Source organism: Methylocystis parvus (assembly GCF_049675845.1).
Taxonomy (GTDB): domain Bacteria; phylum Pseudomonadota; class Alphaproteobacteria; order Rhizobiales; family Beijerinckiaceae; genus Methylocystis; species Methylocystis parvus_A.
The window spans coordinates 3,142,552-3,584,430 of sequence record NZ_CP187161.1 but is presented as its reverse complement, the minus strand read 5'-3'; the positions used below and the strand labels follow the sequence as shown (position 1 = coordinate 3,584,430).

Sequence of the window (441,879 nt, the reverse complement as noted above, 5' to 3'; positions counted from 1 at the left end):
TTCAGAGTCGGCGCGCCGCCCGAGGCGACGATCGACACCATCCAGCGTTCGTTGGTCCACAACTGCAATCGTTGCATCAGCGTGGAGGCGAGATCGCGCGAGCCGCCGGGCGCGAGTTCGAATTCGATGCGGCCATGCTCGAAGCGCACAAGCCGCACGTCGGATTCGAGCGCGAGTTTCAGGCGGATTTCGCGCTTTTCCTCGGCGAGCGCGACAAGCGCCTCGAAGCTGGCGATGGCGACGCCGGTCGCGGCCGGCGCGACAGCGGGCTTGGCCGCAGGCTGCGCGCGCATGGCGGGCGAGGCGGCGGCGAGCGCGACAGGGCCGCCGCGCGGCAGAGCTGCTGGCGCGGAGGCGCCGGGAGCGCCGCCCGGCGCGCTTTGGCCCAGTTGCTTCAGCACATCGCCCGGCGTCGGCATGTCGGCCGCGTAAGCCAGCCGCACCAGCACCATGTCGGCCGCCTGCAAGGGACGCTGCGAGCCGCGGAGCTCATCGACGCCCTTCATCAATATCTGCCATGCCCGCGTCAGCGCCGGCACCGAAAGCGTCGTGGCCGCCGCGCCGCCGCGCCGCTGTTCCTCCGGCGTCAGCGCCGCCGATTGCGCGGTCTCGGGCGCGAGCTTCAGGCGCGTCGCCAGATGGGTGAACTCCGCCATCTCCAGCAGCACCTGCGCGGGATCGGCCCCGCCATTGTACTGGTCTTCGAGCAGCGCGATGGCTTTCGCGACGTCGCCCGCCATCACCGACTCGAAGAGGTCGATGACGCGGGATTTGTCGGCCACGCCGAGCATGAGGCGCAGATCGTCGGCGCGGATGGCGCCGTCCGCGCTATGCGCCGAGCCGTAGGCGATCGCCTGATCGAGCAGCGAGAGAGAATCACGCACCGAGCCTTCGGCTGCGCGCGCGATCATGGCGAGCGCTTCCGGCTCGATCTCCACGCTCTCTTTCTCGCAGATCTTGCGCAGATGCTCGGCGAGAAGCCCGGCGTCGATGCGGCGAAGATCGAAGCGCTGGCAGCGCGAGCGCACCGTCACCGGCACCTTGTCGATCTCGGTCGTCGCGAAGATGAATTTCACATGCTCGGGCGGCTCTTCCAGCGTTTTCAGCAGGCCGTTGAAGGCGGCCTTGGAGAGCATGTGCACTTCGTCGATGATGTAGACTTTCGTGCGCGCCATCACCGGGCGGTAGCGGGCGTTGTCGATGATCTCGCGAACGTCGTCGATGCCCGTATGCGAGGCGGCGTCCATCTCCAGCACGTCGACATGGCGCGAGTCGATGATCGCCTGACAATGCACGCCGAGTTCGTCCATATGGATCGTCGGCTTGTCGACGCCCTTCGCGGGAAGCTCGTAATTGAATGCGCGGGCCAGAATACGCGCGGTCGTGGTCTTGCCGACCCCGCGCACGCCGGTCAGCAGATAGGCCTGATGGATGCGGCCGAGATCGAAGGCGTTCTCGAGGGTGCGGACCATCGGCTCCTGGCCGATGAGGTCGGCGAAGCTCGAGGGGCGGTATTTGCGCGCGAGAACGCGATAGGCGGCGGGCGCGCCGGCGCTTGGCGAGTCGGAGAACAGCGCGTCGTCCATGGCTGAATTCTAGAGGTTCGCGCGCCCCATTTCCACCGCGGCGCAGCAAAAACTCAAAGGCTGCGCCCGTCGTAATGCGTGGATTTGAGCGCGCGGGGCTCGACGCCGTCGAGGCAGTTGACGTTCACCGCGACAACCGCAGCGCCATCGGGGCCCACGCCATAGGCGAAAGGCTCGATCCCGCATATCTTGCAGAACTGGTGCGCGATCTTCTTCGTGTTGAAGCGATATTCGGTGAGCGCCTCGGCGCCCTTCTCGAGCCGGAACTTCCCTGCCGGCGTGAAGCTCAGCACGGAGCCCAGCTTCTGGCAGCGGGAGCAGTTGCATGTGACGGTGTGGTCGAGGTCGAGCGTCGCGTCGAAAGAGACGGCCTGACACTGGCAGGACCCGTGGTAGGACGCCTCGCTCATGCGCCGGACTCCCGAAAGAAAACCACGGTAGGAGGCTGGACGAAGACCCGCTCAAGCTCGTTAGGGCTGCTTCCTTCCGGACCTGACCCGGTTGGCGAGTGAAACGTCCAACGCCAACCTCCCGGCCCCTATGTGGCAGAGGATCGGCGCCGATGCAAGGGGGGGGGGGGTCGGCGCGCTTCCGGAAACTGGCGAGAAAGCGCTGGCGCCGCCGCGCTTTCCAAGCTCCTATGCCGCCGTTCGACCGAATCGCGGAGGGCGGCGTGCTCGTTCACATCGGCATTCTCCATCTCTGGATGGAGCAGTTGACGGAGGTCATGGCGCTGACGCTCGGCGCCGCCTTCGCGGCCTTCGCCCTGTTTCTGTGCTGGCTGAGTTTCGCCTCGCCCCTCGCGCCCGCGATCCAGAGCATGAAGGGCGTCGCTCCACCCTTCGTCGGCGTGCCGGCGGTTCTCTTCGGGCTGTTGATGACCTTTCTCTCCCAGGACGTCTGGGACGCCAACCGCCGCGCCCATCGCGAAATCGCTTTGGAGCGGGAGCAATTGGTGACGCTTTCGGCGCTGGCCGACAATCACGGCTCCGGGCGTGGAGACGTGACGCGGGCTGTTCGCCGCTATGTCGAAGCCGTCGTCGGCCTTGAATGGAAATCCATGGAGAATGGCGAAGAATCTCAGGAGGCCGAAGAGGCGCTCGACGCGCTGACCCGCGCGGTCAGCAGCGCCAAGATCGACGCCGCCTTCCAGCGCGTCCTGATCGATACGGTGATGAAGCTCAGATCCGCGCGCGAGGAAAGGATCGCCATCGCAGGCGCCTATCCCGACGACCGCAAATGGGCGGCCGTGATCCTCATCGCCTTCATCACGCAGATGAGCCTCGCCGTCGTGCATCTCGACCGGGCGCGGCCGCAACTCCTCGCCCAGGCCATCTTCGCGGCGGCGGCGATCGTCGCCATCACGCTGGTCGCGGCGGTGGAGGAGCCCTATTCGCCGCCGAAAGCGGTGAGCTCCGAGCCGCTGGAGCAATTGCTCGACAAGCTGCCCACCGGTTGAAACGCATGAGCAATGTCGACGTCATCGTCATCGGCCTCGGCGCCATGGGCGTCGCCGCCTGCCATCATCTCGCCGCGCGCGGCCATCGCGTGCTGGGGATCGAGCAACACAATCTCGCCCATGACCGCGGCAGCTCGCATGGCGAGACCCGGCTCATCCGCAAGGCCTATTTCGAAAATCCCGATTACGTGCCCCTGCTCTGCCGCGCCTTCGACCTCTGGGAGGCGTTGCAGGCCGAGTGCGGCGAGACGCTTTTCGAGCGCAATGGCCTCGTGACCTTCGGGCGCCCCGGCGAGAGCCAGGTTTATGAGGGGACGCTGGCGAGCGGCCGCCTCTATTCAATTCCGGTAGAGCAGCTCGGTCGCGACGAGGCGCTGCGCCGCTGGCCTATCTATCGCCCCCCGGAAGGCTTCGCGGCCGCCTATGAGCCGGGGGCGGGTTTTCTCTATGCGGAAAAATGCGTGCTCGCCCATGCAAGGCAGGCGCGCGCCCGCGGGGCGACGCTCAAGGAGAACGAGCCTGTCGTCGATTTCCGCATCGAGAACGGCCGGGCGCAGGTGCGCACGACGCAGGGGAGATATTCGGCTGCAAGGCTGATCGTCGCCGGCGGCGGCTGGAGCGCCCGCCTGCTAGCCGATCTGGGCCTGCCGCTGGAACTGCGCAAGATGACGCTGGGCTGGTTCCCCGCCGGACCGGAACACGCCGCCGCGAGAGGAACGCCCGGCTTCGTCTTCGATCTCGACGAAGATTTCTACTACGGCTTCCCGCAGATCGACGGCGAGAGCGTCAAGACGGCCGGCCACCGCCGCTTCGAGGCTTTGGAAAAGCCCGAAGACAAGGACCTGGCCCCGTCGCCCGAGCGCATGGCGGCGCTGGGCCGCTTCGTGCGCGACTGCCTCCCCTTCGCCTCCGACCGGCTGCTGCGCTGGTCCAACTGCATCTACACGATGACGCCGGACGAAGACTTCGTGATCGACCGGCATCCCGAGACGCCGGAGCTGGTCTTCGCCGCAGGATTTTCGGGCCACGGGTTCAAATTCGCTTCCGTCGTCGGGGAAATCCTGGCGGACCTCGCCATAGACGGGGCGACCAGACATCCGATTGGCTTTCTATCCGCGTCGCGATTCCGGTCGAGCTGATCCGCGCCCCACTGGAACAGGCCAAGCACGCCCCGCGTTACGCGCTTCAAAAGGCTGACAGGGGCGTTGCGAGCGCGAGGTCGAATTCCATGGCGAGGCAGAGCGACAGAGACGACGAACAGCGCGACGAAAACATGGCGACCAAAGGGACCGGAAACGGCGAGCGGCGAAAGCCCGACGCCATTCAGATGCTCAAGGACGACCATCGTCGCGTGGAGCAGCTTTTCGACAAATACGAACAGGCGCGGCGGCGCGCGGAAAAATCCAAGATCGCGCAGCAGATTTGTCTGGAGCTGACGATCCACGCGGAGCTCGAGGAAGAAATTTTCTATCCCGCCTGCCGAGAGCATGTGGACGATCCGCTGCTCGACGAGGCGCAGGTCGAGCATGACACGGCGAAAATTCTCGTCGCCGAAATCGCGATGGGGACGCCGCAGACCGATCCTTTCTTCGACGCCAAGGTGATGGTGCTCGGCGAATATATTCGCCATCACGTTCAGGAAGAGGAGAAGAACGCCGACAGCATCTTCGCCAAGGCGCTCGAAGGAGGCGTCGACACGGCGAAGCTCGGCGAGAGAATGCTGAAGCGGCGCGAGCAGCTCATGGACGAATTCTCCGAGGAGCTGCTGCTGCCGCAGCCCAAGGCGCTGCATGTTCAGCTCGCGCAGGAGGAAGAAGTCTGGAACGAACCGCCCGGTCGCAGCGGCCGCGGACGCGGGGCGGAACCGCGCAGCGCCTGGTCCGAAGAGGGCGGCGGCTGGGAGGAAGAGGGCGCGGAGCGCGGCGCTTATGACGAGCGGCGCACGGCCCGGGGCGGACGCGAGGAAGAAAGCCGCGGCGCGCAGGAGCGACAGGGCGGCCAAACCCGCGGCGCCCGCGCCCGGGGAGGCGGCAGCGGCATGGGACGGAGCGAGACGGGACGGAGCGAGACGGGACGCGGCGGCGAAGAAGGCCGGAGCGCCACGGGGCGCGGCGAGGAGCATCGCGGCTGGCGCGGCGATCCAAAGGGCCATTCCGAGGCCGCGCGCCGGGGCTGGGAGCACCGGCGCTGAGTCCCACCTCCCCCGTAGGGGTCTATCCGAGCCGCGGCCCAGGCCGCGGCTCTTTCTTTTTCGAAAAAGCGCCCGCCGAATTCACCTTTTGCGCCGAAAGCGGGTGCGCCGCCGCGGGCCAGTTGCTAAAGAAAGCGCAAAATCAGGAAGGAAAATTGCGCGTGACCGCCGCGACCGACAAAGCCCCAGACCGCCAAGGCTCCGACCGACTCGCGGCCCTCCTCGCGCATTTCGAGCGCGAGGGGTTCGCCCGACATGAGCCGAAGCTCCTGCAGCCGGCGAGCGTCTTTCTCGACCGCTCCGGCGAGGATTTTCGTGGCCATCTCTATCTGACCGCCGACGCCTCGGGCGCGGAGCTCTGCCTGCGGCCCGAATATACGATCCCCGTCTGCCTGGATTACCTCGCCTCCGCGCAGGCCGGCGCCGCCGCCTCCTTCGCCTATGGCGGCTCCATCTTCCGCGCGCCGCTGCATGGCGAGACCGGCGGCGGTGAGTTCCTGCAGGCGGGTATCGAGAGCTTCGGCCGCGAGGATCGCGAAGCGGCGGACGCCGAGATCCTCGGGGCGGCGCTCGACGCCGCCGCAGCCGCCGGCGCCCGGGGCCTTGCGGTGCGCATTGGCGACGCCGGGCTCGTCGGCGCCTTTCTCGACGGGCTCGACCTGCCGCCGGTCTGGCGCCGCCGCGTCGAGACGGGCCATGCGAGAGGCCAGTCCGTCGCCGATATCTTCACGCCGCCGCCCCGCAATGGCGTCGAGCAGGCAGGCGTCCTCGCCGCGTTGACCAAGGTCGATCCGGCCGACGCCCGCCGCCTCGTCGAAGACCTTCTCTCCATCGCCGGCATCACGGCGGTCGGCGGGCGCAGCGCGGCCGAGATCGCCGAGCGCTTTCTCGATCAGGCGACGCTCGCCGAAGGCGCCGGCGTCTCCTCGGAGAAGCGCGCTTTGGCCGAGGCGTTCTTTGCGATCGAAGGCGCCCCCGACATCGCCTCGGCCGCTCTGCGCAAGCTCGCCGAGGACGCGAAGCTAAACCTCACGGCGGCGCTCGATAGCTTCGACACGCGGGCGAGCTTCATCGCCGCGCGCGGGCTCAATCTCGACGACATGATCTTCTCCGCGAGCTTCGCCCGCCATCTCGATTATTATTCGGGCTTCGTCTTCGAGGCGCGGCACGCCGCCGCCCGCGAGCCCGTCATTGGCGGCGGGCGGTATGACCGCCTGCTGAGGACGCTCGGCGCGACGTCCGACATTCCGGCCGTCGGCGCCGCCATTTGGATCGATCGTCTGGACAGCGCCGCGCGCGCGGGAGTCGCGGCATGACGCAGAAACTCATCGTGGCGACGCCCTCCAAGGGCCGCCTTCAGGAAAACGCCAACGCCTTCTTCTCCCGCGCGGGCCTCGAACTCACGCAGGGACGCGGCGCGCGCGATTATCGCGGCGCCATCGCCGGACTCGACGGCGCGGAAGTCGCCTATCTCTCCGCCTCCGAAATCACCGGCCGCCTCGCGCGCGGCGAAGTGCATTTCGGCATTACCGGCGAAGACCTCGTGCGCGAGGAGATCGCCGATCCCGACAGCAAGGTGGAGCTCATCGCGCCGCTCGGCTTCGGCCACGCCAATGTCGTCGTCGCCGTGCCGCAGGCCTGGATCGACGTGCGCGCCATGGCCGATCTCGCCGACATCGCCGACGGCTTCCGCGCCCGCCATGGGCGCGGCCTGCGCGTCGCGACGAAATACATCAACACGACGCGCCGCTTCTTCGCGCAGCACGGCGTCGGCGACTATCGCATCGTGGAAAGCTCCGGCGCGACGGAAGGCGCCCCCGCCGCCGGCTCGGCCGACCTCATCGTCGACATCACGACGACGGGCGCAACGCTCGTCGCCAATGCTTTGAAGGTGCTCGACGACGGCGTGATCCTGCGTTCGCAGGCCAATCTCGTGGCCTCTCTCACCGCGCCCTGGAGCGAAACGGCGCGCGAAGCCGCCCGCATCATCCTCTCGCGCATCGCCGCCGAGGAAGCGGCGCGCACGACGCGCGAAGTGCGCGCGGCTTTGTCCCTGACGGACGCACTCTTGCAGGACGCTCAGACGAATTTTGGCGCGAGCCTGCGCGAGCGCAATGGCGAGACCGCGGTGTTTACCTGCCCGACGAAGCAGGTGGCTGCGCTGGCTGACTGGTTGATCGGCAAGGGCGCGCAGAGCGTGACGAGCGCGAAGCTGGATTACGTCTTCCACGCCGGCAATGCGCTGTGGGGACGGTTGGCGGGGCGGTTGGAGAAATAAGGCCCCCACGCCCTTTCGCCGTCAGTGCAAGGAGCAAAACGACGGAGCGATCCAGAGCAATGATACGGCTCTGGATTGCTTCGCTTGGCTCGCAACAAGGATGGGTTCACCGCGTCTGCGTCAGCAGCAGATACGCAGCGACCGGGTTCGTCGTCAGATAGCGCTTCAGCAGCCGCTTCGGCTCCAGCCCGAGACGGAAGGCCCATTCGAGCCCCGTATCCTGCATCCATTGCGGCGCGCGTTGCTTGGCGCCGGCGATGAAATCGAAGAGTCCGCCGGAGGTCTTGATCATCTTCACATTCTTGAGCCGGTGCGCGTGATCGCGGACGAATTGCTGTTCCAGCGGCACGCCCATGGCGAGCCAGAGAATGTCCGGCGCGAGGGCGTTGATTTCGTCGAGCTTCGCCTCCAGCGCGTCGCCCTTCAGGAAACCGTGCGAGCGGCCGACGATCTTCAGATCCGGCGCGATGCGCAGCGTATTCTCACAGGCGGCGCGATTCACCTCTTCGCTCGCGCCATAGAGATAGAAACTCGCGCCCGTTTCCTGCGCCATGCGAGCGACGACGGGATAGAGGTCGGTCGTCGCGACGCGCTCGGGCAAGGGGGCGCTGGAGAAAACTCTCGACGCCGCGACGAGCGGCTGGCCGTCCGCGGCGATCGAATCGGCGCTGTCGATGAGCCTGGCGAATTCTTTATCGACAAAACGACGCGCGAGCACCTCGCCATTGACGGAGGAAAGGTAATAAGGCCCCTGCTCCCGCGCCGGCGCCCGCGCCAGATCGAGCATCAGCCGCGCCGTCTCCTCGAGATCGAGACAGGCGACGCGCGCGCCGCCGACAAAGGTCGTCTTCACACGATCGAGATATTCCGCCACCGCTTCACCCTGGACGCGAACTTCACCGCGAGGAAATTCTACGCGAGGAACAGCGTCGACTCAGCAATTGGCGTGAAAAATGGTGAATGACGAGCTACGCGTCGCTTCAAGGGCGCTTAACGCGTCTTAACGCTTTCGCCATCAGCGCGGCCCTGCTCACCGCGGCTTGGCGGGCGGGATGGGATCCGTTTCGAGAAGCGCGAAGAGCAGATGGTCGCGCCACTCGCCATTAATGTTCAGATAGGCGCGCGCATAGCCTTCCTGCTTGAAGCCGACGCGCTCCAGCAGGCGCCGGGACGGCTCATTGTTCGGCAGGCAGGCCGCTTCGATGCGATGCAGGCCCTGCTTTTCGAAAATATAGGCGCAGGCCGCGCGAACGGCGCGGGTCATGTAGCCCTTGCCGGCATAGGGCTCGCCCATCCAGTAGCCGAGCGTTGCCGCCTGCGAGACGCCACGCCGCACATGGCCGAAGGAGAGGCCGCCGACCAGCGCGTCGTCTTCCTCGCGAAAGACGAAGAAGGAATAAGCCTCGTCGCGCGCCATTTCTTCTGCGTGGCGGCGCACGCGATAGCGAAAGCTCGCGCGGGTGAGATCGTCGACCGGCCAGATCGGCTCCCAGGGCGTGAGGAAAGCGCGGCTTCGCTCGCGCAGCGTCGACCAATCCACATAGTCGCGCATCTCGGAGGGGCGCAGATAGACGCCCTCGCCCCGAACGGGCATGTCGCGACGGCCGATGACGCCAAAGAGAGCCATGCTGAAACTCGCCGTCATGCCCTGGCCGCGCGGGCGCGCTCTGAAATGAAGGACATCACGCGCGCTTCGTCGTTCTCGAGAACGGTGAAGCGCTCCGGCCCTTCGAGCTTTGCGGCGAGCGTCTCCGGCAGGCGCGGCCGATGGCCCATGGCCCGCTCGATCGCTTCGGGAAATTTTGCGGGATGCGCAGTCGAGAGCGCGATGACGGGCGTCCCCGGATCCCGTGCGAGCCGCGCGCGCGCCGCTCGTACGCCGGTCGCCGTATGCGGGTCGAGCACATAGCCGGCCTCGCGCCAGGTGCGCGCAATCTCGTCCGTCGTCTCGGCTTCGCCAACGGACATGGCGTCGAACTCCGCGCGAATGGCGGAGAGCGCGGCGGCAGGAATCTCGAAAGCGCCGGACTGGTCGAGCGAGGCGAAAGCCGCGCGAATGGCCGCATGATCGCGCCCGCAGGCGTCGAAAAGGAGCCGCTCGAAATTCGAGGAGACCTGAATGTCCATGGAGGGCGACTGCGTGGGCGTCACGCCGCGCGGCTCGTAGCGCCCCGTCGCCAGCGCACGGGCGAGAATGTCGTTGGCGTTGGTCGCGACGATGAGGCGCTCGACCGGCAGGCCCATATGTTTCGCGATATAGCCCGCGAGCACGTCGCCGAAATTGCCGGTCGGGACCGCGTAGGAAACATGCCGGTGCGGCGCGCCGAGCGCGACGCCGCTCGTGAAATAATAGACCATCTGCGCGACGACGCGCGCCCAGTTGATCGAGTTGACGCCCGCGAGCCCGACGCGCTCGCGGAAAGGCTGATTGCGGAAGAGGCGCTTGAGAATGTTCTGCGCGTCGTCGAACGTGCCCTGCAACGCGATCGTGTGGATATTGTCGTCCGCGACCGTCGTCATCTGCTTGCGCTGCACGTCCGAGACGCGGCCATGCGGATAGAGGATGAAAACGTCGACGCGCGGCAGGCCGCGAAAGGCTTCGATCGCCGCGGCGCCGGTGTCGCCCGAGGTCGCGCCGACAATGGTCGCGCGCAGGTTCCGCTTCTCGAGCACGTCGTTCATCATGCGGCCGAGAAGCTGCATCGCCAGATCCTTGAAGGCGAGCGTCGGGCCGTGGAAAAGCTCCAGCACGAAGAGATTGTCGGCGATTTGCGTCAAGGGCGCGATGGCGCGGTGACGAAAGCTCGCATAGGCGGCTTCGGTCTGCGCAGGGAGCGCCGCGCTCGCGGCGTCTTCGCTCAGAAACGGCGAAATGAGGCGCGCCGCCGCTTCGGCGTACGGAACGCCCGCCAGGGCGGCGACGTCCTTGGGCGAGACGTGCGGATAGGCGAATGGCGTGTAGAGGCCCCCGTCGGTCGCGAGGCCGGCGAGCAGAACGTCATCGAAGGCGAGCTGCGCGGCTTCGCCGCGCGTCGAGAGATACCGCAATTTTCAATCCGTCAGGCAGGAGACGCGAGAGAGAGGCGCGCCGCTTCCTTTCATAACATATTCGCGGCCGTCGCAAGGCGCTCGCGGCTCTCGCCTCAGTGTTCGCGGACAAGCTTGCCGCGCGCATAGAGCGCGAAAACCACCAGAAGCGCCCCGGCGAGCGAAAACCAGGTGAACGCATAGGACAGGTGATTGTTGACGAATTCGGGCGCCGCCGGGACAAGGCGCGGAAAGCCGCTGGGTCCGGCGCTGGACGGGGCTTCGAGCGCCAGCGTGAAGGGCGCGGCGCCCGCGAGGCCGAGCGCCGCAGCGATGGCCGCGGGATCGCGGGTGAACCAGATGCGCTTTTCGGGCGTGTCCGCCGGCGTGAACATGTTGCGGGTCTGTGGCGCACGAAGCAGGCCGGATATTTCGACCTCGCCCTTCGGAGGCGCGCGGCCGGCGAGGTCCTCGGCCCTGGAGACGGGCGCAAAGCCACGCTCCACGAGAACGACGCCTCCCGAGGAAAGCGCGAAAGGCGTGACCACCATATAGCCGGGCTCGGTTCCCAGGCCCTCCGGCGGCTTCATGAAGATCAGCGCGTCGCCGGTGTCGGCGTAATGGCCGGATGCGCGGACATGGGTGAATTCATAATCCGCAGGCAAAATAGACCCCCATCGCTCGCCAGCCGGGAGCTCGGCCGGCGCGACATGGGCGCGGCCCTCGACCCGGGCGATCAGCGCTTCCTTCTCGCCGAGGCGCCGGACCTGCCAGGCCCCGAGAGTGACGAGGATCGCGAAAGCGAGCGCGGTCGCGACCGCCGGCCAGAGCAGCGCCCGCGCGGCGCGGCTCATGATTCGCGGCGGCCTTCTTCAGCCTTGTTGAAATATTGGAGGGCGATGAGCAGCCCTTTGGTCGGCCGCAACAAGCCGATGCACACCAGCGCCGAGAAAGGCAAAAAGAACGCGGCGTGGACCCAATAAGGAGGCTGATACACGACCTCGATATACCAGGCGAGGCCGACAATGATGAAGCCCGCAATGGTCATGACGAAGATGGCCGGACCGTCGCCCGTGTCGGCGAACGAAAAGTCGAGACCGCAGACTTCGCATTTCGGCGCGACCGTCAGCAGGCCGCGGATCATGTGGCCCTTGCTGCAGCGCGGGCAGCGTCCCAGCAGACCGTCGATATAAACTTGCGCGGGGGGATAAACCTGCTCTTCGGCCATTCCAAAGCTCGCTTCCATAAGAAAACGGCCACGGCGGCGCCGTGACCGTCGGTATCGGTCCCGAGGAGCGGGCGCGCGATGGTCGCGCGCCGTGCGCTTACTCGAAGGTGCCGCCCCAGTTCCCCCACACATATATGCAGCAGAACAGGAAGAGCCAGACCACGTCGACGAAGTGCCAGTACCAGGCGGCGAATTCGAATCCGAGATGCTGGTTGGCGGTGAAGTGGCCCTTATAGGCGCGCAGCAGGCAGACGATCAGGAAGATCGTGCCGACGATCACATGGAAGCCGTGGAAGCCGGTCGCCATGAAGAAGGTCGAGCCGTAATTCGTGGCCGCCGGATGCGCGGGGTCGAAGGAGAAGGCGAAGGGCGCGTGGATGTATTCGTAGCCTTGCACCGCGGTGAAGAAGAGGCCGAGGCCGATCGTCGCCAGCAGGCCCTTCTTGAGTTGATCGCGGTCGTCATGCAGCAGGCCGTGATGCGCCCAGGTGAGCGTCGCGCCCGAGGTGAGCAGGATAACCGTGTTGAGCAGCGGCAGCTTCCACGGGCTCAGGACTTCCATGCCCTTCGGCGGCCAGACCCCCTGGAAGAGCTCGGTGCGGGTCACCTGCCAGACGTCGTCCGGGAAGATGGACGAGTTGAAGAAGGCCCAGAACCAGGCGACGAAGAACATGACCTCGGAAAGGATGAAGAGGATCATGCCGTAGCGGTGATGCAGCTGCACGACCGGGGTGTGATGACCCTCGACCTGCGCCTCGCGAACGACGTCGCTCCACCAGGCGTACATCACGCCAAGGATCGCGGCGAAGCCGGCGAAAAACAGCATGCCGCCCCAAGTCTGGCCGTAAATCGGCGCGCCCTTGTGCTGGGCCATCCACATGATGGCGCCGATGGCGGTGAAGAGCGCAGCGAAGGCGCCCACGATCGGCCACGGACTCGGATCGACGAGATGGTAATCGTGTTGGGGTTTCGCGTGTCCGTCGGCCATTTCTACTTTTCCTCGTCATTCGCCGGTCGCCCGGCGTGTTCCAGGTTTGAGCGCCCCCCAACGCAGCCGGGGGTCAGGACTCGAGCTCGACCCCCCGCGCAGAGCCGGGGGTCAGGTTTTGGGCTTCTGCCCGGCCGCGTCGCTGGTCTTGGCTTTCGCCGGCGTCTTGGTCGGATAGAAGGAATAGGAAAGCGTGATCTCCTCGACCCGTCGCATCGCTTCGTCCTTTTCGAGCGCGGGATCGAGATAGAAGACGACGGGCCATTCGGCCGTCTCATGCGGTCCGAGGCGTTGCTCGTCAAAGCAGAAGCAGGCGATCTTCACGAAAAAAGCGCCGGCCTGGTCGGGGCTCACATTATAAGCCGCCTGCCCGCTCGTCTCTTTGTCGGAGTTGTTGACGACCTTGTAATAGACGGTCGTGGTCTCGCCGGTGCGCAGGGAGATCTTCGCGACCTCCGGTTCGAAGCGCCATGGCAGGTCACGCGCGACATTGGCGTCGAAACGCACGACGAGGCGCCGCTCGCCCTGTTTCGTCGCGCTCGCTTTCGCAACCTGCGGCGTGCCGCCAAAGCCCGTCGCAGCGCAGAAGGCGCGATAGAGCGGGACCGAGGCGAAGGACAGGCCGAGCATGCCGACCGAACCGACGACAAGCGCCGCGGCGAGGGCGCGCGGGCTCCATTTCGTCTGGCGGGCGGGCTGGGTCATGTCAGATCTGCCGGTTCGCGACGGCGCCGCCGAGCTTCACGAGCGTGACGGCGTAAAACAGCACAGCGAGCAGCGCCACGGTGATCCCGATGACGCGCGAGCGCCCAGAAGTGCGGCGGCGTCCACATGAAGATGATGAGGAACAGCAGAACGCTGTCGAAGCTGATGCCGCCCGTTACCGCGGCCCAACCGATCATGGGGGGAAACGCACCCGCGGCGCCGCCAATAACGATATTGTAGGGCGTCCGGCGCTTCAGCCACATCGTGTAGACGAAAAGATAAAAAGCGATGGTGATCGCGAGCAGCGCGCCTGCGGTCCAGTTCACCAGCACGCCGAGCGTCAGCACCGAGCAGACAGCAAGCACGCCACCAAAGCTCAAAGCTTCATCCGCGGTGACGCGGCCGCGCGGCAGAGGACGGGCGGCGGTACGGGCCATGCGCGCGTCAATGTCGGCGTCGTACCACATGTTGAGTGCACCCGATGCTCCGGCGCCGATGGCGATCGTGATGATCGCGATGGTGCCAAGGACCGGGTTAATCGGGCCGGGAGCGGCCAGCATGGCGGCAAGAGCGGTGAAAACGACAAGCGCCATCACGCGCGGCTTCATGAGCTGAATGAAATCGCCGACACTTGGCTCAAGTATCAGGTCGCTGTCGCCGATTTGGACGTGATCGCCGAGATAGGAAGGCGCCGCTTTTAGATTTTGATTTTGATGGCAGAAACTGCGGGCGTTCAAGTCATCGGCTGGCGCGCAGCCGCGCCAGTATTACGATCGTTTTTACTGATGGCCGGAACCGGAGATGCGCGGAAGCACCTCGAACTGATGGAACGGCGGCGGCGACGACAGGGTCCATTCCAGCGTCGTGCGCCCACGCCCCACGGATTGGAGGCCGCCTTCTCCTTCTTGATGAAGGCCTCGAACATGACCGAAGAAGAAGATCGAGCATGGCCAGCCGACGTGATGAACGCGCCGATCGACGAGATGTAGTTCCAGAGCGCGAAGGCGTCCGGATAGTCGATATAGCGGCGCGGCATGCCCGCAGGCCGAGGAAGTGCTGCGGGAAGAAGGTGAGGTTCGCGCCGATGAACAGTCAGCCAGAAGTGAAGCTTCGACAGCGTCTCGTTGTAGAGTAGCCCGTCATCTTCGGGAACCAGTAGTACCAGCCCGCGAAGATCGCCGAACACCGCGCCGAGCGACAGCACGTAGTGGAAGTGCGCGACGACGTAGTACGTCTCGTGCAGCGAACGGTCGATGCCGAGGCGTTCGAGACACGACGCCCGTGACGCCGCCGATCGTGAACACGAAGATGAAGCCGATCGCCCAGATCATCGGCGTGCGGAACGAGATCGACCGCCCCACATCGTCGCGATCCAGGAGAAGATCTTGATGCCCGTCGGCACCGCGATGACCATCGTCGCGAACACGAAGTAGCGCTGCGCGTTCAGCGACAGGCCGACCGTGTACATGTGGTGCGCCCAGACGACGAAGCCGACGAACCGATGGCGACCATGGCGTAGGCCATGCCGAGATAGCCGAAGACCGGCTTGCGCGAGAAGGTCGAAACGATGTGGCTGATGATGCCGAAGGCCGGCAGGATGAGAATGTAGACTTCGGGATGGCCGAAGAACCAGAACAGGTGCTGGAACAGCAGCGGATCGCCGCCGCCGGCCGGATCATAGAACGTCGTGCCGAAGTTGCGGTCGGTCAGCAGCATCGTGATCGCGCCGGCGAGAACCGGGAGCGACAGAGCAGCAGGAAACGCCGTGACCAGCACCGACCAGGCGAAGAGCGGCATCTTGTGCAGCGTCATGCCAGGCGCGCGCATATTGAAGATCGTGGTGATGAAGTTGATCGCGCCGAGGATCGACGACGCGCCCGCGAGATGCAGCGAGAGGATGACGAAATCCATCGCCGGACCGGGATGGCCGATGTTGCTCGACAGCGGGGATACAACGATCCAGCCCCGCCAAAGCCCATCATGCCCGGCGCGCCCTCGACGAACATCGACATGACCAGCAGGATCAGCGAGACGGCGAGCAGCCAGAACGAGATGTTGTTGAGGCGCGGGAAGGCCATGTCCGGCGCACCGATCATGATCGGCACGAACCAGTTGCCGAAACCGCCGATCAGCGCCGGCATGACCATGAAGAAGATCATGAGCACGCCATGGGCGGTGATGAAGACGTTGTAGAGGTTCTTCGCCGGATCGAGACCCATGGACGGATCAGCGCCATTGATGAGCTTGGCCAGGCCCGGGAACACGTTGATGCCCGGATACATGAGCTCGGCGCGGATGCCGATGGACATGAGCAGGCCGACCATACCGCCGATGACGGCGAGGATCAGGTAGAGCGTGCCAATGTCCTTGTGGTTCGTGGAGAAGAGAAAGCGGCGGAGGCCCGTGGGGTGGCCATGCGCTCCGGCAGTCGAACTCGCCATCGTTTGTCCCTCGATGTCTTATGTTGTCTTGCGTCGGTATCAGCGAGCCTGCTCGCTCGAGGCGAGGCGCGTCGGAGACTCGGCGGCGGAGAACTTCTTCTTCGATTCGGCCAGCCACTCGTCATATTTCTCGCGGCTGACGACGCGGATGGCCATCGGCATGAAGGCATGGTCCTTGCCGCAGATCTTGGAGCACTGGCCGTAATAGACGCCCTCCTTCTCGGCCTTGAACCACGTCTCGTTCAGACGGCCCGGAACCGCGTCCATGCGGACGCCGAAAGCGGGAATGACGAAGGAGTGAATGACGTCGGACGCGGTGATCTGGAGTTTAACCACCTCATTCAGCGGAACGAGCGCCTCATTGTCGACGGCGAGCAGTCGGGGCTCGCCCGGCTGAAGATCCGCTTCCTGCTTCATGAGCTGATCGAAGCCGAAGCCGCCGCCCTGATCCTCGGGATATTTGTAGGACCAGTACCACTGGTTGCCAGTGACCTTGATCGTGATCTTCGATTCCGGGATCTCCACCTGATGGGCGAGGATGCGGAACGAAGGAATGGCGATCGCGACGAGGATGAGGATCGGAACCAGCGTCCATACGATCTCGAGGCCCGTATGGTGCGTGAGCTTGGAAGGAACGGGGTTGGACTGCTCGTTGTAGCGCCAGGAGACGTAAAGCAGCAGGCCGAGAACCGACAGCGCGATGAAGGTGATGATGGGAAGCAGCAGCGCGTTGTAGAACGCCTGCGTCTCGCGGCCGACCTCAGTCACCGTCGCGGGCAGGCCGATGCCGCCGGGGGTCGGTTGACCCTCGACCTGGGCGTAGGCGATGCCGGCGAAGAGGATGACCGGAAGCGCAACTGCCGCCGCAAGCGCTCGTCCGGAAAGGTAGTTTCGATTGCCCGTGGACATGCAGGTCGCCTTTCGCACCTTCTCGTCAGTCAGTTTGGTTTTTTATGCAAATTTCGGACGCGCTTCCGCCGCCGAGAGCATTCGCCCGACATGGCCCGGTTCAACCACAAACGCAGGTCACGCGCAATTGCTGCGTCGCCGTATTTTCGCAGACAAATAGTCGCGCCGGAAAGGCTTCGGCAAGGTTGCGGCGCCGTAGCGAGGGAGGCCGGCGAAGGGCTTCTATGGCGCCGCGCAGCTTGACAGGGCGGGTTCATTTGCTAGGCAAACGGGGCCACTCCCGAAGCGGCGCGCCGCCCAGACGCGGCCCGTTTTCGCCGCCATACTCGGCGGATGGAGGCATCTATGCTGCTGGAGCCAACATGAAGCCTTTGCGCGCCGCGACATTTCCCATCCCGTTGCGACATCTCGTCGCGGCCTTCGCCGGAGCCTTCCTCGCGGTGGCCGGCGCCGGCGAGAGCTGCGCGCAAGGGGCGGTGAAATCGAAATATGGCGACTGGGAAATCCGCTGCGAAACGCCAGCCGGCGCGACGGCGGAACAATGCGCGCTGATTCAGAGCGTCGTCGCCGAAGACAAGAACAACGTCAATCTCGTCGTCATCGTCCTGAAAACAGTGGACGGCAAAAGTCGCCTGCTGCGGGTCATCGCGCCGCTCGGCGTTCTGCTTCCCAACGGACTGGGTCTGAAAATCGACGAAACCGACATTGGACGCGCCGGTTTTGTCAAATGTCTGCCGACCGGCTGCGTCGCGGAAGTCGTCATGGACGACAAGCTGATCGACCAGCTCAAGACCGGCAAGACCGCGACCTTCATCATTCATCAGGTGCCTGAAGAAGGCATCGGCCTTCCACTTACCCTCCAGGGCTTCAAGGAAGGCTATTCCAAACTCCCCTGACGGAGCGCGTGCGCTTAATGAAGACAGCTTTTGCAGGATTGGCGACGCTCGCCCTCGCGGCCAGCCTCGCGGCGCAGGACGCGGCGGCTTTCGAGTTGCCGAAGGTCGGCATGCCGGAAATGCTCGGTGGCGGCGAGAGCGCGCCGCAGACCCCGGGAGCCACGACAGATTGTCCGGTCATTATCGTCCAGGACGGCGGCCAGATGATCCGTTCCCCCGCCGGCGCCGACGCGGCCAGCGTGCATCACCAGATCTCGATCAAGTCCACCGCGCGCGAATGTGTCTTGGACGGCGGCAATTTGACGATCAAGGTCGGCGTCGAGGGCGACGCCATGCTGGGCCCGGCCGGGGCTCCGGGCGCTTATGCCGGGACGATCCGCGTGGCGCTTATGCGAATCAAGGACAACTCGGTCGTCACGTCCAAGAATTATCGCGTCAACGCGACGATCCCCGCGAGCGCCGCCCGCACGGATTTCCGCCTGCTGGCCGATCCGATCTCAACGCCCGCCACAGCGAAGGCGCAGGAAGAATATGAGATTGTCGTCGGCTTCACGGAAGGCGCGGCTTCGGACGCCGGCGACAAGCCGGCTCGGGCCAAGAAAAAGGGCCGGCGCTGAAGCGCTCGGCCCTCAATTCCTTCAGCGCTCTTTCGCGCCTCAGTTCGAAACGTAACGCGCGCGCTCGGCCAGCGATTTCACCTCGTTGATGCCGGCGGCGACGAAGTCCTTGGCGCCGCCCTTGGCGAGGACGCGCTCGGCGACCTTCACCGCGGCGTCGGCGGCGGCGGCGCGCACTTCCGCAGTGGCCTGCGCTTCGGCCTGAGCGATCTTCTGCTCGACCTGCTTCACGCTGCGGGCCATGAATTCATCGAGACGGCGCTTGCCTTCGGCGGCGATGAGCTCGGCCTCTTCCTTCGCCTGCGCGACGATGGCCTTGGCTTCCGCCTCGGCTTCTTCACGCTTCTTCTCGAATGAGGCGAGCAGCGACTCGGCTTCCGCGCGCAGGCGCTCGGCTTCAGCGAGTTCGCCCTTGATGCGGTTGATGCGCGCGTCGATCAGGGCGGCGAACTTGGAATGGGCGCCGACCCAGAGCAGCACGAGCACGAAGATCGTGAAGCCGACGGCGACGTAAAATTCCGCGTCGAAATGCATGGAACGCGTCTCCTCAGTTCACGGACTTGTATTCGGCGGCGAGCTTGGCGCGGTCGGCCGGAGCGCCCGTCAGCTTTTCGACGATCGAAGCGGCGGCGTCGAGCGCGATTTCCTCGACATTGGCGAGGGCGGCGTTCTTGGCGCTGCCGATGCGCGCCTCGGCCGCGCGCATCTTCTCGGCGGCGTCGGCCTCGGCGCGGGCGCGCTGGGCGCTCGCCTCGTCGGCGATCTTCTGCTGGGCCTCGCGGCCGATCGTCTGGGCCTCTTCGCGGCGCAGACGCAGATTCTCGTCATTGGCTGCGGCGGCGGCCTGCGCCTTGGCCTGCATCTCGCGCGAAGCGTCGAGATCGGAGGCGATCTTCTGCTCGCGATTCTCGATGATGCCGCCGACGCGCGGCAGCGCGAGACGCGACATGAGAATGTAGAGGAAGCCGAAGATCAGGACGAGCCAGACGAGCTGCGGCGCGAAATTCTCGGTCTGGAAGGGCGGGAAGACGCCCTCGTGATGGGCTTCGCCGCCCGGCGCGCCGACAGACTCGTGCGTCGCTTGGGTTTCCTGCTCGGCCTCGGCGGCGTGGGCGGAAGAGATGATCGCCATGGACATGATCCAAAGTCTTCGACGCGGCGCGCGGTTCGAACGCGGAGCGCCTCTGCGGGGCGTAACAAGCGAGGCGCGCATCAAAGCGCGCCTCGCGAAGGTCTTGCAGGAAAGCCTTAGGCCTTCAGATACAGCAGCAGCGCGATGACGAAGGCGAAGATGCCCAGGCCTTCGGCGAGCGCCGCGCCGATGATCGCGTTGGTGAACTGGGAAGCGGCCGCCGACGGATTGCGCAGGGCGCCGTTGACGAAGTTGCCGAAGATGAGGCCGACGCCGATCGCCGCAGCGCCGGTGCCGATCGCGGCGAGACCCGCGCCAACCAGTTGCATTTCAGTAGCCATAGTATTCTCCTGCTTTATTGGGCGACGTTTATTGTTGGATGTTTATCAGTGGCCCGGATGGATCGCGTCGTTGAGATAGACGCAAGTGAGGACGCTGAAGACGAAGGCCTGAAGGCAGGCCACGAGCAACTCCAGCGCATAGAGCGCGACGATGGCGAGCAGCGGGATCGGCGCCAGCGCCTGATAGACGCCGCCGGCCGCGAGCAGCAGCACCACGAAGCCGCCGAACACCGCGAGCGTCACGTGGCCCGCGAGGATGTTGGCGAAAAGACGAATGGAGAGCGACACCGGCCGCGATAGGAAGGAGATGATCTCGATCGGCACGAGGATCACCAGCACCGGGAGCGGCACGCCATGGGGCACGAAGAGCTTAATGAAGCCGAAGCCGTTCCGGTAGAAACCGTAGGCGGTGACGAGCAGAATGACGAGCAGCGCGAAGGCGCCGGTCACGACGATCTGGCTGGTCACCGAATAGGTGTAGGGGATCAACCCGATCAGGTTCGAGATCAGGATGAAGGAGAACAGCGAGAAGACGAAGGGGAAGAACTTCATGCCTTCCTTGCCCGCCGTCGAGCGCACCGTATTGGCGACGAACTCGTAAAGCATTTCGGCGAGCGCCTGGAAGCGGCCCGGCACGATCGCCTTGCGCGAGGTCGCGACGACCATCAGCAGCACGACGCCGAGCGCCGCGAGCAGCATGTAGAGCGAGGCGTTGGTGAAGGAGGTCTCGAAGCCCGCGATCTCGTGCGGGAAGTAGCGGTGCAGTTCGAATTGTTCGATCGGATTCGGCGCGGCCGCTGCTTCGTTGCTCATCGTCCCTGCCCGAGCGGTCAAGCCCGGCCCTCGATTGTGAGGGCGCGAAAACCGCGCCCTGGGTCTCGTTTACGATCGCGCCCGCTCAGGCCTTGGGCTTGGCGACGCGATAGATGTTCCAAAAGCCAGCCGCTATGCCGAGACCGAGAAGAACGATCATCAGCCAGGGCTTGGTGCCGAGCCATTCATCCGCCTTCCAGCCGATGAGCCCGCCGACCAGCACCGCGCCCGCAAATTCGGAAAAGGCGTTGAGCCCGACGCTCAGCGCTTTCGACAGCCCCGATCGCTCGGGCGGCGGCGCCTCCTTGGCGAGTTGCTCTTCCTGACGCTGCTTCAGCGTCGCGTTGAGCTTCTCGAGCCGCGCATTGAGCGCGTCCTGTTCGGCGTCCCGCTTGTCGTCTTCGATCATCGCATCTCTCCTCCACGCCAGAAGCGGCGCGCGAAATTGAACGATGGCCGGGGACGGCTTGTTCGGGGGATTATCCGGTTCCGGGAGCGGCAAATCGAAAAAACCCGGCCTTTCGGCCAAGCCCTTTCGAGCCGCGCGCAACATATTGACGGGGCACAGTGAAGTCAAGGCGGACAGAAAGACACAAACCGCATTGAAATCACAGGATTTTCTGGACTTGCGACAAATCGCGCGCCCAAACTTTTCGCAGCGCGAAAGGGCGCGCCCCCGCCGGACGGGGCGCTCCACGCCCTTCGCCGCCCGTTTCTGCTGGCGCATGAGCCAGGTTTGCAGCGCAAAAGGCCGCGCCGGGGCTAATCGCCAGCGACCGGATCGCCGGGCAATATCGCTTCCTCGCCCAGAGCGTCGCGCACATACAGCTTGCTGACGACGACGAACAGCATGACGGTGAGCGGAGCGGCGAGGATCGTCGCGGCGATTCCAAACAGGGACCCTACCACCGCGATGCTGATCAGCATGAGCGCCGGCGGGATCCGCACCAATCTGCTTTGAATGATCGGCATCATGACGTTTCCGTCGAATTGGTGAATGACGAAATAGGTCGCCGCGGTGGTCAGCATGGCGAAGGGGCTGACGGTCGCCGCGACGATCACGGACGGAAAGATCGCGAGGATCGGGCCGATATAGGGAACGAATTCGGCGAGCCCGGTAATGGCGCCGAGCGCGATCGGCGACGGAAGGCCGATGAGCCAGACGGAGAGACCGCCGAGCAGACCAACGGAGACGATCTCGAACAATAGGCCGATGAGCCAGAGCCGCAGCGCCATGGCGACATGCAACAGCGTATCGCTCGCATTGGCCCGCCAGCTCGGGGGCAGCAGCAGCGTCAGCCCGTCGAGATAAAGCTCCGGCTCGCCAGCGAGAAAGACGCCGACGAAGACGGCCGCCAATGTCGCGAGGAACGCCTCGCCGCTGACGCTGAAAATCTTGGCGAGCAATGCGGCCGCCGAGAAACCCTTGCCGAGATCGGGCAAGTAGCCGTCGAGCCCCAATCTCTCTAGCTGGGTCGCAAACGCCTCTCGCGCCTCCTCCGCCCGATGCAAGACCTCCTGGAGCTCCGCCGAGATCATCGCGCCGGAAAGATAAGCGCCCGCGCTCAAAACCGCCGCGATCAGAAGGCCCGACAGGATCAGGGCCGGGCCTCTTGGCAGGCGCAGGAAGCGAAAGGGTTCGGCCACGAGATGGATCAGGGCCGCGACAAGCGCGGCGGCGGTCGCGAGCAGGATGACGCCAAACAGGCGCCAAACGACAAAAGGCAAGCATGCCAGGGAGATGAAGATGAGCGAACGCCGGATGAATTCTGCTCTCCCCATAGGCGCTCCTCAACGGGGACCGGCTGGATGGACCTCGCAAGCTGGCCGGCGCACGCCTTGCCAGGCGCCGGCCTCACAGCGTTCATTTAGGTCGATTCAGCGCGCCGACGCCCGGAAAATTCCGGTCGGGAGAGCAGCCGGCCTCGGGGATCAGCCCCAACATTTAGCTCGCCAGCGCGAACTTCTCCGCCTGCTCCAGATCGACCGAGACGAGCTGCGAAATGCCGCGCTCGGCCTGGGTGACGCCGAAGAGACGGTCCATGCGGGCCATGGTGATCGGATTGTGGGTGATCGTCACGAAGCGCGTGTCGGTCTTCTTGCGCATCTCGTCGATGAGGTCGCAGAAACGCTCGACATTGTAATCGTCGAGCGGCGCATCGACCTCGTCGAGCACGCAGATCGGCGAGGGGTTGGTCAAAAACACCGCGAAGATCAGGACATGGCGGTGAGCGCCTGCTCGCCGCCCGAGAGCAGCGACATCGCCGCGGGCTTCTTGCCGGGCGGGCGGGCGAGAATGTCGAGGCCGGCCTCCAGCGGATCGTCGCTCTCGATGAGCTGGATTCCGCCGTTCCGCCGTCGAACAGGAGCGTGAACAGCTCCTTGAAATGGGCGTTGACCTTGTCGAAGGCGGCGAGGAGGCGCTCGCGGCCCTCCTTGTTGAGGCTGGCGATGGCGGCGCGCAATTTCTTGATCGCCTCGGCGAGGTCGTCGCGTTCGGCGATCATCTTGTCGCGCTGGGTATCGACCTCGGCGAGTTCGTCCTCGGCGCGCAGATTGACGGCGCCGAGGCGCTCGCGATCGGCGCGCAGGACTTCGAGCCGCTTCTCGATCTCGGCGATCTCCGGCAGTTCGTCGCCTTCCTTCACCCCGGCGAGATCGGCGAGCGCGGCGGGGGTCGTTTCCAGATCGTGCTGGATGGCGCGCTCAATGTCGGCGGCGCGCTGCTTGGCCGCCTCGAGCTGCGCTTCGCTGCGGGCCTTTTCCTCGCGGGCGACGCTCATGGCGTCGAGCGCGGCGCGGGCGGCGCGATCGGCTTCCGCGAGGCGGGTCTCGGCGGCGGCGCGATCGTTGGAGGCGTCGCTGCGCGCGGCTTCGGCGTCCTGCAGGGCGTTCAACAGCGTGCGGCGCTGGTCGAGGAAGGCGTCGGGAGCTTCGGCGAGGCGCTCCTGCTCTTCGCGGGCGGATTCGAGGCGCTCTTCCAGTTCGCCCAGCCGGTCCTGCGCGCGGTCGCGGCGCTCGGCCCAGGAGGCGATCTCGCGGGCGATGGCGTTGACGCGGGAGACGCGGGCGCTCGCCTCGCTTCGCAGGCTGGTCAGCGCGGCGCGGGCTTCGCCGGCCTGGGCGCGCTCGACCATGGCGCGGGCGCGCAGGCTTTCCAGCATGCCGGCGAGCGAGGCCGGCTCCTCCAGCGCGTCGAGCTGCGCCGAAATCTCGTCGCGCTTCTGGCTCGCTTCGTCGCGATTGGCGAGGGTCTGGGCCTTGGCCGCCTCCAGCGCGGAAAGGCGCTGGCCGATCTGGGCGAGGCGGCGCTCGGCGGCGGCGTGGCGCTCGCGCGCCTCCTCCAGCCGGACGCGGGCGCGGCGCTGGGCGTCGCGGGCCTGTGCGTCGGCCATGGTCGCGAGCCGCGTCGCTTCGCGGGCGTCCTCCAGCTCCTCGGCGAGGGCGTCGGCCTGGGCGCGGGCGAGTTCGGCTTCGGCGCGCAGATCGGCGAGGCGATTCTTCTCGGCGAGGCGACGGGCGGCCGGGGTCGGCGCCTCGGCGGCCTGGGTGAAACCGTCCCAGCGCCACAGATCGCCTTCTTTGGAGACGAGCCGCTGGCCGGGCTTCAGGAGCTTGCGAAGGTTCTCGCCCTCGGAGCGCAGAACGACGCCGATCTGGGCGAGGCGGCGGCGCAGCGCCGGCGGCGCCTCGACCATCTCGCCCAGCGAGCGCACGCCGGGCGGCAAAGGCGGATCGCCCGCGTCCGGCGTCAGCGCCCAATGGGCCGGGGCGGAGGTTTCGGCGGAGGCGTCGAGATCGTCGCCAAGCGCGGCGCCGAGCGCCGTCTCATAGCCCTTTTCGACCGCCATGCTCTCGACGACCGGCGCCCACAGGCCGCCGGAAGCGGACTGCAAAAGGTTTTCGAGCGTGCGGACTTCCGTCTCCAGCCGCTGCGCCTTGAGCGCGGCCTGCTCCACGGGCTGGCGGGCGGCCGACTCTGTCTCGCGCGCCTCGCGCTGGGCCTCTTCGGCCATCTGCGCGGCCTCGTCGGCGGCGCGGGCCTCCTCGGCGGCCATCTCGAAGGCCTCGGCGAGGCGCGCGGCCTCTTCGGCGCCGCCGCCCTGCCCCGCGATCAGGGCGAATTCCGTGTCGAGGCGCGTGAGCTCCGCCTCGAAGCGGGCGACGCGGCCGGTTTCGTCGCGCAAAGCGGATTCGAGCGAGGCGCGGCGAGCGTTCACGCCGGCGAGCTGCTGCTGCGCGTCGGAAAGCTGCGATTCGGTCTCCGCGAGCGCCGCCTCGATCTCGGCGAGGCGCTCGATCGCCTCCGCCTCGCGATCGCCATCGGAGGAATCGGCGCCGATGAGCTCCGCGCGCTCCTCCTCCAGCCGTTCGGCGACTTGCGCGGCGTCCTCGATCAGCGCGCGCTCGCGCTCGAGATCGCGCATGAATTGCTCGATCTGGCGGGCCAGCTCGGAAATGCGCTGCTTGGCGCGCTCTTCGTCGGCCTCCAGCGCCTGTCGCGCGGCGACGAGGCGGTGCACGGCGGCGCCGGCTTCGGCCTCCTTTTCGCGAAGCTTCGGCAGCTCATGGGCGGCGATGGCCTGGAGCTTGGCGGCCTCGGCCTGCTCCAGCGTGCGGGTCTGCACGTTGAGAATATCCGCCTCGAGCTTTCGCGCCGCGTCGCGCAGGCTGTCCGAGGCGATCTGATAGGAGACGAGCGCGACCAGCGCCTCGTTCTGGCGGATCTTCGCTGCGAGTTCGCGGTAGCGCGAAGCCTGCCGCGCCTGCCGGCGCAGGCTGTCGCCCTGGCTCTCGACCTGCTTCAGCACGTCTTCGAGGCGCGTCAGATTTTCAGACGCCGCATTGAGGCGAAGCTCGGCTTCGTGGCGGCGCGTGTGGAGGCCGGCGACGCCGGCGGCGTCTTCGAGAATACGGCGGCGCGCCTGGGGTTTCGCGGAGATGAGCTCGCCGATCTGGCCCTGCCGCACGAGCGAAGGGGACCGCGCGCCGGTCGCGGCGTCGGCGAAGAGGAGCTGCACGTCGCGGGCGCGGGCTTCCTTGCCATTGATGCGATAGGTCGAGCCCTGCTCGCGCTCGATGCGGCGCGTGACTTCGATCGTGTCGGCGTCGTTGAAGGCCGCGGGCGCCAGACGCGCCGTATTGTCGAGAACGAGGCCCACTTCCGCGAAATTGCGCGCGGCGCGCGAGCCGCCGCCGGAGAAGATCACGTCGTCCATGCCGGACGCGCGCATGTTTTTATAGGAGTTTTCGCCCATGACCCAGCGCAGGGCCTCGACGAGATTCGACTTGCCGCATCCGTTTGGCCCGACGACGCCGGTGAGGCCCGGCTGGATCAGGAAATCGGTCGGTTCGCAGAAGCTCTTGAAGCCCAGAAGTCTCAGGCGTTCGAATTTCATGGTTTAAAAATGCGCCACAAAAGAATGACGAATGCAAGGAAACGCCCGCAATATGTTGTGGGAAGAATGGCAGACGCTTGAGGGTAAAGGCTTATCCGCGAACGGCCGCGCTCCTGGCCGCGCCGCCGTCGGCTCCGGGAGGCGTTTGGCGAGTCGCGGCGCCGTCTTTTTCCTGTTGCATTGCGGCGGCCCGGCCGAAAAAATGAAAACGCGCGGGTGAATCGATCGAGGAATCGGATTGGCGGCGATGGCTTCCTGCAACCAGGATCTCTGGGTTTTCGGCTATGGCTCGCTGATGTGGCGGCCCGGCTTCGATTATGTCGAGAGCGCTCTCGCCTGGGTCCATGGCTATCACCGCTCGCTCTGCATTTTCTCGCATGTCCATCGCGGCACGCCAGAGCGGCCGGGGCTGGTTCTCGGGCTCGACAAGGGCGGGTCCTGCCAGGGCGTGGCCTTTCGCGTCGCCGCGAAGGATCGGGAGAAGACGGTTTCCTATCTGCGCGAACGGGAACTGGTGACCTCGGTCTATCTCGAAAAGACCGTGGGGATTCGCTTCGCCGAAGGCGGCTGCGTCAACGCGCTCGCCTATGTGGTCGACCGCAGCCACTGCCAATATGCCGGCCGACTGCCTTTTGAGGAGATGGCGCGGCTGGTCGCCGAAGGCGTCGGGATCAATGGCGACAATCCCGCTTATGTGCGGAATACCTACGAGCATCTTTTGCAACTCGACATCCGGGACGAGGAGCTTGGCGAGATCGTGCGCCGCCTCGACAGCTGCTCTTGCCGCGCGGCGGTTCCCGAACAAAAAAAGGCCGGGGCAAGCCCCGGCCGTTAGAAACGCAGAAAAACGCTCGACGCGGAACTTCACGCCACGCTCAACCGACGCTCACGCAACGCCTCGACGAACAGAACGCACGCGACACACGCAACGAACGCAATCCACTCAGTTCAGCAGCGATCCCGCAAGATCGCGAACGGTCTCGACGTCCGGGCAGAAATGGACATGCCACTCGACGACGCCAAGCTCCTGCGCCAACTGACGCAACGCCGGGGCGCGGCTTTCGCCGGCCGAGAACAGGCATACGGGGCGCAGCGCCGCGCCGTCGCGCGCCACGCCGATGATGACGCCGTTCTCGACGTCCGATACGAAACCTTCCTCCCCGCGCTGGAACACCGAGCAGACATACCGACGGCCCGTCACCCCCCGCCAGGAGAAGAAATGGCCGCGAAGCGCATCCGCGCCCGCGAGGGAATCGAGCTCCTGCCCGCGTGGATTCAACGCCTTGCCGGCGCGGCGCAGAGGGGAGATCGTAAAATTGTAGCGTTGCATGACAGCCCTGCTCCAGGGAGCGAAACTAGAACATCATAAGAACAAACGCAGCACAACGTCAAGGCGCGCGCCCGCCGGAACCCCGGGTTCCTGGACAAGACTCCGACAGGCGCGCTCCGCGTCGCGAGAGAAGCGACGCAAGACGGTCATCCGTCTCGCTGCCCTTTATGCCAGAGGTCGTATCCTGCGGATGTGCGGCAGCGCGCATGTTAGATTCCGAACATAACCCTCGCCATTGAGTTGGCGCGCCCGTCGACTGTTTCAAGGTGAAACACCGCGAGAAATGCGCGACTGCGGCATTTTTTCGCACAGGTCAAGCCGCCTGGACAGAATTTGCGAGATATTTCGGATATTTAGACTAAAAAGCAGGTTTTTCCGGGCGCTTTTGCGGCAAACCGGCCCGGTAAGCGGCGCCTTTACCGCGCGCCTGCTATCTCCGCGAATCAGTAACCGGGAGCGTCAATGTGAATGCCGAAACCGAGCGGCCTGCGGGGAAAGACGCGTTGCGCAAGCCGCCCGAAAGCTTCCTCGTCATCGTCAATCCGAGCGCCGGCGGCGACAAACGGCGGCTCGCCAAGGACGTTGCGGCGCGCCTGACGAAAGGCGGCCGTAGCGTCTCCCTCGAGATCGCGGCTGGCCCCGGCGAAATAAGGCGGCTCGCCGAAGCCGCCCGCGCCGACGCGGTGCTCGTCGCGGGCGGCGACGGCTCCATCAACGAGGCCGTTTGCGGGCTGCTTGCCCGCCCTACCTCACGCCCGGCGCTCGGCGTCATTCCACAGGGCACGGTGAACGTCCTGATGCGGGAGCTCGGCCTCCCTGAGGACGCCTCTGCGCTCGCGGATATTTTTTTGCGCGGCGAGACGAAGCCGCTCCATATCGGCCGCGCCAATGGCGCGCCGTTCTTGCTGATGGCGTCGGCGGGCCTCGACGCCGCGGTGGTCGAGACCGTCGATCTCGGGCTCAAGAGAAAGATCGGTCGCCTCGCCTACGCGGTGTCCGCCGCGAAGGTCCTGGCGCGCGGCGGCTTTCCGGACGTGGAAGCGCAGACGGAGGCCGGCGTCCTGCGGGCGAAATGCGTCGTCGTCTCCAACGCGAAACATTACGGCGGCGGCTTTGTCATCGACCGCTCGGCAAACGTAACGCGCCCCGGCCTGTCTCTCGTGGCGCTGACGGAAATCTCGCCCCGCGCGACGCTGGCGCTGATGCGCTATTTTCTCACCGGCGCTCTCGACGGCGCGGGCTGCGTCCGCAAGCTGGCGACGCGGCGTGTGACGATTCGCGGGGAAGGCGCCGCGCAGATCGACGGCGACTATCTCGGCCGGATGCCCGTTGAAATTTGCGCCGGTGACGAGACGCTCGACATTCTCGCCTGAGCCTTACGCATTCGCCCCGCCGCCCGCCGTCTTCAGCCACGCCGCGCCGCAGGCCTTGGCGAGTTCGCGCACGCGCAGAATGTAGCTCTGGCGTTCGGTCACGGAGATCACGCCGCGCGCGTCGAGCAGGTTGAAGGCGTGGCTCGCCTTGATGCACTGGTCGTAGGCGGGCAGCGCCAAGCGGTGCATCTCGTCGCCGGAGCCCGCGCCGAAATCGAGGAGGCGCCGGCATTCGGCCTCGGCGTCCTTGAAATCCTCGAAGAGCTTGCCCGTATCGGCGGCCTCGAAATTGTGCCGCGAATATTCCTGCTCGGCCTGAAGAAAGACGTCGGCGTAGGAGACCTTCTCCGCGCCTTCGCGGCCGTTGAAGTTCAGCTCCATGATGCTGTCGACCCCCTGCAGATAGCAGGCGAGGCGCTCGAGGCCGTAGGTCAGTTCGCCCGCGACCGGCGCGCATTCGAAGCCCGCGACCTGCTGGAAATAGGTGAATTGCGACACTTCCATGCCGTCGCACCAGCACTCCCAGCCGAGCCCCCAGGCGCCGAGCGTCGGGCTCTCCCAATCGTCCTCGACGAAGCGGATGTCGTGCACTTTCGGATCAATGCCGATCGCGGCGAGCGAATTGAGATAGAGCTGCTGCAGATCCGGCGGCGATGGCTTCAGGATGACCTGGAACTGATAATAGTGCTGCAGGCGATTGGGGTTCTCGCCATAACGCCCGTCCTTGGGGCGCCGGCAGGGTTGCGCATAGGCCGCGCGCCACGCCCTCGGCCCAAGTGCGCGCAGCGTCGTCGCCGGATGAAACGTGCCCGCGCCCATCTCCATGTCATAGGGCTGCAAAATGACGCAGCCCTGCGCCGCCCAGTAATTCTGCAGGGTGAGAATCAGGCCCTGGAAGGAGCGGGTCGGGGAGAGGTAATCGGCTTCGGGGGTCATCTTTGCTTCCTGTAGCGTCCCGCGCAGCGTTACGGTCGCCGCGTCGCCGGGTCAATGCCGCAAACTCGTTTCAATTTGAACCAAAACCTCGGTAGCGAAGAAAGCGCTTGGCAACCATTCCGAAAGTCTCGCGCGCTAGCGTCTGGACATGCGTACCGTTTTGTATCCTCGCGTTCCTGCCTTTCGCGGCGTCCGCCGGATCGTTCCGGCCCTTGGCGCTCTCCTGACCGCCGTCCTCGCCGGCGGGCTTCTCTTCCCGCAGAGCCCGGTCGACCCTTCGCCGGACGCGGCCGAAGCCGCGCCGAGCAGCGGCGTGGTCGGCTTGCGCGGCTCCTATCTCTCCGATATCGGCCCGCATGCGCCGGGCGCCTTTGCGCCGCGCAGCGCACGGGCGAAGCCGCACAATGTCTTCTTGGCCTATGCCGAGGCGGCGCCGATCGGCTTGGACAAGGCGCAAGCGGCGCCCCTGCCGCCGACGCGGCCGTCCGAACTGCGGACGGCGCTGGCCGAGCCCGTCGCCCAGGCTCCCGTCTTCGCCGACGTTCCCACGCCCCCGCACCGGCCGGCCGAGCTGACGATCGCGCTGAAGCCCGAGACGCCGAAGGAGCAGCGCCGCGAAACGGTCGCGACCGCCCCCGTTCCGGCAGAGCTCGTCCCCTCCGCGCCCGTCCCCTCGGCGCCCGTCCCCGCGCCGGCGCCTCGCCAGATCGCGCGGCAGGAGATCGCGCGCACGACCGTCGTCCCGTCCGGCCCGGCGGACAATCGCGGCTTCTTCGAGCGGCTCTTTGGCGGCGCCCCCCAGGCCGCCGCGCCGCAGGCGACGAGCCGCCGCGAGGCCATGGCCTATGCCGGAGCGAACGACGCCGGCGGCCTCTTCGGCGGCCTGCGCAGCGCCGTCGCGCCGGCCAATCCGGCCGCGCGTTACGATCGCTACACCGCCGTCTACGACATCTCCGCGCGCACGGTTTACATGCCGGACGGCACGCGGCTCGAGGCGCATTCCGGCCTGCGCGAACATCTCGACGATCCGCGCTACGTCCATCTGCGGATGCGCGGCCCGACGCCGCCGCATCTCTATGATCTGACGCCGCGCGAGGCGCTGTTCCACGGCGTCGAGGCGCTGCGCCTCAATCCGGTCGGCGGCGGCGGTTCCCGCATCTACAATCGGGCTGGATTGCTCGCGCACACCTACATGCTCGGCCCCAACGGCGACTCGAATGGCTGCGTGTCCTTCCGCGACTACCACGCTTTCCTGAACGCCTATAAGCGCGGCGAAATCCGGCGCCTCGCCGTCGTCTCGCATATGTAAGATACGGGCAGGATTTGATTTTCCTGCCCGGACACGACCTTGACGCTCCACCGAAGCGCCCGCTCACAGCCAGGATTTCGCCTAATTCCAGCCCAAGCAAGGCCGCGATGCTTTTCCAAAGTGTTGCTGCGGCGTACTTGCGCGCCTCGAACATGCCTCCGGAGAAGTGATTCGCTGAATCCGCCCGGGCCAAGCAGTCGAAAAGCGCAGCGCAAAGATCATTCGGGGGCGGATGGTGAAGAATACCCACACGCTACATGGCTTCTTGTCTCGCGATCGCGGCCGGCTTTTCGCCTATACGGTTCTCGGCGCAGGTTCGCTTTCCCTTGGCTTGCTCGCCTTCTGGCACGGGCTCCATCGTCCGACAGCCCCGGAGCCGGTCGTCGCCGCAGCGCCGCAACCGGCGCCGGCCGTGAATCCCTATGGCCCGATGGTCGTCGGCCTCGGGCCCTGGGCGCGCACCGCCGCCGCGACGGCCCCCGATCTGCGCCCCGCGCAGCAGACCGCATCGGCTCAGCCGCAGGCTGCGGCCGATGCGAATGCGGAGGCCGCGCAGCCGGCCCCCGCGACGGTCGCAGAAGCGGCGCCCACCTATCCCGAGGTTGACGTTCCGCTGCCGCCCCATCGGCCGCCTGAGCTGAAGAACCTCGCCAGCAAGACCGTCGAGCCCGCGCCGTTGCGTCAGGCGGCGCTCCCGACCCAGCCCGCGCCGACGGCCCAGGCCCCGGTCCCCGGCGACAATCGCGGCTTCTTCGAGAAAATCTTCGGCGGCGCCGGCGCGACTCAGCAACAGCAGGCCGCGCAGCCGCAGACGGCGCCCGCGGGCCGCAACGCCCGCCGCCAGCAGGCGGCGCCCGTCCAGCAGGCTTTGGCCTACGCCCCGCAGGAGCCGTCCGCGGGCGGCCTCTTCGGCGGCCTGACTAGCCCCGCAGCGCCCGCCGCGCCGGCCCAAACCACCGCTGTCGGCCCCGCCCCGCGCGCAGGCGGCGGCACGGCCGTCTACGACATCTCGGCCCACACGGTTTACATGCCGGACGGCTCGCGGCTCGAAGCCCATTCGGGTCTGCGCGAGCATCTCGACGATCCGCGCTACGTGCATGTCCGCATGAAGGGACCGACGCCACCGGCCGTCTACACGCTCTCGCCGCGCGAGGCGCTGTTTCATGGCGTCGAAGCGCTTCGCCTCACGCCGAACGGCGACGTGTATGGCCGCGCCGGCCTGCTCGCGCACACCTACATGCTGGGGCCGAACGGCGACTCCAATGGCTGCGTCTCCTTCCGGGACTATCAGGCCTTCCTCAACGCCTACAAGCGCGGCGAGGTGCGGCGCCTCGTCGTCGTGGCGCGGATGTAAGACGCGCAAACAGGTCTGCGATTTGAGAAGCCGGCGTCCTCGCCGGCTTTTCGCATTTTCAGCGCTTGAACATCCTGTTCAACGCCGATCGCCATGGGTCCGTCGCGGCCGCATGGCGGTCTTCAAGCTGAGTTCGACAACGCCCGCCCCGAAACCGCCGCTCGGCGACAGGCTCGCCTACGACACGTTATCAAGCGAGTTGACCCTCGTCGCGACGGAGGTCGCGGGCTCGTCGCGCGCGGACCTCGCCAACGCCGTCATCGCCGCCCATAGCGGCGCCCGCGCGCGGGTTCTGCTCAAGGAGGAGCGCGTTGCCGCCTGACAGGCGCGCCCGGGCTCGACTGCGGGCTTTCGCTACGCATATTGTGTTGATAGGCCGGCCATCCGCGCTGGCGCCGAGGAAGAAAAGATGCGCTTGCGGTTCTGGCTCCTGCTCCTCGCGGCGACCTTTGCGGCGTCGGAGGCGGCCGCGAAAGTGCGCATCCATATCGATCTTTCGCGGCAGCGTATGCACGTAGCCTCGTCCGAGGGCAGCTATAGCTGGCCGGTGTCGACGGCGCGGCCCGGCTATCGGACGCCGCGCGGCGTCTTTTCGGCGCGCGCGCTGAAGCGCATGCATTACTCCAGCAAATACGACGATGCGCCGATGCCGCATTCGATCTTCTTCTCAGGCGGTTACGCGATCCACGGGACCTATGCGACCGGCTCGCTGGGGCGACCGGTCTCGCATGGCTGCGTGCGGCTCTCGCCAGGCCATGCGGCGCTGCTCTACGGCATGGTGAAGCGGGAAGGCGCGCGCATCACGATTTCCGGCGGACGCTGAAGCTGGGCCGCGTTTTTCTCTGGCCTCGCGAGCCGTCGCCGCATAAATGACGGCGCGGCCCGCATCTTTGCGCGGCCGATCCCGCTCTCGCCGAGGACGCAGCCTCATGCATTTGGCCGGCTTGAGGATCTTCATCGAAGACGCGCCCATCGGCGCGGCGATGTTCGACCGCGAGATGCGCTATCTCGCCTACAGCCGTTATTGGCTCGTCAATCACAGGATCGAACATATCGAGCTCGGCCGCTCGCATTGCGACGTGTTTCCTGAAATTCCGGAGCGCTGGAAGGAAGTGCACGGGCGCGCCCTCGCCGGCGAAACCATCCGCGAGGCGGAGGACGAGTTTCGCCGCGCCGACGGCTCGGCGATCTGGCTGAAATGGGAGACCCGCCCCTGGCGCGACGCCAACGGCGCCATTGGCGGCGTGATCATCTTCTGCGACGACATCACGCCGCAAAAAGAGGCCGAGGAAGCGTTGCGGCAGGCGCTCGCAAGGCAGCGCCTCGCGCAGTCGGCGGGGCATATCGGCGTCTGGGACTGGGAGATCGCGCCGAACCGCACCTATCTCAATGCCGAATGGTACGAAATTTACGGCCTGCCCAAAGGCTCGGTGCTCGCTTATGAGGATTTCATCGCGCGCGTGCATCCGGACGATCGGTCGGCCGCGGAGAAGATGATGCAGGACGCCCTCGCCGGAGAGGGGATCATCGATCACGACTACCGCGTTGTGCGCGCCGACGACGGGGCGATGCGCTGGGTCGCCTCGAAGGGCGAAGTTTATTTCGACGCGCGGGGCAAGGCGGAGCGCGCCATGGGCGCCGTCTACGACATCACCGAGCGCAAGGAGATGGAGGACGCGCTTCGCGAGTCCGATCGCCGCAAGTCGGAGTTTCTCGCAACGCTCGCGCATGAATTGCGCAGTCCCCTGACGCCGATCAGCAACGCGGTCGACGTGCTCGGGCAACTCTCCGATCGCGACGCTTCGCCCGCCGGCGAGAAAAAGCGCGCGGTCTTGCAAATGGCGCGGCGTCAGGTCGATCATCTGTCGCGCCTCGTCAACGATCTTCTGGACGTGATGCGCATCGACCACGGAAAGATCTCGCTGGATCGCAGCGAATCCGATCTCGTCCAACTCCTCGTTCACGCCGTCGAATTGGCCCAGCCCAATTTCGATTCCAAGCGCCACGCGCTCGTCACGGATCTCCCAGCCACCCCGCTGCCGATCAATGGCGATCCAGTGCGGCTCACCCAGGTCTTCGCGAACCTCCTCAACAACGCCGCGCGCTATACGGACCCCGACGGCCGCATCGAGCTTTCGGCGCGCCGCGAGGGCGACGAGGCCGTGGTGACGGTGCGCGACAACGGCCAGGGCATCGCGCCCGAGATGCTCGTCTCCATTTTCGAGATGTTCGCCCAGGCCGGCGATCCAGCCTCCCAGCGCGGTCTCGGCGTCGGCCTCGCGCTCGCCCGCAGCCTCGTCGACCTGCATGGCGGGACCATTGAAGCCAGAAGCGAGGGAGTGGGGCGGGGCAGCGAATTTATCGTGCGGCTGCCGGCGCCGCGCATTGCCGTCAGGGCGCCGCTTGCCTAGATGTGTGTCGGGCCGCCAAGGTGGTCTTGCAAGAATGACATTGGGAGGAAGACCATGAAGAAATCCGCTTTGGCCGTCGCCGCGCTGCTGGCGACGAGCGCCCCCGCTTTCGCGGCGACCTGGATCGTGACCGAAGAAAATCTCGGCGGCGTCAAGGGCGCGCAGGGAAACTGGAACGTCAAGACGGAAGGCGGCAAGATCAGCGGCGACGCCTCGATGCAGATGGATAACGGCTCCCTGCTGACCTACAAATTCACCGGCGAAGCCGAGGGCGCCAATTACACGATCACCCTCACCGACCGCACCGACGGAAAGAAGGGCTGCGTGTGGAAGGGCCACCCGCCGGCGAGCGGCGGCCAGCAGGCCCGCGGCCTCGTCGGCTATGCGGAATGCGACGGCGCCAAGCTGATCCTGCGCGCGAGCATCGTGGAATAAGGCGACGGTTTCTACGCCCGCGACCAGGAGATCCAGAATGGCGAGGGCTGTTCTGGATCTCTTTGCTTAAGGTGCGTTCAGACACGCACGATCATGTAAGTTGCGCTTGATCCGTAACTATTGAGCTTGCCGGCGAGCCGGTTGTCGAGCGCGGCTTCGAAGCCCAGTTTCCGCCAGAGGGCGTCGCTTCCATAAACCGACGTCAAGGCGATCGCGCCTAAGCCCTTCTTGCGGGCGATATCGCTCAACCGCTCGATCAACGCCGCCCCCGCGCCATGTCCCCGCGCCGCGGGCGTTACGGCGACGTCGTGCAGATAGAGGCCGTCGGACGCGTCCGGCAGTCTTTCCAGAAAGGCGTCGAGCGGCGGAACCTCGTAAAGCCGCCATGGGTGGGAGATGGCGTAACCCGCGAGCGCGCCCGCCGAATCCAGCGCGAAGCAGCCGGCGGGGAAGAGCCGCAGCTTCTCCTCGAATACCTCCCGCCTCTCAGGCAGGCTTGGATGAACCGCCGCCGCGACGCCGCAGAGCGGGTCCAGATCTTCGAACCGCAAGGGGCGCCAGACGGGCCTAGGCACGCCGCCCCTCCAATATGGCCAGCGGCGCGCGCGACCCCTTCACCCCCTTGAGCAGGATCCGCACGGCTGGCGCGCCGGGTTTCGAGAAGACGGGCTGGATCGTCACGCCGCCCAGCCGCCCCTCGACCGCCGCGAGGCAGGCGGAGAGCGCGTCGGCGCGGTGGATCATCGCGAAGGTTCCGCCGGGGGCCAGCAGGGCCAGAGCGCCGCGCACCCATTCCGAAAGAGGAACGGCGGCGACATGGGCGCGGGCCTTGCCGGGGTCGGGCGTCACGCGCACGCGCCCCTCTTCGTAGAAAGGCGGGTTGGTGAGGACGAGCGCCGCCCGCTCGTCGATTAGACCCGCAGCCCGGCGGGACCTCGCGGAGGTCGCGTCCGCCTCATGGACCGTCACGCGGACATCGAGGCCGTTCGCTGCGACATTCTCCCGCGCCAGCGCGCAGGTCTCCGGGTCGATCTCGACGAGCCCCACAGTCGCCGCCGGAGCGAGCGCGGCCGCCATCAGCCCCACGGCCCCCGCCCCCGCGCCAATGTCCAGAATGAGGCCGGTCTGATCAGGGGACGTGAGAGAGGCGAGCAGCACCGCGTCATGGCCGGCGCGATGGCCCCGCCCCTGCCGCAGGCGCAGCCGCCCATCGAGAAAAGCATCTGTATCGTCGCCGCCGCTCATGGCGCGGGAAAGTCACACGCCGCGATTTTCTCCACAAGCGCGTAAAATTTTTCCGCGCGGCGGCGCTGCCGCCCCAGCGCATTGATGCTTGGAACCTTTCGCCCTCCAGCGTGACCAAATGCCGGCCGCGACCGGTAGAATTTTATCCTTTCGCTTAACCCTGCGCTTGCCGGCCCCGTGGCAAGAGGTCGCGGCATGCGGGAGCTAACCCCATGCAAAAGCAGGTTTCCCGATGACCATCCGTCTCTATGGCGCAGTTAAAGACCAGGGCCTCGTCAAGCCCGCCGAGCTTGGCCGGCGGCTCGACGAACTCGCTTTTTGCTGCCGTGGATTGGAGTTCGCGATAGACAACTTCTGCGCCGGAGCCGAAAACGACGCGGCGAGGAGGCTCGCAATCCTGGCGAACCGGGTCGCGGAGCAGACCGAGCGCCTCGCCCGGGCGGTGGCGGCGGAGGGGAGCGAGCCGTTGAACTGAGCCCGCAGCGCTGCAAAAAAGCCTTTTCCCCGCCTTGTCCGGGCGTCGACTTGCCGGTAAGGGCGCAAGGCCGTAAATTCCCGGCCGTTAAAAGTTTAGGCTGTAGGGGGGTCCGTGGGTATCGTTATTCCGCTCGAAGAGAAGAAAGCTGCGGGCCTCGACAGCCTTCTCGAACTGATCCGCCCGGACCTCGAGCGCACCAATCAGCTCATCATCCAGCGCACCGGCTCGGACGTCACGACGATCCCCGAGGTCGCGAACCACCTGATCTCGGCTGGCGGCAAGCGCCTGCGCCCCATGCTGGTGCTCGCGACGGCCGGCATGTGCGGCTACAAGGGCGACGGCCATCTGAAATTCGCGGCCGGCATCGAATTCATGCACACGGCCACGCTGCTTCATGACGACGTCGTGGACGAATCCGACATGCGCCGCGGCAAGATCGCGGCCCGCATGCTCTGGGGCAACCAGACCTGCGTGCTCGTCGGCGACTTCCTGCTCGGCCACGCCTTCAAGATGATGGTCGAGCCGGGCATGGTCCCGCCGCTCACCGTCGTGTCGCAGGCCGCCGCCGTGATCGCAGAGGGCGAGATCCTCCAGCTCAACGCGGCCAAGGACACGACCACGACCGAGGACGCCTATATGGCGGTCATCCGCCGCAAGACGGCGGAGCTTTTCGCAGCGGCCGCCGAAGTCGGCGTCATGCTCTCGGGCAAGCCCAAGGCGGACGAAGCCGCCGCCCGCAGCTACGGAATGAATCTCGGCATCGCCTTCCAGCTGATCGACGACGCGCTGGATTATGGCGGCTCCTCGGCCAAGCTCGGCAAGAATGTCGGCGACGACTTCCGCGAGGGCAAGATCACCCTGCCCGTCGTGCTGGCTTTCCGCCGCGGCAACGACAAGGAGCGCGAGTTCTGGCGTCGCACGCTCGAAAAGGGCGAAATCAACGAAGGCGACGTCGAGACCGCCTGCGGCCTGATGAAGAAGCACAAGGCGCTCGACGACACGATCGAACGCGCCGCCCACTACGGCGCCATCGCGCGCGACGCGATGGAGATTTTCCCGGCCTCGCCCTGGAAGGCCGCGCTGCTCGAAGTGGTGGATTTCTGCATCGAGCGCGTCTACTGACGCCGCCCGCCGAGGCGCAAAAGAAAACGCCGGCCGAGCGTCGCTCAGGCCGGCGTTTTCATTGTTCGACCGATCAGGCCTTCACACAGTCGGCCTTGAACTGCTTCTTCGCCTTGCCCTTGAGGCCCTTGGCGACAGCCTGCTCGTTGCAGCTCTTTTCCTTGTCGGCCTTGGAGGCCGGAGCGGCGGAATTCGCGGCGGGCGCGGCGGCGTCGCCAGCCGGAGCCGGGGCGGCGGCGCCATCGGTCGCGGCCTTCTGGGCGATCTCCGCCGGCGGCTTCCAGACGGTCTCCGCATAGGCGGAAGCGCCCATGAGCAGCGCGGCGCAGGCGCCGGCCGCGGAAAGAATCTTGATGTTCTTCAACATGACGTCTCTTTGTCGTTATGGAAGCCGGCCGCGCGGCTTCGCTACTCTCCCTCGGCCAGACGCTACTCGAACGCGGCCGGCGCGGAGATTATGACATTTCTAAGAAAATGTCTTGGAAAGCCCAAGCTTTTCCTGAAAGAGACGTCCTGAAACGCTCCTTACCGACCGCCGTGCTTCCAGAAATGGACCAGGAGGATCGCGGCGAAGGCCGACAGGAAGAGGCGCAGGAAGATATGGGCCGGCATGACGCCTGGGGTCTCGATGGCTTGGCAGCGAGCGTCGGGAGTCCGGAAGCCGCGCCGCTGCGCGGGCTTGGCGTTGATATTGATGTAGGTCATGGCGAATTCCCGCTCGTAAAACTGGTCTCTCAGGCTTTAAGGCTAACGGCTAAAATCTTGCCGAGAGCTTGCGAGGATCTCGCATTTTGCAGCGCAAGACGCGTTGGCGGCGGGCGCAAGCGCATAAGGACGAAAAATGGCTGAGCCGAAGAAAAACCAAAGCGCGCAATTTGATCTGACGGCCGCGCCGCCCGTCGCGCAGCGGCGTCCGACGCAAAAGATCGCCCATGGCCGGGTTTTGGACGACCCTTACGCCTGGCTCGCCGCCGACAACTGGCGAGACGTTCTGCGTGACCCCAGGACGCTGCCAAAAGACATCGCCGCGCTGGTGAAGGCGGAAAACGATTATTGCGCCAAGGTCGTCGCGCCGCTGAAAGATCTGCGCAAGACGCTCGTGAAGGAGCTGCGCGGCCGCATCAAGGAGGACGACGCGGACGTGCCCGACAAGGACGGGCCCTTCGCCTATTACGGCCGCTTTCGCGAGGGCGCCGAACATCCGATCTATTGCCGCACGCCGCGCGACGGCGGGCCGGAGACCGTGCTGCTCGACGGCGAGGCGCTGGCGAAGGGACATGATTTCTTCGACATTGGCGACACCGCGCATTCACCGGATCATGCGCAACTCGCCTGGAGCGTCGACGATAAGGGCTCGGAGCTCTACGCCATTCGCACGCGCTCACTGACGGACGGCGTCGACCGCCCCGACATCGTGACGGACACGGACGGCAGCATCGTCTGGAGCGCGGATTCGTCCGCCTTCTATTATGTGCGCATGGACGAAAACCACCGCACCGCGCAGGTCTTTCGTCACGAGATCGGCGCCGATCCTTCGACCGACCGGCTGATCGTCGAGGAGAAAGACGGCGCCTGGTTTGTCGGCCTCGAAGAGAGCCGCTGCCGCCGCTTCGCCATTGTAACCATACGCGGCCATGACGCCTCCGAATGCTGGCTCGTCGATCTCTCGGACCCGCAAGCCGCCCCGCGTCTCGTCACGCCGCGCGAAGCGAAGCTGCGCTACGACGTCGAGCCTCATGGCGATCTTCTCTACATTCACAACAATGCGGGCGGCGCCGACGACTTCCGCATTTCCGTCGCGCCGCTCGCCGCGCCCGAACGCGCCAATTGGCGGGACGTCGTTCCGCATCGCGCAGGCGCGATGATCGTCACCTTCACGGTTTATGCGCGCTTCCTCGTCTGGGTCGTGCGCGAGGATTCGCTGCCGAGCATCGTCATGCGCGATCTTGCGACGAATGAGGACCATGCGATTTCATTCGCCGAAGAAGCCTATGCGCTTGGGCTCGACCCCGGTCTCGAATTCGACTCGACGACGCTGCGCTTCGTCTATGCCTCCATGACGACGCCCGACGAGACCTATGATTACGATATGGCGGCGCACAGCCGCATCCTGCGCAAGCGTCAGGAGATTCCTTCCGGCCACGATCCGAAAAACTACGTGACGCGCCGCCTCCATGCGACGGCCGCCGATGGCGAACGCGTGCCGATCACGCTGCTGCATCGCGCGGATTTCGCGCCGGGCGGCGACGGCGCGCCGCTGCTGCTCTATGGCTACGGCGCCTATGGCCATTCGCTCGCCGCCGATTTCGACGAAGACGCGCTTTCGCTCGTCGATCGCGGCTTCGTCTATGCGCTCGCCCATGTGCGCGGCGGAACCGACAAGGGATGGAACTGGTACGAGACCGGTAAGCTCGAAAAGAAGACGAACACTTTCTCGGACTTCATCGCCTGCGCGCGTCATCTGATCGCGGTGGGCTATACGCGTGAAGGCGCCATTGTGGCGCAAGGCGCTTCGGCCGGCGGCATGTTGATGGGCGCCATCCTCAATGAAGCGCCGCAGCTTTTCGCAGGCGTCATCGCGGGCGTGCCGTTTGTCGACGTGCTCAACACCATGCTGCGCGACGACCTGCCGCTCACGCCGCCGGAATGGCTCGAATGGGGCAATCCGATCGAAAGCGCCGAAGTCTATGACCGCATCGCGTCCTATTCGCCCTACGACAATGTTAGCGCACAGAACTATCCGCCCATTCTCTCCATTGCGGGCGTGACCGATCCGCGCGTGACCTATTGGGAGCCGCTGAAATGGGTCGCGAAGCTGCGGGCGACCATGACGGGCGGCGGCCCCGTGCTGCTGCATACCCATATGGGCGCGGGGCATGGCGGCGCGTCGGGGCGCTTCGAAGCGCTGGCGGATACGGCGCTGGAATACGCCTTCGCGATTGCATGCGCGAGTCGCGCGGAGGCGACTCGCGAAGCGTAGATCCGCTGCCTCACATGGACGGCTTCCTGCGCTGAAGCTCCTCCGGCGGCAGCCACTCCCTGCCGGCCTGCGTGCCGCGTTTCGCCTCGATCCCCGGCGAACCTGCGGCCGTGCCGCTCGGCCCGGCGAGGCCCGTCGGCGAAGCGTTTTGCATCGCCGCCGGGTTCTCTTTCTGAACGACTGTCGGCGGGTTCACATTGCTGCCGGCGGCGGGCCCCGACGTGTCGCCCGCCTCGGCCTGCTTGCCCATCGTCGGCGAAGGCGGCTGCCCGGTCTCGTCATTCATCGCCGGCTTGATGTCGCGGCGCGGCTGCCCCTGAATGGCGGGCGGATTGGGATCGCCCTGATCCTGCGCCTGCTGCGCCAGGGCCGGCGTAAAGGCGCCCGCCGACAAAAGCGCGCTGATCACGAGAAGCTTCTTCATGACGGTGACTCCCTGCCCACGCCCCCAAAAGCGATGCATGAAGGGGCTAGATGGGAGCAGGCTCCCCGCCGGCAAGAAAATATCGCCTCGCGTCCGCTTTTCGTTTACTCACCTTGGCGGGAGGAAACGGTCATGGCTATTGATACGAAACACGCCGAAACCCTTGCGCTTCATGCGGGCTGGCGCGCGGACCCCGCGACCGGCGCCGTCGCCGTTCCGATTTATCAAACGACTTCCTATCAGTTTCGCGACACCGAGCACGCCGCCAATCTCTTCGCGCTGAAAGAGCTCGGGCCGATCTATACGCGCATCGGCAATCCCACGACCGACGTGCTCGAGCAGCGCCTCGCCGCGCTCGAAGGCGGCGTCGCGGCGCTCGCGCTTTCCTCCGGCCAGGCGGCCTCGGCCTTCGCGCTTCAGAACCTCGCCAAGGTCGGAGACAATGTCGTCTCCTCCACCGACCTTTATGGCGGCACCTGGAATCTCTTCGCCAATACGCTGAAGGACCAAGGGATCGAAGTGCGCTTCGTCGATCCTTCGGACCCCGAAAATTTCCGCCGCGCGACGGACGACCGCACGCGCGCTTATTATGGCGAGACGCTGCCCAATCCGAAGCTCGCGGTTCTCCCCATCGCCGAGATCGCGGCGATCGGCCGCGAATACGGCATCCCGCTCATCGTCGACAACACGGCGGCGCCGATCATCGCGCGTCCGCTCGACCACGGCGCGGCGATCGTCGTCTATTCCACGACGAAATATATCGGCGGCCACGGCACGTCGATCGGCGGGGCCATCATCGACGGCGGTAATTTCGACTGGGAGAAATTCCCCGCCCGCCAGCCCGCGCTGACGACGCCCGATCCGAGCTATCACGGCGCCGTGTGGGTGGAGGCGGTGAAGCCGCTCGGCCCCATCGCCTATATCATCAAGGCGCGGACGACGCTGCTGCGCGACCTCGGCTCCGCGCCCTCGCCCTTCAACGCCTTCCTGACGCTGCAGGGCATCGAGACCGTGACGCTGCGCATGGAGCGCCATGTCGCCAATGCGCAGAAGGCCGCGGAATTTCTCGCAAGCCGCAGCGAAATTTCCAGGGTGATCTATCCCTCGCTGCAAACCGGCGAAGCGAAGAAGCGCGCGGATAAATATCTGAAGGGCGGCTATGGCGCGCTGCTCGGCTTCGAGCTGAAGGGCGGCGCGGAAGCGGGCCGCCGCTTTATCGACGCGCTGGAGATGTTCTACCACGTCGCCAATATCGGCGACGCGCGCAGCCTCGCCATCCATCCCGCGACGACGACGCATTCGCAGCTTTCGCAAGAAGCGCAGCTCGCGAGCGGCGTCACGCCCGGCTATGTGCGCCTGTGCATCGGTCTGGAGCATATCGACGACATCGTCGCCGATCTCGAGAAGGGGTTGAAAGCGGCGGGGGCGTAGGCCCCCTCCCTGTCCCTCCCCCGCAAAGCGGGAGGGGACGCTCACGATCAGCAGTCTTGATGAAAGCCGCGCCCTACTCCCTCTCCCGCGAAGCGGGGGAGGGTTGGGGAGGGGGCGCGGCAGGTCACTTCACCTTCACCGGATAGCCCGCCACCACCAGCGCCACATGCGCGGCGATCTTCGCGACGTCCTGATGCAACAGGCCGGCGGCGTCGCGAAAGGCGCGGGCGAGCGCGTTTTCGGGGACGATCGACAGGCCCACTTCCGGCGACACGACGACCGTTGGCGCCGCGCGCGACGACAAGGCTGCGATGAGCGCCGCGCGATCCGCGACAAGATCTGCCTCGGCGAACATTCTGTTCGAGAGCCAGATGGCGAGGCAATCGATCATCAGCGGCGCGTCCGCCGGCGCGTTGCGCACAGCCTCGGGCAAAAGCTGCGGCGCCTCGATGGTGCGCCAGTCGCCGCCGCGCCGCGCCTGATGGGTCGCGATGCGTTCGCGCATTTCATCGTCGAAAGCCTGCGCCGTGGCGATGTAATACCACGGGCCGGGATGCGTCATGACGAGGCTTTCCGCATAAGCGCTCTTGCCCGACCGCGCGCCGCCGAGGACGAAAGTGAGATGCGGGTTTTCGGTCATGGCGCTCCCTCGTCATTGCGAGCGAAGCAGTGCAATCCAGCGTCGGCCAGCGCGGCTCTGGATTGCTTCGTCGCTTGCGCGCCTCGCAAGGGTGCTTGAAGCCTAAGCATCGCCGGCCTTTCCGAAAGGCGTTTGCGCGAGCAAGCGCCCTTCCCTGTCGAAGACGATCACCTCCAGCAAAACATCAGCAGAGCCGAGCGCCTTCGCCGCCGTCTCCCAAGCCCCGCGCGCGACAGGCGCCGCGAGATCGACGCCTTCCGCGCGCGCGATCAACAGCGCGTCGAGCGCGCTGTTGGCGTGCTTCACGCGGAAGACTGTCTCCTCATCGGCGCCGGCGCGGCGCGCGGTGTCGCCCAATTGCGCAAGGTCGACGCTTGAGCGCCCCGAATGCAGATCGAGCCGCCCCTGCGCAAGTTTCGTCATCTTGGCGAAGCCGCCGCCGATCGTCACGCGCTCGACGGGATGCGCGCGCAGATATTTGAGAAAGCCGCCGACGAAATCGCCCATCTCGATCAGCGCCGCTTCCGGGAGATCGTAGAGGTCTCGCACCGCGGCTTCCGACGTCGAACCCGTCGTCCCCGCGACATGCGCCAACCCGCTCGCGCGCGCGACGTCCACGCCGCGATGAATGCTGTCGATCCAGGCGGCGCAGGAGAAGGGCGTGACGATTCCCGTCGTGCCGAGAACGGAGAGACCGCCGACAATGCCGAGACGGCCATTGAGCGTGTGTTTCGCCATCTCCTCGCCATGGGGAATGGAAATCTCGATCTCGGCGTCCGCGCCGACGCCTAGCCTTTGCGCCGCTTCCTCGATCGTCTGCCTCATCATCGCGCGCGGCACGGGATTGATGGCGGGTTCGCCCGGCGGCAGCGGCAGGCCGGGGCGCGTGATCGTGCCGACGCCCTCGCCCGCCTTGAAGATCACGCCCGCCCCCGGCGCCGCGCGGCGCACGGTCGCGCGGATCAGCGCGCCATGCGTCACGTCGGGATCGTCGCCGGCGTCTTTCACAATCGCGGCGCGGGCGTCATCCTCGCCGCGCGCGAACTCCGCAAGCGCGAAGGCGACGCGCTTGCCGGAGGGCAGCGCAATCTCCACGGGATCAGGCGGCGCAGCGCCCGTAACGAGCGCCTCAAAGGCCGCCCGCGTCGCGGCGGTGGCGCAGGCGCCGGTGGTCCAGCCTCGACGCAGCGGTCGATCTTTGGGCGCTTGTGTCATGAAACTCCTTTAGCACCCGACGCGACACGCGCCCAACGATCCGCTACAAGGGACGCGATTTTCAAACATAAGGAGCTTGGCCCATGAAGCGCAGCCTTTCGTCCTTCTTCGCCCTTGCGGCCTTCGCGGCGGCCGACGCCGGCGGCGCGCAGGCTTTCGAGCTGAAGAGCCCCGACATCGCCGAGGGCAAGACCATCGACATGAAGCATGTCTATGATTCATTCGGCTGCACGGGCGGCAATCTCTCGCCGGAGCTGAGCTGGAGCGAGCCGCCGGCCGGCACGAAGAGCTTCGCCGTGCTGGCCCACGACCCGGACGCGCCGACGGGCGGCGCGGGCTTCTGGCATTGGCTCGTGGTCGATATCCCGCCGGACGTGCGCTCCCTCAAACAAGACGCCGGCGCCGCCTCGGGCAAGAACTTGCCCGCCGGCGCGCATCAGCTCGAAAACGATTTCGGCGACAAATCCTATGGCGGCCCCTGCCCGCCGCCCGGCAAGCCGCATCGCTATGTCTTCACCGTTTACGCGCTGAAGGTCGACAAGCTCGGCGACGCCGCCCATGGCCGCACCGCCATCGCCGGCTTCACCATCAACGCCAATGCGCTCGCCAAGGCGTCGATCACGGGGCTGTTCGGGCGGAAATGAGTTGACGCCCGCGACCGTCATCGCGAGCGGCGCGAAGCAATCCAGAGCCGCGCTGGCGGTCTCCGGATTGCTTCGTCGCATTCGCTCCTCGCAGTGACGGCGAGTGGCAATGTCGTTCACTGTCGCCCTTTTTGCCCTCGCCATCGAAGCCGTCGCCGGCTATCCGGACTGGCTCTTCGCCCGCATCGGCCATCCGGTCACCTGGATCGGCGCGCTGATCGCGGCGCTGGACAAGCGCCTCAATCTCGAACGGGATTCCTTCGCGATGAGGCGCGCCAAGGGGGGCGCGGCCCTGATCGCGCTCGCCGTGATCGCGCTCGTCGCGGGGATGCTCATCGAAGCCCTCGCCAGCGCCCTCCCCTATGGCTGGGCGATCCTCGGGCTTCTCTCTTCATCGCTCATCGCGCAGAAAAGCCTGAACGACCATGTCGCCGCCGTGGCGCGGGCGCTCTCCCTTTCGCTCGACGACGGCCGGCGCGAAGTGGGAAAGATCGTCGGTCGCGACGTGACGCTGCTGGATGGGCCGGGCGTCGCCCGCGCGGCGATCGAGAGTCTCGCCGAAAATTTTTCGGATGGTGTCGTCGCGCCGGCGCTTTTCCTGGCAGTCTTCGGCCTGCCAGGCGCGCTGCTCTATAAGGCGGTCAACACGGCCGACAGCATGATCGGCCACAAATCCGAGCGGCATCTCGCATTCGGCTGGGCGGCCGCGCGCTGCGACGACCTTCTCAACCTCGTCCCTGCCCGCGTGACGGCGGGCCTGATCGTCGCCGCCGCCTGGGCGATCGGCGCCCCGGCGCGAGAGGCTTATGAAACCGCGCGAAGAGACGCCGGCAAGCACGCTTCCCCCAACGCCGGTTGGCCCGAGGCGGCGATGGCCGGCGCGCTGGGCCTCGCGCTGGGCGGGCCGCGCGCCTATCACGGGATGGAAGTGGAGGGCGCGACGCTGGGAACAGGGCGGCGGGACGCGACGCAGGCGGATATTGCGAGCGCACTGAAAATTTACAGATGCGCGGCCGCCGGGCTTTGGCTTATTGTGCTGGCCGCTGCGCTTTTTAGCGTTAGATAGCTTGTTTTCCAGGCGGGTTCCGGGGCGCCATCCGCGTCGCCAGAAAAGCGTTACCCTTGGACGGGGTAGAGCTTGCCCTTTCATTTTTCTAGAAATCTAATATTTTAGGAGGGAATTGTGCAGCGCAACATGGCGGCAGCGTAGGGGTGGCGGGAGAAGCGTGAATATGGATCGTATGTCGTACCACGTATACGAAATGCTGCATTTGGCCTTCGCCCCCGCGCGCGCGGCCACGGACGCCTTGCTGCACACGATCAAGAGCCCGCTCAACCCGCTCTATCACACCTCGCTCGGCCGCAGCATCGCCGCGTCCGCCGAACTCTTCGAGCGCATGACGCGCCGCTACGGCAAGCCCGCCTTCGGCCTCAACACGACGACCGTGGACGGCGTCGAGGTCGAAGTCCTCGAAGAGCATGTCTGGATGAAGCCCTTCTGCGGGCTGCTGCATTTCAAGCGGATGTTCGAGGGCGAGGCGCCGAGGCAGTCGAAGCTTCTCATCGTCGCCCCCATGTCCGGCCATTACGCCACGCTGCTGCGCGGAACCGTCGAGGCGTTTCTGCCGAGCCACGACGTCTACATCACCGACTGGGTGGACGCCCGCACCGTGCCGGTGATCGAAGGCTCCTTCGATCTCGACGACTACATCGATTATCTCGAAGAGATGATGCGCCATCTCGCGCAGGACGGCCTCCCCGTCCATACGCTCGGCGTTTGCCAGGCCTCGGTGCCGCTGATCTGCGCCATCGCGGCGATGGACGCGGCCGACGATCCCGACGTTCCGGACTCCATGATCCTCATGGGCGGCCCGATCGACACGCGCGTCAATCCGACGGCTGTGAACAAGCTCGCCGAGAAGCGCGGGATCGAGTGGTTCCGCCGCCACTGCATCCATACCGTGCCCTTCCCGCACGCCGGCATGGGGCGCGACGTCTATCCCGGCTTCCTGCAGCTTTCGGGCTTCATGGCCATGAACATCGAGCGCCATGTGACGGCGCATATGGAGATGTTCAACCATCTGATCGAAGGCGACGGCGATTCGGCCGAAAAGCATCGCGATTTCTACGACGAATATCTCGCGGTGATGGATCTGACCGCCGAGTTCTACCTGCAGACGGTCGAGCGCGTCTTCATCAAGCACGAAGTGCCGCTCGGCCTTCTGCGCCATCGCGGCGAATTGATCGACCTGAAGAAGATCCGCCGCACGGCGCTGCTGACGGTCGAAGGCGAAAAGGACGACATTTCCGGCGTCGGCCAGACGCTTGCCGCGCAGGAACTCTGCGCGGGCATTCCCGATGCGCGCAAGGCGCATCACCTGCAGGAAGGCGTCGGCCATTACGGCGTCTTCAACGGCTCGCGCTTCCGCAGGGACATCGCGCCGCGCATCGTGTCGTTCACGCACGAGGTGGAGCGGCGGAGGCGTAAGGGCGCGCGCGACATCTGTGAAGAGTTCTCGCGCCTCTTCCGCGTCGAGGCGATCGCGCTCCTCAGGATGGGGCCTTCGTGATCCCCGCGGATTCAGAAGCCCCTCATGCTGAGGAGCCTGCAAAGCAGGCGTCTCGAAGCACGAGGGGCGTCAATCACGACTCTCGAGTTCGGCCTGCAGTTCACACCGTCGGCGCCAGCCCCGCCTTCAAATTCTCACGCGCGAGCTTGATCACGAAATTCTTCGTGCTCTCGTTGGCGAGCCAGGCGTCGACGCGCGGATTGGCGAGATGCTCCGCGCCCGTCTTCTCGAAAGTCTTGAAGGACGATTCGAGATATTGCGGGAGCGTCAGGAAGTCGCCCACCGAATGGGCGAGATGGTGGTTCTGCAATTTGAACAGATAGCCGCCCTGCGCGCCGAAGACCTTGGCGACCGCCGGATAGACCGGGAAAATCTCGGCGCGCGCCAGATCGTGAATTTCGTAGTCGTCGAAATTCTCGTTCTCGATGGGGATTTGCGTCGACCTTCTCGAGCATGCGGCGCGCGATGTCGAAGAGCACGAAACTCTTCGGATGCACGATGCTGTACATGAAGACGCCGCGCCGCGACCAGTTCATGAGGTCGGTCGAAAGATCGACGCCATAGAGCCTGGCGTTCTCGATGAAGCCCGTCGCGACCTCGTTCCACATATCGAGATAGCCGAGCGTCTGGAAGACGTTCTCGTTGAAGGCCGCGCGCGTTTCTTCCAGCGAGAGGCCCGCGCGATAGCAAAAAAGCGCGATGGCGGAATGATAGGGGCCGAGCGGGCCGAAGATGAAGCCGTGCAGCGGCTCGGACTTGTCCTGGATGTAGATGAGGTCGGGATGGAAGGCCGCGAAGGTCACTGCCGGCGTCTTCGTCGCCTTCCCTGGAAGGCGGCGCAGCAGCTCTTCCGAGTCGCCCCCGCCGCGCAGATGGCCTTCGAGGAAGTCATGGGTGAAGACGTAGTCGTATGTGTCGAGCGTCTTGACCAGCATGTCCATCGTGGCGACGCGCGAGCGGCCGATCGCCGAAAAGTGGTCGACTGTGGCGCTCGGATCCATCACCTTCATCGCATAAGCGAGACCGAAAGCCTGGCAGTTGCCGAGCACCGCGATCCGTGGGCCGGTGTTGCGCAGGATGCGGCCGGTGAGCCTGGCGAGACGCGGTTCGACCGCATACTGGCGCCAAGACTTCAAAATCTGCTTGTCGATCTGGGAAAACATACGGTCATTCACCGGTTTGGCGGCGGCGCGACATGTCTTCCGGCCTCGGGCTGGTGACAAGCGGCGGCGCCGCGTCTATGGTCCGCACACAAGCGACGGCGCGCAAAGAGCGCTTTAGAAGTCCGTTTGCGACGATCGATTCGAATCGACGAGGAGTTTGCCCTTGGCGGACAACCCCTATAGCTCCCTACCCGACCATCGTTTCTGGCGCAAGGCTGTGACGGGACTGCCCCCTTTCGCCATCGATCCGCTCATCTCGACGCCCTTCAAGATCGCGCGCGAGGACCGGGTGGCGACGGCCGGAAGCTGCTTCGCGCAGGAAATCGCGCACCGTCTTCAGACGAGCGGCTACACCTATTATCTCGCCGAGAAGCCGCCGGAGGGCATGTCCGCCGCCGAGGCGCTGCGCCGCAACTACTCCATGTATTCCTGCCGCTACGGCAATATGTACACCACGGCGCAGTTTCGTCAGCTCGTCGAGCGCGCCTATGGCAAGTATAAGCCGTCGCTCGACTACTGGAACAGGCCCGAAGACGGTCGTTTCGTCGATCCTTTCCGCCCGCGCATCGAGCCCGAGGGCTATGAGACGGTCGAGGAGATGCGCGCGGATCGCGAGAAGCATCTCGCCGCCGTGCGCCACATGATCGAGACGATGGACGTGTTCGTCTTCACCTTCGGCCACGGAGACCTGGCGTCATAAGAAGCCGGACGGCGCGATCCTGCAGCTCGCGCCCGGCGTCGCCGGCGGCGACGTGGGACGACAACGTCTACGAATTCTACAACATGACCGTGAGCGAGGTCGTGCGCGACTTCCTGGCCGCCGTGGACCAGATCCGCGAGATCAATCCGAAGGTCCGCATCGTGCTGAGCGTGTCGCCGGTCGGCATCATCGCGACTTATGAGGACCGCCACGTCGTCGTGTCCAACACCGCCGTGAAGTCGATCCTGCGCGCCGCCGCCGACGAAGTCACGCGCGCGAGGCCGAACATCGCTTACTTCCCGTCATACGACCTCGTGAACGTCTCGCCGAATGCTGGGCGCTTCTATCGCGACGATACGCGGCGCATCAACCCGCACGGCATCGACCGTACGATGAAGATGTTCTTCGACCACTTCACCGACAAGGCGCGAGAGGAAGAGGCGATCAAGGCGCTGAAAGTGGACGTCGCCGCCGAGGCGGAAACGAGCGCGCGCATCGTCTGCGACGAGGAAGCGATCGAATCCGCGTAAGTCCCCGCCCCGTTTACGGGGTTGGGGCGAGGGGCGCAGAGCGCGTGACGACATCATGTCGCGTTCCCCCGCAAGCAACCCCTCGGCACGATGTGATGTCTTTGCCTGCGCCCTGACTCTCTCCCCATCTGGGAGAGCGGAAGAGTTTCACTCATAGGAAATAGAAATGATCATCGGCTCGCTTGCTCTCGCCGCCGCCGGCGCTTTCACCGGCGCCTCTCTTTACGTGAATTATGTCGAGCAGCCGGCGCGGCTCGCCCTGGGCGACGACGCGCTCATCAAGGAGTGGGAGCCCTCGGACCATCGCGGATTCATCGTGCTTGCCGGATTGGCGGCGATTGCCGCTTTATTCGGCTTCATCGCCTATCGCGAGCTCGGGGACATTCGCTGGCTCTTTGGCGCGCTCGTCATGCTCGCGACATGGCCCTACACCTATCTGGCGATCGTGCCGCTCAATAATCGCATCCTCGGCCTTATCGGCGCCGACGCCGCGCATGAGGCGCGCCAGGTGATCGATTTGTGGGGCAAGCTGGAAATCGGTCTGACGGGGATCGGCGTTCTGGCCATTGCGATCTTCGTCTGGGCGGCGGGCTAGGCCACGCTACTTCCAAAGCAGGATCGCCTGCCGCAGCGCGGCGCCATTCTTGAAGAGCGGCATTCATGATTTATGATCTCGTGGTGATTGGCAGCGGACCGGGCGGCTATGTCTGTGCGATCCGCGCCGCGCAACTAGGCTTGAAGACCGCCATTGTCGAGAAGGACGCGACCTATGGCGGCACCTGCCTGAATGTGGGCTGCATTCCCTCCAAGGCGCTGCTGCACGCTTCTCACATGTTCGACGAGGCCGGCCACGGCCTCGCGCCGCTCGGCGTGATCGTCGATGCGCCGAAGCTCGATCTTGCGGCGATGATGAAGCACAAGGCCGACACGGTCGGCGCCAACGTCAACGGCGTCGCCTTCCTCTTCAAGAAGAACAAGGTCGACGGTTTTCGAGGCGTCGGGCGGCTCGCCGGCCCCGGCAAGGTGGAAGTGGCCGGCGCCGACGGGGCCGTGCAGTCCATCGAGACGAAGAACATCGTCATCGCCACCGGCTCCGCGGTCGCGCCCTTGCGCGATTCGTCCGGCGCCGAAATCCCGATCGACGAGAAGACCGTCGTCTCCTCGACCGGCGCGCTGGCTTTGGAGAAAGTCCCGCAGAAGCTCGTCGTGATCGGCGCGGGCGTCATCGGCCTGGAGCTCGGCTCGGTCTGGCGGCGCCTGGGCGCAGAGGTGACGGCGATCGAATATCTCGACCGCGTCCTGCCCGGCTTCGACCTCGAAATCGCGACGCGCTTCCAGAAGGTCCTCGAAAAACAGGGCTTCGCCTTCAAGCTCTCTTCGAAGGTCACGGGCGTCGCCCGCGAGGGCGGCGGCGTCGTCGTCTCCTATTCCTCCGTCGACGGCGCGACCTCCGACAAGATCGCGGCCGACGTCGTGCTCATCGCGACCGGGCGCATTCCCTACACGAAGGGGCTGGGGCTCGAAGAGGCGGGCGTCGCGCTGGAGCGCGGGCGGGTGATCATCGACGACCATTTCGCGACCAACGTCCCGGGCGTTTACGCGATTGGAGACGTGGTGCGGGGACCGATGCTCGCCCACAAGGCGGAAGACGAAGGCGTCGCCGTCGCCGAAATCCTCGCCGGACAGGCGGGCCATGTGAACTACAACGTCATTCCCGGCGTCGTTTACACCTCGCCGGAAGTCGCTTCCGTCGGGATCACCGAGGACGAAGCGAAGGCGAAGGGCCTCGACGTCGCCATCGGCAAGTTCCCCTTCACCGCCAATGGCCGCGCGCGCTCCATGCGCGAGACGGAAGGCTTCGTGAAGTTCATCGCCGACGCCAAGACCGACCGCGTGCTCGGCGTGCATATTCTCGGCGCGGGCGCGGGCGAACTCATCGCGGAGGCCGCCGTGCTGATGGAATTCTCGGGCTCTTCCGAGGATCTCGCGCGCACCTGCCACGCCCATCCGACCATGTCGGAAGCCATGAAGGAGGCGGCGCTCGCCGTCGCCAAGCGGGCGATCCACATCTGAGCCCTCGCCCTCGCGGCGGCCAGGGCCTTGGTTTGCGGGGTGGAGCGCTTACATCCTTCCGAGGCTCTCTCGCGCCAAGGAACGCTCGAATGGAACAGGGAACCGCGCTGATCGACCGCGTTAAGGCTCGCCTCGCCCGCGCCTTCTGGTTCACGCTCGCGCTCATCTTCCTGATCGAGAGCTGGCTGTGGGACAATGTGAAGGAATGGCTGCGCGCGTTGGAAAAGGCGCTCGGCCTCGAGCGGCTGGAAGCCTGGCTCGAAGGCCTCGTGTCGCGGCTCTCGCCTCAGATGACCCTCGCCCTTTTCGCCGTGCCCATGATCGGCGTCCTGCCGCTGAAGGTGGCCGCGCTCGCAATTCTGGCGCATGGGCATTTCCTGACCGGCGTCGTCTTCATCTTCGCGGTGAAGGCGCTCACGCTCGGCGTCGAGGCTTTCCTCTTCGACATCTGCCGTGACAAGCTTCTGGAAATGCAGTGGTTCGGGCGCTTCTATTCGCTCGTCCTCGACGTGCGCGCCTGGGCGTCCATGCTGGTGAAGCCCTATAAGGCCCGCCTCGCCGAACTCGGCCGCGCATTGCGCGCCTATGCGGAAGGCGTCATCGGCAAGGACGGCGGAGACTTTTCGCGCCGCATTGCGCGGCTGCGTGAACTTGCCCGCCCAAGGCGCGAGACCTGATAGGCCTCACTCGCAGATGGCGTAGCCGAAGCAGAAATCCTGTTCCGCCTCGGCGGCGGATTTGAAATAGGACGACGCGCTGGCGAAACTCGCCGCCAGCAGGAAACCGATCAAGCCGATTAAAGCGGATTTGCTCATCGTTTCCTCCCGCCTTGTCGCGCCTCGAAATAAGCGTGCGCTTTCAATAAAAAGGATCTCCGGACGATTGCTCGCCACGCGGCCAGACCGCCGCTCGCGTGTTTAACGCCGATCGAACGCACGCGTTCCGACGAAACGGCAAAGTTTCCTCAGCGGCAGAGCGAATAGCCGTAGCAGAGATCGCTCGCATCGGGCTGCGCGCCCGCCGCGAGCGACGCGCCGGCGCCCGCCAGCTCCATCGCGAGAATCATCGTCACCGCGAAGAAAACGCCAATGCCCGCCGTCTGTTTCATGTGAGCCTCCCCTCTTGTCTGCGTCGCCCCGTCGGCGACTGTCGCGACATTAGGCGGCGGGGATGCGGGGCGCGGTGCGACGGCGCACACAGGGAAATCAAGGGCGCAAAAACAAAAGCCCCTCTCCCGATGAGGGAGAGGGGCTCGCCAAAATATGCAGCTTGAAAGGCTTAGATGACCACGACCTTGGTGCCGACCTTCACGCGGTTGTAGAGGTCGATCGCGTCGATGTCGCGCATGCGGATGCAGCCCGAGGAGACGCCCTGACCGATCTTCTCCGGCTCATTGGTGCCATGGATGCGATAGAGCGAGTCCTTGCCGTTCTGATAGAGATAAAGGGCGCGCGAACCGAGCGGATTGTCCGGGCCGCCCGGCAGGCCGCCGGCGTCGGCGGTCGGCTGCAGATGCGGCCAGCGCTCCAGCATGTCCTTCGGCGGAATCCAGCGTGGCCATTCCTGCATCGCGCCGACATAGGCGCGGCCGGTCCAGCCCATCGCGTCCTGGCCCGTGGCGACGCCGTAGCGGACGGCCTTGTTGCCCGGCATGACGTAGTAAAGCAGATGCGCCTTGCTATCGACGACGATGGTGCCGACGGGCTCGTCCGTCCGGTAATCGACGAGGTAGCGGTCGAACTCCGCCGAGATCTGCGCCTTGGGCGCGAGCGCCATGAATTCCGCGTCGCGGCCGGAAAGCTTGGGATCCGGCAGGGGCGTTCCGCTGTAGCAGCCCGAAAGAGCGAGGGCCGAAAGCGCCGCAATCAACAAAAGCCTCGAATTCATTTCAAACGCTCCTTTCCGCCGCAGGACCGGGTTCTCAAGGGAAGGCTTACCACGAACTTGCCCGAGACAATCCGCCTCAGCGTCACGCAAGGGCCAATATTCCCTATGTGTTGCCAGGGCGCCACGGAGCCCCGACGCGAGAAATCCCGGCGTTACGCGCGAGGGGCGCTTGACGTCTTCCATTTTTCATAGACATGGGCGAAAAACGGCGGAAATGATACGCAGGCTGCGACAAGCGGCCGACGAAGCGGCGATTCGGTGAAAACCCTCCTTTTCACGCATGCAAGCGGTCTCGATCACGAGATGGGCCCGGGACATCCCGAGCAGCCCGACCGCCTGCGCGCGATCGAACGCGGCCTCGAAGCGGAGCGCTTCCAGTCGCTCATCCGGCTGTCGGCGCCGCGCGCGCCGCTCGATGCGCTGCTACGCGTGCATCCGCAGGGCTATCTGTCGGCGCTCGAACAGGCGCAGCCCCGCGAAGGCTACGCCGCGCTCGACAGCGACACCGTCATGTGCCCCAAGACGATCGAAGCCATCTGGCGCGCGGCGGGCGGCGCCGTTGCGGCGGTGGACGAAGTCATGACCGGCGCCGCCGATACGGCCTTCGTCGCCGCTCGCCCGCCCGGACACCATGCCGGGGCGCGTAACCCGATGGGATTTTGCTTCGTCAACAATGTCGCCGTCGCCGCGCGGCATGCGCAGGCGGTCCACGGCGCGGAGCGCGTCGCCATCCTCGATTTCGACGTGCATCACGGCAACGGGACGCAGGACATTTTCTGGTCGGACGACAGCGTGATGTTCTGCTCCACCCATCAGGCGCCCTTTTATCCCGGCACGGGCGGCTACAATGAGACCGGCGCGCACGACACGATCGTCAATGCGCCGCTCCTCGCAGGCTCGACAGGCGACGCCTTCCAGGAGGCGCTTGTCGACCGCATCCTGCCGCGGCTGCGGGATTTTTCGCCTGACCTCATCCTCGTCTCGGCCGGCTTCGACGCCCATGAACGCGACCCGCTCGGCGGCCTGCGGCTCACCGAGCGGGATTTTGCGGAGGCGACCAAGCGCCTGATGGACGTGGCCGACAAGAAATGCCGCGGCAGGATCGTCTCGCTTCTCGAGGGCGGATACGATCTGGAAGGTCTGAGCCGCAGCGTCTCCGCTCACATTCAGGCGCTGATGGGCGCCTGAACCGGCGGCGCGGCTGTCCGCTCCGCAACCTCCGCGGCGAGATTCGCCTTTTCGGCGCGCGCCAGAATGTCGATCACCTTGGCGCTCTCCGTCGCCTTGGGGGTCTCGGCCGCCGCTTTGACGGTCTCCTGACGGGCCTGTTCTTCGTCGCGCTGCAGCAGCCGCAACTCCTCCTCACGCTGTTGCAGACGCTGGCGCGCGGCCTCCAGGGCGCCGGCCGTCACCTGGCCGCCGGCGCGCTCCTTTTCGAGCTGCTCCGTCAGATCGTGGATCGCCTGCTCGAGCTGCGCCTTCTGCTCGGCGAAGCGGCCGCTCTCGGCGTTGAGGCGTTCGCCCACGAGCGTCGCCTTCTGCTCGGACTTTTCCAGCCGGGACGAGAGATCGCGCATGGCCCGGACCAGCGCCCGCGCGCGCTTGCTCAGCCGGGCGTGAGCCCGGTCGCGCGCCTCCAGCTTCTCCTTCACCTGAGCGGAGTCGGAAGCCAGCGATTCGGCGTGCTCGGAGAGACGCAGGAGCTTCTGCTCCAGCTCCGCCGCCTGACGCTCGCCGAGGCGGCACTGGTCGGATTTCTCCTGCAATTCGCCGCGAATCTCGACAAGAAGGCTGTCGGCCGTCTGGGCGCGGGAGGTCTGCTCCTGAAGCTTCGTCTCCAGTTCCGTGATCTGGCGGCGATCCTCATCCTTCTCGTTGCGCCACGCCGTCTGCGCATTCTGATGGTCCGCATGATTGGCGGCGACCGCTTCCTCGAGCTTGGCGACCTGGCTGCGCTCCGCCGCCAGCGCCAACTCGAGCTCGCGAATCTTACCGGCGAGATCGCCCGAATGGATCTGGCTCTGCGACAGTTCGCCCTGAAGCCTCCCGGCTTCCGCCTGCGATTCCGTGAGCGCCCCCTGCAAGGTCTCCCCGCGCTGACGAAGGAAAACGGCTTCGTCGCGCGACGCCGCGAGGTCGCGCTGCAGTTCCGTGATCATCGCGTCGTTATTGGCGACGACGGCCTGCAGATCCTCGAGTTCGCCGCGCAGATGATAGGACTGGGCGCGCTCGGCCTCATAGGCGTCGTGGAAGGACGCGCCGACATCCTGCGCTTCGCGCAGCTCGGCTTCGAGCTTTTCGATACGGCCTTCATTGAGATGGATGATGACCCGCAGCCTCTCATTCTCGGAGGCGAGCAGGCTGCCCTCGGCGCGGGCCTCCTCGCGGCCCTCGTAAAGAGTGCGGTTCTCTTCCTTGAGGTCGGCGAGCGAGCCCTCGATCATCGCGATCATCATGCCGCGCTCCACGAGCGCGGCGTTCGTCTCCTCGCGAGCGGAGAGGATATGGCCGACCCAGTTGGAGATCTCGACGAAGCTCTCCTTGACCCGCGTCAGCTCCTCGATCTTCTGGACGAGGTCGATGCAGCGGTTCTTGATCTCCTCGTTTTCCGCGCCGATCTGGTCGAGCGTCCATTCGGGGAGCGGCTCCGACCGCAGCATCTCCGCAGGGACGCGTCCAGACCATTGGGGCGGGCGCTCATAGGCGACATTCGAGGTTTCGTGAGCAGCCGCGTGCATAAGATCGGTCATTACAAGCCTTCCCGTTCAGCCGGCGCGTAAAGGCGGACGCGAACCAGCACTCCAGAGATTTTTCTCTCTCGAGCTGAGGATATTCAGGAAAGCGGAGACTGCGGGATTCGGCCTTTCGGCTAGACCGATGCTTTGAACCGCTCCAAAAGGACTAGAAGCTACGTAGAAGTACGTACGACTTTCGGACAATAAAAAAGCCGCGACGCCCAAGGCCCGCGGCTTTCTTATTACGGCAAAGCTATATGCTTTGCAAAAGCGCCTTAGCCCTGGCGGGCCTTGTAGCGCTTCTGGGTCTTGTTGATCACGTAAACGCGGCCCTTGCGACGGACGATCTGGTTGTCGCGGTGGCGCGCACGGAGGGATTTCAGAGAGTTGCGGACTTTCATCGCTCTATCCTCGGCAATACAACACTGGCCGGGATAACGCCCAGCGCCTCGTTGGCCGGGCATATGCCAAATTTCGGGCCCCCAATCAAGTCGAAACCGCCCATTTAAAAGAGGACATTGACGAAAAACCGCAAATTCGTCCCCGGCAGGAGGACCTCGTTCTTGCGGTAGGACACGCTGTTGCGGATGTCCTGATTGAGGAGGTTATTCCCGACGACGCCGACTGTCATCTCCCGGCCGAGCGGCGAATCCTTCGGGAAGACAATGCGGTAGCTCAGCTCCGCCTTGAGCAGGTCATAGCCTTTCGTCGGCGTCTCGCCCGTCGCGGCGATAGCGTTCTGCGCGAAGGCGTGGAGAAGGTTGATGCGCGCCAGCCAATTGGCGTCGCGCCAGAACAAGCCGCCCCCGAGCCGCACGGGCGGGATGCGCGGGACATTGCCGCCGCTCGCGAAACTCGCCCGCACGACGTCGAATTGGTTTTCGACGCCGAGCGTGCCCCCCGCCAGAGGCGCCGCGTCGATCTGGCTCTGAAACTCCCCGCCGCGGAAAACCGCGTTGCGCTGGGCGTAGAGCGCCTGAGCGAGATCGCCTCCCTCTCCGATGGGCGTGCAGCTCGAAAAGCTCGCCTCGCAGATTTCGCCCGTCAGATCGCGGAAAATGAAGCCGTCGAAGCGCGTGTAATAGACGTTCGCCTCGAAACGGAACGGCCCGGCTGCGCGGCGCAGGCCCAGTTCGACTGTCTTGGCCGTCTCCATCGCGAGATTGGGATTGCCGACGTCGAAGGTGCCCGTCGCGTCGTGCGGGCCGCGCGAGAAAAGCTCCGGGGCGCGCGGGGCGCGCTGGATATATTGCGCATTGAGGCTCGCGGTCAGGCCCCCGGGCAGGTCCTGCAGCAGCGCGGCCGCGCCGCTGACCGGCGTGAAATCGCGCCCCCTCCGCAGCGAGATATCCGGATTCGCGGCGAAGTCCGGAATGGCGCCCGCGATGTTGACGCGTTCGACGCGCGCCGCCGCCTGCGCGCGCAATCCGTCGGCCAAACTCAGCTCGTTGAAGAGAAATCCAGCGACGGATTTGGTTCGGTTGGGATCGAACAGCCCGCCGTCGATCCCGGCGGCGGAAAGCGATTGGTGGAAGCCCTGCACGCCGACGGAGGTCTTGAGCGCGCCGATCGGCGTCGCGACAGGCCGCAATTGCGCCTCGAACCGGGTTTCGAGCGACTTGTCGAGGAAGGTCTGCTGGACGCCGTCATAGCCGCCCTCATTCCCCAATTCGTTGTGCTGGTAATCCGATAGCCCGGCCCAGAAGCGGATCGTTTCGATGGCTTCCGAGGGCGGGCGGACTTCGCCCTTGGCGGCGATGCGCGTCTGACGCATGTCGATGCGGGTATTGGCGGCGGCCGGTTCGGCGCCCGGAATGTGGTACAGGCTCCAGAATTGCGTGACCGAGACGCCGACATGGCCCTGGTCGAGAAGGTAGGTCGCGCCGAGCGAGGCGGCGCCCATCCGCGCTGCCGAATTGGGCTGGCGCCCATCGACCGGCGGCGGCGGGTCAGGCGGGAAAAGATAGGGATAGCCGGGGATGCGATAGTCGCTAGCGCGCCTCCCCGTGACGTCGGCGTGGACGAGGACATTCCCGCGCCCGGCGTCTAGCAGCGTCGCGTTTTCAAGGCCGTTGTCGACCGTCGAGACGGCGGCGCGGGTTTCGAGCCGGGCGCAGCCCTGCTCCCGGAAGCGCGCCGGCTCGTCGCAGGGCGGCTTCTCGGGAATGCGGTTGTTGGAGACGCTCACGACGCCGCCCGAGGCGGCCGGACCCCAGCGCAGCGTGGCGGGGCCGCGCAGGACCTCGATCTGGTTGGCGCCCAGCGGATCGAGCGGAACGCCATGGTCCTCGCCAAGCTCCGAGACGCCGCTGGCCCCGAGGCCGTTCTCCTGAATGCGCACGCGGTAATTGTCGAGGCCGCGCACGATGGGGCGGCTCGCCGCGCCAGGCGCGTAGCTCGAGCCTGTTACGCCCGGCTTAGAGAAAAGGACGTCGCCCAGGGTCGCGCCCGGCAGGCGGCGCAGTTCCTCCTTGTCGACGACGACCAGCGCGTCCGGAGCGATCGGCAGAACGCCACGCGGCGTCGCCTCGGGAACCGAAGCCTGACTCGGGCGCGCCCCAGCCGCGACGGGCGCCGCAGCCCGCGAAGGGGCGCGCGCCTGCGCCACGGGCCGCGAAACCTGCGACGGACGGGGGCGATGCGCGCCGCCAACGTCGATCGGCGGCAAAGACTGTTGCGCGGCCGCCGGGCCGGGAAAGATCGCGCAAGCGAAAACGAGACTGGAGGTCGCCCAACCGAGCGCATTGAGAAAGCCTGCCTGTCCCATTCCGCCGCCATATGTAATGTTATAACAATCACGTTATAACATTACATGCCAACGCTCGGTCAAGCGCCCGCATCTCTCGAAGGCTCGCCGCCGTCCCCGGCGTCGGCCTCCTCTCTCTATGGCCGCTGACGGACGAACTTCTCCCAGCCCGCCGCGCGGAGCTGGCAGGCGGGGCATTCGCCGCAGCCATAGCCCCAGTCGAACCGCTTGCCGCGCTCGCCGAGATAACAGGTGTGCGTCTCCTCGACGATCAGCGAGACGAGCGCCTGCCCGCCAAGCTCTTCGGCGAGCGCCCAAGTCGCCGCCTTGTCGATCCACATCAGCGGCGTATGGATTTCGAGATCCATCGCCATGCCGAGCGTCAGCGCGCGATTGAGCGCGCGGATCGTTTCGTGCCGGCAATCCGGGTAGCCGGAATAATCCGTCTCGCACATGCCGCCGACGAGGTCGTTGACGCCGCGCCGATAGGCGAGCGCCGCCGCGAAGGTGAGAAACAGCAGGTTGCGCCCCGGCACGAAGGTCGTCGGCAGGCCGTCGTCGCGCAGTGCGATTTCCGCCTCGCGCGTCAGCGCCGTGTCGGAGATGGCGCCGAGCGCTTCGATGGAGACGGTGTGATCCTCCCCGAGCCGGGCCTTCCAGTCGGGCGAGAGCTTCGCAAGCTCCTCCCGCAAAACCGCGCGGCGATCGAGTTCGACGCGATGCCGCTGGCCGTAATCGAAACCGACCGTTTCGACGCGCGAGAAACGCGAGAGCGCCCAGGCGAGGCAGGTCGTCGAATCCTGTCCGCCCGAGAAAAGAACGAGCGCGGACGCGCTCTCATTGTGATCGGAGGCCATGGCCGCTCATATGCTGGAGGGCGGTCGAGCGCGAAGGACGCGACTTTTCGTCATTCTACGTGCGCGCCTCGAACCTTCAAGCGCGCTTGCAATCGCTCGCGATGGCGAGAAGCGACGCAAAGCGCCATGAGCGTGACTGCCGCCGCAGTTAGATGCGTAAAATTTGTGCGCGCAAGCAGAACAACGCCGCACTCTTTCGAAAGCCCTTGTTCCACGGACGAATTCAAGAACCACGCGACTTGCGGGCGAGCGTCGCCTTGAGCAAGGCCCGCCCGTTTCTTCGGACTGAGCGCATTGTCAAGGTACACAAAGCTCACAGTTTAAAGGCTGTTCGCAAAGCGCCAGGGAGGCGAATATGGGACAGTCTACATATCGAGGTTTCGCGTCGATGGATCACGAGAAGCATCTCGAAATCGCGCGAAAAGGCGGGAAATCCGTTCCCGCGGAAAAGCGCAGCTTCTCACAGGATCACGAACTCGCCGCGCAGGCCGGCCGCAAGGGCGGACAGAGCGTCGCCGCGAAGGATCGCAGCTTCTTCCGCGACCGCACGCTCGCCGCGACCGCAGGCCGCAAGGGCGGGCACGCCTCGCATGGCCAGCGTCCTCAGTAAGCGCGTTCGGATGTTTCCCTTTCGCTCGCATCGTTCGTGCGAGCGAAAAGGCTAGGCGGCGGGACGGCGAGCCGCGCGCTGCTGGGCGGGCGTATCGAATTTCGGCAGGGCGTTCATCACGCGCTGCGGCGGGAACACGACAATGGCGTCAGTGCCCTCGCGCACTTTCGACTTCAGCATGAACTGACCGCCATGCAACTCCACGAGGCCCTTCACGATCGGCAGGCCGAGGCCCGTGCCTTCGTCCGCGTTCTTCTGCGCGAGCGTGCCGCGGCCGAATGAGGACATCACGGTGGCGATCTCGTCTTCGGGGATGCCCGGCCCCGTGTCCTTGATCGCGATATATTGCCCGCCGGTGCTGGTCCAACCGACCTTCAGCGTCACCTGTCCGCCCTGCGGGGTGAATTTGATGGCGTTGGTCAGCAGGTTGAGGATCACCTGACGCACGGCGCGCTCGTCGGCCCAGATGCGCGGCAGGCTCGGCTCGACCGATTCGATGAGCTTGATGTCGCGCTTTTGCGCGCGGATCGTCAGCAGATGCCGGCACTCCTGCGCGATATTGACCAGCGAGACGCTCTCTTCCTTCAGCTCGTAACGTCCGGCTTCGACGCGCGAGAGGTCGAGAATTTCGTTGATGAGCATCAGCAGATGCTGGCCGCTCGAATGAATGTCGTTTGAATAATCCCGATAGGCGGGGTTGGCGTGCGGACCGAAAAGCTCGCCTTTCAGCACTTCGGAGAAGCCCAGAATCGCATTGAGCGGCGTGCGCAATTCATGGCTCATCGTGGCGAGAAAGCGCGACTTCGCGAGATTGGCCTCCTCCGCACGCAGTCGCGCCTCGTCCATATTGGCGTTGGCGTGCTCCAGTTCGGCGATCAGCTCGTTTTTCTCGGCGCGGAAAAACAGGCTTTCGGAGGCGAGCTGATGGAAGCGCTTGGCGAGCACATAGAAGAAGACCTGCGTCGCCACGACGGTCGCGAGCAACGCGATGAAAGTGTCGCCGCCGCCTCGATTGACGTAGGTAATATAGGCGATGGCGGTGAGTGAGCTGGGCGCGATCGTGGCGTAGACCGCCGCCGGTATTGTCGCCGTGACCATCGTATTGAAGGCCGACGACAGGAGCAGCATCACCAGGACGAGCGTGCGGGCGTTGGGATCCTTCGCCGCGAAAAGCATCGCCGCGACGCCGGCCCAGACGACTCCGTGCACCAGCTCCGTGCCGACGAATTTAGTGCGCCACTGCTTGACCGTCACCTTTTCGTCCTCCACGGACTCGAGGTTCTTGGCCATGCCGTAGCAGAGGATGAGGCTCGAAAAAGCGAGGACGAGCCAAATGATGATGCGCTGGCCCGGCACCCAGTAGAGCGCCAGCAGCGACATCATCAAAATGAGCGAGACCGCCGAGACCGCCGAATTGACGCGCGTCTCCGCATAGGCTCTGAGCAACTGCAGGTCGGTGCCGCGATGTCCGGTGTCGGACGTGGTCAGGCGTTCGCGCGCCTGCCGCACCCGGGCGCCGAGGCGACGCTTCTGCGTCGCCGTCTGCGGATCGAGACCGCGGCCACGCTCGATCATTTCGGCGGTGACTTCACTCATTCTTCACACGCACGCAGGGCAAAACTCAAACGTTACTAGGTGGCGATAATCGCTTGGAAAGATTAACAGCCCCCTCACAAATCGCCACGATTTCGACCATATTCAGGCTTCCAGCCCCATGAGGAAGACATGCTGCTCTACGATGCGCCGCGCGCGCCGAATCCGCGGCGAGTCCGCATTTTTCTCGCCGAGAAGGGCGTGGACCTACCTACCCGGGAGGTGGACCTCATGGCGCTGGAGCATATGGAATCCGATTATGCGCGCATTAACCCTCTGCGCGCGGTCCCCGCGCTCGTTCTCGACGACGGCTCGGTTCTCACGGAGTCGGTCGCGATCTGCCGCTATATCGAATGGCTCCATCCCGACCCGCCGCTTTTCGGGCGCGGCGTGCGGGAGCAGGCTTTCGTCGAGATGTGGCAGCGGCGCATGGAATTCGCGCTCTTCCTCCCCGTCGCCTTCGCCTTCCGCCACAGCCATCCCCGAATGGCCGTTCTGGAGAGGCCGCAATTTCCCGACTTTGCCGAGGCGCAGCGGTCGCGCGCCGTGGAGGCCATGCGCTATCTCGACGTCGAACTCTCGGACCGCGCTTTCGTCTCGGGCGACGCTTTCACCATCGCCGACATCACGGCCTATGTCGCGCTCGAGCTGACCAAGCTCGCCCGGATCGGCATCCCCGAAGATCTGCCCAATCTCGCGCGCTGGCGGGCGTCGATCGGCGCGCGGCCGAGCGTGGCTCTCTGATGGCGGGCGACCGGGCGAAAAGGCTGGAGGCGCTCTCGGCGCAAATCCGCGCCTGCCGCCATTGCGCGGAGGCGCCCGCGCCCCTGCCCCATGCGCCGCGCCCGGTGTTTCGGGTCTCCCCCACGGCGCGGCTCCTCGTGGCGAGCCAGGCGCCGGGCAATCTCGTCAATCAGACGGGGATCCCCTTCAACGACCCCTCCGGCGAGCGGCTGCGGGACTGGATGGGCGTCGACCGCGACACCTTCTACGACGTCTCGCGCATCGCCATCGCGCCCATGGGCTTCTGTTTTCCCGGCAACGACGCGGCCGGCGGCGACCTGCCGCCGCGCCCCGAATGCCGGAAACTCTGGCACGACAAGCTGTTCGCGGCGCTGCCGCAGGTCGAAACCGTTCTCGCCATCGGCCGCTACGCGCAGGACTATCATTTCGCGCGGCTCGGACACGATGTGCCCAAGGGCGCGAGCGTTTCCCAGACCGTCGCCCGCTGGCGGGAGTTTCAGGACGCGCGGCCGATGATTTTTCCCCTGCCCCACCCCTCCTGGCGCAACAGCGGCTGGCTCAAGAAGAACCCCTGGTTCGAGGCCGACGTCCTGCCGGTTCTGCGCGCCGAGGTCGCGCGGCTGGTCAAAGAGTGAGACAAGCGGGCATGGACACCGTCACCATCGGATCGGGACCGCGCGCCGCCGTCTTCGCCAATGACCGGCCGCTGGCGCTGATCGCGGGCCCCTGCGCACTGGAAAGCCGCGACATGGCGCTGGAAGTCGCGACTGAACTCGCGCGTCTGTCGGACGGGCTGGGGATTGGCGTCGTCTTCAAAGCGTCCTTCGACAAGGCCAACCGGACGAGCGGCGCCTCGGCGCGGGGAATCGGCCTCGACGCGGCCCTGCCGATCTTTGCGGAGATCAAGGAGAAAACTGGCCTGCCCGTCACGACCGACGTGCATGAGAGCTGGCAATGCGCGCCCGTGGCGGAGGTCGTGGACCTTTTGCAAATCCCGGCGTTTCTCTGCCGCCAGACGGATCTCATCGTCGCCGCCGCGCAGACGGGCAGGCCCGTCAACATCAAGAAGGGCCAGTTTCTCGCGCCCTGGGACATGGCGCATTCCATCGAGAAAGCCCGGACGGCCGGGGCTTCCGGGGCCCTCGTCACCGAACGAGGGACCAGCTTCGGCTACAACGCCCTCGTCGTCGACATGCGGGCGCCGCCCATCCTTGCCGAGACCGGCGCGCCGGTGATTTTCGACGCCACCCATTCCGTGCAGCAGCCCGGCGGGCGCGGGGCCTCCTCGGGCGGCGAGCGGCGCTTCGCGGCGACGCTGGCGCGGGCGGCTGTGGCTGTCGGCGTGGCGGGACTTTTCGTCGAAACGCATCCGAACCCGGACGCGGCGATCTCCGACAGCGCGACGCAGATTCCGCTGCGGGAACTGGAGGCGATGATCGAAGGGCTCCTCGCCTTCGACCGGCTGGCCAAATCATTCAGTGCGCATTCATGAGGCGGGCGCGAGGATCGGCAAGAGCCCCTAAAACGCCCCAATGGCCAAGAAGATAGGCTCGAAAGGAATCGCTCGATGGACAAGAAGACAGCAGGCCTGGTGGGCGCCATTTCCGCGCTGACCCCGCTCGCGGCGGCGGCCGCGCCAGCGGCGCAGACGCTCGCGGACGTCATGGCCCCGAAATCATACGCCGAACTCCTCCAACCGATCCCCAATGCGGCGGCCTTGCTGAAGGAAGCCGCCGCGGCTGAGCCGGAGGCGCGCGTCGAGCAGGCGCAGTATTACGGCAACCCGTATTACTATCCGAACTACAATTATTATTACGCTCCGCGGCGGCGCTATTACCACCATCATCATCACCACGGCTATTGGGGCGGCGGCGGATGGGGGCGGCCCTATTACCATCACCACCACCATCACCACGGCTACGGGTGGGGCTACTGAGCGACTGGCGCTCCCCGACTCGCGCGGGGAGCGCGCATTATTTCTGGTCCTCTGACAGTTTCCGCGCCGCGCCATGGATTCGGCGATAGGTGCCGTCGAAAACCGTGTCCGTCGTCGAGAGCCATTGCGAGTCGACGCCCAAGGTCTGCCGGCTCGCATAGATGCGTCGGGACTGCAATTCGCGCTCGGCCGCTTCGTCTTCGCTCATCGGCGCCAGCTCGAAATCACCCTCTGCCGGGATCATCGTGAACTGCGCCATCGGGTCGCCTGGGCGGAAAATATGCGTCTGGCCCTCGGCTGGCGATTTGAAGACGATGAAGTAGATCATCGGCCACCACTCGCGGATCATCGCCGGCACGGCGATGGGAGCGGTTCCGGTCATGTCCGTGTAGAAGCTGGGATGCGTCTCCACCTTGATGGCGAAGCCCGGCTCGGGCTTCAGGTCCAGCAGGGTCTGATAGGTGTAATAGGCGCCGCCGAAATCTCTGAAGGGCGGCCAGTTGCGGCCGGGCGCGGGCGGCGGGCCGAAGTCGCCCTCGAAGATCAGCTTGCCGCCGCGGGTCGTTACCCTCAACTCATTGTCATAGGGGTAAAAGACCTCGACCCCATATTTCGCGGCCTCGGTGAAGGGCACGCAATGCCAAGCGTATTCGTGCGAGCCGTCCGTGCGCTTCTCGGGCTGGCCCGCCCAGCCCGGTATTTCGAGCTTGGTGCGGCGCGGGCGCAGGTCGTCGCCGCCCATCCGATATTTGATCTTCTGCATGCCGCTCCTCCTGCGAGACGCGCCTTTAAGCTGGGAAAAGCGGCGTTTTTGGAAAAGCCTCAGCCCCGCCCGCGATAGGGCGGCACGCCCTGATCCGGGAGCCACAGCCCCTCCGGCGCCGGCCCGGTCTGCCAGAACACGTCGATCGGGATGCCGCCGCGCGGATACCAATAGCCGCCGATGCGCAGCCATTTGGGCTTCATCGCCGCGACGAGGTCGCGCCCGATGCGCACCGTGCAGTCCTCGTGGAAGGCGCCGTGATTGCGGAAGCTCCCGAGATAGAGCTTCAAGGACTTCGACTCGACGAGCTTTTCGCCGGGAACATAGTCGATGACGATATGGGCGAAGTCGGGCTGGCCGGTCACCGGGCAGAGCGAGGTGAATTCGGGCGCGGTGAAGCGCACGAGATAGGTCGCGTCCTTATGCGGATTGGGCACGAGGTCGAGTTCGGCCTCGTCCGGCGAAGCGGGAAGCGGCGCCTTCTCGCCAAGGAGAAGCGCGCCTTCATGGGTCTTGGTCATGGGGCTAAAGATAACGGGCCGTCGCGCGCGTCAAGGCGTTCGACTCCCTCTCCCCACGCGTTGGAGAGAGGGAATTTACGGATCCCGGTCGTCCGCGCATTCCCCCGTGCGCAGCGTGATCGGATGCGACGTCATCCAGCCGGAAAGAAAGCGGTTGCCGTCCGTCTTGAGCGCCGCCTGCATTTCCGCGCGGATGATCTCCAGCCATTTCTGCCGGCGGTCGGGCGTGTTCATCTCAGCAGGCACGCCAAGGTCGATGGCCTTGATCGCGAACTGGAAGGGCATGGTGTGCCAGAAGGCCACCGCGCCGCCGCCCTGCATCGCCTCCACGGCGCCTTCCGGGGTTTTGGCGAGCTTCTCCTGCTCGGCGACCGGCACGGCGTCCGCCTTGCCGTTCCCCGGCGCCGCGATGACGACGCCGTTGCGATAGAACATATTGGTGACCGCGCCCTTGCGCTCGGCGGCGAGATTGCCGCCGATGACGAAGGTGGCGTTCGACTTCTCGACGGCGCATTTCACCATCCGGTCGAAGCAGGCGGCGACGCCGGACATATGGGCGTTACAGCCCGTCTCGATCCATTTCGCCATGGTCTCGGGCTTCACGTCGAGAATATAGGCGACGCCCTGCGGATATTCGCAGCGCTGCACCAGCGCCGCCGGCCTCTCGACAGCCGGGGCAATCCGACGGTGGAAGTGGACGTCGTGCTGGAAGACGGCGCCGAGGGGCGCGCCGCTGTGCCCTCGGGCGCTTCGACCGGCGCGCACGAAGCCATCGAGCTGCGCGACGGCGACAAGGCGCGCTACCAGGGCAAAGGCGTGCAAAAGGCTGTCGATGCCGTCAACGGCGAGATCTTCGATGCGCTGTCGGGGCTGGATGCCGAAGACCAGCGCGGCATCGATGCGGCCCTCATCCAGCTCGACGGTACGGACAACAAAAGCCGCCTCGGCGCTAACGCCATCCTCGGCGTTTCGCTCGCTGTCGCCAAGGCGGCGTCGATCTCCAACAATTTGTCGCTTTACCGTTACATCGGCGGCGTCAACGCGCGCGTCCTGCCGGTGCCGATGATGAACATCATCAACGGCGGCGTCCACGCGGACAACCCGATCGACATCCAGGAATTCATGATCATGCCGGTCGCGGCCGACAGCGTGCGCGATGCAATCCGGATGGGGCGCGGAAATTTTCCAGACGCTGAAGAAGCGCGCTGAAGAAGGCAGGCCTCGCACGTCCGTCGGCGACGAAGGCGGCTTCGCGCCGAACCTTCCCTCCGCCGAAGCCGCGCTCGACTTCATCATGAAGGCGATCGAGGATGCGGGCTTCAAGCCGGGCGACGACGTGATGCTCGCCGCTCGATTGCGCCTCGACCGAGTTCTTCAAGGACGGCAAATACGTGCTTGCCGGCGAAGGTAAGTCGCTCGACAGCGCCGCCAACGCCAAATACCTCGAAGACCTCGTAAACCGCTTCCCGATCATTTCCATCGAGGACGGCATGGCGGAGGATGATTGGGCCGGCTGGAAAATCTTGACCGATCTTCTCGGCAAGCGCGTGCAGCTCGTCGGCGACGATCTTTTCGTCACGAATACCGAGCGGCTTGCGGAAGGCATCGAGAAGGGCGTCGCCAACTCGATCCTGGTGAAGGTCAACCAGATCGGCTCGCTCACCGAAACGCTCGACGCCGTCAGATATGGCGCAGCGCGCAGGCTATACCAGCGTGATGTCGCACCGCTCCGGTGAGACGGAAGATTCCGACCATCGCCGACCTCGCGGTCGCGACGAACTGCGGTCAGATCAAGACTGGCTCGTTATCGCGCTCGGATCGTTTGGCGAAATACAACCAGCTCATCCGCATCGAGGAAGAACTCGGCGACGACCGCGGCAGACTTCCACCCCGCCCGACCCGGCTTCGCCGGGCCACCCTCCCCGTAAAGGGGAGGGATTTTTGTAACGAACGCCCGGCTTACCCGATGACCATGGAAAAAACCTTCGATCCCCGCTCCATCGAGAGCCGCATCCGCGAGACCTGGGAAGAGGCGCAAGCCTTCCGCGCCGGGCGCCCCGAGCGCGCCGGCGCCGCGCCCTACTCCATCGTCATCCCGCCGCCGAACGTCACCGGGCTCGCTGCACATGGGCCATGCGCTCAACAACACGCTGCAGGACATCCTCGTCCGCTATCAGCGCATGCGCGGCCGCGACGACGTGCTCTGGCAGCCCGGCACCGACCACGCCGGCATCGCGACGCAGATGGTCGTCGAGCGCCAGCTCATGGAGCGCCAACAAAGAGCCGTCGCGCCGTGAGCTTGGCCGCGAGAATTCCTGAGCGCGTCTGGACGTGGAAGGAAGAATCCGGCGGCAGATCGTCGAGCAGTTGAAGCGCCTTGGCGCCTCCTGCGACTGGTCGCGCGAACGCTTCACGATGGACGAAGGCCTGTCGCGCGCCGTCGCCAAAGTTTTCGTGCAGCTCTATCGCGAGGGGCTGATCTACAAGGACAAGCGCCTCGTCAACTGGGACCCGAAGTTCCACACGGCGATCTCCGATCTCGAAGTCGTGCAAGTCGAAGCGCGCGGAAAATTCTCGTGGTCGAAAGATAGCGGCGAGCCGTTCGATGCGGCGGCGCTGGCAAAGGTGCTCGCGAAAGATCCGAGCGGCCACATGTATCACTTCCGTTACCCGCTCACGCACAAGGTGCCGGGCTACGACAAGGATTACATCGTCGTCGCCACGACCCGCCCTGAGACGATGCTCGGCGATACCGGCGTCGCGGTTCACCCCGAGGACGAGCGCTATGCGGCGCTGGTGAAAGCCGGCGCCAAGGTGAAACTGCCGCTCGTCGGCCGTGACATCCCGATCGTCGCGGACGAATACTCCGATCCCGAGAAGGGCACCGGCGCGGTGAAGATCACGCCCGCGCACGACTTCAACGACTTTGAAGTCGGCAAGCGTCACAATCTCGCTCAGATCAACATTCTCGATGCCTTCGGCAAGATCAACGACGAAGCGCCGGAAGCTTATCGCGGCCTCGACCGTTTCGACGCGCGCAACAAAGTCGTCTCCGATATCGACGCGCTGGGCCTCTTGGAAAAGATTGAGCCGACCGGCCACACCGTTCCGCACGGCGATCGCTCCGGCGTCGTCATCGAGCCGTGGCTGACGGACCAGTGGTACGTCAATGCCGGCGAACTCGCTAAAAACGCCGTCGCGGCTGTCGAGAACGGCAAGACCGTCTTCGTGCCGAAGAACTGGGAAAAGACCTACTTCGAATGGATGCGCAACATCCAGCCCTGGTGCATCTCGCGCCAGCTCTGGTGGGGCCATCGCATCCCGGCATGGTATGGGCCTGACGGCAAATACTTCGTCGCGGCGACGGCAGAGGAAGCACAGGCGCTCGCTCAAAAGCATTACGGCGACGAAGTTGTCCTGACGCGCGACGAAGACGTGCTCGACACCTGGTTCTCTCCGCGCTCTGGCCGTTCTCGACGCTCGGCTGGCCGGACGAGACGCCGGAACTCGCGCGCTTCTATACCCGACGAGCGTGCTCGTCACCGGCTTCGACATCATCTTCTTCTGGGTCGCCCGCATGATGATGATGGGCCTCCACTTCATGAAGGAGGTGCCCTTCAAAGACGTCTACATCCACGCCCTCGTCCGCGACGAGAAGGGCGCGAAGATGTCGAAGTCGAAGGGCAACGTCATCGACCCGCTTGTCCTGATCGACGAGTTCGGCGCGGACGCGCTGCGCTTCACGCTCGCCGCCATGGCCGCGCAGGCCGCGACATCAAGCTCGCGAAGTCGCGCGTCGAAGGCTATCGCAACTTCGCGACCAAGCTCTGGAACGCCTCGCGCTTCGCCGAGATGAACGGAGTGCGCGCGCCAGCGCGACTTCGATCCGAAGACGGCGTCTCAGACCTTCAATAAATGGATCATCGGCGAAACCGAGCTGACGGCGAAGGCCGTCAGCGCGGCGATCGAAGCCTATCGCTTCAACGAAGCCGCAGGCGCGATCTACGATTTCGTCTGGAACGTCTTCTGCGACTGGTATGTGGAGCTGATCAAGCCGGTGCTGGCTGGCGATGAGGCAGAGGCGAAGTCCGAGACGCGGGCCGTCACCGCCTGGACGCTCGATCAGATCCTGAAGATGCTGCATCCGTTCATGCCCTTCATCACCGAAGAGCTGTGGGCGAGGAGAGGGATAGGATTGTCGCGTTCATCAACCGCGCTGATCGCGAGCCACGTTTCCCTCCCCCTTGCGGGGAGGGATCAAGGGTGGGGGTCGACAATCCAGATCGTGATTGCGGCTCCCCCACCCTGCCCTCCCCGCAAGGGGGGAGGGATGGATCGCGGCCTTCATCGCCGCCTCGGGCCGCGAAGCCTTCATCCACAGCGCTGATCGTGAGCGTCCCCTCTCCCGCGAAGCGGGGGAGGGACAGGGAGGGGGCATCTCCGCTAAACTACGCCCATGACCCTCACGCACAAACCCGTCGGCCCCGGCAGCCATGTCTTCCTCGTCGACGGCTCGTCCTTCGTCTTCCGCGCCTATTTCCAGTCCATCCGGCAGGACGCGAAATACAACTATCGCTCTGACCGCCTGCCGACGGGCGCTGTGCGGCTCTTCTGCACCAAGCTCCTGCAATTCGTGCGCGAAGGGGCCGCGGGCCGGACGCCGACGCATCTCGCCATCATCTTCGACAAGAGCGAGAACAGTTTCCGCAAGGAAATCTATCCCGAATACAAGGCGCATCGCTCCGAGCCGCCGGAAGACCTCGTCCCGCAATTCCCGCTCATGCGCGCGGCCGTGCGCGCCTTCGGCCTCACGCCGATCGAGCAGGACGTCTATGAGGCCGACGACCTCATCGCGACCTACGCCGCGCAGGCGCGCGCGAAAGGCGCGGACGTGCTCATCGTCTCGGCCGACAAGGACCTGATGCAGCTCGTCGGTCCGGGCGTCACCATGTACGACCCGGCCTCGGGAACGGCGGGCGCCAAGGGCGCGCGCGAGGAGCGGCTGATCAACGAAGCGGAAGTCGTCGACTATTTCGGCGTGACGCCCGACAAGGTCGTCGACGTGCAGGCGCTCGCGGGCGACTCGACCGACAATGTGCCCGGCGCCAAGGGCATCGGCATCAAGACCGCCGCGCAGCTCATCAGTGAATATGGCGACCTCGACACGCTGCTGGAGAAAGCCCCCGGCATCAAGCAGCCCAAGCGCCGCGAGGCGCTGACGGACCCGGACGCGGTGAAGCTCATTCGCCTCTCCAAAAAGCTCGTCGAACTCGTGCGCGACGCGCCGGTGGAGACGAAGCTCGACGATCTCGGCCTGCATCAGCCCGACGCCAAGAAGCTCGTCGCTTTCCTTCAGGCGATGGAGTTCACGACCATCACCCGCCGCGTCGGCGAGCTTTACGGCGTCGACATCCACGACATCGAACCCGATCCGCATTTCCTCGGCCCCGCCGGCTGGCGCGCGCGCAATGGCGAGGTCGATCATGCGGCGGCGCCGAAGCCGCAGGAAAAGCACGAACCTGCCGCCGAGAAAATGGCAGGCGACGGCTACGCGCCCTCGACGCTCGCCGCGAAGCGCAAGGCCGAGGCGATCGCCGCGAAGATCGACCGTTCGACGTATGAAACCATCATGTCGGTCGAGCGTCTCGATCAATGGATCGCGGACGCATATCAAGCCGGCGTCGTCGCGCTCGACACGGAGACGACCTCGCTCGATCCGATGAGCTGTGAGCTTGTCGGCGTTTCCCTCGCGCTGGGCCCGGGCCGCGCCTGCTACATTCCGGTGGGGCACCGTGAAGGCGGGAATGGCGATCTCTTCGGCGGCGCGGATCTCGTCGCGGGGCAGGTTCCGATTGAAACCGTCATCGACAAACTAAAGCCGCTCTTCGAGGACGACGCCGTCCTGAAGATCGCGCACAACATGAAATATGATCTGGAGGTGCTTTCTCGCTACGGGATCGCCGTCGCGCCGATCGAAGACACGATGCTGATTTCCTACGCGCTCGATACGGGCCGCAACAATCACGGCCTCGACGAGCTGGCGAAGAAGCATCTCGACCACGAAAACATCACTTTCGCGCAGGTCGCGGGCACGGGCCGCAACTTCATCGGCTTTGCGCGCGTTCCGCTCGACAAGGCGACAGAATACGCCGCCGAAGACGCGGACGTGTCGCTGCGCCTGTGGCGGGCCTTGGCGCCGCGCCTGCCAGCCGAACGTAAGACGACGGTCTATGAGACGCTTGAGCGGCCCATGGTCGAGACGCTCGCGCGCATGGAGCGGCGCGGGATCACCATCGACCGGCACATGCTCTCGCGCCTCTCGGGCGAATTCGCGCAGGACATGGCGCGGCACGAGGCGGATATTTTCGAGCTTGCCGGCGAGACGTTCAATCTCGGCTCGCCCAAACAGTTGGGCGACATTCTCTTCGGCAAGATGGGTCTGCCCGGCGCCAAGAAAACCGCGACCGGCGCCTGGTCGACATCCGCGAGCGTGCTGGAAGACCTCGCGGCGGAGGGCAACGACTTCGCGCGCCGCATTCTCGACTGGCGCCAGCTTTCAAAACTCAAGAGCACCTATGCCGACGCGCTGCCCGGCTTCGTGAACAAGGAGACGGGGCGCGTCCATACCTGCTATTCGCTCGCCGCGACGACGACGGGACGGCTGTCGTCGTCGGAGCCCAATCTGCAGAACATCCCTGTGCGCAACGAAGCGGGGCGAAAGATCCGCAAGGCCTTCATCGCCTCGCCCGGCCATGTGCTGATCAGCGCCGACTATTCGCAGATCGAATTGCGGCTGCTCGCGCATATCGCCGACATTCCGCAGCTCAAAAAGGCCTTCGCTGACGGGATCGACATTCACGCCATGACGGCGTCCGAAATGTTCGGCGTGCCGGTGAAGGACATGCCGCCGGAAGTGCGTCGACGCGCCAAGGCGATCAATTTCGGCATCATCTACGGCATCTCGGCCTTCGGCCTCGCCAACCAGCTTTCCATCCCGCGCGAGGAGGCGAGCGCCTATATCAAGAAATATTTCGAGCGCTTCCCCGGCATCAAGGATTACATGGAGGCGACGAAGAAGACGGTGCGCGAGAAATATTGCGTGACGACGATCTTCGGCCGGTCGCTGCATTTCCCGCGCATGTCGTCAGCGAACCCCTCCGACCGCGCCTTCTACGAGCGCGCGGCAATCAACGCGCCGATTCAAGGCGCCGCCGCCGACATCATTCGCCGCGCCATGGTGCGTATGGACGACGCGCTACTGGACGCGGGCCTCTCGACGCAGATGCTGCTGCAGGTGCATGACGAACTCGTCTTCGAGGCGCCCGAGGCGGAAGCCGAAGCGACGATAAAGGTCGCCCGCAGCATCATGGAGCAGGCGCCGCTCCCCGCCGTGCAGATGAGCGTGCCGCTGCATGTCGACGCCCGCGCGGCGAAGAATTGGGACGAGGCGCATTGAGGGAGCGCGAGCCTTCAGGCGCGCATAGGCTGATGACAAACCTTGAGAGAGCGGCCTCGTCCTTCGAGACGCGAGCTTGCGTTCGCTCCTCAGGATGAGGCCTATGTGTGTGATGCAGCAGGAGAAAGCCCCTCATGCTGAGGAGCCTGCAAAGCAGGCGTCTCGAAGCATGAGGGGCGCCAACCCGACTTTGGCGGCAAACTAGCGCGAGCCATAAGGCTCGCGGTCCGGCGATCAAAGTCCCGGATCGACGCCCGACGCTGGCTCCTTCTTCCCTTCCAGCCCGTAGCTGTACCGCGTCCAGAAGCGCTCGTGGAAATAATAGAGCGCGAAGATCGCGATCATCTCGACGCCGGTGATCTCCGCCGACAGCGCGGGGTCGTGCACGAAGGCGTTGACGATGACGAAGGTCGAGAGGCTCGCCGGAACGAGCCAGGAGAAAGCCTTGGCGAGGCTGCGCTGGCGCGTCGGCTTGTAGCCGTCACGCTCGATTTCGACGCCTTCCATCGAGGCGTAGCTGAGATCGGTCAGCGGCGCATCGGCGCGGCGTTCGGAGGCCGCGACCGTCTTCACCATGCCGACCGCCACCGTCTCATTGGTGATGCGGTCGATGAGGATGAAGCCGCCTGTCTCGCGGTTCTCGACATAAGGATCGCAGGCGACGACCGTTTCGAGCGAGAGTTTCGCTTCGCCGATCTCGTTGAAGGCGAGCGTCTCGCCGGACGCGATCGGGGCCGCAAGTCCGGACTCGATCTCGATGCGGGACGCGACTTCGCTCACGCTCGCGGGCGTCGTCTTCGTGCCGATCTTCAGCAGATAGCTCTTTCCAACGGCCAGCGGCTCGCGCACGAGCCACAGTAGCCGCGCCTCCAGCCGGTCGCCGACTTTCGCGGGCGAGACGGGCGACGACAGAAGATCGCCGCGCGAGCAGTCGATCTCTTCGGCGAGCGTGATCGTCACAGCCTGGCCGGAGACCGCGCTTTCGAGATCGCCGTCATAGGTGACGACGCGCGAGACGCGCGTGTCGCGGCCCAGCGGCAGGATCCGAACGATATCGCCAGGGCGAATATTGCCGCCGCTGATGAAGCCGGAGAAACCGCGGAAATCCAGGTTCGGGCGATTGACCCATTGCACCGGCATGCGGAAGGGCGCGATGCGCATCACGTCCTCGACCGCGACGCCTTCGAGATAGGTCAGCAAAGGCGGGCCGTCATGCCAGGGCATCTTGCCGGCGTCGCCATGAACGAGATTGTCTCCGTCCTTCGCGACGAGCGGCAGGACATAGATGGAGGCGAAGCGCAGATGCTTGGCGAATTCGCGGAAATCCGCCTCGATCTTGCGGAAGACCTCCTCGCTGTAATCGACGAGGTCCATCTTGTTCACCGCGACGACGACATGGCGCACGCCGAACATCGAGGTGATGACGCTGTGGCGGCGCGTCTGCGGCAGGATGCCCTTGCGCGCGTCGACCAGCAGGATGGCGAGATCGGCCGTCGAGGCGCCGACCGCCATGTTGCGCGTGTATTGCTCGTGGCCCGGCGTGTCGGCGACGATGAATTTGCGGTTGTCGGTTGCGAAATAGCGATAGGCGACGTCGATGGTGATGCCCTGCTCGCGCTCGGCGGCGAGGCCGTCGACGAGCAGCGCGAAGTCGAGATCGTCGCCCTGCGTGCCGTGCTTCTTGGAGTCGGCTTCGAGCGCGGCGATAAGATCGTCGGGCGCGAGATCGGCGTCATAGAGCAGACGGCCGATCAGCGTCGACTTGCCGTCGTCGACCGATCCGCAGGTGATGAAGCGCAGGAGCGGCTTGTCTGCCGCATGACGCGCGGCGGCGGGCGCGGGCGCGTCGATGACCTCGGCGTCGCTCTGCATCAGAAATACCCTTCCTGCTTCTTCTGCTCCATGGAGCTGGAGCCGTCATGATCGATCAGGCGACCCTGCCGTTCGGAGGAACGGCTCTCGCGCATTTCGGTGATGATCTCGTCGAGCGTGGCGGCCTCGCTCTCGATGCCGCCCGTGAGCGGGTAACAGCCGAGGGTGCGGAAGCGCACCATCCTGTTCTCGATCGTCTCGCCCGGTTCGAGCTGCATGCGGTTGTCATCGACCATGATGAGCGTGCCGCCGCGGCGCACGACCGGCCGCTCTTTGGCGAAGTAGAGCGGCACGACGGGGATATTTTCGCGCGCGATGTAGTCCCAGATGTCCGCCTCGGTCCAATTGGACATGGGGAAAGACGCGCAGGCTTTCGCCCTGCGCCTTGCGCGTATTGTAGAGGCGCCAGAACTCGGGGCGCTGGTTCTTGGGGATCCCAGCGATGCTGCGCGGTGCGGAAGGAGAGCACGCGCTCCTTGGCGCGGGATTTCTCCTCGTCGCGGCGCGCCCCGCCGAAGGCCGCGTCGAACTTGTATTTGTCGAGCGCCTGCTTCAGCGCCTCCGTCTTCATGATCTCGGTGTGAAGCTTCGAACCGTGCGTGAACGGCCCGACGCCCATCTCGATCCCCTTGGGATTGATGTATTCGATGAGCTCCAGGCCCCATTCCTTGACGATGTTGTCGCGGAACTCGATCATCTCGCGGAACTTCCAGGTCGTGTTGACGTGGAGCAGCGGGAAGGGCGGCTTCGACGGATAGAAGGCTTTCATCGCGACATGCAGCATCGCCATGGAGTCCTTGCCGATCGAAAACAGCATCACCGGCTTTTCGCATTCCGCGACAGCCTCGCGCATGATGTGGATGCTCTCCGCCTCGAGCCGATCGAGATGGCCGAGCGAACGGGTCGGAAGCGCGCTCATCCGAACACCTCCGGCGCGCCGGGCTTGCCGGGGCCGCGGCGCAGAACGCCGTCCTCGCCCACATGCAGGCCGCATTCCTTCTTGTCGTCCTGCTCCCACCACCAGCGGCCGGCGCGCTCGTCCTCGCCGGGCTTCACCGCGCGCGTGCAGGGCGCGCAGCCGATGGAGAAATAGCCTTTGGCGTGCAGCTCGTTCACTGGAATCGAAAATTCCTGCGTGGCGTCGACGATGGCGTCGCGCGTATAGTCGATGACGGGATTGATCTTGAGCACCTTGTGTCCGGCGTCGAAGGAGATGATCGGCGCGTCGGCGCGCGCGGCGGACTGATCGGCGCGCAGGCCAGTGATCCATCCGGAGACGCCGTCGCGCAGGCGCGACAGCGGCTCGACCTTGCGCACATGGCAGCAGGCCTTGCGCGCCTCGACGGATTTATAGAAGCCGTTGACGCCCTGCTCTTCCACGAGCGCTTCGAGCGGCGCCGCCTGCGGATACACGGCGCGGATGCGGCGGGCGTAGCGGGCCTCCGTCTCTTCCCAAAGCGCGTAGGTTTCGGGAAAGAGGCGGCCCGTGTCGATCGTCGCGACGTCGAAGTCGAGCCCCTGCGTGAAGATCGAATGCGTGATGAACTGATCCTCGACGCCGAAGCTCGTCGTGAAGACGATACGGCCGGGGATGAATTCGCGCACGAGCTGCAGGCGATGGTCGAGATCGAGCGGCGCGAGGCGCGGCCCGAGTATCTCAGCGATGGAAGCCGTCATTTCGCCGCCGCCTTTCGCCGCGCGTCGAGGATGGAGCCAGCCGCGACATAGCCGCGCTGATAGGTGCGGGAGTAAGCGGCGCGAGCGCCCCGCCACTGCGCGGCGTCCTGCCGTTCGGCGAGGTCGTCCGGAATTTCGACCGTGTCGAAACCGCAGCCGAGGGCATGGGCGTATTGATCGGCGAGCAATCGCCCGCTCGCGCGCAGCTCGCCGGTAAAGCCTGCGCGACGAATGAGGCGCGCGAGCGAGAACCCGCGCCCATCGGCAAAGGCCGGGAAGGCGATCTCCACGAGCTCCAGACGCGGCAGCGCGGCTGCGAGCGAAGCCGGGTCGGCGGTGTTCGGGACGTTCACGCCGAGAGAGACGCCCGCGGGGAGATGGGCGAGTGCATGCTCGAGGCGCGCGAGCGACACGACGGCCTTGCCGCTCTTCGGCAAGGCTTCCTCGTCCGCGAGCCGGCGCCAGCCGTCTTCGATGAAACGGCCGTCAGATATCAGCGCCATCTTCGCCCTCCCGACGCAGCACGTCCTTGAAACGGGCGTGACCGACGCGCCGCCATGTCTCGATGAAAGTCTCGCCTTCCTGGCGCTCCGCCAGATAGAAGTCGACAATATGTTCGATCACGTCCGGCACCTGCTCCGCCGTCACGCCCGGACCGAGGATCTCGCCGATATTCGCCGAGAGCGTCGGATCGCCGCCAAGCGTGATCTGGTAGGATTCCTGGCCCTTCTTTTCGAGGCCGAGAATGCCGATCGCGCCGACATGGTGGTGGCCGCAGGCGTTGATGCAGCCGGAGATCTTGATGCCGAGCTTGCCGATGCGGCGCTGGCGCTCAAGATCTTTGAAGCGCTTCGAAATCGCCTGCGCCACCGGAATCGACCGCGCCGTCGCCAGCGCGCAGTAATCGAGGCCTGGGCAGGAGATGATGTCGGAGACGAGGCCGGCGTTGGCCGTCGCGAGGCCGGCGGCGTCGAGCGTCTTCCACAGATCGAAGAGATCGTCCTGCTTCACATGCGGCAGGATGACGTTCTGCTCATGGCTGATGCGCAGCTCGCCGAAGCCGAAGCGCTCGCTGGCGTCGGCGAGGACGCGCATCTGCTGCGAGGTGGCGTCGCCCGGAATGCCGCCGATCGGCTTCAGCGAGACGGTGACGGTGGCGTATCCCTGAACTTTGTGGGGCGCGACGTTCACGTCCACGAAATTGCCGAAGGCCGGATGCGCGACGCGCTCGGCGCGCAGCTTCTCGGACTCGGCCGGCAGGGCTTCGTAAGGCGGCGGCGCGAAGAAGGCGGCGATGCGCTCGAACTCGGCCGGATCGTAAGAGAAGACCCCGCGGTCCATCGAGGCGAATTCCGCCTCGACGGCGTCGCGCACGTCGTCGAGGCCGGTTTCGTGAACGAGGATCTTGATGCGCGCCTTGTATTTGTTGTCGCGGCGGCCGAAGCGATTATAGACGCGCATGATCGCCTCGAGATAGGCGAGCAGGTCCGCGCGCGGCACGAAGTCGCGGACGACCTTGCCGACGAAGGGCGACCGGCCGAGGCCGCCGCCGACGACGACCTGATAACCGATATCGCCCGCGTCGTTCGTAAGGATGCGCAGGCCGATGTCGTGGACTTTGATCGCCGCGCGATCATGCTCCGCGCCCGTCACCGCGATCTTGAACTTCCGCGGCAGGAACGAATTCCGGATGGAAGCTCGACCATTGGCGCAGGAACTCGGCCGTGGCGCGCGGGTCCTCGATCTCGTCCGTCGCCACGCCGGCGAAATGGTCGGCCGTGACGTTGCGGATGCAGTTGCCGGAGGTCTGGATGGCGTGCATCTCGACGTCGGCGAGCGCCTCGAGAATGTCCGGCGTATCGACGAGCTTCGGCCAGTTGTATTGCAGGTTCTGGCGCGTGGTGAAATGGCCGTAGCCGCGGTCATATTTGTCCGCGATGTCGGCGAGGCGGCGCATCTGCCGCGCGGTCAGCGTGCCATAGGGAATGGCGACGCGCAGCATATAGGCGTGAAGCTGAAGATAGAGCCCGTTCATCAGGCGGAACGGGCGGAACTCGTCTTCCGTCAGCGAACCTTCGAGACGCCGGCGCACCTGCTCGCGAAACTCGGCGACGCGCTCCTTCACGAAGGCGGCGTCGTATTCGTCGTAGCGGTAAGTCGTGGTCGGGGCGTTGGGCCGCGCGAGATTGGGATCGTGAGCGGTCATTTACGCTGCTCCTTGCGCCTGCTTGCCGAGGTCGAGACGCACGCTCGGCCCCTTGATGCGCATTTTTTCGCGGTAATGCAGCGGCGTCGGAACGCCGTCGGCGCCGATTTCAACATCGGCGAGGTAAACGTCGACGACTCGATTGGCGACGATCTCGGCCTTGCCGAAAGCCTCCAGCGCGCCGGCCTCTTCCTTGTCGCGCGCGACGCGGGCCTTGGCGTGGTCGCGCTCCCAGCCCTCTTTCCCGAGGAACAGCACTTCGCCGTCCGCGAGGTGGGAGGCGAGCAGAATTTGAGGATGCTTGAGCGCCGGCATCACGTCTCCTGCGCCAGTTTGAGAGAGAGGCCGCTCATCTCGTCACACCAGATGATCTGGCAGGAGAGGCGGGAATTTTCATAAAGCATCGGCAGTTCGTCGAGCTTCTCCAGCTCGTCCTCGCGCGGCGCCGGCACGCGCGCGGCCGAATCGGCGTCGAGGACGACATGGCATTCCGCGCAGGCGAGCGCGCCGCCGCATGTGTTGTCCATGCCCATGCCATAGTCGCGCAATATTTCCATCAGCCGCCATCCTTCGACAGCCGCAAGCTCGTGAACGACGCCGTTGCGGTCCTCGACGCGCAGGAAGGGCGTATCGGGCTCCGACGGCGTTGCGGGCGGATCGGCGACAATGTCCAATGCAATACTCATGCGCTCGTTTGGGGTTAATGCGACGGCTCGTGCGACCGGCGGCGGTCGCGTTCTGTATTTCGAACGGTTAGATACTCTAAATCGCACGCATGTCAATTCACTTTCCAAAAATGCCTAATGCATCCAAATCACATCTTATCTCTGTTGAAAGGCGAAACGCCCAGCAAATTCACAGCTGGGACATGACAAACGGCCACATTCTATGTTTGTTAAGAATCGGGTGACCAATCGGAACGGCAGCGCGCAAGCGCCATAGGAGACCGCATGGTAAAAAGGCCAACCAAAACCACGAAGGAAATGCCGCCGCCTCCGAAGAAGGAGCCGGAACCGCGTCGCGAGGTGAGAGAGATCGCCTCGCCGCAGCAATCTTCAGGAGCCATTATGAAACCAACGGTCATTGTCGTCGGCGCCGATAAGGGGGGCGTTGGGAAGACGACAATTGCACGAGCCGTTCTCGACTTCCTCTCCCTCAACAATCTAACGGCCCGCGCCTTCGACACCGAGACGCCGCGCGGCACGCTCTATCGTTTCCATCCGGACGAGACGATGATCGTCGATCTGACGTCGACCGCCGACCAGATGAAGATCATCGACACGCTGAATTCGTCGCAGGCCAAGGTCAGCATCATCGACGTGCGCGCCGGCGGCTTGAGCCCGGCGCTCGAGGCGCTGGACGAAATCGGCTTTTTCGACGCGGTGAAGGCGGGCGAATTCCGCTTCATCCTGCTCCACGTCATCGGCCCGTCCATCGCGTCGCTCGAGGAGATCGCGGAAATCGCGCCTTATATGACGGACGCCAATTATTTCATGGTGAAGAACCATGTGAACGACACGACGTTCTTCGAGTGGGATCCGCAGACGCACGCGAAATATTTCGAGGACGTGCATACGACCGGCGAGATCACCATCCCGAAGCTCGGCGAATTGGCCTATGAGCAGGTTGAGCTTGCCGGCACGCCCTACTCGACCTTCATCTCGAACCAGACGGCCGAAGGCGAACCGGCGGACCACTCCTTTGTCCTGCGCGGCTATGTCCGCACCTGGCTCGCGAGAGTCGCGGACGAATTCGAGCGGGTGGGCCTCCTCGACCTCATCAACGGCGCAGCCCGGGCGCGTTAAGGAGGGGGCGGCGTCGCCCTCGCCCGCGAGGTTTGAATGAGTCGCCGCACCCTCGTCTACTTCGTCTGCTCGCCGCATTCGCGCACTGGCGTGACCACTGCGGCGCGGCTTCTGACGGACTACTATCTCTCGCGCGGAGTTCCGGTCGAAGGCTTCGACACGGATTCGCGCGAGCCCTCCTACGCCCTGCGTTTTCCGGGCATGTCCCGCGTCGTCGACATTTGCGACGTGAAGGGACAGATCTCCCTTTTCGACCGCCTGCTCGTGCCCGACGAGATGCCGAAAGTCGTTGACGTCTGGAGCCGGTCCTTCGACCAGCTTTTCTCCACCATCGCCGAGATCGGCTTCCTCGACGAGGCCCGTCGCGCCGGCGTGAAGCCCATCATCTTCTACCAGTCCGACAGTTCGCAGACCGCCGCGAGCAATGCGCGGCTCCTCAACACGACCTGGCCCGATCTCTGGATGACCGTCATCCACAATGAGGGCGCCGCGCCGCTGGGGCCGGACGCCCTGCATCTCCTCGCGCAATATCCCGCGCGCGGAAAGCTCGTCATCCCCCGGCTGGAGGCGGCGATCGCGCAGGCGCTGGACGATTTCGATCTGTCGCTCGCCGACTTCCTGCAGGAGCCGCCGACGGACATGTCCATCGTCGTGCGCGCCGCGCTCAAGGCGTGGCTTCTGCCGATCTTCACGCAATTGCAGAGCTTCGAGTTGCGGCTCGATCTGCAATCGAGCGAGTTCCTGCGTTAGGACCAAAGATGGAATACAGAAAGCTCGGTCTTACGGATCTCTCCGTCTCCGCGATCTGCCTCGGCTCCATGACCTGGGGGCAGCAGAACACCGAGGCCGAGGGGCATGAGCAGCTCGACTACGCCCTGTCGCGCGGCGTCAATTTCATCGACACGGCGGAAATCTACTCGATCCCGCCGCGCCCGCAGACGCAGGGCTCGACGGAGCGCATCATCGGCTCGTGGCTCGCCGCCCGCAAAAATCGCGACAAGGTGATCATCGCGACCAAGGTCGCCGGACGCGGCGACGCCCACTGGCTGCGCGAAGGCGGCGCGGGCACGGTCCTCGACCGCAATAACATCAATGCCGCCATCGAGGGCTCGCTGAAGCGTCTGCAGACCGACTATGTCGATCTTTATCAGCTCCACTGGCCCGACCGCTCATTGCCCCTCTGGGGCGCGGGCGGCACGACCTATCGCCGACCTTCGAAGCGGGCCGAAGTCCCCATCGAGGAAACGCTCGAGGCGCTGGATGATCTGGTGAAGGCGGGCAAGGTCCGCCATGTGGGCCTTTCCAACGAGACGCCCTGGGGCGTCGCGCGCTTCCTGCGCGCGGCCGAACTCGGCCATGGGCCGCGCGTGGTTTCGATCCAGAACGCCTACAACCTCATCAACCGCACCTTCGAGATGGGCCTCGCGGAGTTCGCCGAGCGCGACGGCGTCGGGCTCCTCGCCTATTCGCCGCTCGCGCAGGGCTATCTCACCGGCAAATATCAGGGTGGCGCGCGTCCGCCGGGCGCGCGGACGACGCTTTTCGAGCGGGCGCAGCGTTACGAGAAACCCGGCGTCGAGGCGGCGATCGGCGCCTATCTCGACCTCGCGAAGGACATCGGCGCCGATCCCTCGCAACTCGCCATCGCCTATGTGACGTCGCGCCCCTTCGTGACCTCGAACATCATCGGCGCGACGACGATGGCGCAGTTGAAGACCGATCTGGATTCGGTGGATTTGAAGATCACGCCCGAGATCGAGAAGCGGATCGACGAGATCCACCAGCTCCACAGCAACCCGGCGCCGTAACGGCAGCTTCTTTCGTCATTGCGGGCGCAGCGAAGCAATCAGGACCGCATTAGGCTCCAGATTGCTTCGCTGCGCTTGCATTGACGAAACAGGCTTGGCGCTTACGCATGCCCCGCGGCGGAGGACAGCCGCTCCAGATCGATCCCCATCGACCGCAGCGCGCGCGTATATTTGCTGCCGAGATCGCGGTCGAAGAGCAGCTCCGGATCGGCGGGGCAATGCAGCCAGCCGTTCCTCTGGATTTCGTCCTCGAGCTGCCCCGCGTCCCAGCCGGCATAGCCCAGGGCCAGCAGCGCGTGATGCGGCCCCTCCCCGGCGGCGATGGCGCGCAGAATGTCGATCGTCGCGGTCAGCGACACGCCGTCGTCGATGGGCAGCGTGGAATTGTCGAGGAAGAAATCCGGCGAATGCAGCACGAAGCCGCGGTCCGTCTGCACCGGCCCGCCGGAAAGCACCTGAATTTCCTCGGCGCCGCGCGGCAGGCTGATGCGCTCCTGCGGCGCGATGACCTGCAGTTGCACGAGAAGCTCGGGGAAATTCTTCACCCGCGCCGGCTGATTGACCACGATGCCCATCGCGCCTTCTTCCGAATGGGCGCAGAGATAGATCACCGATCGCGCAAAGCGCTCGTCCGCCATGCCGGGCATGGCGACGAGCAAATGCCCATCGAGATAGCGACGACCGGCATTGCCAACGCCGCCGCCCGCAGGCTGCTCGGAAACTTGCTTTGATTGCCGCACGCTCATAGGGTCATGCTACGCCCGCAACGCCCCCTTAACAAGCGGCGTGGATAGATGGGCGTCCCAACGATCCAGAAAACAAGCCGATGAAATCGCTACAGCTGAAGACGCACGCCTTTCTCGCCTCCGCCGTAACTGCAGCCGTCCTGAGCGCCGCCATCGGCGCCCGCGCGGCCGGCGCCGATTTCGCGACCGCCCCCGCCAAGGGGAGCGTCTCGGCCGTGCGGCTGCTAGCCGCCGGTCCGACGCCGGACGGCGCCTATCGGGCGGGCGTCGAGATCAGCCTCGATCCCCATACAGTCACCTATTGGCGCCAGCCCGGAGAAGCGGGCTCGGCCCCCGTCTTCGATTTCTCGAAATCCACCAATGTCGCGAAGGTCGAGGTCGCCTACCCGGCGCCCAAGCATATCGACGAAGCCGGCACGGTCGTGGCCGGCTATGACGAGACCGTAATCTTCCCGCTGAAAGTGACGCCGAAAGACCCCGCGGCGCCGGTGACGCTCGACATGAAGCTCGACTATGCCGCCTGCGGCAAGATCTGCCTGCCCGCCAAGGCGGACCTCTCGCTCGCTCTGCCCAAAAGCGGCGCCTCGCCCTTCGCCGCCGCCGTCGACGCCGCCGAGAAGCGCGTGCCCACGAAGATCAGCGCTGCGGAGGCCAAGAAGCGGCTCACCGTGAAGAAGGCCGCAGACGGCTGGCGACTGAGCGTCACAGGCCCCGGCAAGGCTCAGGACGTCTTCGCGGAGGTTCAGGAGCCGCTCTTTATCGAGAGCAAGCGCGAGGGCAAGGATTTCACGCTGACGCTGTTCTCGACCGGCGCCACGCCCAAAAGCGCCGACGCGACGCTGACGGTCATCACCGACAAGGACGCCTTCGAAGCGCCCGCGCATCTGGAGTGACGAGCCGCGATCTGGCGGCGCTCATTCCCCTCCCCCTTCGCGGGAAGGGGCCAGGGGTTGGGGTCGACGATCCATGTCGCTATCCCGGGTCCCCCACCCTGCCCTCCCCGCAAGGGGGAGGGAGGGGATCAATCCCCGACGATAGGGAAGAAATTACTCAGCCTCGGCGTCCACAGGCGCGGCGTCGACCGCCGCCGTCTCCTGCTTGGGCGTGCGCTTGAATGTCGACTTGCGGCCGCGGATCGTCTGCAGAATTTTCGCGCCATTGGCGAAGGCGAGATAGATGAAGAGCGGCGGCACCGAGCCGACCGTCTTGGCGTAATCGACTACCGTGCCGCGCTTCAGCGCGAGATAGGGCGCGAGCGTGATGCCGAGCGCCACCATCAGCGTCATGACCAGGATCGACCTGGAGCAGAAGGGCGTAGGGCGCGACAGACCCGTGCAGACCGACGCCGAGCGCGAAGGCGATGAGGCCAATCGCCGCCGCCGGGAAGAAGATCTGATGGGCGATGAGCGAGATCGCCATCACGCGCTTCGCGAGCGGCCAGGGCGCTTCCCAGATCGGCATGACGGTCTTCTGCGCCACCTGGACGAAGCCGTTGGACCAGCGTCGCTGTTGGCGGCGGAAGTCGCGGATGCCGTCCGGCACCTGGCCGGGGATCGGGGGCTGCGAGACGAAAATCCCACGCCAGCCGTCGAGGGCGGCGCGCGAACGGTGAGATCGAGATCCTCGGCAGAGCGAATAATCCGACCAGCCGCCAGCGTCCTCGACCGTCGCGCGGCGCCAGATGCCGCCCGTGCCGTTGAACTGGAACAGCCAGCCGGCGCGTGCGCGTGCGCTGCTCGACGAGGAAATGGCCGTCCTGGATCAGGCCCTGCGCGCGCGTCAGCCAGTTTTCTCGAAATTGACGAACTCGCAGCGCGATTGCGCGAAGCCGCGCGCCCGTCGGTGAGGAAGAGCGGGACTGTGGCCTTCAGCCAATCGGCCGGCGGACGGAAATCGGCGTCGAGCATGGCGATGAAGGGCTCGTTGGTCAGCGTCAGGCCATGGGCGCAGGCCCCGGCCTTGAAGCCCGAGCGGTCCGTGCGCCGGATATGGTCGATGATCGTGCCATTGGCGCGCAGCTCCTCGGCGACGCGCTCGGCGCGTTCGCTGGTCTCGTCGGTCGAATCGTCGAGAAGCTGGATGCGCAGCTTGTCCTTCGGCCAGTCGAGCAGCGCGACGCAGCGCAGCGACTGCTCGGTGACGAGCGGCTCGTTGAACACCGGGATCTGCAGCAGCACATGCGGCAGGTCGGCGTCCGGGATCGACGGGGCCTCAGGGTCGCGGGCGCCGCGCGCAAGGTCGTAGAGGAAGCGGCCGATGACGACGAGATAGCCAATTCCGATGGCCACGAGGATCGCGGCGCAGGCATAGGCGACGGCGTCGACGAGGAAAGGTCAAAAGATCGAGCACCTAAGCCCTACCCCTCTTTTCTCGCCGCTACGGCCGCCCTTTCCGAGGTCTGGGGCTTGTGGGACGCCGCGACGCGCGCTTGAACCTTGTCCTTCGCCCAGACCACCCGGTCGGTCATCCAGGCGTTCACCCAGACCGCAAGCATCACCGCCTCGCGGACCACAAAAACCGCAGGCGCTGCGTAGGATAACTGCCATCCTTTGGCGATGGAAAGCAATGTCTCCAGCGCGAACCACAGCGCGAGAGTCAGCGTGCCGCCCCAGAAAGGCGTTATTCCAGCGAGCGGCGACGCCAGCGCGCCTGCGACAACTGCCGGAAAGGCTTGGCAAATCGGCTCGGCCAGGAAGGACAGCAGCTCGTCGTTCCGGCGGATCACGCTCCAGCGCAATTGTCGTTGATACACGTCATGAAAACTGCGGCGACCGAGATCCTGGCGGACCGGTCGGTGCGAGAAAACCGGGCGTTGACCGACGCGCGCGAGCGCATGGCCGAAGGCGTTGTCCTCTCCCACCGTGTGTGAAATGGCGTCGAACCCGCCCGCCCGAAGGAAGTCCGCTGCGGCGGAACAGCATGATCTTGCCGACCCCATGCCCTGGCGGAAACAGGAGGCGAGGAAGAGCATGCGGGCGTGCGGCCCGTTGATGATCGCCGCCTCGACATGCGCCGGGAAATTGTCGAGGCCCGCGCAATAGGGGATGGCGCAGACGAGGCCAACGTCGTCGTTGAGCTGGCGCAGATGCTCGGCGAGCGCGTCCGGCTCCAGAAGGACATTGGCGTCCTTCATCAGGATCACGTCGTTTTCCGCCTGCATGAAGGGCGCGTAGAGATTATCGACCTTGGGGCTCGCGGCGAAGCGCGCCGTGGAGGCGAGAAGGCGCGCGGGAACCTCTTTGTGGCGCGCGAACAGTTCGCGCATCTTGCGCGCGGCCGGCGAATCCGTGTCCACCGCCGAGGCCGTCACGTCGAAGCGGGGGTAATGCTGCGCGAAGGCCGATTCCTGCGTGCGTTCGAAATCAGCGTCGATCAGCTTTACCGGCAGCACGATGGAGACGGGCGGCTGGTCGCGCCGTCGCGCGCGCCTTTCGGCGATGCGCGGCTGGATAACCGTGGCCACGACGGAGATCACGAGCAGCGTAATGGCCACGGCCCAATAGACCGCCGCGACCCATGTCAGAACATCGAGGAAACTCACGAGGCTCTCGCTCGATCGTCTGTGGAACGTCGGCGGAAAAACGCAGCACGAAGAAATCGACGAGGCGCGGCGGCAGCAGCTCGATGATTCGCAGCGCCCAATACATATAGCGCGGAAAAGCGATGATCGGGCGCCGTTTTTCGAGACCGCGATAGACGATCTCCGCGGCCTCGGCGTCCGTGATCATGCTCGCCTTCCAGGATGTGGTGCGCGCCGACATCGGCGTGTCGACAAAGCCCGGCACGATCAGGCTCATGTCGACCCCATGCGGCGCAAGCTTGGCGCGCAACGCCGTCGCGTAGCTGTGCAGAGCCGCCTTGCTCGCGCAATAAGTGGGCGAGAAGTGCATCGCGCGCAGGCCCATCATCGAGCCCACGAGCGCGACGACGCCCGAGCCGCGCGCGGCGAGCGACGGAATCGCCGGCTCGATCGTGTTGAGCTGGCCGAAGAGATTGATCGAGAAAATCGCGCGCACGGACTCTTCGGGCTCGAGCAGCTGGCCCTGGCGAGAGGCCGGTGGCGACGCCGGCGTTGGCGACGACGACGTCGAGGGGCGCGCGGCATGGGCCTTCTCCACCGCCGCGCGCATGGCCTCCCGATCGCGCACGTCCGCGACATGGATCTCGGCGCTGCCGCCGGTCGCGCGGCAGGCTTCGGCCGCGGCGTCGAGGCGCTTCTGGTCGCGACCAAGAAGATAGAGGCTCGCGCCGTCCTTCGCATAGGCGATGGCGAGCGCCCGGCCGATGCCGGAAGAGGCGCCGGTGATGAGGAGGCGCTGGGTCACATGTTTCCCGCGCGGCATCGGGCAGTTGGGCTTCACGATCCTTTCGTGCTCGCGGCGGCGCGCGGGGGCAGCGGGCCTCAATCAGCGAAACGGATCGACAGCCGCGCCCCCTCTCCCCGCATTGCGGGGAGAGGATTGGGGTGAGGGGCGAGTATCGACGAACACGGTGAAATCCACATCATTTCCGCGGCTCCCGCCGCAGCGTCGCCTCGCCGATGATCCCCGGCGTGCGCGCCGCGCCATGGGCGAAGAGGCGCAGGAAGATTTCCGTGTCCGACGCCCGCAGCACGCGGCCCGACAGCGTCACCGTCTCGCCGCGCAGGATCGGCTGGATGAATTTCGCGGCGAGACCGACAAGGGTGAGATCGGGACGCCAGCTCTTCAGCATCGGCTCGAAAGAAGCGAGCAGCTTCATGCCATGCACAGGCGGCACGGCGAGGCCTATCCTGGCGGCGAGCGCGTCGTCGAGATGAAGCGGATTGTCGTCGCCGGAAACTTCGGCATAGCGCGCGAGCGCCTGCGCGTCGAAGGGGCCGATCACCGTCTCCGGCAGCTTGTCGCCGATCTTGATGTCGTCGCTCATGACGCCGCTCCAAAGCCCGCGCGCGGCACGAGGCGCAGCATGGTTTCGCTTTTCGCGACAGCCTTGCCGTCCAGCGCGGCGATGGTCGCGTCGATGACGAGGCGCGGCGGCGTCTCCTCGCGGCGCATGGCGACGCTCACATCGTAGCTCTCGCCGGCGACGAGCGGCGTCTCATAGGAAAAGCTTTGCGATTCATGAACCGGCACGACCTCGAGCGCCGCGCAGAGATCGCGCACCGGATCGAACAGCGTCGGATCGGTCAGCCAGACGGCGGGAAAGGAAAGCGGCACGCTGGCGCCGTCGCCGCCGGTCTCGCGCGAATAGGCCACGGCCTGCGCCGGATCGACGCGCAGACGAAAGGGACCGAGGGTCTTGGGCGCGTCAGGCTGCATGGCGGACGATCAGCACGGCATTGATGCCGCCAAAGGCGAAGGAGTTGGACATGGCCGCCTCGATCTTGTGCGGACGCGCGACATTGGGCACCGCGTCGATGGGACAGCGCGGATCGAACTCCAGGAAGTTGATGGTCGGCGGCGCGATCTGGTTGCGCAGCGCCTCGATGGCGATCGCCAGCTCCAGGCCGCCAGAGGCGCCGAGCGCATGGCCGTGAATGGGCTTGGTGGAGGAGACGGGAACCTCGCGGCCGTAATCGCCGAAGACGCGCAGGATCGCTTCGGACTCGGTGATGTCGTTGGCGTGCGTCGCCGTGCCATGGGCGTTGACGTAATGGATATCCGTCGGCGCGAGGCCGGCGTCGTCCAGCGCCGCCGCGATGCAGCTCGACGCGCCGTCGAGATCGGGGCGCACCGGGTCCTTGGCGTCGCTCGTCGTGCCGTATCCCGCGAGCTCGCAGAGCGGCTCGTGGCCGCGCGCTTCGCGGCCTCGGCCGTCTCCAGAACGAAGACCGCCGCGCCTTCGCCGAGCGACATGCCGTTGCGGCCCATGGAGAAGGGGCGGCAGAGATTGGGCGTCATCACCCGCAGCCCTTCCCAGGCGCGGATCGTGGCGTTGATCACGCAGGCCTCCGTCCCGCCCACGATCGCCCTGTCCACCATGCCGCAGCGGATCATCTGCAGGCCGATGCCGACGGACTGGCTCGCGGAGGAGCAGGCGCTGCCGACGGCGAAGGTGGGTCCGAGCGCCGAAAACCGCGCGCCGAGCGTCGTCGGCATGGCGCTGGGGATGAGCTTGGGCACGCTCAACGTCTCGGGACGCGTGTTCTCCACGTAATAGCGGTAGATGCCGTCCTCGATGGTGGTCATGCCGCCAATGCCGCTGCCCATGATGACGGCGGTGCGCGGCCCGGCGATGTCCTTGCGGCCAAAGCCCGCCTGCGCCATCGCCTCGTCGGCGGCGACAACGGCGAATTGCGTGAAGGGGTCGCAGAAGGGAAGGACGTTCGGCTCGATATAGGCCGCCGGATCGAAATCCGGCACCTGGGCGGCGATCTTGATGCGGCCGTCATAGGGACGCGCCGTCTTCAGCTCGCGAACCTGGGTGACGCCGTCGCGCGCCGCCTCCCATAGCCTGCGCGCGCCGACGCCGGAGGCGCAGACCGCGCCCATGCCGGAGACGACGACGCGCCGTCCGCCGCCTCCCCCACGCGATGCCGCCATTTACTGGGTCTCGCGCTCTTTCTGAATGTGATCGGCGATGGCGTCGATCAGACTCTCGACCGTCTTCGCCTCCTGCAGCGAGCCGTCCATCGGGATGTAGACGTTGAACTTCTCTTCGAGGGCCGTGAGGATCATCACGATATCGACCGACTTGAGGTCGAGGCTTTCGATCGTGGCGTCCGGCGTCACCTTGGTGCGGTCGACCATGCCCTCAGAAGCGATCACTTCGATGATCTCTTCTTTGAGCTTGGCAATGTCCTGAGGATTATCAGACACGAAATCCCTCCCTTAAGGGTCTCCGCCGTCCCGAGAAGGAGCGGGCGCCGCCACGCGGCGCATTGACGCAGGTCGCCCCGGACGCGACGCCTGAGAGAAGGCGCGGCCGCGCGCCGGCCCTCGCCGCCCTGAAGCGGGCAGCGCGACTTGGTTACGGGTTTTAAACCGGAAAATAAAGCCCGGCTCAACCATCCGGACCCGCCCTATCGCGCGCGCCCGCTTCCCCAAGGCGGCTCTTTCTGGCAAAAGGCCCCGCAAAACATGAGGGGTCAGGTCCAAATGAGCGCCAACGAAACAGCCATCGCCGGGGTTTTTCCACAGCCGACCGAGGAGCAGTGGCTCAAGCTCGTCGACAAGGCGTTGAAGGGCGGCTCCTTCGATTCCCTCGTTTCGAAGACCTATGACGGCGTCGCCATCGCGCCCCTTTACGCCCGCGCGAAGGCGGAAGGCCCGCGCGCCTTGCGCCGCACGCCCGGCCGCTGGTCGATTCTCGGCCGCGTCGACCTCGCGGACGCCGACGCCGCCAGTAAGCTGGCGATAGAAGACCTCGAAGGCGGCGCGGACGGCCTGCACATCGTCTTCGCCGGATCGCAGGGCGCTTACGGCGCGGGCCTGACCAGCGACAGCGACGAGACGATCGCCCACCTTGTCGAGGGCATCCGCCTCGATTACGGCATCCCGGTCCTCGTCGAGGCCTCGCCGCGCGCGCCGAACGCGACGGCCGCCATCATGCGCTATGTCGACAGCCATCACATCGAGCCGTCGATCACCCGCATTTCGCTCGGCCTCGATCCTTTGGGCCTGCAGGCGCTGCACGGCTTCGCGCCGGCCCCCTGGGCGCAGGCGTCGAAGACCTTCGCCGAGACCGCCAAATCCGTCGCCAAGGCGGGCTTCGCCAATGGCGCCGCGGTGGCCGACGCGCGCGTGATCCACGCCGCGGGCGGCTCGGAGACGCAGGAGCTCGCTTTCGCGCTCTCCGCCGCCGTCGCCTATCTGCGCGCGCTGACGGATAATGGTCTGGACGTCGAGACGGCCCGTACGCTCATCGCGCTGCGCTTCGCCGCTGACGCCGACGAATTCATGGGCGTCGCCAAGTTCCGCGCCGCCCGCCGCCTCTGGGCGCGCGTCGAAGAAGCCTGCGGCCTTGCGCCCAAGCCCGCCCTCATCTTCGCGGAAACGGCTTGGCGCACGATGTCGCGCCGCGATCCGTGGAACAATATTCTGCGCGGCACGCTCGCGACCTTCTCGGCCGCCATCGGCGGGGCGGACACGATCACCGTGCTGCCCTTCACCCAGGCGCTCGGCGCGCCGGACGCCTTCGCCCATCGCATCGCCCGCGACACCCAGCTCGTGCTGCAGGACGAGTCGCATATCGACGTCGTCGACGATCCGACGAGCGGCGCCGGCGGCTTCGAGGCGTTGACCAGCGAGCTTTGCGAGCGCGCCTGGGCCGCCTTCCAGGAGATCGAGGCCGAGGGCGGCCTGCCGGCTTCGCTGGAAAAGGGAAGCTTGCAGGGCCGCGTCGCGGCGATGGCCGGCGAGCGCGCCAAGAAGGTCGCGCGCGCCAGGGAAAAGGTCATCGGCGCCAACGAATTCCCGGACATTCACGAGAAGCTGCTCGACGTGCTGGCGCCTTTCGACGCCGCGCGCCAGACCGCGGACGCCCCGGCGGGCGCCGTAAAGACGGCGGCCCTCGCCGTGCGCCGGCTCTCCGAGCCTTTCGAGCGCCTGCGCGACGCGTCGGACGCCTACGCCCAAAAAGCGGGCGCCCGCCCGAAGGTCTTCCTCGCCAATCTCGGCTCGGTCGCGGCCTTCACCGCCCGCGCCAACTTCGCCAAGAACTTCTTCGAAGCCGGCGGTATCGAAGCGGTTTTCGGGCCGGAAACCAATGAGACGGCCGAGATGGTCGCCGCCTTCAAGGCCTCTGGCGCGAAACTCGCTTGCCTGTGCTCGTCGGACAAGATCTACGCCGACGCCGCCGAGCCGGCGGCTCTCGCCCTCAAGGGCGCGGGCGCCAAGGTCTATTCCGCCGGCCGCCCCGGCGATCTGGAGCAGAAGCTGCGGGACGCGGGCGTGACGGGGTTCATTTTTGTCGGATGCGATATGTACGACGTTCTTCAGAAGGCGTTAGAGGAGGCCAAATGAGGTTTTGGGCAGTCGCCATTTTGACGTCGCTCGCGGCGAGCGGCGCGCTGGCGAAGGGGGGACACAAGCACCATCTCGCAAAGCCGAAGGCGGAAGCCGAGAGCGCCGCTCCGGCCCGCGCCTCCGGCCCTGACGGCTCCTGGAGCGTGGAAGCGACGACGAGCGTCGGAACCTGCCCGGCGTTGATTCCGTCGAAGCTCGACATCGCCGACGGCAAGATCGCCTCGGCCGAAGGCGCGCAGGTCGAATCCTGGGGCTATGTGGACGAGAGCGGCAACATCGTCGCCCGCTTCACCGGCGCTGGCGAGCATGTGGCCCGTTTCCACGGGGTGCTGAAGGGCGGCAAGGGCTCGGGCGCGTGGTCGTCCTCGACCGATATGTGCGGCGGCACCTGGAAGGCGGCGCAGCAGTAGGCCCCCTCCCCACCCCTCCCCCGCTGACGCGGGAGAGGGAGCAGATCGTGGCCTTCATCGACAATCTCAATCGTGAGCGTCCCCCTCCCGCGAAGCGGGGGAGGGACAGGGAGGGGGCTCGCGCCGCATCCCTTCCCATCGGGCTTTCGCAAGCTAGCTGATCCCGGATCGCCAATCCGGGAGACCGCTCATGTCCGCGCCCGACCGTCCTCCCCGCGTCATCGTCATCGGCGGCGGCTTCGCCGGCATATCGGCCGCGCAGGGCCTTTTCGGGAGCGGCGCCAATATTCTGGTTCTCGACAAGGAGAACCATCACTGCTTCCAGCCTTTGCTCTATCAGGTCGCGACCGCCGCCCTCGCCTCGGCCGACGTCGCCTGGCCCATCCGCTATGTGCTGCGCGGGCGCGACGACGTCACCGTGATGATGCTCGCGGTCGAGGGCGTCGACCGCACGCGCAAGGTCGTGAAAACGAAGGTCGGCGACATCGCCTATGATTATCTCGTCGTCGCGACGGGCGCGGCGCATTCCTATTTCGGCCATGACGACTGGGCCAAGGCCGCGCCGGGCCTCAAATCCGTCGACGACGCGACGCTGATCCGCAGCCGGCTGCTCACGGCCTTCGAGAAGGCGGAGGCGAGCGTCGACGCGGACGAGCGCACGCGGCTCCTGACCTTCGTCATTGTCGGCGGCGGACCAACCGGCGTGGAGCTGGCCGGCGCCATCGCCGAGCTCGCTCGCGGGGCCCTGCCTGCGGAATTCCACAGGGCCGATCCGCGCAAGGCGCGCATCCTGCTGCTGGAGGCCGGGCCCCGCATTCTCTCGACTTTCCCGGAACGGCTGTCGGATTACGCTGCGAACGCGCTCGCGCGCATGGGCGTCGAGGTGAGGACCAATACGGCGGTCGAGCAGGTTTACGAGGACAGGGTCGTTGCGAACGGCTCGGACATTCCGGCCGGGGCGATCCTCTGGGCCGCCGGCGTGCGCGCGTCGCCGGGGGCCAATTGGCTCGGGGTGAACGCCGACAAGAGCGGGCGCATCGAGGTGACGCCCGAACTGACGGTTCCCGGGCTTCCGGAGGTCTATGTCGTCGGCGACCTTGCGCGCGTCAAAGGCCCGGACGGAACGCCGGTTCCCGCGCTGGCCGCCGCCGCAAAGCAGATGGGCTGGTACGCCGGCCGCGCCATCAGGCGGCGGCTACGCGGCGAGGCGCCCCGCAAGCCCTTCCGCTATCGCGACCATGGCAGCCTCGCGACCATCGGGCGAAAATCGGCGATCGTGAAGCTCGGACGCCTTGAGCTGACGGGCTTTCCCGGCTGGCTCTTCTGGAGCGTCGTCCATGTGTATTTTCTGGTGAATCTGCGTAGCCGGATTCTCGTCGCGATCAGCTGGATCGCCGCCTATTTCACCTATCATCGCGGCGCGCGGCTGATTACGCGGTGAGGACGGTCGCGAGGTTGGGGGCAAACCTCGGCGGCGGCCTCGTCCTTCGAGACGCGAGCTTTGCTCGCTCCGATGAGGCCCAAGTAATCCACGCTGCAAAAAGAAGCCCCTCATGCCGAGGACCTTGCGCAGCAAGCGTCTCGAAGCACGAGGGGCGTCACCACCTCTATGGGAGCTGGGTTAGTTCTCTTCGTCCCGCGGGAGCAGCGGCTCGCTGCGCAGCCCACGCGGCGCCGGAGTGGCCTGCGGCGCAGCCGCCTGCGTCACCGGCATCTGCGAATAGTCCGCCGGCTCCGCGCGCGAGGCGGTCAGGCCGTCGCGCTGATAGATGTCTTCGCGGAACTGGGTGACGCCGTCGGGGGTGCCCCAGGCGGTGACATAAACCCAATAGACCGGCACGGCGGGATTGATCTTCACGTCGAGGCGTTCGCCCGAGGCGATGGCGCGGTCGATCGCGTCGCGGTCCCAGCCCGGCGTCTCGCGCAGCAGGAAGGCGACATAGTCGCGGACATTCTGCAGGCGGATGCAGCCCGAGGAGACGAAGCGGTAATCGTCGCCGAAGACGCCCTTGGCCGGCGTGTCGTGCATGTAGACGCCGTAAGGATTGGCGATATCGATGCGCACGACGCCGAGCGAGTTGAAGTCGCCGCCAATGTCCTGGCGGAACTTGTAGTTCATCGCATCGAGCGAACGCCAGTTGATCTGCTCGGGCTGCAGCTCCTGGCCTTCCTTGTTGTAGACGCGGATGTGGTTGTCGTGGAGATAGTTCGGGTCCGCCTGCATCTTGGGGATCAGATCCTTGCGGATGACCGAGGCGGGCACCGTCCAGAACGGGTTGAAATTGACCTGATAGGCCTTGGTCTGCATCACCGGCGACTGGCGGTCGATCTTGCCGACGCCCGCAATGTGATGGGAGACGACCTGCCCGCTCTCCACCGTCTCGACCTGCGCGGCCGGAATATTGGCGGTGACGTAGCGATTGCCGAGATCATGCGAGAAGCTGCGCAGCCGCACGAGATTGGTCTCGAGCTGGCGCAGGCGCGTCTCGGCCGACACGTTCAGCGCCGTCAGCGTCTGCTGGTTGACCACGCCGGTCTCGATGATGCCGTGGCGCGCCTGGAAACGGCGCACCGCCGCCTCGACATAGGAATCGAAAACCGGGCTCGTGCCGGTCTCGGGGCCGATATCGCCGGAGACGATGAGGCGCCGTCGCAGCGCCGACACGGCCGGGCCGTTCGAGCCGAGCCGCACTTGCTGGGCCGGCACCTGCGGCCAGCCGCCATTGTTCACGATCTCGCGATAGCGCTCGATCGCCTGCTCGGTCGCGGACACCGTGGCTTCGGAGAGAATGGGCGTCGTCGAGCGCGAAACGGTCAGGCGCGCGGCGGCGTCGTAGCTCTGGGCCCATTCGGCCTGCCCGGTCTCCGCGCGCGCAGGCATGGCCGCGCCGAGCGCAAGGCCAAGGGACAGCGGAAGCAGAGAAAGCGGAGGGATCGCGATTTTTTGCAACATTCGCTCCAGTCGCAGTGGATTCCGCGGCCGCGGAGGAAAACGGTTCGACCGGCGTCAAGCCCAAGGCTGCGCCGGATGAGGGTTTACATGATGTGCAGCTTCAGAGTTAACAAGGAACGAATAGGCGGCGATTTTGTGGCTTTCACCCCCGATTTCCGGGGAAAACCGGACCCAGAATGGGCTAAGACCGCAGGGCGCAAGTCTAATTCTGGCGCCCTCAGCCCACCCGCACCCAGCCCTCCGGCCCCAGCCGCTCCTGCGGCAGGAAGCGGGCCTTGTAGGCCATCTTGCGCGAGCCCTCGACCCAATAGCCGAGATAGAGATGCGGCAGGCCGGCGGCGCGGGCGCGCTCCATATGGTCGAGGATCATGAAGGAGCCGAGCGAGCGGCTCTCGAAGGCGGGCTCGTAAAATGAGTAAACCATGGAGAGGCCGTCGGCGAGCCGGTCGGTGAGGCAGCAGGCGACGAGGCGATCGGCGTCGCCGCCCGGCAGATTGGGCGACAGGCGGTATTCGATCAGCCGCGTGTCAACATGGCTGTCCTCGATCATCATCTGGTAATCGACCAGATTCATGTCGGCCATGCCGCCATCCGCGTGCCGCGCGCCGACATAGCGGCGGAACAGGGCGTACTGCTCGGGCGTCGCGCGGGCCGGACGCGGCTCGCCGGTAATATCCTCGTTTCGGCGCAGGGTGCGCCGCTGGGTCTTGTCGGGCGAAAATTCGTCGAGGAGGACGCGCACCGACACGCAGGCCCGGCATTGCTCGCAAGCCGGACGATAGGCGATGGTCTGCGACCGGCGGAAGCCGCTTTGCGTCAGCGTGTCGTTGAGCGCCGGCGCCCGCAGGCCGATGAGATGGGTGAACACCTTTCGCTCCGCGCGCCCCGGCAGATAGGGGCACGGCGCCGGCGAGGTGAGATAGAATTGTGGCGCGTCTCGTGGCTCTTTGGTCACGGAAAACTCGGTCCCTGGCTCATCAGAGAATAGGGCGAGAAAAGGCTTCGCGCCAATCGCTAATTCAGGCCGACCGCCTCAGCACGATCACGTCCGCCACGATGTCGTGCAGGCAGCGCTTGTCGCTCGTCACGAAGGAGACGAGCAGCAGCGGCGGCAGCATCCAGGTGACGTAGAACAACACCGCATGCACCGCCGCCTGCAGGAAAGGCACGGGCTCGCCCTGCATGGTGCGCATCTCGAGATCCATGAAGGCCATGCCCGGCGTGGCCATGCGCCAGCCCGAGACCGTCAGGCCGTTATAGAAGAAGGCGACGATCGGAAAGAGCGGCGGCAGCAGCAGCGCCGACATGCCGAAGCTCAGGATGAAGAGGCCGAAGAACAGCGCCACCGAGATCGCCGACACCAGGATGAGGTCGAGGCCCACAGCCATGATGCGGCGGGTGCGCACGCCCTCCAGCGCCTGGGGCGGGATATAAGGCGGCGTCGCCGAGCGGAAGTCGGAGGCCCGCCTTGGGTAGTCGCCGCGATAGTCGCCCTGGGTCATGGTCTCGATCCTTGGCGCGGGAAACGCGCGCGTCGCTCAATGTCGGACGGGGGGCCGGGAGTTTCAAGACGCCCTCGCGCAAAGGGCGCTTGCGCGACCAGCGGCGCTGTGGTCAGCTAAACGCCTTTAGAAAAACGTTTTTCAGGGAGCGCAGATGTTCAAGACCATCGTCCTTTTTTCGGACGGCACCGGAAACAGCTCCGCCTCCCCTTTCAAGACGAACGTCTTCCGCCTCTACGACGCGCTCGACATGTCTCCGGAGAAGGGACAGATCGCCTATTACGACGACGGGGTGGGCTCTTCGCAGCACCGCTGGCTCGCAGCGCTCGGCGGCGCCTTCGGCTTCGGCATGAAGCGCAACGTGCTCGATCTCTACAAATTCCTCACCCGGCACTATTCCGACGCGCTCGAGGCGCTCACCGATCCAGACACCGGCAAGATCCCCGAGAATCGCAAAGGCGAGATCCCGAAGATCGCCTGCTTCGGCTTCAGCCGGGGCGCCTTCACCATCCGCGTCCTGGTGGGGCTGGTCGATTCCGAGGGACTGCCCGTCAATGCGGATTCGGAGGCCGAACTCGACCGGCTCGCGCGCTGCGCCTATCGGCGGATGCGCGCGGAACATTTCAAGACGCGGCTGGGGCTCGAAAATCTCTGGCGCTGGCCGCGCGACGACGTCGTCATCCCCCTGCTCGACCGACTGCTCGGCCGCCGGCCATACGCGCCCGATAGGAATTGCCGCGTCGGGAAGATCGACTTTCTCGGCCTGTGGGACACGGTCGGCGCCTATGGCATGCCGGTGGAAGAGCTGCGGATCATGATCGACCGCTACGTCTTCCCCCTCACCTTCAGCAGCTACGACCTGCTCGACTATGTGAAAGTGACGCGCCATGCGCTTTCGATCGACGACGAGCGCGACGCCTTCACGCCCATCCCCTTCGACGACTCGCTCGCCCGCAAGGAAGCGCGCGAGCTGCGCGCGGCCATTGTCGAGGTGCTCGTTCAGGCGGGGCATTCCCGGGAGGACGCCGAAAAGAAGGCGCATGAGGAAGTGAGCGAACGCAGCCGGCAGATCTGGTTCGCCGGCGTTCACGCCAATATCGGCGGCGGCTATCCCGACGACAGCCAGGCGATCCTGCCGCTACGCTGGATCATGAAGGAGGCGATGCGCGCGGGCGTCGCTTTTCGAGAGGGCCTCGTCGCCGACATCTGCGCCAAGGCCACCGCTTTCGGCCAGCTTTACGACTCGCGCGCCGGTTTCGGCGCCCTCTATCGCTACAAGCCGCGCGACATTGCCGGCATCCTGAGCGACGCGCAGCGACTGACGCGGAAAATCCAGCCGGGCACCAGGGCCGCCGCCGCCGCCGAGGCGCCGGTCACGCCGCTCGTTCATGAAAGCGTCGTGCAGCGCATGGCGCTGCGCTTCGAAGGCTATGCGCCGATAGCGCTGCCAGCCCGAATGGACGTCGTCGATGACGACGGTCGGCTTCTCTATCAAGTCGAGTCGAGTCCCGATGACGAGGCACGCAAGGCCGCTTTCATGACGCGTATGAACGGCGTCAAGGCGTCTTCATTGACGGAAGCGATCGAGAAACTGCGCGCGCCGAAGCCCGCTTTGCTGAAGCTCGTCACCAACGCGGTCTTCTGGCGGCGCGTCATGTATCAGGTGACGCTCTGGTCGCTGCTCGTGCTCGTCTTCCTGACGCCGCTCCTCGACAGGGACGCGGACGGCGGCGATTTCGCAATTCCCCTCGCCGACATTGCGGCCTTCGTCGGCGGCTATCTGCCGGGCTTCCTCTCGCCCTGGCTGGAGGGCTTCGTCGAGCATCCCATCTTCTCGGGGACGCTCGGCGCGATCTTCCTCGCTTCTTTCCTGTGGGGCGGGCGTCTGCGCGTCATCATCGCCGACCGCTCCCGCGCCGCCTGGGGCATGGCCGACGAGGAGCCGCGCGGCGCCGTGACGAAGTTCTGGGACGATGTCGGCGCCTGGCTTGTCAATTGCCGTCCAGCCAGCAGCTTCTGGAGCGTCGTCTCCAACCACCTCCTGCCCGCCGTGCTGCTCGGACTGGCTTTCGCGGTCGTGCTCTTTATCGGGGATCGCCTCGTCTTCCATCTGCGCGCTTATCGGGGCGACGTCTGCCAGGCGTCGACGAACCCGGAGACGCTAAGGCTGGGCGAGGAAAAGACGTTCGCGTTCCAGACGGCGACGCCCTGCCTCGCGACGGGCGTGAGGCTCGAGAAGGGCCGCAGCTATGTCGCCACCTTCGCGGTCACGGCGGACTGGCGCGACGCCGACCTCGCCGCCAATCTCGGCGGCCTGAAGCGCAACGAGCTGAGCCTCGCGCAGAAGGCGGAACTCTTCCTCGCCGGCCTCGCTGTACGGCGCGTGATCGACCAGCCCTGGTTCAAGCCCATGCTGCAGATGGGCGAGGACGCCTTCACGATCCTCCCGGCCGACCCCACGCCGCCCTTCCCCAAAGGCGACGGCAAGCAGGTCATGACCGTGCGCTTCAAGGCGCCCAAATCGGCGGAGCTGTTTCTTTACGTCAACGACGCCTATTCGGGCTTCTTCCCGACCGCGCTCGTTCTCGGCCAGCAGGGCCGCAACCCCGACGGCGCGTGGCGGCATACTTATGGAAACAATGCGGGGGCAGCCAAGGTCGCGCTCAAAGCGTTGCCTGCGGATTATGGGGATTAAAGGCGCGCGCGCCTTGACGAGGTCATGAAGCTGTCGCAAGCCTCGCGGGAAACGTCTGGTGAACAAACCGTTCCCCGGACCTCTCCTTTTTGCGGGAAACTCACGACATGGATACGAACGGCGTCGACGGCGGCCACTTGCAAGCCTTCATCGAGCGAATCGAGAAGCTCGAGGAGGAGAAGCGCGCCATCGCCGACGACATCAAAGACGTTTACGCCGAGGCCAAGGGCACCGGCTTCGATCCAAAGATCATTCGCAAGGTCGTCTCCCTGCGTCGGCAGGACAAGAACAAGCGGCAGGAAGAAGAAGAGATTTTAGGGCTCTACCTCTCCGCGCTCGGCATGGACTGAGCCGTCCGATAAGCTACCGTTAACCATAAGGCCCTAACCCTAGCCATGCGCCCCCGCTGTCGCGGACGCGGCGCGCAGGCGAGGGAAAACAGTGCCGTCGGGAAGCTTGGGGAGCCGCGTCGCGCTGGCCGCGCTCTGCGCCGCATTGACGGCGCTCGCGGCGACGCCGGCTGCGGGCCAGGCCCTTCCCGGCCTCGGAACCAGCGCCAAGCAAACCGGTCGCGCCGCAAAGAAAGGCGCCGCGGCCTCGTCTGGCGCCGCTCTTCCAACCCTTTCGCCGTCTGTCCCGAAACCAGGCCAGGCCGCGGAGCCGCTCGGTCTCTCCATTCCCTCGGACCCCGCGCTGCTGATGCGCGGCGCGACGATGGACAATGGCGGCGTCTCGACCTCCGCCAATTACGGCCCGCCCGTCCGAAGGGAGAAGTTTCCGCGACCCTATCCGCCGCCGCGCGCGCCGTACCCCAGATTTTCGCCGAAGAATCCGCTCCCGGCGCTCGAGCCTTACAAGAGCTCCTACGTCGCCAAGCAGCAGTTGCGGCTGCGCGCGACCATGCCGCCGGGACAGGCCGCCCCGCCCCTTCCCCCGCCGCCGCCGACGGTCGCAGTAGAGCCGATCATCAAGACGAAGCCGAAGCCGAAGGTCGAACTCAATCCTTACGACCCCCTCGGCGTTCCGATCGGCTCAACGCTGTTTTTTCCCTACGCCCAGACCAGCACCGGCTATGACGACAACCCCAACCGCCTCGCGCCCAATTACAATCCGCGCGGCTCGATGTTCTTTCGCGGCGAAGGCGGGGTGAGGGTCAAGTCCAATTGGGCGCGCCACAGCCTCGAGGGCGAGCTTCGCGGCGGCTATTCGGAATATTTCAGCTATCCGGCGGCGAACCGTCCCGACGCGCAGGGCCAGATGGCGGCGCGCTACGACGTGACGCAGGACACCGCGCTCGATCTGCGCGGACGGCTCCAGCTCGAAACGCAGCGTCCGGGCGCGCCGGCGATCCAGGCGGGGCAATCGACGGTCTATGTCGTCAACCGCCCCGCCATTCTCGGCGTCGGCGCGCAGACGGGCGTGTCGCAGAAATTCGGCCGCATCGGCGTGGAGCTGCGCGGCACCTATGACCGCGTCTGGTATCAGGACGCGCAATATTCCAACGGCACGACGCTCAATCTCGCCGCGACGAGCTATAACGGCTTTGGCGGTCTGCTGCGCACGTCCTACGAGGTGACGCCGGACCTGAAGCCCTTCGTCGAGGCGACCTACGACACGCGCATCCACGACGCGCCGCGGGATTTCAACGGCTTCTATCGCGACAGCGTCGGCTACATCGCGCGCGGCGGCGCGCAGTTCAACGTCACAGACATGGTGACGGGCGAGGTCTCGGGCGGCTATGGCCGGCGCGATTACGCGGACGTGACGCTGGTTCCGCTGCGCGGCCCCGTCATCGACGCGGCGCTCATCTACACGCCGTCCGCTTTGACGACGATGACCCTGCGCGGTTCCACCACGCTGAACGAAACGACGCTCGCCAACGCCAGCGGCGTGCTGACGCGCGCGGTGAACGCCACTCTGTCGCACGATCTGATGCGAAATTTAAACGTCACCGTTACCGGGAGTTATTTCTTCAACAATTATCAAGGGGCCGACGTCGTCGAACGCGGCGGCTCGGTTGGCGTGGCGCTCGACTACAAGGTCACGCGGACGATCTCGCTGCGGGGCAGCTATCGTTTCGAGACGCTGGACACGACGTTTCCCAACGCCGACTACACGGCGAATGTCTATCTCGTGGGCTTGAGGTTCCAGCTTTGAAAGTGCGCGCAAGTCGAGGACTCAAAGGCGCGTCGCCATGTGGATGATGGTCCCCTTCATTCTCAACAGCCTTCTGAATTTCGTCGTCAGCCTGCTCGTCGCGAAATTTCTGGGCCCCGCGGAATATGGCCGCTTCGTGCTGGCGCTTTCCGTCGCCGTCGTCGTGCAGACGCTCGTCTTCGACTGGCTCCGACTCGCGGCGACGCGCTTTTATTCGGAGCGCGACCGTCTCGAACGCCCGCAAATCCGCGCGACGCTCGACGCCTCCTTTGCGGCGCTCGCCGCGCTCGTGATCCTCGTCGCCTTCCTGCTCTGGGCGCTGCGCCTCGACCTGCCGCTGAGCCGCGACCTTGCGGCGCTCGCGGTCGGCGTCTCCATCACCAACGCGCTTTTCGACACGGCGACCGCGCTCATTCGCGCCCGCTTCCACGACAGGGCCTATGGCGCGCTGGTGATCGCGAAAAACGTCCTCGCCTTCACGCTCACCGTGGGCGGCGCGTTTCTGTTTCGCTCGGCCAATGTCGCGCTCGTCGGCATGATGGTCTCCGTCGCCGGATGCCTCCTCGTCGCGCGCGGCGAGATCGTCGACCCGAACGCCGGCTTTCAAAACGCAGAGCGCGCGCTCGCCCGGCGCTTCCTCGCCTATGGCCTCCCCATCATCATCGCGGCGGTGCTTTATCAGAGCATTCCGCTGATCAACCGGACGCTGCTCTCGCAGCAGCATGGCTTCGCGGAGGTCGGCCAGCTTTCACTGGCCTTCGAGACAGGCATCCGCATCGTCGGCGCGATCGGCTCGGCCGTGGACGTCATCCTCTTCCAGATCGCCGTCCATACGGAAAAGACCGCCGGCGCCGACGCTGCGCGCGCGCAGATCTCGCGCAATCTCGGCGTGGTCTTCGCCGTCGTCACGCCCGCTGTCGCGGGCTGCTGGCTCATCCTGCCGAGCTTCGAGACGCTCTTCGTGCCCGAGAATTTCCGTGGCCCCTTCGCGCATTATTTCGCAATCATGACGCCTGCCCTGTTCGGTTTCGCCATGATGAATTACGGCGTCAACACCGCCTTCCAGCTCGCGCACAAACTCACCCCGCTCATCATCGCGGCGCTCGTCGCTCTGCTCGCCAACTCGCTCGCGGTGCTGCTGCTGCCGGCGACGGCGGATGCGACGCGCTTCGCCTATGCGCAGTCCATCTCCACCATGAGCGGCCTCGTCGCGCTCGTCGCCATGCTGTTCCTGCTGAAGCCCATGTGGCCGCGCGCGCGCGACATCCTCGGCGCAAGCGTCGCGGCGGGCGCCATGCTCATGATCGGCGCGCCAATGCGTCTGTGGGAGCCCTGCATTCTCACAATGCTCCTGCAGGTCGCGCTGGGCGTCGCAGTCTATGGCGCGATCGCCTACGCCTTCGACGTCGCGAGCGTTCGCAGCCTCGTGGGGCCGAAGATCATGGCGCGCCTGCGCCAGCCGCAATTGCAGTAAGACTCACAGCTCCAGCGCGCGGCGCGGATGGGACCGCCCGCGCGCAATGTCGACGAGCGCCATCAGATTGCCGCGCAGGCGCCCGAAACGATCGACATTGGGCTCGGGACGCGGCGACTTCACCGCGTTCGCGATCATGTTGCGCAGCGCGAGATTGAGCGCGAAGCGCGGCGTCACCGTGCCCTTGCGGACGAGATAAAGCGGATTTGCGATCTGCGAATAGCCGAGCCGCACTCCCGACGTGCGCCCCGACGTGACGCCGAGATGCACGCCGCAGAAATGGTTCGTCCGCACGACGCGCCCCAGACGCGCATATTGCGCGGAGAAATCCGTGTCCTCCAGCCAGGCGTAGAGCGGCAAATTTTCGTCGAAGCGCAAATGCGGGGCGGCCGCGAGACGGAAGGCCATGTTGCAGCCATAGGTCCCGGTTTCGTCCGTGACGTATGGCGTTTGAGGGATAAATGACGAGATGAACGCGTCCGCCTGCGCGAAGCTCAGCCCCTTGCGATTGATGCCGTCCGCAATGAGAAAACCGGAGGCGGCGACGATATCTGGATTGCCGGCGAACAAGCGCTCGACGCCTTCGACAAAGCCCGGCGCAGGAACATAGTCGTCATCGACAAAGACGATGATATCCGCTTCCCCGGCGACGAGATCGAGCGCGTGGTTTCGCTGGATCGGCAAACCGCGCCCCCTGGCGAGGTGAAAATCCGCAGCGGCTGGCGGCGTTGGCGCGTCTTCCGGCGCCGCGCCGATGACGAGGAGGCGGTCAGGCTGGCGCGACAGGCGCTCAATGCGCTGAAGGCAGGCGGCGACGGTTCCCGAGCGCCCGGTCGTGGCGATGGCGACGGCGATCTTCATCCGGCTTACAACAAGGCTTCCGCATGCGCCGCGAGGCTCGGCGCCTTGCGCCAGTCGGCGCGCACCTTCTCGTAAACAGCTGCGAGGGCGTCCAGATGACGATCGAGCGTCAGTGGATCGGCCCAGTAACGAGCATAAGCGGCGTCAGACATGCGGCGCGCGAGATCGTCATCCTTCAACCGCGCAATGGCGCCGGCGAGCGAGTGGGCGTCGGCGCATCTGAACCAGAAGCCCGTCTCGCCATCTACGACCGCCTCACGCCCCGCGCATATGTCGCTGACGATCACAGGCGTGCCGAGGGCGAGCGATTCATAGACGGTGAGCGGTTGGCCTTCGTACCAGACCGAGGGAAACACCAGCGCGCGCGCGGCGCGCAGCGCTTCGCGCACGCCGGCGGGGTCCTTCCACCCAAGAAACGTCGCCCGCGGGAATTCCCTTTCGAGCGCCGCTCGCTCCGGCCCGTCGCCGACGAAGACCGGCGTCACGCCGGCAAGCTCGGCGGCCTGTGCGAAATAACGCGGGCCCTTCTCGGCCGAGAGGCGGCCGACGAAGACGAAGTCGCCGGGCCTATGCTCGCCCTTGGGTCCATGGTCCGTCACGTCGATGGGATTGCCCACCTCGTAGAAGGCCGCATCCTTGGGCATATAAGGCGCGACCACCTCGCGCTGCAGCTTCGAGATCGTAATGAGATGGCGCGCCGTGTCGTAAAGCCCGCTGCCATAGCGCATCAGCGCGTGACGTCCGACGCGCATCAGCTTGCGGTGATAGCCGCGCGAGTCGCAATTATGCGCGATGCAGCCCCCCGACATCGCCGTGTAATCGCAATTGCGCGCCGCGCCATAATCGTAGAAGCCCCCATTGGGACAAGCGAGATAATATTCGTGCAGCGTATGCACGACAGGAAGACCCGCCTTTTTGAGCGCTCGCCCGATGGACGGCGAAAGCGCCTTCGCCCAGCCATGCACATGGACGATCGTTTCTGCGGGATCGCAGGCGGCGAGGAGCCTGGCGAGCCCCTGCTCCGCCGCGCCGTTCCAAAGCCATTGCGCCCCGAAACGCGCCAGCGACGAGGTCGACAGCACATCCGGTTGGTCCAGCAGCGTCACGGTCACGCCGGCTTCCGCCAAGCCCGGTTCGACGGGCCCGACCGCCGCGAAATAATCGACGCGATGGCCGCGCCGCGCAAAGCCTTTGGCGCTGTCGATCGCGACCTTGGCGAGGCCGCCATTGATATGGGCGTGATCGGTGACGACGACGATGCGCATCGTCACTTCGTCGCGATCACATAGGCGAAGCTCGACACGGCGCGCCATTGCCGCTCGCGCGCGATCTTCGTGAACGCCGCGTCGATCTGCTTGATCCCCGGAAATTTCCAGAAATAGCTGTAGCCCCAGAAGGGCAACACGACGACGTCCGAGAAGCCTGCGCGCTTCAGCATGGGAACGATCCTGTCCTCCTCGCTGAAGCAGTAGTCGTAATAAGCGGGGAATTTCGGATTGTCGCCGTCCTGCTTGCGGTCGGGAAAGACGGTTTCGAGCATCCAGCGCGAGATTTTTTCGGGGATGAGACGGTTCAGCACATAAGGCGGCGCGTAAAGCGTCGGAAAGAAGCTGAAGGCGATTCCGCCCGGCGCGAGCGTATGGGCGATGTTCTCCCACATGCGCGCAACGTCCGGCACATGCTCCATCACCATGCGGCTATAGGCGATGTCGTAGCGCTCGGCTCCAAGGATCGCGCTCGCGTCCTTGCCGGCGATGTCGCATTGGACGGTCGCGTAGCCTGCCGGCGCGAGCGAGAGCTCATGGGCGGAAATGTCGTTGAGGGTCACCTCGAAGCCGTGAGCCGCGACCTCGGGGGGCAGGAAAAGCGGATCACGCCCGCCGCCGATTTCGAGATGCCGCGTTAACCCTTTTTGCTGCGCGATCTCGACGATCGTGCGCTTGTAATTGTCCCAGGCCCAGTTGAAATCCGGATCATAATCGAGCCGCGCAACGATGTCGCGAATATCCAGCGGTTTACGCTCTGCGGCCTGGGCGAGGGAAATCGGTTGCGCGTTCATGGCCGGGCTTTCGTCACGAAAAAGGTGCTGTATCTTAAGGCGACGCAGTTACGCGATGATGAATCGGGCCCCTAACCCGAAAGGCAGGCAGGGCGATGAATTTCAGCGCCAGGGAGGACGATGCGGTCCGCGCGGCGCTCCGAAAGGCCGCCTTGGGCGATATCGACGCGCTCTATGCGGAATATGACGCCTCGCCCGCGGGCCTCGACGAAGCTGAGGTTGCGGCGCGTCTGCGGCGCTTCGGGCCGAACCGCGTGGCGCAGGACGCCGGCGCCGGCGTATTGCGCGAATTGGCGCGCCACGTTTTCAATCCGCTGAACGGCCTCCTTCTCACCCTCGCGGGCGCGTCCTTTGCGCTCAGCGACCGGCGCGCGGCCATCGTCATCTCGGCCATGGTCGTGCTCAGCGTGCTGCTCGCCTTCGTGCAGGAGCATCGCTCCAACGCCGCAGCCGCCAAATTGCGCGCCATGGTGCGCACGCACGCCTCGGTCCGCCGGCCCGACGCCCCCGCCGACGATCCCTTCGTCGAGACGTCGCTCGACCGGATCGTCCCCGGCGACATCATCCGCCTGACCGCCGGCGACATGGCGCCGGCCGATATTAGGCTGATCGCGACAAAGGACCTTTTCTTCAACGAGGCCGCCCTGACCGGCGAGTCCATGCCTGTCGAGAAATTCGCGCACCGTCTCGATCGGGCGGACGAGCCCCTGGAGGCGGCGAACCTCGCCTTCATGGGCTCCAACGTTGTCAGCGGCTATGGCGAAGCGCTGGTGCTCTTTACCGGCTCCCGCACCTTTTTCGGCGCCATCGCGGACAAGATCACGGAGGCCGACGACTCGACCGCCTTCGACGAAAGCGTGCGGCGCTTCACCTGGCTGATGATCAGCTTCATGGCGGTCATGGCGCCGCTGGTCTTCTTCATCAACGGCTATTTCAAGGGAGATTGGCTCGGCGCCTTTTTGTTCGCGATCTCGGTCGCCGTCGGTCTCACGCCGGAAATGCTGCCGATGATCGTCACGGTGAACCTCGCAAAGGGCGCCATGGCCATTTCGCGCGAGAAAGTCATCGTCAAGCGCCTCAACTCGATCCAGAATTTCGGCGCCATGGACGTGCTCTGCACCGACAAGACCGGCACGCTGACACAGGACCGCATCATTCTGAAACGCCACCTCGACATCTACGGCGCGGACTTTGATCGCGTGCTGGAGTTCGCCTATCTCAACAGCCATTTCCAGTCCGGCCTCAGGAACCTACTCGACATCGCCGTTCTCAAGCACGCCGAGATCGAGGAGAGACTGACGCCGCAGCACAGCTTCAAGAAGATCGACGAGATTCCCTTCGATTTCGGGCGCCGCCGACTGTCGGTGATCGTCGAAAGCGACGAGGGCGAGCGGCTGCTGATCTGCAAGGGCGCGGTCGAGGAAATCTTCGCCGCAGCCACCCGTTTCGAGACCGCCAGCGCCGCCGGCGTCCTCGACGCCTCGCATCTCGAAACGGCGAAGCAGGAAACCGCGGAACTCAATGCGGACGGCTTCCGCGTCATTGCGGTCGCCTATAAGCGCGTCGCGCGCGAACAGGCGGTCTATTCGCCCGCCGACGAAAATGAGCTGACGCTGCTGGGCTACATCGCCTTTCTGGATCCGCCCAAGGACAGCGCCGCCCAGGCCGTCGCGGATCTGCGAAATGCCGGAATCGCCGTGAAAATTCTGACGGGCGACAACGAGATCGTCACCCGGAAGGTCTGCCGCGACGTGGGGCTGGAAATCGAAGCGCTCGCGCTTGGGGCCGATATAGACGCAATGGACGACGCTGCGCTCGCGGCGCAAGTTTCGGCGATCACTGTCTTCGCAAAGCTGTCGCCGCCGCAGAAAGCGCGCGTCGTGGCGGCGTTGCGCAAGAACGGCCATGTCGTGGGCTATCTCGGCGACGGCATCAATGACGGCCCCGCCCTCAAGGCCGGCGATGTCGGCATTTCCGTCGACACGGCCGTCGACATTGCGCGCGAATCCGCCGACATCATCCTGCTCGAAAAGAGCCTCGCCGTGCTCAATGACGGCGTGATCGAAGGACGCAAGGTCTTCGCCAACATCTTGAAATATGTCCGCATGGGCGCGAGCTCGAATTTCGGAAACATGTTCAGCGTGCTCGGCGCGAGCGTTTTCCTCCCCTTCCTGCCGATGACGCCCATCCAGATTCTCACGAATAATCTTCTCTATGATTTCTCGCAGACCACGATCCCGACGGACAATGTCGACGAGGAGTTTCTGGCGAGCCCGCGCAAATGGGACATCGAGGGCATCGCGAAGTTCATGCTTTATGTCGGGCCTGTGAGCTCGATCTTCGACTACGCGACCTTCATCCTGATGGTGCTCTTCTTCAACGCCTGGGACAAGCCGTCGCTCTTTCAGACCGGCTGGTTTGTCGAGTCGCTTTTCACGCAGACGCTCATCATCCACATTATCCGCACGCGGAAAATTCCCTTCCTCGAAAGCCGGGCGAGCGGCCCCTTGTTGCTGACGACCATCATCGTTTGTCTGATCGGCGCGGCTCTGCCTTACTCGCCGCTCGCGCCGATCTTCGGCTTCACGCCCTTGCCGCTGAGCTATTGGCCGGCGCTCGCCTGCTTCCTCGTTGGCTACGCGATCCTCGCCCATCTCGCCAAGACGGCGTTTTTCGAACGCTTCGAAGATTGAGGAGCGCGAGCGCCACGATGACCGCCGACGTAAAAGCCGAGATCGTCGCCTTTCTCACCGAACGCCTCGGAGGCGCGCAAAGGGTCGACACGCATATTTCGACGGTTCTGCTCGGGCGCGATCGCGTCTTCAAGATCAAGCGGCCGGTGCGTCTGCCCTATCTCGACTTCTCGACGCGCGACCTGCGACTGCAAATGTGCGAGCGCGAAGTCGCGCTCAACCGACGCTTCGCGCCTGCCCTTTATCTCGGCATGCGGCGTGTCGCGCGGGAGGCGGATGGCAGGCTGGCGCTCGACGGCGGCGGCGACCTTGTCGAGGCCTTCGTGGAGATGCGCCGCTTTCCAGACGACGCGCTTTTCGAGCGCATGGCGCGCGAGGGCCGCCTGACCCGGGACATGACCGAGCGGCTCGCGCGTCGCGTCGCCGCGGCGCATGACGCGGCGGCCGCGGACACGGCGCGCGGCGGCGCGGCTTCGATGCGCGAGATCATCGACAGCATGGAGGCGAGCTTTCATGCGGCGACGCCCGCGCCCTTGTCCGAAATCGAAGCGCATCTCGACAATTTGCGCCGCGTGCTCGACGAGAAGGCGGCGCTCCTCGACGAAAGGCGCGCGCAAGGATGCGTGCGCGCCTGTCACGGCGATCTCAATCTGCGCAATGTCTGCCTGTTCGAGGGCGAGCCGACGCCCTTCGATTGCATCGAATTCTCAGACGATATTTCGACGATCGACGTTCTCTACGACATCGCCTTTCTGCTGATGGATCTGTGGCGCGTCGGCCTGAGCGATCTCGCAAATCTGATGCTCAACCGCTATCTCGACGCGCGCATCCAAAGCGAGGAGGAAGGGCTGCCGTTGCTGCCCTTTTTCATGGCGCTTCGCGCGACGATCCGCGCGCATGTCGAAGGCGCACAGGGACATGTCGAGGTTTCACGCGACTATTTCGAACTCTCCCGCGCGCTTCTCCTGCCGGCTGGACGCAACGTCGTCGCGATCGGTGGTTTTAGCGGCGCGGGAAAATCCAGCGTCGCCGCCGCGCTTGCGCCGCTTGTCGGGCCCGCGCCGGGTGCGCGCATCTTCAACAGCGACCGCATCCGCAAGCGTCTCTTCGGCGCCGCGCCGACGGACCGCCTGCCGCCGGAGGCGTATCGCAGCGAGGCCTCCGAAAAGGTCTATCGCAGCATGTTCGACGCGGCCGAGCGCGTCGCCCGAACGGGATGGCCCGTCATCGTCGACGCCGTTTTCGACCGCGCCCCGGATCGCGCGGCGATAGAGGCTGTTGCTTCTGCAGCCGGCGCGCCCTTCCTTGGCGCATGGCTCGATCTCGATCTTTCACAGAGGATCGCGCGCGTCGACAAGCGCACAAACGACGTCTCCGACGCCACGCGCGACGTGCTGCAGGCGCAGGCGGCGAAGGAGACCGGCGAGATCGACTGGATGCGGATCGACGCCGGTCGGAAGGCGCGAGAGATCGCAAGAGAAATCGTCGCGGCCTTGCCGCCGCCAAAAAGTTAACGGCCCGCTCCCCCTGAGGGAAGCGAGCCGTTTGCGGTTGTCACTGGGTCGCGAATTAACGCTTTCCTCGAACCGCATCAATGAAACCCGTCGCGGCGCGAGTTGTTTCACGCCACCGAAAAAATCTTTTCGGCAGGCTCAAGGCACAAGCACAGCGGCGCCCTGCAAGCGCCCTTCGCGCAGATCCCCCAGCGCCTCGTTGGCCTGTTCGAGCGGATAGGGCGTCGCATGCATCTTCAGCGGCAATGTCGGCGCGAGCGACAGGAATTCCCGCGCATCTTCGCGCGTGAGATTGGCGACGGACAAGAGCCGGCGCTCCTCCCACAGCAGCGCATAAGGAAAGCTCGGAATGTCGGTCATATGGATGCCGCCGCAAACGACCGCGCCGCCCTTCTTCACCGCCGCGAGCGCGCGCGGGACGAGCGCGCCGACCGGCGCGAAGATCAATGCGGCGTAGAGCTTCTCGGGCGCCGGCGCATTGGAATCCTGCGCGCTCGCGGCTCCCAGGGACAAGGCGAATTCGGCGGCGGCCGTATCGCCCGGCCGCACGAAGGCGTGCACGCGCTTGCCTTGCAGGATCGCGACCTGCGCGATGATATGCGCGGCGGCGCCGAAGCCGTAAACGCCGATCACATTCGCGGGCCCGGCCATCTTCAGCGTGCGCCAGCCGATGAGCCCGGCGCAGAGCAGCGGCGCCAGGGTCGCGGCGTCGCCCTCCTCCGGCAGCACGAAACTATAGGAGGCGTCGGCGATCGCATGCGTGGCGTAGCCGCCGTCGCGCGTATAGCCGGTGAAGAGAGGGTCGTCGCAGAGGTTTTCCCGCGCGCTCGCGCAATAAGGGCAATGGCCACAGGTATGGCCGAGCCACGGCACGCCGACCCGGCGCCCGGCGGCGAAGCCAGTCACCCCCGGACCCACGACTTCCACGCGGCCGACGATTTCGTGTCCCGGAACGATGGGGAGCCTGGGCCGCGTGAGTTCGCCATCGACCACGTGCAGATCGGTGCGGCAGACGCCGCAGGCCTCGACGCGCAGGCGCAGCTCGCCGGGGCCGGGAATGGGGAGCGGACGTTCTTCCATCACGAGCGGCGTGTTGGGCGCCCGCAGGACCATGGCCTTCATCATGGCTGTCATCTCAGGCGCACCCTAATCCATCGCAAACCGCTTGCTCAGATAGATCCGCCGCCCGCCGATCGGGAAATCCGCGATCTCGCCGAAGCGCGCATATCCGAGACGCTGGTAGAAGACCGCCACGCGCGGATCGAATGTGTCGATATAGGCCCCGACGGCGCCGCGGGCGCGGGCGGCGTTTTCGGCCTCCTCCATGAGCCGGCGGGCGAGGCCGCCCCCGCGCGCCTCCTCGGAAACCCACAAATGCCTTATATAAAGCCAGCGCCAATGAACGACGCCGTTGAGCCCGCCTATCAGCGCGCCGTCTTCGTCCCGCGCCGTGATCCCCATCGGCGCCTCGTCGCGGGGGCCGAAGCGCGCAGCGATCTCGCCGCCGAGAAGCGCGGCGACTTCCGGCGACTCCGCGGCCTCGAACGCGAGCTTCTCAATTGGGGTCTTTCTGCTAAACATCGCGCCCGTGAAACCAAGCCTCGCCTTTCTGCTATTCTGCGCAAGCCTCGCGGCCGCCGCAACGGCGCGCGCGCAGGAGGATTGCGGTCCGGCGACGATCGCGCCGCAGGCAGGCGCGACAGGCGCGCGGGTGCATGATTACACACCTGTTTTCGAAGCCTGTGCGAAGGACGGCGAAACGCGCCTCGCCACGCGCCGCATGAACGTCGACGGCGAGAAGCTGCTGCTGACGGTCGATCCGCAGACCCTGAAAACCTCGCTGGAGCGCGCCTCCTGCTGGCGCTGCGCGCAGACCACGGAGGAGGAGCAGGCGAAGACGCGCTTCATGCAGGCGGTGCGTCCGTCCGCCGATCCCGACCGTCCGCCGGCGCTCGTCAATGCCGGGCTCATCCACGGCAAGGGCGCCGGGGCCTACATCACCGGCGATCTCTGCCCAAGCCAGAAGCCGCTCGACCGCGCCTTCATCGAGGAGGTCGCCGCTCAGGGGCCAGGCACGCCGCTGACCCTCGCCGTCTCCGGCGCCTGGATCGCGCATCATGGAGAAGACTTCGCCTGGCTACAGGAGAAGGTCCGCTCCGGCGCGCTGGACATCACCTGGGCGGACCACTCCTATTCCCACCCTTACGTCGTGGGGCTGAAGGACGCGCAGAACTATCTCCTGCGCCCCGGCGTCGATCTCGACCGCGAGATTTTCGAGACCGAGAAAATCCTCGTCGCCCATGGCGAAACGCCGTCCGTCTTCTTCCGCTTCCCCGGCCTCGTCTCGGACGGGGTGCTGCTGGAGAAGCTGAAGGAGCGGAGATTTGCGACGTTCCGCCTCGCTCGCCCGAAATGGCGCCCGCGCCGGCGACGGCGCGCCATAAGAAGGGTTTGCGGGATGCTCGGCGCCATCGCCAAGAAGATTTTCGGCACGGCCAACGACCGCCGCCTCAAGACCTACGCGCCGAAAGTCAAAGCGATCAACGCGCTGGAGCCGCAGCTCGCGGCGCTGACGGACGAAGAGCTGCAGGCCCGCACGGCCATGTTCCGCGAGCAGCTCGCGAACGGCAAGACGCTCGACGACCTTCTCGTCCCCGCTTTCGCCACCGTTCGCGAGGCCGCCAAGCGCACGCTCGGCCAGCGCCATTTCGACGTTCAGCTCATCGGCGGCATGGTGCTGCATGAGGGCGCCATCGCCGAAATGCGCACCGGCGAAGGCAAGACGCTGGTCGCGACGCTCGCCGTCTATCTCAACGCGCTCGCCGGCAAGGGCGTGCATGTCGTCACGGTGAACGACTATCTCGCCAAGCGCGACGCCGACTGGATGGGCCAGGTCTACCGCTTCCTCGGAATGAGCGTCGGCGTCATGATCCACGACCTGCCGGACGAGGACCGCGCCGCCGCCTACGCCCGCCGACATCACCTACGGCACCAACAACGAATTCGGCTTCGACTATCTGCGCGACAATATGAAATACGAGTTCGCGCAGATGGTGCAGCGCGGCACATGCCTACGCGATCGTCGACGAGGTCGACTCGATCCTCATCGACGAAGGCGCGCACGCCGCTCATCATCTCCGGTCCGCTCGACGACAAGTCCGATCTCTACAACACGATCGACGAGATGATGAAGATCGAGCGCGGAGGACTTCGATCTCGACGAGAAGCAGCGCTCGATCTCCTTCACCGACGCCGGCAACGAGCATATGGAAGAGCTGCTGATCGAGGCCGCCGGTCTTCTCAAGGGCACGCTCTACGACATCGACAACGTCACGATCGTCCACCACATCAACGCAGGCGCTGCGCGCCACAAGCTGTTCCAGCGCGACAAGGACTATATCGTCCAAGGGCGAGGTCGTCATCATCGACGAGTTCACCGGCCGCATGATGCCGGGTCGTCGCTATTCCGAAGGCCTGCATCAGGCGCTCGAAGCCAAAGAGCGCGTGCAGGTCCAGCCCGAGAACCAGACGCTGGCCTCGATCACCTTCCAGAACTACTTCCGCCTCTACGACAAGCTCGCCGGCATGACCGGCACGGCGGCGACCGAAGCCAACGAATTCGCCGAGATCTACAAGCTCGACGTCCTCGAAATCCCGACGAACCGCCCGGTTCAGCGCCGCGACGACGACGACGAAGTCTATCGCACGGCGAAGGAAAAGCTCGGCGCGATCCTCGAGGAGATCAAGGACGCCAATTCGCGCATGCAGCCCTTGCTCGTCGGCACGACGTCGATCGAGAAGTCGAACAGCTCTCTGAGCTTCTGAAAGACAAGAAGTACATCAAAGAGCTACAAGATGATCGACTTCGCCGACGGCAAGGGATTGTCCGAGCTCTACAAGGCGGCGCGCTCGGGCGAGCCGTCCAAGATGTTCGCCGTTCTGAACGCGCGCTTCCACGAGCAGGAAGCCTATATCGTCGCGGAAGCCGGCGTGCCGGGCGCGATCACCATCGCCACCAACATGGCCGGCCGCGGCACCGACATTCAGCTCGGCGGCAATGTCGAGATGCGCGTCGCGCAGGAATGCGCTGGCCTCGAAGGCGACGCGCGCGCCGCCATTTCCATGAAGCGCGCCGAGCTTGTCGCCGACGTCGCTCAAATGAAGAAAAAGGCGCTGGCCGCCGGCGGTCTCTACATCATGGGCACCGAGCGCCATGAAGCCGCCGCATCGACAATCAGTTGCGCGGCCGTTCCGGCCGCCAGGGCGATCCGGGCCGCTCGAAGTTCTTCCTGTCGCTGCAGGACGATCTGATGCGCATCTTCGGCTCCGAGCGCATGGACGGCATGCTCGTGAAGCTCGGCCTGCAGGAAGGCGAGGCGATCGTCCATCCCTGGATCAACAAGGCGATCGAGAAGGCGCAGCAGAAGGTCGAGCGCGCAATTTCGACATCCGCAAGAACATCCTGAAGTTCGACGACGTGATGAACGACCAGCGCAAGGTGATCTTCGAGCGCCGGCGCGAGATCATGACGGAGGAGAGCGTGGAGGAGCAGGTCTCCGACATGCGCGCGGAGGTCGTGGAAAATCTCGTCTCCGTGCACATTCCCCACGACGCCTATGCCGAGGCGTGGGACGTCGAAGGCCTGGCGGAAGACGTCCGCACCAAGCTCAATCTCGACGAGCCCGTCGCCGACTGGGCGAAGGAAGAAGGCATCGCCGACGAAGAGCTCAAGGAGCGTCTGCTCGAGGCCGCCGACAAGGCCTATGAGGAGCGCGTCGAGAAGAACAGCGCGCCGCTGATGCGCATGATCGAGAAGCAGATCGTGCTGCAGGCGCTCGATACGCTCTGGCGCGAGCATCTCGTCGCGCTCGACCATCTGCGTCAGGTCATCGGCTGGCGCGGCATGGCGCAGCGCGATCCGCTCAACGAATACAAGTCAGAAGCGCTGGAGCTCTTCCGCACCCTGATGAGCCGCTGGGACGAGGCCGTGACGGCGCAGCTCATGCGTGTCGAGGTGAGCTTCGAGGCGCCGCCCTCCGCCCCGCCGGAGCTGCCGCCGATGGAAATGTCTCATCCCAATCCCGTTCCGCTCTCGGGCGGCGTGAGCGCCGAAGTGACCGCGCTCGAGGATTTGAACGCGCGCCTCTCGGCCGAAGACTTCTCGCCGCAAGCGCTCGCGCCCGCGCCGGTCCGCGACCCGGCGGACCCCGATAGCTGGGGCAAGGTCGGCCGCAACGAGCCATGCCCCTGCGGTTCGGGCAAGAAATACAAGCACTGTCACGGACAGCTGGTGTAAGCCAATCAATAAAGGGCCTGCTGATTTGCAGGCCCTTTCTTTTTGGATAGCCGCCAGGAATCGATGCGCGTCTAACCGCAATTATTATTTCGACGCCGCGACGAGCATCAAACCGCTCACCGAAAAGGCTCCCAGGTCGGTTGCTTTCTGTCTTTTTTTGGTAAAGACTAGTTTGGTTAATGTCATGAAGAAGCCGCCGAACAGGGCCTGACCTGGGGAGGATAGAATGTATCTATCTTTGCCGCGCTTTTGGAACGCTGATTGGACAAGCCTGGTTGCCCAATGCGTTACCATGGGATTTGTCGTCACAACTTTTATCGCGCTGCTTTCGCAATCAATGGGCTATCCTTTGCTTACGCCAGAGGCTGAGCTGGCAGCCGTCTCTGACAACGCCCCGCCAAACCTCGTGGCTCTGAAGGATTCACCCTTGTCCGTAATCGGGGTTCGTCAACGGGGACTGCTAAACCCGAATGGTCAACGCCAGGCCGCTACCGCCGACATTGCTTCGCATCTGATGCAAGCCCGGTCTTACGAAGACGCTCCTCAATAGCGGGATCCTGCTGTCGGCGCTCGTCAACGCCCGGCTTGAGCTCGGCGCCCATCCGGGGGAAGACTCGGCGAGCGCCCAAGCATCGGTCGCACAGACCTATCGACGTCCCCCTTAGCAGGGTAGGTTTAGCCTGCCTGTCAATTCGAATTTCCGGGGGGCGCTATGAAACGCGTGAAGTCATCTCGTCAGCTTTGTTGTTCTCTGTTGCTGGGTTCGGCCTTTTCCATGGCCTGCGTTGCAGGCGCAAGCGCAGCCGTCCAGACTTTTCTCAAATTTCCCGGCGTCACCGGCGATTCTGTGGTGAAGGGTCATGAAGGCGATGTGGAATTCGACGACATGTCCGCAAATGCGTCGAGGATCCTGAGCAACCCCGAGGCCGGCCGCGGCGCCGGCGCGGGAAAGGTTGTATGCGGTCAAATTACAATGAGCAAAAGGGTCGACACGAGTAGCCCTCAGTTTCTTGGATTGCTCTTTAGTGGGCAAACCACCACGGGTCCGGCCAAGATTACGGTCGAGAAGAAAGGGGAAACACCGGTTGAGTATTACAAGATTGAATTGGGTCAAGTTTCAATCTTGAGCATTGCACAGTCCGTCGCGGACGGCGACGAGAACGTGAAAGAGACCATTATTCTGAAAGCAAATCAGTACCGTTATACCTATACGCCTCAGACAGATAAGGGCATCCCCGGCAAGCCGGTGGTTTTTGGATGGGACTGCGTGACGAACAAGCCATTCTAGGGCTGCGCGTCAAATGCGGGCCACGCATCGAGCGTGCGCCCGCACGGCGCCCATTGAGCCACACGACATAGCGTCAGTTCGACAGAAAAGACTTCTTTTTCACGCGGCCGGCAGCGCCCATTTCCCACGAGCGTCTCTGGCAATTCGCCTCGTGCAATGCGATCTTTCGACAACCGATAGTATATAATTACGATGGCTGCGCGGCAGGACGATCATGAGCCCTTCTCTAATATGCCTCATCGCTTTTCTGTGCATCTTTGGATCAGCGCTCGCTGGCATCGTCGTCAAGGACAGAATCCCCGAGCATCATTTGAGCGGCGAGTCCAAGACCATCATCGAAGCTGCGAGGAGCGTTGTCATTGGTCTTGCGGCTCTGACCCTCGGACTCCTCATCGCGACGGCCAAAACCTCCTTCGACACCAAAGAATCGGAGCTGAAGGAGAGCGCCGCGAGGTTGATCGCGCTCAATCGCTTGCTTCTCAAGGACGGAAGCCTGTCCGAGAAGGCTCGGGCGTCGCTTCGGCAGGTGGCGTCGAACTCGGTCGCCATCATTGAAAAAATCGGAAAAGAGGGGATGAACCATAAAGCCGTAACCGGCGAAGGCGTCGATAATTTCGTGTCGGCGTTGATGGAACTGCCGGAGCAGAATGCAAATCAGACCTGGATCAAGACGACAGCGCTCTCTCTCGGGAACGAGATCGCCCTCTCACGGTGGAAAATCTATCAAAGCTCGGCCAGCACAGTGTCTCCCCTGTTCCTGTCCGTCCTGATTTTCTGGCTGATGACGATATTTTTCAGTCTCGGTCTGATCGCTCCTTTGAACTTGATCGTGATCAGCGCGCTCTTTACAGCAGCGCTTTCAATGACGGGCGCCATCCTCCTTACGCTTGAAATGGATCAACCCTATGGGGGGCTGATTCAGCTTTCGACAGAACCGCTAAGAATGGCCCTGCAGCAATTCCGCTAAGAGCGCGCCTGCATAACTCCTTGCTTTGAAACCTTTGGTCGGATCACAAAATGATCGTGCCGATTTTTTCCTACGGAGAAGATCCGATCTGGCTGAAGCTCCTCATATCCGGTATTTGCCTGTATCTGCTTGGCCGTTCCATGTCTGGCGCGCGCTTTGAGAGGGTGGGCCGGATCTTCCGCCTCCTCGGCGTCGCCGCGGCAATTCTGTCCGGGCTCACCCTTCTTCACGCCATCGCCTCGACATAACGCCAATTGGAGCAGGCGCTTCGCAACGGGCCCTGATTTCTCTTGGGGAAGCTGAGGGTCGAAGGCTTGACAATACTGCGACCAGTCGTCGCAGGACGGGCCTTTCTGGCCCGGCGGGGTTGATTGTTACCCCTCGGCGCTGTCTTTAAAGACTTTCGCTCACTCCTTGAGCGTTCTCCCCCGACTTGGACCGCTGTCATACAGCGGTCCCTTTTTCTTCCGCCCGAAAAAGCGGTGGGGAATCACGTCATGCGTGGCTGCACGGCAGGTCGTGTTGCGAGAAGGTCGTCGACACCGTTCGCTTGTGGGACAGTTCCCGCCCCGCATCGCCGGCCACCAGAAATTCACGCTCGACCTCGATAGAAATCGTTTCCTCGCGAGAACCCAAGCAGACCGTTAGCGCGCCAGCATAACGCAGGCCGCCTGCCTGAATAGCGCCCATTTTGACGCGCGCCCGGGGCGGCCCCGCCCAGATGCTCAACGCAAGGCGGGCTCGCGTCCTTCCGCCCGGCCGAAAATCTCGAAATGGGCCAGAGGGTTCACGCCGGTCTTGGCGACGTCGGGATTGCGCTCGAGATATTGGCGCGTGGAGAAAAACGGTCCGGGATCGAAGCCCTGGGATGCGCCCTCGAGCAGATAATGCGTCGCCGCGTCCGCGACGCCGTAGGTCTCTCGGTAAAAAGCGGGATCGAAAAAAACCGAGTCGCAGACAGCGAGATAATGCCTGACGAGCGCCAGGTTGCGGCGCTTCAGGAACAGCTTCAACGCCCGCGCCCAGACCAGCGGCGCGTTCAGGCCGATGCGCCGGTATCGCGCGCGCATATGGTCGAAAATCTCGAACTCGCGCCCGGCGTGCGCAACGCGCGCCTCCTCCGCGACGGCGCCGCGCAGCAAGAGCTGGCGCGCGGCGTCATGCGCCTCCGTCTCTTCCGGCGAGAAGGCTTTGTAGCCCTCGTGACGGAGATGGACATAGAATTCGGACAGCGCCGAATCCGTCACCTCCTCGACCGCAAAGGGCGAGAGACCCAGGAAATAAAGGTCCGAAAGCAACATGCGGAAGCTGCTCGGCGTGAAGACCCAGCAATGCACGTCGTAATAGTTCTGGTCTCCGACCTCGCGTCTTTGCGCCCAGGCTGCGAAGGCCTCGCGCAGCGCCGGCGCGACAGAAATTTTTTCGATATCTTCACCGACAAAAAAAGTGATCGACGACGTTTCGCCATTCGCGCAGCGTGCGATCGAACTGTCCTGATCGAAGATCTGGGCGAGCGTCGGCCGCCCGCGCCCCTCGAAATAGGCCTCGATCCAGGCGGAGAGGTTCGTGCGCGGGCGAAAGAAATCGAAGCAGGCGCGCTTGTCGGGGAGCGCCATGGAGAGATAGCCGCCTTTCCTGATCACGCGGCCGCAGGCCTGGAGGAAGGCGATCGGGTTGGGCAGATGCTCGAAATTATGGGAGGAGACGACATAGTCGATGTCGCCCGCGACGCCCTTTTCGCGCAGGAGCGCGTCGATATTCACGGCGCTGCCGACGAGATCGATCGTCTCGATCAGCTCGACCTTTTCGTCAGAGAGGCTCGGATCCATCCGGGCGCGAGCCTTGACCGCCTCCGTGTCGAAAACGTCGAGGGAGAGGCAGTTATATCCGTCGCGCTTGGGCGCCAGAGGCGAGAAATAGGGACCGATCTCGACGCCAAGCGCGTCTTTCGAAACGTGCTTAAGAAGTTCCGTCTGACGATCCATATGCCTACCGGGTGAAAGGACGGTCGCTGCCCGCCGGGGGCGAGGGCGCGCGCATGAACGGCGGGGACCGATTTTCGGTCCGCAAAGCCCTGTCTATATAGAATTTAGCGGCCTTTGATAATAAGAGTGGCGCGCGGGGCCGAACCCGTTTCCTCTTGTTGAGGAAATTCCGGCTAAGGTAACGCCGGGCCAGAGCCGCCCGCCCGGCCCTCCCGCAGGGGAAGCCCTCCTCGCGCGCCCCGCGCGGGAGACGCGAATTCGCACAGCACTTGGACAGGAGCCTCGCGTGTCGTCCATTGATTTCTCCAAAGTCGTCGTCGCGCAAGGCGGCGGCCCGACCGCCGTCATCAACCAGTCGCTCGTCGGGGCGGTGCTGGAATCGCGCAAGTTCCGCGAGGTCGAGCGCGTCTATGGCGCTTTCCACGGCGTGCGCGGCATCGTCAACGAGGACTTCGTCGATCTGACGCAGGAGACGACGCACAATCTCGAAATGGTCGCGAACACGCCCTCCTCGGCGCTTGGGTCCACCCGCGACAAGCCGGACCTGAAATATTGCCAGGAGATCTTCAGGGTTCTGCGCGCCCATGGCGTGGGATGTTTCTTCTATATCGGCGGCAATGACTCCTCCGACACGGTCCGCATCGTCTCCGAGGAAGCCAAGAACGCCGGCTATCCGCTGCGCGCCGTCCACATCCCCAAGACCATCGACAACGACCTGATGGTCAACGACCACACGCCCGGCTTCCCCTCCGCGGCGCGCTGGGTGGCCCAGGCCTTCGCCGGCGCCAATCTCGACAACTGGGCCCTGCCCGGCGTCTATATCGCCGTCGTCATGGGCCGCCACGCCGGCTTCCTCACCGCCGCCTCGGCGCTGGGCAAGAAGTTCCCGGACGACGGCCCGCACCTCATCTACGTGCCGGAGCGCGCCTTCTCGATCGAGAAGTTCCTCGCCGACGTGAAGGCGACCATGGACAAATATGGCCGCTGCGTCGTCGCCGTGTCGGAAGGCGTTTGCGACGAGAACCACGTGCCGATCGCCGAGAAGCTCGCCGAGCAGGTGGAGCGCGACGCCCATGGCAATGTGCATCTGGGCGGCGGCGCGCTCGCCGACGAGCTGACCGAGCTCGTCAAGAAGCGCCTCGGCTTCAAGCGCGTTCGCGCCGACACTTTCGGCTATGTCCAAAGGAGCTTCGTCGGCTGCGTCTCGGACGTCGACCAGCGCGAGGCGCGCGAAGTGGGTGAAAAGGCTGTGCAATACGCCATCTGGGGCGATCGCGACGGCTCCGTGACCATCCACCGCACGGGCTTTTATTCGGTCGATTACCAGCTGACCCCACTTGAACAAATCGCCGCCAAAACAAAAGTGATGCCGGACGAATTCATCAGCCCCTGCGGCACGGACGTGACCGACGCCTTCCGGATGTATCTGCGTCCGCTCCTCGGCAGCGGCATGCCGGACGCCTTCCGGCTGAGACTCAACAGGGTCCCCAAGATCCTGACGTGAAAGGCTTTGGGGCTTGGCCCGGCCGGGAGCGCCCCGGCCGGGACCGCAAGGCCGAAGGCGGGGCGCCGTTCTTGCTAACCCCACGATTTGTGACAAGGTTGCAAATTCCGGCGCGTCTAAAATAAAATAGGGGCGCGCGGAGGAGAGAGCGTCCCGCGCGGTCCGACAGGCGCCGGGGCATGCGCCGGAAGGGCCGGGCCCTCGGGAGAGGGAGAGACGCCAGACGGTTCTCTCCACCTTTTGTTAGGCCGAGGCCGTTAGATCATATGCTTGGATCGATTCGCGCGACGGGTCGATTCATCAGGAGAAAATCATGAGCAAAGTCGGCGGCGGCGATTCCAAGAACACGCTCTACTGCTCGTTTTGCGGCAAGAGCCAGCATGAAGTCCGCAAACTCATCGCCGGCCCGACCGTCTTCATCTGCGACGAATGCGTCGAACTCTGCATGGACATCATCCGTGAAGAGAACAAACCTCGCTGGTCAAGCAGCGCGACGGCATCCCGACGCCCGCGTGAGATTTGCAAGGTTCTGGACGACTATGTCATCGGCCAGGCGCAGGCCAAGCGCGTTCTCTCTCGGTCGCGGTGCACAACCATTACAAGCGCCTCAACCACGCCACCAAACATGGCGACGTCGAGCTCGCGAAGTCCAACATCCTGCTGATCGGCCCGACCGGCGTCGGCAAGACGATGCTGGCGCAGACGCTCGCGCGCATCCTCGACGTGCCCTTCACGATGGCCGACGCGACGACGCTCACCGAGGCGGGCTATGTCGGCGAGGACGTCGAGAACATCATCCTGAAGCTGCTGCAGGCCTCCGACTACAATGTCGAGCGCGCCCAGCGCGGCATCGTCTATGTCGACGAAATCGACAAGATCAGCGCGCAAATCCGACAATCCCTCGATCACCCGCGACGTGTCGGGCGAAGGCGTCCAGCAGGCGCTGCTCAAGATCATGGAAGGCACCGTCGCCTCCGTGCCGCCGCAGGGCGGGCGCAAGCATCCGCAGCAGGAGTTCTGCAGGTCGACACGACGAACATCCTCTTCATCTGCGGCGGTGCGTTTGCCGGCCTCGAGAAGATCATCTCGCGTCGCGGCCGCTCGACCTCGATCGGCTTCGGCGCGACGGTTCAGTCTCCGGACGAACGCCGCACCGGCGACATCTTCCGCCAGGTGCAGCCCGAGGACCTGCTGAAGTTCGGCCTCATCCCCGAATTCGTCGGCCGTCTGCCGGTCATCGCCACGCTCGAAGATCTCGACGAGGACGGCGCTCAAGAAGATCCTGACCGAGCCGAAGAACGCGCTGGTCAAGCAGTATCAGCGCCTGTTCGAGATGGAGAATGTCGAGCTGACCTTCCAGGACGAGGCGCTCACCTCCGTCGCGCGCAAGGCGATCGAGCGGCACACCGGCGCGCGCGGCCTGCGTTCGATCATGGAGGGCATTCTGCTCGATACGATGTTCGATCTGCCTGGCCTCGAAGGCGTGGAGCAGGTCGTCATCGGGCCGGAAGTCGTTGAAGGCAAAGCGCGACCGCTGTATATCTACGCCGAGCGCAGCGAGAAGAGCGGCGCTAGCGCTTAAAGCGCGCGCCGTCAGAGAATTTCAGGACGGCGACACGGGGCCTCGCCCCGCACTTTCACGCCGTCCTTGAATCGCTTGTTTGAGTATCCCATTTCCTGCGTTAACGGGGCCGTGCGGGCTGTTACGCCGTCGCCCCTGTGGCGCTTGGACGCGTGAGCGAGCGTCCCTGCGGCCGAGGTCTGGCTGGGGAGTCATTTGGCTGAGTTTGCGGCCTGGGTCTTGCTAGTTCCGACCGATACTGTCGCTCGCATTTTTCGCATTGCCGCCGGGCGGGATGCGCAAACGAAAGCAGGACATGAAGATGAGCAATGAAAAGCGCGACGCCATAACGCCGGGAGCCATTGAGAGCTACCCCGTCCTTCCTTTGCGCGACATCGTCGTGTTCCCGCACATGATCGTTCCGCTCTTCGTCGCGCGCGAAAAGTCGATCCGCGCGCTCGAGGAAGTCACGAAGAGCGATCGCCTGATCCTGCTCGCCACGCAAAAGAACGCGGGCGACGACGATCCGGCGACCGACGCTATCTATTCCATCGGCACGCTCGCCTCCGTCCTGCAGCTTCTGAAGCTGCCCGACGGCACCGTGAAGGTGCTGGTCGAGGGCGTGGCCCGCGCCGCCGTGCGCAACTATTCGCGCGCCGACGACTTCTACGAGGCGGACGCCGAGGCGCTCGCCGACGATCCCGGCAATCCGGTCGAGGTCGAGGCGCTCGGCCGTTCGGTGGTTTCCGAGTTCGAGAGCTATGTGAAGCTCAACAAGCGCGTCTCGTCCGAGATCGTGAGCACCGTCACGCAGATCGAGGATTACTCGAAGCTCGCCGACACGGTCGCCTCGCATCTCTCGGTGAAGATCGCCGACAAGCAGGACGTGCTGGAGACGCTCAACGTCGCCCGCCGCCTGGAGAAGTGCCTCTCGCTGATGGAAAGCGAAATCTCGGTCCTGCAGGTCGAGAAGCGCATCCGCACGCGCGTCAAGCGCCAGATGGAGAAGACGCAGCGCGAGTACTATCTCAACGAGCAGATGAAGGCGATCCAGAAGGAGCTGGGCGACGAGGACGGCAAGGACGATCTCGCCGAGCTCGAGGAGCGGATCAAGAACACCAAGCTCTCGAAGGAGGCGCGCGACAAGGCGACCGCCGAATTGAAGAAGCTGCGCCAGATGTCGCCCATGTCGGCGGAAGCGACGGTCGTGCGCAACTATCTCGACTGGCTGCTGTCGATCCCGTGGGGCAACGCTCCAAGGTGAAGCGCGACCTCCAGCAGGCGCAGGACGTTCTCGACGCCGAGCACTTCGGCCTGGAGAAGGTCAAGGAGCGCATCCTCGAATATCTCGCCGTGCAGAGCCGCGCGAACAAGCTGACCGGCCCGATCCTCTGCCTCGTCGGTCCGCCCGGCGTCGGCAAGACCTCGCTCGGCAAATCGATCGCAACGTGCGACCGGGCCGTGAATTCGTGCGCATGTCGCTCGGCGGCGTGCGCGACGAAGCGGAGATCCGCGGCCATCGCCGCACCTATATCGGCTCGATGCCCGGCAAGCTCATCCAGTCGATGCGCAAGGCCAAGACGTCCAATCCGCTCTTCCTGCTCGACGAGATCGACAAGATGGGCATGGACTTCCGCGGCGATCCGTCCTCGGCCCTGCTCGAGGTGCTCGATCCCGAGCAGAACGCGACCTTCAACGATCATTATCTCGAGGTCGATTACGACCTCTCGAGCGTGATGTTCGTGACGACGGCGAACACGCTGAACATCCCTGCGCCGCTGATGGACCGCATGGAGATCATCCGCATCGCCGGCTACACGGAAGACGAGAAGCTGGAGATCGCGCGCAGGCATCTGATCCCCAGCGCCGTCCACAAGCACGGCCTCCAGCCGGAAGAGTGGATGGTGATCGAAGATGCGCGCTGAAGAGCTCATCCGCCGCTACACGCGCGAAGCCGGCGTGCGCAATCTCGAGCGCGAATCTCCAACCTCGCCCGCAAGGCGGTGAAGGAGATCCTCCTCAAGAAGACGGAGAAGATCGTCGTCACGGCGGAGAACATCTCGGACTATCTCGGCGTGCCGAAATTCCGCTACGGACAGGCCGAGCTCGAGGATCAGGTCGGCGTCGTCACGGGCCTCGCCTGGACGGAGGTCGGCGGCGAGCTGCTGACGATCGAAGGTGTGATGATGCCCGGCAAGGGCAAGATGACCGTCACGGGCAACCTGCGCGATGTGATGAAGGAGTCGATCTCGGCCGCGGCGTCCTATGTGCGTTCGCGCGCGGTCGACTTCGGCATCGAGCCGCCGCTGTTCGAGAAGCCGCGACATCCATGTGCACGTGCCGGAAGGCGCGACGCCCAAGGATGGACCGTCGCGGGCGTGGCGATGGCCACCGCGATCGTCTCGGATCATGACCGGCATCCCGGTCCGCCGCGACATCGCGATGACCGGCGAGATCACGCTGCGCGGCCGCGTGCTGCCGATCGGCGGCCTGAAGGAGAAGCTGCTCGCGGCGCTGCGCGGCGGCATCAAGAAGGTGCTGATCCCCGAGGAGAACGCCAAGGATCTGGCGGAAATCCCGGACGCGGTGAAGAACGGGCTCGAAATCGTCCCCGTGGCCCGCATGGAGGAAGTGCTGCAGCACGCCCTCATTTCCCAGCCGACTCCGATCGTCTGGGAAGAGGACGCCGCGGCCCTCGCCAAGCGCTCCGCGGCGCTCGCCGAGGACGACGCCGGCGTGCGCGCGCACTGATCGCCCTGAGCGATTGATATGACAAAGCCCCGTCCCCCGGACGGGGCTTTTTTTGTCTCGCTCGACCGGCGCCAACTCCCATAAACGCCACATTTTCTGCGGGTTTTTCGCAGTGCAACGCTCGATTCTCCCGGTTTTCCGGCATTTTCTGGGGGTCTATCGGGCCAATCCCTTGCCTTTCCAGCGATTCGCACCCAACACTCGCGCTCGCTACGCGCCGACGATTCGAGCCGCCGCCTTTCGCGCGGGGATCGCCGGCCTCGCAGCGCGCTAGAAGAAGGAAAAGGCCATGAACAAACTGGAACTGGTCGAGCACGTCGCCACCGAGACGGAATGCTCGAAGGCTGCGGCGGCGGCTGCGATCGACGCCGTGATCGACGGGATCACCAAGGCGCTGAAGAAGGGCGACGAAGTGCGCCTCGTGGGCTTCGGCACCTTCTCGGTCAAGAAGCGCGCCGCCGGCAAGGGCCGCAACCCGGCCACCGGCGAAGAGATCAAGATTCCGGCCTCCAAGAGCGCCCGCTTCAAGCCCGGCGCGACGCTGAAGACCGCCCTCAACAAGACGAAGTAAGCAGCCGGACGATTTTTCCGGCCCGGGCACGGTCGTCGGATGCCTCCGGCGGCCGTTCCGCTTTTTGGCGCAAGCGGCCGCTTGCCTCCCGTTCGCGCCCTCACTAAAACCGTGCGCGCAACCTCCTCCCGGAGGTGGGCAAGGGCGGTTAGCTCAGCTGGTAGAGCATCTCGTTTACACCGAGAATGTCGGGAGTTCGATCCTCTCACCGCCCACCAGTTTTTCGCGACGAAGTGCGAAAGTCCTTTGCCGCTCGCGTTTTGGGAATTAGGTTGGGTCCGGCGGGGATTCACGAGGTGCGGGCGACCATGCAGAAATTGAGGACCTTGGCTCTTGTCGCGCTTGGTCTCGTCGCACAGAGCTTTTTTCCCTCGACATCCGCCTTTGCCGAAGACATGAGCTTCCGCGTCGTCGGCCTCGACGCCGGCGCGGGAAGGTCGTCGCCTCCATGGAGCTCGGCCAGGCGATGCGCCGGCTCGGCATGGCCGTGGTCGTCGCCCGCCCGGCCGCCGAGCAGGGATCGCAGAACATGGCGCTGGTGTCGGGCCGCTGCTACTCGGCCTGCGTCTACGCTCTGATGGGCGGCAAGAAGCGGGTCATCCCGCCGCAGAGCCGCGTCGGCATCCATCGCATGTTCAATTATCGACGCGCAGCATTGTCCGCGAGCGGCAAGCTGCGCGCCATGCTCGCCCGCTATGCGCGCGCGAGCGCATCGAGCGCACCTCCCGATGCTACATGACCAGCGCGGACACGGCTCGTTCGACAAGAAGCAGGGTTCGACATGTCGGCGCGCCTCGGCGGCGGCAACAAGCGTCGCCCAGCACCGCTCACCGCCCGCGAGCGCATCGAACTCCTTCGGCATGGAATTCGAAGACGATCGCTGCAAGTATCTTCCGGCGACGGCGTCGTCACCGGCTGGGGCACGGTCAACGGCCGCGCGGTCTTCGTCTTCGCCAAGGACTTCACGTCTTCGGCGGCTCGCTTCCGAGACGCATGCCCAGAAGATCATCAAGCTGCAGGACATGGCGCTCAAGAACCGCGCGCCGATCATCGGCTGTTCGACGCGGCGGCGCGCGCATCCAGGAAGGCGTCGCGGCGCTCGGCGGCTATGGCGAGGTCTTCCAGCGCAACGTGCTGGCCTCGGGCGTCATCCCGCAGATCTCCGTCATCATGGGACCCTGCGCCGGCGGCGACGTCTATTCGCCGGCAATGACCGACTTCATCTTCATGGTCCGCGACACGAGCTACATGTTCGTCACCGGCCCGGACGTCGTGAAGACCGTGACCAACGAGACCGTCACGGCCGAAGAGCTCGGCGGCGCCTCGGTGCACACCACAAAGAGCTCGATCGCCGACGCGGCTATGACAACGACGTCGAGGCGCTGCTGCAGATGCGCCGCCTCATCGACTTCCTGCCGTCCAACAACACCGAGACGCCGCCGGAGTGGCCGAGCTTCGACGATGTCGACCGTGTCGACATGTCGCTCGACACGCTGATCCCGGACAATCCGAACAAGCCCTACGACATCAAGGAGCTGATCCTGAAGGTCGTGGACGAGGGCGACTTCTTCGAGATTCAGGAAGCCCACGCCAAGAACATCGTCGTGGGCTTCGGCCGCATCGAAGGCCGCACGGTCGGCTTCGTCGCCAACCAGCCGATGGTGCTCGCGGGCGTGCTCGACATCGACGCCTCGAAGAAGGCCGCGCGCTTCGTGCGCTTCTGCGACTGCTTCAACATTCCGATCGTCACCTTCGTTGACGTTCCGGCTTCCTGCCCGGCACGGCGCAGGAATATGGCGGCCTGATCAAGCACGGCGCGAAACTTGCTCTTCGCCTATGCGGAAGCGACCGTGCCGAAGGTGACCGTCATCACGCGCAAGGCCTTCGGCGGCGCCTATGACGTCATGGCGTCCAAGCATCTGCGCGGCGACGTCAACTACGCCTGGCCGACGGCGCAGATCGCCGTCATGGGCGCGAAGGGCGCGGTCGAGATCATCTTCCGCGCCGATCTCGGCGACCCGGAGAAGATCGCGCAGCGCACCAAGGAATATGAGGATCGCTTCCTGTCGCCCTTCGTGGCCGCCGAGCGCGGCTATATCGACGAAGTCATCATGCCGCATTCCACGCGCAAGCGAATCGCTCGCGCGCGCGCTCCGTGTCGCATGATCGCGCCCGCTCTGGAAGAAATTGCAGCGGAGATGGAGGGCAAGATCAAGGTCGTGAAGCTCAACATCGACGAGAACCCGGCCGTCGCCTCGAAGCTCGGCATCCGCTCGATCCCGACGCTCATCGTCTTCAAGGACGGCAAGGCCGCCGCGCAAAAGGTCGGCGCCGCGCCGAAGGGCGAATTGTCGCGCTGGATCACCGCCGCGATCTGACCCGATTTTTTCAAAGCGAGCCTGATCTTGCGGCCGACGCCGCGATGTCGGGCTCGCTTTTTTTTGCCCCCCAGCCGCGCGGTCGCCGCTTCACAAGGGCGGCAGCGGGGGAAGAAAGGCGAGGGCGGCCAGGCCGGCTCCGAGGGCGAGCGTGGAGGCCAGCGCGAAGCGCCAGCCCATCGCCAGACCGCCCACCGCCCAGCCGATCCCCGTCTTCACGACCGTATTGGAAAAGATCGCCAGCATGACGGAGAGCGCCGCCGCGCGGACGCCGATCTCGGTCACGCCCTGGCTCGCCATGGCGAGCGAAATGGCGTCGACGTCGGCAAGGCCGGAGATCAACGCCAGCGCATAGGCGCCTGAGCTGCCCGCAAATTTCGTCACGACTCTCGCGAGGACCATGACGGCGGCGAGCAGCGCCCCGAACTTGAGGACCGCCGGCAGATCGAGCGGATTGCCGATCGTCAGCGAGTCGCGCTCCCCGTCGCCATCGCTGGCCCCGCGCATCATCAGCGCGCCGCCGGCGAGAAAATAGACGACGCCGACCGTGACGAGCGGCGCCGCGAGACGCAAGCCAAAGTTGGGATTGACGAAGGCCAGGATGGCGAGCACGCGCGGCGCCATAACGGCGTTGGCGAAGAGCGCCCCGGCGGCGATGACGTTCACCTGCCCCGGATGCTCCGCCGCCATCCGCGACATAGCCGCCGTCGCCGCGGTGGACGAGGCGAGGCCGCCGGCCATGCCCGCGACGGCGACGCCGCGCCGGTAGCCGACGAGTCGCACGGCGACATAGCCGGCGAAGGAAACGACGCCGATCAGCACGGTCATCAGCCAAAGATCATGCGGATTGATCGCGCCCCAGCGGTCGATGGCCTCGTCCGGCAGCACCGGCAGCAGGATGAAGCTCATCGCCAGCAGGACCAGCGCCGAGCGCAGCTCGATCCAGGTCAGGCGCTCGACCCATCCATGCAGCAGGGTCTTGAGCGCCAGCAGCGCGGTCGTCGCGACGGCGGCGGCCGCAGCCGCCAGCCTGTCGCCCACGACCGCGAAAGCGCCGAGCGCAAAGGCCAGCAGCACGCCGATGAGCGTCGTCGCCCCGAAGGTCTGGTTGTGGAGCGTCTCCCGATAGCGGAAGAGGCCGATCAGCGCGCCGAAAAGCAGGAAGGCGGCGCCGAGCGCCACCGCCCCGCCATCATGGGCGAATTGCATGGCGATGGCGCCCCAGACGCCGCCGAGCAGCGCCGCGAGCCCGTGGGTGCGCAGCCCCGCGGCGCGCTCGCCCTCTGCCTCCTCCCGGGTCCGCCAGCCCCGTTCGAGACCGATCAGCAAGCCGATCGCCAGGGCGACGAAGAGCCGCTGGATCAGCTCGGCCGTGGTCGTTTCATACATTCGAAGGCTTCCCGCAGGCCCAAGAAACTCGCGCCGCGCGCGCGGCTGCATTAGAGACAATTAACGCCAAAACCTTACCAGTCCGGAAGCCGCATCATGTCGCGCCTGCGCCCCTCCCACCGCTCCACCGTCGCGCCCTTCATGGCGATGGAGGCTTTGCGGGAGGCGAAGGCGCTGGAGCGCGCGGGGCGGCATATCGTCCATATGGAGCTTGGCGAGCCCGGCGCGCCCGCGCCCCGGCTGGTGCGAGCGGCGGCCGAGGCGGCCTTGCGCGACGGACGGGTCGGCTATGGCGAGGCGCTTGGCGATCTGCGCCTGCGCGAACGCATCGCCGAGCGTTACGCCGCGCGCTACGGCGTCGAAATATCGCCCGGGCGCGTTATCGTCACGACCGGCTCGTCCGGCGGCTTCATGCTGGCGCTGCTCGCCGCCTTCGACGCGGGCGCCCGCATCGCCGTCACGGCGCCGGGTTATCCGGCCTACGCCAATATTCTTTCTTCACTGGGGATCGAGGCGGTCCCCCTCGACGTCGGGCCGGAAACCCGCTTCGCGCCGACCGCCGCCATGCTCGAAAGAGCCCATCGCGAAAAGAAGATCAACGGCGCCCTGTTCATGAGCCCGGCCAATCCGACCGGAGCTGTGATCGAGAAGCAAGAGCTCGCGCGCATCTGCGCCTTTTGCGACGCGGCCGGAATCGTCTTCGTCTCGGACGAGATCTATCACGGCCTGGAATATTGCGCGCCGGCGGAGACGGCTCTCGCTTTCACCCCGAACGCCATCGTCGTGAACTCCTTCTCCAAATATTACGCGATGACCGGCTGGCGGCTCGGCTGGCTCGTGGCCCCGGACGAACTGATGCGCCCGCTGGAGCGGCTGCAGCAGTCGCTCGCCATCTGCGCGCCGACGATCTCGCAAGCGGCGGCGCTGGCGGCTTTCGACGCGACGGAGGAGCTCGAGGAAAACCGCGCCGCCTATGCGCGCAACCGCGCGCTGCTGCTCGAACGCCTGCCGGCGATGGGGCTCGACAAATTCGCCCCGCCGGACGGCGCTTTCTACATCTACGCGGACGTTTCGGGCTTTACGGGCGATTCCATGGACTTCTGCAAGCGCCTGCTCGTCGAGGCGGGCGTCGCGACGACGCCCGGCCTCGATTTCGATCCAAGGCGCGGGGCGACGACGGTCCGCCTCTCTTATGCGGGCGCGGAGGCGGATGTAGCGGAAGGCGCGGCGCGGCTCGGGGCTTGGCTCGCGGCCCAGCCCCGACGCTGACCTCTTTTACTGACCGAAGGGCGTGCGCACCTTCTGCCACCAGCCGCCCTTTTTGGGCGCGGCCGGATCGGCTTCGGTGATGACGACCTCGGACGTCTTGCGCTCCGGCGTGGGAGCCGGCGCGACCGGCGCTTCCTCGACGGCGGGCGCAGCCTCGGCGACCGGCTCGGGCCGTGCGGGCTCGACCTTCGGCGCCTCGGCTTCCGCTGCCGCGGGGGCAGCTTCAACCGCCGCCTCGGGGGCCTCGCTCACAACCGGCGTTTCCGATGCGGGCGTCTCGGCCATCTGCGGGGCCGCTTCCGCCTCGGGCGCGAAGCCGGGCATATGCGCCTCGCTCGGCGAGACGAAGCCTTCGAGAACCTGCGCGCCCTCGTCGAGCGGGAAGAGTTCGGACGGATCGCGGAATTCTTCCGGGAGCGGCGCGGAACGACGCCAGCGGCCCGGACCGCGGCCGCGGCCGCGCGGCTCGCGGGCTTCGCGTGGCTCACGCGGGGCCGGCTGACCCTCGATCTCCGCCATGAAGGCGAGGCCCTCGTCCGACGGCTGCTCGGCTCCCGGCGCCATCGGCTCGCCATTGCCGTTTGCGCCGCCACGGCCGCGGCGCCGACGGCGGCGACGCGAGCGCTGTGCGCCCTCCTCGCCCTCTTCGCCATTGAAGCGGCGCGGCTCGCGACCTTCGCGGCGGCCGCCCGCGCGGACCTCGGCCTCGGCCTCGGCGTCCTCTTCCTCGACGAGCGTCTCCTCTTCGAGGATTTCCTCCTCGATTGGCTCGGCGCGGATCGAGTCGACGCGCAGCGGCGCCGGCGCAGCCGGAATCCGCGGGCCCGAGGCGAGCTCGCCCCGCTCCAGCGCGTGATAGGTCGCGCCGGTCAGCGTGTCGTCGGCGGCGACGGTGATGTGGACGCCGAAGCGGTTCTCCAGCGCCTGCAGATGCGCGCGCTTCTGGTTGAGGATGTAAAGCGCGACGACGGCGCGGGTGCGCAGCGTGACGTCGTGCGCGGCGCTCTTGAGCAGCGCCTCCTCCAGCACGCGCAGCACATGCAGCGCGATGGAGGCGGTGGAGCGGACATGGCCGGCGCCCATGCAATGCGGGCACTGCACGGTAGACCCCTCGACGACGCCGGCGCGGATGCGCTGGCGCGACATTTCCAGCAGGCCGAAATGCGAGATGCGGCCGACCTGGATGCGGCGCGCGGTCGTTCTTCAGCGCGTCCTTGAGCCGGCGCTCGACGGCGCGGTTGTTGCGGCTCTCCTCCATGTCGATGAAATCGACCACGATGAGGCCGGCGAGATCGCGCAGGCGCAGCTGGCGCGCGACTTCGTCCGCCGCCTCCAGATTGGTGCGCAGCGCCGTGTCTTCGATATTGTGCTCGCGCGTGGAACGGCCGGAGTTCACGTCGATCGCGACCAGCGCCTCGGTCTGGTTGATGACCAGATAGCCGCCGGACTTCAGCGTTACGTGATTCGAGAACATGGCGTCGAGCTGCGCCTCGACCCCCGCCTCCGCAAAGATCGGCACCGGCTCGCGATGGACCTTCACGTTCTTCGCATGGCTCGGCATGAGCATGCGCATGAAATCCTTGGCCTCGCGATAGGCGTCGTCGCCGGAGACGACGATCTCCTCCACGTCGCGGCCATAGAGATCGCGCATCGCGCGCTTGATGAGCGAGCCTTCCTCATAAACGAGGGTCGGCGCGGAGGAGCGCAGCGTCAGTTCGCGCACGCTCTCCCACAGCCGCAGCAGATATTCGAAGTCGCGCTTGACCTCGGCCTTGGTGCGCGTCGCGCCGGCCGTGCGCAGGATGACGCCCATGCCCTCCGGCACTTCGAGGTCGTGGACGATCTCCTTGAGGCGCTTGCGATCGGCGCCGTCGGTGATCTTGCGAGAGATGCCGCCGCCGCGCGCGGTGTTGGGCATCAGCACGGAATAACGGCCGGCGAGCGAAAGATAGGTGGTGAGCGCGCGCCCTTGTTGCCGCGTTCTTCCTTCACGACCTGAACGAGGAGCACCTGGCGGCGCTTGATGACTTCCTGGATCTTGTACTGGCGGCGCGGGCGCGCGACGCGGAAAGGCGCCTCGTCCATGGCGTCGCCGCCAATGTGCTCGACGTGCTCTTCCTCGTCGTGCTCGTCGTCCTCGTGATCCTCGTCATGCGATTCGCGGGGCGCGCGAGCCGTAACGGTTTCTTCCTCGCCCTCGTCGCTCTCTTCGCCCTCGCCGAACTCCTGGCCTTCGCCGGCTTCCTCACGCTCACGCTCTTCGTCGCGCTCGTCCTGGCGACGCGCCTTCAGCTCATGGTCGGGCGCCGGGGCCTCGTCGGAGAACTCTTCCGGCGCGCCCTCTTCGACCGAGCCGAAGCCGGCCGGGTCGACGGAAATGGTGTGATGCGCCTCCTCGGCGACCGGCTCGATAACTTCAACAGCTTCGACAGCCTCGACCGCTTCGGCCTCGACCTCGACGTCGGTCGGCGCGGCCTCTTCGGCGCTTTCCGCGACGGCCTCGGCTTCCGCGACCGGCTCCCCTTCAGGGGCGCTCTCGGCGGAAAGGCCCTCGTCCCCCGCCTCGTGCTCCTGCGCGGCCTCGATCAGGGCCTCGACGTCGACAGGTTCGCTCACCATCGCCTCGTCGGCCGCGGCGCGCTTCTCGGCGCCCTCGTGCTGGCGACGGCGCGAGCGGCGGCGACCGCCGCCGCTATGCGGGCGATGCTCCTCCTCCTCGTGCTCGCGATGGGCGCGGCTCTCTTCCTCGAGCAGCGCCTGACGGTCCGCGACGGGGATCTGATAATAATCGGGATGAATTTCGCCGAAGGCGAGGAAGCCGTGGCGATTGCCGCCGTAATCGACGAAGGCGGCCTGGAGCGAGGGCTCCACGCGGGTGACCTTCGCCAGATAGATGTTGCCGCGCAGCGGTTTCTTGTCGGCAGCCTCGAAGTCGAATTCCTGAACGCGGTTACCGCGTAACACCACCACCCGGGTTTCCTCCGGGTGGGAGGCGTCGATAAGCATTTTGTTGGCCATGGGGGACTCTTTGGAGCGTCGCGCGCGCGGCGGCCGGCGGGGCGCGCCGCAGTCCGATCAGGGACGCGGCGACCGCTCGGCGCCGCGCAAAGGCGCGGACGCATGTTGTCGGAGATAGGGGGAAGGGCCGGAGGCCCTGAACGCACTGGCCGGCGCGACCGCCGGCGGACAGATCGCCTGAGCCAAACGCCGCACGCCCGTTGAGGTCGGGATGGACGGCGGATGGCGGAACAATATGACGACCCCAGGCGCGACAATCGTCAGCGTCGCGGCCCGCGTGGAAGAAACCAAGACGCGCGCGAAGTGAGCGGGGCCACATCGCGCGGTCGAACCGGGCGAGGCGAACCTTCGCAGCTGCGCATATCATGGTCCTGGCCATGAGATCGTCAAAAAACCTTTCGCGACGCCCGAAAGCGGCGAGTATGCGTCACAACCGGCCAAGGCCGCGCGTGACGGAAGACGTCAGCCCGTCCTGGAAATCTGCTGGCCCGATTTTTTAATGGCGCTTGCCGTCGGGCTGCGTCAGCGGACTCCCACAGAGCGCAAATCCTTCTTAACGGGCGCCCGCGTAACGCGCAAGCGCCGCGGATGCGACGATTCGCGCCAAAAGCGCAATCGGGCGATATATTGGCGCAAGCGTGTGTGGAAGCTAACCTTCCCTTAAGAGACGCGCTTACAAAATGGTTTATACAAACGCTGCGCGTTGACGAAATTTTGCGAGACCCGGGCCATGCCACAGCCGCCTTTCCGTCGGATTTCGAGCCTTTACGGGCCCGCCGCCGGCGCGATCGTCGCAGGCCTCGGCCTTGGCCTGGCCCTCGCGGCGGAGACGGCCGCGCCGGTCCAGGCGGTGGCGAGCCGCGTCGAGACCGTCGCGGACCATGCGCGCCTCGTCTTCCAAATGACGGGCCCGGTCAAGCCGGCCGCCCGCCTCGTCGCCAATCCAGCGCGCGTGATCGTCGACCTGCCGGAAGTCGCCTTCCGGATCGATCCCCATGAAGGCCGCGCCCCGGCCGGGTCCAAGCTCGTCAAATCATACCGCTACGGCCAGTTCGCGCCCGGGCGCTCGCGCGTCGTGGTCGATCTCGCCGGCCCGGCGCGGATCGCGCGGGCGGAGACCGAAACCGCCAGCGACGGGACCCGCCTCGTGATCGACCTCGCGCCGACCTCGGAGGCGCATTTCAACGCCGCGGCGGCCGAAAGCGCGGCCGAGGCGGCGCGGTCCGAGCCGGTGCCCGCCCAAAGCGCAGCCGAGCCGAGCGCGGCGTCGGACAAGCCGGTGGTCGTCATCGACCCCGGCCATGGCGGCGTCGATATGGGCGCGACGGGCAAGCATGGCGAGCAGGAAAAGGCGATCGTCTTCGAATTCGCCAAGGCGCTCGCCGCCAAGGTGGAGGCCGGGGGCCGGCTGAAAGCCGTCCTCACCCGCGCCGAGGACGTCTTCCTTCCGCTCAATGAGCGCGTCCGAATCGCCCATCAAAACAACGCGGCCCTCTTCCTGTCGATCCACGCCGACACGCTGGCGGAGGGCCATGTCGAGGGCGCGACGGTCTATACCGTCTCGACCAAGGCGTCCGACGCCGAGGCGGCGCGCATCGCCGAGAAGGAGAATCTCGCCGACAAGGCCGCGGGCCTCGACAGCAAGGAAGACGTCGAACAGGTCGGCGACATTCTCTTCGAGCTCACCCAGCGCGAGACGCGCGCCTTCAGCGCCCAGTTCTCGCAGACGCTGATCTGCCGCTGGAAGGAGGCGGGCAGGCTCAACAAGAACCCCGCCCGCGCCGCCGGCTTCGTGGTCCTGAAGTCCTACGACGTGCCGTCGGTCCTGCTCGAACTCGGCTATCTCTCCAGCGAAAAGGACCTGGCGCGGCTTACCTCGCCCGACTGGCGCGACCGCGCGGCCGGCAAGACGGCAGAGGCGATCGAGGCCTTTTTCGCCGCCCGCCTGCGCGAGGCCCGCGCACCCGCCGCCCCCCCGCGCCCACAATAAAACACAAAATCGCGTCATTCCTCGTGGCTCTGGATGGAAAAAAGCCCCTCCAGTCGCGATGGGAGACGAGCGACGTCTGCGCGACACGGTCCGGCCACAAGGGCGGCAGACGGCGAGTGGGCCAAAAGTAACTGGATTGGCGGGCGTGGGCGATGCTAAAGCAAAGCCGAGCCAATCGGCGACCGACGGGTGTTTTTCCGTTTTCGAGTTGACCCATCCGGACAAAGTTCACGCGCGCCGGCGTCGAAGCGCCGCGTCGCGCAGCCGGTCGGCGCGCCCTGCGAAATGCGGCGACCGGGACCATATAAGTCGAGGCGATAAGCCACGGGCCCTCCCCGCCCGCTGAGAGGAAGATATTCATGCGACTTCTCGCAAGGTTTCTAGGCTTTGTGTTCGCTACAGGCACGATCGTCTTCCTGATCGGGTCCGTGGCGGTCGCGGCGCTGGTCTATTATTATTCGAAAGACCTGCCGGACACGGCGCAGCTTCGGAACTACGAGCCCCCGGTCACGACGCGCCTGCACGCCAATGACGGGTCGATTCTCGCCGAATATTCTCGCGAACGCCGCCTGTTCCTGCCGAGCTCGGCCATCCCGCCGCTCGTCAAGCAGGCCTTCATTTCGGCCGAGGACAAGAACTTCTACTCGCACAACGGCATCGACCCGGAAGGCGTGACCCGCGCGGTGATGGTGCTCGCGCAGGGCGGCCGCCACGTTCAGGGCGCCTCGACCATCACCCAGCAGGTCGCCAAGAACTTCCTCGTGGGCAATGAGCGCTCCATCGACCGCAAGATCCGCGAGGCCCTGATCTCCTTCCGCATCGAGGCGGCCTATTCCAAGGAGCGCATCCTCGAGCTCTATCTCAACGAGATCTATCTGGGCCTCGGCAATTATGGCGTCGCCGCCGCCGCGCTCAACTACTTCAACAAGTCGGTCAACGAGCTGACGCTGGCCGAAGCCGCCTATCTCGCCGCCCTGCCCAAGGGCCCGAACAACTACCACCCCTTCCAGCATCGCGAGCGCGCCATAGAGCGCCGCAACTACGTCATCGACCGCATGGAGGCCGACGGCGTGGTCACGCATGACGAGGCGGAGAAGGCCAAGGCCGAACCGCTCGGCGTCAATCCGCGCGCCCTGTCGCCGAACACCTATGTGGCCGGCTATTTCGCCGAGGAAGTCCGCCGCGAGCTGCTCGGTCGCTATAACGAGAAGGGCCTCTATGAGGGCGGCCTCTCGGTGCGCACGACGCTCGACCCCAAGATGCAGGCCTGGACCCGCAAGGCGCTGGCCGACGGCCTCGTGCGCTTCGACGAGGCGCATGGCTTCCGCGGCCCGATGAACCATATCGACGTGTCGTCCGACTGGGGCGTGCCGCTCGCGGCCATCCCCGCGCTCGGCGACATCAAGCCCTGGCGCCTCGCCGTCGTGCTCGACGTCAACGACGCCGGCGCCCGCGTCGGCCTCCAGCCGGGTCACGAGGCCTCGGGAGAAGTCGAGCGCGAACGCGAGACGGGTCTCCTCACGGCGGAAGGCATGCGCTGGACGGGCCGCAGCCCGCGCAGCGCGCTCTCCGTCGGCGACGTCATCTATGTCGAGCCCATGGCCGGCAATCCGGGCCGCTTCCGCCTGCGCCAGATTCCGGAAATCTCCGGCGCGATGGTGGCGATGGACCCCTATACGGGCCGCGTCTTCTCCATGGTCGGCGGCTTCTCCTTCGACCAGTCGGAGTTCAACCGCGCGACCCAGGCGCTGCGCCAGCCGGGCTCCTCCTTCAAGCCCTTCGTCTACGCCACCGCGCTCGACAACGGCTACACGCCCTCCTCCTCGATCCTCGACGAACCTGTCTCCATCCAGCAGGCCGACGGCAGCTACTGGACGCCCGAAAACTTCGAGGGCGGCCACGGCACCGGCGCGCATCCGCTGGATCACGGCGTCGTGCACTCCAAGAACATGATGACGGTGCGCCTCGCCAAGGACGTCGGCATGCCGCTCATCGCCGAATACGCCAAGCGTTTCGGCGTCTATGACGATATGGGGCCCTATCTCTCGCTGTCGCTCGGCGCGGGCGAGACCACCCTGCTCAAGATGGTGACCGGCTATTCGATGCTCGCCAATGGCGGCAAGCGCATCAAGCCGACGCTGATCGACCGCGTGCAGGACCGCTGGGGCAAGACCGTCTTCCGCCACGACGAGCGCCAGTGCCTGGGCTGCGACGCCGGCAAGTGGGACAATCAGAACGAGCCCAAGCTGATCGACAAGCGCGAGCAGGTTCTCGACCCGCTCACCGCCTATCAGATCACCTCCATCATGGAGCACGTCATCCAGCGCGGCACGGGCGTCTCCATCAAGTCGGTGGGCAAGCATCTCGCCGGCAAGACGGGCACGACCAACGACGCCAAGGACCTCTGGTTCGTGGGCTATTCGCCGGACCTCGCGGTCGGCGTCTATATCGGCTACGACCGCCCGCGCTCCATGGGCAGCCACGCCCAGGCCGCGCTCTTCGCCGCGCCGATCTTCCGCGACTTCATGACGTCGGCGCTCAAGGACAAGCCGGACACGCCTTTCCGCGTGCCGCCGGGCATCAAGCTGATCTCGGTCAACCCCGGCAGCGGCCTGCGAGCGGCGAGCGGCGGCGAGCTCTGGGCCTTCAAGCCGGGCACCGCCCCGCCGGATTCCTATTCGGGCGGCGGCGGCGGAGACGGCCCCCGCCAGCTCAACACCCAGCACGACGTCGACCAGAGGGTCGGCACTGGGACGGGCGGGCTTTACTGATCCCTTCAAAGCGGCCGGAGACGAAAGTTTCCGGCCGCTCTATTTTTTGAACATGCCGTCACCAGCATCCCAAGGTCCGAAATGACCGCCGCCGACCTCGTATCGTTCGCCGAGTCGGGTCGCGTCGCGACGCTGACCCTGAACAGCCCCGCCTCCCGCAACGCCCTGTCGCTCGCCATGCTGGCGGCGCTTGCCGATCGATTGAGCGCGATCGCGAACCGCGTGGACCTGCGGGTCGTGATCCTGCAAGCGGAAGGCCCGGCCTTTTGCGCCGGGCACGATCTCAAGGAGCTCACGGCGCATCGCAACGATCCCGACCGCGGCCGCGCCTTCTTCGATGAAACCATGCGCGCCTGCTCGGCGGTCATGCAGCGGATCGTGGCCCTGCCGGTTCCGGTGATCGCCGCCGTCGACGAGATGGCGACCGCGGCCGGCTGCCAGCTCGTCGCGAGCTGCGATCTCGCCGTCGCGGGGCCGCGCGCGCGCTTCTGCACGCCGGGGGTGGATATCGGCCTCTTCTGCTCGACGCCAGCCGTGGCGCTCTCCCGCAATGTCGCGCCCAAACACGCCATGGAGATGCTGCTGACGGGCGCGCCCATCGGCGCCGAGGCGGCGCTGCGCATCGGCCTCGTCAACCGCATCTCGGCGGACGGCGCCCGCACCGGCGCGCTGATGCTCGCAAGCGAGATCGCGCAAAAATCACCGCAGGCGATCCGCTTCGGAAAGCAGGCCTTCTACGCCCAGCGCGAGAAGACGCTCAGCGTGGCCTATGACCTCGCAAGCGCCGTGATGGTCGAGAACATGCTGGCGGCGGACGCGCAGGAGGGGATCGCGGGATTCCTCGAAAAGCGGGCGCCGAACTGGTCCCGGTGACGAACGGGCGCCTCTTTACGCGTTGGGCGGCGCGGCGGTTTTCAGTTGAGCCGCGATCACATCGAGATCGGTCTCGCCGAAAGTTTCCTTCTCCAGGAGACGCTCGGCCGTGTCGCGATGGATCGCGGCGTGGGCGCTCAGGATCGCCGTCGCCCGCTCGAAGGCCTCTTCCACAAGCCGACTGATCGCCTGATCGATCCGGGCGGTGGTTTGCTCGCTTATCTCGGACGGCCGCCCCCCGAGTTGCTGAATGTCGAGATAGCGGGGACGCTCCGCGACGAATGACGCCTGACCGATTTCCTTCTCCATCCCGTAGCGCGCGACCATGGCGCGGGCCATCTCCGTCGCGCGCTGCAGATCGTCCGCGGCCCCGGTCGTCGCTTCCTTGAAGACGAGCGTTTCGGCCGCCCTGCCGCCCAGCAGCACCGTCATTCTGTCGAGCAGTTCCGCGCGCGTCATCAGATAGCGGTCTTCGGTCGGCATCTGCATGGTGTAGCCGAGCGCGCCGAGCCCGCGCGGAATGATCGACACCTTCTTGATCGGATCGACATGCGGAAGCGACATGGCCACGATGGCGTGGCCCATTTCGTGGTAGGCGACGATCCTGCGCTCCAATCTATTGAGAATCCGCTTGCGCTTCTCCGGACCGGCGAGGACGCGCTCGATGGCCGCGATGAAGTCGACGGCTGAAACGGAATCGGCCTTGCGGCGCGTCGCCACCATCGCCGCCTCATTCACGAGATTGGCGAGGTCCGCTCCCGTGAATCCCGGCGTCATGGCGGCGATCTGCGCCGCGTTCACATCTTCGGCCAATCTGACTTTCGGCAGATAAACCTCGAGAATGGCCGCCCGACCATTCTTGTCGGGCCGATCGACCGAGACCTGACGATCGAAACGCCCCGCGCGCAATAGGGCGGGATCGAGCACTTCCGGGCGGTTCGTCGCGGCGAGCAGAACCACGCCGCTGGTGGGATCGAAGCCGTCGAGTTCGCTCAGAAGCTGGTTGAGCGTCTGCTCCTTCTCGTCCTGGCCGCCGCTCAGTCCGGCGATTCCCCTCGCCCGCCCGAGCGCGTCCAGTTCGTCGATGAAGATGATGCAAGGCGCCGTCGCGCGCGCCTGCGCGAAAAGATCCCGAACGCGCGCGGCGCCGACGCCGACGAACATCTCGACGAATTCAGAACCATTGATGGAGAAGAAAGGGACGCCGGCCTCGCCCGCGACCGCGCGGGCGAGCAGGGTCTTGCCGGTGCCCGGCGGCCCCACGAGCAGAATGCCCTTGGGGACATGCGCGCCGAGCCGGCCATAAGTCGTGGGGTCTTTCAGGAAGGCGACGACTTCCTGAAGCTCCTCCTTGGCCTCGTCGACGCCCGCGACGTCGCGAAAGCCGATCTTGATGTCCTTCTCGACGAAGATCTTGGCCTTGCTCTGCCCGACGGACATGACGGAGCCCAGGCCCTGTCCGATGCGGCGCGAAATGAAGCTCCAGATGAAAAAGAAGATCGCAGCGGGGATGACCCAGGAGAGCAGCGTGGAAATCCAGCCGCTTTCCGCGACGCCCGTATATTTGACCTTCGCCGCCTCCAGTTCCTGGGCGAACTCCGGATCGACGCGCGCCGCGACGATCTCCTTGCGCCCGTCCGGCAGCGGCTTTTTCAGCTTGGCGCGCACGAGCTTGTCGCCGACATCGACCTCGGCGATTTTTCCCTCCCGAAGCATGTCGTAAAATTCGCTGTAAGCGACGACCTGGGTCCGGCTGTAGGTCTCGAGAAGCTGCTGAAAGACGAGGACGGCGATGGCGGCGAGAAGCACATAGCCGATGTCGAAGTGGGTCTTGGGTTTCTCGTTCGATTGATCCACGCCGATCGCCCTCTCGCGCCTTATTACGTTCGGAATAGTTTGGCGACCGATCGCGACGTTAGGAAAGCTTCGCCACCGCCGACATTTTGTCGCATGCCCAACGCCCTCGGCGCAATTCGTCGCCCTGGCCGAAAATGGCAGTTTAACCACCCGCAATGTCAGCGTTTTCCTGTGGAACCCGCCTGTCGCCGCGCCCCCCTCTTTGCTAGGCTAACGCTGCACATGGCGGCTCAGTCATGCGCAAAGGGATGAAATGAATGCAGGGGGGCAGCATGTCGAAACTGAGATGGATGGCGGTCTTGGCGCTTTGCGCGCAGGCGATCGCGACGCCGGCGTTTGCGCAGGCGGGGCCCGCGCTCAAGACCTGTTCACAGGCTTATGACCAGTGCTTCAACACTTGCGCCGCCCAGTTTCCAAAGGGTGGCGAAAAGAGCGCCAAATGCATCGACAAATGCGCGATGGCGCGCGCGCAATGCGACCGCAACGGCTGCTTCAAAGACGAAGGCATAAACGTCTGCGGTCTGTCCGAGCAGTAAGCGCAGCCATTCGGCTCCTCATAACTGTTTCACCAAGCTGGAGAATGAAAATGCGTATTCGATTTCTGGGCGCAGCCGCCGCGCTCGCTTTGGCGGGAAGCGCCTGGGCGGCTACAGGCCTCGACACCTACGTCGACAAGAACGGCTTCATCGACGTGCAGGCGCTGACCTGCGCCCAGCTCGCCGACACATATCAGGAAGACGCCAACGCGCTCGCTAACTGGTATTCCGGCTGGTACAACGGCCTCGCGAAGAAGCATTATTATCATTATGCGCGCGTCGCCGGCGAAGAGCATATGCTCATCGTCTATTGCAAGGCGCATCGCGACGAGAAAATCATCCACGCCCTCGACAAGATCTTCAAGGAAGAGCGCGAGGGTCGCTAACAAAAGGCGCGGCTGGGTTCGAACGCCCGGCCGCGTGTTTTTTATCGAGGCGCCGCACGGCCCATTGCCCTCTGCAAAGCTCGCTCTACCTCCCACACACGCCCCTTGCAGCGAGGGGCTTTGTCATGGAGGAAGCCATGATTTCAGCCAGAGAACACATGACGATGGCCACTGTCGGCGGGATCGTCGGCGCTATTCTGGGGGCGGGAATTGGCGGCGCGTTGTTCGGCTTGCCGGGCGTCGTTGCGACGGCCGTGCTGGCGGGAATTGGCGGCGCCTTTTTCGGGTCCTTTATGTGAGCGTGAGGCGAGCAGTCCATCGATAACAAGCGCCGCGCCATCCGTTTTCGCGCGCGGCGCTTGGCTGAAAAGCGGGGATGTTGCGCCCCTCACTCGCCCAGATGCCGCAACGCCGCCGCCGCCGCAAAGGGACAGAGCGCCAGCGCGGCGAGCGTGATCGCGCAGAGGATCGAGAAAGGCGAGAGAAAGGGCACCGTCCCGCCGCTCGCCGCTTCCGAGGCCGAGACGCCGAAGATCAGAACCGGGATCGTCAGCGGCAGGACGAGCAGCGCCATCAGCAGCCCGCCGCGCCGCACCGTCACCGTCGCCGCCGCGCCGATGGCGCCGATGAGTGTGAGCGCCGGCGTGCCGACGAGGAGCGTCGCGACGACGCCGAGAAGCGACATCGTCTCCTGTTGAAGCATCAAGCCCAGAAAGGGCGCCGCGATGATGAGCGGCAGGCCGGTCGCGGCCCAATGCGCCGCGCATTTGACCAGCACAGCCAGCTCCAGCGGCGTCTCCGAGAGATGCAGCAGATCGAGCGAGCCGTCTTCCGCATCCGCCTGAAACAGCCGGTCGAAGGCGAGCAGGCTCGCGAGCAGCGCCGCGATCCAAAGGATGGCGGGGCCGATGCGGGCGAGAAGGTTCGGATCGGGACCGACCGCGAAGGGCACGATGGTCACGAGGGTGAGGAAGAACACGACCCCCATTGCGCCCGAGCCGCCGACGCGGCGGGCGATGCGCCATTCACGCAGGAAAAGCGCGCCGATAGGAGAGCTCATTTCGCGCCTCCGAGAGCGAGTTCGCTTGCCTCTTCCAGACCCAGCGGCTCATGGGTCGCGGCGACGATGATTCCGCCCAGCGCGCAATGGTCGCGCATCACGGCTGCGAATTTTTCGCGGGAGGCCCGGTCCAGCGCCGTCAGGGGCTCGTCGAGAAGCCAGACGGGCCGGAAGGCGACGAGAAGCCGCGCCAGCGCCGCCCGGCGCTTCTGACCGGCGGACAGCGCCCCGAAAGGCGCGCGCAAAGCGTGGGAGAGGCCCACGACCGCCAGAGCCTCCTCGATTGTGCGGCTGAGCCGACCCTCGTCGCGCGCCAGATAGCGGGACCAGAAGTCGAGATTCTCCTCGACGGTCAGCGCGGCCTTCATGCCATCGGCATGGGCCAGATAATGCGCCTGCTGGGGCAGATCCGCCTCCTCGCCGGCGCCGTCCAGCGCCACATTGCCCCCGGCATGCGGCAGGAGGCCCGCCATGGTGCGCAGCAGCGTCGATTTCCCCACGCCGTTGCGGCCCGTGACGACAAGCGCCTCGCCGCCCGAGACCGCGAAGCTCAGGCCCGTCAGCACGGCGCGGCCGCCGCGCGCCACGATCAGATTCTCCACCCGCAGCCGCAGGGCGGAATGGCGGTCGGCATGCGGCCGGTGTGCTGTCTCTTCCATGGCATCAGCCAATAAAGAAAGCCGCGCGCGAGCGCCATAGCCGGGAAACCCCGCACGAACCCACGCGAACCCGCGCGAACCCGCCCTTGGCCGTCTGCCCGGAAAGCCGCCGCACTGGCGCGCGGGGGCTCGGGGTGATAAGGGACGCGATCAATCTTCGGGCGCCGATCGCGGCGCCCTGATTCTTCGTGAAACCAAGTGCGCGCGGCGCGCCCGGCATTCAGGGACAGCGAATTCAGTGACGAGACACAGAAGCCTCTCGGATTACGCCTCGCGGAGATTCCGACTCGCGGGCAACGCCCTGCTCGAATTCAACAACCCGTTCTTCGCCCAGATCGACAAGCTCAAGGCGGATTTCGAGGCGCAGGGAACGCATTTCGTCAGCTTCGCGAATTACGATTATCTCGGCCTCGCGAACCATCCCCGCATCCGCGCGGAAGCCAAGCGCGAAGTCGACGGCCTCGGCGTCGGCGCCCTCGCATCGCGGCTGGTCGGCGGCGAGCGCACGACGCACAAGCAGTTCGAGGCCGAAATCGCGAACTTCATCGGCATGGAGAGCGCGCTCGTTCTCGTCTCCGGCTATCTCTCGAACGTCACGACGATCGCCTATCTGATGAACGGCAAGCGCGACGCCATTTTCATCGACGAGCTCGCGCACAATTCCATCGTCTACGGCGCCGAGGGCGCGCCGGCCCATGTGGTGAAGTTCCGCCACAACGACATGGATCATCTCGACCATCTGCTCGCCAAGCATCGCGAGGAATATCGCAACGTCCTCGTCGTGGTCGAAGGCGTGTACAGCATGGACGGCGACACGGCCGACCTGCCGCGCCTCTATGAAATCAAGGATAAATACAAGATCTGGCTGATGGTCGACGAAGCCCATTCGCTGGGCGTGCTGGGCGAACATGGCCGCGGCCTCGCCGAGCATCAGGGCGTCGACCCGCAGCGCATCGACCTCATCATCGGCACGCTGTCGAAATCCCTCGCCTCCTGCGGCGGCTATATCTGCGCCAGGAAGGAAGTGATCGAGTGGTTCCGCTTCACCCTGCCGGGCTTCGTCTATAGCGTCGGCTTCTCGCCCGTCGTCCTCGCGGCGGCGCGCACCGCGCTCCAGCTCATGCAGGAAGAGACCTGGCGCATCGGCAAGCTCGCCGAGAACGCCGAGCTCTTCCGTCAGGTGGCGCATGAGAACGGCTTCTCGACCGGCCCGGCCATCGGGCGCGGCGTGGTGCCGATCCTCTTCGAGAGCGACCTCGAGACCATGTGGGCCGCGCGGCACCTGCTCGAAAAGGGCTATTACGTGCCGCCTGTCGTGCGAATCGGCGTGCCCAAGGACGGGCCGCGCCTGCGCTTCTTCTTCTCGGCGAACCATACGGAAGCGGAAATCCGGGGCGTCATACAGGCGTTGCGCGACATGCCGCCTGTGTCGGAAGAGGCGCAGCGCATCGTGGCCGCCGCCATGGCCGGCGCCGCCGCCTGATCGTTCCAAAAGGTATAGAGCGCGCTGGCGGCGCGCTCGGAGGCCGGCGCGTCATCATGACGCTTTCCGCGCGCCGCCGAGATGCATAAGGATTTGGACATGGCGCGAATCGAGATCGTACCGGTCGCAGGGCTGTCGCGCTTTACGACCTTCTGCAAGATCCCGCGCCTTCTCTACAAGGGCGCGGCCGGCTTCGCGCCGCCGCTCGACGTCGAGCGCTGGACGCTCTTCGCCCATATGCTCAATCCGCATTACAAGCTGGTCGAGGATCAGAAATTCCTCGCCCGGCGCGACGGCGAATGGGTCGGGCGCATTTCGGCGCATATTTACAAGGACATCACGCCCGTCGGCGCGAGCCCCGCGCAGTTCGGCGCGCTCGACGCCATCGACGACATCGAGGTGGTGCGCGCCCTGACGCAGGCCGCGGAGGAATGGCTGCGGGCCAAGGGCGCGACGCGCATCAACGGCCCCTTCTCGCCGACGATCAACGGCGAATGCGGGATGCTGGTCGAGGGCTTTACCGCGACGCCCATGATCTTCATGCCCTGGCATCCGCCCTATCTCTCGCGCCATCTCGAGGCGCTCGGCTACGAAAAGGCGAAGGACCTCATCTCCTATCGCTACGACATCACCGAGCAGGACCTTTCCGAGAAGCCGCGCATCTCCAACCGCAAGGAATGGCGCGACCGGCTGAAGCTGCGTCCGCTCGACATGGCGACGCTCAAGACCGGCGAGACGGCGCTGATGGAGGATCTCTTCAACGACGGCTGGAGCGGCAATTGGGGCTTCGTGCCCTTCACCAAGGCGGAGTTCGATTCGACCGCCGACGCGCTCAAGCTCGTCATGCCGCCGGAATTCGGCATCGTGGTCGAGCTCGACGGCAAGCCGCAGAGCTTCGTGATAGCGCTGCCCAATCTCTTCGAGATCGTCTCCGATTTCGACGGGCGCATCTTCCCCTTCGGCCTGCCGAAGCTCATTTCGCGCATGAAGAAGCACAAATTCAACGCCGCGCGCATCGTGCTGCTCGGCACGCGCAAGGCGCTGCAGAACAGCGCCACGGGCGGCGCCATCCTGCTCGCCATGATCGAGGAAATGCGCCGCCGCGGCGCCAGCGCCTCGATCAAGCAGCTCGAGGCGGGCTGGGTGCTGGAAGACAATCTCGCCATGCGCAAGCCGATCGAGATGTTCGGCGGCAAGGTCGACAAGGTCCACCGTATTTACGAGAAGCGTTTCGGTTGAGTCGAAACCGTGAAGGAAACTGAGCCATGAACGGCATTTCGGTCACCGCCCAGGGCGCGGATCGCTCCCATGTCGAGCGCCGCCGGCTGATCCTCGAAAAATATCCGCAGGTGCGCAATCTCTTCGGCAGGGACGAGGTGACGTTCAAGATCACCGCCGGCATCTTCGTCGGCCAGTTCCTGATCGCCGCCTGGATGGGATATCTCGGCCTTTCCTATTGGTGGCTCTCGCTCATCCTCGCCATCTGCGTCGGCGCCTTCGCCAATCACGCCAATTTCGTCATCATCCACGACGCCATTCACAATTGCGTGTTCGAAAGCCCGCTCGCGAACAAGTGGACGGCGATCCTCGCGGACCTGCCCAATGGCTTCCCCACCGCGATGGGCTTTCGCTGCTATCACATCAAGCACCACTCGCATCTCTCGGCTTACGACTACGACGCCGACATTCCGAGCCAGTGGGAAGTGGAGTGGGTCGGCAACAGCACATGGCGCAAGGCCGCCTGGCTCTTCGGGTTCCCCGCCATCCAGCTCGCGCGTCTGTCGCGGCTGAAGGGCACGGTGCCGATCATGGGCAAATGGACCTATATCAACATCGCCGTGATCGCCGCCTTCGATCTCTTCATGCTCTGGGCCTTCGGCCCGAACGCCCTGCTCTATCTCTTCCTCTCCTTCTGGTTCTCGGTCGGCGGCCTGCATCCGCTTTCCGCGCGCTGGCTGCAGGAGCACTTCGCCTTCGCGCCCGATCAGGGCACGTTCGACTATTACGGCCCGCTCAACAAGCTCGCCCTGAACATCGGCTACCACAACGAGCATCATGATTTTCACGAGATCCCGTGGACCCGACTGCCCGAGCTGAAGGCGATGGCGCCGGAATTCTACGACGATCTGCGCTGCCACCGTTCCTGGTTCGCGCTGCTCGTGACCTTCATCTTCGATCCCACCTATTCGCTCGGCACGCGTTCCGAGAACGTCACGCAGGCGGCCGATCGCGCGCCCGTCGCCGCGGCCGCGGAGTAAGAATCATGACGCAGGAAAGAACCGAAGCGCTCGACGCCTCGCCGCGCCTTTTCGAGAACGACCTTCTCGACAAGATGTCGCGCGTGCATCACCTCACGCCGGTCGTCGTCTATACGCCGATCATTCTGGGCCTGAGCTTCTATTCGCTGTCGGAAGTCGGCTTCGGCCTGCTGCTTCTCGGCCTCGTCATCGGCTATCTGGGCTGGACGCTCACCGAATATTTCGGCCACCGCTATCTGTTCCACACGGTGTTCCCGCTGCCTTTCGGCCTCGGCCCGCGCTTCCAGTTCCTCATCCACGGCGTGCATCACATCTATCCGAACGATCCGCTGCGCCTCGTCATGCCGCCGCTGCTGTCGGCGCCGATCATGCTGATCGCGCTGACGATCATCCGCCTCATCTTCGGCGCGACATTCGGCTGGGCGGTGCTCGCGGGCTTCATGACCGGCTATGTGATCTATGACTGCGTGCATTACTGGACGCATCACGGCCAGCCGACCTCCGACTTCGGCAAAATGGTCAAGCGGCTGCATATGCTCCACCACTTCCGCGACGCGGAGAAGGGTTTTGGCGTGCACGCGATCTGGTGGGATTACGTGTTTGGCACGGCCTATCAGAAGGGCGATACGCCCGGGTCGAAGGCGGTGTAAGGCGCCGCAAGCGCGTCGGTGATTTGGGGGCGGCCGCGTCAGGCCGCCTTTTTTGTCGCCAAAAGCTGACGCCGGCTCTTTTTCGGACTTCGGCGGCGAAGAGAGAGAGCGCTCGGCGCCTTCGTTCCCGCCCGGCTGCGCCGCGGGCTTGCGGCAAGCACGCGCCGCCCCATCTGCGTTCGCTACAAACCCTCCGATTGCGGGGCGGACGCGTGGATCACAGCCAGTTCATCGAACATATGACCTCCCTCCTGCTCGCCTATGCGCTGGCTTTGCCCATCGGCTGGGATCGCGAGGTCAAGGACCGTAGCGCCGGTCTGCGCACCTTTCCGCTCGTCGCGCTCGCGACCTGCGGCTTCGTCGTCGCCACGGAAAATTTCTTCGCGGGCGCGCCCGACGCCCGCGCGAAAGTCATCGAGGGCCTGATCACGGGTATCGGATTTATCGGCGGAGGCGCGATTCTGAAGGAGGGCGGCACTGTTCGCGGCACGGCCACCGCGGCGAGCCTCTGGGTGACGGGCGCCATTGGCGCGGCCGTCGGACTGAACAGCTACGACGTCGCCATCGCGTTGTGCGTTCTCACCTTCGTCACGCTCAAATTGCGTGGCTCGGCGGAGGAGACGACACAAGAAAAGGAAGCCGATCCGGTTGATCGACGGGCGTGACGCGCGGCGTCCGACGGCGCCGCGCCGTCACCCTTGCCCCGTCCTTACAAACCACTCATCTTCCGAAATCACCTCAATCCCCAGCTCCTGCGCTTTCGCGAGCTTGGATCCCGCGCCCGGACCCGCGACGACGAGGTCCGTCTTCTTCGACACCGACGCCGCCACCTTCGCGCCAAAGCGCTCGGCCTGCGCCTTCGCTTCATCCCGCGTGAGGCGTTCGAGCGAGCCGGTGAACACCACTGTCTTGCCGGCGACGGGCGATGAGGATGCGATCTGCGGCATCGGCTCCAGCGTCACCTGCGCCAGCAGCGCGTCGAGCTCCTTTTCATTATGCGGCTCGGCGAAGAAATCGTGCAGCGCCTCGGCGACGACCGGCCCGACGCCGTCGATGCAATCGATGCGCGCGCGCGCCTCCGTTCCGGGCGACGCGTCGCGCGCCGTCTCGCGCAGGCTCTCGAAATCGCCAAAATGGCGCGCGAGGCGCTTGGCGTTGGTCTCGCCGATGTGACGAATGCCCAGCGCATAAAGGAAGCGGTTGATGGGGATCGTCCGCCGCGCCTCGATCGCCGCAAAGAGATTGCGCACCGACGTCTCGCCGAACCCTTCGCGATTCTTGATCTTGGTGAGGCTCGCGCGGTCGCGCTCTTCCAGCGTGAAGATATCGGAGGGCGTTCGGATCAAACCCTCCTGGAAAAAATAGTCGATTTGCTTGTCGCCGAGGCCTTCAATGTCGAAGGCGTTGCGCGAGGCGAAATGCTTCAGGCGTTCGACCGCCTGCGCGGGACAGATGAGCGAGCCGGTACAACGGCGCACCACGTCGGCCGTTCCCGTCTTCTCGTCGATCTCGCGCAGCGCCGCCGAGCCGCAGACCGGGCAGACATGCGGAAATTCATAGGGCTTTGCGCCATGCGGGCGCTTGTCGTGCACCACTTCCACGATCTGCGGAATGACGTCGCCCGCGCGCTGCACGACGACCGTGTCGCCGATGCGAATGTCCTTGCGCGCGATCTCGTCCTCATTATGCAGCGTGGCGTTCGACACCACGACGCCGCCGACCGTCACCGGCTCCAGCCGCGCGACGGGCGTGAGCGACGCCCGTGCGGCCGACCTGGATCTCGATGTCGCGCAGAATGGTCGTCGCGCGTTCGGCCGGGAATTTATGCGCCACCGCCCAGCGCGGCGCGCGGAGACGAAGCCGAGCCGTCCCTGTAGCGCGATGTCGTCGACCTTGTAGACGACGCCGTCGATGTCATAGCCGAGCGTCGCGCGATCCGCCTCGATCGCGTGGTAGCGCGCGAGCATCTCTTCGACGCTGTGGCAGAGCCGCGTGCGGGGATTGACGTGCAGGCCGTAGCGCTTGAACGCTTCCAGCACGCCCCATTGCGTCTTCGCCGGTAATTCGCTGACCTCGCCCCAGCCATAGGCGAAGAAATGCAGCGGCCGCTCGGCGGTGATGCGCGAATCGAGCTGGCGCAGCGACCCCGCCGCGGCGTTGCGCGGATTGGCGAAGACCTGCTTGCCCGCCGCCTGCTGGCGCTGGTTCAGCGCGGCGAAAGCGGCGTGCGTCATATAGACTTCGCCGCGCACCTCCAGCACCTCCGGCGCGCCGTCATGCAGGCGCTGCGGAACCTCCTTCAGCGTGCGGATATTGTTCGTGACGTCCTCGCCTTCATAGCCGTCGCCCCGCGTCGCCGCCTGCACGAGATGGCCGCGCTCATAGCGCAGGGAGCAGGACAGCCCGTCGATTTTCGGCTCGGCCGTGCAGGCGATTGTCGCGCTCTCCGCGAGGCCAAGAAAGCGGCGCACGCGCGCAACGAAATCATGGACGTCCTCGTCGGCGAACACGTTGCCGAGCGAGAGCATCGGCACGGCGTGCTTCACCTTGGCGAATCTTTCGGATGGCTTCGCGCCGACCTTCTTCGTCAGCGATTCCTCGGTGACGAGTTCGGGAAAGGCCTTTTCCAGCGCCTCGTAGCGCTGTCGCGCGGCGTCATATTCCGCGTCGGGAACGAGCGGCGCGTCTTCCTGATAATAGGCGCGGTCGTAGCGGGCGATGTCTTCCGCCAAACGCGCATGTTCGGAGCGGGCGTCTGCGGGGGACAGCTCTGCGAGCGGGGTTGTATGCGCGGAGGGCTTCTTGGTCATGTGCAATGCGGCTCGAATCCGTCATTGCGGGGCGCGTCGCATTCCCGAGACTCGCATGGCCGCCCGCCCCTCACCCCAGCCCTCTCCCCGCAAGCGGGGCGAGGGAGCGCGACTTACGCCCTCTCCCCGTGAAAACGGGGAGAGGGTTGGGGTGAGGGGCAAGGCCGCAATCGCGGGCCGGTGGATTGCTTCGTTTCGCTCGCAATGACGCGGGCACCCTACCCCGCCTTGCGGAAAGACGCTACGCCGCCGCCTCCGGCGCCGCGCCCACAAGCCGGCGCGCTTCCTGCGCGCTGATCGGGCGCCCGAAGGCGTAGCCCTGCGCATAGCCGCAGCCGAGTTGATAGAGCTCGATCGCGTCGGCCTCCGTCTCGGCGCCCTCGGCCACGACGTCCATGCCGAGATCCTGCGCCAGCGCGATGATCGAGCGCAGGATCACGGGGCGCGCGCCCTTGCCGCTTTGTTTGACGAAGGAGCGGTCGATCTTGATCGTGTCGAAGGGGAAACGCTGCAGATAGGCGAGCGAGGAATAGCCCGTGCCGAAATCGTCGAGCGAAAGACCCGCGCCGAGCTCCTTGATGCGCTGAAGCATCTGGGCCGCGTATTCCGGGTTTTCCATCACGAGGCTTTCGGTCAGCTCCAGCTTGAGGCTGCCCTTGGTCACATCGTGGCGCAGCAGCACGCTCTTCACATCGCGCAGCAGATCGTGACGCAGCAATTGCCGCGAGGAGACGTTCACCGAGGCGAAGATCGGCGGATCGACGGCGAGCGCGCGCTGCCAGGCGGCGAGTTCGCGCGCCGTGCGTTCCAGCGCCAGCAGGCCGAAATCGATGATGAGGCCCGTCTGCTCGGCGATCGGGATGAAATTAGCGGGCTCCAGGCGCCCGAGCCGCGGATGGTCCCAGCGCAGCAGGGCTTCGAAGCCGGCGATGGTGCGGTCTTCGAGACGCACGATCGGCTGGAAGAAGACTTTGATCTCGGCGCGCTCCAGCGCGCGGCGCATATCGGCTTCGAGCGTCAGGCGATCCGAACGCTGCGCGCGCATCGACGGGCGGAAGACCTCGATGCGGTTGCCGCCCGAGCGCTTGGCGTAGCGCATGGCGATCTCAGCGTCTTCGACCATGTCCTCGGCGCCCGGATGCATCTGCTGGTCGTAGAGCGCGATGCCGATCGAGGCGAAGAGCGCGATCTCGCGGTCGGTGAAGCGCACGGGCGTCGCGAGCGAGCGCCGCACCGAATCGGCGAGATTGATGACGTGGTCCGCGTGGGTCTCGGAGGCGAGGATGATCGCGAAGGCGTCGCCATTGAGGCGCGCCAGCGTGTCTTGCGGCTGCAGCAGGCGCGTCAGGCGATGCGCCACAGTGAGCAGGATGCTGTCGCCCATGGCGATGCCGACCTGCTCGTTGATCTGCTTGAAGCGGTCGATGTCGATGACGAGCACCGTCGGGCGCACGTCCTTCTCCATGCGCGCGAAGACTAGGGCGGCTTCGAGGCGGTCGAAGAACAATTCGCGGTTGGGCAGGCCGGTCAGATTGTCGTGCACGGCGTCGTGCAGCAGGCGCTCCTGCGCGTTGCGCTCGTCGGTGACGTCGGTGAGCGTGCCGACGACGCGGATCACCTCGCCGTCCGGCCCCACGACGGGGCGCGCGCGCAGGCGATAGGCGAGGTAATGGCCGTCAGCCGCGCGCAGGCGGAATTCCTGGCTGATGCGGCCGCGGCGCTGCTCCAGCAGGGCGTCGAGACAGGCGCGATAGCGGTCCTGCTCGAAGGGGTGCAGCAGATCGAGCCAGGAGGAGGCTGCGCCTTCGAGCCCGCCGCGGTCGAGGCCGAGCGCCGCCTCGATCTCCGGGCTCACATAAATGTGGTCGGCCGGCACGTCCCAGTCGAAGACGATTTCGTTGGCGCCGGTCATGGCCAGCGCCTTGCGCTCCACGTCGCTGATCGCGCCATGGGACAATCCGCCTGTCGCAAAGGCGTTTTGCATCACCGTGAAGCCGATGAGCATGACGATGAGCACGAGGCCGCCGACCAGCGCCGGCGAGACGAGATCGTTCGTCATCCAGCCGGCGACCGCAAACCCCGCCGTCGCCGCCCAGACGACCAGCAGGAACCAGGTCGGGATCAACATGATCGCCCGGTCGAAGCCGTGCGAGGCGAGATAGAGCACCAGCACGAAGCCGACCACGGCGATCGTGGCGAGCGAGATGCGCGCGACGCCCGCCGCCACCGGCGCGTCGACCATGGCGAGGCCGATCAGAATGGCCAGGATGGAGAGCCACAGCATCACCGCATGCCAGGCGCGCACATGCCAGCGATTGAGATTGAGATAGGCGAAGAGGAAGACGACCAGCGTCGCCGACAGCACCGTTTCGGCGCCGGCGCGCCAGATGCGGTCGGCGTTGCCGGATCTGATCCGAAGATCTTGTCCCAGAAGCCGAAATCGATGCAGACATAGGCGAGCACCGCCCAGGCGAGGGCCGCCGCAGCCGGGAAGATCACCGCCCCCTTCACCACGAAGACGATGGTGAGAAGAGCGCGAGCAGGCCGGCGATGCCGATGACGATGCCCTTGTAAAGGTCAGGCTCGTCACCTTGTCCTTGTAGGCCTCCGGCTCCCACAGATAGAGCTGCGGCAGGTTGGGCGTGCTCAGCTCCGCGACGTAAGGTGACGGTCGTGCCGGGATCGAGCGTCAGGCGGAACACGTCCGCGTCGGCCGAATCCTCGGCCTCGGGCGGGAACCCTTGACTCGCGGTGATCGCCGAAATGCGGGTGGAGCCCAGATCCGGCCAGATGACCCCCGAGCCCTGCAGGCGGAAATGCGGCGCCACGATGAGGCGTTCGATCTGCTCGTCCGTGTCGTTCGTCAGGGCGAAGACGATCCAGTTCGGCCGGCTGCCCGCCTCGCGGGCGCCGACTTCGATGCGGCGCACAATGCCGTCGGAGCCCGGGGCCGTCGAGACCTGCAGGCGGTCGCTCTGCGAATAGTGCTTCTCCACCACATGGGTGAGGTCGATCGCCTTGGCGCCCTGCGGCACGCGGACGGATTCGACGGCCTGCGCCGCGACGGTGGAGACGAGGAAGGCGAAAAGGGCGATCAGAAGCTTTTGGAGACGCACGTTCTCTTCTCGGCTGCAGGCCTGCTAGCTGACGCTCGACCCTGCGAGCGGCTGTTCACTATTCTCTGATCGCGGCCAAGGCGCGACAATTGCCGGGCCAAAAAATGCAACTCTCGGATGTCCGCCCCGCCGGGGCGCCCGGCGCTCTCGGGGCGTCGCAATCGGCGCCAGTTTCTATAAAATCAGTAGAGCCTCCGGCGCGGATCCGCAAGTCGATTCAAATGGGACGAAAATAGCGGTATGGTCCTTGCGAGGGGAGGTCGGCTGCGCTTGCGGATGGCGGACGCCGTCAATTATAGGCATAGGGACGTCAGACAGCGCGTTGCGCGCGGATTTCATAAAAAGGGTGACGAGCGATATTCGCGACGGTCCGCCGCGGGCGGTCGCGCTGTGGATGGGAATGGAACGGATGCGTAGCGCACTTGGCGGCCCCCGCCTTCTGCTACGCCGGCTGCGCGAGATCAGCGCGGAGCCGGTGAGCGCGCAGACGCGTCTCGACAAGATCGTGGTGCAGATCGCCGCGAACATGGTCGCCGAGGTCTGCTCTGTCTATGTGTTGCGCGCCGACCACCGGCTCGAACTCTACGCCACAGAGGGTCTGAACCGCGAGGCCGTCCACCAGACGACCATGCATGCCGGCGAGGGCCTCGTCGGCCTCATCGCCCGCAGCGCCGAGCCGCTGGCCCTCTCCGAGGCGCAGGACCACCCCGCCTTCGCCTACAAGCCGGAAACGGGCGAAGAGGTCTACCACTCCTTCCTGGGCGTGCCGATCCTGCGCGGCGGCTCCACGCTGGGCGTCCTCGTCGTCCAGAACAAGGTTCGCCGCGTCTATTCCGAAGAGGAAGTCGAGGCGCTCCAGACCACCGCCATGCTGCTCGCGGAGCTCATCGCTTCGGGCGAGCTGCAGGCGATCGAGGACCCGCGCGACCTCGCCCTCTACCGGCCCGCCTCGCTGAAGGGCGCGCCGATGAACGAGGGCGTCGGCCTCGGCCATGTCCTGCTGCACGAGCCGCGCGTCGTCGTGAAGCAGCTCGTGGCGGAAGACCTCTCGCGCGAATTGACCCGGCTGGAGCAGGCGGTCGACGCCATGCGCGCCTCGATCGACGAGCTCGTCGCCCATGGCGACCGGATCGGCGCGGGGGAGCATCGCGACGTCCTCGAGACGGTCCGCATGGTCGCCTATGACCAGGGCTGGTGCGCCGGCTGCGCGAGGCGGTGATGACCGGCCTGACCGCGGAAGCCGCGGTCGAGCGCGTGCAGAGCGACGCGCGCGCGCGCATGCAGCGCCAGACCGACCCCTATCTGCGCGACCGGCTGCACGATCTCGACGATCTCGCCAACCGGCTGCTGCATCAACTCACCGGCCAGAGCTATGTCGCCGACCGCGAGAGCGTGCCGGACAACGCCATCATCGTCGCGCGCACCATGGGCCGGCCGCGCTGCTCGATTATGACCGCGCGCGGCTGCGCGGGCTCGTGCTCGAGGAAGGCGGCCCGTCGAGCCATGTCGCCATCGTGGCGCGCGCCCTCGGCGTGCCGACCGTCGGCCTCGTCTCCGGCGTGATCGACCTCGTCGAGACGGGCGACTCCATCATCATCGACGGTTCGACCGGCGAAGTGCATGTTCGGCCGCAGCCGGACGTGCAGAGCGCCTATGCCGAGAAGGCGCGGCTGCGCGCCCGCCGGCAGGAGCAATACGCCAAGCTCCGCGACGTGCCGGCCGTCACGAGCGACGGCGTGCAGATCGCGCTTCACATGAACGCCGGCCTCGCCATCGACGTGCCGCATGTGCACGAGACGGGCGCGCAGTCGATCGGGCTTTTCCGCACCGAGCTGCAATTCATGCTCGCGCCGCGCTTTCCGCGCATGGACGAGCAGTATCGCTTCTACAAGGGCGTGATGGACGCGGTGCCCGACCGGCCCGTGACTTTCCGCACGCTCGACATCGGCTCCGACAAGATCCTGCCCTATATGGCGAAGATCGACGAGGAGAATCCGGCGCTCGGCTGGCGCGCGATCCGCATCGGGCTCGACCGTCCGGGCCTGCTCCGCATGCAGCTCCGCGCCATGCTGAAAGCGGGCGCCGGACGCAGCCTGCGCATCATGTTTCCCATGATCGCCAATGTCGCGGAGTTCGAGGCGGCGAAGGCGATCGCCCTGCGCGAGCTGGAGCACATCCGGCGCCACGGCCATTACGAGCCGCCGTCGAAAATCGATCTCGGCGCGATGGTCGAGTGCCCTCGCTTCTGTGGGAGCTCGACCTCATCGCCGAACGCGCGGATTTTCTCTCGGTCGGCTCCAACGATCTCGTGCAATATCTCTACGCCGCAGACCGCGACAATACGCGCGTCTCGAAGCGCTACGACAATCTCTCGCCGCCCGTGTTGCGCGCGCTGAAATTCATCTCGACGCCGGGAGCGCGCCGGCACGCCCGTGACGCTCTGCGGCGAGATGGGCGGACGGCCGCTCGAGGCGCTGCCCTGCTCGCCATCGGCTATCGCTCGCTGTCGATGTCGCCCGCCTCGATCGGTCCGGTCAAGTCGATGGTTCTCAGCGTGGATCTGGACGAGGCGACGGCTTTCATGGCGTCCGCGCTCGCCGCCTCGGACGGCGCGCCCTCCCTGCGCGAGCCGCTGCGCGATTACGCGCTCGCGCGCAATATTCCGCTGTAGCGGCGCGCGCCGCCTCGCTCTCCCCCGCTTTTTCGAAAAACCGAAACTCGCATGTTCGCCCAAGACAAGCTCGATCTCATTTTGCGCCGCTATGAGGAAATCGGCGAAAAGCTCGCCAGCGGCGCCGACGGCCAGGCCTTCGTCGCTCTCTCGCGCGAGCGCGCGACCCTCGACGAGGTCGTGGAGGCGATCCGCGCCTATCGCGGCGCCGAGCGCGAAGCCGACGACCTCGCCGCCATGCTCGCCGACGCGTCGCTGGACAAAGAGATGCGCGCCCTCGCCGAGGCCGAAGTGGACGAGGCGCGCGAGCGGCTCGAACACGCCGAGAAGACCCTGCAGCTCGCTCTGCTGCCCAAGGACGAAGCCGACGAAAAAGGCGTCATTCTCGAAGTGCGCGCCGGCACGGGCGGCGACGAGGCGGCGCTCTTTGCCGGCGATCTTTTCCGCGCCTATCAGAAATACGCCGCTCTACAGGGCTGGCGCGTCGAGATCCTCTCCGAGAGCGAAGGCGCGCTCGGCGGCTTCAAGGAAATCGTCGCGGAAATCACGGGCCGCGGCGTCTATGGGAAACTGAAGTTCGAATCCGGCGTGCATCGCGTGCAGCGCGTGCCGGCGACGGAAACGCAGGGGCGCATCCACACTTCCGCGGCGACCGTCGCCGTGCTGCCGCAGGCCGAGGAGGTCGACGTCGTTATCGACGAGAAGGATCTGCAGATCGAGACGATGCGCGCACAGGGCGCGGGCGGCCAGCACGTCAACAAGACGGAGTCGGCGATCCGCATCACGCATATTCCGTCCGGCATCGTCGTGATGATGCAGGAAGAGCGCTCGCAGCATCGCAACAAGGCGAAGGCGATGAACGTGCTGCGCTCGCGTCTCTACGACGCCGAACGCCAGCGGCTCGACAAGGAGCGCTCGGCCGACCGCAAGAGCCAGGTCGGCTCAGGCGACCGCTCGGAGCGCATCCGCACCTACAATTTCCCGCAGGGACGCGTCACCGACCATCGCATCAATCTGACGCTCTACAAGCTCGATCGCGTGATGGAGGGCGAGCTGGACGAGATCATCGACGCGCTCACCACCGACCATCAGCAGAAGCTTCTCGCGCAGAGCGACGCGTAATCATTTTTTCGCGGGCCGCGCGTAGTAATAGGGAACGCCGGTCGCGCATTGCGACAGGATGTTCTGGATCGTCGTGTCCGTCACCTGAAAGGCGATGGTGTAGAGCGTGATCCCCGCCCCCTTCGCGGCCGTGCAGACCTTCACGAGCTTGGCGTTGGACGCCGCGACGTCGGCGCTGTTGTGCTCCGGATAGGATGCGCCATAGGTGTTGGCGCCGTCCGTCATCAGCACGAGGATCTTGTTGGCGGCGCTGCTCCCAAGCCCGTCGCCGAAGGGCGGGTTGGGCGAGAGCAACCGCCATCCCCACAGGAGGCCCGGCGCAATATAGGTCTCGCCGTTCGCGCTCATGGCGTCGATCGCGTTGTTGATCGCGGTCTGGTCGTTGCCGAGACGAATGAGCGGGCTCGGACAATCCGTATTGTCGTAGAGCGCCGGAACCTTGTTGGTGGCGTTGGCGAGGTCATTCTCGTCGGCCGGACTCGCCTGAGAGCCCACGCAGCCATACCATTTATGGTCGTAGGTCGGCGTGTAGCAGACATTGACCGGCGTTCCCCAGCTGACCACGTCCGCCGTGTCGTAGCTGCAATCATAGGCGACGCCATCCGAATAGCATGTCTGCGAGACGCGATAGGGCGGCCCGTAGACGATGTGCGGATAGGTGTCGTAGCAATTCTGCGGCAGCGTCTCGGTGTAGTCCTGGGAATTGGTGAGCCAGCTTGCGCCCTTATAGGCGACGCCGACATTCACGTAGCGCGTGAAGGGCACGAAGCCGACTCTGACATTGGGATTGGACGCGCCGCTCGGCAGTTTCATCACCTTGTCGACGAGGTCTTTCGCCGCCTGTTTCGCGGTGGCGAGCCTGCCGCCCTGCGACATGGAGCCGGTCGTGTCGAAGGAGATGACGAGTTCGGTCTTCTTGCTGCCGCCCGCGCCGATCGACGCCGTGGCGCTCGCCACGACGGGGAGCGTGTCCACCCGCGCAATCTTCATGACGGCGGTGGGCTGCGTCGTCGCGGCCCGCACGGTCACCGTGCCGGCGTTGGCGTCCACGGTCGTCGTCGCGGTGACCGTCCGGCCGGTATAAGCGAAACGCTGCTGGACGTAATTGGCGGCGATCTGTGTCGGATTGCCGCCGTTCAGCATGGCGGCGCCCGCCGCGATGGCTGCGGAATCCACCGTCGTCTGCAGGGTCGTTCGCGTCTGGGCCGCGCGGCCATAGTCGATCGCGGCGCCGATGGAGAGCATGACCGGCACGACCATCAGACCAAAGATCATGATGACGTTGCCGCCGCGGTCTCTGGCGAAACCGGACGCGCACAACCGGGAAAGGACGCTGGAAAAAAAGCACAACATCATCGTCTCGCTCTACCGCAAGGTGAGCCAGCTTTTCCCGCGATCGGTCCAATTTTCGTTTCTTGGATCGCGGATAAAGCCCTGAACTGCGGTTAAGCTTAAAGGCCGTTAAAAGTCTGCCGACCTGTGCGTGGGCGCACGGCTCCCCTCGGGCCCGGCGGCTACCTTCTTCCCATCGCAAAACCAATTGCGAGCCGGAAAGAGGAGAGGGTCATGTTCAAGAAATCCGCCGCCACCGCAATTCTTGTCGCCGGCCTGTCGAGCGCCGCGATCGTTTCCAGCACCGCCCCGGCCGCCGCCTGGGTCAGCGACGGCGCCGCCGCCGCGATCGGCATGGGCGCCTTCGCCGTCGGCGCGATGGCTTCTGGCGGCATGGGCGGCGGCTACAGCGAACACCGCGTCATCTATCACGACTGCTATTCGAGCCGCCGTCCGGTCTATAATCACTGGGGCGACGTCGTGGGTTTCCAGCGCGTGCGCGTCTGCGACTGATCGTGAGCGACGCTAGAAGCATTCAATTTTCACAATGGATTTCAAATCAAAAAAAGGGTCGGCTCTCGCCGGCCCTTTTTGCTTTTGGCGTCGTCATCTCCTGGAAAAAATACGCCGGCTGCCGCGTCATGTGCGCCGACGCACGAACATTCCAGGCGGAGAGCCGTAGCCTCATCTCATCGCAAACGAGTTGCGGGACGCAGAAAAGAGGAGATCGTCATGTTCAAGAAATTCGCCACCACCGCCATTCTCGTCGCTGGCCTGTCGAGCGCCGCGATCGTCTCCACCACCGCCCCCGCCGCCGCCTGGGTGAGCGACGGCGCCGCCGCCGCGATCGGCGTGGGCGCCTTTGCGGTCGGCGCGATGGCTGCGGGCGGCATGGGCGGCGGCTACAGCGAACATCGCGTCATCTATCACGACTGCTATTCGAGCCGCCGCCCGGTCTATAATCATTGGGGCGACGTCGTCGGCTTCCAGCGCGTGCGCGTGTGCAACTAATGCTGGATCGTGAAAAAAGGGCTGGGGCGAAGTGGAACCCGGCCCTTTGCCCCGCTGATGCCAGTGGCGCGCAAGTCTGGGGATTTCAGGAATGAAGAATTTCGCTATCGCCATCGCCGCCGTCATGGCCGGCGCCGCGTTCGCGCCTTCCCTTGCGCAGGCCTCCTGCGCCAGCCTGTGGGGCGAGCGTAATCAGATCTACAAAGACGCGGGTTATTGCTTCAAGACCGCCCGCGCCATTCGCGCCTTCGGCAACGCCGGATGCAGCTTCGACGACATTAACGACGTGCCGCTCTCGGCCCGCCAGCGCGCCGCCGTGCGCGACATCGTCGCGCAGGAGCGGCGCATGGGATGCGGCGACTAATCCGTCAGCGCCCGATCGTCCTGCGAAGAGCGTCAGAATCCGTCGAACAACTGGCCCGCTTCGGTGTTGCGGGTCGGATCGTTGCGCCAGAACTGCTGCTGCTGCGTGAAGTAATTATCATTGGCGTGCGCATTGGGCTGCAGCGTGCCCGAGGCCGGGTCGCCGGCGCCGTCGTCGAGCCAGTCTTTGTTAGTCGTCAGGTTCTTCGGCAGCGGAACGGGGAAACCATTGCTGTCCGCCGCTTGCGGCTGGGCGGGCGCCGGCTTTTTGGATTTCGCCAAAGCGTCGCCCGAGATCAGCGCGAAAGCCAGGGCGAGGCCAAGGGAAAGGGTAAAAGCGCGACGCATTCGGTGCTCCATGAAACCGGAAGTAGAGCCTTACCTTAGCGCGCTTTCAACTCGCATGTCATCGTCGCGCGGCGCCCCGGCCGCGCGACGGTTACTTTTGTAAAAAACATTCCGCGACTTAGTGCCGGAAGTGCCGCACGCCGGTGAAGACCATGGCGAGGCCCTGCGCGTCCGCGGCGGCGATGACGTCGCTATCCTTCACCGACCCGCCCGGCTGAATGACCGCCGTCGCGCCCGCCGCAGCCGCCGCGAGCAAGCCGTCCGGGAAGGGGAAGAAGGCGTCGGAGGCGACGACCGACCCCTTGGCGAGGCTCTCGGCGAGACCCGCCGCCTGCGCCGCCTCGCCCGCCTTGTGGGCCGCCGTGCGCGAGCTGTCGACGCGGGACATCTGCCCGGCCCCGACGCCGACCGTCGCGAGATCCTTCGCATAGACGATGGCGTTGGACTTCACATGCTTCACGACGCGATAGGCGAATTTCAGGTCGGCGAGCTCCTGCGGCGTCGGCGCGCGCTTCGTCACGATCTTCAGATCCATGTCGTCGACGACGGCGTTGTCGCGCGTCTGCGCGAGGAAGCCGCCCGAGACCGAGCGGAAAGTCAGGCCGCGGGCGCGCGGATCGGGGAGACCGCCCGTCAGCAGCAGGCGAAGATTTTTCTTGGCCGCGATGATCTCGATCGCCTCGTCTTCCGCCTCCGGCGCGATGATGACTTCGGTGAAGACCTTCACGATCTCACGCGCCGCCGCCGCATCGAGCTTGCGATTGAGCGCGACGATGCCGCCAAAGGCCGACACGGGATCGCAGCGCAGCGCCTTCAGATAGGCCTCTTCGAGCGAGGCGCCTTCCGCGACGCCGCAAGGATTGGCGTGCTTGACGATGACAACCGCGGCCGCGCGCGCGGGATCGAATTCCGCGACGCATTCGAAGGCGGCGTCCGTGTCGTTGACATTGTTGTAAGAGAGCTGCTTGCCCTGCGCCTGCCGGGCCGTCGCGACGCCGGGCCGCGCCTCGCCGGTCAGATAGAAGCCCGCCGCCTGATGCGGGTTCTCGCCATAGCGCATCGGCTCGGCGAGCTTGCCGCCAAAGGCCCGGACGGGCGGAGAAGCCTCGCCCAGTTCCTGCGCCAGCCAGTTCGAGATCGCCGCGTCGTACGCCGCCGTACGCGCGAAAGCCTTCTGCGCGAGGCGCCGGCGCGTCGCGAGGGTCGTGGCGCCGCCGCTCCCAGCCATTTCATCCATCACGGCGGCATAGTCGGATGGATCGACGACGACGGCGACGTCGTCGTGATTCTTGGAGGCGGCGCGGATCATGGCCGGGCCGCCAATGTCGATATTCTCGACGCATTCCTCGAAAGGCGCGCCCTTCGCGAGCGTCGCCTCGAAGGGATAGAGATTGACCACGAGCAGATCGATCGGGCGGATGTCGTGGGCGAGCATCGCCGCTTCGTGCTCGGGATTTTCGCGGATCGCCAGCAGCCCGCCATGCACCTTGGGATGCAGCGTCTTGAGACGCCCATCCATCATCTCGGGAAAGTGCGTGAGATCGGAAATATCCCTCACCGGGAGCCCGGCGTCGGCGAGCGCCTTGCGCGTGCCGCCAGTGGAGACGAGCTCGACGCCATGGCCGGCGAGCGCGCGCGCAAATTCGACGAGGCCCGTCTTGTCGGAGACGGAAAGAAGGGCGCGCGCGATTTTACGCTGATCGACCGGCATGGGCTGAAGTCCTTTCGAAGGGCGCGGCGATGGGCGAAACCGACCGACGTTTCGTCGCGCTTTAGCGGATTTGCGCCGCGCTTATCACACATCCATTGGACGCGGAACCGCTCACCCCCTCTGGAAGGACCAGCGCAGCTCCACGCCCGGCGCGGCCTTTCCGCGCAGCACGATCTGGGCGCATTTGCGCGCGCCGCCCGGCGCGGCGAAAAATATGCTGTCCTCGATCTGCGGCCAGACGCCCTCGGCTTCGAAAATCACCGTCTCCCCGTTCGAGAGCTGGAGTTCGACCGCCTCGGCAAGCTCGACCGCCCGAACGCGCGGATGGAGATGGAAGCGCACCGCAAAGTCCAGCTCCGCCGGCCCCGGGGGGCCGCCGCTCTCGGCGGGGAGCAGCCGGTCTCGCCCGGCGAGCGCCGCCCCGTCGGCGGAGAGGATCAGCTCGCGCGCATGGATCAGGCCGAAGGCTTTCGCGTAGCCGTCATGGGAGAGCGAGAGCGCCGTCGCGCCGAGCTCCTCGCGCCGCTCGACCCCGACATGGGCGGGGCCTTCGAGGATGCGGCCGGCGCGCCAGCGCCCGGCGTCCCTCCTGGCGATGCGCGCGGAAGAGCGGTCGTCGAGAACGAGCGTCGAATGCGCCGCCGTCGCGCGCGCCAGCTCCCGCAAATCTTCGTGCTGGGGCGCGGGCGCGCCGCAATTCACGACCACACGCTCGATGCCGAGCGAATATTCGAAGGAAAGAAACCCCGCATGGGCGGCGGATGAAAATTCGAAAGGCGGCGGCCCGCCCGCGTCGACCAGAACGACGGCGTCCCGAGCCTCGAGCCGCTGATAGCCGAGATAAGGCGCCTTGAGCGGCGCGGCGCCGCGCGTGTCCTCATTTGCGAGCACGCTCGCCACGCGGTCGAGCTCGGTCGCGCCCATGCCGTTGAAGAGCGCGAGCGAGCCGTCGCCGTGCTGCAGCATGCGCAGCGTCGGCATCATGCGGTCGACCGCGCGCAGCATGGAGGCAGGCGTCTGCAGGCCGCGCGCCGCGAGCACCTGCCGCAGCGGCAGAAGGTCGAGCAGCAGATCGACCGCGATCTGCGGATTGCGGCTGATATGGCCGCCGTCGCTCAATATTTGCTGGTCGAGCTCGATGGAGAGCGTGCGAGACACTTGCGGCGCGATCTTGCGCCCGGTGTCGGCGCAGACGGCGAATTCCGCGAGTGCGATGGCGCAGAGCGCCCGGTCGGCCCCTTGCGCCTGGCCGGTGGCCATGGCGCGCCAGATGAGCCGCGCGCTCTGGGCGAGCGAGACCATGAAGGCGTCGTAGAACTCCGCCTCGGCGCCGTCGAGCAAGACCGGCGACTGCGAAAAGAAGGACAAGAGCCGGCGCGCGACGACCGCCGGCTCCATCGCCGGATCGTCGTGAGGCAGCTTTTTCAGCGCGAGGAAATCCGCGACGAGCGCCTGGGCGTTGGCCTGCGACAGCGTCTTGTCGGCCGCGCGCAGATGCCGCAGCCAGGAAAAGCCCGCCAGCGCCCGGCGCCAGGCGGCCGAAGGCGGCGTGAGCGAAAAGGGCGATTCGCCGTAGCTTTGCAGCGTCTTGCCCGCGAAGGAGAAATAACCGGCGTAGATTTCGTCGGCGACGGTCGGGTCGGCGGTGCGAATGTCGGGCGGCGCGATGCGCAGCCGCTCGGGCGGCGTGATCGCCATGGATTTCACGACGTGATAAGGCGTCGCGGCGCTGCGCGCGAAAACCTTCGCCGCAATGGCGCCGGCCATACGCATCCTGTCACGCAAGCCGCCGTTCAGATCCCTGCCTCCGATTCGCCGAACGCCCCATAGGGGCCAGAATATCCGGCGATTGCCCGCCCAACGGCTAAGAGCGAAGCGCCCGCAACTGTTTATACACTATTTTCAGTTGCGCGCTGAACCCGCTCGCGGGGCCCCTCCCACGCCAAAAAAGGGCGACGCTTTTCGCGCGCGGCCGGAAATGGCAATGTCGCGCCGCCTTTAGCCCCTCATGGAGAAACTGATGCCGCTCTATACGCTCGATGGAATTGCGCCGCGCCTGCCCGCCGAGGGCCGCTGTTTCGTGGCGCCCGGCGCGCACCTCATCGGCCGCGTCGAGCTTCAGGAAGACGCCAATGTCTGGTTCAACTGCGTGCTGCGCGGCGACAATGAGTGGATCACCATCGGCGCGCGCACAAATATCCAGGACAACAGCATCCTCCACACCGATATGGGCTATCCGCTGACCATCGGCGTCGATTGCACCATCGGCCACAATGTCATCCTGCATGGCTGCACGATTGGAGACGGCACGCTGATCGGCATGGGCGCGACGATCCTGAACGGCGCGAAGATCGGCAAGAACTGCCTCGTCGGCGCCAATGCGCTGGTGACGGAAGGCAAGGAGTTCCCGGACAATTCGCTGATCGTCGGCTCGCCGGCCAAGGTCGTCCGCGAGCTCGGGGCGGACTCCCGCGCGAAGTTCCTCGAGTCTGCGAAGCATTATGTCGAGAACGGCCAGCGTTACGCCAAGGGCCTCGTCGAGATCAAAGGCTGATCGACAGGCTCACTTCGCGACATACATCGGCGCGCTGGTCGGCGCGCCGACCGCCACCCACACATTCTGGTTTTCCTGCGACTGGCGCTTCACGAAGCGATAGGACGTCTTGTTCCAGGGCTTCACCTCGTCCGCGAGATTGTCGAGAATGAAATCGCCGCGGTCGGTGCGCGCCATCAGCACAGCATGGCCGTCGCCATGCGCGTCCTTGACGACGGTGAGCAGAAGAGCGGCGCGCGGGAAACCGGCTTCGACGAGCACGCGGCGCTTCAGCAGCGCATAATCCTCGCAGTCGCCCTTGCCGTCGGCGGGATAGTCCCAGGCGTCCGGGGCGCCGGCGTGCTCGGCGTCGGAAACGGGCTCGATCTTGTTGTTTACGAGCGCATTGACGCCCTCGATCTTGCGCAGTGTCGCCGCCGTCAGTTCGATCGTCTGCGGGGCGCGCGTCGCCTCGTCGCATTCGCCGCCATAGCGCTGGCAGAAATCCACCCAGCCAAAGGGCACGCTCGTCTCGGGGCCCAGCGGGGAAACGGTGGAGACGGGCAGCTTCGCGCCGGCGGCGGCCGGAAGGACCGAAAGACCCAGAGCCGCGAGGGCGAGAGCGAGAGCCTTCAGCATGTGACGCGCGATACGCATGTTAACGCAACCCTAACCGCCAACCGACCGTTAAGAAATCATTTACGATTGTGGCCCCTTTGCCAAGATGCGCGTTAAGACCGTCTTAACTTATGGTTTACGTCTGAGCCGCATGCCCGAGCCAAGACCGCGCCTGAAGCTGAGCTGTTCCTTTAAAATCAATGTTCTAGATATACCGCCGGCAGGGTGCTACCGTGCCGCTTGGGAGGAATGCGATTATGGCGAATGCGGGTCGGAGAGTGTGCGTAACAATGGCGGGCGCCGTTTGTCTGGCCTGCGGCTTTCTCTTTGGCGAGGCCGCGATCGCGCAGCAGATCGTTAATCCCACGGTTCTCGCGCCCATATCGCGCGATACGTTGCCGCGTGGAACTGTGAAGGTCACGCCGCCCCATACCGGCGAAGCGCCGCAGAAGCCGGCGGCGCGGGGCGCCAAAACACGCAACGGCGTGGACTGGCGCAACGCCGTCCCGGTCCCGAGCGTCCACCGGCATTACGATCCCGTCGGGGAGGAATCGAAGTGACCGAGCCTTACGGCCGGTTCGACACAAAGGCCGGGGCGGTCGTCGGCTCGCCGATGGCGACCCAGATATTCTGGTTCTGCTGGGACTGGCGCTTCACGAAGCGATAGGGCGCCTTCTTCCACGGCTTCACCTGGTCGGTGAGATTGTCGAGAACGAACTCGCCACGATTCGTGCGGACGGTCAGAACCGAATGGCCGTCGCCGTTCTTTTCCTTCACGACGGTCAGCAGCAGCGCCTCGCGCGGGAAGCCCTGCTCCATCAGCATGCGGCGCTTGAGAAGCGCGTAATCCTCGCAATCGCCCTTGCCGTCCGCGGGATAGTCCCACTGGTCGAGCGCGCCCCAATGATCGGCGTCGGCGATCGGCGCGATGCTCTTGTTAACGAAGGCGTTGATGCGTTCGATCTTGCGGAAGGCGGCTGCGTCGAGGCTGATCTCGCGAGGCGTGCGAACGTCGTCGTCGCATTCGGCGCCGTTCCGCTGGCAGAAATCGACCCAGCCAAAGGGAACGCTCGTCTCGGGACCGACCGCGGCGAAGCTCGACGTGTCGGGCCCGGCCGAGCAGGTCGCGACCATCAGCATGCCCGCGCCCGCCAGTCCAAGAGCCACAACCGCTTTGCCGATGATGCCGACCATTTCCCGTCTCCGTTCGATGAGGCGAGAATAGGTTTCTTGTTTTGCTGTCCTTCAAAGTATTTCGGCCGCATTTTACGCGAATGAGTTTAGATTTGTTCGCGGACCCGGTAAGTATAATTTTCCGGAAGCGAAACGCGTAAAATTCGATGTATCCACGCATCATACTGATTTTAAATGAGCATGGCCGAGACGATTCCTCGAATTTTTCTTGTCCGAGCAGGCGTGGGTAAACGCGCCGGCGACATTCGTAAACACGACCGCGTTCAGGAGGTTAACGGCCCTCCCCGCCCCGTAATTTTTATGGCGACGGCGCGGCGAAGCCGCCGGGGAGAGCGGGCGCGGTTACGGGGCGTGAGATTTTTCAACGATTTGAGGACCCGCCGCAGACATATCTTGGTCCGCGCGAACAAAAAGACGCCGCATTTCGCGGGCGTGCGCATGCGCCTGCCGGGGCGGCGTCAGGGGCGCAGATTGGCGGGGATATATTGCAGCGGATCGGCGACGTGGAACGAATAGGACAGCGCCAGACCCGCATTGAACTGGTTGCGCGAGCCGATGAGGTTCGGGATCGGGCTGGAGCCGACGCTGCCGAGCAAGCGCTGGCCGCCGCCATAGATCGACACGGCGAAGTCGTCGGTCACATGATAGCGAATGGTCGCCATGCCGCCCGCCGCGGTGAAGCCGCCCGTCGCCGTATAGGGAAGAAGGCGACCGTTCACGAGCGCCTCGAAAGGCGTCACCGAGAAATAGGCGTTGGCGTAGTTATTGTCGCCGAAGTTGAGGCGCGGCCCGACCGAGAAACGCCAGCGTCCGACGGTCTCATAAGCATCGGCGTAGAAAGCCGCGACGAAGCCCTCATGGCCGTCGACGCCCTGGCGCATTTCCGCGCGCACGCGGAAATGGTCGATGGGTTGATATTCGACGAAACCGCCGACTTCATGCGTCAGCGCGACGCGGCGCAGACCGAAAAGTCCGTCGCGCTGTCCGCGCTGAAAGACGAAGTTGGCGACAGGGCCGGCGCGCACGCCGGCATAATCGACAAGCGGGAAGCCGAAGCCTTCGTCCGGCGTCGAGAAGGTTTCCGCCTCGCCGACGCGGCGAATCGCGACCGCCGGGAAAGGATAGGGACGCACCTGGCCGGAGCCGGGGAAGCTCGGGGAGATCGCGCCGATCACGCTGACGGTGACGATCCAGCCATTGGCGTCGGTCTTGGGCGGCGGCGTCAGTTCCGCCGCGACGCCCGGCGCCTGCGCCCAGAGGAAGGCCGCCATCGTCGAGAGCAGAATTTTCAGAGTTCTGATTCGCAACGAGAAATCGTCCCCTGACGCAACATTCTTGACAGTTCTTTAACAACCAAGCGGCCGTCTGGCCACTCCTTGCCGAACTAAAACGTCAGCATCTTGGCGATTGTGTCCCCTACGCCACATCTTCCACAACTAATTGTAGAGCCAGGCGTTTCGCGCGAGCATGCCGCGCCCCCCGAGGACCCGGATCGCAAGGTCGCGCGCCGACGCCGCCGGCCCGCTCATGTGGAAATAATCGCCCTGGCGCCGGGACGCGCGCACGACCTTCGATGCGCGCGCTATCCGGTTTTTCTCATAGGCGGCGAAGGCCGATTCCACTGTGGCCCCGAGCTGCGTAAAGCCGCCCCCGAGCGCCTGCGCGTCCTCGATCGCCTGGGCGGCGCCCTGCGCGAGGAAGGGCAGCATGGGATGTGCGGCGTCCCCGAGGAGCGTGACGCCGCCCCGGCTCCAACTGGGCAAAGGCGGTCGGGCGAAAAGCGGCCAATGACGCCAGGTCGCGCCGGCTTCTATCAGCGCCAGAAGATCTGCCCCGGGACGCCTACCCCCGAGCGCGCGGGCCAGTTGCCGCCCTTCGAGCGAGAGAATCGCGGAGCCGTCTTCGGAGCGCGGCTCCTCGGCGACGATGACGACGACATTGATGATCGCGCCGTCGCGCAGCGGATAATGCACAACATGCGCGCCGGGCAGCATCCACAGATTGCTCTCGCGCGCCCGCAGCGCCGCCGGGGCGAGCTCGGCCGGCACGAGCGCGCGCCAGGCGGTGAGGCCGGAATAGAAAGGCGCGTCGCGTTCGGTGCGGAAAAGATGGCCGCGAACGGCCGAGCGCTGGCCGTCGGCGCCGACGAGGCCCGATGCCACGACCTCCTCGACGCCCGCCTCGCCATGGACGCGCACGCTGACGTGACCCGAGCGATCCTCGAAATCGCCGACGCGCGCGCTGGTGCGGACCTCGATCGCCGGATCGGCAAGGACCGCCTGCAACAGGGCCTGCTGAAGATCGGCCCGGTGAAAGACGCGGAAAGGCGCGCCCCAGCGGGCGCGGGAACCGGACAGGTCGAGCCGCGCCAGAACGGCGCCGTCCCGCCCGCGACGGATATTGATCGCCTGCGGCTCCAGCCCGACGGAGGTCAACGCGCCCTCCAGGCCGAGCCCCGCGAGAACCCGGCCGGCGTTGGGCGCGATCTGCAGGCCGGCGCCGACCTCTTCGATCTTGGGGGCGCGCTCCAGCACCAGGACGCGCTTGCCGGCGCGGGCGAGGGCGAGTGCCGCCGTGAGCCCGCCAATGCCGGCGCCCGCAACGACGATGGGGGCGCTCACGCGACGCTCGACCGGCCGTTACGCGGCTTCAGCGTCGTCGTGATAGACGCATTCCGCCGGAACGGCGCCGCCATGGAGCGAGGCGTCATAGACATAGAGCGTCGAGCAGTAGGGGCAGACGACCTGATTTTCCGCGCCCATGTCGATATAGACATGCGGATGGTCGAAGGGCGGCAGGGCGCCGATGCACATGAATTCCTTCGCCCCGACGCGAATCTCCGCGACGCCGGGCGTGTTGTGGAAATGGGGCGTGGAATGGTCGCTCATGGTCCGCTCTTTTCGTGACGCCGAAGCCCGGCTCAGGATCGCTCCCGCCCCCTATATTGCAGCGCGGGGAAATTGGATAGAGGCGTCAGTCCCCAATTAAGGAGAGGAATTAAGCATCCATTTAGGTAGGGGGAACGGCGGTTCTTTGTTTGGGCTCAGCCAGAGCGATGATATTTCTTGTGCGTGCTGCTTTATCGCCAGCAGGGTCGTCCTGTCCTCGTCGGACAAGACGCGCGAAAGCGGGCAAGCAGGGCTCATAATTTCGTCGATTAGGACAGGGGCTTTGGTCTGAGCGTCAAAAAGGAGAGGAAATGACACCGAACCCTTTTCCTTTGTGGCCATACCTCGCAAAATGAAGATAGCCTCGCCATCGCCGCTACACACAAGTTCGCGCAGACTGGTGGCAAGCGACTGTGGTTCAGCTACGTCCGGCTGCGAAAGCATGGTCCGCAATTGCTCTACTCGCTGCGGCGGCTTACTCGAGGGATCACACGAGGCGAGATCCTTGTCCGGGTTCCGACAGTCCAGGCGAGCGATACGCTGAAGCGCGGCTTCACGCGCTCCGCCCGCGGGAATGCTTTCCATTACCCTTTTCAGGTCTGCATACGCCTGATCCGTCCAAGGACTGCCATAATGCCGCAGCGGCCGCCAATCGGCGTTGCCAATTCTAAAAGGCTTTATCCAGTCAAGCTTTATCTCGCCCCAGTTGGTGCGCCAGAGAAGAGAAAGATCCAGGCGACTGCCCCGAAGTTGCGCTAGAGCGAGCGACGCCCCCTGAAGATACGCTGAAGTAAGTGAGGCACCCTGAAGGTTAGTCTGATCGAGCGAGGCGCCCTCAAGATGCGCATTGCCAAGCAACGCGCCCTCAAGCTCCGCCCATAAAAACGATGCTCCCTGAAGCTCTGCACCTTCAAGCGATGCGCCTTGAAGATGTGCCTGTACGAACAACGCCCCCTGAAGCTCCCCCCATTCAAGAGAGGCACCCTGAAGATGCGCACCACCGAACGATGCGCCTTGCGCGTGCACCCCTGCGAACGATGCTTCCTCAACGTGCGCTTCAGAAAATGAGGCGCCTTCAAGATGAGCCCACTCCAGCGACGCCCCCTGAAGCCGCGCCCAATTAAGCGAGGCACCCCGAAGATCGGCTTTCCTTAAATCCACTCTGCCGAGGTCGGAAAAGTCAAGGACTGCATTCTCTAAGTGCCGCCCCTGAAGGACGATGGAATGTTCCTTCCAATCGACCTTGCTGCGACCATCGACCTTCAACGCCTCGTAGACATTAAACTCCCTGAGCCACAAAATGTTAGCTGGCCAGCTGGGCGAATAAGCTAGTACTTTCGGGCCGGAGCGCGCGCGCATAAAGGCTGTCGGCGTTTCAACCGAGAAAATTGCTCTATTCAAGGACTCTGGCTCTAGTGCCGCTACATACGAAAGAGGCGCGGTTTGCCATTCCCCCGGAAAGGTGGCAACGAACCACGAAAACCAGAACGCCACCAGGCTCGCACTTCCGCCGAGCAGTGGCGCGGCCCATTTCACCCAAACGGAGAAGCGGGTTAACTCGCCGCGCCCCGAAAGAATCTTCCGCCACAACCACCACACAAGCGCGAGATCGAAGAGCAGCGCGGCGCGATGGATCCACGTAATGCGCCAGTCGTGGTAAGGGAGGAATTGCAGTTGCAGCAGCAAGAAAAGGGCGACTGGTAGGATCGCAAGTGTTGCCCAGACGACTGTTTTTAGAAGCAGGCCAAAGGCTCCGGAGCGCATTTCATCCGGTCCCGCGAGAAACTGCACGAAAATGTTGCTCGGCAATTGGAGACGTAGGCCCGCACGGACTTCGCGCGCCTCTTCTTCGCTTTTTGCATCGTTTTGGCGTCCCTCGATTTGTGCGAGAAGCAAACGATGAAACCGCTTGGCCTTTTCCGAAAGTATGACGAAGTGCGCCATCGTATAGGCGTGGCTGACCAGAAAAATCAGCGGAGCGAGCACGAAGAAAGCGAGGAGCGGCAATTTAACGTTGCTGAGAAACGGTAGCTCGATCGGCCGTTCAAGTAAGAGATCTATATGTGTCACTGCGCCTGCAGCAATCGCAATATAAAATAACGGAAAGAGATAGGAGAGCCACAGGCCGCCGACGACGGCCGCAGCGTCCTCCACCGCTTTCTTGATAGCCCTGAGATCGTTCGCCTCGGCCGCTATCGGCGGCAAGGGAGGCGGCGAAGGGGCCTCAAGCTGTTTTTCCCTAGTACGCCCAAGAAACGGCAACCTTAGCAAACCCATTGAACGACACTCGTTAAAACGAGATCAAGTTTGCATCCGGAGCTTGGCAATAGCAAGCCGAAGCACTATTCGCGCTCTTCCACGCCGAGCGCCTTCAACCGCTCATGCTCCTCCGCGGTGAGCGGGGCAGGACCGGCGGGCGCGCGACGTCTGCGGGCCGCCGACCAGACGGCGGCGCCGCCGGCGAGGAGCGCGATGAGCGGCGCCGTCCAGAGCAGGATCGTGCCCGGCTTCACCGGCGGGCGCAGCAGAACGAAATCGCCATAGCGGGAATGGACATATTCCTTCACCTCGGCGTCGCTCATGCCTTCCTTCAGCTTGTCGCGCACGAGGACGCGGAGATCCTTGGCGAGCGACGCGTCGGAGTCGTCCACCGACTGGTTCTGGCAGACGAGGCAGCGCAACTCGCTGGTGATGGCGCGGGCGCGGGCCTCCATGGCCGGGTCGGGCAGCTTTTCGCCGGGGGTGACGGCGTAAGCGGGGGTAATGACGAGCATCGTCATTAACGCCAGCGCCCCCACCCCAGCCCTCCCCCGCTGGCGCGGGAGAGGGAGCAGGTTGCGGCCTTCATCGACGACGGCGCTGATCGTGAGCGTCCCCTCTCCCGCAAAGCGGGGGAGGGACAGGGAGGGGGTCTTCGACATCATTCCGCCGCCTCCGGCATCGCGGCCACTTTCGCTCGCCGCGCCACGCCGATGCGCAGCCGCCGATCCGCCAGCGAAAGGGAGCCGCCAAAGGCCATGATCAGCGCGCCGATCCAGATCAGCGTGACGAAGGGCTTCCAGTAGAGCCGCGCGTCGATGGTCCCGTCGGGATGCGACTCGCCAATGGCCGCGTAAACCTGCCCGAGGCCGATCGTCACGATGCCGGCTTCCGAGCGCTGCATCTTGCGGGCCTGATAATAGCGCTTGGCGGGTTCGATCTTCGCGATGGTCTGCCCGCCCGAACGCACCGCCATCACGGCGTAGATTTCGGAATAGTTCGGCCCGTTGCGCGGCGAAACTTCCTCGATGGCGAGCTTGTAGGGCCCGACGTCGTAATACTCCCCCGGCTTCATGGCGAGGATGCTCTCGACGCCCCAGCCCGTCGCGGCGAGGCCGAGCAGCGTCAGCCCCATGCCGGCATGTGAGATGGACGTGCCCCAGGCCGACAGCGGCAGGCCCGCGAGGCGCGAGAAGACCGTGCCGACCGACGACGCGCGGAAGGTCGCGCGCTGGACGATGTCGCTCACGCCGCCAATGACGAGATAGACGGCGATGCCGCCCGTCACGACGGAGAGGAAGGGCGTCCCGTAGAAGGCCGCGAACACGGCGCCGACGGCGACGAGCGCCGCGGAGAAAGGCCGCGCGCAGGCGCTGCAGCGCCGCCGGCAGATCGCCGCGCTTCCATGCGAGCATCTGGCCGATGGGCATCAGGAGCGCGAGCGGCAGCGCGATGGGGATCAGCACCGTGTTGAAGAACGGCGGACCGACGGAGATCTTCTCGCCCGTCAGACGCTTCGAGCGCCATCGGATAAAGCGTGCCGACGACGACCGTCGCGCGCAGCCGTGACGAGCAGCAGATTGTTCAGGACCAGCGCGCCTTCGCGCTGATCGGCTGAACAGGCCGCCGTCGGCATGTCTTTGGCGCGCAGGGCGAAGAGCGCCAGCGCGCCGCCGATGAAGAAGACGAGGATCGCGAGGATGAACACGCCGCGCTCGGGATCGACGGCGAACGAAGGCGTGCACCGAGGTCAGCACGCCCGAGCGCACGATGAAGGTGCCCGATCAGCGACAGCGAGAAGGTCAATATTGCGAGCAACACCGTCCAGATCTTGAGGGCTTCGCGCTTTTCCATCACCAGGGCGGAGTGCAGCAGCGCGGTGCCGGCGAGCCACGGCATGAGCGACGCGTTCTCGACCGGATCCCAGAACCACCAGCCGCCCCAGCCGAGCGTGTAATAGGCCCACCAGGAGCCCATCGCGATGCCAAGGGTGAGAAACATCCAGGCGAAGAGCGTCCACGGGCCGCACCCAGCGCGCCCAGGCGGCGTCGATGCGACCCTCGATCAGGGCGGCGATCGCAAACGAGAAGGCGATCGAGAAGCCGACATAGCCGAGATAGAGCAGCGGCGGATGGATCGCGAGGCCGGGGTCCTGCAGGATCGGGTTGAGGCCGTTACCATCCGGCGGCGCGGGATCGAGACGCGCGAACGGATTGGACGTCAGCAGCGAGAACAGCAGAAAGGCCGCGCCGATCGAGGCCTGCACGGACAGCGCGTCGGCGCGGGCTTTCAACGTCGGCGGCAGGTTGTTACCAAAGAGCGCGATGAGCGCGCCGAACAGCGCCAGGATCAGCACCCACAGCAGCATCGAGCCTTCGTGGTTGCCCCAGACGCCCGAGATCTTATAGATCAGCGGCTTCGGCGAATGCGAGTTCTCGATCACGTTGACGAGCGAGAAGTCGGAAACGACATGCGCGTAGGTCAGCGCGCCATAGGCGAGCGCGACGAAGAGGAATTGCGCAATGGCCGTTGGCCGCGCGACGCGCATGAGCGCGACGTCGTTGACCCGTGCGCCGGCGAGCGGAATGGCGAATTGCATCAAGGCGAGCGCAAGCGCGAGAACGAGCGCGTAATGTCCGGTTTCGACGATCACCGCCTCCCTCCCCCTTGCGGGGAGGGATAAAGGGTGGGGGGCCGCGCCGCGCCGGCAACGCCGGGAGCAAAGCGACGCGGGTCCGCAACTCTCACTTCTTCTCGCCCTGCCACACGCCCTGCGCCTTCAACTTGTCGGCGACGTCCTTGGGCATGTAGCGCTCGTCATGCTTGGCGAGCACGCTGTCGGCCTTGAACTTTCCGTCCGTCTGCAGCACGCCGTCGACCACGACGCCCTGCCCCTCGCGGAAGAGATCGGGCAGCAGGCCCGTATAGGCGACCGGGAGATCTTTCGTCTTGTCGGTGACGGCGAAAGTCACGTCCTTGCCGCTCTTGACGACGCTGCCTTCCTTCACGAGCCCGCCAATGCGCAGCCGCGCGCCGGGCGCGACCTGTTTTTGGGCGAGCTCGGAGGGCGTGTAGAAGAAGACGATATTGTCGCGCAGCGCGAACAACATGAGCCCTGCGGCGAGGCCCAGAACGGCCAGCGCCCCGATGATGAGCGTCAGTCTTTTACCCTTGCGCGTCATTTGTCTCTCTTTCGCCCCTGCGGATTTAGAGGTTTAACGCAGGCTTTGGAAGGGCCGCGAGTTCTCACCAGCTCTGGCGCCACAGATACCACGCGCCCCGGAAGGGGCGGTATGAATCTTCGCCCAGATGCGGCGGCGGGCCGCCCGGCGAATGAACGAAGCCGGCAGCGTCCATCAGCCCGTCATTGCCGGTGATGAACCGCACGGCGCCGCCGTCGAGCCGCTCGGTCGACGACACGAGGTAAAGCCCCACGCGGCGGCCCCGCGAGCCCTCGTCCTGCGGCGGCTCCTGGCCCGACCGAACCGACGCCGCATAGTCGGCAAGGGCCCGCTCGCTCGCCAGAAAGCGCGCCTTTGCGAAGACGCCGCCGACCGACAGCACAAAGACGACAGCGAGCGCCGCCGGCTCGAAAGTCCAATAGAACAGCGCCTCCCGGGGAAGGCGGGGGCGCGAGCGGCGATTGCGCCAAAGATGCAAGCAAAGGCGCATCGCCCATACGAGCATCCACGCGCCCGCAGCCGCCGCGCCGAGCAGGGAGTCGAACATATCGACGCCGGCATTGCTGTAGGCGATGGCGGAAAACAGCCCCCAGAACAGAGCCGCGAGCCCCGCCGCGGGCGGTATGGGCCATCGCGCCACTTCCCGCCTCCCCTGGGCTCAGCCCCCGATATTCAGTTCCTTCGCCAGCGCGTCGATGCGGGCGACCTCCGCCTCTTTCGCGGCGAGCGCCTTGCGGGCGTCGGCGACAGCCTTCTTCGCCTTTTCGGGCTCGGAAAGGACGCTATAGGCGCGGATGAGGCGCAGCCAGCCCTCGATGTCGTCGCCCTTCGTCTCCAGCCGCGCGGCGAGCTTGTCGACCATGCCGCGGATCATCGTCGCGCGCTGGTCCGCCGGCATGGCGGCGATGGCCTTGCCCTGCTCGCTCGCCGGACCCTGCGCGACCGGACCGCGCGCGGTCCCCTCCTCCGCCGGCGCCTGCGCGAAGGGCGGCATCGGGGCGGGTTCGCCCCGCAGCTCCGCGAGACGCTGGCGCACCGACGGCAGATAGGCGGCGTCGGCCGGCGCGTCGGCCTCCATCCTGGCGAAAATCTCGATGGCCTTGTCCTTCTCGCCGGCCTGCTGGGCGCCGATCCCGAGATAATAAGCCGCCATGACATTGCTCGCGTCGAGAGCGAGGGCCGCCTCGAAATCCTTCATGGCCGCCGCCGTCACCTTGCCTTCGGCGACGATCATGCGCGCCTGACCGAGGCTCGCGTGACGCTCGGCGGTCGGGCCGAGAAGCCTCAGGGCCTGCTGATAGGCGTTGATCGCCTGTTCACCCCGACCCGTGCGCAGATAGTAGGGAGCGACAACCTCGAATCCGCGGCCGTCCTCCGGATGCTCGCGCAAATGCTGCTCGATGCGGGCGACGGCCCCGGCGAGGTCGTTCTTCGCCGGCGCGGCGTCGATCCGCGCGGTCAGCGGCATGTCGGGCAGTTCGTGTTTGCCGAGCTTGAGGTAAAGCGGCACGGAGACGGCCGGAACGGCGACGATGGCGGCGAGCGCGGCGATCAGCGCCGCCTTTCGCGAACCTTGGGCCCGCCCCTTGGGGGCGGCTTCCGCGCGCAGCAGGCGGCGGGCGGCTTCGGTCTTCGCGGCCTCTGCTTCCGCCGGGTCGAGCCGGCCCTCGGCGCGCTCGCGCTCGATCTCGGCGATCTGCTCCTCGAAAAAGGCGATGTCGGCCGCGCTGGCGTCCCTCGCCTCCCCGCGCATGGCGAGCGGCAGGAGGACAGCCATGACCGCGGCGCCGGTGAGAAGAGCGAAGATGAGCCAGATCATGGGTGCGCTGTTTAAGGCCTCGCGAACCTTATTGGAAGGGCCATGCGCTTTGCCCTTCATGGAATCGCTGGCATAGAAGCAGCTCGAAAGGCTTTTGGAACAGTGATTACGCGCCTCGCCATTTCAGGCTACCGATCCATCCGCGAACTGGTCCTCGCACCGGGGCCGCTGACCATCGTCACTGGAGCCAACGGGGCGGGGAAGTCGAGCCTCTACCGCGCGCTGCGGCTCCTCGCGGATGTCGCGCAGGGGCGGATCGTGCAGTCGCTTGCGCTGGAGGGCGGGCTCGACTCGACGCTGTGGGCGGGGCCGGAGAAATTCGCCCGCGCCATGAAGACGGGCGAATTGCCGATCGAGCCGCTGGTCCGGCAAAAGCCCAAGGCGGTAAAGCTCGGCTTCGCGTCCGACACATACAGCTTCGCCATAGATCTCGGGCCGAGTTCGACGACGGCCAGCCTTTTCGCCCTCGATCCGCAGATCAAGGTGGAGGCGCAATGGACGGGCCCGGTTCTGGGACGCAGCAACCTATTCGCCGAGCGGCGCGGCCCCAGTGCGCGCATCCGCGACGAGAACGGGGAATGGCGGCAGGCGGCGACCAGGCTGGCGGGCGTCGACAGCATGATGACGCATTGCGCCGACATGCGCGGCGCCTATGACCTCTCGGTTCTGCGGGAGACCATGCGGCGATGGCGCTTCTACGACAATCTGCGCGCCGATCGCGACGCCCCCGCGCGCAGGCCGCAGATCGCCACCTTCACCCCGGCGCTCGCCGATGACGGCGCCGATCTCGCCGCCGCCCTCGCGACCATCGAGGAAATCGGCGAGGCCGGCGCCCTCGCGGACACGATCGACGACGCCTTTCCGGGCAGCGCGATCGCCTTCGCCAATGACGGCTATTTCGAAACGCTCATGCGCCAGCACGGGCTGTTGCGCCCCTTGCGCGCATCGGAGCTTTCGGAGGGCACGTTGCGCTATTTGCTGCTCGTCGCGGCGCTCCTGACGCCGCGTCCGCCGCCCTTGATGGTCTTCAACGAGCCGGAGTCGAGCCTGCATCCGACCCTGATCGGGCCGCTGGCGCGGCTCATGCGCCGTGTCGCGAAAGAAACGCAGCTCGTCGTCGTCTCTCATTCGGCGAAGCTGGTCGAGGAACTCGGCAAGGATGACCGCTGCGTGGAGATCGCGCTGGAAAAACAGTTCGGCGAGACCCTCGCCCCCGCCCACGACTCGCCAAAGTGGGTCTGGCCATCGCGTTGAGGCTTGACGGAGGCCCCTCCAGCGCCTGCTATAACGGACCCGCCGAGGCCGCTCATGCTCATCGACACGCCGTCAATCGAACATCTCTCGAACGTGATCTCTCAGGTCGCGGGCCCCGCCTTTCTGCTCGCGGCGGAGGCGCAGCTTCTGAGCGTTCTGGTCTCGCGGCTCGATCGCATCGTCGACCGCTCGCGCGAACTCGCCGATCTGAGCGATGAAGACGCGCAGGCGCATCGCAAGGTCGAGCTGCCGATCCTGCGCAAACGCGCCGTGCTCGTGCATCGTTCGATCTATTGGGGCGTCGCGAGCTGCATCGTGACGTGCTTCCTCGTCATCATCGCCTTCGCCTCGGCGCTACTGCGCTTACGCCACGAATATGGGGCGGCGCTTCTCTTCATGATCGCCATGGCGCTCTTCACCGCCGCGTTGATCGCCTTCGGGAAAGAAGTAAGGCTCGGCTATTCGGAGATCGACGCCAACGCCGTCCTCATGCGCAAGCATGGCTGGCGGCGGGAGCCGATCCCGCCGCGCATCGATTGAGGATCAGCCTTCGCCGAAGACGCGGCGGAAGATCGTATCCACATGCTTGAAGTGGTACGAAAGGTCGAAAAGCTCGTCCAGTTCGGCGGGCGAGAGTTTCGCGCTGACGTCCTTGTCCTGGCCGAGCAGCGTGCGGAATTCGCCCTCACCGCGCCAGACCGGCATGGCGTTGCGCTGAACGAACGCATAGGCGTCCTCGCGCGACACGCCCTTCTGCGTGAGCGCGAGAAGCACGCGCTGCGAATGGACGAGCCCGCCGAGCTTGTCGAGATTCTTCTGCATGTTCTCGGGGTAAACGAGCAGATTGTCGATGACGTTGGTGAGCCGCACGAGGGCGAAGTCGAGCGTCACCGTCGCGTCGGGGCCGATCATGCGCTCCACCGAGGAGTGTGAGATGTCGCGTTCGTGCCAGAGCGCCACATTCTCCATCGCCGGAATCGCCATGCCGCGCACGAGGCGCGCGAGGCCGGTGAGGTTTTCCGTCAGCACGGGATTGCGCTTGTGCGGCATGGCGGAGGAGCCCTTCTGCCCCGCCGAGAAATATTCCTCCGCCTCCAGCACTTCCGTGCGCTGCAAATGGCGGATTTCGATGGCGAGCCGCTCGGTCGACGACGCGACGACGCCAAGCGTCGCGAAGAAGGCGGCGTGGCGGTCGCGCGGAATGACCTGCGTCGAGACGGGCTCGGGCACGAGGCCCATCTTGTGCGCGACATATTCCTCGACGCGCGGATCGATATTGGCGAAGGTGCCGACGGCGCCGGAAATCGCGCAGGTCGCGATCTCCTTGCGGGCCTGCACGAGACGCTCACGGGCGCGGGTGAATTCGGCGTAAGCCTGCGCCATCTTCAGGCCGAAGGTCACGGGCTCGGCGTGAATGCCGTGCGAGCGGCCGATGGTCGGCGTGAATTTGTGCTCATAGGCGCGCTTCTTGATCGCCGCGAGCAGCGCGTCGACGTCGGCGATGAGGAGGTCCGCCGCGCGCGAGAGCTGCACCGCGAGGCAGGTGTCGAGCACGTCGGACGACGTCATGCCCTGATGGACGAAGCGCGAATCCGGGCCGATGAATTCCGCGAGATGGGTGAGGAAGGCGATGACGTCATGCTTCGTGACGCGCTCGATTTCGTCGATGCGGGCGACGTCGAACTGCACGAAATCGGCCTTGTCCCAGATATTCTTGGCGCTCTCCTTGGGGATGACGCCAAGCTCGGCCAGCGCGTCGCAGGCATAGGCCTCGATCTCAAACCAGATGCGGAAGCGCGTCTGAGGCTCCCAGATGGACGTCATCTCGGGTCGGGAATAGCGCGGGATCATGGGGCCTCGGCGGATCGAAGGAAGAACGGGGCCGCGCGGGGCGGCGTCTCGCCTTCGGTTCGCAAATTCGCGCCGCCCGGTCAATCCGGTTGGCGGAAGACCCAGATCGCGACGGGGACGAGCGCCAGCTCCATCGCCACATAGAGCCAAAGCAGCGGCGCGGGACTGCCGTCCGCCACGAGGCTGACGAGCCGGCCCGCAACGAGGCCGCCGGCGAAGAGCGTCGACGTCAGGACGGCGGCGTTCGTGTAGCGGCGGTCAAAGGCCGCGTAGAGCCAGAAACAGCCCAGCGCGAGGTAAAGCCCCATCACCGCCCGAAGGATATGCGCGAAATCGAGGTCCAGCTCTTGCACGTCGAGGAAGGTCGCGGCGAACCAGCGCGGCGAGACGCCGTAAAGGAGCGCGATGACCGAAACGGCGCAGAAAGCGAAGATGAGAAAATATTTCTTAATCTGCATATAACTGCCCCATGCGCCGGATCACTGCGGAAGATAGCATAGGCGGAGCGGAGCGGGAGCATCGAGCATGGAGTGGGAACGGATGGCGCAGGCTAAGCCCCGGACTTTGGAGGAAGGCCGGCATTTCCTCGTCATATTCGTCTTCCTCTGGGCGCTTCTGACCCTCCTTTCTCTCCATACCGCCTTCATTTTCAATGAGGATATCGTCGGCCACCGGCAGGGGCTGGCGCTCGTCAACGCGCTTCTCCTCGCGAGGCTCGTCGTCGCCGGCCAGACGATGCAGTTCGGGGAACCCGACACGGGCGCCGCCGGGCCGGCCGCGATCAAGTCCGTGATCTTCGGCGCGCTGCTCGTCGCGCTGCAAGTCGTCGAGCAGGCGGCGCTCGGCGTCTTCCACGGCGAGACGATTGGGAAGGCGCTCCCCAATTTCGCAGACGGTTCGCTGCAGGAAACTCTGACCACGGCCATCATCGCATCCGTCGCGCTCATCCCCTTCTTCGCCGTCGCCGAATTCGAGCGCGCGCTGGGGACGGAGGAATTGCGCGCGCTGCTCTTCGGCCGGCGCCGACCCAAGGGCGCGCCGGGCGAGCATGTCGAGCGGCATTTCCTCAATTCGGAGACGGTGCGCGACGTCGTCATCGGCATGGCGGACGGGCTCACTGTGCCCTTCGCGCTTGCCGCCGGCATCACCGCCGCCATCGCCTCGACGCGCATCGTCGTGACGGCCGGACTCGCCGAGATCGTCGCCGGCGCCATCGCCATGGGGCTCGGGGGCTATCTCGCCGCGAGAAGCGACCACGAGCATTTCCAGTCCGAGGAAAAGCGCGAATATGCGGAAGTGGAGAAGTTGCCGGAGCAGGAACGCAAGGAGCTGCGAGAAATCTTCTCCGAATACGGCCTCGAAAAGAACGAGCTCGATTCGGTCGTCGCCGCGGTGTCGTCCGACAAGAAGCGCTGGGTGGATTTCATGATGCGTTTCGAGCTGGGGCTCGAAAAGCCCGATCCGAAACGCGCGCCCGTCAGCGCGGCGACCATCGCGACCGCCTACTTCATCGGCGGGTTGATCCCGCTCGCGCCTTACATGATCGACGACGACGTGAAGCAGGCGCTGATCCACTCGGTCGTCTTCACCGGCCTCGCGCTCATCGTCTTCGGCGCGGTGAAGGGCAAGCTCACAGGGGTCGATCCCTTCAAATCGGGCCTCCAGACCTTTCTCGTCGGCGGCCTGGCAGCCGGCGCTGCCTATTATCTCGCTTCCTTCTTCGGCTGAGGGCTCGGGAGCGAGCACGCGCCTTGCATCGCCGGGGCTGCAAGGCGGCGGGCGCGAGGCCATATCAGGAGGCATGATGCAGACGGCGGATGTCATCGTTCTCGGAGCCGGAATGGTCGGCGTCTCGGCCGCGCTGCATCTGCAGGCGCGGGGGCGCGAGGTCGTCATGGTCGACCGCCGCGGCGCCGGGCTCGAAACGAGCTTCGGCAATGCCGGACTGATCGAGCGCGCCTCGATTTTCCCATACGTTTTTCCGCGCGATCCGGCGAAACTCATCAAATATGCGCTAAACTTCCTGCCCGAGGCGCATTATCACTTCACCGCCCTGCCCTCCGTTGCGCCATGGCTCATGCGCTACTGGCGCGAAAGCGCGCCCGAGCGCGTCGCGCGCAGCATCGCGGCGCGACGCCCGCTCATCGAGAACAGCCTGATCGAGCACGAGATCTTGATCCAGCAGGCGGGCGCCGGCGCGCTTCTGCGCCGGACCGGCTGGATCAAGCTCTTCCGCAACGATGAGACGCTCGCGCATGGCGTCGCGGACGCTTCAAGGCTGCATGACTTCAACCTGCATATCGACATTCTCGACCCCGCCGGCGTCGCCGCGCGGGAGCCCTTTCTCGCACCCGTCGCGGGCGGCGTGCATTATCTCGACACGGCCTCGGTCAGCGACCCTGGGGCGCTCGCCAAAGCCTATGCCGATCTCTTCCTGTCGCGCGGCGGCCGCTTCGCCGCCGCTGACGCATTGACGCTGGAGCAGGAGCCGGACGGGCGCTGGAGCGTCGCGGGCCCCGAGGGCCGCATCGCCGCGCGCGACGTCGTGCTGGCGCTCGGCCCGTGGTCGGATCAGATCTTCCGCCGCTACGGCTATGAGATGCCTTTCGGCTTCAAGCGGGGTTATCACATGCATTACGCGCCCGGCGCAGGCGCGACGCTCAATCATCCGGTCCTCGACGCCGACAATGGCTATCTGCTGGCGCCGATGGCCAAGGGCATACGCCTCACCAGCGGCGCCGAATTCGCGCCCCGCGACGCGCCGCCATCGCCGGTGCAGATCGAGATGTGCGAGCCCATCGCCCGCAAGCTCTTTCCGCTGGGCGAAGCGCTCGACCGCGCGCCCTGGAAGGGCGCCCGCCCGTGCCTGCCCGACATGCTTCCGGTGCTCGGCCCGGCGCCGCGCCACAAGGGCCTGTGGTTCGACTTCGGCCACGCCCATCACGGCCTGACGCTCGGCCCCGTCTCCGGGCGTCTGCTCGCCGAGATGATGACGGGAGAGGAGCCCTTCACCGACCCGCGCCCCTATCGGGCGGATCGCTTCTAGCGGCGACCGGCGCAAGCTTCACATGAGCGGCGCAATCTGAAACTGTGGGTCCACTCGAATCGCGCCGAAGGGCGCCAGAGGGCCCCCAAATGCGCGCGACCGAGCGACTCGACTATATCGACGGCTGGCGCGTCGTCGCCATCGCCCTCGTCTTTCTCGACCATCTCGGGATGAATCGCGAGATCGGCGCGTTTTACGAGGCGAGCCCGCTCGGCGTTCTCTCGCAATATGGCGAAACGGGCGTCTTCATCTTCTTTTTCATCAGCGGCTATGTCGTGAGTCTGGCCTGCCTCAAGGAGGTCGCCGCTACGGGCCGGTTCTGCGCGCCCGCCTTCTATGCGCGGCGCTTCTTTCGCATCGTCCCGCCCTTGATGCTCTATCTCGCCTTTTGTCTGGCGCTGGGCTTTTCCGGCGCCATCGACTTCTCGCCGGATAACTTCCTCAGCGCATCGCTCTATCTCTGCAATACGACGGCTCCCGGCGTCACCTGCAACTGGTATGTCGGCCACACATGGAGCCTCGCTTTCGAGGAGCAGTTCTACTGCCTCTTCCCCGTGGCCTTCGCCTTTATCGAGCTGCGCAAGACGCCCCGCGCGCTCGTCGCGGCCGCCGCGCTCCTCTTCGCCACCGCGCCTTTACTCTTCACCATCTGGTGGATCGGCAAGACAGGCTTCTTCATCGCCTATGCGCTGTTCTTCGCCGGTTATGCCGCTGCGAAACATGGGCCGCGGGTCATGGCCGTGCTGGAGAGGTGGCGCCTGCCCGCGCTCGTCGTCGCGACAGCCATCGTCTTCATGCCGCGTAGCGTCGTCGCGTCTTTCGGCGCCGACGAAGCGGCGAAAGCGGATCTCATCGCCTATTACCGGCTGCTCTATGTCGCGGCGATTCCGGCGCTGGTGCTGCTGTCCGGCGCCGCAAACTCGTCGCTGCGCCCCCTGCTCTCGGCGCGGCCGCTCTCTTATCTCGGCCGCGCGAGCTATTCGATCTATCTTTGGCAGCAGCTTGTGAACGGGCCGGTCTTCAATGATCTCGGCGTTGCCGCGCAGGCGGCGTTGACGGCGGGCCTCATCGTGTTCTGCCTCGCCTTGTTTCAAGTGGAGCTGAAAATCATCGCCGTCGGCCACAGAATGTCGAAGCGGCTGCAAGCGCGGGCGCACTCGGCAGCCGAACCCGTCCTTCTCCCCTCGCGGGAGAAGGAGAAGGTCGCCCTCGTCTGAACACGCTTACCGCCCTGCGGTCGGCAAAATATCGCTGGCCGAGAAGCTCAGATTCACCCCGAGGCGGATGCTGTGCATGCCGCTGATATTGCACACCGGCACGGAATAGAGCGCCGCGCTCGTATTGTAGAGCGGGTAGTCGTGCGCGAGCTTGATGTAGAGATATTCGGCGTTCACCGAGATGTTGCGGGTGAGCGCGTAGCCGACGCCGGCGCCCACCGTCCAGCCCGGCAGGAACGGGTTGTTGACGCTCGTCCCGACGGAATAGGCCGGGCCGATGACGTTCGGGCCCGAGAAGCTTCTCGGCGCGACGATATGCCCATAAGCGAAGCCGCCCGTCCCATAGACGAGGAAGCGGTCGAAGGCGTAGCCGAGCTTCACGCGCGCCGTGCCGATATAGCCGGGGCGCGAGCCCGACGCCGTCCCGTGGCTGTTGGTCGAGCCGCCGATCTCGCTGCGATATTGGAAGTCCGTCTCGAAGCCGCCGACAAGATTGGCCCAGAGCGGCAGCATGTAGCCGAGCTTGAGGCCGCCCGCGAAAGCGGCGCCGTTCATCGGCACAGGGTCGGCGAAACTGCCGTCGCCGATCGTCGGGCCCAGCGTTATGCCGATGCTCGGACCGCCCCAATTGATGGGGGGCTCGCCGCCGCCGGGCGGCGGCGGAACCGGGGCGCCGGGCGGCGGCGCGGGCGGATCGGAGGGCGGCGGCGCGCCCTTGCAGGCCTTGTCGAAGCTCCAGTCGTTCTTGCCGACGGTCTTCGGCTCGGCGATCCCGGCATGTGTGACCGTGACGAAGGTGCAGGGCTTGTCGAGCGTGCGGCAGACGCCGGCAGTGTCGCAGACCTCGATGGCGCCGGAATAGATGACCGCGTCGGTGCGCCCGCCCGGAAGGACGCGGGCGGCGAAGATGGTGCCGCGCACGCCGATCGTCGCCGTCGGCGTCTTGACCTCATAAGGCTTGTGTCCGCCCGGGGCCGAAACGAAGCGGAAGGCGCCCTTGGCGGCGTTGAAGCCCATGCCGGAAGCGCCGGAATAGACGAAGCTGTCGAGCTTCACCTTGGAGGACGGCCCCATCTGCATCGTGGTGCGATCCACGAAAGCGAGCTTGGCGCGGCTCGCGGCGCCGGTCGTCAGCACCTCGTCGAAATAGACGGTGTCGCCCGAGGCGAGGCGCATGCTGCGCCCGCTTGTCGCCCCCTGAACGTCCTTTTCGATTGAAGCCGCGCTGCCGATCGCTTCTTCGGCGCCGGCGGGAACGGCCATCGCGCACAGCGCCGAAACGGAAATAACGGTTTTGCGCATGGGAGAGCCCCCGCCCGGCCGGCAAACATCAAAAAAGTATGGCTGAATAAGCCTTTAAGACACAGCTATCGCAAGGCTGGCGCGCCGGCGCAACGCCCCTGACGCCGGACGCGCGCAAGATTCCTCCGGCGTGGCTTTTTCGACACACGGCCCAGGAACGGGGGAAGTTCGGCTAAATTCGGGTCGTCTCGGAGATCTCGCCTTCGGCGAAAGGCTCCTCGAATTCGGCGACGAAGCCGCCGTCGAAAACGCGGCCCACGACGGCCGCCTTGAGGCCGAATAGGACGCGGTCGCCCACCGAAACATTGGCCGCGACCTCGACGCTGACGCCATCCAGCGAAATGTCGTTGATCTGCGCGAATTTCTCCCTGCCATCCGGCAATCGCACGCAAGTCCAGGGCATTCTGGGAACGATCCGCCTGTTCCGGCGGACGTCGACGAGACTCGCCGCCTCGCGGTTAGCGATCCAGATCAATTGCCCCGCGAACCGGCGCCGGCGCGCCTCCGGCAGGTCGACGACAATGACGAAGCCGCGGTCGGTCCGTCGCTCCACGTCGCCCTCGAGTCGGCCGAATTCCGGAGCGTATACGATGACCCGGTCGCCATAGTCGGCCGCGAGCGGCGTTTCGAAAATCATTTCGTCCATCGACGCCCCGACGATGCGGCATGGTTGCTCGCCCATGCCCGCCAGGATGATGAAGGCCTCGATGTCCACCGCGACCGGACGCCCGTGCATCCGGGACTCGTAGAAGCTCGTATCGAATAAGGTATGCAGTGACATGCTGCCCCAAGCCACTTTGTTTACCAGAGTTACGCTTGCACAGAATTCCTCATGCAGGGTTAACTGGGTCCGCCACGATGAAGCCTCATTAATGCCAGACTTTGCGCGCCGGCGGCGCCTGTGGCAGAAACCCCCCGTCCATTCCAAGAGGATCACAATGGCGGCAGACGTCACTTTTCCCGCGGCGGCGGCGGCGGGATTGCTCTCTTTTCTCTCCCCTTGCGTGCTGCCGCTCGTGCCGCCCTATCTGACCTACCTCGCCGGCGTCTCGATGGAGGACCTCGAGATCGAGACGCGCTCCAAGGCGCGACGGGACGTGCTGCTCTCGGCCATTCTGTTCGTTCTGGGCTTCACCACCGTCTTCGTGGCGCTGGGGGCGACGGCGAGCGCGTTCGGCGCCGTCATCCGCGCCAATCTGCAGGTTCTCTCCTGGGTCGCGGGCGGGATCATCATATTGATGGGCCTCCATTTCGTCGGCCTGCTCAGGGTCGAGCTGCTCTATCGCGAGAAGCGGGCGGAAATCTCCAAGCCCATGGGGCTTTTCGGCTCCTATGTGATGGGCCTCGCCTTCGCCTTCGGCTGGACGCCCTGCATCGGGCCGATCCTCGCGGCGATCCTCGCCGTCGCCGGCGCGCAGGACACCGTGGCGCGCGGCGCGGCGCTGCTCGCCACCTATTCGCTGGGCCTCGGCCTGCCCTTCATAGGCGCCGGCCTCGCGCTCGGCCGGTTTCTCGCCTTCGTCGCCCGCTTTCGCAAACATTTCGGCAAGGTCGAGAAGGTCGTCGGCGCGCTGCTGATCGTCACCGGCATCGCTTTCCTGACCGGCGGGGTGCAGGAAATGTCCTTCTGGCTTTTGGAAATGTTCCCCGGCCTCGCGTCGCTGGGATGAGCGCCTGGCCCGGCGCCGACGTACAGGCCGACCCGCGCCTGCCGGAGATCGACCGGCTGCGCGGCCTCGTCATGGTCGTCATGGCGCTGGACCACATGCGGGATTTCTTCGACGCCGATACGATCCGCTTCGCCGCCACCAATCTCGACCGCACCTATCCGTTTCTGTTTTTCACTCGCTTCATCACGCATTTTTGCGCGCCGACCTTCGCGCTGCTCGCAGGCGTCGGCGCCTGGTTCTACGGCGCGCGCCGCCAGGACCCAAGAGCGCTCTCGCTCTTTCTCGCGACGCGCGGCCTCTGGCTCATCCTGCTCGACGCCGTTGTCATCAGCCCGGTCTGGGGCGGGCCGGGCCGGATCGAACTCGGCACGCTCTGGGCGATCGGCTGCGGCCTGCTTGCGCTCTCCCTGCTCTCCCGACTGCCGCCCCGGGCCGTTCTCGCGGTCGGCGCCGCGATCGTTTTCGGGCACAACCTTCTGGACGGTTTCGGCGTCGCCGATTTCGGGGACCTCGGACCGCTCTGGCGGCTGCTGCACGAAAAAGGGCCTCTCCCCTTCAATCTCCCGGGCGAAGTCTATTACCCGGCGCTGCCCTGGATCGGCGTCGTCGCGCTGGGCTACGGGATTGGGCCGCTCTTTCAGAAGCCGCCCGCCGAGCGGGACCGGGCGCTGCGGCTCGCCGGTCTTGGCGCGCTGGCGCTCTTTCTCCTGCTGCGGGCGAGCAATCTCTACGGCGACCCCAATCCCTGGTCGACGCAGCGGGACGCGGTCTTCACCCTGCTCTCTTTCCTCAACGTCACAAAATATCCGCCTTCGCTCCTTTACCTCCTCGTCACGCTGGGCGGCGCGGCGCTGGCCCTGCCGGCGCTTGCGAAGCTCGGCGATCCCGCCGGGCGGGCGCTCGCCATCTTCGGCCGGACGCCGCTGCTCTTTTACGTTCTGCATCTCTATCTCGGCATGCTGGGCGCGGTCGCCCTCGCCTATGCGAAGGGCTACACGATTGGAGACATTGTCTCTTTCGCCAAATCCGGCGCGCCGCCGCCAGACTTCGGCGCGGGGCTCGCAGGGGCCTACGCCGCCTGGGTCGGGGTCGTTCTCCTGCTCTACCCGGTCTGCCGATGGTTCGCGGGGGTGAAGCGCCGGCGCGCGGACCTTTGGTGGCTCAGTTATCTCTGATCCTTAACGCTTTGGAGCAATATGCCGCCATCTGGCCCGAGCGACGCCTTGGTGGGCGGACGCCTCCCGCGTATAGAAGAATAAAGTTGCAGCGGTTGCTCCGCTCTAGGAAACGTCTCAGCTACGTCCGGGGTTAGGTAATGTTGGAAAAACTTGTGGCCTTCTGTCTTCGTTGGCCCTGGGCGGTGGTTCTTCTCACATTGGCGCTGACAGGCGGCGGCGTTTACCTCACCGTCGAGCGCTTCGCGATCGACACCGACACCACCAACCTCTTTTCGCCCGACATGGCCTGGCGGAAGAACCAGATGGCGCTCTACCGCGCCTTCCCGCAGCTCGAAAACTCGATCGTCATCGTCATCGACGCGCAGACCGGCGAAGCGGCGGACGACGCCGCGGCCCGGCTCACGGCCGACCTGAAGGGCAAGCCGCTGATGCAGCGGGTCTGGCGCCCGGACGATCCGGCCTTCTTCGTCAAGAACGGCCTGCTCTATCTCGACCTGAAGGAAGTGCAGCACACGGTCGGCATGTTGCTCGGCCAGACCGACGTGCTCACGCCCCTCGCCGAAGACCCGACGCTGCGCGGGCTCTCCAACGTGCTGGTCGCAAATCAGAAGCGCGCCGCCGGCAGCGAGAAGGCGACGGCCATGTATCTCTCGGGCCTCGACCAATTTTCGAAGGCCTTCGAGGAGACGCTCGCCGGCCGCCCCGCGGAGGTCGATTGGGAAAAGCTTCTTTCCGGCGGCAAGGCCGACGCGGCGCCCGTGGGCCCGCCGCTCGACAAGCGCCGCGTCGTCATCGTCAATCCGGTGATCGACTTCTCCGAACTTCAGCCCGGCGCCGACGCGATGGCGTTCATCCGCACATCGGCCGAGACGCTGGGGATCACCAAGGACAAGGGCTTCACGGTTCGCCTGACCGGCGAAGTGCCGCTCGCGGCCGAGGAGTTCGCGACCATTTCCGAAAACATGGCGCTGAACACGGTCGGCACGCTCGTCGTCGTCTCGCTGATCCTGTTCGCGGCGCTGCGCTCGCCCAAGCTGATCCTCGCCGTGCTCGTGACGCTGCTCGCGGGCCTCGCCATCACCTCGGGCATGGGCGTCCTGCTCATCGGCCGCTTCAACCTGATCTCGGTCGCCTTCGCGGCGCTCTTCATCGGCCTCGGCGTCGATTTCGGCATCCAGTTCGCCACTCGCTACCGAGAGGAGCGGCACGGCCATGGCGACCTCGAACGCGCGCTGATGCGGGCGACGCACGAGATTGGCGGATCGCTGACGCTCGCCGCCGTGTCCCTGCTCGCGGGCTTCTTCTGCTTCCTGCCGACGAATTTCCTCGGCGTCGCGGAGCTGGGCCTGATCGCCGGCGTCGGCATGATCATCGCCTATTTTGCGACGCTCACCTTCCTGCCGGCGGCGATCAAGCTCCTGCACCCGCCGGCCGAGCATGTGCCGATCGCCACCCATTCGCTCGCCGCGGTCGATCACTGGATCGCCCATCACCGCGCCCTGGTGCTCATCGCCACCGCCGCGGTGGTGCTCGCGGGCACGCCCTATCTGATGCGGCTGCGCTTCGACTCGAACCCGATGAACCTGCGCGACCAGAAGGTGGAGTCGGTCGCGACCTTCCTGGACCTGAGCCGGGACCCCAAGACCGCCCCGAACAAGATCGAGACGCTCGCGCCTTCTCTTGAGGCGGCCCGCGAGTTGAAGCAGAAGATTCTTGCCTTGCCGGAAGTGGACCACGTCGACTCGATCGACTCGCTAATTCCGGCCGACCAGGACGAAAAGCTCGCCTTGATCGAGCGCGCTTCAGACGAGCTGCGCGCGGCCCTCTACCCGAAGGTGAAGCCCGCGCCGACCGACGCCGAGACCGTGAAAGCGCTCGCCGCCGCCGCGAAATCCCTGCGCGCCGCCGTCGCCAAGAAGCCCGCGCCGCAGGTGACGCGCTTCGCCGCCGCGCTCGAGGCCCTCGCCAAGGCGAGCCCGCAGACGCGCGAGAAGGCGCGCGCCGCCGTCTTTACGGGCTTCGACAAGATGATGAGCCAGATCCGCGACGCCCTCAAGGCGCAGCGCGTGACGCCCGAATCCATGCCCGAAGAACTGCGCTCGGACTGGATCTCCGCCACGGGCCAGGTGCGCCTCGAAACGACCCCCAAGGGCGACAGCAACAATCTCGAGGTCATGTCCCGCTTCTCGGAGGCCATGCTGGCGGTCGCGCCCGAATCGAGCGGCGCGCCGGTCATCGTCTCGGAGGCCGGCAAGACGGTGACGCGGGCTTTCCTCGAGGCGGGCGTCTTCGCCTTTGTCGCGGTCTTCCTTATTCTTGCCGTAGCCTTGCGCAATCCCGTCGACGTCGCGCTCACGCTGGGTCCTCTGGTCCTTGCGGGGATCATGAGCCTTCAGGCGGCGGAAATGCTTGGGGTGTCGTTGAATTTCGCAAATATCATCGCGCTCCCGCTGATGTTCGGCGTCGGCGTCGCGTTCCACATCTACTATGTCATCGCCTGGCGGAAGGGCGTCGTGGACATGCTGGCGTCGAGCCTCACCCGCGCGATCTTCTTCAGCTCGCTCACGACCGGCACGGCTTTCGGCAGCCTGTTCCTGTCCAGCCATCCGGGGACGGCGAGCATGGGCGAATTCCTCACCATCTCGCTGTTCTTCACGCTGCTCGCCGCCTTCATCATCGTGCCGGCCTTTCTGGGGCCGCCGAAGCACCCGGTCGATGCGGACGCCGATGCGGCTGCGCGAGCCGATGCGACTTGACGGCGGGACGCGTTCGCCTTTCGCTGCGTGGATGATTATTTTGGATGCAACTGCAAATCAGGGGTCGGGCGTATGAAAAGATTATTGCTGGGCATCGTCGCCGCGACGGCCCTCTGCGCGCCGCAGTTCGCATCGGCCATGGATATCTATGGCGTCTGGGTGCGCGACGGGCACCCGACCGACAAGCTCGAATTCTTCGACTGCCAGGGCAAGCTCTGCGCCAAGGGCGTCCTGCCCATGCTCGACGGCAGCCCGGCGCCTCTCATCCTGCGCCACGCTCCCAAGACCGGGCCGAACAACTGGAAGGGCGACCTCTTCAACCCCGAAGACGGCAAGACCTACACGGGCAAGATCACCTATCAGGAGCCGAATCAGCTCACGCTGACCGGCTGCCTCGTCGCCTTCCTTTGCCAGAGCGAGACCTGGACGCGCGTCTCCGGTCCCCCCAAGGCCAACGACGCCAAGACGGACGCGAAAGCGGCGAAGGCGCAGCCGACAGATTCAGCGAAGGCCGGCGACAAGGCGACCGATAAGACGGCGCCGACGAAAGCGCCGCCCGCGCATGACGACGCGAAGAAGCCCGCGAAACCTGCGGACGCGAAGGCCGCCGCCCCGGCGAAGCCCGCGCCGGCCAAGCCCGCAAAGCCCGCCGCCGCCGATGAGTGACGCAAACTCTGTCACAAGTTTAAGATAAGGTAACTTGACTGCCGCGGTGCGGTAGGCGAGCGTTGCCGCGCTTCATTCGGCGCACGCCACTTGCGCCGGTAGCGTTAACGGCGACGTTTTAGCCTATTAATCCGACAGATTTTGGCGGCGGCCTCTCTCCTGCAGGCGAGCGCTGGCGCGGCGATGGAGATGAGCCTCAGTTGACAGCAGCCCGGCCTGCAATCTCGACTGGGAGAAGCCGGACCTCGCCACGCCGCCGCCCGAGGCGTTCCGCGAGTCGAAGAGCGCCTCGCTCCGCGCCCATTCCCGCGCGGCGCCGGATTCGCCGCGAAGTTCGGCTCGCGGAGCTGACGCGCTCGTCGATAATGCGCGTTGGAGAACAACAACGACATCGCCGCCGCGGTGCGCGCATCCAACAGGCGGACGCCCAGGCGCGCGTCTCCAGCGCGGCGCTGTGGCCGACGGTCTCCATGCAGGACATCGTGCGCACCACCCGCACGCCCGGGACGACGACGAATATCGGCGGGGCGAGCGGCGGCTTCAACCCGGCGACGACCAGCGCCTCGTCCTCGGCGCCGTCCTCGGGTTTCAACGCCCGTCATTTCGGCTTCTTCCAGCTCGGCCTCACCGCAAGCTACGACGCTCGATTTCTGGGGCGTGAACGACGACGCCTCCGAACGCCGCCCGGCTGCTCGCCAACGCCAGCCGCTTCAATCGCGACACGTCGTCGAGATTTGACGACGTCGCCTCGGTCATCAACGCCTATTTTCAGGTCCTCAACGCGCAGGACCTGCTGCGCATCGCGCATGACAACGTCCGCATCGCCACGGAAGTGCTGAACGCGCGATGAAGGCGCGTCGCAGGTCGGGAACGGCGAGCGCGCTCGACACCGCCCAGCAGGAATCCGTGCTCGCCCAGGCCCGCGCGACAATTCCTCCGCTCGAGCAGACGCTGGCGCCAGCACGCAATCTTCTCGCGGTTCTCCTGGGGCGAACGCCGGAGAGCTTCTCGACGTGACGGGAACCTCGCTCAAGTCGACTGCCTTCCCGAAGATCGCCCCCGGACTTCCGTCGGAAGTGCTGCTGCGGCGCCCCGATGTCGCCGAGGCGGAAGCGCAGCTCGCCTCGCAGGAATTCTCGGTCCTTCAGGCGCGCGCCGCTTTTTTCCCGTCGATCAGCTTTCACGGCCAATATGGCGTTCAGTCGATCGTCTGCCAAATATCTGGCGACGCCGGAGGCGATCGCCTGGCAGATGCTGGGCAGGACATCGCGCAGCCAATCTTCGACGGCTACAATCTGCAAGGTCAATATATGCTGCAGCAAGGCAAATATAGCGAGTTGGCCGCCAATTACCGCAAACAGACGCTGACCCCGCTGCGGACACGGAGAACGCGTTGATCGCGATCAGCGAAACAGGCAAGGAGCTCAAGATCGACCAAGAAGGCGTGGACGCCGCGAAACGGGCTCTTGATGCGGCGCAAGCGCGCCTGCGCGAAGGCACGATCGACATCGTCACAATGTCGACGACCCAAAACACCTATTTTCAGGCGCAGGACGGTTCCTGGAGCAGACGCGATCTCGCGCATTACCAGGCGGCGACGAGCCTCTATCAGGCTCTCGGCGGCGGCTGGTCGCCGACCACGCGCGAAACGGAGATCGCCGCGCCAACGCCGCCTATGAGGCCGACAAAGGGATCTTTCCATGATCCGCGCCGATCGGCGTATTCTCATGGCGCTAGGGGCGCTCGGCCTCGCCCTTGCCTTGGGCTCGGCCTATCGGGCCGGGGTCTTGCCGGGCTTTGGCGGCGGGGAGAAGCCAGCCGCGGTGGAAGAGGAGGTTCCGGTCCGCAGAGCCGTGGCGCGCGCGCGGCAGGACGTGCCGGTGACGATCGACGCGTCGGCACGGTTCAGGCGCTGAACACCGCGACGATCCGCACCCAGGTCGACGGCCGTCTCACCGCGCTCCATGTCACCGAGGGCGAGGACGTGAGGAAGGGCGAGATCGTCGCTGAGATCGAGCCCAATCTCTATCAGGCGCAATACGACCAGGCCGTCGCCAAGAAGGCGCAGGACGAGGCCAATCTCGCCAATGCGCGCATCGATCTCGTTCGTTACGAGAAGCTGGTCGCCGCAAATTCAATTACTGCTCTCAACAGCAGTTCATGCGACGCAGAAGGCGCTGGTGGCGCAGCTCGAGGCGCTGGTGCGCGCCGACAGGCTCATCGACAGCGCGAGAACCACCCTCGGCTATTGCGACGATCCCTCGCCGATCGACGGACGCGTCGGCATTCGTCTGGTCGACGTCGGCAACATCCTGCACGCCTCGGATCAGCTCGGCATCCTCGTCGTCACGCAGCTCAAGCCGATCAATGTGGTTTTCGTGATCCCTCAGGAGAAGCTGCTCTCCGTGCAGAACGCCGTCGCCCGCGGCAGCCGCCAAGTGTTCCGCGCTCGGCCCCGACAATCAAGCGGAGATCGAGCCATCCGGAGAACTCACGGTCATCGACAATCAGATCGACCAGCTCACCGGCACGGCGAAAATAAAGGCGACCTTCGCCAATCAGTCGCTGAGACTTTGGCCCGGTCAATTCGTGAACGTCCGAATGGTCGTCGACACGCTCAAGAACGCCGTCGTCGTGCCGGCGACGGCGATCCGGCCGGGTCCGAGCGGACCTTATGTGTATCTCCTCACCAACGGCGACGTCGCGATCACGAAAAACGTCAAGGTCGGCCAGCAGGACGAAAACATCGCGGTCGTCGCCTCTGGTCTGAAGGCGGGCGACACGGTCCTCACGAGCGGATTTGGGCGGCTTGCGGACGGCGCGAAAGTGCGCGTGGTCTCCGACGGTCGCGAGGGTGCGGAAAAACAGGCGAGCGACAATGCCGGGCGAAATTCCGCCTCCGCGCCGGCAGCCGATGAACGGCGGCGGCGCAAATGGGATTTCACGCGGGCAGGAAGGGGGCGCGTTGCGACCCGACGGCGCCGGCGCCACGGAGCGCGGCCGCCGCCTCTCCCGAAGCCCGAGGATAATCTGAAACGGAGCGAGCCCGGAAGGTGACGCCCGCCGCGAAGCGAGCCATGAATGTTTCAGCGCCCTTTATCAAGCGGCCAGTCGCGACGACGCTGCTGGCGTTCGCCGTGCTGCTGTTCGGCGTCGGCGGCTATGCGCGCTGCCCGATCTCGCCGCTGCCGCAGGTCGATTTTCCCGACCATCCAGGTAACGACGCAGCTTCCCGGCGCAAATCCCGACACAATCGTCGCTCGTGACCGCCTCGCTCGAACGCCAGTTCGGGCAGATCCAATCGCTGGCTGCGATGTCGTCTACGAGTTCGTTCGGCTGTCGCAGATCACGCTGCAATTCAACGCTCGACCGCGACATCGACGCCGCGGCGCAGGACGTGCAGCGGCGATCAATGCCGGGCCTCGACCTGCCGCGAAACCTGCCCTATCCGCCGTCGTATTCGAAGGTCAATCCCGCCGATACGCCGATCGTCACCCTGGCGCTGACGTCGAATACGCAGTCGCTCCGCTCAATGTCCGATCTTGCCGACACGCTGTTGGCGCAACGTCTGGCCTCGGTCTCGGGCGTCGGCCACGTCTCCGTGAGGGCGGCGTGCGCCCGCCATTCGCGTCGAGGCCGATCTCGCGCGGCTCGCCGCAATCGCATGAGCATGGACGACCTGCGCTTGGCCATCGCCGCCGCCAATGTCGCCGGCGCCAAGGGCTCGATCGACGGCGCGCGGCAGTCCTACACGCTCGACGCCAACGATCAGATCGACCAAGCGCACATCTACGAAGATGTCATCGTCGCTTATCGGAACGACGCGCCGGTCCGCATCAGGGATGTGGCGAAAGTTTCCGAGGGCCTCGAGAACACGCGCGTGGGTGGCTGGTACAATGGCAAACCTGCGGTCATCGTCGATATCCAGAGGCAGCCGGGCGCCAACGTCATCGAGACGGTGAACCGCATCAAGGCCGAGCTGCCGCGCGTCGAGCGCACGATGCCGGCGGGCGTCAGTCCTCAGATCGTCAACGACCGCACCGGCACGATCCGCGCCTCGATCCGCGACGTGCAGTTCACGCTCGTGTTGAGCGTCGGCCTGGTCGTGATGGTCGTGTTGCTGTTCCTGCGCTCGATACGGGCGACGATCATCGCGGGCGTGGCGCTGCCGGTGTCGCTGGTAGCCACGTTCGGCGTCATGTATTTCGGCGGCCAATTTCTGCGGATTTTCGCTCGACAACCTCTCGCTGATGGCGCTCACCATCGGCACGGGCTTCGTCGTCGACGACGCGATCGTGATGATCGAGAACATCGTGCGCAATATCGAGAAGGGCGAAAAGCCGATGAAGGCGGCCTCGACGGCGCGCGCGAGATCGGCTTCACCGTCGTGTCGCTGACGGTGTCGCTGATCGCGGTCTTCATTCCGCTGCTGTTCATGACCGGCATCGTCGGGCGCATGTTCCGCGAGTTCGCGATGACGCTGACGATCGCGGTCGTCGTCTCGGCTGTCGTGTCGCTGACGCTGACGCCAATGATGTGCTCGAAGCTGCTGCGCGGCGGACACGACGAGAAGTCCGGCATCGTCGGCCGCTTCATCGAACGCGTGATCGGTGGCTACGATCGCTCGCTCGAATTCGTGTTTCGGCATCAGGGTGCGACGCTCGTCGTGGCGCTGATGACGGTCGTCCTGACGATCTCGCTCTACGTCATCATGCCGAAGGGCTTTCCTGCCGCGGCAGGACACGGGCGTGCATCACCGTCGTGTGGAAGCAGTCCGCCGACGCCTCCGTTCACGAGATGACGAAGCTGCAGAAAGACGTGGCGGCCATCGTCGCGACGGACAAGGATGTCGCCGGGCGTCGCCTCGGTGCTCGGCGTCGGCCAGCTCAATGCGACGACCAATGTCGGCCGCCTCACCGTGACGCTGAAAAGCCGCGACGAGCGCGACGTGAGCGCCGACGTGATCGCCGACCGCCTGAAGGCGGCGGGCGAGAAGGTCGCCGGCACCTCTCTCTTCATCGAGCCGGTGCAGGACATTCAGATCACCACGCGGCCGAGCCGCTCACAATATCAATATACGCTCGCCAGCGCCGACGCGGCGAGCTCGATGCGAGTTGGTCGAAGAAAATGGCTCGACAGCTGCGCGACACCGCCTGCGCAACGTCGCGCGGAAACCCAGGACGGCGGCCTGCGCGCCTTGATGAAGATCGACCGCGAGAAGATGGGCCGTCTCGGCATTTCGGCGCAGGACGTCGACAATGTGCTGAACGACGCCTTCGGCCAGCGCCAGATTTCAACGATCTACACGCAGTCGAACCAGTATCGCGTCATCCTCGAGGCCGCGCCGCAATATCTGCGCGACATGTCGGCGCTGGAAAAGCTTTATGTGGCGCCCATCGGCGGCGGACCGCAGACGCCGCTCGCGACCTTCGTGCGCGTCGACAATATCGCCGCGCCGCTCTCCGTCGCGCATCAGGATCAGTTCCCGGCGATCGACCATCAGTTTCGATCTGGCGCCCAATGCATCGTTGAGCGATGCGCTTGCTGCGATCGACACGGCGAAAAAGGATATCGGCCTGCCCGTTACCGTGTCGGGCACCTTCAGCGGCGACGCGGCGGAGTTCGAAGTCGCTGCAGAGCGAGCCATGGCTGATCCTTGCGGCAATCATCGCGATCTACATCGTGCTCGGCGTTCTCTATGAGAGCTTCATTCATCCTTCACCGTGCTGACGACCTTGCCGTCAGCCGGCGTGGGCGCTGCTCGCCTTGATGCTCTTCCGCCTCGATCTCTCGATCGTGGCGCTGATCGGCATCATCCTGCTGATGGGCATCGTCAAGAAGAACGCGATCATGATGATCGACTTCGCGCTCGAGGCCGAACGCGAGCGAGGGCTGTCTCGCGCCGCGCGATTCGATCGTGCGCGCCGCATCTGCGCTTCCGTCCGATCATGATGACGACGCTCGCCGCACTGCTTCGGCGCGCTGCCGCTCGCCATGGCGCATGGGCCTGGGAGCGAGTTGCGCATCCGCTCGGCGTCTCGATCATCGGCGGCCTGCTGCTCAGCCAATTGCTGACGCTCTACACGACGCCGGTCATCTATCTGGCGATGGAGCGGCTGCGCGCCCGCCTCGGAGGCGCCCGTGCGCTCGATGCCTCCGGCGAACCGGTTACCGCCGCGCCCAGCCATCCGTCGGCTGCAGCGACGGCCAATCGCGAGGCTGCGGAGTAACGGCGATGAACGTCTCGCGCATCTTCATCGAGCGGCCCATCGGCACGGCACTTCTTGCCGTCGGCCTGTTTCTCGTTGGGGCGGTCGCGTACTTCATGCTTCCGGTCGCCAGCATGCCGGCGATCGAGATTCCGACCATCCGGATCATGGCGACGCGGCCCGGAGCCGATCCGGCGACGATGGCCGCAAGCGTCGCATCGCCGCTCGAGCGCCGCCTCGGCGAGATCGCGGGCGTGACGGAAATGACGTCGACAAGCTCACTCGGCTCGACGTCGACGCCATCGCGCAGTTCGACCTCAACCGCAACGTCGATGCTGCGGCGCGCGACGTGCAGGCCGCGATCAACGCCGCAACCGCCGATCTGCCGGGCGATCTTCCGCAGGTGCCGACCTATCGCAAGTATAACCCGTCGGCCGATGCCTATGCGTGCTCGCGCTGACCTCGAGCACGATGCCGACGAGCGCGATTTTCGACGCGACGGATTCGGTTATCGCGCAGCGCATCTCGCAGGTGCCGGGCGTCGCCGAGGCGCGCATCGCCGGCGCCGATCAGCCGGCGATCCGCGTGCAAGTCGACCCGACGCTCGTCGCTTCGATGGGTCTCAGCTTCGACGACGTCAAGAACGCCGTCACGGCCGCCAACGATCTGGCGCCCATCGGCTCCGTCGATGCGCCGAACCAGACCATCGTGCTGCAATCCAACTCGCAGATGATGGAACCCGAGGACTACAAGGATATCGTCGTCAAGAACATGCCGAACGGCGACGTCGTCAAAGTCGGGGATGTCGCCAAGGTCGTCAAGGCAACGCGCAACTCCCGGTCTTCGGCACGGTTCGACATGTCACCGGCCGTGCTTCTCATCATCACCAAGACGGCGGACGCAAACGTCATCGATACGGTCGATCGGGTGAAGGCTGTCCTGCCGCAGCTCAAGGAATGGATTCCGGCCGGCATCGACATTTCCATTCTAACCGACCGCACGACGACAATCCGTGCTTCTGTTCACGACATGCAGATCACGCTGGGCCTGACGATCCTGCTCGTGATGTCGGTCGTATTCGTCTTCCTGCGCCGCGGCGACGCCGTCATCGCCGCGGGCATCACGGTGCCGCTATCGCTCGTCGGGACCTGCGCGGCGATGTGGGTCGCCGGCATTCTCGATCGACAATCTCTCGCTGATGGCGCTCACCGTTGCGGTCGGCTTCGTCGTCGACGACGCCATCGTCATGATCGAGAACGTCGAAGCCAACCGGGAGCGCGGCATGAGCCGCATGTCGGCGGCGCTCGATGGCTCGCGGCAGATCGGCTTCACCGTCGTCTCGATCAGCCTGTCGCTCGTCGCCGCGTTCATCCCGGTGCTGTTCATGACCGGCATCGCGGGGCGATTGCTGCATGAATTCGCACTGACGCTGACGTTCGCCATCGTCATTTCCGCCGTCGTGTCGCTGACCGTGACGCCGATGATCTGCGCGCACTTCATCAAGGAAGGCGCCGAAGCGCATCGCAACCTCGCCGACCGCATCTTCGAGGGGGCTCTGGGTCTCGTCGTCAGCGCCTATGCTTTCACGCTGCGGATCGCACTGCGCAACCAGCTCGTCATGCTTAGCGTCTTCATCGCGACGATCTTTCTGACCGTGCATTTTTATGCTGTGCTGCCGAAGGGCTTTCTGCCCGAAGACGATACCGGTCTCATCATCGCGGCGACGGAAGCCGCGCCGGACGTCTCGTTCGCCGATATGAAGCGGCTGCAAGACCGGGCACTGAAGGTGATTGCCGATCCCGCGGTCGATAATATCGGCTCCTTGATGGGCGCAGGCGGCTTCAATCCGACGCAAAATCAGGGCCGGATGTTCATCAGCCTGAAGCCGCTCGATGAACGCGGCAACGTGCCGACGGCTGAGGTTATCGACAGGCTGCGAAAGCCGCTCGGCGACATCGTCGGACTGGCGACGCGCTTGATGCCGTCGCGCGATATTCGCGCGGGCGCGCGGTCAGGCAAGGCCGACTACCAATATACGCTGTGGTCGCTCAATCGCTCGACGAACTGGAGGAATGGCGCCGAAAGCGCTTTCATCGCGCGCCATTCCGGGCAGATCGTCGACGTCACGTCCGACAAGGAGAAAGGCGGACTGCGCGCGCACGTCAACATCGACCGCAACGCCGCATCGCGCTTGAACGTCCCGATCTCCGATATCGACACCGCGCTGTCGAACGCTTTCTCGCAGACGCAGTTCTCAACGATCTATACCGATCGCAATCAATATAAGGTCGTGATCGAGACGCCGAAATTGCGCCAGCGCGACATCAGCGATCTTGCGGGCGTCTATGTCACGAGCGCGAACAAGCAGCAGGTGCCGCTGACCGCGCTGGCGCGCGTCGAGCGCAGCTCCATGCCGCTCGTCGTCAATCATCAGGGCGTGCTGCCCGCCGTCACGATCTCCTACAATGTCGCGCCGGGTTCGACGCTCGACGCCGCGACCTGCAGGCGATCGAGGAAGCCGTCGCGGTGCTCAATCCGCCGAGCAGCCTGCATGCGGGCGGGCGACGCCGCCGACTTCCGCAAGGTCGCGAAAGGCATGGCGACGCTCATCCTCGCCGCGCTGCTCGCCGTCTACATCGTGCTCGGCATCCTCTATGAAAGCCTCGTCCATCCGATTGACGATCATCTCGACGCTGCCTTCCGCCGGCCTCGGCGCGCTGCTCGCGCTCGAGCTGTTCGCATATGGACCTTCACGGTGATCGCCTTCATCGGCATTCTGCTGATCGGCATCGTCAAGAAGAACGGCATCATGCTCGTCGACTTCGCGCTCCATGCCGAGCGCGATCGCGGTCTCTCTGTCCGTGACGCGGCGCTGGAGGCGGCGCGCGAGCGCTTCCGCCCCATCGTGATGACGACGCTTCGCGGCGCTTGTTCGGCGCGCTGCCCCTCGCCTTCGCGACGGGCATCGGCGCGAGCTGCGCCGTCCGCTCGGCATCACCATCATCGGCGGCCTGCTGCTCAGCCAGGCGCTGACGCTCTACACGACGCCGGTCTATGCTATCTGCTGAGCGCCCCAGCGGTCCTCGAAGACCAGCGTTTCCAGAGGCAGGCGCGAGGCCCAGCGTTTCACTTCGAGTTCAGGGCGCTTGTAGGCCCGCTCGACGAAGCCGACGCAGAGATAGGCGACGATGGCGATTTCTTCGGGAATTCCGAGAATTGCCCGCAAATCCTCCTCGCGCATGATGCTCACCCAGCCAACGCCGACGCCTTCCGCGCGCGCCGCGAGCCAGAGATTCTGAACGGCGCAGGCCGCGCTCAAAAGATCGGTGTTGGGCTGCTGCGTGCGGCCGAGCCCTGTCGCGCCATGGCGCTCGCGGTCGCAGGTCACGCAAACATTGACCGGGGATTTGAGAATGCCTTCGAGCTTAAGGTTTCGGTAGTGATTGCGCCGCGCCGGATCGAGCATCCGCTCCTCGGCCTCGGCGCCGCGCAGAAAGGCCCGATGAACCTCGCCGCGCACCGCGGCGTCTCGTATCACGATGAAATTCCACGGCTGCATGAAGCCGACGGAAGGCGCGTGATGCGCCGCGTCGAGGATGCGCAGCAACAATTCCTGCGGCACCTCCTCGGGCAAGAACTCATTGCGCACGTCGCGGCGCGTATAGATCGCGCGATAGACGGCGGCGCGATCCGCCTCGCTGAAGGGCGCGGCGGGACCGAGTTCGTCCGCGGCGATTCGCCACGGCTCGAAAGGCGTTTCATCCGCCATCACGCAATCTCCAGGGCGTTCGTCAGCCGCGTCCAGGCGGCTTCGCCCGCGGGAAGGCCGAAGCGCAGCCATTCTGGCCGCTCAGGAAACGCCCGCGGCAGAATGCCGCTCTCGCAGAGCCGCATAAACCAATCGCCGGCGCGCTCGTGACGGACGAGCCGAAACAGTGCGGTTCCGCCCATGAGGCCGAAACCCGCCTGCTCGAGAAGACTGTCTAGACGTGCGGCGTCCATCGCCGAAGCCACAGCGGCGGCCTGCAGCCAGCGCGCGTCGGAAAGGGCGCGCCCGCCGATGGCGAGCGCGGGACCCGAGACAGCCCAGGGCCCGAGCGCCGACCGCAGCCGTTCCGCGCGGCGCGGCGCGCATAGCGCGAAGCCGAGGCGCAATCCTGCGAGCCCATAGGCCTTGCCGAAAGATCGCAGGACGATCGCGCCTTCGAGCGACGCAAGCGATGCGACGCTGTGGGTCGGCGTGAAATCGACGAAGGATTCGTCGACGACAAGCAGGCCGCTTTTGCGCGTCATCTCGTCAGCCAGACGCGCCAGGTCTCGCGAAGAGACCACACGCCCGTCGGGATTGTTCGGATTGACGACGATCGCCACGTCGAATCCCGCGAGATCCGCGATCGACTCTACCGTCGCGACTTTGGCGCCCGCAGCCGACCAGCAGGCGGCGTGTTCCGCGTAAGTGAAGCCGAGAACGCCGACGCGACGCGCGGGAAAGACGCGCGGCAAGAGCTGGATGAAAGCCTGGACGCCAGCGCCCGGGATGACCGCCACCGCCTGCGGCGCGCGATAGGCGGCGTGCGCGGCCGCCTCCAACGCGGCGAACGCCTCGTCGTCCGGCAGGCGCGTCCAGGCTTCGGGGGCGATCGCCGGCAGCGGATAAGGATGCGGATTGACGCCCGTCGAAAGATCGATCCAGGGCTGAGGCGCATTCGGATAAAGGCGGCGCGCTTCGTCCAGACGGCCCCCATGCGCAATTGGAGACGTCATCGCGCGATCTCCAGAAGCGCGTCGATATCGATATGCGTCTCGCAATGCGTCGCGAGCGCGTCGAGCGTTTCGTCGATGGAAGTTTCAAAGCGCAGGGCAGACGCCTCGGCGCCGATAAAATTCAGGAAGGCGGCCCGCATGGCGTCGTCGGCGAAAAGGCCGTGCACATAGGCGCCCATGATGCGACCGTCGTGCGAAAACGCGCCATCTGCGCGGCCGCCTTCAAAGCGGAACAATGGACGCGCGCAATCAGGCCCGGAGGTTTCGCCGACATGCATCTCATAACCGTGAAAGGGCGCATCGAACGGAAGCGCGCGGCCCGTAACGCGCGTCAGTGTCTTCTTGTCCGTCAGCGTCGTATCGACATCGAGAAGACCGAGGCCTTCGGCCCTGCCGACATCGCCTTCCATGCCTTGCGGATCACGAATGGCGCGGCCGAGCATCTGGTACCCGCCGCAGATTCCGAAGACGCGGCCGCCGCGTCGCACATGGGCGCGAAGGTCGATGTCCCACCCTTCTCTGCGCAGCGCCGCGAGATCGGCCATGGTCGCCTTGGAGCCGGGAAGAATGACGAGCGCCGCATCCGCCGGAAGGAGTTCGCCCGGCTGCACGAGGCGCAGATCGACACCCGGCTCCGCCTTCAGCGGATCGAGATCGTCGAAATTGGCGATGTGCGGCAGCAGCGGAACGGCGACGACGACGCCCTGCTTTCGCGCATTGCGCTGCGCGCGAAGGCCGAAGGCGTCTTCCGCCGGCAGGCGCGACGCGGCGTCGAAATAGGGAACGAGCCCCAGCGCGCGCCAGCCCGTGCGCTGCGCGATAAAATGCATGCCTTCGTCGAACAGCGAGGCGTCGCCGCGAAACTTGTTGACGATGAAGCCCTCGATCATCGCGGCGTCTTCCGCGTCGAGCACCGCCTTGCAGCCGACGAGCTGCGCAATGACGCCACCACGATCGATGTCGCCGACGAGCACGACGGGCGCGTTCGCTTCGCGCGCAAAGCCCATATTGGCGATGTCGTTGGCGCGCAGGTTGATCTCCGCCGCGCTGCCTGCGCCTTCCACGATCACGAGGTCGCTCTGCGCCTTGAGCCGCGCGAAGCTTTCCATCACGGCGGGCTTGAGGCGCGGCTTCCAGTCCTGATAATCGCGCGCCTTCGCCTGCCCGGCGATGGCGCCGCGCAGAATGACTTGTGAGCCGTTCGCGCCCTGCGGCTTCAGCAGCACCGGATTCATGTCCACGCTGGGCGCGAGCCGCGCCGCGCGCGCCTGCAGCGCCTGGGCGCGGCCGATCTCGCCGCCGTCTTCCGTCACGGCGGCGTTGTTCGACATGTTCTGCGGCTTGAAGGGCGCGACGCGCAAGCCGCGATTGACGAAGGCGCGCGCAAGGCCCGCGACGACCAGCGATTTGCCGACGTCCGATCCCGTTCCCTGGATCATCAGCGCGCGGCTCATGACGCGAGCAGCGCCATGACGGCGTCGAGATCGTGCGCGAGCGCTCTCGCCCGTGCGTGCGCTCGGCGGCAGGACGACGATCGTCTCCAGCGAGAGGGCGCGCGCTGCTTCGATCTTGGCGTAGGTGAGCGCGCCGCCGCTATTCTTGCTCACGACGATGTCGATGCATTTCTCGCGCATCAGGGCGACTTCATCCTCGCGCGGAAAAGGGCCGCGCGCGGAAAAGACCTCGCAGTTCGGCGGCAGGTCGCCGGCTTCCGGCGGCTCGATGACGCGCAGGAGATAATGGTGCCGGGGCGCCGCGCGGAAATCGGCGACGCCCTGCCGGCCGATGGTGAGAAACACGCGGCGCGGCGCTTCTCCCAGCGCATGGGCGGCGGCGGCGTTGTTCGATACTTCTATCCAGTCGTCGCCGTCGGTCAGGCGCCACGGTTCGCGGGCGTAAACAATGAGCGGCAGGCCGAGCGCGACGCAGGCGGATTGCGCATTGGCGGACATTTGCGCGGCGAAAGGATGCGTCGCGTCGATCACGTGGGTGATGCGCTCTTCTTCCAGACAGCGCTTCAATCCCTCGACGCCGCCGAACCCGCCGACGCGCGTCGGCAGCGCGAGCGCCATCGGCGCGCTTGTGCGGCCGGCAAGCGAGGCGATCGCGTGACAGGCCGGATCGGCGGCGAGCCGCGCGGCCAGCGCGCGGGCTTCGCTCGTGCCGGCGAGCAGGAGGATGCGCTTTTTGCGGTCGGCAGCCGTCCCGAAGCCATTAGTTGGATGCTGGCGGGATGCGTCTCGACTTGCAGCATCGCCGAGGCTGAAAGGCCCCCCACCCTTTATCCCTCCCCGCAAGGGGGAGGGAGGCGGCTCACGATCAAAATCCACGCAGGCTGCGCCGTACCGCGCCAATCTCGCAGCATTATCCCTCCCCCTTGCGGGGAGGGTGGCGCCGCGCAGCGGCGTCGGGTGGGGGGCAAGTCGCTCCTCGATTGCTTCGTCGTCTTCCACTCCCCGGGATGACGTCGAGGAGGCTGATACGCTGTTACACAAGATCGACGCGCCTCACTCCGCGGCAAGCTTCACGGAAGCGGGGTTGCGAAACTCGGCGAGGAGCCGCTCGCGCTCGGCGTCGGCGATCGCGACATGATGGCCCTTGATGTGGCCGAAGCCCCGGATCTTCTCCGGCAGACGCGCCAACGCCACGGCCGCCGGATAATTGTCCGGCGTGAGCGACGTCAGCAATTCGTCGATGAACGCTTCATATTCCCTGAGCAGGCGCTGCTCGACGACGCGGTCATTGTTGAAGCGGGTGATGTCGAACCAGCGGCCCCGGATCCATTTGAGTTTCGCGAGAACCTTCATCACCGAGAACATCCACGGCCCGAAGGTAATTTTCCGCGAGCCGCCGAAATCCGTCTTGCGCTGCAGGAAGGGGATCGGCGGCGCGAGATGCAGCTCCAGTTTCAGATCGCCTTCGAACGTCTCGGAAAGCTGTCGCTGGAAGGCCTCGCTCGTATAGAGGCGCGAGACCTCGAACTCGTCCTTGAAGGCCATCAGCTTGAAGAGATAGCGCGCGACCGCTTCCGTCAGCTCCGTCGAACCGGGCATGCGCGCCTTTTCGAGCTTGGCGATCGCCTCGACGCGGGCGCGGTAATGCGCGGAATAGGCCTCGTTCTGGTAATCGACGAGAAAAGCCGCGCGGCGCTCGATGACCTCCTGGAGCGTCTTCGAGCGTTGCTTGGCTTCCGTCGGACGGCGCAGCGACTCGACCACCGCCTCGACGCTCTTGATGTCATGCGCGGCGCGGCGGCCCCAGAGGAAGGCCGAGTGATTCATCGGCACCGATTCGCCGTTGAGTTCGATCGCGCGCAGGATCGACTCTTCCGTGAGCGGCAGGAAACCCTTCTGCCAGGCGTAGCCGAGGATGAAGATGTTGGCGGCGATCGAGTCGCCGAGAAGCGCCTGCGCCAGCGCCGTGGTGTCGATGAAGATCGACTCCGGCCCGCCCGCGCGGCGGATCGCCTGCTTGATCTCTTCCGACGGCAACACGAAATCGGGATTGCGCTCAATGTCACCCGGGAAGACCTCGGCGCTGTTGACGAGCACATGGGTCTTGCCCTGCTCGACGGCGGCGAGCACCTGCTTGGCGCCCGCGACGACGAGATCGCAGCCGAGCATGAGATTGGCTTCGCCCGCGGCGACGCGAATGGCGTGGACCTCCGCGGGCGTGCGGCCGATCTTCACATGGCAGTAGACGGCGCCGCCCTTCTGCGCGAGGCCGGCCATGTCGATGACGCCGACGCCCTTGCCTTCCAGATGCGCGGCCATGCCGAGAATGGCGGAGACGGTGACGACGCCCGTACCCCCTAAACCCGCGACGAGAATGCCGTAAGGCGTGCGGCCGATCTCGGCGATCTTCGGCTCGGGGAGCGCCGGATGGCCATGCGTGTCCTCCTTCGAGGGCAGCGGCGCCTTCTTCATGCGCGCGCCATGCACGGTGACGAAGCTCGGGCAGAAGCCTTCGAGGCAGGAGAAATCCTTGTTGCAGGCCGACTGGTCGATACGGCGCTTGCGGCCGAATTCGGTCTCGACCGGCTGCACGGCGACGCAGTTGGACGCGGTGCCGCAATCGCCGCAGCCTTCGCACACCAACTCGTTGATGATGATGCGCGCGTCGGGATCGGGAAAGAGGCCGCGCTTGCGCAGGCGGCGCTTCTCCGTTGCGCAGGTCTGATCGTAGACGAGGACGGTGACGCCATCGGTCTCCGCCAGCTCGCGCTGCACTTCGTTCAGAACGTTGCGATGATGGATGGTGAGTCCCGGCGGCCAGGCGATGGTCGGCGGATATTTGCCGGGCTCGTCCGTGACCAGCGCGATCTTCTTGACGCCCTCGGCGGCGACCTGATGCACGATGGCCTCGACGGTGAGTTCGCCCTCATGCTTCTGGCCGCCGGTCATGGCGACGACGCCGTTATAGAGAATCTTGAAGGTGATGTTCGTGCCAGCCGCCACGGCGAAGCGGATGGCGAGCGAGCCCGAATGATTGTAGGTGCCGTCGCCCAGATTCTGGAAGACATGCTTGCGCGTCGAGAAGGGCGCCTCGCCGATCCAGTTCGCGCCCTCGCCGCCCATATGGGTGTAGCCCTCGGTGCGACGGCCCATCCATTGCGCCATGTAATGGCAGCCAATGCCCGTATAGGCGCGCGCGCCCTCCGGCACATGCGTCGAGGTCGAATGCGGGCAGCCGGCGCAGAAATGCGGCACGCGCACCGTCACGTCCGTCATCGTCTTGCGACGGTCCTGCAGACGCTCGAGACGCCGCACGCGCGCTTCGAGTTCTTCGGACGCGTGATACTTTAGCAGCCGCCGGCCAATCGCGATGGCGATGTCATTGGCGTCGAGCGCGCCCTTCACCGGGAAGAGCCAGTCGCCGCGCTCATCCTTCTTGCCGATGCAGACCGGCTGGTGCGCCGCGCCGTACAGCTCCTCGCGCAGCTGCACTTCGATGAGCGAGCGCTTCTCCTCCACGACAATGATGAGATCGAGGCCGCGCGCGAATTCGTGCAGGCCCTTCGGCTCCAGCGGCCAGGGCGCGGCGATCTTGTAGAGGCGCACGCCGAGATCGTTGGCGCGCACTTCGTCGACGCCGAGATCGTCCATCGCCTGGCGCACGTCGAGATAGGACTTGCCGACTGTGATGATGCCGATCCTGGGATCGGCGCCGCCGGAGGTGATGATGCGGTTGAGGCGGTTCGCGCGGATGAAGGCGAGCATCGCGTCGCGCTTGCTCTCCTGCATGCGCTCTTCCTGCGCCAGCACCGGGTCGCTCGGACGGATGTTGAGCCCGCCCGGCGGCATGACGAAATCGGCCGGGATGATCGGCTTCACGCGGTCGAGCGAGCCGTCGATCGAAGCGGTCGACTCCACCGTGTCCTTCACGAGCTTCAGGCCGACCCAGACGCCGGCAAAGCGCGACATGGCGAAGCCGTAGAGGCCGTAGTCGAGAATCTCCTGCACGCCGGCCGGCGCGAGGATCGGCATCATCACGTCGACGAAATGATATTCGGACTGATGCGCCGTCGTGGACGATTCGGCCGTATGGTCGTCGCCCATCAGCGCGAGCACGCCGCCATGTTTCGACGTGCCGGCGAGATTCACATGGCGCAGCGCGTCGCCGCTGCGGTCGACGCCCGGCCCCTTGCCGTACCAGACCGAAAAGACGCCGTCATATTTGCCCTCGCCGCGCATCTCGGCCTGCTGCGCGCCCCAGATGGCGGTCGCGGCGAGATCCTCGTTGAGGCCCGGCATGAACTGGATGTTGTTGGCGTCGAAGAGAGCCTTCGCCTTGTGCATCTGCGCGTCGACGCCGCCGAGCGGCGAGCCGCGATAGCCCGTGATGAAGCCCGCCGTATCGAGCCCCGCGCGGCGGTCCCGCTCCTTTTGCATGAGAAGGAGACGCACGATGGCCTGCGTGCCGGTGATGAGCACGCGGTCGCGTGAGAGGTCAAAACGGTCCGAGAGCCTTGCTTCGCCATAGGCGGGCTTTGCCTCGCCGCTGGCGGTGCTTGCTTCGCCGTAGGCGGAGCCGGAGTTCAAGGCGCCGGCGACGTGATCCGCCATTCAGAAACTCTCCTGCGCGAAACGGCGATGCGCGCTTGGGTCGTGCGCCAGAACACAATTACGACTAGGAACGAGCACTCGGGGCCCCTTACAGGACCCGACCGCGTGAGGCGACCCGCCGCCCGGCTCTCCTCTTACGTGGCTACGCCGCTTGGCGCGCCCTAAAGCGCGACGCTTGATGGTCGCACTCTATGACAGAGAGAATGACCTTTTCAAGAACCCATATGCTATGATGCACAGGCTTCGAGCGCGCGCCCTGCGCCCTGTTTTCGCCGATTTCCAGCCCTAACCGGACTGCTCATGACCCGCCGCCTGCTACCGCTTTTCGCCCTCCTGACCCTGGCCTGGACGGCTGCGGCGCAGGCCCACCCACACGTTTGGGTCGCCGTGCGTAGTGACGTCGTCTTCAGCCCCGAGGGGAAGGTGACGGGCGTTCGGCACGCCTGGGAATTCGACGAGATGTATTCCGCCTTCGCGGTGCAGGGGCTGGGCAAGGGCGGCAAGCCCCCGACCCGCGAGGAACTCTCGGGAAAGGCGCAGGAAATCGTCGAAAACCTGCCGGAATTCGAGTTTTTCACTTTCGCCAGGCAGAGCGGCGCCAAGGCCCCCTTCAAGCCGCCGCAGGACGTCTGGCTCGAGGCGAGCGACAAGAAGATCGTGACGCTGCACTTCTTCCTGCCGCTCGAAACGCCGGTCGCCGCCAAGAAGCCCTTCTCCTTCCAGGTCTACGACCCGACCTATTTCGTGGCCTTCGGCCTTGAAAAGAGGGAGCCGGTGAAGCTCGCCGGCGCGCCCGCCGGCTGTTCCGTCAGCCTCGTGGAGCCCGCCCCGCTCGTCGCCACCGACAATCAGAAGCTCAGCGAGGCCTTCTTCCAGAACATGTCTCCCGGCGCCGATTTCGGCATGAAGCTCGCGACCCGCGCCATCGTGGCCTGCCCGTGACGCGTAAGACGCTGGCTCTTGCCGCCTTCGCGGCGGCCGTCGTGATTCTGGCCGTGGATCCGGCCCTCGCCCAGCGCCACCCCTTCGCGGTCGGCGGTCGGGAGGGCGCCTGCGCGGCGAGCGGATTCGCTGCGCTCGTCCTCGCCTGGCAGAGCAAGTTCCATGCGGAATTGCAGGCGGCGGCGAGCGCGCTGAAGTCGGACCCTTCCGCCTTTTTCGCCCTCGCGGCGGCGAGTTTCGCCTATGGCGCCTTTCACGCGGCCGGCCCCGGCCACGGCAAGGCGGTGCTCACCGCCTATATGGTCGCCAGCGAAATCCAGCTGAAGCGTGGCCTGACGCTCGCAGCGCTCGCCGCCCTCTTGCAGGGTCTCGTCGCGATCGTGCTCGTTTCCGCCGCGGCTTTGATCTTCAACGCCACCGCCGGCCAGATGACGAACGCCGCGCAATTCATCGAAACGGCGAGCTATGTCGCCATCGCCGCGCTCGGCGCGCGGCTGGCCTGGATCAAGGGGCGCGGGCTCCTCGCGGCCCTGGGCGAGCCGCAAATCGCCATGGCGATGGCGGGCGCGGGCGGCTCCGGCCGATTCGTCTGCGAGGCGATCGACGATCCCGGCCACGTCCACGGTCCCGGCTGCGGCCACGCCCATGCGCCGGATCCCGCGACGCTCGCCGGTCCCGCTTTCCGCTGGGGCGACGCGCTCGGGACCGTCGTCGCCGCGGGATTGCGCCCCTGCTCCGGGGCGATCCTCGTCCTTGTCTTCACCCTGTCGCAGAACATGCTCCTGGCCGGCGCCGGCGCGGTCATGGCCATGTCGGCGGGAACCGCCCTGACGACGGGCGCGATCGCCGCGACCGCGGTCTACGCCAAGAACCTCGCCAGGCGCTTCAGCGGCGCCGGCGCGCGTCGAACCATGCTGCTCGCGCGCGGCGCCGAACTCCTCGCGGCGCTGCTCGTGCTGGGTTTTGGACTCGCGCTGCTATTGGGCGCCAGCGCTTCCTGCAACGCAGCATAAGCGCGGCCCTCTGCCGCAACGCAATAATAATCATTCCGCGCAGGTCACGTCATTCTTTTGAGATACGCGCTATCTTGTTTTGGGAGAACGATTCGAACCAAATCGAATCTTGAATGAAGACATTTCGCGAGGCCAACATGACGCGCCCGGAGCAACCGCTCGACCCCTACGCCGCTCGGCCGTGGCTCGCCGCCTATCCGAAAGGCGCGCCCGCCGACATAAGCGCGTCAGCAACCTCCACCCTGGTTCATGATTTCCGCAACAGCGCCGCCGCCTATCCCGACCGGCCTGCGATGGAGAGCTTCGGCGCGCGGCTGACCTATCGCGAGCTCTCACGCGCCGCCGATGCGATTGCGGCATGGCTGCAGTCACAGGGCCTGCAGAAGGGCGACCGCGTCGCGATCATGTCGCCGAACGTTCTCGCTTATCCCGCCGCCATGCTGGGCGCGCTGTTCGCCGGCTGCGTGGTGGTGAACGTCAACCCGCTCTATACGCCGAGCGAGCTCGAACATCAGATCAACGATTCCGGCGCGCGCTACCTTTTCGTCTTTGAAAATTTCGCAAAGACGGTCGAACTCGCCTGGCCGAACATGAAAATCGAACGCGTCATCATCGTGACGCCGGGGGATTTGATGGGGCTCAAGGGCCTCATCGTCAATTTCATCTCGCGCCATGTGAAGAAGATGGTCCCGGCCTATCGGCTGCCGGGGGCGATGGCCTTCTCCGACGTGATGAAGGACGGCGTGAAAACGCCCTTCAAGCCAGTCGAGATCAGCCCCGACGACATGGCGTTTCTGCAATATACCGGCGGCACGACGGGCGTCGCCAAGGGCGCGATCCTGCTCCATCGCAATGTGTCGGTCGACGTCGAACAGACATGGGCGTGGCTGGAATGGTATCTCGGCCCGACGAGCCCGCATGTGATGGTGACGGCCCTGCCGCTCTATCACATCTTCGCGCTCACGGCCTGCTGCATGCTGGTGCTGAAGACCGGCGGCTGCTGCCTGCTCATCGCCAATCCCAAGGACCTCAAGACTTTCATCGCGACGCTGCGCAAGTCGCGCTTCACGATTTTCGCGGGCGTCAACACGCTCTACGCCGCGCTCGCGGATCACCCCGATATCGGGAAGATCGACTTCTCCAGCCTCGTCATGAACATCGCCGGCGGCATGTCGACGCAGGAAGGCGTCGCGCATCAGTGGAAGGCGCTCAGCGGCAAGCCGATCGTCGAAGGTTACGGCCTGTCCGAGACCTCCCCCATCGTGACGGTCAATCGACCGGACATAGACGAGTTCACCGGGGGCATCGGCTATCCTCTACCGTCCACCGAGATATCCATCCGCGACGAACATGGCGACGTCGTGCCTGCCGGGGAACGCGGCGAGCTCTGCGTGCGCGGCCCGCAGGTCATGCCGGGCTATTGGCGCCGTCCCGACGAGACTGCGAAGGTGATGACGCCCGACGGCTTCTTCAAGACAGGCGACATTGCGGTCATGGAGCCGGATGGATTTTTCCGCATCGTCGATCGCCTGAAGGACATGATCCTCGTCTCGGGCTTCAACGTCTATCCAAACGAAGTCGAAGCCGCGCTGGCGGAACATCCCAAGGTGAAGGAAATCGCCGTCATCGGCGTTCCCTACGAACATTCCGGCGAGGCTCCGATGGCCTTCGTCGTGCGGCGCGATCCGAGCCTGACCGTGGAGGAGCTGCGCAAATTCGCGCATAGCCGCCTCACGGGCTACAAGGTCCCGCGCTTCTACGAATTCCGCGATGTATTGCCGAAGTCGAATGTCGGCAAGGTCCTGCGCCGCGCGCTACGGGACGAATATTTCGCCCGCGCCCGTTGGGTGAATGACGAAGGCCGCGGCAAGGGCGTCAAGACCGACCCTCACAACGCGCCGGAGGCGAGCTGATCCGCCGCCGCGTCGATCGCGTCATAGGCGAGGTCGAGTTCCTCGCCCGTGACGCAATAAGGCGGAAGCACATAGAGGGTGGGGCCGAGCGGCCGTAGCAGCAGGCCCCGCGCGTTGAAGAAGCGCATGAGATCGAGGCTGATCGTCGCAAGATAGCCGCTCTGCGAAACTTTCAGATCCATCGCGACGATCGTGCCGAGATGGCGCACCTCCGAGAAACGCGGATCGTGAGCAAAGCGCGCCGCACGCGCGCCCTGCATGACGCATAGGTTCGTCACTCGCGCGCGCGCGTCCGTCTTCTCCCAAATGTCGAGATTGGCGAGCGCCGCCGCGCAGCCGATGGGATTCGCGGTGAAGGAGCTCGAATGAAAAAAGGCGCGTGCGCGTTCCGGCGCGTAATGCGCGTCATAGATTTCTCGTTTGCACATCGTGACGGCGAGCGGCACGGCGCCGCCGGTCAGGCCTTTCGAATAGCAGGCGATGTCCGGCGTGATCCCAGCCTGTTCGCAGGCGAAGAGCGTTCCCGTGCGGCCGAAGCCCGTCATCACCTCATCGGCGATGAAGAGCGTGCGATATTTCTCGCAAATGCGCTTCATCTCGACGAGCGTCTGTTGCCCATAGGTCAGCATGCCGCCGGCGCCGAGAATGAGCGGCTCGACGATGAAGGCCGCCGCGCCTTCCCGGCAGTAGCGCTCGAGCGCGTCGAGCGCCTCCTGCTCTTTCCCTTTTTCTGGAAAAGGCACGCGCGCAACGTCGAAGAGTAAAGGTTCGTAAGGCGCGTTGAAGACAGAGCGCGCGCCGGCCGACATGGTGCCGACCGTGTCGCCGTGATAGCTGTGCTCCATGGCGATAACGCGCGTTCGCGCCTCGCCGCGATTGCGCCAATAGCCCAGCGCCATCTTGATCGCGACTTCGACCGCCGTCGAGCCGCTGTCGGAATAGAAGACGTAATCCAGCCCCGGCTGCGTAATCTCGACGAGGCGCCGCGCGAGCGCTTCCGCCGGCTCATGCGTAAAGCCTGCGAAAATGATCTGGTCGAGCGTCTCCGTCTGTTTGCGGATCGCCGCCATGATCTCCGGCTGGCGATGCCCGTGGGTGATCACCCACCAGGAGGAGATGGCGTCGAGAAAACGCGTCCCGTCTTCAGCGGTTAGCCAGGCGCCTTCGGCATGAGCGATCTTGAAGGCGCCGGGTTGCAGCGCGTGCTGCGTGAAGGGACGCCAGACGGGCGAATTGGTGACAACGCTCATGTGAAATCCGTTAGGGAAAAAGACGCGCTGAAAGCCGCGCGCAATGTCTCGCGATCGAGCATCCCAAGGCGCGGCAGGCGCCCGAGCTGCTTCACCGCGCCGATGCGGGCGATCGTCTCCTGCGGCGCTTTCTCTTCGTCACCCATGAAGGCGACGCCATGGATGGGAATGTCGCGGCGGCGCAAGGCTTCGATGGTGAGCAGGCTGTGATTGATCGTGCCGAGCGCCGTGCGCGCGACGAGAATGACCGGCAGCCGCCAGCGCGCCAGCACGTCGATCGTGAGCGCATCGTCGGTGAGCGGAACCATCACGCCGCCGGCCGTCTCGATGACGAGCGGGCCGTCGACGACCGGGGGAGCGAGGCGCGACAGGTCGATCTCCACGCCCTCGGCGCGCGCGGAAATATGCGGGGAGGCCGGCAGCTTCAATCGCCACGCCTCGGCAAGAATGCGTGCGGGCGCGACGCCTGAGAGGCGTGCGACACACTCGGAATCGGTTTCCTCCTCGAGGCCCGATTGAACGGGCTTCCAGTAATAGGCGCCGAGCGCGCCCACCAGAGCGGCCGAAAAGACCGTCTTGCCGACGCCCGTATCGGTTCCCACGATCACGAAGCTACGCGTCATTCTTCAGCCTTCGACAGTTCTTCAGAGAGATGGGCGATCATACGTTCGATCTGCGCGTCGCCGGCGTTCAGCGTCAGCGATAAACGCAGCCGCGCCGTCCCCTCCGGCACGGTCGGCGGGCGGATGGCGCGAATGTCATAGCCGCGCGCCTGCATCCTGGCCGCAAGCGACATGGCGCGCGCGTCGTCGCCGACAATGACGGGCTGAATCTGCGTGCCCGACGGCGCGACATTGCACAGGCTCTGCAGCTCGCGCCCAGCCAGCGCGACGCGCGCGCGCAAAGCGTCGCGCCGATCCTCCGCGGTCTCCACCAGCTTCAACGACGCGCGCACACAAGCCGCGACGAGCGGCGACGGCGCTGTCGCGAAAATAAAGTTGCGGCAGCGATTGATAAGAAAATCGCGCAAGGGCGCCGCGAGGCAGACAAGCGCGCCGGAAACGCCCAGCGCCTTGCCGCAGGTGTGTACGCTGACGACATTCTCCCGCCCCTCGAAACGCGCCGCGAGCCCGCGACCGCCCGGCCCATAGACGCCGGTGGCGTGCGCTTCGTCCACCAGCAGAAAGGCTTCGTGACGCGTGGCGACCGCCATGAGATCGTCCAGCGGCGCCATATCGCCGTCCATGCTGTAAAGGCTTTCAACCGCGATCCAGGCGCGGCCTGCGCCGCCCTTCGCGCGCCACTCGCGAATGGCGTCGTCGAGCGCCGTCACGTCGTTATGCGCAAACGCCTCCCGCGGCGCGCGCGACAGACGCATGCCGTCATGCGCGCTGGCGTGAATGAGCGCATCATAGAAGATGCAATCCGCGCGCTGCGGCAGCGTCGAGATCAGCGCCTCATTGGCCGAAAAGCCCGCGCCGAAAAAGAGCGCGCTCTCCGAATGAAAAAAGCGCGCCGCTTCTTCCTCCAGCGCCTCATGCTCCGGATGATTGCCGCGCAGGAGGCGCGACCCTCCGGCGCCGACCGGAACGCCGCGCGCCAGCGCCGCCACGGCGGCTTCTTTCAATTCGCGCGATTCGGCGAGCGCCAGATAGTCATTCGAGGCGAAGTCGAGGCCCGCGCGCGGCGCCAGCGCGCGCAGCCTGTCGCGCGCCGCAAGGCCTGCGAGGTCCGCACGAAATCTCTCAAGCATTGGCGCCCATGCGCGATCCCTCCGAATGAGCGGGTTTGGTAAAGCCGAGCCCGAACAGGGTCAAGCAAAGCGGCGCCGTGGCCGCAGGGTTGAAAAATAGGGCGTGCGTCGCGATGTTAAAGCCGTCCGGAGCCCCGCTCATGTCCCCTCGCCCGCAAGACGCCCCGCCTGCCCGCGCGCCCTGGCCGCCCATCCTCATTGCGCTGTCCGTCCTCGGCGGGCTCGCGCTCGATCGCCTGAGCGGCGGCGGGTTTTCGGCGCTCGTCTCCTTCCCCGGCGCGCCCATCCTCGGCGGCCTCATCGTCGCGCTGGCCCTCGCCAACGACATCTGGTGCGCGTCCGTCTTCGCGCGCCACAAGACGACCATCATGCCGCACCGCCCCGCCTCGCGCCTTGCGACGGACGGGCCCTTTCGCTGGTCGCGCAATCCCATCTACGTTTCCCATGTCGCAGTCGTTCTGGGCCTCGGGCTGCTGCTCGGTTCGCCTTTCACGGTTCTTCTGACGCCGCTCCTCGCCCTTGGTTTACAGAAGCTTTCCATCGAACCGGAAGAACGCCACCTCGCAGCGAAATTCGGCGAAGACTACCGCGCCTATATGGCGCGCACGCGCCGATGGCTTTAGACTTTCGCCCGCCAAGATGGAGATGACGATGAGCGCCGAAACAGCGCAGCTCGACTTCAATGTGCGCGGCATGACCTGCGCTTCCTGCGTGTCGCATGTCGAGAAGGCGCTGGCGGCCACGCCCGGCGTCAGCAAGGCGAGCGTCAATCTCGCGACCGAACGCGTCGACGTCACGCTCGCGCCCGGAGCCGATCCCGCAGCCATCGCCAAATCCGTGACGGATGCGGGCTATGAGCCTGTCGTCGAGACGATCGAACTCGGCGTCGGCGGCATGACCTGCGCCTCCTGCGTCGCCCATGTCGAAAAGGCGCTCAAAGCCGTTCCCGGCGTGCTGGAGGCCAGCGTCAATCTCGCCACGGAGCGCGCGAGCGTGCGCGCTCTCGCGGGCCCCGGCCTCGCAGACAGGCTACGCCGCGCCGTCACGGCTGCCGGCTACGAGCCGCGCCGCATCGAGACCGACGCCGGCGCGACGGACCGCGAACGCGCGCGGCGCGAGGAAGAGATGAGGACGCTGCGCTTCAATCTCATCCTCTCGGCTCTTTTCACGGCGCCCGTCTTCATTCTGGAGATGGGCGGCCATCTCATCCCCGCCTTCCATCACTGGACGATGGCGACGATCGGCGAGGAGATGATCCGCGAGTTCTCCTTCCTCTTCGCCACGCTCGTTCTCTTCGGCCCCGGCCTCGTCTTTTTCCTGAAAGGCATACCCGCCTTGCTGCGGGGGCAGCCGGACATGAACGCGCTCGTCGCGGTCGGCACGCTCAGCGCCTATCTTTATTCCGTCGTCGCGACCTTCCTGCCGCATCTCCTCCCGGAAGGCGCGGTGAACGTCTATTACGAAGCCGCCGTCGTCATCGTCACGCTCATTCTTTTCGGCCGCTTTCTCGAAGCGCGCGCCAAGGGGCGCACGTCGGAAGCCATCCGCGCGCTTGCGAAACTGCAGCCCAAGACCGCCCGCGTCGAGCGCAATGGCGAAACGGTCGATGTCGATATCGACGACGTGCATGTCGGCGACATCGTGCTGGTGCGGCCGGGCGAGCGCATCCCGACCGACGGCGTCGTGACTTCCGGCTCGTCTTACGTCGACGAATCCATGGTGACGGGCGAGCCCGCGCCCGTCGCGAAAGCCGCTGGCGCGAACGTCACCGGCGCGACGGTGAACGGCTCCGGCGCCTTCTCTTTCCGGGCGACGCGCGTCGGCGCCGACACCACGCTTGCGGGCATCATCCGCATGGTGGAACAGGCGCAGGGCGCCAAGCTCCCCATCCAGGCCATGGTCGATCGCGTCACCGCCGTCTTCGTGCCCGCGGTCTTCGGCGTCGCCGCGCTCACTTTCGTGGTCTGGATGTTGATCGGTCCGGAGCCGCGCCTCACTTACGCGCTTGTGAGCGCCGTCGCCGTGCTCATCATCGCCTGCCCCTGCGCCATGGGTCTCGCGACGCCCGCCGCCATCATGACGGGAACCGGCCGCGCGGCGGAGCTGGGCGTGCTGTTTCGAAAAGGCGAGGCGCTGCAAACCTTGCAGGACGTGACGCTCATCGCCTTCGACAAGACGGGCACGCTGACTTTCGGCAAGCCGCGACTGACGGACCTCGTCGCGGCTCCGGGCGAAAATGAAGGCGAGCTGCTTCGTCTCGCCGCGAGCGTCGAAGCGCAATCCGAACATCCCGTCGCCGCCGCAATCGTCGCCGCAGCGAAGGATCGCGGCCTCGCCGTCGCGCCTGTCGAGCAATTCGAATCCGTTTCGGGCATGGGCGTCGCGGGCGTCGTCGACAAGCGCAAGGTCGCCATCGGCGCCCAGCGCTACATGACGTCGCTCGGCTTTGACACGACCGCTTTCGACGACAGCGCCGCAGCGCTTTCCGGGGAAGGCAAGACTCCCTTTTATGTCGCGGTCGACGGCAAGGCGCGCGCCATCCTTTGCGTCGCGGACGATTTGAAGCCCACGACGAAGCCCGCGATCGACGCGCTCCACGCCATCGGCGTGAAGACGGCGATGATCACCGGCGACGACGCGCGCACCGCGAACGCCATCGCCCGGCGCCTCGGCATCGACGAAGTCGTCGCGGGCGTCATGCCCGACGGCAAGGTCGCGACGCTCGAGCGCTTGCGCGAAAAGAACAAGATCGCCTTTGTCGGAGACGGCGTGAACGACGCGCCGGCGCTCGCGGCGGCGGATGCGGGCGTCGCCATCGGCACGGGCACCGACATCGCCATCGAAGCGGCGGATGTCGTGCTGATGTCGGGCGACCTCGCCAAGGTGCCGGCGGCGCTGGCGCTCTCGCGCGCGACGATGGAGAACATCAAGCAGAATCTCTTTTGGGCTTTCGGCTACAATGCGTTGCTCATTCCCGTCGCGGCGGGCGCGCTTTATCCGGTCAACGGCATGCAGCTTTCGCCCATGCTCGGCGCCGGCGCCATGGCGCTGTCGAGCACCTTCGTGCTCACCAACGCGCTGCGCCTGCGCCGCTTCCAGCCGCCGGTCATCGCCGAGGCCCCGCTGCCGGCGGCGGCGCCCGAACCTGTCGCGGAGGTCGAAACGCCCGCGCCTCTCACACAGGACAACAAGGAGGAAACCATGACGACGTTCAATGTGAAGGACATGACCTGCGGCATGTGCGTGAAGCATGTCACCAAGGCCGTGCAGGCGGTCGAGCCAAACGCCGACGTGAAGGTCGATCTTGCGACCGGCAAGGTGGAAGTCTCGCCGACGCCGAAGGACCCGGCGGCGCTTGCGAAGGCGATCACGGATGCGGGTTATCCGGCGCAGGTGGCGGCGTAGCGCGCGCCCAGCCGTTCGGTTGGGAGCCACAAATCTTGATCGCGCGCCGCCTTCTTCCGCCCGCGGGAGAAGGCCGCCCCGCAAAGCGGAGTTGGATGAGGGCTTAACCCAACCTCGACAATTTCGCTTGCGCGCTTTCCCAAAAGAGACTAGAAGCCGCGTCCACTGCAATTCCCGCAGTCGTTCATGGAGACGGCCGATGAAAAACATGCGCCGCCCATTTGGGGCTCTCGACTGATCGAGCCGTTTCGCCGGCCGATCCGGCCGGCTGTCTGGACTGCTGAAGACAGTCTCTCAGCCTGACAAATTTCATCCGACGCGCGATCCGCGAAAGCTGTCGCGCGCCCATTCCACCCGCCTGCATCTCATGCGGCGGGGCGGCAAGGCTTTGACTCATGGACATCGGTTACGGCGCGCCCGTCGCGCATCCATATGAAAAATGGCAGTTGCGGCGTTATGCGCATCGGCTCATCGACATAGAAACGCGCCGCGGCCGCAGCGCGCCGCGCGTCGCGGTGGCGCGCTGGCTGAGTGAAAACCGCGCGCTGATCGGCGGGCGTTCGTTCCCGCGCAAGATCGTCGCGGAAGAAGGCGGGCGCGTGGATCGCGCGACCCTCGCGGCGCTGGCGCCCGCGCGCGCGCGGCTTGCGCAAGCCTGGCGCGAGAAGGAGCCCGCGCCTTCCGCGCTGGAGCGCCGCCTCCGCGCGACAGGAGAATTGCTCGGGCTTTCCCCCCTGGATCAGGCGCTTTTCGGCGCGCTGGCGCGCAGCATTCTGTCGCGTCCTTTGCGCGACCTCATTCAGCGCATCGAAGGCTCGAACGGCGACGACTGGTATGAGGAGGAGACCTGCATCGGCGTCCTCTCCATGCTGCTCGCGACGCCGCAACTCAAGCTCTTCGAGCGCGTGCAGGGGGCGGCGCCGCTGGCGCTCTACGGTTTCCTGCGCGACGGCGGACGCGGCGAGGTGGAGCTCACCTATCGCGCCTCGTCGATCCTGCGCGGCGCCGCGAACGCCGACGCACTGCGTCGGCGCCTGCTCGGCCCGAGCGGCAAAGCTGCGCTGCGGTGGGAGGACTTCGACCATGTCGAAGGCCGTGACATTGTCGAGAGCCTCGTGTCGCGCGCGCTCGAATCCCATGAAAAAGGCGTCAATGTCCTACTCTACGGAACACACGGCGCCGGCAAGACCGAGTTCGCCCGCGCGCTCGGCGCGCGGCTCGGCGCGGCGCGGCGGCGATCTTCGCGGGCGAGGTCGAAAATCCCAACGAAGGCCGCGAGCCGTCGCGCGCGCAGCGCATCGGCGACATTGCGCTGAAGCGTCTGCTCGCGCATCAGTCGGGACGCGCCTTCGTCGTGGTCGACGAGGCGGACGACGTGTTCAGCGGCGCCGACGCGCCAGGGAACTGGCGGCGCGGCTCCAAGGCCTATGTCAACAAGCTCGTCGAGGCGGCCGAGACGCCGACGATCTGGATCGTCAACGATCCCGACATGCTCGGGCCCGCGATCCTGCGACGCATGACTTACGTCCTGCGCTTTCCGGCGGCGGGCCGCGCCGTGCGCGCGCGCATCGTCGAGCGCATCGCTAAGAGCGCGCGCGTCGCCCTCGACCCAGAAGCGAAAAGCGCGCTCGCAGCGCTGGACGCGCCCCCGGCGATCGTCGCGCACGCCTTGCGCACGGCCCAGCTCGCGGGGGACGGCGGCGCCGCGCTCAGCTGTGCGCAGGCGAGCCTCCGCGTCCTGCGCGGCCCGCAGCCCGCGCCGGCGCCGCAGCCCATCGCCTATGACGCGACTCTGCTGCGCGCCGACGCCGATCTCGCCGCGCTTCGCGACCGCGTCGTGGCGTCGCGCACGCGCGCCCTCTCCTTCTGCTTTCACGGTCCGCCGGGCACGGGCAAGAGCGCCTATGCGCGTCATCTCGCCGAAGCGCTCGGGCTGGACGTGGTGGAGAAGCGCGCCTCCGATCTCCTGTCGAAATGGGTCGGCGAGACGGAGAAAGCCATTCGCGACGCTTTCGAGGAGGCGGCGGACCGTCGCGCCTTTCTCATCTTCGACGAAGCGGATTCGCTTTTGGCGAAAAGAGAGGGCGCGGCCCATAGCTGGGAGGTGACGCAGGTGAATGAAATGCTGGTGTGCATGGAGCGGCATCCTCTGCCCTTCGCCTGCGCGACCAACGCGTTTCAGACGCTCGATCCCGCCGCGCTGCGCCGCTTCCTTTTCAAGGTTGCGTTCCTGCCGATGGCGAAAGCGGAAGTGGCGCTCGCTTTCGCAAAGGCCTTCGGCGCCCCGGCGCCGCAGGAGACGCTCGCGCTCGACAACCTCACCCCCGGCGACTTCGCGGTCGTCGCGCGCAAGGCGCGGGTGCTTGATGAACGAGACGCCGATACTCTGGCCCTGTGGCTGCGGCAGGAAGCGGAGGCGAAGCCGGACGCGCGCCGGCCTATCGGCTTTTGAGAAACCCGCCGGGTGGCGCTTGCCGCCTCCCGGCGATCGGCTAAGTGTTAGATGGGAGAGATTTCCGAAGGATTCGCGATATGGCTCGTTCGCTTCAGGGCAAGACGCTTTTCATCACGGGCGCGAGCCGCGGCATCGGCCTCGCCATCGCCAAGCGCGCTGCGCGGGACGGCGCCAATATCGCCATCGCCGCGAAAAGCGTGGCGGAAAATCCCAAAATTCCCGGCACGATCTTCACCGCCGCCGCCGAAATCGAGGCCGAAGGCGGCAAGGCGCTCGCCATTCACTGCGACATCCGTTTCGACGATCAGGTCGCCGCCGCGATCGACCAGACCGTCTCGACCTTCGGCGGGGTCGACATCCTCGTTAACAACGCCAGCGCCATCGACCTGCGCGGCATCGATCTCCTGGAGATGAAGCGCTTTGATCTGATGCATCAGATCAATGCACGCGGAACCTACCTTTGCGCGAAACTGGCTTTGCCGCATCTGCGCAAATCGGCGAACCCCCACATCCTCACCCTCTCGCCGCCGCTCGACATGAACGCCAAATGGTTCGCGCCGAACCTCGCTTATACGATGGCGAAATACGGCATGAGCCTCGTCACCCTCGGCCTCGGCAGAGACCTGGCGCGCGAAGGCGTCGCGGTGAATTCGCTGTGGCCGGAGACGGCCATCGCCACGGCGGCGGTCGGCAATCTTCTCGGCGGCGACGAGATCATCAAGCGCTCGCGCAAGCCCGAGATCGTCGCCGACGCGGCGCACGCCATCCTCACCCGCCCCTCGCGAGATTGCACCGGCAATTTCTTCATCGACGTGCGCGTGCTGGCGGAAGAAGGCGTGACCAATCTCTTGCCCTATTCCGTCGATCCAGCGCATGACGCCGTGCTCGACTTCTTCCTCGAAGAGCCGATCAGCGCCAATGTGCGCAAATCGGCCTTCCACGGCGGCAAATAGTACGACTCCGCGCCCGGCGGGCTTGAGGCAAGGTTTCGCGCCGATGATGGGGCGTAGCCGCAACTCGCCTGGACGCCGATGCACTCCGCCTTTTACGTTACGCTCTCATCGCAGGTCGCGCTCGACAAGCGCCTCACCACCATCGCCGAGAATGTCGCCAACGCCTCGACAATCGGCTTTCGAGCGACAGGCGTGAGCTTCGACACGGTGCTCTCCAAAGCCTCCGCGACGCCGACCGCCTACGCATCTGCGGGGACGGATTACGTGTCTCGCGCCTCTGGCAGTCTGACCAAGACCGACAATCCTCTCGACGTCGCCGTCATTGGCGACGCCTGGCTCGCCATCCAGACGCCGCAGGGCGTGGCCTATACGCGCGACGGCCGTTTGCGCATGCTCGAAACCGGCGAGGTGCAGACGCTACTCGGCTTCCCCGTCCTCGACGCCGGCAATTCGCCCATCGTTCTCGATCCGACGGCGGGACCGCCGACCATCTTTCGCGACGGCATGATCCATCAGGGAGACCGCCAGTTCGGCGCCATCGGCCTTTTCGAGATCGACGACACGGCGACGCTCAGGCGCGCCGAGAATTCCGCCGTCATCCCCTCCGTTCCCGCTACGACGGTGGTGAACTTCTCCAGGAACGGCGTCGCGCAGGGCCACGTCGAAAACGCCAACGTCAACCCAGTCGCCGAGATCACCAAACTCATCATGGCGCATCGCGCCTTCGAGAGCGCGTCGGCCGCCTATGACATGATGGACGGCGCCCAACGCAACGTCGTCCGCACGCTTGGCGGAGCGTAATCGACGATGGCCGACGCGCTCACGGGATTGGGCGACGCAGTCGAAAGCTTTGCGAAGCCAAATGCGCGCCTGCGCATCAGCGGCGGCGTCACGGAAGTCTTCCCGTCGCATGTCCGGGTCGAAGGGCTGTCGCCCTTCCTGCGCCTCGACGATTGCGTACGGCTGGAAGAGCACGGCCGCATCTTCCACGGCCAGGCCATTCGCATCGACAAGCGCGGCGCGCTGGTCAAATCCTTCGAAAGCAATGTGGGCGTCGGCCTCGGCGCGCGCGTCGCGCTCGAGGGGCCGCTCGAGATCGCGCCGCATGAGAGCTGGAAGGGCCGTGTGATCGATGCGCTGGCGCGGCCGATCGACGGTCGCGGTCCGCTCGCGCTGGGGGACAGAAGGGTGCTGGATCGCCCGCCGCCCAACCCCATGTCGCGCGCGCGTGTCAGCGATCCTGCGCCGACGGGCGTCGCCGCGATCGACGCCTTCACGCCGTTATGCAAAGGCCAACGGCTCGGCGTCTTCGCAGGTTCGGGCGTCGGCAAATCGACGCTCCTCGCCATGATGACGCGCTCGGCGGCTTTCGACGCCGTCGTGATCTGTCTCGTGGGCGAACGCGGGCGCGAAGTGCGCGACTTCCTCGACGACGCCTTGGGAGAAAGCGCGCGCAACGCTGTCATCGTCGTGTCGACGGGCGACGAGAGCCCGATGATGCGCCGCCTCGCGCCGCTCGCTGCGACATCTGTCGCCGAGTTTTTCCGCGATTGCGGCCAGTCCGTCCTGCTCATCATGGATTCGGTCACGCGCTACGCCCATGCGCTGCGCGAAATCGCGCTTTCCGCGGGGGAGCCGCCCGCCGCCAACGGCTTCGCGCCCAGTGTTTTCGCCGACATTCCGCGTCTGCTGGAGCGCGCCGGCCCCGGCAGGGACGGCGGCGGCGCAATGACGGCGATCTTTTCCGTGCTGGTTGACGGCGACAATCACAACGATCCGATCGCCGACTGCATCAGGGGCACGCTCGACGGGCATCTGGTGCTCGAACGTGAGATCGCCGAACAGGGCCGCTACCCGGCGATCAACATATTGAAGTCGATCTCCCGCCTCGCCGACCGCGTATGGCGCAGCGAAGATCGGGAGACGATCGAGGCGGCGCGGGGCCTCGTCGCGCGCTTCGAGGATACGCGCGATCTGAGGATGCTCGGCGGCTATCAACCGGGCGCCGACGCGGAACTGGATCGCGCCGTTCGCCTGACGCCGCGGATTTACGACGCGTTGCGGCAATCGGCTCAGGCGCCTGCCTGCATGAATGCAATCGTGCAATTGCGCCGGATCCTTGCTGACGAGTCCGCGTAGCGCGATGTCAGTCACGCGCAAGGCTCAAGGCCGATTCTGCGCTCGATGACGTCTTCACGCCGGCGCCGGTGCGCGACACGCCTTACTGTTGCCTTTTGCCTGTCGGCGCTCTCAGCTCCGTCCGTCTCCGGAGAGACTGCGCAGCCGTTGGGCCGCGACATTCAGCAATATTGCGCCAATGTCGCGGCATCGGCCGAAGCCGTTCGGCTTGAACGGCGTCGAAAGCAGCTTGCCGAACTCGAGCATGAGATCGCTGCGCGCCTTACGGCTCTCGACGCCAAGCAGCAGGAGCTGCGCGCTTTGCTGGATCGCCTGGAGGCGTTCGAGCGGAAGACGAGCGACGCCCTTGTGGGGCTGTATTCGCGCATGAAGCCGGAAGCGGCGGCGGCGCAGCTCGCTCAGATCGACGACGACGTCGCGGCTGCCCTGATGCTGCAACTCAAGGCGAAAATATCGAGCGCGATCCTCGGTGAGATGGAAGCGTCTCGCGGCGCGGCGCTCGCAAAGAAAATCGCCGATATGCGCAACGTTTCGGATGGAAGAAAGCCTTGAACCGTCTCAACCTTCTCATTGCATCGGCGTTTCTTGTCTCGGGATGCGCAACGGATCCGCGCGACATTACCCGCGAGCCGCATATGTCGCCCATCGGAAGCGGGCTGCATTTTTACGACGATGAGCTGCCTGTCGGTCCGTTGCGGAACGCTTCGCTCGGCCCGGGCATGCATCTCGACGACAACCGCGTGAATCTCTTCAAGGACATCAAGGCCATGAGTGTCGGCGACGTGGTCACGGTCGTCATTTCCATGGACGACCGCGCCATCTTGGGTAATTCAACCGACCGCTCCCGCGAAGCGAAGATCAGATCCAAGTGGAGCTTTCTGCTCGATCTTCTTCCCGCCCTCAGCGGACCGCCCGGCTCTCAGACCAGGCAGACGGGCGCTTGGCAAAACGATATCGATTCGAAGACCGAAACGCAGGGGCAAGGAACGATCAATCGCTCGGAACAGGTTCGCTTCACCTTGGCGGCGGCCGTCACGGCCGTGCTTCCCAATGGCAATCTCGTTTTGCATGGATCGCAGGAAATTCGCGTCAATAACGAGCTGCGCGTTCTGACAGTCGGGGGAATCGCGCGTCCACGCGACATCAACAAGGACAATTCGATTTCCTACGACAAGATCGCCGAGGCGCGGGTCTCCTATGGCGGGCGCGGCCGCCTCAGCGAGGTGCAGCAGCCCGCCTGGGGGCAGCAGCTTTACGACATTTTTGCGCCGTTCTGAGGATTCGGACCAATGGCGGGAAAGACCGACGACGGCGCCAAGGTCGGCTTGGCGAATTTCATTATTCCCTTCGCAATCGTCACAATCTTGGGTGGGAGTGGCGGCGCTTTTCTCGGCGCGTCCCTCTTACCGGCGCTTTTCAAACCAACGCCGACGGCGGATGGCGGCGCAGAAGCCGAAGCCCCGCCGTCGCGCTCGGACAAATCAGCGGCGAATGCGCATGGGCCTTCGCATGTTGAGAAGCATGAGAAAGCGGGAGCCGGCGCGCCGACGCCGCCCGCGCTCGCCATCCGGGAGTTGCCGCCGATCGTCACGAATCTAACCGGCGTCGGGCGACCTTTGATACGGCTCCAATCAGCCGTCGTTTACGACCCCGAGAAACTCCCGCATGCCGATCCGTTGCTGGCGTCGTTGCGGTCCGACATCGTGTCGTTCCTTGCGACGTTGGAGCTTTTCTCGATTGAGGGGCCGGACGGACTGCGGCGGTTGCAGGAGGAGCTGCGCGAAAGAGCCGCGACCCGCTCCGAGGGGCGGATTCGCGACGTCATCATCGAAACGCTCGTCATTCAATGAGGGCGCTATTCCTTCTCTCACTGGTTTTTTGGCCGGCTCAGGGGCTGGCGGCCGAGACCCTCGATCTGAGCGCTCTCTTGCCCAATGGCGCCGCCGCTGCGAGCGGGCGTCTTATCCAGCTTCTCGGCGCACTGACGATTCTTTCGATCGCGCCGGGCCTGCTGGTCATGGTCACGAGCTTCACGCGTTTCGCCATCGCGCTTTCCTTCCTGCGCGCGGGGCTGGGCCTGCAAAGCACGCCCGCAAATCTCGTGCTGATCAGCCTGTCGCTTTTCATGACTTTCTATGTGATGGCGCCGGCGGGCGAAAAGGCCTGGGAATCCGGCGGGAGGCCCCTTGTCGAGGGCAAGATCGCGGAAGCGGAGGCGTTCGAGAAAATCACGGCGCCGTTTCGGCAGTTCATGTTGGACAATGTCCGAGACAAGGATCTCAGGCTGTTCGAGGACTTTCGAAAGCGCGGCGCATCTGAACCGCCGAAGTCGCCGCGCCTCGACGTGCTGGTTCCGGCCTTCATGATTTCCGAACTGCGCCGGGGCTTCGAGATCGGCTTTCTGATTATCGTGCCCTTTCTCGCAATCGACATCATCGTCTCCGTTCTCACAATGTCGATGGGCATGATGATGTTGCCGCCGACGACCATCGCATTGCCCGCCAAGGTCCTCTTTTTCATTCTGATCGACGGCTGGAACCTGCTGGTCGGGAGCCTGATCCGTTCTTACGGATGAGCGCCATCTTTTCGGAACGGATCGCGTAGTCGATCCATTTATTCCTGCGCAACCCGCTTTTTGGAAGGGCTTCGGAATAAGTCTCTTTCCCCCGCGCCTTGCGCTCTGTTCTCCAAGCTCTCCAAGGCATGGTCCGACCGCGGCATGGGGATTGGAGACTAAGCAAGGCGAGCGGACGAAGAAGCAGGATTTCGCAGCCTGTTTTCAGGGGGCGCGGTCGGCTAGGCCCCCCGCTTATGGGCTTCTTGGGATGGTGACGCAGACGGCGGCGCCGGCAAGTTCGGCGACTTGAGGCGCCCACGCAAAATCATCTTTCGGGAATTCTATTTGTGGTTTGCTGGATTATTGCGCTTCGATCGTCGCGCCCGCCCAAAAGAGAACCGGCCGGACTTTCGTCCGGCCGGCGCTTTAGATCAGGCGATCTTGGTTCGCTTAGGGCATGTCGCCGGCGACGAACTTCGGAATCACCGGGCCGCCGATTTCAGCCGCGAAGCGCTTGCCGTCGGGCGTGAAGAAGAACAGCAGGCCGCCGATCTGGCTGTCGGTGTCGTAAGCCAGGTCAGACAGACGCTCGATGTCCCAACGCGCGTCCTGGATCTTCACGACGATCTCCTTCGACTCGCCGGGCGCGATCGTGTCGTCGTTCGACAGGCCGCGGTCAGCAAGCAGGTAGTCCGGGAAGTCAGGCTTCGTGGTGAAGACGGACGGGTTCAGGAAGCGCAGGCCAGCCGCGGTGTATTCGCCGAGGCGAACCGGCTGCGACGTGCCGTTCTTGACCTTCACGTTGATGGTCAGCTCGCGGCCCGGAACCTTGTAGACGCCGCCGTTCAGCTCGGTCGTCACCTGTTCCTTGCCCACGCCAGCCGTGCCTTCCGTCTCGATCGGCGTCAGCGGCTTCTGAAGGCCGGCCTGAAGCGGGATCGTGCGCGGGAAGGTCGAGTTCGTCACGGCGTAGCCGACGATCGTCGCGAGGATCGTCAGAGCGAGGACGATCGCGCCAATGCGGCGGTCGTCGTCACCAATGACGGCTTCCGGACGGCCTTCGGCGACCTTCATGTAGGAGGCGATGATGCCCTTCCGGATGAACCAGAACAGGATCCACGCAGCGCCAACCGCCATCCACGGCAGATGCCACGCATAAACGCGGCTGATGCCGAAGTGCTCGAGGTCAACCGTCGAGCCGTCAAGGAGCGTCACCGGGTCGGTGAAGTCCTTCATGTCGCCCTTGATCTCGATCCACTGGCCGGGGCCGATGATCGGACCGCCGCCCTCAACGTTGATCTGCGCATGGACGTGCCAGCGGCCAGCGCGACGACCGCGCAGGTTCACCGAGAACGCATAGTCCTTGCCGATCTCCAGCGACACCGAACGAGGAGCGAACTGCTCGCCGATGAACTGAGCCGTGCGAACCAGAACCGGGCCGGGCTCGCCGGCGTTCAGGAACGACACGCGCGGATTGGCGACCGCCTGCGGCCACGCCGAGAAGACGTGGATCTTGCCGGACAGGACCATGTCCTCGTTGACGTTGACCGAAGTCTTCGACCACTGAACGTCATACCAGTTCAGCGTGCGCATGCGAAGGAACGCCTGCTGCGACTTCTCGCCGTGCGCCGAGGCCGGAGCAACCGCTCCCAGCGTCGCCGCCACAGCAGCCGCCGCGCCAATGGCGGCGAGCTTGACTAGCTTTTTCATGAACAAACCTCCCAGGTTCCTCTTCCGGCCGGCGCCTCGCGCGCCAGCCGACTTTTTCAGCCGCGGATCGTCAGCCCAATCGACGATCAAACCAATCCAATCCGCGTTTCTCTTTTCGAGTTTGGGCCACAGCGAACCGCAGCCAAGCCCGCATCAGATGGTGTCGATGACCTTCGTCGTCGAATACCAGCGGCCCATGAACCACCAGAGGAAATACACCATCATCGAGACGAAGCCCGAGAAGAACGCCGCAACCGGCACAACGTCCTTACCGAACGTGCGCAGCGTGCCGCGCTCGACCATGCGGATGTATTCCGGCATCGACGTGCGGACGTAGTGGAGGCCGATCAGGTCAGCCAGGGTCATCAGCTGACCATGCTGCTCGGTCGCCTGGTGGAACGCCGCAATCGCCGGCCAGTTGTTCGGGTAGAACAGCAGACCCCAGCCCAGCGAACCGACAACCGCCGTGATCACGTAGGAGCCCGACAGCAGCAGGATCACGTCGAGCCAGATCGCCGGAACGATCAGAGCGGACGGGAACACGAGGCTGATCGGGAAATACGTCCAGCCCCAGAAGTTGACGTAGCGGTTGATCCACTCGCCGATCAGGAGGCCCAGAGCCGCGAAAACGGCGCCGAACGGAAGACGGAAGTTAACCCACCAGAAAGCCTGCGAAGCAGCGCAGAAGGTCACGCCCAGGATCGGCACGACCGTCGGCCACATACGACGATCCTTCCAGTCAATCCAGAAGTCCCAGTCGCCCGCCGTCAGCATGAAGTGGACGTGGTAGCCGCCGAGAACGGCGAAGAACAGCAGAACCAGAAGCATCCAGTCCACCGTCGCGACGCAACCCGCGGCCTCGGCCACGGAGTTGAACGGACCGACCGCCCCCCCGCTTTTCGATTGTGACATCACTCTTCTCCTTGGTGTTTCTCGGGAGCCTCAAGGCCCCGAGCTTTCTTTTGGCCGCCGACCCGAAGCCTCGCGCCCCCGGACCCGCGCCCGGCCCACCGCAAAAACGGCCAACCGGTTTTCTCTAAGCGCAGCGCGCTTCCACGCAGCGCCGCGAAACCTTCCCTTCACAACCGGGTTAACCCCGGATTTCGACGCAAAACGAGAGACCCCGTCGCCTCAGGCGGCAAGACAAAACCCGTTTTCTCGCCCGTTTGGAAAAAATCCCGCGCCCAGACCACCGCCCGCGCCCGAAGGCGCGAGCGGCTTGTCCGTTATTACTCGGTCAGGAGGGCGACGCCTTCCTTGCCGGACAGCGCATGGATGCGCGCCAGGATCTGCAGGACGACGCCGAACACGCCGAGCGCCATCCAGCCGAAGAACACGAAGCCCCAGTGCAGCGGAGCGACGAACAGCTCTTCCATGAACCAGAAGGTGTGGCCCCACTCATTGAGACCAACGTTCGGGATGATCATGAACGGGCCGATGGCGACGATCAGGAACGCCAGCGAGTAGCCATGAGCAAAATACGGAATGCGGGTCTTCGCATAGAAGAACGCGCCAACCGCGATCACCGAATAGATCGGGTAGCTCATGTAGAACTCGATGATGTGCGACGGCGTGAAGTCCGTGTCACGGATAACCGTCATGTGCCAGGTGCCGTCCTGCTCCGTGAAGAACGAGGCGCCCCAGTAAATGGCGATGCCGTAAACGACGAGCCACTGCACCAGAACGACCAGGCGGCGCATCTCTTCGCGCGGCGAAACCGCGTCGACGTTGCGGTCGCGGGTCTTCCACAGATAGCCGGCGAGGCCCAGGCCCGAAACCAGCTCGAGCGGGATCTCGGTCCAAAGGATCGACATCCAGTACGTCTGGAACTCCGGAGCGAACGAATCAAGGCCAGCGCGCCAGCCATAGATCTGCTCGTAAATGCGGACGATCAGATAAAACGTGTTCAGCAGAACCAGGCCGATCCACATGCCACGCAGATCGACTACGGACTCTACTTCAGCAGCTGCGCCAGCAGCAGCGCTAGTCGTCGAGCTCATATTTAACTCCTCCTATGTGCTCCCAGGGATATGCGCGTGACCGGTAAAAGCTCCGCCTCCCAGAACGGAACCGCTTCGTCCTCGTTTGATTAAACGTTAGGCTGGACGCGTCCCAAAACGTCGCCCCACGCCATACCGCCCTTTCTTGCCGCAGCCTTCAGACCCCCAACCCTCGAGAATTCTTCCCCAAAGATCGAACATCCAATCCAGCCGCTTGTTGTTATCGGACGAACACCGACGTCGCCGCCTAAACAAAGACCAAACCCGTCCCTTCAAGGACCAGATCAAGACCCCGTTTAGCGTGGCCCAACCATTCCCCCTCACCAACATAATATCAATATCCCTTGGTATAGCTCAAAACTGTCTATCGAATAGTCGTAACAACCCCAGTGGATGGGTTTGAGCCCACCCCATCTCTGGCGCGCGCGCCCGTTCGCGACTTTTCTTAGTCAACGCAATATGGCCTGTTTTCTCGGGGTTTGCAGCCGTTTATGAAGCGATTGTCGATAAGCTGGCGCTGCGAATGTTGCACTGCAGTAACACCAGCTATCGGGGGTAGGCGCCTTAACCCTCTGTCCAGGGCTTCACATCGACGGCGTCCACATCCCCAAGCGCCTGCGCGACGGCGACGCCGTCGAGAACGAGATCCGGGGCGATCTCCAAAAGCGGCTTGAGAACAAAGGCTCTGCCGAACAATTCCTTATGGGGCAAGGTCAGCTCCGGATCGTCGAGTGTATGGTCGCCCAGAAATAATATGTCCACGTCGATGAGGCGGGGCCCCCATCGGCGGGTCGGCTCGCGACCCATATCGGCCTCGATTTTCTTGACCGCGGCCAGAAGCTCATAGGGCGACAGGGCGGTCTCCCCGATGGCGCAGGCGTTGGCGAAATCGCCCTGGTCGAGAACGCCCCAGGGCGGCGTGCGATAAATCTTCGAAACTGCTGTCAGTTTCGCGATTTCGCGCGTTTCCAGGAGCGTCAGCGCTTTCTTTATGTTCTCGGGCTTGTCGCCAATATTGCTGCCCAGTCCGAAACCCACCCGCATGGCTCACCCCTTCGCCGGCGCGGCGCGCAAGGCCGAAAAAACCTCAAAAGCCGCGCGATGCTCGGCGACGTCGTGGACGCGGAACATCTGGGCGCCGTCGCCCGCCGCGATGAGGTTGGCTGCGAGCGTCCCGACGAGCCGCCCCTCCATAAGGCCGTCCGGCAAGCCTTTGAAGATCGACTTGCGGGACACGCCGATCAGCAAGGGAAACCCGAGAGTTAAGAGCTTTGGCGCCGCCCGCAGCGCGTCATAGTTCTGCTGCCGGCTCTTGCCGAAGCCGATGCCCGGATCGAGCGCAACATGCGCGTCGGACACCCCGGCTCGGCGCGCGATCTCCAGCGAGCGCTCGAAAAACCGCAGCATATCCGAGACGATGTCGATTTCCGGGTCAGTCGTCTCGCGATTATGCATCACGACGACGCCCGCGCCGGCCTCCGCAACGGCCGGGGCCATGTCGGGATCGCGTTGCAAGCCCCAGATATCGTTGACGATCGCTACGCCGACCGCCAGCGCCCGGCGGGCCGTGATCGATTTATAAGTGTCGACCGAGACCGGGACGCCCGCTTCCGCGACAAGCGCCGCGAGCAGTGGTTCAAGGCGCGCCCATTCCTCGTCCGGAGGCACGGGCGTATGGCCGGGCCGCGTCGATTCGGCTCCGACGTCGACAATGTCGGCCCCTTCGGCCGCGAGCTTCTTCGCCTGGGCCAGAGCCGCCTCCGGGGCCGCGAAGAGCCCGCCATCGGAAAACGAGTCCGGCGTGACGTTCACGATGCCCATGATGACCGGCCGCTTGCCGACGGGTGCGAAAAAGCGGTCCCGGCCGGCCGCGATGGCCGCCCGGTCGAATGAAAGGACCTCAGTCATATTTGATATAGGCGAAGCGCTGATCGGTCTCGGGCGTGCCTTCGAGCGCGCCGCCTTCCTTGCCGGGGCGCCAGGAGACGACGTCCTCGATCTTCCTCGCGAGTTCGAAGTCCTTGTCGGTAAAGCCTTTCGCCGTATGGGTCATGAGCTTGACCTCGACCCAGGCATAGGAGGCGGCGATGTCGGGATGGTGCCAGGCGGCCTCGGCCAGATGGCCGACCGTGTTGATCACCATCAGCGTGCCCTTCCAGCTGTGGGTCTTGTATTTGCGGCGTATCCAGCCGTTCTCGTAGCGCCAGTGCGGCAGCTCCCGAGCGAGGCGCTCCACCACCTCGTTCTCCGGCAAAGCCTTTTCTTCCTTGCTCATTTCCGCTCCCTCTTTCTCGTCTAGCGGCGCCGACGCCTACCGACGGCGCAACTTCTTTCGCCTGAGGCAGATATAGCCTAAACCGGCTTGAAGTCTTGCTCGATCGACAGGGAGCGATATGGCGGCCAAAGTGAGCGTGGCGGCGACGGCGCGGCTGCATCTCGGATTTTTCGACATGAATGGCGGGCTGGGGCGCAAATTCGGCGGCCTGGGCCTCTCTCTCGACGCGCCGGCGACGCGGCTCACGCTGACCCGGGCGACGGCGAATGATGTCGAGGGGCCGGAAAGCGACCGCGCGGCCGTCCTGCTGGAAAAGGCACAGGCGGCGCTCGCGCCGGGATCCGCCCATGCGCTGACCATCCATGAGGCGATTCCCGCCCATTCCGGTTTCGGCTCCGGCACGCAGCTCGCGCTCGCCATCGCGGCGGCGCTGCGGCGGCTCGAGGATCTGCCGCATGACGCCGCGGCCGACGCCGCCCTGATGTCGCGCGGAGCCCGTTCGGGCCTCGGCGCTGGGCTCTTCGTCACGGGCGGGCTCGTGGTCGATGGCGGGCGCGGGCCGAACACGCGCACGCCCCCGGTCATCGCCCGCGCGGAATTTCCCGAAGAGTGGCGCGCGCTCGTGGTGTCGGACCCGACGGATGTGGGGCTGCATGGCGCCGACGAGAAGGAGGCCTTCGTCGCCCTGCCGCCCTCGAGCGAGGCCGAGAGCGGCGAGCTGTGCCGGCTCGTCCTGATGCAGGCCCTGCCCGCTCTGGCGGAGCGCGATCTCGCCGCCTTCGGCGCCGCGATCGGCCGGATACAGGAAATCGTCGGCGACTATTTCGCGCCGAAACAAGGCGGGCGCCGCTTCACCAGCGCGAAAGTGGAAGGCGCCATCGGCCGGCTGATCCGCGAGGGCGCGACGGGCGGCGGGCAGACCTCGTGGGGCCCGACCGGCTTCGCCTTCGTCGAGAGCGAGACGGCGGCGCGGGCGATCGTTGCGCGGGTCGAGGCGCAGGCGCGCGCGGATGGATTGGAGATCGCCATTCGAAAGGGGCTCAACCGCGGCGCGAAGATCGACGCCGTTTATGCGGAAATCGCTTGAGTTCTCTTCGTCGTTGAGCGCAGCGATGCAATCGAGGGGGCCATAACGCCTCTGCTTTGCTTCGCCGCGCTCGCAATGGCGGGGTTAGCGCCGCGCCTCGCGCAGAAGGCCGCTGACCGGCCTGAACGTAAACCGCACCTCGTGCCGCCCCTCGGGAATCGCCACGGCGCGGAACAGCACATTGGCGCGCAGAATCTCCGCGTCCTGCCCGTCCAGCGTCGCGAACCACCAGGGGTGCCAGACGTCGTTGAGAACGAGCCAGCCGCCGCCGGGCGGCGCATTGGCCTCAACGACCACCTCCGTATTGCCGTAGGAGACCAGCCGCGCGCGCGTCGCGTCGGGCGGCAGATCCTTGCGCGTGTGGCAAAGCGGCGGCTCCTCGAGCAGCACCGTCTCGCGGTAATCCGCCTCGGGCCATTCGCCGGTTTCGACCATGCGGGCGAAATCCACATGCATGGCGCAGGTGACGACCATGACGCGGGGATAGGCGCTCTTGTTCTCGTAGATATGGACCTTGCCGATCTGCGTCAGCTCGGAGAAATCGCCCGGCTTGTAACGCTTGTCGATCTCTTCGATCGGCACGCCCGTCGCGACATAGCGCAAGCCGAGCATGTCCGAGAGCGGCGAGCGGTATTCTGGATACAGCTTCGAAAATTCGCGCTGCTCCGGCAGCGCGAGATGATCGCCCGCGCCGGTCGCGTCCTCCAGAATTTTCAGACGGATCGGATTGTAGCCGAGATCGTGATCGAGGCCCTGGACGAGCGTGGCGTTGGGCCAGTGGAAGTCGATGGCCGCGAGTTCGACGCGGTCGCGTCGGTCGGGCGCGGCGTTCTCCTTCAGCCGCTCTTTCAGGAAGGCGATGACCGGGTCTTTCGATTCGGGCCGGAGCACGTCGAACTGGTCGGGCGACAGCGCGGTCGATTCGCTGGGGCCGTTATTGACGGCGAGATCGACGGCCGTCACCGCGGCGACAGCGGCGATCAGGGCTGGCCCGCGCAGCTTGCCGGCTCCGGTCAGCGCAACGAGCGCGACGGAAGCGGCCGCAAAAACGGCGCTGATCGCGAGCGGCAGGATTGCCTGCGCAAGATGGCCTTTCATCGCCGCATAGGCGGCGGCGCTGATGAACAGCGCGCCGACAGCGCCGGCGAGCGCCAGCAAATTCGGCTTCGCGCCGCGCGCGACGAGCGTAAAGCCGTAGCCCGCGAGAATCGCCAGCGCGAAGCCGAAGAGGAAGGTGGCGTCGGCCGGGCGGCGCCACAGGTCGACGCCGGGTATGTGGTAGAGATAGGCGAAGGCAGGCGTGTAGCGGCCGAGCGCATAGAGCGCGAAGACGATCAAGGCCCCGGCGAAGAAGCGTGCCTCCCTGTCCGCGAAGAAGCGGCGCCCGAAGGCGGCGATGAGCGCGACGATCGCCATTTCGCCCGCATAGACGTCCGTCATGTTTCGCGCGAGATAAAGGTCCTTCTCGCCGACCGGCGGCCCCCAAAAAGAGGCGAGCGGCCCGGCCGTGCCGAACAGATTTGCGCAGATGAGGGTCAAGAAGGACGCCGGCGGCAGCGATCCCTTATGCGCGCCGTCGAGATCGATCTCCGGACGGTTGGAGTTCGCCGCCAGTTCCAGCGTGAAGGCGAGCGGCACGGCGATGATCGCCGCGCCGACCACGGCGCCAGCGAGCAGCGGGGTGATGGCGGTGACGGCGGGCGCATCGTCCGTCGCAACACGATAGAGCGCATAGGCGGCAAGCGTCAGCACGCTCAGAAAGGCGACCTGATCGCGCCCGAGCACTAGAAAGGCCGCAACGGCCCCCGCCGCAGCGCCATAGGCGATGGAACCGCGATCGAGCGCGCGCGCCAATAGCCACAATGTCACCGGCAGCCAGGAGAGGCTCATCACCTGCCCGGTATGCTGGATGCGCCACGCCGCCGAGCCGCCAAAGGCGAAAGCGAGCGCTGCGATCAGCCCGCCGGCGGCGCTCCAGTCGCGATCACGGAAGTAGGCCATCAGAGCGAGGCCGCCCATCGCCAGCATCGCGAAGACGATCGCGTCCTCCAGCACGAAGGAAGGCTCGGGAACCAGCGCCGCCGCGATCAGAAAGAAGGGCGAGAAGATCAGCGATTGCGGATCCGCGATCTGCGGCATGCCGGCGAAGACATTGGGCGTCCAGAAGGGCGACTGGCCGGAATGCAGCGCATGGGCGAGAAAAGCGAATTGCGGCTGGAAGTGCGCCTTGGCGTCCCATGGGATGGTGACGCGGCCCGAGAGCCAGGGAAAGGCGAGCGCCAGCGCGCAGATGAGAAAGAGGAGCGCGGCGAGCGCGAAGGGCTCGCGGGTTTCGGCGTCATGTGAGACAGCGGTCGACATGGTCGGCTTTTAGCGCCTCCGCGCGACGGCGCAAAATCGGCCGCCGCGCGGCGAGCGCCCTATGCCGGCAAAGACTCGGAGCCGATTGGAAAAAGGCATTCTCCCGTCGTCACCACCAGCGCGTCCCAGTCTCGCGCGTCGACTGGATGGCCGCCGGTGAATTCGCCGAAAGAGGGCAGGACGATCTCCCGTCCCCGCAGGCAGAAGCAAGGGAGCCGGAGGCGGTCGTGGCCGGGGCCCGAGAGCCGCGCGACCGGATGGATGTGGCCGGAGAGCAGTATGGGACCAGCGGTCCCGGTCTCAACCCCGACGACATGATGCCAGCCTTCGACGCCGTTGAGCGCGAAAGGCTCATCGAGACTCTCGAAGCCGCAATCCGCCGGCGCGTCTCCCGCGTGGAGATCATGATTGCCGCGCACCACGACGCATTCGGCGCCCCCGCGCGCCGCGCGCCACTCCCGCAACTGCGTGAGCAGCCCCTGCGTGCGGCCGGAGCGCGCATGAAAGAAATCGCCGAGCACGACGAGGCGGCGCGCATCATGCGCGTCGATGAGCGCGCCAAGGCGGGCGAGATTCTCCTGCGTCGTGCCGCGCGGCACAGGCTGACCATGCGCGCGAAAACTCGCCGCCTTGCCAAGATGAAGGTCCGCGATCCAGAGCGTGCGCGTCTGCGACTGCCACACGGCGCGCTCCGGCAGCAGCGTCAGCCCGCGATAGTCGAAACTCCGCGCCGTCATGCGTCGGCGGCGGAATTGAGCTGCGTCAGCATGCGCTCGATGCGGGCGTTGAAGCTTTCCGTCGAGAGGCTCTCGCGGAAACGCTCCGCGATGAGGGGAAAGGCGAGCGGCGAGCAGCGCTTCAGCGCGACATGCGCGAGACGACGTTCATTCATGCGGGTCAGGGCGTCATGCAAGCGGCGCACGTCCAGCTCGTCCTCCAGCAACTCGCGCTCGGCCTGTCTCAGCAGGCCGTTCTCGGGATCGTATTTTCGAAAGACGTCGTAGAACAGGCTGGATGACGCCTGCAACTGCCGCGCGCTCTTGCGCTCGCCCGGATAGCCGTTGACGACGAGCCCCGCGATCTGCGCGATGTCGCGAAAGCGGCGACGCGCCAGTTCAGCGGCGTTGAGACTGTCGATGACCTCGTCGCGCGTGGCCTCAAGGCTGCGCGCTTCGATGAGGCGCGGCAGATCCGCCGCCCAGTCGCGCGGCGCGCCGCTCAGGATCTCGAAGCCGTAATCGTTCACGGCGATGGAGAAGGTGCCGGGCGCGATCTGCGCCGCGCGCCAGGCGATGAGGCTCGCAAGGCCCAGATGCGCATTTCGCCCGGCGAAGGGATAGAGAAAGAGATGCCAGCCCTCGCGTGATTTCAGAGTCTCTGCGAGAAGCGTCTGCGGCGTGGGCAAAGCGGACCAGCGCTGCTGCAATTGCAGGAGGGGCTTTGCTGCCTCCATTTCAGGAGATGAGAAATCTCCCTCGGCGGCGCGCGCCAGCGTCTCGACCATTTCGTCGGCGAGCGTCGTCGAGAGCGGCATACGCCCGCCCATCCAGCGCGGCGTGGCGCCGGAGCCGACGCCTTTCTTCACGAAGGCGGTGAGGTCGCGCACGGTCACAAGTTCGAGCAGCTTTCCGGCAAACCAGAATTTGTCGCCCGGCTTCATTCGCGCGATGAAACTTTCCTCCACCGTCCCGAGCTTCTGCCCGCGCGGGAAATATTGCACCATCACGCTCGCATCCGAGACGATGGCCCCGATATTGAGTCGATGGCGCAGAGCGAGCCGCTTGTCTGCGACGCGCCAGACGCCGTCAGGCCCCGGCGTCACGCGGCGGAAGTCCGGATAGGCCCGAAGCGTCGGCCCGCCTTGGCGCACGAAGTCGAGACACCAGCGCCAGTTCTCGTCGGAGAGATTTTCATAGGCCACGGTCTCGCGGACCTCCGCCAGCAGGTCGTCGGGCGTAAAGCCCCCGCCGAGGCCGATCGTGACGAGATGCTGCGCGAGCACGTCGAGCGGCGCGACGGGCGACGTGCGGCTTTCAATATGGCCGTTGCGGATCGCCGATTGCACGGCGGCGGATTCCACAAGCTCCAGACTATGGCTCGGCACCAGCGTCACGCGCGAGGCGCGGCCCGGCGCATGTCCGCTGCGGCCGGCGCGTTGCAAGAGCCGCGCGACGCCCTTGGGCGAACCGATCTGCAAGACGCGCTCGACGGGGAGGAAGTCGACGCCGAGATCGAGGCTCGACGTGCAGACGACCGCCTTCAGCGCGCCTTCCTTCAAGCCGCGTTCAACGGCGTCCCGCTCCTCTTGCGCGAGCGAGCCATGATGAATGGCGACAAGGTCAGCCCAATCCGGCCGAAGGCGCAGAAAATGCTGCCGCCAAAGCTCCGCCTGCGAGCGGGTGTTGGTGAAGAGCAGCGTGCTGTTATGGGCCTCGATCTCCGAGACGACCTGCCGCGCCATCTTGATCCCGAGATGGCCCGCCCAGGGGAAGCGCTCGGGCGCGTCGGGAATGAGCGTGTCGATGATGAGCTTCTTCTTCAGCCGCGCTTCGATGAGCGCGCCTTCGCCATGCGGACCCAGCAGCGCCCGCTTGGCGGCGTTCAAATCACCGAGCGTCGCGGACATGCCCCAGGTGAGAAGCTCCGGCCGCCAGCGGCGCAGCCGCGCAAGCGCAAGCTGCGTCTGCACGCCGCGTTTGTTGCCGATGAGTTCGTGCCATTCATCGACGACGACGCAGCGCAGATCGGCGAAATAATCGCGGGCGTTTTCGCGCGAGAGCAATAGCGACAGACTCTCGGGCGTCGTGACGAGCACGGTCGGCGGCTTGCGGCTTTGCGACGCGCGCTGACTCGACGAGGTGTCGCCGGTGCGCAGGCCGAGCGACCATTGCGGGCCCCCCTTGTCATGGGCTTGCACGCCCGCGAGCGCTTCGGTCAAAGCGCGCGTCGTGTCGGCGGCCAGCGCGCGCATGGGCGTCACCCACAACATGGTCAGGCCATTTGGCGGCGCGCTGCGCAAAGCCTGCCAGGCGCCAAAAGCCACGGCGAGCGTCTTGCCCGAGCCTGTCGTCGCGTGAAGCAGCCCGCTCTCGCCGGCCATCATGCGCGCCCAGACTTCCTTCTGAAAGTCGAAAGGCTTCCAGCCCTTCTCCGCAAACCACGCCGCGACGGCGCGATCCATCGTCACGCGCTCAAGCATGGCGCACTGGCAGAAGTTCGCGCAGCGACTGCAGCGTGTCGGCCTCTTCGACGGGTTTGTCGAGCCGCCAGCGCAACATGCGCGGGAAGCGCACGGCGACGCCGCTCTTGTGGCGCTTGCTCTCGGCGATGCCTTCAAAACCCAGCTCGAAGACAAGCGTCGGCTTCACGCTGCGCACGGGGCCGAATGTCTCGACCGTCGTCTTGCGGATGATGGCGTCCACCGCGCGCATCTCGTCGTCGGTGAGGCCCGAATAGGCTTTGGCGAACGGCACGAGCGCGCGCTCTTCAGCGTGTGGCGGATCGCTCCACACCGCAAATGTGTAGTCACTGTAAACGCCGGAACGCCTTCCGTGACCGCGCTGCGCGTAGATCAGCACGGCGTCGACGCTCATCGGGTCGAGCTTCCATTTCCACCAGACATTCTCGCGATCGGAGCCCTTGCGCCGCCCGACGCCATAGGCGCCCGCGCGCGCCTTCAGGATCATGCCTTCGACGCCGAGCGCGCGCGCTTCCTCGCGCTTGGCGTAGAGAGACGGCCAATCCGGCGCGGTCAGCAACGGGCTCAGTCGCAGCGGAAGAGACACGCCGAAATCCCGCGCGCGGGAGGTTGCGTCCGCAACCAGCGCCTCCAAAACCCGCCGCCTTTCCGCTTGCGGCGCATCGCGCAAATCCTTCCCGTCTTTTTCCAGAAGGTCATAGGCGATGAACGCCACCGGCAAGTCGCGCAGCATCTTCGCGCTCACCACCTTGCGCCCCAGCCTCTGCTGCAACAGCGCGAAAGGTTGCAGGCCCGACAAATCCTGTGGGCTCGCGCGCTCCCCCTGCATCACGACAAGCTCGCCGTCGAGCGCGACGCCGTCCGGCAGCCAGCGTTGCAATTCCGCAAGGTCTGGATAGGAGTCCGTCACCAGTTCCTCGCCGCGCGACCAGAGCTGCCATTGTCCGCCGCGCTGAACATATTGCGCGCGAATGCCGTCGAACTTCCATTCGACGATCCAGTCGGAGACGGGGCCAAGCGCCGCCGCCATCTCCTCGACCGGGCGCTGAAACGGATGGGCCAGATAGAAAGGATAAGGCTGCCCCGCTTCCAGCGCCGCATCGTCTTCATGGGCAGGCGCCGTGAGCGCGGCGAAATCCGTCGCCGTGGGAACGCGGCCTGCTTGCGTGAAACCCATCATGCGCTGCGCCATGCGCTTGGGCTCGACGCCCGACGCCTGCGCCAGCGCTTGCGACACTTGCAGCCGCGACACGCCGACGCGCAATTCGCCGGTTATCATCTTGAAGAAGATCAACCGCTGCGGCTGCGGCAACTTGCGCGTCCATTCGCAGAGGCGCGCATATTTCTCTTCCTCGGGCGCCATGCGCAAAGGCAGGAGCCGCTCGCGCATCCAGGCGTCGAGCGCCACTTCTTCCGTCTCCTCGCCAATCGGCAGGAGCAGCGCAAGCGTCTCCGCGAGATCGCCCACCGTGGAATAGCATTCGTCGAAGAGCCATTCGGGAAGCTGCGCTTCCTCCAGCGCCAGTCGTCGCAACAGCTTTGTCGGCGCAAGCTGGCGCGGCTTGCCGCCGGCGAGGAAATAGATTGCCCAGGCCGCGCTCGCATGTTGCGCGGGATCGTCCATTGCGGCGCGAAGATAGGCGCCGAGCGCCTCCTGTTTGCGCTTGATGGCCGTCGCGGCGTCGATCTCGCGATAAAGCGCGGCGAAGGCTTTCACGTCTCGGCCTCTGTTTCCACCGCGCCGCTTTCAGCTTCCTCCTCGCCATATTCGGTATGCATGTCGCGCGCGTCGAGGCCGCTTTCGCGCAGATAGCGCGTCAAGGCGCCGACAGAGCCATGCGTGACGTAAACGCGCTCGGCGCCGGTCGCGTGGATCGCCTCCAGCAAGCCCGGCCAATCGGCGTGATCGGACAGCGCGAAACCCTGATCGACGCCGCGGCGACGCCGATTGCCGCGTATCTGCATCCAGCCGCTGGCGAAGGCGTCGGAATAATCGCCAAATCGCCGCATCCACGGACTCGCCGCGGCGGACGGCGGCGCGACGATCAGCGCGCCGGCGAAGGCGTTCTTGCCGGAGGCCTGCGAAACGAGCTTCGTCGCGGGCAACTCGACGCCCTGCCTACGATAGATCTCGTTTATCGGCTCGATCGCGCCGTGGCAGTAGATCGGTCCGAAAGACGCGTCGACATTGGCGAGAAGGCGCTGCGCCTTGCCGAGGCCGTAAGCGAAGACGACGCTCGCCCGCCCCGCTTCGGCGTTGCCGCGCCACCATGCGTCGACATCCGCCATCACCTCCGCCTGCTTGCGCCAGCGATAGATGGGAAGGCCGAATGTCGACTCGGTGATGAACACGTTGCAGCGCACCGGCTCGAAAGGCGCGCTTACATTGTCGGCTTCCGTCTTGTAGTCGCCCGAAGCGACCCAGACCTCGCCGTCATGCTCGACGCGCACCTGCGCCGAGCCCAGCACATGGCCGGCGGGATGCAGCGAAAGCGTAACGCCGTTGATCTCGATCCGCTCGCCGTAATCGAGTGTCTGAATTGGAATGTCGCCCAGCCGCTTGCGCAGGATGGGCGCGCTGTCCCTTTGACAGAGATAGGCCTGCGAACCCCAACGCGCATGATCGGAATGACCATGCGTGATCACCGCGCGCGCGACAGGCCGCCAGGGGTCGATGTGGAAATCCCCGGCGGGACAATAGAGGCCCTCGGGCGTCGCGACGATGAGCTCCATGGTCCGCCGAAGATGGGACCTGCGCCCAGAAGCGACAAGGCGCCGCCAGAGCCGCGCCCTGCGATTCGATCAAGTTTTCACGGATTTCGCCGGATTGCTGGCGCCATGTTTGCGACGGCGTACGCGGGGACGCACACGGATGGATTGCAACCGCCATGGATATTTTCCGCGAAGCCGAAGGCGTTGACTTCGGAACCCTGCCCGGTCCGGTCGACACGCTGCTGCAACAGGGCGTCGTCGCCTATCGCAGCGACAGATTGCGCGCGGACCGCCTTTTTCGACAGGCGCTGGACCTCGCGCCGGAAGCGCTCGCCGCCTATTTCTGTCTCTATAAGATCCACACTTATATGGGAAATCTCGACGTCGCGAAGGAGGCGGCGCTCGACGGCATGCGCGAAGCCGCGCGCCAGGCCGGCTGGGCGAGCGATCCAAAGCTCTGGCCCAAGGGCCAGTCGCACACGGACGGGCCGGCGCGCTTCGCGCTGTTCACGCTGAAAGCCTTGAGTTTCATCGAATTGAAGCGGGGCGATCATGCGGCGGCGGACGCTTTGCTGCGGATACTCGCCGCCCTCGACCCCTCGGGCAGCGTCGGTTGGCCTGTCATCGCCGCCCTCGCCGACGGAACGGCTTAAAGCGCATTCCGCAAAAATTGACAGACTTTTGCGATCAGGATGCGCGCCAGCCTTGTGACTTTGCGCGTCGATTGTCGGAAAAGCGACGGGCGAAGCGAGGCGCTTTTCTCTATATGATAGTGGCGGTGCAGCCTTGCGCCGCCATCGTCTTTTAGAAGGCCCTCGCTTGAACCCTCTATCGGTCCGCGCCCGGCAGGCGCCCGCCGACACGCTCGCCTCCCCGCTGCTGCGCGTCGTCAATCTGCGTAAATCCTACGCAACGCCCCAGGGCCCCCTGCCCGTGCTGCGCGGCGTCGATCTTGTCCTTCGCGCCGGCGAAACCCTTGCGCTGATGGGCGAATCCGGCAGCGGCAAGAGCACGCTGCTGCATCTTGTCGGCGCGCTCGATCGCGGCGACGCGGGCGAGATCCTGCTCGAAGGCGTCGACATTGAAAGGCTGTCCGAGAACGCCCGCGCGGCGCTGCGGCGCGAGGCGATCGGCGTCGTCTTCCAGCAATTCAATCTCGTCGCCAGCCTCACCGTCGCCGAGAACCTCGCCTTTCAGGCGCGTCTCGCGGGTCGCTACGACCCTGACTGGCAGGCGCGGCTCACCGCGCGGCTCGGACTCGACGCGCTCGCGGCGCGTTATCCCGAGCAGCTCTCCGGCGGCCAGCAACAGCGCGTCGCCGTCGGCCGGGCGCTCGCCGTGCGGCCCAAGCTTCTGCTCGCGGACGAGCCCACGGGCAATCTGGACGAGGCGGCTGGCGACGCGGTAATGGCCCTGACGCTCGACCTCGTCGCCGAGACGGGCTGCGCTTTTCTCATGGTGACGCACAGCGCGCGTCTCGCGGCGCGGCTGGAACGCCAGGAGACGCTCATTGCGGGCGCTCTGTCCGCGTCATGAGAGAGACATTCTTCGCGCTCGCCGCTTTGATGAGCCATTGGCGCCGGCACAAGGCCAATTTCGCGACGCTCATCATCGGCCTTTCCATCGCTACGGCTCTGTGGAGCGGCGTGCAGGCGCTGAATGCGCAGGCGCGCAAGAGCTATGACAGCGCGGCGGCCGTCTTCTCTGGCGGCGATCTGCAAAATCTCGTCGCGTCGCGCGGCGGCTTCTTTCCGCAGGACTTGTTCGTGCGACTGCGGCGCGCGGGCGTGAAGGTCTCGCCGGCAATAGAAGGCGCCGTGCGCATCGGCGAGAAGAACATCCGGCTCATTGGAATCGAGCCCCTGACATTGCCCGCTGCGACGACGCTCGCGCCCTTGCATGAAAATGACGAGGCGAAGAACATTCTGACGGGCGAAGGCCGCAGCTTCGCCGCGCCGCAGACCTTGCACGACCTTCGGCTCGAACAAGGCGCGCGCGTGAAGACGGGGCGCGGCTTCATGCTGCCGCCCATTTATGAGATCGAGCAGGCGCCGCCGGGCGCCATCGTGGTGGACATCGGGGTCGCACAGAAGGCGCTCGACAAGCCGCAGCGCCTGTCGCGCCTCATCGTCTCGAACGAAACGCGCCTCGATCCCGCGAAGCTCAACGAGATCGCGGGCGATGCGCTGCGCATCGTGGAGCCCGATGAGGAAAGCGACCTCTCCCGCCTCACCGACAGTTTCCATCTCAACCTCACCGCATTCGGGCTGCTCGCCTTTCTCGTCGGCTTCTTCATCGTCAACGCCTCCTTCGGCCTCGCCTTCGAGCAGCGATTGCCCACCGTGCGAACGCTGCGCGCGCTCGGCGTCTCGGCGCGCGCGCTTTCCGTCGCGCTCTTCTGCGAACTTGTCGTCTTCACCTTTCTCGCAGGCGGCCTTGGCGTCGTCGGCGGATACTTCATCGCGGCCGCCCTGCTGCCGGACGTCGCGGCCAGTCTCGAAGGGCTCTATGGCGCGCAGCTTTCAGGAACGCTTGCGCTCGACTGGCGCTGGTGGCTGTCGGGCGTCGCCATGGCGGGCGCCGGCGCGCTGCTCGCAGCGGGAAGCGGCCTGCTGAAAACGCTGCGCCTGCCCGTGCTTTCCGTCGCGCGCCCCATCGCCTGGCGCGAGGCGCATCAGCGCTATCTGCGCCGGCAGGCAGTCTTCGCCGCCCTCGCGCTCATCGGCGCCGCGCTCGCCTATCGCCTCGCGGACGGGCTCGTCATGGGCTTCATGGTGATCGCGCTCGCTTTGCTCGGCGCCGCTTTGTTCCTCCCCCTCGCGCTCGAAGCCATGTTGCGCCTTGGCGAGCGCTTTGCGGAGCGCCCGCTCGCACGCTGGTTCTTCGCCGACGGACGGCAGGAGATTTCGGGCCTCTCGCTCGCGCTCATGGCGCTGCTGCTGGCGCTCGCGACAAATATCGGCGTCGGCGGCATGGTCGAGGGCTTCCGCCAGACATTTGTGGGCTGGCTCGACGACAGGCTCATCGCGGAAGTCTATTACGAGGCCGCAACGCCCGCCGACGCGCGCGAAATCGAGCAATGGATCGAGACGCGCCCCGAGGTCACGGCGATCCTGCCCGTCTGGCGCGCCAAGACGCGGCTCTCCGATTGGCCGGTCGAAATCATCGGCATGGTTCCGCACGAAACATATTCGGCGCACTTCACCCTGCTCGAAGGCGGCGCGGACGCATGGCGCGCTTTGCACGAGGAAGACGCCGTGCTGATCAGCGAGCAGCTTGCGCGCCGCCTTCATGTATCGCTCGGCGCGACGCTCGACATTCCGACATCGCGCGACGCATGGCGGGCGAAAATCGTGGGCGTCTTCCCCGACTACGGCAATCCGCGCGGGCAATTGCGGGTGGATCACGCGCGCGTCGCGCAGCATTTCCCCGACTATCCCGGCGTGCATTATTCGCTGCGCGTCGCCGACGCCGACGTTCCGCGCCTGATGGAGGACATGCGCACGCGCTTCGGGCCGAAGATCGCGCGCCTCATCGACAACGCCGAGGTGAAGAAGATCTCGAAAGACATTTTCGAGCGCACATTCACCGTCACGGCGGCGCTCAACACGCTGACGCTCATCGTCTCGGCCATCGCGCTTTTCGCGAGCCTGCTGACGCTCAGCAATCTGCGCATCGCCCATATCGCGCCAGTATGGGCGGTCGGCGTCACGCGACGCCGGCTCGCGGGGCTGGAGCTTTTGCGCATCCTGCTTTTTTCTGCGGGCGCCGCGCTCCTCGCCATTCCGCTCGGCGTCTTCATGACATGGGGCCTCGTCGCCATCGTCAACGTCGTCGCCTTCGGCTGGCGCCTGCCGCTGCATGTCTTCCCGACGCAGTGGGGCCAAGTCTTTATCGTCGCGCTCGTCACCGCGCTTTTCGCGGCGCTCGTCCCGGCGCTACGGCTCGCGCGCAGCGCGCCCGCCGAACTGCTGAAAGTCTTCGCCAATGAAAGGTAGGATCGTCGCGCTCGCCTTGCTGCTGCCCGCGCTCGCGCAGGCGCAGAGCTTTGGCGGTCTGGGTTCGGAGGCGCCGGGTTTCGACGTTCCAAGGCCCGGAACGCCCATCGTCTTCCCGAAAGACCATGGCGCGCATCCGACCTTCAGAACCGAATGGTGGTATCTCACCGCAAATCTGCGCGGCGCCGACGGCGCATCATACGGCGTGCAATGGACGCTCTTTCGCCACGGGCTCGAAGCCGGCAAGGGCGAGGGCTGGGACGACCGCAATATCTGGATGGCGCACGCCGCGGCGACGCGCGCCGGCGAACATCTCTTCGCGCAACTCATCGCGCGCGGCGGCGTCGGACAGGCGGGCGTCGAAGCCGCGCCCTTCAAGGCGTGGATCGACGACTGGTCTTTCGAGGCGCTCGACGCAGACTTCGCCAAGGCCCGCGTCACGGCGCGCGAGCCGCGCTTTTCCTACGCGTTGAGGCTGACGCGCAACGGGCCGTTCGTCTTGCAGGGCGAAGGCGGCTTCAGCCGCAAGGCGGAGACGGGCCAGGCGTCGCATTATTACAGCGAGCCTTTCTTCTCGGTGGACGGAACGCTCTCTTTCCACGGCCGAGACGTAAAAGTCTCGGGCCGCGCCTGGATGGACCGCGAATGGAGCAGCCAGCCGCTCGCGCCGGATCAGAAGGGCTGGGACTGGTTTTCGCTGCATCTCGCAAATGGCGAGAAGCTCATGCTCTTCCGCCTGCGCGGCGCGCGCGCCTATTTCTCCGGCAACTGGATCGCGGCGGATGGGACGACGCATCTGCTTGCGGGCGACGACATTGCGCTCGAGCCTTTGGCCGAAACGGCTATCGGCGACCACAGGACGCCGACGCGCTGGCGCGTGCGGGTGAAAAGCCGGGGCCTCGACATCGAGACGACGCCGCTCAATCCGCAAAGCTGGAACGGCGGAACGTCGGCTTATTGGGAAGGGCCGATCTCCTTCTCCGGCACGCAGAGCGGCGAGGGCTATCTGGAGATGACGGGCTATTAGAGCGTCGCGAGAAAGCGATCGATCGTCTCGAAAAACGCATCGGGCGCGTTGACGATCTTCGCTTCCGCCATCCGCGCCAGCGCGGCCGCGCGGCGAGGCGAGTTTGGCTCCGCATAATCGCGGATCGCCTGCAGCCAGCCAAGACCGTCGAGCGGATGCAGATAATCCGGCGCGTCGCCGCCGACCTCGCGGAAGACGTCGAGATCCGACGCGATCACCGGCACGCCGGCGACAAGCGCCTCCGCGACGGGAAGCCCGAATCCCTCGCCGAAGGACGGCATCAGCAAAGCGCGCGCCCCCGCCAACAGTCGGCGCAGGCCCGGCGTCGAGAGCCCGGCCGCCTCGACGACATTCGCCGCGAGCGCCGGGCAGCGCGTCATCATGTCCACGACATTCTCGTTGAGCCAGCCGCGCTTGCCGACGACGACGAGCTTCGGCGCCCGCCCGCCCGACGCCAGCTCGCGCCAGACATTGAGCAGGAGCAGATGGTTCTTGCGGGGCTCGATCGTGCCGCAGACGACAAAGTAATCGACGTCCGCCAGCTCCGGCGGCGCAGCGACCTGCGTCTCGAAGACTGGCGACACCGGCAGGCGCGCGACGCAGACGGGGATTTCCGCGCGGCCGTTCTCGGCGGCGAAGGACCGAAACCGCGCCTCCACGTCCCGCGCGCTGACGACGACGCCAGCGGCGAAGCGGCAAATGTTGCGGTTGCGCCTTGGATGCAGCGTCGCCTCGATGGGCCGGAAGAAATGCGGCTGATCGACCGGGAGAAGGTCATAGACGAAGGAGACCGGCTTCACGTCCGGCCGCGAACCGAGCCAGCGCACATACCAGGGGCGGTCGAGCAGGAATTGCGTGCCGTTGAAATAGACTGCGCCTTTTGGAATGTCGCGCAACGGACGCCCGAGATGCAGCGCCCAGTCGCGCAGCGCCCGCCAATTACGCGCGATCCGCTCGGCGCCAGGCTTGCGTTCGAGCCGCGCTTTTGCGACGCGCGCCCCTGCGGGCGCCTTCAGGGCGGCGACGACGGATGGATAGACGGCGTCACGCCCAACATCCGCATCCTCCCGCCAGAAGGCTTCTATTTCATCGATCGCGTCCAGAGCCTTTCGCGTTTCGGCCAGACGCGGACCGAGCGCCGTGCAGGAAAGCGGGACGGCGCCACGGCTCAGGAAATGGCGGGCGAGGGCGAAATCGACCCGGTCGATCCCGTTTGGAGAAGTGTTGAGGCCGCGGGTGACAAGTCGCGTGACGTCATAGACCACCGGCGGCGTGGCGTTTCCGATCACCGGCACTGCAGCGCGCCCGAACGGCACTTCCAGGCTTCAAGCGCGTCATTGGCGCCGCGCACTGCCCGCTCGCTCTCCTTGTCGAGGCAGGTGCGATATTTGAAAACCGCCTTGATGAAGGCCTGGACCTCCCATTCGCACGCATCCGTCGCTTCGGGCGCGTCGATGCAGACGGGCCGCGCTGGCGCCGCGCAAAAGTTGAACCCGCTCGGCGCCTCTGCGAAGCTCGGAACGGAGGAAAAGAAGATGATGACCGTCGCCGCGGCGGGGCGCCGCGCGCGGCTCACTCTTGCGGCCGGCTCTTTCGGGAAGCGTTGCGGAACCACTCTACAGCGTCCTCGATGGCGAGCCGCGCCGGCCTGGTCTCATACCCCAATTCGCGCCGCGCCTTCTGGTCGTCGAAGAACATGCGCGTCCGGGACATTTTCAAGCTGTCGCAATGCAAAAACGGTTCGTAGCCCATCAGGCGCGCGCCCCATTCATTGGCGTAGGCCAAGGGCATGAGCGGTCCCGCAGGCAGCTTGAATCGCGGCGCCGGACGGCCTGTGAGGCGCGAAATCTCCGTCAGGAGGTCGCACAAAGTCAAGTTTTCGCCGCCGAGAATATAGCGCTCGCCGATCCGGCCGCGCTCCATCGCGGCGAGATGGCCGGCGGCGACGTCGTCGACATGGGCGATGTTCAACCCGGTCTCGACATAGGCCGGCATTGCGCCGCGAATGGCTTCGGAGACGACCCGGCCGGTCGGCGTCGGCTTGACGTCTCCCGGCCCGAGCGGCGCCGAGGGACAGACGATGACGGCCGGCAAGCCGTCCTTCTCGATCATCGTCTCGACGAGGCGCTCGGACACGATCTTGCTCTGCTTGTAGGCGCCCACCGCCTTTTCGGGCGCGAGGCGGCTTTCCTCCGTGCACACGCAGCCATTGGCCGCGGCGAGCGTGGCGACGCTGGACGTATGGACGATGCGCTCGACTTCGGCGCGCATGGCCTCCCGCATCACGATCTCGGTGCCGCGAACATTGACGTGGAAGACCGGCGCGGGATCCGGCGCCCAAAGCCTGTAATTGGCGGCGACGTGGAAGACCCGGCGTACGCCCTTCATTGCGGCGCGCACGCTCTCTTCGTCGGTGATGTCCCCGGCGAACGTCTCGAATTCGGGCGAGATATTGTCCTTCGGGCTCGTCGAGCGCACCAGCGTTCGAACGGAATAACCCTGCGCGAGCAACTGGCGCGCGACAGCGCCACCGATAAAGCCGCTCGCGCCAGTGACCAACACGATATCTTTATTGCTCATATGCCAGCGCCGAACCTTGGGAAAGCGGTATGGCGCTTTGCGAACACCACAACCAACGCGATTATTTCTTTTATGTTCTGTCGCGCGGCTTTGCGAGCGTCGCCGTGAGGGCGGGAAAAGCAAAAAAAGCGCGGCGTCCCGCGCGATTGCCATAGAGGTCCAAAGAAAAACAAAGTTTTATTGCGCAATCTGCTCCGCCAGATTGGGCTTCGGCAGTTCGACCATGGCGTCCTGTCGAGGCGCGCGCTCGGCGGCCTTCGCCTTCTGCGCTGCGCGCTCTTCGCGCTGCAAGCGGCTGAGATCGTTCCGAACGATCCAGACGAAACCGAAGAAGGTGCAGGCGGACAGAACCCCGATGATGACGTCGAGCGCGATGAAGGAGAAGATGCGCCCCGTGACGATCCCGGGGCCGCACCCGGCGGCGAACAGGGCCCAGGCGGCGACCAGAATGCGAAATTCCGTAGCGCCCATGCCGCCATAGGAAAGACGATGCACGCTTTCGGTGACCACGCGCAGATAGGTATAGGAGCTCATCAGAAGATAGAGCGACAGCACCAGCAGCGCCGATGGGATGGTGAAGAAAGGCGAGAAGCCGAGACCGACGACGATCAGCGTTTGCGCGATCAGGTCGGCGGAGTGGTCGATGAAATAGCCGTAATGAGGCCGCTCGATCTTGCGGTAGCGCGCGAGCGTGCCGTCGAGCGAATCGCCGAACCAGTTGAGGAACAGGCCGAAGACAACCGCGAGAAGGAACCAGTTCGACCACCAGCAGGCGATGAAGCCGGACGCGGTGATGAGCGCGCCCACGAGGCCGATGGAGGTGAGATGGTCGGGCGTGACGAAAGGCGGCATCCGGCGAACCAGCGACGCCAAGGCCGCGCGCTCGGCGATTGCGAGCACACTGTCGTTAATTCTGACGTTGGCCACGACGCCCTCCTGGAACAACGTTTAGCAATGAAATCCCGGCGCTCTCACCAGGGTAGCGACGTAAAAAAACGAGGCTAAAGAGGCGCGAAACGCAGCGGTTGGCATGAGACGCGACGTTTCGATTGTCGCTCACGCCCGCCCAACGGTCAAGGCCGTTGTCCTCGATCCATGGGCGTTTTCCGCGATGCGGCAAAGGGGCCATCAATGCACGATCCTGCTGACCATCACGCCCTGAACCGCAGGCTGCGAAAGGGTTTGCACGAGAGACACCACCTTGCCGATCTCCGCCAGCGGCGAGTTCGAAACGTAGATGATGTCCTTGTCCCGGATCGCGAATCGCCGCGCTGCAAAAAGGGCCGACGGGTCCTTCATGTTCAGGTGATAGGCGACCGGAATGTTCTGATGCTGCAGCAGGTTGGGTGACACGTTCGGGAATTCCCGAACGAGCGACGTCGGCTCGTATCGCATGACGAACAGGCCGTCGGGATCCGCGCGACTATCCGCCAGCCCCCCCGCCTTGCCGATCGCCTCTTCGAGCGTGATGCCGCGCGCGTCGAAGGGTATCACCGCGCCGTTGGCGCCCGTCGCGCCGGCGACCGTGAAGGTCTGCGGGCGGCTCTCGACCGTCAATATGTCGCCCGCCCGCACGTAGATGTTCTCGCTCGGATTGGCGAGCAAGGCCTGCAGCGGCGCGCGGGCGGTGCGGTTGCCGCGCGTGATGCTGATGAAAGTCTCGTGAACCGGCGAGCGATAGCCGCCCGCCGACGCGATGACGTCGAGAACCTTGTCGCCGCGCAGAGAAAGCGGCACGCGGGCGCCGTTGGCGACTTCGCCCGTAACGGTGACGGTGTTGCTGACATTGTGGGTGACGTTGACCAGAGCCTGTGGCTCGATCGCCTTGCCGCGCAGCCGCTCTACGATCGCGGCCTCCACCTGCTGCTGGGTGCGTCCCGCCACCTGGATGCGGCCCGCATAGGGCACCGTCACCGAGCCGTCGCGACCGACGGTCTGCTCGGGAATCGCGGCGGACCGCGAACCCGGCGAGACGGCGCCGCTCTCGGGGCCGGCGGAGAAAAGGCCGCCCGCCGCCGCTTCCCAGACGGTGATCTGCAAGGCGTCGCCGACTCCGATCACCTGCGACGCGGAGGGGCGGTAGTCGCCGAAAAAGCCGCGCAGCGTCGGCGGCGTGCGGCGAGCGAGAACGTCGAGGCTCCGTCCGTTGATCTCGACCCAGGCGAAAGCCTCCCCGCCTTCGGTCGAGGGCGACGCGACGCCCTGAACCATCTCGTCGCGCGAAGGACCGCTCGCGGGAGTCAGGCCGCATCCGGCCATCGCGCCGGCGGCGGCCGCAATCGCGAATAACTTAAAAAGAGTGAGGCACGAAGTTCTCAAAGCCGCTCCAAACGCGCCAGGATCTCCGAACTGGAGAGCCTTGATTTTACCAGACCGCACCCAGCTGTTCCAACGACTTGGGAGGCGGCTCGGCCCGGTCCTGCACAATTGCGTCGCCATGTGGCGCTTATGTCACAGCGATTTATTAAGGTTGATTAACACCGGCGGAATTCCCAAAAGACGGTTGCTCGAACCTTAACGCGCGCGACAAGCGCCGCGAAAGGAAGGTGGCCACGCTTACGTCCGCATTGAGGCGAAATTTCACTCCTCGCCGCGAGTCGCCGCCGTGATTTTACGACCGTCGAGAAAAAGTTTGGCGATCAGCCCGATCACCGTAAAGGCGGCAAGGGACATGATCGCGACGTCGATGGGCGGCAGCCGATCCTCGAGGGACTGCGGCACGCCGAGAAGCATCGCGGCGAAGGGCCAGAGCGCGAGGAGGATGCGGAACTCCGTCACGCCGATCCCGATATAGGCCATCTGCTCCGCATGCCGGGTCGCCGCGCGAATATAACCGTAAGCGGAGAACAGCAGATAACACACGATGACGATCGTTGCGCCGCGCATCGTCAGGAAGGGCGAGAAACCGTAGGCGAGGAGGATCGTCAGATGGGAAAAGATTTCGCCCAGATGATGCGACATGCCTTCCGCGGCCGCCTCGCCCCCGCGGCTGCGAGCCAGCGGCAGATCGACCGAAAGCCCGAACCAGTTCACAGCCATCGCGACGGGAACGAGCGAGACGGTCCAGGGCCAGCTGCGAGCCGAGACGAGCGCCGCCGCGGCGACGACAGCGCCGAGAACGCCGATTCCGGAAAGCTGCAGGGAATCCACATGGGCGGGGATCTTCTCGACCAGAGACTGGATCAAGCGCTGCTCCTGCGTCCGCAGGAAGCTCTGCGTGCGCTGCGCCGGATCGCCGAAGAACCACCTGATAAACTCACGCATACCCGCCGCCCTGAGCGCCGCACCCGGCATTGTTCGCCCGGCCCGCTCAAAATATTCGCATTGTGCAAGCAATGACAGCGGACGCGCCTTCCAGAGTTGGAACGCGCCAAACGCTCGTCGAGCCGCGTCCTCTCGGCTTAAGCGCGTCTGGCTCTCGCCGCAAGCGGCTTTGGGTCGGTAAATGAAGGTTAACACTCAAATACTACAAACTTTTCACGACATTGTTCAGTTTTAGGCAAGGGACGTCAGCCGTGCTCAAATTTAGAATATCGCCTGATTTTTATGCAAAGCGCAGCGCCGAGATTTCGCCGGCTGCGGGCGCAAGGGCCGCCGACCTCGTTTTTTCCGCCCGAGCCCGCGCCTCGCGGTCAAGACGCGCCAGACAGGCGCTGACGATCGCCGCCGCGCTCGCCGCGCCGGTTCTGGCTCTCAACGCCAATTGGAGCGCGGGGCGCGACGCCGCCGCGCCGCCTGTGGGAGAGGCTCCTGCCGCGAGCGCCGAGCGGGCCGCCGCCCTGCCCCATATCGTTACGCGCCGCGCGCCTGCCGCGCCGTCTAGAATCGCGCGCGACGGCATCGACTTCACCGCGACGAGCGCGACCGCTCCAGAGACGGGGGCCAATACGCATCCCGGCGTCGCAGCGCCGAAACCCGTTGCCAAAAAGAAGAAGGCGGAGCTTCCTAGATAGGCTTGCAAATCTCCGTTCGACGCCGAGGCGTCGGCGGAGATGGAGCGCGGGAGCCGCCTATGTCCGACAAGGTTTTGGCGCTGAAAGACTATGGCGTTCTTCAGCTGCTGTTCAACCGGCCCGAGAAGAAGAACGCTTTCGATCGCGAGACCTATCTTGCGCTGATTGCGGCGCTCGACGCGGCTCGATCGGACGACGCGGTCAGGGCGGTCGTCTTCGCCGGCGCCGGGGGCGATTTCACCGCCGGCAACGACCTCGCCGATTTTCGGGATTTTCTGGAACGGCCGGGCGACTTTCCCGCGCTCGCTTTCGTGAAGACCCTCGCGGCCTTCGAAAAGCCGATGATCGCGGCCGTCGCCGGAGACGCGGTCGGCGTCGGAACCACCATGCTGTTCCATTGCGATCTCGTCTATGCGAGCCCCGATGCGCGGCTGCGCATGCCCTTCATCGATCTCGGCCTCGTGCCGGAGGCAGGGGCGAGCCTCCTCGTTCCGCAACGCATGGGCATGGCGCGGGCGTCGCAATACCTGCTGCTGGGCGACGGCTTTTCAGGCGCCGAAGCGCATGCGCTGGGCCTCGTCAACGCGCTCGCCCCGTCGGAATCCGTCCTGGAGATGGCCATGGCCGCCGCCGAGAAGCTCGCGGCCAAACCCCCGGCCGCGCTTATGGCGTCCCGCCGGCTGATGCGCGGCGACCCGGCGGATATTCTGGCGCGCATCGACGCTGAGGCGGCGCTTTTCGCCAAGGCCCTGGCGTCTCCGACGACACGCCAGCGCCTCGCGGCCTTCTTCGCCAGGCCGAAATAAGGGCCCGTCAGCCTTCGATATTCGCGTAATTTACGAGGCGGGAGGCGCGGATCAGGATGATGCGCATTTTCTCGCCGGCGCGCGCGCAGGTCGCCGCGACGCGCTCCATGTCCTGCGGCGCCCCGTCGCGAAACTGGCGGCGGACCGAGGCGACGCTCGCCAGCGCGATGACGTCGAGTTCGGCGACGAAAGTCTCGAAACGACGACGGAAAGTGGGGCTCAACGCTTCATAGGCGACGAGGGCGGAATGCCGGCCCGGCAGCGAAGATTTGCGGAAATATTCCTGATAGCTGACAGGCCGCCAGGCGCAGAGGTCCTCCAGCAACTCCGGCATGAGCGGAATCTGCTCGAGCATCATGACGAGCTCGTTGAAAAGGTTCAAATAATCATTGGCGAGGCCGGACACCGGATTGACGAGGGTTTTCGACTGCAACTCCTCGACAGCCTTCTGGCGCGTCTCGCTCGGCTCTATAAGTTGCATATCCAATGTCATCTGGGTCTCACCCATGCACTCGAAACAAACTTGAACGCAATCCGATAACAATTCCTTGCCGGGAACATGACGCGTTTTGCGCGCTCTTCGCGCGGTCCGAGATGGACGCGCGCGGGCGCTAGGACGGCGGGGCGAAAGGGACGAGGGGTCAATGTGCGGACGTTATGCGCTGACTTCGGCGCCGGAGGCGATCAGACGGCTCTTTGGCTATGCCGAAACGCCAAATTTTCCACCCCGTTACAATATCGCGCCGACGCAGCCCATTGCGATCGTCGTTGGCGAGCGCGGCGATCGCGCGCCGCCCCGCTTCATGCTGGCGCGCTGGGGTTTCCTGCCGGGCTTCGTGAAGGATCCGCGCGACTTTCCGTTAATCATCAACGCAAGATCGGAGACGGTCCTGGAGAAGGCGAGCTTCCGCGCCGCCATGAAGAGGCGACGCTGCCTCGTCCCCGCCGACGCTTATTATGAGTGGCTGAAACTCGGCGGCGCGGGACGCCGGATCGAGAAGAAGCCCTATCTCTTCCGCCGCGCCGACGGCGCGCCCATGGGCTTCGCCGGATTGTGGGAGACCTATTCGGGCGCCGACGGCGCGGAGATCGACACGGCCTGCATTCTCACGACCGACGCCAACGCGGCGACCCTCGCCGTCCATGACCGCATGCCGGCGATATTGGAGCCGAAGGATTTCGCCGCCTGGCTCGACTGCGACGAGGTGTCCGACCAAAAAGCCGCCGCGCTGCTGAAGCCCGCCGCCGACGATGCGCTGGAATTCTTCGAGATCGGCCCCGCCGTGAACAAGACGGCGAGCGACGGTCCGGAGTTGCAGGAGCCGCTCGCGCGGACGATGCTGATCTGAATGCGCGCAACCTCGTCATGGCAAGGCGCTTCGCTCCGCTCGCAATGACGGCTAAAGCAGCTTCCCCGGATTGAGCACGCCCTTCGGATCGAGCGTCTTTTTCAGCGCGCGCATCACGTCGAGCGCGACGGGGTCCTTCACCTGCGCGAGAAGATCGCGCTTCAACCGGCCAATGCCGTGCTCGGCGGAAATCGAGCCACCATACTCATGCACCAGGCCGTGGACGATTTCGTTCATCTCGCCCCAGCGCGCAAGGAATTCCGCCTTGTCCGCGCCGATGGGCTGCGAGACGTTGTAGTGCAGATTGCCGTCGCCCATATGGCCGAAGGGCACCGGGCGCGCTGACGGGAAGCGCGCGGCGATGCGCGCGCCGGCCTCACTGATGAAATCAGGGATGCGCTCGATCGGCACGGAAATGTCGTGCTTGATGGAGCCGCCTTCGCGCTTTTGCGCTTCGGAGAGACTCTCGCGCAGACGCCAGAGATTTTCGGCCTGATCCAGCGAATGGGCGAACGTCGCGTCGCGCACGAGTCCCGAATCCAGCGCCTGCGAGAAGGTCGCGCCCGCGACGCGCTCCGCCTCTCCCTCGGCGAAGCCCGCGATTTCGACCAAAGCATACCAGGGATGGATTGCGCCGAGCGGATCGCGCGCGACGGGAATATGGCGCAGCACGAGGTCGAGCCCGATGCGCGGCACAAGTTCGAAAGCCTGAAGGCCCGGCCCCGCATGTTCCTTCACGAAATTCAGCAGCGCCAGCGCCTGCGCGGGATTATCGAGGCCGAGAAAGACGACGGCGCGGGAGCGCGGGCGCGGAAAGAGCTTCAGGGTCGCGGCGGTGATGACGCCGAGCGTGCCCTCCGAACCGACGAAGAGCTGGGTGAGATTGTAACCCGTATTGTCCTTGCGCAGCTTGCCGAGCGTCGAGAGCAGGCGCCCGTCGGCGAGCGCGACTTCGAGGCCCAGCACAAGATCGCGCGCGGCGCCGTAGGCCAGCACATGCACGCCGCCGGCATTGGTCGCGAGATTGCCGCCAATGGTGCAACTGCCTTCGGAGGCGAGCGAGAGCGGAAAATAGCGGTCGACCGACTGCGCGATCTCCTGCGCGCGCGCGAGCGTCACGCCGGCGTCGAGAGTCATGGCGTCTGAAGACGCGTCGACCTCACGAATGCGATCGAGCCTTTGCAGGGAAAGCAGGATCTGCCGCCCGCTCGCATCCGGCGTCTGGCCGCCGACGAGACCCGTATTGCCGCCCTGCGGCACGATGGCGACGCCTTGTGCATTGCACAAGGCAAGCACATGCGCGACTTCGCCGGCGTCTTTGGGTTTGACGAGGCACAATGCGCGGCCGCGATAAAGGTCGCGCGGTTCGGACAGGTAAGCGTCCATCTCCGCCGGATCAGTCACCACGGCGGAAGCTCCGACGATCGCCTTCAGGCGATCGCAGAGATCGGGCGCATCAGACCAAGCACTCTGAGACAGAGAAAGCGCCCTCGTTCAGTCGGCCATCAGCCTTCAGTAGTGATTGCGGCGGCGATGGGCGCGAGCGTCCTTCTTGCGAGCGTAGACGTAAGCGCGCGCGGCAGTGGGCGCGCTTGCGAGGACGACACTGCACAATGCTGCGGCGAGTAGCGCATTCATCATGACCCATCTCCTTCCAGTTGGGGAATCAGACGATTCCCGCCTACACCGGACCATCGAGCAAATCCTATGCCTGGTTTTTTCGTGTGGCAACCGGCTTTGCTGTTGGCCCTGTCAAATCAGTCCGTTTCCCCTCCGTTGAGACATTCTCGTCACAGGAACGTTACCTAAAAATTAAGTGATTCACCCTAGAAGACCGCGTTTTGGCCGTTTCTGGGCGTCCCCGCGCGTAAACACCGCAACAATCTCGACATGGGGAGAGTGCCGAAACTGGTCAATAGGAACGACCGAGCTGACGCTAAACCCGCCGCTGAGCAAAAATGCGGCGTCCCGCGCGAAACTTTGTGCACTGCAAGATACAGCGACCGCGGTCCTGACCTTCGATTGTGCGATTTCCTTCGCCTGCGCCAGAGCGCCCGCCCGCGGGGGGTCGAAGACGACCGCGTCGAAGGGCGCGAGTTCCTGCGCCATGAGCGGCCGCGCGAAGAGGTCGCGCGCCGCGCCGTCGAGCGGCTTGAGTCCCATGGCGTTGCGCGCGCCCGCGAACATGGCCTCGACCGCGTCAGCCGCGGAATCGTAAGCGGAGACCCGCGCCCGCTCCGCGAGACGCAGGGCGAAGGCGCCGACGCCGCAGAAAAGGTCCACGACTTGCTTGGCGTTTTTCGTGGCGTCGAGCACGCGCGCGGCGATCGCCGCCTCGCCCGCCTCGGTGGCCTGAAGAAAGGCGCCCGGCGGCAGGGGAACGCGCGCCGCGCCAATCTGCACAAAGGGCGCGCGGCGCAGCGCCACGACGCGGCCGTGATTGGAGAGGCGCGCGAGATCATGCGCCTCGGCGGCCTTGATGAGCGCGCCCGTCTCATGTTCTTCGAGCGCGCCCGGCCCGCGCAGATCGACATCCATGCCGTCCAGCGTCGCGGTGAAGACGAGATCGAGCGGCTTGCCGCGTCCGGCGAGAATTTGCGCAATGGCGCGCCCCGCCGGCAGCGCGCCGGCGAGTTCGGGAACGAGCAGCGGACAGGCGTCGATTTCGACGATTTCATGCGAACGCGCCGCCATGAAGCCGACGCGCGCCTGTCCCCTCTCCATGCGCGCATGAAAGGTGACGCGCCGGCGCCCCACCCCATGCGCGTCGACGAGCGGCGCCACTTCCAGCGAGAGCCCGGCGTTGCGTAGCGCGGCGACGACAAGGCCCCGCTTCCACTCCGCATAGGCCGCGGGCGCGAGCGCCTGCACGGCGCAGCCGCCGCAATGGGCGTAATGCGGGCAGATGGGCGCGACGCGCTCGGGCGAAGGCGCGACGATCTCGACAAGGCGCCCCTGCTCGCCCTCGACTTCCGCCGTCACCGCCTCGCCGGGCAACGCATAGGGAATGAAGACGCGTCTGTCCCCGTCGCGCGCGATCCCTTCGCCACGCTGGCCAAGACGTTCGATAATCAATTGCTTCATGGCCGCGCCGCGTGAATGAGGAATTCCTTATTGCCGTCGCCACCTTCAATGGGCGAAGCAACGACGCCGAGGACGCGCCAGCCCAGCGCCTCCATGTCCTTGCGTGCCTTGTCGCAGACATCGGCGTGAATCTTTTCGTCGCGCACGACGCCTTTCTTCACCGCCGCGCGGCCCGCCTCGAATTGCGGTTTGACGAGCGCGACGATTTCCGCCTCTGGCGCGGCGAGCGTGACGACATTTGGCAGCAATGCGGAAAGCGAGATGAAGCTGGCGTCCATCACGATCAGCGTCGGCGTCTCGGCGAGCTGCGCCTGCGTCAAGGTGCGGGCGTCCTGCCCTTCCATGGATGTGACCCGCCCATCGGCGCGCAGCTTCTCGTGCAATTGGTCGTGACCAACATCCACCGCCGCGACGTGACGCGCGCCGCGCGCGAGCAGCACGTCCGTGAAGCCGCCGGTGGAAGAACCCACGTCGAGGCAGAAGCGATGCGTCGGATCGACGCCGAAAGCGTCCAGCGCATGGGCGAGCTTCACGCCGCCGCGCGACACCCAGGGATAGGGCGCGGATGCGACGATCTCCGCGCCTTCCGCAATCGGCGCCGAGGGCTTCGTCACGACGCGACCATCGACTGTCACAAGGCCCGCCTCGATCGCCTCGCGCGCCTTTGCGCGACTCTCGAAATAGCCCCATTCGGCAAGCGCCGCATCGGCGCGCTTCGTCGTCATCACTCGCCCGTCTGCAACAACGTGCCGGCGCGCCGCGCGCTTTGCAGCAGGCGCCCGAAGGCGATGCAGGCGGCGGAAAATAGAAACACGTCGATCACGAAACCCTGCGCCAGCAAATCCCAGCGGATGACGTGCTCGATCAGCACGGCGCGCAGCCCTTCGAAAACATAGGTCGGCGGCAGCGTCCAAGAAATCACTTGCAGCCAGGCGGGCAGCGTCGACACGGGATAATAGACCGCCCCGAGCGGCTGCACGAAGAACATCAGCGACCAGACGAGATTCTCCGCGCCGAGCCCGAGCCGCAGCAAAAGGCCCGAAACGAAAAGCCCCATGCTCCAGGCGAAGAGCATCAGCACGACGAAGAAGGCGCCGAAGGCGACGCCGAGCGCCCAGAGATTGAAGCCGAAAAAGAGGATGGCGAGCCCCGTCACCGGCAGCACGCCAACGGCGAGGCGGATGAGGCTCATGAGGATGAGCGAGAGGACGAACTCCGCCGGCCGCAGCGGGCTCATGAGAATATTGGGCAGGTTGCGCGACCACATCTCCTCGATGAAGGAGAAGGAAAAGCCCTGCTGGCCGCGCAGCAGAATGTCCCACAAAAGGATCGCGCCGATGAGCGTGCCCGCCGCCTGCGCCGCGCCGCCGGGGGATTGCAGCGCGCCCGCCTGAACGAGATAGGTTTGTAGAAAGCCCCAGGTGAGCATCTGCACCAGGGGCCAATAGATGATGTCGAGAATGCGCGTATAGGTCGCGCGCAGCAGATAGCTGTAGCGCAGGAGCATGGCGCCGACGCGCTTGGGCGAGAAGGCGTCGCTCATGACGCCGCTCCGGCCCGGCCGCGCGCGACATCGAGAAACACTTCCTCGAGATTTGCGCGTCCGTAGCGCGCAAGGAGATTGGCGGGCGAGTCATCATCGGCGATGACGCCCTCTTTGAGCATCAGCACGCGGTCGCAGAGCCGTTCGACCTCGCCCATATTGTGGGAAGCGAGCAGGATTGCGCAGTTGTGCGTGGCGCGATGCGCCTCGAGCCGCGCGCGCACCCAATCCGCCGTGTCCGGGTCGAGGGAGGCAGTCGGCTCGTCGAGCAGCAGAAGCTGCGGATCGTTGATGAGCGCCTTGGCGATGGCGACGCGCGTCTTCTGGCCTGCGGAGAGGCGGCCGGTCTGGCGGTCGATGAAATCGCCGAGCGCGAGAGAGGCGGAAAGCTCTTCTATCTTCGCGTCCACGTCCGGCACGTCGTAGAGCATGCCGAAGACGCGCAAATTTTGCCGAACCGTCAGGCGATGCGGCAGATCGACATAGGGGCTCTCGAAATTCATGCGATGGAGCACGGCATAGCGGTCCTGCAGCAGATCGCAGCCGAAGACGCGGATCGAGCCTTCCGTCGGCTCGATGAGCCCCATGACCATGCCGATCGTCGTGGTCTTGCCGGCGCCGTTGCCGCCGAGGAGCCCCGTCACGCTGCCGGGCGGCAGGGCGAAATCGAGCGGCCCGACGACCTTGCGCTTGCCATAGGTTTTGGAGAGGCCGTGAACCGCGAGCGCCGGTTCGGGCGATGAAGGGGACATGGGGTGTTTTATGGCGTTTCCCGACTGCCCCGGCAAGGGTCAGGGGCCTGCGGCGGTTGACCCGGAAAGGCCCTCCTCACCCTGAGGAGCCTGCGAAGCAGGCGTCTCGAAGGGCGAGCAACGCCAGCGGGGCCGCGCTTTTCTCTCCTTCGTCCTTCGAGACGGCCTCTTTCGAGGCCTCTTCAGGATGAAGGAGGGAAATTCCCTGCGCGCGCCATCCCACGAGTCACTTCTGGCACTGCGGACAATAGAATGTCGACCGGCCGGACTGCACGGCCCGCGCAATCATCCCCCTGCATCCCGGCGTCGGGCAGGCGGCCCCCTCGCGGTCATAGACGCGGAAGGAATGCTGGAAATAGCCGAGCGACCCGTCCGCCTGACGATGATCGCGCAAGGAAGATCCGCCGGCGGCGAGCGCTTCCTCGAGAACCTTCTTGATCGCTTCCGGCAGTCGCGCGAGAGCGGCCGAGGGCTTGCCGGCGGCGGTCACGAGCTTGCCCCCGGCGCGAAGCGGCGAAATCCCGCAGCGATGCAGCGCCTCGCAGACATAGATATTGCCGAGCCCCGCAATCAGCCGTTGATCGAGCAGCAGGGCCTTGGCCGGCGCGGCCCGGCCTTTGAAGGCGCGCGCGAGAAAGGCGGCGTCGAGCGCGTCGCCCAAGGGTTCGACGCCGATTCCCCTGAACAGCTTGTGCGCGTCGAGCTCGGCAGTCGGTGCGAGCAGCATGAAGCCGAAGCGGCGCGGGTCGTTGTAAGTGACGCGGGCGCCGTTCTCCATGTGGAAGACGACATGGTCATGCGCGGCGCTCTTGTCGCGCGGGTGGTGGAAAAAGCCCTGAATGTCGCCGTCGATACGAAACGAGCCTGACATGCCCAGATGCATGACGAGCGTCTCGCCGCCGTCGAGATCGGCGAGCAGATATTTTGCGCGCCGGCGCAGATCGAGGACGCGCCGCCCGGCGAGCCGCGCGGCGAAATCGGGAGGGAATGGAAAGCGCAGGTCTCCCCGTCGCTGCTCGACGCGCGCAATCCGCGCGCCGACGAGCGCGGGCGCGAGGCCGCGCCGGACGGTTTCGACTTCGGGCAGTTCGGGCATCGAAAGATTTCCGGGCTGGTCGCAAAGCATTCTAACGGCGCCGCGCCGCTGAGGCGAGAGCCGCTCCGATCGCCGGCCCACCGCGAGGACGAGGCGAATCGATATAGTTTACATAAAGTTGCAAAGTTTCGCGGCGAGATGACGCATGGATTAAGATTGAATAATTTAGGATCATCTAATTCGTCAGGATGAGCGTTTCGAAAGAACTTTGGATGCAAACTGTAAGAAACACGCGCCGAAATATCTTCCTTTTGCCTTATGGCGGCGTGACTTACACCTTTCGTGGCGCGTCGTCCTCTCCAACAGCCAAAGGAGGGCGATGTGAAGGGAATGATTTTTCTGACGACGGGAGCGGTCGTCGCGCTAATGGCGGGCGCCGCCGGCGCCCAGACATTGGGCCCCAATGAGGGGCGTCTCCTCGCCTCCAACTGCATGCAGTGCCACGGCACGAACGGTCAGCCGCGCGTCGGCGGCATCGAAAGCCTCGCCGGCAAGAGCTACAGCAAGATCAAGAGCGAGATGGCGGAGCTCGCCAGGAAAAGCCCCGCGTCCGAGCCGGACAAGGAAATCATGATCGTCCACGCCAAGGCCTATACGCCGGCGGAGATCGACGCCATCGCCCATTACCTTTCCGGACAATAAGCAAAGGGGCCGAATATGGACCGCAGAGACTTTCTCAAGGCGCTGTCCGCTGGCGGCGCCGCAGCCCCGACGCTGCTCGCTTCCACGACCGAAAACGCCAAGGCCGCGACGCCGATCAACGTCGTCATCGTGGGAGGCGGCATGGCCGGCGCGACGGCCGCCAAATATCTGCGATATTGGGGCGCGAAGCTGAAGATGGACGTGCGCGTCACGCTCGTCGACAAGAACGCCAAATATGTCTCCTGCATTTTGAGCAACGGCGTGCTGACAGGCGAGCGCACGCTCGGCTCGCTCACTTTCGGCTATGACAAGCTGGTGACGAATTACGGCGCCAATGGCGCGCTGCGCTTCATCGCCTCGGAAGTGACGAAGATCGACACGACGGCGAAGACCGTTTCCCTCGCGAACGGGCAGACTCTCGGCTATACGCGGCTCATTCTCGCGCCCGGAATCGACTTCGATTATTCGTCGATCGCCATCTCATGGGCCGATCCGACGATGACGATGCAGAAGGCGCTCGACGCGCTGCCACACGCCTGGAAAGCAGGCCCGCAGACGACCGTTCTGCAACAGCAGCTCGCCGGCATGACGAACGGCAACCGGCTGGTCCTGACGATCCCCAGGGCGCCCTATCGCTGCCCGCCCGGCCCCTATGAGCGCGCCTGCGTCATCGCCGACTGGATGAAGCTGAAGAAACCCGCCTCCAAGGTGATCATTCTCGACGCCAATCCGAAGATCATGGCGGAGCCGGTGAATTTCGGGAAAGCCTTCGCCGGGATTCACAAGAACTACATCGAATATTATCCCAACATGCAGCTTCAAAGCGTCTATATAGCAAGCGCCAAGTCGAAGACGGTCACAGTCTCCGACACGACAGACCCCGCCAATCCTGTGACCCGCACGGTTGGGGCGGAAGTCGTCAATCTCATCCCGCCCATGATGGCCGGACAGGTGGCGCGAAATGCGCTGGCGAATGGAGGCCTCACCGCCGACAAGCGCTGGGCGCTGATCGACGAGCGCAGCTATGAGTCGTCGGCTTTTCCCGGCGTCCATATCATCGGCGACTCGATCTCCTCCAAGCAGCCGAAGGCGGGACATGTCGGGAATCAGGAGGCCAAGGTCTGCGCCGACGCGATTTTGCGTCTAGAGTCGGGCCTGAAGCCCTTCGACGCGCCGGTCACCAACTCCGCCTGCTTCACTCCGATCACCATACAGGGACCCATTTCGGCTATTCCGAGGTGCCGCTCGCCGAGAAGCAGCAGCGCGTGGACGACGTGTTCCACAAGGTCGCGCATCGCTACGACGTGATGAACGATCTGATGTCCGGCGGCCTGCACCGGCCTCTGGAAGGACAGCTCGCGGGCAAGGTCAACGCCAGCGCGAAACCGCCGGGCTTTCGTCATCTCGACGTCGCGGGCGGCACGGGCGACGTCGCCTTCCGCATCGCGAAGCAGTCCGCGCCGGACGCCGAGATCACCGTGCTCGACATCAATGGCGACATGCTGGAGGTCGGCCGCGACCGCGCCCGCGAGCGGGGCATCGACGAGAAGCTGGAATTCGTGCAGGCCAACGCCGAGTCCCTGCCCTTCCCGGACAATCATTTCGACGCCTATACGATCGCCTTCGGCATCCGCAACGTGCCGCGCATCGAGGTGGCGCTGGCCGAGGCCATCGCGTGCTGAAGCCCGGCGGCCGCTTCCTGTGCCTCGAATTTTCGCAGGTGAACGTGCCCGGTCTCGACAAGATCTACGAGGCCTATTCCTTCAACGTGATCCCCGCCGTCGGCAAGGTCGTCGCGGGCGACGGCGAGCCTATCGCTATCTCGTCGAATCGATCCGCCAGTTCCCGCTGGCCGACGATTTCGAGCGCATGATCCGCAAGGCGGGCTTCCGCCGCACGGCCTACGAGCGCCTGACGGGCGGCGTCGTCGCGATCCATTCCGGCTGGAAATATTAAGGCCGCGAACGTCTGACCGACAACCGGCAATTTTCGCGCCTGGCGCGCGCGCGGCTTTTTCTCCCGCAACGCGCGAATGGCGGTGCTCGCGTGATCTTGGGCTTCGGACATTTTTGGCGGCTCGCGCGCGCACGCTCGACCCCAATCTGGTGCCCCCGGCGGCCGCGCCGCTGGTGCGCTTCGCGAATCTCTTCGCCAAGGGAAAGGGCGAGAACGCCGGCGAAGCGCTGGTGCGCGCGCTCTCGCAGATCGGCCCTTCTTATGTGAAGCTCGGCCAGTTCCTCGCGACCCGCCCCGACGTCGTCGGCGGCGAGATCGCCGACGCGCTCACCGCCCTGCAGGACCGCATGGCGCCCTTTGGGCGCGAAAAGGCGGTTCAGATCGTCGAGAAGTCGCTGGGCCGGAAAGTCGACGAAGTCTTCACGAGCTTCGGCGAACCCGTCGCCGCCGCCTCGGTGGCGCAGGTCCACATGGCCACCGCCCGCTATGAGGGCAAGGAACGCAAGGTCGCGGTGAAAGTGCTGCGCCCTGGCGTCGAGGGCCAGTTCGCCCGCGATCTGCGCGACATGTATATGGTCGCCCGCATCGCCGAGCGCTGGTCGTCCGAGGGGCGCCGCCTGCGCATGATCGAGGTCGTCGACACGCTGGCGCGCACGGTGAAGCTCGAAACGGATTTCCGCCTCGAAGCCGCCGCCGCTTCCGAATTCGCCGAAAACGTCGAGAAGGACCCCGACATTCGCGTGCCCCATGTCGACTGGGACCGCACGGCGCGCGAGGTGCTGACGCTGGAATGGATCGACGGCGCGCCGCTCTCCGATCTCGAGCGCGTCGCGGCGGCCGGCCACGACCTCAAGGAAGCTCGGGCGCTGCATGTGCTGCAGGGATTTTTGCGGCACGCCATGCGCGACGGCTTTTTCCATGCCGACATGCATCAGGGTAATCTCTTCGTCGACGCCAGCGGGCGCCTCGTCGCCATCGACTTCGGCATCATGGGCCGTCTCGGGCAGAAGGAGCGCCGCTTCCTCGCCGAGATCCTGCTACGGCTTCATCGTGCGCGACTATCGCGCGTCGCCGAAGTGCATTTCGAGGCGGGCTATGTGCCGCCCGCGCATTCCATCGAGGAATTTTCGCAGGCTTTGCGCGCGATCGGCGAGCCGCTGCACACGGTCAACGCCTCGGACATTTCGATGGCGCGCCTGCTGACGCTGCTCTTCGAGGTCACCGCGCTGTTCGACATGCGCACGCGCACCGAGCTCGTCCTGCTGCAAAAGACCATGGTCGTCGCCGAAGGCGTCGCGCGCACGCTCGATCCCAGGCTCGACATCTGGAAAACCTGCGATCCCGTGGTGCGCGGCTGGATCGAGGAAAATCTCGGGCCGAAAGCGAAACTCGAAGACGCAGGCAAGAGCGTCATGGGCGGCGCTTCCCGAACGGCGGCGCGCGCCGCATTCCGCGCTGCGACCGGCGCAGCGTTCTTCGCAAGATCCAGCAAAGCCTGCGAGACGTTCGACGATTGCAGCGCCCGCGAGATCGCGGTCATGGGCGATGCGTCGGTCAGCGCGGCGAGCTCGGCGCTAGCCCGCGCCTGCTGGACCGCTTCGCGCCGGCGCGCATATGCGAAGACGAAGGCCGAAAGCACGAGAAATATTCCCGCGATCACCAGATTTCCCCAGAGCGGCCCGAATTCCGCATTGGCCCAGTAAGTCGCCGAGGCCAACGCGAAACCGAAGGCGATGACGAGCGGGATCGCCGCCATCGCATTTCCGGAGAGTCGGGTAATCGTGGCGCCGACGGCGTTCTCGGCCCTTTTTATGATCGGCTCAAACATGACGTCACCACGCTTCGAGGAGAACCGATTACCTGCCCATTCTCCAGAAGGCGCCGAAGAAGAAGCCGGCGAGCGCGGCGAGCGCGACGGTCGTCGTGGGCTGCGAGCGCGCCGAGGTTTCGATCGCGGTGCGGAAATTGCCCAACACTTCGCCTGTGCGCTGTGCGGCCTGCCCGCTGCGTTCCGACACGGCGGACAAAGCGGCGTTGGCGCGGCCGACGCCCTGCTGAACGGCTTTGCCCATCTGCTCGGCGGCGGTCTGCGCCTGCTGCGCGATCGCGCCAGCCGCCTCGCCCGCGCCGTGCCCGTTATGGCGCTGCTGTACGTTACGTTCCTCGGCCATGGCCGCCTCCGGTGTTTGAACAAGTGGCGAGTTAACGCGACTTGCACGCAGTTGTTCCGGACTGCCCAGCGTCGGAAAGCCCCCTCTTCCCCCGCCTGCGGGGAAAGGAGGTGGGCGAGGGGCGAGGCTGCAATGAGCGATGACGCGCCGCGGGCGCGCATTTGCGGCTCGCGCCTGCGAAGATCAGCCGTTCCGCACCATCCCCAGAAACTCCTCGCGGGTCCGCGGGTCGTCGCGGATCACGCCCAGCAGCTTGCTCGTCGTCAGCGAGGAGCCGGGCGTGTTCACCCCGCGCAGCGTCATGCAATTATGCTCGGCCTCGATTACGACGCCGACGCCCTGGGGCTGGAGAATGTCCTGGATCGCCTCGGCGATTTCGGCCGTCAGCTTCTCCTGAATTTGCAGGCGCCGCCCGAAGCCGTGCACGACGCGGGCGAGCTTGGAGATGCCGACGACGCGGTTCGTCGGGAGATAGCCGACATGGGCGCGGCCGAGGACCGGCAGCATGTGATGTTCGCAGAAGCTCACGACGCGGATGTTCTTGAGGACGACGAGCTCGTCATAGCCGCCGACCTCCTCGAAGGTGCGCTTGAGATAGTCGCGCGGATCGATTTCATAGCCGGCGAACAGCTCTCTATAGGAACGCGCCACGCGCGCCGGCGTATCGAGCAGCCCCTCGCGGTTCGGATCGTCTCCCGCCCATTCGATGAGAACGCGCACGGCCGCTTCTGCGTCGGCCTGAGTTGGTTTGGCCATTTGAATGCTCTCCTGCAAACGCAAGGGGCGTAAAGAAAAACCGCCCCGTCGCGGTCAGCTTGCGACGAGGCGGTCGATTTGGCAAATGGCTGAGCGTTTTAAGGGATGACGCTGCGGCTGACGTTGCCGATGGCGGAGCCCACCGAATTCACGGCGCGCTTCATGAAGCCGAAGGCGCCGCCCTCGCTCTGGGGTGCCGGGGGCGGCGGCGGAGCCGGGAGCGGCTCGGGCGCCGCCGCGGCGGCTTCCGTCGCCGGGGCCGCCGGCGCGTTGTGCGTCTTCGGCTTCTTGGCGACCACGGGCTTGGGCTTGGGCTTCGCCTGCTTGGCGGCGGCCGGCTTCGGGTCTGCATTCGCCGGCTCGGCGGCCGCGGCTTCGGGCTCGGGCGGCGGGGCCGTGAAGCGGTTGGCGGGCGCCGCTGGCGCGGCGGGCGGCGTCAGTTTGGCGACGGCGCCGCCGGAAGCCGCCGGAAGCGGCGCGACAGCCGCGCCCGGCGCGGGAGCGACAGGGGCGACGGCGCGCGCGAGGGGAGCCGGCGCTGGCGAAGCGGGCGGCGGCGCGACGGGTTGCGCGGCGATAGGCTTGGGAGCCGCCGGCTTTGGGGCCGCCGCGACAGGCGCGGGCGCCGCAGGGACGACGGGAACCGCCGGCAGCGGCACGGCGGCCTCCGGGGCGGATGCGGCGTCGGCCGCCGGCTCCTCGGCGGCGGGCGGGGTCAGTTCGGCGCTTTGCGGCGGCGCAGCTTCGCCCTCGGCGGCGGGCGCCTCGGGCTCCTTGGCGAGGTCGGCGGCGTCGAGCGCGGCCTGATCGGCCGGGGCGGCCTCCGGCTCAGCCGGGGCTTCCAGATCGGCGATTGCGGGATCTTCCGCCGGGGCGCGCCATTTGGCGAGCGTCCAGCCGAGGGCCGCAAGGCCGGCGATGACGATGGCGACCGACGCGTAGATCAGCTTCCGGCGACCGCCATCCTCGCGATTGTTGTTGTTCACGATGGTCTGCCGAGCGGCGAAGAGCGGATCCTCGGCCGCGCCAGAGGGAGGCGCCCAGTCGGACGGGCCGCTCGACGCCTGCGAGATCGGCGGCGGGCCGAAATCCGCCAGATCGGCGTCCAGCGCCGGGAAGGGCGGCGGGGCCACGGGCTCCGTCCCCTGCGCGGCGCCGAACTGCGGCTCCAGCGTCACGGCCGGCGCATTGGAGTCGCTCGGCGGCTCCGCGTCGCGCTTGAGAAGTTCCTTGAACTCGGCGAAAGCCGCCATGAGTTCCTTGTCGTCAACTTGCGTCGTCATGCCTGCCCACTTGCGTGTCGTGGCCGCCGAAGTCGGCGGGAAAAGTCGCGGCCAGCCGCGCGCCGGGGTCGTTCCCGGCGGGCCCTTGACCGAATCAAAACCATAAATTGTGGCGGTTATTCGCCTCTTAAGCCCCGCTCGCGCCGGAACACCGGGCTGAATGCCGCGTTTTGGGCGCACCGGGCGGACTTTCCGAATTATCCGCCGAGCGTGCGCCAAAATCATGGCGCCATTCATCCGACAGGAGACCGATCATGATGGATTGGAACCGCATCGAAGGAAACTGGAAGCAGTTCAAGGGCAAGATCAAGGAGAAGTGGGGCGATTTGACCGACGACGAAATCGACAAGATGGAAGGCAGCCGCGAGCAGTTCGAGGGCAAGATCCAGGAGAAATACGGGATCGGCAAGGACCAGGCGAAGCGGAATGTCGACGACTGGCTGAATACGCTCCAGTAAAACCAGTCGGGCGGCCGGATACGGCCGCCCTTCCTATTTCGATCCGTATTTTTTCCAGAAATCATGCGCGCTTCCGGCGGCGCAGACCGCCTCCATCGAGCGATACATCGTGCCTTCCTGTTTTTGGTATTTGCGTTCGCAGACGCCGATGCGGCGCTCGTAATTCTTCTTCAGCGCGCCGCTGTGCTTCGACACGAAGCCCTTCTCACAAAGCTCCTGCACCATCGCGCCGCGCTGCACGTCCGCCGTCGAGCCCCAGATGCACGCTTCATATATCTTGTAGGCTTCGCCGCAGTCCTTCGCTGCGGCGACCTTGGCCTCTTCCGCCGCAAGGTCGAAATCGCAATCGGCGAGCGCCGGCGACGCCGCCAGGCTCAGCAGGAAAATCAACGCAGCTTTCGTCTGTCGCATATCGTGGCTCCCCTCTTTAAGCGCAGATATCGTCACGCGAGGCAGTTCGATTGGCCATGCGCCGGCGCACGAGGCGCGACGACAGAACGCAGCCTTGCCTGGAAGAAATCCAAGTTACCCAAATTGACGCGCCACAAACGCTCTTTCTAGAATCCAATGAAACACTTGGCAGAAGCGAGCGGCGATGTTTTCCCGATATTCAAGTCTTCGCGTCGCGCTGATCCTCGCGCTGACGTCCCTCTCGCCCGTCGGGGCCGGAGCGCTCGATGCGGGGCCGCGGACGGCTGCGGACGAGGCCGGATTGACCCCGCTGGAGCGTCTCGGCAAGCGTATCTTCGAGGACAAAACTCTGTCGCGCCCCGCCGGCGTCTCATGCGCGTCCTGCCACGACGCGTCGACCGCCTTTCAGGGCGTGAACGGCTCGCCGGTTCCGGCCGTGGCGCGCGGCTCCAAACCTGAGTCGCTCGGCAAGCGCAATACCCCGACCATCATGTATTCCTCCTTCGCGCCGCCTTTTGGCTTCATCGACGACAAGGACGAGGAAACGGGCAAGGTCGAGAAGGTTCCCGCAGGCGGCCAGTTTCTCGACGGTCGCGCGAGCGACCTTCTCGCGCAGTTCGAGGGGCCGCTGCTCGATCCGCTCGAGATGAACGCGCCCTCCAAGCGCTTCGCGGTCGAGACGATCCGCGACGGCGCCTACGCGCCGCTCACGCGGGAGGTTTATGGCGACAAGATATTCGACGACCCTGACAAGGCCTTCGAGAAACTGGCGCAAGCCGTCGTCGCTTTCGAAGCAAGCGCGCGCTTCCATCCCTTCGCGTCTAAATTCGACGACTATCTGCGGGGGACAGCAAAGCTCTCCGCCCTCGAACAGAAGGGCTTCGACCTTTTCAAGGATCCGAAGAAAGGCAACTGCCTCGCCTGCCATGTGGGCAAGGAAGAGTCGCGCGACCCGAAGGACTGGCTTTTCACCGACTTCACCTATGACGCGCTCGGCGCGCCCAAGAACGCGGCCATCGCAGCAACCGCGACGACGCCGGATCTCGGTCTGTGCAAACGGCCCGGCCTCGACAAATTCGCGCCAGCAGACTTCGACGTGAACACCGTCTGCGGCGCCTTCAAGGTGCCGACGCTGCGCAATGTCGCCGTAACCGGCCCCTATCTGCACAATGGCGTCTTCACGAAGCTGCGCGACGTCGTCGCTTTTTACGCGACGCGCGACACGGACCCGGCGCGCTGGTATCCGAAGGGCGCGAATGGCAAGGTGGAGAAGTTCAACGATCTGCCGGCCGAATATCGCGGCGCCGTGAACACGGACGAAGTTCCCTACGACCGCAAGCCGGGCGAGAAGCCGCGACTTTCGGAGAAAGAAATCGATGCGATCACGGCCTTTCTGGAAACGTTGACCGACAGGCCTCAGCCCGCGACGAGCCCGTAGCGCGCCAGCGTCGCGCGCAATTGCGGGTCTGGCTTCGCGCCGCTCGTGAAGACCGCGCGCGCATGGCCCTTTTTGGCGAAGCTCTCCTCGACGCCCTCCTCTCGCAGCAGCGAGTCGGCGCGGCGCGCAATGGCGGGAGCCGGGTCGATCCAGTCGACCGGCCAGGGCGCGAGGCGACGGAAATCCTCGACGAGCAGCGGGTAATGGGTGCAGGCGAGCACCACCGCGTCTGTGCGCGCGCCATGGGCCTCGACGAAGCAGGGCGCGATTTCCGCGGCGATATCCTCGTCGCAGACGCCCTGCCCGTGCATCTGCGCCTCGGCAAGTTTCGCAAGGTTCGCGGAGCCGACAAGCGTCACGCGGCAATGCGCGGCGAATTGCGCGATGAGGTTCTGCGTATAGTCGCGCTTCACGGTCCCGGGCGTGCCGAGCACGGAGATGAGGTGCGATTTCGACCGCTCGGCGGCGGGCTTGATCGCCGGCACCGTGCCGACAAAGGGAAGCTGCGGCCAATGCACGCGTAGATAGGGCAGCACGATGGTCGAGGCCGTGTTGCACGCGATGACGACCATGTCCGGCGCATGCTCGGCGATGAGCTTCTCCATCACCTGCATGACGCGGTTGATGAGGTCCGGCTCTTTCCAGCCGCCATAGGGAAAGCCCGCGTCATCCGCGCAATAGACGAAATCCGCGCCGGGGCGGAGCTTGATGACCTCCGCGAAGACCGTGAGGCCGCCGAGGCCGGAGTCGAAGACGAGGATTTTGGGCGGTTTGGTCATCGGCCGAAACGGTTGCGGGGCGCGAATCGCTCGCGCCCCGCCATGATAGGCTGCCGGATTAAAAGATTCAGAACGGCAGATTGAACACGCGCGAGGGCTCCAGCGCGCCCTCGATCACCTGGCCGAAAGCCACCGGCACCCCGCCGCAGGCCGCGTAAACCACGCCCTCGGCCGGCGCGTCGCGGCCACGCAGGATCACCGAGCCGCCGCGGCGCAGCCGCGCAGCGGTATCTCGGTCGACGACGATGCAGGGGAGCTCCGAGAGGCCCGCCTCGACGGAGAGCAGCGCGTCGCCCGCCATGTTCTGGCTCTCGATCTCGTCGAGCGTGAAGGAATCTTCTTCGATGAACGGCCCGACGCGCGTGCGGCGCAGCGCCGTCACATGGCCGTAGCAGCCCATGAGGCGGCCAAGGTCGCGGGCGATGGCGCGCACATAGGCGCCCTTGCCGCACTCCATATAGAAGACGGTCTCTTCCGGGGTAAATTCTTCGATCGTCAAGGAATGGATAGTGACGGCGCGCGCCTTCAGCTCCACGGTTTCGCCCTCGCGCGCGAGGTCATAGGCGCGCTGGCCGCTGATCTTGATCGCGGAGAATTGCGGCGGCGTCTGCAGAATGTCGCCGATGAACTGCGGCATGAGGCGTTCGATCTCGGCGCGCTCGGGCCGCTTGTCGCTCGTCCGCGTGATCTCGCCGTCGGAATCGTCGGTATTGCTCTCCGCGCCCCATCGCACGGTGAAGCGATAGGCCTTCTCGCCGTCCTGCACGAAGGGCACGGTCTTCGTCGCTTCGCCGAAGGCGACCGGGAGAATGCCCGAGGCCAGCGGATCGAGCGTGCCGGCGTGGCCCGCCTTCTGCGCGTTGTAGATGCGCTTGAGGCGCGAGACCGCCTGCGTCGAGGTCAGCCCCACCGGCTTGTCGAGCACGACCCAGCCGTCAACGACGGCGCGATTGGATCTTCTCTGGCTCATGATGTCTCAGGCGTTGTCTTCGGCGTCGTCGTTGGGCGCTTCGAGGTCACGCTTCACGCGCTCTGAATTGAGGATCGCGTCGATGCGCGAGACCGTGTCGAAACTGTCGTCGATGCGGAAACGGATTTCAGGGGCGAATTTGAGGTTCACCTCATGCGCGATCTCTCCGCGCAGGAATTTCCTGTGGCGGTCGAGCGCGGCGATGACCTCCGGTTCGTCCTTGCCGCCGAGCGGCATGACGTAGACCGTGGCGAGCTTGAGGTCGGGGCTCATCTTCACGCGCGACACGGTGACGACGTGCTTCTCGAGCACGGGATCGTTGATTTCGCCGCGCGACAGAAGCTCTGCGAAAGTGGCGTGGCGGATGAGTTCGGCGACGCGCAACATGCGCTGCGACGGCGCTTTCGCCGGCGGTGATGGGTTTTTTGGACATTGGTTTTACGCCGCGGCGTCATGCCCGCGCGCGACGCGGGCATCCACGCTCCAACCGTGGAAATAAAAAAGGCGGGCCGTTCATAACCCCGCATGTTGCGCAAGCAAGCCCGCGCGATGGCTTTCGCGCCCGGCCATGACGCGTAAGCGCTTACAGCGTCCGCTTGATCTGCTCGACGCGGTAGCACTCGATGACGTCGCCGGCGCGCATGTCCTGATAGTTCTCGAAGGCCATGCCGCATTCCTGGCCGGCGTGACCTCCTTGACCTCGTCCTTGAAGCGCTTGAGCGTCGAGAGCTTGCCCTCGTGCACGACGACGTTGTCGCGGATGAGGCGGACATTGGCGCCGCGCTCGACATTGCCGTCGGTGACGATACAGCCCGCGACCTTGCCGACCTTCGAGATGTCGAAGACCTTCGAGGATCGCGCGTTGCCGAGCATAGTCTCGCGCAGCGTCGGCGAGAGCAGGCCGGACATGGCCGCCTTCACGTCATCCACGAGATCGTAGATGATGTTGTAGTAGCGGATTTCGATGCCGAGCGCTCGGCGGCCTCGCGCGCTTCCTTGTTGGCGCGGACGTTGAAGCCGATGACAACGGCGCCGGAAGCTTCGGCGCCAGCGCGATGTCCGACTCGGTGATGCCGCCGACGCCCGCATGCACGATGCGCGCGGCGACCTCGTCGTTGCCGAGCTTCTTCAAAGCGCCGGCGATAGCCTCGACCGAGCCTTGAACGTCGCCCTTGATGACGAGCGGGAACTCCTTGCGGCCAGCGTCTTGAGCTGCTGCATCATGTCGGAGAGCGAGCCGCGCGCCGAGCCGCCGCGCGCGGCAGCTTGTCGCGCTTCAGGCGCTCGCGATACTCGGTGATCTCGCGGGCGCGCGCCTCGGATTCGACCACCGCGACGCGGTCGCCGGCCTCGGGCGTGCCGTTGAAGCCGAGGATCTCGACCGGGAAGGACGGACCGGCTTCCTGCCTTGTCGCGCCCTTGATCGTCGAGAAGCGCGCGGACGCGGCCCCATTGCCGTGCCGGCGACGATGATGTCGCCGACGTGGAGCGTGCCGCGCTGGACCAGCATGGTCGCGACCGGGCCGCGACCCTTGTCGAGACGCGCCTCGATGACGGTGCCTTCGGCGGCGCGATCGGGTTGGCCTTGAGGTCGAGCACTTCGGCCTGCAGGTGCGATCGCTTCGAGCAGCTTGTCGAGATTGGTCTTCTGCTTGGCCGAGACCTCGACTTCGAGCGTTTCGCCGCCCATGCTTTCGACCTGCACCTCGTATGGGAGCAGCTCGGTGCGCACGCGTTCGGGCTTGGCGTCGGGCTTGTCGATCTTGTTGATCGCGACGATGAGCGGCACGCCGCGGCGCTTGGCGTGATTGATGGCCTCGATCGTCTGCGGCATGACGCCGTCGTCGGCGGCACGACCAGCACGACGATGTCGGTCACCTTGGCGCCGCGGGCGCGCATGGCGGTGAAGGCGCGTGGCCGGGCGTGTCGATGAAGGTGATCTTGTCGCCGTTCGGCGCCGTTACCTGATAGGCACCGATGTGCTGCGTGATGCCGCCCGCTTCGCCGGAGACGACGTTCGCTGGCGGATGGCGTCGAGCAGCGAGGTCTTGCCGTGGTCGACATGGCCCATGATCGTAACGACCGGGGCGCGCGATACGAGATCGCCCTCGACGTCCGGCGTATCGAAGAGGCCTTCCTCGACGTCCGACTCGGCGACGCGCTTGACCGTGTGGCCCATCTCTTCCGCGACGAGCTGGGCGGTGTCGGCGTCGATGACGTCGTGATCTTGTGCATCGCGCCCTGCTTCATCAGCAGGCGGATGACGTCGACCGCGCGCTCCGACATGCGGTTGGCGAGCTCCTGAATCGTGATCGTTTCAGGCAGCACGACTTCGCGCGAGATCTTTTCCTTCTGCTCCGCCTGGCCGCGGAACAGACGCTGCTGACGGCGCTTGAAGGAGGCGACGGAGCGCGTGCGCTCCTCGTCGGTCCCCGCCGTGGCGGTGGAGACGGTCAAGCGGCCGCGATCCTTCATGCCGCCGCTGCGCGACGGCGCGGGACGGGGCGGCGCGGGCGGCGTGAAGCCGCCAATGGTGCGAACGGGCGGGCGCCTGACGGGCTCGGCCTGACCCGGCGTGCGGCCGGCGGGAGCCGGCGCGGACGAACGGGGAGCCGGGGCCGCGGCGCGCGGCTGGGCGGCGGGGGCCTGCGCGGCGGCCGGAGCGGCGGCGGCGTCCTGCGGCAGGCGGCGACGCGCCTCCTCCTCGGCCTTGCGCTTCGACTCGGCTTCGCGGGCGAGGCGCTCCTCCTCCTCGCGCTTGCGCGCTTCGGCGGCTGCGCGTTCGGCGCGCTCGCGCTCGTCGCGCTCGGCGCGGGCCTTGGCCTCAGCCTCGGCGCGACGGCGATCGTCTTCCTCACGGGCGCGGGCGTCGACCAGGGCGCGTGCACGAGCCTCGCGCTCCTCGTCCGTCAGCGACCGCAACACCATGCCGGAGCCGGAACGCGGCGCGGGCGCCTGGCGCTCGGCGCGCGGCGGCGGCGCGGAAGGCGCGGGCGCGGGCGTCGCCGGCGCGGCGGGCGCGGCCGCAGCGGGTTTCTGCGGCGCCTCGCCATGACCCGGCGCGCGACGCTTCACCTTCTCGACCACGACCACTTTCGAGCGGCCATGGGAGAAGCTCTGGCGCACCATGCCCTGCTCCCCGGCCGGCCGCTGCTTCAGATGCAACGTCTTCGACGGCGCGACAGTCAGGGTTTTGTCGCTGTTCTCGCTCTCACTCATCCAGCTTCCGATCCTCGGCCGCTTCCGACCCAATAACATCCACAGTCTCGTCCGGTCGCCCGCCAGCGTCCGGTTGTTCGTCCCGCATCATCTGCGCCGCGAGGGGCGCGCCGTCCAGCGTCACGCCCCGATAGGCCGCCAGTCGGCGGCATCGCGATAGAAAACTCATGGCCGGCCCGCCGGAGGCGAGCGCAGCATGTATCACATTTGTGCGTCCTAAAGCCAAATCCAATTGGCTTGAAGTAAATAAGCCGATGATGGGCGGAACGCCATCGTTTTCCCGCGCCCTCGCGCTTTCGGCGCGTCGGGCGCTTTGACGCAGCTTGCGCTTGCCGTCGGCCCCGCCGTCGTGCGCCTCGACGAGGATCGCGACGGACCCTTTCGCCAGCAGGTCCGCGACCTTGTTGAAGCCCGCCGTGACAGCGCCCGCCTTGTTGGCGAGCCCCAGCATCTGCAGGCAATCGGCTTCCAGCAGCCGGTCGACGTCCTGAGCAAGTTGCGGCGGCGTCTCTACCTGCTCCTTGAGGCTCTTGGCGAAGATCCGCTTTTTCGCGGCCTCGGCGACGAGCTCCGCGCGGGCGCCGACCCAGACGCCGCGGCCCGGGAGGCGCGCGCGGATGTCCGGCGCGATGACCCCGTCGGGTCCGCGCACGAAGCGGATCATCGCCTCGGGCGGCTCGCGCCGCCGCGTGACGATGCAGGTCCGCTCGGACTCGCGCTCTTTCTCCGCCAAGGCCGTCACTATGCTTATTCGCCCTCCGCCGGCGCTTCTTCTTCGGCCGTCTCGGCGGCCTGCTCGATCCAGCCGGCGCGCACGCGCGCGGCCATGATCATGGCTTCGGCTTCCTCGCGGGAAAGGTCGATGCCCTCGAAGAAGCCTTCATGCTTCGTCGTCTCGCCGTCCTTCTTCTCCGACCAGCCGACGAGATCGTCCGGCACGCAGCCGGCGAAGTCTTCCATCGACTTCACGTCGTTCTCGCCCAGCTTGACCATCATGGCGGTGGTCATGCCGTCGATCTCGCGCAGTTCGTCCGCGACGCCCAGCTCCTTGCGGCGGGCCTCGTTCTCGGCCTCCACGCGCTCGAGATAGTTGCGGGCGCGGGTCTGGATTTCGTTCGCCGTCTCCTCGTCGAAGCCCTCGATCGAGGCGAGCTCGGGCAGCTCGACATAAGCGAGCTCCTCGACGGAGCGGAAGCCTTCCGAGGCGAGCAGGCGGCCCACCACCTCGTCCACGTCGATCGCCGACATGAAGACACGGGTGCGCTCCTCGAATTCGCGCTGACGGCGCTCGGATTCCTCGGCCTCGGTCAGATGTCGATGTCCCAGCCGGTGAGCTGCGACGCCAGACGGACGTTCTGGCCGCGGCGGCCGATCGCCAACGACAATTGGTCGTCGGGAACGACGACTTCAATGCGCGACGAATCCTCGTCGAGCACCACCTTCACGACTTCCGCCGGCTGAAGCGCGTTGACGATGAAGGTCGCGGCGTCCGCCGACCAGGGAATGATGTCGATGCGCTCGCCCTGCAATTCCTGCACGACGGCCTGAACGCGCGAGCCGCGCATGCCGACGCAGGCGCCGACCGGATCGATCGAGGAGTCGCGCGACACGACGGCGATCTTGGCGCGAGAGCCCGGATCGCGCGCGACCGACTTCACCTCGATCACGCCGTCGTAGATTTCCGGCACTTCCTGCTTGAAGAGCTTCGCCATGAACTGCGGATGGGTGCGCGAGAGGAAAATCTGCGGCCCGCGCTGCTCGCGGCGCACGTCGTAGACATAGGCGCGCACGCGGTCGCCGGGCGGAACATCTCGCGCGGGATCATCTCGTCGCGGCGGATGACGCCTTCGCCGCGGCCCAGATCGATGATGACGTTGCCATATTCGACGCGCTTGACGACGCCGTTCACGATCTCGCCGATGCGGTCCTTGTATTCGTCATACTGGCGGTCGCGCTCGGCCTCGCGCACCTTCTGCACGATGATCTGCTTGGCCGACTGCGCGGCGATGCGGCCGAAATCGAAAGGCGGCAGCGTCTCGGAAATCCAGTCGCCGGGCTGCGCGGCGGGATTGCGCTTGCGCGCGTCCTCGATCGAAATCTGCGTCGCGTCGTTCTCGACGCGGTCGACGACGAGCAGAAGGCGCGAGAAGCGCACCTCGCCGGTGCGCGGATTGATCTCGGCGCGCACTTCGGTTTCCTGGCCGTAGCGCGAGCGCGCCGCCTTCTGCAGCGCGTCCTCCATCGAGGCGATGACGATCGTGCGGTCGATCGACTTCTCGCGCGCGACGGCGTCGGCGATCTGCAAAATTTCAAGTCGATTGGCGCTGACGGCCATGATCACTCTCCCTCGGAGCGGGCGGAACGGGGCTTTGGCCCCGGACCTTTCTTGAAATGCGTCTGCACGCCGGCCGGGACCAGCGGCTTTGCCTTGGTCTTCTGCGGACCGCGGAAGCGCCCGGGCCCACGGCGCGGACGCTCTTCTTCGGCCGCGGTCTCGTCTTCCTGCGCGGCCTGTTCGAGCTTGCCGGCGCGCAGCGATGCGCGGATGAGCGCCTCGGTGAGCATCAGCTTGGCCTCGTCGAGATCGGCGAGCGGCAGCGTGACGAGCTTCTCTTCGTCGGCGCGGGCGTCGTTGCGTTCGATCGTCGCCTTCGCGGCGCGGCCTTCGCCCTCGACGCCCATGATGATCCCGCGAAAGCGCTTGCGGCCCGACTCGATCGGATGCGTCAGCTCGACGCGCGCCTCGTGGCCCACGGCGCGGAGAAAATCGGAGACGCGCACCAGCGGGCGGTCGACGCCGGGCGAGGAGATTTCGAGCCGGTATTCGCCGGAGATGAAGTCCGCGACGTCGAGCTCCGGGGAGAGCGCCTGGCTCGCCGCCTCGCAATCGTCGATGGTCATGATCCCGTCGGGCCGCTCGGCCATGATCTGAAGGATCTGGCCGTTTTGCTGCATCAGCCTGACGCGGACGAGCCTGAAGCCGAGTTGCGCCAGCACCGGCTCGGAGAGATGCGCCACGCGCGCGGCGACGCCCGTCTCGGAGACGAGACGCGGCTCGTCGAGGGCGGCGTCGATGGGTGCGGCGTTTTCGGTCAAGCCTGGTTCCTGCGCTTCGGGTTCGCCAAACAAAAAAGAGCGGGTCCCCCGCAGGGGCCCACTCTCAACGGCGACCATCCGGGAATGATCGTTATGAGATGGAATTTGACGCCTTATACACCCGAAGGGCGGGGAGAGGCAAGGGAAAGAGGCGGGAAGCCGTTCCGCGCCGCCCGGCTGCGCTCTGGGACCGCCGGCGGCCTATTTGGTCTTCAGCGACTCCGCCGCAGACTGAACCAGCCGCTCGATGACGGCGAAATTGAAGTTCACCTTCGACATCGAACCGACGACGCATATCGTCTTGAGCTCGTCCATCTTCCCTTCGGCGGGCCTGACATAGTTCAGGATCAGGACTTTCGACCCGCTGGTCCAGATGGCCTGCGTCTTGCCGTCCGAAGTCTCTCCCCGGAGCAATTCCGCGAAGTTGTGCGACGAGATAAATTTTTCGACCTTCGCGCGCTCGACGCAGCCGTTCAGCTCATCGGCGGCCTTCGCCGTTTCCGCCCGCGCCGCTCCGGCGGAAAAAGTCAGATACAGGGCGAGACAGAGGCTTGTTTTTCTCATTCCAACCGGCTCCCGGCCCTGCCGGAAAAATAAAAAGACGAAGGCGCGAGCGAGACCCCCGCTCGCGCCACTCCCCATAATGCAGCGGATGCGACGCTATTTTGACAAAAACTTGAACGGCTCCGCCGCCACGAACTTATCCGAGACTTCTCCCGAGAGCATAGGCCGCCCGCTCAGATCGAGCTTCATGGGTTTTCCGCCCGCAGCCGGGAGGACCTTTTCCAGATCCACCCAGAAGATCGCCGGATTATAGGCGCTCTCGAAATAATAGCGCTTGGCCTGCTCGTCCGAGACCGTGCGCCAGACGGTCGAGGCGATGTTGGGCTGTTTGGGATCAGCGATTCCCAGCGGCACGGAGATGGCGCGGATCAGCGAGAAGGTCGTCGCCGTCGCGAGCCTCGGATCGGATTCCTTGGCGGCGGCGTTCAGATTCCAGCTGATGCGCGCGAAGCGGTCGGCCGCGCGGGCCGTGCCGGGCAGGAATTGCAGGCCGCCCACCGTGTTCCAATAGGTGTTGATGGCGAGCTGCTGGTCGTAGCTCGGCGAATTGGTCATGACCGTATATTGCGGGCCGTGATGGATGACGAGCTTGCCGCCGAGATATTCGAAGATCGCGCTGTCGCCCGAAGCGTCGGCGATGGCGAGATGCGCGCCCGCCTTGTGGCCGCCAGGCAGATCGGGCGCGACGATGACGAAGGGCTCCTTCTGAAGCGCCGTCACCGCCTCCGCGACCGTGCCGAAATTGTCGAGCGCATATTGCCCCCAGGCGCCGATGGAGAGCTTCGGCTTCTTGCTCGCGGCGGCGTCGCCATAGTCGCTTTCGACGAGATAAAGCACATTCGCCACGAGGCCGGCGTCATTCATGCCGTCGACCGTGCCGACATTGAAAAAAGCGCTGATGACGGAGCCGTGCTTCGCGGTCCATTTGATGGACCCCTGCCCGACGCCCCCGTCGCGCGCCATGCCCTTGGGGAAGGCCCAGAGGTCGGTCTGGGTGTCGACCATCCAGTCCATGGAGCGGCCGACAAGGTAGGACTTTGTCCCCGTCTCATAAAGGATGCGCGTGCAGGCGTCGGCGGGGAGCGCCGAGAGGGAAAGAGCGGCGCCGAGAGCGATGCTGAAAATGGATTTTTTCATTGCGGGTTCCTTTGTAGCCCGTCGCTGCGAGCGAAGCGAAGCAATCCAGGCCGACCTGTCCGGAGCTCTGGGTTTGGCGCTGGATCGCTTCGTCGCGCTGCTCCTCGTCGATGACGGAGCCTGTCCATCGGTCGAAAAGCCCGACAAGCATCGCGCGGCTTGCGGTCAAAGCAAAGCCGACGCCTGGACCTCGCTGAAATCAGCCCTAACCGGCGCTTGCGCGGCGAGGGCAAAATGGAACGATCCGCTTCGCCAATGCGCGGCGCTCCATTCGAGGGCCGATCCGTCGCGCATCGTCACGCGCGGCGGATCGAGCGAGATGGCGAAACTGTCGAGCGCGCGAGAGAGACCCTGCCCGGTCGCCTTCACCACCGCCTCTTTCAGCGTCCAGATCGCGAAAAACATATCGCGCCGCGCCTCCCCCTCGACGGCGGCGAGCAGCGCGACTTCCTCGGGCGCGAAGAAGCGCTTTGCGAGTTTCATGCTTTCCGCGCGGCGATCCGAGGGTTCGACGTCGACGCCGATCTCGACGCCCTCGGCGAGGGCGACGGCCACCATGCCCCGCGTGTGCGACATGTTGAAGCGCAGGTCCCGCGGCGGATCGAGCAGGTAGGGTTTGCCGTGCGCCCTGACGCCGAAGCGCCATTCCTGCGGGGGAAGATCGACGCGCCGGGAGAGTTCGACGCGCAGCAATCCATGCGCGGCGACATAGGCCTGACGGTCTTCCTCAAAAGCGAAGCGCTCCGCACGGGCGCGCTCCTCGTCATTCAGCAATTCAGCGAGCGCCGCCCATTGCGCGGGCGCGACGCCCGCGAGGTTCAGCGCCCGGACCGCGACGTCCACGATCAGGAGACGCCGAGCTTCTTCTGTAGGTTCGTGGACGACGTCGTGTATTGGAACAGCAGCTTCTTGTCCGGGAAGATGTAGCGATGCGCCTTCTGCGCCGCGAGCGCGCCCTCATGGAAGCCAGAGAGGATCAGCTTCAGCTTGCCCGGATAATAGTTGATGTCGCCGACGGCGAAGATGCCCGGGTGGCTCGTCTCGAACTTCTCGGTGTCGACCGGGATCAGATTCTCGTTGAGCTGCAAGCCCCATTCGGCGACGGGGCCGAGCTTCATGGTGAGGCCGAAGAAGGGCATCATGCGGTGGCAGGAGAGCTTCTCCTCCACGCCGTCATTGCCCTTGAGCAGCACGGTCGACAGCTCGCCATCGACGCCCTCGACCTGCGTGATCTGGCCGAGCTTGAAGGAGATCTTGCCCGAAGCGACAAGCTCCTGCATCGCCGTGACGGAATGCGGCGCGGCGCGAAAGGCGTCGCGGCGATGGACGAGCGTCAGGCTGCGCGCGATCGGCTGGAGATTGAGCGTCCAGTCCAGCGCCGAGTCGCCGCCGCCGACGATGACGACGTCCTTGTCGCGAAAATCCTCCATGCGGCGGACCGCGTAGAAGACGGACTTGCCCTCATACTGCTCGATCTTCGGGATCGGCGGCTTCTTGGGCTGGAACGAGCCGCCGCCGGCCGCGATGATGACGACCTTGGCCAGAAAAACCTTGCCGGCGTCGGTGGTGAGGCGGAAGGAGGGCTTCTCCGGCGTGCCGAGCGAGGTCAGCGTCTCGACCATTTCATTGAAATGGAAGGTCGGTTGGAAGGGCTCGATCTGCTTGAGAAGATTGTCCGTCAGGCCCTGGCCGCTGATCTCGGGCAGGCCCGGAATGTCGTAGATCGGCTTCTCGGGATAAAGCTCCGAGCACTGCCCCCCGGCGCGCGGCAGAATATCGATCACATGGCACTTGATGTCGAGAAGACCCAGTTCGAACACCGCGAAAAGGCCGGCCGGGCCGGCGCCGACGATGACGACATCGGTTTCGATCGCGGCTTCGTTGAGCTGGTTCATGTCTTAAATCCTTGTCTCGAGGCGGCGCGAGCCGCCGCACGCATGGACGGCGGAGGGCGGCGAAACACCCTCGCAGGCGATCGGAAACGGCCTGGCGGTCAATCGGGGAGGATTTGAACGCGGCCAGCCGACCGGCGGATGATCCATCCGCCGCCGCTCGCGTTCGTCTATAGCATTCGTTGGAAGATGCAACGCCAAACCGCAGCGGCCTGAAGCCGCCGCAGCGTCGCATATGTCCCGTCAGCCCTGCTGGGCGGGGGTGTTGACCACGAGCCCGTCGAGCTCCGGGCGCACCGTGATCTGGCAGCAGAGGCGCGAATTCGGCTTCACGTCGAAGGCGAAGTCGAGCATGTCCTCTTCCATCTGGGACGGCTTGCCGACCTTTTCGGTCCACTTTTCATCGACATAGACGTGGCAGGTGGCGCAAGCGCAGGCGCCGCCGCATTCGGCGGCGATCTCGGGGATGTCGTTGCGGCGCGCGGTCTCCATGACCGTCGAGCCGACCTCGCCCTCGACCGTGCGCGACTGGCCGTTCGAATCGACGAAAGTGATCTTGACCTTGGTCGGCGCGCCGCCGCCCGGTTCGGCGCCGTAGCGTGCAGCCGTGTCGTCGAAGCTCATCTTCACCATGACGCCCGTCTCTTCCCCTGTCCGGCCGCGCCTTTCGCCCGCCAATTGAATTGCGGACGTCGGCGCTTACCCGCGTTCGGCCCTGCCGAACTTCCATTTTTGGCTGCGCTCGATTAGCACCGGCCCGTTTGCGACGCTAGCCCCTCCTTGACCGGGGCGTCGCATTTGCGAGGCAGGGTCCGCGGTCGTCGTAAAGTCGCGGAGCCGTTTTTCGATAAGGCTCGAGGAGGTTCCCGATGACCGATGTCGCTCTCGCCTTCCGGGATGCGGACGGCCCCCTGCGGGCGGCGCTGGTCCATTGCCTCGATTTCATGAACGACCTGCCGGCTTTCCGCGCCTATAAGGAACGCTCGTGGACGTCGCTCGGCCTCGCGCCGGGGAAGACATATCTCGACGTCGCCTGCGGCGTCGGCTTCGACGTCATGCGCATGGCGTCGGCCCATCCGAACGCGGCCTTCATCGGCGTCGACAGGAGCCGCGCCTTTCTCGATCTCGCAGGCGCCCGGGCCGCAGGGCTCGGCAACGCCTCCTTTCTCGAAGGCGACGCGGATCGCCTTCCCTTTCCCGACGACGCCTTCGACGGCGCCCGCATCGACCGCTCGCTCCAGCATATCGCCGCCCCGGCGGCGGCCGTCGCCGAGATGGCGCGGGTGGTGCGGCCGGGCGGGCGCGTCGTCGCGACGGAGCCCGATTGGGGAACCTTCGTTCTCTATAACGGAGACGGCGCGACGAACTGCAAGGTGGCGGATAAATGGCTCGAATCGATCGCCCATCCCTTCATAGGCCGCGAATTGGGGACGCTGTTCGAGAGAGCCGGGATCGCTGACATCGGTTGCCGGGCGCATGTGTTGGCTTTCTCGCGCTTCGAGGAAGCGGAAGTCGTCTTCGACCTGACGCGGCTTCAGGAGAACTGCGTCGCGGCGGGCCTGTTCTCCGTGGAAACCGGCCGGGAATGGCGCGCGGCCGCCGAGCGTGCCTCGCAAACGGGCGTCTTTCTCGCCTGCCTGACCATCGTCGAGCGCTGGGGAACCGTCAAAGGGTCATAGCTTGCCGCGCGCCCATGAGGCGACGCGCGACAGCGCTTCTCCTGCCGCTTCGGTCAGCGCCATGGCGGCGGGCGCGCCCGTATGGTCCGGCGCGGGGGCTTCGCCGACGACGTTCTGCCCGGCGCGCTCGGCCCCGCTGTTTTCGTCGATGATGCGCGCGTAAATCTCGACGACCGCGACATTGCGCGCAACGTCGATCTCGAAGCGGCGAATGTCGGTCGCGAGCGCGCGGCCGCTTCCCGAAACCCGCGCCGCCGCGACGCCGGCGCGCTGCAACGCTTCGATCAGCCGCTCGCGAAGGAGGCGCGGCAGGGGCTCCGACCATCCGACGCTCGGGAGAATGGAGACGCTGCCATCCACGTCGCGCACCACGATGCGATTCGTGCTCGTCGGCGCGACGGCGATCGGCGGACGGACGGTGATCCCGCCCGCAGACGTCGCGGAGACGCGCGTGATCGCGGCCGAGCCGGCGAGGTCGAAGACCTGCCCGGGCGGCTGGGCGCAGCCCGCGAGCGCCAGCGCGACGCAAAGCGCGCCCGCTTTCGCGAGCCGGATGCCTGCCCACCGCCTCTCCATCTTGCCGCCTTCGCCTAACCGCCACAGCCTGAACAGCATTCGCCCTTCTAGCCGATCGAGCGGATCTCACAAAGCTCAGTGGCCGCGATATTCGGGCGTCGTCTGCGAGGGTCCCCAGATGAATTGCGAGGGGTCGCGCTCGATCGACTTGATCGCCTGGTCGAGCGTGTCGACCGCCTTGCGGGCGTCGACGGCGAGCTGCTCATATTGCTTCAACCCGGTCGCTGAAAAGCTTTTCAGATTGTTCGACGCGCTGGCGACATTGCCGGTAATCGCCTTGATCTGCTTGGGATCGATCGCCTTCAGCGTCTTTTCGCCCGTGGCGAGGAAACTGTCGAGACGCGCCGCGACGGGCTTCAAGGAATGCGCCGCCTCGGCGGCGTCCTTGATGAAGGACGAGATATTGTTGGAATTGTCGGCGAGCGTCTTGGTGAAGGCCTCCGCATTCTTCAGCGTGCCGCTGATCGTGTCCTTGTTCTCGTCGAGAAGCTTGTCGAGCTTCACGAGCACTTCCGCCGCCTTGGTGGAAAGGTTTTGCACGTTGCCCAGGAGGTTCTGGATCTCGGAGCGCTCGGCCTGGATCTCGGGATAACGCTGCCCTTGCTGCGCCACGAGATCCGGCGCGCCCGGCGTGCCGCCGACGAGAAGAACGTCCGCCACGCCAGTGAAGCCGCGCGTCTCCAGACGGGCGCGCGTATTGGTCTTGACCGGCGTTCGCTGGTCGATCTTCACCAGAACGTCGACCTTGCTCGGGTCCTTCTCCGCAATGGCGAGATGCGTGACCTCGCCGACCTTCACGCCGTTGAAGAGCACCGACGAGCCGCGGGACAAGCCCGAGACCGAGCCCGAAAACACGATCTGATAGATCTCCTGCTTGCCGATCTGGCTCGGCCCGGAGAACCAGTAGACGAAGCTGAACGCCGCAACGATCATCGCCAGCGTGAAGGCGCCGATCAGGGCGTAATTGGCGCGGGTTTCCATGCGTCGTCCTCTCAGTCGGGAATCGCGGCGACGAGGCGCCCGCCGCGAACCCCGTGGAAATAGGCCTTCAGCCAGGGATGTTCGGAGCGCAGCAGGGTCTCCAGCGGCCCCTGTGCGATGACCTTGCCGTCGGCGAGCGCGGCGATGCGGTCGCAGACGGAATAAAGGCTGTCGAGGTCATGGGTCACCATGAACACAGTGAGCCCGAGCGTTTCCTGCAGCGTTGCGATCAACTCGTCAAATTCGGCGGCTCCGATCGGGTCGAGCCCCGATGTCGGCTCGTCCAGGAATACGAGTTCGGGGTCGAGCGCCAGCGCCCGCGCAAGAGCCGCGCGCTTGACCATGCCGCCGGACAATTCGGACGGAAATTTGTCCGCCGCGTCGGGCTTGAGGCCCACGAGCTGGATTTTGAGCATGGCCAGCTCGTCCATCAGCCGCGGCGAGAGGTCGCGCGTCTCACGCATCGGCATCTGGATGTTCTGCTTCACGGTGAGGCCGGAAAAGAGCGCCCCGTTCTGGAAGAGCACGCCCCAGCGCTGCTCCAGCGCCTTGCGCTCCGCGGAGGGCAGCCTGTCGCGATCCTTGCCGAAAATGCGGATCGACCCCGCGCGCGTCGGCACGAGGCCCAGTATGGCGCGCGTCAACACGGACTTGCCCTGCCCCGAACCGCCGACGAAGCCCAGCACCTCGCCGCGATAGACGTCGAGATTGAGCCCGTTCATCACGAGCTTCTCGCCAAAGCCCACGACGAGGTCGCGGACGCTGATGATGACCTCGTCCTGCGAGGGCTCCGGCGCGCGGCCTTGTTTGTGAAGGAGGGTCATCGGCGCGGCGCTCAATAATCGACGGCGGCGAAGAAGATGGCGAAAAGGCCGTCGAGCACGATCACCATGAAGATCGATTTCACCACGGACGACGTGACCTGCCGGCCGAGCGATTCGGCGGACCCCTGCGTCGAGAGCCCGTCCATCGCGGCGATGAGGCCGATCACCAGCGCCATGAAGGGCGCCTTGATGACGCCGACCATGAAAGTGTGGAAGGCGATCGCCTCCTTGAGAAGCGAGGCGAAGGCGACAGGGCTGATGCCGCCATAGCTCCAGGAGACGAGCATGCCGCCGAACAACGCCGCCATGTCGGCGATGAAGGTCAGGATCGGCAGGGAGATGACGAGCGCGAGCACGCGCGGCGCGATCAGGACTTCGATGACCGAGAGGCCCATCACGCGCAGCGCGTCGATCTCCTCGCGCATCTTCATGGAGCCGATCTCGGCGGTGATGGCCGAGCCCGAACGGCCCGCGATCATGATCGACGTCAAGAGCACGCCGAGTTCGCGCAGCACGAGAATGCCGATGAGGCTCACCGTGTAGCTCGACGCCCCGAATCGCAGGAGCTGAAAAATGCCCTGCTGCGCGACGATGCCGCCGACGAGGAGATTGATCAGAATGATGATCGGCGCGCTGCGCAGGCCGATCAGCTCCATATGCGCGACGAGCGAGGTGAAGCGGAAATTTCTCGGATGGGTCGCCACATAGACCATGGCGGCGACGAATTCGCCCAGAAAGGAGACTCCGCGATAGAACTCCATCAGCCCCGAGACGACCGCGCGGCCGAAATCCTCGAGAAGCTGGAGAAGCGCGGGAACGCGGCTCCGCGCGGGAGGTTCGAAGTCCCGATAGGCCGCTTCCTCCAGCATAATGTCGTGTTCGGGGCGCGCATGTTCGAGCGCGACGCCGACATTGGCGCCGGCGAGCATGCGCCGCGAGCGGTTGATGAGCCAGGCGCCCGCCGTGTCGAGGCGCGACACGCGGGAGAGATCGATCGTGACGAAATTTTCGCGGCTGCCGAGATCGACGATCTCCTGAGCCTTCTCCTCGAGGCGCCGCGAGGCGGCGAGCGTCCAGTCGCCGGCGAGCGCCAGACGCGCGCCGCCCTCGAGGGGCGAAACGTCCGGGGGAATCTGCGCAGCGTCGACAGCCATAAGGCCTCGTTTGGGATCGGGTTTGGTCAGAGCCTTGCAAATCGTCTTAACTTCGTGACATGCGGTCGACAAGCGCGCCAGCGCACAGCCCGACGTGGCGCCACAAGCCTCGGGAACGTAAAGCGGAGCCCAATGTGCGGATCGAGATGACTCTGGCCGTCGAAGCCTTCCCCATCGCCGGGCGATTCGTCATTTCGCGCGGCGCGAAGACCGAGGCGAAGGTCGTGACGGCGACTTTGCGCGCCGGCGACGCGGTGGGCCGCGGCGAATGCGTGCCCTACGCCCGCTATGGCGAGAGCGTCGAGAGCGTGGTTGCAACCATCGAGCGCGTTCGCGGCGAGATTGAGGCCGGCGCCGACCGCGCCGCCTTGCAGCGTCTGCTGCCGGCGGGCGCGGCGCGCAACGCCGTCGATTGCGCGATGTGGGATCTCGAGGCGAAGCGTTCCGGGAGCCGCGCCTTTCGAACCGCTGGCTTCGAGCGCCTCGTTCCGCTCGTCACGGCTTATACGCTTTCCGTGGGCGCGCCCGAGGAAATGCGCGCCGCGGCGCTGAAGGCCGCCGACCGTCCCTTGCTGAAAATCAAGCTTGCGGGCGAAGGCGACGAAGAACGCCTCGCCGCCGTGCGCGAAGGCGCCCCACATGCTCGGCTCATCGTCGACGCCAATGAAGCCTGGCGCGAGGAGACGCTCGAAGCCCAGCTCAACGCCTGCGCCCGCTTCGGCGTCGCTCTGGTGGAGCAGCCCTTGCCCGCCGGACAGGACGAGATGCTGGCGCGCGTCGCCCGCCCCATTCCGATCTGCGCGGACGAAAGCGCCCATGAGACGGCCTCGCTCGCCGCGCTCCAGGGCCGCTACGACGCTGTGAACATCAAATTGGACAAGACCGGAGGCCTGACCGAGGCCCTGCTCATGGCCGAAGCCGCCCGCAAGATGGGCTTCGAGATCATGGCGGGCTGCATGGTCGGCACCTCGCTCGCCATGGCGCCCGCGAGCCTTATCGGCCAGATGGCGGCCTTCGTCGATCTCGACGGGCCGCTGCTGCTGGCGAAGGACCGGGAGCCGGGCCTTATCTATGAGGGCTCGACGATGGCGCCCCCGCCGCCCCAGCTCTGGGGCTGATTGAGAGGCCGATTACATGCCCTGCTCGACGGGCTCCCCGGCGCCCAGCCAGGCGAGGATGCCGCCGCCGAAATGCGTGTCGGCGTCGCGCCGCCCCGACAGGCGCGCCTGCTCCATGGCCGAGACCGAGCGGCGGCCGGAGCGGCAATAGATCACGACCTTCTGGCCTTCGCCCGCGACCGGGAGCTTGGACGGATCGAAGCGCGAGAGCGGATTGAACAGCGCGCCCTTGATATGGCCGGCGGCGTATTCGTCCGCCTCGCGCACGTCGACGAGCAGGATCGAGCCGGCGGCGAGGCCGGCCTTGAGTTCGTCGAGCCCGATATCGTTGAAGGGGGAGGCGGTCATCCGTTTAAGACTCCACAAAGCTTGTCCACAGATCAATGCCACGCCCATCCCATGGCGTCCAGCGCGCGAAAAGGCTTGAATCATCGCGTCATAACAGGGGCGGCGCCCCTATCCTTCGGAACTCACAAGAAATTGTCGCCACTCCCGCGCAATGTCGCAACGCCGAATTTACGTTTGGCCGCCATAACGAAAAGGCATCGAGGCCCTGTGCTGAAGGTTTGGGAAAATGCAATTGCGGCACATCGCAAATCGCGGCGCCGAGGCGCCGGTTGCGACTTCTATTCGTTCTTCGATTCTCAAGGCGCCCCTTCAGGCGGCGCCCCAGCCCGCCGCTGCGCCTGTCGTCACCCCCGAGCCCGTCGTCACCGGCCCCGATCCCCGTCAGATTCTCGCCTCCATCGGAGAGGTGGTCTATAGCTGGGACATCGGCACGGATCGCCTGACCTGGGGGCCGAACCTCGCCAAGATTCTCGGCCCCATCGCCAGCAGCGACCTCGGCACCGGCCTCGCTTATGGCGAGCGCGTGGCTCGCGAAGGCGGGGCCTCACGCTATGACGCCATCGTGCAGTCGGACCAGATCGACCGCGGCGACGGCGTCGCCTATCAGACGGTCTATGCGCTCAGTCAGCCGCGCGAATTCGGCCCGGGCCCGGTCGTCTGGGTCGAGGACACCGGCCGCTGGTACGCCGGCGAAGACGGCCGCCCCGCGCGCGCCCATGGCGTCGTGCGCGTCGTCACCGAACGTCACGAAATGGAGCGCAAGCTCGCGCTCGGCTCGCAAATCGATCCCTTGACCGGCGTGCTCAACCGCGCCCAGCTCTCCGAGCATGTGAACCGCTTCCTTGTGCAGGCCGAGCGGACGCGCAAGCCTTTCGCCGTGCTGCTCGTCGCGCTGGAGAATCTTTTCTCGCTCAATCGCACCTATGGCTACGACGCTGGCGACGAAGTCATCGCCGGCCTCGCCAGGCGCCTGCGCGACAATGTCCGCACCTGCGACGTGGTCGCCCGCCATGCCGGCAACAAATTCGCGCTGGTTCTGGAAAATTGCGACACCGAGCAGACGCTTTCCGTCGCGAACCGCCTGCTCGACTTCGTCAAGAGCCGTCCTTTCGAGACCTCGGCCGGCGCCATTCCCGCGACGATCCGCATCGGCGGCGTCATCGGCCCGCGCGAGGGTCGCCAGCCGCGCGTCCTCTTCCAGCACGCCGAAGAGGCGCTGGACGTCGCCCGCCAGGGCGCCGGCAAGCGCTTCGTCGCCTACACCTCCTCGCTCGCCCGCGAGGACGCCCGCCTGCGCGCGCTGCAAGTCGCCGACAACATCGTCTCGGCGCTGAACGACCGCCGCGTCGAGCTGGCCTTTCAGCCGATCGTCAACGCCGCGACGGGCGACGTCGCCTTCCATGAAGCCTTGCTGCGCGTGCGCCTGCCGGATGGCGCGGCGATCTCGCCGGGCGCGCTCCTGCCCGTCGCCGAGAAGGCCGGTCTCGTGCGCCTCCTCGACCAGCGCGTGATGGAGCTGGTGATGGAGCGCCTCGTCGCCGAGCCGGAACTGCGCGTCTCCGTCAACTGCTCGATGAACACGGTGCTCGATCCGGAATGGCCGGACCGCCTCGCCGCCGCCATCGGCGTCAATCCCTCGATCCCGGACCGGCTGATCGTCGAGATCACCGAGACCTGCATGATCGAGGATTTCGAGACGACGAAGAACCTCATCGCCGCCTGCAAGCAGCTCGGCGTGAAGGTCGCCATGGACGATTTCGGCGCGGGCCACACCTCTTTCCGCAGCCTGCGCGATCTCGCCTTCGACATCGTCAAGATCGACGGCGCCTTCATTCAGAACATCGCGACGTCGGCGGACGACCGCTTCTTCGTGCGCACGCTGATCGATCTCGCGCGGCATTTGTCGCTCAAGGTCGTCGCGGAATGGGTGGAGGACGAGGCGACCGCTCGCATCCTGCGCGACTGGGGCGTCGAATATTTCCAGGGCGCGCTTTACGGCCGGGCCGAGGAGCGGCCGGCGGTCGAGGAGAAGCGCCAGCTCGCCGCGCCCTCCTTCATGTGATCGCAGCGACGATCCCTCAAAAAGAAAAGCGCGCCGCTTCGGGCGCGCTTTTGCTTTTGACACAGCAGGGTTGACGCCCCTCGTGCTTCGAGACGCCTGCTTTGCAGGCTCCTCAGCATGAGGGGCTTCTTCTTTCTATGCCGAACCACTTAGGCCTCATGCTGGAGACCTTTGCACGGAAGCGGGTGTCTTGCGCGAGACGGGTTTAACGGGCCGTGGGCCGCTGTTGGATCTGTCGGTTTGGGCGGCGGGGATGCTTCGCCTGGACAGACAAGCGCTGGGCGGACGCTCCCCGGGGCGTCCGCCTTGCCTTCACTGCGCCGCGAGGACGCGCCAGCGACGTAGATTGAAGGCGAGGCAGAAGAGCGTGAGATCGGCGGCGTTGCTTAATTGCGAAAAGGCGCGCATGCGGCCGAGCCGATAAGTTCGCTTCATCGTGCCGAATAGGCTTTCGACCGCGCGGCGAACCAGCGACAGCTCATGATTGCGCGCGACGTCCGCTTCCGTCAGGGGCCGGCCGCGCTTGCGGCGCATGAGGCCGTCGCCCAGTTCCCGCCGCGCAAGCTCCGACCGCAGTCCGTCGCTGTCATAGCCGCGATCCGCATAGACGGTCCCCGCCGCCTGATCGAGAAGTTGCGGCGCGACCGAGACGTCCTGCACATTGGCCGGCGTCAGCCTCATGTCGCGCACGAGGCCGGAGCCGGCGTCGACCGCCACATGCATCTTGTAGCCAAAGGCGAAACGGCCGCGTTCATTGGTCGTGCCGAACCGCGCCTCCTTGTCGGTCGAACTTGTCTTTCCTTCATCCATGCGCGGGCGTCTGGCAGCGCTCGTCACCAGCGTCGCGTCGATCAGCGTGCCTTGCTTGACCATGAGCCCCGCCGCCTCGATCTGGCGATTGGCCTCCGCCAGCAACGGGTCGAGCAGATCATGGCTCCCAAGCTTCTCGCGGAAACGCCAGATGGTCGAGTGATCCGGCGTCGGATCGCCGAGCGCGAGGCCGGCGAAAGCCATGAAGCTCAGGCGATCCGCCAGCGCCGTCTCCATTTCCGGATCGGAAAGGCCATGCCATCGCTGAAGGAGCAGCGCCTTGAACATGACGAGCGCCGGATAGGAGGGCTCGCCCCTCGCCGCGACCGGAATCGCCCCGAGCAGCTTCTCGAAGGGCGCCCAATCGACGAGGCGCGCGATCTCCATCAGAGCCGAAGGCCGGGATTGAGGGCGCTGGGCAACCAACCCATCGACAAAATCAAGCTGGCCCACTCGGCGCTTCGGCATGATCATCCTCCCGCTCTGCCGGGAGTGAATCACGCCGAAACGTTTCGTGCAAAGGTCTCCATGCTGAGGAGCGACGAAGTCGCGTCTCGAAGGACGAGGCCGCCTCGGAAGTTTTGTCCGCAAATTGAGCGCGCCGCTTATGGCGCGGTTACCGCCCGATCAGCCCGTATTGCGCAGGCCCGCCGAGACGCCGTTGATCGACATCAGAATGCCCTCTCGGATTTCGAGATCGGTCATGCCGGCGCGGTGGCGGCGAATAAGCTCGGCCTGGATGTAGTTCAAGGGCGCGATATAGGGGAAGCGGTGCTTGATCGAGCGCGCCAGCGTCGGATTGTCGGCGAGCCGCTCCTTGGTGCCGAGAATCTTGGTCAGCGCGTCGACCGAGCGCGCATGCTCGGCCTCGATCATCTCGAAAATGCGCTCCGCAAGCGCGCGGTCCTCGACGAGCTCGGCATAATGGCGGGCGATCTCCAGATCGGTCTTCGACAGGATCATGTCGATGTTCGAGAGCAGCGAGCGGAAGAAGGGCCACTCCTTCGCCATGCGCCGCAGCAGTTCGAGCCGCGCCTTCTCGTCCTGCGCAAGGAAGCCCGCGATCGCCGAGCCGAAGCCGTACCAGCCCGGCAGCGCGACGCGCGCCTGCGCCCAGGAGAAGCTCCAGGGGATCGCGCGCAAATCCTCGATCTTTCGCGAGGGTTTGCGCGAAGCGGGACGCGAGCCGATGTTCAGAGTGGCGATCTCCGAAATCGGCGTCGAGGCGAAGAAATAATCGACGAAGCCCTCCGTCTCGTAGACAAGGCCGCGATAGGCGGCCATGCCGGCGCGAGAGAGGCCTTCGGCGACTTCCAGAAATTCATCCGGCGGCGCCTTGTTCTGCGAGAGCAGCGTCGCTTCGAGCGTCGCGGCGACGAGCAGCTCCAGATTGACGTGGCCGATCTGCGGATTGGAATATTTCGCCGCGATCACCTCGCCCTGTTCGGTGAGGCGGATCTGCCCGTTCACCGTGCCGGGCGGCTGGGCGAGAATGGCGTCGTAGCTCGGCCCGCCGCCGCGTCCCACCGTGCCGCCGCGGCCATGGAAGAGGCGCATGGCGATATTGGGCATGGACGAGAAGAAATCGGCGAGCGCCGTCGAGGCGCGGTAAAGCTCCCATATGCTGGTGAGGATGCCGCCGTCCTTGTTGCTGTCGGAATAGCCCAGCATCATGTCCTGCTGCGCGCCGGAACACACGACAAGCCGCTGAATGCCCGGCAGCGCATAAAAGGCGCGCATGATCGGCGCGGCGTTGCGCAGATCGCCGATCGTCTCGAAGAGCGGCACGATGATGAGGTCGGCGGTGACGTTCTCGGCGTCGCGCGGATCGAGCGTGCCGCGCATCAGGCCGCATTCCTTCTGAAGCAGCAGCACTTCCAGAAGGTCGCTCACAGTCTCGGTGTGGCTGATGATGTAATGGCGGATCGCCTCGTCGCCATAGAGACGGCGCATCTCCACCGCGCGCTCGAAAATGGCGAGCTCGCTCATGGCGCGGTCGCTATAGCTCCGGTTCGGAAGGCGCACGGGGCGCGGATCGGAGAGGAGCCGCATCAGAAGCTGCTGCTTCTCCACTTCGGACAAAGCCGTGTAATCCTCCGTGACGCGCGCGGCGGCGAGAAGCTCGGAGAGCGTCTCCTCGTGGCGGTCGGAGCTCTGGCGCAGATCGAGCGTCGCGAGATGAAAGCCGAAGACCTCGACGGCGCGAATGAGCGGTTCGAGACGCTGCGACGCGATGGCGTCGCTGTGATGAATGCGCAGGGATTCGTCGATGGTGACGAGATCGGCGAGGAAGGCCCAGCTATTGGCGTAAGGCTCGCCCGGCGCCACGGCGTGGCGCACCGCCTGCCCGCCGGTGAGCTTTTCGAGCGTGCCGGCGAGGCGCGAATAGACGCCGATCAGCGCGCGGCGGTAAGGCTCGTTGTCGCGGTGCGGATTATTGTCGCCAGAGCGCGCGGCGAGGTCTTCCAGCGCCTTGGTGGCGCCGCCGTAACGGCGCGAGATGGAAAGCTCGGCGCCGAGTTCATGCACCTCGGTCAGATAATAGCGCAGCGCCGTCTCGCACTGCATGCGCATCGCGGTCGAAAGCGACTCGGCCGTGACGTTCGGGTTGCCGTCGCGATCGCCGCCGACCCAGGCGCCCATGCGCAGGAAGGGCGGCACGCGCAGGCCTTCGAGCTTCGCCTCGATCTCGGCGTAGAGCTTCGGAATTTCGCGCAGGAAGGTCGCGCGGTAATAGGAGAGCGAATTCTCGATTTCGTCGCGCACGGTGAGACGCGACTCGCGCAGGAGCTCGGTCTGCCACAATTGCAGCACGCGCGCGCGAAGCTGCGCTTCGTTCTGCGCGCGCTCCGCCTTGCTCTTGGCGTGTTCGCGGGCGGCGAGCAGGTTGAAGATCGCGCGCTCCGTATCGAGCAGGCTCTTGCGGCGCACTTCCGTCGGATGGGCGGTGAGCACCGGCGAAATCCAGCCGCGCGACAGCGCCGCGGCGATCTTGCCGGGGCCGACCGCCGCCTTGCGCAGATGCGCGAAGGAGCGGGTCAGGCTCGGCTCGTCAAGCGTCCCGCCATTGGCCAGCGCCCGCGCGCGCTCTTTCAGCGGGTGCAGGTCTTCCGCGATATTGGCGAGATGGGAGAAATAGCTGAAGGCGCGGATGACCGCCGTGGCCTCCTTGGCCGAAAGCGAGCGCAACAGCGCGTCGAGCTTGGCGGCGGCGTCCTGGTCCTTGTTACGGCTCGCCGCGACGGAGAGGCGTCGGATCGTCTCGATGCGCTCATACGCCTCGGCGCCTTCGTTCTCGCGCACCGCGTCGCCGAGAAGTCGCCCGAGGAGACGGATGTCCTCGTTTAGCGGGAGATCGGCGCGCGTCTCCAGCTCGGCCGAAACCGTGGCCGGCGCTTCCTTAGTCTGTGCGTCGAGCTGCATGATGAATCCTTGAAACGATACGCCCCGCCCCGGGACCGGTTTCAAAGCCTATAGCAGGCTTGGGGCCAGTTTTCGACGCGGCTTCAAAAAAGCTCAGGCGAGCGAGATTCCCGGCGCCGCCGCGAGCGCGCCGGACAGCGCCGCGAAGGCTTTTTCCGCAAGCGCCTCGCCCTCAGCCCGCTTGAACCATTGCGACGGCGCGAAGATCGGGCGTTCGTGAGAGACGCCGACGATCCATTCCGGCGGCGCGCCTGCCGGCGTTTCATCCGCAGCCTCCGCATGGCTCACGAAGACCCAGATCATGCAGGGATCGTTCAGCCAGAAGCCCCAGCCATAATCTTCCTGAGAGGGTTCGCCGCAGGAAAACCCCTCCGCTTCCAGCGCCGCGCGCAGCCACGCAGCCGCTGCAGAGCCCGGCGCGCCGTTGTTGAATTCGAGGTCGCCCTCGGGCGCGGTTGGGAAAAGGTCGGTCTGGAACGCGCGCTGAAGCAAGCCATGCCTCTCAGAAACCGAAGGGATGCCACTCTTCGTTGTAGTATTTCTTGAAATTCGTCGGCGAAAGCTGCTTCCGGCAGGGCTTCGAAAGCTGGCTCATATGGCGCTTGAGGCAGTTCTCCATCTCGAAAACGAAGATCGTATTGCCGCCGCAAAACCGATAGGCGTCCGGCGCGCAGGCTTCCTGCTCTTCCGCCATGTCCTCTGGCGAACTTCCCGCCCAGGTGTTGACGGCAAGGGCCGGCGCGGCCCAGATCAAGGAGGACAAGGTCCCAATGACGGCGATTTTCATCAAAGCGGGCCTCGCGGGCGTTAGGCGCATAAGCTTTCGCCGCTCAAAGTGAGGCGCCGCCAGACATTTGACAAGGCGGCGGCGGCGCCCCCGCCCCTTGTTCGAAATCCCCGCCCCCCTTATAGACCACCGGCGGCCAGAACATCTTCAATAACCCGCGCCAGCGCGGGGCAACCGGTCACGCCATGCTCGATACTGTGGAAATCGCCATCTTCTCCGGCCTCGGAGCTCTCTTCGCCATCGGCCTCATCGTGCTCGCCCGCTGGTCGAAGACGCGGCCGTCGCTGCTCGCGGCCTACGCGCTCATCGCGGTCTGCTTCCTCTATGTCGGCTTCGCGATCCGCGCCGAGCACTCGGAGACCTGGGTCGGCTTCGAGATGACCGCAGTCGCCTTCTTCGGCACGCTCGCCGGCATGTCGATCGTCGGCTCGCCCTGGTTTGTGACCGTCGGCTTCGTCCTCCACGCCGCCTGGACGCTCTACGAGCATTATTTCGGCGCCGGGCGCGATTTCGCGCCGGCGCCCTTCGTGATGGCGACCGCGGGCTTCGATGTCACGGCGGCGCTCTATGTGGCTTACATGACCCTCAGCGGCAAGGCGGACAAGGCCGAGACCGCCGCGCCCGAGCGTAAGCTCGCGGCCCGTTCGCAGAATCGCAAAGGAGCCGCGAAATGAACGCGCCCGCAGACTTCAACATCCGCCATGACTGGACGGTCGACGAGATCGTCGGCATCCACGATCTGCCGCTGCTCGATTTGATCGCGCAGGCCAACGCCGTTCATCGCCGCTATCACGACGTCAACGACGTGCAGAAGGCGGCGCTGCTCTCGATCAAGACCGGCGGCTGCCCGGAAGACTGCTCCTATTGCCCGCAATCGGCGCATCACCGCGAGGTGAAGCTCGACCGCGTCGACCTGCTGTCGACCGAGGACGTGCTCGCCGCGGCGAAGACCGCCAAGGACGCCGGGGCCGACCGTTTCTGCATGGGCGCCGCCTGGCGCTCGGCCCCCAAGGACAAGCGCTTCGACGCCGTCGTGGACATGGTCAAGGGCGTGCGCGAACTGGGCATGGAAGCCTGCGTCACGCTCGGCATGATCGACGAGGGACAAGCCAAGCGCCTCGTCGAGGCGGGGCTCACCGCCTACAACCACAATCTCGACACCGGGCCGGAATTTTACGGCGACATCATCACCACCCGCACTTATCAGGACCGCCTCGACACGCTGAAGGCGGTGCGCGGCGCGGGGCTGGAGATGTGCTGCGGCGGCATCATCGGCATGGGCGAGAGCGTGCGCGACCGCGCCGGCATGTTGCAGGTTCTGGCGGGCTTCGATCCGCATCCCGAAAGCGTGCCGATCAACACGCTCGTCGCCGTCGAGGGCACGCCGCTCGCCCAGCAGCAGAAGGTCGATCCGCTCGACCTCGTGCGCATGATCGCGACCACCCGCATCGTGATGCCGAAGGCCCGCGTGCGTCTCTCCGCCGGGCGTTCGTTCCTGACGCAGGAAGCGCAGATCCTCTGCCTCGTCGCGGGCGCGAATTCGATCTTCTACGGCGAAAAGCTGCTGACGACCGGCAACAACTGCGTCAACGAGGACGACGCCCTGTTCAGCGCCCTCGCGCCGCGCTGAAATCGAGCTTCTTCCCCGCCGGCTCCCGGCGGGGGAACTTGTTGGGATCGAGCCCCGCCGCCTCGGCGGCGTTGAGGACGAGCGGCTCAAGCAGGTCGCGTTCGGCTTCCTCCAGAAAGGCGCCGCCGGTCTCTTCGTCGATGCGCATGAGATCGTCATAGAGTCCGCGCAGGGCCGCGATGATTTTCTCGTCGCCGGCGCCGGGGGGCAGATCCTTCAGCGCTTGAAAATAGGCCCCAATGCGGGCGTCGACCCGATCGGTAGCCGCCTGCGTCGCCCCGGCGACACCGCTGTCGCGGCAGCGCTCCCAATGCGCGGCGATCGAATGCTCCGCGTCTTCTAGAAGGGCGTCCAGCCGCCGGTTACGCGCCGCATCCATTTTTTTCGTCCCTCCGGGCGCCGCTGCGCCTCAGCTCAATTTAAGTTGCAGTTTAGCGTCATCCAGCCGATACGAGGCAAGAAACCTCGGATGCGGCCATGAAACATTCCAAATTCACCCTCGCCGGCGTCATGGGCTGGCCCATCGCCCATTCGCGCAGCCCCAAGATCCACAACCACTGGTTTGCGCAATACGGGATCGAGGGCGCCTATGTGCCGCTGCCGGTCGAGCCCGGCAGGCTGGAGGCCGCCCTGCGGGCCTTGCCGGCGCTGGGTTTCGCCGGCTGCAACCTCACCATCCCCCACAAGGAGAAGGCGCTGAACTTTCTCGACTTCGTCGACCCCGCGGCCGCGCGGATAGGCGCGGTCAATTGCGTCGTGGTCGATGGCGAGGGGAAGCTGAACGGGCGCAATTATGACGGCTACGGCTTCGTCGCCTCGCTGCAAGAGGCGGCCCCGCATTGGGTCGCCGCGCAGGGCCCCTGCGTCGTCATCGGCGCGGGCGGCGGCGCGAGGGCCATCGTCTCCGGCCTCATCGGCGCGGGCGCGCAGGAAATCCGGCTCTTCAACCGCACCCGCGACCGGGCCGACCGGCTCGCGGCCGATTTCGGCGCGCCGGTCGCCGCTTACCCCTGGGAAGACCGCCATGCGGCGCTCGCCGGCGCGGGGCTCCTCGTCAACACGACGAGCCAGGGCATGATCGGGCAGGAGCCGCTCGACCTGTCGCTGGCCGCGCTGCCACCCTCGGCTGTCGTCGCCGACATCGTCTACGCCCCGCTCGAAACGCCTCTGCTCGCCGCCGCCCGCCTCATGGGCGCGACGCCGGTCGACGGGCTCGGCATGCTGCTGCATCAGGCGCGCCCTGCCTTTCGCGACTGGACCGGCGTGATGCCCGACGTGACCCCGGCGCTGCGAGCGCTGATCGCCGCGACTCTCTAAACAAAAAAGCGCCGGCGGCCGCTAAGGGCCGCCGGCGCTTTACCGATTGGAAGCTTGTCGACTCAGGCGGCCTTGCGCACGTCGCAGAGCGGCGCCGCCGTCACGGTCGCCATGTTCTTCGCGACATCCATCAGCTCTTTCGACTGACGGACGAAAGCCTCGAAGCGCTCGCTGGCGAAACGCGACTGGAGATCGACGATCTCCTCGAAAGTCTGCGCCTTCGAGATCTGCTCGGCGAGGGCGAAGAAAGCGGCCGCATGCTCGGACCAGAGGTCGAGAGACTTTTTCGTCCACTCGGACGTATCGAAGGAAAAAGCGGCGGCGAAGCCTTCCGTCGCGGTCTCGACGGCGTCCTCGATCACGGCGAGCGGCGCCGACACGATGTCGACGATCTCCGCAGCCGGCTCCGGCGCAGCGGCCTCGCTTGCGAGGACCGGCTCGGCAGTCGCCTCGTCGCCGGCGGGCGCGCCGACGAACGTCGTTTCGATCGGCGCCGCGTCAGGGGTCCCCTGTCCGGCGTCGACGGAATTGCTTTGGCTAACACCCTTGCTGTTCTTCGCCATGCGGCCGCTCCTTCAAAGGATTGCGAAAGGTCCGATCGTCAGAAGTCAGGACTTGAGGGTCGTGGACCGCTGGATCGCGGCGCCGAGCTCCTTGGCCTGCTCCTGGACGGCGGCGAGCTGCGACTTCACATACTCGGCCTGAAGCTGGAAAACTTCCTGCGGGTCCTTCGCCTTGACGATTTTCTGGGCAAGGTCGAACGCCGCGTTGACATTGGCTTCGGCGAAGGAAAACGCCTTCGAGCCGACATCCTTCGCGCCCGGCGGGACGATCGGCAGGTCGGTGGTGGAGGTCAGCGCCTTCTGCGCGGCGCCCGCGAAACCTTCGAAAGCCTTGCGCGCCTGCTCGACGCTCTTTTCCGCGAAATCGCGGACTTCGTTCGGCACTTGATAAATCGGATCGACCATGGACTATCTCCTGTTCAAAACGCCGTCGCGAAAAGAGTTTTCGCCCCAAGATTGACCGGACGATGACGCGGCGACGCCGCCTTCCGGCGAGACCGGCAGGCGGACGGACTGTGCCCCAGGCCTTGCTGCGTTGCAACAGATTTATTGTGCGGTGCGTCAATCCTTCACACTTTCGTACAAAAAGCGCTGAAAACAGGGCGTCACGGATAGACCGGCCGGCGCGATACGATTAAGTTTGCGTTAACGCCCCACCCTGGGCGCTAGCCATAACCGCCCGCGCGGCCGTCCATGGCGAGCGCTGGGGTCGCGGGCGAGTGTCTCCGTCGCAAAGGCGGCCAGCGTCATGAGCGGGTTCAAGGCAGAGATCGAAGGGGGCGAGAACGCCGCCAGCCGCATCGCGGCCGATCCCGCTTTTGCGGCCCTCGACGCCTCGGGCGCGCCGATCGTGGCGGCCTGCGGCGACCCTCTGAAGATCGTCTATCTCAACGCCGCCGCCCGCGCGGTCTTCGGCGCGGACGCCGAGACGCTCGCCGCAAGGCTCTTCTTCAGCCAGGAACCCGGCGCGAAGCGGCTGTCCGAGCTGGTCGAATCCGTCCGCCACGGCGCGGCGCTGCGGCTCGAGCGGCTGCGCTTCGAGCTGGCCGACGCGCCGCAGACCATCACGATACTCTGCCGCAAGCTGATCGAGGACGACGCGCCCGCCTGTTTCGTCATCGCGGCGCTCGGCGTTCGGCCGGCGACGCCGGAAGAAACGTTGAAGTTCGAAAAGTCCGACATTGGCGCGGAACGGGTCGTGTCGCTGACGGAAGCCCCGGCGCTCTCCTCGCCCGCCGATCCCCTCGCCGCGGCGGCCGCGCTGCGCGCCCGGCTCATCGAGCGCCACGGCTCCCGCGCCCCCCGTTTCCTCTGGAAGACCGACGCCGCCGGCCGTTTCGTCGACGTGACCCGCGTGCTCGCCGACATAGCGGGCGACGCGCACGCGGACATTCTGGGCCGCGACGTCGCGTCGGTCGTTTCGGAACTCGGCCTCGCCCCGGCCTTCGCCCAGGCCGTCGCCGCTCAGAAAAGCTGGAGCGGCGTCGAGGTCGCCTGGCCGCTCGACGCAGCCGCCGCCCGCGCGCCCGTGACGCTCGGCGCCCTGCCGACCATGGACGCCGACCGGCGCTTCGCCGGCTTCCAGGGATATGGCGTGATCCATCTCGACCGCGCTTTCATTGCGGAGACGCCGGCCCCAGTTCCGGAAACCCCGGCGGCGCCCGAGCGCTATGCTTGCGATAATGTCGTGCCATTGCGCCCCATCGCCGCGCAGCGGGACGCGGAGACGGCCGCCGAGCCCGCCTCGGAAGAACTCACCTCGACGGAACGGCTGAACTTCGAAGAAATCGCCCGCGCCCTGCGCGCCGGCGAAATCGTCGAGAATGAAATCCTTGGTCCCGCCGCCGAAGCGCCGCCCCCCGAGGCGCCCGCGCTGGCAGAGATCGCCCCGCCGCCTGTCGCCGCCTCGCTCGACGACATCGCCGCGCAACTTAGCGACCTGGCGCAGCCGGTCGCAGCGTGCGAACCGCCCGCCCCCGCGCCTCCGGGCCCGGTTCGCGCCGCCGGCGTTCTAGATTGCCTGCCCGTGGGCGTCCTCATCGCGCGCGGGGCGCAGACGCTTTTCGCCAATCGCACGCTGCTCGATTATCTCGGCTACGCCGATCTCGCGGCCTTTGAGCAGGATGGCGGTCTCGCCCGCATGTTCTTCGGTCGTCCGCCCGCCGATTCCGGCGCCCGCGCGGCGGCGGTGCAATCGAGCGTCGGCGAGGCGCTCGACGTCGACGTTCATCTGCAGACGGTCGATTGGGAGGGCGCCCCGGCGACTTTGGTGACGTTGCGCCGCAACCAGCGCCGCCTGCCCGGCCCCGAGGAAAGCGCGCTGGCCCTCGCCCGCGAACGTGACGAAAAACTCGCACGCACCCGCGCCGACAACAGCCTGCTTCGCGCCATTCTGGAGACGAGCGGCGTCGCCGTCGCCGTGCTCGACGACGATCGGCGCATCGAGAGCGCGACGGGCGCCTTCGCGGCCATGTTCGACGCGGAAAAGGGCGCATTTGACGGACTGGCGTTCTCGTCGCTCTTCGCGCTGGAAGAGGAGCGCAGCTTCGCCGCCCGTCTCGCGCGCGCCGCCGAGACCGGCGAGGCGCTGCGGCTGAGCGCGCGCGTCGGCGGCAAGGCCTATGAGGCGACTCTGCGTCGCCTCGGCCCCGCGCAAAAACTCTGCGTCACGCTGCGCGCGCCCGGCGCCGAGGAGGGCCATGACGAACTCGCCGCCGCGCGCGACGCGGCCGAGCAGGCCAACGCGGCGAAGTCCGATTTCCTCGCCCGCATCAGCCACGAAATCCGCACGCCGCTCAACGCCATTATCGGCTTTGCGGAAGTGATGATGGAGGAGCGCTTCGGCCCCATCGGCTCCGAGCGCTACAAGGAATATCTGAAGGACGTGCACGCTTCCGGCGCGCATGTCCTCTCGCTCGTCAACGATCTGCTCGATCTCTCCAAGATCGAAGCGGGCAAGATGGAGCTGGCTTTCGATCGCGTCGACGCCAACTCCGTGATCGGCGAATGCGCGTCGATCATGCAGTCGCAAGCCAATCAGGCGAAGATCGTGATGCGCCTCGCGCTCGCCGACCGCCTGCCGCCGATCCGCGCCGATCAGCGCTCGCTCAAGCAGATCTTGCTCAATCTCCTGTCCAACGCCATGAAGTTCAACGAGCCCGGCGGACAGGTGATCGTCTCCTCCGCGCTCACCGATTCGGGCTATGTCGTGATTCGCGTGAAGGACACCGGCATCGGCATGTCGGAGGATGAAGTCGCCACGGCGCTCGAGCCCTTCAAGCAGGTCGCCACCTCCCCCGTGCGCGGCACGGGGTTAGGATTGCCGCTCACCAAGGCGCTGATCGAAGCCAACCATGCGAGCTTCTCGATCAAGAGCCGCAAGAAGGAAGGCACGCTGATCGAGATCGCCTTCCCCCCGCCGCAGGTGCTGGCGGCGGAGTGAAATGCCCACGCTGCTCGTCTCCCCGCGCGCGATGGGGTGAGGAGTGGGGAAGCGACTACGGAGCATCGCCTCTGCGAGGAGCGAATCGGCTGAGCAATCTAGGGCCGCCGTGCCACGCTAGAGCGCGGCTGCCCAGTACAAGTTGCAGCACGATCTACAATAGCTAACGCAAGTGAGTACATCAAATTTGAGGCTGCGCGCTCATATTCAAGGTAATACCTCAGATCTTCAATGAATACCTTTTTCCCGTGCGCAATATCATTCCGACGAGCTACAAGGGTTTTTATTTTTGCCTCATCCAAAATAATTGAATAGGAGCCAAGCTCAAGCCTATCAAGGATGGACCTTAAGAGAGTAGGCCATAGATTAGAGTTTGTTTCAATGCCGATTTTTGGCGGAGCAGAGACTCGAATTTTCGGAATATCGTTTGCATAGAATGCGTATATTCCATCAGAGCTTAAACTTCTCGCCTTTTTTATTTCCTTCTCGATCATGAACACAAACATACGATCTGAGAAACCGACGCAGTCCTGCATAGCACTTGATAAAAACTCTATGTAACCTTCCAAGCAGTATTTACAAAAGCCCTCGTAGTGAGCGTAAATCAACGCCCACGCAGCTCTGTACATTGCCTTTCTTTTAATTTCATTCTCACCGAGAGTTGCAAGGATTTCCCGGTAAACAGCAAGCTCTGCATGTCGCCAGTCGAGATCGGCCTCGATCGAAGCCTCCAACTTCGAGATCAGCTCTTTAGTCATCGCTACAGTAGCCTACTAAAGACAATCCGCAACAAGAGCGATCCGCTTTTTTAATTTCTCAATCGCATTCGCGCCCGGGCCAGTTACACTCCGGAAAGCAGTTGATTCAAAAACATCGGCGATCTTCTTCTTTAAGCTCTCAGCTGGCGTTCGCTTTACGGCGCTCATTTTCTTTAGAATGCCGCCGATTACAGCTTCAAAATAAGCAGGCGCTAATCGCCCCTGAGCGATACCCTCTTTGTGCCGTGCAAACGCATCCGAGCCAAGTTTCTCGTTGATAACCTTGAACGTCTCCCGCGCCGCGACCTGTTTGATCACACCAATGAAGCTTCGCCGCGAACAGCGGATGCGGTTCGAACGGGCGCGACTTCAGCTCGGGGTGATATTGCACGCCGATGAACCAGGGATGATCGGGGATTTCGACCGTCTCGGGCAGGAGGCCGTCCGGCGACGTCCCCGCAACGCGCAAGCCCGCTTTCTCGAGATCGGCGCGATACCGCATATTGACCTCGTAGCGGTGGCGGTGGCGCTCGGAAATTTCCGTCGAGCCGTAAATCTCGCGATGCGCGAGCCTTCCGCCAGCGCCGGATAAGCGCCGAGCCGCATCGTGCCGCCCATCCCCTCGCCCGCCCTGGCGACGCTGCTCGAGCTCGTTGCCGCGCAGCCATTCCGTCATCAGACCGACAACCGGCTCTCTCGCAGGGCCGAATTCGGTGGAGTTCGCGTCCTCGATGCCAGCGAGCGCGCGCGCCGCTTCGATCACCGCCATCTGCATGCCGAAGCAGATGCCGAAATACGGAACCTGCGCTCGCGCGCGAAGCGCGCCGCCAGGATCTTGCCCTCGGCGCCGCGCTGGCCGAAGCCGCCGGGCACCAGAATGCCGTGACATGTTCAAGATGCGCGGCCGGGTCTTCGCCTCTCGAAGATCTCGACTCGATCCACTCGAGATTGACCTTCACGCGATTGGCGATGCCGCCATGCGCCAGGGCCTCGATGAGGCTCTTATAGGCGTCCTTCATTCTCGGTGTATTTGCCGACGATGGCGATCGTGACCTCGCCTTCGGGATTGAGGATGCGCTGCGTCACCGCGTTCCAGCGGCTCATGTCGGGCTTCGGCGCGCCGGCTCGATGCCGAAGGCCGCCAGCACCTGCGCGTCGAGGCCCGCGCGTGATAGGCGCGCGGCACGTCGTAGATGTACGCGGCGTCGCGCGCCTCGATCACGGCTGCTCGCGCACGTTGCAGAACAGCGCGAGCTTGCGCGCTCCTCGCGCGGGATCTCGCGATCCGAGCGGCAGAGCAGAATGTCGGGCTGGATGCCGATCGAGCGCAGCTCCTTCACCGAATGCTGCGTCGGCTTCGTCTTCAGCTCGCCGGCGCTCGGAATGTACGGCATCAGCGTCAGATGGATGTAGACGGAAGCGCCGCGTGGCAGCTCGTTTTGAGCTGGCGGATCGCCTCGAAGAACGGCAGGCCCTCGATGTCGCCGACCGTGCCGCCGATCTCGATCAGCGCGAAATCGACATTGTCGTTCCCTCGAGCACGAAGTCCTTGATCGCATTGGTGACGTGCGGAATGACCTGGATCGTCGCGCCGAGATAGTCGCCGCGCCGCTCTTTTGCGTTGATGATGTCCTGATAGATGCGCCCGGTCGTCACGTTGTCCTGCCGGTCGCGGGACGCCGGTGAAGCGCTCGTAATGCCCAAGGTCGAGGTCCGTCTCGGCGCCGTCGTCCGTAACGAAGACCTCGCCGTGCTGATAGGGGCTCATCGTCCCGGATCGACGTTGAGATAGGGGTCGAGCTTGCGGAGCCGAACGGTGAATAGCCGCGCGCCTGCAGAAGCGCGCCGAGAGCCGCGGACGCGAGACCTTTGCCGAGAGAGGAGACCACGCCGCCGGTGATGAAGATGTAGCGCGCCATGGGGCTTAACGCCTAACGCCTTTCGCTGGATTTGGGTAGCACATAATTACGCCGGGGAAGCGATCTTCCCCAGCGTAATTTGATGGCTTGCGGATGAAGGGGCCCGTTATTGAACGGGCGATTTCCACTGCGTCGGAGCCGCAGGCGCCGGGGCCGGGGCGGCGGGGGCCGCAGGGGCAGGAGCCGCAGGCGCCTCGGCCTTCGGGGCTTCGGCCGGCTTCGGAGCCTCGGCGGCGGGGGCCGCGGGCTTCGGCGCTTCAGCCTTGGGCGCCTCGGCGGTCTTCGGAGCCTCGACGGGCTTGGGAGCCTCGGCCTTGGGCGGTTCCTGCGACGGGCGCAGGTCCGGCTTCTGCTCGGCGGGAGCCCCGCCCTGCTGGCGCTTCTGCTGGGCGCGCTGAAGCTGGTCGAAGAGCGAGTCCTTGCCCGCCTCCGGCTCCTTCTCGCCCGGCTTCACTTCCTTGACCTTGATGTCGCCCTGGTCGATCGCCTTCGTCCAGTCCTCGCCGCCCGCGGCGCGGCGCTCCCAGGCCGGCAGAACGGTGAGCGCGATGCTGGTGAGGAAGAAGATCGTCGCGAGAATGCCGGTCGCGCGGGTGAGCGCATTGGCCTGGCCGCGGCCGGTGAAGACGCCGTTGCCGCCCATGCCGAGCGCGCCGCCCTCGGACTTTTGATAAAGAACGAGGATGACGAGCGCGGTGACCACCATCAGGTGGATCGCGATGATGATCTGCTGCAGCATTTCCGACCTTCTTTGCGAGCGGAGCGCCGGCAGAGCCGGGCTCGACGCCAAAACCATCGCGGGCTTCTACACTATGCTGGTCGCGCAAGGAAGGGGCGAGATTTAGAAGACCGAGGCGGCCGCTGCGCCCCTGCCCGCGCAAGGCGCCGCAACAAAAAAGCGGGCCGCTCCGGGCCCGCTTCGAAATTCTCAACCGAACCGGCTCAATACATATTGCCGTCCTGGCCCTTCCACTTGCCGCCTTCCTGGTCGAAGCGGGTCTCGTCCTTGAATTCGATGACCTTGCCGGGCTCGATATACTGCTTGTCCTTGATCATCTGGTTCTGGATCGTGGTCGAGTAGTAGTTCGTATTGTCCGAGCAGCCGGCCTTGGGCGCGCCGCCTTCGGGCTTGCATTGCAGATTGGCGCCCTTCGGGAATTTCACGCTGGCGGTGAAATAGAATTCGTAGCCGGCGTGCCCGGCGCCCTCGACGTCGAGCGGCCAGAAGCGGGTGACGTCGAATTTCTCGATCACGGCGTCCTTGTCGAACTTTTCCTTGATCAGGTTTTCGAAGACCTTCTTCGCGTCTTCGGGCTTGGGCTCACAATTCATCAGGCAAAAGGCCTTCGCGGGAAGCGCCCCCGCAAAGGCCGCGAACATCGCAAGCGCGGCGATCTTGAACATTTTCATGAATGCGACTCCCTCGTTCCGCCCAGGACATTGCGGCCGGCCCCGCTCGTTTCGCGTCGGGTTCTGAACTGCGCAACGCCTTAATCATTGACCTTTTTCAAGCTGCACGGCTTCGCCCTTTCCGGCAAGTCGGACGCGCCGCGCGAATTGTCGCACGACGCGCGCGAGGCGGGCGCGGTTGCGCCGTCCGCCCCGGCGCTCTATTGACGGCGCACGTTTTCTCCAACACGCGAAAGAGGGTCTTCATGTCCGCCTATAAGCTCCTGCTCCTGCCCGGCGACGGCATTGGTCCGGAAATCTCCGCCGAGGCCGAGAAGGTCATCGCGTTTCTGGATCAGGCGGGCGTGGCGAAATTCGAGATCGAGCGCGGCCTCGTCGGCGGCGCGGCCTATGACGCACATGGCGTCGCGATCAGCGAAGACGACATGAAGCTGGCCCATGCGGCCGACGCCGTGCTGCTCGCCGCGGTCGGCGGCCCGAAATGGGACGGCGTGCCCTACGCCGTGCGCCCGGAAGCGGGCCTGCTGCGCCTGCGCAAAGACCTCGCCCTCTTCGCCAATCTGCGTCCCGCGATCTGCTATCCGGCGCTCGCCGACGCCTCCTCGCTGAAGCGCGAGCTCGTCGACGGCCTCGACATCATGATCGTGCGCGAGCTGACGGGCGGCGTCTATTTCGGCGAGCCGAAGGAGATCGTCACGCTCGAAAACGGCGAGAAGCGCGCCGTCGACACGCAGGTCTATACGACGCATGAGATCGAGCGCATCGGCCGCGTCGCCTTCGAGCTCGCGCGCAAGCGCAAGAACAAGGTGACCTCGTCCGAGAAGGCGAACGTCATGCGCACCGGCTATCTGTGGCGCGAGGTCATCACCGCGCTGCACAAGCGCGAATATGCCGACGTGCAGCTCGAGCACATGCTCGCCGACGCGCTCGCCATGCAGCTCGTGCGCTGGCCCGAAGCAGTTCGACGTCATCGTCACCGACAATCTCTTCGGCGACATGCTCTCGGACGAAGCGGCGATGCTCACCGGCTCGCTCGGCATGCTGCCCTCCGCCTCGCTCGGCGCGCCGACGCCACCGGCGCGCGCAAGGCGATGTACGAGCCCTGCCACGGCTCGGCGCCCGACATCGCCGGCAAGGGCATCGCCAATCCGATCGCCATGATCGGCTCGCTCGGCATGGCGATGCGCTATTCCTTCGACAACGCCAAGGCGGCGGACGCCATCGACGCGGCGATCGCCAATGTGCTCGCCAAGGGCCTGCGGACCATCGACATCAAGGGCGACGCGCCCTCCTCGATCTCGACCGCGCAGATGGGCGACGCGATCGTCGCGGAGCTGAAGACGATCATCGGTTAAGCGCCGACCGTCTGGAACAAGAAGCGCCCGCCGGGAGACTGGCGGTCAGTTGAAGTAGGGATGACGCCCCTCGTGCTTCGAGACGCCTGCTGCGCAGGCTCCTCAGCATGAGGGGCTTCTTCTTTTTACGCCAATAAGTTAGGCCTCATCCTGATGAGCGAGCGAAGCTCGCGTCTCGAAGGACGAGGCCGCCTTGGTGGTTTATCAGCAAGCTGACGCCCGCCGGGAAACTGGCGGGCGTTTTTCTTTCGGGGTCGACCTTCACTCAGGCCGGCTCCGCGCCTTCCGGCTCCAGCACGGGCTCCAGCACCGGCTCCACGAGCACGGGAATGCGCCGCGCGGCCCGGCGGACGATCGGCCGATAGAGCTGCTTTGTCGCCTCCACCACATGCACGCCGCCGCCCGGCAGCGAAAAGCGCCCGGCGATGCGCTCGAAGGCGGGGGCGGAGCGCAGCAGCGTCACGCGCTGGAAGGGCGGCACGTAAAGCGCCTCGCCCCAGAAGACGGGGAGAAACTGCGCCTCCTGCAGCAGCGTCTGCAACTGGCCGCGCGAATAGGGGTGGCCGTGGCCGAAGGGCGTCGTGTCGACCCGCGCCCAGAGGCCCGTGCGGCTCGGCGCGACGATCACGACGCGCCCACCCGGCGCCAGAATGCGCCAGATCTCCTCGAGCAGATCCTGCGGATGCTCCTCCACTTCGAGCGCGTGGACGAGAAGGATGCGGTCGATGCTCTGGTCCGGCAGGGGCGTCATGGAGGCTTCGACCAGCGCCGTCGCCGACTTGCCGTCGAGCGGCCAGTGAACGACGCCCTGGGTCGCCGGCATGAAGGCGAGGACGCGCTGCGCCTTTTCCCGGAAACCGTCGAGATAGGGCGTGGGATAGCCGATCCCGAGGACGCGCAGGCCGGCGTGGTCTTCCCAGCGCGAGCGCACCATGCGCCCCACCACGCGGCGGGCGACCTCGCCCAGCGCCGTTTCGTAAAAAGCCCGCAATCCAACGACATCGAGCGCCATGGAAGGATCATCCGCTTATTCGCCCTGCGACGCAAGACGAGGTCGGGTCGCATTTTCACACGAGATCTTTATGATATTTCCCAAAGAGTGCGGAGACAGACATGCCCATCGAGGTGGCCCAGTTCATTTGCCTGACGGACAATTTCGGCCTTCTCGTCCATGATCGCGAGACGGGCGCCACCGCGAGCGTCGACGCGCCGGACGGCAAGGCCATCGCGGACGAGACGGAGCGGCGCGGCTGGAAGCTGACGCATCTCCTCATCACTCATCACCATCTCGACCATGTCGAGGGATGGGAGATCCTGAAACAGCGTTTTCCGCAATTGAAGATCTTCGGCTCCGCCGCCGACGCGCATCGCCTCCCGCCGCTCGACCAGGCGGTGTCGGACGGCGACGAGGTGCGGCTCGGCGCCTCCCGCGCGAGAGTGATTGCGACGCCCGGCCATACGTCCGGCCACATCGTTTACTGGTTCCCCGACGACGAGGCGGTCTTTGTCGGCGACACGCTGTTCTCGCTGGGCTGCGGGCGCGTCTTCGAGGGCACGATGGACGAGATGCGGCTCTCGCTCGAAAAGATCGCCAACCTCCCGCGCGAAACGCGCGTCTATTGCGGCCATGAATATACGCAGTCGAACGGCCGCTTCGCGATCACGGTGGACCCGGAGAACCCGGTGCTGCGCGACCGGCTCGCGAGCGTCGCAGAACTACGCGCGGCGGGGAAGTTCACCCTGCCGACGACGATCGCGCTCGAAAACGCGACGAACCCCTTTCTGCGCGTCGAGGACCCCAAGGTGAAGCACGCCATGGGCATGGACGACGCCAATCCCTTCGCCGTCTTCGCCGCCATGCGCGAACGCAAGAACAGGTTCGCCTGAGATGAGCGCGTCCAATCTCTCCGCCGAGCAAGTCGCGCGCCTGCTGGGCCTCGCCCCGCATCCCGAGGGCGGCTTCTACAAGGAGACCTTCCGCGACCCGCGCGAGATCGACGGGCGTTCGGTCGGCACCGCCATCTATTATCTGCTGCCGGCGGGGCAGGTCTCGCAATGGCATCGGGTCGACGCCGGCGAAATCTGGCATTGGCACGCCGGCGCGCCGCTGGAGCTGTCGCTCTATGACGGCGCCCGAAAGACCCTTCTGCGGCTCGGCCCGGATCTCGTCGCGGGCGAGCGCCCGCAGGGGATCGTCCCCGCGGGGGTCTGGCAATCCGCGAAAAGCCTCGGGGCCTGGACGCTCGTCGGTTGCACCGTCGCGCCGGGCTTCGAATTCGCGCATTTTGAACTTGCGCCGGATGGGGAGCCGCCATTTTAGGTGGAGTTTGAGAAATGCCGCTCGGGAGCGAGCATGTTTTGATCGTCGTCGACCCGGCGTTCGCGGAAAGACTCGACGCCGAAGCAGAAATCCAGCCGGTGTGGCTATGCGACACGCCGATAAATCGCAGAGCCGCGGAAATCTTCTGGGCCAAAAAACCGGCTCCTCCGGGACGAGTTACGACCTTCAGAGCCACGGGCTCGGGATCCAGAGAGCAGATGTTGCTGGATATCCTCGACACGGTCGATATGCACCATCCGTCGTGGACTCGGCTGCGCGTGATCGGTGTTCAGCCAAGCGCGGCGATACAGTCCGCGCTCGCCGGATTCGGACCCGGATCGCTTGAAGCGGTCGGCTCGGGCTTCGCCTTTGAACGGCTGCCTCCGGGGTGACGGAGATTTGCCGAACCGGCGCGAGGCGGATTTTCTGAGCGCCCACGCGTGGGGCTTTGTGCCCGTCGCCGGATAGTGTATCGGGGCGCTTAAAGACAAGAAGAGGAAACGACGCCCATGTGCTGGAGCGGTGAAGCTTCGACGGTTTTGGCGGCGACGGGCATCGCCGGCGCGGCCTATTCGGCGCTCAAGAAGGATCCGGAGCCGCTCGCCCTGTGGATCTGCCTTCTCTATTTCGCGAGCATGGAGTCGCTGCAGGCGGTCGCCTATTCGGTGCTGAATCAATGCGATTCGCCACTGAATCAGATGATGACCATGTTCGGTTATCTACACATCACCTTCCAGCCTTTCTTCATCAACGCCGTGGCGCTCTACTTCATGCCCAAGGACAGCGCGCGCATCGTCGCGCCCTGGGCCTATTTCGGCTGCTTCGTCGCCGCGATCCTGATGCTGATCCAGCTCTATCCCTTCAGCTGGGCGGGCCATTGCGCGCTGGGCCGGCCGCTCTGCGGCGAGGTGCTCTGCACCGTGCGCGGCGAATGGCACATCGCCTGGCTGCTGCCGACCAACGGCATCGGCAACAGCATGGCCGACAACGCCACGCTCGGGCGCGGCTATATCGGCTATCCGATGATGGCCTTCTTCATCCCGTCGCTCTACGGCAGCTGGCGCTTCATCCTGTTCTCCTGGGTCGCCGGGCCATGGCTCGCGAGCCTCACGACGAACAACATCAATGAATGGCCGGCGGTGTGGTGCCTGTTCTCGATTGGCCTCGTGCTCGCCATCATCAAGACGCCGCTGCGCTACCACCTGCATGTCGGCGATCCGTGGTGGATGATGCTCTGGAAGCGGCATAAGCGCCGCAAGGCCGCGCATGCGCCGGTTCCTGCCTCGGCAGGCGAGACGACGATGGCCAAGGAGCCCGCGGAGTAGCCCCCTCCCCAGCCCTCCCCCGCTCGCGCGGGAGAGGGCGAGGATTGTCGCCTTCATCGACAATGGAGATCGTGAGCGTCCCCTCTCCCGCGAAGCGGGGGAGGGACAGGGAGGGGGTCACTCCCCGGCGCTCACCACGCCCCCGATCAAATTCACGGCCAGCAATTTCTCGGATGACAATTCGGCGGCGAGGGGCGTCACGATCGCCCCCGCCGCCATCTTGTTTTTGAGCGCCCCCCGCGCCGCGACAGCCTCCGCCCAATCGACCGCGCGAAAACGCAGCGTCTCCCCAGGCCGCAGTTGCGCCAACCGCCCGAGATCAGCGCCGATCGCGGTCGCGATCTTGGGATAGCCGCCGGTGGGCTGGCGATCCGCCATCAGCACGAAAGGGACGCCCGACCCCGGAACCTGGATGGCCCCCATGGCTGCGCCGTCCGAGACGATGTCGTGGCCCTTCGCATGGGCGAGGCGCGGGCCTTCCAGCGCATAGGCCATGCGGTCGCTGCGGGCGCCGACGCGCCATTCCGCGGAGAGCAGCGTCGCTATGGCGCCCGGCGGAAAGTAGTCGTCCTGCGGCCCAAGCATGACGCGGATCGGCGCGTCGTCTTGGACCAGCCACGGCGCGACGAGCGCGTGCGAACCGTGCGGCGGCGGCATGAGGTCCGAGAGCGGCAGCGCGTCGCCCGCCGTGAGCGGCTTGGGACCAATCCCCGAGCGCGCATGGGTCGCGAGCGAACCGAGCGCTTTGGCGATGTCGAACTGCGCGCCAACGGCGACATAACACCAGGCGCCGAAAGCTCCGGCCCGCATGACCAGGCGGGCTCCCGGCTCGAGCGGAAAGAGGCCAGCGGGCGGCAGCATCGTCCCGTCGAGCCGGATGTCGAAGGCGCCGCCGGCGACGGCGACGGCGAGCGTCGCGCCTTCGGCCTCGAAAACCGCCCCGCCGAGCGAGACTTCGATCGCGGCGTCGGCGCCGACGGCGCGCGTCGCCGCGATGAAAGCGGCTTCGTCCATCGGCCCCGCCGGGGTGACGCCGAAGCGCGAATGGCCGAAGCGGCCGGCGTCCTGAATGGTGACGCCCGGCCCGGCAGCGCGGACGAGAAGCCGCGCGCTCATGGCGCCTCGCGGCGCGCGACGATCTCGCCCTGCCCCGCCCGTGCGTCGAGCGCCGCGAAGGTCATGGCGTCCACGGGCTCGAAGCGCAAGGCGTCGCCCGGCGCAACAAGGAAGGGCGGATCCCGGCGCAGCGAAAAGAGCCGCTCCGGCGTGCGGCCGACGACATACCAGCCGGTCGGCATGGGATTGGTCGCAATGAGCGACAGGCCGCCGCCGATCAGCACGGCGCCTTCCGGCGTCGGTGCGCGCGGGGCGAGGCGACGCGGAACGGCGAGCGCCTGCGGCAGCCCGCCGAGATAGCACCAGCCCGGCGCGAAGCCATACATGTAGGCGCGATATCGGGCATTGGCGTGGGTTTCCGCAAGCGCTTGCGCGGTAAGGCCGAGAAGGGCGGCGGCCTCCTCCAGGTCTTCGGCAATGGCGGGATCGTAGCAGCAGGGAATGATCCAGCTCGCGCCGTCATTGCGAGCGTAGCGCAGCGATCCAGGGGCGTCCGCGCTTTGGATCGCTTCGTCGCTGTCGCTCCTCGCAATGAGGGCGTTGACCCAGTCGATCAACTCCGTTCGCGGCAACTCCAGCGGCTCGTAACGCACCATCAGCGAGCGGTATGTCGGCGTCGTCTCCTTCACGCCTTTCGGCGCCGCGCGGCGAAGGGCGTCGTCGAGCGCCAGCACGCGCGCATTTATTTCCGCGTGGACCGCGTCGCCGAACTCCACCGTCAGCGCCGCCTCGCCCTGATCGAGAAAGCGCGGGCGATCGTAACGCATCTAGCCCTCGACGAAGGCGCGCAGAGCGTAGCCTTCCGCCTCCAGCCCCGCCCGCAGGCGGCGCGCCATCTCGACGGCGTGCGCCGTGTCGCCATGCACGCAGACGGAGTCGATCGGCGTCGGCAAGCGCTTGCCTGTGATTGTGATGAGCGCGTTCTCGCTGAGCATGTCGCGCACGCGCGCAATCGCCGCGTCGCAATCCGCGATGACCGCGCCCGGCTGGCTGCGTGGTTGCAGACGCCCGTCATCGACATAGGCGCGGTCGGCGAAAATCTCATGCGCGACTTTCAGCCCCGCGCGTTCACCCGCGCGCGCCTGTTCCGAAAGCGCGATGGCGAGCAGCGCGAGGAAGGGGTCGACGGCCCGGGTCGCGCGCGCGATCGCATTGGCGACATCCGCGTCCCGCTCGGCGATATTGGCGAGCGCGCCATGGGCCTTCACATAGGTCGCGCGATGCCCGCTGTGGGCCGCGAGCGCCTGCGCGGCGCCGATCTGATAGGCGACGGCCCGCTCGATCTCCACGACGGTCATCGCCATCGGCCGGCGCCCGAATCCGACGAGATCCGGAAAGCCGACATGCGCGCCGACGGCGACGCCGCGCGCCCGAGCAAGCGCGAAAGTCGCCGCCATGATGTCGGGGTCGCCCGCGTGAAAGCCACAGGCGACACTGGCGCTCGTCACCACGTCGAGCATGGCGGCGTCGTCGCCCATGCGCCAGGGGCCAAAGCCTTCGCCGAGATCGGCGTTGAGATCGATATGCCGCATCGTCGTCATTGGAACGATCTTAGCGCGCGGCGCCGCAACACGACAGCGCCGCAGCGTGCAATTGCCATTTCCTGTTGGCTATGATCAGCTCAGCTCACGCCCCGAGTGGGCTGGGGGAAACGAGCATGCGCATCTTCGCGGCGGTCCTGGCGACCGCCCTTTCTTTCGCGACCGCGGCTTTCGCGGGCAATCCGGTCGGCAAATATTCGGTCGAGGGCAAGAACCCCGACGGCAAGTCGTCCTACTCCGGCACGGTGACGGTCGAGAAGACCGGCGAGACTTACAAAGTGACCTGGAATGTCGGCGGAACCGTCTTTATCGGCACCGGCCTTGGCGACAAGAATTTCCTCGCCGTCAGCTACAAATCGGGCGGCGACACCGGTCTCGCGCTCTATGGCGAGGACGGCGACAATTGGGCCGGCATCTGGACCTATCACAACGGCAAGAAGATCGGCGCCGAGATGTGGACGCGCCAGTAAGGCGAAGGCTTTCGCCAGCGCCGAACGCAATTCCTTCTCCCGTCTGCGGGAGAAGGAAGCCGCTGCGTCAGAGGGCGGCGCTCAACGCCGGGGGAACTCCACCTTCACCCCGAAGGCCTGCGCGAGAAACAGCGCGCCATGGATGAGGCCCGCATTGTCGATTCCATGACCAAGACCGGCGGACATGTGCCATTGCGTGGGCACATTCATGTCGGCGAGCGAATTCGCCGACAGCATCATCGCGTCGACCGGGATGAGCTCGTCCTCCTCGCCATGGACGAGAAGCACGTTGGGCGGCGGGTTCTGGGCCGGCCGCTCGGCCCCGGGCTGGTCGGGCCCGAGCACCAGGATGCCGGAATAGCCGAGAATGGCGCGCGGCGCCGTGCGGCGGCGCAGGCCCGAATGTAGCGCCATCATCGTGCCCTGGCTGAAACCCACGAGCGCGAGCGAGCGCTCGTCGAAGCCGCGCTTCTCCAGTTCTTCGTCGAGGAAATCATCGAGCGTCGGGCGCGCGGCGATCACGCCGCGCCAGCGCTCCTCGGGATCGCGCATCGTGAGGGGAAACCATTGCCGGCCCATGGGCGACATGGCGCAGCGCTCGGGCGCGTGCGGCGCGACAAAATCGGCGTCGGGGAGGAAAGTGCGCCACTGGCGCCCGATCTCGATGAGATCGGCGCCGTCCGCGCCATACCCGTGCAGGAATACAACGAGTTGCCGGGCCTTGCCGGACTTCGCTGCAACTCTCGGACCGTCGATCGCCGCCATTTGTCGCGCTCCCCTTTATCGCCGATAGCTAGTCGGGGGTAAGCGCGCCAAGGTCAAGAGCGAAAGACGTTTCCGGACTCAGAGCAGAGCGAAACGAAGGAGCTTGACGGCATAGATGCACGCGCCGGCGAGCGTGCCATGCTTCACCATCGTCATCGCGATCCAAATGTGATCCGGCCTCATCATCATGTCTTAACCTTTCATAAAGGCGCGCCGCCGCGCGCGGGGCTTCGCAGTCCAGCGAGGATGGAGAGACGTCTTGTTGTCAGGTTCAGGGCGTCTGCGTCTCGACAGGCCCTTGCGAAAGACGCGCCATGGCGTCCCCATTCGGCTGAGCGATTTCGTCGCACCCTATATGTGCGCGCCGAATTTCGCCGCTCGAAACCTGACTTGCGAGGTAACGGCGTAACCGATGTTTTGCAAGCGAATGCCTTCGCGAATCCGGCATTCGCGACAATATGTCACTTAGTGCGGCAGGGGCCGCGCAAGGCGACTGGGAACACGACTGTCATGCCCAAAATGCTGATACTGCTCGGCGCTGTATTGATATGCGCGGGGCTCCTCTGGATTGCGGCGGAGCGCTTCGGCGTCACGCTTGGGCGCCTGCCGGGCGACATCGTCTACGAGCGCGGCAATATCCGCGTTTTCATTCCGCTCGCGACGTCGCTGCTTCTCAGCATCGTCGCGAGCGCCCTCTTCTGGCTAATGAATCGCTAAGCGAATTCGCGAGCTTGCTTTGACAACGCCCCGCTCCCGCCGCCTAATGACGGCAAAGGAGACAGGCTGTGTACGACGTGCTCAAGGGATTCTCGACGGCGCAGATGGCGGTCCTTTTCTGCGGCGGCTTCGCCGTGGCGACGGCGATCGGAATTTTTGCCTGCCGCCCCTATTCGAGGCGATGGATCCACGGACGGCGCAACGCCAACGACATGATCGGCTTCTCGTTGCAGAGCTTCGCCGCGCTTTACGGCATTCTGCTCGGCCTCCTCGCTGTCGAAGCCTATCAGGATTTCTCCGCCGCAAAGGACGCCGTCTCGAAGAAGGCGCTGACTTTCGCGACGCTGTATCACGATCTCAACGGCTTCCCGATGCCATTGCGGGAAGAGCTTCAACAGGATTTGCACGACTACGCCGTCGAAGCCGTCGAGACGCATTGGCCGAAAGACCCGAATACGCCGACCGTCACCGGCTCGTCGCCTACGCTGCGTCGCATGATGGGCAAGGTCCTGAAATTCGAACCGCGCACGAAGAGCGAAGAAGTCGCTTACACGGAGACGTTCCGTCAGCTGAACGTGATGATCGAGCAGCGACGCCTGCTGCTCGCCGCCGAGAGCGCGGGCATACCCGGTCCCTTATGGTCGATCGTCTATCTCGGCGCGTTCCTCTATCTGCTGCTGATGTGCCTTTTCGACATGGAGAGGCATGTGCATCTGCTGCTCGGCGTAACAACGTCGCTCTTTCTCGGGGCGGTCGTCTTTCTCATCGCCGCGCTCGACAATCCGTTCCGCGGCGGCGTCACGGTCGATCCCGAGCCGATCATTCAGATGCGGGACCGACCGATCAGGACGGTTGAATGACGCGCGTCTTTCGCAGGAGTCAATTTACGGCGAGTGCGCTTTTGGCGCTTCTCGCCGCGACCGCCGCGCGCGCCGAAACATTCGAGTCGGATTACACGTCGCTGCAGGATTGCGCGCCGGCGCCGCATTTGAAATTGCCTTCCCGCACGATCGAGCAGGGCGCCTTTCGTTGCGACGGCGTCGCCGGCTACTCCGTCTATGTCGTCGACGACGATCCGCGCAGCTTCCTCGTCGTCGAACGCGGCGACAAACTTTACTCGCTCGAAAAGCCGATGGTCGGCGCTTTCGCGCCCGGCGACTTTCCGAATGTCGTCGGCGCGAAGAAAGCCGAGTGGCGCCTCGATGCGTCGGGCAAAGCCGTCGGGCTGATCGTGCGCGTCTCCTATCTGCGCAAGGAAAGCGGCGGCGCGGCGTCCGCGCTCATGGCTTTCGATTTGCGCGGAGCCGCGCCTGCGTTGATCGGCGTGGCGGGCGCGAATGAGGAAGCGCGGCTGCTTGTCGACAACGCCGCCGGGAGCGTCGGGGCGGCGCGCATAAAACGCTGATCGGCGAAGGTCTCGCACGTGCGATTTCGAGCGCTTGAGCGACGGCGTGCGCGCGTTGGCGCGCAACGCGGATTTGTGAAACGGCGCCGGGCGCCACGAAATGGCCAGCGGGCTTTTTGTCGCCTGCGGTCAGGAACAACCCTCGGTCGCCTCTGGTTGTTCGCTGACGCGACATATCGCGGAAAAGCCAACGTACCGAGGATGCCGACATGCAGCTCTTCAAGCGAAATCGGGAACGCGACGCCGAGAATATCGGGGCCGTGGTCGCCCAGCAGGCGTCGAGCGCCGCCGATCAGGCGGGGCGCATGGTCGAACAGGGCATGGAGCAGGCCACAAAGACGCTCGCCGCCGCGCGCGAGCAGGGTCAGCAGGTCGCCGACAGCGCGAGCGAAGCGATAGAGGATTGGCGCGCGACGGTCGAATCCACCGTCCGGGCGCAGCCTATCGCCGCCCTCGCCTTCGCGGCCCTCGCCGGCATTGCGCTCGGCGCGATGTGGCGCTCGGGCGAAAAATAACGGTCGACCAGCGCGGCGTCGTCAGGGCGCCGCGCGCCAGACAGGGAACCGTTGAGCGCCCGGCCGCGTTTCCTCTCCATGCGCAACGCTCTCGCCCTCGTTCTCGCAAGCGGAGCATGGCTTTCAGCCATGGCGAGCGCGCCCGCGCATGCGCAGGAAAATCGTTTCGCGCTTTCCTACGGAGACGACGGACAGGCCCCCGCCCACACCGCGTGGCGCCGCCGGGTCGAGCGGGCGCGACTGGATTACGACGCCTTCGCGGCCCGCGCCGTGGAGGTCTATCTGTCCTACGCGCCCCCCGCCCCCCGGGAGAAGCGCGCCCCCGGCGTCACGACGATCATGCGAGACCCGACCTTGCGCGCCGGCGACATTTACGCCGCAACGGATGGTTTCATGGTGTTCAGAGGCCGGGCCGCTGCTGCGCACGCGCCTGCCGACTTCACGCCGCTGCCGGACGAACGCGCCCGGAAATTGTCGCTGGCCATCGCCCCGGCGCGCTGACGCGGGCCTCGCACGCCGACGTCCCAGCCAACAAATCAAAAGCTTAAGCAGGACGCGCGTTTGCGGGCGTCTACTGTTACTGCGCAGCTTTGATATTCACTAGCGTGGCTTTAAGATTCCAATTATTGGATGGAGAATTGGTAGATGAATCGCAGAACTTTCTATCTAGCCGCGATTGCGGCCTTCGCAGTGACGACAGCTTCCGCCGCCGACGCGCCGGGCGGCGTGGGGGCGCTGTCGGCAGGCGCGCCGCCTCCGACGCAGCTTTCCGCCGACCAGCGCGGCGCGATCGTGCGAGAGCTCGTCTCCAAATTCCAGGACCAGGTTCAGAAGACGCCGCATGGCGACGTCCGCGCATGGTCGTCGAAACTGCTGAAGGCCGCGGCGGCGGCGGACGCCGCCAATCTCCTGCGCGCCACTACCGCGCCGTCGCTGGAGACGATGCACGCCGCGCTGAACGGCGCGACGATCAACAGCCTGGCGTCTTCGTCCCTCTCGGTCGCGGCGCCGGCGGCGGAGCAGCCCGCTCTGCTCGGATCGACGATCGCCGACACGACCTATACGCCCCTGCCCAACGGTCGCTGCCGCATCGCGGATTCGCGCGTGATCACCTCGCCGCTGACGCCGAATGTCGCGCGCCAGATCGATGTGGAGGACATTTCCAGCTACGCGGCACAGGGCGGAACGGGCACATTGGCGAATGGCGACGGCTCCGCCAATTGCGGCATCCCTTCCTTCACGACGGCGCTCGTCGTCAGCGTCACGGTTCTCGATCCCGCGGGAAGCGGCGTCGTGAAGGTGTTCGGCGCCGACCAGAGCTACCAGCAGGGCAACAGCATTCTGGTCACGGCTGGCTCCTTTGGCGCGACGAGCGACCTCATCGTACGTTCCTGCCAATCATGCGCGTTGGAGCTGGCCATCCAGTCGACAGTGGCGGTGAATTACACGATGAACGTCATCGGCTATTTCATGCCGCCGCAGGCGACGGCGCTGGAATGCGTGAACACGGCGGCTACGATCACAGCCGTCCCCGCCGGGGCGGTTGCAAACTCCGCGGCGCCCGCCTGTGCCGCTGGCTATACGCAGACCGCAACCAATTGCGAATCCTCGATCTGGCAGATGCCGTTCGTCTTCTTTAATGGGGGAACCTGCTCCGCGCAGAACAACAGTAGCGGCGCAGCCCAGATCCGCTCAAGCCGGACCTGCTGCCGCGTGCCGGGCAGATAAGGCCGCGGCGACGGCAAATCGAGAGCTTCGGTATTTCCAAAATGAAACGCCCCGACCTAACGGGGCGTTTCGCGATCCATCCAGCGGACGGGCGTCACCAACCCCAGCCGCCATAGCCCCAGCCGGGATATCCGCAGACATTCACCCAGGTCCGCGCCCATCCCCAGCCTGTCCAGATCATGCGCGGGCGGTAGCAGCCATAGCCATAGCCGCCGTAGAACACGGGACGGTAATAGGGCCGATAATAGGGACGGTAGTAGGGGCGATATCCCCAGCCGCGGTAGCCCCAGCCCGGATGGCCCCAATAGCCGGCGCGGCCAAAGCCGCCGCCGCCCCAGCCGCCACCCCAGCCATGGCCGCCCCAACCTCCGCCGGCCCAGCCGCCGCCAAAGCGCGGGCCGCCGCCCCAGCCACCGCCCCAGCCGCCAATATGGCCGCCGCCAAAGCCGCCGCTGCTCAGCCGGCCGCCGCCAAAACCGCCGAAATGGCCGCCGCCGCCAAAGCTTCCGCCATGCCCCCAGGCAAGGGCTTCTCCCGGCAGGATAAGCGCGGCCGTCAACGCGCCAGTGAGAGCGATTTTCCGAAGCATCTTTGCGCTCCTGTAGAAAAAGGACGCCCCTCCGCACGAAGCTTAGCCAGCTCTTGCGATTATTGCCAGCCGCGGCTGCGCCGGCGAGGGAAGCGCGACAAATCGAGGGTCGCCAAGCGTCGCGGCGCGTTAAGCGTTGCGTCGCGTTAAGCGGTCCGCCTCGATGAGGGCGTGCTTGATTGTATTCAGCGGCCCAGCCAGCCGCGCGCCTTCATCTGCCCGGCGACCAGCGACATGACCCTGTCATTGCCGTTCTCGTTGAAATGCGGGTCGTCCACGGAAACGACATGGTTCGGCGCGTCGATGGCGACCATGATGAAATCGAAGCCCTCATTCAGCTCACGGCTTGCCGCGAGATAAGTCGCGATGCCGCCCGAGCGATAGAGCCTGTCCTTGAACCGCACATATTGCGGCTCCCTCTTGAAGTATGGAAACTTCGACAACTCCGCGAGGCCGACATCCGTCGAGCGGTCGACGTCGAACAGGACGAAGCGCGCGCCGTGGCGCGCCGCCTCCGAGCGCATCTCGTCATAGAGCGCGCGGGTCAGCGCAATGCTGTAGCGCTTCCTCTCGCTCGATGGTTCGAGCCAGAGGCTCCAGGGCGATTTCTCGTAATCGATCGAGTCCTTGGTCTCGACGATCGGCGTAGCGTCGCCGGGGGCCGGCGCGCCGATCGGCGGCGCGGGCGGCGGGAGGAATTGCTCCCAATAGCCGTCGATGCTGCCATAGCGCTGAATGAAATAGATGCACTGGAGATAGGACGAGCAGAAAGTCTCGCCGATCTGCCGCGACGGCGCGATGAGCTTCCCCTGCGCGTCGAGACGGAAGGTCGGCTTGAGATGACCGGCGCCGAATTGCGTCGAGTGCGAGGGGAAGATCGCATTCCAGAGATCGTTGCCGAGCGTCTGCCAGACCACGACCATGTCGGCCCGGTAGCCTTTCGAAAAATAGGATTGGAGCGCAAGAAGCTCCTGATCCGCCCCGTAGCCGGAGACGCCGAGCGAGAAGACCTTCACATTGTCGCGGCCGGAGGCTTCGGCGAGATGTTTCTGCAGCGCATCTTCGGGCAAACGATGGTCGGCGCAGGAAAAGCACTCGACCTGCGAGTCGCCGATCAGCACGACGACGAAATCGCCGTCGGCGATGTCGATGGGCTTGCCGCGAAAGCCGAGCTGATTGGCCTCGGAATACTTGCCCTTCGTGAAGTTCAGCTCCCAGGCGTCGATCCAGCCGGAGCGGATCTTGCTCGGATCGAAGACGCGCAGCGCGACTTCGCCAAGGCCGAGGGAGACGAGGACGGAGAGCCCGGTCAGGGCGGCAAGGGCGACAAGAGGATTCATCGTGCGGACTTCGCCGATCAGTCGAGTTCGAATGCGTTCTTGTAATCCAGCGCGAGAGCCGGATCCTGTTCGTTCTTTCGCAACACGCAATTGCCGACGGCAAGGAATTCGATATCCGAGCCCATGAAGCAGCGAAACGCGTCCTCGGGCGTCGAGACGATCGGTTCTCCGCGCACGTTGAAGCTCGTATTGATCAGCACCGGGCAGCCCGTCGCCGCCTCGAAGCGCGTCAGCAGGCGATGGTAGCGCGGATTGGTGTCGGCGTGCACGGTCTGGACGCGCGCCGAATAATCGACATGGGTCACAGCCGGAATATCGGAGCGCGGCACATTGAGCTTGTCGATGCCGAACAGCGCCTGTTCGTCGGCGGACATGGTTCTGCAATGCTCGGGCCGCACATTGGCGACGAGCAGCATGTAAGGCGAGTCGCAATCGAGCTCGAACCATTCCGCGACGCGCTCACGCAGCACGGAGGGCGCGAAGGGCCGGAAGCTCTCGCGGAACTTGACCTTCAGATTGAGGGCCTTCTGCATTGTCGGCGAGCGAGGGTCTCCGAGGATCGAGCGGCCGCCGAGCGCGCGGGGGCCAAATTCCATCCGGCCCTGATGCCAGCCGACCGCCTGGCCCGCGACGAGCGCCTCGACCGTCGCCTCGATCAGCGCATCGTCGTCCAGCACGGCATATTCCGCGCCAACCGAGCCGAGACGCTTCTCGATCTCCGCCTGATCGTAGGAGGGACCGAGATAAGAGCCCTTCATTCCGTCCTTGCCGGGCGTGACATGTCGCGGCTGCTGCTTCTGGTGATGGTAGGCCGCCAATGCGGCGCCAAGCGCGCCGCCCGCGTCGCCGGCCGCGGGCTGCACGAAAATATTGTCGAAGCTGCCGTCGCGCAGCACCTTTCCGTTCGCCACGCAATTCAGCGCGACGCCGCCCGCGAGGCAGAGATTTTTCTCGCCCGTCTCCGCGGCGAGCGCGCGCGTGAGACGCAGCACCACTTCTTCCGTCACGGCCTGCACAGAGGCCGCGAGGTCCATGTGACGCTGGTCGAGCCGCTCCTCCGGCTTGCGCGCCGGCGCGCCGAAGAGCTCGTCGAACCTGTCGTTCGTCATCTTCAGCGCGGTGCAGTAATCGAAATAATCGAGGTTGAGGCGGAACGAGCCGTCCGCCTTCACGTCGATCAGCTCGTCGAGCATCAGCTTCGCGAATTTCGGCTCCCCATAGGGCGCGAGGCCCATGACCTTGTATTCTCCGGAATTGACCTTGAAGCCCGTGTAGTAGGTCAGCGCCGAGTAGAGCAGGCCAAGCGAATGAGGAAAATGGATTTCCTTGAAAATCGAAAGGTTGGAGCCATCGCCCCTGGCGACCGAGGTCGTCGTCCATTCGCCGACGCCATCCATCGTCAGGACGACCGCGCGCTCGAAAGGCGAAGGATAGAAGGCCGAGGCCGCGTGCGAGAAGTGGTGCTCGGAGAAAAGCAGCTTTTCGTCCTTGGCGAGATCCAGATCGACGGCCTTCAGCGCCTTGGCGATGATGTCGCGCTGAAAGATCTTCTCGCCGATCCATAAAGGCATCGCCTTGCGGAAGGATTCGAAGCCTTTCGGCGCGAAGGCCAGGTAGGTCTCTAGAAGCCGCTCGAATTTGAGGAACGGCTTCTCGTAGAAGACCACATGGTCGACCTCCGACCCGGTAGCGCCCGCCGCGGCCAGGCAATATCGAACCGCATTCTCGGGGAAGGCCGAGTCGTGCTTGACGCGCGTAAACCGTTCTTCCTGCGCCGCCGCGACGATCTCGCCGTCGCGAACGATCGCTGCGGCGCTATCATGGTAGAAGGCCGAGATCCCGAGAATGAGCATCGGGCGCCCTTAGAACAGCGTGTAGATAAAGGGCGCGACAACGGAACCCTGGCTCAGGAAGAACAAGGCGCCGAACATCAGGAACAAAACGAACAGCGGCACCAGCCAGATTTTTTTGCGGCTACGAAGATAGAGCGCGAACTCCCTCAAGAACGACATTGCTTGGTTCCCTCATTCAGAATTGCTGACCCATGGAGTCTTTCGCCGGGCCGGGCGGGGCGCGCTCGATCCAATAGCTTTCGGCGTCGCTGCGGGAGAGTCGCAGCAGGTCTTTTTTAAGCAGCCTGAGAACGAGCCCGACCGGGGTCACCGCCGCGTAGAACAGCAGGCCCATGACGAGCGGCGCCATCACGGAATGCAACAAAAGGCCAAAGCGGAACCAGAGCCTGTTGAGCGGGGCCAGGAGATGCGCGGCAAGAAGCGCAAGAGCGAGAAAGACCCCGCCAAGGCCCAGCGCCCACCATCTCACGGGCTCGGCATGACGAAACGCCGGCCAGAAGCCGATCAGAATAAAAAGGCCGGCAAAGACCAGACCAAAATTTCGATCTGTCCCCAATTCGACTTTGCGACTGGATTTGAGCGTTTCGTGTCCGGCCATTCCATTTCCAAGCGAAGTCGAAAATCTTTTCGTTCGTTTTTATTCCAGATTATCGACGTGGCGCAACCGCAGGAGCGCAAAGCCTCCTCGACAAGATGCGCCTGTGGAAAATCGTAGCGCCGGGCTGCTTTGCGAATGTTTTCTGATGATGAGATCGCGTCGCCATCCATGCCGGCCCCTGCGGCGCCCCGCAACGCGAAGAAGAAGCTTATAGTAACGCTCAAGCTTTATCCTGCACTGCGCAAATAACCGAGTGCGCGCGTGGGCGCTCGCATCACAAACGGCAGCGAGGTATCGTCCGCGATAGGCGGCAATGGCGACGTCGCACTTCCACCGCTTCGAGCGCCGGCTATGGAGGAGGCGGGGCTCGAACGCCCGCAGGGCGCACAGAGCGAGGTAGGGGCAGGCAGGGAACCGCCCCCTTGCGCATCTCGACGCATTGGCTTGCCAGGCTGGCGGTCCCGACAGGATTCGAACCTGTGACCTTCGGTTTAGGAAGCCTCGGGCAAAAACGCCGCATCAAAGACTTGTAGCTCTCCGGGCTGTAAAACCTGCGACGAGAAAACAGCGACTTACGCGCGCTTTGTCAAACCATGACGGGCCGCCCGTAAAAGAAAACGCCGTCCCGGCTGGTCCCCGGAACGGCGCAAAATCAGATGTGAAAGTGAGGGCTTTCGACTACGAAAGCTGTCACAGCAGCTCGCCTCCGTCAAGCGCCGAGGCCGCGCGATGAGCCGCAGCATCGATCTTTTCTTCGCCTCGATGTCGGCTCATCACGCGCCGATCAATCGGCTCCGCAAAGCGAAGTCGCTGAAGGACGCCGAGAGGCAAACGCGGGCGGCCGACCTTCGCGCGAATCGCACCCCCCGGCGCCCGTCGCTGCGCCTCGTTGTCTCCAATCGGGAGCCGCGCCATGAGCAGCGATGAGATCGTGCGCGCCGTCGAGAGCGCCGAAATCCTGCAATTCCCCAGGAAGGACAAAACGCCGCCCGAAGGTGGCGGCGAGCTCGATCGCCGCCTCGCCGGATTCCCTCGCACGGATCTTGGAAACGCCGAACGGTTTGCCGAGCGGTATAGGGGAAAGCTCCTGCATTGCGAGGCGATGGGATGGATTGCCTGGGACGGCAAGCGTTGGTCCCGCACGTTCGGCTCTGCGTATATGCGCCAGGCTGAGCATGAAACTGTGCGGGCCATACAAGACGAAGCCGCTGCGATCGAAGGAACCGACCTCGATTATGAAATCGATGACGGCAAGGGAAAGAAAATCCTTCTCTCGGAGGCTCTACGAAAGCACGGACGCACCTCCGAGACGCGCGCCCGCCTGGGCGCCCTCTCGGAGCGCGCCGCTTGTATGCTGGACGTGCCCGTTTCGAGGTTCGACCGCGACCCTATGCGCTTCAACGTCGAAAACGGGACGCTTGTTTTCGGCCGGCGGCCGGAAGGCGGCTACGTGGATCTGCGGCCGCATGATCCGGGCGACATGATTACCAAGCTCGCCCCCGTCGTTTACGACACAGGCGCGAGTTGCCCGGAGTTCGATCGGTTTCTCGAAGAGGTTCAGCCGGACGCCGCAACGCGGCGTTTCCTGGCGCAATGGGGCGGCTATTCGCTGACCGGCGACACGTCGGAGCAAAAGCTGACTTTCCACTATGGGCACGGCCGCAACGGCAAGGGCGTCTGGGTGACGGCGCTGCGCCACGTCGCTGGAGACTATGGCGACGCTATCCCGATCGAGAGCTTTCTCGACTCCGGCCGGGCGCGGGCCGGAGGACAGGCGACGCCGGACCTCGCCGACCTGCCGGGCGTGCGCTGCTTGACTACGACCGAGCCGGAGAAGGGCTCAAAGCTGGCTGAGGGCCTGATAAAGCAGCTCACGGGCGGCGACCAGATCAAGGCGCGCCATCTGAACCGGGATTACTTCGCCTTCATCCCGCAGCTCAAACTGACCATAACGGGCAACTACAAGCCTCAGGTCACGGGAACTGACGAGGGCATCTGGAATCGCCTCTTGCTTGTTCCCTGGGCCGTCTATATCCCGCCCGAACGACGCGATCCTCACCTCTCGGAAAAACTGGGCGAGGAAGCCTCAGGGATCCTCAACCATTTCCTCGCCGGCCTGGCGGACTGGTTTCAAAACGGCCTTGTCCTGCCACAAAGCGCCGTCGACGCCACGACCGCCTACCGGGAGGATAGCGACCCGCTCGGGCGCTTCCTCGCTGTCTGCACCGAGCTGGCCATCGGCGAGCGCGTGATCTCGACGGAGATGCATCGCGTCTTCTGCGCCTGGGCCAAGGCCAATGGCGAGCGGCAATGGACCCCGACAGGATTCGGCCGCGCAATGCGCGAGCGTGGCGTCAGCTCCCTTAAGAACTCCAATGTCTACTGGCTGGATATTCGGCTCACGAAGGGAGCCGACGCATTCAACTCCGCGGGAACGGAGCAGGCCGCGCCTGATCCATATTACGAGGCGAGTCGCCAATATCCATACGACGAACAAGAGAACTGAAGGCGAACACTGTGGGATAAGGGAGGATAATGGGAGGGTCGCGGGAGGGTTACGGGAGGGTTACGGGAGGGTTAGTTCGTTGATTTTAAACCTAACGGGAGGGTTGGGAGGGTTTTTGCGTATGAGCCGCGCATATGCGTATGCGCGTGCGCGCATATAGGCTTTCAATGCACAAAACCCTCCCAACCCTCCCGTTGGCTTTATTTTCAATCACTTAACCCTCCCGTAACCCTCCCGTAACCCTCCCGTGAATTCTACAACCCTCCCATTGAAAGGAATATCAACATGTTACGTGACAACTCTCCTTAAAGACATGGAGCGACCTCGCGCCGGGTCCTTCCCGGCCAAAACTATTGCGGTAGAGGCGGGGCGCGGGGGTGGGAGTGAAGTTGTAATTTTCCGCAGGGTTGCGGGTTTGGTGTTGCTTGATAGGCTGTTGCGACGGGTTGCAGCTATGGAAGAGGTTGCGGAGGAGGAAAATGGGCGACGCGGCAAAAGATGAAAACGCCGACTGGGTTTCTGTGAGCGACCTGGCCAAAGCGCGCGGCGTGTCCCACCAGGCGATTTCGAAGCGAGTCCGCTCGCTGTCACGGCGCGGCACTGTGCCAATGCGCAGGGCGGGAAAGGTTCTCCTGATTCATCGGCCATCCTTCGAAGCCCTGGCAGTGGCGCTACACGATCCGGCGCAGGATTTGCGGAACCGCCCGAGGATCCCCGAGGCCATGGAGGCCATCGCGCAGCCGATCTCGGGCGCGATCCTTTCAATGGCAACGCCGCTTGGCGACGATCGCTCTGGGGCATATGACGACGCGGCCGCCCGCGAGAAGAACGCAAAGGCCGCGCTCGCCGAAATGGAGTTGGCTAAGCGCCGTGCGGAGCTCGTCCCCGCCCGCGACCTCGAGGAAGCCTGTGTGAAGGCGGCGACGGCGCTTGGGCAACGTATCTCGGCGCTCAAGTCGAAGTTCGGGCAGCTCTATGCTGCGGCTCGAGGTGGCGAAGAAGCCTTGCGCGTCGCCCTCAATGCCGAGGTCGACGAACTATCGCGGGCGATCGCCGCCGATATGGCGGCGCTGGCTTCCAACGCCGGCGCGCCGGAGGAAACGCCGGGTCCGAACTAACGGCCGCGCAAAAAGAAACCCCGCCCGGCGTGGATTCGCCATGGCGGGGCCGCCCCGAGGGGTCTCAAGGCAATCAATCCAGTTAGGACTCGAAAAGCTTAGTCAACTCTTTTGAAAAATAGAATTTAGTCCGTCCATCATATTTTAACTCCTCTATAACACCACATTCGATAAGTTTTCCGATATTATTTTTTGCAGCAGTATAACTTGTGCCGGTAAGCTCCTGAATCATAGGTGTAGTTATAAGGAGGGTCTCAAAAAGCTTGTCGATAATCTTAATAAGCAGCGCAGATGAGCGCGCCTGCTGGCATTTAGCTTTATAGTTCTCTTGCATCTCCATAACTCTATGTATTGTAACAATCGTTTTCTCGCATGATTGCGTTACCCCTCGCAGAAAGAACGATATCCACTGTATCCACTCGCTGTTACAGGAAACATTCAGCATTAGATCGGTGTATTCATCCTTATTATCCTCAAAATACTGGCTCATATACAAAAGTGGCTGATCCATAACCTGTCTCGATCTCAAAATTAGAGGAATCAGAAGCCTGCCGACACGGCCATTTCCATCTGGAAATGGATGGATTGTCTCGAACTGATAGTGAACCAGCGCTGCAAAGACCAGTGGAGGCAACCCTGCCATGGCCTCATCATTGATGAAAGCTTCCAGGTCCCTCATGCACTCTAAGTGCACGGGCGGTGGCGGGGGATTAAACCGTGATTTGGAAACGTCTTTGGACTTCCCGATGAAATTTTGCTCTGTTCGATACTGCCCCGCCTCGTAATATCCCGTCCGGCTTCTGGGTAGGCCCCTAAGCAGGGTTCTGTGAAGCTCATAAATCATCCGATTTGAAACCGGGACCTCGCCTAACAACTCCATCCCGGTTTGAAGCGCTGTTACGTAATTATACACTTCTCTGGTATCAACCGTAGTGCGGTGAGAGTCATCGGCTCCAGACTCGAACATTAGTAGTTCGGGCAGCGACGTATATGTGCCTTCGATATTCGATGATGCGATCGCCTCTTTACGCTGCAACGGCCTTATGAGCAGAAAAGGGTTTGGGAGATAGCGCCCTATACCTCTCAGCTCACCTAGTTTTTGATCGGCTTCCGAGAGAGTTTGCTGGATAGCGGTGAGGTTTAACTGAGGTGGTAGCTGAGAAGGAATGAAAGCCTTCTGGCCTTGAATCGTCGGGACGAGTGTCCCGGACGGACGGGTGAATTTAAGGGGATCCATCGGTTCCTGGGTGCAACTTCGAGAGATAGTCACACTTTTTAGAGCAAAAAGTGTGACTAATCAACAGCTGTTGCACCCAGAGGACATGATCCTTAGAGATTTTTTGCTTTTGCTATCATGAGCCTAGCTAAGACGAATGCCTAGATTGAAGGGGCATCACGCCTTCTTCAGCCGCACCCCCGGCCCCCCGCCGTTCTCTGGGATGAATTCGACGCCGGCCGATTCGAGGGCGGAGCGCACGGCGGCGACGTTGTTCGCCATCCCGCTCGCGGGGCCTTCGCTGGCGATCATGCGGCCGACGGTCTGGACTGAAATATTGGCGGCCTTGGCCAATTCGGCCTGAGTCAGCCTCGATAGGCCAAGAGCGGCTGCAATCTGCCTTCCTGTTATCTGTCGCATTTCGCTCACTGTGGTAGAAACCCCTTGACTACGGCTCCATACTGAGCGATTTCTACCACGTTAGAGCAATTCCACCAATGGAAACAGGCGCGAAAACCACAGTTTTCGCGAACGGGAAAGGTTTGCCCAATGTCCGACCAAGCGCCTACTGCGCGAATTCCGTCCCGCCGCCTCTTCCTGGCCGCTGGGCCCGCCGGGGCCGTCTTTGGGTCTCTCGCCACTGCGGCGCAAGCATCGGCCGCGCCTCAAGACGACGCGGAAATCTTCCAATTGACCGCCGCCTACAACGATGCGTGGGCGCGGGAGAGGGAGGCGCTGGCGCTGGAAAGAGATGACGAGTTTGAAGAACGCTATCGCGCCGCGGCCGATGCTACCGGCGCGATCGTCGACCAGCTGATTGCAGCGCGCCCTCGAACGCTCGCCGGCGTACGCGCCAAGGCGGAGGCGCTGAATTGGTGCCACGGCGAGAGGTTTGAGGGGCTGTGCGGTTCGTCGCCCGGCAGTGCGCCGCTCGGGTGCTTGTGGCCTCCATCGACGGATCAAAGGCTTGCCGATGCGATCCTGTTTGACCTTCTCGCGCTTCCAAATCCGATCGCAGTTTGAAGGGGACGCTCCTGAGCATCGCAAACGACAACCGCTTCCGCCAGGAGCCGCGCGTCTTCCTTGAATTCAGGCCGCCGATGCGGAGCCTGATCGAGGACGCCATCGAGAGCCTCATGCTCCTTCTCGACGAAATCGACGGCGACGCCGATTTCGAAGAGGAGCCGGACGAGGAGGACGGCTTTGACCAAGAGCAAGACCTTGGAGGAACTCACGCCATCGACCAGACAAACGCCTACCGCTCCGACGCTTTCAGCGACGGGACCGCAGAATTTGAGGGCGATACCGTCGCCGAGTCCGACGTAGAGGACGACGAGCTTGAGAAAGACCCGGCAGAGGACGGCATCGCGGATGCGGACGGGGTGGCCGAGCAAATCGGCTGCTGGGCCGGGGCCGTCTTATGATCCTCCTGACGCCGGCAGGGGCTTCGATCGCGTCGCGCCGTCTGTGTAAGACAGCCAAATCTGATACGGGAAACGTAGTTTATCTTGACGCAGCCGGAGGCGCGCTGCTATCTATTCTCTGATAGCTCCGTATCAAGGAAGCCCGCAATGAACTATTCAAGCGGAGACGCAGCGAAGATCGCTGGCCTCTCCCAGGTCCGAATCAATCAGCTTTTCGCGCGTTCGGCGGCCAGCGGAGGCATTCCGCTTGGGAACCTTCGCAGTCCGGCGGGTGCACATCGCCGATACGACCATATCGAATGCGTCATCCTCTCGCTCGCATGCGCTGTCTTCGACGGCACGGGTGACCTCGCAGGCCCGCCAATGCGAGACACAATCACCGCGATCGACGATGTTCGCGACGTTATCGAGGATATGTTCGTCCCGGAAGCATGGGAAACTGGTGCGAGAGAAGCTCAAGATTCCAGCGATGCTGTCGATAAATGGCGCGCCGAAGTCCGCACGCTTCAGGAGCGGTCCCGCTTTTGGACTGATCGCGGCTCGGATCTGTGGCTTGCGCTTGTTGTCGCTCGCTATGACTCTGGCGAACTTGCCGGCGGTCTCAGCATCTTCTGGAAAAAGCACGGCAGTATCCTTCAACTCGGCGCCTCGCTCGCCGAAGAAGAGGCGAGGCTGCGGCAAGACCCTTACGCCCGCCTGCATCATGTATTCACCTTCAACCTTCATGCGGTGGTCGAGGACGTCGCGCGCCGGGCCGAGGCGAATGGCCTGAAATTCCCTCCGCGTCGCGTTCATTACGGCCGCGACAATCACGCTGCTCTGCAGGACTGAGGGCGCCCCATGAAAACGACCACGAAAACTTTCCACGTCGAAAAGAAGCGCCGCCGCGTGACGACCGCGCCGCGCCGCAACGTCATCCTCGCGCCGAGGCTGGCGCCAGTCGATATTTCCACCGCCTCGCCGGCCATCATGACGCGCGCCGCGCAGGGCGATAACGCGAAGCGCGGCGGGCCGCCTGCCGCGAACCAGTCACGCGCCGCGAGCGTGACGCCGGGCTCTTACGATGTGAAGACGCGAAGTTTCGACGTGATCCTTTCGAGCTTTGCCGACGTGAAGCGCTTCGGCATGGTCGAACAGCTCAACAGCTCCCCCGACGCCTGGGACCTTTCGCGCTCTGCGCTCGGGCAGGTGAAATTGCTCGATTCGCACAATCAAGGCACGGTTGGAGCCGTGCTAGGCACGCTCGTCGACGTGCGGTTCGAAAATAGCTTGCTTGTCGGCCGCGTGCTGCTCGGGGAGTCGGATGCTGCGCGCGCAGTCGAAGCAGACATTGCGGCCGGACACCTCAAGGGCGTTTCGATCGGCTACCGGGTCGATCAGTGGACTCTCGTATCGAGCGGCGACGTCGACACATGGCGGGCCGACAAAATCACCTTGATGGAGGCTTCTCTTGTCGGCGTTCCGGCCGACCCCGGCGCCATGATCCGAGGGGCGGAAGACGACGAAGACCCGCGACGCGTGTCGGTCGCTTCGCAAGACCGCGTCGAGTGGACGGTGCGCGCCGCGGACGCTCTCACTGAGCGCGCTGAATTCTACGGCCATCGCGACATCGCGGAACGCATGATCCGCCAAGGCCGCAGCGAGCGCGAGATCATGACGGCCGTGACCGAGGCGCGCCGCGCCAACGCGCAGAATTTCGACATTGGCGGGCCGAACGGTGTGGCCGGCAGCGGTCGAGAAACCATCGACACCAGAGGACATATTCAGATGCACGGGAACACCGAAACGCTCGATAATCCTGCGTTTGTTCGTCAGACGCTCGAAGACGCGCTCTATGCGCGCATGTCCGGCAGGCAACCGGAAGGCGCGGCCCGTCAGTTCGTCGGCGCCCGGCTTGGGGACTATGAGGATATTCTTGCGGAAGCTGATGGCGAGCGTCGTTCCTGGCTTTCGCGCGCGTCTGGCCGCTGGCCCGGCGGCGGGGCGCGCGCTGCGCACACGACAAGCGATTTTCCAAACCTCCTGCTTGGGGCCGGCAATCGCGTGCTGCTGGATGCTTATCAAATGGCGCAGTCGCCTATGATGCTGTTGAGCCGCCAGCGCATGAGCGCGGATTTCCGGCCGGTGAACACACTGAGGCTTTCTGAAGCGCCTGAGCTGCTTGAGATCAAGGAAAGCGGCGAAGTCAAATATGGATCGCGCGGCGAAGAGGCCGAGGCATTCAGCGTGAAGACCTTCGCGCGCCTCTTCTCGCTCAGCCGTCAGGCTTATTTGAATGACGATCTTTCCGCCTTCGCCGATTCTCTGCAAGCCTTCGGCCGCGCGGCCGGCGAGACGGCCGCGGGCCAAATGGTCGCGCTCTTCACGGCGAACGCCGGCAACGGCGTGAATCTTTCGGACGGAAATGCGCTGTTCACGACCGCGCGCGGCAATAAGGCGGCGGCCGGCGCGGCGATCTCCGTCGACACGCTCGGAGCCGCGCGCCAGGCGCTTCGCGAAACAAAAGGCCTCGACGGCAAGACGCCGATCGGCCTCACGCCGCGTTTCCTCGTCGTGGGTCCCGCCAAAGAAACCGAGGCCGAGCAGGCAATTTCGCAGATCCTCGCGAACCAGGTCAGCAACGCCAATCCATTCGCCGGGAAGCTGGAAGTTCTCGTCGAGCCACGGTTGACGGGCAACGCCTGGCGCGTCTTCGCCGATCCGGCTCAGCAGTCGATTATCAGCCATGCTTTCCTGAATGGACGCAATGGCCCGATCCTTGAGACGCGCGACGGCTGGACGACGCTTGGCGTCGAGTTTCGCGCGATCCTCGATTTCGGCTGCGGCGCGACCGATTGGCGCGGCACCTATCTCAATCCGGGCAACTAAGAATTCGGGGGGCCTCTGAGGGCGAAACGGCCAGTCCAATAACGATAAGCGCAATGCCTCCCCCGACTATTTCCGGCTCTCACGGGCGGATCTGTCAAAGGTTCAATTGCGCAAGGCCGTAGCTCCCGCCTGGTCTTGCAACCGCCAGCGCGGGCGCCGCGCTTCGCACCTTACCGGCGCAAGGCGCGCAGCTCGCGCGTCCTGACCGTGGATGTAACGGCCGGACGCGCGAGCGCCATTTGAAAAACGCACGAGGGCGAAGACGTGGCCAGCGCGACAGTGCAACTCAACATCATTCCCAAGCGGATGCTGACCAAGGCGGAGGCCGCGCATCATTGCGGCCGTCCGGTCAAGCGATTTGAAGCTGAGTGCACCGTCCAGCCTGTGCGCTTTCCAAATGGCGATTTGCGTTTCGACGTCAAAGACCTCGATGTTTGGCTCGACGCCCTAAAAGGCGGATCATCGGGCGACGCGGATGACATTGTGTCGAGGCTCGAATGACGCGCATAAAGCTCAAGGGCTTTCAGCTCTTCAAGGATCGGCATGGGCGCTGGCGCTGTTACCATCGCAAGTCGCGGACGCCGATCGACTTGACCCGCTTCCCGCTCGGCTCGGCGGAATTCATCGCCGAATGCGCGCGCATCGTCGCTTTGAAGGAGGCGCAGACGCCGAAGGAAAAGCCGGGGTCGCTGGGAATGCTGATCTGCGACTATCGCGCGTCGGCGGCCTTTCTGGACCTCGCGCCAAGGACGCAGGCCGATTACCAAAAGCATTTCGACTATTTGCGGCCGATCGCCGACACGCCCCTTGCGCGGCTCGATCGGCCGCTGGTTGTGCGCATCCGCGACAGAGCGGCGGCGACGAAAGGCCGACGCTTCGGAAACTACCTCAAGGCGACGCTTTCCGTCGTCTTCGGCTGGGGGCGCGAGCGCGGCTATCTTGCCGATAATCCTGCCTCGGGGATCAAGGCGATTCGCCGGCCGAAGGGCGCGCCCGACGCAAACCGGCCCTGGAGCGACGCCGAGCGCCACGCGGTTCTCGACGCCGCGCCGGCGCATATGCTCCCCGCCATCGCCATGATGATGATGACGGGACTGGGCCCGAAGGACGCGCTCTCGCTCCCGCGCAGTCACTGGCGCGACGGCGAGATTGGGACGAAGCGCGCGAAGACGGGGGAACCTGTTTTCTGGCCCGTCCCGGCGCCGCTGGACGCGATCTTGCGCGCCGCGCCTCGTCATGACGCGGTGACGCTCTGCGCCAGCTCAACGGGCCGCCCCTGGACGCTGGACGGCTTCCGGGCGTCCTGGCGCACTCTGCGCATGCGCTTGGAGGCTGACGGCGCGATAGGTCCCGGCCTCACGCTCTACGGGCTGCGCCACACCGTGGCGGTTATCCTTCGCGAGGCGGGATGCGACGAGCGAACCATCGCGGACGCGCTCGGGCAAAAAACGATTGAGATGGCGCGGCGCTATGCGCGGGGCGCCGACCTTCGGCCGAAGATGCGGGGCGTCGTCGCTTCATTCGACGCCGAATTGAACAAGCGGCGAACGAAACTTGTCAAACTTGACTGAGAGAAGTGTCAAACCTTCCCGGAGACGGATACGGGGCGAAAGAGAATGAATAACCAAATCAGCGGATTACGTGGCGGTCCCGACAGGATTCGAACCTGTGACCTTCGGTTTAGGAAACCGCTGCTCTATCCTGCTGAGCTACGGGACCCGCTTGACCAACATCTACCACAGCGGGCCTGATTGAAAAGTTTCCTTTGTGGACGACCGCCATGTTCGAATCCGCGCGCCTGCCGCATGTCATGACCAAAGAGGAATTCGAGGCCGCCGAGGCGCGGTTGCGCGAGCAGTTGCTCGACGCGCAGTTCGAGGTCGCCGAGCAGAAACGCGCCGCGGTCCTGGTGCTGATCAACGGCTCGGACGGCGCGGGCAAGGGCGAGGTGGTCAACCGGCTCTATGACTGGCTGGACGACCATCTGGTCGAGACGCTTTCTTACGGCGCGCCGACCGACGAAGAGCGGGCCCGGCCGGGCTCCTGGCGCTATTGGCGGGACATGACGGCCAAGGGCCGCATCGGCCTGGTGCTGGGCTCCTGGCACCATCGCCTGCTCCGCAACCGCGCGCTGCGGCGGCTCGACAAGAACGCCTATGACAACATGCTGGAGGAGATGATCCGCGCCGAGGAGATGCTGCGGCTCGAAGGCGTTCATCTCCTCAAGATCTGGCTGCAGATGGACGACGACGAGGCGCAGAAACGGCTCGAGAAGCTGCGCGAGTCCAACGGATCGCTTCGCCGTCCGGCCGTGATCGAATGGTCCGAATTCGACGGCTCCAAGGCCCGCGCGCGGCTCGTCGACGCCGCGCTGGAGATGATCGAGAAGACCTCGACGGGCGACGCGCCCTGGGCCGTCGTGCCGGCCGCCGATCCGCGTTACCGGGACGCGGCCGTGGGCGATCTCCTGCTGCAGACCCTCCAGCGCGCCGCCGCGGGGGCCGAGGCGTCGCCGCGCACCCGCGCCGTCGCCGCGCCCGCCTCCGACCTGCCCCGCCCGAGCCTCGCCTCGGCGCTGGATCTTACAAAGGAGCACGACCCCGAAACCTATAGCCAGGACCTGCGCGCGCTCCAGCGGCGCCTCACCGAAGCGACGACGGCGAAGACCTTCAGGGACCGCGGACTCGTGATCGTCTTCGAAGGCAATGACGCAGCCGGCAAGGGCGGCGCCATCCGCCGCGTGCGCGAGGCGCTCGATCCGCGCCGCTTTCGCGTCCACGGCGTCGCCGCGCCGACGGACGAGGAACGCGCGCGCCCCTATCTGTGGCGCTTCTGGCGCAACATCCCCAGGCGCGGCGACGTCGCCATTTTCGACCGCAGCTGGTACGGCCGCGTGCTGGTGGAGCGCGTCGAGGGCTTCGCGGAGCCGGAAGACTGGATGCGCGCCTATCAGGAGATCAACGACTTCGAGCGCCAGCTCGGCGAGACGGGCTACCTCGTCGTCAAATTCTGGCTCGCCATCTCGCAGGACGAGCAGTTGCGCCGCTTTCAGGATCGCGAGGCGAAGCCCTTCAAGCGCTACAAGCTCACGCCCGACGACTGGCGCAATCGCGAGAAATGGGAGCTCTACGAACAGGCGATGACGGAGATGGTCGACCGCACGAGTTCGCGCCTCGCGCCCTGGACGCTCGTCGAGGCCAACGACAAGAAATACGCCCGGCTGAAAGCTCTGCGCACGATCGTCGAGCGGCTGGAGGCCTGACCCGATCTGACACAAGCCTCGCGTCAGCCGCCAGGCTTAGCCTCAAGCTGCGTCATGTTCATGATGGCCTTTCCGGAGCGGAAAGGGAGACGCATTGCGAGGATCGACATGCAGGGGAAAGACGCCCTGGCTCTGCTGAGCTTTTCCGACAATGAATTTTTGGACGCCGCAGGGCCGGCGGTGCTGCGGCTGAAGCTTCTCGAAGCCGACCACCTCTCGCAGAGCCGGCGCCTGCCAGAGGACATGCGCGAGGCCGCGCGCCGGGCGGCGCATGAGCTGCGCGCGCTCATCGCTGAACGCCCCTGCATATCCCTCATCGATCACGCCGCGAAACGGGCGGTGGCGGAAGTCCCCGCCGCCGCGAGCCCAACGCCGCAAATCAGAGTGATCGCCGGCCATGCTTGAGAGCGCGCGCGTACGCCCGCTCCAGCTTGCCGACAAACTCCCGAGGGCGGCCTCGTCCTTCGAGACGCGAGCTTCGCTCGCTCCTCAGGATGAGGCCTAAGATATTGTTATAAAAAAGAAAAACCTCATGCTGAAGGAGCTTGCGCAGCAAGCGTCTCGAAGCGCGAGGGGCGTCAACCCTACTTTCTCAGCGGGCTGAATTGCGGCTCAACTCCGCCCGATAGCTTCTTCTCCCAGTCGAGCGCCTGCCGCACGATCTCGTCGAGATCGTCATGCTCGGGCTTCCAGCCGAGAATGTTGCGCGCGCGCTCGTTGGAGGCGACGATGGCGGCCGGATCGCCGGGGCGGCGCGGGGCGTATTCCACCGGGAAATCAACGCCCGAAATGCGCTTGACCGCCTCGATCACCTCCAGCACCGAAAAGCCCCTGGCGTAGCCGCAATTGGCGACGAGGCTCTTGCCGCCGCTGCGCAGATAGTTCAGCGCGTCGATATGGGCGCGGGCGAGGTCCGTCACCTGGATGTAGTCGCGCACGCAGGTGCCGTCAGGCGTCGGATAATCCGTGCCGAAGACCTGCATCCTGGGGCGCTTCCCCAGCGCCGCCTGCGCCGCGACCTTGATGAGATGGGTGGCGTTGGGCGTCGACTGGCCCGAGCGGCCCTTGGGGTCCGCGCCCGCGACGTTGAAGTAGCGCAACGCCACATAGGCGAAGTCGTGGGCGCGCGCCGTATCCTCCAGCATCCACTCGACCATGAGCTTGGAGCGGCCATAGGGCGAGACGGGCTTCAAAGGCTCGTCCTCTGTCACCGGCAGATGGTCGGGATCGCCATAGACGGCCGCGGTGGAGGAGAAGATGAAATGCTTCACGTCGCAGCCGACCGCCGTCGCGATGAGCGTGCGCGCTTTCGCCGTATTGTTGAGGTAGTAGCCCAGGGGATCGGCCACCGAGTCCGGCACGACGATCCTTGCGGCGAAATGGATGATGGCGTCGACGTCGTGGCGGGCGATGGTCTCTGTGACGAGGTCCTCGTCGCCATCGTCGCCGACGACGAGCGGCACGCCGTCGGGCACCGCCCATTTGAAACCCGTGGAAAGATCGTCCAGCACGACGGGCTTTTCGCCGGCGTCGAGGAGCTCGAGAACCGTATGGCTGCCGATATAGCCGGCGCCGCCCGTCACCAAAACAGCCATCTTCGTTTCCTATCTTTCCTCACGTGAAATTAACGCCGCAACCTTAAAAAACAGGCGCCTCGCGGGGCGGCTCCGGCTCTTTCCGCGAGCTTCGGCGTTTCCTGGCAACTACTCACTCGAAGCGGACACTCATGACCAAGCGCATTCGCAAGGCTGTTCTCCCCGTCGCCGGTCTCGGCACGCGTTTCCTGCCGGCGACCAAGGCCGTGCCGAAGGAAATGCTCACCGTTGTCGACCGCCCGGTGGTCCAGCACGTGGTCGACGAGGCGCGCGAGGCCGGCATCGAACATTTCGTCTTCGTCACCGGCCGCGGCAAGGCGGTCATCGAAGACCATTTCGACATGTCCTATGAGCTTGAAGACACCTTGCGCCGCCGCAACAAGACCAAAGAGTATGAAGCCCTGATGGCGGACCTGCTCCCGGCCGGCGCCACGAGCTTCACCCGCCAGCAGGCGCCGCTCGGCCTCGGCCACGCCGTCTGGTGCGCGCGCGACATCATCGGCGACGAGCCTTTCGCCGTGCTGCTGCCCGACATGATCACCCTGCCCGCCGCCGGGAAAACCGCGCGCTGCCTCGCCGAGGCCGTCGCGGCCTATGAGAAGCATGGCGGCAACATCATCGCCGTCGAGGAAGTAAAGCCCGAGGAGACGCATCAATACGGCGTCGTCGCCACGGGCAAGGATTACGGCTCGAGCTTCGAGATCACCGGCATGGTGGAGAAGCCGCCGCAGGGCACGGCGCCGAGCAATTTCATCATCTCCGGCCGCTATATTCTCGAGCCGAAGATCTTCGAACTTCTGGAGAAGGGCGAGAAGGGCGCGGGCGGCGAGATCCAGCTCACCGACGCCATGATCCATCTCGCCAAGGAGCGCCCCTTCCATGGCGTGCGCTTCGACGGCCGCACCTATGACACGGGCTCGAAGCTCGGCTTCCTCGCCGCGAACATCGCCTTCGGCCTCGCCCGCCCCGACATCGCCGACGGGCTGAAGGCGGAGATCAGGAAGCTCGTGGGCTGATCTCGCTTCGAGCGCTCGAAATAAGAAGGGCGGAGCCGGCGGCTCCGCCCTTTTTGCTTTACTGCCCGCCCGAGCCCGGAGGCGGCGGCGGCTTCGGCGGTTGGGGCAGCGAGGAGAGGACGAAATAACGAAGCTCATGCTTCGCGTTCGGCTCCATATAGGCGAAATTGTCCTTGCACCATTGAACGGCGATAGGCGCCGTGTTGAGGCTGCAGTCGACCGCGACCTTGTTGTCGGCCGGAATCGGCTGGTTCGCCGGCGGCTTCGGCGGATAATGCGGCTCCTTGAGAAAGGTCTTGTAGATCACGCCGTGATTGTCCCGCAGCACGATGCGGCAGGTCGGATAGGCCGTGGGATAGAGCGGGAAGGACGGATAATCCGGGTCGATGATCTTTTGCGGATTGTCCTTCGAGGGGTCGTTTCCGCAGAAGACGCCATAAGCTTCGAAACGCGGATCGTCCGTCTTGGCGTAGCCGATATTCACATTGACGGGGAACTGGGCGGGATTCGGATTGGGAAGTCCCCCAACCCCGCCGACGGCGATGATGAAGCCCGTGCCGTCCGCCTGCAGATTGCCCACGGCGTCGTCCACCGAATAAGCGTAGGCGTTCTTGATGCCGAGATAGGTATGGATCAGCCAGGTGTAGGGGTTGAAATCCAGATTGAGCTGCAGCTCGTCGAATTTGTCCTTGAGCGTTTGATAATTGGCGGCGTAGCCCGGGGTCTTTTCGAGCAGGTTGAAATCGACCGGGCAGTTTTCGGTGAAAGGCGTCCATCCATAGACATGCGCGCGCATCTCTTTTTCGTCCAGGACGGTCTTCGGTTTGGTCTGATCGCAAGGCGAGCCGGCGGCGCCGTATTTCTGCGCATAGTTCGCGTAATTGGCGGAGAACATCGCGCGTATCGCGTTGATGTCGTTGCAGATCGGCGTGTTTGCCGTAGGCAGGCAGGAGTTCCAGTTGTCCACCAGCCTCTGGATCGGAGCCCATGGCGGGGGCGGCAGGTCGGGCGACGGAATGTCCGAGGTCAGGCCGTGCATCAGCCGCATGGTCGACGGGACTTTCGCAATCAACGCCCGCTGATTGTCGATGAATTGCGGCCAACCCTTGATGCGCGGATCGGTTTCAGCCAGAAATTTCGTGATCTGGTCTTTGAATGGCCCGACGGGCGCAAGCGTACCGACATAGCCGACGTCGGGATTTCCGTAGGGCTCGATCGCGGCCGGCATAAAGGCTGTGTCGACATAGGAAACGTCGACGTCGATATTGGTGGTGACGAGTTCGACCGGATCCTTGTTCTGCTTGAGCGCGCCCAGCGTATATTCGGTGAGCTGGGACGGTTCATTGTCCTTCAGCCCGGCAGGGTCGGAGACGATCTTGAGATCGTCGCAGGCGATCGGCGCCTTGTTGGCGTCGGCGCAAGTCATGACCGGCTGGGGGGAACCCTTGATCGGCTGTTTGGTCTGCGCCGCGAGATTGCGGTTGTAATTCGCCGTCAAAGCCGCAGGCGGCTGCCCGAAATCCTTTCTGAGGCGGAAAATCTCGACGCGGCCGCCGCCCCACCAGTCGATATACTGGTCTTCCTTCTTGGGATCCGGATTGGTTTCGAGCTGGCTCAAAAGCGGCAGCGTGAGCGTGATGGACTCGCCGGGCCGAACGCCGCGCACCGGGTTGAAATAGAGCCGGTATTGCCGCGCGGTCTTCGGATAGGGGAATTTCGGATAATCGGCCTTCTTGATGTTGCAAAACGCCTGGAGCCAGGCGTCCTGCGTGGCGGTGCCCGTCGAGAGCACCGGATAAATGTTGAAGTTTTTGGCGTTGTTGAAAATCTGGAGAGTCATCGTCGGAACGGGCTTGATGAGCCCCGACGATCCGCAGGAGGCGGTGGCGCCGGTCTGCGCCTGGGCGACGCCGGAAGCGAGCCCCAGCCCGACCGCGCCGAGCGCGGCCCCCAACAGACGCAGCCACGACCGAGCGCTCCCCATCCCCGCCTCCCAAAATCCAATTTTCACGTAGATTTAGAAGGCAAGATCAAGGTTCAATTGCTGGCTGTCAAGCGCGAGCCAAAGAGTGGTTGCAGACAACGGCGTGAAAGTGGAATTCTAGCGACCGCTTCACCGCCGGCGAGCGAGCGCCCAGCGCAGGAGAACGATCTGCGCGACGAGCGCCACGAAGCGCATGTTCCAGTAAGAGAAAAAGGCGCAGGGCTCGTTGGGGTCGGCGCAGCCGAAAGCGCGTTCGAGCGGCTTATCGACGAAAAAGCCGGCAAGCGGGCCCAGCGGCGCGGATATCAGCGCCATGGCATGACGCGCAAAGCGCCCGACGCCTCGCAGGCGGTCGCCGACATCGTAATCGTCATAGGCGTTGACATAGATCGCCAGCAGCACGAGCGCGGCGACGACCGTGACGATGGAATAAGCGAGCCAGATTTTGCGGGTCATGTCGCCCCGCCGACGGTCAACCCTTCTTCGGGCGAATGCGGATGATCACGTCGCAGCCGACGATCTCCATCCCCTCGGGCGGCGCGGGCAAGCGGGCGAATTCGACCGAGCCGTCGGCGGCGTCGAACATCCGGCCCGTCGCCTCGTCCATGAAGTGGTGATGCGGCGAGGTGCGGGTGTGGAAATAGGTGCGATTGCCCTGCACCGCGATCTCGCGCAACAGCCCGGCCTGCGCGAACTGGTTCAGCGTGTTGTAGACCGTCGAGAGCGACATGGTCAGGCCGGCCTCGCGCGCCTCGGCGTGCAGCGCTTCGGCGCTCACATGGCGGTCGCCCTTGCCGAAAAGCAGCTTGCTCAGCGCCAGACGCTGCACCGTGGGACGCAGCCCGGCGTTGCGCAGCCGCGTCTTGGGATCCACCGCCACGCCCGCGGGCTGCTCGCGCAGACGGCGCGAATTGTCGAAGCTCCTGGCAACTGGCTGATGCGTCATTTGAAGCCCAAAGCGAGGTTGCTCGCCCCTTGAAACCGTGTAGTTCACAGTAGACGGCAGCGCAGCGGCCCTGTCAAACGAGACAAGATATAAGATTTCCAAACAAGCGGCCCGCCATGACCCTGAAGCATCGCGATTTTCTCTCCCCTGCCCTCGACCGCCGCCACGCGCTGATCGGCCTCGCGCTCGGCGCCCTCGGAGCCGCCGCGCCGGCCCGGGCGGACGATTTTGCGAGCTTTGTGCAGGGTCTGTGGCCCCAGGCGCAGGCCGCGGGCGTCTCGCGGGAGACTTTCGAAGCCGCCGTTTCCGGCCTCGCGCCAGAGCCGGGCGTGCTCGCCAAGCCGAAGGCGCAGGCGGAGTTCACCATCTCCATCCCCGCCTATCTCGCCGGGACAGTGACAAATAGTCGCGTCGCGCGCGGCCAGTCCGTGGCGGCGGAGCTTGCCGGGCCCCTCAACCGGGCGACGAGGCGCCATGGAGTTCCGGGCGAGATCATCGTCGCCATTCTCGGCGTGGAGAGCAATTTCGGAACGGCGACCGGCGGCGCCGACGTGTTGAAGGTGCTCGCGACGCTCGCCTGGAAAGGCCACCGCGCCGAGACCTTCATCGAGGAATTCGTCGACGCGCTGGTCATGCTCGAAAAGGGCTACGCCACGCGGGGGCAGCTGCGCGGCTCCTGGGCCGGCGCGATGGGCCAGCCGCAATTCATGCCCTCGGCCTATCTCAAATTCGCAGAGAGCGACGACGGCGCAGGCGCGCCGGACATCTGGCGCTCGCATGCCGACGCCATCGCCTCCATCGCCAATTTTCTGGCGAAATCCGGTTGGGCTCCCGGCCTGCCGGCCGTCGTGGAAGTGCGGCTGCCCGAAGGCTTCGACTATGCGACCTTCGACCTCGATTTCCCGCGCTGGCGGGCGCTGGGCGTTACGCGCGCCGATGGCGGCGCCCTGCCCGCGAGCGGCGCGGCGAGCCTTTATCTGCCGGCGGGCGCGAGCGGCCCCGCCTTTCTGATCTCCGACAATTTCGAGGTCATCCGGCAGTACAACACCTCCGACGCCTACGCCATGTCGGTGGCCGTTCTCGCAGAGCGCATCGCCGGCCGCGACATGCCCATCGCGCCCTGGCCGCGCGTCGCGCCGCTCTCGACGGCGGACGTCAAGGCGATGCAGCAGCTTCTGACGCAGAAGGGCTATTATCGCGGGACGCTCGACGGAAAGCTCGGCCGCACGAGCCGCAACGCCGTGCACGCCTTCCAGATCGCGGAAGGGATTCAGCCGGCGGACGGTTTCGCGACGAAGGACGTGCTGGCGCGGTTGCGGGGGAAGTAGGCTCCCGCCTCCGGCGCCGGCTTACCGCACCGGCGCGGAGACGAAGCCGAAGGCGACGCGGGTCAGCATATCCGAGCCGAAGCGTTCCTCGGCGCGGCGGACGGCCTGGCCGCCGAGGTTGCGATAGAAAGCGAGGGCCTTGTCGTTGTCCGCCAGCGCCCAGACGATGGTCGAGAGATAGCCGTGCTCGGCGAGCTCCCGCCGCGCGGCGGCGAAGAGCCGGCGACCGAGGCCGAGGCCCTGATGTTGCGGCGAGAGGTAAATCTCGAAGATTTCGCCCGAATAGGGCATGGAGGGCACGCGGTTGCGGCCATAGGTCGAATAACCGACGATGCTGTTGTCGAAGTCGAGCACCAGCAGGCCCGTGCCGCGTATGATGGCCGAGTGCCACCACGCCGGCCCCCGCCGCGCAATCATCCGCTCGAGCTCCACGCCCGGAATCACCCCGCGATAGGCGTCGCGCCAGGAAGCGTCGTGGACGCGCGCGATTTCCTCGGCGTCGCCGGGTCTTGCATGGCGAATGGAGAAGGCGGTTTTGACCATGCCGGAATGTTAGGTCTCAATTCAGCCTTTCGGCAAGAGGCCCAAAAGGTCGAAAGCGTAAAAAAACAAATGCGCTTCGATTAAAGTTTTGTTAACCTTCGCCGTCGCTGCACGGCGGCGGCTTTTGCTTGCCTGCCGCTGCGCATTTGCCTATCCTGAGGCGGTTTCGGCCGCATGACGAACGCCTGTCGGCTTCGTCCCCGGCCGACAAAGCGAGGACATTGGATCGTGGCAGTCGACGCCGCCACATACGGAGCCGAAATGGCGCGCGAGCCGCGCGGCGCAATCTGCGCCCGCGCCCTGTCCTCCTGCGCGCTCGCCGGCCTGCTGCTTCTTCGTCGCCCCTGATCGCCCGCAGGGCTCATGAGCCCAGGCCGTCAGGGGATGCGACGCAACCAGGATCAGCCCGCAGGACGGGCGCAGCAGCTCTAGAAAGTTTTCTCACATGACCCATTCCGCGAACGGCTCCAACAATAGCGAGCGCGTCGTTATCTTCGACACCACATTGCGCGACGGCGAGCAGTCCCCCGGCGCCTCCATGACGCTGGAGGAGAAGCTGGAGGTCGCCGATCTGCTCGACCAGTTGGGCGTCGACATCATCGAAGCGGGCTTTCCCATCGCGAGCCCCGGCGATTTCGAGAGCGTCGCGGAAGTCGCGCGCCGCGTGAAGAGCGCCTCCGTCGCCGGCCTCGCGCGCGCCTCCGACAAGGACATCGACCGCTGCGCCGAAGCGCTGCGCGAGGCGAAGCGGCCGCGCATCCACACTTTCATCTCCACCTCGCCCGTGCATATGAAATACAAGCTCCAGATGGAGCCGGAGCGGGTGCTGGAGTTGATCGCCGCCTCCGTCACGCGCGCGCGCAATCACGTCGCGGACGTCGAATGGTCTGCGGAAGACGGCACGCGCACGGAAATCGACTTCCTGTGCCGCTGCGTCGAGACGGCGATCAAGGCCGGCGCGACGACCATCAATATTCCCGACACGGTCGGCTATACGACGCCGCAGGAATATGAAGCCCTGTTCCGCACCGTGCGCGAGCGCGTGCCGAATGCGGACAAGGCGATCTTCTCCGTGCATTGCCACGACGATCTGGGCCTCGCCGTCGCCAATTCGCTGGCGGGCGTGCGCGGCGGCGCGCGTCAGGTGGAATGCACGATCAACGGTCTCGGCGAACGCGCCGGCAACGCTGCGATGGAAGAGATCGTGATGGCGCTGAAGACGCGCCACGACATTCTGCCCTTCCATACGAATATCGACGCGAAACTGCTGACGCGCGCGTCGAAGCTCGTCTCGGCGGTGACGTCCTTCCCGGTGCAATACAACAAGGCGATCGTCGGCCGGAACGCCTTCGCCCATGAGAGCGGCATCCATCAGGACGGCATGCTCAAGAATGCGCACACCTATGAGATCATGACGCCCGAAAGCGTCGGCGTGTCGAAGACCTCGCTGGTCATGGGCAAGCATTCGGGCCGCCACGCCTTTCGCGAGAAGCTGAAGGAGCTGGGCTATGATCTGGGCGACAACCAGCTCAACGACGCCTTCAACCGCTTCAAGGACTTGGCCGACCGCAAGAAGTTCGTCTATGACGAGGATCTGGTCGCGCTGGTCGACGACGAGATCGTCACCGCGCATGATCACATCAAGGTTCTCGCCCTGATGGTGATGGCCGGCACGCAGGGCCCGCATCGGCGGCGCTGACGCTCGACATCGAGGGCGACAAGGTCACGCATCAGGCCACCGGCAACGGCCCGGTCGACGCCATCTTCAACGCCATCAAGGCGCTGGCGCCGCATGAGGCGACGCTGGAGCTCTATCAGGTCCACGCGGTCACCGAAGGCACGGACGCGCAGGCGGAAGTTTCGGTGCGTCTGTCGGAGGACGGCAAATCCGTCACCGGCCGCGGCGCCGATCCGGACACGCTCGTCGCCTCGGCGCGCGCCTATGTCTCGGCGCTCAACAAGCTGATGGTGAAGCGCGGCCGCGCCAAGCCCGAGGCCATGCAGGCTGTCTGATAAAAAACGGAGCCCTTGCGGCTCCGTTTTCTTTTGCGCAAGGGGTCGCGGGTGTCCGGGAGCCTTGAACACTTCTCTCTGCTCGGCGGCCCGTTCTTCAAGCTCGGCGAAACGCTCGGCCTCGTGCGCGGCCGCTCCAACACGGTTCCCTCAGGGATCGCGCTTGCCGGCCTGTGCTGGGTCGTTCTCGTCGCGCTCGCATTCGCGAATGGCGGCGCGGAGGAACTCTTCACGCTTCCCGCCATCGCCGTCCATGCGCGGCTCCTCCTCGCCATCCCCCTGCTCTTCGTGGCCGAGACGGCGCTCGACGCGAAGCTCGAGGAGTTCGTCGCCCTCCTCGTGCGCTCCGGCGTCGCGGGCGCGAAAGCGCTTCCCGAGCTCGAAGCCGAAGCCGACCGCCTCTATGATCGCGCGCATTCCTGGCTCCCGGACGCCGTGAGCCTCGCCGCCGCGCTGGCCGTGACCTTTCTGGGTCGCAGCACAGGCGTTTCGGCGGAGGTCGAAACCGGCCGCGCGTTGCATGCGCTGCCGCTGGCGGGCGCCTGGTATTGGTATTTCTGCCTCCCGCTTTTTCGCTTTTTGCTGTTCCGCTGGATCTGGCGGCTGCTCCTGTGGTGGAGCCTTTTGAGCCGCCTTGCGAAGATGGATCTCAATCTCTCCGCCGCGCATCCCGACCGCGCCGGCGGCCTTGGCTATCTCGAAACCGTGCATACGCGTTTCGCCGCCCTCGCCATCGCGATCTCCGTCACAGTCGCAGCGACTTTCGCCGAGGAAATTGCGGTGGGCGAAGAAACTCTGAGCGATATCTACCCCACCCTCGCGGCGACGCTCATTCTCAACGTCGCGCTGTTCATCGCGCCGCTCGGCCTCTTCCTGTTCAAATTGCGCGCCTGTCAGGAAAAGAGCTTGCGGGACTATGGCGCGCTCGGCGCGCGCTACGTCCAGGCCTTCGAGCTAAAGTGGCTCAAGGACGCGTCGCAGGACGAGCCGCTGCTCGGAACCGCCGATCTGCAATCGCTCGCGGACCTCGCCAACAGCGTCGAGGTGGTGCGCAAGATGCGGCTCGCGCCGATCAGCGTCCGTCTCCTCGCGACGATCGGCGTCGCGGCGGCGCTGCCCCTGCTGCCGCTGCTTCTCTTCGAATATCCGCTGGCGGACCTCGTTAAGATGCTTTTCAAGAAGCTCGCGGGCATTTGAGACGCGCCTCGACCAACCGAGGCCCTAAAACCGCGTCTGCAGCCGCAGCGCCATATAGGTTCCGCGCGGGCGGTTGGCGTTCCATGGCTCGACGATCTGCAAATCGCCGGTGAGCCGCATCCAGGGCGTGATCGCCCAATTGTAGAAGGCCTCGATCCCGCCCTCGCTGCGCCGATAGATGCGCCGCTCGGCAAGGCCCGCGAGGAGCGGCGTCGTCAAGCCGTAATGAAAGAAGCCGACGCCCCATTGGTCGATCTCGCGGCCGGGCAGCAGATTATTGCCGCCGAGCCCGGCGAGCATGCTCCACCGGACGGGGTTCGGATTACCGTCCGACAGCGTCGCCAGGGTGAAGAGGCCCCAACCCACATTCGGCTTCTCGGCGTTCTGCACGAGATATTGCTGCACGGCGTAGGATGCGAGCCAGAAGCCCTTCTTGGTGACGCCGACGAGCGGCGCGAGACGCGTGCGCGACTCGCCAATGTCGTCGAGATCGAAGCCGCGCGCATTGCTGTAACCGCCGCGAAGCGTGTGATAACCGCTCAGCCCCGCAATCTCCGTCGGCACGGTCACGCCGCCGACGACGCCTATCCCTCGCTCGAAGGGCCGCTCCAGCACGCGCGGATTGGCGGCGTTGCGGGGATCGGCGAAGATGAGATTGAACGTTGCGACATCGGTCTTCAAGGTCGCCACGCCGCCGAGAATATATGGCGGCGACACGATGAGCCTGTCCGCCACAGTGCCGGGCGAAGCGACGCCGATGCCGGTCGACGGCAGAGCGAAGGCGCGGTTCATGAACGTGTCCAGCCCGCCCCCGCCGATGAGCGGCGTCTGGGAGGCGAGCGTCATGGTGTTGAACTTGCCGACGCTCACCGACAGCTGCTCGCTCAATTGCTGCGTGACGATCAGCGACAGCGCCGTGTGATAGTTATTCTGCGCCACGAAGGCCTGCGCGGCGTTCACCGGGAGGAGCGCATAATCCCTCTGATTGATGTTCAGGCCGATATAGTGCTCGTATTGCGCATTCACGCGCAGGCCCCGCCACAGGCCGAGCTTCTCGGCGTCGACCTTCAGAAAGACGTCCAGCTTGCCGCCATAGCGCGACACGCCCTGATTGCCGCCGGCCGCGATGCCCTGAAAAAACTGCGTGACCCAGACGTCCGTATCGATCCCCAGGCGTCGCAGATGCTCCTTGGGGCCGCCGGGGACGTCGGTCAGCGTCTTCTGCGACAAAAGCGAGACGGCCGTCGCCTCCTTCTTGGCCTCCTTCGCCTTCGCGCTTTGGGAGCCGACCGCGCAAGAAATAAGGGCGCAGCTAAGCGTCAGGACGAATTTTGAAAAGCTCCTCGCCATCGTCTCGCCCGATTGGAATCGTGTCGGGCGAGACTGCCTCTTTCCACGGCGGGCCACAATGGCGGCTTCGCAACAGCGAAGAAAAGAATGGCGCCGAAAGAACAACGGCTCGCCTTGCAATCGCCTGGTCGAGCCTTAACTCTTTTACGACCCCGACGGACCTGATCCGCCGGAGAAAAACGGCCCGATCGCGGATGTACCGACGGGCCGTTTTTCGCGTTCAGCGCTCAGCGCCAGCGGCCGTGCCCGCCCCCATGCCACCCGTGGCCGCCATGCCAACCATGGCCGCCCCAGCCATAACGGCCGCCATGCCAATGGCGACCGCCGCGCCAGCCATAGCGGTAGCCGCCATAATAGGGGCGTCCCCAACCATAGCCGTAACGGCCGTGATAATGGCCAGCATAGGTCCACCAGCAGCGATAGCGGCCGCAAACGCGCACCGCATGCGCTTCTTCCGTCGCCGGCGCCAGACCGACATTGGCGACCGGCATGGCGGACGCCGCGCTCGAGGCGAACGCCGAGAAGCCGCAGACGAAAGCGGCTGAGATTACGAACTTCACAGGAGCGTTCATGCCGATGATCCTCTCTGCAAGGCCGCGGTTCGGAATCTGACGCCGCAGCAGGGCAAGGAACGAGATACGCGTATCGTCGCAACCAACGCAGCGTGAAACGCGATGGACGGAACCTGTCGCTGTCCGGCTCTCCGTCAAGCCCTCATGCGTCTGCCTTACTTCAACTATTTGCGACTGCGTCCGAGCGTCTTCTCCAGCGCGACGATGCGCGTCGTCGTTCGCAGGACGGTGTCGGGATTGAGACTGATCGAGTCGATGCCCAGGCGCACGAGAAACTCCGCCATCTCGGGATAATCCGATGGCGCCTGGCCGCAAATGCCGCAATGGCGGCCATTGCGCTGCGCGCCTTCCACGGCGAGCGTGATCATCTTTTTAACGCCCGGATCGCGCTCATCGAAATCGAAGGCGACGATTTCCGAGTCGCGATCGACCCCGAGCGTGAGCTGGGTAAGGTCGTTCGAGCCAATCGAAAATCCGTCGAAATGTCTCGAAAAATCCTCGATCAGCATGACGTTGTTCGGAATCTCGCACATCACATAGATCTCGAGCCCGTCCTTGCCGCGTTCGAGCCCCAGCTCGCGCATGAGCGCGACCACCTTTTCGGCTTCCTCGACGCGGCGACAAAAGGGGATCATCAGCCGGACATTCGTCAGGCCGAGATCCTCGCGCACGCGCTTCATCGCGGCGCATTCCAGCGCGAAGCCTTCGCGATAATTCGGATGCGCGTAGCGCGAGGCGCCGCGAAAGCCGATCATCGGATTCTCCTCATTGCACTCGAAGACGCGGCCGCCGAGGAGCGAGGCGTATTCGTTGCTCTTGAAATCCGACATGCGGACGACGACGGGCTTGGGATAGAAGGCCGCGGCGATCGTCGCGACGCCCTCCGACAGGCGCTCGACGAAGAACGCGCCGGGGCTTTCATATTGCGCCGTCAGCTTCTCGATCTGCGCCCGCTCTTTGGCGTCTAGGCGCTCGGGATGCACGAGCGCCATGGGATGCGCCTTGATCGACTCCGCGATGATGAACTCCATGCGCGCGAGGCCGACGCCATCATTGGGCAGCGCGGAGACGCCGAAGGCGATGTCGGGATTGCCGACATTCATCATGACATGCGTCGCCGGCCGCTCCAGATGAGCGATGTCCGTCTTGACGACGTCGAATTCGATCTCGCCCTCATAGACCCTGCCGACGTCGCCCTCGGCGCAGCAAACCGCGATCATGTCGCCCGTGCGAATGACATGCGTCGCCCGATCGGTGCCGACGATCGCGGGAATTCCCAGTTCGCGCGCCACGATCGCCGCATGGCAGGTGCGCCCGCCGCGGTTGGTGACGATGCCGGCGGCGGATTTCATCACCGTCCCCCAATCGGGCGAAGTCGTATCGGCGACGAGGATCTCTCCGGGAACGAAATGCGACAGCTCGCTCGTATGCTCGATGACGCGCGCCTTGCCGAAGGCGATCTTCGCGCCCACCGCGCGCCCCTCGACCTTGAGGGGCCCGTGCTTCTTGACCTTGTATTCCTCGACGACGTTGCGATTGCGCCGCGAGGCGACGGTCTCGGGCCGCGCCTGCACGATGTAGAGCTTGCCGTCGACGCCGTCCTTCGCCCATTCGATATCCATCGGACGATGCTCGCCCGCCTTGGCGCTGTAGTGCTCTTCGATCGTGATCGCCTGTCCGGCAAGCGTCAGCGCTTCATCGTCCGTGATGCAGAACTTTTCGCGCTCCTTGCGATCGGTCGGGATATTGCGCGTCGTCGTGCGGCCATGGTTCGAAAAGATCATCTTGATCTTCTTGGGGCCGAGCGAGCGTTTCAGCACGCCGCGCTTGCCGGCGCGGTACGTTGGCTTGAAGACGTAAAACTCATCCGGGTCGACCGCGCCCTGCACGACATTCTCGCCGAGGCCATAGGCGCCGGTGATGAAAACGACGTCCTTGAAGCCGGTCTCGGTGTCGATGGTGAAGATGACGCCGGAGGCCGCCAGGTCCGAACGCACCATCTTCATGACGGTGACGGAATTGAAGACCTTGAAGTGATCGAAGCCGTTGTCGATGCGATAACGGATGGCGCGGTCGGTGAAGAGGCTCGCGAAACAGTGACGCACCGCGTCGAGCACATTGGCCGCGCCGCCAATGTTGAGATAGGTGTCGTGCTGTCCGGCGAAGCTCGCGCTCGGGAGATCCTCGGCCGTCGCGGATGAGCGCACGGCGACGGTGAGCTCTCCGCCATATTCCTGCGTGAGACGCGCGAGCGCGTCGCGTATGTCGGCCTCGACCTCGGCCGGCAGACCGGCGGCGTAAACGATATCGCGGGCGCGCGCCGCGCGGCGCGCGAGGTCGTCGACATCGTCGATGTCGAGCCCGTCCAGCGACGCTTTCAGCGACGGCCAGGCCCCCGCCTGATCGAGCGCATGGCGGTAAGCCTCCGCCGTAATTGCGAAGCCGTTGGGAATGGAAAGGCCCTTGGCCGTCAGCTCGCGATACATTTCGCCAAGCGAGGCGTTCTTGCCGCCGACAAGCGGCACGTCGCCAATGCCGATTTGCGAGAAGAAGCGGACGAAGCGGCCGTCGCCGCCCGAATCTCTGGTTTTCAATTTCTTGTCGTTCATCTGGCCCAACCGGATATGACGCGTCGGAAACCCAAGGCTTCCCATACGCACCCGCTTCGTGACGATAAGCTGTCGAATTTAACAGGCGGCGCCCGCTTTGCGGCGCGACTCCGTGAGGCATTTAGCCGCGCGCGGCTTTCGCGCCGTAACGATCGAGCAGCGCGATCACCTCATCGTCTTCAATTTGACGAAAATCGCGATAGTAGCAGCCGACTCCCGAGAAATATTCATGCGCCTCCAGACAGACCACTTGATCCACCTCGGCGCGCAGCGCATCGAGCGCCTCCGTCGGCGCCACGGGAACCGCGAGCACGAGCTTTTCCGGCTCTCTCGCGCGCACGGCTTTCAAGGCCGCCCGCGTGGTCGCGCCCGTCGCGATTCCATCGTCCACGACGATGGCCACGCGCCCTTTCGCCTCGGCGCGCGGGCGGCCGCCGAGGTAAAGGCGCCGGCGTCGCTCGATCTCGGCGCATTGCTCCGCGCATTCCCGCACGAAGCGCGTTTCGCTGACGCCTGACAACGCGATGACGTCCTCATTGCGCACGATGACGGGTTCGCCGCCGTCCGCCACGGCCCCCATTGCGAGTTCGGGCTGGTAGGGCACGCCGATCTTGCGAACGAGCACGAGGTCCAGCGGCGCCTTCAGCATGAGAGCGATCGGCGCCGCGACCGGGACGCCGCCGCGCGGCAGGGCGAAAACGACGGCGTCCTCGCCCTTGAATTCGGCTAACGCGTCGCAGAGCCTCCTGCCCGCATCCGCGCGATCGAGAAAAGGCAACGTCTCCTCCTGTCTAAAACGCGCCCTCGAGCGCGCGCGCTGCGATATCGAGATAAAGATCGGCTTGCGGCCCCCATCTTTCAGGCTCGCGCGGCGACGGCTCCAGGAGATGCGCGATGGATAGACGCGCGCGCAGGGCGCCGCGCCACGCCGCGTAAAGCGCCACCATGTCCCAAGGGGGCGCCACGCCCAATCGGCGCCCGAGCGCCTCGGCGAAGCGGCGCAACAGCTGCGGCGCGCCGAGCCGGGCGCATTCGACGCCAAGCAGCGCGATTTCGTCGAAAGGATCGACTTGCCTCAGCTCCGCATTGAACTCCAGACAATCGAAGATCACGATGGGTCGTGTGAGGCAGATATGCTCGGGCCGCAGATCGCCATGCCCGTCGACAACGCAGCCGCAACGCGCACGCGCCTCGAGATCGGCGCGGTGCGACGCAAGGCGCGCGTCGAGAAGGTCGAGCGTGCGGAGCCGCTCCGCCTTGAGACCAAAGCCGGGGCGCGTGAGCGCGTCACGATTGAGCCGCTGCTCGCGGACGAAGCGCGCGGCGTAAGCCTCCGGCGCCAGAGCAGAGACGTCGGCGTGTCTGTAGAACCGCGCGAGAACGTCGCAAATGGCGTCGGTCTCGGCGTTGCCGACGCCGTCCCACTCGATGCGCGCTTGCAGCGTCAAGCCGCGCGGCACCCGCCGCATTTCGACGAGCCAGTCGACGACGGTCCCTTCGCCGCCCATGGCGAAGCCGCAGCTCGTCATCACAAGCGGAACGACGCCGAGATAAACGTCGGGGGCAAGTCGGCGATTGAGACGCAGTTCCTCGCGACAGTTGCGCTCGCGCGCCGCGAGCGTCGAAAAATCGAGAAAGGGATAGCGCACGGGCTTCTTCAGCTTGTAGGCCCGCGCGCCGGCGAGAAAGACATAGGACATGTGGGTCTCGATCGTCTCGACCTTTGCGTCCGCCAGTCCGTAGGTCCTGGGCGCCTGCAAAAAGCGGAGCTTCTCCTCGAGCGTCACGGCGCGCGAAAAGACATTGTCAGGACCCGCCGTCATCCCGCGCCACCATGTCGCTTCATCCCCACGGTCGCCAATCGGCCTCCAACTCACATATGATAGCCCGCCCGCGATCATGACGGAAAATGCGATGAGCTGGGACATATGGACGCGCGATCTGTGGGCTTTGCCTTTCGCGACGATGGAAGCCTGGCGCCGCGCGCTCGAGCTTCCGCTCGAGCCGCATCGGGAAGGCCCGCATTGGTCGACGCCAGCTCGTCTCGTCCTTGAGGTCGGCCTTCTGCGCCTATGGGATTTCTCCCGCGACGGCGGCGACGCCGCGCCTCTCGTCATCCTGTCGCCCTACGCGCTGCACGATGCGCAGCTGGCCGATCTGGCGCCGGGCCACAGTCTCGTCGGCGCCCTGCTCGCGCGCGGATGCACGCGGCTTTATGTCGTCGAATGGGCGTCGGCGACAGCGCAAACGCAGCTCTACGGGATCGACAATCTGCTCGCTGAGCTGAATGTCGCCATCGACGAAATCGGCGCGCCGGCCGATCTCATCGGGCTTTGTCAGGGCGGCTGGCTTTCGCTCCTCTACGCCGCGCGTTTCCCGAAAAAGACGCGACGCATGGTGATCGTCGGCGCGCCGATCGACATGAGGGCGGAGCCCTCCGTCTTGTCGGAGCCTGTCGACAGGACATCCGACTTTGCGCTCGACAGGCTCATCGGCGCCGGCGGCGGGATCGTCAGAGGCGCGCATATGGCGCCGCTCTGGCCGCGCGAGGATTGCGCGGAACAGCGCATCGTCGACGCGCTGCAGATCGCGCCGCCCTTCGATTCCGCGACCGTCGCCGCTTTCCAGGCATGGGACCGCCGCCTACTCGATCTGCCCGGCCCCTATTATCGCGAGGTAATCCAATATCTTTATCGCGACAATCTGCTTGCGGCGGGCGGTTTTCGGGCGCTCGGAAGGCCCGTCGATCTTCGCGCGCTCGACCATCCGCTCTTTCTGTTGGCAGGTTCGCAGGACGGCGTCACGCCGCCTGCGCAGCTCCTGGCGTTGAAAGACATTGTGCGCAGGGACGTCGAAACGGCGGTCGCCGGTTGCGGTCATCTGGCGTTGTTTATGGGCCGTCGCACGCTCGAAAACGAATGGCGGCGCATCGCTCAATGGATCTCGGGCCAGGAGGCCGACGGTGGACGATGACCCCATGCTCTTCGCGCTCGGCGCGAGCCGCGCCTTTGGCGAAGCCGTTGCGGCTCATCTCGGCCTCGGCCTTTCGCCCATGGAGGAGCGCGATTTCGAAGACGGCGAATTCAAGCAGCGGGCGCTGGTCAGCGTCCGCGGGCGTGACGTTTACGCAGTGTCGAGCCTCTATGGCGAGAGCGGCGCGAGCAGCGCGGACAAGTTTTTGCGACTGTTGATGTTCATCGGCGGCCTGAAGGACAGCGGGGCGGCGCGCGTGACGGCGGTGACGCCCTATCTCTGCTTCTCGCGCAAGGACCGCCGCACGAAGCCGCGCGATCCGATCGCCACGCGCTATGTGGCGCAGCTTTTCGAGGCGATGCGGGCCGACGCGCTGATGACGGCCGATGTCCACAATATCGCTGCCTTCGAAAACGCCTTCCGTTGCGAAACGATTCCGCTCGACGCGCACGCCATCTTTGCACGCCATTTTGCGTCGCTCATCGGCGACGCGCCGCTCGCGGTGGTTTCGCCCGACCTCGGCGGCGAGAAACGCGCCGAGCTTTTCCGGCAGCGGCTCGAGCGCATGTTGAAACGCCCCGTCGCCAAGGCCTTCATGGACAAGACGCGCAGCGAAGGCCGCGTGACGGGCGATATTTTCGCTGGGGAGGTCGCGGGCCGCGTCGCCATCGTCCTCGACGATCTCATCGCCGGCGGCGGCACGGCGGCGCGCGCGGCGACGGCCTGCCGCGCGCACGGCGCGGCGCAGGTTTTCGTCGCGGCTACCCATGGCGTCTTCGCTGCGGCGGCGCCCGAGACCTTGCGTGACGCGCCGATCGACGGCGTCGCGATTACCGATTCTGTTGCGCTGCGGCCGAACGACGCAACCGCGAGCGCACTTCAGGAGCGCCTGGCGATCCTCTCGCTCGCGCCGCTTTTCGCCGAGGCGATCCGCCGCCGGCATGAAGGCGGCTCAATCACGCAACTTCTCGCCGACGGCTCGTGAACCATCTTCACCCATTTGCTATATTCTTGCGACAGAATGGATGGATCATGGATTTTCCCGTTCAAAAACAGAGTCTCGACGCGCGGCGCGCGCTGGAGCGCCGCGCGGCGTCTCCGCTCACATCGCTTTTGCACACGGCTTCCTTCGAGACGCTGGACCGCGCCGCGCAGGCGACCGCCGCCCGCTTCACGCAGGGCATTTCGCCGCATGCGCAAATGTCCGCCTGGATCGACTGGGCCGCGCATCTTGCTGAATCGCCCGGCCGGCAATTGGAGCTCGCGATGGACGCCCTCGCCTCCACGGCGCGTCTCGCGCATTTCGGCATGCACAATCTCGTCAGCGACAAGGCCGCACGGCCTTTCGCGCCCGAGCCTTCCGACCGGCGCTTCGACGATCCCGCCTGGGGCGCTTTCCCGTTTCTCTTCTTCGAGCAATCATTCCTCGCGCAGCAGCAATGGTGGCGAAAGGCGACGCGCGAGGTGCGCGGCATGCGCGCCAACAACGCGGCGCGCGTTTCGTTTCTGGCCTCGAAATATCTCGACGCGTTCTCGCCCTCCAATGTTCCCTGGCTGAACCCCGTCGTCATCGACCGCACGCAGCGCGAGGGCGGCGCCAATCTCGTGCGCGGCTTCAAGAATTTTCTCGAGGACTTTTTCGACGCGGCCACGCAGTCGCCGAATGGCGGCGACGCCTATGAAGTGGGCAAGGATGTCGCGGCGACGCCGGGCGAGGTCGTTTATCGCAACCATCTCATGGAGCTGATCCAGTATCAGCCGACGACCGAGTCGGTGTGCGCCGAGCCGATCCTGATCGTGCCTGCGTGGATCATGAAATACTACGTGCTCGACCTCGCCGCGCATCACTCGATGGTGCGCTATCTCGTCGAGCGCGGTTTCACCGTCTTCATGATCTCGTGGCGCAATCCCACGGCCGAGGATCGCGATATCCGCTTGGACGATTACCGCATCCTCGGCGTGATGGAGGCGCTCCGCGTCATCAACGCGGTCGTCCCCGGCCGATTGGTCCACGCCGCCGGCTATTGTCTTGGCGGCACGCTTCTCGCCATCGCCGCCGCCACGATGGCGCGCGACGGCGACGACCGACTCGCCTCGGTCACGCTGCTCGCCTCGCAGACCGATTTCAGCGAGCCCGGCGACCTCATGCTCTTCGTCGACGCGGCGCAGGTCGCCTTTCTCGAGGACATGATGTGGGATCAGGGCTATCTCGACACCTATCAGATGTCGGGGGTCTTCATGGCGCTGCGCTCCAACGAGCTCTTCTGGGCGCGCGCCATCAACGAATATCTTCTCGGCGAGCGCGAGCACCCCAACGATCTCATGGCGTGGAGCGCGGATCAGACGCGCATGCCCTATCGGATGCATACGCAATATCTGCGGGGCCTGTTTCTCGAAAACAGGCTGACGGCCGGCCGCTACGCGGTCGAGGACGACGTCATCGCGCTGAAGGACATCAGCGTTCCCATGTTCGTCGTGGGAACGGAGACGGATCACATTTCGCCCTGGCGCTCGGTCTACAAGGCGCATCTCTTCACCGACAATGAGATGACCTTCGTTTTGACCAATGGGGGCCATAACGCCGGCGTCGTCTCCGAGCCTGGGCATCCCGGGCGTCGCTATCACCTCGCCGTGCGGGCGCGCAACGACCGCTATGTCAGCGCCGATCACTGGCGCGAGCGCGCCAAGCTTTTCGAGGGGTCCTGGTGGCCGGCATGGGCGTCCTGGCTCGAACGCGCGAGCGCGCGGGAGCGCGTCGCGCCGCCGCCAATGGGCGCGCCCGAAAAAGGCTTCGTGCCGCTTGAGCCGGCGCCCGGGAGCTATGTGCGCCAGCGCTGAGGATCAGCGCTGAGGCGGGAAGACCGTCTTCCAGTCGTTCTTCATGCTGACGAGCGCCCAGCCGCGTTTACCGGCCTCGTCCAGCCCGCGTTCGAGACGCCCGACGGGCGAGCCGCGGTCATAAGCCGCTTCGCGCGCGGCGTCGTCGTGATGCACGATCAGGCCGAAGCGCGGCCCTGCCCCGGCGGTCGTCCATTCGAGCATCTGAAAGTCGCCGTCCGAATTGCCGAAAGCGGCGATGGGGCGGCGGCCGATGAATTGATTGATGCCGACCGGCTTTCCAGCCTTGTCGTCGATGAAGGCGACCTTCGCTTCGCGCTTGAGAGCCGGCTTGCCGTCGCGCACCTCATATTTGGTGACGATGGACGAGCCGACGATCTGCTCCGGCGGCACGCCATAGACGCGCTCCGCAAAGGCGCGCATGAATTCGAGGCCGCCGCCCGAGACGATGAAGGTCTTGAAGCCATTGGCGCGCAAATAAGCAAGCAGCTCCAGCATCGGCTGATAGACGAGGCGGTCGTAATGCGCCTTGAATTTCGGGTGCTCGGCCGTCGCAAGCCATTGCGAGACTTGGGCCTGGAACTCCTCTGGCGTTTCGCCGGCATGGGTTGCGCCGACGATCTCGTTGAGCCCCTTCGCGCCGCTTTCCGCGAGCGTCTTGACGTCTCCCGACAGCGCCGCCTTGAAAGGCTGCCGCTTGCGCCATTCGGGATGCTTGGGCGCCAATTCCTTCACGCGGTCGAGCGCGAAGACAGCCTGCGTATAGAGCGGCCATTCGGTCCAGAGCGTGCCGTCATTATCGAAAACAGCGATACGCTCCTCGGGTTTCACATAGTCGGGCCCGTCCGCCTTCGTCACTCTGGCGACGAAGGCGAGGATCCCCTGCTTGGCGGGGCCGTCGTTCCAGGAGGGAAGCGCGTCGTCCGCGCGCGCAGAGGCGCAGGAGACGAGGACAAGAACGACGATGGCCAGCGCTCGGAATTTCATCGCTCGCCTCAGTCGTCGCAAAGGGGGACGAAGGTCATGGCGATCGAGGCCGGGAAAGGCGAGAAGGTCAACCACGGCAAAGACATGTTCCGTTCTCCGCAGTGACGGGGAGACGTAAGGCGCTGGCCCACATATCGGCGGCGCGCCCTGACGTTGATCAAATCCAGCGCGAGCTTATCAGCGTATGATCCGAATCTACAACGTGCGTGCGAGATTTCCTCAAATAGCCGCGCCCAAGGCGATCCCGCGATCGTAAATGCGCGATCGTAAATGTGTGCAAACAGAACACGAATTTGCCGCGAGCGGCGCGGAAAAAGAATAACCTTGCCGTCGAGGCGATTCGCGATGAGAGGGGACAAAATGGCGACATTCAGACCCGAGGAGGAAAACTCCGTTTATATCGGCCACGGGACGGAGATGACGGGCGCGATCCGGGCGCGCGACAGCATTGTGATCGACGGCGCATTCGACGGAGAGATCGCCTGCAACCATCTCCTCGTCGGACCTTCTGGCGTCGTGAAGGGCAAGATCAACGTATCGACCGCGGACATCTCCGGAGAGGTCAGCGCCGAGATTGTCACCAAGCATCTCCTGACTGTGCGCGGCACCGGCCGCGTCGAAGGCAAATGGGATTGCGGCATGATCGAGGTTGCGCGCGGCGCGGTTCTCAACGGCGCCGCGCATGTGACTCAAAGCGCCGGCGCGACGCGGCGCGACGCGATCGTGGAACAGCCCGCCCTGATCGAATCCGACTATGTCGAGGAAGAGGAATATGTCGCGCCGGCGCCCGCGCCAGCAATCGTCGCGCCGCTGCGCGAAACGCCGCGCCTGACCAAGCTCAATCTGCGCACGCTGCGCCGCCAGGTCGGCTGATTATCGTTCCCGATGCAGCAAGGCGATCGCGTGCGGGCGCGATCGCCTGATTTTTTTCACGCAGTCTTTTGGCTTCGCGCTAGGTCGCGACCTTCCAGATATCGTCCGCATATTCGCGGATCGTCCGGTCCGACGAGAACCATGCGACCCGCGCCGTATTCAGAATGCAGGACTTCCGCCACGCCTTCTGGTCGCGCCAGCGCGCGTCGGCCTTGCGTTGCGCATCGCAATAGCCATCAAAGTCCTTAGTGATCAGGAAGTGATCGTAATAGGTCAGCGTATCGACGAGCTGCGCGTAGCGATGCTTGTCGTCGGGCGAGAACATGCCGCTCGCGACGGCCGCGAGCGCTTCCGACAGGCGCGGGCTCGCCGCGATCGTCTCGCGCGCGTCGATGCCGCGCGCCCGGCTCTCCTCCACCTCCTGCGCCGTCAGGCCGAAAATGAAGATGTTGTCGTCGCCCACGCGCTCGCGGATCTCGACATTGGCGCCGTCGAGCGTACCGATGGTGAGCGCGCCGTTGAGCGCGAATTTCATGTTGCCGGTGCCCGACGCTTCCATGCCCGCGGTCGAAATCTGTTCGGAGAGATCGGCCGCTGGAATGATCGTCTCGGCGAGGCTCACATTGTAGTTCGGCAGGAAGACGACCTTCAGGAGGCCGCGCGTCGCCGGATCGTCGTTCACGACCTGAGCGACGTCATTGGCGAGCTTGATGATCAGCTTCGCCTGATGATAGCTCGCCGCCGCCTTGCCTGCGAAAATCTTCACGCGCGGAACGAAATCGCGCGAGGGCTGCGACTTGATGTCGAGATAGAGCGCGACCGCTTCCAGCACATTGAGAAGCTGACGTTTATATTCATGGATGCGCTTGATCTGCACGTCGAAGAGCGCGCCCGGATCGACGCGCACGCCAACCGTATCAAAGATCTTCGCCGCGAGACGCTCCTTGTTCTCGCGCTTGGCCGCGGCGAAACGCAACTGGAAATTCGCGTCGTCCGCAAAGGCTTCGAGCTCGATAAGCTTCTCGGGGTCGTCGAAGACGCCGACGCCGATCGTCTCGGCCACGACGCGGGAGAGAGCCGGATTGGCCTCGAGCAGCCAGCGCCGGAAGGTGACGCCGTTCGTCTTGTTGACCACGCGATCGGGATAGAGATGGTGGAAGTCCTTGAACACCGTCTCCTTCACCAGCTCGCTGTGCAGCGCGGAGACGCCGTTGACCTTGTGCGAGCCGAGAAAGGCGAGATGCCCCATGCGCACATGGCGGCCATTATGTTCATCGATGAGCGACACGGAAGAGAGAACGCCCGCGTCCTGAACGCCCTTTTCGCGCAGGCCGTCGAGATGCATGGCGTTGATGAGATAGATGATCTGCATGTGGCGCGGCAGCAGCTTCTCCATCAGCCACACCGGCCAGGTCTCCAGCGCCTCGGGCAGCAGGGTGTGGTTGGTGTAGGAGAAGGTCGCCTGCGTGATCTCCCACGCCTCCTTCCACTCGACGCCATAGACATCGACGAGAAGGCGCATCAGCTCCGCGACGCCGATCGCCGGATGCGTGTCGTTGAGCTGGATCGCATTCTTCTCGGCGAGCTTCGTGATGTCGCCGGTCTGCTTCATGTGGCGGCGGATCAGATCCTGCAGCGAAGCGGAGACGAAGAAAAATTCCTGCCGCAGCCGCAGCTCCTGGCCGGCGGGCGTGGAGTCGCTCGGATACAGAACCTTCGAGATCGCCTCGGCGCGCACCTGCTCCGTGAGCGCGCCGACATGATCGCCCTGATTGAAGGCGTCGAGCCGCAGCGGATCGAGCGCGCGCGCCGACCAGAGTCTCAGCGTGTTCACATGCCTGCCGCGCCAGCCGACGACCGGCGTGTCGTAGGCCACGGCGACGATGGTCTCGCCCGGGATCCACACATGGGCGAGCTTGCCGTCCGTCAGGCGCGTCTTTTCGACATGGCCGCCAAAGCCGATGTCATAGGTGATTTCGGGTCGCGGGAACTGCCAGCTATTTCCGAAGGACAGCCAGTCTTCCGGATATTCGTGCTGCCAGCCGTCCTTGATCGTCTGGCGGAAGAGGCCGTGATCGTAGCGAATGCCGTAGCCGACCGCGGCGATCTCCAGCGTGGCCATGCTGTCCATGAAGCAGGCCGCGAGACGCCCCAGGCCGCCATTGCCGAGCGCCGCGTCGGGCTCGACTTCACGCAATTTGTCGAGATCGACCCCGAGCTTGGCCAGCGCTTCGCGCATGGCGCCGGTGAGGCCGAGATTGGTGAGCGTGTCGATCAGCAGGCGCCCGACCAGGAATTCGAGCGAGAGGTAATAAACGCGGCGGCGATCTTCGCGGTAATTGCGTTTGGTCGAGGCGAGCCAGGATTCGACGACGCGGTCGCGCGTCGCGAGCGCCGTGGCGACGAACCAGTCGCGCGGGCTCGCCGTCGCGCTGTCCTTGCCCACCGTGTAAGTGAGGCGGCGCAGAACGTCGTCGCGCAGCGCGGCGACAGTTGCGGCGTGGGCGTGATGGGTCTTGTCGATCGCGTTCAATTCGGTTCTCGCAAGCAAGCCGTCGGGGGAGAGCGCGACGCTTCGGCGTCCTGCGCCGCGCGCGCTTTCTGATAGGGCCGGGCCGATCCCTTTCGATCGGCTCCAGCTTTGCGGCGCGCCGCATAAAAAAGATTAAACAACGGGATTGTGGACGTAAACAGGCGCCGGCAAAGGCGCCGATAGTTTCATCAGTATGTGAACATGGTTGCGCAAATGAAAACGCGCTAGCGCACAATGTAGTCAATTGCGCCGGCGCGACGCTCGTCTTGTGCGCAACAGCCGACGGCGACGAGACGCCGTCCCGCGACGCCTTCGCGGCGCAAATAACGCTCGGCCGCCGTTGCGCGCCGTTGCGAAAGGGCGTCCGCGGCGCCTTCGTCGCCATGGCCGCGCACTTCGATCGTCGTGTCCGGGCACCGGCGAATGATCAGCGCCGCCTTGTCGAGCGCGAGCGCGGCGCGGCGATTGACCGTTGCGCGCGACGCATGAAAGGCGACCGGCTCCGACGCCGCCACGGCGTCGAGGGCGCGCTGGCAGGCCGCGGCGTCGAGATCGCCCTCCGGCAGAGCGGCGAGAATGTCTTTCGGATCGCTTGGCGCAGCGGGGGCGGGAATTGTGGCGGTGGCGTCCGGTTTCGTTTCGACGGGCGTCGGCGCCGGTTCGGTTTTCTCCAGTTGCGGACCCTGAGCCGCCACGATGCGGCGCACGCCCGGCGCGGCGGCGATCTGCGCCATGAGATCGGCTTTCTCCGCGACGGCCGGCGTCGCGACGACGTCGCGGCCCGCGAGCGAAACGGCCGTCGCATCGACGCCCGCCGCTTGCGCCAACCCGGTCACGCGCTTCTCCAGGCCGGACTCATAGGCCGGCTGCGCCACAAGCGCCGCGCCAAGCCAGATCAGCGCCGCGGGGACGAGGCCGAGCGCCCAGCGCTCATGCGCCGAGAAGCTTTTGCGGAAAGCGTAGGCCCCGAGACCGCAGCCCGCGATGAAGGCGGCGAAACAGCCGAGCGCGCTTTCGACATGGATCGAGATTGCGCCCTGCGCCGCGCCGAGCGCGACGGCCGCCGCGGCGGCGAGCGCGGCGAGACCCGCCCATATCAGCCAGCGCGCCGGGCCCTTTCGGCTTGGCGGTTGAGTTGCGAGCGCGCCCGTCGCCGCGCCCACGGCGAGGCAGGCGGCGAGCCAGGGCCAGAGAAAAGCGTAGAAATCCAGCATGGCGCCCTATTGCGCGGGGCGAAGGCCGCGCTCTCGAACAATGGGGCGCCTGGCGCCTGATCGCAAGCGCGGCGGAGCGGCGATTGACTTCGCCACGTCGCCTCGCACATGCTCGCCCGGCAATTGCGGAGCGGCACGGCCCCATGGATTTTCAAACCATTCTCGCTGTCAATTTGATGGCGCTTTCCGCAATGTCGCTTCTTCTCGGCCTCGCTCAGCGCCGACGCGAGCTTGCCTCCTTCGCTCTGGTCAATGCGCTCGTCGTCCTCGTCGGCGGTTTTGCGCTCTGGGCCTTTCCGCAGGAGGCCGGGGGCCTCGTCTCGCTCGTCTTCTTCCCGCTCGTCGCCGCGCCGATGGCGCTCGGGGCGCTTCAGGGGCGTTACGCGCGCGCCGGGCGGCTGGAGGCGGCGGCGCGCTGCGCCGACCTCATCGCCTTCTTTCATCCAACGCCCGCCATGCGCCTCGCCGCCGCCTTCGCCCGGGCCGGCGCGATCGAGGATCCGCGCGAGAAGGCCCGGGCCTTCGCCGCGCTCGCCGCGCAGGCGCCGGCCGAGCAGGCGGCCGTCATCGAAACGCGTCTCCTTGCCGACCGCGGCGACTGGGAGAAGGCGCTGGTCCTCGCCCAGAACCCCGAGAACGCCCGCCAGCTTTCGGGCTATCGCCTGCGCGCCCTCGGCGAGACGGGCCGCATCGAGGAAATGATCCGAGACTATGCGCGCTCCGCCGATTCCATCCCGCTCGAGCAGACGGTCTTTTCCTGGCTCTTCGTGCTCGCCTTTGCGGGGCGCCCGCATGCGGTGGAGGAATTGGCGACGCGGGTGATGCGGCTCGACGCGGACACGGCGGCCTATTGGGTCGCCGTGGCCCGGCGCCACGCGGGCGACGAGGCGAGCGCGCGGGCCGAGTTCGAGGGCCTCGCCATGAGCCGCAAGGAAACGCAGGCCGCCATCGCGGCACGTCGCCAGTTGGCGAAAGCCTGGGCGTCGCATACCCATCTCTCGGCCAAAGCGCTGGAGATCGTCGAGGGCGTCGCCTTGCGGGCCGAAACGGAAAGCGCGCGTCTTGCGCGCGGCTGGCGACTGCCGCCCGCGACGATGCTCTTCGTCGCGGCCAATTCGGCGATGTTCGTGGCGGAAATGGGCCTTGGCGGCTCGCAGAACGCCGAGACCCTCATCGAGCTCGGCGCGCTATGGGCCCCGCTCGCGCTGCATGGCGAAAGCTGGCGCGTGCTGACATCGACATTTCTGCATTACGGCCCGCTGCATTTCGGGCTGAACATGGCGATGCTGGCGCTGATCGGGCGCGAATTGGAGCACGAGGCGGGCGCGCTCAAGACCTTCGCCGTCTATCTCGGCGGGGCGCTGTTTTCATCCGCTTTCGTGCTTGCCTTGATGGCGAGCGGCATGGTCGGCTACGGGCTCTATGTCGGCGCCTCGGGCGCCATCTTCGCGCTTTTCGGCGGGGTCGGCGCGCTGAGGATCAAGGACTGGCTGCGCCACCGCGCAAGCCTGGACAGCTATCGCGCCACGGCGCTCGGCCTCGCCATGCTGGTGCAGATCGCGGCGGATTTCCTGCTGCCCATGTCCAGCCTCGCCGCGCATCTTTCAGGCTTCGGTTTCGGACTCTTCCTGGGGTTATTCATTCACCCCAAGCCACGCTAGACGCGCATCGGCATCAGCACGTAAAGCGCATTCGCGCCGTCACGGTCCTGGATCAGCGTGGGCGAGCCGGGATCGGCGAGCTTGAAGAGCGCCGTGTCGCTGTCGAGCTGCTGGGTGATGTCGAGCAGATAGCGGGCGTTGAAACCGACATCCAGCGGCTCGCCGTCATAATCGGCTTCGAGTTCTTCGACCGCCGAGCCCTGATCGGGGTTCGTCACAGAAAGAACCAGCTTGCCTGGCGTAAGGGCAAGCTTCACCGCGCGGCCGCGCTCGGAAGAGATCGTCGAAACGCGGTCGACCGCCTTGGCGAAAACGTCGCGCTCCACAGTCAGGCGCTTGTCGTTATTGGCCGGGATGACGCGCGCGTAATCAGGGAAGGTGCCGTCGATCAGCTTCGTCGTCAGCAGCGCGTCGCCGAAGGAGAAGCGCATCTTGTTGGTGGAGAGCTCGACGAGAACTTCGCCTTGCGCGTCCTCGATGAGCTTCTGCACTTCCTGCACCGCCTTGCGCGGCAGGATGACGCCCGGCATCCCCGAGCAGCCCTCCGGCGCCGGCAATTCGAGCCGCGCGAGGCGGTGGCCGTCGGTCGCCACGGCGCGCAGCATGAGCTGGCCGTCGACCTCCATGGCGTGGACATAGATGCCGTTGAGGTAATAGCGCGTCTCCTCGGTGGAGATCGCGAATTGCGTCTTCTCGATCAGCCGCTTGAGATCGGCCGGCGGGAGCGAGAATTTGTGGCTGAACTCGCCCGAGGTCACGTCGGGGAAGTCGCTCTCCGGCAGCGTCGAGAGATTGAAGCGCGAACGGCCGGAGCGCAGCGTGAGCTGGCCCGTCTCGCCGCTTTCGTCGAGCGAGACCTGCGCGCCCTCGGGGAGCTTGCGCACGATGTCGTAGAGCGTATGAGCGGGAAGCGTCGTCGCGCCCGCCTGCCCCACTTCGGCGGCGGTCTTCTCGGTGATTTCGAGATCGAGATCGGTCGCCTTCAGCGTCAGCGCGCCGTCGCGCGCATCGATCAGGACATTGGCCAGAATCGGAATGGTGGTGCGGCGTTCCACGACACGGTGAACATGGCCGAGCGCCCGCAAAAGCGCCGCTCTCTCGATCGTGACCTTCATCGCCGCAATACCGTCCGCGTCTTATTGGGCGCCTCGGGCGCCGGGGGCCAAGACTTTGGCAAGCCGGGCGCGGAATCGCAAGGGGCCCCTGGGTCCGGCTTGTGGAGAAAATCGGCCTAAGCCTAGCCGCAGAGCTTGGCCTGGCGAAGCATCTTCCCAATCTGCGGCGCCTCCTTCGCCCCGCAACCTTCCCTTGCGCGCTCCAGGGCCTCTGCCCGCGCGCCGCGCTCGAGCAGCACGAGCGCGAGATAGGCGTTGGCGGCGGCGAAAATTCCCTTGTCGGCGGGCTTTGTCGAAAGCGCGATCGCCTTGCGAAGCTCGGCCTCCGCCCCGCGGAGCTCGTCCTGCTGAACGAGGGCGTGGGCGCGCAGGAAATGGCTTTTGGGGTCCTTCGGATAGCGAAAGACGAGATCGGACGAGGCTTTCGCGCCCTTGCTCATGTCGTCGGGCATGAGCCTCGCCGGCATGCGCTCGGCGGCGACCAGAGCGGCCGCCCTGTATTGCGCCGAGGCGGGAAAAACCGAGATCATCGAGAGGCAGAGGCCCAGAAGCGCGGCATAGCCGGCGGCGACGGCGTGCGGCGGCCGAAAGCCGTGGCCGGTCCAGGCGGACGTCACGACGAAGGCGAGGGCGCCGCCGCCAATGGCGCCGCCGAGATGCGCGGCATAATCCACGCCCGACGAGGCGTTGTAGAGCATGGGGCCGAGCGCCGGCACGCCGAGCCGCAGCGCCCAGCGCTGCATGGCCTCGCGCTCCACGGGATCGCATTGATTATGGTAGCTCACGACGAACAGAGCGGCGATGACGCCCGTGATCGCGCCGGAGGCGCCGACGGTCGGCACGGCGTGCGGGTTGCTCATGAGCGAGCCCGCCATGCCCGTGAGCGCCGACAGAACGAAGATCGCCGCAAACCAGCCACGCCCGAGGCGCCGTTCGAGCGGGAAGCCCGCGAGGGCGAGCGCGACGCAATTGCCCGCCACATGGCCGAAATCGCTGTGGAGGAGCGGCGCAAGGAAGATGCGCCAGACCTGCCTCTCGACGATCACGAGATCGTAGCTCGCGGCGCCAAAGGCGATCAGAGAGTCGAGGCTGATTTCCCCGCCCTTGCCGATATCGAAGGCATAGCGCCGCTCGAGGGCGAAGATGATGAAGAGAAAAGCGACGAGTCCGGCGGTGAAGAGCGGCATGTAGGCGATGAGCTTTTCGGCGGACGCCGCGTCGTCCAGAGCCCAGCGCGAGGGCTGGTCCGGCGCCGCCGCCTCGACCGCCGCCGATTGTCTTTGCGCCTTCGGCGCCGCAATTTCGCGCGCAACGCCGCGCCGCCCGAAACTCGCCGCCGTCATGTGAAAATCGCCCCGCTTGAAATTTCCTGACTGGATCATGGGCTGTCGGCTTTAAGCCGGCGGTAAACGGACGCCCTGCGCCGCGCGGCGAAGCTTTTGGTGTTTAACCGGCCCTTAAAGCGCCGCCTTTAATCCTTCCTAAATAGCGATCCCGCAGTGCGGGACGGGGCGCGGGCCTGCGCAAGGTTGAAGGAAGCGCGTAAATGGCGCGTGGCGGCGGCAAACGTCGGGAACCGAGCTTCGACGCGAAAGCCGAAGACGGCGTGTTGCGCGCCGAGCGACGGACGCCGCGCCGCGGCAGACGCGCCCCGGAGCCCGAGGAGGAGCCGGACGAGCCGGAGGAGTTCGAGGACGACGACGCCCCCGAACCCGCCAGACAGAGGCCAAGACGGCGAACGGGATCAATGATCGGCGCGCTTTTCTACTGGGCTTTCACCCTTTCCATCTGGGGCCTGATCGGCGGCGGCGCGGTCGCGGTCTATTACGGCTCGCAGCTCCCGCCCATCGATCAGCTCGCGGTCCCCAAGCGCCCGCCCAACATCGCCATCATGGGCGCGGACGGCGAGCTGCTCGCCAATCGCGGCGACACGGGCGGCGCGGCGATCCGCATTGCGGACCTGCCGCCTTATCTGCCCAAGGCCTTCATCGCCATCGAGGACCGGCGCTTCTATTCGCACTGGGGCGTCGATCCGCAGGGCATCGCCCGCGCATTGCTGCGCAACGTCTCGGGACGCGGCGGCATGCAGGGCGGCTCGACGCTCACCCAGCAGCTCGCCAAGAATCTGTTCCTCACGCAGGAACGCACCCTCTCCCGCAAGATTCAGGAAGCGATCCTGGCGCTGTGGCTCGAGCACAAATACTCAAAGGACCAGATCCTCGAATTGTATTTGAACCGTGTCTATTTCGGCTCGGGCGCCTATGGCGTCGAGGCCGCGACGCAGCGCTATTTCGGGCATAGCGCGAGAAACGCGACGCTCTCCGAATCCGCCGTGCTGGCGGGTCTGATGAAAGCGCCGAGCAAGCTCGCGCCCGACCGCAACCCGGAAGGCGCGAGCGAGCGCGCGGCGCAGGTCGTGACCGCCATGGCGCAGGAAGGCCATATCAGCGAGGCGATGGCGAAGGCCGCGCTGGCCCATCCCGCCCGCGTGGCGAAGGAACAGGGCGCCGGCTCGATCAACTACGCCGCCGACTATGTCATGGACATGCTCGACGACACGATCGGGGCCATCGATCAGGACATCGTCGTCACGACGACGATCGATCCGCGCCTGCAGGCCGTCGCCGAAGGCGCGCTGAAGGAGGAGCTCGACAAGAAGGGCGCGAAGTTCAACGTCACGCAGGGCGCCATCGTCTCGATGGACCCGAACGGCGCCATTCGCGCGCTCGTCGGCGGCCGCGATTATTCCGAGAGCCAATATAATCGCGCCGTCTCCGCGAAGCGCCAGCCGGGCTCGGCCTTCAAGCCCTTCGTCTATCTCGCGGGCATCGAACATGGGCTCACGCCAGACTCCGTGCGCGAGGACGGGCCGCTCAACATCAAGGGTTGGACGCCGGAGAATTACAGCCACGAATATTTCGGTCCCGTCACGCTCACCAAGGCGCTGGCGCTGTCGCTCAATACGGTGGCGGTGCGCGTCGGCATGGAAGTCGGCCCGAAGACGGTGGTGAAGACCGCCCATCGCCTCGGCATTCAGTCCGAGTTGCAGCCCAACGCCTCCATCGCGCTTGGCACGTCGGAAGTGACGCCGCTGGAGCTGGTCACAGCCTACGCCCCCTTCGCCAATGGCGGCGTCGGCGTGCAGCCGCACATCATCACCCGCGTGAAGACCGCGAGCGGCAAGACGCTCTATCAGCGCAAGGGCTCGAGCTTCGGCCGCGTGATCGAGCCGCAGTATGTGGCGATGATGAATGCGATGATGCAGGAGACGCTGACGACCGGCACGGCGCGCAAGGCGGACCTGCCCGGCTGGCAGGCGGCAGGCAAGACCGGCACCAGCCAGGATTTCCGCGACGCCTGGTTCCTCGGTTACACGAGCCGCCTCGTCACCGGGGTGTGGCTCGGCAATGACGACGCGACGCCGACGAAGAAGGCCTCGGGCGGCAATCTGCCGGTCGAGATCTGGAGCCGCTATATGACGATCGCCCATAAGGGCACGCCGGTCGCCGGCCTGCCTAGCGGCGCCTGGCGCCCGGAGATCGTGGAGGAGATCGTCGCCAAGCCGCTCGACGACCTGATCGGCATCTTCACGGGGCCGGACAAGCCCGCGCCTCAGGCCAAACCCCAAAAGCGCGCTGTCGCGGTCCAGCCGGAAAACGACGCCCCGCCGCCCGAGGAGCCGCCAGCGGCGGAGCCCGGCGACGACACGGCGACCATCCCCCCGCCGCCCCCGCGCGGCCGGCGCGCGGCCCCGCGCGAAGCCGACGAATTCATGCCGCCGGAAGACATCCCCAACGCCGGCGCCGTCCCGCCGCCCAACCCGCGCGGCCGCCGTCCCGCGGCGCGCGAGAAGAATATTTTCGAGGATCTTTTCGGGGGCGGTTGAGCGCTCCACCCTCCCCTCGAGGGGGAGGGTCGAAGCGCGCAGCGCTTCGGGGTGGGGTGAGGCGGCGATAACAAAGCCGCGTTGTCGCGCTCTCGACTCAAGAAAAAGAACCGGGATGGGGCTCCACTCCACCCCACGCCTTCGGCGCGACCCTCCCCCTCAAGGGGAGGGTAAGTCAATCCGACGTGATCATGATCTGCGGCGCCTCGTCGTTTTCCTCGCGGTCCAGCCCGTCCTCCTCGGCGAGTTCGACGCCCGTGATGCAGACGTCCTCGCCGTCGATGACGACCTCTATCTTTTCCAGCGCCGCGCCCGCGCAGGGGCCGTCGTAACATTTGCCCGTGGCGAGCTCGAATAGCGCCCCATGCTTGCCGCAGATGATGGCGCGGTGGCCCTGATCGAGGAAATGGCCGGGCTGGAAGTCGATCCGCGCGCCCTGATGCGGGCAGCGATTGACATAGGCGTGATAGGTCTTGCCCTGCCGCACGACGAAGATCGGAAAGGCCACGGTCTTGTCGCCGTCGCGGCGCGCCAGCACAAAACCGACCGCGCCGCGCTTGGCGACGTCGTTGACGTGACAGACTGCGAAGATTTCGTTTGCCGGCATGAACGCCTCCGTGGCGGGGCGCGCGCCCCTTTCCCTCACGGAAGCAAATTCCCTGCCTCGCGGATTGTATGTTTTGCTGAAAAGGAACTAAGCGCCTCCGGCTCAAGCGGCCGGAACGGCGCATGGCGTTCAGTGAAGGCTGACCATGGTCAGGTCGTTCTCCCGGGCGTTGCCGATCGCGCCTTCTTCGCTGTCGGCAAGGACGATCGGCGCGCCGTCGGCTCCGATCAGAGCGAAGATCGTGATTCCCGGCTGAATCTGAGGCGCTTGCGGGTAAAGACGGTTCACGTCCTCCGAGCGCATCTCCTTCACATAGGCGATCATCCCGTCGCCCAGATTGGCGAACTGCTCCGGCGTCAACAGGGGCGCCTTGTGTTCAATTGTCATTTTGGTTTGCATAGGCTCCTCCTCGGCGTCCTGAAAGACCCGCCCATCGACGCCTGACTTGCAGCGCGCCTTGGGAATAGAGATGTGGCTTTTCGAGCCGTTTTAAAGAGGGCGCCCATCCGCCTGATCGCCGGCGCGGCCTAGTGCATGGCGGCGGGAGCGGCGCCGGGCCGAGACCTGCGGAGGATGAAGGCGAGCGGCGCGACGCAGGCCGCGAGCGCCGCCAGGATGAAGAAGACGTCGATATAGGCGAGAAGCGCGGTCTGGGCCGCAAGCTGCCGGGCGACCCAGGCGAAAGCCTGCCGCTGCGCCTCCGCCGGAGCCGAGCCGAGCGCGACGAAGGCGTCCACGAGGCGGCGCATCGCGGCCTGGTACTGGACGTCTGAAGCGACGATATGTTCGGCGAGGCGACTCTCATGAAACTGCTCCCGCCAGGCAAGCACGTTCTGCGCCAGCGACACGCCTATCGACCCGCCGACATTGCGCGCGACATTGATGAGCGCCGAGGCCTGGTCGGTCTTGTCGGGGGGCGCGCCGTCATAGGAGGCGGCGGTGATCGGGATGAAGATCAGCGGCAGGCCGAGGCCGATATAGATGCGCGAGCGCGCGAAGAACCAGAAATCGAGATCGCCGGAGAGGCTGGTGAGCCCCCACATGGCGAGCGCGACGATGACCGCGCCGGTCGCGATGAGATAGCGCGGCTGAACGAGCGTCGAGAGCCGACCGACGACCAGCATCATCACCATGGTGACGAGGCCGCCCGGCGACAGGACCAGCCCCGCGAGCATCGCCGTGTAGCCGAAATTGATCTGAAGCATTTGCGGCATCATCTGCGTCGTCGCGATGAGAATGGCGCCCGTCGCCAGCATCACGACGAAACAGGAGCCGAACTGCCGCGTCGCGATGAGCCTGATGTCGACGACGGGATGTTCGCGCGACGCCTCCCACGGGATCATCAGCAGGAAGGCGAGCGCGCTGATGGCGGCGGTCGTGACGATGAAGGTCGAGCCGAACCAGTCCTCGATCTGGCCGCGGTCGAGCGTGATCTCCAGCGCGCCGAGAAAGATGGAGACGAGCGCGAAGCCGACGAGATCGAAGGGTTCGCGCGGCCTCTCCGTGTGATCGATGGGGATGAAGGCCTCGACCATGCCAAGGGAGAGAAGGCCGATCGGCCCGTTGATGAGAAAGCACCAGTGCCAGGAGAAATTGTCGGAGAGCCAGCCGCCGAGCGTCGGCCCGACAACCGGCGCGACGACGACCGCGACGCCGAAGAGCGCGAATCCCTGCCCGCGTTTCTCCGGCGGAAAGGCGTCGGCGAGAATGGATTGCGAGACCGGCACCATGCCGCCGCCGCCGAGGCCCTGCATGATGCGAAAGAGGAGCAGCGAGCGAATGTCCCATGCGAAGCCGCAGAGGATCGAGCTCACAGTGAACAGCGCAAGGCAGATGAGAAAGAAGCGCTTGCGGCAGAGCCGCCGCGCCAGCCAGCTGCTCGCCGTGAGGATGACGGCGTTCGAGACGAGATAGGTGGTGACGACCCAGGTGGATTCGTCCAGACTCACCGCCATGCCGCCCGCAATATAGGGAAGCGCGACGTTGGCGATGGTCGTGTCGAGCACTTCCATGAAGGTCGCGACGGACACGACGACCGCGATGACCCACGGATTGGCCTTCTGCGCCCCGCTCACAGCGCCGCCCGCAGCCGCTCGTAAAGCGAGGGGCCTGGATCGACGCGCACCACGGGCACGACGGACATGCCGGGGCCGAGCGCGCGGTCCATCGGCGGTTGATCGAAGACGATCTTCACCGGCACGCGCTGCACGATCTTCACGTAATTGCCCGTGGCGTTCTCGGGTGGCAGCAACGAGAAGGCCGCGCCGGAACCGGGCTGGATGCTCGCGACGCGCCCTTCGAGAGGGCGGCCCGGATAGGCGTCGATTTCGATCCGCGCCTTCTGCCCGACGCGCATCTTCGCGAGCTGCGTCTCCTTGAAATTCGCCGTCACCCAAATGTCGTCGGGCACGAACATGGCGAGCGCCGCCCCGGCCTGAGCGTATTGCCCCACCGCCGCCGTCAGCCGCACGACGCGTCCGCTTTGCGCGGCCGCGACCTGCGTGTAATCGAGATTGAGTTCGGCCTGCTTCGTCTGCGCCTCCGCCTCGCGCAGATTGGCCTCCGCGGTCTCGCGCTGCGCGGCGACAGAGCCGACCTGCGCCCGCGCTGCGGCGACGCCCTTTTCGGCGCGGCTGCGGTTGGACTGCTGCTGTTCCAGGGTCGAGGTCGTCTGCTGCTCGCGCTGCACCGTTCCGAAGCCGCGCTGCACGAGTTCGCGGGAGCGGGCCGCCTCCTGCTGCGCGAAACGCAGAGCGGCTTCCGCCTGCGCGACCTGGGCGCGCGACTGGCCGACCTGCGCGCGCTGCGAAGCGACCTGCGCGCCGAGATTTTGCAAAGTGGACTGCGCCGCCGCCTGCTGCGCCTGCGCGCGCTCTCCTTGACGCGGACCAGGAAGGTGACGGCCTCTTTGCCATCGACGATGCGGTGATCGTAGGACAGCGCGAGGTACATCATCGGGCGGGCGACGATCTGGCCCTTTCTGACGACCGGGCGTTCCTCGATGCGATGCATGCCGAGGATACCAGACTGCGGGGCGTTCAAGATCGGCGTCGACATCAGCGAGCCGTAGACGCCGCCGTTCGAGATGGTGAAGGTGCCGCCCTGCATGTCTTCGATCGACAGGCGGCCATCGCGGGCGCGCTTACCGAACTCGTTGATCTGCTGTTCGATGCCCGCGAGGCTCAGACGGTCGGCGTCGCGCACGACCGGCACGACGAGGCCCTTCTCGGTGCCGACGGCGACGCCGATGTGATAGTAATTCTTGTAGATCAGCTCATCGCCATCGATCTCGGCGTTGACGGCCGGGACGTCGCGCAGCGCCTGGATGCAGGCCTTCACGAACAGGCCCATGAAGCCGAGCTTCACGCCGTGCTTCTTCTCGAAAATATCCTTGTATTGCGAGCGCAGCGCCATGACGGCGCTCATATCGACGTCGTTGAACGTCGTCAGCATGGCGGCAGTGTTCTGCGCATCCTTCAGGCGACGGGCGATGGTCTGGCGCAGTCTCGTCATCTTCACGCGCTCTTCGCGCGCCACATCGTTCCCCGGCGCGGGAAGCCGCGTTTCCTGCGGGACCGCTTTCAGCGCAGGCGCCGTCGGAATGGCGACGACGTTCGTTGCCGGCGGTGCGGGCGGGACTTCGTGGACCGGGGGCGCCGCTGGGCGCTGCGCCGGAGCGGAGGCAACGGCGGCGAGCACGTCTTCCTTCAGGACCTGACCGCGCCGGCCGGAGCCTTGAACATCGGACGCTTCCAGACCCGCTTCAGTACGGGCTTTCTGCGCAGCCGGCGGTGGAGGCGGAGGCGCCTGGACAGCAGCGGGTGCGGAAGCCGGTTGCGGAGGAGGGGGAGGGGAAGCGGGTTTGGTTTCGGTCTTAGCGGGTGCAGCCGCCTCGCCACCTTGTCTCAAAGCCGCAAGCAGCGCGCCGACTGCAACCGTAGCGCCGGACTGCACCAGAATTTCGCCGAGGACGCCGCTGGCCGGAGCGGGGACTTCCACCGTGACCTTGTCCGTCTCCAGCTCGACAAGCGGCTCATCCGCGTTGACTGTATCGCCGGACTTCTTGAACCACTTGCCTACAGTCGCTTCCGTAACGCTTTCTCCGAGCGTTGGAACGCGGATCTCAATCGACATTCTGAGCCCTCGCTTCTTTGTTTGCGCCTGGCGACTCTCCTTCGTCGAGCCGGCCGCCAGGCGCGGGGGGTGCTTTGTTTGCGCCTGGCGACTCTCCTTCGTCGAGCCGGCCGCCAGGCGCGGGGTGCTTTGTTTGCGTCTGGCGACCGCTCCTTCGTCGAGCGAGCCGCCGGGCGCGGGGTGCTTTGTCTGCGTCTGGCGATCGCTCCTTCGTCGAGCGAGCTGTCAGGCGCGGGGTGCATATTTGTTGCGATCGGCGACTCCGCTTCGCAGAGCCGGCCGCCGATCGTGTGCTCGTCAAATTCCGAGCGCGTCGGCGACGAGCGCCGTCTGCTCTTTGATGTGTTGCGAAAGCAATCCCGTGGCGGTGGCGGCGGAGGCCGCGCGCCCGGCATAACGAGGACGACGATGAATATAACCGAGATGGGTCAAAACCCACTCGATGTTGGCGTCCATGAAATACCAGGCACCCATGTTCTTCGGCTCCTCCTGGCACCAGACGATCTCGGCGAACTTGAAGCGGCTGAGTTCGTTGATGAGGGCGCGCGCCGGGAATGGATAGAGCTGCTCGACGCGCAGGATGATAGACGTCGTCGACGCCACGCTTCTCGCGATCCTTCGAGAAGGTCGTAATAGACCTTGCCGGTGCAAATCACGACGCGCTTGATCTCGGCGTCCGGTTTCAACTCGATCGACGACGTGCCGCGCTCGGCATCGTCCCAGAGCAGCCGGTGGAAGCTTGTTGTTGGGCCGAAATCCTCGATCTTCGAGACGACGCGCTTGTGACGCAGCAGCGACTTCGGCGTCATCAGGATCAACGGCTTGCGGAAATTGCGATGCAAGCTGACGGCGCAGGATGTGGAAATAGTTCGCAGGCGTCGTGCAGTTGGCGACCTGCCAGTTGTCTTCGGCGCAGAGCTGCAGATAGCGCTCGAGGCGCGCCGAAGAGTGCTCCGGACCCTGGCCCTTCGTAGCCGTGCGGCAACAAACAGACGAGACCCGACATGCGCAGCCATTTGCGCTCGCCCGACGATAGGAACTGGATCGAAGACCACCTGTGCGCCGTTGGCGAAGTCGCCGAACTGGGCTTCCCACAGCGTCAGTGCATTCGGCTCGGCGAGCGAATAGCCGTATTCGAAGCCGAGCACGGCTTCTTCCGAGAGCATCGAGTTGATGACCTCGAAGCGCGCCTGGTTCGGCGACAGATGCTTCAACGGCGCGAACCGGCGCTCGTTTTCCTGGTCGATGAAGACCGCGTGACGTTGCGAGAAGGTGCCACGCTCGCAATCCTGACCGGAAAGGCGGACGCGGAAGCCTTCCATCAACAGCGACGCAAAGGCCATGTGCTCGGCCATCGCCCAATCGATGCCTTGGCCGGTGTCGATCATCTCGCGGCGGCGCTCGACGAGCTTGCCGACGGTCTTGTGGATGTGGAAGTCGTTCGGAATCGTCGTGATGCGATGGCCGATGTCTTTCAGCGTTTCGATCTCGACGCCGGTGTTGCCGCGCCAGTCGTCGCTGTCGGGGCGCGTGATCCCGGACCAGCGGCCGTCGAGCCAATCGGCCTTGTTCGGTTTGTAGCCGTCGGAGAAGGAAAACTCTTTATCGAGGGTGGTGCGGACCTCGTCCTTCATGCCGCCGAACTCGGCTTCGGTGATTACACCCTCGTCGATCAGGTTTTTCGAATAGATATCGACGACCGTCGGATGCGATTTGATGCGCTTGTACATCGCCGGCTGCGTGAACAGCGGCTCATCCGCTTCGTTATGGCCATGACGGCGATAGCAGAACATGTCGATGACGACAGGCTTCTGGAACTGCTGGCGGAACTCGGTCGCCACGCGCGCCGCGAAGACGACCGCTTCCGGATCGTCGCCGTTGACGTGGAAGATCGGGGCTTCGATCATCTTCGCAACGTCGGACGGATAGGGCGACGAGCGCGAGTGGTGCGCGGATAGGTGGTGAAGCCGATCTGGTTGTTGATGATGAAATGGATGGAGCCGCCGGTGCGATGACCGCGCAGACCCGACAGGCCGAAGCATTCCGCGACGACGCCCTGGCCCGCGAACGCCGCGTCGCCGTGGATGAGCAGCGGCAGAACGGCGGTGCGATCGTTGCTCGGGCAATTGCGCTGATCCTGCTTGGCGCGCACTTTGCCGAGAACGACCGGATCGACGATCTCGAGATGCGACGGGTTTGCCGTCAGCGAAGATGGACGGTATTGCCGTCGAACTCGCGGTCGGAGGAGGCGCCGAGGTGATACTTCACGTCGCCTGAACCTTCGACGTCGTCGGGCTTGAAGGAACCGCCCTTGAACTCGTGGAAGATGGCGCGCAACGGCTTCGACATGACGTTGGCGAGGATGTTCAGACGGCCGCGATGGGCCATGCCGAGAACGATTTCCTGCACGCCGAGCGCGCCGCCGCGCTTGATGATCTGCTCCAGCGCGGGAACCATCGCCTCGGCGCCATCGAGCCGAAGCGCTTGGTGCCGGTATATTTGACGTCGCAGAACTTCTCGAAGCCTTCGGCCTCGATGAGCTTGTTCAGGATCGCGCGCTTGGCCTTCCGGCGTGAAGCGCACATCTTTTTCCGGGCCTTCTACACGTTCTTGAATCCAACCCTTTTGTGTTGGATCGGTGATGTGCGTGAACTGCACGCCGATCTTGCGGCAGTAGGTCCGGCGCAGAATGGTCAGGATCTGACGCATCGTTGCGGTTTCGAGGCCCATGACGCGATCGATGAAGATCGGGCGGTCGAGATCGGCCTCGGTGAAGCCGTACGTCTCCGGAAGCAATTCGCGGTGGACGCGGCGGTCGGCGAGGCCGAGCGGATCGAGGTCGGCGGCGAGATGGCCGATCACGCGATAGGCGCGGATCAACATCAGCGCGCGGATCGAATCTTGCGTGGCGCGGAGCGACGCCGCTGGCGTCATTTCGAAGCCCGAGATCTGCGCGCGGCGCTCGATCTTGTCGCGAATAGTGCGTTCGGTATCGCCGTAATCGCCGGTTAGCGCGCCGACGAGATCGCGATCGGTGCCGGATTCTTCGAGAAGAGCGGCCAGCGGAGGGGCCCAGGCGGGACCGCCGTTGTTGGACGATAACTGGGTCGGCGGCTCCTTGATGCTTTCGAAGAACCGACGCCATTCATCGCTGACAGCGCCTGGGTTGCGCTCGTATTCAGCCTGCATGTCTTCAATATAGGGGGCGTTGGCCGCGCTCAGAAAAGAGGTGCGCAGGAACGCTTCATTCTGGCCGTTTCGTGCCATTGACGTTCGTCCTTATTCATTCTCCGCGAGCATCGTTTCGATGCTCTGGATGACGCGGACAGCGACCGGACACATACTGCCGCCAGTCTTACGGCTCGGTTATTTTCGGCGCCTCTAAGCCTTCAAAACTTCGACAAGAGTACGGCCGAGAGCTGCGGGGCTCGGCGCAATGGCAATGCCTGCAGCTTGCATCGCTGCGAGCTTGTCTTCCGCTTTACCCTTGCCACCGGAAATGATCGCGCCGGCGTGACCCATGCGGCGACCCGGAGGTGCCGTCACGCCAGCGATGAAGCCCGCCATCGGCTTTTTGCGGCCCTTCTTCGCCTGTTGGATGAGAAAGTCAGCCGCGTCCTCTTCGGCGGAGCCGCCGATCTCGCCGATCATGATGATCGACTGCGTTTCGTCGTCGGAGAGGAACATGTCGAGGACGTCGATGAAGTCCGTGCCCTTGACGGGGTCGCCGCCAATGCCGACAGCCGTCGTCTGGCCGAGACCGACGTCCGTCGTCTGCTTTACTGCTTCATATGTGAGAGTTCCCGAGCGCGATACAATGCCGACGGAGCCGTTCTTGAAGATGTTTCCCGGCATGATGCCGATCTTGCATCTCGCCGGGCGTCACGACGCCGGGGCAGTTGGGGCCGATGAGCCGGGATTTTGTACCGTCGAGGGCTCGCCGCACACGGACCATGTCCATCACCGGGATGCCCTCGGTGATGCAGACGATCAGCGGGATTTCGGCGTCGATGGCCTCGCAGATGGCATCGGCCGCGCCCGGCGGCGGGACGTAGATCGACCGTTGCGTCGCGCCGGTCTTGTCGCGGGCTTCCGCCACCGTGTCGAAGACGGGCAGGCCGAGATGCGTCGAGCCGCCTTTGCCCGGGGAAACGCCGCCGACCATCTTGGTTCCATAGGCGATCGCCTGTTCCGAATGGAAGGTGGCGGTCTTGCCGGTGAACCCTTGCGTGATGACTTTGGTGTTCTTGTCGATCAGGACGGACATGCAGCGATTCCTAAAGAGAACGGGCGGCGCGGAAAGCGCGAGCGTCCGGCTCCCCTAAAGACGGACCCGGCCTCGCGCCGCGAATTTCGCGCCGCCAAACTATTGGGAAGAGCGCCCGCTTACAAGGCGGAAAGCGCCCGGAAGATGCGCATGCGGCAAGGGGACGCGATTAAATCGGCGGCAAAGGGCGACGGGCCGCCGCAGGCCGGCGCAGCCGCCATCTGGCCCCGTGGCCGCCGAGGTCACATTGGCCAGCGGGGATAGCCTGTTGGTTCAGAGGTTTGCGCCCGGCGCTTCGAAGAAGCCAGATAAACCTCGCGACGCAGCCGGTTGATGCCGCCGAGCGGCTGATGATCGACGAGCCCGTGCCAGGGCGTGAAAACAAGATGCTCGCACTCGCTCGCCTGCAGAGGTTGATCGAAATCCTGGGGCCTTATGGTGATGACCGCGACGTTCTGCCAGGCCGCCGTCCCGTCGGATTTCGGCTTCCATTCCGTATTGGCGCTCTCGATCGGATAGGCCTCGTCGTCGGGCTGGAGCCCGTCCGGCCGCAACTGGACTTGGAAATCGAACAGCACGGGATCGGCGCCGCCTGCGAGGCTCTTTTTCATTGCGAGGCGCAGATAGTCCTTGTCGGGAGTATCCGGCGTCGGCGAGGGATTCGCTGGATTTCTCGGCCGCGCGGCGAATTTCGCCGCCTTGTCCTTGCCGAAGAGAAAGGGCGAGGCGGAGAAATAGGTCGCGTCGAGCGGGTTCGCGAGCTGCGTCGGCTGGATGACTCCCGTCACGATGCCGAAGATCTTCATCCGCGCGGGGTTTTTCGGATCGAAGAAGACCGGAAAGAAGGCGCGGACATTGTCCTTGTTCTCGACCTGAAGCCGCGTGAAGGCGTCATATTCCGCGACATTGGGAAAAGCGAACATGGGCTGGTTGATGAGCAGGAAATCCTGCGTCTTGCCGCCCGGTTCGCCGAGCAGGGTCTCGCCCTCGACGCCCATGAGCTTGATCGCCATGCCACGGCTGTCCGCCTTCTTGTCGTTGACGTCCGGCGCAAGCACGGCCGTCGCGTTGGAATAGCGAATCCAGGCGGGATAGGTCTTGCCGGGCGCGGCGAAGACGCCGATGCGATATTTCTCTGGCAGGTCGGCGTTGACGGTGAAGTCCGCCTTCACGCAGCCATGCGCCTTGGGATGCACCGCGCGCCGGGCCATCGTCTCCCCGGACGCCGCGCCGTAGCGCTGCTCGAGCAGCTTGCCGGTCAGCTCGACCATTTCGGCGATCTGCGCGCTCTCGGCGGGCGGCGGCGCCTCGAATTTGGTCGGCGTAAAATCCGCTGCGTTTGCGCCACTGGCGAAAGCAAATTGAGAAAGGCCGGCGACGGCAGCCAGTATCGAGGCTCTCTGCATCTGAAACGCTCCAAATATTTCATTGCAAATCGCGCGAACAGGCGGACGCGCCCTCGGTAATCTAGGCGGGACGTCGCCGTCGGGAACCCTTAAAACCGCAAAATGAAAAAAGCCGGCGGGTCTCCCCGCCGGCTCTAAAATCTCGGGCTCTGCGAACCCTTACGCGGTCGTCGCGCCGAGGCTCGACACTTCGACCTTCACGCCCGGACCCTGGGTCGAGCTGATGGCGACGCGCTGGATATAGGTGCCCTTCGCGCCCGTAGGCTTGGCCTTGGCGACGGCGTCGACGAAGGCCTTGATGTTCTCGACGAGCTTGCCCTCGTCGAAGGAGGCCTTGCCCACCGTGCCCTGCACGATGCCGGCCTTCTCGACGCGGAACTCGACGGCGCCGCCCTTGGAGGCCTTCACCGCGCCGGCGACGTCCATGGTCACCGTGCCGACCTTCGGGTTCGGCATCATGCCGCGCGGGCCGAGCACCTTACCCAGGCGGCCGACGAGCGGCATCATGTCCGGGGTGGCGATGCAGCGATCGAACTCGATCGTGCCGCCCTGGACGATGGTGACCAGGTCCTCGGCGCCGACGACGTCTGCGCCCGCGGCCTTGGCTTCGTCCGCCTTGGCGCCGCGCGCAAAGACGCCGACGCGCAGGACGCGGCCGGTGCCGTTCGGCAGATTGACGACGCCGCGAACCATCTGGTCGGCGTGCTTGGGGTCGACGCCGAGATTCATGGCGATCTCGACCGACTCGTCGAACTTGGCCTTGGCGTTGCTGCGGACCAGCTTCACCGCATCGTCGATGGGATAAAGCTTGGTGCGCTCGACGCCCTCGCGGGCCTTGGCGATTCTCTTACCAACATGCGCCATGGTCTTACTCCACCACCTGCAGGCCCATCGCGCGGGCGGAGCCTTCGATCATCGACATTGCGGATTCGATCGAGGCGCAGTTGAGATCGACGATTTTCTTCTCGGCGATCTCGCGGATCTGCGCCTTGGTCACCTTGCCGACAACGTTACGGCCAGGGGTCTTCGAGCCCGAAGCCGGCTTCTTGCCGATCTTCAGACCAACGGCCTTCTTGAGGAAGAAGGAGACCGGCGGCTGCTTCATCTCGAAGGTGAAGGAGCGGTCCTGATAGGCGGTGATGATGACGGGGATCGGCGTCCCCTTCTCCATCTGTCCCGTCTTGGCGTTGAACGCCTTGCAGAATTCCATGATGTTGAGGCCGCGCTGACCGAGCGCGGGACCGATCGGCGGCGAGGGGTTCGCCGCGCCGGCCGGCACTTGCAGCTTTATGTAGCCGGCAATTTTCTTCGCCATTTGCTTTCTCCAACGAATGACGACGCCGCGCGCTCAAGGCGCGCGGGCCATCGGTTGCAGTGCGTGGTCCGATCCGTTCTCCCCGATGGCGTCAGGGCGGACCCGCCACGTTTGTTCAGCGCGGCGAACCGCGCCGAATTCCGTTTAAACCTTCTCGACCTGCCCGAACTCCAGCTCGACCGGCGTCGGACGCCCGAAGATCGAGACCGCGACCTTGAGGCGCGAGCGGGCTTCGTCGACTTCCTCGACGAGGCCGTTGAAGGAGGCGAAGGGGCCGTCCGCGACGCGCACCGTCTCGCCGACCTCGAAGGACACGGTCGGCTTCGGGCGTTCGACGCCCTCGGCGACCTGGCCCTTGATGCGCATCGCCTCGTCTTCGGAGATCGGCATCGGCTTGTTGTCGGCGCCGAGGAAGCCCGTGACCTTCGGCGTGTTCTTGATCAGCGAGAACACATTGTCGGTCAGGTTGCACTTCACCAGCACGTAGCCGGGGAAGAACTTGCGCTCGGTGGAGACCTTGCGTCCGCGGCGCACCTCGACGACCTGCTCGGTCGGGACGAGGATCTCTTCGAAAGCCTCGGTCAGGCCCCGCTGCGCGGCGCCCTCGCGAATCGACTCCGCGACCTTCTTTTCGAAGTTCGAATAAGCGTGGACGATATACCAGCGCATGGCCATGGGGCGCGCTCAGCTCCTGAAAAATTACTGTCCCGCGCGCAACATCAGGCCGACGCCGAAGCGCAGGGCCGAGTCGACGAGAACGAAGAAAAGGCTCGCGAAAAGCACCATGACGATCACGAGGCCGGTCGTGATCATGGTCTCCTTGCGGGTCGGCCAGGTCACCTTGCCCGCCTCGGCGCGAACTTCCTGCAGGAACGTAAACGGGTTGACCATCTCGCTTGCCCGATCTTCCTATGGCGTTTTGGCGACACGAAAGGACGCCCGCCGTAAAACGGTCGCGGCGCGGGACCTTCCGGCCACGCGCCACGTTTGGCCGCCTTATAGCGGGTCGCGGGCGCAACGCCAAGGGGAATCTCTGCGGCGCGTCATCGGCCATTGCCCGGCCGCCGGCTCACCGATTAAGACTATGCGCGACACCGGCCGATTTGCCCAGCCGATTTGGAGGAAAACATGCGGTTCGCTCCCCTACTCGCCGCCGCGTTCGCCGTCGCGACGCTTTCGGCCTGCAACGCCAACCGCCAGCCGCAGCCCGTGATCGATCCGGTCGGCCCGCCGCGCCCCGCCCCGTCGAGCCTCTCGCTCCCGGAAGGCGCCGGCTGCTCCGGCGCGGTGAACCGCTACAAGGCGGTGATGGAGAACGACCTCTCCATGGGCCACGTCAATCAGAGCGTCTACAACCAGATCCAGGGCGAGATTTCCGAAGCCGCCTCGGCCTGCGCCGCGGGCCAGGACGCCAAGGCGATTTCGCTCGTGCGGGCCTCCAAGGCCCGCCACGGCTATCCCGGCGGCTGAGGTCCCGAAGGCGACACGAGGGTTCGAAATGCGCCGTCGCAACAGTCTGGAAATGATCCAGATTGCGCCCCTTTGACGGCCGCGCTGCTGGTCCCTACGTTGCTTGTCATCAGCAGTCGGCAAGGATGAGACGAGCAGATGAACAAGTTTGCGGCGGCGTTTTTGATCTTCGTCATGGGGTTTGCGGGCGCGGCCGCGGCCGAGACCTATACGCTCACGATCAAGGACCACAAGTTCGATCCCGCCGAGCTGAAGATCCCCGCCGACAAGGCGGCGACGCTGGTCGTCAAGAACCTCGACTCGACGCCGGAAGAGTTCGAGTCGAAGCCTTTCCGCATCGAGAAGGTCGTGCCCGCCAATAGCGAGGCGAGCTTCCAGCTCCGCGCGATGAAGCCCGGCCGCTACAAATTCTTCGGCGAGTTCCACGAGGACAGCGCCAAGGGAGAGGTCGTCGTAGAGTAATGCTCGGCGCGCTGATCATCGTTTTTCGCGAGGCCATCGAAGCCGGCCTCATCATCGGCATCGTCGCGGCGGTGACGCGCGGCGTCGCGGGATCGCGCGCCTTCATCGCGGGCGGCGTCGCGGCGGGCGTGTTCGGCGCGCTGATCGTTGCGGGTTTCGCCGAGCAGCTTTCCAAGGCGTTCGAAGGCAGCGGACAGGAGCTCTTCAACGCCGGCGTGCTGATGCTCGCCGTCGTGATGCTCGCCTGGCACAATATCTGGATGGCGAAGCATGGGCGCGAACTCGCGCAGGAGCTTTCCGCCGTCGGCAAGGCGGTGGCGAGCGGCGACCGCACGCTCTTCGCGCTGGCGACCGTCGTCGGCCTCGCCGTGCTGCGCGAGGGTTCTGAGGTCGCGCTCTTTCTCTACGGCGTGCTGGCCTCGGGCGAATCCGGCGCGAGCGTTCTGATCGGCGGCGTCGCGGGCCTCGCGCTCGGCGCGCTGACCAGCGTCGCGACTTTCTTTGGCCTCGTGTCGATCCCGCCCAAGAAACTCTTCGCGGTGACGACGGCGCTGATCACCCTGCTCGCGGCTGGTCTCGCGGCCCAGGCCGTCGCCTTCCTGCAACAGGCGGGGACGATTACGGCGCTGACCGACACGCTGTGGGACACGTCCTGGATTCTCTCCGACAAGAGCATCCCCGGCCGCGTGCTGCATACGCTGATCGGCTATGCCGACCAGCCTTCGCAGATGCAGGTCGTGGTCTATGGGCTGACCATCGCGGCGATCATGGCTGCGACGAAATTCGTGACGATGAGCGCGCAGCCGCAGATGCGGGCGCCGGCGGAGTAAGGTTGCCGGCGCTCAATCCCGCGCGGTAATATCGATCTTCTTGATCACCCGCGCCGGCTCCGGCCGGACGAGGTCCACAGACAGCAGCCCGTTCACGAGATCGGCGCCGAGCACCTGCATTCCGTCGGCCAGCAGAAACGCCCGCTGGAACTGGCGCGCCGCGATGCCGCGATGCAGGAAATGGCGCTCGCGGTCGTCGACCTGCCGGCCACGAATGACAAGCTGGTTCTCCTCCAGCGACACATCGAGCTGGTCGCGCGTAAACCCCGCGACGGCGAGCGTGATGCGCAGGCGCTCGGGCTCTGTCTCGGTGCGCGGGAGGCGCTCGATGTTGTAGGGGGGATAGCCGTCCGTGCCGCTGCGCGCGACCCGGTCCAGCGCCCGTTCGATTTCGTCGAAACCGAGGAGAAACGGCGAATTGAGCGGCGGACGCGACATGGATGAAGCCCTTCTGGCGCCTCGAACTTTGCGGGACCCGCGAGCGGCGTCCCGGCGCAAGTTTATGGCCGAGCGTGGCGCCGCAATCAAGCGGGAAGGCGCGCGGCATTGACGCGAGCCCCGCCGCCCCCCATCTGCGGTCAGTCTTCCCTGAGCGGGGCTCGTCTCATGCGCTTTCTCACCTTGCGGTTGGGGCTCTTCGCCCTCGCGCTCGCGCCCCTCTCCGCACTGGCGGCGGAAACGCCCCAGATCATTGCGCCGGAAAGCGACCGCTTCACGCTGCAACCGACCGAAGGCGGCTTTCTGCGCATGAACAAGGAGACGGGCGCCGTCTCCTTCTGCACGGCGAAGGAGGGCCTCGCGACCTGCCGCCTCGGCGCCGACGAGCGCGCGGCGCTCGAAGCCGAAATCGAGCGCCTGCGCGCCGAGAACGCCCGCCTCAAACTGGCGAGCCGCGCCCCGCCGCCCTCGACGCTGCCGAGCGAGCAGGAGTTCGAGCGGGCCATGAGCTTTACCGAGCGCTTCCTGCGCCGCATAATGCGCCTCTTCAAGGAAGAAGCGCCCTCTGGAGGCAGTCTTTGAGAAAAGCGACGGCGCGCCCATGACCGATCAGGGACCTTCCGATCAGGGACCATTCGCCAACTGGCCGAATCTCGATAAAAAGCCGCAGCGCCCCGAGCGCGAATATTTGATCCTGCCCGGCTCTTCAGAAAACGAACCCAATAGGGAACCTGCCTCCATGGCGTCCAAAAACGCGCTCGAAGATTTTCTCGGCGGCACGCCGCTCAATGTCGCGGTGCGGCTCTTCTTCGTGTCGCTCGTCGTCGGCGCTCTGCTGATGTGGCTGGACATCAGGCCAATGGACATCATCCGCGGCATTCAGGCCTTTTTCGACCGCATCTATCGGCTGGGCTTCGACGCCGTGCGGGAACTGGCGAGCTATGTCGTCGCCGGGGCCGCGATCGTCATCCCGGCGTGGTTTGTGCTGCGGCTGTTGAATATGGGTGGGGGCCGGCGGTAAGGAAGCTTGCCCTCACCTCAAAATCCCTGAAGTGGGCGTCTTCGCTTCAGGGCCGTTCCGGCTCCCAGGGAACGCCAGCCTCTCCGATGAATTCCACCAGCTCCGCATTGAGCTGAAGGATATCTTGCCCCCGACTGGCGTCGAGATCGCTGGTGAAATTGATAAAATCCGCTATCGTTCGAGGATCTAGGTCTCCTGCGGCTTCTTCCAACACTTGTGCAATCTTGAGTAATTCCGACGCATTCTCTTTGGAAACGCTGGTCACTTCAGGATAAAGCGTCTCGCTCGTATATTGCCGGAGTTTGGTCGCGGCCGCCTTCCGGGCCTTCGCCGGCATCTGAAAACAGCTCAAGTAGCGTGGATTATTCAGGAAGTGGCATTGCAATCTAATGCCCATCGAGTTCGCGTAATTCGCCAAATCGACCAAATGCAGCATGTTGTACGCTTGCACCGTCGTTTTTATATAAACTGACTGAGGAAAAGCCGAGCAATATTTCACCACGTTATCGCTCACCGCCCTCCACCTTGACCCCTTTCTGATGTATTCATTGAGCAATGAAAAGCCATCCACACTCAGCGCGATAGCAAACTCATCGAAACAGCCGATGAGGTCTGCAATTTTCTGGTCATATTTTGTCCCATTGGTAACGAAATGAAGATTGATGCTGCTGCTGAGCCCCTTGCTGACGATGGTCTCGAGAAGCCATGCCGTATCCGGCGCCATAACTGGCTCGCCCCCACCGATTTGCAGTTTTGTGATGTTATGTGCGTCTCTGAGCAATTCGTGTAGAATAAATTCCCTATCCTGACTCCACTCTTTGCCTGGAGCGAGGCGTGAGTAGGACGAGACCTCGCTTCCTCGCAGGCGGATTTCAGTCGAGTTATCAGCAGTCCCTACCCCGCGGAGGCCAAACGGCGGCTGCTCGTCCGCATTTTCCCAGCGTCGATGCACACGATCCTTGGCAATGCTCTTGCTGTAACGCGAGTTACAAGACCTGCACCGGAGGTTACACAGATTGCCAAACTCCAAGTATAGCCAAGAGGGCCCCGAGCGCATTGCTCCCTCACCAGCAAGAGCCGACTCGGCAAGCTCCCCGACCGACTGATTCCTTGGATTGCCCCATAGGGCAGCCCCCCATGACTGATTGGCCGCGATGCGCCCGCTTATCTCCCCCCGGGACTCCATCAGGTAGCAACTCGAACATTCTGAGACCTTGTCGCCAGCGATCATCTGTCGCCGAACGCGACGCAAATGCTCGGAGTTCCAGATATCTTCAACGGGCGTCTCATAAACCGACAGTTCTTGCGACCCATCAGTGACGTGGCCCGTAAATAACGAACAAGGCTTCATGCTTCCCTGAGCGGTCAGCATTGCTTGAATGAATGGATTTACGCAAAATACTTTCGAGTTTTCGAGCGACTGACTCAAATTGGCCCTATCGGGCGATTCGTCCTGGATCCGCTCTGTCAGAAATGTCAGCGCTAACTCAACTATCGAAAAGCTGACCCGAGCGCCCTCTCCAATCTGAGCGCTTTCGCGTGCCTATCGACTGCGAAGCGTGCGCGCCAAATATTGTCACCCGTTTTTGCAAGTATGTTTTTCCGATTCTCGGAGAACCCGTTTCCCTCATCTATGTATAAAATCGGGCGTCGAAGGCTTTTTGGAAAGGACTCGGCCTGGAGGACAATTTCATAAACGCCCGAGCTCAACGAGATCGCGCTGCTAGAATTTTCCTCGCACAAGAGTAACTGCGGATCGCCGCCTGTGATCTCAAAAACGCTCGGGCCATCGGCCAGCGCACAATCATGGATCGGCAACGCTCTTGGACGAGCCGACCAAGCGCCAGCCGCGCGGCGAAATGCCGATGCGCCATCGCTGTCTGAGACAAGCTTCGAAGAATGCAGCACTCCATCAAGGACAAATCCAACCGAAACAAAGTCACATCTGTCGATGATGTAAATTATCTCCAGCCTTAGCAAAGAGATTGCTTCTACGAGCCCACTCAGATCACATTCGACCTCCGGAATAGCGGGAGGCATGCTCCCCGTCGACAGGACGGCGATTTTTTTCTTTTTGACGATCGATCTAAGCTTTTGAACAAACGGCTTCACTTCTGCGTTCAAACTCGGATGTGAAGCAATTACTTTAAAGCGCCTGCTTGTCGCCCCCATTCCGGCCACCCTTATAATACGCCAAGCTAGCGCTCAGGCCGAGGTCACCCTCTGCCCCCTCGCTAGAGCGCTCAACAATCAAATCTATAAAGCGGAGCTTTTTCTCTCGAAAAACACGTAGCCCCCCTGAACTGCAATCGTAGGCACGCAATCAAGAGGACAGACCCTTTCTTCGATCGCGCGTTATAGCCAAGCTAGCCTTCGACCACCAGCGTCTTTAGCGGTGTCGCGGCGACATGGGAAAAAAGTCGCCTCACCGCCGCCTGATCGACGACGTCAGATCCGCCTCGTCCCCCGCCGCATCATCCCGACGCGGCGGCAGCGGCGTATCCGGCACGTTGATCGGCCCGAGCGAATCTCCGCCCTCATAGGCGGCCGCGGGCGGCTTGCCGGTCGTGTCGTTATCCGTCTCTTCGCCCATGATCGGCCTGGCGTTTTGCAGCGCGACGAGGGGCGATTGATCAGGCGGCGGCAGCGTTTCCTGCGGCGCGGGCTTGCAGATGGAGCGCCCGGAGCGGCCATGCTGCGCGAGATCGACATGGATATGGTTGTAGTGGAAGGCGTTGGAGCCCGGCGACAGCACCGTGGAGAAATGCTCGCAGGAGCCGCGATGCACGTCCATCAGGAAGGCGCGCGCCTGCTCGTCGCCACGCCACCAGTCGCGCACCAGCGTGATCTGGCGGCCGTCCTCCAGCACGAATCCGCCAATGTCCAGCGCATTACCGAAGGAATGCTCGGACAGCTGCGCGCCGCGCTGATTGTTCATGCCGCGGCAGGCGTAGGAGCCCATGGAGTCGATGCGCACGACGCGCTGGCCGAAGCGCGCCTGCGCGGCGGGCTGCACCGTGTCCGCGACCCATGTCTCGAGCTCGGCGACCATCGGGCAATCGAGCGTCGCCGTCGAATTGAACGCCACGGCGCCATTTTGCAGCGCCGCCACCTTGAAGGGTTTCGTCATCCCGCAAATGCCGGGGCCTTCCAGCTCATTCGCGAGCGCGATCCATTCGGAGGGGCGCACGCGCTTTTGCGCGATGCAGGCGTTCTCGGCCTGCGCGCGCCAGGCGGGGCGCTGCGGCTTGAACGGCGACGAGCAACTCGCCAGCGTCACGGCGAGCAGGAGCAGGAGGTATGGGACGCGGCCGAACATGCCGCGCAGGATGCCGAACGTCCCGTTAACCGGCGGTCGAAAAGTTTAGTTAATTACAAAATATTATGCGGCTGTATCCGCCCTGCTCCATAAAGAAGTGTGGCCGGCGCGGGGCCGGCCGCTCGTCTCAAAAGATTCGTGGCCGGCGCAGGGTCGGCCACGGGGAGGACGCTTTTTGCGCCTTACTCACGCATTGCCCTTGCGGGCGCGCATGAAACTCTCGAACTCTTCCTTGTCCTTGGCGCGGCGCAGCTCGGCGATGTGCTCGGAGAACTCGCGCTCCGCCTCGGCGAGCTTGCGGCGCTCTTCCTCGAGCCGGGCGAGTTCGCCCTCGCGCCATTCGTCGAAGGCGACATTGCCGGTCGAGCGCATGAAGGACGGTCCCGCCCAGCCACGCCCGCTCTCGCGCGCCGCGTCGCCAAAGGCGTCCCGCACCTTCGCGCCCTGCTCGGCGGCGAAGGAGAAGAGATCGCCCTGATAGCCGAAGCTCCGGCCCCACAGCTTCATGAGCAGCAGGGCAAGGCCGATCGGCCAGAAGATGAAGAAGCCGATGACGACGGCCGCGACTTCGAACGGCCTCCAATGCGCGCATCCGCCGTGGCGTCCCCAGCCATGGTCCCCCCAGGGGGAGGAGGACATTCGGGCATTCCGATCGCAGCTCATGTTTGGCTCCATTTGGCGCTCGGCCGCGGTTTCCCGGCGGCCGATGTGAATGTTATAGACATTAACATCGAAATCCGCAAGGAGCGGGGGCGAGACCGGGGATCTGCGTCCCCGGCCCGCCGCATATCGGGGACGCGCGCCCGCCTTTCAAGAAGGGTCGGGCTCGCAGCTCAAAATCCAGGTGCGGTCGCAGAAGGCGACATAAATGCGCTCCTGCCCCAGCGCCTGCCCAAGCTCGACCGCCAGTTCATTGAGCATCGCCTCGATCTCGTCGTCCGGCAGATGGCCGAGATAGGCGTGCACAGCCTGGCCCGAGAAGATCGCGACCGGCTCGCGGTCCGAGCCCACCGTCCCGTCGGCCTTGGGCCAGGCGTAGGTGACCTCGGCGCGCGCGGCCATGCCGGAGAGGGCGGGCTTGCCTTCCTCCACCCGGCGCCGCATCCAGCGCCGCGCCGTGCGCACCGCTTCCGAAACGTCATAGACCCGCCCCTCAGGGTCCCACCCCTCGCGCAGCCCGATCGTGATGCGAAAATCGCGGCGCGGGCCGCAGGAGCCGGGGACGAGGCGGTAGGATTTCGCGTCGCTCATGCAGGGGAAGGTAAGGCGGGTGGAGGGGATGGGGAATTGTGTATTTGCTCGCAAGACTGTTGTGGCTGCATCTCCCCCCACCCCTGCCCCTCCCCGCCACTTCGTGGGGGGGAGGGAGGAACGGCGCTTTTCCGGATCACGACAAAGCGGCGTCAAGTCTCCCGGTGGCGAGCTGAGGGCGGCGCGACGCCCCCTTACTCTGGGAGAGGTTCCACGGTCACGCGCCCGTCGCGATCTTGTAGAGCACGAAAATCATTGCGCCGTAAAAGCTGGTCGCCATGGCCGTCGCAAGAAGCTGCACGACGGCGCCTTCGAGATCGAAATCGCGGGACATATCCGCCTCCTTTGTTTGGTTGACCCGAAGCTAGCGGAGGCGGGCGAAGCCGGATGTGCGCCAGCGCATCATCCTGGCGGAAGGGCGTAATGCGTCTCCTATGCGTCGGAGCCGCGCAGAAACTCGGATGTCTTTTCGAGGCCCGCGACGAGCACGTCGCGGTTATTGGCATAGCCGATCCGCAGATAGCCCTCGCAATCCATCGCGCTGCCGGGCACGAACATCACGCCTGTCTTTTCAAGAAGCGCGACACAAAAATCCCAGGACGGCCTCTTCGTATCGACGCGCACAAAGGCCGTCGTGCCGGACTTCGGTTTGACATAGGAAAGGCGCGGCTCCTTTGCGATCCACGCGTCGAGCAGCGCGAGATTGCAGCGCAAAATGCCGTGATTACGTTTCAAGATCGCATCTCGGTTCTCGAGCGCGATCGAGGCCAAAAGGTCGTTCAACATTCCGACGCTGATCGTGTTGTAGTCGCGATGCGTCTGCACGCGGTGAAGCAGGTCGGTCGGCGCGACGATCCAGCCGAGGCGCAGCCCCGCGAGCGACCATGTCTTCGACATGCTGCCCGTGCTGATGCCTTTCTCATAAAGGTCCGCGATTGACGCGGTGAAGCCGTCGCCCTGCTGATCGGCGCCGCGATAGACCTCGTCGCACAACACATAAGCCCCGCAGCCGCGCGCGATCTGTGCGATCTCTTCGAGCATGGCGCGATCGATCAACGATCCGGTCGGGTTGTTGGGATTGTTGATCGCGATCACGCGCGTTCCGGGCGCGACCATCCGCTTCAATTCGTCGAGGTCGGGAAGAAACGCGTTCTCTTCGCGCAGGCGCAGAATGTCGACTTTTGCGCCATAGCTCTCGGGGATGGAATAATGCTGCTGATAGGTCGGCAGCACGGAAATCACGTGGTCGCCCGGTTCGACCAGCGTTTCATAGACGAGCGCATTGGCGCTGATCGCGCCATGCGTGATCAGCACGTTCGAGGCGCGCTGCTTCTCGTAGAGCGACGCCACATTGCTGCGCAGCCGCTCCGTGCCGTCGATCGCGCCATAGGTCAGCTTCATGGGCAGGATCTCGCCGAGCAGCGCGTCCTCCTTGCCCGCGATCCGCAGCAACTCGCCGACCGTCAGCGGCTCGACGCAGGTTTCCGCGAGGTTGAGCGTGGCGTGGTCCTCGTAGAGATACATCCAGCGCTCGACGCCGAATTCCCGGATGTGCATGAGTTCTATCCTCGTATCGAAGCTACGCAGCGATTGGCGACGGTCCAGCATAATGGTCTGGGCGGAACAGGGAAATCGGAGGCGTCGCCGCCTTCGACCGGGGGGCGTGGAAGCGCCCCCTTTCGTCATGCCCGCGCCGTGGATGACCGGAACAAGCCCGGCCATGACGGAGCGTTAGAGCAGATGCTAAACAGGAATGACTGCCACAACGGAAAGCCCATGCCCCTCCCCCCGCCCGCCTACTTCACTCCCGGCCTCGACGCCGATCCCGAGCTCGCCGCCGCCGTCAATGGCGAGCTTGCGCGCCAGCGCGACGGCATTGAGCTGATCGCTTCGGAAAACATCGTGTCGAGCCTCGTTCTCGCGGCGCAGGGCTCGGTGCTCACCAACAAGACCGTCGAGGGCGCCGCCTATGCGCGCTATTATGGCGGCGCGGAATTCGCCGACGCCATCGAGGCCCTTGCCATCGAACGGGCGAAAAAACTCTTCGATTGCCGCTTCGGGAACGTTCAGCCGCATTCGGGCTCCAACGCCAACGCCGGCGTGTTTCTGGGGCTGCTGAAGCTCGGCGACGCCATTCTCTCCATGAATGTCGCGGCGGGCGGGCATATCAGTCATGGCCATCCCGCGACGCTCACCGGGCGCGATTACAGCATCACGCATTACGGCGTGAACCGCGAGAGCGAGCTGATCGACCTCGACGAGGTGCGCGACCTTGCCCTTGCTTCGCGTCCGAAGATGATCGTCGCGGGAGGCTCGGCCTATCCGCGCGCGATCGACTTTGCGGGGCTGCGCGCGATCGCCGACGAAGTTGGGGCGCACCTCCTCGTCGATATGGCGCATTTTGCGGGGCTCGTCGCGACGGGGCTTTATCCGCATCCCTTCCCGCACGCCCATATCGTGACGACGACGACCTATAAATCGCTGCGCGGCGCGCGCGGCGGCATGGTCTTGTGGAACGACGCAACGCTCTCCTCGCGCATCAACGCCGGCATATTTCCCGGCGTGCAGGGCTCGGTGATGCTGCACGCCGTCGCCGGCAAGGCGGCGTGTCTCTTCGAAGCGCTGCGGCCCGATTTTAGCGCCTATAACGCGGCCGTGCTGGCGAACGCCCGCGCGCTCGCCGCGACGCTCGCCAATCACGGCCTGCGCATCGTGACGGGCGGCACGGATATGGGGCTGATGCTCGTCGATCTGTCCTCAACCGGCGTCACAGGCGACGTCGCGGCCAAGGCGCTGGAGACGGCCGGGCTTGCGGTGAACAAGAACATGATCCCCTTCGATCCGCGCCCGCCCGAGGCGCCCTCGGGCCTGCGGCTGTCGAGCAACGCCGGAACGACGCGCGGTTTCGGCTTGTCGGAATTCGAGAGAATAGGCGACTGGATCGCCCGCATTATCCGCCATCCGTCCGATATGGCGGCAATCAAGGCGACGCGCGAAGAAGTGCTGGCGCTGTGCAGGTCTTTTCCTATTTACTAGGGGCTCACAAATTGCGGCGGTCATGGCTCCAGAATTCACGGCGCGCTTCGTTCAGTCGCTCGACAAGGTCGATGCGGCCGCATGGGACGCCTGCGCCAATCCGCCGACGCTCTCGGACGAAGAAGGCGAGCGCTTCAATCCCTTCGTCGCGCACGCCTTCCTGAGCGCGCTGGAGCGCTCGGGCTCGGTCGGGCCGCGCACGGGCTGGTCTCCGGTTCACGTGCTGGTGGAACAGGGCGAGCGCCTCGTCGCCTGCGCCCCCGCTTATCTCAAGACGCACAGCCTCGGCGAATATGTCTTCGACCAGAGCTGGGCGCAGGCCTATGAGCGCGCCGGCGGCGCCTATTATCCGAAGGTGCAGGTCGCGGCGCCTTTTACGCCCGTCACGGGCCGACGCCTCCTCGTCGCGACAGACGCGCCAGAGGGCGCGCGCGGGGCTTTGATCGCGGCGCTTCGTGGACTCCGCAAGGCGGCGCAAGCGTCTTCGATCCATGTCACCTACCCGACGCAAGCCGAGGCCGAAGCGCTGCGCGATTCCGGCTTCACGCTGCGCGCGGGCGAGCAGTTTCATTTTCTCAACGAAGGCTATGCGAGCTTCGACGATTTTCTAAACGCGCTCTCGTCGCGCAAGCGCAAGAGCGTGAAGCGCGAGAGGCGCGAGGCGCTCGGCGAGGATATCTCAATCGAACGTCTCGCCGGCGCCGATATCAAAGCCCATCACTGGGACGCGTTCTTCGCCTTTTATATGGACACCGGCGCGCGCAAATGGGGCCGCCCCTATCTCAGCCGCGCTTTCTTCGATCTGATCGGCGCGGCGATGGCGGATCGCATATTGCTCGTCATGGCGAAGCAGGACGCGAACTACGTCGCGGGCGCCATCAACTTTCTTGGCGACGACGCGATCTACGGCCGTAATTGGGGGGCGCTGATCGAGCGGCCCTTCCTGCATTTCGAGGTCTGCTACTATCAGGCGATCGACTATGCGATCCGCCATGGCTACAAGCGCGTCGAAGCGGGCGCGCAGGGCGAGCACAAGCTCGCGCGCGGCTATCGCCCGGTCGTCACATGGTCGGCGCATGATTTCGCAGACCCCGGCTTTCACGCGGCCATCTCGGACTATTGCCGGCGCGAGTGCGTTGCGGTCGGGGAGATGATCGCCGAGCAGGAAGCCGCCCTGCCCTTTCGAAAAAATGAACAGGAGGAAACGACATGACCGACGCGCCCCGCCCGCCTTTGCCGCCCTTCACCCGCGAGACCGCGATCCAGAAAGTGCGCATGGCGGAAGACGCCTGGAACATGCGCGATCCCGAGCGCGTCTCGCTCGCCTACACGGTCGACTCGCGCTGGCGCAATCGCGCCGAGTTTCCGGTTGGCCGCGCCCAGATCGTCGAATTTCTCAAGCGCAAATGGGCGCGCGAACTCGACTACCGGCTCATCAAGGAATTATGGGCCTTCGCCGAGAACCGCATCGCCGTGCGCTTCGCCTATGAGTTTCACGACGACGCCGGAAACTGGTTCCGCTCTTACGGCAACGAGAATTGGGAGTTCGACGAGAACGGGCTGATGAGGCTGCGCTACGCCAGCATCAACGATCTGCCGATCAAGGAGAGCGAGCGCAAATATCATTGGCCGCAAGGCCCGCGTCCTGCCGACCATCCGGGGCTTTCCGATCTCGGCCTTTAACAGGAGCTTCAACCATGTCCACGGTTCGCCTTTTGAGCGACGACGAGCTTTCGCCGCAAGCGCGCGAGGTCTTCGCGGACATACGCGCGACGCGCGGCAGCGACTTCGTCAATAATTTCTGGCGCGCGCTGGCGCATGATCCCGCGACGCTGAAACGCACATGGGAGAGCGTGAAGGCGGTGATGGCGCCGGGCGCGCTGGACCCGAAAGTAAAGGAGATGATCTATATCGCCGTCTCCGTCGCGCATGGCTGCCCCTATTGCATCCACTCGCACACGGCCGGTGCGCGGGCGAAGGGCATGACGGAGGCCGAATATGGCGAGCTTCTCGCGGTCATCGGCATGGCGTCCGAAACGAACCGCCTCGTCACGGCGCTGGGCGTGCCGATCGACGAGGCGTTCGAGGTCGCGTGATTTTCAGCGCGATTCCTTTAGCGCCGAATAGGGAATGACCGACCATTCGGGATTGTCGCAAACCCGCATGGCGCGCGCGAAGGAGGCGCCGACATAGACGCCCTTCTCGGTGAGGCGCCAGGCGGGGAAGCTCCACACCTCGGCGTCCGAATAATTGCAGTCGTCCTCCCCCTTGGGCGCCTTCATCTCCTTCGGATAGAAGCGCTTGAGCAGGGCGACGACGCCCGGCGCAAAGGTCTTGGACCGATAGTCGAGCCAGGCGTCGGAGTCCTTTTTCGGAACCGGCGCCTTGCCGAATTTCAGCAAGTCGTCGAGTTCCATCTCCTTGCCCGTCTTCGCGTCGAAGCTGTGTCCCTCCATCCCGAAATCGGGATGCGCCGCGCCGGCGCAACTCCACGACTCCTCGATCGCGAAGCTCACATGGGCGTCGGAAAGATAGGGCTTGCCGACTTCCGCATTTTCGAGGCCCGAGCCGCCTTCCATCCCCGGGCAACTGAAATATTCCGAGACATTGGCCCACTGGATGCGCGCGAGCGCCTTGTTGATCGCCTCCATGACCGGCGCGTCATAGCCGCTTTCGATGCGGAACAGGCGGGCGCCGCTTGTGGGCTCGAGATACCAGCGCAGATCGCGCCCCGCGACGGTCTCCGTCTTTTGCGGCTTCAGCGCCAGACCGGAGAGGCGAATCCTTTCATAGAGACTGATCCCATCGCCAGCGTCTGCCGGGGCGTTGCGCGCCGCCTCGGGGCCGACAGGGTGGAGATGCACGGGCAGGGTCTTGCCCTTGGCGGTCGTCAGGCTGCCTGTATAGCCTGCGCCGTCCGGCTTGAGGCTGAGCTTGTCGCCGGTGATGAAAGCCTCGAGCTGGATGACGCCCTTCTTCGTCTCGCCGCTGAGGTCGATGTCGAATCGCTGGCTACGATAAAAATAATTGCCGGAGAAAGAATCGTCCGGGCCCTCCAGCGACATGACGATCGGCGCGGAGCCGACGACGCCTTCATAGACCTTGGCCGCAGGCGCGCCCTCCGTCGCCATGGCTTTGCCGAGCAGCAATCCCGGCGCGAGGAAGAGAATGGCGAATGCTATGCGAGACATGAAGAAACTCCAGGGAAACGCCCAGATTGCAAGCGCCTCGCGGCGTCAGTGCTTCTTGCGATAGTCGCCGGTGAATTCGCAGGAAGCGCCGTGGAAATCCATGCACGCATCCGCGTCGACCCGCACGCCCTTGAGGGTCCGGCGGATTTCGAACACGCATGAACTGCCTTCCGATTTCGCCTGCGCCTTGAGAAGGTCGCCATCCGCCGCGCCGCGCGCGTCCATCGAGCCCGTGCAGCCAGGCGTTCCGACCAGGGCGTCGATATCGAAACTGCCGTCCTTGCGCTTCGTGATCGTCAGTTCCTGCGAATAATGCCGGTCTCCGCCCACATAGCGGCCGGCGAAAGCGGCCGGCGCCTTGGCGTTGGGGCCAAGCGCGGGCGGCTGCAATTCGGGCTCGGCGCCCGGGAGGCGGCAATAATCGGGGAACTTCTTCGCAAGCGTGTTTCGCGCCTGCGCGTCGCCCGCCATCGCCTTGCCGACGAGTTGGCCGCAGGGCGACTGCGGATCGCGCATATAGGATTCCCTGGCGTTGTCATAGCAATCGTCGCACAGACCCATGCCGTCGAGACGCTTGCCCACCTGCTGAAAGGTCAACGCCGTCGCAGGATCGCCTGCGGCGAGGCGATCAAGATCGTAGCTCTTGACAGGATTCTTCGGGTCGGCGCCCCAGGCGGCCGCGCCGATGCGGCAATTGGTCAGACGCACTCCCTCGACCTTGGCGCCGCCCGCGACGATATGAGCCTCGAAGCAATTATCGCGCGCGCAATACCAGTCCTGGCCCTTTTCGTCGACGACATACCATCCGAAATCGCTGCGACGCTCTCCCTGCTTCATCATGAGCGCAGGATTTTCACGGGCATGCGCGTCGCGCGACGCGACGCCCTCGCAAATAAATTCGCTCGCGCTCGACGCGCCCGCGCTCATCATGAGCGCCATCGCGACGTGAACGGCTTGCTTCGACTTCATGGCGCGCCCCCTGCCCCACAGTGCTTTGCGTCTTCATGCCCGGATCATGCGCGCTCCAGCATGCGTTTGCTTTGCGCCTGCGCACAAGCATCGCCGGCCTCGCCCCTGCCTGCGCCATGGGGGGGGGAACAAACCGCGCCGCGCGCGGATTTAACGGCCTCTCGGGCCGCGCAGGCGCGCAGCCCCGACTTATTCGGTGGAGGCGCGGCCGATGGGGCGCTGGCTCATTTCCGCTCTGGCGCTCGTCATCGGCTTCTGCTTCGGGCAATTCGCAGGAGCGCCGGCAAGCGTCTCCCGAACCGCGGAAATCGAAGCCATTCTGCGCGGCGTTCGCCTGCCGGAAGGCTTTTCGATCTCGCTCTATGCGCTCGCGCCAGGGGCCCGGACGATCGCCGTCGGTCCCCGAGGCGACGCGATTTTCATCGGCACTGGGGCGGAGAACAAGATTTACGCGCTCACGCCCGGGCAGGTCCGCGCTGCTTCCGTCGCGGCGATGCCGATCCCGACCCGGCTCGATCTGCCGCACGGGCTCTGTTTCTCGCCGGACGGCGCGCTCTACGTCGCCGAACGCAATCGCATCGTCGCGATCCCCCGTGCGGAAACGCAGTGGCGTCGGCCGAAGGTCGTCACCGTCGTGAAGCAGGGCGACCTCATTCCCTCATCCGAGGAGGGCGGCGGCCATACGATGCGCGTCTGCCGAATCGGCTGGGATGAAAAGCTCTATGTCTCTCTCGGCCAGCCCTATGACGTGACGCCGCGCGGCAAGCTCGCTCTCTACGACCGCATCGGCATTGGCGGCGTCCTGCGCATGAATCTCGACGGCTCGGGGCGCGAAGTGTTTGCGCGGGGCGTCCGCAATTCGGTCGGCATGGATTTCAATCCGGCGGACGGTTCGCTCTGGTTCACAGACAATCAGTCGAACGAGATGGGCGAGGACACGCCGCCCGGCGAGATGAATCGCGCCGACCGCGCGGGCCTTCACTTCGGCTTCCCGTGGTTCGGCGGCGGCCACGCCCGCACGCCCGACTATGCCGGCGAGACCCCGCCGGCGGAGGTCGTCTTTCCGGAAATCGAGGAAACCCCGCACGCCGCCGATCTCGGCATGGCCTTCTACACGGGGACCGCCTTTCCGAAAAAATATCGCGGCGGCGTCTTCTCGGCGCAGCATGGCTCGGTCGCCCGCAAGGAGCCCGTCGGCGCGCGGATCATGTTCACGCGGCCCGGCCCAGGCGGCAGAGGCGGCGCGAGCGAGGTTTTCGCGGAAGGCTGGAACCGGGGAGCCATGCCCTATCTTGGCCGCCCGGTCGACGTGGCGCAGGCCCCCGACGGCGCGCTCCTCGTAACCGACGACCAGAACGGCGCCGTCTATCGGATCGCCTATGGGCGAACCATGGTGGCCCGCCGATGATTGTATCCAAATTAGCTACAGTTGGGACCAATCTGCGCTCATTGTAATTTTCTCTTCGCCGATCATCTCTCGCGCAGGCTTGTATTTCCAAAAGAGGGCCAGACATGCAGATGGCGATCAGACGGGCCGAAGAGCGGGGCGCGGCCAATTTCGGCTGGCTCGACAGCCGGCACAGCTTCTCCTTCGGCCATTATTTCGATCCCGCGCACATGGGCTTCGGCCCCTTGCGCGTGATCAACGAGGACCGCGTGGCGCCCGGCGGCGGCTTTCCCACCCACCCGCATCGCGACATGGAGATCATCTCCTATGTCCTCGACGGCGCGCTGGCGCATAAGGATAGCTTGGGCACGGGCTCGATCATCCGGCCCGGCGACGTGCAGCGCATGACGGCCGGAACGGGCGTCCGCCACAGCGAATACAACGCCTCGGACACGGAGCCGGTGCATTTCCTGCAGATATGGATCTTGCCCGAGCGCGAAGGCCTTGCGCCCGGCTATGAGCAGAAGCGCTTCGAGGCGCAGGAGAAGCGCGGCCGCCTGCGCCTCATCGCCTCGCGAAACGCCCGCGACGGCGCGGTTGCCGTCCATCGCGACGTCGATCTCTACGCCACGCTGCTCGCGCCGGGCGAAAGCGTCGCCCATGCGCTCGCGCCCGGACGCGCCGCCTGGGTGCAGGTCGCGCGCGGCGAGATCGCGGTGAATGGCGAAGCGCTCGCGGCGGGCGACGGCGTCGCGGTGAGCGACGGCGCGGAGATCCGGCTCGAGGCGCGCGCGGACGCCGAGGCGCTCGTCTTCGACATGGCGATGTAAGCGCCGCAGCTAAGACGGATTGACGGCGGCGCGGGGATTTTCAAATCTCCGCGCCGGCGACGGGGCGCCTGCTTTTCCCCGCAAGGGGAGCCCGAAGGTGAACGAGCCGACCTCGCTTTATTTCGGGCAGGACGCCGAAGGATACCGCGCCTTCCGTCCGCAATATCCTGCTGCGCTCTACGAGTGGCTGGCGCAGGCCGCGCCGTCCCGCTCGCTCGCCTGGGACTGCGGGACCGGCAGCGGCCTCGCCGCATCGGGCCTCGCGGAACATTTCGACCGCGTCGTCGCCACCGACCCGGACCCGCGGCAACTCGCGGCGGCGCCGAGGCGCGCGAATATCGACTACCGCCTCGCCCCTGCCGAAGCCGATCTCGGCCTTGCGGGAAAGGTCGATCTCATCGCCTGCGCCTGCTCGGTCCACTGGTTCGATCTGCCGCGCTTCTACGCCCGCGCCGGCGAGGCGCTGAAGCCCGGCGGCGTCATCGCTGTCTGGACCTATGACTGGCCCTGGACGGGCTCGCCGCCGCTCGACGCGGCGCTGGAGGCGCTCAGGACCGAGATTCTCGGCCCCTTCTGGGACGACAACGCCCGCTATTATTTCAGCGGCTATGCGGCGCTCCCCTTCCCCTTCGAGGAGACTGAAGCGCCCCTGTTCCGCTCGCCGATCGCCGCCACCTGCGAGGACCTCGTGAATTTCCTGCGCACATGGTCGGCGGTGACGAAATATCGCGCGCGCCATGGCGTCGATCCGCTGGCGATCATGGCGCCGGTACTCGCCAGAGCCTGGGAGGCGAACCCGCCCGACTCGCCGCTCTGCGTCCCGCTGCATATGCGGTGCGGAAAGGTCTAGGGGAGCCTCGATCGGCTCCTTCGCCCCCGTCTGACCGGCGTCGTTAATTTCCGGTGAACGTCGCCGCCAAGGTTAATCCTTCTTTAACCAAAACGTCCGATTTAAAAATAATCCAACAATCGTAAGAGCTTGCCGTGACGCAGACGTCCTCTCGCCACATCCGCTTCCGGGGGTGCTCCTTCCCCGCCCTCGCCCTCGAGCCCGAGGCGCCGGTCGCGGCCTGGATCGGCCGGCTCGATTCCTACCTCGCTTGCTCGCCCGCCTTCTTCGCCAAGAAGCCCATCGTGGTCGATGTTTCGAAACTCGACCTCGATCGCGACGGGCTTGTCGATTTCGTAACGGAGCTGAAGGCCCGCAGGATCTCCATCCTGGGCGTCGCCGGCGCCGATCCCGCCTGGGCCTCCGACGAGCTGCCGCCCATTCTGACCGGCGCGCGCGCCCTCGCGCTCGCTGAGGAAGCGCCGCGCGACGACGCGCCGGCTGCGAAAAAACCCGCGCTGACCGCCGAGGAGCAAGCCGCCTTCGACCAGATTGGCGACATGCTCGCGCCTGCGGCCGATTCGGAGGCGGAAGAGCTGGCGCCCGAGCCCGCGAGCGCCATTCCCCTGCTTGTCGACGCGCCGGTGCGTTCGGGCCAGACGATCTTCTACCCGCAGGGCGACGTGATCGTGATCGGCTCCGTCAGCTCGGGCGCGGATGTCGTCGCGGGCGGCTCCATCCATGTCTACGGCACGCTTCGCGGGCGCGCGATGGCCGGCGCCTATGGCGAGACGCGCGCGCGAATCTTTTGCCGGCGCCTCGAGGCCGAACTCCTCGCCGTCGGCGGGATTTACTGCACCGCCGACGAAATAGACGACGACATGCGACGCCAGAACGTCCAGGTCTGGCTCGAAAAGGAAGACGTCAGAATCGCACGGCTGGATTAGGAGAGGACACGGAAATGACCAAGGTTTTGGTTGTCACCTCGGGTAAGGGCGGCGTCGGCAAGACGACGTCCACGGCCGCGCTCGGCGCGGCGCTCGCACAGCAAGGCAAGAAGGTCGCCGTGGTCGATTTCGACGTCGGCCTGCGCAATCTCGATCTCGTCATGGGAGCCGAGCGCCGGGTCGTCTTCGACCTGATCAATGTCGCGCAGGGCGAAGCGAAATTGCATCAGGCCCTGATCCGCGACAAGCGGCTGTCGAATCTCTTCCTCCTGCCGGCGTCGCAGACGCGCGACAAGGACGCGCTCACCGAAGACGGCGTGCGCGCGGTCATCGCCCAGCTGCGTGAAAAATTCGACTGGATTCTCTGCGACAGCCCGGCGGGAATCGAGCGGGGAGCCACGCTCGCCATGCGCTTCGCCGACATCGCGGTCGTCGTCGCCAATCCGGAAATCTCGTCGGTGCGCGACTCCGACCGCATCATCGGACTCCTCGACGCGAAGACCGAGCAGGCGGAAGCGGGCCATCGCATGGAAAAGCATCTCCTGCTCACCCGCTACGACGCGCGGCGCGCGGGTCGCGGCGAGATGCTCAGCATCGACGACGTCGTCGAAATCCTCTCCATTCCGCTCCTCGGCGTCGTGCCCGAAAGCGAAGAGGTTCTTCGCGCCTCGAATCTCGGCGCGCCGATCGTGCTGCACAATGCGACGAGCGCGCCGGCGCGCGCCTACGCCAACGCGGCCCAGCGTCTCTGCGGCGCGGACCTTCCGATGGAGATTCCCAGCGACAGGAAAAGCATCCTCGGTCGCCTCTTCGGCAGGAGGGCCGCATGAAGCGATCATGCGCCTCGGCAAGAATCAGAAGGCCGTCGAGATCGAGACCGATCTCGACGGCTCGCTCGGCCTCGACATTGCGCTCGGCGTCGGCGGCCTGCCGCGCGGGCGCATCGTCGAGATTTACGGGCCTGAATCCTCGGGCAAGACGACGCTGACGCTGCACGTCATCGCCGAGGCGCAGAAGACGGGGGCGTTTGCGCCTTCGTCGACGCCGAGCATGCGCTCGATCCCGTCTATGCCAAGAAGCTCGGCGTCAATCTCGACGAGCTGCTGATCTCGCAGCCCGATACGGGCGAGCAGGCGCTGGAGATCACCGACACGCTGGTGCGCTCGGGCGCGGTCGACGTGCTCGTGGTCGATTCGGTGGCGGCGCTGACGCCGCGCGCGGAAATCGAGGGCGAGATGGGCGAAGTGCAGCCGGGCCTGCAGGCGCGCCTGATGAGCCAGGCGCTGCGCAAGCTCACGGGCTCGATCTCGCTCCAATACGCTCGTGATCTTCATCAACCAGATCCGCATGAAGATCGGCGTGATGTTTGGCAATCCGGAGACGACGACGGGCGGCAACGCGCTGAAGTTCTACGCCTCCGTGCGCCTCGACATCCGCCGCATCGGGCGATCAAGGAGCGCGACGAGACGGTCGGCAACCAGACGCGCGTCAAGGTCGTCAAGAACAAGGTGGCGCCGCCGTTCAAGCAGGTCGAGTTCGACATCATGTATGGCGAGGGCATCTCCAAGGTCGGCGAGCTCATCGATCTCGGCGTGAAGGCCGGGCGTCGTCGAGAAGTCGGGAGCGTGGTTTTCCTACGACAGCCAGCGCCTCGGCCAGGGCCGCGAGAACGCCAAGGGTTTCCTGCGGCAGAACCCCGAGGCCGCCGCGCGCATCGAGCAGGCGATTCGCGAAAATGCAGGCCTCATCGCCGAGAAAATTCTCGACGCCCCCGGCGGTGACGACGACGAATAAGCGTCTCCTCGCCGCCAATCGACCCGCCAAGGCGAAGAGGTAGGTTTTCGGGCCATTTTTCATTTCGAAACCGTTTTGATGGGCAGATCGCCCGCCAGCGCCGTCGTTTCCGCAGGCGCACGGCGCGCGCGACGCGCCCGCTGCCTTCCTCGCCTCAGGGCCGCCGCAACGGCGGCTTTTCACCATATGATCGGACTTTGATGGAATTCGTTTTTCTCGATCAGGCCAGAGAGACCAAATGAGCTGGCGTCAGCGAAATCCGCGCTTCGTTTCTCGATTTCTTCGGTAAGAACGGTCACGAGATCGTGCCGTCCTCGCCGCTCGTTCCGCGCAACGACCCGACGCTGATGTTCACCAACGCCGGCATGGTGCAGTTCAAGAACGTCTTCACCGGGCGTCGAGACGCGCTATCAGGCCGCGCGCGACGACGTCGCAGAAGTGCGTGCGCGCCGGCGGCAAGCACAACGACCTCGACAACGTCGGCTACACCGCGCGCCACCACACCTTCTTCGAGATGCTCGGCAACTTCTCCTTCGGCGACTATTTCAAGGAGCGCGCGATCGAGCTCGCCTGGAACCTGCTGACGAAGGACTTCGGGCTGAAGAAAGACAAGCTGCTCGTCACCGTCTATCACACCGACGACGAAGCTTACGATCTGTGGAAAAAGATCGCGGCTTCTCCGACGATAAGATCATCCGTATCCCGACCGCCGACAATTTCTGGCAGATGGGCGACACCGGCCCCTGCGGCCCCGTGCTCGGAGATCTTCTTCGACCAGGGCGAGGCGCTGGCCGGCGGACCGCCCGGCAGCCCCGACGAGGACGGCGACCGGTTCCTCGAATTCTGGAACCTCGTCTTCATGCAATATGAGCAGGTGGCGCCCGGCCAGCGCGCGCCGACCTGCCGCGCCCGTCGATCGACACCGGCATGGGGCTCGAGCGCATCGCGGCACTCATGCAGGGCGTGACGACAACTACGACATCGATCTGTTCCAGCACCTGATCCAGGCGATCCGTCAGGAAGCAGCGAAGACCGGCGCAAAGGAAAGCGCGGCGACGCAAGCCGCGAGCCACCGCGTCATCGCCGACCATCTGCGCGCTTCCTCCTTCCTTGTCGCCGACGGCGTGCTGCCGTCGAACGAAGGCCGCGGCTACGTGCTGCGCCGCATCATGCGCCGCGCCATGCGTCATGCGCACCAGATGGGCTGCAGGAGCCGCTGATGTGGCGGCTCGTGCCGGCGCTCGTCGCGAGATGGGCACGCCTATCCCGAACTCGTCCGCGCCAGGCGCTGATCACCGACACGCTGAAGACCGAGGAGACCCGCTTCCGCGCCACCCTCGCACGCGGCCTCGCCATTCTCGACGAAGAAACGGCGGGCCTCGAAAAGGGCGCTGTCTTCCCGGGTGACGTCGCGTTCAAGCTTTACGACACCTACGGCTTCCCGCTCGATCTGACGGAGGACGCCCTGCGGCCGCGCGGCATCGCGTCGATAAGGATGCCTTCGATGCGCCGCGATGAAGCGCCAGCGCGCCGAGGCGCCGCCGCCTGGTCCGGCTCGGCGAGACGGCGACTGATGCGATCTGGTTCGATCTCAGAGATAAAGTCGGAGCCACTGAATTTTTAGGTTATGACACCGAGAAGGCAGAAGGTGAAATTCGCGCCATCGTTGTCAACGGTAAGGAATCCGTCGATGCGATCGCAAATGGAACGCCGGGTGTAATCATCACTAACCAAACTCCGTTCTACGGGGAGAGTGGCGGCCAAGTCGGCGACGCGGCGTCAAAGAGCTGGAACATCCTATTTCGCGTCGAGTGACACTATCAAGGCGCTCGGCGATCTGATCGTCCATGAGGGCGTCGTCGAGGAAGGCGGTGAGTTCGCGGTCTTGCGCTCGAACTCGAGGTCGATCACGGACGCCGCTCGGCGACGCGCGCCAATCATTCGGCGACCCACCTTCTGCACGAAGCGCTGAGGCAGGTGCTTGGCACGCACGTGGCGCAGAAAGGGTCGCTCGTCTCGCCAGATCGTTTGCGCTTCGACTTCTCGCATACGAAGCCAATGTCGGCGGAAGAGATTAAGCAAGTCGAGGATATCGCGAACGCGGTGCTGCTCGAAAACACGCCCGTCGTCACGCGCCTCATGGCGCTGGACGATGCGCGTGCGTCCGGCGCGATCGCGCGCTGTTCGGCGAGAAATACGGCGACGAGGTGCGCGTCGTCTCGATGGGCCGGCCGGACCCCGGCGTCCATCATCCCTTCTCGGTCGAACTTTGCGGCGGCACGCATGTGTCGCGCACGGGCGATATCGGCCTGATCGCAATTGTTTCCGAAGGCGCGGTCGCTTCGGGCGTCCGCCGCATCGAGGCGCGCACCGCCGAAGGCGCCCGCGCCTATCTTTCGTCGCAGGCGCGCGCGCTGTGAAAGACATCGCCGCGTGCTGATGCGCGCGCCCCGAAGATCTTGTCGATCGCGTGAAGCATCTCGTCGAAGAGCGCAAGAATCTCGAACGGGAGCTCGCCGACGCCAAGCGCCAGATGGCGCTCGGCGGCGGCGCTCCGGCGCGGGCGCGGCGTCGAACGGCGAAGCGATCCGCAGCATCGGCGGCGTCAAGCTGCTGGCGCGCGCGGTCGAGGGCATCGACGCGAAGGACCTGAAATCGCTCGTCGACGACGCAAAGAAGAGCATCGGCTCGGGAATCGTGGTGATCGCGAGCGCTTCGCCGGACGGCAAGGCCGGCGTCGTCGTCGGCGTCACGGACGATCTGACGCAGAAATATAGCGCCGTCGATTTCGTGCGCGTCGCAAGCGCCGCGCTTGGCGGCAAGGGCGGCGGCGGGCGGTCCCGACATGGCGCAGGCGCAAGGCGGGCATCCGCACCCTCGTCGCGGTGATGGAGGCCGAGCGCAAGGCGCTCGCCGCGACCGCCATTCTTCTTTTCGGCGCGGTGCTTTTCTCGGCCAGCGCGATTCATATCGCCGAACGTGACGCCCAGCCGGAGAATTTCGGCTCGATTCCGGCGGCCATGTGGTGGGCGATCGTCACCATCACCACCGTCGGCTATGGCGACGTCACCCCGGTGACCCTCGCGGGCCGCATGATCGCCTCCGTGACGATGGTGATGGGCTATGTCATGCTGGGCCTGCCGGTCGGCATCGTCGCCACGGCCTTTGCCGAAGAGATTCACAGGCGGGAGTTCGTCGTCACCTGGAGCATGGTGGCGAGCGTGCCGTTGTTTCGTACGCTGGACGCGACCGCGATCGCGGAGATCATGCGCTATCTCAGCGCTCAGTCCGTGCCTGCGGGCACGCTCATCGTGCGGCGCGGCGACATGGCGCAATCCATGTATTTCATCGCGGAGGGCGAGGTCGCCGCTTCCGCGAGCTTCTCTGCCTTCGCGATCGCTTCGTCGATGGAAGCCGACCATATAGAAGGCGGCTCAGGAAGGTGATCGTACTCGCCGTTCACGAGGCCCTTGAAGCCCTTGATCGTGTCGGCGAGCGACACGAGCTTGCCGGGCGAGCCGGTGAAGACTTCGGCGACGTGGAACGGCTGCGACATGAAAGCGCTCGATCTTACGGGCGCGAGCAACGACCAGCTTGTCCTCTTCCGAAAGCTCGTCCATGCCAAGGATCGCGATGATGTCCTGCAGCGACTTGTAGCGCTGCAAAATCGCCTGAACCTTACGAGCGACGTCGTAGTGCTCCTCGCCGACGATGCGCGGATCGAGAGCATGCGCGAGGTCGAGTCGAGCGGATCGACCGCCGGATAGATGCCCTTTTCGGCGATCGAGCGCGACAGCACGGTCGTCGCGTCCAGATGGGCGAACGACGTTGCCGGCGCCGGGTCGGTCAAGTCGTCGGCCGGAACGTAAATGGCCTGCACCGAGGTGATCGAGCCCTTTGGTCGTCGTGGTGATGCGCTCCTGCAGCGCGCCCATGTCGGTCGCAGCGTCGGCTGATAGCCCACCGCCGAAGGAATACGGCCGAGCAGCGCCGACACTTCCGAGCCCGCCTGCGTGAAGCGGAAGATGTTGTCGACGAAGAACAGCACGTCCTGGCCCTGGTCGCGGAAGTCCTCGGCGACAGTGAGGCCGGAAAGAGCGACGCGTGCGCGCGCACCCGGCGGCTCGTTCATCTGGCCATAGACCAGGGCGCATTTCGAACCGGCAGCCGAGCCGTTGTTCTTCTTCGGGTCCTTGTTGACGTTGGACTCGATCATCTCGTGATAGAGGTCGTTGCCCTCGCGCGTGCGCTCGCCGACGCCCGCGAAGACCGAATATCCGCCGTGCGCCTTGGCGACGTTGTTGATCAATTCCATGATCAAAACGGTCTTGCCGACGCCCGCGCCGCCGAACAGGCCGATCTTGCCGCCCTTGGCGTAAGGTGCCAGCAAGTCGACGACCTTGATGCCGGTGACGAGGATCTGCGCCTCGGTCGCCTGCTCTTCGAACGTCGGCGCCGGCTGGTGGATAGCGCGCACCGAGCTGGTCTTGATCGGACCGGCTTCGTCGACCGGCTCGCCGATGACGTTGATGATGCGGCCGAGCGTCTCGTCGCCGACGGGAACCGAGATCGGAGCGCCGGTGTCGGTGACTTCCTGACCGCGAACGAGACCTTCGGTCGAGTCCATGGCGATGGTGCGCACGGTGTTCTCGCCGAGATGCTGCGCGACTTCGAGAACGAGGCGCTGCCCTGGTTCGTGGTCTCGAGCGCGTTCAGGATTTCCGGCAGCTTGTCGTCGAAATGCACGTCAACGACGGCACCCGTCACCTGGTGAATCTTCCCTACGTCGAGCGACCGGGATGTTGTTGCGTGTCGCTTTGGAATACGGGCAGATCTGGTGCGCTTCTTCGATCAGCGCTTGCAGTTTGTCCTTATCGGCACCGGGAATTGCGAGCGTCAGATGCGCCTTGAGGGCGAAGCTCGTGGCATCCTTGTTGAGTTCCACTTCACACGTGACCTTGGCGGCCTGACCGTCGAGTCCATGCTTCTTGGCGAGAAGCAGAACCGCCTTGGCCTTCACCCGATCCGCCGAGATCCTTAGGCAACGCCATTGCGAGAGCGAGCTTGCCCTCTTCGAGATGACCCTTCGTCGATGAGTTCCTTGGTGATCATCGCCTGACCGCGCGATCTCGATCAGTTCCTTGGTAATGTTCGCCTGCCGCTGACGGTTATATTTGATCGTGCTTCTTGATCATGTCGCCGGCGTTGCGCGTGGCGTTGTCCATCGCGCTCATGCGCGCGCCCTAGAACGAGGCGGCGTTCTCGAGCAGCGCGCGGAAGATCTGCGTCGAGATGTTGCGCGGCAGGAGATCCGAGAGGATCTCGTCCTGGCCCGGCTCATATTCGTAAGCAGGCTGCGCGCCTTCCTGCGCCGGAGCGTTCTCGTTCGCGGCGATCTGCGCCGGGATGAGCTGCTGCGCCGTCGGGATCTGCGCGATGACCGACTTGAATTCCGAGAAGAACAGCGTAGCGACGTCGAACTCGCCCGGCTTCGAACATCTCGATGACCTTCTTGCCGATCTCGTCCGCGTTCTCGAAGTCCTGATCGCACACCCAGGCCGCGCAGCTCGACAATGCTCACGATCTCGGCTCGAGATCGCGGCGAAGCTGGTCGTAGCCCTTCTTGCCGACCGTCAGGATCTTCACCGTCTTGCCGGCGGCGATCAAACGGTTGGCGTCATGCTCGCGCGAGCGGACGATCGAGGAATTGAACGCGCCGCACAGACCGCGCTCGGCGGGCGACGACGAGTAGATGCACGTCGTCCTTGCCGGTCCCGACGAGAAGCGGCGAAGCGCCGTTCTTGTCCGCGACCTTCGAAGCGAGGCTGCCCAGCACGGTCTCCATGCGCTCGGCGTAGGGCGCGCGGCGGCGGTCGCCGGCTGCGCGCGGCGCAGCTTCGCGCCGCGACCATCTGCATGGCCTTGGTGATCTTCTGCGTCGCCTTGACACCGAGGCGATACGGTTGCGCATGCTTCTTTTAAGCTGAGCGTCGCGCGGCGTTCATCGGGCGGAACCCGATCAAGCGCAAAACCCTTCGCGAAACTTGTCGACGACGCTCGAGCTTCTTCTCCGAGTCTGCCGACAGCGCCTTCTCTTTCGCAATCGCGTCGAGGATCGTCTTTTCCGAGCGAAGCCCGGCGAGAACGCCGTCCTCGAAGGCGCGGACGCGATTGACCGGCAGCGGATCGAGATAGCCGTTCACGCCGGCGTAGATCACGCGCGACCTGCTCTTCCATCTTGAGCGGCGAGAACTGCGGCTGCTTCAGGAGCTCCGTCAGACGCGCGCCGCGTGCGAGCAGGCGCTGCGTCGCCGCGTCGAGGTCGGAGCCGAACTGCGCGAAGGCCGCCATTTCGCGTACTGCGCGAGCTCGCCCTTGATCTTGCCCGCGACCTTCTTCATCGCCTTCGTCTGTGCGGACGAACCGACGCGCGACACCGACAGACCGACGTTCACGGCCGGACGGATGCCCTGATAGAAGAGGTCCGTCTCGAGGAAGATCTGGCCGTCGGTGATCGAAATGACGTTCGTCGGGATGTACGCCGACACGTCGTTGGCCTGCGTCTCGATGACCGGGAGCGCCGTCAGCGAACCCTTGCCGGCAGCGTCGCGATCGTCATTGAGCTTGGCGGCGCGCTCGAGCAGACGGGAATGCAGATAGAAGACGTCGCCCGGATAGGCTTCGCGGCCCGGCGGACGGCGCAGCAGCAGCGACATCTGGCGGTAGGCGACGGCCTGCTTGGAAAGATCGTCATAGATGATCACGGCGTGCATGCCGTTGTCGCGGAATATTCGCCCATCGCGCAGCCGGTGAACGGCGCCAGGAACTGCATCGGCGCCGGATCCGACGCGGTGGCCGCGACGATGATCGAATATTCGAGCGCGCCGCGCTCTTCGAGCACCTTCACGAACTGCGCGACGGTCGAGCGCTTCTGGCCGACGGCGACGTAGACGCAATAGAGCTTCGCGCTTTCGTCGGTGCCTTCGTTAGCCGGCTTCTGGTTGAGGAGGTGTCGAGCGCGATCGCGGTCTTGCCGGTCTGGCGGTCGCCGATGATCAGCTCGCGCTGGCCGCGGCCGATCGGGATGAGAGCGTCGATCGCCTTGAGGCCGGTCGCCATCGGCTCATGCACCGACTTGCGCGGAATGATGCCGGGCGCCTTGACGTCGACGCGCGCGCTTTTCGAACTTGATCGGGCCCTTGCCGTCGATCGGATTGCCGAGCGCGTCGACGACGCGGCCCAGAAGCTCCTTGCCGACCGGAACGTCGACGATGGCGCCGGTGCGCTTGACCGTGTCGCCTTCCGGATCGTCGCGGTCGTCGCCGAAAATAACGACGCCGACGTTGTCGGCTTTCGAGGTTCAGCGCCATGCCGCGGATGCCGTTCTCGAACTCGACCATTTCGCCGGCCTGGACGTTGTCGAGACCGTAGACGCGCGCGATGCCGTCGCCGACCGACAGCACCTGGCCGACCTCGGTGACCTCGGCTTCCTTGCCGAAGTTGGCGATCTGGTCCTTGAGGATCGCGGAAATTTCTGCGGCGCGGATTTCCATCAGCCGGACCTCTGACCGACTTGCCGCCGGTGACCGCGGCGAGCGCCTGGCGCAGCGCCGACTCATGATCGGGCTTCAGCGGGGCGGCGACGGTGACGTCGGCGCGCACGAGGCCCTTGGCCCTGTCGTGCAGCCCCTGATAGGCGGCGATCATGTCGGGAAGAACGAAGAGGCGGCGCTTCGAGGCGACGAGGCGAATGAAATTCGCGGCGACGCCGGAAATGCCGGCCTTGGAGAGAATGGCGTCGAGCGCCTTGACCTGCTCCTGCGCCGTGAAGACCGGGCTCTTCACCAGGCGCTTCAGGTCGGCGCTGTCGTTGATGAGGCTCTGGAACGCGGCCAGAGCCGCGGCGACCTCGTCGGCGGCGTTCTTTTCCGACGCCAGTTCGTAAAGGGCGGAGGCGTAACGTCCTGCGACGCCGGAAAGCGAAACTCCGTCTTGAGCCACTTGGATCGCTCGTCAAATTCGCATCGTTCAAAGCGGCTCCACGACGCGGCCATGCGTTCGCGCGGTGGGCGGTCTGCTTCAAAGCGACGGATGCTGCAGGGGCAAGGAACTGAGAGCGGCAACGCCCCAGTCCCAAGGCGATGGGTCCCTAACACAGGGGATTTTGCGGCGCAACCCTACCCGGCGCCCAGATTTGTCGCCATAGCCCTCAGCCGCGCCCGATCCTGCGGCGCGAAGGCCCGCCAGGGGATGAAGCGCAACGCGCCCGAAGAGAGGGTCAGGAAAAGCAGTTCCCGGGTTTCCCGCGCGGCTGCGACCGAGCGCCAGGGAATCGCCAGCGCGAAATCGGCGGCGTCGCGCGTGACGATGGCCTTGGCGTCGATCTCGTAAATTATCGTCCTGTTGGCCTGCGGCATTTTGACAAAGGCGACGAAGATCGCGGGGACCACCGCCGCCAGCATCCCGGCGAAGAAGGGGCCCGCATCGAGCGCGAAGTCGCGCAGCCCGGCGAGCGGCGGCTCCCGCAGGCGCGATCAATCCGCGTCGCGAAGATATGCCGCCCCGGTCAGGAACAACGCCAAAGCGAGAAGCGCCGCGCCGAGGAACGTCATCTTGACGATGAGGCGAGCCCAGCCGCGCACATGGTCGAGAAAAGTGAGCGTCGTCTGGCCCCCGATGATCTCCGCGTCTGACATGTCCGCGTCCCGCCTCTCGCTTTGCTTGCAACGCCGCCCACGATAAGTTTCCGGCGAGGCGCGGTTTATGCGCCGCAGCACGATTCGGAGAGCATCATGGCGCGCGCAGTGGTCGGCATTATCGGCGGTTCGGGCGTCTATGACCTTCCGGGCGCGGAAAATGTGCGCCGCGAGCGCGTGTCCACGCCCTGGGGGGAGCCCTCGGACGAACTCGTCTTCGGCGAGATCGGCGGCACGCAGGCGGTGTTCCTGCCGCGTCACGGACGCGGGCACCGGCTCTCGCCCTCGACAATCAACTACCGCGCCAATATCGACGCAATGAAGCGCGCCGGCGTTACCGACATCATCTCGGTCTCCGCCTGCGGCTCGTTCAAATCGCAGTTCTTTCCGGGCCTCTTCGTGCTGGTCGATCAGTTCGTCGACCGCACTTTTGCGCGCCAGTCTTCTTTCTTCGGCGACGGCTGCGTGGCGCATGTCTCCATGGCGCACCCCATCGCGCCGAAGCTTTCCGCGCGAATCGCAAAGGCCGCGCGCGAAGAAGGAATCGAGATCGCCGTCGGCGGGACTTATGTCTGCATGGAAGGCCCGCAATTTTCGACTTACGCCGAATCGCTGCACTACAAGGCCGCCGGCTTCGATCTCATCGGCATGACGGCGATGCCCGAAGCCAAGCTCGCGCGGGAGGCGGAGATTTCCTACGCGACCATCGCGATGGTCACGGATTTCGACTGCTGGCATCCCGAGCACGACCATGTGGACGTCGCCTCGGTGATCGATATCGTGCGCAAGAATTCGGCCGCCGCCGCGCGGCTCGTCGGCCGCGTGCTCAAGGATTTTCCCGCCGAACACGAGCCCTGCCCCATCGGCTCCGACCGCGCGCTGGACAACGCCATCCTCACGGCGCGGGACGCGCGCGATCCGGAATTGTTGAAGAAGCTCGATGCGGTGATGTCGCGCCTCAACAAGGCGAGCTAAAACGTCCACGTCGTGCGCAGCGTGAAAATCTCCGTCACGCGGCGATCGTTCAGCAGCGCCGGATTCATGAAGAACTGCACGTCCGGCGTGATCTTCACGGCCTTGAAGACCGTGTAATTGTGATAGGTCTCGATCACCCATTCGGACTGCCAGTAGGGGCTTGTCTGCGCGAGGTCGAGCGCCGTGCCGTTCGTCTTGCTCCATCCGGCGCCGAGACCCCATTCGTCGAGGCGGTTGCGGCCCAACGGGTTCTCGTAAACGGTTCCGAAGGCGATCGACGTCTCGATGGGAATGGCGGAGGTTGATGCGCGTGAAGAAGCCCCAGCGCCCGACCCTTTGCGACGCGGAAAAGGAGACGCCGCGCGACAGGCCCGGCTGCAAAGGCGTCGAGGGCTGCGAATACCAGAGCAGCGAATAGTAGTAACGGCCGCCCGCTTACGAGCGTCAGCCGGCGTCGGATGCGCAATCCAGGCCAAAGCAGGTCGCAGCCTGCGCGGTTTCATCGAGAGCGGGCGACGTCGCCTCTTCGACCGCCAGCGCCGACGACAGGATCAGCGTAAAGGCCAGAAGGCGCAGCAGCGGGAAAAGGAGCAGCGTTTTCATGCGGCCATTTCCGCGCGGCGCGATTGCGAAAAGCTTACGGAAGGCGGTTACGGAATTTTAAACGGACGCGCAGGCCTAACGGATCGTTGCGCACGAGAATCGTCGTCAGTAATACCACCAGCCGTTTCGCCACTGGCCCTGCAGCCGCAAGGGCGGCGCGGGACGGCGGGCGGGGACATTGCTCCCATAATAGTCGCCGACATAGCTGCAGCCGTAGCAGCCGCCATAGCCTCCCTGGGCCGGGCCCGGCGACGGGACGCCGGGGTAAGGCGGCGCGTAAGGAGACGGCGCCGCCGGGCCGGTCGGCACCGAGGGAGGTCGCACCGGCGCGTAAGTCTGCGCCTGCGCGGGGAAAGAGAACGCGAAAAGCAGGGCGGCGAGCGCGCGCATCGGGTCAAATCCTTGGAACGAAGCCTGCTTGAGTGTATGCAGCTTCGCTGCGCGCGCCAGCGCGAACTCAACTTATGGTTGAGTATTACGCAATCTGCGACCCAGGGGTTCACGATGCCGCTTCGCGCCGCCATCCGCACGATTCCGGACTACCCGAAAAAAGGCATTCTCTTTCGCGACATCACCACGCTGCTCGGCGACGCGCGGGCGTTCCGCAAGGCCGTGGACGAGCTGGTTCAGCCCTGGGCCGGCGCCAAGATCGAGAAGGTCGCCGGCATGGAGGCGCGCGGCTTCATCCTTGGCGGCGCGGTCGCCCATCAGCTCTCGGCCGGCTTCATTCCAATTCGCAAAAAAGGCAAATTGCCGCACAAGACTGTGTCGATTTCCTACGAGCTTGAATACGGAACCGACGAGATGGAGATGCACGAGGACGCCGTCGCGCAAGGCGAGAAGGTGATCCTGGTCGACGATCTCATCGCCACGGGCGGGACGGCGGAAGGCGCGATCCGGCTGTTGCAGAAGATGGGGGCCGACGTCGTCGCGGCCTGTTTCGTGATCGACCTGCCGGATCTCGGCGGAGCGAAGAAGATCGAGGCGCTGGGCGTGCCGGTTCGCACGCTCGTCGCCTTCGAGGGTCACTGAGGATGATTGCCCGCCGGGGGCGGCGCTTATAGGATTGAACGACAAAGCTTATGAAGCCGCGTTCCACCTATCTCCTTCTGGCCGCCGTCGCGATCGGCGCGCTCGGTCTGGGCGTGGCGGCGCTGCGTTTCCTGCCCGCGCCGGGCGGGCGCGGCGGCGCCCGCAAGGTCGCCATTCTCGCGCCGCATCCGGCCGGCGGATCGATCCTCCCCGGCCTTCGCCGCGCTGCGCCGCCGCCGGTCCCGGCGCCCGTCCCTGCTTCGCAGCCGCCGGCGCCCGCGCAACCCGCCCCGGCGCCGGCCGCGCAGGCGACGCCTCCATCGGACGCCGTCGCTCCCCTGCCCCCGGCGGCCCCCGCAGGGCCAACTGCGCTAGCCCAGCCCGCGCCGCCGCCGACGGTCGCCGACGCCAAACCCGCCCCTATCGAGGAGGCGCCGGCGTCGATCGAGCAGCAGGCGGGCGTCGAGGGCCTCGTTTCCTTCCCGCCCGTCGCGCCGGTTCCCCCCGCGCGGCCGTCCGAGCTTCGCGCGGCGGAGACCGTCGCGCCCCTGCCCCCTGTGCGCCCGCGCGACCTCGCCGCGCTCGAGACGCCCGCGGAGCCCCCGGCGCCGCCCGCTCAACCCCAGCCGGCGCCGCCGCAAGCCGCGCAACCCGCCCCGCAGCAGCCGACCCAGCCGCAGACAGGCGGATCCTGGTTCCAATGGTCGCCCGCGTCGCAAGCTCCGGCCCCGGCCCCCGCGGACGCGTCCCAGACGACGGCCGCTCCCGCGCCGGTTTACGTCAACGCGCCGCTGCCGCCCGCGCGCCCGGCCGATCTCGGCAAGCTCGCGTCCCTCGCGCCCGCCGCCAGGACGGCCCCGACCGAAGCCGCGCCGGCGGCCCCGGCGACGCCCGCCGCATCCGGCGGCGGCCAGCAGACCGCGCGGCTCGAAGAGCCGACCCTGCGGCCCGCGCCCGACGACGCCTTTCAAGCGGCGCCGCCCAAATTCGGCATGGGAGATCCGGTCTTCGTGCGCATCTTCAAGCAGGAGGGCCAGCTTGAACTGTGGCTGAAGAAGAACGGCCGCTATTCGCTCTACAAGACCTTCCCGATCTGCAAATGGTCCGGGCGCCTCGGTCCGAAGGTGAAGGAAGCCGACTATCAGTCGCCCGAGGGATTTTACAGCGTCTCGGCCAAGCAGCTTAATCCTCACTCCAATTACTACCGCGCGTTCAATGTCGGCTATCCAAACGCCTTCGACCGCCAGAACGGGCGGACGGGCGGCCTCGTGATGGTCCATGGCGCCTGCAAGTCGGTCGGTTGCTTCGCCATGACGGATCGGGGCATCGAGGAGATCTACGGCTTCGTCGAGTCGGCGCTGAAGGCCGGACAGAAAGAGATCCCCGTCCATATCTTCCCCTTTCGCATGACGGAGGCGAACATCGCGCGCGAGGTCGGCGGCGGCTGGCTCTCCTTCGTGGGCGGCGGCGGCTATCAGCAGTGGGCCGGGTTCTGGAAGAACCTCAAGGAGGGCTACGATCTTTTCGAGCAGAGCGGCCAGCCCCCGGTCGCCTTCGCCTGCGGCGACCATTATGAATTCGACGGCGGCTCGAGCGCCTGCAAGCGCGTCGCGGGCTGGTGACGTTCAGCCTAATTTCAGCCGGGATGGCTAAGCTCCTATGTGATGAGCAGACGCTAATGCGCCGCCAATAAAGGAAACGCCATGCCCCTCTTCAAACGCCTCGCCGCTGCGGCCGTCGCGGCCGCCGCCCTTTTCGGCGCCACCGCGGTCGAGGCCGGCCCCAACGTGCCGCTCTGCCTCTCGCTGCAAAACAGCTACAACGCCTGCATGGTTCAGGCGCAGCGTCAGGGCTGGGGCGGCTATGGCGGCTGGGGCGGCGGTTACGACAATGGCTATGGCGGCTATGGCGGCGGCTGGGGCGACGACGACGATTATTACCGTTATCAGCGCCGCCAATATCGCTCCGCGTCCAAACAGGCCGAGTGCGCCCGCTGGCTCTACGCGATCCAGCAGGCCGGCTGCGTGCGCTGAAGCCGTCATTGCTCCTATGGTCCCCGCGTCATTGCGAGCGCAGCGAAGAAAGCCAGAGCCGACTCAGCCTGCTGGATTGCTGATGACGAAGGCGCGAGATCAGCGCCGGCAGGCGCCCTGGCCCCAGAGGCCGACGCCGCGCGCGCGCCGCACGCAGTCATTCGGGTATGTGCGCCCATCGACGCCGCAAACCGGCATGTAAATGCGCGGACAGGCGCCCGGGCGCGGGCCCGGCGCCGTCCGGCAGGCGCCGTTGTGGCGCAGCGCGACGCCGTGGGCGCGCCGCACGCAGTCGTTCGGATAGGTGCGGCCGTCGACCCCGCAGACCGGCAGATAGATCATCGTGCAGGCGACGGGACGGCCGGGCGCGGGAGAATGCGCGCGCGCCGGAAGGGCGCTCGCCCCGAGGACCGCGGAAAGCGCGCAAGCGATAAAATGCTTTGTTATAATCATGGGGGTGGCCCTAAAGGAACGCTCGGACCACCGAACATAGCCGATAACGCGCCTCCGATCTTCTCCGCCCTTGCATCCGCGGATTTCGAACAAGCGGGAAGGGTCGCGCCGATGAGGGCGGCGGAAATCGCCCTGGAGCCCGGGTTGCGCGGCTCGCCATTGACAAACGCCCGCCCCTCGGCTAGGCAAACAACTGCTTCGTCGCGGCGGTCTCGCCGCGTTTTTCGTTTCTGAAAAGGCGAAGCGCAACCGGTTCAACTGCAAAGAAGCCGGCCCGAGGCGCGTGACCCGTTCATGCGACCTACGAGAGCCGGGACGAACACAGGAAAAAACGATGTTCGCAGTCATCAAGACCGGCGGCAAGCAATATAGCGTGTCCGCTGGCGATATTATCACGGTCATGGCGCTCGAAGGCGCGCCGGGCGACAAGGTCACCTTCGACGAGGTGCTGATGATCGGGGGCGATTCCCCCAAGATCGGCGCTCCGACCGTCGCGGGCGCGTCCGTTTCGGGCGAGATCGTCGAGCAGGCGCGCAGCGCCAAGTCGATCTCCTTCAAGAAGCGCCGCCGCCAGAACTCCAAGCGCAAGCGCGGTCATCGTCAGGACTTGACGCTCGTCAAGATTCTCGCGATCTAAGAACCAGAATTCGAGGCGGCCCTGGCGCCGCTGCACAGGAACAAGTCGGAGCAGGACAATGGCTCACAAAAAAGCGGGCGGCTCGTCGCGCAACGGCCGCGACTCGGACGGCCGGCGCCTCGGCGTCAAGAAATTCGGCGGCGAATCCGTCGTGGCCGGCAACATCATCATTCGCCAGCGCGGCACCAAGTGGCATCCCGGCCGCAATATCGGCATGGGCAAGGACCACACGCTCTTTGCGCTCGTCGACGGCGTCGTAGAATTCAAATCGGTCCGCGGCCGCTCCAGCGTAGCCGTGGTCCCGGCCGCTCAGGCCGCAGAGTAAGGCGGACGGATCCTCAAACGACCCGCCGCCGGCCAATTCCCCGGCGGACAGGTTGTTTGAAGACCAGGCTCTCGGAGCCAATCGGCTCCCAAGCGAAATGTCCGGAAAAGGCCCGACTGGGCCGATAGGGGGAAGCGGCCGCCGCTTTCCCCTTTGTCGCTTTCCGGGGCCGCTAACGGTCTTTCGTTGGAGCCGTTCATGTTTCCAGAGATTACCCACGACGACGTTTTCAGGCTGGAAACCGAGCGCATGTGGCTGCGCTGGCCGCGCATGTCGGACGCCGAGGCCATCGCCGCGCGCGCCGGCGATCCGGAAGTCGCTTCGCAGACGGCCAATATTCCGCACCCCTACAATATTCGCGACGCCGAGCAGTTCATCCGCCGCGCCCGCGCCGAAAACGAGTCGGGACAGGGGCTGGTGCTGGCGCTCGCCCTCAAGCGGCAGCCCCACGACGCGATCGGCGTCATCGGCGCGCATGGCTCCGAATTTCGGGGAACGGCGGGGCTCGGCTACTGGCTCGGCCGCGAATTCTGGGGCCAGGGACTGATGACGGAAGCAGGCCGGGTCTTCATCGACCTGATTTTCGGCGTCACCTCCCTCGCCGAGATCGTCTCCGACGCGCTCCCCGGCAATCTCGCCTCGCGGCGGGTGCAGGAGAAGCTCGGCTTTGCGAGCCTCGGGGACATCGAAATCGACGCGCCGGCGCGCGGCGGACGGCTGAAGGTCGCCCGCATGCGGCTCACCCGCGGCGCGGCCCATACCGCCTTCGGCGCGCGGCGCCCGAGGCTGACCTCTACGTGAGATGACATGAAGTTTCTCGATCAGGCCAAAGTCTACGTCCGCTCCGGCGACGGCGGCGCGGGCTGCGTCTCCTTCCGGCGCGAAAAGTTCATCGAATTCGGCGGGCCGGACGGCGGCGACGGCGGCCGCGGCGGCGATGTCGTGGCGGAATGCGTCGACGGGCTCAACACGCTCATCGATTATCGCTACCAGCAGCATTTCAAGGCCAAGACCGGCGTTCACGGCATGGGCAAGAACCGCGCCGGCGGGCGCGGCGCCGACGCCGTGCTCAAGGTCCCGGTCGGCACGCAGATCTTCGAGGAGGACGAGGAGACGCTGATCGCGGACTTGACCGAAGTCGGCCAGCGCGTCGTGATCTGCCGGGGCGGCAATGGCGGCTTCGGCAACGCCCATTTCACCACCTCGACCAACCGCGCGCCGCGCCGCGCCAATCCCGGCCAGGAGGGCGAGGAGCGCACCATCGTGCTGCGCCTCAAGCTCATCGCCGACGCCGGCCTCGTCGGCCTGCCCAACGCCGGCAAGTCGACTTTCCTCGCCAGCGTGACCGCCGCCAAGCCCAAGATCGCCGACTATCCCTTCACGACGCTGCATCCGGGCCTCGGGGTCGTGCGCCGCGACGGGCGCGAATTCGTTTTGGCGGACATTCCGGGGCTGATCGAGGGCGCCCATGAGGGCCACGGCCTCGGCGACCGGTTTTTGGGGCATATTGAGCGCTGCCGCGTGCTGCTGCATCTCGTCGACGCCACCGGCGAGCATGCCGGCAAGGATTACAAGACGGTGCGCGGGGAGCTCGCCGCCTATGGCGCGGGCCTCGACGAAAAGCTCGAGATCGTCGCCCTCTCCAAGATCGACGCCGTCGACCCCGATCATCTCAAGAAGCAGCGCGAGCGTCTCAAGCGCGCCATCGCCAGCGCGGGCCCGCCGGCCGAGAGCCGCGGGGCGCTCTTGACCTTGTCCTCGGCGACCGGGACGGGCGTCACCGAGGCCCTGCGGGCCGTCGGCGCGGCCATCGAGACCTCGAAGACAGAGGAAAGCGCGGTCGAGGCCCCGGCCGAATGGCGGCCCTGACCGGAGCCTGACGAGGAACCGCCATTGACCTTGACGGGGTCAATGACTAGCTTTGTTCGTTATGACCCCTCGCAGTGACAAGACGCGGCATTTCGGCTCGACGGCGGCCACGCTGCTCGTCGCCTATCTGCTCATCCTGCAGGGTATAGCCGCGGGCGCCGTCACCAGCGCGCGCGGCGCAGCGCTCTTCGCCGACGCCATCTGCCAAAGCAAGGCGGTCGGCGCGCTCGACGGCGCGCCCGGAGCCCCGATCCGCCCCACCCGCCACGGCGACGCCTGCTGCGTCGTCCACATGGCGGCGTTTGGCGGCGCGACCGCTCCCTCGCCCTTCGTGGGAGAGACGCCGCCGGCCCTCACCTATGTCGCGGCGCGCGTCGCCTATGAGCACGCGCCGCACAACACCGAGGCGGCGACGCCGCCTCTCGGCTCCCGCGCGCCCCCTGCCCTGATCTGAAAGCCCGCCGCGGCGAGCGGCGTCGAGCGGCCTCCCTTGGCGACACCCATCTATTCATGGGCAGGCCCGTGCAGCTAGCGACTCCATCAGAGGTTGAACCTTAAGGATCAACTCTCACGCAGGGCGAGACCCTGGCCCCGGCCCATATGCGGTCGGCTGGAGCGCGATCAGCGACTTTGAGATTATGGAACAGAAATCGACAACGACGCGCAAGCCGGTCAAGACGGCGCCGCGCGTCTCCTCCCGCGAGCGCCGCTGCTCGCAAAACGGCAAGCTGACCGCCGCCGTGGACAATGCGATACGGGTCACGCCCGACGACGCCTTTGAAAAAGGCCGCGTCGAAGTGGTGGAGGCCTATTTCGACGCCGAAGGGCGCCCGATCAAACGCAAGAGCGTCGGCGCGGCTCGCGTCGCCCGCGCTTATGACGCGCAGGGCAACCAGGTCGAAGAGGCCTATTTCAACACGGAAGGAAAGCCCACCGTCCCCAAGGACGTCGGCGCCGCCCGCATCGCGTGGCGCTATGACAAGGCCGGCCGGCGGGTGGAGGCCGCCTTTTACGGCGCTGACGGCGCAGAGATCCGGCGCCCCGTCGCCGCCCGCAAGGCCCCGCAGAAGAACGTCTAGCAGGCGCATTCGACAAGCCGGGCTGTCCCGCCCGGCTCGTCGCCGACCGAAGCGAGCAACCCGACAGGCGCGGCGCTCGCCTCGCGGCGCGAATATACGGGCTTCAGCTCAGCCTTTCACGCGAGCGATCAGGAAGCCGTCCCACCCTTTCGAGCCAACGGTCTGGATCGCGGTCGCCGTAACGCGCGGCTCGGCGGCGACGAGATCGAAGAGCTTGCGGGCGCCGAGCCCGCCATCGTCCTTCGTTGCGGCGTCGGCGACCGTTCCGTCGCGCACCACATTGTCGACGATGATGAGCGCGCCGGGCCGCGAGAGCTTCAGCGCCCACCCAAAATAGGCGGCGTTGTTGGCCTTGTCCGCGTCGATGAAGGCCAGATCGAAAGCCCCGCCGCCTTCCGCCTCGATCGTCGGCAGCACGTCGAGCGCGGCGCCGACGCGAAGGTCGACCTTATCGGCCATTCCCTCGCGCGCGATGTTCGACCGAGCGACCTCCGCGTGTCGCGGATCGAATTCGATTGTGACGATCTTGCCGCCCTCGCCAAGGGCGCGCGCGAGCCAGATTGTCGAGTAGCCGCCCAGCGTCCCGATTTCGAGGATGCGCCGCGCGCCGATCGAGGCCGCGACAAGATGCAGCAGCTTTCCCTGAGGCGCCGACACGTCGATCGCCGGAAGGCCGGAATGCGCATTGGCGTTGAGCGTCGCGGCCTGACGTTCCGCAGGCGCAATCAACCTCTCCGCAATATAGTCGTCGACGACGCGCCACTCGTTAACCATCGGTCTCGCTCCCTATTCCTCAAGCGTCGATTTGGATGAAATCGAATTCATTTGACCTCCAGCGAAAGATCATGCCATGTGCCGTCGTTCTCGCTCGCATCGCGTGCGGAACAGGAAGGCGTGACGGCCGGATCTCTTCGAGCCCAGCCTACCTGTGGCCGACAATTCCGCCCTTGCGCCGAAATTTATGGGAGCGAAACAGATGATCAAGCTTGCTTTGACGACGGCCGCCGCCGTCGTGGCCTTCAGCGCCTCGGCCTACGCCGCCTCCTTCAGCGTCACCGAGATTTCGTCGTCGGGCATCAAGCGCGCCAACGGCACCTGGACCGTCTCCACCGAGGGCGGCAAGGTCACCGGCAAGGCCGACATGCAGCTCGATAATGGCTCGGTTCAGACCTACAAGATCGACGGCAAGGTCGAGGGCGGCGTCTACACGCTCAACCTCAACGACCGCACCGACGGCAAGAAGGACTGCGTCTGGACCGGCAAGACGAACGAATCCGGCAAGGTTGTCGAGGGCCCGGTCACCTGCGGCAGCGAGAAGTTCTCGATCCGCGCCGGCGTGCAATAAGCTCTTTAAAAGCTGAATGATCAAACGCCGGCCTCTGGCCGGCGTTTTAATTTCACGGCGGCCCGTCGACGTAAAGATCGTCCGCCCGCTTCGCCTTGTCCCAGCCTTCGAGCCAGAGCCTGCGCCGGTCGTCTTCGGCGGGATAGGGGCAGGCGTCGCGGCTCTTGCCGCGCCCGAACGCCTCCACCCCTTCCTCAAAAGCGCTTTCGCTTTTTTCGATCGCTACGACCGTCAAGCGCTGGGCTTCAGCTACGCCTCCTCCATCGCCTCCAATTCGCCGATCAGCCCTTCGATCATTTCAAGACCGATGCTCCAGAAGGCCGGATCGCGCGCATCGAGGCCGAAAGGCGCGAGCAACTCGTTATAGGGCCTGGCGCCGCCGGCCTCGAGGAGCGCAAAGTAGCGCTCGGCGAAACCTTCATGCGCTTTCTGATAGACGCCATAGAGCGAGTTCACGAGGCAGTCGCCGAAAGCGTAGGCGTAGACATAGAAAGGCGAATGAATGAAGTGGGGGATATAGGCCCAGAAGGTCTCGTATCCCGGACCGAGCCGGATCGACGGCCCCAGGCTGTCGCCCTGCACGCTCATCCAGATGTCGCAGATCTGGTCCGCCGTGAGTTCGCCCTCGCGACGCGCCATGTGCACCTTGCGCTCGAAAGCATAGAAGGCCATCTGCCGCACGACCGTGTTCAGCATGTCCTCGACCTTGGAGGCGAGGAGCGAGCGGCGCTGCTCCTTGTCGCTCGCCTGCGCGAGAAGCGCGCGGAAAGTGAGCATCTCGCCGAAGACCGACGCCGTTTCGGCGAGCGTCAGCGGCGTCGGCGCCATCAGCGCGCCCTGACGCGCGGCGAGCACCTGATGCACGCCATGGCCAAGCTCATGCGCGAGCGTCATCACGTCGCGCGTCTTGCCCTGGAAATTGAGCAGCACATAAGGATGCGCCGACGGCACGGTCGGATGCGAGAAGGCGCCCGGCGCCTTTCCCGGACGCACCGGCGCGTCGATCCATTTCTTGTCGAAGAAATCGCCCGCGATCTCGGCCATGCGCGGCGCGAAACCCTTATAGGCTGTCAACACGATGCCGCGCGCTTCCTCCCATGAATAGCGCTTGGCGGGGGCGGAAGGCAGCGGCGCGCTGCGATCCCAGTAATCGAGCGCGTCCTTGCCGAACCATTTCGCCTTCAGCTTGTAATAGCGATGCGAGAGGCGCGGATGCGCGTCGTTCACCGCCTTCGCCAGAGCCTCGACCGTTTCGCGCTCGACGCGATTGGAGAGATGGCGCGAATCGGCGACGTCCTCGAAGCCCCGCCAGCGGTCCGAGATTTCCTTGTCCTTGGCGAGCGTGTTGGTGATGAGCGCGAAGGTGCGCAGATTGCCTTTCAGCGTCGCGCCGATCGCCTGCGCGGCTTCCTTGCGCTTCTCTTCCTTCTGGTCCTGCATGAGGTTGAGGACCGGTTCGATCGCCAATTCCTCGCCGCCAACCTTGAATCGCAGCGAGGCGATGGTTTCGTCGAAGAGTCGATTCCACGCGGCCGCGCCGGAAATGTATTTTTCGTGGAAGAGCTCCTCGAGCTTGTCTTCGAGCTCGTAGGGCTTCTCCTTGCGAATGTCTTCGAGCCAGGGTTTCCAGCGCGACAGCGGAGCCTTATCCGCGGCCTTCATCAGCGTCGCGTCGTCGAGACGGTTAAGTTCAAGCTGGAAAAAGAGCAGCTGCGCCGACGCGTTCGTCACTTTCTCCTGCACGTCGCCATAGAATTTGGCGCGCGCGGGATCCGTCGTGTCGCCGCTATAGAGAAGGCCGGCATAGGACATGAGCCGGCCGAGCAGATCCTGCAAAGCTTCATAACGCGCAAGCGCGTCGCCGAGCCGGGCGCTGGCGTCAGCGCCGCCGGCGATCTCGGCGAGCTTGCCGCGATAGGCGCCGGCGAAGTCGCCGACCTCCTCGTTCATGCGCGCGAGGTCTGTTTTCAATTGCGGCGAATCGGTCCCGGCATAGAGGTCTGCGAGGTTCCATTCGGGCAAGGTCTCCGAAAAACCCGCTGCGGCTTCGGCTGGGGAGCGTGTGACGTGAGAGATGACGCGCATGGCGAAAACCATTGAAAGTTTGGGAGCGCCTTGAAGGCAAGTGGTCTTTCATATGGCCAAAGCCCAAGCGCGATCAAGCCGATGACTCTGGCGGAGGCGCGCATGCGCGGCTGCGCGAAAGTTACAAATTTTCCAATTCCATTACGGCTTTACGTCCCATAATGAAGCGAAAGTCCGCGCCGATTAACTCGCCCTTTACCCTGTTTGGCGACGATGGGGGCGCTGACATATTAGACCCCGAAGACGCGCACGCTGAGTCGGGCGCCAGGAACGCAATGACATCCATCATTCTGATTGCCGATGACGATCCGGTTCAACGCCGCCTTCTGGAGGCGATGGTCAAGCGTTTCGGCTATGAGCCGGAAACGGTGGAAGGCGGCGAGGAGGCGCTTGCGCGTCTCACGCGGCCGGGCGCGCCCCCGGTTGCGCTTCTAATTCTCGATCTCGTCATGCCAGATCTCGACGGCATGGGCGTCCTGACGCGCATGCGCGACGCAAGGATCGGAACGCCCGTCATCGTGCAGACGGCACATGGCTCGATTGAAGCGGTGATCTCCGCGATGCGCGCCGGCGCGCATGATTTCGTGGTGAAGCCCGTGGGCGCGGAGCGCCTTCAGATTTCGATCAAGAACGCGCTGTCGGCCGACGCGCTCGCTGGCGAAATTCGCCGCATCAGCCGCCGCGCCCAGGGAAGCCTCACCTTCAAGGACCTGGTCTCGCGCAGCGGCGACATGGCCCGTGTGATACGCCTCGGCGAACGCGCTGCGCATTCCACCATTCCCGTGCTGATCGAAGGCGAATCGGGCGTCGGCAAGGAAATTGTCGCGCGCGCGATTCAGGGCGGCTCGGACCGCAGGCAAGCCCTTCGTCACGGTGAATTGCGGGGCGCTGCCGGCAAATCTCGTCGAATCCATCCTCTTCGGGCATGAGAAAGGCGCCTTCACCGGCGCGACCGAAAAGCACACCGGCAAATTTCTCGAAGCCAATGGCGGCACGCTTTTTCTCGACGAGATCGGCGAATTGCCGCTCGACATTCAGGTGAAGCTCCTGCGCGCGCTGCAGGAGGGCGAGATCGACCCCGTCGGCGCCAAGCGCCCCGTGCGAGTCGATATTCGCCTCATCTCGGCGACGAACCAGAATCTCATCGAACTCGTGAAGCGCGGGCAATTCCGCGAGGATCTCTTCTACCGCCTGAACGTCTTTCCGATCGGCATTCCGCCGCTGCGCGCGCGCCGCGAGGACATCGCCGATCTTGCGCGGCGCTTCGCGGCGCGGTTTGCGGCGGAAGAAGGCCGGAATATTCGCGGCATCACCGCCGAAGCGCTGTCGCTGCTGACAAGCTATGAGTGGCCCGGCAATGTGCGCCAGTTGGAGAACACCGTTTTCCGCGCCGTCGTTCTCGCCGATGGCGACGAACTGACGGTCGCGGAGTTTCCGCAGATCGCCTCGCATGTCGAGGGGTTCGACGTGCGCGTGCCGCCGGTCCCCGCCTTCGCGCCCACGTCCGACGCGTCGCGCGAGCGCGAAATCGTGCGCGTCGAGATCAAGGACCCGAACGTCCTGCCGCTGCTGGCGCAGAACGGCGAGATGCGCAAGCTCGACGAATTGGAGAAGGAAACGATTCGTTTCGCGCTGACGCATTATCGCGGACAGATGTCCGAAATCGCGCGCCGCCTCGGCATCGGCCGCTCGACCCTTTATCGCAAGATGAAGGAATACGGGCTCGAGGAAGACGGGGCCGAAAGCGTCGCCTCCGACAGTCTCGTGGCCTGACCCATAAGAGACGCCGCCGGCGGCCGCCGAAAAGGGGGCGTCGGCCGCGACGGCACCAGAATAGCTTCCGCCAAGTCATGAATAATCGGACTTTCTTTTAAGGGCTTATCCACGCGGACTGGCTATCTTAGCCTCGGCCGTTAGGGCGCCCGACCGTTCTGGAAAGTCCGTCAATTGAAAAGCTACCTTGCCGGCAAATTTCGGCTCTTTTTCTGCGTGCCGGACGACGACGTCGAGCTCGTTCGGGCGCAATTCAAAGCTTTCTCCAGGCAGATTCCCCTGCTCTATTTCATCCTCTGCGCCAATACGCTGGCTGTCGCCCTGGTTTTCGCCAAATTCGGGCAAAAATGGATTTCGCTCTATCTTCCGTTGCTCCTGTGCCTCTTCTGCTTCGTGCGGGGCGTGACCTGGTGGCGTATCGGGCGAAGCAACGTGTCCGACGCGGTCGCGCTCTCGCATATGAGACGCACGAACAGGCTCGCCTTTCTTATGGCGGTCGTCTTCACGGCTTGGGGCATGACGCTCTTTTCCTATGGCGATCCTTACGCGCGCAGCCAGGTCGTGTTCTTTCTCGCGCTGACGATGATCAGCTGCACATTCTGCCTGATGCATCTGCGCTCAGCGGTCTACAGCGTCACGCTCGTCGGCGTCGCGCCCTTCAGCCTCTTCTTCTTTTTCGCGGATCAGGGCCATTTTCGCGCAGCCGCCGTCAATCTGGCGCTCGTCGCCGTCGGCATGATCGCGATCCTGAAGGTCTATAATCGCGACTTCGCAAATCTCGTCGCCTCGCGCCGCTCCCTTCAGGAGAAGCAGGAAGAGACGCAAAGGCTGAGCGACGAGAATCTCAAACTCGCCAATCTCGACGCTTTGAGCGGCCTGCCGAACCGCCGGGCGCTCACGACGCGCCTTGGCGAATTGCATGGATCGGGACAGAGGGGCGTCCGCACGGCCGTCGTCTTCGTCGATCTCGACGGGTTCAAGGACGTCAACGACACTTACGGCCATGAGACCGGAGACACGCTGATCACGATCGTGGCGGCGAAATTCGGCGACCTCCTGCCTGCAAACGGTCTCCTCGCCCGCCTCGGCGGCGACGAATTCGCGGCGCTTATTTCAGCCCCCGACGCAGACAGGGATGCGGAGACCTTCGCGAATTGCGTCGTCGCGCTGCTCGAACAACCCATCAAGATCGGCGCCCGCACGATCCAGGTCGGCGCGAGCGTGGGCATCGCCTGCGCGGCGCCGGGAGATTGCGACGCCCAGGAGCTGTTTCGGCGCGCCGATACGGCCATGTATCACGTAAAGGGGAACGGCAAGGGCGGCGTCGCCTTCTACGCGCCGGGACTGGACGCAGAGCGGCAACGCCAGCAGGATATCGAAAACCAGATCAGGCGCGGCCTCGCGGCCGATGAATTCGAGCTCCATTATCAGCCGATCGTCGACGCCGGCACGAAGGCGGTCATCTCCGTCGAGGCTCTGTTGCGCTGGCCCCGGCGACGCGAAGGCGCTATCGGGCCGGATCAGTTCATTCCCGTGGCCGAGGCGAGCGGCCTGATCAATCCGCTTGGCCTGTTCGTGCTGCGGCGCGCCTGCCTCGATTTCCTCGACATTCCCGGCATCAAGCTGAACGTCAACATCTCGCCCGCACAGTTTCGCGATCCGGCTTTCGAAGACAATGTCGCGGCCATACTCGCTGAAACGGGCTTTCCCGCCGCCCGCCTCGAACTCGAGCTGACGGAAGGCTATCTGATCCACCACCCGCAGCGGGCTATGACGGCAATCTCATCGCTGAAGGAGATGGGAATTTCCGTCGCGCTCGACGATTTCGGCACCGGCTACACCAGCATCGCCTATTTGCAGCAATATGGCTTCGACCGGATCAAGATCGACAAATCCCTCGCGGGCAGCATCGCCACCGACAAGAAGGCCGGCGTTCTCGTTGCGGGCGCCGTCTATCTGGCGAACGGGCTCGACATGGCCGTGACCGCAGAGGGCGTCGAAACCGAAGAGCAGGCCTCGATGCTGAGAATGGCGGGATGCCAATGCCTGCAGGGCTTCCTCTTCAGCGGGCCCAAATCGCTGCGGGACCTGATCGCGCAGGAGCTGGAGGAGCGGCGATTGACCGGCACGGCGGCCTAGCGACCGGTCTCCTCCTGCTCGCGCGCCCGCGAAGGACTCGTTATAGTCCGCTGAAAAAGGAGGCGCGGATGACGACGCTTTACGATATCGACGCCCGGACCATCGACGGCGAGACCAAAAAGCTGGGCGACTATGCCGGCAAGACGCTGCTCGTCGTGAATGTCGCCAGCAAATGCGGTTTCACGCCGCAATATGCCGGGCTCGAGGCGCTCTACAAGAAATACGCCGACAAGGGCCTCGTCATTCTCGGTTTTCCCTGCAACCAGTTCGGCGCGCAGGAGCCGGGCTCGGAAAGCGAGATCGCGTCTTTCTGTTCGACCAGCTACGGCGTGAGCTTTCCGATGTTCGCCAAGATCGACGTCAATGGAGAGAAGGCGCATCCGCTCTACAAGCTCCTGAAGCACGAAGCGCCGGGCCTTCTCGGCTCCGAGGCGATCAAGTGGAACTTCACCAAATTCCTCGTCGACAAGACTGGCAAGGTGGTGAAGCGTTATGCGCCGACCGACACGCCGCAATCGCTCGAAAAGGACATAGAGGCTGCGTTGTGAGCGCGCAGATTTCCGTCACGCGCGTCGATGGCGGCGACCCCCTCGCCTTCGACGTTTGCGTGCGTGAGGGAAAGAGCGAAACGCGCCACCACGTGACGCTGTCGCAGCGCGACTTTGCCCGCTTGAGTGGCGGCGCGGCGGCAGAGGAACTTCTCGAGGCCGCGTTCCGCTTCCTCCTCGACCGCGAACCGAAGGAGTCGATACTCGCGCGCTTCGACGTGAGCGTGATCTCGCGCTATTTCCCGGAATTCGAGGATAAGCTCGCCTCTTATTTGGACCGGCGCTGATCACGCTCTCAAAACGCCGCGCGCAGCCGCAACGCGAAGAGATTGACCGGGCCGCGATCCAGATTGTGCGCCGGATTGACCATAAGCTGGTAATCGAAGGTCGCGTCGAGGTTCCTGCCGAAGCCGAGCTTGTAATAGGCTTCGATGTTCTTCTCGCCGCCATAACGAAGGGCGCCGTCATTGATGAAGACGCCCGGCCCGCCAAGCGCGAGATAACGCACATGGTCGCCATGGAGTCCGCTCAGCGCGCCGGCGACGCCGATTTCATCGTCCTCACGCCCCCAGACGGCGCCATCGGCGACGACGCCCATGGAGAGCTGCCGATCCACATCCGTGTAATCGACAATTTCGTAGCGGCCGTCAGACATGCTGGCGCGCAGGAAGAAGCCGACATTTTCGATGATCTGCTGCTTGATATTGACGCCGCCGCCGGTCTTGAAATGCCGGTCCCGCGCAGCGCTCAGATCGGGCGGCAAGGTTCCCGACGAGAGCGCGAGATTGATGGCGTCGTCATAGCGCGCAAACCGCCCATTGTCTCCGAAGACGAGAAACTTGATTGCGCCCGGCTGGCCGAGAATTTCGTAGCGCGCCTCGAATTCTGTGACGCCCATATATTGGCGGAACAGTTCCTGCTCGATGATCGGTCCGTTTGGAACGGACGACAATTGAAAAACCCCGCCGCGCAGCGTCCACCAATTCTGCTTCCACTCCACCGCGAGCCCGTGCGTATAGCCCCAGGCGTCCGCGGCGTAGTCGAATGCGCCCATTGAGTTGAACGCGAAATTGAGAAAGCCCGTCGTCGGATCGTGCGCATAGACATTGTCGTCGAAGACGTCGCCAACGGCGAACTTGCCCAGCGTGACGACGACGCGGTTCCGGTCGACCTTGCCCGATACCTGATTCTGCACCGATTCGAGCACTTCGCTCCGCGAGCCTTCGTCGGGATCATGGGCGTCGTCGCCGCCGAGACCGATAATCTGCCGCAGGAAATAACGCTGGAACCGCATATAGGGCGCAGCGCGCCCGATCTTCTGCGCGATGCCGTTGGGATAGGCTGCGGCGCCGAGCGCATTGTTCGGCCCGTAGCCTTCGTCGACTTCCGGGTTGAGATAGGCCGCGCCGCCTTCCCAGAGGCGCAGGCCGATGAAGATGTTGTTCTGCGAGAGGACATTGCCGACCCCATGGGACGGGAAACTGCCGGGCCCGTCATATTTTGCCGGAAATCTCGGCAGCGCCTGCACCACGTTGGTGGTTTGGGCGTGCACGCTGTAGCGCTCGGCCTTGACCTCCGCGCCGTCCCCATCGCCGACATCCCTGCGCCCGCCATATTGCAATGCGCCCGGAATCTGCTCGCTTGCGCCGAAATGGTAATTCAGCCCGAAACGCAGCAGGTGGTTTTCGTTGCGGATACGCGAAAAATAAAAAGACCCCGCGCCATTGTCGAAGGTCTGCGTATTCAGGGACTGGCTGAGGAAGAGATATTCCGCCCGCCCCGACCAATTGTCTGCAAAAGCGTATTCGACGCCGCCGCCGACGGCGTATTTCATCCGCGACGCTTGCGAATGGTCCGCGACGAAATCGTCGCCGGCTCCGAAAGAGAGCGTGGCCGGGCCGCGCGTCCCGCCGGCCGCGACGCCGCCTGTCACATAGATGAGCGCGCGATCATAAGCGACGCCGACGCGCCCGCGAAGGCTTGCGAAGTAATTGGCGCTGGTTTGGGGCGTGATGGCGAAGATCGGCATGCCGGGGTAGGCGACGCCGGCCGCGAAGGCGCCATTGGGGGCCCGCCGTCCGTCGAGCAGGCTGAAATCGGTCTCGAAGCCCCAGACCCACGGACCGCTCTGCCAGTTATAGCCCACCTGCGCGCCGACGGTTACGCCGGCGCGCGTATTCGAACCGGGATAAAGATCGAAAGCGGAAGAAGCAAAGCCGCCGCCCGCCTGCAGCCGCTCGCCGCCATGCAGCGGGGCGCCCGCCCCGAAGCTAGCGCCAAGATAGAGCCCCGCCCAGTTGAAGACCGGCGGCGGGACGTCGGCCGCGACGGCCGCCGGCGACGCGACCGCAAACGCCCCCGCGACGACGAACCGCATCGTCGCCAGAAGCCGTTCGCCAAGGATTCGCGCAGCCTTCATAAAACGCCGTCTACCGCAGAAAACATGGCCAAGGAACGGCCGTCCTTACAAAAGCCCTAGCCTTGGCCGGGATAAATTTTCCATGTGTGAATCCTGTGACAACGCGGCGTGGGCAATAACCCGCCCGGCTGGCACGCTTCTTGTGTCACGACCTCTCACAGCCTGAGGCCGAAGCGCGCGAATGAAAAGCGGGCGGCGTAGAGAGGAGCGTCGGGAAGTGGACCATCGCGTGACGCAATTCGATGAAATGGACGGCGCCGACGGCGCGACCCGCGCTCCCTATCAAAAGCTTTCGCAATGGCTTGCCGGCACGCCGCCGGAACTTCTCGCCTCCCGCCGCGAACAGGCGGAGCTGCTGTTTCGCCGCATCGGCATCACCTTTGCGGTTTACGGCGCGCAGGAGGCGACCGAGCGCCTCATCCCCTTCGACATTCTGCCGCGCATCATCGCCCGCAGCGAATGGAGCGCGCTGGAAAAGGGTCTGGTGCAGCGCGTGACGGCGCTGAACCTTTTCCTGAAAGACATTTACGGCAAGGGCGAGATCCTGAAGGCCGGCAAGGTTCCATCCGAACTCGTCTACCGCAATCCGGGCTATTGCCCCGAGATGTCGGGTCGCCGCGTCCCGCACGACGTCTATTGCCACATTGCCGGCGTCGACATCGTGCGCACGGACGATCACGGCTTCTATGTGCTGGAGGACAACGCCCGCACGCCGTCCGGCGTCTCCTACATGCTGGAAAACCGCGAAGTGATGATGCGGCTTTTCCCCGATCTCTTCTCCATGCATCGCGTGGCGCCGATCGAGGATTATCCCGACGAACTGCTCGCAACGCTGCGCTCCGTCGCGCCGCCGCGCACGCCGGGCGACCCGACCATCGCGCTGATGACGCCGGGCCAGTTCAACTCCGCCTATTACGAGCACTCCTTCCTCGCCGACAAGCTCGGCGTCGAGCTGGTCGAAGGGCGCGACCTCTTCGTGAAGGACGACATCGTCTATATGCGCACGACCGAGGGGCCGCGCCGCGTCGACGTCATCTATCGCCGCATCGACGACGACTTCCTCGATCCGCTGACGTTCCGCCCGGATTCCGCGCTCGGCGTGGCCGGCCTGATGGGCGCCTATCATGCGGGCAATGTGACGCTCGCAAATGCAGTGGGCACCGGCGTCGCCGACGACAAGGCGATGTACACCTACATGCCGGACATCATCCGCTTCTATCTCGGCGAAGAGCCGCTTCTCCAGAACGTGCCGACGTGGCGCTGCCGGGAGAAGGAGGCGCTCTCCTACGTCCTCGACCATCTCGAAGAGCTGGTGGTGAAAGAGGTGAACGGTTCGGGCGGCTACGGCATGCTGGTCGGCCCGCACGCCTCCCGGGCGCAAGTCGAGGAGTTCCGCGCGAAGCTGAAGGCGCATCCCGACAACTTCATCGCCCAGCCGACGCTCGCGCTTTCCACCTGTCCGATCTCGGTCGCGCAGGGAATCGCGCCGCGCCATGTCGATCTGCGGCCCTTCGTGCTCTCCGGCGCAAATGGCGTACGCGTCGTGCCGGGCGGCCTCACCCGCGTCGCCATGACCGAGAAGTCGCTTGTCGTGAATTCCAGCCAGGGCGGCGGCACCAAGGACACCTGGGTGATCGACGACGCAATATTGGGGCAGGCATGATGCTCGACGCAGTCCACACCCTCGACGAGTTCGAACGACGCAGCCTCGACCCCGACGGCGCCCTCAATTTTCCCGCGGCTCTCGCAACGATCAAACAGGATCTCCGCCGCGAGCGCGCGCAAACGGAACGCCCCATGCTGTCAAGCACCGCCGACAATCTCTATTGGCTCGCGCGCTACATGGAACGCGCCGATTTCCTCGCGCGCGCCATCGAAGCCTCGCGACGTCTCGCCGCCCTTCCCAAGGCCTATGGCGGCGCGGATACGGAATGGGAAAGCGTGCTTTTGTCTTCCGGCGCCGCCGCCGCCTTCGAGGAGACCGGCAAGCCCGTCACCGAATCCAACGTCATTGAATTCCTCACCTTCGCGCGCGACAATCCCAGCTCCATCCGCAACTGTCTCGAAAGCGCGCGCACCAACGCCCGCGCGGTGCGCACGGCGCTCACTGTCGAGATGTGGGAGGCGATCAACGGCGCCTATCTCGAACTGAAGGCGATGGAGGCGCGTCGCGGCGCCTATTCCTCGGACGAACTCGGACGCTTCCTCGAATTCGTGAAGCAGACCTCGCTGACTTATGACGGCGGCGCCTATCGCACCATGCTGCGCAACGACGCCTACTGGTTCTCCCGCGTCGGCCTCTTCATCGAACGTGCGGACAATACGGCGCGTCTGCTCGACGTAAAGTATCACGTGCTGCTGCCGGAGAAGGAAGTCATTGGCGGCTCGCTGGATTATTTCCAGTGGTCGGCGATCCTGCGCGCCGTCTCGGCGCATACCGCCTATCACTGGGTCTATCGCACCAGCATGAAACCGTGGCTCGTCGCGGATCTTCTCATCCTTCGGCCGGAAATGCCGCGCTCGCTCATCTCCTGTTACGAGAGCATCGCGCGCAATCTCGACAGCCTCGCGCGCGCCCATGGCCGGCAGGGCGCGGCGCAGCGCCAAGCGCGCAGCGTCTATGGCAAGCTCGAGACGCTCACCATGGAAAGCGTCTTCCAGGGCGGGCTGCATGAATTCGTGCAGGGCTTCATCAGCGAGAACAACCGTCTCGGCGCGCTGATCTCGGAGCAATATCTCTTCTAACTCCCGCCGTTTTCCCCTGGCTCAATGGGAAAACCGGCCCGCCGCGCGCCGCCCCCTCCGGCGCGCGGCGGCTCCTTCTTTACATGGACCGCTCATGCGCATCCGCATCCGCCATGAAACGACCTATCGCTATCTTGAGCCCGCGAAATCCGCGATCCAGCATTTGCGGCTCACGCCTCGCAATTTCGACGGGCAGCATGTCAAGGACTGGCGCATCGACGTCGATCGCGACTGCCGGCTGATGGCGTCGGAGGACGCCTTCGGCAATATCGTGCATCGCTTCACCGCGGACGGCCCCTTCGACTCCATCACCACCATGGTCGAAGGCGACGTCACGACCTTCGACACGTCAGGCGTCGCCTCTGGAACGCTGGAGCGTTTTCCGCCCGAGCTCTATCTGCGCGAGACGCCGCTGACCGCGCCGAGCCCGGCCATTCTCGACTTTGCGCGCGCGGCCGGGGCGCGGGAAGGCGACGCCCTCGCCGCCCTGCATGCGCTTCTCGCGGCGATCTACGAAAAAATGGAATTCGACACGGACGCGACGCACGCCGCGACGACGGCGGCGGAGTCGTTCGACCACAGCAAGGGCGTCTGCCAGGACTTCGCCCATCTCTTCATCGCCTGCGCCCGCGCAATCGGCGCGCCCGCCCGTTATGTCAGCGGCTATTATCTGCGCACCGACGGAGATGCGCAGGTCGCGGGCCACGCCTGGGCGGAGGCTCATGTGCCAGATCTCGGCTGGGTCGGCTTCGATCCGGCGCATGGCGTGTCGCCCGGCGAGCGTCATGTGCGGCTGGCCGTCGCGCTCGATTATCTCAGCGCGGCGCCCATAAGGGGCGCGCGCGCGGGCGGCGCGGGCGAGACGATGGAGGTCAAGGTCCGCGTCGCGCCGACCCATGGCCAGAGCCAAAGCCAGTCGCAGTCACAATAAAAACGCGTCAGGCCGCCTTGCCGTGGCCCGAGCGGCGCGACGGGGCGGCGCGGCTCTGTCCCTGCGTCCAGCTTAATCCCGCAGCGTCGTAACGCAGTTCCGCGGCGCCGTGCCTTTGCAGCGCTTCGACGACGCTCGGCCAGACGCCCTTTCTCTCCCAGCGATGGTAGCGCGTATAGGTTGTGTACCACTTGCCGAATTCCGGCGGCAGGTCGCGCCACGGCGCGCCGGTGCGGGCGATCCAGAAAACAGCCTCCAGAAACAGGCGATTGTCGCGGCCGTGGCAGCCGGGGTCCCCCTCCTTGCCCGGCAGAAGCGGCGCGACGACCGCCCAAAGCTCATCCGATAAAATCCTGTCAGCCACCCCAGCCTCCCGTTGATCAACGAAAAATCGGGCCAGCCCCCTGGCCCGGACGTGCGTCGCCGACGCCCGCGAAACCCCTTTCAAGGCCGCCGCAGGCCGAGCGCCAACGCAAATCACGATGAATTTAATGCTACTCTAGGTTGTATTCTTTATCAACATGAGCTTTACCGTAAGCGACGGGGCGCGGAAAGCCTGACGGCAGGCTCGCTTAAGCTTTTTGGCGCCCGAAAAGCCGAAGATCCTCAGCGAGAAAACAACCCCGCTTGCGACTCGCGCCCGGCTGTGGCACAAGGCGCTCGTCGTCGCTGGCCACCGGCCTCGCGAACCCCAGCGCTGCAGTAGCTCAGTGGTAGAGCACTCCCTTGGTAAGGGAGAGGTCGAGAGTTCAATCCTCTCTTGCAGCACCATCTTTTCAAAGACTTAGGCGGCACCAAGAGCTGGTCGACTTAAAGTGGGCAGCACATGGGCGGCATTGGATTTCGGCGTCGGCGCAGTGCCGTCCGACTCTCGCGGGAGGGGAATTTATGGCGTCTGACTCTATCGACCCGACAACCATCAAACTCGCCGAGTTGCTCAAGATTGACTGCCTTTTCGACGAACTGGAATTGGCGAGAGCCGCTTGCCGTGAGATGGGAATTGACCAAGACAGATTTCGGCAACGTGAAAACGAGCTAATTGAACAAGTGGCAAAACTGGAAGCGCGCGAGCAAGAGCTTATGAAAGAAAACAGCGCGCTAAAACGCGAGGTAGAAATCGGCCGCTCGGATGTGGCGTTTGCACGATATGACGCAATTGCGGAGGTGCTGAATATACTTCTCGATTACAGGATCGACGGCAGCCCCTCGGCCCCTTACGACATCGGGTGTCGAGACGGCCAAGAATACGCCTTGGAAGTGCTGACGCGGCAGATTGAAGCTATCCCGCGCCCATTGTGATAGGCTGTTCTGGTTTAGCCGGAGATGCGCAATTGTCCTCGCGCATTCCGCCGTCACGAATTGACGACCGCCGCATTCCGGCCCTGGCGTTTACCAAACAACCCGCTCCAGTAGCGCGGCTGAACAGCACCCATGCTGGCGATGTTGGCCTGTTCTAAAGCTCCCTGCTGGTTGAGAGCCGACGTCGCCGTCGTGAACAAATCGGCGAGCGGCGAATAGGCGTCAGGCGCTGAGAGCGACGCCATCGACGCACGCGCCGAGTTAAGGGCCCCCTGCGTGTCGCCTGTCGTGTTGAGCATCGCGATCAGGTTCGCGCGCGCCGATTCGACGTTGTTGCGCGCGCCCGTCGCGAGGTTGTTCGCCTGATCCGCGATCTGCTGCCGGTTCGTCGAATATTTCTGCTGCAGGTCGCCCTGCTGCTGGGCCGCCGCCGAGGACTGCGAGCCGCCAGCGCGCGCAAGCGCATAGGTCAGCTGCTTCTGCGCGTCCGAATACTGCTGATCCAGCTGCGGCATGTAATAGTTCAACGCCGCCTGACGCCGGCCGTTGAAGAAATCGTCGGTGAACTGCTTGTCGAAGAGGCTGTTGATCGCCCCCGTGCCCTGCTGAATGCCGATCTGGCGCAGGAGCTCTTGCTGCTGTTGCTGCTTGGCCTGGGCGCCGTTGCCGCCGCCTCCGAACAGCCGGGAAAGTGAGAAGCTCATTGTTGGCCGCTTCCTCGATTAGTGCGTAGTGTCGCTGGCAGGCGCGAACGGGAATTCGGCGATCGCCGCCTCCCGGCGCCTGTTGGCGTCGCGCTGCCGAATGCCGCTCATCAGACAGGAGTCGTGTGCGGCGTTCCGCAGTAATCGGGCATAATCCTCCATGTCGCAGAATTTCGCCTGAGCGACGCCTTTCCGCTCTTCAGGAGCCATTGACCAGTAGCAGACCTGAACAAGCGCCGCGGCTAGCCCCGTCTCTATCCGCCCGCGGTCGATGTCCGTCGGCAAGACCCTTTCGGCGACCGCGTCGAAGATGCCGATTGCGCGCGCGAGCTTATCCCGCTGCGCTTCCGAGAGGACGCCGCGGCGGTTCGCAATGCCGAGCAGGGCATGGGAGAGGCGCCACGCGGGCTGGTGACCTTCGGCGGCCGTTTCCAGGAGGAATGCGATATGGTCGACCGCGGATTGCAGCGCGCTCTCGGCCCAGGAGGGCGTAGCCGGGCCAAAATCTTCGTCTTTCTCTTGCGCGTTCAACTTAGCAGCGCTCCGGTTGCAGCTTTCCAAGGGGATTGGACCGTGGCAGCGTGTTCGAATAAACCGCGAAAAATCGAACGTTATGCGAGCCCGCCTGCGTTTGGCCGCGAGCTGGCGATACGCAAGTGGAGGGATTTCCCATGCAGCTGGACCGCAAGACGCTCGCATACCGCCTAGGGGTCACTATCGAGCTGATCGGCGAGGAGATAGAGCGCGGGCCGGCAGCGAATCAGGCGCGATTGCAAGGGCTGCTGCGGATGGCGCGCGCCGACGTTTCTGCGATGGCAGGAGACGGCCCCGCGCGTGCCGCGGTCGGGCCCCAAGGGCGTAGCAGGCCGACGCTTAGGCTT

The 441,879-nt window shown here is 65.2% G+C and carries 404 protein-coding genes, 3 tRNA genes, 1 other RNA gene and 43 pseudogenes (1 of these 451 only partly in view); 219 read left to right on the top strand and 232 right to left on the bottom strand.

Annotated elements, in window-relative coordinates; genetic code table 11:
• The 3 genes from ACPFMJ_RS18525 to ffs all read right to left on the bottom strand — a co-directional run.
• Positions 1 to 1,586: the 5' portion of a DNA polymerase III subunit gamma/tau gene (locus tag ACPFMJ_RS18525; RefSeq protein ID WP_424361365.1), read on the bottom strand. The gene continues 190 nt to the left of window position 1, outside the view; 1,586 of the gene's 1,776 nt are visible here — the first part of the coding sequence; it begins with the start codon at positions 1,584 to 1,586; its stop codon lies off the left edge, out of view.
• A gap of 53 nt (positions 1,587 to 1,639) precedes the next feature.
• On the bottom strand, positions 1,640 to 1,996 hold the full coding sequence (locus ACPFMJ_RS18520; RefSeq protein ID WP_424361364.1) for a GFA family protein: 357 nt from the start codon (positions 1,994 to 1,996) through the stop codon (positions 1,640 to 1,642).
• A 26-nt stretch (positions 1,997 to 2,022) separates the two neighbouring features.
• Positions 2,023 to 2,119: signal recognition particle sRNA small type (ffs, locus tag ACPFMJ_RS18515), an RNA gene on the bottom strand.
• A gap of 140 nt (positions 2,120 to 2,259) precedes the next feature.
• On the opposite strand from ffs, the gene ACPFMJ_RS18510 reads away from it, so the two are divergent.
• From ACPFMJ_RS18510 to hisG, 5 genes are all read left to right on the top strand, one after another.
• On the top strand, positions 2,260 to 3,045 hold the full coding sequence (locus ACPFMJ_RS18510) for a hypothetical protein (protein ID WP_424361363.1): 786 nt from the start codon (positions 2,260 to 2,262) through the stop codon (positions 3,043 to 3,045).
• Between the two features lie 5 nt (positions 3,046 to 3,050).
• Complete coding sequence (gene solA / locus ACPFMJ_RS18505; protein WP_424361362.1) at positions 3,051 to 4,184, top strand: N-methyl-L-tryptophan oxidase; 1,134 nt, start codon at positions 3,051 to 3,053, stop codon at positions 4,182 to 4,184.
• A gap of 89 nt (positions 4,185 to 4,273) precedes the next feature.
• Complete coding sequence (locus tag ACPFMJ_RS18500; RefSeq protein ID WP_424361361.1) at positions 4,274 to 5,236, top strand: hemerythrin domain-containing protein; 963 nt, start codon at positions 4,274 to 4,276, stop codon at positions 5,234 to 5,236.
• 155 nt (positions 5,237 to 5,391) lie between these two features.
• The gene (locus tag ACPFMJ_RS18495) at positions 5,392 to 6,552 is read left to right on the top strand and encodes an ATP phosphoribosyltransferase regulatory subunit (RefSeq protein ID WP_424361360.1); all 1,161 of its coding nucleotides are present in this window, start codon (positions 5,392 to 5,394) and stop codon (positions 6,550 to 6,552) included.
• Entirely contained in the window at positions 6,549 to 7,514 is a 966-nt protein-coding gene (hisG, locus tag ACPFMJ_RS18490; protein ID WP_424361359.1) for an ATP phosphoribosyltransferase, read from the top strand. The genes ACPFMJ_RS18495 and hisG overlap by 4 nt, the downstream gene beginning before the upstream one ends.
• A gap of 106 nt (positions 7,515 to 7,620) precedes the next feature.
• On the opposite strand, the gene ACPFMJ_RS18485 is transcribed toward hisG, so the two are convergent.
• From ACPFMJ_RS18485 to coxB, 10 genes and pseudogenes are all read right to left on the bottom strand, one after another.
• Entirely contained in the window at positions 7,621 to 8,388 is a 768-nt protein-coding gene (locus ACPFMJ_RS18485) for a WecB/TagA/CpsF family glycosyltransferase (RefSeq protein ID WP_424361358.1), read from the bottom strand.
• 156 nt (positions 8,389 to 8,544) lie between these two features.
• A complete protein-coding gene (locus ACPFMJ_RS18480) occupies positions 8,545 to 9,141 on the bottom strand; it encodes a GNAT family N-acetyltransferase (RefSeq protein WP_424361357.1) in 597 nt (198 codons plus the stop codon).
• A gap of 14 nt (positions 9,142 to 9,155) precedes the next feature.
• Positions 9,156 to 10,562: a threonine synthase gene (gene thrC, locus ACPFMJ_RS18475; RefSeq protein ID WP_424361356.1), complete on the bottom strand. Its 1,407-nt coding sequence runs from the start codon at positions 10,560 to 10,562 to the stop codon at positions 9,156 to 9,158.
• 95 nt (positions 10,563 to 10,657) lie between these two features.
• The gene (locus ACPFMJ_RS18470) at positions 10,658 to 11,395 is read right to left on the bottom strand and encodes an SURF1 family protein (RefSeq protein WP_424361355.1); all 738 of its coding nucleotides are present in this window, start codon (positions 11,393 to 11,395) and stop codon (positions 10,658 to 10,660) included.
• The gene (locus ACPFMJ_RS18465; RefSeq protein ID WP_424361354.1) at positions 11,392 to 11,769 is read right to left on the bottom strand and encodes a DUF983 domain-containing protein; all 378 of its coding nucleotides are present in this window, start codon (positions 11,767 to 11,769) and stop codon (positions 11,392 to 11,394) included. The genes ACPFMJ_RS18470 and ACPFMJ_RS18465 overlap by 4 nt, the downstream gene beginning before the upstream one ends.
• Before the next feature lie 97 nt (positions 11,770 to 11,866).
• Positions 11,867 to 12,757, bottom strand: coding sequence for a cytochrome c oxidase subunit 3 (locus tag ACPFMJ_RS18460; RefSeq protein ID WP_424361353.1), 891 nt, complete (start codon positions 12,755 to 12,757; stop codon positions 11,867 to 11,869).
• Between the two features lie 111 nt (positions 12,758 to 12,868).
• Positions 12,869 to 13,462, bottom strand: a complete 594-nt coding sequence (locus tag ACPFMJ_RS18455; RefSeq protein ID WP_424361352.1) for a cytochrome c oxidase assembly protein — start codon at positions 13,460 to 13,462, stop codon at positions 12,869 to 12,871.
• An 86-nt stretch (positions 13,463 to 13,548) separates the two neighbouring features.
• Positions 13,549 to 14,124, bottom strand: a pseudogene (gene cyoE / locus ACPFMJ_RS18450) (heme o synthase); the annotation flags it as partial.
• A gap of 71 nt (positions 14,125 to 14,195) precedes the next feature.
• A pseudogene (locus tag ACPFMJ_RS18445) lies at positions 14,196 to 15,771 on the bottom strand (cbb3-type cytochrome c oxidase subunit I).
• Positions 15,772 to 15,942: 171 nt separating this feature from the next.
• On the bottom strand, positions 15,943 to 16,812 hold the full coding sequence (gene coxB, locus ACPFMJ_RS18440; RefSeq protein ID WP_424361351.1) for a cytochrome c oxidase subunit II: 870 nt from the start codon (positions 16,810 to 16,812) through the stop codon (positions 15,943 to 15,945).
• 362 nt (positions 16,813 to 17,174) lie between these two features.
• Between coxB and ACPFMJ_RS18435 the strand changes: the two genes are divergently transcribed.
• On the top strand, positions 17,175 to 17,708 hold the full coding sequence (locus ACPFMJ_RS18435; RefSeq protein WP_424361350.1) for an invasion associated locus B family protein: 534 nt from the start codon (positions 17,175 to 17,177) through the stop codon (positions 17,706 to 17,708).
• Between the two features lie 17 nt (positions 17,709 to 17,725).
• Positions 17,726 to 18,325, top strand: coding sequence for a hypothetical protein (locus ACPFMJ_RS18430; protein ID WP_424361349.1), 600 nt, complete (start codon positions 17,726 to 17,728; stop codon positions 18,323 to 18,325).
• A 39-nt stretch (positions 18,326 to 18,364) separates the two neighbouring features.
• On the opposite strand, the gene ACPFMJ_RS18425 is transcribed toward ACPFMJ_RS18430, so the two are convergent.
• The 7 genes and pseudogenes from ACPFMJ_RS18425 to ACPFMJ_RS18395 all read right to left on the bottom strand — a co-directional run bounded on the left by ACPFMJ_RS18425 (position 18,365) and on the right by ACPFMJ_RS18395 (position 26,010).
• Complete coding sequence (locus ACPFMJ_RS18425) at positions 18,365 to 18,859, bottom strand: ATP F0F1 synthase subunit B (RefSeq protein ID WP_424361348.1); 495 nt, start codon at positions 18,857 to 18,859, stop codon at positions 18,365 to 18,367.
• A 13-nt stretch (positions 18,860 to 18,872) separates the two neighbouring features.
• Complete coding sequence (locus ACPFMJ_RS18420; protein WP_424361347.1) at positions 18,873 to 19,457, bottom strand: ATPase; 585 nt, start codon at positions 19,455 to 19,457, stop codon at positions 18,873 to 18,875.
• 116 nt (positions 19,458 to 19,573) lie between these two features.
• Entirely contained in the window at positions 19,574 to 19,798 is a 225-nt protein-coding gene (locus ACPFMJ_RS18415) for a F0F1 ATP synthase subunit C (protein ID WP_424361346.1), read from the bottom strand.
• A gap of 45 nt (positions 19,799 to 19,843) precedes the next feature.
• Positions 19,844 to 20,611, bottom strand: coding sequence for a F0F1 ATP synthase subunit A (locus ACPFMJ_RS18410; protein ID WP_424361345.1), 768 nt, complete (start codon positions 20,609 to 20,611; stop codon positions 19,844 to 19,846).
• A gap of 85 nt (positions 20,612 to 20,696) precedes the next feature.
• Positions 20,697 to 21,020: an AtpZ/AtpI family protein gene (locus ACPFMJ_RS18405; protein ID WP_424361344.1), complete on the bottom strand. Its 324-nt coding sequence runs from the start codon at positions 21,018 to 21,020 to the stop codon at positions 20,697 to 20,699.
• Positions 21,021 to 21,373: 353 nt separating this feature from the next.
• The gene (locus ACPFMJ_RS18400; protein WP_424361343.1) at positions 21,374 to 22,393 is read right to left on the bottom strand and encodes an AI-2E family transporter; all 1,020 of its coding nucleotides are present in this window, start codon (positions 22,391 to 22,393) and stop codon (positions 21,374 to 21,376) included.
• A gap of 163 nt (positions 22,394 to 22,556) precedes the next feature.
• Positions 22,557 to 26,010, bottom strand: a pseudogene (locus tag ACPFMJ_RS18395) (chromosome segregation SMC family protein).
• Positions 26,011 to 26,257: 247 nt separating this feature from the next.
• On the opposite strand from ACPFMJ_RS18395, the gene ACPFMJ_RS18390 reads away from it, so the two are divergent.
• Positions 26,258 to 26,845 carry a gamma-glutamylcyclotransferase gene (locus ACPFMJ_RS18390; RefSeq protein WP_424361342.1) on the top strand — a complete coding sequence of 196 codons (588 nt, stop codon included), beginning with the start codon at positions 26,258 to 26,260 and terminating at the stop codon, positions 26,843 to 26,845.
• A gap of 108 nt (positions 26,846 to 26,953) precedes the next feature.
• Here the strand turns inward: ACPFMJ_RS18390 and ACPFMJ_RS18385 are convergent, their stop codons facing one another.
• Positions 26,954 to 27,340 carry a hypothetical protein gene (locus ACPFMJ_RS18385; protein WP_424361341.1) on the bottom strand — a complete coding sequence of 129 codons (387 nt, stop codon included), beginning with the start codon at positions 27,338 to 27,340 and terminating at the stop codon, positions 26,954 to 26,956.
• A gap of 464 nt (positions 27,341 to 27,804) precedes the next feature.
• On the opposite strand from ACPFMJ_RS18385, the gene ACPFMJ_RS18380 reads away from it, so the two are divergent.
• Positions 27,805 to 28,713, top strand: coding sequence for a diacylglycerol/lipid kinase family protein (locus tag ACPFMJ_RS18380; RefSeq protein ID WP_424361340.1), 909 nt, complete (start codon positions 27,805 to 27,807; stop codon positions 28,711 to 28,713).
• A 3-nt stretch (positions 28,714 to 28,716) separates the two neighbouring features.
• On the opposite strand, the gene ACPFMJ_RS18375 is transcribed toward ACPFMJ_RS18380, so the two are convergent.
• Entirely contained in the window at positions 28,717 to 29,649 is a 933-nt protein-coding gene (locus ACPFMJ_RS18375) for a glycine--tRNA ligase subunit alpha (RefSeq protein WP_424361339.1), read from the bottom strand.
• Between the two features lie 148 nt (positions 29,650 to 29,797).
• Between ACPFMJ_RS18375 and ACPFMJ_RS18370 the strand changes: the two genes are divergently transcribed.
• The 6 genes from ACPFMJ_RS18370 (at position 29,798) to ACPFMJ_RS18345 (ending at position 35,158) form a co-directional block, all read left to right on the top strand.
• Positions 29,798 to 30,958, top strand: a complete 1,161-nt coding sequence (locus ACPFMJ_RS18370; RefSeq protein ID WP_424361338.1) for a DUF2778 domain-containing protein — start codon at positions 29,798 to 29,800, stop codon at positions 30,956 to 30,958.
• Between the two features lie 232 nt (positions 30,959 to 31,190).
• Positions 31,191 to 32,312, top strand: a complete 1,122-nt coding sequence (locus ACPFMJ_RS18365) for a tlde1 domain-containing protein (protein ID WP_424361337.1) — start codon at positions 31,191 to 31,193, stop codon at positions 32,310 to 32,312.
• A 112-nt stretch (positions 32,313 to 32,424) separates the two neighbouring features.
• Positions 32,425 to 32,634, top strand: coding sequence for a hypothetical protein (locus ACPFMJ_RS18360; protein WP_424361336.1), 210 nt, complete (start codon positions 32,425 to 32,427; stop codon positions 32,632 to 32,634).
• A gap of 87 nt (positions 32,635 to 32,721) precedes the next feature.
• Positions 32,722 to 33,135: a L,D-transpeptidase gene (locus ACPFMJ_RS18355; protein WP_424361335.1), complete on the top strand. Its 414-nt coding sequence runs from the start codon at positions 32,722 to 32,724 to the stop codon at positions 33,133 to 33,135.
• Between the two features lie 106 nt (positions 33,136 to 33,241).
• Complete coding sequence (locus tag ACPFMJ_RS18350; RefSeq protein ID WP_424361334.1) at positions 33,242 to 34,723, top strand: PAS domain-containing sensor histidine kinase; 1,482 nt, start codon at positions 33,242 to 33,244, stop codon at positions 34,721 to 34,723.
• Positions 34,724 to 34,777: 54 nt separating this feature from the next.
• Positions 34,778 to 35,158, top strand: coding sequence for a hypothetical protein (locus ACPFMJ_RS18345; RefSeq protein ID WP_424361333.1), 381 nt, complete (start codon positions 34,778 to 34,780; stop codon positions 35,156 to 35,158).
• Positions 35,159 to 35,235: 77 nt separating this feature from the next.
• Here ACPFMJ_RS18345 and ACPFMJ_RS18340 read toward each other — a convergent pair whose 3' ends face one another.
• Both ACPFMJ_RS18340 and ACPFMJ_RS18335 read right to left on the bottom strand, forming a co-directional pair.
• Positions 35,236 to 35,733 (bottom strand): GNAT family N-acetyltransferase, encoded by a 498-nt coding sequence (locus tag ACPFMJ_RS18340; RefSeq protein WP_424361332.1) that lies wholly within the window; start codon positions 35,731 to 35,733, stop codon positions 35,236 to 35,238.
• Positions 35,726 to 36,403, bottom strand: coding sequence for a tRNA1(Val) (adenine(37)-N6)-methyltransferase (locus ACPFMJ_RS18335; protein WP_424361331.1), 678 nt, complete (start codon positions 36,401 to 36,403; stop codon positions 35,726 to 35,728). Before ACPFMJ_RS18335 ends, ACPFMJ_RS18340 begins: the two co-directional genes overlap by 8 nt.
• 232 nt (positions 36,404 to 36,635) lie before the next feature.
• On the opposite strand from ACPFMJ_RS18335, the gene ACPFMJ_RS18330 reads away from it, so the two are divergent.
• Positions 36,636 to 36,878: a hypothetical protein gene (locus ACPFMJ_RS18330; protein WP_424361330.1), complete on the top strand. Its 243-nt coding sequence runs from the start codon at positions 36,636 to 36,638 to the stop codon at positions 36,876 to 36,878.
• A 114-nt stretch (positions 36,879 to 36,992) separates the two neighbouring features.
• Entirely contained in the window at positions 36,993 to 38,003 is a 1,011-nt protein-coding gene (locus tag ACPFMJ_RS18325; protein WP_424361329.1) for a polyprenyl synthetase family protein, read from the top strand.
• Positions 38,004 to 38,076: 73 nt separating this feature from the next.
• Here ACPFMJ_RS18325 and ACPFMJ_RS18320 read toward each other — a convergent pair whose 3' ends face one another.
• The gene (locus ACPFMJ_RS18320) at positions 38,077 to 38,370 is read right to left on the bottom strand and encodes a PsiF family protein (RefSeq protein ID WP_424361328.1); all 294 of its coding nucleotides are present in this window, start codon (positions 38,368 to 38,370) and stop codon (positions 38,077 to 38,079) included.
• Between the two features lie 158 nt (positions 38,371 to 38,528).
• Positions 38,529 to 38,708, bottom strand: coding sequence for a hypothetical protein (locus ACPFMJ_RS18315; RefSeq protein ID WP_424361327.1), 180 nt, complete (start codon positions 38,706 to 38,708; stop codon positions 38,529 to 38,531).
• Positions 38,709 to 38,844: 136 nt separating this feature from the next.
• Between ACPFMJ_RS18315 and ACPFMJ_RS18310 the strand changes: the two genes are divergently transcribed.
• Positions 38,845 to 40,983 carry a S9 family peptidase gene (locus ACPFMJ_RS18310; RefSeq protein WP_424361326.1) on the top strand — a complete coding sequence of 713 codons (2,139 nt, stop codon included), beginning with the start codon at positions 38,845 to 38,847 and terminating at the stop codon, positions 40,981 to 40,983.
• Positions 40,984 to 40,993: 10 nt separating this feature from the next.
• Here the strand turns inward: ACPFMJ_RS18310 and ACPFMJ_RS18305 are convergent, their stop codons facing one another.
• On the bottom strand, positions 40,994 to 41,407 hold the full coding sequence (locus ACPFMJ_RS18305; RefSeq protein WP_424361325.1) for a hypothetical protein: 414 nt from the start codon (positions 41,405 to 41,407) through the stop codon (positions 40,994 to 40,996).
• 132 nt (positions 41,408 to 41,539) lie between these two features.
• Between ACPFMJ_RS18305 and ACPFMJ_RS18300 the strand changes: the two genes are divergently transcribed.
• Complete coding sequence (locus ACPFMJ_RS18300; RefSeq protein ID WP_424361324.1) at positions 41,540 to 42,838, top strand: O-acetylhomoserine aminocarboxypropyltransferase/cysteine synthase family protein; 1,299 nt, start codon at positions 41,540 to 41,542, stop codon at positions 42,836 to 42,838.
• Between the two features lie 124 nt (positions 42,839 to 42,962).
• Here the strand turns inward: ACPFMJ_RS18300 and cobU are convergent, their stop codons facing one another.
• Together cobU and ACPFMJ_RS18290 are read right to left on the bottom strand one after the other, a co-directional pair.
• Positions 42,963 to 43,478 (bottom strand): bifunctional adenosylcobinamide kinase/adenosylcobinamide-phosphate guanylyltransferase, encoded by a 516-nt coding sequence (gene cobU, locus ACPFMJ_RS18295; protein ID WP_424361323.1) that lies wholly within the window; start codon positions 43,476 to 43,478, stop codon positions 42,963 to 42,965.
• A 102-nt stretch (positions 43,479 to 43,580) separates the two neighbouring features.
• Positions 43,581 to 44,693, bottom strand: coding sequence for a cobalt-precorrin-5B (C(1))-methyltransferase (locus tag ACPFMJ_RS18290; protein ID WP_424361322.1), 1,113 nt, complete (start codon positions 44,691 to 44,693; stop codon positions 43,581 to 43,583).
• 83 nt (positions 44,694 to 44,776) lie between these two features.
• Between ACPFMJ_RS18290 and ACPFMJ_RS18285 the strand changes: the two genes are divergently transcribed.
• The 3 genes from ACPFMJ_RS18285 to ACPFMJ_RS18275 all read left to right on the top strand — a co-directional run bounded on the left by ACPFMJ_RS18285 (position 44,777) and on the right by ACPFMJ_RS18275 (position 47,907).
• A complete protein-coding gene (locus tag ACPFMJ_RS18285) occupies positions 44,777 to 45,337 on the top strand; it encodes a YbhB/YbcL family Raf kinase inhibitor-like protein (protein WP_424361321.1) in 561 nt (186 codons plus the stop codon).
• A gap of 109 nt (positions 45,338 to 45,446) precedes the next feature.
• Entirely contained in the window at positions 45,447 to 46,403 is a 957-nt protein-coding gene (cbiB, locus tag ACPFMJ_RS18280; protein ID WP_424361320.1) for an adenosylcobinamide-phosphate synthase CbiB, read from the top strand.
• Between the two features lie 166 nt (positions 46,404 to 46,569).
• Entirely contained in the window at positions 46,570 to 47,907 is a 1,338-nt protein-coding gene (locus tag ACPFMJ_RS18275) for a polyhydroxyalkanoate depolymerase (RefSeq protein WP_424361319.1), read from the top strand.
• A gap of 134 nt (positions 47,908 to 48,041) precedes the next feature.
• On the opposite strand, the gene ACPFMJ_RS18270 is transcribed toward ACPFMJ_RS18275, so the two are convergent.
• Positions 48,042 to 49,070 (bottom strand): WcbI family polysaccharide biosynthesis putative acetyltransferase, encoded by a 1,029-nt coding sequence (locus tag ACPFMJ_RS18270; protein WP_424361318.1) that lies wholly within the window; start codon positions 49,068 to 49,070, stop codon positions 48,042 to 48,044.
• A 163-nt stretch (positions 49,071 to 49,233) separates the two neighbouring features.
• On the opposite strand from ACPFMJ_RS18270, the gene ACPFMJ_RS18265 reads away from it, so the two are divergent.
• The 5 genes from ACPFMJ_RS18265 to ACPFMJ_RS18245 all read left to right on the top strand — a co-directional run bounded on the left by ACPFMJ_RS18265 (position 49,234) and on the right by ACPFMJ_RS18245 (position 53,050).
• Positions 49,234 to 49,770 (top strand): GSCFA domain-containing protein, encoded by a 537-nt coding sequence (locus ACPFMJ_RS18265; RefSeq protein WP_424361317.1) that lies wholly within the window; start codon positions 49,234 to 49,236, stop codon positions 49,768 to 49,770.
• Positions 49,767 to 50,300 (top strand): GSCFA domain-containing protein, encoded by a 534-nt coding sequence (locus ACPFMJ_RS18260; protein ID WP_424363914.1) that lies wholly within the window; start codon positions 49,767 to 49,769, stop codon positions 50,298 to 50,300. Before ACPFMJ_RS18265 ends, ACPFMJ_RS18260 begins: the two co-directional genes overlap by 4 nt.
• Before the next feature lie 166 nt (positions 50,301 to 50,466).
• Positions 50,467 to 50,895, top strand: a complete 429-nt coding sequence (locus ACPFMJ_RS18255) for an anthrone oxygenase family protein (RefSeq protein ID WP_424361316.1) — start codon at positions 50,467 to 50,469, stop codon at positions 50,893 to 50,895.
• Between the two features lie 65 nt (positions 50,896 to 50,960).
• Positions 50,961 to 52,373: a dihydrolipoyl dehydrogenase gene (gene lpdA, locus ACPFMJ_RS18250; RefSeq protein WP_424361315.1), complete on the top strand. Its 1,413-nt coding sequence runs from the start codon at positions 50,961 to 50,963 to the stop codon at positions 52,371 to 52,373.
• An 89-nt stretch (positions 52,374 to 52,462) separates the two neighbouring features.
• Entirely contained in the window at positions 52,463 to 53,050 is a 588-nt protein-coding gene (locus ACPFMJ_RS18245) for a hypothetical protein (RefSeq protein WP_424361314.1), read from the top strand.
• Positions 53,051 to 53,056: 6 nt separating this feature from the next.
• Here ACPFMJ_RS18245 and ACPFMJ_RS18240 read toward each other — a convergent pair whose 3' ends face one another.
• The 3 genes from ACPFMJ_RS18240 to ACPFMJ_RS18230 all read right to left on the bottom strand — a co-directional run bounded on the left by ACPFMJ_RS18240 (position 53,057) and on the right by ACPFMJ_RS18230 (position 54,260).
• Positions 53,057 to 53,188: a hypothetical protein gene (locus tag ACPFMJ_RS18240; RefSeq protein ID WP_424361313.1), complete on the bottom strand. Its 132-nt coding sequence runs from the start codon at positions 53,186 to 53,188 to the stop codon at positions 53,057 to 53,059.
• Positions 53,189 to 53,337: 149 nt separating this feature from the next.
• A complete protein-coding gene (locus ACPFMJ_RS18235; protein WP_424361312.1) occupies positions 53,338 to 53,481 on the bottom strand; it encodes a hypothetical protein in 144 nt (47 codons plus the stop codon).
• Between the two features lie 170 nt (positions 53,482 to 53,651).
• Positions 53,652 to 54,260, bottom strand: coding sequence for a L,D-transpeptidase (locus ACPFMJ_RS18230; protein WP_424361311.1), 609 nt, complete (start codon positions 54,258 to 54,260; stop codon positions 53,652 to 53,654).
• Positions 54,261 to 54,518: 258 nt separating this feature from the next.
• On the opposite strand from ACPFMJ_RS18230, the gene ACPFMJ_RS18225 reads away from it, so the two are divergent.
• Positions 54,519 to 55,448, top strand: coding sequence for a histone deacetylase family protein (locus tag ACPFMJ_RS18225; protein WP_424361310.1), 930 nt, complete (start codon positions 54,519 to 54,521; stop codon positions 55,446 to 55,448).
• On the opposite strand, the gene ACPFMJ_RS18220 is transcribed toward ACPFMJ_RS18225, so the two are convergent.
• The 4 genes from ACPFMJ_RS18220 to queC all read right to left on the bottom strand — a co-directional run bounded on the left by ACPFMJ_RS18220 (position 55,427) and on the right by queC (position 60,598).
• Positions 55,427 to 57,010, bottom strand: coding sequence for a hypothetical protein (locus ACPFMJ_RS18220; protein ID WP_424361309.1), 1,584 nt, complete (start codon positions 57,008 to 57,010; stop codon positions 55,427 to 55,429). The two genes, ACPFMJ_RS18225 and ACPFMJ_RS18220, sit on opposite strands and share 22 nt — an antisense overlap.
• Positions 57,011 to 57,270: 260 nt before the next feature.
• Entirely contained in the window at positions 57,271 to 57,396 is a 126-nt protein-coding gene (gene ykgO, locus ACPFMJ_RS18215) for a type B 50S ribosomal protein L36 (protein WP_016919880.1), read from the bottom strand.
• A 104-nt stretch (positions 57,397 to 57,500) separates the two neighbouring features.
• On the bottom strand, positions 57,501 to 59,762 hold the full coding sequence (locus ACPFMJ_RS18210; protein ID WP_424361308.1) for a TonB-dependent receptor: 2,262 nt from the start codon (positions 59,760 to 59,762) through the stop codon (positions 57,501 to 57,503).
• 116 nt (positions 59,763 to 59,878) lie between these two features.
• Positions 59,879 to 60,598 (bottom strand): 7-cyano-7-deazaguanine synthase QueC, encoded by a 720-nt coding sequence (gene queC, locus ACPFMJ_RS18205; RefSeq protein ID WP_424361307.1) that lies wholly within the window; start codon positions 60,596 to 60,598, stop codon positions 59,879 to 59,881.
• Positions 60,599 to 60,953: 355 nt separating this feature from the next.
• Between queC and ACPFMJ_RS18200 the strand changes: the two genes are divergently transcribed.
• Positions 60,954 to 61,208, top strand: a complete 255-nt coding sequence (locus tag ACPFMJ_RS18200) for a general stress protein (RefSeq protein ID WP_424361306.1) — start codon at positions 60,954 to 60,956, stop codon at positions 61,206 to 61,208.
• 51 nt (positions 61,209 to 61,259) lie between these two features.
• Here ACPFMJ_RS18200 and ACPFMJ_RS18195 read toward each other — a convergent pair whose 3' ends face one another.
• Complete coding sequence (locus ACPFMJ_RS18195) at positions 61,260 to 62,804, bottom strand: sensor histidine kinase (RefSeq protein WP_424361305.1); 1,545 nt, start codon at positions 62,802 to 62,804, stop codon at positions 61,260 to 61,262.
• A gap of 129 nt (positions 62,805 to 62,933) precedes the next feature.
• On the opposite strand from ACPFMJ_RS18195, the gene ACPFMJ_RS18190 reads away from it, so the two are divergent.
• The 4 genes from ACPFMJ_RS18190 to ACPFMJ_RS18175 all read left to right on the top strand — a co-directional run bounded on the left by ACPFMJ_RS18190 (position 62,934) and on the right by ACPFMJ_RS18175 (position 65,481).
• Entirely contained in the window at positions 62,934 to 63,545 is a 612-nt protein-coding gene (locus ACPFMJ_RS18190) for a glutathione S-transferase family protein (RefSeq protein ID WP_424361304.1), read from the top strand.
• A complete protein-coding gene (locus ACPFMJ_RS18185) occupies positions 63,545 to 64,180 on the top strand; it encodes a uracil-DNA glycosylase family protein (protein ID WP_424361303.1) in 636 nt (211 codons plus the stop codon). The genes ACPFMJ_RS18190 and ACPFMJ_RS18185 overlap by 1 nt, the downstream gene beginning before the upstream one ends.
• Before the next feature lie 11 nt (positions 64,181 to 64,191).
• Positions 64,192 to 65,037 (top strand): 3-deoxy-8-phosphooctulonate synthase, encoded by an 846-nt coding sequence (kdsA, locus tag ACPFMJ_RS18180; protein WP_424361302.1) that lies wholly within the window; start codon positions 64,192 to 64,194, stop codon positions 65,035 to 65,037.
• Between the two features lie 75 nt (positions 65,038 to 65,112).
• The gene (locus ACPFMJ_RS18175) at positions 65,113 to 65,481 is read left to right on the top strand and encodes a hypothetical protein (RefSeq protein ID WP_424361301.1); all 369 of its coding nucleotides are present in this window, start codon (positions 65,113 to 65,115) and stop codon (positions 65,479 to 65,481) included.
• A 37-nt stretch (positions 65,482 to 65,518) separates the two neighbouring features.
• On the opposite strand, the gene ACPFMJ_RS18170 is transcribed toward ACPFMJ_RS18175, so the two are convergent.
• The 3 genes from ACPFMJ_RS18170 to ACPFMJ_RS18160 all read right to left on the bottom strand — a co-directional run bounded on the left by ACPFMJ_RS18170 (position 65,519) and on the right by ACPFMJ_RS18160 (position 67,413).
• Entirely contained in the window at positions 65,519 to 66,244 is a 726-nt protein-coding gene (locus ACPFMJ_RS18170; protein ID WP_424361300.1) for a hypothetical protein, read from the bottom strand.
• A 59-nt stretch (positions 66,245 to 66,303) separates the two neighbouring features.
• Positions 66,304 to 66,765: a preQ(1) synthase gene (gene queF / locus ACPFMJ_RS18165; RefSeq protein ID WP_424361299.1), complete on the bottom strand. Its 462-nt coding sequence runs from the start codon at positions 66,763 to 66,765 to the stop codon at positions 66,304 to 66,306.
• Positions 66,766 to 66,840: 75 nt separating this feature from the next.
• Positions 66,841 to 67,413 carry a hypothetical protein gene (locus ACPFMJ_RS18160; RefSeq protein WP_424363944.1) on the bottom strand — a complete coding sequence of 191 codons (573 nt, stop codon included), beginning with the start codon at positions 67,411 to 67,413 and terminating at the stop codon, positions 66,841 to 66,843.
• Between ACPFMJ_RS18160 and eno the strand changes: the two are divergent.
• The 3 genes and pseudogenes from eno to polA all read left to right on the top strand — a co-directional run.
• Positions 67,396 to 68,632: pseudogene (gene eno / locus ACPFMJ_RS18155) on the top strand (phosphopyruvate hydratase); the annotation flags it as partial. The gene ACPFMJ_RS18160 and the pseudogene eno sit on opposite strands and share 18 nt — an antisense overlap.
• Positions 68,633 to 68,731: 99 nt before the next feature.
• Positions 68,732 to 70,945 (top strand): annotated as a pseudogene (locus tag ACPFMJ_RS18150) (valine--tRNA ligase); the annotation flags it as partial.
• A 276-nt stretch (positions 70,946 to 71,221) separates the two neighbouring features.
• Positions 71,222 to 74,221, top strand: coding sequence for a DNA polymerase I (polA, locus tag ACPFMJ_RS18145; RefSeq protein ID WP_424361298.1), 3,000 nt, complete (start codon positions 71,222 to 71,224; stop codon positions 74,219 to 74,221).
• 234 nt (positions 74,222 to 74,455) lie between these two features.
• Here the strand turns inward: polA and cysN are convergent, their stop codons facing one another.
• The 8 genes and pseudogenes from cysN to ACPFMJ_RS18105 form a co-directional block, all read right to left on the bottom strand.
• On the bottom strand, positions 74,456 to 76,093 hold the full coding sequence (gene cysN, locus ACPFMJ_RS18140; protein WP_424361297.1) for a sulfate adenylyltransferase subunit CysN: 1,638 nt from the start codon (positions 76,091 to 76,093) through the stop codon (positions 74,456 to 74,458).
• Entirely contained in the window at positions 76,093 to 76,488 is a 396-nt protein-coding gene (locus tag ACPFMJ_RS18135) for a phosphoadenosine phosphosulfate reductase family protein (RefSeq protein ID WP_424363913.1), read from the bottom strand. Before ACPFMJ_RS18135 ends, cysN begins: the two co-directional genes overlap by 1 nt.
• Before the next feature lie 74 nt (positions 76,489 to 76,562).
• Positions 76,563 to 77,012 (bottom strand): annotated as a pseudogene (gene cysD / locus ACPFMJ_RS18130) (sulfate adenylyltransferase subunit CysD); the annotation flags it as partial.
• Positions 77,009 to 77,770: a phosphoadenylyl-sulfate reductase gene (locus ACPFMJ_RS18125; RefSeq protein WP_424361296.1), complete on the bottom strand. Its 762-nt coding sequence runs from the start codon at positions 77,768 to 77,770 to the stop codon at positions 77,009 to 77,011. The pseudogene cysD and the gene ACPFMJ_RS18125, both read right to left, overlap by 4 nt.
• The gene (locus ACPFMJ_RS18120) at positions 77,767 to 78,273 is read right to left on the bottom strand and encodes a DUF934 domain-containing protein (protein ID WP_424361295.1); all 507 of its coding nucleotides are present in this window, start codon (positions 78,271 to 78,273) and stop codon (positions 77,767 to 77,769) included. Before ACPFMJ_RS18120 ends, ACPFMJ_RS18125 begins: the two co-directional genes overlap by 4 nt.
• A pseudogene (locus tag ACPFMJ_RS18115) lies at positions 78,257 to 79,976 on the bottom strand (nitrite/sulfite reductase). The gene ACPFMJ_RS18120 and the pseudogene ACPFMJ_RS18115 overlap by 17 nt, the downstream one beginning before the upstream one ends.
• On the bottom strand, positions 79,977 to 80,291 hold the full coding sequence (locus ACPFMJ_RS18110; protein WP_424361294.1) for a DUF2849 domain-containing protein: 315 nt from the start codon (positions 80,289 to 80,291) through the stop codon (positions 79,977 to 79,979).
• Positions 80,291 to 80,662: a 2Fe-2S iron-sulfur cluster-binding protein gene (locus ACPFMJ_RS18105; protein WP_424361293.1), complete on the bottom strand. Its 372-nt coding sequence runs from the start codon at positions 80,660 to 80,662 to the stop codon at positions 80,291 to 80,293. The genes ACPFMJ_RS18110 and ACPFMJ_RS18105 overlap by 1 nt, the downstream gene beginning before the upstream one ends.
• Positions 80,663 to 81,040: 378 nt before the next feature.
• Between ACPFMJ_RS18105 and ACPFMJ_RS18100 the strand changes: the two genes are divergently transcribed.
• From ACPFMJ_RS18100 to ACPFMJ_RS18090, 3 genes are read left to right on the top strand one after another with little or no spacing between them, the layout of a single operon-like run.
• The gene (locus ACPFMJ_RS18100) at positions 81,041 to 81,781 is read left to right on the top strand and encodes a hypothetical protein (protein ID WP_424363912.1); all 741 of its coding nucleotides are present in this window, start codon (positions 81,041 to 81,043) and stop codon (positions 81,779 to 81,781) included.
• Between the two features lie 36 nt (positions 81,782 to 81,817).
• Positions 81,818 to 82,531, top strand: a complete 714-nt coding sequence (locus ACPFMJ_RS18095) for a hypothetical protein (protein ID WP_424361292.1) — start codon at positions 81,818 to 81,820, stop codon at positions 82,529 to 82,531.
• A gap of 8 nt (positions 82,532 to 82,539) precedes the next feature.
• Positions 82,540 to 83,589 (top strand): aldo/keto reductase, encoded by a 1,050-nt coding sequence (locus ACPFMJ_RS18090; RefSeq protein ID WP_424361291.1) that lies wholly within the window; start codon positions 82,540 to 82,542, stop codon positions 83,587 to 83,589.
• Between the two features lie 101 nt (positions 83,590 to 83,690).
• Here the strand turns inward: ACPFMJ_RS18090 and ACPFMJ_RS18085 are convergent, their stop codons facing one another.
• A complete protein-coding gene (locus ACPFMJ_RS18085; protein ID WP_424361290.1) occupies positions 83,691 to 84,335 on the bottom strand; it encodes a YqgE/AlgH family protein in 645 nt (214 codons plus the stop codon).
• A gap of 80 nt (positions 84,336 to 84,415) precedes the next feature.
• Between ACPFMJ_RS18085 and ACPFMJ_RS18080 the strand changes: the two genes are divergently transcribed.
• Positions 84,416 to 85,228 (top strand): protein-disulfide reductase DsbD domain-containing protein, encoded by an 813-nt coding sequence (locus ACPFMJ_RS18080; RefSeq protein WP_424361289.1) that lies wholly within the window; start codon positions 84,416 to 84,418, stop codon positions 85,226 to 85,228.
• 153 nt (positions 85,229 to 85,381) lie between these two features.
• On the opposite strand, the gene ACPFMJ_RS18075 is transcribed toward ACPFMJ_RS18080, so the two are convergent.
• From ACPFMJ_RS18075 to ACPFMJ_RS18035, 9 genes and pseudogenes are all read right to left on the bottom strand, one after another.
• Entirely contained in the window at positions 85,382 to 85,705 is a 324-nt protein-coding gene (locus ACPFMJ_RS18075) for a hypothetical protein (protein WP_424361288.1), read from the bottom strand.
• A 43-nt stretch (positions 85,706 to 85,748) separates the two neighbouring features.
• A pseudogene (locus tag ACPFMJ_RS18070) lies at positions 85,749 to 86,018 on the bottom strand (glycosyltransferase family 2 protein); the annotation flags it as partial.
• 209 nt (positions 86,019 to 86,227) lie between these two features.
• Positions 86,228 to 86,494, bottom strand: a pseudogene (locus tag ACPFMJ_RS18065) (glycosyltransferase); the annotation flags it as partial.
• A gap of 197 nt (positions 86,495 to 86,691) precedes the next feature.
• Positions 86,692 to 87,726, bottom strand: a complete 1,035-nt coding sequence (locus ACPFMJ_RS18060) for a glycosyltransferase (RefSeq protein WP_424363911.1) — start codon at positions 87,724 to 87,726, stop codon at positions 86,692 to 86,694.
• The gene (locus tag ACPFMJ_RS18055; RefSeq protein ID WP_424361287.1) at positions 87,698 to 88,660 is read right to left on the bottom strand and encodes an SDR family NAD(P)-dependent oxidoreductase; all 963 of its coding nucleotides are present in this window, start codon (positions 88,658 to 88,660) and stop codon (positions 87,698 to 87,700) included. Before ACPFMJ_RS18055 ends, ACPFMJ_RS18060 begins: the two co-directional genes overlap by 29 nt.
• A 178-nt stretch (positions 88,661 to 88,838) precedes the next feature.
• Positions 88,839 to 89,243: a MaoC family dehydratase gene (locus ACPFMJ_RS18050; RefSeq protein WP_424361286.1), complete on the bottom strand. Its 405-nt coding sequence runs from the start codon at positions 89,241 to 89,243 to the stop codon at positions 88,839 to 88,841.
• The gene (locus ACPFMJ_RS18045) at positions 89,240 to 89,635 is read right to left on the bottom strand and encodes a hypothetical protein (protein WP_424361285.1); all 396 of its coding nucleotides are present in this window, start codon (positions 89,633 to 89,635) and stop codon (positions 89,240 to 89,242) included. Before ACPFMJ_RS18045 ends, ACPFMJ_RS18050 begins: the two co-directional genes overlap by 4 nt.
• A pseudogene (locus ACPFMJ_RS18040) lies at positions 89,625 to 90,859 on the bottom strand (beta-ketoacyl-[acyl-carrier-protein] synthase family protein). The gene ACPFMJ_RS18045 and the pseudogene ACPFMJ_RS18040 overlap by 11 nt, the downstream one beginning before the upstream one ends.
• Positions 90,860 to 91,135: an acyl carrier protein gene (locus ACPFMJ_RS18035; RefSeq protein ID WP_424361284.1), complete on the bottom strand. Its 276-nt coding sequence runs from the start codon at positions 91,133 to 91,135 to the stop codon at positions 90,860 to 90,862. It abuts the pseudogene before it with no gap.
• A 279-nt stretch (positions 91,136 to 91,414) separates the two neighbouring features.
• Between ACPFMJ_RS18035 and ACPFMJ_RS18030 the strand changes: the two genes are divergently transcribed.
• The 3 genes from ACPFMJ_RS18030 (at position 91,415) to ACPFMJ_RS18020 (ending at position 95,134) form a co-directional block, all read left to right on the top strand.
• Positions 91,415 to 93,280: a methylmalonyl-CoA mutase family protein gene (locus tag ACPFMJ_RS18030; protein WP_424361283.1), complete on the top strand. Its 1,866-nt coding sequence runs from the start codon at positions 91,415 to 91,417 to the stop codon at positions 93,278 to 93,280.
• The gene (locus ACPFMJ_RS18025) at positions 93,277 to 93,693 is read left to right on the top strand and encodes a hypothetical protein (RefSeq protein WP_424361282.1); all 417 of its coding nucleotides are present in this window, start codon (positions 93,277 to 93,279) and stop codon (positions 93,691 to 93,693) included. The genes ACPFMJ_RS18030 and ACPFMJ_RS18025 overlap by 4 nt, the downstream gene beginning before the upstream one ends.
• 190 nt (positions 93,694 to 93,883) lie before the next feature.
• Positions 93,884 to 95,134 (top strand): NAD(P)/FAD-dependent oxidoreductase, encoded by a 1,251-nt coding sequence (locus ACPFMJ_RS18020; RefSeq protein ID WP_424361281.1) that lies wholly within the window; start codon positions 93,884 to 93,886, stop codon positions 95,132 to 95,134.
• Positions 95,135 to 95,314: 180 nt separating this feature from the next.
• On the opposite strand, the gene ACPFMJ_RS18015 is transcribed toward ACPFMJ_RS18020, so the two are convergent.
• The 3 genes from ACPFMJ_RS18015 to ACPFMJ_RS18005 all read right to left on the bottom strand — a co-directional run bounded on the left by ACPFMJ_RS18015 (position 95,315) and on the right by ACPFMJ_RS18005 (position 98,148).
• On the bottom strand, positions 95,315 to 96,646 hold the full coding sequence (locus ACPFMJ_RS18015; RefSeq protein ID WP_424361280.1) for a L,D-transpeptidase family protein: 1,332 nt from the start codon (positions 96,644 to 96,646) through the stop codon (positions 95,315 to 95,317).
• A gap of 217 nt (positions 96,647 to 96,863) precedes the next feature.
• Entirely contained in the window at positions 96,864 to 97,601 is a 738-nt protein-coding gene (locus ACPFMJ_RS18010; protein ID WP_424361279.1) for an arginyltransferase, read from the bottom strand.
• 64 nt (positions 97,602 to 97,665) lie between these two features.
• Positions 97,666 to 98,148, bottom strand: a complete 483-nt coding sequence (locus tag ACPFMJ_RS18005; RefSeq protein ID WP_424361278.1) for an RDD family protein — start codon at positions 98,146 to 98,148, stop codon at positions 97,666 to 97,668.
• Between the two features lie 154 nt (positions 98,149 to 98,302).
• Here ACPFMJ_RS18005 and ACPFMJ_RS18000 point away from each other — a divergent pair, with 154 nt between their 5' ends.
• The 4 genes from ACPFMJ_RS18000 (at position 98,303) to ACPFMJ_RS17985 (ending at position 104,474) form a co-directional block, all read left to right on the top strand.
• Positions 98,303 to 100,843, top strand: coding sequence for a DUF2235 domain-containing protein (locus ACPFMJ_RS18000; RefSeq protein WP_424361277.1), 2,541 nt, complete (start codon positions 98,303 to 98,305; stop codon positions 100,841 to 100,843).
• Between the two features lie 107 nt (positions 100,844 to 100,950).
• Entirely contained in the window at positions 100,951 to 101,193 is a 243-nt protein-coding gene (locus ACPFMJ_RS17995) for a DUF2312 domain-containing protein (RefSeq protein ID WP_424361276.1), read from the top strand.
• A gap of 91 nt (positions 101,194 to 101,284) precedes the next feature.
• The gene (locus tag ACPFMJ_RS17990) at positions 101,285 to 103,000 is read left to right on the top strand and encodes an outer membrane beta-barrel protein (protein ID WP_424361275.1); all 1,716 of its coding nucleotides are present in this window, start codon (positions 101,285 to 101,287) and stop codon (positions 102,998 to 103,000) included.
• A 37-nt stretch (positions 103,001 to 103,037) separates the two neighbouring features.
• Complete coding sequence (locus tag ACPFMJ_RS17985) at positions 103,038 to 104,474, top strand: lipopolysaccharide biosynthesis protein (protein WP_424361274.1); 1,437 nt, start codon at positions 103,038 to 103,040, stop codon at positions 104,472 to 104,474.
• A gap of 3 nt (positions 104,475 to 104,477) precedes the next feature.
• On the opposite strand, the gene ACPFMJ_RS17980 is transcribed toward ACPFMJ_RS17985, so the two are convergent.
• The 3 genes from ACPFMJ_RS17980 to ACPFMJ_RS17970 are packed head-to-tail and all read right to left on the bottom strand — an operon-like array spanning position 104,478 to position 107,394.
• Positions 104,478 to 105,335, bottom strand: coding sequence for a glycosyltransferase family 2 protein (locus ACPFMJ_RS17980; protein WP_424361273.1), 858 nt, complete (start codon positions 105,333 to 105,335; stop codon positions 104,478 to 104,480).
• A 5-nt stretch (positions 105,336 to 105,340) separates the two neighbouring features.
• A complete protein-coding gene (locus ACPFMJ_RS17975; protein ID WP_424363910.1) occupies positions 105,341 to 106,600 on the bottom strand; it encodes a glycosyltransferase family 4 protein in 1,260 nt (419 codons plus the stop codon).
• Positions 106,601 to 106,602: 2 nt separating this feature from the next.
• Complete coding sequence (locus ACPFMJ_RS17970; RefSeq protein ID WP_424361272.1) at positions 106,603 to 107,394, bottom strand: class I SAM-dependent methyltransferase; 792 nt, start codon at positions 107,392 to 107,394, stop codon at positions 106,603 to 106,605.
• A 95-nt stretch (positions 107,395 to 107,489) separates the two neighbouring features.
• Between ACPFMJ_RS17970 and mgtA the strand changes: the two genes are divergently transcribed.
• Together mgtA and ACPFMJ_RS17960 are read left to right on the top strand one after the other, a co-directional pair.
• A complete protein-coding gene (gene mgtA, locus ACPFMJ_RS17965; protein ID WP_424361271.1) occupies positions 107,490 to 110,087 on the top strand; it encodes a magnesium-translocating P-type ATPase in 2,598 nt (865 codons plus the stop codon).
• A gap of 17 nt (positions 110,088 to 110,104) precedes the next feature.
• Positions 110,105 to 111,601, top strand: a complete 1,497-nt coding sequence (locus tag ACPFMJ_RS17960; RefSeq protein WP_424361270.1) for an AAA family ATPase — start codon at positions 110,105 to 110,107, stop codon at positions 111,599 to 111,601.
• Between the two features lie 138 nt (positions 111,602 to 111,739).
• On the opposite strand, the gene ACPFMJ_RS17955 is transcribed toward ACPFMJ_RS17960, so the two are convergent.
• Positions 111,740 to 112,723 carry a zinc-dependent alcohol dehydrogenase family protein gene (locus ACPFMJ_RS17955; protein WP_424363909.1) on the bottom strand — a complete coding sequence of 328 codons (984 nt, stop codon included), beginning with the start codon at positions 112,721 to 112,723 and terminating at the stop codon, positions 111,740 to 111,742.
• A 24-nt stretch (positions 112,724 to 112,747) separates the two neighbouring features.
• A complete protein-coding gene (locus ACPFMJ_RS17950; protein WP_424361269.1) occupies positions 112,748 to 113,182 on the bottom strand; it encodes a GNAT family N-acetyltransferase in 435 nt (144 codons plus the stop codon).
• Between the two features lie 877 nt (positions 113,183 to 114,059).
• Here ACPFMJ_RS17950 and secA point away from each other — a divergent pair.
• The 4 genes and pseudogenes from secA (at position 114,060) to ACPFMJ_RS17930 (ending at position 119,400) form a co-directional block, all read left to right on the top strand.
• Positions 114,060 to 116,897, top strand: a pseudogene (gene secA, locus ACPFMJ_RS17945) (preprotein translocase subunit SecA).
• A gap of 712 nt (positions 116,898 to 117,609) precedes the next feature.
• Positions 117,610 to 118,185 carry an Hcp family type VI secretion system effector gene (locus ACPFMJ_RS17940; protein WP_424361268.1) on the top strand — a complete coding sequence of 192 codons (576 nt, stop codon included), beginning with the start codon at positions 117,610 to 117,612 and terminating at the stop codon, positions 118,183 to 118,185.
• A 214-nt stretch (positions 118,186 to 118,399) separates the two neighbouring features.
• Positions 118,400 to 119,152 (top strand): hypothetical protein, encoded by a 753-nt coding sequence (locus tag ACPFMJ_RS17935; protein WP_424361267.1) that lies wholly within the window; start codon positions 118,400 to 118,402, stop codon positions 119,150 to 119,152.
• 50 nt (positions 119,153 to 119,202) lie between these two features.
• Positions 119,203 to 119,400, top strand: a complete 198-nt coding sequence (locus ACPFMJ_RS17930; RefSeq protein ID WP_424361266.1) for a hypothetical protein — start codon at positions 119,203 to 119,205, stop codon at positions 119,398 to 119,400.
• Between the two features lie 247 nt (positions 119,401 to 119,647).
• On the opposite strand, the gene ACPFMJ_RS17925 is transcribed toward ACPFMJ_RS17930, so the two are convergent.
• Both ACPFMJ_RS17925 and ACPFMJ_RS17920 read right to left on the bottom strand, forming a co-directional pair.
• On the bottom strand, positions 119,648 to 119,842 hold the full coding sequence (locus tag ACPFMJ_RS17925; RefSeq protein ID WP_424361265.1) for a hypothetical protein: 195 nt from the start codon (positions 119,840 to 119,842) through the stop codon (positions 119,648 to 119,650).
• 35 nt (positions 119,843 to 119,877) lie between these two features.
• Positions 119,878 to 121,137 carry a methyltransferase domain-containing protein gene (locus ACPFMJ_RS17920; protein ID WP_424361264.1) on the bottom strand — a complete coding sequence of 420 codons (1,260 nt, stop codon included), beginning with the start codon at positions 121,135 to 121,137 and terminating at the stop codon, positions 119,878 to 119,880.
• Between the two features lie 286 nt (positions 121,138 to 121,423).
• Between ACPFMJ_RS17920 and ACPFMJ_RS17915 the strand changes: the two genes are divergently transcribed.
• The 15 genes and pseudogenes from ACPFMJ_RS17915 (at position 121,424) to ACPFMJ_RS17845 (ending at position 129,902) form a co-directional block, all read left to right on the top strand.
• A complete protein-coding gene (locus ACPFMJ_RS17915; RefSeq protein ID WP_424361263.1) occupies positions 121,424 to 122,641 on the top strand; it encodes a 6-phosphofructokinase in 1,218 nt (405 codons plus the stop codon).
• Between the two features lie 313 nt (positions 122,642 to 122,954).
• Positions 122,955 to 123,305: a ClpX C4-type zinc finger protein gene (locus ACPFMJ_RS17910; protein ID WP_424361262.1), complete on the top strand. Its 351-nt coding sequence runs from the start codon at positions 122,955 to 122,957 to the stop codon at positions 123,303 to 123,305.
• 26 nt (positions 123,306 to 123,331) lie between these two features.
• Positions 123,332 to 123,820, top strand: a pseudogene (locus ACPFMJ_RS17905) (AAA family ATPase); the annotation flags it as partial.
• A gap of 73 nt (positions 123,821 to 123,893) precedes the next feature.
• Positions 123,894 to 124,223 carry a hypothetical protein gene (locus tag ACPFMJ_RS17900; protein ID WP_424363908.1) on the top strand — a complete coding sequence of 110 codons (330 nt, stop codon included), beginning with the start codon at positions 123,894 to 123,896 and terminating at the stop codon, positions 124,221 to 124,223.
• 295 nt (positions 124,224 to 124,518) lie between these two features.
• A complete protein-coding gene (locus ACPFMJ_RS17895; protein WP_424361261.1) occupies positions 124,519 to 125,466 on the top strand; it encodes an LON peptidase substrate-binding domain-containing protein in 948 nt (315 codons plus the stop codon).
• A 184-nt stretch (positions 125,467 to 125,650) separates the two neighbouring features.
• On the top strand, positions 125,651 to 126,127 hold the full coding sequence (locus tag ACPFMJ_RS17890; RefSeq protein WP_424361260.1) for an AAA family ATPase: 477 nt from the start codon (positions 125,651 to 125,653) through the stop codon (positions 126,125 to 126,127).
• The gene (locus ACPFMJ_RS17885; RefSeq protein ID WP_424361259.1) at positions 126,117 to 126,209 is read left to right on the top strand and encodes a hypothetical protein; all 93 of its coding nucleotides are present in this window, start codon (positions 126,117 to 126,119) and stop codon (positions 126,207 to 126,209) included. The genes ACPFMJ_RS17890 and ACPFMJ_RS17885 overlap by 11 nt, the downstream gene beginning before the upstream one ends.
• A pseudogene (locus ACPFMJ_RS17880) lies at positions 126,206 to 126,550 on the top strand (S16 family serine protease); the annotation flags it as partial. The gene ACPFMJ_RS17885 and the pseudogene ACPFMJ_RS17880, both read left to right, overlap by 4 nt.
• 61 nt (positions 126,551 to 126,611) lie before the next feature.
• Positions 126,612 to 126,953 (top strand): S16 family serine protease, encoded by a 342-nt coding sequence (locus ACPFMJ_RS17875; protein WP_424361258.1) that lies wholly within the window; start codon positions 126,612 to 126,614, stop codon positions 126,951 to 126,953.
• A gap of 289 nt (positions 126,954 to 127,242) precedes the next feature.
• On the top strand, positions 127,243 to 127,524 hold the full coding sequence (locus tag ACPFMJ_RS17870) for an HU family DNA-binding protein (RefSeq protein WP_424361257.1): 282 nt from the start codon (positions 127,243 to 127,245) through the stop codon (positions 127,522 to 127,524).
• 142 nt (positions 127,525 to 127,666) lie between these two features.
• A tRNA-Val gene (locus tag ACPFMJ_RS17865) sits at positions 127,667 to 127,742 on the top strand.
• A 230-nt stretch (positions 127,743 to 127,972) separates the two neighbouring features.
• The gene (locus ACPFMJ_RS17860; protein ID WP_424361256.1) at positions 127,973 to 128,263 is read left to right on the top strand and encodes a hypothetical protein; all 291 of its coding nucleotides are present in this window, start codon (positions 127,973 to 127,975) and stop codon (positions 128,261 to 128,263) included.
• A 42-nt stretch (positions 128,264 to 128,305) separates the two neighbouring features.
• Positions 128,306 to 128,737, top strand: coding sequence for a carboxyl transferase domain-containing protein (locus ACPFMJ_RS17855; RefSeq protein WP_424361255.1), 432 nt, complete (start codon positions 128,306 to 128,308; stop codon positions 128,735 to 128,737).
• Positions 128,641 to 129,611: pseudogene (locus tag ACPFMJ_RS17850) on the top strand (acyl-CoA carboxylase subunit beta); the annotation flags it as partial. The gene ACPFMJ_RS17855 and the pseudogene ACPFMJ_RS17850, both read left to right, overlap by 97 nt.
• 24 nt (positions 129,612 to 129,635) lie before the next feature.
• Positions 129,636 to 129,902 carry a thioredoxin family protein gene (locus tag ACPFMJ_RS17845; protein ID WP_424363907.1) on the top strand — a complete coding sequence of 89 codons (267 nt, stop codon included), beginning with the start codon at positions 129,636 to 129,638 and terminating at the stop codon, positions 129,900 to 129,902.
• A gap of 90 nt (positions 129,903 to 129,992) precedes the next feature.
• Here ACPFMJ_RS17845 and ACPFMJ_RS17840 read toward each other — a convergent pair whose 3' ends face one another.
• Positions 129,993 to 131,291 carry an MgtC/SapB family protein gene (locus ACPFMJ_RS17840; RefSeq protein WP_424361254.1) on the bottom strand — a complete coding sequence of 433 codons (1,299 nt, stop codon included), beginning with the start codon at positions 131,289 to 131,291 and terminating at the stop codon, positions 129,993 to 129,995.
• Between the two features lie 96 nt (positions 131,292 to 131,387).
• On the opposite strand from ACPFMJ_RS17840, the gene ACPFMJ_RS17835 reads away from it, so the two are divergent.
• Positions 131,388 to 132,560: an aminotransferase class I/II-fold pyridoxal phosphate-dependent enzyme gene (locus tag ACPFMJ_RS17835; protein ID WP_424361253.1), complete on the top strand. Its 1,173-nt coding sequence runs from the start codon at positions 131,388 to 131,390 to the stop codon at positions 132,558 to 132,560.
• A gap of 6 nt (positions 132,561 to 132,566) precedes the next feature.
• Here ACPFMJ_RS17835 and ACPFMJ_RS17830 read toward each other — a convergent pair.
• Positions 132,567 to 135,578 (bottom strand): annotated as a pseudogene (locus ACPFMJ_RS17830) (Rne/Rng family ribonuclease).
• Between the two features lie 730 nt (positions 135,579 to 136,308).
• Here ACPFMJ_RS17830 and ACPFMJ_RS17825 point away from each other — a divergent pair.
• The 3 genes from ACPFMJ_RS17825 (at position 136,309) to ACPFMJ_RS17815 (ending at position 141,212) form a co-directional block, all read left to right on the top strand.
• The gene (locus tag ACPFMJ_RS17825; protein ID WP_424361252.1) at positions 136,309 to 137,568 is read left to right on the top strand and encodes an N-acetylmuramoyl-L-alanine amidase; all 1,260 of its coding nucleotides are present in this window, start codon (positions 136,309 to 136,311) and stop codon (positions 137,566 to 137,568) included.
• 359 nt (positions 137,569 to 137,927) lie between these two features.
• Positions 137,928 to 140,339 (top strand): penicillin-binding protein 1A, encoded by a 2,412-nt coding sequence (locus ACPFMJ_RS17820; RefSeq protein ID WP_424361251.1) that lies wholly within the window; start codon positions 137,928 to 137,930, stop codon positions 140,337 to 140,339.
• A gap of 81 nt (positions 140,340 to 140,420) precedes the next feature.
• On the top strand, positions 140,421 to 141,212 hold the full coding sequence (locus ACPFMJ_RS17815) for an enoyl-CoA hydratase (protein ID WP_424361250.1): 792 nt from the start codon (positions 140,421 to 140,423) through the stop codon (positions 141,210 to 141,212).
• Positions 141,213 to 141,227: 15 nt separating this feature from the next.
• On the opposite strand, the gene ftsH is transcribed toward ACPFMJ_RS17815, so the two are convergent.
• Positions 141,228 to 143,069 (bottom strand): ATP-dependent zinc metalloprotease FtsH, encoded by a 1,842-nt coding sequence (gene ftsH / locus ACPFMJ_RS17810; RefSeq protein WP_424361249.1) that lies wholly within the window; start codon positions 143,067 to 143,069, stop codon positions 141,228 to 141,230.
• Positions 143,070 to 143,341: 272 nt separating this feature from the next.
• Between ftsH and ACPFMJ_RS17805 the strand changes: the two genes are divergently transcribed.
• From ACPFMJ_RS17805 to ACPFMJ_RS17795, 3 genes are all read left to right on the top strand, one after another.
• Positions 143,342 to 143,605, top strand: coding sequence for a hypothetical protein (locus tag ACPFMJ_RS17805; RefSeq protein ID WP_424361248.1), 264 nt, complete (start codon positions 143,342 to 143,344; stop codon positions 143,603 to 143,605).
• A 50-nt stretch (positions 143,606 to 143,655) separates the two neighbouring features.
• Entirely contained in the window at positions 143,656 to 143,991 is a 336-nt protein-coding gene (locus ACPFMJ_RS17800; RefSeq protein ID WP_424361247.1) for an HdeA/HdeB family chaperone, read from the top strand.
• Between the two features lie 137 nt (positions 143,992 to 144,128).
• The gene (locus ACPFMJ_RS17795; protein WP_424361246.1) at positions 144,129 to 144,290 is read left to right on the top strand and encodes a hypothetical protein; all 162 of its coding nucleotides are present in this window, start codon (positions 144,129 to 144,131) and stop codon (positions 144,288 to 144,290) included.
• 89 nt (positions 144,291 to 144,379) lie between these two features.
• Here ACPFMJ_RS17795 and ccmB read toward each other — a convergent pair whose 3' ends face one another.
• Both ccmB and ccmA read right to left on the bottom strand, forming a co-directional pair.
• The gene (gene ccmB, locus ACPFMJ_RS17790; protein ID WP_424361245.1) at positions 144,380 to 145,051 is read right to left on the bottom strand and encodes a heme exporter protein CcmB; all 672 of its coding nucleotides are present in this window, start codon (positions 145,049 to 145,051) and stop codon (positions 144,380 to 144,382) included.
• Positions 145,048 to 145,710, bottom strand: a complete 663-nt coding sequence (ccmA, locus tag ACPFMJ_RS17785) for a heme ABC exporter ATP-binding protein CcmA (RefSeq protein WP_424361244.1) — start codon at positions 145,708 to 145,710, stop codon at positions 145,048 to 145,050. The genes ccmB and ccmA overlap by 4 nt, the downstream gene beginning before the upstream one ends.
• Before the next feature lie 238 nt (positions 145,711 to 145,948).
• Between ccmA and ACPFMJ_RS17780 the strand changes: the two genes are divergently transcribed.
• From ACPFMJ_RS17780 to ACPFMJ_RS17760, 5 genes are all read left to right on the top strand, one after another.
• On the top strand, positions 145,949 to 147,193 hold the full coding sequence (locus ACPFMJ_RS17780; protein ID WP_424361243.1) for an aminotransferase class I/II-fold pyridoxal phosphate-dependent enzyme: 1,245 nt from the start codon (positions 145,949 to 145,951) through the stop codon (positions 147,191 to 147,193).
• A gap of 99 nt (positions 147,194 to 147,292) precedes the next feature.
• Positions 147,293 to 148,432 carry a hypothetical protein gene (locus tag ACPFMJ_RS17775; protein WP_424361242.1) on the top strand — a complete coding sequence of 380 codons (1,140 nt, stop codon included), beginning with the start codon at positions 147,293 to 147,295 and terminating at the stop codon, positions 148,430 to 148,432.
• A 26-nt stretch (positions 148,433 to 148,458) separates the two neighbouring features.
• Positions 148,459 to 149,451 carry a fatty acid desaturase gene (locus ACPFMJ_RS17770; RefSeq protein ID WP_424361241.1) on the top strand — a complete coding sequence of 331 codons (993 nt, stop codon included), beginning with the start codon at positions 148,459 to 148,461 and terminating at the stop codon, positions 149,449 to 149,451.
• A 5-nt stretch (positions 149,452 to 149,456) separates the two neighbouring features.
• A complete protein-coding gene (locus tag ACPFMJ_RS17765; protein WP_424361240.1) occupies positions 149,457 to 150,101 on the top strand; it encodes a sterol desaturase family protein in 645 nt (214 codons plus the stop codon).
• 212 nt (positions 150,102 to 150,313) lie between these two features.
• Positions 150,314 to 150,766: an MgtC/SapB family protein gene (locus ACPFMJ_RS17760; RefSeq protein ID WP_424361239.1), complete on the top strand. Its 453-nt coding sequence runs from the start codon at positions 150,314 to 150,316 to the stop codon at positions 150,764 to 150,766.
• A gap of 27 nt (positions 150,767 to 150,793) precedes the next feature.
• On the opposite strand, the gene ligA is transcribed toward ACPFMJ_RS17760, so the two are convergent.
• A complete protein-coding gene (ligA, locus tag ACPFMJ_RS17755; protein WP_424361238.1) occupies positions 150,794 to 152,911 on the bottom strand; it encodes an NAD-dependent DNA ligase LigA in 2,118 nt (705 codons plus the stop codon).
• Positions 152,912 to 153,152: 241 nt separating this feature from the next.
• Positions 153,153 to 156,027: pseudogene (locus ACPFMJ_RS17750) on the bottom strand (EAL domain-containing protein).
• Between the two features lie 409 nt (positions 156,028 to 156,436).
• Here ACPFMJ_RS17750 and ACPFMJ_RS17745 point away from each other — a divergent pair.
• The 4 genes and pseudogenes from ACPFMJ_RS17745 (at position 156,437) to prfA (ending at position 159,820) form a co-directional block, all read left to right on the top strand.
• Positions 156,437 to 157,246 carry a GAF domain-containing protein gene (locus tag ACPFMJ_RS17745; protein WP_424361237.1) on the top strand — a complete coding sequence of 270 codons (810 nt, stop codon included), beginning with the start codon at positions 156,437 to 156,439 and terminating at the stop codon, positions 157,244 to 157,246.
• The gene (locus ACPFMJ_RS17740; RefSeq protein ID WP_424361236.1) at positions 157,246 to 157,590 is read left to right on the top strand and encodes a hypothetical protein; all 345 of its coding nucleotides are present in this window, start codon (positions 157,246 to 157,248) and stop codon (positions 157,588 to 157,590) included. The genes ACPFMJ_RS17745 and ACPFMJ_RS17740 overlap by 1 nt, the downstream gene beginning before the upstream one ends.
• Positions 157,503 to 158,698, top strand: a pseudogene (locus ACPFMJ_RS17735) (putative PEP-binding protein). Before ACPFMJ_RS17740 ends, ACPFMJ_RS17735 begins: the two are co-directional and overlap by 88 nt.
• Positions 158,699 to 158,749: 51 nt before the next feature.
• Positions 158,750 to 159,820 (top strand): peptide chain release factor 1, encoded by a 1,071-nt coding sequence (prfA, locus tag ACPFMJ_RS17730; RefSeq protein ID WP_424361235.1) that lies wholly within the window; start codon positions 158,750 to 158,752, stop codon positions 159,818 to 159,820.
• Here prfA and ACPFMJ_RS17725 read toward each other — a convergent pair whose 3' ends face one another.
• Positions 159,821 to 161,095: a pilus assembly protein TadG-related protein gene (locus ACPFMJ_RS17725; RefSeq protein ID WP_424361234.1), complete on the bottom strand. Its 1,275-nt coding sequence runs from the start codon at positions 161,093 to 161,095 to the stop codon at positions 159,821 to 159,823.
• A gap of 291 nt (positions 161,096 to 161,386) precedes the next feature.
• Between ACPFMJ_RS17725 and ACPFMJ_RS17720 the strand changes: the two genes are divergently transcribed.
• From ACPFMJ_RS17720 to ACPFMJ_RS17710, 3 genes are all read left to right on the top strand, one after another.
• Positions 161,387 to 161,665, top strand: a complete 279-nt coding sequence (locus ACPFMJ_RS17720; protein ID WP_424361233.1) for a hypothetical protein — start codon at positions 161,387 to 161,389, stop codon at positions 161,663 to 161,665.
• A 219-nt stretch (positions 161,666 to 161,884) separates the two neighbouring features.
• Positions 161,885 to 162,163, top strand: coding sequence for a hypothetical protein (locus tag ACPFMJ_RS17715; protein ID WP_424361232.1), 279 nt, complete (start codon positions 161,885 to 161,887; stop codon positions 162,161 to 162,163).
• 91 nt (positions 162,164 to 162,254) lie between these two features.
• Entirely contained in the window at positions 162,255 to 162,527 is a 273-nt protein-coding gene (locus tag ACPFMJ_RS17710) for a YARHG domain-containing protein (protein ID WP_424361231.1), read from the top strand.
• A 32-nt stretch (positions 162,528 to 162,559) separates the two neighbouring features.
• On the opposite strand, the gene ACPFMJ_RS17705 is transcribed toward ACPFMJ_RS17710, so the two are convergent.
• From ACPFMJ_RS17705 to ACPFMJ_RS17695, 3 genes are all read right to left on the bottom strand, one after another.
• Complete coding sequence (locus tag ACPFMJ_RS17705; protein WP_424361230.1) at positions 162,560 to 162,874, bottom strand: cellulose-binding protein; 315 nt, start codon at positions 162,872 to 162,874, stop codon at positions 162,560 to 162,562.
• A 118-nt stretch (positions 162,875 to 162,992) separates the two neighbouring features.
• Positions 162,993 to 164,585: a bifunctional phosphoribosylaminoimidazolecarboxamide formyltransferase/IMP cyclohydrolase gene (gene purH / locus ACPFMJ_RS17700; RefSeq protein WP_424361229.1), complete on the bottom strand. Its 1,593-nt coding sequence runs from the start codon at positions 164,583 to 164,585 to the stop codon at positions 162,993 to 162,995.
• A gap of 111 nt (positions 164,586 to 164,696) precedes the next feature.
• Positions 164,697 to 166,352 carry a heparinase II/III family protein gene (locus tag ACPFMJ_RS17695; protein ID WP_424361228.1) on the bottom strand — a complete coding sequence of 552 codons (1,656 nt, stop codon included), beginning with the start codon at positions 166,350 to 166,352 and terminating at the stop codon, positions 164,697 to 164,699.
• Between the two features lie 253 nt (positions 166,353 to 166,605).
• Here ACPFMJ_RS17695 and ACPFMJ_RS17690 point away from each other — a divergent pair, with 253 nt between their 5' ends.
• The gene (locus ACPFMJ_RS17690; protein WP_424361227.1) at positions 166,606 to 167,139 is read left to right on the top strand and encodes a gamma carbonic anhydrase family protein; all 534 of its coding nucleotides are present in this window, start codon (positions 166,606 to 166,608) and stop codon (positions 167,137 to 167,139) included.
• A 9-nt stretch (positions 167,140 to 167,148) separates the two neighbouring features.
• Here ACPFMJ_RS17690 and ACPFMJ_RS17685 read toward each other — a convergent pair whose 3' ends face one another.
• Positions 167,149 to 167,757, bottom strand: coding sequence for a transglutaminase-like cysteine peptidase (locus ACPFMJ_RS17685; protein WP_424361226.1), 609 nt, complete (start codon positions 167,755 to 167,757; stop codon positions 167,149 to 167,151).
• A 269-nt stretch (positions 167,758 to 168,026) separates the two neighbouring features.
• Between ACPFMJ_RS17685 and ACPFMJ_RS17680 the strand changes: the two genes are divergently transcribed.
• A complete protein-coding gene (locus ACPFMJ_RS17680; RefSeq protein ID WP_424361225.1) occupies positions 168,027 to 168,296 on the top strand; it encodes a hypothetical protein in 270 nt (89 codons plus the stop codon).
• Between the two features lie 7 nt (positions 168,297 to 168,303).
• Here ACPFMJ_RS17680 and ACPFMJ_RS17675 read toward each other — a convergent pair whose 3' ends face one another.
• The 10 genes and pseudogenes from ACPFMJ_RS17675 to ccmI all read right to left on the bottom strand — a co-directional run bounded on the left by ACPFMJ_RS17675 (position 168,304) and on the right by ccmI (position 179,078).
• Positions 168,304 to 168,930, bottom strand: coding sequence for a transglutaminase-like cysteine peptidase (locus tag ACPFMJ_RS17675; protein ID WP_424361224.1), 627 nt, complete (start codon positions 168,928 to 168,930; stop codon positions 168,304 to 168,306).
• A gap of 458 nt (positions 168,931 to 169,388) precedes the next feature.
• Positions 169,389 to 170,237 (bottom strand): MipA/OmpV family protein, encoded by an 849-nt coding sequence (locus ACPFMJ_RS17670; protein WP_424361223.1) that lies wholly within the window; start codon positions 170,235 to 170,237, stop codon positions 169,389 to 169,391.
• A 129-nt stretch (positions 170,238 to 170,366) separates the two neighbouring features.
• Complete coding sequence (locus tag ACPFMJ_RS17665) at positions 170,367 to 171,551, bottom strand: FAD-dependent monooxygenase (RefSeq protein WP_424361222.1); 1,185 nt, start codon at positions 171,549 to 171,551, stop codon at positions 170,367 to 170,369.
• 18 nt (positions 171,552 to 171,569) lie between these two features.
• A complete protein-coding gene (locus ACPFMJ_RS17660) occupies positions 171,570 to 171,818 on the bottom strand; it encodes a zinc-finger domain-containing protein (protein ID WP_424361221.1) in 249 nt (82 codons plus the stop codon).
• A 96-nt stretch (positions 171,819 to 171,914) separates the two neighbouring features.
• A complete protein-coding gene (locus ACPFMJ_RS17655; protein WP_424361220.1) occupies positions 171,915 to 173,972 on the bottom strand; it encodes a pentapeptide repeat-containing protein in 2,058 nt (685 codons plus the stop codon).
• Positions 173,973 to 174,160: 188 nt separating this feature from the next.
• Complete coding sequence (locus tag ACPFMJ_RS17650) at positions 174,161 to 174,742, bottom strand: cytochrome c-type biogenesis protein (protein ID WP_424361219.1); 582 nt, start codon at positions 174,740 to 174,742, stop codon at positions 174,161 to 174,163.
• Positions 174,739 to 176,730 (bottom strand): annotated as a pseudogene (locus tag ACPFMJ_RS17645) (heme lyase CcmF/NrfE family subunit). The gene ACPFMJ_RS17650 and the pseudogene ACPFMJ_RS17645 overlap by 4 nt, the downstream one beginning before the upstream one ends.
• Before the next feature lie 91 nt (positions 176,731 to 176,821).
• A complete protein-coding gene (ccmE, locus tag ACPFMJ_RS17640; RefSeq protein ID WP_424361218.1) occupies positions 176,822 to 177,259 on the bottom strand; it encodes a cytochrome c maturation protein CcmE in 438 nt (145 codons plus the stop codon).
• A gap of 64 nt (positions 177,260 to 177,323) precedes the next feature.
• On the bottom strand, positions 177,324 to 177,899 hold the full coding sequence (locus tag ACPFMJ_RS17635; protein WP_424361217.1) for a hypothetical protein: 576 nt from the start codon (positions 177,897 to 177,899) through the stop codon (positions 177,324 to 177,326).
• A gap of 18 nt (positions 177,900 to 177,917) precedes the next feature.
• Entirely contained in the window at positions 177,918 to 179,078 is a 1,161-nt protein-coding gene (gene ccmI / locus ACPFMJ_RS17630) for a c-type cytochrome biogenesis protein CcmI (protein WP_424361216.1), read from the bottom strand.
• 102 nt (positions 179,079 to 179,180) lie between these two features.
• Between ccmI and ACPFMJ_RS17625 the strand changes: the two genes are divergently transcribed.
• Entirely contained in the window at positions 179,181 to 180,332 is a 1,152-nt protein-coding gene (locus ACPFMJ_RS17625; protein ID WP_424361215.1) for an AAA family ATPase, read from the top strand.
• Positions 180,333 to 180,386: 54 nt separating this feature from the next.
• Positions 180,387 to 180,872, top strand: a complete 486-nt coding sequence (locus ACPFMJ_RS17620) for a DUF2721 domain-containing protein (protein WP_424361214.1) — start codon at positions 180,387 to 180,389, stop codon at positions 180,870 to 180,872.
• A 3-nt stretch (positions 180,873 to 180,875) separates the two neighbouring features.
• Here the strand turns inward: ACPFMJ_RS17620 and purB are convergent, their stop codons facing one another.
• Both purB and ACPFMJ_RS17610 read right to left on the bottom strand, forming a co-directional pair.
• Complete coding sequence (gene purB, locus ACPFMJ_RS17615) at positions 180,876 to 182,183, bottom strand: adenylosuccinate lyase (protein ID WP_424361213.1); 1,308 nt, start codon at positions 182,181 to 182,183, stop codon at positions 180,876 to 180,878.
• Between the two features lie 80 nt (positions 182,184 to 182,263).
• The gene (locus tag ACPFMJ_RS17610; RefSeq protein WP_424361212.1) at positions 182,264 to 182,641 is read right to left on the bottom strand and encodes a DUF4345 domain-containing protein; all 378 of its coding nucleotides are present in this window, start codon (positions 182,639 to 182,641) and stop codon (positions 182,264 to 182,266) included.
• 643 nt (positions 182,642 to 183,284) lie between these two features.
• Here ACPFMJ_RS17610 and ACPFMJ_RS17605 point away from each other — a divergent pair.
• From ACPFMJ_RS17605 to ACPFMJ_RS17595, 3 genes are all read left to right on the top strand, one after another.
• A complete protein-coding gene (locus ACPFMJ_RS17605; RefSeq protein ID WP_424363906.1) occupies positions 183,285 to 183,911 on the top strand; it encodes a VIT1/CCC1 transporter family protein in 627 nt (208 codons plus the stop codon).
• 73 nt (positions 183,912 to 183,984) lie between these two features.
• Positions 183,985 to 185,229: an NAD(P)/FAD-dependent oxidoreductase gene (locus ACPFMJ_RS17600; protein WP_424361211.1), complete on the top strand. Its 1,245-nt coding sequence runs from the start codon at positions 183,985 to 183,987 to the stop codon at positions 185,227 to 185,229.
• 89 nt (positions 185,230 to 185,318) lie between these two features.
• Positions 185,319 to 186,446, top strand: a complete 1,128-nt coding sequence (locus ACPFMJ_RS17595; RefSeq protein WP_424361210.1) for an acyltransferase family protein — start codon at positions 185,319 to 185,321, stop codon at positions 186,444 to 186,446.
• Positions 186,447 to 186,452: 6 nt separating this feature from the next.
• On the opposite strand, the gene ACPFMJ_RS17590 is transcribed toward ACPFMJ_RS17595, so the two are convergent.
• A complete protein-coding gene (locus ACPFMJ_RS17590; RefSeq protein ID WP_424361209.1) occupies positions 186,453 to 187,748 on the bottom strand; it encodes a FecR domain-containing protein in 1,296 nt (431 codons plus the stop codon).
• Between the two features lie 172 nt (positions 187,749 to 187,920).
• Positions 187,921 to 188,529 carry a PilZ domain-containing protein gene (locus ACPFMJ_RS17585; RefSeq protein WP_424361208.1) on the bottom strand — a complete coding sequence of 203 codons (609 nt, stop codon included), beginning with the start codon at positions 188,527 to 188,529 and terminating at the stop codon, positions 187,921 to 187,923.
• A gap of 157 nt (positions 188,530 to 188,686) precedes the next feature.
• On the opposite strand from ACPFMJ_RS17585, the gene ACPFMJ_RS17580 reads away from it, so the two are divergent.
• The 9 genes and pseudogenes from ACPFMJ_RS17580 to ACPFMJ_RS17540 all read left to right on the top strand — a co-directional run.
• Entirely contained in the window at positions 188,687 to 189,418 is a 732-nt protein-coding gene (locus ACPFMJ_RS17580) for a cytochrome c biogenesis CcdA family protein (RefSeq protein WP_424361207.1), read from the top strand.
• A complete protein-coding gene (locus tag ACPFMJ_RS17575; RefSeq protein WP_424361206.1) occupies positions 189,415 to 190,593 on the top strand; it encodes a DUF1624 domain-containing protein in 1,179 nt (392 codons plus the stop codon). Before ACPFMJ_RS17580 ends, ACPFMJ_RS17575 begins: the two co-directional genes overlap by 4 nt.
• Positions 190,594 to 190,733: 140 nt before the next feature.
• On the top strand, positions 190,734 to 193,352 hold the full coding sequence (locus ACPFMJ_RS17570; RefSeq protein ID WP_424361205.1) for an MMPL family transporter: 2,619 nt from the start codon (positions 190,734 to 190,736) through the stop codon (positions 193,350 to 193,352).
• Positions 193,353 to 193,424: 72 nt separating this feature from the next.
• Complete coding sequence (locus ACPFMJ_RS17565; RefSeq protein WP_424361204.1) at positions 193,425 to 194,018, top strand: DUF2147 domain-containing protein; 594 nt, start codon at positions 193,425 to 193,427, stop codon at positions 194,016 to 194,018.
• An 846-nt stretch (positions 194,019 to 194,864) separates the two neighbouring features.
• Entirely contained in the window at positions 194,865 to 195,035 is a 171-nt protein-coding gene (locus ACPFMJ_RS17560) for a hypothetical protein (RefSeq protein WP_424361203.1), read from the top strand.
• Positions 195,032 to 195,415, top strand: a complete 384-nt coding sequence (locus ACPFMJ_RS17555) for a TolC family protein (protein ID WP_424361202.1) — start codon at positions 195,032 to 195,034, stop codon at positions 195,413 to 195,415. The genes ACPFMJ_RS17560 and ACPFMJ_RS17555 overlap by 4 nt, the downstream gene beginning before the upstream one ends.
• Positions 195,412 to 195,510: pseudogene (locus ACPFMJ_RS17550) on the top strand (hypothetical protein); the annotation flags it as partial. The gene ACPFMJ_RS17555 and the pseudogene ACPFMJ_RS17550, both read left to right, overlap by 4 nt.
• Positions 195,511 to 195,718: 208 nt before the next feature.
• On the top strand, positions 195,719 to 195,934 hold the full coding sequence (locus ACPFMJ_RS17545) for a hypothetical protein (protein WP_424363943.1): 216 nt from the start codon (positions 195,719 to 195,721) through the stop codon (positions 195,932 to 195,934).
• Positions 195,931 to 196,014 (top strand): annotated as a pseudogene (locus ACPFMJ_RS17540) (biotin/lipoyl-binding protein); the annotation flags it as partial. The gene ACPFMJ_RS17545 and the pseudogene ACPFMJ_RS17540, both read left to right, overlap by 4 nt.
• Positions 196,015 to 196,165: 151 nt before the next feature.
• Here ACPFMJ_RS17540 and ACPFMJ_RS17535 read toward each other — a convergent pair.
• A complete protein-coding gene (locus ACPFMJ_RS17535) occupies positions 196,166 to 196,456 on the bottom strand; it encodes a hypothetical protein (RefSeq protein ID WP_424363942.1) in 291 nt (96 codons plus the stop codon).
• Positions 196,457 to 196,490: 34 nt separating this feature from the next.
• Between ACPFMJ_RS17535 and ACPFMJ_RS17530 the strand changes: the two genes are divergently transcribed.
• The 8 genes and pseudogenes from ACPFMJ_RS17530 to ACPFMJ_RS17495 all read left to right on the top strand — a co-directional run.
• Positions 196,491 to 197,075, top strand: coding sequence for an efflux RND transporter periplasmic adaptor subunit (locus ACPFMJ_RS17530; RefSeq protein ID WP_424363905.1), 585 nt, complete (start codon positions 196,491 to 196,493; stop codon positions 197,073 to 197,075).
• A gap of 20 nt (positions 197,076 to 197,095) precedes the next feature.
• Positions 197,096 to 197,284 (top strand): hypothetical protein, encoded by a 189-nt coding sequence (locus tag ACPFMJ_RS17525; protein WP_424361201.1) that lies wholly within the window; start codon positions 197,096 to 197,098, stop codon positions 197,282 to 197,284.
• 47 nt (positions 197,285 to 197,331) lie between these two features.
• Positions 197,332 to 199,671, top strand: a pseudogene (locus ACPFMJ_RS17520) (efflux RND transporter permease subunit).
• A gap of 116 nt (positions 199,672 to 199,787) precedes the next feature.
• Complete coding sequence (locus ACPFMJ_RS17515; protein ID WP_424363904.1) at positions 199,788 to 199,970, top strand: efflux RND transporter permease subunit; 183 nt, start codon at positions 199,788 to 199,790, stop codon at positions 199,968 to 199,970.
• Positions 199,967 to 200,248, top strand: coding sequence for an efflux RND transporter permease subunit (locus ACPFMJ_RS17510; RefSeq protein ID WP_424361200.1), 282 nt, complete (start codon positions 199,967 to 199,969; stop codon positions 200,246 to 200,248). The genes ACPFMJ_RS17515 and ACPFMJ_RS17510 overlap by 4 nt, the downstream gene beginning before the upstream one ends.
• Before the next feature lie 5 nt (positions 200,249 to 200,253).
• Positions 200,254 to 200,463, top strand: a pseudogene (locus ACPFMJ_RS17505) (efflux RND transporter permease subunit); the annotation flags it as partial.
• Between the two features lie 235 nt (positions 200,464 to 200,698).
• Positions 200,699 to 201,340, top strand: a pseudogene (locus ACPFMJ_RS17500) (efflux RND transporter permease subunit); the annotation flags it as partial.
• 85 nt (positions 201,341 to 201,425) lie between these two features.
• Positions 201,426 to 203,090: pseudogene (locus tag ACPFMJ_RS17495) on the top strand (efflux RND transporter permease subunit); the annotation flags it as partial.
• A 189-nt stretch (positions 203,091 to 203,279) separates the two neighbouring features.
• Here ACPFMJ_RS17495 and bluB read toward each other — a convergent pair.
• The 5 genes and pseudogenes from bluB to ACPFMJ_RS17470 all read right to left on the bottom strand — a co-directional run bounded on the left by bluB (position 203,280) and on the right by ACPFMJ_RS17470 (position 211,056).
• Positions 203,280 to 203,996, bottom strand: a complete 717-nt coding sequence (gene bluB, locus ACPFMJ_RS17490) for a 5,6-dimethylbenzimidazole synthase (protein ID WP_424363903.1) — start codon at positions 203,994 to 203,996, stop codon at positions 203,280 to 203,282.
• A complete protein-coding gene (gene cobD / locus ACPFMJ_RS17485) occupies positions 203,996 to 204,991 on the bottom strand; it encodes a threonine-phosphate decarboxylase CobD (protein ID WP_424361199.1) in 996 nt (331 codons plus the stop codon). The genes bluB and cobD overlap by 1 nt, the downstream gene beginning before the upstream one ends.
• A complete protein-coding gene (locus ACPFMJ_RS17480; RefSeq protein ID WP_424363902.1) occupies positions 204,988 to 206,430 on the bottom strand; it encodes a cobyric acid synthase in 1,443 nt (480 codons plus the stop codon). Before ACPFMJ_RS17480 ends, cobD begins: the two co-directional genes overlap by 4 nt.
• Positions 206,431 to 206,553: 123 nt before the next feature.
• Positions 206,554 to 207,321, bottom strand: a pseudogene (locus ACPFMJ_RS17475) (cobalt-precorrin-6A reductase); the annotation flags it as partial.
• A gap of 177 nt (positions 207,322 to 207,498) precedes the next feature.
• Complete coding sequence (locus ACPFMJ_RS17470) at positions 207,499 to 211,056, bottom strand: indolepyruvate ferredoxin oxidoreductase family protein (RefSeq protein WP_424361198.1); 3,558 nt, start codon at positions 211,054 to 211,056, stop codon at positions 207,499 to 207,501.
• 300 nt (positions 211,057 to 211,356) lie between these two features.
• Here ACPFMJ_RS17470 and ACPFMJ_RS17465 point away from each other — a divergent pair, with 300 nt between their 5' ends.
• From ACPFMJ_RS17465 to ACPFMJ_RS17455, 3 genes are all read left to right on the top strand, one after another.
• Positions 211,357 to 211,998 (top strand): DUF1007 family protein, encoded by a 642-nt coding sequence (locus tag ACPFMJ_RS17465; protein WP_424361197.1) that lies wholly within the window; start codon positions 211,357 to 211,359, stop codon positions 211,996 to 211,998.
• Positions 211,995 to 213,011: a nickel/cobalt transporter gene (locus tag ACPFMJ_RS17460; protein ID WP_424361196.1), complete on the top strand. Its 1,017-nt coding sequence runs from the start codon at positions 211,995 to 211,997 to the stop codon at positions 213,009 to 213,011. Before ACPFMJ_RS17465 ends, ACPFMJ_RS17460 begins: the two co-directional genes overlap by 4 nt.
• A 113-nt stretch (positions 213,012 to 213,124) precedes the next feature.
• Positions 213,125 to 214,924: an AMP-binding protein gene (locus ACPFMJ_RS17455; RefSeq protein ID WP_424361195.1), complete on the top strand. Its 1,800-nt coding sequence runs from the start codon at positions 213,125 to 213,127 to the stop codon at positions 214,922 to 214,924.
• On the opposite strand, the gene ACPFMJ_RS17450 is transcribed toward ACPFMJ_RS17455, so the two are convergent.
• The 3 genes from ACPFMJ_RS17450 to ACPFMJ_RS17440 are packed head-to-tail and all read right to left on the bottom strand — an operon-like array spanning position 214,900 to position 217,927.
• On the bottom strand, positions 214,900 to 216,174 hold the full coding sequence (locus ACPFMJ_RS17450; protein ID WP_424361194.1) for an adenosylmethionine--8-amino-7-oxononanoate transaminase: 1,275 nt from the start codon (positions 216,172 to 216,174) through the stop codon (positions 214,900 to 214,902). The two genes, ACPFMJ_RS17455 and ACPFMJ_RS17450, sit on opposite strands and share 25 nt — an antisense overlap.
• A complete protein-coding gene (gene bioD / locus ACPFMJ_RS17445) occupies positions 216,171 to 216,797 on the bottom strand; it encodes a dethiobiotin synthase (protein WP_424361193.1) in 627 nt (208 codons plus the stop codon). Before bioD ends, ACPFMJ_RS17450 begins: the two co-directional genes overlap by 4 nt.
• A complete protein-coding gene (locus ACPFMJ_RS17440; protein ID WP_424361192.1) occupies positions 216,794 to 217,927 on the bottom strand; it encodes an 8-amino-7-oxononanoate synthase in 1,134 nt (377 codons plus the stop codon). Before ACPFMJ_RS17440 ends, bioD begins: the two co-directional genes overlap by 4 nt.
• Before the next feature lie 140 nt (positions 217,928 to 218,067).
• Between ACPFMJ_RS17440 and ACPFMJ_RS17435 the strand changes: the two genes are divergently transcribed.
• The 11 genes from ACPFMJ_RS17435 to fliP all read left to right on the top strand — a co-directional run bounded on the left by ACPFMJ_RS17435 (position 218,068) and on the right by fliP (position 229,454).
• On the top strand, positions 218,068 to 218,550 hold the full coding sequence (locus ACPFMJ_RS17435; RefSeq protein ID WP_424361191.1) for a methyltransferase family protein: 483 nt from the start codon (positions 218,068 to 218,070) through the stop codon (positions 218,548 to 218,550).
• Between the two features lie 16 nt (positions 218,551 to 218,566).
• The gene (locus ACPFMJ_RS17430; protein ID WP_424361190.1) at positions 218,567 to 221,332 is read left to right on the top strand and encodes a heavy metal translocating P-type ATPase; all 2,766 of its coding nucleotides are present in this window, start codon (positions 218,567 to 218,569) and stop codon (positions 221,330 to 221,332) included.
• Between the two features lie 395 nt (positions 221,333 to 221,727).
• Positions 221,728 to 222,648: a hypothetical protein gene (locus tag ACPFMJ_RS17425; RefSeq protein ID WP_424361189.1), complete on the top strand. Its 921-nt coding sequence runs from the start codon at positions 221,728 to 221,730 to the stop codon at positions 222,646 to 222,648.
• Positions 222,649 to 222,686: 38 nt separating this feature from the next.
• Entirely contained in the window at positions 222,687 to 223,784 is a 1,098-nt protein-coding gene (locus tag ACPFMJ_RS17420; protein ID WP_424361188.1) for an ATP-binding protein, read from the top strand.
• Between the two features lie 80 nt (positions 223,785 to 223,864).
• Positions 223,865 to 224,740: an SDR family oxidoreductase gene (locus tag ACPFMJ_RS17415; RefSeq protein WP_424361187.1), complete on the top strand. Its 876-nt coding sequence runs from the start codon at positions 223,865 to 223,867 to the stop codon at positions 224,738 to 224,740.
• A gap of 78 nt (positions 224,741 to 224,818) precedes the next feature.
• Positions 224,819 to 225,541, top strand: a complete 723-nt coding sequence (gene flgF, locus ACPFMJ_RS17410; protein ID WP_424361186.1) for a flagellar basal-body rod protein FlgF — start codon at positions 224,819 to 224,821, stop codon at positions 225,539 to 225,541.
• 6 nt (positions 225,542 to 225,547) lie between these two features.
• Positions 225,548 to 226,879 carry a FliI/YscN family ATPase gene (locus ACPFMJ_RS17405; RefSeq protein WP_424361185.1) on the top strand — a complete coding sequence of 444 codons (1,332 nt, stop codon included), beginning with the start codon at positions 225,548 to 225,550 and terminating at the stop codon, positions 226,877 to 226,879.
• Between the two features lie 147 nt (positions 226,880 to 227,026).
• The gene (locus ACPFMJ_RS17400) at positions 227,027 to 227,431 is read left to right on the top strand and encodes a MotE family protein (RefSeq protein ID WP_424361184.1); all 405 of its coding nucleotides are present in this window, start codon (positions 227,027 to 227,029) and stop codon (positions 227,429 to 227,431) included.
• On the top strand, positions 227,428 to 228,156 hold the full coding sequence (locus tag ACPFMJ_RS17395) for a flagellar basal body L-ring protein FlgH (protein WP_424361183.1): 729 nt from the start codon (positions 227,428 to 227,430) through the stop codon (positions 228,154 to 228,156). Before ACPFMJ_RS17400 ends, ACPFMJ_RS17395 begins: the two co-directional genes overlap by 4 nt.
• A gap of 12 nt (positions 228,157 to 228,168) precedes the next feature.
• Entirely contained in the window at positions 228,169 to 228,729 is a 561-nt protein-coding gene (locus ACPFMJ_RS17390; RefSeq protein ID WP_424361182.1) for a flagellar basal body-associated FliL family protein, read from the top strand.
• Positions 228,726 to 229,454, top strand: a complete 729-nt coding sequence (fliP, locus tag ACPFMJ_RS17385; RefSeq protein ID WP_424361181.1) for a flagellar type III secretion system pore protein FliP — start codon at positions 228,726 to 228,728, stop codon at positions 229,452 to 229,454. The genes ACPFMJ_RS17390 and fliP overlap by 4 nt, the downstream gene beginning before the upstream one ends.
• Positions 229,455 to 229,886: 432 nt before the next feature.
• On the opposite strand, the gene amoB is transcribed toward fliP, so the two are convergent.
• The 6 genes from amoB to ACPFMJ_RS17355 form a co-directional block, all read right to left on the bottom strand.
• Entirely contained in the window at positions 229,887 to 231,146 is a 1,260-nt protein-coding gene (gene amoB / locus ACPFMJ_RS17380) for a bacterial ammonia monooxygenase, subunit AmoB (protein ID WP_424363901.1), read from the bottom strand.
• 153 nt (positions 231,147 to 231,299) lie between these two features.
• Positions 231,300 to 232,058, bottom strand: a complete 759-nt coding sequence (gene amoA / locus ACPFMJ_RS17375) for a bacterial ammonia monooxygenase, subunit AmoA (protein WP_424361180.1) — start codon at positions 232,056 to 232,058, stop codon at positions 231,300 to 231,302.
• A gap of 317 nt (positions 232,059 to 232,375) precedes the next feature.
• On the bottom strand, positions 232,376 to 233,146 hold the full coding sequence (gene amoC / locus ACPFMJ_RS17370) for a bacterial ammonia monooxygenase, subunit AmoC (RefSeq protein ID WP_424361179.1): 771 nt from the start codon (positions 233,144 to 233,146) through the stop codon (positions 232,376 to 232,378).
• Positions 233,147 to 233,710: 564 nt separating this feature from the next.
• Positions 233,711 to 234,190, bottom strand: a complete 480-nt coding sequence (gene folK / locus ACPFMJ_RS17365) for a 2-amino-4-hydroxy-6-hydroxymethyldihydropteridine diphosphokinase (protein ID WP_424361178.1) — start codon at positions 234,188 to 234,190, stop codon at positions 233,711 to 233,713.
• A gap of 3 nt (positions 234,191 to 234,193) precedes the next feature.
• The gene (gene folP, locus ACPFMJ_RS17360; protein ID WP_424361177.1) at positions 234,194 to 235,054 is read right to left on the bottom strand and encodes a dihydropteroate synthase; all 861 of its coding nucleotides are present in this window, start codon (positions 235,052 to 235,054) and stop codon (positions 234,194 to 234,196) included.
• Positions 235,047 to 235,421: a 4a-hydroxytetrahydrobiopterin dehydratase gene (locus ACPFMJ_RS17355; protein WP_424361176.1), complete on the bottom strand. Its 375-nt coding sequence runs from the start codon at positions 235,419 to 235,421 to the stop codon at positions 235,047 to 235,049. The genes folP and ACPFMJ_RS17355 overlap by 8 nt, the downstream gene beginning before the upstream one ends.
• Positions 235,422 to 235,539: 118 nt before the next feature.
• Here ACPFMJ_RS17355 and ACPFMJ_RS17350 point away from each other — a divergent pair, with 118 nt between their 5' ends.
• Positions 235,540 to 236,508 (top strand): beta-ribofuranosylaminobenzene 5'-phosphate synthase family protein, encoded by a 969-nt coding sequence (locus ACPFMJ_RS17350; RefSeq protein ID WP_424361175.1) that lies wholly within the window; start codon positions 235,540 to 235,542, stop codon positions 236,506 to 236,508.
• An 84-nt stretch (positions 236,509 to 236,592) separates the two neighbouring features.
• Here ACPFMJ_RS17350 and ACPFMJ_RS17345 read toward each other — a convergent pair whose 3' ends face one another.
• From ACPFMJ_RS17345 to ACPFMJ_RS17325, 5 genes are read right to left on the bottom strand one after another with little or no spacing between them, the layout of a single operon-like run.
• Positions 236,593 to 238,869 carry a hypothetical protein gene (locus ACPFMJ_RS17345; RefSeq protein WP_424361174.1) on the bottom strand — a complete coding sequence of 759 codons (2,277 nt, stop codon included), beginning with the start codon at positions 238,867 to 238,869 and terminating at the stop codon, positions 236,593 to 236,595.
• Between the two features lie 59 nt (positions 238,870 to 238,928).
• Positions 238,929 to 239,606, bottom strand: a complete 678-nt coding sequence (pdeM, locus tag ACPFMJ_RS17340) for a ligase-associated DNA damage response endonuclease PdeM (RefSeq protein WP_424361173.1) — start codon at positions 239,604 to 239,606, stop codon at positions 238,929 to 238,931.
• Positions 239,603 to 242,050, bottom strand: coding sequence for a ligase-associated DNA damage response DEXH box helicase (locus tag ACPFMJ_RS17335; protein WP_424361172.1), 2,448 nt, complete (start codon positions 242,048 to 242,050; stop codon positions 239,603 to 239,605). Before ACPFMJ_RS17335 ends, pdeM begins: the two co-directional genes overlap by 4 nt.
• Positions 242,051 to 242,060: 10 nt before the next feature.
• Complete coding sequence (locus tag ACPFMJ_RS17330; RefSeq protein WP_424361171.1) at positions 242,061 to 243,785, bottom strand: ATP-dependent DNA ligase; 1,725 nt, start codon at positions 243,783 to 243,785, stop codon at positions 242,061 to 242,063.
• Entirely contained in the window at positions 243,782 to 244,801 is a 1,020-nt protein-coding gene (locus tag ACPFMJ_RS17325; protein WP_424361170.1) for a ligase-associated DNA damage response exonuclease, read from the bottom strand. Before ACPFMJ_RS17325 ends, ACPFMJ_RS17330 begins: the two co-directional genes overlap by 4 nt.
• Positions 244,802 to 244,956: 155 nt before the next feature.
• On the opposite strand from ACPFMJ_RS17325, the gene ACPFMJ_RS17320 reads away from it, so the two are divergent.
• From ACPFMJ_RS17320 to ACPFMJ_RS17305, 4 genes are all read left to right on the top strand, one after another.
• On the top strand, positions 244,957 to 245,433 hold the full coding sequence (locus tag ACPFMJ_RS17320) for a tetratricopeptide repeat protein (protein ID WP_424361169.1): 477 nt from the start codon (positions 244,957 to 244,959) through the stop codon (positions 245,431 to 245,433).
• Positions 245,434 to 245,599: 166 nt separating this feature from the next.
• Complete coding sequence (locus ACPFMJ_RS17315; protein ID WP_424361168.1) at positions 245,600 to 246,316, top strand: ABC transporter ATP-binding protein; 717 nt, start codon at positions 245,600 to 245,602, stop codon at positions 246,314 to 246,316.
• Entirely contained in the window at positions 246,313 to 248,778 is a 2,466-nt protein-coding gene (locus tag ACPFMJ_RS17310; protein ID WP_424361167.1) for an FtsX-like permease family protein, read from the top strand. The genes ACPFMJ_RS17315 and ACPFMJ_RS17310 overlap by 4 nt, the downstream gene beginning before the upstream one ends.
• The gene (locus ACPFMJ_RS17305) at positions 248,768 to 249,805 is read left to right on the top strand and encodes a lipocalin-like domain-containing protein (RefSeq protein ID WP_424361166.1); all 1,038 of its coding nucleotides are present in this window, start codon (positions 248,768 to 248,770) and stop codon (positions 249,803 to 249,805) included. The genes ACPFMJ_RS17310 and ACPFMJ_RS17305 overlap by 11 nt, the downstream gene beginning before the upstream one ends.
• Here ACPFMJ_RS17305 and ACPFMJ_RS17300 read toward each other — a convergent pair.
• The 6 genes from ACPFMJ_RS17300 to ACPFMJ_RS17275 form a co-directional block, all read right to left on the bottom strand.
• Entirely contained in the window at positions 249,802 to 251,100 is a 1,299-nt protein-coding gene (locus ACPFMJ_RS17300) for a glycosyltransferase family 4 protein (protein ID WP_424361165.1), read from the bottom strand. The two genes, ACPFMJ_RS17305 and ACPFMJ_RS17300, sit on opposite strands and share 4 nt — an antisense overlap.
• The gene (locus ACPFMJ_RS17295; RefSeq protein ID WP_424361164.1) at positions 251,091 to 251,381 is read right to left on the bottom strand and encodes a hypothetical protein; all 291 of its coding nucleotides are present in this window, start codon (positions 251,379 to 251,381) and stop codon (positions 251,091 to 251,093) included. Before ACPFMJ_RS17295 ends, ACPFMJ_RS17300 begins: the two co-directional genes overlap by 10 nt.
• Complete coding sequence (gene hpnA / locus ACPFMJ_RS17290; RefSeq protein ID WP_424361163.1) at positions 251,378 to 252,385, bottom strand: hopanoid-associated sugar epimerase; 1,008 nt, start codon at positions 252,383 to 252,385, stop codon at positions 251,378 to 251,380. The genes ACPFMJ_RS17295 and hpnA overlap by 4 nt, the downstream gene beginning before the upstream one ends.
• Positions 252,386 to 252,562: 177 nt before the next feature.
• Positions 252,563 to 253,312 carry a CDP-alcohol phosphatidyltransferase family protein gene (locus ACPFMJ_RS17285; RefSeq protein ID WP_424361162.1) on the bottom strand — a complete coding sequence of 250 codons (750 nt, stop codon included), beginning with the start codon at positions 253,310 to 253,312 and terminating at the stop codon, positions 252,563 to 252,565.
• 201 nt (positions 253,313 to 253,513) lie between these two features.
• Positions 253,514 to 254,596 (bottom strand): polysaccharide biosynthesis/export family protein, encoded by a 1,083-nt coding sequence (locus ACPFMJ_RS17280; RefSeq protein ID WP_424361161.1) that lies wholly within the window; start codon positions 254,594 to 254,596, stop codon positions 253,514 to 253,516.
• A 369-nt stretch (positions 254,597 to 254,965) separates the two neighbouring features.
• Entirely contained in the window at positions 254,966 to 255,649 is a 684-nt protein-coding gene (locus ACPFMJ_RS17275; RefSeq protein ID WP_424361160.1) for a hypothetical protein, read from the bottom strand.
• Positions 255,650 to 255,900: 251 nt separating this feature from the next.
• Between ACPFMJ_RS17275 and ACPFMJ_RS17270 the strand changes: the two genes are divergently transcribed.
• Both ACPFMJ_RS17270 and ACPFMJ_RS17265 read left to right on the top strand, forming a co-directional pair.
• Positions 255,901 to 256,338 carry a hypothetical protein gene (locus ACPFMJ_RS17270; RefSeq protein ID WP_424361159.1) on the top strand — a complete coding sequence of 146 codons (438 nt, stop codon included), beginning with the start codon at positions 255,901 to 255,903 and terminating at the stop codon, positions 256,336 to 256,338.
• Positions 256,339 to 256,397: 59 nt separating this feature from the next.
• On the top strand, positions 256,398 to 257,144 hold the full coding sequence (locus ACPFMJ_RS17265) for an enoyl-CoA hydratase-related protein (RefSeq protein ID WP_424361158.1): 747 nt from the start codon (positions 256,398 to 256,400) through the stop codon (positions 257,142 to 257,144).
• 7 nt (positions 257,145 to 257,151) lie between these two features.
• On the opposite strand, the gene ACPFMJ_RS17260 is transcribed toward ACPFMJ_RS17265, so the two are convergent.
• A complete protein-coding gene (locus ACPFMJ_RS17260) occupies positions 257,152 to 257,637 on the bottom strand; it encodes a hypothetical protein (protein WP_424361157.1) in 486 nt (161 codons plus the stop codon).
• 151 nt (positions 257,638 to 257,788) lie between these two features.
• Here ACPFMJ_RS17260 and ACPFMJ_RS17255 point away from each other — a divergent pair, with 151 nt between their 5' ends.
• Entirely contained in the window at positions 257,789 to 258,493 is a 705-nt protein-coding gene (locus tag ACPFMJ_RS17255) for an SOS response-associated peptidase (RefSeq protein ID WP_424361156.1), read from the top strand.
• Between the two features lie 51 nt (positions 258,494 to 258,544).
• Here ACPFMJ_RS17255 and ACPFMJ_RS17250 read toward each other — a convergent pair whose 3' ends face one another.
• From ACPFMJ_RS17250 to mutM, 7 genes are all read right to left on the bottom strand, one after another.
• Positions 258,545 to 259,897: an FAD-binding oxidoreductase gene (locus ACPFMJ_RS17250; protein WP_424363900.1), complete on the bottom strand. Its 1,353-nt coding sequence runs from the start codon at positions 259,895 to 259,897 to the stop codon at positions 258,545 to 258,547.
• A 108-nt stretch (positions 259,898 to 260,005) separates the two neighbouring features.
• Entirely contained in the window at positions 260,006 to 260,134 is a 129-nt protein-coding gene (locus ACPFMJ_RS17245) for a hypothetical protein (RefSeq protein WP_424361155.1), read from the bottom strand.
• Positions 260,135 to 260,314: 180 nt separating this feature from the next.
• Entirely contained in the window at positions 260,315 to 261,577 is a 1,263-nt protein-coding gene (locus ACPFMJ_RS17240; RefSeq protein WP_424361154.1) for a class I SAM-dependent RNA methyltransferase, read from the bottom strand.
• Positions 261,574 to 262,302 carry a TlyA family RNA methyltransferase gene (locus ACPFMJ_RS17235; protein ID WP_424361153.1) on the bottom strand — a complete coding sequence of 243 codons (729 nt, stop codon included), beginning with the start codon at positions 262,300 to 262,302 and terminating at the stop codon, positions 261,574 to 261,576. Before ACPFMJ_RS17235 ends, ACPFMJ_RS17240 begins: the two co-directional genes overlap by 4 nt.
• Positions 262,302 to 263,120 carry an ABC transporter permease gene (locus tag ACPFMJ_RS17230; RefSeq protein ID WP_424361152.1) on the bottom strand — a complete coding sequence of 273 codons (819 nt, stop codon included), beginning with the start codon at positions 263,118 to 263,120 and terminating at the stop codon, positions 262,302 to 262,304. Before ACPFMJ_RS17230 ends, ACPFMJ_RS17235 begins: the two co-directional genes overlap by 1 nt.
• Positions 263,117 to 263,872: an ABC transporter ATP-binding protein gene (locus ACPFMJ_RS17225; RefSeq protein ID WP_424361151.1), complete on the bottom strand. Its 756-nt coding sequence runs from the start codon at positions 263,870 to 263,872 to the stop codon at positions 263,117 to 263,119. Before ACPFMJ_RS17225 ends, ACPFMJ_RS17230 begins: the two co-directional genes overlap by 4 nt.
• 226 nt (positions 263,873 to 264,098) lie before the next feature.
• Positions 264,099 to 264,968, bottom strand: a complete 870-nt coding sequence (gene mutM, locus ACPFMJ_RS17220; protein WP_424361150.1) for a bifunctional DNA-formamidopyrimidine glycosylase/DNA-(apurinic or apyrimidinic site) lyase — start codon at positions 264,966 to 264,968, stop codon at positions 264,099 to 264,101.
• Between the two features lie 330 nt (positions 264,969 to 265,298).
• On the opposite strand from mutM, the gene ACPFMJ_RS17215 reads away from it, so the two are divergent.
• The 4 genes and pseudogenes from ACPFMJ_RS17215 (at position 265,299) to ubiB (ending at position 269,269) form a co-directional block, all read left to right on the top strand.
• Positions 265,299 to 265,610, top strand: coding sequence for a c-type cytochrome (locus ACPFMJ_RS17215; protein ID WP_424363899.1), 312 nt, complete (start codon positions 265,299 to 265,301; stop codon positions 265,608 to 265,610).
• Between the two features lie 15 nt (positions 265,611 to 265,625).
• Entirely contained in the window at positions 265,626 to 266,918 is a 1,293-nt protein-coding gene (locus ACPFMJ_RS17210; protein WP_424361149.1) for an FAD-dependent oxidoreductase, read from the top strand.
• Positions 266,801 to 267,566: pseudogene (gene ubiE / locus ACPFMJ_RS17205) on the top strand (bifunctional demethylmenaquinone methyltransferase/2-methoxy-6-polyprenyl-1,4-benzoquinol methylase UbiE). The gene ACPFMJ_RS17210 and the pseudogene ubiE overlap by 118 nt, the downstream one beginning before the upstream one ends.
• A gap of 113 nt (positions 267,567 to 267,679) precedes the next feature.
• Positions 267,680 to 269,269 (top strand): 2-polyprenylphenol 6-hydroxylase, encoded by a 1,590-nt coding sequence (gene ubiB / locus ACPFMJ_RS17200; protein ID WP_424361148.1) that lies wholly within the window; start codon positions 267,680 to 267,682, stop codon positions 269,267 to 269,269.
• Positions 269,270 to 269,422: 153 nt separating this feature from the next.
• Here the strand turns inward: ubiB and ACPFMJ_RS17195 are convergent, their stop codons facing one another.
• The 3 genes from ACPFMJ_RS17195 to ACPFMJ_RS17185 all read right to left on the bottom strand — a co-directional run bounded on the left by ACPFMJ_RS17195 (position 269,423) and on the right by ACPFMJ_RS17185 (position 271,776).
• The gene (locus tag ACPFMJ_RS17195; protein WP_424361147.1) at positions 269,423 to 269,737 is read right to left on the bottom strand and encodes a hypothetical protein; all 315 of its coding nucleotides are present in this window, start codon (positions 269,735 to 269,737) and stop codon (positions 269,423 to 269,425) included.
• 183 nt (positions 269,738 to 269,920) lie between these two features.
• Positions 269,921 to 270,493 carry a GTP cyclohydrolase I FolE gene (folE, locus tag ACPFMJ_RS17190; protein ID WP_424361146.1) on the bottom strand — a complete coding sequence of 191 codons (573 nt, stop codon included), beginning with the start codon at positions 270,491 to 270,493 and terminating at the stop codon, positions 269,921 to 269,923.
• Positions 270,494 to 270,591: 98 nt separating this feature from the next.
• Positions 270,592 to 271,776, bottom strand: coding sequence for a hypothetical protein (locus ACPFMJ_RS17185; RefSeq protein WP_424361145.1), 1,185 nt, complete (start codon positions 271,774 to 271,776; stop codon positions 270,592 to 270,594).
• Positions 271,777 to 272,033: 257 nt separating this feature from the next.
• On the opposite strand from ACPFMJ_RS17185, the gene ACPFMJ_RS17180 reads away from it, so the two are divergent.
• On the top strand, positions 272,034 to 272,234 hold the full coding sequence (locus ACPFMJ_RS17180; protein WP_424363898.1) for a CsbD family protein: 201 nt from the start codon (positions 272,034 to 272,036) through the stop codon (positions 272,232 to 272,234).
• Positions 272,235 to 272,267: 33 nt separating this feature from the next.
• Here ACPFMJ_RS17180 and ACPFMJ_RS17175 read toward each other — a convergent pair whose 3' ends face one another.
• Positions 272,268 to 272,645 (bottom strand): hypothetical protein, encoded by a 378-nt coding sequence (locus ACPFMJ_RS17175; protein ID WP_424361144.1) that lies wholly within the window; start codon positions 272,643 to 272,645, stop codon positions 272,268 to 272,270.
• Between the two features lie 184 nt (positions 272,646 to 272,829).
• On the opposite strand from ACPFMJ_RS17175, the gene ACPFMJ_RS17170 reads away from it, so the two are divergent.
• Positions 272,830 to 274,083 (top strand): cytochrome-c peroxidase, encoded by a 1,254-nt coding sequence (locus tag ACPFMJ_RS17170; protein WP_424361143.1) that lies wholly within the window; start codon positions 272,830 to 272,832, stop codon positions 274,081 to 274,083.
• Here ACPFMJ_RS17170 and murI read toward each other — a convergent pair.
• The 12 genes and pseudogenes from murI to ACPFMJ_RS17110 form a co-directional block, all read right to left on the bottom strand.
• A complete protein-coding gene (gene murI, locus ACPFMJ_RS17165; protein ID WP_424361142.1) occupies positions 274,062 to 274,862 on the bottom strand; it encodes a glutamate racemase in 801 nt (266 codons plus the stop codon). The two genes, ACPFMJ_RS17170 and murI, sit on opposite strands and share 22 nt — an antisense overlap.
• A gap of 67 nt (positions 274,863 to 274,929) precedes the next feature.
• Positions 274,930 to 275,832, bottom strand: coding sequence for a tRNA pseudouridine(55) synthase TruB (gene truB / locus ACPFMJ_RS17160; RefSeq protein ID WP_424361141.1), 903 nt, complete (start codon positions 275,830 to 275,832; stop codon positions 274,930 to 274,932).
• Between the two features lie 6 nt (positions 275,833 to 275,838).
• Complete coding sequence (rbfA, locus tag ACPFMJ_RS17155) at positions 275,839 to 276,219, bottom strand: 30S ribosome-binding factor RbfA (protein ID WP_424361140.1); 381 nt, start codon at positions 276,217 to 276,219, stop codon at positions 275,839 to 275,841.
• Positions 276,220 to 276,415: 196 nt separating this feature from the next.
• Positions 276,416 to 279,051: pseudogene (gene infB, locus ACPFMJ_RS17150) on the bottom strand (translation initiation factor IF-2).
• The gene (locus ACPFMJ_RS17145) at positions 279,044 to 279,793 is read right to left on the bottom strand and encodes an RNA-binding protein (protein WP_424361139.1); all 750 of its coding nucleotides are present in this window, start codon (positions 279,791 to 279,793) and stop codon (positions 279,044 to 279,046) included. The pseudogene infB and the gene ACPFMJ_RS17145 overlap by 8 nt, the downstream one beginning before the upstream one ends.
• Before the next feature lie 5 nt (positions 279,794 to 279,798).
• Positions 279,799 to 281,386 (bottom strand): annotated as a pseudogene (gene nusA, locus ACPFMJ_RS17140) (transcription termination factor NusA).
• Between the two features lie 2 nt (positions 281,387 to 281,388).
• A complete protein-coding gene (gene rimP, locus ACPFMJ_RS17135) occupies positions 281,389 to 282,147 on the bottom strand; it encodes a ribosome maturation factor RimP (protein ID WP_424361138.1) in 759 nt (252 codons plus the stop codon).
• Positions 282,148 to 282,348: 201 nt separating this feature from the next.
• Complete coding sequence (locus tag ACPFMJ_RS17130; RefSeq protein WP_424361137.1) at positions 282,349 to 282,711, bottom strand: hypothetical protein; 363 nt, start codon at positions 282,709 to 282,711, stop codon at positions 282,349 to 282,351.
• Between the two features lie 96 nt (positions 282,712 to 282,807).
• Complete coding sequence (locus ACPFMJ_RS17125) at positions 282,808 to 283,848, bottom strand: linear amide C-N hydrolase (protein WP_424361136.1); 1,041 nt, start codon at positions 283,846 to 283,848, stop codon at positions 282,808 to 282,810.
• Between the two features lie 165 nt (positions 283,849 to 284,013).
• Entirely contained in the window at positions 284,014 to 284,691 is a 678-nt protein-coding gene (locus ACPFMJ_RS17120; RefSeq protein ID WP_424361135.1) for a 4'-phosphopantetheinyl transferase family protein, read from the bottom strand.
• Between the two features lie 2 nt (positions 284,692 to 284,693).
• A complete protein-coding gene (locus tag ACPFMJ_RS17115) occupies positions 284,694 to 285,743 on the bottom strand; it encodes an NAD(P)/FAD-dependent oxidoreductase (protein WP_424361134.1) in 1,050 nt (349 codons plus the stop codon).
• A gap of 240 nt (positions 285,744 to 285,983) precedes the next feature.
• Complete coding sequence (locus ACPFMJ_RS17110; protein WP_424361133.1) at positions 285,984 to 286,373, bottom strand: 2Fe-2S iron-sulfur cluster-binding protein; 390 nt, start codon at positions 286,371 to 286,373, stop codon at positions 285,984 to 285,986.
• Between the two features lie 236 nt (positions 286,374 to 286,609).
• On the opposite strand from ACPFMJ_RS17110, the gene ACPFMJ_RS17105 reads away from it, so the two are divergent.
• Positions 286,610 to 287,419 (top strand): methyltransferase domain-containing protein, encoded by an 810-nt coding sequence (locus ACPFMJ_RS17105; protein WP_424361132.1) that lies wholly within the window; start codon positions 286,610 to 286,612, stop codon positions 287,417 to 287,419.
• Here the strand turns inward: ACPFMJ_RS17105 and ACPFMJ_RS17100 are convergent.
• From ACPFMJ_RS17100 to ACPFMJ_RS17085, 4 genes are read right to left on the bottom strand one after another with little or no spacing between them, the layout of a single operon-like run.
• Entirely contained in the window at positions 287,414 to 288,034 is a 621-nt protein-coding gene (locus ACPFMJ_RS17100) for an ABC-type transport auxiliary lipoprotein family protein (protein WP_424361131.1), read from the bottom strand. The genes ACPFMJ_RS17105 and ACPFMJ_RS17100 overlap by 6 nt on opposite strands.
• A gap of 36 nt (positions 288,035 to 288,070) precedes the next feature.
• Positions 288,071 to 288,976, bottom strand: coding sequence for an MlaD family protein (locus tag ACPFMJ_RS17095; RefSeq protein WP_424361130.1), 906 nt, complete (start codon positions 288,974 to 288,976; stop codon positions 288,071 to 288,073).
• A gap of 11 nt (positions 288,977 to 288,987) precedes the next feature.
• Entirely contained in the window at positions 288,988 to 289,800 is an 813-nt protein-coding gene (locus ACPFMJ_RS17090; protein ID WP_424361129.1) for an ABC transporter ATP-binding protein, read from the bottom strand.
• 11 nt (positions 289,801 to 289,811) lie between these two features.
• The gene (locus ACPFMJ_RS17085; protein ID WP_424361128.1) at positions 289,812 to 290,954 is read right to left on the bottom strand and encodes an ABC transporter permease; all 1,143 of its coding nucleotides are present in this window, start codon (positions 290,952 to 290,954) and stop codon (positions 289,812 to 289,814) included.
• 134 nt (positions 290,955 to 291,088) lie between these two features.
• Here ACPFMJ_RS17085 and dgcA point away from each other — a divergent pair, with 134 nt between their 5' ends.
• Positions 291,089 to 292,072 (top strand): N-acetyl-D-Glu racemase DgcA, encoded by a 984-nt coding sequence (gene dgcA, locus ACPFMJ_RS17080; protein ID WP_424361127.1) that lies wholly within the window; start codon positions 291,089 to 291,091, stop codon positions 292,070 to 292,072.
• A 12-nt stretch (positions 292,073 to 292,084) separates the two neighbouring features.
• Here the strand turns inward: dgcA and ACPFMJ_RS17075 are convergent, their stop codons facing one another.
• Positions 292,085 to 292,420, bottom strand: a complete 336-nt coding sequence (locus ACPFMJ_RS17075) for a rhodanese-like domain-containing protein (protein ID WP_424361126.1) — start codon at positions 292,418 to 292,420, stop codon at positions 292,085 to 292,087.
• Positions 292,421 to 292,646: 226 nt separating this feature from the next.
• Between ACPFMJ_RS17075 and ACPFMJ_RS17070 the strand changes: the two genes are divergently transcribed.
• The gene (locus ACPFMJ_RS17070; RefSeq protein WP_424361125.1) at positions 292,647 to 294,482 is read left to right on the top strand and encodes a putative bifunctional diguanylate cyclase/phosphodiesterase; all 1,836 of its coding nucleotides are present in this window, start codon (positions 292,647 to 292,649) and stop codon (positions 294,480 to 294,482) included.
• Between the two features lie 312 nt (positions 294,483 to 294,794).
• On the opposite strand, the gene ACPFMJ_RS17065 is transcribed toward ACPFMJ_RS17070, so the two are convergent.
• The 4 genes from ACPFMJ_RS17065 to ACPFMJ_RS17050 all read right to left on the bottom strand — a co-directional run bounded on the left by ACPFMJ_RS17065 (position 294,795) and on the right by ACPFMJ_RS17050 (position 299,502).
• Positions 294,795 to 295,760 (bottom strand): IS5 family transposase, encoded by a 966-nt coding sequence (locus ACPFMJ_RS17065; RefSeq protein ID WP_424360095.1) that lies wholly within the window; start codon positions 295,758 to 295,760, stop codon positions 294,795 to 294,797.
• 159 nt (positions 295,761 to 295,919) lie between these two features.
• The gene (gene ppc, locus ACPFMJ_RS17060) at positions 295,920 to 298,715 is read right to left on the bottom strand and encodes a phosphoenolpyruvate carboxylase (RefSeq protein ID WP_424361124.1); all 2,796 of its coding nucleotides are present in this window, start codon (positions 298,713 to 298,715) and stop codon (positions 295,920 to 295,922) included.
• A 93-nt stretch (positions 298,716 to 298,808) separates the two neighbouring features.
• Positions 298,809 to 299,207: a hypothetical protein gene (locus ACPFMJ_RS17055; RefSeq protein ID WP_424361123.1), complete on the bottom strand. Its 399-nt coding sequence runs from the start codon at positions 299,205 to 299,207 to the stop codon at positions 298,809 to 298,811.
• A 10-nt stretch (positions 299,208 to 299,217) separates the two neighbouring features.
• Positions 299,218 to 299,502: a hypothetical protein gene (locus tag ACPFMJ_RS17050; protein WP_424361122.1), complete on the bottom strand. Its 285-nt coding sequence runs from the start codon at positions 299,500 to 299,502 to the stop codon at positions 299,218 to 299,220.
• Positions 299,503 to 299,687: 185 nt separating this feature from the next.
• Here ACPFMJ_RS17050 and ACPFMJ_RS17045 point away from each other — a divergent pair, with 185 nt between their 5' ends.
• Together ACPFMJ_RS17045 and bioB are read left to right on the top strand one after the other, a co-directional pair.
• Positions 299,688 to 300,176, top strand: a complete 489-nt coding sequence (locus ACPFMJ_RS17045; protein WP_424361121.1) for a PTS sugar transporter subunit IIA — start codon at positions 299,688 to 299,690, stop codon at positions 300,174 to 300,176.
• Positions 300,173 to 301,132 carry a biotin synthase BioB gene (gene bioB, locus ACPFMJ_RS17040; RefSeq protein WP_424361120.1) on the top strand — a complete coding sequence of 320 codons (960 nt, stop codon included), beginning with the start codon at positions 300,173 to 300,175 and terminating at the stop codon, positions 301,130 to 301,132. The genes ACPFMJ_RS17045 and bioB overlap by 4 nt, the downstream gene beginning before the upstream one ends.
• Here bioB and ACPFMJ_RS17035 read toward each other — a convergent pair.
• Positions 301,110 to 301,511: a hypothetical protein gene (locus ACPFMJ_RS17035; protein ID WP_424361119.1), complete on the bottom strand. Its 402-nt coding sequence runs from the start codon at positions 301,509 to 301,511 to the stop codon at positions 301,110 to 301,112. The two genes, bioB and ACPFMJ_RS17035, sit on opposite strands and share 23 nt — an antisense overlap.
• Before the next feature lie 98 nt (positions 301,512 to 301,609).
• Between ACPFMJ_RS17035 and ACPFMJ_RS17030 the strand changes: the two genes are divergently transcribed.
• Positions 301,610 to 302,449 (top strand): shikimate dehydrogenase, encoded by an 840-nt coding sequence (locus ACPFMJ_RS17030; RefSeq protein ID WP_424361118.1) that lies wholly within the window; start codon positions 301,610 to 301,612, stop codon positions 302,447 to 302,449.
• Between the two features lie 62 nt (positions 302,450 to 302,511).
• Here the strand turns inward: ACPFMJ_RS17030 and ACPFMJ_RS17025 are convergent, their stop codons facing one another.
• Positions 302,512 to 303,012 carry a phasin family protein gene (locus ACPFMJ_RS17025; RefSeq protein WP_424361117.1) on the bottom strand — a complete coding sequence of 167 codons (501 nt, stop codon included), beginning with the start codon at positions 303,010 to 303,012 and terminating at the stop codon, positions 302,512 to 302,514.
• A gap of 45 nt (positions 303,013 to 303,057) precedes the next feature.
• The gene (locus ACPFMJ_RS17020; RefSeq protein WP_424361116.1) at positions 303,058 to 303,417 is read right to left on the bottom strand and encodes a phasin; all 360 of its coding nucleotides are present in this window, start codon (positions 303,415 to 303,417) and stop codon (positions 303,058 to 303,060) included.
• Positions 303,418 to 303,760: 343 nt separating this feature from the next.
• On the opposite strand from ACPFMJ_RS17020, the gene ACPFMJ_RS17015 reads away from it, so the two are divergent.
• Complete coding sequence (locus ACPFMJ_RS17015; RefSeq protein ID WP_424361115.1) at positions 303,761 to 306,454, top strand: ATP-binding protein; 2,694 nt, start codon at positions 303,761 to 303,763, stop codon at positions 306,452 to 306,454.
• A 98-nt stretch (positions 306,455 to 306,552) separates the two neighbouring features.
• Here ACPFMJ_RS17015 and ACPFMJ_RS17010 read toward each other — a convergent pair whose 3' ends face one another.
• The 6 genes and pseudogenes from ACPFMJ_RS17010 to ACPFMJ_RS16985 form a co-directional block, all read right to left on the bottom strand.
• The gene (locus ACPFMJ_RS17010) at positions 306,553 to 307,212 is read right to left on the bottom strand and encodes an MAE_28990/MAE_18760 family HEPN-like nuclease (protein WP_424361114.1); all 660 of its coding nucleotides are present in this window, start codon (positions 307,210 to 307,212) and stop codon (positions 306,553 to 306,555) included.
• A gap of 196 nt (positions 307,213 to 307,408) precedes the next feature.
• Positions 307,409 to 307,981 (bottom strand): glutamine amidotransferase-related protein, encoded by a 573-nt coding sequence (locus tag ACPFMJ_RS17005; RefSeq protein ID WP_424361113.1) that lies wholly within the window; start codon positions 307,979 to 307,981, stop codon positions 307,409 to 307,411.
• A 331-nt stretch (positions 307,982 to 308,312) separates the two neighbouring features.
• A pseudogene (locus ACPFMJ_RS17000) lies at positions 308,313 to 308,980 on the bottom strand (hypothetical protein).
• Complete coding sequence (locus ACPFMJ_RS16995) at positions 308,865 to 309,131, bottom strand: hypothetical protein (RefSeq protein ID WP_424361112.1); 267 nt, start codon at positions 309,129 to 309,131, stop codon at positions 308,865 to 308,867. The pseudogene ACPFMJ_RS17000 and the gene ACPFMJ_RS16995 overlap by 116 nt, the downstream one beginning before the upstream one ends.
• A 106-nt stretch (positions 309,132 to 309,237) precedes the next feature.
• Positions 309,238 to 309,870, bottom strand: coding sequence for a preprotein translocase subunit SecG (gene secG, locus ACPFMJ_RS16990; RefSeq protein ID WP_424361111.1), 633 nt, complete (start codon positions 309,868 to 309,870; stop codon positions 309,238 to 309,240).
• A 203-nt stretch (positions 309,871 to 310,073) separates the two neighbouring features.
• Entirely contained in the window at positions 310,074 to 310,541 is a 468-nt protein-coding gene (locus tag ACPFMJ_RS16985) for a hypothetical protein (RefSeq protein WP_424361110.1), read from the bottom strand.
• Positions 310,542 to 310,786: 245 nt separating this feature from the next.
• Between ACPFMJ_RS16985 and leuB the strand changes: the two genes are divergently transcribed.
• Complete coding sequence (gene leuB, locus ACPFMJ_RS16980; protein ID WP_424361109.1) at positions 310,787 to 311,896, top strand: 3-isopropylmalate dehydrogenase; 1,110 nt, start codon at positions 310,787 to 310,789, stop codon at positions 311,894 to 311,896.
• A gap of 265 nt (positions 311,897 to 312,161) precedes the next feature.
• Here leuB and ACPFMJ_RS16975 read toward each other — a convergent pair whose 3' ends face one another.
• Positions 312,162 to 312,908, bottom strand: a complete 747-nt coding sequence (locus ACPFMJ_RS16975; RefSeq protein ID WP_424361108.1) for a class I SAM-dependent methyltransferase — start codon at positions 312,906 to 312,908, stop codon at positions 312,162 to 312,164.
• Positions 312,909 to 313,009: 101 nt separating this feature from the next.
• Between ACPFMJ_RS16975 and gloB the strand changes: the two genes are divergently transcribed.
• The 4 genes from gloB (at position 313,010) to ACPFMJ_RS16955 (ending at position 315,541) form a co-directional block, all read left to right on the top strand.
• Positions 313,010 to 313,783, top strand: coding sequence for a hydroxyacylglutathione hydrolase (gene gloB, locus ACPFMJ_RS16970; RefSeq protein ID WP_424361107.1), 774 nt, complete (start codon positions 313,010 to 313,012; stop codon positions 313,781 to 313,783).
• Between the two features lies 1 nt (position 313,784).
• Complete coding sequence (locus ACPFMJ_RS16965) at positions 313,785 to 314,216, top strand: cupin domain-containing protein (protein ID WP_424361106.1); 432 nt, start codon at positions 313,785 to 313,787, stop codon at positions 314,214 to 314,216.
• A 38-nt stretch (positions 314,217 to 314,254) separates the two neighbouring features.
• On the top strand, positions 314,255 to 314,608 hold the full coding sequence (locus tag ACPFMJ_RS16960; RefSeq protein WP_424361105.1) for a hypothetical protein: 354 nt from the start codon (positions 314,255 to 314,257) through the stop codon (positions 314,606 to 314,608).
• Positions 314,609 to 314,725: 117 nt separating this feature from the next.
• Positions 314,726 to 315,541, top strand: a complete 816-nt coding sequence (locus ACPFMJ_RS16955) for a DUF5765 domain-containing protein (RefSeq protein WP_424361104.1) — start codon at positions 314,726 to 314,728, stop codon at positions 315,539 to 315,541.
• Between the two features lie 117 nt (positions 315,542 to 315,658).
• Here the strand turns inward: ACPFMJ_RS16955 and ACPFMJ_RS16950 are convergent, their stop codons facing one another.
• Genes ACPFMJ_RS16950 through ACPFMJ_RS16940 form a run of 3 tightly spaced genes read right to left on the bottom strand, consistent with a single transcriptional unit; the run spans position 315,659 to position 318,189 of the window.
• Positions 315,659 to 316,657, bottom strand: coding sequence for a biotin-dependent carboxyltransferase family protein (locus tag ACPFMJ_RS16950; RefSeq protein ID WP_424361103.1), 999 nt, complete (start codon positions 316,655 to 316,657; stop codon positions 315,659 to 315,661).
• On the bottom strand, positions 316,654 to 317,424 hold the full coding sequence (locus ACPFMJ_RS16945; RefSeq protein WP_424361102.1) for a 5-oxoprolinase subunit B family protein: 771 nt from the start codon (positions 317,422 to 317,424) through the stop codon (positions 316,654 to 316,656). Before ACPFMJ_RS16945 ends, ACPFMJ_RS16950 begins: the two co-directional genes overlap by 4 nt.
• On the bottom strand, positions 317,425 to 318,189 hold the full coding sequence (locus ACPFMJ_RS16940; protein ID WP_424363897.1) for a LamB/YcsF family protein: 765 nt from the start codon (positions 318,187 to 318,189) through the stop codon (positions 317,425 to 317,427).
• 125 nt (positions 318,190 to 318,314) lie between these two features.
• Here ACPFMJ_RS16940 and ACPFMJ_RS16935 point away from each other — a divergent pair, with 125 nt between their 5' ends.
• Complete coding sequence (locus ACPFMJ_RS16935) at positions 318,315 to 318,668, top strand: hypothetical protein (protein WP_424361101.1); 354 nt, start codon at positions 318,315 to 318,317, stop codon at positions 318,666 to 318,668.
• A gap of 81 nt (positions 318,669 to 318,749) precedes the next feature.
• On the opposite strand, the gene ACPFMJ_RS16930 is transcribed toward ACPFMJ_RS16935, so the two are convergent.
• The gene (locus ACPFMJ_RS16930) at positions 318,750 to 319,433 is read right to left on the bottom strand and encodes an alpha/beta hydrolase (protein WP_424361100.1); all 684 of its coding nucleotides are present in this window, start codon (positions 319,431 to 319,433) and stop codon (positions 318,750 to 318,752) included.
• 510 nt (positions 319,434 to 319,943) lie between these two features.
• Here ACPFMJ_RS16930 and ACPFMJ_RS16925 point away from each other — a divergent pair.
• The 6 genes from ACPFMJ_RS16925 (at position 319,944) to ACPFMJ_RS16900 (ending at position 323,798) form a co-directional block, all read left to right on the top strand.
• The gene (locus tag ACPFMJ_RS16925) at positions 319,944 to 320,150 is read left to right on the top strand and encodes a DUF2905 domain-containing protein (RefSeq protein ID WP_424361099.1); all 207 of its coding nucleotides are present in this window, start codon (positions 319,944 to 319,946) and stop codon (positions 320,148 to 320,150) included.
• A 68-nt stretch (positions 320,151 to 320,218) separates the two neighbouring features.
• Positions 320,219 to 321,010: a hypothetical protein gene (locus ACPFMJ_RS16920; protein ID WP_424361098.1), complete on the top strand. Its 792-nt coding sequence runs from the start codon at positions 320,219 to 320,221 to the stop codon at positions 321,008 to 321,010.
• Complete coding sequence (locus tag ACPFMJ_RS16915; RefSeq protein ID WP_424361097.1) at positions 321,007 to 321,555, top strand: hypothetical protein; 549 nt, start codon at positions 321,007 to 321,009, stop codon at positions 321,553 to 321,555. Before ACPFMJ_RS16920 ends, ACPFMJ_RS16915 begins: the two co-directional genes overlap by 4 nt.
• 209 nt (positions 321,556 to 321,764) lie before the next feature.
• On the top strand, positions 321,765 to 322,070 hold the full coding sequence (locus ACPFMJ_RS16910) for a hypothetical protein (protein ID WP_424361096.1): 306 nt from the start codon (positions 321,765 to 321,767) through the stop codon (positions 322,068 to 322,070).
• Positions 322,071 to 322,199: 129 nt separating this feature from the next.
• Positions 322,200 to 322,571: a hypothetical protein gene (locus ACPFMJ_RS16905; protein ID WP_424361095.1), complete on the top strand. Its 372-nt coding sequence runs from the start codon at positions 322,200 to 322,202 to the stop codon at positions 322,569 to 322,571.
• Positions 322,572 to 322,715: 144 nt separating this feature from the next.
• Complete coding sequence (locus ACPFMJ_RS16900) at positions 322,716 to 323,798, top strand: hypothetical protein (protein ID WP_424361094.1); 1,083 nt, start codon at positions 322,716 to 322,718, stop codon at positions 323,796 to 323,798.
• A 94-nt stretch (positions 323,799 to 323,892) separates the two neighbouring features.
• On the opposite strand, the gene ACPFMJ_RS16895 is transcribed toward ACPFMJ_RS16900, so the two are convergent.
• The 5 genes from ACPFMJ_RS16895 to ACPFMJ_RS16875 form a co-directional block, all read right to left on the bottom strand.
• Positions 323,893 to 324,387 carry a hypothetical protein gene (locus ACPFMJ_RS16895; protein WP_424361093.1) on the bottom strand — a complete coding sequence of 165 codons (495 nt, stop codon included), beginning with the start codon at positions 324,385 to 324,387 and terminating at the stop codon, positions 323,893 to 323,895.
• A gap of 185 nt (positions 324,388 to 324,572) precedes the next feature.
• Positions 324,573 to 325,727, bottom strand: coding sequence for a hypothetical protein (locus tag ACPFMJ_RS16890; RefSeq protein ID WP_424361092.1), 1,155 nt, complete (start codon positions 325,725 to 325,727; stop codon positions 324,573 to 324,575).
• A 17-nt stretch (positions 325,728 to 325,744) separates the two neighbouring features.
• Positions 325,745 to 327,580 (bottom strand): carbamoyltransferase family protein, encoded by a 1,836-nt coding sequence (locus tag ACPFMJ_RS16885; protein ID WP_424361091.1) that lies wholly within the window; start codon positions 327,578 to 327,580, stop codon positions 325,745 to 325,747.
• A gap of 9 nt (positions 327,581 to 327,589) precedes the next feature.
• The gene (locus tag ACPFMJ_RS16880; RefSeq protein WP_424361090.1) at positions 327,590 to 327,739 is read right to left on the bottom strand and encodes a DUF5989 family protein; all 150 of its coding nucleotides are present in this window, start codon (positions 327,737 to 327,739) and stop codon (positions 327,590 to 327,592) included.
• A 16-nt stretch (positions 327,740 to 327,755) separates the two neighbouring features.
• Entirely contained in the window at positions 327,756 to 328,178 is a 423-nt protein-coding gene (locus tag ACPFMJ_RS16875; RefSeq protein WP_424361089.1) for an SxtJ family membrane protein, read from the bottom strand.
• A 913-nt stretch (positions 328,179 to 329,091) separates the two neighbouring features.
• Between ACPFMJ_RS16875 and ACPFMJ_RS16870 the strand changes: the two genes are divergently transcribed.
• Both ACPFMJ_RS16870 and ACPFMJ_RS16865 read left to right on the top strand, forming a co-directional pair.
• Positions 329,092 to 330,684, top strand: coding sequence for a DNA primase family protein (locus ACPFMJ_RS16870; protein ID WP_424361088.1), 1,593 nt, complete (start codon positions 329,092 to 329,094; stop codon positions 330,682 to 330,684).
• Between the two features lie 479 nt (positions 330,685 to 331,163).
• The gene (locus ACPFMJ_RS16865; protein WP_424361087.1) at positions 331,164 to 331,802 is read left to right on the top strand and encodes a hypothetical protein; all 639 of its coding nucleotides are present in this window, start codon (positions 331,164 to 331,166) and stop codon (positions 331,800 to 331,802) included.
• A gap of 82 nt (positions 331,803 to 331,884) precedes the next feature.
• Here the strand turns inward: ACPFMJ_RS16865 and ACPFMJ_RS16860 are convergent, their stop codons facing one another.
• Positions 331,885 to 333,039, bottom strand: coding sequence for a Fic family protein (locus tag ACPFMJ_RS16860; RefSeq protein WP_424361086.1), 1,155 nt, complete (start codon positions 333,037 to 333,039; stop codon positions 331,885 to 331,887).
• Between the two features lie 156 nt (positions 333,040 to 333,195).
• Positions 333,196 to 333,447: a transcriptional regulator gene (locus ACPFMJ_RS16855; RefSeq protein ID WP_424361085.1), complete on the bottom strand. Its 252-nt coding sequence runs from the start codon at positions 333,445 to 333,447 to the stop codon at positions 333,196 to 333,198.
• 261 nt (positions 333,448 to 333,708) lie between these two features.
• Between ACPFMJ_RS16855 and ACPFMJ_RS16850 the strand changes: the two genes are divergently transcribed.
• Positions 333,709 to 334,041: a hypothetical protein gene (locus ACPFMJ_RS16850; protein WP_424361084.1), complete on the top strand. Its 333-nt coding sequence runs from the start codon at positions 333,709 to 333,711 to the stop codon at positions 334,039 to 334,041.
• Positions 334,038 to 334,442: a hypothetical protein gene (locus ACPFMJ_RS16845; RefSeq protein WP_424361083.1), complete on the top strand. Its 405-nt coding sequence runs from the start codon at positions 334,038 to 334,040 to the stop codon at positions 334,440 to 334,442. The genes ACPFMJ_RS16850 and ACPFMJ_RS16845 overlap by 4 nt, the downstream gene beginning before the upstream one ends.
• Positions 334,443 to 334,598: 156 nt before the next feature.
• On the opposite strand, the gene ACPFMJ_RS16840 is transcribed toward ACPFMJ_RS16845, so the two are convergent.
• Entirely contained in the window at positions 334,599 to 335,237 is a 639-nt protein-coding gene (locus tag ACPFMJ_RS16840; protein WP_424361082.1) for a hypothetical protein, read from the bottom strand.
• A gap of 45 nt (positions 335,238 to 335,282) precedes the next feature.
• Between ACPFMJ_RS16840 and ACPFMJ_RS16835 the strand changes: the two genes are divergently transcribed.
• From ACPFMJ_RS16835 to ACPFMJ_RS16825, 3 genes are all read left to right on the top strand, one after another.
• Positions 335,283 to 337,310 carry a prohead protease/major capsid protein fusion protein gene (locus tag ACPFMJ_RS16835; RefSeq protein ID WP_424361081.1) on the top strand — a complete coding sequence of 676 codons (2,028 nt, stop codon included), beginning with the start codon at positions 335,283 to 335,285 and terminating at the stop codon, positions 337,308 to 337,310.
• A 264-nt stretch (positions 337,311 to 337,574) separates the two neighbouring features.
• Positions 337,575 to 337,811, top strand: a complete 237-nt coding sequence (locus ACPFMJ_RS16830; protein WP_424361080.1) for a hypothetical protein — start codon at positions 337,575 to 337,577, stop codon at positions 337,809 to 337,811.
• Positions 337,808 to 338,881, top strand: coding sequence for a tyrosine-type recombinase/integrase (locus tag ACPFMJ_RS16825; protein WP_424361079.1), 1,074 nt, complete (start codon positions 337,808 to 337,810; stop codon positions 338,879 to 338,881). Before ACPFMJ_RS16830 ends, ACPFMJ_RS16825 begins: the two co-directional genes overlap by 4 nt.
• Before the next feature lie 71 nt (positions 338,882 to 338,952).
• Here the strand turns inward: ACPFMJ_RS16825 and ACPFMJ_RS16820 are convergent.
• Positions 338,953 to 339,029 (bottom strand) — tRNA-Arg (locus ACPFMJ_RS16820).
• A 61-nt stretch (positions 339,030 to 339,090) separates the two neighbouring features.
• Here ACPFMJ_RS16820 and pap point away from each other — a divergent pair.
• The gene (gene pap, locus ACPFMJ_RS16815) at positions 339,091 to 340,572 is read left to right on the top strand and encodes a polyphosphate:AMP phosphotransferase (RefSeq protein ID WP_424361078.1); all 1,482 of its coding nucleotides are present in this window, start codon (positions 339,091 to 339,093) and stop codon (positions 340,570 to 340,572) included.
• Positions 340,573 to 340,680: 108 nt separating this feature from the next.
• Entirely contained in the window at positions 340,681 to 340,977 is a 297-nt protein-coding gene (locus ACPFMJ_RS16810; RefSeq protein ID WP_424361077.1) for a hypothetical protein, read from the top strand.
• A 179-nt stretch (positions 340,978 to 341,156) separates the two neighbouring features.
• Here the strand turns inward: ACPFMJ_RS16810 and galE are convergent, their stop codons facing one another.
• The gene (gene galE, locus ACPFMJ_RS16805; protein WP_424361076.1) at positions 341,157 to 342,167 is read right to left on the bottom strand and encodes a UDP-glucose 4-epimerase GalE; all 1,011 of its coding nucleotides are present in this window, start codon (positions 342,165 to 342,167) and stop codon (positions 341,157 to 341,159) included.
• Positions 342,168 to 342,298: 131 nt separating this feature from the next.
• On the opposite strand from galE, the gene galU reads away from it, so the two are divergent.
• Positions 342,299 to 343,183 (top strand): UTP--glucose-1-phosphate uridylyltransferase GalU, encoded by an 885-nt coding sequence (galU, locus tag ACPFMJ_RS16800; RefSeq protein WP_424361075.1) that lies wholly within the window; start codon positions 342,299 to 342,301, stop codon positions 343,181 to 343,183.
• 58 nt (positions 343,184 to 343,241) lie between these two features.
• Here the strand turns inward: galU and ACPFMJ_RS16795 are convergent, their stop codons facing one another.
• From ACPFMJ_RS16795 to irrA, 3 genes are all read right to left on the bottom strand, one after another.
• Entirely contained in the window at positions 343,242 to 345,167 is a 1,926-nt protein-coding gene (locus ACPFMJ_RS16795; RefSeq protein WP_424361074.1) for a hypothetical protein, read from the bottom strand.
• 129 nt (positions 345,168 to 345,296) lie between these two features.
• Positions 345,297 to 345,623 (bottom strand): hypothetical protein, encoded by a 327-nt coding sequence (locus tag ACPFMJ_RS16790; RefSeq protein ID WP_424361073.1) that lies wholly within the window; start codon positions 345,621 to 345,623, stop codon positions 345,297 to 345,299.
• A 16-nt stretch (positions 345,624 to 345,639) separates the two neighbouring features.
• Entirely contained in the window at positions 345,640 to 346,113 is a 474-nt protein-coding gene (gene irrA / locus ACPFMJ_RS16785; protein WP_424361072.1) for an iron response transcriptional regulator IrrA, read from the bottom strand.
• Positions 346,114 to 346,229: 116 nt separating this feature from the next.
• On the opposite strand from irrA, the gene ACPFMJ_RS16780 reads away from it, so the two are divergent.
• Positions 346,230 to 347,441, top strand: coding sequence for a lytic murein transglycosylase (locus tag ACPFMJ_RS16780; protein ID WP_424361071.1), 1,212 nt, complete (start codon positions 346,230 to 346,232; stop codon positions 347,439 to 347,441).
• Positions 347,442 to 347,462: 21 nt separating this feature from the next.
• On the opposite strand, the gene ACPFMJ_RS16775 is transcribed toward ACPFMJ_RS16780, so the two are convergent.
• Positions 347,463 to 347,984 carry an N-acetyltransferase family protein gene (locus ACPFMJ_RS16775; RefSeq protein ID WP_424361070.1) on the bottom strand — a complete coding sequence of 174 codons (522 nt, stop codon included), beginning with the start codon at positions 347,982 to 347,984 and terminating at the stop codon, positions 347,463 to 347,465.
• A 445-nt stretch (positions 347,985 to 348,429) separates the two neighbouring features.
• On the opposite strand from ACPFMJ_RS16775, the pseudogene ACPFMJ_RS16770 reads away from it, so the two are divergent.
• A pseudogene (locus ACPFMJ_RS16770) lies at positions 348,430 to 349,997 on the top strand (2-isopropylmalate synthase).
• A gap of 51 nt (positions 349,998 to 350,048) precedes the next feature.
• Positions 350,049 to 351,194: a hypothetical protein gene (locus ACPFMJ_RS16765; RefSeq protein ID WP_424361069.1), complete on the top strand. Its 1,146-nt coding sequence runs from the start codon at positions 350,049 to 350,051 to the stop codon at positions 351,192 to 351,194.
• 24 nt (positions 351,195 to 351,218) lie between these two features.
• Here the strand turns inward: ACPFMJ_RS16765 and ACPFMJ_RS16760 are convergent, their stop codons facing one another.
• From ACPFMJ_RS16760 to ACPFMJ_RS16740, 5 genes are all read right to left on the bottom strand, one after another.
• Positions 351,219 to 352,544, bottom strand: a complete 1,326-nt coding sequence (locus tag ACPFMJ_RS16760; protein WP_424361068.1) for a carbohydrate porin — start codon at positions 352,542 to 352,544, stop codon at positions 351,219 to 351,221.
• Positions 352,545 to 352,771: 227 nt separating this feature from the next.
• Positions 352,772 to 353,116 (bottom strand): hypothetical protein, encoded by a 345-nt coding sequence (locus tag ACPFMJ_RS16755; protein ID WP_424361067.1) that lies wholly within the window; start codon positions 353,114 to 353,116, stop codon positions 352,772 to 352,774.
• Between the two features lie 164 nt (positions 353,117 to 353,280).
• Positions 353,281 to 355,710: a phosphoenolpyruvate synthase gene (gene ppsA / locus ACPFMJ_RS16750; RefSeq protein WP_424361066.1), complete on the bottom strand. Its 2,430-nt coding sequence runs from the start codon at positions 355,708 to 355,710 to the stop codon at positions 353,281 to 353,283.
• A 136-nt stretch (positions 355,711 to 355,846) separates the two neighbouring features.
• Positions 355,847 to 356,503 carry a phosphoribosyltransferase gene (locus ACPFMJ_RS16745; protein WP_424361065.1) on the bottom strand — a complete coding sequence of 219 codons (657 nt, stop codon included), beginning with the start codon at positions 356,501 to 356,503 and terminating at the stop codon, positions 355,847 to 355,849.
• 13 nt (positions 356,504 to 356,516) lie between these two features.
• Entirely contained in the window at positions 356,517 to 357,653 is a 1,137-nt protein-coding gene (locus ACPFMJ_RS16740; protein WP_424361064.1) for a hypothetical protein, read from the bottom strand.
• Between ACPFMJ_RS16740 and ACPFMJ_RS16735 the strand changes: the two genes are divergently transcribed.
• The 3 genes from ACPFMJ_RS16735 to ACPFMJ_RS16725 are packed head-to-tail and all read left to right on the top strand — an operon-like array spanning position 357,640 to position 361,536.
• A complete protein-coding gene (locus tag ACPFMJ_RS16735; protein WP_424361063.1) occupies positions 357,640 to 358,698 on the top strand; it encodes an alpha/beta fold hydrolase in 1,059 nt (352 codons plus the stop codon). The genes ACPFMJ_RS16740 and ACPFMJ_RS16735 overlap by 14 nt on opposite strands.
• Positions 358,688 to 359,683 carry a ribose-phosphate diphosphokinase gene (locus ACPFMJ_RS16730; protein ID WP_424361062.1) on the top strand — a complete coding sequence of 332 codons (996 nt, stop codon included), beginning with the start codon at positions 358,688 to 358,690 and terminating at the stop codon, positions 359,681 to 359,683. Before ACPFMJ_RS16735 ends, ACPFMJ_RS16730 begins: the two co-directional genes overlap by 11 nt.
• Before the next feature lie 47 nt (positions 359,684 to 359,730).
• Positions 359,731 to 361,536: a PHA/PHB synthase family protein gene (locus ACPFMJ_RS16725; RefSeq protein ID WP_424361061.1), complete on the top strand. Its 1,806-nt coding sequence runs from the start codon at positions 359,731 to 359,733 to the stop codon at positions 361,534 to 361,536.
• A gap of 3 nt (positions 361,537 to 361,539) precedes the next feature.
• Here ACPFMJ_RS16725 and ACPFMJ_RS16720 read toward each other — a convergent pair whose 3' ends face one another.
• A complete protein-coding gene (locus ACPFMJ_RS16720; RefSeq protein WP_424361060.1) occupies positions 361,540 to 362,523 on the bottom strand; it encodes an HAD family hydrolase in 984 nt (327 codons plus the stop codon).
• A 360-nt stretch (positions 362,524 to 362,883) separates the two neighbouring features.
• On the opposite strand from ACPFMJ_RS16720, the gene ACPFMJ_RS16715 reads away from it, so the two are divergent.
• Positions 362,884 to 363,396, top strand: a complete 513-nt coding sequence (locus tag ACPFMJ_RS16715; protein WP_424361059.1) for a bactofilin family protein — start codon at positions 362,884 to 362,886, stop codon at positions 363,394 to 363,396.
• A 79-nt stretch (positions 363,397 to 363,475) separates the two neighbouring features.
• Here the strand turns inward: ACPFMJ_RS16715 and ACPFMJ_RS16710 are convergent, their stop codons facing one another.
• Together ACPFMJ_RS16710 and ACPFMJ_RS16705 are read right to left on the bottom strand one after the other, a co-directional pair.
• Positions 363,476 to 365,920: a glycogen/starch/alpha-glucan phosphorylase gene (locus ACPFMJ_RS16710; protein WP_424363896.1), complete on the bottom strand. Its 2,445-nt coding sequence runs from the start codon at positions 365,918 to 365,920 to the stop codon at positions 363,476 to 363,478.
• A 233-nt stretch (positions 365,921 to 366,153) separates the two neighbouring features.
• Entirely contained in the window at positions 366,154 to 367,143 is a 990-nt protein-coding gene (locus tag ACPFMJ_RS16705; RefSeq protein WP_424361058.1) for an OmpA family protein, read from the bottom strand.
• A 143-nt stretch (positions 367,144 to 367,286) separates the two neighbouring features.
• Between ACPFMJ_RS16705 and ACPFMJ_RS16700 the strand changes: the two genes are divergently transcribed.
• On the top strand, positions 367,287 to 368,804 hold the full coding sequence (locus ACPFMJ_RS16700) for a rhomboid family intramembrane serine protease (RefSeq protein WP_424361057.1): 1,518 nt from the start codon (positions 367,287 to 367,289) through the stop codon (positions 368,802 to 368,804).
• Here the strand turns inward: ACPFMJ_RS16700 and dnaN are convergent.
• Together dnaN and ACPFMJ_RS16690 are read right to left on the bottom strand one after the other, a co-directional pair.
• The gene (dnaN, locus tag ACPFMJ_RS16695; protein ID WP_424361056.1) at positions 368,801 to 369,919 is read right to left on the bottom strand and encodes a DNA polymerase III subunit beta; all 1,119 of its coding nucleotides are present in this window, start codon (positions 369,917 to 369,919) and stop codon (positions 368,801 to 368,803) included. The two genes, ACPFMJ_RS16700 and dnaN, sit on opposite strands and share 4 nt — an antisense overlap.
• A 122-nt stretch (positions 369,920 to 370,041) precedes the next feature.
• Positions 370,042 to 371,262, bottom strand: coding sequence for a rhomboid family intramembrane serine protease (locus tag ACPFMJ_RS16690; RefSeq protein ID WP_424361055.1), 1,221 nt, complete (start codon positions 371,260 to 371,262; stop codon positions 370,042 to 370,044).
• Positions 371,263 to 371,465: 203 nt separating this feature from the next.
• Between ACPFMJ_RS16690 and ACPFMJ_RS16685 the strand changes: the two genes are divergently transcribed.
• Positions 371,466 to 373,805, top strand: coding sequence for a transglycosylase domain-containing protein (locus tag ACPFMJ_RS16685; protein ID WP_424361054.1), 2,340 nt, complete (start codon positions 371,466 to 371,468; stop codon positions 373,803 to 373,805).
• 175 nt (positions 373,806 to 373,980) lie between these two features.
• Here ACPFMJ_RS16685 and ACPFMJ_RS16680 read toward each other — a convergent pair whose 3' ends face one another.
• The 12 genes and pseudogenes from ACPFMJ_RS16680 to secE all read right to left on the bottom strand — a co-directional run bounded on the left by ACPFMJ_RS16680 (position 373,981) and on the right by secE (position 386,425).
• Positions 373,981 to 374,412 carry a Rieske (2Fe-2S) protein gene (locus tag ACPFMJ_RS16680; RefSeq protein ID WP_424361053.1) on the bottom strand — a complete coding sequence of 144 codons (432 nt, stop codon included), beginning with the start codon at positions 374,410 to 374,412 and terminating at the stop codon, positions 373,981 to 373,983.
• Between the two features lie 129 nt (positions 374,413 to 374,541).
• On the bottom strand, positions 374,542 to 374,811 hold the full coding sequence (locus tag ACPFMJ_RS16675; RefSeq protein WP_424361052.1) for a DUF1150 family protein: 270 nt from the start codon (positions 374,809 to 374,811) through the stop codon (positions 374,542 to 374,544).
• A 128-nt stretch (positions 374,812 to 374,939) separates the two neighbouring features.
• Positions 374,940 to 376,487 (bottom strand): DHA2 family efflux MFS transporter permease subunit, encoded by a 1,548-nt coding sequence (locus ACPFMJ_RS16670; RefSeq protein WP_424361051.1) that lies wholly within the window; start codon positions 376,485 to 376,487, stop codon positions 374,940 to 374,942.
• Positions 376,484 to 377,101: an HlyD family secretion protein gene (locus tag ACPFMJ_RS16665; protein ID WP_424361050.1), complete on the bottom strand. Its 618-nt coding sequence runs from the start codon at positions 377,099 to 377,101 to the stop codon at positions 376,484 to 376,486. The genes ACPFMJ_RS16670 and ACPFMJ_RS16665 overlap by 4 nt, the downstream gene beginning before the upstream one ends.
• Positions 377,102 to 377,265: 164 nt before the next feature.
• Positions 377,266 to 378,546 (bottom strand): annotated as a pseudogene (gene odhB, locus ACPFMJ_RS16660) (2-oxoglutarate dehydrogenase complex dihydrolipoyllysine-residue succinyltransferase); the annotation flags it as partial.
• A gap of 297 nt (positions 378,547 to 378,843) precedes the next feature.
• A pseudogene (locus ACPFMJ_RS16655) lies at positions 378,844 to 381,813 on the bottom strand (2-oxoglutarate dehydrogenase E1 component).
• Positions 381,814 to 381,927: 114 nt separating this feature from the next.
• A pseudogene (gene sucD / locus ACPFMJ_RS16650) lies at positions 381,928 to 382,813 on the bottom strand (succinate--CoA ligase subunit alpha).
• Between the two features lie 242 nt (positions 382,814 to 383,055).
• A complete protein-coding gene (locus ACPFMJ_RS16645; protein WP_424361049.1) occupies positions 383,056 to 384,219 on the bottom strand; it encodes a catalase family protein in 1,164 nt (387 codons plus the stop codon).
• Between the two features lie 159 nt (positions 384,220 to 384,378).
• The gene (gene rplA / locus ACPFMJ_RS16640) at positions 384,379 to 385,083 is read right to left on the bottom strand and encodes a 50S ribosomal protein L1 (RefSeq protein ID WP_424361048.1); all 705 of its coding nucleotides are present in this window, start codon (positions 385,081 to 385,083) and stop codon (positions 384,379 to 384,381) included.
• A gap of 4 nt (positions 385,084 to 385,087) precedes the next feature.
• Positions 385,088 to 385,534 (bottom strand): 50S ribosomal protein L11, encoded by a 447-nt coding sequence (gene rplK, locus ACPFMJ_RS16635; RefSeq protein ID WP_424361047.1) that lies wholly within the window; start codon positions 385,532 to 385,534, stop codon positions 385,088 to 385,090.
• 144 nt (positions 385,535 to 385,678) lie between these two features.
• Positions 385,679 to 386,209, bottom strand: coding sequence for a transcription termination/antitermination protein NusG (gene nusG / locus ACPFMJ_RS16630; protein ID WP_424361046.1), 531 nt, complete (start codon positions 386,207 to 386,209; stop codon positions 385,679 to 385,681).
• 24 nt (positions 386,210 to 386,233) lie between these two features.
• Positions 386,234 to 386,425, bottom strand: a complete 192-nt coding sequence (gene secE / locus ACPFMJ_RS16625; protein WP_424361045.1) for a preprotein translocase subunit SecE — start codon at positions 386,423 to 386,425, stop codon at positions 386,234 to 386,236.
• A gap of 237 nt (positions 386,426 to 386,662) precedes the next feature.
• Here secE and ACPFMJ_RS16620 point away from each other — a divergent pair, with 237 nt between their 5' ends.
• The 3 genes from ACPFMJ_RS16620 (at position 386,663) to ACPFMJ_RS16610 (ending at position 388,296) form a co-directional block, all read left to right on the top strand.
• Positions 386,663 to 387,004, top strand: coding sequence for a hypothetical protein (locus ACPFMJ_RS16620; RefSeq protein WP_424361044.1), 342 nt, complete (start codon positions 386,663 to 386,665; stop codon positions 387,002 to 387,004).
• 138 nt (positions 387,005 to 387,142) lie between these two features.
• Positions 387,143 to 387,466 (top strand): cupredoxin domain-containing protein, encoded by a 324-nt coding sequence (locus ACPFMJ_RS16615; protein ID WP_424361043.1) that lies wholly within the window; start codon positions 387,143 to 387,145, stop codon positions 387,464 to 387,466.
• The gene (locus tag ACPFMJ_RS16610; RefSeq protein ID WP_424361042.1) at positions 387,466 to 388,296 is read left to right on the top strand and encodes an FTR1 family iron permease; all 831 of its coding nucleotides are present in this window, start codon (positions 387,466 to 387,468) and stop codon (positions 388,294 to 388,296) included. The genes ACPFMJ_RS16615 and ACPFMJ_RS16610 overlap by 1 nt, the downstream gene beginning before the upstream one ends.
• A gap of 12 nt (positions 388,297 to 388,308) precedes the next feature.
• Here the strand turns inward: ACPFMJ_RS16610 and ACPFMJ_RS16605 are convergent, their stop codons facing one another.
• Complete coding sequence (locus ACPFMJ_RS16605) at positions 388,309 to 388,734, bottom strand: Hsp20 family protein (protein WP_424361041.1); 426 nt, start codon at positions 388,732 to 388,734, stop codon at positions 388,309 to 388,311.
• A 168-nt stretch (positions 388,735 to 388,902) separates the two neighbouring features.
• On the opposite strand from ACPFMJ_RS16605, the gene ACPFMJ_RS16600 reads away from it, so the two are divergent.
• The gene (locus ACPFMJ_RS16600; RefSeq protein WP_424361040.1) at positions 388,903 to 389,316 is read left to right on the top strand and encodes a hypothetical protein; all 414 of its coding nucleotides are present in this window, start codon (positions 388,903 to 388,905) and stop codon (positions 389,314 to 389,316) included.
• Positions 389,317 to 389,473: 157 nt separating this feature from the next.
• Positions 389,474 to 389,755, top strand: coding sequence for a DUF6460 domain-containing protein (locus tag ACPFMJ_RS16595; protein WP_424361039.1), 282 nt, complete (start codon positions 389,474 to 389,476; stop codon positions 389,753 to 389,755).
• A 46-nt stretch (positions 389,756 to 389,801) separates the two neighbouring features.
• Here the strand turns inward: ACPFMJ_RS16595 and ACPFMJ_RS16590 are convergent, their stop codons facing one another.
• From ACPFMJ_RS16590 to ACPFMJ_RS16565, 6 genes are all read right to left on the bottom strand, one after another.
• The gene (locus ACPFMJ_RS16590; RefSeq protein WP_424361038.1) at positions 389,802 to 391,184 is read right to left on the bottom strand and encodes a twitch domain-containing radical SAM protein; all 1,383 of its coding nucleotides are present in this window, start codon (positions 391,182 to 391,184) and stop codon (positions 389,802 to 389,804) included.
• Positions 391,185 to 391,246: 62 nt separating this feature from the next.
• Positions 391,247 to 391,927 (bottom strand): hypothetical protein, encoded by a 681-nt coding sequence (locus tag ACPFMJ_RS16585; protein WP_424361037.1) that lies wholly within the window; start codon positions 391,925 to 391,927, stop codon positions 391,247 to 391,249.
• Between the two features lie 253 nt (positions 391,928 to 392,180).
• A complete protein-coding gene (locus ACPFMJ_RS16580) occupies positions 392,181 to 393,074 on the bottom strand; it encodes an extensin family protein (protein ID WP_424361036.1) in 894 nt (297 codons plus the stop codon).
• A 186-nt stretch (positions 393,075 to 393,260) separates the two neighbouring features.
• Entirely contained in the window at positions 393,261 to 393,713 is a 453-nt protein-coding gene (locus ACPFMJ_RS16575; RefSeq protein ID WP_424361035.1) for a DUF2852 domain-containing protein, read from the bottom strand.
• Positions 393,714 to 393,884: 171 nt separating this feature from the next.
• Positions 393,885 to 394,325 carry a hypothetical protein gene (locus tag ACPFMJ_RS16570; protein WP_424361034.1) on the bottom strand — a complete coding sequence of 147 codons (441 nt, stop codon included), beginning with the start codon at positions 394,323 to 394,325 and terminating at the stop codon, positions 393,885 to 393,887.
• Positions 394,326 to 394,757: 432 nt separating this feature from the next.
• Positions 394,758 to 395,882, bottom strand: coding sequence for an aminotransferase (locus tag ACPFMJ_RS16565; RefSeq protein ID WP_424361033.1), 1,125 nt, complete (start codon positions 395,880 to 395,882; stop codon positions 394,758 to 394,760).
• 219 nt (positions 395,883 to 396,101) lie between these two features.
• Between ACPFMJ_RS16565 and glyA the strand changes: the two genes are divergently transcribed.
• The 4 genes from glyA to ACPFMJ_RS16545 are packed head-to-tail and all read left to right on the top strand — an operon-like array spanning position 396,102 to position 399,457.
• On the top strand, positions 396,102 to 397,361 hold the full coding sequence (gene glyA, locus ACPFMJ_RS16560; protein ID WP_424361032.1) for a serine hydroxymethyltransferase: 1,260 nt from the start codon (positions 396,102 to 396,104) through the stop codon (positions 397,359 to 397,361).
• Between the two features lie 22 nt (positions 397,362 to 397,383).
• A complete protein-coding gene (locus ACPFMJ_RS16555; protein WP_424361031.1) occupies positions 397,384 to 398,574 on the top strand; it encodes a GNAT family N-acetyltransferase in 1,191 nt (396 codons plus the stop codon).
• Positions 398,571 to 399,044 carry a DUF1348 family protein gene (locus ACPFMJ_RS16550; protein ID WP_424361030.1) on the top strand — a complete coding sequence of 158 codons (474 nt, stop codon included), beginning with the start codon at positions 398,571 to 398,573 and terminating at the stop codon, positions 399,042 to 399,044. The genes ACPFMJ_RS16555 and ACPFMJ_RS16550 overlap by 4 nt, the downstream gene beginning before the upstream one ends.
• Positions 399,045 to 399,058: 14 nt before the next feature.
• On the top strand, positions 399,059 to 399,457 hold the full coding sequence (locus ACPFMJ_RS16545) for a carboxymuconolactone decarboxylase family protein (protein WP_424361029.1): 399 nt from the start codon (positions 399,059 to 399,061) through the stop codon (positions 399,455 to 399,457).
• A gap of 3 nt (positions 399,458 to 399,460) precedes the next feature.
• Here the strand turns inward: ACPFMJ_RS16545 and ACPFMJ_RS16540 are convergent, their stop codons facing one another.
• Together ACPFMJ_RS16540 and ACPFMJ_RS16535 are read right to left on the bottom strand one after the other, a co-directional pair.
• Complete coding sequence (locus ACPFMJ_RS16540; RefSeq protein ID WP_424361028.1) at positions 399,461 to 400,552, bottom strand: hypothetical protein; 1,092 nt, start codon at positions 400,550 to 400,552, stop codon at positions 399,461 to 399,463.
• A gap of 45 nt (positions 400,553 to 400,597) precedes the next feature.
• Complete coding sequence (locus tag ACPFMJ_RS16535) at positions 400,598 to 401,521, bottom strand: hypothetical protein (protein ID WP_424361027.1); 924 nt, start codon at positions 401,519 to 401,521, stop codon at positions 400,598 to 400,600.
• 211 nt (positions 401,522 to 401,732) lie between these two features.
• Between ACPFMJ_RS16535 and ACPFMJ_RS16530 the strand changes: the two genes are divergently transcribed.
• The 13 genes and pseudogenes from ACPFMJ_RS16530 to ACPFMJ_RS16470 form a co-directional block, all read left to right on the top strand.
• A complete protein-coding gene (locus ACPFMJ_RS16530) occupies positions 401,733 to 402,929 on the top strand; it encodes a PQQ-dependent sugar dehydrogenase (protein ID WP_424361026.1) in 1,197 nt (398 codons plus the stop codon).
• A gap of 104 nt (positions 402,930 to 403,033) precedes the next feature.
• Positions 403,034 to 403,738, top strand: coding sequence for a pirin family protein (locus ACPFMJ_RS16525; protein WP_424361025.1), 705 nt, complete (start codon positions 403,034 to 403,036; stop codon positions 403,736 to 403,738).
• A 97-nt stretch (positions 403,739 to 403,835) separates the two neighbouring features.
• Positions 403,836 to 404,588, top strand: coding sequence for a class I SAM-dependent methyltransferase (locus ACPFMJ_RS16520; protein ID WP_424361024.1), 753 nt, complete (start codon positions 403,836 to 403,838; stop codon positions 404,586 to 404,588).
• Between the two features lie 134 nt (positions 404,589 to 404,722).
• Complete coding sequence (minC, locus tag ACPFMJ_RS16515; RefSeq protein ID WP_424361023.1) at positions 404,723 to 405,514, top strand: septum site-determining protein MinC; 792 nt, start codon at positions 404,723 to 404,725, stop codon at positions 405,512 to 405,514.
• Between the two features lie 14 nt (positions 405,515 to 405,528).
• The gene (gene minD, locus ACPFMJ_RS16510) at positions 405,529 to 406,344 is read left to right on the top strand and encodes a septum site-determining protein MinD (RefSeq protein ID WP_424361022.1); all 816 of its coding nucleotides are present in this window, start codon (positions 405,529 to 405,531) and stop codon (positions 406,342 to 406,344) included.
• A 7-nt stretch (positions 406,345 to 406,351) separates the two neighbouring features.
• Positions 406,352 to 407,019, top strand: a pseudogene (locus tag ACPFMJ_RS16505) (recombinase RecA); the annotation flags it as partial.
• Positions 407,020 to 407,176: 157 nt separating this feature from the next.
• Positions 407,177 to 407,308: pseudogene (locus ACPFMJ_RS16500) on the top strand (recombinase RecA); the annotation flags it as partial.
• A gap of 442 nt (positions 407,309 to 407,750) precedes the next feature.
• Positions 407,751 to 408,275 (top strand): alanine--tRNA ligase-related protein, encoded by a 525-nt coding sequence (locus ACPFMJ_RS16495; RefSeq protein WP_424361021.1) that lies wholly within the window; start codon positions 407,751 to 407,753, stop codon positions 408,273 to 408,275.
• Positions 408,175 to 408,932 (top strand): annotated as a pseudogene (locus ACPFMJ_RS16490) (alanine--tRNA ligase-related protein). Before ACPFMJ_RS16495 ends, ACPFMJ_RS16490 begins: the two are co-directional and overlap by 101 nt.
• Complete coding sequence (locus tag ACPFMJ_RS16485; protein WP_424363895.1) at positions 408,854 to 409,123, top strand: alanine--tRNA ligase-related protein; 270 nt, start codon at positions 408,854 to 408,856, stop codon at positions 409,121 to 409,123. The pseudogene ACPFMJ_RS16490 and the gene ACPFMJ_RS16485 overlap by 79 nt, the downstream one beginning before the upstream one ends.
• Before the next feature lie 392 nt (positions 409,124 to 409,515).
• On the top strand, positions 409,516 to 409,728 hold the full coding sequence (locus tag ACPFMJ_RS16480; RefSeq protein WP_424361020.1) for a hypothetical protein: 213 nt from the start codon (positions 409,516 to 409,518) through the stop codon (positions 409,726 to 409,728).
• 19 nt (positions 409,729 to 409,747) lie between these two features.
• On the top strand, positions 409,748 to 410,197 hold the full coding sequence (locus ACPFMJ_RS16475; RefSeq protein ID WP_424363894.1) for a DHHA1 domain-containing protein: 450 nt from the start codon (positions 409,748 to 409,750) through the stop codon (positions 410,195 to 410,197).
• Positions 410,161 to 410,673, top strand: a pseudogene (locus ACPFMJ_RS16470) (cyclic nucleotide-gated ion channel); the annotation flags it as partial. The gene ACPFMJ_RS16475 and the pseudogene ACPFMJ_RS16470, both read left to right, overlap by 37 nt.
• 69 nt (positions 410,674 to 410,742) lie before the next feature.
• Here ACPFMJ_RS16470 and ACPFMJ_RS16465 read toward each other — a convergent pair.
• From ACPFMJ_RS16465 to ACPFMJ_RS16430, 8 genes and pseudogenes are all read right to left on the bottom strand, one after another.
• Positions 410,743 to 410,973 (bottom strand): hypothetical protein, encoded by a 231-nt coding sequence (locus ACPFMJ_RS16465; protein ID WP_424363893.1) that lies wholly within the window; start codon positions 410,971 to 410,973, stop codon positions 410,743 to 410,745.
• Positions 410,974 to 411,086: 113 nt separating this feature from the next.
• Positions 411,087 to 411,950: pseudogene (gene atpD / locus ACPFMJ_RS16460) on the bottom strand (F0F1 ATP synthase subunit beta); the annotation flags it as partial.
• Between the two features lie 105 nt (positions 411,951 to 412,055).
• Positions 412,056 to 412,386, bottom strand: a pseudogene (locus tag ACPFMJ_RS16455) (OsmC family protein); the annotation flags it as partial.
• A 47-nt stretch (positions 412,387 to 412,433) separates the two neighbouring features.
• Positions 412,434 to 413,279: pseudogene (locus tag ACPFMJ_RS16450) on the bottom strand (F0F1 ATP synthase subunit gamma); the annotation flags it as partial.
• Between the two features lie 53 nt (positions 413,280 to 413,332).
• Positions 413,333 to 414,861 (bottom strand): annotated as a pseudogene (gene atpA / locus ACPFMJ_RS16445) (F0F1 ATP synthase subunit alpha); the annotation flags it as partial.
• A 70-nt stretch (positions 414,862 to 414,931) separates the two neighbouring features.
• A pseudogene (gene atpH / locus ACPFMJ_RS16440) lies at positions 414,932 to 415,309 on the bottom strand (ATP synthase F1 subunit delta); the annotation flags it as partial.
• Between the two features lie 176 nt (positions 415,310 to 415,485).
• The gene (locus ACPFMJ_RS16435) at positions 415,486 to 415,758 is read right to left on the bottom strand and encodes a YcxB family protein (RefSeq protein WP_424361019.1); all 273 of its coding nucleotides are present in this window, start codon (positions 415,756 to 415,758) and stop codon (positions 415,486 to 415,488) included.
• An 84-nt stretch (positions 415,759 to 415,842) separates the two neighbouring features.
• Complete coding sequence (locus ACPFMJ_RS16430; protein WP_424361018.1) at positions 415,843 to 416,004, bottom strand: hypothetical protein; 162 nt, start codon at positions 416,002 to 416,004, stop codon at positions 415,843 to 415,845.
• A gap of 96 nt (positions 416,005 to 416,100) precedes the next feature.
• Here ACPFMJ_RS16430 and ACPFMJ_RS16425 point away from each other — a divergent pair, with 96 nt between their 5' ends.
• Positions 416,101 to 416,979: an S-methyl-5'-thioadenosine phosphorylase gene (locus tag ACPFMJ_RS16425; RefSeq protein ID WP_424361017.1), complete on the top strand. Its 879-nt coding sequence runs from the start codon at positions 416,101 to 416,103 to the stop codon at positions 416,977 to 416,979.
• Here the strand turns inward: ACPFMJ_RS16425 and ACPFMJ_RS16420 are convergent.
• The 3 genes from ACPFMJ_RS16420 to ACPFMJ_RS16410 all read right to left on the bottom strand — a co-directional run bounded on the left by ACPFMJ_RS16420 (position 416,976) and on the right by ACPFMJ_RS16410 (position 417,972).
• The gene (locus ACPFMJ_RS16420) at positions 416,976 to 417,224 is read right to left on the bottom strand and encodes a carbohydrate porin (protein WP_424361016.1); all 249 of its coding nucleotides are present in this window, start codon (positions 417,222 to 417,224) and stop codon (positions 416,976 to 416,978) included. The two genes, ACPFMJ_RS16425 and ACPFMJ_RS16420, sit on opposite strands and share 4 nt — an antisense overlap.
• A gap of 199 nt (positions 417,225 to 417,423) precedes the next feature.
• Entirely contained in the window at positions 417,424 to 417,582 is a 159-nt protein-coding gene (locus ACPFMJ_RS16415; RefSeq protein ID WP_424361015.1) for a hypothetical protein, read from the bottom strand.
• Between the two features lie 105 nt (positions 417,583 to 417,687).
• The gene (locus tag ACPFMJ_RS16410) at positions 417,688 to 417,972 is read right to left on the bottom strand and encodes a hypothetical protein (RefSeq protein ID WP_424361014.1); all 285 of its coding nucleotides are present in this window, start codon (positions 417,970 to 417,972) and stop codon (positions 417,688 to 417,690) included.
• Between the two features lie 114 nt (positions 417,973 to 418,086).
• Here ACPFMJ_RS16410 and ACPFMJ_RS16405 point away from each other — a divergent pair, with 114 nt between their 5' ends.
• From ACPFMJ_RS16405 to ACPFMJ_RS16395, 3 genes are all read left to right on the top strand, one after another.
• Positions 418,087 to 418,614, top strand: a complete 528-nt coding sequence (locus tag ACPFMJ_RS16405) for an adenine phosphoribosyltransferase (protein WP_424363892.1) — start codon at positions 418,087 to 418,089, stop codon at positions 418,612 to 418,614.
• Between the two features lie 50 nt (positions 418,615 to 418,664).
• Entirely contained in the window at positions 418,665 to 420,236 is a 1,572-nt protein-coding gene (locus ACPFMJ_RS16400; protein ID WP_424361013.1) for a L,D-transpeptidase family protein, read from the top strand.
• Positions 420,237 to 420,317: 81 nt separating this feature from the next.
• Positions 420,318 to 420,647, top strand: a complete 330-nt coding sequence (locus tag ACPFMJ_RS16395; RefSeq protein WP_424361012.1) for a hypothetical protein — start codon at positions 420,318 to 420,320, stop codon at positions 420,645 to 420,647.
• A 99-nt stretch (positions 420,648 to 420,746) separates the two neighbouring features.
• Here ACPFMJ_RS16395 and ACPFMJ_RS16390 read toward each other — a convergent pair whose 3' ends face one another.
• On the bottom strand, positions 420,747 to 421,100 hold the full coding sequence (locus ACPFMJ_RS16390; protein WP_424361011.1) for a Kazal-type serine protease inhibitor domain-containing protein: 354 nt from the start codon (positions 421,098 to 421,100) through the stop codon (positions 420,747 to 420,749).
• Positions 421,101 to 421,434: 334 nt separating this feature from the next.
• Between ACPFMJ_RS16390 and rplU the strand changes: the two genes are divergently transcribed.
• The 6 genes from rplU to ACPFMJ_RS16360 all read left to right on the top strand — a co-directional run bounded on the left by rplU (position 421,435) and on the right by ACPFMJ_RS16360 (position 425,010).
• Positions 421,435 to 421,737, top strand: coding sequence for a 50S ribosomal protein L21 (gene rplU / locus ACPFMJ_RS16385; protein WP_424361010.1), 303 nt, complete (start codon positions 421,435 to 421,437; stop codon positions 421,735 to 421,737).
• Between the two features lie 58 nt (positions 421,738 to 421,795).
• Complete coding sequence (rpmA, locus tag ACPFMJ_RS16380) at positions 421,796 to 422,062, top strand: 50S ribosomal protein L27 (RefSeq protein ID WP_424361009.1); 267 nt, start codon at positions 421,796 to 421,798, stop codon at positions 422,060 to 422,062.
• Positions 422,063 to 422,260: 198 nt separating this feature from the next.
• Positions 422,261 to 422,863, top strand: coding sequence for a GNAT family N-acetyltransferase (locus tag ACPFMJ_RS16375; protein WP_424361008.1), 603 nt, complete (start codon positions 422,261 to 422,263; stop codon positions 422,861 to 422,863).
• Between the two features lie 6 nt (positions 422,864 to 422,869).
• Positions 422,870 to 423,931 carry a GTPase ObgE gene (gene obgE / locus ACPFMJ_RS16370; protein WP_424361007.1) on the top strand — a complete coding sequence of 354 codons (1,062 nt, stop codon included), beginning with the start codon at positions 422,870 to 422,872 and terminating at the stop codon, positions 423,929 to 423,931.
• Between the two features lie 61 nt (positions 423,932 to 423,992).
• Positions 423,993 to 424,385 carry a hypothetical protein gene (locus tag ACPFMJ_RS16365; RefSeq protein WP_424361006.1) on the top strand — a complete coding sequence of 131 codons (393 nt, stop codon included), beginning with the start codon at positions 423,993 to 423,995 and terminating at the stop codon, positions 424,383 to 424,385.
• Between the two features lie 184 nt (positions 424,386 to 424,569).
• Complete coding sequence (locus tag ACPFMJ_RS16360) at positions 424,570 to 425,010, top strand: hypothetical protein (RefSeq protein ID WP_424361005.1); 441 nt, start codon at positions 424,570 to 424,572, stop codon at positions 425,008 to 425,010.
• A 108-nt stretch (positions 425,011 to 425,118) separates the two neighbouring features.
• On the opposite strand, the gene ACPFMJ_RS16355 is transcribed toward ACPFMJ_RS16360, so the two are convergent.
• Complete coding sequence (locus ACPFMJ_RS16355; RefSeq protein WP_424361004.1) at positions 425,119 to 425,784, bottom strand: O-methyltransferase; 666 nt, start codon at positions 425,782 to 425,784, stop codon at positions 425,119 to 425,121.
• A gap of 202 nt (positions 425,785 to 425,986) precedes the next feature.
• On the opposite strand from ACPFMJ_RS16355, the gene ACPFMJ_RS16350 reads away from it, so the two are divergent.
• Positions 425,987 to 426,355 carry a hypothetical protein gene (locus ACPFMJ_RS16350; RefSeq protein WP_424361003.1) on the top strand — a complete coding sequence of 123 codons (369 nt, stop codon included), beginning with the start codon at positions 425,987 to 425,989 and terminating at the stop codon, positions 426,353 to 426,355.
• A gap of 52 nt (positions 426,356 to 426,407) precedes the next feature.
• Here ACPFMJ_RS16350 and ACPFMJ_RS16345 read toward each other — a convergent pair whose 3' ends face one another.
• Together ACPFMJ_RS16345 and ACPFMJ_RS16340 are read right to left on the bottom strand one after the other, a co-directional pair.
• Positions 426,408 to 426,590 (bottom strand): ribosome modulation factor, encoded by a 183-nt coding sequence (locus ACPFMJ_RS16345; RefSeq protein WP_424361002.1) that lies wholly within the window; start codon positions 426,588 to 426,590, stop codon positions 426,408 to 426,410.
• 14 nt (positions 426,591 to 426,604) lie between these two features.
• Positions 426,605 to 428,440 carry a M3 family oligoendopeptidase gene (locus ACPFMJ_RS16340; RefSeq protein WP_424361001.1) on the bottom strand — a complete coding sequence of 612 codons (1,836 nt, stop codon included), beginning with the start codon at positions 428,438 to 428,440 and terminating at the stop codon, positions 426,605 to 426,607.
• Between the two features lie 275 nt (positions 428,441 to 428,715).
• Here ACPFMJ_RS16340 and ACPFMJ_RS16335 point away from each other — a divergent pair.
• The 4 genes and pseudogenes from ACPFMJ_RS16335 to ACPFMJ_RS16320 all read left to right on the top strand — a co-directional run bounded on the left by ACPFMJ_RS16335 (position 428,716) and on the right by ACPFMJ_RS16320 (position 433,187).
• Positions 428,716 to 430,213 (top strand): annotated as a pseudogene (locus tag ACPFMJ_RS16335) (sigma-54-dependent transcriptional regulator).
• Between the two features lie 174 nt (positions 430,214 to 430,387).
• Positions 430,388 to 432,352, top strand: a complete 1,965-nt coding sequence (locus tag ACPFMJ_RS16330; protein WP_424361000.1) for a putative bifunctional diguanylate cyclase/phosphodiesterase — start codon at positions 430,388 to 430,390, stop codon at positions 432,350 to 432,352.
• Between the two features lie 68 nt (positions 432,353 to 432,420).
• Entirely contained in the window at positions 432,421 to 432,900 is a 480-nt protein-coding gene (locus tag ACPFMJ_RS16325) for a glutathione peroxidase (protein WP_424360999.1), read from the top strand.
• Positions 432,897 to 433,187, top strand: coding sequence for a hypothetical protein (locus ACPFMJ_RS16320; RefSeq protein ID WP_424360998.1), 291 nt, complete (start codon positions 432,897 to 432,899; stop codon positions 433,185 to 433,187). Before ACPFMJ_RS16325 ends, ACPFMJ_RS16320 begins: the two co-directional genes overlap by 4 nt.
• Before the next feature lie 8 nt (positions 433,188 to 433,195).
• On the opposite strand, the gene ACPFMJ_RS16315 is transcribed toward ACPFMJ_RS16320, so the two are convergent.
• Positions 433,196 to 435,319 (bottom strand): carbohydrate porin, encoded by a 2,124-nt coding sequence (locus tag ACPFMJ_RS16315; protein WP_424360997.1) that lies wholly within the window; start codon positions 435,317 to 435,319, stop codon positions 433,196 to 433,198.
• 217 nt (positions 435,320 to 435,536) lie between these two features.
• Here ACPFMJ_RS16315 and ACPFMJ_RS16310 point away from each other — a divergent pair, with 217 nt between their 5' ends.
• From ACPFMJ_RS16310 to ACPFMJ_RS16300, 3 genes are all read left to right on the top strand, one after another.
• On the top strand, positions 435,537 to 436,982 hold the full coding sequence (locus ACPFMJ_RS16310) for a circularly permuted type 2 ATP-grasp protein (RefSeq protein WP_424360996.1): 1,446 nt from the start codon (positions 435,537 to 435,539) through the stop codon (positions 436,980 to 436,982).
• 134 nt (positions 436,983 to 437,116) lie between these two features.
• Positions 437,117 to 438,064 carry an alpha-E domain-containing protein gene (locus ACPFMJ_RS16305; protein ID WP_424363891.1) on the top strand — a complete coding sequence of 316 codons (948 nt, stop codon included), beginning with the start codon at positions 437,117 to 437,119 and terminating at the stop codon, positions 438,062 to 438,064.
• 94 nt (positions 438,065 to 438,158) lie between these two features.
• Entirely contained in the window at positions 438,159 to 438,995 is an 837-nt protein-coding gene (locus ACPFMJ_RS16300) for a transglutaminase family protein (RefSeq protein ID WP_424360995.1), read from the top strand.
• Positions 438,996 to 439,002: 7 nt separating this feature from the next.
• Here the strand turns inward: ACPFMJ_RS16300 and ACPFMJ_RS16295 are convergent, their stop codons facing one another.
• Positions 439,003 to 439,359 carry a transposase gene (locus ACPFMJ_RS16295; protein WP_424360994.1) on the bottom strand — a complete coding sequence of 119 codons (357 nt, stop codon included), beginning with the start codon at positions 439,357 to 439,359 and terminating at the stop codon, positions 439,003 to 439,005.
• Between the two features lie 332 nt (positions 439,360 to 439,691).
• On the opposite strand from ACPFMJ_RS16295, the gene ACPFMJ_RS16290 reads away from it, so the two are divergent.
• Positions 439,692 to 439,766 (top strand) — tRNA-Thr (locus ACPFMJ_RS16290).
• Between the two features lie 117 nt (positions 439,767 to 439,883).
• Complete coding sequence (locus ACPFMJ_RS16285; RefSeq protein WP_424360993.1) at positions 439,884 to 440,294, top strand: hypothetical protein; 411 nt, start codon at positions 439,884 to 439,886, stop codon at positions 440,292 to 440,294.
• Between the two features lie 53 nt (positions 440,295 to 440,347).
• Here the strand turns inward: ACPFMJ_RS16285 and ACPFMJ_RS16280 are convergent, their stop codons facing one another.
• Together ACPFMJ_RS16280 and ACPFMJ_RS16275 are read right to left on the bottom strand one after the other, a co-directional pair.
• Complete coding sequence (locus ACPFMJ_RS16280) at positions 440,348 to 440,998, bottom strand: hypothetical protein (RefSeq protein WP_424360992.1); 651 nt, start codon at positions 440,996 to 440,998, stop codon at positions 440,348 to 440,350.
• A gap of 18 nt (positions 440,999 to 441,016) precedes the next feature.
• Positions 441,017 to 441,529, bottom strand: coding sequence for a hypothetical protein (locus tag ACPFMJ_RS16275; protein WP_424360991.1), 513 nt, complete (start codon positions 441,527 to 441,529; stop codon positions 441,017 to 441,019).
• Positions 441,530 to 441,879: the final 350 nt, after the last annotated feature.

What these genes read in the sequence shown, in the direction of transcription:
- ACPFMJ_RS18520 (WP_424361364.1), bottom strand. Translation starts at nt 1,996, where the DNA reads ATGAGCGAGGCGTCCTACCACGGGTCCTGCCAGTGTCAGGCCGTCTCT.
- ACPFMJ_RS18370 (WP_424361338.1), top strand. Translation starts at nt 29,798, where the DNA reads ATGCGTACCGTTTTGTATCCTCGCGTTCCTGCCTTTCGCGGCGTCCGC.
- ACPFMJ_RS17020 (WP_424361116.1), bottom strand. Translation starts at nt 303,417, where the DNA reads ATGGTCGATCCGATTTATCAAGTGCCGAACGAAGTCCGCGATTTCGCG.
- ACPFMJ_RS18460 (WP_424361353.1), bottom strand. Translation starts at nt 12,757, where the DNA reads ATGGCCGACGGACACGCGAAACCCCAACACGATTACCATCTCGTCGAT.
- ACPFMJ_RS18120 (WP_424361295.1), bottom strand. Translation starts at nt 78,273, where the DNA reads ATGGCGCTGATATCTGACGGCCGTTTCATCGAAGACGGCTGGCGCCGG.
- ACPFMJ_RS16585 (WP_424361037.1), bottom strand. Translation starts at nt 391,927, where the DNA reads ATGGGGGCGACAAGCAGGCGCTTTAAAGTAATTGCTTCACATCCGAGT.
- ccmI (WP_424361216.1), bottom strand. Translation starts at nt 179,078, where the DNA reads ATGATCTGGCTCATCTTCGCTCTTCTCACCGGCGCCGCGGTCATGGCT.
- ACPFMJ_RS17070 (WP_424361125.1), top strand. Translation starts at nt 292,647, where the DNA reads ATGCAATTGCGGCACATCGCAAATCGCGGCGCCGAGGCGCCGGTTGCG.
- cbiB (WP_424361320.1), top strand. Translation starts at nt 45,447, where the DNA reads ATGTCGTTCACTGTCGCCCTTTTTGCCCTCGCCATCGAAGCCGTCGCC.
- secG (WP_424361111.1), bottom strand. Translation starts at nt 309,870, where the DNA reads ATGCTGCAGCAGATCATCATCGCGATCCACCTGATGGTGGTCACCGCG.
- ACPFMJ_RS18330 (WP_424361330.1), top strand. Translation starts at nt 36,636, where the DNA reads ATGACCATCCGTCTCTATGGCGCAGTTAAAGACCAGGGCCTCGTCAAG.
- folE (WP_424361146.1), bottom strand. Translation starts at nt 270,493, where the DNA reads ATGGCCAAACCAACTCAGGCCGACGCAGAAGCGGCCGTGCGCGTTCTC.
- ACPFMJ_RS18230 (WP_424361311.1), bottom strand. Translation starts at nt 54,260, where the DNA reads ATGAATTCGAGGCTTTTGTTGATTGCGGCGCTTTCGGCCCTCGCTCTT.
- ACPFMJ_RS16280 (WP_424360992.1), bottom strand. Translation starts at nt 440,998, where the DNA reads ATGAGCTTCTCACTTTCCCGGCTGTTCGGAGGCGGCGGCAACGGCGCC.
- ACPFMJ_RS17035 (WP_424361119.1), bottom strand. Translation starts at nt 301,511, where the DNA reads ATGGATGCGGCGCGTAACCGGCGGCTGGACGCCCTTCTAGAAGACGCG.
- ACPFMJ_RS17390 (WP_424361182.1), top strand. Translation starts at nt 228,169, where the DNA reads ATGGCGGGAAAGACCGACGACGGCGCCAAGGTCGGCTTGGCGAATTTC.
- ACPFMJ_RS17590 (WP_424361209.1), bottom strand. Translation starts at nt 187,748, where the DNA reads ATGCGCAAAACCGTTATTTCCGTTTCGGCGCTGTGCGCGATGGCCGTT.
- ACPFMJ_RS17005 (WP_424361113.1), bottom strand. Translation starts at nt 307,981, where the DNA reads ATGGCGGTGATCGAAGCGGCGCGCGCGCTCGCTGGCATCGAGGACGCG.
- ACPFMJ_RS17800 (WP_424361247.1), top strand. Translation starts at nt 143,656, where the DNA reads ATGCGTATTCGATTTCTGGGCGCAGCCGCCGCGCTCGCTTTGGCGGGA.
- ACPFMJ_RS16570 (WP_424361034.1), bottom strand. Translation starts at nt 394,325, where the DNA reads ATGAGCGACGCGAAATCCTACCGCCTCGTCCCCGGCTCCTGCGGCCCG.
- ACPFMJ_RS17805 (WP_424361248.1), top strand. Translation starts at nt 143,342, where the DNA reads ATGTCGAAACTGAGATGGATGGCGGTCTTGGCGCTTTGCGCGCAGGCG.
- ACPFMJ_RS17545 (WP_424363943.1), top strand. Translation starts at nt 195,719, where the DNA reads ATGATCCGCGCCGATCGGCGTATTCTCATGGCGCTAGGGGCGCTCGGC.
- ACPFMJ_RS17415 (WP_424361187.1), top strand. Translation starts at nt 223,865, where the DNA reads ATGGCTCGTTCGCTTCAGGGCAAGACGCTTTTCATCACGGGCGCGAGC.
- ACPFMJ_RS16405 (WP_424363892.1), top strand. Translation starts at nt 418,087, where the DNA reads ATGCCGCTTCGCGCCGCCATCCGCACGATTCCGGACTACCCGAAAAAA.
- ACPFMJ_RS17860 (WP_424361256.1), top strand. Translation starts at nt 127,973, where the DNA reads ATGGAGCTCGGCCAGGCGATGCGCCGGCTCGGCATGGCCGTGGTCGTC.
- ACPFMJ_RS18350 (WP_424361334.1), top strand. Translation starts at nt 33,242, where the DNA reads ATGCATTTGGCCGGCTTGAGGATCTTCATCGAAGACGCGCCCATCGGC.
- ACPFMJ_RS17275 (WP_424361160.1), bottom strand. Translation starts at nt 255,649, where the DNA reads ATGCGTGAGTTTATCAGGTGGTTCTTCGGCGATCCGGCGCAGCGCACG.
- ACPFMJ_RS17985 (WP_424361274.1), top strand. Translation starts at nt 103,038, where the DNA reads ATGTGGATGATGGTCCCCTTCATTCTCAACAGCCTTCTGAATTTCGTC.
- ACPFMJ_RS17595 (WP_424361210.1), top strand. Translation starts at nt 185,319, where the DNA reads ATGCGCGCGACCGAGCGACTCGACTATATCGACGGCTGGCGCGTCGTC.
- ACPFMJ_RS18015 (WP_424361280.1), bottom strand. Translation starts at nt 96,646, where the DNA reads ATGTTGCAAAAAATCGCGATCCCTCCGCTTTCTCTGCTTCCGCTGTCC.
- ACPFMJ_RS17775 (WP_424361242.1), top strand. Translation starts at nt 147,293, where the DNA reads ATGGCGCGAATCGAGATCGTACCGGTCGCAGGGCTGTCGCGCTTTACG.
- ACPFMJ_RS16680 (WP_424361053.1), bottom strand. Translation starts at nt 374,412, where the DNA reads ATGCCGGCAAACGAAATCTTCGCAGTCTGTCACGTCAACGACGTCGCC.
- ACPFMJ_RS18435 (WP_424361350.1), top strand. Translation starts at nt 17,175, where the DNA reads ATGAAGCCTTTGCGCGCCGCGACATTTCCCATCCCGTTGCGACATCTC.
- solA (WP_424361362.1), top strand. Translation starts at nt 3,051, where the DNA reads ATGAGCAATGTCGACGTCATCGTCATCGGCCTCGGCGCCATGGGCGTC.
- rpmA (WP_424361009.1), top strand. Translation starts at nt 421,796, where the DNA reads ATGGCTCACAAAAAAGCGGGCGGCTCGTCGCGCAACGGCCGCGACTCG.
- ACPFMJ_RS18080 (WP_424361289.1), top strand. Translation starts at nt 84,416, where the DNA reads ATGAAATCGCTACAGCTGAAGACGCACGCCTTTCTCGCCTCCGCCGTA.
- ACPFMJ_RS17740 (WP_424361236.1), top strand. Translation starts at nt 157,246, where the DNA reads ATGACCGGCCTGACCGCGGAAGCCGCGGTCGAGCGCGTGCAGAGCGAC.
- hpnA (WP_424361163.1), bottom strand. Translation starts at nt 252,385, where the DNA reads ATGAGCAATAAAGATATCGTGTTGGTCACTGGCGCGAGCGGCTTTATC.
- ACPFMJ_RS17870 (WP_424361257.1), top strand. Translation starts at nt 127,243, where the DNA reads ATGAACAAACTGGAACTGGTCGAGCACGTCGCCACCGAGACGGAATGC.
- ACPFMJ_RS17575 (WP_424361206.1), top strand. Translation starts at nt 189,415, where the DNA reads ATGAGCGCCTGGCCCGGCGCCGACGTACAGGCCGACCCGCGCCTGCCG.
- ACPFMJ_RS16540 (WP_424361028.1), bottom strand. Translation starts at nt 400,552, where the DNA reads ATGTCTCGCATAGCATTCGCCATTCTCTTCCTCGCGCCGGGATTGCTG.
- murI (WP_424361142.1), bottom strand. Translation starts at nt 274,862, where the DNA reads ATGACCAAACCGCCCAAAATCCTCGTCTTCGACTCCGGCCTCGGCGGC.
- ACPFMJ_RS16600 (WP_424361040.1), top strand. Translation starts at nt 388,903, where the DNA reads ATGCGCTTTCTCACCTTGCGGTTGGGGCTCTTCGCCCTCGCGCTCGCG.
- ACPFMJ_RS18310 (WP_424361326.1), top strand. Translation starts at nt 38,845, where the DNA reads ATGGCTGAGCCGAAGAAAAACCAAAGCGCGCAATTTGATCTGACGGCC.
- ppc (WP_424361124.1), bottom strand. Translation starts at nt 298,715, where the DNA reads ATGCAGCTCGACGCACAGACTAAGGAAGCGCCGGCCACGGTTTCGGCC.
- ACPFMJ_RS16905 (WP_424361095.1), top strand. Translation starts at nt 322,200, where the DNA reads ATGGCGAGCGCGCCCGCGCATGCGCAGGAAAATCGTTTCGCGCTTTCC.
- ACPFMJ_RS17795 (WP_424361246.1), top strand. Translation starts at nt 144,129, where the DNA reads ATGATTTCAGCCAGAGAACACATGACGATGGCCACTGTCGGCGGGATC.
- ACPFMJ_RS16950 (WP_424361103.1), bottom strand. Translation starts at nt 316,657, where the DNA reads ATGAGCGCGCGGCTTCTCGTCCGCGCTGCCGGGCCGGGCGTCACCATT.
- ACPFMJ_RS17025 (WP_424361117.1), bottom strand. Translation starts at nt 303,012, where the DNA reads ATGGCGAAGAACAGCAAGGGTGTTAGCCAAAGCAATTCCGTCGACGCC.
- ACPFMJ_RS16700 (WP_424361057.1), top strand. Translation starts at nt 367,287, where the DNA reads ATGGATTTTCAAACCATTCTCGCTGTCAATTTGATGGCGCTTTCCGCA.
- nusG (WP_424361046.1), bottom strand. Translation starts at nt 386,209, where the DNA reads ATGGCCATGCGCTGGTATATCGTCCACGCTTATTCGAACTTCGAAAAG.
- ACPFMJ_RS17705 (WP_424361230.1), bottom strand. Translation starts at nt 162,874, where the DNA reads ATGCGTCGCGCTTTTACCCTTTCCCTTGGCCTCGCCCTGGCTTTCGCG.
- ACPFMJ_RS17515 (WP_424363904.1), top strand. Translation starts at nt 199,788, where the DNA reads ATGCTCTTCCGCCTCGATCTCTCGATCGTGGCGCTGATCGGCATCATC.
- ACPFMJ_RS18020 (WP_424361281.1), top strand. Translation starts at nt 93,884, where the DNA reads ATGTCCGCGCCCGACCGTCCTCCCCGCGTCATCGTCATCGGCGGCGGC.
- minD (WP_424361022.1), top strand. Translation starts at nt 405,529, where the DNA reads ATGACCAAGGTTTTGGTTGTCACCTCGGGTAAGGGCGGCGTCGGCAAG.
- ACPFMJ_RS16525 (WP_424361025.1), top strand. Translation starts at nt 403,034, where the DNA reads ATGCAGATGGCGATCAGACGGGCCGAAGAGCGGGGCGCGGCCAATTTC.
- ACPFMJ_RS17690 (WP_424361227.1), top strand. Translation starts at nt 166,606, where the DNA reads ATGCCGCTCTATACGCTCGATGGAATTGCGCCGCGCCTGCCCGCCGAG.
- ACPFMJ_RS17585 (WP_424361208.1), bottom strand. Translation starts at nt 188,529, where the DNA reads ATGTCACTGCATACCTTATTCGATACGAGCTTCTACGAGTCCCGGATG.
- queF (WP_424361299.1), bottom strand. Translation starts at nt 66,765, where the DNA reads ATGACCAAGACCCATGAAGGCGCGCTTCTCCTTGGCGAGAAGGCGCCG.
- bioB (WP_424361120.1), top strand. Translation starts at nt 300,173, where the DNA reads ATGAACGCGCCCGCAGACTTCAACATCCGCCATGACTGGACGGTCGAC.
- ACPFMJ_RS17345 (WP_424361174.1), bottom strand. Translation starts at nt 238,869, where the DNA reads ATGTCGACCGCTGTCTCACATGACGCCGAAACCCGCGAGCCCTTCGCG.
- ACPFMJ_RS17100 (WP_424361131.1), bottom strand. Translation starts at nt 288,034, where the DNA reads ATGCTGTTCAGGCTGTGGCGGTTAGGCGAAGGCGGCAAGATGGAGAGG.
- ACPFMJ_RS17675 (WP_424361224.1), bottom strand. Translation starts at nt 168,930, where the DNA reads ATGGTCGGCATCATCGGCAAAGCGGTTGTGGCTCTTGGACTGGCGGGC.
- ACPFMJ_RS17170 (WP_424361143.1), top strand. Translation starts at nt 272,830, where the DNA reads ATGTTTTCCCGATATTCAAGTCTTCGCGTCGCGCTGATCCTCGCGCTG.
- ACPFMJ_RS17970 (WP_424361272.1), bottom strand. Translation starts at nt 107,394, where the DNA reads ATGAACGCGCAACCGATTTCCCTCGCCCAGGCCGCAGAGCGTAAACCG.
- ACPFMJ_RS16930 (WP_424361100.1), bottom strand. Translation starts at nt 319,433, where the DNA reads ATGGCGGCGATCGACGGTCCGAGAGTTGCAGCGAAGTCCGGCAAGGCC.
- ACPFMJ_RS18420 (WP_424361347.1), bottom strand. Translation starts at nt 19,457, where the DNA reads ATGGCGATCATCTCTTCCGCCCACGCCGCCGAGGCCGAGCAGGAAACC.
- ACPFMJ_RS16580 (WP_424361036.1), bottom strand. Translation starts at nt 393,074, where the DNA reads ATGTTCGGCCGCGTCCCATACCTCCTGCTCCTGCTCGCCGTGACGCTG.
- folK (WP_424361178.1), bottom strand. Translation starts at nt 234,190, where the DNA reads ATGCGGGTGGGTTTCGGACTGGGCAGCAATATTGGCGACAAGCCCGAG.
- ACPFMJ_RS17825 (WP_424361252.1), top strand. Translation starts at nt 136,309, where the DNA reads ATGCCACAGCCGCCTTTCCGTCGGATTTCGAGCCTTTACGGGCCCGCC.
- ACPFMJ_RS17930 (WP_424361266.1), top strand. Translation starts at nt 119,203, where the DNA reads ATGATCGTGCCGATTTTTTCCTACGGAGAAGATCCGATCTGGCTGAAG.
- ACPFMJ_RS17430 (WP_424361190.1), top strand. Translation starts at nt 218,567, where the DNA reads ATGGAGATGACGATGAGCGCCGAAACAGCGCAGCTCGACTTCAATGTG.
- ACPFMJ_RS18285 (WP_424361321.1), top strand. Translation starts at nt 44,777, where the DNA reads ATGAAGCGCAGCCTTTCGTCCTTCTTCGCCCTTGCGGCCTTCGCGGCG.
- bioD (WP_424361193.1), bottom strand. Translation starts at nt 216,797, where the DNA reads ATGACGCGTAGCTTCGTGATCGTGGGAACCGATACGGGCGTCGGCAAG.
- ACPFMJ_RS17745 (WP_424361237.1), top strand. Translation starts at nt 156,437, where the DNA reads ATGCGTAGCGCACTTGGCGGCCCCCGCCTTCTGCTACGCCGGCTGCGC.
- ACPFMJ_RS18085 (WP_424361290.1), bottom strand. Translation starts at nt 84,335, where the DNA reads ATGAGCGTGCGGCAATCAAAGCAAGTTTCCGAGCAGCCTGCGGGCGGC.
- ACPFMJ_RS18290 (WP_424361322.1), bottom strand. Translation starts at nt 44,693, where the DNA reads ATGACACAAGCGCCCAAAGATCGACCGCTGCGTCGAGGCTGGACCACC.
- glyA (WP_424361032.1), top strand. Translation starts at nt 396,102, where the DNA reads ATGCCCCTCCCCCCGCCCGCCTACTTCACTCCCGGCCTCGACGCCGAT.
- ACPFMJ_RS17075 (WP_424361126.1), bottom strand. Translation starts at nt 292,420, where the DNA reads ATGACCGCCTCCCCCTTCAACGATATCGGGCTCGACGAACTCAAGGCC.
- ACPFMJ_RS16610 (WP_424361042.1), top strand. Translation starts at nt 387,466, where the DNA reads ATGCTCGGCGCGCTGATCATCGTTTTTCGCGAGGCCATCGAAGCCGGC.
- ccmE (WP_424361218.1), bottom strand. Translation starts at nt 177,259, where the DNA reads ATGACGCGCAAGGGTAAAAGACTGACGCTCATCATCGGGGCGCTGGCC.
- ACPFMJ_RS16550 (WP_424361030.1), top strand. Translation starts at nt 398,571, where the DNA reads ATGACCGACGCGCCCCGCCCGCCTTTGCCGCCCTTCACCCGCGAGACC.
- amoB (WP_424363901.1), bottom strand. Translation starts at nt 231,146, where the DNA reads ATGAAAAAGCTAGTCAAGCTCGCCGCCATTGGCGCGGCGGCTGCTGTG.
- ACPFMJ_RS17405 (WP_424361185.1), top strand. Translation starts at nt 225,548, where the DNA reads ATGGCCGACGCGCTCACGGGATTGGGCGACGCAGTCGAAAGCTTTGCG.
- ACPFMJ_RS17715 (WP_424361232.1), top strand. Translation starts at nt 161,885, where the DNA reads ATGTTCAAGAAATTCGCCACCACCGCCATTCTCGTCGCTGGCCTGTCG.
- ACPFMJ_RS18240 (WP_424361313.1), bottom strand. Translation starts at nt 53,188, where the DNA reads ATGAGCAAATCCGCTTTAATCGGCTTGATCGGTTTCCTGCTGGCGGCG.
- ACPFMJ_RS18300 (WP_424361324.1), top strand. Translation starts at nt 41,540, where the DNA reads ATGGCTATTGATACGAAACACGCCGAAACCCTTGCGCTTCATGCGGGC.
- ACPFMJ_RS18400 (WP_424361343.1), bottom strand. Translation starts at nt 22,393, where the DNA reads ATGGGGAGAGCAGAATTCATCCGGCGTTCGCTCATCTTCATCTCCCTG.
- ACPFMJ_RS17260 (WP_424361157.1), bottom strand. Translation starts at nt 257,637, where the DNA reads ATGACATTGGATATGCAACTTATAGAGCCGAGCGAGACGCGCCAGAAG.
- ACPFMJ_RS16350 (WP_424361003.1), top strand. Translation starts at nt 425,987, where the DNA reads ATGATCAAGCTTGCTTTGACGACGGCCGCCGCCGTCGTGGCCTTCAGC.
- ACPFMJ_RS16415 (WP_424361015.1), bottom strand. Translation starts at nt 417,582, where the DNA reads ATGAAAACGCTGCTCCTTTTCCCGCTGCTGCGCCTTCTGGCCTTTACG.
- ACPFMJ_RS17680 (WP_424361225.1), top strand. Translation starts at nt 168,027, where the DNA reads ATGGCGGGCGCCGTTTGTCTGGCCTGCGGCTTTCTCTTTGGCGAGGCC.
- ACPFMJ_RS17050 (WP_424361122.1), bottom strand. Translation starts at nt 299,502, where the DNA reads ATGAAAATCGCCGTCATTGGGACCTTGTCCTCCTTGATCTGGGCCGCG.
- ACPFMJ_RS16945 (WP_424361102.1), bottom strand. Translation starts at nt 317,424, where the DNA reads ATGCGTTACGATCGCCCGCGCTTTCTCGATCAGGGCGAGGCGGCGCTG.
- ACPFMJ_RS16740 (WP_424361064.1), bottom strand. Translation starts at nt 357,653, where the DNA reads ATGTCCCAGCTCATCGCATTTTCCGTCATGATCGCGGGCGGGCTATCA.
- bluB (WP_424363903.1), bottom strand. Translation starts at nt 203,996, where the DNA reads ATGGCGGATGAAACGCCTTTCGAGCCGTGGCGAATCGCCGCGGACGAA.
- ACPFMJ_RS17215 (WP_424363899.1), top strand. Translation starts at nt 265,299, where the DNA reads ATGATTTTTCTGACGACGGGAGCGGTCGTCGCGCTAATGGCGGGCGCC.
- purH (WP_424361229.1), bottom strand. Translation starts at nt 164,585, where the DNA reads ATGCCGGTCGATCAGCGTAAAATCGCGCGCGCCCTTCTTTCCGTCTCC.
- ACPFMJ_RS17885 (WP_424361259.1), top strand. Translation starts at nt 126,117, where the DNA reads ATGCGCGCTGAAGAGCTCATCCGCCGCTACACGCGCGAAGCCGGCGTG.
- ACPFMJ_RS16645 (WP_424361049.1), bottom strand. Translation starts at nt 384,219, where the DNA reads ATGCAGAGAGCCTCGATACTGGCTGCCGTCGCCGGCCTTTCTCAATTT.
- ACPFMJ_RS17920 (WP_424361264.1), bottom strand. Translation starts at nt 121,137, where the DNA reads ATGGATCGTCAGACGGAACTTCTTAAGCACGTTTCGAAAGACGCGCTT.
- ACPFMJ_RS18425 (WP_424361348.1), bottom strand. Translation starts at nt 18,859, where the DNA reads ATGCATTTCGACGCGGAATTTTACGTCGCCGTCGGCTTCACGATCTTC.
- ACPFMJ_RS17940 (WP_424361268.1), top strand. Translation starts at nt 117,610, where the DNA reads ATGAAACGCGTGAAGTCATCTCGTCAGCTTTGTTGTTCTCTGTTGCTG.
- ACPFMJ_RS16400 (WP_424361013.1), top strand. Translation starts at nt 418,665, where the DNA reads ATGAAGCCGCGTTCCACCTATCTCCTTCTGGCCGCCGTCGCGATCGGC.
- ACPFMJ_RS17950 (WP_424361269.1), bottom strand. Translation starts at nt 113,182, where the DNA reads ATGTTTAGCAGAAAGACCCCAATTGAGAAGCTCGCGTTCGAGGCCGCG.
- ACPFMJ_RS18405 (WP_424361344.1), bottom strand. Translation starts at nt 21,020, where the DNA reads ATGATCGAAGACGACAAGCGGGACGCCGAACAGGACGCGCTCAATGCG.
- rplK (WP_424361047.1), bottom strand. Translation starts at nt 385,534, where the DNA reads ATGGCGAAGAAAATTGCCGGCTACATAAAGCTGCAAGTGCCGGCCGGC.
- pap (WP_424361078.1), top strand. Translation starts at nt 339,091, where the DNA reads ATGTTCGAATCCGCGCGCCTGCCGCATGTCATGACCAAAGAGGAATTC.
- ACPFMJ_RS18190 (WP_424361304.1), top strand. Translation starts at nt 62,934, where the DNA reads ATGCTGCTCTACGATGCGCCGCGCGCGCCGAATCCGCGGCGAGTCCGC.
- ACPFMJ_RS16595 (WP_424361039.1), top strand. Translation starts at nt 389,474, where the DNA reads ATGGCGTCCAAAAACGCGCTCGAAGATTTTCTCGGCGGCACGCCGCTC.
- ACPFMJ_RS17840 (WP_424361254.1), bottom strand. Translation starts at nt 131,291, where the DNA reads ATGTATGAAACGACCACGGCCGAGCTGATCCAGCGGCTCTTCGTCGCC.
- cysN (WP_424361297.1), bottom strand. Translation starts at nt 76,093, where the DNA reads ATGCAGAGCGACGCCGAGGTCATCGACGCGCCCGCGCCCGCCGCCGCG.
- rplU (WP_424361010.1), top strand. Translation starts at nt 421,435, where the DNA reads ATGTTCGCAGTCATCAAGACCGGCGGCAAGCAATATAGCGTGTCCGCT.
- ACPFMJ_RS16565 (WP_424361033.1), bottom strand. Translation starts at nt 395,882, where the DNA reads ATGCACATCCGGGAATTCGGCGTCGAGCGCTGGATGTATCTCTACGAG.
- ACPFMJ_RS17820 (WP_424361251.1), top strand. Translation starts at nt 137,928, where the DNA reads ATGCGACTTCTCGCAAGGTTTCTAGGCTTTGTGTTCGCTACAGGCACG.
- ACPFMJ_RS17650 (WP_424361219.1), bottom strand. Translation starts at nt 174,742, where the DNA reads ATGATGTCGAAGACCCCCTCCCTGTCCCTCCCCCGCTTTGCGGGAGAG.
- ACPFMJ_RS18125 (WP_424361296.1), bottom strand. Translation starts at nt 77,770, where the DNA reads ATGACGGCTTCCATCGCTGAGATACTCGGGCCGCGCCTCGCGCCGCTC.
- ACPFMJ_RS16365 (WP_424361006.1), top strand. Translation starts at nt 423,993, where the DNA reads ATGACCCCTCGCAGTGACAAGACGCGGCATTTCGGCTCGACGGCGGCC.
- mutM (WP_424361150.1), bottom strand. Translation starts at nt 264,968, where the DNA reads ATGCCCGAACTGCCCGAAGTCGAAACCGTCCGGCGCGGCCTCGCGCCC.
- ACPFMJ_RS17195 (WP_424361147.1), bottom strand. Translation starts at nt 269,737, where the DNA reads ATGGCCGAGGAACGTAACGTACAGCAGCGCCATAACGGGCACGGCGCG.
- ACPFMJ_RS16690 (WP_424361055.1), bottom strand. Translation starts at nt 371,262, where the DNA reads ATGACGGCGGCGAGTTTCGGGCGGCGCGGCGTTGCGCGCGAAATTGCG.
- secE (WP_424361045.1), bottom strand. Translation starts at nt 386,425, where the DNA reads ATGGTCAACCCGTTTACGTTCCTGCAGGAAGTTCGCGCCGAGGCGGGC.
- ACPFMJ_RS16725 (WP_424361061.1), top strand. Translation starts at nt 359,731, where the DNA reads ATGGATTTTCCCGTTCAAAAACAGAGTCTCGACGCGCGGCGCGCGCTG.
- ACPFMJ_RS17725 (WP_424361234.1), bottom strand. Translation starts at nt 161,095, where the DNA reads ATGATCTTTGGTCTGATGGTCGTGCCGGTCATGCTCTCCATCGGCGCC.
- ACPFMJ_RS17045 (WP_424361121.1), top strand. Translation starts at nt 299,688, where the DNA reads ATGCTCGATACTGTGGAAATCGCCATCTTCTCCGGCCTCGGAGCTCTC.
- ACPFMJ_RS18345 (WP_424361333.1), top strand. Translation starts at nt 34,778, where the DNA reads ATGAAGAAATCCGCTTTGGCCGTCGCCGCGCTGCTGGCGACGAGCGCC.
- ACPFMJ_RS17265 (WP_424361158.1), top strand. Translation starts at nt 256,398, where the DNA reads ATGTCCGACAAGGTTTTGGCGCTGAAAGACTATGGCGTTCTTCAGCTG.
- ACPFMJ_RS17720 (WP_424361233.1), top strand. Translation starts at nt 161,387, where the DNA reads ATGTTCAAGAAATCCGCCGCCACCGCAATTCTTGTCGCCGGCCTGTCG.
- ACPFMJ_RS17125 (WP_424361136.1), bottom strand. Translation starts at nt 283,848, where the DNA reads ATGAAAAAATCCATTTTCAGCATCGCTCTCGGCGCCGCTCTTTCCCTC.
- cobD (WP_424361199.1), bottom strand. Translation starts at nt 204,991, where the DNA reads ATGACGTCTCCAATTGCGCATGGGGGCCGTCTGGACGAAGCGCGCCGC.
- obgE (WP_424361007.1), top strand. Translation starts at nt 422,870, where the DNA reads ATGAAGTTTCTCGATCAGGCCAAAGTCTACGTCCGCTCCGGCGACGGC.
- ACPFMJ_RS16880 (WP_424361090.1), bottom strand. Translation starts at nt 327,739, where the DNA reads ATGTCGTTCTTGAGGGAGTTCGCGCTCTATCTTCGTAGCCGCAAAAAA.
- ACPFMJ_RS16395 (WP_424361012.1), top strand. Translation starts at nt 420,318, where the DNA reads ATGCCCCTCTTCAAACGCCTCGCCGCTGCGGCCGTCGCGGCCGCCGCC.
- ACPFMJ_RS18050 (WP_424361286.1), bottom strand. Translation starts at nt 89,243, where the DNA reads ATGAGCGACGACATCAAGATCGGCGACAAGCTGCCGGAGACGGTGATC.
- ACPFMJ_RS16305 (WP_424363891.1), top strand. Translation starts at nt 437,117, where the DNA reads ATGCTGTCAAGCACCGCCGACAATCTCTATTGGCTCGCGCGCTACATG.
- ACPFMJ_RS16895 (WP_424361093.1), bottom strand. Translation starts at nt 324,387, where the DNA reads ATGCTTCGGAAAATCGCTCTCACTGGCGCGTTGACGGCCGCGCTTATC.
- hisG (WP_424361359.1), top strand. Translation starts at nt 6,549, where the DNA reads ATGACGCAGAAACTCATCGTGGCGACGCCCTCCAAGGGCCGCCTTCAG.
- ACPFMJ_RS17610 (WP_424361212.1), bottom strand. Translation starts at nt 182,641, where the DNA reads ATGCAGATTAAGAAATATTTTCTCATCTTCGCTTTCTGCGCCGTTTCG.
- coxB (WP_424361351.1), bottom strand. Translation starts at nt 16,812, where the DNA reads ATGTCCACGGGCAATCGAAACTACCTTTCCGGACGAGCGCTTGCGGCG.
- ACPFMJ_RS16300 (WP_424360995.1), top strand. Translation starts at nt 438,159, where the DNA reads ATGCGCATCCGCATCCGCCATGAAACGACCTATCGCTATCTTGAGCCC.
- ACPFMJ_RS17875 (WP_424361258.1), top strand. Translation starts at nt 126,612, where the DNA reads ATGACCGGCATCCCGGTCCGCCGCGACATCGCGATGACCGGCGAGATC.
- ACPFMJ_RS17435 (WP_424361191.1), top strand. Translation starts at nt 218,068, where the DNA reads ATGTCCCCTCGCCCGCAAGACGCCCCGCCTGCCCGCGCGCCCTGGCCG.
- ACPFMJ_RS18335 (WP_424361331.1), bottom strand. Translation starts at nt 36,403, where the DNA reads ATGAGCGGCGGCGACGATACAGATGCTTTTCTCGATGGGCGGCTGCGC.
- ACPFMJ_RS16325 (WP_424360999.1), top strand. Translation starts at nt 432,421, where the DNA reads ATGACGACGCTTTACGATATCGACGCCCGGACCATCGACGGCGAGACC.
- ACPFMJ_RS18480 (WP_424361357.1), bottom strand. Translation starts at nt 9,141, where the DNA reads ATGGCTCTCTTTGGCGTCATCGGCCGTCGCGACATGCCCGTTCGGGGC.
- ACPFMJ_RS16390 (WP_424361011.1), bottom strand. Translation starts at nt 421,100, where the DNA reads ATGATTATAACAAAGCATTTTATCGCTTGCGCGCTTTCCGCGGTCCTC.
- ACPFMJ_RS18375 (WP_424361339.1), bottom strand. Translation starts at nt 29,649, where the DNA reads ATGACCCCCGAAGCCGATTACCTCTCCCCGACCCGCTCCTTCCAGGGC.
- ACPFMJ_RS18000 (WP_424361277.1), top strand. Translation starts at nt 98,303, where the DNA reads ATGTTCAAGACCATCGTCCTTTTTTCGGACGGCACCGGAAACAGCTCC.
- ACPFMJ_RS18220 (WP_424361309.1), bottom strand. Translation starts at nt 57,010, where the DNA reads ATGACCGATCTTATGCACGCGGCTGCTCACGAAACCTCGAATGTCGCC.
- ACPFMJ_RS17560 (WP_424361203.1), top strand. Translation starts at nt 194,865, where the DNA reads ATGAAGGCGCGTCGCAGGTCGGGAACGGCGAGCGCGCTCGACACCGCC.
- ACPFMJ_RS17510 (WP_424361200.1), top strand. Translation starts at nt 199,967, where the DNA reads ATGATGACGACGCTCGCCGCACTGCTTCGGCGCGCTGCCGCTCGCCAT.
- ACPFMJ_RS17310 (WP_424361167.1), top strand. Translation starts at nt 246,313, where the DNA reads ATGAGAGAGACATTCTTCGCGCTCGCCGCTTTGATGAGCCATTGGCGC.
- ACPFMJ_RS18235 (WP_424361312.1), bottom strand. Translation starts at nt 53,481, where the DNA reads ATGAAACAGACGGCGGGCATTGGCGTTTTCTTCGCGGTGACGATGATT.
- ykgO (WP_016919880.1), bottom strand. Translation starts at nt 57,396, where the DNA reads ATGAAAGTCCGCAACTCTCTGAAATCCCTCCGTGCGCGCCACCGCGAC.
- ACPFMJ_RS17455 (WP_424361195.1), top strand. Translation starts at nt 213,125, where the DNA reads ATGAAGACATTTCGCGAGGCCAACATGACGCGCCCGGAGCAACCGCTC.
- ACPFMJ_RS18245 (WP_424361314.1), top strand. Translation starts at nt 52,463, where the DNA reads ATGGAACAGGGAACCGCGCTGATCGACCGCGTTAAGGCTCGCCTCGCC.
- ACPFMJ_RS18315 (WP_424361327.1), bottom strand. Translation starts at nt 38,708, where the DNA reads ATGACCTACATCAATATCAACGCCAAGCCCGCGCAGCGGCGCGGCTTC.
- ACPFMJ_RS17580 (WP_424361207.1), top strand. Translation starts at nt 188,687, where the DNA reads ATGGCGGCAGACGTCACTTTTCCCGCGGCGGCGGCGGCGGGATTGCTC.
- ACPFMJ_RS17620 (WP_424361214.1), top strand. Translation starts at nt 180,387, where the DNA reads ATGCTCATCGACACGCCGTCAATCGAACATCTCTCGAACGTGATCTCT.
- ACPFMJ_RS16285 (WP_424360993.1), top strand. Translation starts at nt 439,884, where the DNA reads ATGGCGTCTGACTCTATCGACCCGACAACCATCAAACTCGCCGAGTTG.
- ACPFMJ_RS16955 (WP_424361104.1), top strand. Translation starts at nt 314,726, where the DNA reads ATGTGCTGGAGCGGTGAAGCTTCGACGGTTTTGGCGGCGACGGGCATC.
- ACPFMJ_RS18090 (WP_424361291.1), top strand. Translation starts at nt 82,540, where the DNA reads ATGGAATACAGAAAGCTCGGTCTTACGGATCTCTCCGTCTCCGCGATC.
- ACPFMJ_RS16885 (WP_424361091.1), bottom strand. Translation starts at nt 327,580, where the DNA reads ATGCTCATTCTCGGGATCTCGGCCTTCTACCATGATAGCGCCGCAGCG.
- prfA (WP_424361235.1), top strand. Translation starts at nt 158,750, where the DNA reads ATGTTCGCCCAAGACAAGCTCGATCTCATTTTGCGCCGCTATGAGGAA.
- ACPFMJ_RS17175 (WP_424361144.1), bottom strand. Translation starts at nt 272,645, where the DNA reads ATGCGACAGACGAAAGCTGCGTTGATTTTCCTGCTGAGCCTGGCGGCG.
- ACPFMJ_RS16910 (WP_424361096.1), top strand. Translation starts at nt 321,765, where the DNA reads ATGCAGCTCTTCAAGCGAAATCGGGAACGCGACGCCGAGAATATCGGG.
- ACPFMJ_RS18500 (WP_424361361.1), top strand. Translation starts at nt 4,274, where the DNA reads ATGGCGAGGCAGAGCGACAGAGACGACGAACAGCGCGACGAAAACATG.
- ACPFMJ_RS16890 (WP_424361092.1), bottom strand. Translation starts at nt 325,727, where the DNA reads ATGAATCCTCTTGTCGCCCTTGCCGCCCTGACCGGGCTCTCCGTCCTC.
- ACPFMJ_RS18200 (WP_424361306.1), top strand. Translation starts at nt 60,954, where the DNA reads ATGGGACAGTCTACATATCGAGGTTTCGCGTCGATGGATCACGAGAAG.
- ACPFMJ_RS18455 (WP_424361352.1), bottom strand. Translation starts at nt 13,462, where the DNA reads ATGACCCAGCCCGCCCGCCAGACGAAATGGAGCCCGCGCGCCCTCGCC.
- ACPFMJ_RS17600 (WP_424361211.1), top strand. Translation starts at nt 183,985, where the DNA reads ATGATGCAGACGGCGGATGTCATCGTTCTCGGAGCCGGAATGGTCGGC.
- ACPFMJ_RS16915 (WP_424361097.1), top strand. Translation starts at nt 321,007, where the DNA reads ATGACGCGCGTCTTTCGCAGGAGTCAATTTACGGCGAGTGCGCTTTTG.
- ACPFMJ_RS17010 (WP_424361114.1), bottom strand. Translation starts at nt 307,212, where the DNA reads ATGACTAAAGAGCTGATCTCGAAGTTGGAGGCTTCGATCGAGGCCGAT.
- ACPFMJ_RS17935 (WP_424361267.1), top strand. Translation starts at nt 118,400, where the DNA reads ATGAGCCCTTCTCTAATATGCCTCATCGCTTTTCTGTGCATCTTTGGA.
- ACPFMJ_RS17710 (WP_424361231.1), top strand. Translation starts at nt 162,255, where the DNA reads ATGAAGAATTTCGCTATCGCCATCGCCGCCGTCATGGCCGGCGCCGCG.
- ACPFMJ_RS16715 (WP_424361059.1), top strand. Translation starts at nt 362,884, where the DNA reads ATGGCGACATTCAGACCCGAGGAGGAAAACTCCGTTTATATCGGCCAC.
- ACPFMJ_RS16375 (WP_424361008.1), top strand. Translation starts at nt 422,261, where the DNA reads ATGTTTCCAGAGATTACCCACGACGACGTTTTCAGGCTGGAAACCGAG.
- ACPFMJ_RS17980 (WP_424361273.1), bottom strand. Translation starts at nt 105,335, where the DNA reads ATGAAGATCGCCGTCGCCATCGCCACGACCGGGCGCTCGGGAACCGTC.
- ACPFMJ_RS17440 (WP_424361192.1), bottom strand. Translation starts at nt 217,927, where the DNA reads ATGCTTGAGAGATTTCGTGCGGACCTCGCAGGCCTTGCGGCGCGCGAC.
- irrA (WP_424361072.1), bottom strand. Translation starts at nt 346,113, where the DNA reads ATGACGCATCAGCCAGTTGCCAGGAGCTTCGACAATTCGCGCCGTCTG.
- ACPFMJ_RS16475 (WP_424363894.1), top strand. Translation starts at nt 409,748, where the DNA reads ATGCGCGCGCCCCGAAGATCTTGTCGATCGCGTGAAGCATCTCGTCGA.
- mgtA (WP_424361271.1), top strand. Translation starts at nt 107,490, where the DNA reads ATGAATTTCAGCGCCAGGGAGGACGATGCGGTCCGCGCGGCGCTCCGA.
- ACPFMJ_RS17910 (WP_424361262.1), top strand. Translation starts at nt 122,955, where the DNA reads ATGAGCAAAGTCGGCGGCGGCGATTCCAAGAACACGCTCTACTGCTCG.
- fliP (WP_424361181.1), top strand. Translation starts at nt 228,726, where the DNA reads ATGAGGGCGCTATTCCTTCTCTCACTGGTTTTTTGGCCGGCTCAGGGG.
- ACPFMJ_RS17115 (WP_424361134.1), bottom strand. Translation starts at nt 285,743, where the DNA reads ATGAACCAGCTCAACGAAGCCGCGATCGAAACCGATGTCGTCATCGTC.
- ACPFMJ_RS16605 (WP_424361041.1), bottom strand. Translation starts at nt 388,734, where the DNA reads ATGTCGCGTCCGCCGCTCAATTCGCCGTTTCTCCTCGGTTTCGACGAA.
- leuB (WP_424361109.1), top strand. Translation starts at nt 310,787, where the DNA reads ATGTCCGCCTATAAGCTCCTGCTCCTGCCCGGCGACGGCATTGGTCCG.
- ACPFMJ_RS16875 (WP_424361089.1), bottom strand. Translation starts at nt 328,178, where the DNA reads ATGGCCGGACACGAAACGCTCAAATCCAGTCGCAAAGTCGAATTGGGG.
- ACPFMJ_RS17765 (WP_424361240.1), top strand. Translation starts at nt 149,457, where the DNA reads ATGACGCAGGAAAGAACCGAAGCGCTCGACGCCTCGCCGCGCCTTTTC.
- ACPFMJ_RS16685 (WP_424361054.1), top strand. Translation starts at nt 371,466, where the DNA reads ATGGCGCGTGGCGGCGGCAAACGTCGGGAACCGAGCTTCGACGCGAAA.
- ACPFMJ_RS18275 (WP_424361319.1), top strand. Translation starts at nt 46,570, where the DNA reads ATGGATCGTATGTCGTACCACGTATACGAAATGCTGCATTTGGCCTTC.
- folP (WP_424361177.1), bottom strand. Translation starts at nt 235,054, where the DNA reads ATGACTGAGGTCCTTTCATTCGACCGGGCGGCCATCGCGGCCGGCCGG.
- ACPFMJ_RS17605 (WP_424363906.1), top strand. Translation starts at nt 183,285, where the DNA reads ATGGCGGACGGGCTCACTGTGCCCTTCGCGCTTGCCGCCGGCATCACC.
- ACPFMJ_RS17855 (WP_424361255.1), top strand. Translation starts at nt 128,306, where the DNA reads ATGTCGGCGCGCCTCGGCGGCGGCAACAAGCGTCGCCCAGCACCGCTC.
- ACPFMJ_RS17350 (WP_424361175.1), top strand. Translation starts at nt 235,540, where the DNA reads ATGGCGGCCAAAGTGAGCGTGGCGGCGACGGCGCGGCTGCATCTCGGA.
- galE (WP_424361076.1), bottom strand. Translation starts at nt 342,167, where the DNA reads ATGGCTGTTTTGGTGACGGGCGGCGCCGGCTATATCGGCAGCCATACG.
- ACPFMJ_RS18255 (WP_424361316.1), top strand. Translation starts at nt 50,467, where the DNA reads ATGATCATCGGCTCGCTTGCTCTCGCCGCCGCCGGCGCTTTCACCGGC.
- polA (WP_424361298.1), top strand. Translation starts at nt 71,222, where the DNA reads ATGACCCTCACGCACAAACCCGTCGGCCCCGGCAGCCATGTCTTCCTC.
- ACPFMJ_RS16355 (WP_424361004.1), bottom strand. Translation starts at nt 425,784, where the DNA reads ATGGTTAACGAGTGGCGCGTCGTCGACGACTATATTGCGGAGAGGTTG.
- ACPFMJ_RS18365 (WP_424361337.1), top strand. Translation starts at nt 31,191, where the DNA reads ATGGTGAAGAATACCCACACGCTACATGGCTTCTTGTCTCGCGATCGC.
- ACPFMJ_RS17095 (WP_424361130.1), bottom strand. Translation starts at nt 288,976, where the DNA reads ATGGAAACCCGCGCCAATTACGCCCTGATCGGCGCCTTCACGCTGGCG.
- ACPFMJ_RS16620 (WP_424361044.1), top strand. Translation starts at nt 386,663, where the DNA reads ATGCGGTTCGCTCCCCTACTCGCCGCCGCGTTCGCCGTCGCGACGCTT.
- ACPFMJ_RS16430 (WP_424361018.1), bottom strand. Translation starts at nt 416,004, where the DNA reads ATGTCAGACGCGGAGATCATCGGGGGCCAGACGACGCTCACTTTTCTC.
- ACPFMJ_RS17015 (WP_424361115.1), top strand. Translation starts at nt 303,761, where the DNA reads ATGAGCGGGTTCAAGGCAGAGATCGAAGGGGGCGAGAACGCCGCCAGC.
- dnaN (WP_424361056.1), bottom strand. Translation starts at nt 369,919, where the DNA reads ATGAAGGTCACGATCGAGAGAGCGGCGCTTTTGCGGGCGCTCGGCCAT.
- ACPFMJ_RS16985 (WP_424361110.1), bottom strand. Translation starts at nt 310,541, where the DNA reads ATGAAAATGTTCAAGATCGCCGCGCTTGCGATGTTCGCGGCCTTTGCG.
- ACPFMJ_RS16735 (WP_424361063.1), top strand. Translation starts at nt 357,640, where the DNA reads ATGAGCTGGGACATATGGACGCGCGATCTGTGGGCTTTGCCTTTCGCG.
- rbfA (WP_424361140.1), bottom strand. Translation starts at nt 276,219, where the DNA reads ATGTTGCGCGTCGCCGAACTCATCCGCCACGCCACTTTCGCAGAGCTT.
- ACPFMJ_RS18170 (WP_424361300.1), bottom strand. Translation starts at nt 66,244, where the DNA reads ATGCAGAAGATCAAATATCGGATGGGCGGCGACGACCTGCGCCCGCGC.
- ACPFMJ_RS17955 (WP_424363909.1), bottom strand. Translation starts at nt 112,723, where the DNA reads ATGAAGGCCATGGTCCTGCGGGCGCCCAACACGCCGCTCGTGATGGAA.
- kdsA (WP_424361302.1), top strand. Translation starts at nt 64,192, where the DNA reads ATGGACACCGTCACCATCGGATCGGGACCGCGCGCCGCCGTCTTCGCC.
- ACPFMJ_RS17975 (WP_424363910.1), bottom strand. Translation starts at nt 106,600, where the DNA reads ATGCGCATCGTCGTCGTCACCGATCACGCCCATATCAATGGCGGCCTC.
- ACPFMJ_RS17355 (WP_424361176.1), bottom strand. Translation starts at nt 235,421, where the DNA reads ATGAGCAAGGAAGAAAAGGCTTTGCCGGAGAACGAGGTGGTGGAGCGC.
- ACPFMJ_RS17225 (WP_424361151.1), bottom strand. Translation starts at nt 263,872, where the DNA reads ATGTCCCCTTCATCGCCCGAACCGGCGCTCGCGGTTCACGGCCTCTCC.
- ACPFMJ_RS17770 (WP_424361241.1), top strand. Translation starts at nt 148,459, where the DNA reads ATGAACGGCATTTCGGTCACCGCCCAGGGCGCGGATCGCTCCCATGTC.
- ACPFMJ_RS17030 (WP_424361118.1), top strand. Translation starts at nt 301,610, where the DNA reads ATGAAACATTCCAAATTCACCCTCGCCGGCGTCATGGGCTGGCCCATC.
- lpdA (WP_424361315.1), top strand. Translation starts at nt 50,961, where the DNA reads ATGATTTATGATCTCGTGGTGATTGGCAGCGGACCGGGCGGCTATGTC.
- ACPFMJ_RS16410 (WP_424361014.1), bottom strand. Translation starts at nt 417,972, where the DNA reads ATGCGCGCGCTCGCCGCCCTGCTTTTCGCGTTCTCTTTCCCCGCGCAG.
- ACPFMJ_RS18105 (WP_424361293.1), bottom strand. Translation starts at nt 80,662, where the DNA reads ATGAGTATTGCATTGGACATTGTCGCCGATCCGCCCGCAACGCCGTCG.
- ACPFMJ_RS16705 (WP_424361058.1), bottom strand. Translation starts at nt 367,143, where the DNA reads ATGCTGGATTTCTACGCTTTTCTCTGGCCCTGGCTCGCCGCCTGCCTC.
- ACPFMJ_RS17565 (WP_424361204.1), top strand. Translation starts at nt 193,425, where the DNA reads ATGAAAAGATTATTGCTGGGCATCGTCGCCGCGACGGCCCTCTGCGCG.
- ACPFMJ_RS17480 (WP_424363902.1), bottom strand. Translation starts at nt 206,430, where the DNA reads ATGATCCAGGGAACGGGATCGGACGTCGGCAAATCGCTGGTCGTCGCG.
- ACPFMJ_RS16535 (WP_424361027.1), bottom strand. Translation starts at nt 401,521, where the DNA reads ATGAAGTCGAAGCAAGCCGTTCACGTCGCGATGGCGCTCATGATGAGC.
- ACPFMJ_RS18175 (WP_424361301.1), top strand. Translation starts at nt 65,113, where the DNA reads ATGGACAAGAAGACAGCAGGCCTGGTGGGCGCCATTTCCGCGCTGACC.
- pdeM (WP_424361173.1), bottom strand. Translation starts at nt 239,606, where the DNA reads ATGACGGCGCGGAGTTTCGACTATCGCGGGCTGACGCTGCTGCCGGAG.
- ligA (WP_424361238.1), bottom strand. Translation starts at nt 152,911, where the DNA reads ATGACCAAGAAGCCCTCCGCGCATACAACCCCGCTCGCAGAGCTGTCC.
- ACPFMJ_RS17525 (WP_424361201.1), top strand. Translation starts at nt 197,096, where the DNA reads ATGAATGTTTCAGCGCCCTTTATCAAGCGGCCAGTCGCGACGACGCTG.
- ACPFMJ_RS17465 (WP_424361197.1), top strand. Translation starts at nt 211,357, where the DNA reads ATGACCCGCCGCCTGCTACCGCTTTTCGCCCTCCTGACCCTGGCCTGG.
- ACPFMJ_RS17425 (WP_424361189.1), top strand. Translation starts at nt 221,728, where the DNA reads ATGGACATCGGTTACGGCGCGCCCGTCGCGCATCCATATGAAAAATGG.
- ACPFMJ_RS16780 (WP_424361071.1), top strand. Translation starts at nt 346,230, where the DNA reads ATGACCCTGAAGCATCGCGATTTTCTCTCCCCTGCCCTCGACCGCCGC.
- ACPFMJ_RS17335 (WP_424361172.1), bottom strand. Translation starts at nt 242,050, where the DNA reads ATGGATCGCGCCGTCGCGGCGTGGTTTGCGGAGAAGGGCTGGAAGCCT.
- ACPFMJ_RS17305 (WP_424361166.1), top strand. Translation starts at nt 248,768, where the DNA reads ATGAAAGGTAGGATCGTCGCGCTCGCCTTGCTGCTGCCCGCGCTCGCG.
- ACPFMJ_RS17110 (WP_424361133.1), bottom strand. Translation starts at nt 286,373, where the DNA reads ATGGTGAAGATGAGCTTCGACGACACGGCTGCACGCTACGGCGCCGAA.
- ACPFMJ_RS16775 (WP_424361070.1), bottom strand. Translation starts at nt 347,984, where the DNA reads ATGGTCAAAACCGCCTTCTCCATTCGCCATGCAAGACCCGGCGACGCC.
- purB (WP_424361213.1), bottom strand. Translation starts at nt 182,183, where the DNA reads ATGATCCCGCGCTATTCCCGACCCGAGATGACGTCCATCTGGGAGCCT.
- ACPFMJ_RS17685 (WP_424361226.1), bottom strand. Translation starts at nt 167,757, where the DNA reads ATGCTGAAGGCTCTCGCTCTCGCCCTCGCGGCTCTGGGTCTTTCGGTC.
- ACPFMJ_RS18045 (WP_424361285.1), bottom strand. Translation starts at nt 89,635, where the DNA reads ATGCAGCCTGACGCGCCCAAGACCCTCGGTCCCTTTCGTCTGCGCGTC.
- ACPFMJ_RS17245 (WP_424361155.1), bottom strand. Translation starts at nt 260,134, where the DNA reads ATGATGAATGCGCTACTCGCCGCAGCATTGTGCAGTGTCGTCCTCGCA.
- ACPFMJ_RS18320 (WP_424361328.1), bottom strand. Translation starts at nt 38,370, where the DNA reads ATGTTGAAGAACATCAAGATTCTTTCCGCGGCCGGCGCCTGCGCCGCG.
- ccmA (WP_424361244.1), bottom strand. Translation starts at nt 145,710, where the DNA reads ATGGAAGAGACAGCACACCGGCCGCATGCCGACCGCCATTCCGCCCTG.
- ACPFMJ_RS18270 (WP_424361318.1), bottom strand. Translation starts at nt 49,070, where the DNA reads ATGTTTTCCCAGATCGACAAGCAGATTTTGAAGTCTTGGCGCCAGTAT.
- ACPFMJ_RS17570 (WP_424361205.1), top strand. Translation starts at nt 190,734, where the DNA reads ATGTTGGAAAAACTTGTGGCCTTCTGTCTTCGTTGGCCCTGGGCGGTG.
- ACPFMJ_RS17960 (WP_424361270.1), top strand. Translation starts at nt 110,105, where the DNA reads ATGACCGCCGACGTAAAAGCCGAGATCGTCGCCTTTCTCACCGAACGC.
- ACPFMJ_RS17845 (WP_424363907.1), top strand. Translation starts at nt 129,636, where the DNA reads ATGCCGCATTCCACGCGCAAGCGAATCGCTCGCGCGCGCGCTCCGTGT.
- ACPFMJ_RS18390 (WP_424361342.1), top strand. Translation starts at nt 26,258, where the DNA reads ATGGCTTCCTGCAACCAGGATCTCTGGGTTTTCGGCTATGGCTCGCTG.
- ACPFMJ_RS17895 (WP_424361261.1), top strand. Translation starts at nt 124,519, where the DNA reads ATGAAGATGAGCAATGAAAAGCGCGACGCCATAACGCCGGGAGCCATT.
- ACPFMJ_RS16545 (WP_424361029.1), top strand. Translation starts at nt 399,059, where the DNA reads ATGTCCACGGTTCGCCTTTTGAGCGACGACGAGCTTTCGCCGCAAGCG.
- ACPFMJ_RS17695 (WP_424361228.1), bottom strand. Translation starts at nt 166,352, where the DNA reads ATGGCCGGCGCCATTGCGGCGAAGGTTTTCGCGCGCAGCGCCGCGACG.
- ACPFMJ_RS16755 (WP_424361067.1), bottom strand. Translation starts at nt 353,116, where the DNA reads ATGAACGCTCCTGTGAAGTTCGTAATCTCAGCCGCTTTCGTCTGCGGC.
- ACPFMJ_RS18305 (WP_424361325.1), bottom strand. Translation starts at nt 41,407, where the DNA reads ATGAAGAAGCTTCTCGTGATCAGCGCGCTTTTGTCGGCGGGCGCCTTT.
- ACPFMJ_RS16940 (WP_424363897.1), bottom strand. Translation starts at nt 318,189, where the DNA reads ATGCGGCATATCGATCTCAACGCCGATCTCGGCGAAGGCTTTGGCCCC.
- ACPFMJ_RS17185 (WP_424361145.1), bottom strand. Translation starts at nt 271,776, where the DNA reads ATGACGACGCAAGTTGACGACAAGGAACTCATGGCGGCTTTCGCCGAG.
- ACPFMJ_RS16615 (WP_424361043.1), top strand. Translation starts at nt 387,143, where the DNA reads ATGAACAAGTTTGCGGCGGCGTTTTTGATCTTCGTCATGGGGTTTGCG.
- ACPFMJ_RS18025 (WP_424361282.1), top strand. Translation starts at nt 93,277, where the DNA reads ATGAGGTTTTGGGCAGTCGCCATTTTGACGTCGCTCGCGGCGAGCGGC.
- ACPFMJ_RS16975 (WP_424361108.1), bottom strand. Translation starts at nt 312,908, where the DNA reads ATGGCGCTCGATGTCGTTGGATTGCGGGCTTTTTACGAAACGGCGCTG.
- ACPFMJ_RS16360 (WP_424361005.1), top strand. Translation starts at nt 424,570, where the DNA reads ATGGAACAGAAATCGACAACGACGCGCAAGCCGGTCAAGACGGCGCCG.
- ACPFMJ_RS16935 (WP_424361101.1), top strand. Translation starts at nt 318,315, where the DNA reads ATGCGCATCTTCGCGGCGGTCCTGGCGACCGCCCTTTCTTTCGCGACC.
- cobU (WP_424361323.1), bottom strand. Translation starts at nt 43,478, where the DNA reads ATGACCGAAAACCCGCATCTCACTTTCGTCCTCGGCGGCGCGCGGTCG.
- ACPFMJ_RS17085 (WP_424361128.1), bottom strand. Translation starts at nt 290,954, where the DNA reads ATGGCTGTCGACGCTGCGCAGATTCCCCCGGACGTTTCGCCCCTCGAG.
- ACPFMJ_RS16900 (WP_424361094.1), top strand. Translation starts at nt 322,716, where the DNA reads ATGAATCGCAGAACTTTCTATCTAGCCGCGATTGCGGCCTTCGCAGTG.
- ACPFMJ_RS17180 (WP_424363898.1), top strand. Translation starts at nt 272,034, where the DNA reads ATGGATTGGAACCGCATCGAAGGAAACTGGAAGCAGTTCAAGGGCAAG.
- ACPFMJ_RS16840 (WP_424361082.1), bottom strand. Translation starts at nt 335,237, where the DNA reads ATGAACGCGACGCGGAGGGAATTTCAGGCCATTCGCCTCGGCCCGGCG.
- ACPFMJ_RS18110 (WP_424361294.1), bottom strand. Translation starts at nt 80,291, where the DNA reads ATGCCGGCGCTCAAGCATCCTCAAATTCTGCTCGCCTCCCACCTCGCG.
- ACPFMJ_RS18355 (WP_424361335.1), top strand. Translation starts at nt 32,722, where the DNA reads ATGCGCTTGCGGTTCTGGCTCCTGCTCCTCGCGGCGACCTTTGCGGCG.
- ACPFMJ_RS16760 (WP_424361068.1), bottom strand. Translation starts at nt 352,544, where the DNA reads ATGGCGAGGAGCTTTTCAAAATTCGTCCTGACGCTTAGCTGCGCCCTT.
- flgF (WP_424361186.1), top strand. Translation starts at nt 224,819, where the DNA reads ATGCACTCCGCCTTTTACGTTACGCTCTCATCGCAGGTCGCGCTCGAC.
- ccmB (WP_424361245.1), bottom strand. Translation starts at nt 145,051, where the DNA reads ATGAGCTCTCCTATCGGCGCGCTTTTCCTGCGTGAATGGCGCATCGCC.
- ACPFMJ_RS16675 (WP_424361052.1), bottom strand. Translation starts at nt 374,811, where the DNA reads ATGCAAACCAAAATGACAATTGAACACAAGGCGCCCCTGTTGACGCCG.
- ACPFMJ_RS16555 (WP_424361031.1), top strand. Translation starts at nt 397,384, where the DNA reads ATGGCTCCAGAATTCACGGCGCGCTTCGTTCAGTCGCTCGACAAGGTC.
- ACPFMJ_RS16340 (WP_424361001.1), bottom strand. Translation starts at nt 428,440, where the DNA reads ATGCGCGTCATCTCTCACGTCACACGCTCCCCAGCCGAAGCCGCAGCG.
- ACPFMJ_RS17470 (WP_424361198.1), bottom strand. Translation starts at nt 211,056, where the DNA reads ATGGCGGATCACGTCGCCGGCGCCTTGAACTCCGGCTCCGCCTACGGC.
- amoA (WP_424361180.1), bottom strand. Translation starts at nt 232,058, where the DNA reads ATGTCACAATCGAAAAGCGGGGGGGCGGTCGGTCCGTTCAACTCCGTG.
- ACPFMJ_RS16720 (WP_424361060.1), bottom strand. Translation starts at nt 362,523, where the DNA reads ATGAAATTCCGAGCGCTGGCCATCGTCGTTCTTGTCCTCGTCTCCTGC.
- ACPFMJ_RS16315 (WP_424360997.1), bottom strand. Translation starts at nt 435,319, where the DNA reads ATGAAGGCTGCGCGAATCCTTGGCGAACGGCTTCTGGCGACGATGCGG.
- ACPFMJ_RS16995 (WP_424361112.1), bottom strand. Translation starts at nt 309,131, where the DNA reads ATGGCGCGCTACATCTTCATCACCGGCGGCGTGGTCTCCTCTCTCGGC.
- ACPFMJ_RS17065 (WP_424360095.1), bottom strand. Translation starts at nt 295,760, where the DNA reads ATGCCGAAGCGCCGAGTGGGCCAGCTTGATTTTGTCGATGGGTTGGTT.
- ACPFMJ_RS16795 (WP_424361074.1), bottom strand. Translation starts at nt 345,167, where the DNA reads ATGGGGAGCGCTCGGTCGTGGCTGCGTCTGTTGGGGGCCGCGCTCGGC.
- ACPFMJ_RS18195 (WP_424361305.1), bottom strand. Translation starts at nt 62,804, where the DNA reads ATGAGTGAAGTCACCGCCGAAATGATCGAGCGTGGCCGCGGTCTCGAT.
- ACPFMJ_RS18430 (WP_424361349.1), top strand. Translation starts at nt 17,726, where the DNA reads ATGAAGACAGCTTTTGCAGGATTGGCGACGCTCGCCCTCGCGGCCAGC.
- ACPFMJ_RS17925 (WP_424361265.1), bottom strand. Translation starts at nt 119,842, where the DNA reads ATGGGCGCTATTCAGGCAGGCGGCCTGCGTTATGCTGGCGCGCTAACG.
- ACPFMJ_RS16860 (WP_424361086.1), bottom strand. Translation starts at nt 333,039, where the DNA reads ATGGATCCCCTTAAATTCACCCGTCCGTCCGGGACACTCGTCCCGACG.
- ACPFMJ_RS17240 (WP_424361154.1), bottom strand. Translation starts at nt 261,577, where the DNA reads ATGAAGCAATTGATTATCGAACGTCTTGGCCAGCGTGGCGAAGGGATC.
- ACPFMJ_RS16810 (WP_424361077.1), top strand. Translation starts at nt 340,681, where the DNA reads ATGCAGGGGAAAGACGCCCTGGCTCTGCTGAGCTTTTCCGACAATGAA.
- ACPFMJ_RS17835 (WP_424361253.1), top strand. Translation starts at nt 131,388, where the DNA reads ATGTCGCGCCTGCGCCCCTCCCACCGCTCCACCGTCGCGCCCTTCATG.
- gloB (WP_424361107.1), top strand. Translation starts at nt 313,010, where the DNA reads ATGCCCATCGAGGTGGCCCAGTTCATTTGCCTGACGGACAATTTCGGC.
- ACPFMJ_RS17280 (WP_424361161.1), bottom strand. Translation starts at nt 254,596, where the DNA reads ATGGTTCAGGGCGTCGCGTCGCCCTCGACCGAAGGCGGGGAGGCTTTC.
- ACPFMJ_RS18470 (WP_424361355.1), bottom strand. Translation starts at nt 11,395, where the DNA reads ATGAGCCGCGCCGCGCGGGCGCTGCTCTGGCCGGCGGTCGCGACCGCG.
- ACPFMJ_RS16790 (WP_424361073.1), bottom strand. Translation starts at nt 345,623, where the DNA reads ATGACCCGCAAAATCTGGCTCGCTTATTCCATCGTCACGGTCGTCGCC.
- ACPFMJ_RS16865 (WP_424361087.1), top strand. Translation starts at nt 331,164, where the DNA reads ATGGGCGACGCGGCAAAAGATGAAAACGCCGACTGGGTTTCTGTGAGC.
- rplA (WP_424361048.1), bottom strand. Translation starts at nt 385,083, where the DNA reads ATGGCGCATGTTGGTAAGAGAATCGCCAAGGCCCGCGAGGGCGTCGAG.
- ACPFMJ_RS18415 (WP_424361346.1), bottom strand. Translation starts at nt 19,798, where the DNA reads ATGGCTACTGAAATGCAACTGGTTGGCGCGGGTCTCGCCGCGATCGGC.
- ACPFMJ_RS18465 (WP_424361354.1), bottom strand. Translation starts at nt 11,769, where the DNA reads ATGGCCGAAGAGCAGGTTTATCCCCCCGCGCAAGTTTATATCGACGGT.
- ACPFMJ_RS17325 (WP_424361170.1), bottom strand. Translation starts at nt 244,801, where the DNA reads ATGGAGCTCATCGTCGCGACGCCCGAGGGCCTCTATTGTCCCGCCGGG.
- ACPFMJ_RS17660 (WP_424361221.1), bottom strand. Translation starts at nt 171,818, where the DNA reads ATGAGCGACCATTCCACGCCCCATTTCCACAACACGCCCGGCGTCGCG.
- ACPFMJ_RS16825 (WP_424361079.1), top strand. Translation starts at nt 337,808, where the DNA reads ATGACGCGCATAAAGCTCAAGGGCTTTCAGCTCTTCAAGGATCGGCAT.
- ACPFMJ_RS16575 (WP_424361035.1), bottom strand. Translation starts at nt 393,713, where the DNA reads ATGTCCTCCTCCCCCTGGGGGGACCATGGCTGGGGACGCCACGGCGGA.
- ACPFMJ_RS17130 (WP_424361137.1), bottom strand. Translation starts at nt 282,711, where the DNA reads ATGAGAAAAACAAGCCTCTGTCTCGCCCTGTATCTGACTTTTTCCGCC.
- amoC (WP_424361179.1), bottom strand. Translation starts at nt 233,146, where the DNA reads ATGAGCTCGACGACTAGCGCTGCTGCTGGCGCAGCTGCTGAAGTAGAG.
- ACPFMJ_RS17255 (WP_424361156.1), top strand. Translation starts at nt 257,789, where the DNA reads ATGTGCGGACGTTATGCGCTGACTTCGGCGCCGGAGGCGATCAGACGG.
- ACPFMJ_RS17995 (WP_424361276.1), top strand. Translation starts at nt 100,951, where the DNA reads ATGGATACGAACGGCGTCGACGGCGGCCACTTGCAAGCCTTCATCGAG.
- ACPFMJ_RS17450 (WP_424361194.1), bottom strand. Translation starts at nt 216,174, where the DNA reads ATGAGCGTTGTCACCAATTCGCCCGTCTGGCGTCCCTTCACGCAGCAC.
- ACPFMJ_RS17090 (WP_424361129.1), bottom strand. Translation starts at nt 289,800, where the DNA reads ATGACCCTCCTTCACAAACAAGGCCGCGCGCCGGAGCCCTCGCAGGAC.
- ACPFMJ_RS18005 (WP_424361278.1), bottom strand. Translation starts at nt 98,148, where the DNA reads ATGACCCAGGGCGACTATCGCGGCGACTACCCAAGGCGGGCCTCCGAC.
- ACPFMJ_RS18030 (WP_424361283.1), top strand. Translation starts at nt 91,415, where the DNA reads ATGAGCGCCAACGAAACAGCCATCGCCGGGGTTTTTCCACAGCCGACC.
- queC (WP_424361307.1), bottom strand. Translation starts at nt 60,598, where the DNA reads ATGGCCTCCGATCACAATGAGAGCGCGTCCGCGCTCGTTCTTTTCTCG.
- ACPFMJ_RS16835 (WP_424361081.1), top strand. Translation starts at nt 335,283, where the DNA reads ATGAAAACGACCACGAAAACTTTCCACGTCGAAAAGAAGCGCCGCCGC.
- ACPFMJ_RS18185 (WP_424361303.1), top strand. Translation starts at nt 63,545, where the DNA reads ATGGCGGGCGACCGGGCGAAAAGGCTGGAGGCGCTCTCGGCGCAAATC.
- truB (WP_424361141.1), bottom strand. Translation starts at nt 275,832, where the DNA reads ATGAGCCAGAGAAGATCCAATCGCGCCGTCGTTGACGGCTGGGTCGTG.
- ACPFMJ_RS16925 (WP_424361099.1), top strand. Translation starts at nt 319,944, where the DNA reads ATGCCCAAAATGCTGATACTGCTCGGCGCTGTATTGATATGCGCGGGG.
- ACPFMJ_RS18385 (WP_424361341.1), bottom strand. Translation starts at nt 27,340, where the DNA reads ATGCAACGCTACAATTTTACGATCTCCCCTCTGCGCCGCGCCGGCAAG.
- ACPFMJ_RS18360 (WP_424361336.1), top strand. Translation starts at nt 32,425, where the DNA reads ATGGCGGTCTTCAAGCTGAGTTCGACAACGCCCGCCCCGAAACCGCCG.
- ACPFMJ_RS16965 (WP_424361106.1), top strand. Translation starts at nt 313,785, where the DNA reads ATGAGCGCGTCCAATCTCTCCGCCGAGCAAGTCGCGCGCCTGCTGGGC.
- ACPFMJ_RS17230 (WP_424361152.1), bottom strand. Translation starts at nt 263,120, where the DNA reads ATGAGCGACGCCTTCTCGCCCAAGCGCGTCGGCGCCATGCTCCTGCGC.
- ACPFMJ_RS17815 (WP_424361250.1), top strand. Translation starts at nt 140,421, where the DNA reads ATGACCGCCGCCGACCTCGTATCGTTCGCCGAGTCGGGTCGCGTCGCG.
- ACPFMJ_RS17235 (WP_424361153.1), bottom strand. Translation starts at nt 262,302, where the DNA reads ATGACGACGAAGCGCGCCGATGCGGCGCTTGCCGAATGGGGCTATTTC.
- ACPFMJ_RS16530 (WP_424361026.1), top strand. Translation starts at nt 401,733, where the DNA reads ATGGGGCGCTGGCTCATTTCCGCTCTGGCGCTCGTCATCGGCTTCTGC.
- ACPFMJ_RS17320 (WP_424361169.1), top strand. Translation starts at nt 244,957, where the DNA reads ATGGATATTTTCCGCGAAGCCGAAGGCGTTGACTTCGGAACCCTGCCC.
- ACPFMJ_RS18410 (WP_424361345.1), bottom strand. Translation starts at nt 20,611, where the DNA reads ATGAGCAACGAAGCAGCGGCCGCGCCGAATCCGATCGAACAATTCGAA.
- ACPFMJ_RS16425 (WP_424361017.1), top strand. Translation starts at nt 416,101, where the DNA reads ATGGCGCGCGCAGTGGTCGGCATTATCGGCGGTTCGGGCGTCTATGAC.
- ACPFMJ_RS17105 (WP_424361132.1), top strand. Translation starts at nt 286,610, where the DNA reads ATGACCGATGTCGCTCTCGCCTTCCGGGATGCGGACGGCCCCCTGCGG.
- ACPFMJ_RS18210 (WP_424361308.1), bottom strand. Translation starts at nt 59,762, where the DNA reads ATGGGACAGGCAGGCTTTCTCAATGCGCTCGGTTGGGCGACCTCCAGT.
- galU (WP_424361075.1), top strand. Translation starts at nt 342,299, where the DNA reads ATGACCAAGCGCATTCGCAAGGCTGTTCTCCCCGTCGCCGGTCTCGGC.
- ACPFMJ_RS17210 (WP_424361149.1), top strand. Translation starts at nt 265,626, where the DNA reads ATGGACCGCAGAGACTTTCTCAAGGCGCTGTCCGCTGGCGGCGCCGCA.
- ACPFMJ_RS16870 (WP_424361088.1), top strand. Translation starts at nt 329,092, where the DNA reads ATGAGCAGCGATGAGATCGTGCGCGCCGTCGAGAGCGCCGAAATCCTG.
- ACPFMJ_RS18095 (WP_424361292.1), top strand. Translation starts at nt 81,818, where the DNA reads ATGAGTCGCCGCACCCTCGTCTACTTCGTCTGCTCGCCGCATTCGCGC.